General features: G+C 65.1%; 429 protein-coding genes and 1 tRNA gene (2 of these 430 running past the window's edge). 163 read left to right on the plus strand and 267 right to left on the minus strand.

Annotated elements, in window-relative coordinates; translation table 11 throughout:
* Together JF515_RS09650 and JF515_RS09655 are read left to right on the plus strand one after the other, a co-directional pair.
* A protein-coding gene (locus JF515_RS09650; protein WP_203103618.1) for an alanine racemase crosses the window boundary here: on the plus strand, window positions 1-648 show its 3' portion. It extends 633 nt beyond the left edge of the window; the window shows 648 of its 1281 coding nt (coding positions 634-1281); the start codon falls outside the window, past its left edge; it ends in the stop codon at window positions 646-648.
* Between the two features lie 208 nt (window positions 649-856).
* Complete coding sequence (locus JF515_RS09655; protein ID WP_203103620.1) at window positions 857-1210, plus strand: NirD/YgiW/YdeI family stress tolerance protein; 354 nt, start codon at window positions 857-859, stop codon at window positions 1208-1210.
* A gap of 48 nt (window positions 1211-1258) precedes the next feature.
* On the opposite strand, the gene creD is transcribed toward JF515_RS09655, so the two are convergent.
* From creD to creB, 3 genes are all read right to left on the minus strand, one after another.
* A complete protein-coding gene (creD, locus tag JF515_RS09660; RefSeq protein ID WP_203103622.1) occupies window positions 1259-2587 on the minus strand; it encodes a cell envelope integrity protein CreD in 1329 nt (442 codons plus the stop codon).
* Window positions 2588-2662: 75 nt separating this feature from the next.
* Window positions 2663-4078, minus strand: coding sequence for a two-component system sensor histidine kinase CreC (gene creC / locus JF515_RS09665; RefSeq protein WP_203103624.1), 1416 nt, complete (start codon window positions 4076-4078; stop codon window positions 2663-2665).
* Window positions 4075-4755 carry a two-component system response regulator CreB gene (gene creB / locus JF515_RS09670; RefSeq protein ID WP_338015195.1) on the minus strand — a complete coding sequence of 227 codons (681 nt, stop codon included), beginning with the start codon at window positions 4753-4755 and terminating at the stop codon, window positions 4075-4077. Before creB ends, creC begins: the two co-directional genes overlap by 4 nt.
* A gap of 146 nt (window positions 4756-4901) precedes the next feature.
* On the opposite strand from creB, the gene glcD reads away from it, so the two are divergent.
* The 3 genes from glcD to glcF are packed head-to-tail and all read left to right on the plus strand — an operon-like array spanning window position 4902 to window position 8702.
* Window positions 4902-6395: a glycolate oxidase subunit GlcD gene (glcD, locus tag JF515_RS09675; protein ID WP_203103626.1), complete on the plus strand. Its 1494-nt coding sequence runs from the start codon at window positions 4902-4904 to the stop codon at window positions 6393-6395.
* The gene (glcE, locus tag JF515_RS09680; RefSeq protein ID WP_203103628.1) at window positions 6395-7450 is read left to right on the plus strand and encodes a glycolate oxidase subunit GlcE; all 1056 of its coding nucleotides are present in this window, start codon (window positions 6395-6397) and stop codon (window positions 7448-7450) included. Before glcD ends, glcE begins: the two co-directional genes overlap by 1 nt.
* Window positions 7451-7463: 13 nt before the next feature.
* Window positions 7464-8702, plus strand: a complete 1239-nt coding sequence (glcF, locus tag JF515_RS09685; RefSeq protein WP_203103630.1) for a glycolate oxidase subunit GlcF — start codon at window positions 7464-7466, stop codon at window positions 8700-8702.
* 100 nt (window positions 8703-8802) lie between these two features.
* On the opposite strand, the gene JF515_RS09690 is transcribed toward glcF, so the two are convergent.
* The 6 genes from JF515_RS09690 to JF515_RS09715 all read right to left on the minus strand — a co-directional run bounded on the left by JF515_RS09690 (window position 8803) and on the right by JF515_RS09715 (window position 15996).
* Complete coding sequence (locus JF515_RS09690) at window positions 8803-9684, minus strand: TauD/TfdA dioxygenase family protein (protein WP_203103632.1); 882 nt, start codon at window positions 9682-9684, stop codon at window positions 8803-8805.
* A gap of 24 nt (window positions 9685-9708) precedes the next feature.
* On the minus strand, window positions 9709-11280 hold the full coding sequence (locus tag JF515_RS19680) for a rhodanese-like domain-containing protein (RefSeq protein ID WP_203103634.1): 1572 nt from the start codon (window positions 11278-11280) through the stop codon (window positions 9709-9711).
* Window positions 11277-12299: a tripartite tricarboxylate transporter substrate binding protein gene (locus JF515_RS09700; RefSeq protein ID WP_203103636.1), complete on the minus strand. Its 1023-nt coding sequence runs from the start codon at window positions 12297-12299 to the stop codon at window positions 11277-11279. The genes JF515_RS19680 and JF515_RS09700 overlap by 4 nt, the downstream gene beginning before the upstream one ends.
* A 27-nt stretch (window positions 12300-12326) precedes the next feature.
* Entirely contained in the window at window positions 12327-12779 is a 453-nt protein-coding gene (locus tag JF515_RS09705) for a tripartite tricarboxylate transporter TctB family protein (protein WP_203103638.1), read from the minus strand.
* The gene (locus JF515_RS09710) at window positions 12776-14290 is read right to left on the minus strand and encodes a tripartite tricarboxylate transporter permease (RefSeq protein WP_203103640.1); all 1515 of its coding nucleotides are present in this window, start codon (window positions 14288-14290) and stop codon (window positions 12776-12778) included. The genes JF515_RS09705 and JF515_RS09710 overlap by 4 nt, the downstream gene beginning before the upstream one ends.
* 221 nt (window positions 14291-14511) lie before the next feature.
* Window positions 14512-15996 carry an amidase gene (locus JF515_RS09715; protein WP_203103642.1) on the minus strand — a complete coding sequence of 495 codons (1485 nt, stop codon included), beginning with the start codon at window positions 15994-15996 and terminating at the stop codon, window positions 14512-14514.
* 80 nt (window positions 15997-16076) lie between these two features.
* On the opposite strand from JF515_RS09715, the gene JF515_RS09720 reads away from it, so the two are divergent.
* Window positions 16077-17087 carry a zinc-binding alcohol dehydrogenase family protein gene (locus tag JF515_RS09720; protein WP_203103644.1) on the plus strand — a complete coding sequence of 337 codons (1011 nt, stop codon included), beginning with the start codon at window positions 16077-16079 and terminating at the stop codon, window positions 17085-17087.
* Between the two features lie 3 nt (window positions 17088-17090).
* Here JF515_RS09720 and JF515_RS09725 read toward each other — a convergent pair whose 3' ends face one another.
* Complete coding sequence (locus JF515_RS09725) at window positions 17091-18122, minus strand: metal-dependent hydrolase (RefSeq protein ID WP_203103646.1); 1032 nt, start codon at window positions 18120-18122, stop codon at window positions 17091-17093.
* Window positions 18123-18382: 260 nt separating this feature from the next.
* Between JF515_RS09725 and cfa the strand changes: the two genes are divergently transcribed.
* From cfa to JF515_RS09745, 4 genes are all read left to right on the plus strand, one after another.
* Window positions 18383-19543 carry a cyclopropane fatty acyl phospholipid synthase gene (cfa, locus tag JF515_RS09730; RefSeq protein ID WP_203103648.1) on the plus strand — a complete coding sequence of 387 codons (1161 nt, stop codon included), beginning with the start codon at window positions 18383-18385 and terminating at the stop codon, window positions 19541-19543.
* Window positions 19544-19648: 105 nt separating this feature from the next.
* Window positions 19649-20803: a sigma-70 family RNA polymerase sigma factor gene (locus JF515_RS09735; RefSeq protein ID WP_203103650.1), complete on the plus strand. Its 1155-nt coding sequence runs from the start codon at window positions 19649-19651 to the stop codon at window positions 20801-20803.
* A 112-nt stretch (window positions 20804-20915) separates the two neighbouring features.
* Window positions 20916-23222: a TonB-dependent siderophore receptor gene (locus JF515_RS09740; RefSeq protein WP_203103651.1), complete on the plus strand. Its 2307-nt coding sequence runs from the start codon at window positions 20916-20918 to the stop codon at window positions 23220-23222.
* 340 nt (window positions 23223-23562) lie between these two features.
* Window positions 23563-24747, plus strand: coding sequence for a lipid A deacylase LpxR family protein (locus tag JF515_RS09745; RefSeq protein WP_238400952.1), 1185 nt, complete (start codon window positions 23563-23565; stop codon window positions 24745-24747).
* A 17-nt stretch (window positions 24748-24764) separates the two neighbouring features.
* Here JF515_RS09745 and JF515_RS09750 read toward each other — a convergent pair whose 3' ends face one another.
* From JF515_RS09750 to JF515_RS09790, 9 genes are all read right to left on the minus strand, one after another.
* A complete protein-coding gene (locus JF515_RS09750; RefSeq protein ID WP_203103653.1) occupies window positions 24765-25133 on the minus strand; it encodes a CbiX/SirB N-terminal domain-containing protein in 369 nt (122 codons plus the stop codon).
* Between the two features lie 2 nt (window positions 25134-25135).
* Window positions 25136-26041 carry a histone deacetylase family protein gene (locus tag JF515_RS09755; protein ID WP_203103655.1) on the minus strand — a complete coding sequence of 302 codons (906 nt, stop codon included), beginning with the start codon at window positions 26039-26041 and terminating at the stop codon, window positions 25136-25138.
* A 7-nt stretch (window positions 26042-26048) separates the two neighbouring features.
* Entirely contained in the window at window positions 26049-27452 is a 1404-nt protein-coding gene (locus JF515_RS09760; RefSeq protein ID WP_203103657.1) for an efflux transporter outer membrane subunit, read from the minus strand.
* A 7-nt stretch (window positions 27453-27459) separates the two neighbouring features.
* The gene (locus JF515_RS09765) at window positions 27460-29403 is read right to left on the minus strand and encodes a MacB family efflux pump subunit (protein WP_203103659.1); all 1944 of its coding nucleotides are present in this window, start codon (window positions 29401-29403) and stop codon (window positions 27460-27462) included.
* Window positions 29403-30539: an efflux RND transporter periplasmic adaptor subunit gene (locus JF515_RS09770; protein ID WP_203103661.1), complete on the minus strand. Its 1137-nt coding sequence runs from the start codon at window positions 30537-30539 to the stop codon at window positions 29403-29405. The genes JF515_RS09765 and JF515_RS09770 overlap by 1 nt, the downstream gene beginning before the upstream one ends.
* An 87-nt stretch (window positions 30540-30626) precedes the next feature.
* Complete coding sequence (locus JF515_RS09775; protein ID WP_203103663.1) at window positions 30627-30854, minus strand: DUF3820 family protein; 228 nt, start codon at window positions 30852-30854, stop codon at window positions 30627-30629.
* A gap of 84 nt (window positions 30855-30938) precedes the next feature.
* Window positions 30939-31871 (minus strand): cation diffusion facilitator family transporter, encoded by a 933-nt coding sequence (locus JF515_RS09780; protein WP_203103665.1) that lies wholly within the window; start codon window positions 31869-31871, stop codon window positions 30939-30941.
* A gap of 57 nt (window positions 31872-31928) precedes the next feature.
* On the minus strand, window positions 31929-32336 hold the full coding sequence (locus JF515_RS09785) for a PIN domain-containing protein (protein WP_203103667.1): 408 nt from the start codon (window positions 32334-32336) through the stop codon (window positions 31929-31931).
* Window positions 32333-32530 (minus strand): type II toxin-antitoxin system VapB family antitoxin, encoded by a 198-nt coding sequence (locus JF515_RS09790; RefSeq protein ID WP_203103669.1) that lies wholly within the window; start codon window positions 32528-32530, stop codon window positions 32333-32335. Before JF515_RS09790 ends, JF515_RS09785 begins: the two co-directional genes overlap by 4 nt.
* A 183-nt stretch (window positions 32531-32713) precedes the next feature.
* Here JF515_RS09790 and JF515_RS09795 point away from each other — a divergent pair, with 183 nt between their 5' ends.
* Window positions 32714-33130 carry a MerR family transcriptional regulator gene (locus JF515_RS09795; protein ID WP_203103671.1) on the plus strand — a complete coding sequence of 139 codons (417 nt, stop codon included), beginning with the start codon at window positions 32714-32716 and terminating at the stop codon, window positions 33128-33130.
* A 95-nt stretch (window positions 33131-33225) separates the two neighbouring features.
* Window positions 33226-34467 (plus strand): sodium:proton antiporter NhaD, encoded by a 1242-nt coding sequence (gene nhaD, locus JF515_RS09800; protein WP_203103680.1) that lies wholly within the window; start codon window positions 33226-33228, stop codon window positions 34465-34467.
* Between the two features lie 27 nt (window positions 34468-34494).
* Here nhaD and JF515_RS09805 read toward each other — a convergent pair whose 3' ends face one another.
* The 11 genes from JF515_RS09805 to JF515_RS09855 form a co-directional block, all read right to left on the minus strand.
* Window positions 34495-35289 (minus strand): DODA-type extradiol aromatic ring-opening family dioxygenase, encoded by a 795-nt coding sequence (locus JF515_RS09805; RefSeq protein ID WP_203103682.1) that lies wholly within the window; start codon window positions 35287-35289, stop codon window positions 34495-34497.
* Window positions 35290-35385: 96 nt separating this feature from the next.
* Window positions 35386-36849: an ArnT family glycosyltransferase gene (locus tag JF515_RS09810; protein ID WP_203103684.1), complete on the minus strand. Its 1464-nt coding sequence runs from the start codon at window positions 36847-36849 to the stop codon at window positions 35386-35388.
* A complete protein-coding gene (locus JF515_RS09815; RefSeq protein WP_238400953.1) occupies window positions 36833-37864 on the minus strand; it encodes a glycosyltransferase family 2 protein in 1032 nt (343 codons plus the stop codon). Before JF515_RS09815 ends, JF515_RS09810 begins: the two co-directional genes overlap by 17 nt.
* Window positions 37839-38234, minus strand: a complete 396-nt coding sequence (locus JF515_RS09820; RefSeq protein ID WP_274380675.1) for a GtrA family protein — start codon at window positions 38232-38234, stop codon at window positions 37839-37841. The genes JF515_RS09815 and JF515_RS09820 overlap by 26 nt, the downstream gene beginning before the upstream one ends.
* Window positions 38234-38881: a class I SAM-dependent methyltransferase gene (locus JF515_RS09825; protein ID WP_203103688.1), complete on the minus strand. Its 648-nt coding sequence runs from the start codon at window positions 38879-38881 to the stop codon at window positions 38234-38236. The genes JF515_RS09820 and JF515_RS09825 overlap by 1 nt, the downstream gene beginning before the upstream one ends.
* On the minus strand, window positions 38874-39599 hold the full coding sequence (locus tag JF515_RS09830; RefSeq protein WP_203103690.1) for a lipopolysaccharide kinase InaA family protein: 726 nt from the start codon (window positions 39597-39599) through the stop codon (window positions 38874-38876). The genes JF515_RS09825 and JF515_RS09830 overlap by 8 nt, the downstream gene beginning before the upstream one ends.
* A gap of 76 nt (window positions 39600-39675) precedes the next feature.
* Window positions 39676-39891, minus strand: a complete 216-nt coding sequence (locus JF515_RS09835; RefSeq protein ID WP_203103691.1) for a hypothetical protein — start codon at window positions 39889-39891, stop codon at window positions 39676-39678.
* 77 nt (window positions 39892-39968) lie between these two features.
* Window positions 39969-43142 carry an efflux RND transporter permease subunit gene (locus tag JF515_RS09840; RefSeq protein WP_203103693.1) on the minus strand — a complete coding sequence of 1058 codons (3174 nt, stop codon included), beginning with the start codon at window positions 43140-43142 and terminating at the stop codon, window positions 39969-39971.
* A 9-nt stretch (window positions 43143-43151) separates the two neighbouring features.
* On the minus strand, window positions 43152-44294 hold the full coding sequence (locus JF515_RS09845) for an efflux RND transporter periplasmic adaptor subunit (protein WP_203103695.1): 1143 nt from the start codon (window positions 44292-44294) through the stop codon (window positions 43152-43154).
* Window positions 44291-45592 (minus strand): TolC family protein, encoded by a 1302-nt coding sequence (locus JF515_RS09850; RefSeq protein ID WP_203103697.1) that lies wholly within the window; start codon window positions 45590-45592, stop codon window positions 44291-44293. Before JF515_RS09850 ends, JF515_RS09845 begins: the two co-directional genes overlap by 4 nt.
* Window positions 45593-45667: 75 nt before the next feature.
* Window positions 45668-45979, minus strand: a complete 312-nt coding sequence (locus JF515_RS09855; RefSeq protein WP_203103699.1) for a hypothetical protein — start codon at window positions 45977-45979, stop codon at window positions 45668-45670.
* A 263-nt stretch (window positions 45980-46242) separates the two neighbouring features.
* Here JF515_RS09855 and JF515_RS09860 point away from each other — a divergent pair, with 263 nt between their 5' ends.
* Genes JF515_RS09860 through JF515_RS09875 form a run of 4 tightly spaced genes read left to right on the plus strand, consistent with a single transcriptional unit; the run spans window position 46243 to window position 49686 of the window.
* The gene (locus JF515_RS09860; protein WP_203103701.1) at window positions 46243-46692 is read left to right on the plus strand and encodes a response regulator; all 450 of its coding nucleotides are present in this window, start codon (window positions 46243-46245) and stop codon (window positions 46690-46692) included.
* Between the two features lie 29 nt (window positions 46693-46721).
* Window positions 46722-48182, plus strand: coding sequence for an ATP-binding protein (locus tag JF515_RS09865; RefSeq protein ID WP_203103703.1), 1461 nt, complete (start codon window positions 46722-46724; stop codon window positions 48180-48182).
* Window positions 48172-48882 (plus strand): DUF6901 family protein, encoded by a 711-nt coding sequence (locus JF515_RS09870; protein WP_203103706.1) that lies wholly within the window; start codon window positions 48172-48174, stop codon window positions 48880-48882. The genes JF515_RS09865 and JF515_RS09870 overlap by 11 nt, the downstream gene beginning before the upstream one ends.
* A gap of 39 nt (window positions 48883-48921) precedes the next feature.
* Entirely contained in the window at window positions 48922-49686 is a 765-nt protein-coding gene (locus tag JF515_RS09875) for an SDR family NAD(P)-dependent oxidoreductase (protein ID WP_203103708.1), read from the plus strand.
* Between the two features lie 15 nt (window positions 49687-49701).
* On the opposite strand, the gene JF515_RS09880 is transcribed toward JF515_RS09875, so the two are convergent.
* The 6 genes from JF515_RS09880 to JF515_RS09905 form a co-directional block, all read right to left on the minus strand.
* Window positions 49702-50022: a DUF3325 family protein gene (locus JF515_RS09880; protein ID WP_203103710.1), complete on the minus strand. Its 321-nt coding sequence runs from the start codon at window positions 50020-50022 to the stop codon at window positions 49702-49704.
* Window positions 50015-51679: a PepSY-associated TM helix domain-containing protein gene (locus tag JF515_RS09885; RefSeq protein WP_203103712.1), complete on the minus strand. Its 1665-nt coding sequence runs from the start codon at window positions 51677-51679 to the stop codon at window positions 50015-50017. Before JF515_RS09885 ends, JF515_RS09880 begins: the two co-directional genes overlap by 8 nt.
* 13 nt (window positions 51680-51692) lie before the next feature.
* Complete coding sequence (locus tag JF515_RS09890; RefSeq protein WP_203103714.1) at window positions 51693-51989, minus strand: iron uptake protein; 297 nt, start codon at window positions 51987-51989, stop codon at window positions 51693-51695.
* Window positions 51990-52071: 82 nt separating this feature from the next.
* Window positions 52072-54471, minus strand: coding sequence for a TonB-dependent siderophore receptor (locus tag JF515_RS09895; protein ID WP_203103716.1), 2400 nt, complete (start codon window positions 54469-54471; stop codon window positions 52072-52074).
* A 78-nt stretch (window positions 54472-54549) separates the two neighbouring features.
* Window positions 54550-55554, minus strand: coding sequence for a FecR domain-containing protein (locus JF515_RS09900; protein WP_203103718.1), 1005 nt, complete (start codon window positions 55552-55554; stop codon window positions 54550-54552).
* Between the two features lie 3 nt (window positions 55555-55557).
* Window positions 55558-56067, minus strand: coding sequence for a sigma-70 family RNA polymerase sigma factor (locus JF515_RS09905; RefSeq protein WP_338015196.1), 510 nt, complete (start codon window positions 56065-56067; stop codon window positions 55558-55560).
* A gap of 286 nt (window positions 56068-56353) precedes the next feature.
* On the opposite strand from JF515_RS09905, the gene JF515_RS09910 reads away from it, so the two are divergent.
* The 4 genes from JF515_RS09910 to JF515_RS09925 are packed head-to-tail and all read left to right on the plus strand — an operon-like array spanning window position 56354 to window position 60048.
* Entirely contained in the window at window positions 56354-56971 is a 618-nt protein-coding gene (locus JF515_RS09910; RefSeq protein WP_203103722.1) for an RBBP9/YdeN family alpha/beta hydrolase, read from the plus strand.
* Window positions 56972-57005: 34 nt separating this feature from the next.
* Window positions 57006-57371: a hypothetical protein gene (locus JF515_RS09915; RefSeq protein ID WP_203103724.1), complete on the plus strand. Its 366-nt coding sequence runs from the start codon at window positions 57006-57008 to the stop codon at window positions 57369-57371.
* Between the two features lie 59 nt (window positions 57372-57430).
* Complete coding sequence (locus JF515_RS09920; protein ID WP_203103726.1) at window positions 57431-59326, plus strand: copper resistance system multicopper oxidase; 1896 nt, start codon at window positions 57431-57433, stop codon at window positions 59324-59326.
* A complete protein-coding gene (locus JF515_RS09925; protein ID WP_203103728.1) occupies window positions 59326-60048 on the plus strand; it encodes a copper resistance protein B in 723 nt (240 codons plus the stop codon). Before JF515_RS09920 ends, JF515_RS09925 begins: the two co-directional genes overlap by 1 nt.
* Window positions 60049-60056: 8 nt before the next feature.
* On the opposite strand, the gene JF515_RS09930 is transcribed toward JF515_RS09925, so the two are convergent.
* From JF515_RS09930 to JF515_RS09955, 6 genes are all read right to left on the minus strand, one after another.
* The gene (locus JF515_RS09930; protein WP_203103730.1) at window positions 60057-61106 is read right to left on the minus strand and encodes a sulfate/molybdate ABC transporter ATP-binding protein; all 1050 of its coding nucleotides are present in this window, start codon (window positions 61104-61106) and stop codon (window positions 60057-60059) included.
* Entirely contained in the window at window positions 61103-61996 is an 894-nt protein-coding gene (gene cysW, locus JF515_RS09935; protein ID WP_203103732.1) for a sulfate ABC transporter permease subunit CysW, read from the minus strand. Before cysW ends, JF515_RS09930 begins: the two co-directional genes overlap by 4 nt.
* 1 nt (window position 61997) lies before the next feature.
* The gene (cysT, locus tag JF515_RS09940; RefSeq protein WP_203103734.1) at window positions 61998-62816 is read right to left on the minus strand and encodes a sulfate ABC transporter permease subunit CysT; all 819 of its coding nucleotides are present in this window, start codon (window positions 62814-62816) and stop codon (window positions 61998-62000) included.
* A gap of 9 nt (window positions 62817-62825) precedes the next feature.
* The gene (locus tag JF515_RS09945; protein ID WP_203103736.1) at window positions 62826-63824 is read right to left on the minus strand and encodes a sulfate ABC transporter substrate-binding protein; all 999 of its coding nucleotides are present in this window, start codon (window positions 63822-63824) and stop codon (window positions 62826-62828) included.
* Window positions 63825-63900: 76 nt separating this feature from the next.
* Window positions 63901-64071, minus strand: a complete 171-nt coding sequence (locus JF515_RS09950; RefSeq protein WP_203103738.1) for a YezD family protein — start codon at window positions 64069-64071, stop codon at window positions 63901-63903.
* 33 nt (window positions 64072-64104) lie between these two features.
* Window positions 64105-65115, minus strand: a complete 1011-nt coding sequence (locus JF515_RS09955) for a porin (RefSeq protein ID WP_203103740.1) — start codon at window positions 65113-65115, stop codon at window positions 64105-64107.
* Between the two features lie 211 nt (window positions 65116-65326).
* Here JF515_RS09955 and JF515_RS09960 point away from each other — a divergent pair, with 211 nt between their 5' ends.
* Window positions 65327-66136 carry an EAL domain-containing protein gene (locus JF515_RS09960; RefSeq protein WP_203103742.1) on the plus strand — a complete coding sequence of 270 codons (810 nt, stop codon included), beginning with the start codon at window positions 65327-65329 and terminating at the stop codon, window positions 66134-66136.
* Between the two features lie 13 nt (window positions 66137-66149).
* Here JF515_RS09960 and can read toward each other — a convergent pair whose 3' ends face one another.
* Together can and moaA are read right to left on the minus strand one after the other, a co-directional pair.
* Entirely contained in the window at window positions 66150-66788 is a 639-nt protein-coding gene (gene can, locus JF515_RS09965; RefSeq protein WP_203103744.1) for a carbonate dehydratase, read from the minus strand.
* Between the two features lie 105 nt (window positions 66789-66893).
* Window positions 66894-67889 carry a GTP 3',8-cyclase MoaA gene (moaA, locus tag JF515_RS09970; protein WP_203103746.1) on the minus strand — a complete coding sequence of 332 codons (996 nt, stop codon included), beginning with the start codon at window positions 67887-67889 and terminating at the stop codon, window positions 66894-66896.
* A gap of 162 nt (window positions 67890-68051) precedes the next feature.
* Between moaA and JF515_RS09975 the strand changes: the two genes are divergently transcribed.
* A complete protein-coding gene (locus JF515_RS09975) occupies window positions 68052-68540 on the plus strand; it encodes an FKBP-type peptidyl-prolyl cis-trans isomerase (protein WP_203103748.1) in 489 nt (162 codons plus the stop codon).
* Between the two features lie 96 nt (window positions 68541-68636).
* Here the strand turns inward: JF515_RS09975 and JF515_RS09980 are convergent, their stop codons facing one another.
* Genes JF515_RS09980 through JF515_RS10000 form a run of 5 tightly spaced genes read right to left on the minus strand, consistent with a single transcriptional unit; the run spans window position 68637 to window position 73472 of the window.
* Complete coding sequence (locus tag JF515_RS09980) at window positions 68637-70049, minus strand: FAD-dependent oxidoreductase (RefSeq protein ID WP_338015197.1); 1413 nt, start codon at window positions 70047-70049, stop codon at window positions 68637-68639.
* Between the two features lie 3 nt (window positions 70050-70052).
* Window positions 70053-70982: a polysaccharide deacetylase family protein gene (locus tag JF515_RS09985; RefSeq protein WP_203103749.1), complete on the minus strand. Its 930-nt coding sequence runs from the start codon at window positions 70980-70982 to the stop codon at window positions 70053-70055.
* The gene (locus JF515_RS09990) at window positions 70979-71923 is read right to left on the minus strand and encodes a polysaccharide deacetylase family protein (RefSeq protein WP_203103751.1); all 945 of its coding nucleotides are present in this window, start codon (window positions 71921-71923) and stop codon (window positions 70979-70981) included. Before JF515_RS09990 ends, JF515_RS09985 begins: the two co-directional genes overlap by 4 nt.
* Window positions 71920-72588 carry an isochorismatase family protein gene (locus JF515_RS09995; RefSeq protein ID WP_203103753.1) on the minus strand — a complete coding sequence of 223 codons (669 nt, stop codon included), beginning with the start codon at window positions 72586-72588 and terminating at the stop codon, window positions 71920-71922. Before JF515_RS09995 ends, JF515_RS09990 begins: the two co-directional genes overlap by 4 nt.
* Before the next feature lie 11 nt (window positions 72589-72599).
* On the minus strand, window positions 72600-73472 hold the full coding sequence (locus tag JF515_RS10000) for an isocitrate lyase/PEP mutase family protein (RefSeq protein ID WP_203103755.1): 873 nt from the start codon (window positions 73470-73472) through the stop codon (window positions 72600-72602).
* Window positions 73473-73670: 198 nt separating this feature from the next.
* Between JF515_RS10000 and JF515_RS10005 the strand changes: the two genes are divergently transcribed.
* The 7 genes from JF515_RS10005 to JF515_RS10035 all read left to right on the plus strand — a co-directional run bounded on the left by JF515_RS10005 (window position 73671) and on the right by JF515_RS10035 (window position 80983).
* Entirely contained in the window at window positions 73671-74477 is an 807-nt protein-coding gene (locus tag JF515_RS10005; protein ID WP_203103757.1) for a GntR family transcriptional regulator, read from the plus strand.
* A 143-nt stretch (window positions 74478-74620) separates the two neighbouring features.
* Complete coding sequence (gene leuC / locus JF515_RS10010) at window positions 74621-76024, plus strand: 3-isopropylmalate dehydratase large subunit (RefSeq protein WP_203103759.1); 1404 nt, start codon at window positions 74621-74623, stop codon at window positions 76022-76024.
* A 4-nt stretch (window positions 76025-76028) separates the two neighbouring features.
* Complete coding sequence (leuD, locus tag JF515_RS10015) at window positions 76029-76634, plus strand: 3-isopropylmalate dehydratase small subunit (RefSeq protein WP_203103761.1); 606 nt, start codon at window positions 76029-76031, stop codon at window positions 76632-76634.
* A 26-nt stretch (window positions 76635-76660) separates the two neighbouring features.
* Window positions 76661-77686 carry a TRAP transporter substrate-binding protein DctP gene (gene dctP / locus JF515_RS10020; RefSeq protein WP_203103763.1) on the plus strand — a complete coding sequence of 342 codons (1026 nt, stop codon included), beginning with the start codon at window positions 76661-76663 and terminating at the stop codon, window positions 77684-77686.
* Window positions 77687-77716: 30 nt separating this feature from the next.
* The gene (locus tag JF515_RS10025) at window positions 77717-78220 is read left to right on the plus strand and encodes a TRAP transporter small permease (RefSeq protein ID WP_203103765.1); all 504 of its coding nucleotides are present in this window, start codon (window positions 77717-77719) and stop codon (window positions 78218-78220) included.
* Between the two features lies 1 nt (window position 78221).
* Window positions 78222-79535 (plus strand): TRAP transporter large permease, encoded by a 1314-nt coding sequence (locus JF515_RS10030; protein WP_203103767.1) that lies wholly within the window; start codon window positions 78222-78224, stop codon window positions 79533-79535.
* 272 nt (window positions 79536-79807) lie between these two features.
* On the plus strand, window positions 79808-80983 hold the full coding sequence (locus JF515_RS10035; protein WP_203103769.1) for a DcaP family trimeric outer membrane transporter: 1176 nt from the start codon (window positions 79808-79810) through the stop codon (window positions 80981-80983).
* A 7-nt stretch (window positions 80984-80990) separates the two neighbouring features.
* Here the strand turns inward: JF515_RS10035 and JF515_RS10040 are convergent, their stop codons facing one another.
* Window positions 80991-81884 carry a LysR substrate-binding domain-containing protein gene (locus JF515_RS10040; RefSeq protein ID WP_203103771.1) on the minus strand — a complete coding sequence of 298 codons (894 nt, stop codon included), beginning with the start codon at window positions 81882-81884 and terminating at the stop codon, window positions 80991-80993.
* Window positions 81885-81995: 111 nt separating this feature from the next.
* Here JF515_RS10040 and JF515_RS10045 point away from each other — a divergent pair, with 111 nt between their 5' ends.
* Window positions 81996-83159: a YbfB/YjiJ family MFS transporter gene (locus tag JF515_RS10045; protein ID WP_203103773.1), complete on the plus strand. Its 1164-nt coding sequence runs from the start codon at window positions 81996-81998 to the stop codon at window positions 83157-83159.
* A gap of 79 nt (window positions 83160-83238) precedes the next feature.
* On the plus strand, window positions 83239-84858 hold the full coding sequence (locus JF515_RS10050; RefSeq protein WP_203103775.1) for a glucan biosynthesis protein: 1620 nt from the start codon (window positions 83239-83241) through the stop codon (window positions 84856-84858).
* A gap of 179 nt (window positions 84859-85037) precedes the next feature.
* Here JF515_RS10050 and JF515_RS10055 read toward each other — a convergent pair whose 3' ends face one another.
* The 5 genes from JF515_RS10055 to moaB form a co-directional block, all read right to left on the minus strand.
* Window positions 85038-86006, minus strand: a complete 969-nt coding sequence (locus JF515_RS10055; RefSeq protein ID WP_203103777.1) for an NAD(P)H-dependent flavin oxidoreductase — start codon at window positions 86004-86006, stop codon at window positions 85038-85040.
* Between the two features lie 109 nt (window positions 86007-86115).
* Window positions 86116-86769, minus strand: a complete 654-nt coding sequence (locus JF515_RS10060; protein ID WP_203103779.1) for a TetR/AcrR family transcriptional regulator — start codon at window positions 86767-86769, stop codon at window positions 86116-86118.
* A gap of 19 nt (window positions 86770-86788) precedes the next feature.
* Complete coding sequence (locus JF515_RS10065) at window positions 86789-87559, minus strand: SDR family oxidoreductase (protein WP_203103781.1); 771 nt, start codon at window positions 87557-87559, stop codon at window positions 86789-86791.
* Between the two features lie 24 nt (window positions 87560-87583).
* On the minus strand, window positions 87584-88801 hold the full coding sequence (gene glp, locus JF515_RS10070) for a gephyrin-like molybdotransferase Glp (protein ID WP_203103783.1): 1218 nt from the start codon (window positions 88799-88801) through the stop codon (window positions 87584-87586).
* A gap of 2 nt (window positions 88802-88803) precedes the next feature.
* On the minus strand, window positions 88804-89322 hold the full coding sequence (moaB, locus tag JF515_RS10075) for a molybdenum cofactor biosynthesis protein B (RefSeq protein WP_203103785.1): 519 nt from the start codon (window positions 89320-89322) through the stop codon (window positions 88804-88806).
* 174 nt (window positions 89323-89496) lie between these two features.
* Between moaB and JF515_RS10080 the strand changes: the two genes are divergently transcribed.
* From JF515_RS10080 to JF515_RS10100, 5 genes are all read left to right on the plus strand, one after another.
* Window positions 89497-90873, plus strand: coding sequence for a cytochrome P450 (locus JF515_RS10080; protein ID WP_203103787.1), 1377 nt, complete (start codon window positions 89497-89499; stop codon window positions 90871-90873).
* A 347-nt stretch (window positions 90874-91220) separates the two neighbouring features.
* Window positions 91221-91574, plus strand: coding sequence for a DMT family protein (locus JF515_RS10085; protein WP_203103789.1), 354 nt, complete (start codon window positions 91221-91223; stop codon window positions 91572-91574).
* 45 nt (window positions 91575-91619) lie between these two features.
* Window positions 91620-91898, plus strand: a complete 279-nt coding sequence (locus tag JF515_RS10090) for a BPTI/Kunitz domain-containing protein (protein ID WP_202552878.1) — start codon at window positions 91620-91622, stop codon at window positions 91896-91898.
* Window positions 91895-92230, plus strand: a complete 336-nt coding sequence (locus JF515_RS10095; RefSeq protein ID WP_203103791.1) for a hypothetical protein — start codon at window positions 91895-91897, stop codon at window positions 92228-92230. Before JF515_RS10090 ends, JF515_RS10095 begins: the two co-directional genes overlap by 4 nt.
* A gap of 81 nt (window positions 92231-92311) precedes the next feature.
* Window positions 92312-93067: a DUF2057 domain-containing protein gene (locus JF515_RS10100; protein ID WP_203103793.1), complete on the plus strand. Its 756-nt coding sequence runs from the start codon at window positions 92312-92314 to the stop codon at window positions 93065-93067.
* Window positions 93068-93160: 93 nt separating this feature from the next.
* Here the strand turns inward: JF515_RS10100 and JF515_RS10105 are convergent, their stop codons facing one another.
* Complete coding sequence (locus JF515_RS10105; protein WP_203103795.1) at window positions 93161-93583, minus strand: secondary thiamine-phosphate synthase enzyme YjbQ; 423 nt, start codon at window positions 93581-93583, stop codon at window positions 93161-93163.
* A 17-nt stretch (window positions 93584-93600) separates the two neighbouring features.
* Window positions 93601-94560, minus strand: a complete 960-nt coding sequence (locus JF515_RS10110; RefSeq protein ID WP_203103797.1) for a D-2-hydroxyacid dehydrogenase — start codon at window positions 94558-94560, stop codon at window positions 93601-93603.
* Window positions 94561-94599: 39 nt separating this feature from the next.
* Between JF515_RS10110 and JF515_RS10115 the strand changes: the two genes are divergently transcribed.
* Entirely contained in the window at window positions 94600-95262 is a 663-nt protein-coding gene (locus tag JF515_RS10115; RefSeq protein WP_203103799.1) for a DUF523 domain-containing protein, read from the plus strand.
* Between the two features lie 7 nt (window positions 95263-95269).
* On the opposite strand, the gene JF515_RS10120 is transcribed toward JF515_RS10115, so the two are convergent.
* Together JF515_RS10120 and speA are read right to left on the minus strand one after the other, a co-directional pair.
* On the minus strand, window positions 95270-95722 hold the full coding sequence (locus tag JF515_RS10120) for a DUF4112 domain-containing protein (protein ID WP_203103801.1): 453 nt from the start codon (window positions 95720-95722) through the stop codon (window positions 95270-95272).
* 19 nt (window positions 95723-95741) lie between these two features.
* Window positions 95742-97619: a biosynthetic arginine decarboxylase gene (gene speA, locus JF515_RS10125; RefSeq protein ID WP_203103803.1), complete on the minus strand. Its 1878-nt coding sequence runs from the start codon at window positions 97617-97619 to the stop codon at window positions 95742-95744.
* Between the two features lie 133 nt (window positions 97620-97752).
* Here speA and speE point away from each other — a divergent pair, with 133 nt between their 5' ends.
* Window positions 97753-98619, plus strand: coding sequence for a polyamine aminopropyltransferase (gene speE, locus JF515_RS10130; RefSeq protein WP_203103805.1), 867 nt, complete (start codon window positions 97753-97755; stop codon window positions 98617-98619).
* 78 nt (window positions 98620-98697) lie between these two features.
* Here speE and JF515_RS10135 read toward each other — a convergent pair whose 3' ends face one another.
* On the minus strand, window positions 98698-99294 hold the full coding sequence (locus tag JF515_RS10135) for a 2-hydroxychromene-2-carboxylate isomerase (protein ID WP_203103807.1): 597 nt from the start codon (window positions 99292-99294) through the stop codon (window positions 98698-98700).
* 23 nt (window positions 99295-99317) lie between these two features.
* A complete protein-coding gene (locus JF515_RS10140) occupies window positions 99318-100043 on the minus strand; it encodes an SDR family oxidoreductase (RefSeq protein ID WP_203103809.1) in 726 nt (241 codons plus the stop codon).
* A gap of 100 nt (window positions 100044-100143) precedes the next feature.
* Here JF515_RS10140 and JF515_RS10145 point away from each other — a divergent pair, with 100 nt between their 5' ends.
* Complete coding sequence (locus tag JF515_RS10145; protein WP_203103811.1) at window positions 100144-100686, plus strand: winged helix-turn-helix transcriptional regulator; 543 nt, start codon at window positions 100144-100146, stop codon at window positions 100684-100686.
* A gap of 207 nt (window positions 100687-100893) precedes the next feature.
* On the opposite strand, the gene JF515_RS10150 is transcribed toward JF515_RS10145, so the two are convergent.
* Complete coding sequence (locus tag JF515_RS10150) at window positions 100894-101808, minus strand: LysR family transcriptional regulator (RefSeq protein WP_203103813.1); 915 nt, start codon at window positions 101806-101808, stop codon at window positions 100894-100896.
* An 88-nt stretch (window positions 101809-101896) separates the two neighbouring features.
* Here JF515_RS10150 and JF515_RS10155 point away from each other — a divergent pair, with 88 nt between their 5' ends.
* Both JF515_RS10155 and JF515_RS10160 read left to right on the plus strand, forming a co-directional pair.
* Window positions 101897-102574, plus strand: a complete 678-nt coding sequence (locus JF515_RS10155) for a histidine phosphatase family protein (RefSeq protein ID WP_203103815.1) — start codon at window positions 101897-101899, stop codon at window positions 102572-102574.
* Between the two features lie 22 nt (window positions 102575-102596).
* The gene (locus tag JF515_RS10160) at window positions 102597-103349 is read left to right on the plus strand and encodes an SDR family oxidoreductase (RefSeq protein ID WP_203103817.1); all 753 of its coding nucleotides are present in this window, start codon (window positions 102597-102599) and stop codon (window positions 103347-103349) included.
* A 4-nt stretch (window positions 103350-103353) separates the two neighbouring features.
* Here the strand turns inward: JF515_RS10160 and JF515_RS10165 are convergent, their stop codons facing one another.
* The 5 genes from JF515_RS10165 to glnK form a co-directional block, all read right to left on the minus strand.
* A complete protein-coding gene (locus tag JF515_RS10165) occupies window positions 103354-104196 on the minus strand; it encodes an intermembrane transport protein PqiB (protein ID WP_203103819.1) in 843 nt (280 codons plus the stop codon).
* Window positions 104174-104680 (minus strand): paraquat-inducible protein A, encoded by a 507-nt coding sequence (locus JF515_RS10170; RefSeq protein WP_203103821.1) that lies wholly within the window; start codon window positions 104678-104680, stop codon window positions 104174-104176. The genes JF515_RS10165 and JF515_RS10170 overlap by 23 nt, the downstream gene beginning before the upstream one ends.
* Window positions 104664-105305, minus strand: coding sequence for a paraquat-inducible protein A (locus JF515_RS10175; RefSeq protein WP_203103823.1), 642 nt, complete (start codon window positions 105303-105305; stop codon window positions 104664-104666). The genes JF515_RS10170 and JF515_RS10175 overlap by 17 nt, the downstream gene beginning before the upstream one ends.
* 280 nt (window positions 105306-105585) lie before the next feature.
* Window positions 105586-106845 carry an ammonium transporter gene (locus JF515_RS10180; RefSeq protein ID WP_203103825.1) on the minus strand — a complete coding sequence of 420 codons (1260 nt, stop codon included), beginning with the start codon at window positions 106843-106845 and terminating at the stop codon, window positions 105586-105588.
* Window positions 106846-106918: 73 nt separating this feature from the next.
* Window positions 106919-107257, minus strand: a complete 339-nt coding sequence (gene glnK / locus JF515_RS10185) for a P-II family nitrogen regulator (RefSeq protein ID WP_067612559.1) — start codon at window positions 107255-107257, stop codon at window positions 106919-106921.
* A 322-nt stretch (window positions 107258-107579) separates the two neighbouring features.
* Here glnK and JF515_RS10190 point away from each other — a divergent pair, with 322 nt between their 5' ends.
* Window positions 107580-107831 carry an accessory factor UbiK family protein gene (locus JF515_RS10190; RefSeq protein WP_203103827.1) on the plus strand — a complete coding sequence of 84 codons (252 nt, stop codon included), beginning with the start codon at window positions 107580-107582 and terminating at the stop codon, window positions 107829-107831.
* Between the two features lie 24 nt (window positions 107832-107855).
* Here JF515_RS10190 and JF515_RS10195 read toward each other — a convergent pair whose 3' ends face one another.
* Together JF515_RS10195 and JF515_RS10200 are read right to left on the minus strand one after the other, a co-directional pair.
* Window positions 107856-110825, minus strand: a complete 2970-nt coding sequence (locus tag JF515_RS10195) for an autotransporter outer membrane beta-barrel domain-containing protein (protein WP_203103829.1) — start codon at window positions 110823-110825, stop codon at window positions 107856-107858.
* 108 nt (window positions 110826-110933) lie between these two features.
* A complete protein-coding gene (locus tag JF515_RS10200) occupies window positions 110934-111833 on the minus strand; it encodes an alkyl sulfatase dimerization domain-containing protein (RefSeq protein ID WP_338015198.1) in 900 nt (299 codons plus the stop codon).
* A 188-nt stretch (window positions 111834-112021) separates the two neighbouring features.
* Between JF515_RS10200 and JF515_RS10205 the strand changes: the two genes are divergently transcribed.
* A complete protein-coding gene (locus tag JF515_RS10205; RefSeq protein ID WP_203103833.1) occupies window positions 112022-113509 on the plus strand; it encodes a YifB family Mg chelatase-like AAA ATPase in 1488 nt (495 codons plus the stop codon).
* Here the strand turns inward: JF515_RS10205 and JF515_RS10210 are convergent.
* The 3 genes from JF515_RS10210 to JF515_RS10220 form a co-directional block, all read right to left on the minus strand.
* Window positions 113481-114368, minus strand: coding sequence for a DMT family transporter (locus JF515_RS10210; protein ID WP_203103835.1), 888 nt, complete (start codon window positions 114366-114368; stop codon window positions 113481-113483). The two genes, JF515_RS10205 and JF515_RS10210, sit on opposite strands and share 29 nt — an antisense overlap.
* A 53-nt stretch (window positions 114369-114421) precedes the next feature.
* On the minus strand, window positions 114422-115180 hold the full coding sequence (locus JF515_RS10215; protein ID WP_203103837.1) for an SDR family NAD(P)-dependent oxidoreductase: 759 nt from the start codon (window positions 115178-115180) through the stop codon (window positions 114422-114424).
* A 100-nt stretch (window positions 115181-115280) separates the two neighbouring features.
* Window positions 115281-116309, minus strand: coding sequence for an AraC family transcriptional regulator (locus JF515_RS10220; RefSeq protein WP_203103839.1), 1029 nt, complete (start codon window positions 116307-116309; stop codon window positions 115281-115283).
* 129 nt (window positions 116310-116438) lie between these two features.
* Here JF515_RS10220 and JF515_RS10225 point away from each other — a divergent pair, with 129 nt between their 5' ends.
* The 3 genes from JF515_RS10225 to JF515_RS10235 are packed head-to-tail and all read left to right on the plus strand — an operon-like array spanning window position 116439 to window position 118550.
* Window positions 116439-117500, plus strand: a complete 1062-nt coding sequence (locus tag JF515_RS10225; protein WP_203103841.1) for a fatty acid desaturase family protein — start codon at window positions 116439-116441, stop codon at window positions 117498-117500.
* 43 nt (window positions 117501-117543) lie between these two features.
* Entirely contained in the window at window positions 117544-118023 is a 480-nt protein-coding gene (locus tag JF515_RS10230) for an MOSC domain-containing protein (protein WP_203103843.1), read from the plus strand.
* A 5-nt stretch (window positions 118024-118028) separates the two neighbouring features.
* A complete protein-coding gene (locus JF515_RS10235; protein ID WP_338015209.1) occupies window positions 118029-118550 on the plus strand; it encodes a DUF1415 domain-containing protein in 522 nt (173 codons plus the stop codon).
* A 9-nt stretch (window positions 118551-118559) separates the two neighbouring features.
* Here the strand turns inward: JF515_RS10235 and JF515_RS10240 are convergent, their stop codons facing one another.
* On the minus strand, window positions 118560-119252 hold the full coding sequence (locus tag JF515_RS10240; protein ID WP_203103847.1) for a pseudouridine synthase: 693 nt from the start codon (window positions 119250-119252) through the stop codon (window positions 118560-118562).
* An 85-nt stretch (window positions 119253-119337) separates the two neighbouring features.
* On the opposite strand from JF515_RS10240, the gene rep reads away from it, so the two are divergent.
* Complete coding sequence (gene rep / locus JF515_RS10245) at window positions 119338-121359, plus strand: DNA helicase Rep (protein ID WP_203103849.1); 2022 nt, start codon at window positions 119338-119340, stop codon at window positions 121357-121359.
* Window positions 121360-121396: 37 nt separating this feature from the next.
* Here the strand turns inward: rep and JF515_RS10250 are convergent, their stop codons facing one another.
* The 4 genes from JF515_RS10250 to JF515_RS19685 all read right to left on the minus strand — a co-directional run bounded on the left by JF515_RS10250 (window position 121397) and on the right by JF515_RS19685 (window position 125780).
* Entirely contained in the window at window positions 121397-121747 is a 351-nt protein-coding gene (locus JF515_RS10250) for a c-type cytochrome (protein WP_203103851.1), read from the minus strand.
* A gap of 2 nt (window positions 121748-121749) precedes the next feature.
* Window positions 121750-122145, minus strand: a complete 396-nt coding sequence (locus JF515_RS10255) for a c-type cytochrome (RefSeq protein ID WP_338015199.1) — start codon at window positions 122143-122145, stop codon at window positions 121750-121752.
* A gap of 134 nt (window positions 122146-122279) precedes the next feature.
* Window positions 122280-124877 (minus strand): CHASE2 domain-containing protein, encoded by a 2598-nt coding sequence (locus JF515_RS10260; protein WP_203103856.1) that lies wholly within the window; start codon window positions 124875-124877, stop codon window positions 122280-122282.
* A 213-nt stretch (window positions 124878-125090) separates the two neighbouring features.
* On the minus strand, window positions 125091-125780 hold the full coding sequence (locus tag JF515_RS19685) for a response regulator (protein WP_203103858.1): 690 nt from the start codon (window positions 125778-125780) through the stop codon (window positions 125091-125093).
* A 235-nt stretch (window positions 125781-126015) separates the two neighbouring features.
* On the opposite strand from JF515_RS19685, the gene JF515_RS10270 reads away from it, so the two are divergent.
* From JF515_RS10270 to JF515_RS10285, 4 genes are all read left to right on the plus strand, one after another.
* Window positions 126016-126092 (plus strand) — tRNA-Arg (locus JF515_RS10270).
* A 103-nt stretch (window positions 126093-126195) separates the two neighbouring features.
* On the plus strand, window positions 126196-127638 hold the full coding sequence (gene pyk / locus JF515_RS10275; RefSeq protein ID WP_203103860.1) for a pyruvate kinase: 1443 nt from the start codon (window positions 126196-126198) through the stop codon (window positions 127636-127638).
* Window positions 127639-128243: 605 nt separating this feature from the next.
* Complete coding sequence (locus JF515_RS10280; RefSeq protein ID WP_203103862.1) at window positions 128244-129611, plus strand: hypothetical protein; 1368 nt, start codon at window positions 128244-128246, stop codon at window positions 129609-129611.
* Window positions 129612-129780: 169 nt separating this feature from the next.
* On the plus strand, window positions 129781-130647 hold the full coding sequence (locus tag JF515_RS10285) for a hypothetical protein (protein WP_203103864.1): 867 nt from the start codon (window positions 129781-129783) through the stop codon (window positions 130645-130647).
* 19 nt (window positions 130648-130666) lie between these two features.
* Here JF515_RS10285 and nfi read toward each other — a convergent pair whose 3' ends face one another.
* The 9 genes from nfi to JF515_RS10330 form a co-directional block, all read right to left on the minus strand.
* Window positions 130667-131380: a deoxyribonuclease V gene (nfi, locus tag JF515_RS10290; RefSeq protein ID WP_203103866.1), complete on the minus strand. Its 714-nt coding sequence runs from the start codon at window positions 131378-131380 to the stop codon at window positions 130667-130669.
* Window positions 131380-132954, minus strand: coding sequence for a PepSY-associated TM helix domain-containing protein (locus tag JF515_RS10295; protein WP_203103868.1), 1575 nt, complete (start codon window positions 132952-132954; stop codon window positions 131380-131382). The genes nfi and JF515_RS10295 overlap by 1 nt, the downstream gene beginning before the upstream one ends.
* A complete protein-coding gene (locus JF515_RS10300; protein WP_203103870.1) occupies window positions 132954-133208 on the minus strand; it encodes a hypothetical protein in 255 nt (84 codons plus the stop codon). The genes JF515_RS10295 and JF515_RS10300 overlap by 1 nt, the downstream gene beginning before the upstream one ends.
* On the minus strand, window positions 133205-133495 hold the full coding sequence (locus JF515_RS10305) for a hypothetical protein (protein WP_203103872.1): 291 nt from the start codon (window positions 133493-133495) through the stop codon (window positions 133205-133207). The genes JF515_RS10300 and JF515_RS10305 overlap by 4 nt, the downstream gene beginning before the upstream one ends.
* 74 nt (window positions 133496-133569) lie before the next feature.
* Window positions 133570-134133, minus strand: coding sequence for a hypothetical protein (locus JF515_RS10310; protein ID WP_203103874.1), 564 nt, complete (start codon window positions 134131-134133; stop codon window positions 133570-133572).
* Window positions 134130-134729 carry a hypothetical protein gene (locus tag JF515_RS10315; RefSeq protein ID WP_203103876.1) on the minus strand — a complete coding sequence of 200 codons (600 nt, stop codon included), beginning with the start codon at window positions 134727-134729 and terminating at the stop codon, window positions 134130-134132. Before JF515_RS10315 ends, JF515_RS10310 begins: the two co-directional genes overlap by 4 nt.
* Window positions 134730-135000: 271 nt before the next feature.
* Window positions 135001-135237 carry a hypothetical protein gene (locus tag JF515_RS10320; protein WP_203103877.1) on the minus strand — a complete coding sequence of 79 codons (237 nt, stop codon included), beginning with the start codon at window positions 135235-135237 and terminating at the stop codon, window positions 135001-135003.
* 92 nt (window positions 135238-135329) lie between these two features.
* Window positions 135330-136352 carry a DUF2955 domain-containing protein gene (locus tag JF515_RS10325; RefSeq protein WP_203103879.1) on the minus strand — a complete coding sequence of 341 codons (1023 nt, stop codon included), beginning with the start codon at window positions 136350-136352 and terminating at the stop codon, window positions 135330-135332.
* Window positions 136353-136355: 3 nt separating this feature from the next.
* Window positions 136356-137432, minus strand: a complete 1077-nt coding sequence (locus JF515_RS10330) for an HlyD family secretion protein (RefSeq protein WP_203103881.1) — start codon at window positions 137430-137432, stop codon at window positions 136356-136358.
* A gap of 131 nt (window positions 137433-137563) precedes the next feature.
* Here JF515_RS10330 and JF515_RS10335 point away from each other — a divergent pair, with 131 nt between their 5' ends.
* Both JF515_RS10335 and JF515_RS10340 read left to right on the plus strand, forming a co-directional pair.
* Window positions 137564-138661: an alpha/beta fold hydrolase gene (locus JF515_RS10335; protein WP_203103883.1), complete on the plus strand. Its 1098-nt coding sequence runs from the start codon at window positions 137564-137566 to the stop codon at window positions 138659-138661.
* Window positions 138658-139302 (plus strand): class I SAM-dependent methyltransferase, encoded by a 645-nt coding sequence (locus JF515_RS10340; protein ID WP_238400954.1) that lies wholly within the window; start codon window positions 138658-138660, stop codon window positions 139300-139302. The genes JF515_RS10335 and JF515_RS10340 overlap by 4 nt, the downstream gene beginning before the upstream one ends.
* A gap of 212 nt (window positions 139303-139514) precedes the next feature.
* Here the strand turns inward: JF515_RS10340 and JF515_RS10345 are convergent, their stop codons facing one another.
* From JF515_RS10345 to JF515_RS10370, 6 genes are all read right to left on the minus strand, one after another.
* Window positions 139515-140117, minus strand: a complete 603-nt coding sequence (locus tag JF515_RS10345; protein ID WP_203103885.1) for a GNAT family N-acetyltransferase — start codon at window positions 140115-140117, stop codon at window positions 139515-139517.
* A gap of 56 nt (window positions 140118-140173) precedes the next feature.
* Window positions 140174-140914: a sulfite exporter TauE/SafE family protein gene (locus JF515_RS10350; RefSeq protein ID WP_203103887.1), complete on the minus strand. Its 741-nt coding sequence runs from the start codon at window positions 140912-140914 to the stop codon at window positions 140174-140176.
* Window positions 140915-141694 (minus strand): SDR family NAD(P)-dependent oxidoreductase, encoded by a 780-nt coding sequence (locus JF515_RS10355; RefSeq protein WP_238401021.1) that lies wholly within the window; start codon window positions 141692-141694, stop codon window positions 140915-140917.
* Between the two features lie 5 nt (window positions 141695-141699).
* Window positions 141700-142635 carry an SDR family oxidoreductase gene (locus JF515_RS10360; RefSeq protein WP_203103891.1) on the minus strand — a complete coding sequence of 312 codons (936 nt, stop codon included), beginning with the start codon at window positions 142633-142635 and terminating at the stop codon, window positions 141700-141702.
* Window positions 142632-143477, minus strand: coding sequence for a bile acid:sodium symporter family protein (locus tag JF515_RS10365; protein ID WP_203104545.1), 846 nt, complete (start codon window positions 143475-143477; stop codon window positions 142632-142634). The genes JF515_RS10360 and JF515_RS10365 overlap by 4 nt, the downstream gene beginning before the upstream one ends.
* Before the next feature lie 102 nt (window positions 143478-143579).
* On the minus strand, window positions 143580-144869 hold the full coding sequence (locus JF515_RS10370) for a flavin-containing monooxygenase (RefSeq protein ID WP_203103893.1): 1290 nt from the start codon (window positions 144867-144869) through the stop codon (window positions 143580-143582).
* Between the two features lie 153 nt (window positions 144870-145022).
* On the opposite strand from JF515_RS10370, the gene JF515_RS10375 reads away from it, so the two are divergent.
* Window positions 145023-145982, plus strand: coding sequence for an AraC family transcriptional regulator (locus JF515_RS10375; RefSeq protein WP_203103895.1), 960 nt, complete (start codon window positions 145023-145025; stop codon window positions 145980-145982).
* Window positions 145983-146000: 18 nt separating this feature from the next.
* Here JF515_RS10375 and JF515_RS10380 read toward each other — a convergent pair whose 3' ends face one another.
* The 4 genes from JF515_RS10380 to JF515_RS10395 all read right to left on the minus strand — a co-directional run bounded on the left by JF515_RS10380 (window position 146001) and on the right by JF515_RS10395 (window position 149156).
* Entirely contained in the window at window positions 146001-147272 is a 1272-nt protein-coding gene (locus JF515_RS10380; protein WP_203103897.1) for an O-acetylhomoserine aminocarboxypropyltransferase/cysteine synthase family protein, read from the minus strand.
* 155 nt (window positions 147273-147427) lie between these two features.
* A complete protein-coding gene (locus JF515_RS10385; RefSeq protein WP_203103899.1) occupies window positions 147428-148123 on the minus strand; it encodes a helix-turn-helix domain-containing protein in 696 nt (231 codons plus the stop codon).
* Window positions 148124-148174: 51 nt separating this feature from the next.
* Window positions 148175-148675 carry a DUF962 domain-containing protein gene (locus tag JF515_RS10390; RefSeq protein WP_203103901.1) on the minus strand — a complete coding sequence of 167 codons (501 nt, stop codon included), beginning with the start codon at window positions 148673-148675 and terminating at the stop codon, window positions 148175-148177.
* A gap of 79 nt (window positions 148676-148754) precedes the next feature.
* A complete protein-coding gene (locus JF515_RS10395) occupies window positions 148755-149156 on the minus strand; it encodes a CBS domain-containing protein (RefSeq protein ID WP_203103903.1) in 402 nt (133 codons plus the stop codon).
* A 102-nt stretch (window positions 149157-149258) separates the two neighbouring features.
* Between JF515_RS10395 and JF515_RS10400 the strand changes: the two genes are divergently transcribed.
* Entirely contained in the window at window positions 149259-151244 is a 1986-nt protein-coding gene (locus tag JF515_RS10400) for an AAA family ATPase (protein WP_203103905.1), read from the plus strand.
* On the plus strand, window positions 151237-152070 hold the full coding sequence (locus tag JF515_RS10405; RefSeq protein WP_203103907.1) for a mechanosensitive ion channel family protein: 834 nt from the start codon (window positions 151237-151239) through the stop codon (window positions 152068-152070). Before JF515_RS10400 ends, JF515_RS10405 begins: the two co-directional genes overlap by 8 nt.
* On the opposite strand, the gene JF515_RS10410 is transcribed toward JF515_RS10405, so the two are convergent.
* The gene (locus tag JF515_RS10410) at window positions 152067-152933 is read right to left on the minus strand and encodes a metal-dependent hydrolase (RefSeq protein WP_203103909.1); all 867 of its coding nucleotides are present in this window, start codon (window positions 152931-152933) and stop codon (window positions 152067-152069) included. The two genes, JF515_RS10405 and JF515_RS10410, sit on opposite strands and share 4 nt — an antisense overlap.
* Before the next feature lie 233 nt (window positions 152934-153166).
* The gene (locus JF515_RS10415) at window positions 153167-153616 is read right to left on the minus strand and encodes a Dps family protein (protein ID WP_203103911.1); all 450 of its coding nucleotides are present in this window, start codon (window positions 153614-153616) and stop codon (window positions 153167-153169) included.
* A 262-nt stretch (window positions 153617-153878) separates the two neighbouring features.
* Here JF515_RS10415 and trhA point away from each other — a divergent pair, with 262 nt between their 5' ends.
* From trhA to JF515_RS10435, 4 genes are all read left to right on the plus strand, one after another.
* On the plus strand, window positions 153879-154538 hold the full coding sequence (trhA, locus tag JF515_RS10420) for a PAQR family membrane homeostasis protein TrhA (RefSeq protein ID WP_203103913.1): 660 nt from the start codon (window positions 153879-153881) through the stop codon (window positions 154536-154538).
* 132 nt (window positions 154539-154670) lie between these two features.
* Window positions 154671-155006, plus strand: coding sequence for an ArsR/SmtB family transcription factor (locus JF515_RS10425; protein ID WP_203103915.1), 336 nt, complete (start codon window positions 154671-154673; stop codon window positions 155004-155006).
* The gene (locus JF515_RS10430; protein ID WP_203103917.1) at window positions 155006-155446 is read left to right on the plus strand and encodes a YeeE/YedE family protein; all 441 of its coding nucleotides are present in this window, start codon (window positions 155006-155008) and stop codon (window positions 155444-155446) included. The genes JF515_RS10425 and JF515_RS10430 overlap by 1 nt, the downstream gene beginning before the upstream one ends.
* Entirely contained in the window at window positions 155443-155850 is a 408-nt protein-coding gene (locus JF515_RS10435) for a DUF6691 family protein (RefSeq protein WP_203103919.1), read from the plus strand. The genes JF515_RS10430 and JF515_RS10435 overlap by 4 nt, the downstream gene beginning before the upstream one ends.
* A gap of 12 nt (window positions 155851-155862) precedes the next feature.
* On the opposite strand, the gene JF515_RS10440 is transcribed toward JF515_RS10435, so the two are convergent.
* From JF515_RS10440 to JF515_RS10525, 18 genes are all read right to left on the minus strand, one after another.
* The gene (locus JF515_RS10440; protein ID WP_203103920.1) at window positions 155863-156339 is read right to left on the minus strand and encodes a glutathione peroxidase; all 477 of its coding nucleotides are present in this window, start codon (window positions 156337-156339) and stop codon (window positions 155863-155865) included.
* A 41-nt stretch (window positions 156340-156380) separates the two neighbouring features.
* The gene (locus JF515_RS10445; RefSeq protein WP_203103921.1) at window positions 156381-157565 is read right to left on the minus strand and encodes a hypothetical protein; all 1185 of its coding nucleotides are present in this window, start codon (window positions 157563-157565) and stop codon (window positions 156381-156383) included.
* A gap of 4 nt (window positions 157566-157569) precedes the next feature.
* Window positions 157570-158559 carry a hypothetical protein gene (locus tag JF515_RS10450; protein WP_203103922.1) on the minus strand — a complete coding sequence of 330 codons (990 nt, stop codon included), beginning with the start codon at window positions 158557-158559 and terminating at the stop codon, window positions 157570-157572.
* Between the two features lie 3 nt (window positions 158560-158562).
* Window positions 158563-159360, minus strand: coding sequence for a TadE/TadG family type IV pilus assembly protein (locus JF515_RS10455; protein WP_203103923.1), 798 nt, complete (start codon window positions 159358-159360; stop codon window positions 158563-158565).
* Window positions 159357-159812 (minus strand): tetratricopeptide repeat protein, encoded by a 456-nt coding sequence (locus JF515_RS10460; protein ID WP_203103924.1) that lies wholly within the window; start codon window positions 159810-159812, stop codon window positions 159357-159359. Before JF515_RS10460 ends, JF515_RS10455 begins: the two co-directional genes overlap by 4 nt.
* Window positions 159769-160128: a DUF192 domain-containing protein gene (locus JF515_RS10465; protein WP_203103925.1), complete on the minus strand. Its 360-nt coding sequence runs from the start codon at window positions 160126-160128 to the stop codon at window positions 159769-159771. The genes JF515_RS10460 and JF515_RS10465 overlap by 44 nt, the downstream gene beginning before the upstream one ends.
* Entirely contained in the window at window positions 160125-161012 is an 888-nt protein-coding gene (locus tag JF515_RS10470) for a type II secretion system F family protein (RefSeq protein ID WP_238400955.1), read from the minus strand. Before JF515_RS10470 ends, JF515_RS10465 begins: the two co-directional genes overlap by 4 nt.
* Complete coding sequence (locus JF515_RS10475; RefSeq protein ID WP_203103927.1) at window positions 161005-161859, minus strand: type II secretion system F family protein; 855 nt, start codon at window positions 161857-161859, stop codon at window positions 161005-161007. The genes JF515_RS10470 and JF515_RS10475 overlap by 8 nt, the downstream gene beginning before the upstream one ends.
* Window positions 161849-163540, minus strand: coding sequence for an ATPase, T2SS/T4P/T4SS family (locus JF515_RS10480; protein WP_203103929.1), 1692 nt, complete (start codon window positions 163538-163540; stop codon window positions 161849-161851). Before JF515_RS10480 ends, JF515_RS10475 begins: the two co-directional genes overlap by 11 nt.
* Before the next feature lie 6 nt (window positions 163541-163546).
* The gene (locus tag JF515_RS10485; protein ID WP_203103931.1) at window positions 163547-164857 is read right to left on the minus strand and encodes a type II and III secretion system protein family protein; all 1311 of its coding nucleotides are present in this window, start codon (window positions 164855-164857) and stop codon (window positions 163547-163549) included.
* The gene (cpaB, locus tag JF515_RS10490; RefSeq protein ID WP_203103933.1) at window positions 164847-165740 is read right to left on the minus strand and encodes a Flp pilus assembly protein CpaB; all 894 of its coding nucleotides are present in this window, start codon (window positions 165738-165740) and stop codon (window positions 164847-164849) included. The genes JF515_RS10485 and cpaB overlap by 11 nt, the downstream gene beginning before the upstream one ends.
* Window positions 165741-165756: 16 nt before the next feature.
* Complete coding sequence (locus JF515_RS10495; protein WP_203103935.1) at window positions 165757-165930, minus strand: hypothetical protein; 174 nt, start codon at window positions 165928-165930, stop codon at window positions 165757-165759.
* Complete coding sequence (locus JF515_RS10500; protein ID WP_203103937.1) at window positions 165927-166592, minus strand: hypothetical protein; 666 nt, start codon at window positions 166590-166592, stop codon at window positions 165927-165929. Before JF515_RS10500 ends, JF515_RS10495 begins: the two co-directional genes overlap by 4 nt.
* 2 nt (window positions 166593-166594) lie before the next feature.
* The gene (locus JF515_RS10505; protein WP_203103939.1) at window positions 166595-167398 is read right to left on the minus strand and encodes a hypothetical protein; all 804 of its coding nucleotides are present in this window, start codon (window positions 167396-167398) and stop codon (window positions 166595-166597) included.
* Window positions 167395-168789 (minus strand): pilus assembly protein TadG-related protein, encoded by a 1395-nt coding sequence (locus JF515_RS10510; RefSeq protein ID WP_203103941.1) that lies wholly within the window; start codon window positions 168787-168789, stop codon window positions 167395-167397. The genes JF515_RS10505 and JF515_RS10510 overlap by 4 nt, the downstream gene beginning before the upstream one ends.
* 59 nt (window positions 168790-168848) lie before the next feature.
* On the minus strand, window positions 168849-169076 hold the full coding sequence (locus JF515_RS10515) for a Flp family type IVb pilin (RefSeq protein WP_238400956.1): 228 nt from the start codon (window positions 169074-169076) through the stop codon (window positions 168849-168851).
* A gap of 110 nt (window positions 169077-169186) precedes the next feature.
* Window positions 169187-170128 carry a hypothetical protein gene (locus JF515_RS10520; RefSeq protein ID WP_203103945.1) on the minus strand — a complete coding sequence of 314 codons (942 nt, stop codon included), beginning with the start codon at window positions 170126-170128 and terminating at the stop codon, window positions 169187-169189.
* Window positions 170129-170378: 250 nt separating this feature from the next.
* The gene (locus JF515_RS10525; protein ID WP_203103947.1) at window positions 170379-170717 is read right to left on the minus strand and encodes a hypothetical protein; all 339 of its coding nucleotides are present in this window, start codon (window positions 170715-170717) and stop codon (window positions 170379-170381) included.
* A 200-nt stretch (window positions 170718-170917) separates the two neighbouring features.
* Between JF515_RS10525 and JF515_RS10530 the strand changes: the two genes are divergently transcribed.
* Window positions 170918-171343 (plus strand): DUF3617 domain-containing protein, encoded by a 426-nt coding sequence (locus tag JF515_RS10530; RefSeq protein ID WP_203103949.1) that lies wholly within the window; start codon window positions 170918-170920, stop codon window positions 171341-171343.
* A 9-nt stretch (window positions 171344-171352) separates the two neighbouring features.
* On the opposite strand, the gene JF515_RS10535 is transcribed toward JF515_RS10530, so the two are convergent.
* Window positions 171353-172027: a type 1 glutamine amidotransferase domain-containing protein gene (locus JF515_RS10535; RefSeq protein ID WP_203103950.1), complete on the minus strand. Its 675-nt coding sequence runs from the start codon at window positions 172025-172027 to the stop codon at window positions 171353-171355.
* 139 nt (window positions 172028-172166) lie between these two features.
* Between JF515_RS10535 and JF515_RS10540 the strand changes: the two genes are divergently transcribed.
* The gene (locus tag JF515_RS10540) at window positions 172167-173519 is read left to right on the plus strand and encodes a deoxyguanosinetriphosphate triphosphohydrolase (protein ID WP_203103952.1); all 1353 of its coding nucleotides are present in this window, start codon (window positions 172167-172169) and stop codon (window positions 173517-173519) included.
* Here JF515_RS10540 and JF515_RS10545 read toward each other — a convergent pair.
* On the minus strand, window positions 173513-174283 hold the full coding sequence (locus tag JF515_RS10545) for an alpha/beta fold hydrolase (protein ID WP_238400957.1): 771 nt from the start codon (window positions 174281-174283) through the stop codon (window positions 173513-173515). The two genes, JF515_RS10540 and JF515_RS10545, sit on opposite strands and share 7 nt — an antisense overlap.
* A 192-nt stretch (window positions 174284-174475) precedes the next feature.
* Here JF515_RS10545 and JF515_RS10550 point away from each other — a divergent pair, with 192 nt between their 5' ends.
* Window positions 174476-175651: a helix-turn-helix transcriptional regulator gene (locus JF515_RS10550; RefSeq protein ID WP_203103954.1), complete on the plus strand. Its 1176-nt coding sequence runs from the start codon at window positions 174476-174478 to the stop codon at window positions 175649-175651.
* Window positions 175652-175656: 5 nt separating this feature from the next.
* On the opposite strand, the gene JF515_RS10555 is transcribed toward JF515_RS10550, so the two are convergent.
* The 5 genes from JF515_RS10555 to JF515_RS10575 all read right to left on the minus strand — a co-directional run bounded on the left by JF515_RS10555 (window position 175657) and on the right by JF515_RS10575 (window position 180048).
* A complete protein-coding gene (locus JF515_RS10555; RefSeq protein ID WP_238400958.1) occupies window positions 175657-177219 on the minus strand; it encodes a purple acid phosphatase family protein in 1563 nt (520 codons plus the stop codon).
* 117 nt (window positions 177220-177336) lie between these two features.
* Window positions 177337-178236, minus strand: a complete 900-nt coding sequence (locus JF515_RS10560) for an endonuclease/exonuclease/phosphatase family protein (RefSeq protein WP_203103956.1) — start codon at window positions 178234-178236, stop codon at window positions 177337-177339.
* Between the two features lie 17 nt (window positions 178237-178253).
* Window positions 178254-178898 carry a thiol:disulfide interchange protein DsbA/DsbL gene (locus JF515_RS10565; protein WP_203103958.1) on the minus strand — a complete coding sequence of 215 codons (645 nt, stop codon included), beginning with the start codon at window positions 178896-178898 and terminating at the stop codon, window positions 178254-178256.
* Between the two features lie 172 nt (window positions 178899-179070).
* A complete protein-coding gene (locus tag JF515_RS10570; RefSeq protein WP_203103960.1) occupies window positions 179071-179727 on the minus strand; it encodes a c-type cytochrome in 657 nt (218 codons plus the stop codon).
* Between the two features lie 24 nt (window positions 179728-179751).
* Window positions 179752-180048, minus strand: a complete 297-nt coding sequence (locus JF515_RS10575; RefSeq protein WP_203103962.1) for a c-type cytochrome — start codon at window positions 180046-180048, stop codon at window positions 179752-179754.
* 205 nt (window positions 180049-180253) lie between these two features.
* On the opposite strand from JF515_RS10575, the gene yihA reads away from it, so the two are divergent.
* Window positions 180254-180886 (plus strand): ribosome biogenesis GTP-binding protein YihA/YsxC, encoded by a 633-nt coding sequence (gene yihA / locus JF515_RS10580; RefSeq protein WP_203103964.1) that lies wholly within the window; start codon window positions 180254-180256, stop codon window positions 180884-180886.
* 460 nt (window positions 180887-181346) lie between these two features.
* Here yihA and JF515_RS10585 read toward each other — a convergent pair whose 3' ends face one another.
* From JF515_RS10585 to JF515_RS10615, 7 genes are all read right to left on the minus strand, one after another.
* Window positions 181347-181679, minus strand: coding sequence for a Na+/H+ antiporter subunit G (locus JF515_RS10585; protein WP_203103966.1), 333 nt, complete (start codon window positions 181677-181679; stop codon window positions 181347-181349).
* An 18-nt stretch (window positions 181680-181697) separates the two neighbouring features.
* Complete coding sequence (locus tag JF515_RS10590; RefSeq protein WP_203103968.1) at window positions 181698-181967, minus strand: K+/H+ antiporter subunit F; 270 nt, start codon at window positions 181965-181967, stop codon at window positions 181698-181700.
* A complete protein-coding gene (locus JF515_RS10595) occupies window positions 181961-182446 on the minus strand; it encodes a Na+/H+ antiporter subunit E (protein WP_203103970.1) in 486 nt (161 codons plus the stop codon). Before JF515_RS10595 ends, JF515_RS10590 begins: the two co-directional genes overlap by 7 nt.
* The gene (locus tag JF515_RS10600; protein WP_203103972.1) at window positions 182446-183927 is read right to left on the minus strand and encodes a monovalent cation/H+ antiporter subunit D; all 1482 of its coding nucleotides are present in this window, start codon (window positions 183925-183927) and stop codon (window positions 182446-182448) included. Before JF515_RS10600 ends, JF515_RS10595 begins: the two co-directional genes overlap by 1 nt.
* Window positions 183927-184262: a Na+/H+ antiporter subunit C gene (locus tag JF515_RS10605; protein ID WP_203103974.1), complete on the minus strand. Its 336-nt coding sequence runs from the start codon at window positions 184260-184262 to the stop codon at window positions 183927-183929. Before JF515_RS10605 ends, JF515_RS10600 begins: the two co-directional genes overlap by 1 nt.
* Window positions 184262-187057 (minus strand): monovalent cation/H+ antiporter subunit A, encoded by a 2796-nt coding sequence (locus JF515_RS10610; RefSeq protein WP_203103976.1) that lies wholly within the window; start codon window positions 187055-187057, stop codon window positions 184262-184264. Before JF515_RS10610 ends, JF515_RS10605 begins: the two co-directional genes overlap by 1 nt.
* 209 nt (window positions 187058-187266) lie before the next feature.
* Window positions 187267-188031 carry an ATP-binding protein gene (locus JF515_RS10615; RefSeq protein ID WP_203103978.1) on the minus strand — a complete coding sequence of 255 codons (765 nt, stop codon included), beginning with the start codon at window positions 188029-188031 and terminating at the stop codon, window positions 187267-187269.
* 161 nt (window positions 188032-188192) lie between these two features.
* On the opposite strand from JF515_RS10615, the gene JF515_RS10620 reads away from it, so the two are divergent.
* From JF515_RS10620 to JF515_RS10630, 3 genes are read left to right on the plus strand one after another with little or no spacing between them, the layout of a single operon-like run.
* On the plus strand, window positions 188193-188444 hold the full coding sequence (locus tag JF515_RS10620) for a hypothetical protein (RefSeq protein ID WP_203103980.1): 252 nt from the start codon (window positions 188193-188195) through the stop codon (window positions 188442-188444).
* Window positions 188445-189770, plus strand: coding sequence for a DUF2868 domain-containing protein (locus JF515_RS10625; RefSeq protein ID WP_203103982.1), 1326 nt, complete (start codon window positions 188445-188447; stop codon window positions 189768-189770).
* Window positions 189767-191194, plus strand: coding sequence for a GTPase/DUF3482 domain-containing protein (locus JF515_RS10630; protein WP_203103984.1), 1428 nt, complete (start codon window positions 189767-189769; stop codon window positions 191192-191194). The genes JF515_RS10625 and JF515_RS10630 overlap by 4 nt, the downstream gene beginning before the upstream one ends.
* Here the strand turns inward: JF515_RS10630 and JF515_RS10635 are convergent.
* The 5 genes from JF515_RS10635 to JF515_RS10655 all read right to left on the minus strand — a co-directional run bounded on the left by JF515_RS10635 (window position 191191) and on the right by JF515_RS10655 (window position 199134).
* Window positions 191191-191379, minus strand: a complete 189-nt coding sequence (locus JF515_RS10635) for a hypothetical protein (protein WP_203103986.1) — start codon at window positions 191377-191379, stop codon at window positions 191191-191193. The genes JF515_RS10630 and JF515_RS10635 overlap by 4 nt on opposite strands.
* Window positions 191380-191399: 20 nt before the next feature.
* A complete protein-coding gene (locus JF515_RS10640) occupies window positions 191400-192533 on the minus strand; it encodes a cytochrome c peroxidase (protein WP_203103988.1) in 1134 nt (377 codons plus the stop codon).
* A complete protein-coding gene (locus JF515_RS10645) occupies window positions 192530-195004 on the minus strand; it encodes a TonB-dependent receptor plug domain-containing protein (protein ID WP_203103990.1) in 2475 nt (824 codons plus the stop codon). The genes JF515_RS10640 and JF515_RS10645 overlap by 4 nt, the downstream gene beginning before the upstream one ends.
* A 2-nt stretch (window positions 195005-195006) precedes the next feature.
* On the minus strand, window positions 195007-198171 hold the full coding sequence (locus JF515_RS10650) for a hypothetical protein (protein ID WP_203103992.1): 3165 nt from the start codon (window positions 198169-198171) through the stop codon (window positions 195007-195009).
* Window positions 198172-198243: 72 nt separating this feature from the next.
* On the minus strand, window positions 198244-199134 hold the full coding sequence (locus JF515_RS10655) for an AraC family transcriptional regulator (protein WP_338015200.1): 891 nt from the start codon (window positions 199132-199134) through the stop codon (window positions 198244-198246).
* Between the two features lie 161 nt (window positions 199135-199295).
* Between JF515_RS10655 and JF515_RS10660 the strand changes: the two genes are divergently transcribed.
* The 4 genes from JF515_RS10660 (at window position 199296) to mmsB (ending at window position 204294) form a co-directional block, all read left to right on the plus strand.
* Window positions 199296-200606 carry a GntP family permease gene (locus JF515_RS10660; RefSeq protein WP_203103996.1) on the plus strand — a complete coding sequence of 437 codons (1311 nt, stop codon included), beginning with the start codon at window positions 199296-199298 and terminating at the stop codon, window positions 200604-200606.
* Between the two features lie 43 nt (window positions 200607-200649).
* Window positions 200650-202155, plus strand: coding sequence for a CoA-acylating methylmalonate-semialdehyde dehydrogenase (locus tag JF515_RS10665; protein ID WP_203103998.1), 1506 nt, complete (start codon window positions 200650-200652; stop codon window positions 202153-202155).
* Window positions 202156-202235: 80 nt separating this feature from the next.
* Window positions 202236-203387, plus strand: coding sequence for an acyl-CoA dehydrogenase family protein (locus JF515_RS10670; protein ID WP_203104000.1), 1152 nt, complete (start codon window positions 202236-202238; stop codon window positions 203385-203387).
* A 10-nt stretch (window positions 203388-203397) separates the two neighbouring features.
* Window positions 203398-204294 carry a 3-hydroxyisobutyrate dehydrogenase gene (mmsB, locus tag JF515_RS10675; RefSeq protein ID WP_203104002.1) on the plus strand — a complete coding sequence of 299 codons (897 nt, stop codon included), beginning with the start codon at window positions 203398-203400 and terminating at the stop codon, window positions 204292-204294.
* Here mmsB and thpD read toward each other — a convergent pair.
* The 6 genes from thpD to JF515_RS10705 form a co-directional block, all read right to left on the minus strand.
* Window positions 204275-205210, minus strand: a complete 936-nt coding sequence (gene thpD / locus JF515_RS10680; protein ID WP_203104004.1) for an ectoine hydroxylase — start codon at window positions 205208-205210, stop codon at window positions 204275-204277. The genes mmsB and thpD overlap by 20 nt on opposite strands.
* A gap of 120 nt (window positions 205211-205330) precedes the next feature.
* Entirely contained in the window at window positions 205331-206761 is a 1431-nt protein-coding gene (locus JF515_RS10685; RefSeq protein WP_238400961.1) for an amidase, read from the minus strand.
* Between the two features lie 84 nt (window positions 206762-206845).
* Window positions 206846-207676, minus strand: coding sequence for an HAD family hydrolase (locus tag JF515_RS10690; protein ID WP_203104006.1), 831 nt, complete (start codon window positions 207674-207676; stop codon window positions 206846-206848).
* Window positions 207677-207772: 96 nt separating this feature from the next.
* Window positions 207773-209608, minus strand: coding sequence for a glycosyltransferase (locus JF515_RS10695; protein WP_203104008.1), 1836 nt, complete (start codon window positions 209606-209608; stop codon window positions 207773-207775).
* Window positions 209602-211215, minus strand: a complete 1614-nt coding sequence (locus tag JF515_RS10700) for a hypothetical protein (RefSeq protein ID WP_203104010.1) — start codon at window positions 211213-211215, stop codon at window positions 209602-209604. Before JF515_RS10700 ends, JF515_RS10695 begins: the two co-directional genes overlap by 7 nt.
* Before the next feature lie 8 nt (window positions 211216-211223).
* Window positions 211224-212408 carry an NAD-dependent epimerase/dehydratase family protein gene (locus JF515_RS10705; protein WP_238401024.1) on the minus strand — a complete coding sequence of 395 codons (1185 nt, stop codon included), beginning with the start codon at window positions 212406-212408 and terminating at the stop codon, window positions 211224-211226.
* 200 nt (window positions 212409-212608) lie between these two features.
* Here JF515_RS10705 and JF515_RS10710 point away from each other — a divergent pair, with 200 nt between their 5' ends.
* Window positions 212609-213538: a hypothetical protein gene (locus tag JF515_RS10710; protein ID WP_203104014.1), complete on the plus strand. Its 930-nt coding sequence runs from the start codon at window positions 212609-212611 to the stop codon at window positions 213536-213538.
* 5 nt (window positions 213539-213543) lie between these two features.
* On the opposite strand, the gene soxR is transcribed toward JF515_RS10710, so the two are convergent.
* Window positions 213544-214029, minus strand: coding sequence for a redox-sensitive transcriptional activator SoxR (soxR, locus tag JF515_RS10715; RefSeq protein ID WP_203104016.1), 486 nt, complete (start codon window positions 214027-214029; stop codon window positions 213544-213546).
* Between the two features lie 116 nt (window positions 214030-214145).
* Between soxR and JF515_RS10720 the strand changes: the two genes are divergently transcribed.
* Together JF515_RS10720 and JF515_RS10725 are read left to right on the plus strand one after the other, a co-directional pair.
* On the plus strand, window positions 214146-215081 hold the full coding sequence (locus JF515_RS10720; protein WP_338015201.1) for an ABC transporter ATP-binding protein: 936 nt from the start codon (window positions 214146-214148) through the stop codon (window positions 215079-215081).
* Window position 215082: 1 nt separating this feature from the next.
* On the plus strand, window positions 215083-215844 hold the full coding sequence (locus tag JF515_RS10725; protein ID WP_203104019.1) for an ABC transporter permease: 762 nt from the start codon (window positions 215083-215085) through the stop codon (window positions 215842-215844).
* A gap of 84 nt (window positions 215845-215928) precedes the next feature.
* Here the strand turns inward: JF515_RS10725 and JF515_RS10730 are convergent, their stop codons facing one another.
* Entirely contained in the window at window positions 215929-217389 is a 1461-nt protein-coding gene (locus JF515_RS10730; RefSeq protein WP_203104021.1) for a catalase, read from the minus strand.
* Window positions 217390-217587: 198 nt separating this feature from the next.
* On the opposite strand from JF515_RS10730, the gene JF515_RS10735 reads away from it, so the two are divergent.
* The gene (locus JF515_RS10735) at window positions 217588-217929 is read left to right on the plus strand and encodes a DUF3301 domain-containing protein (protein WP_203104023.1); all 342 of its coding nucleotides are present in this window, start codon (window positions 217588-217590) and stop codon (window positions 217927-217929) included.
* Between the two features lie 28 nt (window positions 217930-217957).
* Here JF515_RS10735 and JF515_RS10740 read toward each other — a convergent pair whose 3' ends face one another.
* From JF515_RS10740 to JF515_RS10755, 4 genes are all read right to left on the minus strand, one after another.
* Window positions 217958-218785 (minus strand): mechanosensitive ion channel family protein, encoded by an 828-nt coding sequence (locus JF515_RS10740; protein ID WP_203104024.1) that lies wholly within the window; start codon window positions 218783-218785, stop codon window positions 217958-217960.
* 185 nt (window positions 218786-218970) lie between these two features.
* Window positions 218971-220971, minus strand: a complete 2001-nt coding sequence (locus tag JF515_RS10745) for a hypothetical protein (RefSeq protein ID WP_203104026.1) — start codon at window positions 220969-220971, stop codon at window positions 218971-218973.
* A gap of 358 nt (window positions 220972-221329) precedes the next feature.
* Window positions 221330-221803 carry a peroxiredoxin gene (locus tag JF515_RS10750; RefSeq protein WP_203104029.1) on the minus strand — a complete coding sequence of 158 codons (474 nt, stop codon included), beginning with the start codon at window positions 221801-221803 and terminating at the stop codon, window positions 221330-221332.
* Window positions 221804-222127: 324 nt separating this feature from the next.
* The gene (locus JF515_RS10755; protein ID WP_203104031.1) at window positions 222128-224215 is read right to left on the minus strand and encodes a VIT and vWA domain-containing protein; all 2088 of its coding nucleotides are present in this window, start codon (window positions 224213-224215) and stop codon (window positions 222128-222130) included.
* 173 nt (window positions 224216-224388) lie between these two features.
* Between JF515_RS10755 and JF515_RS10760 the strand changes: the two genes are divergently transcribed.
* Window positions 224389-226740, plus strand: coding sequence for a helicase-related protein (locus tag JF515_RS10760; RefSeq protein ID WP_203104033.1), 2352 nt, complete (start codon window positions 224389-224391; stop codon window positions 226738-226740).
* Between the two features lie 44 nt (window positions 226741-226784).
* Here JF515_RS10760 and tmpT read toward each other — a convergent pair whose 3' ends face one another.
* The 4 genes from tmpT to JF515_RS10780 form a co-directional block, all read right to left on the minus strand.
* On the minus strand, window positions 226785-227447 hold the full coding sequence (gene tmpT, locus JF515_RS10765; protein WP_203104035.1) for a thiopurine S-methyltransferase: 663 nt from the start codon (window positions 227445-227447) through the stop codon (window positions 226785-226787).
* 16 nt (window positions 227448-227463) lie between these two features.
* Complete coding sequence (locus JF515_RS10770) at window positions 227464-227967, minus strand: hypothetical protein (protein WP_238400962.1); 504 nt, start codon at window positions 227965-227967, stop codon at window positions 227464-227466.
* A gap of 2 nt (window positions 227968-227969) precedes the next feature.
* The gene (gene polA, locus JF515_RS10775; RefSeq protein ID WP_203104037.1) at window positions 227970-230735 is read right to left on the minus strand and encodes a DNA polymerase I; all 2766 of its coding nucleotides are present in this window, start codon (window positions 230733-230735) and stop codon (window positions 227970-227972) included.
* 103 nt (window positions 230736-230838) lie between these two features.
* Window positions 230839-231885, minus strand: a complete 1047-nt coding sequence (locus JF515_RS10780) for an alpha/beta hydrolase (protein WP_203104039.1) — start codon at window positions 231883-231885, stop codon at window positions 230839-230841.
* Between the two features lie 107 nt (window positions 231886-231992).
* On the opposite strand from JF515_RS10780, the gene JF515_RS10785 reads away from it, so the two are divergent.
* Window positions 231993-232916: a homoserine kinase gene (locus JF515_RS10785; protein ID WP_203104041.1), complete on the plus strand. Its 924-nt coding sequence runs from the start codon at window positions 231993-231995 to the stop codon at window positions 232914-232916.
* A gap of 10 nt (window positions 232917-232926) precedes the next feature.
* Here JF515_RS10785 and JF515_RS10790 read toward each other — a convergent pair whose 3' ends face one another.
* On the minus strand, window positions 232927-234060 hold the full coding sequence (locus JF515_RS10790; protein ID WP_203104043.1) for a cellulase-like family protein: 1134 nt from the start codon (window positions 234058-234060) through the stop codon (window positions 232927-232929).
* Between the two features lie 91 nt (window positions 234061-234151).
* Entirely contained in the window at window positions 234152-235021 is an 870-nt protein-coding gene (locus JF515_RS10795) for a metal ABC transporter substrate-binding protein (RefSeq protein WP_203104045.1), read from the minus strand.
* 93 nt (window positions 235022-235114) lie between these two features.
* On the opposite strand from JF515_RS10795, the gene znuC reads away from it, so the two are divergent.
* The 9 genes from znuC to JF515_RS10840 all read left to right on the plus strand — a co-directional run bounded on the left by znuC (window position 235115) and on the right by JF515_RS10840 (window position 243787).
* Window positions 235115-235915 carry a zinc ABC transporter ATP-binding protein ZnuC gene (gene znuC / locus JF515_RS10800; protein WP_203104047.1) on the plus strand — a complete coding sequence of 267 codons (801 nt, stop codon included), beginning with the start codon at window positions 235115-235117 and terminating at the stop codon, window positions 235913-235915.
* On the plus strand, window positions 235908-236693 hold the full coding sequence (gene znuB / locus JF515_RS10805) for a zinc ABC transporter permease subunit ZnuB (protein WP_203104049.1): 786 nt from the start codon (window positions 235908-235910) through the stop codon (window positions 236691-236693). The genes znuC and znuB overlap by 8 nt, the downstream gene beginning before the upstream one ends.
* A 184-nt stretch (window positions 236694-236877) precedes the next feature.
* Complete coding sequence (locus tag JF515_RS10810; protein WP_338015202.1) at window positions 236878-237591, plus strand: fumarylacetoacetate hydrolase family protein; 714 nt, start codon at window positions 236878-236880, stop codon at window positions 237589-237591.
* A 1-nt stretch (window position 237592) separates the two neighbouring features.
* A complete protein-coding gene (locus JF515_RS10815; protein WP_203104051.1) occupies window positions 237593-238459 on the plus strand; it encodes a polysaccharide deacetylase family protein in 867 nt (288 codons plus the stop codon).
* A 270-nt stretch (window positions 238460-238729) separates the two neighbouring features.
* Window positions 238730-239752, plus strand: coding sequence for a DctP family TRAP transporter solute-binding subunit (locus JF515_RS10820; protein ID WP_203104053.1), 1023 nt, complete (start codon window positions 238730-238732; stop codon window positions 239750-239752).
* Between the two features lie 9 nt (window positions 239753-239761).
* The gene (locus JF515_RS10825) at window positions 239762-240328 is read left to right on the plus strand and encodes a TRAP transporter small permease (RefSeq protein ID WP_203104055.1); all 567 of its coding nucleotides are present in this window, start codon (window positions 239762-239764) and stop codon (window positions 240326-240328) included.
* A complete protein-coding gene (locus JF515_RS10830; RefSeq protein ID WP_203104057.1) occupies window positions 240328-241599 on the plus strand; it encodes a TRAP transporter large permease in 1272 nt (423 codons plus the stop codon). The genes JF515_RS10825 and JF515_RS10830 overlap by 1 nt, the downstream gene beginning before the upstream one ends.
* Before the next feature lie 117 nt (window positions 241600-241716).
* Entirely contained in the window at window positions 241717-242466 is a 750-nt protein-coding gene (locus tag JF515_RS10835) for a GntR family transcriptional regulator (RefSeq protein WP_203104060.1), read from the plus strand.
* Window positions 242467-242479: 13 nt separating this feature from the next.
* Window positions 242480-243787 carry an MATE family efflux transporter gene (locus tag JF515_RS10840; RefSeq protein ID WP_203104062.1) on the plus strand — a complete coding sequence of 436 codons (1308 nt, stop codon included), beginning with the start codon at window positions 242480-242482 and terminating at the stop codon, window positions 243785-243787.
* 87 nt (window positions 243788-243874) lie between these two features.
* On the opposite strand, the gene JF515_RS10845 is transcribed toward JF515_RS10840, so the two are convergent.
* From JF515_RS10845 to rd, 4 genes are all read right to left on the minus strand, one after another.
* Window positions 243875-244477: a hypothetical protein gene (locus tag JF515_RS10845; RefSeq protein WP_203104064.1), complete on the minus strand. Its 603-nt coding sequence runs from the start codon at window positions 244475-244477 to the stop codon at window positions 243875-243877.
* Between the two features lie 80 nt (window positions 244478-244557).
* Window positions 244558-244929: a hypothetical protein gene (locus JF515_RS10850; protein WP_203104066.1), complete on the minus strand. Its 372-nt coding sequence runs from the start codon at window positions 244927-244929 to the stop codon at window positions 244558-244560.
* Window positions 244930-244951: 22 nt separating this feature from the next.
* Entirely contained in the window at window positions 244952-246103 is a 1152-nt protein-coding gene (locus JF515_RS10855) for an NAD(P)/FAD-dependent oxidoreductase (protein WP_203104068.1), read from the minus strand.
* A 48-nt stretch (window positions 246104-246151) separates the two neighbouring features.
* On the minus strand, window positions 246152-246316 hold the full coding sequence (rd, locus tag JF515_RS10860) for a rubredoxin (RefSeq protein WP_138773523.1): 165 nt from the start codon (window positions 246314-246316) through the stop codon (window positions 246152-246154).
* Between the two features lie 228 nt (window positions 246317-246544).
* Between rd and JF515_RS10865 the strand changes: the two genes are divergently transcribed.
* From JF515_RS10865 to phoR, 4 genes are all read left to right on the plus strand, one after another.
* Window positions 246545-247072, plus strand: a complete 528-nt coding sequence (locus tag JF515_RS10865; RefSeq protein ID WP_203104070.1) for a chorismate--pyruvate lyase family protein — start codon at window positions 246545-246547, stop codon at window positions 247070-247072.
* A 3-nt stretch (window positions 247073-247075) separates the two neighbouring features.
* Complete coding sequence (gene ubiA, locus JF515_RS10870; RefSeq protein ID WP_203104072.1) at window positions 247076-247963, plus strand: 4-hydroxybenzoate octaprenyltransferase; 888 nt, start codon at window positions 247076-247078, stop codon at window positions 247961-247963.
* Between the two features lie 89 nt (window positions 247964-248052).
* The gene (phoB, locus tag JF515_RS10875) at window positions 248053-248757 is read left to right on the plus strand and encodes a phosphate regulon transcriptional regulator PhoB (RefSeq protein ID WP_203104074.1); all 705 of its coding nucleotides are present in this window, start codon (window positions 248053-248055) and stop codon (window positions 248755-248757) included.
* Window positions 248758-248793: 36 nt separating this feature from the next.
* The gene (gene phoR / locus JF515_RS10880) at window positions 248794-250110 is read left to right on the plus strand and encodes a phosphate regulon sensor histidine kinase PhoR (RefSeq protein WP_203104076.1); all 1317 of its coding nucleotides are present in this window, start codon (window positions 248794-248796) and stop codon (window positions 250108-250110) included.
* Between the two features lie 35 nt (window positions 250111-250145).
* Here the strand turns inward: phoR and JF515_RS10885 are convergent, their stop codons facing one another.
* Both JF515_RS10885 and JF515_RS10890 read right to left on the minus strand, forming a co-directional pair.
* Window positions 250146-250352, minus strand: a complete 207-nt coding sequence (locus tag JF515_RS10885) for a SlyX family protein (RefSeq protein ID WP_203104077.1) — start codon at window positions 250350-250352, stop codon at window positions 250146-250148.
* Between the two features lie 21 nt (window positions 250353-250373).
* Complete coding sequence (locus tag JF515_RS10890) at window positions 250374-250970, minus strand: TetR/AcrR family transcriptional regulator (protein WP_338015203.1); 597 nt, start codon at window positions 250968-250970, stop codon at window positions 250374-250376.
* 311 nt (window positions 250971-251281) lie between these two features.
* On the opposite strand from JF515_RS10890, the gene JF515_RS10895 reads away from it, so the two are divergent.
* Both JF515_RS10895 and JF515_RS10900 read left to right on the plus strand, forming a co-directional pair.
* Window positions 251282-251830 carry a TMEM165/GDT1 family protein gene (locus JF515_RS10895; RefSeq protein ID WP_203104079.1) on the plus strand — a complete coding sequence of 183 codons (549 nt, stop codon included), beginning with the start codon at window positions 251282-251284 and terminating at the stop codon, window positions 251828-251830.
* A 19-nt stretch (window positions 251831-251849) separates the two neighbouring features.
* On the plus strand, window positions 251850-252404 hold the full coding sequence (locus tag JF515_RS10900) for a YaeQ family protein (RefSeq protein WP_203104081.1): 555 nt from the start codon (window positions 251850-251852) through the stop codon (window positions 252402-252404).
* A 14-nt stretch (window positions 252405-252418) separates the two neighbouring features.
* Here JF515_RS10900 and arsB read toward each other — a convergent pair whose 3' ends face one another.
* The 8 genes from arsB to JF515_RS10940 form a co-directional block, all read right to left on the minus strand.
* Complete coding sequence (arsB, locus tag JF515_RS10905) at window positions 252419-253438, minus strand: ACR3 family arsenite efflux transporter (protein WP_203104083.1); 1020 nt, start codon at window positions 253436-253438, stop codon at window positions 252419-252421.
* The gene (locus tag JF515_RS10910) at window positions 253438-253932 is read right to left on the minus strand and encodes an arsenate reductase ArsC (RefSeq protein WP_203104085.1); all 495 of its coding nucleotides are present in this window, start codon (window positions 253930-253932) and stop codon (window positions 253438-253440) included. The genes arsB and JF515_RS10910 overlap by 1 nt, the downstream gene beginning before the upstream one ends.
* A gap of 29 nt (window positions 253933-253961) precedes the next feature.
* Entirely contained in the window at window positions 253962-254303 is a 342-nt protein-coding gene (locus JF515_RS10915; protein ID WP_203104087.1) for an ArsR/SmtB family transcription factor, read from the minus strand.
* Between the two features lie 118 nt (window positions 254304-254421).
* Window positions 254422-255138: a phosphate signaling complex protein PhoU gene (gene phoU, locus JF515_RS10920; RefSeq protein ID WP_203104089.1), complete on the minus strand. Its 717-nt coding sequence runs from the start codon at window positions 255136-255138 to the stop codon at window positions 254422-254424.
* Window positions 255139-255163: 25 nt separating this feature from the next.
* Window positions 255164-255967 (minus strand): phosphate ABC transporter ATP-binding protein PstB, encoded by an 804-nt coding sequence (pstB, locus tag JF515_RS10925; RefSeq protein WP_238401030.1) that lies wholly within the window; start codon window positions 255965-255967, stop codon window positions 255164-255166.
* Between the two features lie 26 nt (window positions 255968-255993).
* Entirely contained in the window at window positions 255994-257355 is a 1362-nt protein-coding gene (gene pstA / locus JF515_RS10930; protein WP_238400964.1) for a phosphate ABC transporter permease PstA, read from the minus strand.
* Window positions 257355-258731, minus strand: a complete 1377-nt coding sequence (pstC, locus tag JF515_RS10935; protein WP_203104091.1) for a phosphate ABC transporter permease subunit PstC — start codon at window positions 258729-258731, stop codon at window positions 257355-257357. The genes pstA and pstC overlap by 1 nt, the downstream gene beginning before the upstream one ends.
* 102 nt (window positions 258732-258833) lie before the next feature.
* Window positions 258834-259832 carry a substrate-binding domain-containing protein gene (locus JF515_RS10940; RefSeq protein ID WP_203104092.1) on the minus strand — a complete coding sequence of 333 codons (999 nt, stop codon included), beginning with the start codon at window positions 259830-259832 and terminating at the stop codon, window positions 258834-258836.
* Window positions 259833-260194: 362 nt separating this feature from the next.
* Between JF515_RS10940 and JF515_RS10945 the strand changes: the two genes are divergently transcribed.
* From JF515_RS10945 to JF515_RS10955, 3 genes are all read left to right on the plus strand, one after another.
* The gene (locus JF515_RS10945; RefSeq protein WP_238400965.1) at window positions 260195-260758 is read left to right on the plus strand and encodes a TRAP transporter small permease subunit; all 564 of its coding nucleotides are present in this window, start codon (window positions 260195-260197) and stop codon (window positions 260756-260758) included.
* The gene (locus tag JF515_RS10950; protein WP_203104094.1) at window positions 260749-262128 is read left to right on the plus strand and encodes a TRAP transporter large permease; all 1380 of its coding nucleotides are present in this window, start codon (window positions 260749-260751) and stop codon (window positions 262126-262128) included. Before JF515_RS10945 ends, JF515_RS10950 begins: the two co-directional genes overlap by 10 nt.
* A gap of 62 nt (window positions 262129-262190) precedes the next feature.
* Window positions 262191-262580 (plus strand): acyl-CoA thioesterase, encoded by a 390-nt coding sequence (locus tag JF515_RS10955; RefSeq protein WP_203104096.1) that lies wholly within the window; start codon window positions 262191-262193, stop codon window positions 262578-262580.
* Between the two features lie 30 nt (window positions 262581-262610).
* On the opposite strand, the gene JF515_RS10960 is transcribed toward JF515_RS10955, so the two are convergent.
* Together JF515_RS10960 and uvrD are read right to left on the minus strand one after the other, a co-directional pair.
* Complete coding sequence (locus JF515_RS10960) at window positions 262611-263768, minus strand: TRAP transporter substrate-binding protein (RefSeq protein WP_203104098.1); 1158 nt, start codon at window positions 263766-263768, stop codon at window positions 262611-262613.
* A 63-nt stretch (window positions 263769-263831) separates the two neighbouring features.
* Window positions 263832-265991, minus strand: coding sequence for a DNA helicase II (gene uvrD / locus JF515_RS10965; RefSeq protein WP_203104567.1), 2160 nt, complete (start codon window positions 265989-265991; stop codon window positions 263832-263834).
* A gap of 156 nt (window positions 265992-266147) precedes the next feature.
* On the opposite strand from uvrD, the gene JF515_RS10970 reads away from it, so the two are divergent.
* The gene (locus JF515_RS10970) at window positions 266148-269015 is read left to right on the plus strand and encodes an EAL domain-containing protein (protein WP_338015204.1); all 2868 of its coding nucleotides are present in this window, start codon (window positions 266148-266150) and stop codon (window positions 269013-269015) included.
* Between the two features lie 15 nt (window positions 269016-269030).
* Here the strand turns inward: JF515_RS10970 and JF515_RS10975 are convergent, their stop codons facing one another.
* Entirely contained in the window at window positions 269031-270017 is a 987-nt protein-coding gene (locus tag JF515_RS10975) for a hypothetical protein (protein ID WP_203104100.1), read from the minus strand.
* 88 nt (window positions 270018-270105) lie between these two features.
* Between JF515_RS10975 and JF515_RS10980 the strand changes: the two genes are divergently transcribed.
* Window positions 270106-270948 (plus strand): metal-dependent hydrolase, encoded by an 843-nt coding sequence (locus JF515_RS10980; RefSeq protein WP_203104102.1) that lies wholly within the window; start codon window positions 270106-270108, stop codon window positions 270946-270948.
* Between the two features lie 141 nt (window positions 270949-271089).
* On the opposite strand, the gene JF515_RS10985 is transcribed toward JF515_RS10980, so the two are convergent.
* Window positions 271090-273381, minus strand: coding sequence for a mechanosensitive ion channel domain-containing protein (locus tag JF515_RS10985; protein ID WP_338015205.1), 2292 nt, complete (start codon window positions 273379-273381; stop codon window positions 271090-271092).
* A gap of 302 nt (window positions 273382-273683) precedes the next feature.
* Here JF515_RS10985 and JF515_RS10990 point away from each other — a divergent pair, with 302 nt between their 5' ends.
* The 4 genes from JF515_RS10990 (at window position 273684) to JF515_RS11005 (ending at window position 280863) form a co-directional block, all read left to right on the plus strand.
* Window positions 273684-275417 carry an SDR family oxidoreductase gene (locus JF515_RS10990; protein ID WP_238400966.1) on the plus strand — a complete coding sequence of 578 codons (1734 nt, stop codon included), beginning with the start codon at window positions 273684-273686 and terminating at the stop codon, window positions 275415-275417.
* A 70-nt stretch (window positions 275418-275487) separates the two neighbouring features.
* Window positions 275488-276333, plus strand: a complete 846-nt coding sequence (locus tag JF515_RS10995; RefSeq protein ID WP_203104107.1) for a MerR family transcriptional regulator — start codon at window positions 275488-275490, stop codon at window positions 276331-276333.
* A gap of 233 nt (window positions 276334-276566) precedes the next feature.
* Window positions 276567-279692 (plus strand): penicillin acylase family protein, encoded by a 3126-nt coding sequence (locus tag JF515_RS11000; protein WP_203104109.1) that lies wholly within the window; start codon window positions 276567-276569, stop codon window positions 279690-279692.
* A gap of 193 nt (window positions 279693-279885) precedes the next feature.
* Entirely contained in the window at window positions 279886-280863 is a 978-nt protein-coding gene (locus JF515_RS11005; RefSeq protein WP_203104111.1) for an NADPH:quinone oxidoreductase family protein, read from the plus strand.
* Between the two features lie 24 nt (window positions 280864-280887).
* On the opposite strand, the gene JF515_RS11010 is transcribed toward JF515_RS11005, so the two are convergent.
* Window positions 280888-282222, minus strand: a complete 1335-nt coding sequence (locus tag JF515_RS11010; RefSeq protein ID WP_203104113.1) for an ATP-binding protein — start codon at window positions 282220-282222, stop codon at window positions 280888-280890.
* Window positions 282222-282920: a response regulator gene (locus JF515_RS11015; RefSeq protein WP_238400967.1), complete on the minus strand. Its 699-nt coding sequence runs from the start codon at window positions 282918-282920 to the stop codon at window positions 282222-282224. The genes JF515_RS11010 and JF515_RS11015 overlap by 1 nt, the downstream gene beginning before the upstream one ends.
* Window positions 282921-283099: 179 nt before the next feature.
* Between JF515_RS11015 and JF515_RS11020 the strand changes: the two genes are divergently transcribed.
* Window positions 283100-283924 carry an MlaA family lipoprotein gene (locus tag JF515_RS11020; RefSeq protein ID WP_203104115.1) on the plus strand — a complete coding sequence of 275 codons (825 nt, stop codon included), beginning with the start codon at window positions 283100-283102 and terminating at the stop codon, window positions 283922-283924.
* On the plus strand, window positions 283921-284175 hold the full coding sequence (locus JF515_RS11025; protein WP_203104117.1) for a hypothetical protein: 255 nt from the start codon (window positions 283921-283923) through the stop codon (window positions 284173-284175). The genes JF515_RS11020 and JF515_RS11025 overlap by 4 nt, the downstream gene beginning before the upstream one ends.
* Window positions 284176-284219: 44 nt before the next feature.
* On the opposite strand, the gene JF515_RS11030 is transcribed toward JF515_RS11025, so the two are convergent.
* Entirely contained in the window at window positions 284220-284660 is a 441-nt protein-coding gene (locus JF515_RS11030; RefSeq protein ID WP_203104119.1) for an acyl-CoA thioesterase, read from the minus strand.
* A gap of 8 nt (window positions 284661-284668) precedes the next feature.
* Window positions 284669-285958, minus strand: coding sequence for an ABC transporter substrate-binding protein (locus JF515_RS11035; protein ID WP_203104121.1), 1290 nt, complete (start codon window positions 285956-285958; stop codon window positions 284669-284671).
* A 222-nt stretch (window positions 285959-286180) separates the two neighbouring features.
* Here JF515_RS11035 and JF515_RS11040 point away from each other — a divergent pair, with 222 nt between their 5' ends.
* Window positions 286181-287791, plus strand: a complete 1611-nt coding sequence (locus JF515_RS11040; RefSeq protein WP_203104123.1) for a class I adenylate-forming enzyme family protein — start codon at window positions 286181-286183, stop codon at window positions 287789-287791.
* A gap of 15 nt (window positions 287792-287806) precedes the next feature.
* Here the strand turns inward: JF515_RS11040 and JF515_RS11045 are convergent, their stop codons facing one another.
* From JF515_RS11045 to mnmG, 17 genes are all read right to left on the minus strand, one after another.
* On the minus strand, window positions 287807-289228 hold the full coding sequence (locus JF515_RS11045) for a phospholipase D family protein (protein WP_203104125.1): 1422 nt from the start codon (window positions 289226-289228) through the stop codon (window positions 287807-287809).
* Window positions 289225-289389 (minus strand): hypothetical protein, encoded by a 165-nt coding sequence (locus JF515_RS11050; RefSeq protein ID WP_203104127.1) that lies wholly within the window; start codon window positions 289387-289389, stop codon window positions 289225-289227. Before JF515_RS11050 ends, JF515_RS11045 begins: the two co-directional genes overlap by 4 nt.
* Window positions 289390-289487: 98 nt before the next feature.
* Window positions 289488-291320, minus strand: a complete 1833-nt coding sequence (gene glmS, locus JF515_RS11055) for a glutamine--fructose-6-phosphate transaminase (isomerizing) (protein WP_203104129.1) — start codon at window positions 291318-291320, stop codon at window positions 289488-289490.
* 28 nt (window positions 291321-291348) lie between these two features.
* Complete coding sequence (glmU, locus tag JF515_RS11060; RefSeq protein ID WP_203104131.1) at window positions 291349-292707, minus strand: bifunctional UDP-N-acetylglucosamine diphosphorylase/glucosamine-1-phosphate N-acetyltransferase GlmU; 1359 nt, start codon at window positions 292705-292707, stop codon at window positions 291349-291351.
* A 96-nt stretch (window positions 292708-292803) separates the two neighbouring features.
* A complete protein-coding gene (locus tag JF515_RS11065) occupies window positions 292804-293229 on the minus strand; it encodes a F0F1 ATP synthase subunit epsilon (RefSeq protein ID WP_203104133.1) in 426 nt (141 codons plus the stop codon).
* Window positions 293230-293250: 21 nt separating this feature from the next.
* Entirely contained in the window at window positions 293251-294636 is a 1386-nt protein-coding gene (gene atpD, locus JF515_RS11070; protein WP_203104135.1) for a F0F1 ATP synthase subunit beta, read from the minus strand.
* A gap of 49 nt (window positions 294637-294685) precedes the next feature.
* On the minus strand, window positions 294686-295546 hold the full coding sequence (gene atpG / locus JF515_RS11075) for a F0F1 ATP synthase subunit gamma (RefSeq protein WP_203104137.1): 861 nt from the start codon (window positions 295544-295546) through the stop codon (window positions 294686-294688).
* A 23-nt stretch (window positions 295547-295569) separates the two neighbouring features.
* Window positions 295570-297114: a F0F1 ATP synthase subunit alpha gene (atpA, locus tag JF515_RS11080; protein WP_203104139.1), complete on the minus strand. Its 1545-nt coding sequence runs from the start codon at window positions 297112-297114 to the stop codon at window positions 295570-295572.
* 16 nt (window positions 297115-297130) lie between these two features.
* Complete coding sequence (locus JF515_RS11085) at window positions 297131-297667, minus strand: F0F1 ATP synthase subunit delta (RefSeq protein WP_203104142.1); 537 nt, start codon at window positions 297665-297667, stop codon at window positions 297131-297133.
* 19 nt (window positions 297668-297686) lie between these two features.
* Window positions 297687-298157 carry a F0F1 ATP synthase subunit B gene (locus tag JF515_RS11090; protein WP_203104144.1) on the minus strand — a complete coding sequence of 157 codons (471 nt, stop codon included), beginning with the start codon at window positions 298155-298157 and terminating at the stop codon, window positions 297687-297689.
* Window positions 298158-298214: 57 nt separating this feature from the next.
* The gene (atpE, locus tag JF515_RS11095) at window positions 298215-298436 is read right to left on the minus strand and encodes a F0F1 ATP synthase subunit C (RefSeq protein WP_138773561.1); all 222 of its coding nucleotides are present in this window, start codon (window positions 298434-298436) and stop codon (window positions 298215-298217) included.
* A gap of 45 nt (window positions 298437-298481) precedes the next feature.
* Window positions 298482-299390, minus strand: a complete 909-nt coding sequence (gene atpB, locus JF515_RS11100; RefSeq protein ID WP_203104146.1) for a F0F1 ATP synthase subunit A — start codon at window positions 299388-299390, stop codon at window positions 298482-298484.
* 24 nt (window positions 299391-299414) lie between these two features.
* The gene (locus JF515_RS11105; RefSeq protein WP_338015206.1) at window positions 299415-299843 is read right to left on the minus strand and encodes a hypothetical protein; all 429 of its coding nucleotides are present in this window, start codon (window positions 299841-299843) and stop codon (window positions 299415-299417) included.
* 298 nt (window positions 299844-300141) lie between these two features.
* A complete protein-coding gene (locus JF515_RS11110) occupies window positions 300142-301065 on the minus strand; it encodes a ParB/RepB/Spo0J family partition protein (protein WP_203104148.1) in 924 nt (307 codons plus the stop codon).
* Between the two features lie 29 nt (window positions 301066-301094).
* Window positions 301095-301886, minus strand: coding sequence for an AAA family ATPase (locus JF515_RS11115; RefSeq protein ID WP_203104150.1), 792 nt, complete (start codon window positions 301884-301886; stop codon window positions 301095-301097).
* On the minus strand, window positions 301883-302500 hold the full coding sequence (rsmG, locus tag JF515_RS11120; RefSeq protein ID WP_203104151.1) for a 16S rRNA (guanine(527)-N(7))-methyltransferase RsmG: 618 nt from the start codon (window positions 302498-302500) through the stop codon (window positions 301883-301885). The genes JF515_RS11115 and rsmG overlap by 4 nt, the downstream gene beginning before the upstream one ends.
* Window positions 302497-304383, minus strand: a complete 1887-nt coding sequence (gene mnmG, locus JF515_RS11125; RefSeq protein ID WP_203104153.1) for a tRNA uridine-5-carboxymethylaminomethyl(34) synthesis enzyme MnmG — start codon at window positions 304381-304383, stop codon at window positions 302497-302499. Before mnmG ends, rsmG begins: the two co-directional genes overlap by 4 nt.
* 275 nt (window positions 304384-304658) lie before the next feature.
* Between mnmG and JF515_RS11130 the strand changes: the two genes are divergently transcribed.
* From JF515_RS11130 to JF515_RS11140, 3 genes are all read left to right on the plus strand, one after another.
* Window positions 304659-306365, plus strand: coding sequence for a potassium/proton antiporter (locus tag JF515_RS11130; protein ID WP_338015207.1), 1707 nt, complete (start codon window positions 304659-304661; stop codon window positions 306363-306365).
* 79 nt (window positions 306366-306444) lie between these two features.
* The gene (locus JF515_RS11135) at window positions 306445-307257 is read left to right on the plus strand and encodes an SDR family NAD(P)-dependent oxidoreductase (RefSeq protein ID WP_203104157.1); all 813 of its coding nucleotides are present in this window, start codon (window positions 306445-306447) and stop codon (window positions 307255-307257) included.
* A gap of 172 nt (window positions 307258-307429) precedes the next feature.
* Window positions 307430-309244, plus strand: a complete 1815-nt coding sequence (locus JF515_RS11140) for an acyl-CoA dehydrogenase C-terminal domain-containing protein (protein ID WP_203104159.1) — start codon at window positions 307430-307432, stop codon at window positions 309242-309244.
* A 10-nt stretch (window positions 309245-309254) separates the two neighbouring features.
* On the opposite strand, the gene JF515_RS11145 is transcribed toward JF515_RS11140, so the two are convergent.
* Complete coding sequence (locus tag JF515_RS11145; protein WP_238400968.1) at window positions 309255-309857, minus strand: HAD family hydrolase; 603 nt, start codon at window positions 309855-309857, stop codon at window positions 309255-309257.
* A gap of 36 nt (window positions 309858-309893) precedes the next feature.
* Window positions 309894-312302, minus strand: a complete 2409-nt coding sequence (locus JF515_RS11150) for an ExeM/NucH family extracellular endonuclease (RefSeq protein WP_203104161.1) — start codon at window positions 312300-312302, stop codon at window positions 309894-309896.
* Window positions 312303-312552: 250 nt separating this feature from the next.
* On the opposite strand from JF515_RS11150, the gene JF515_RS11155 reads away from it, so the two are divergent.
* Window positions 312553-313923, plus strand: coding sequence for a WS/DGAT/MGAT family O-acyltransferase (locus JF515_RS11155; RefSeq protein ID WP_203104164.1), 1371 nt, complete (start codon window positions 312553-312555; stop codon window positions 313921-313923).
* 204 nt (window positions 313924-314127) lie between these two features.
* Entirely contained in the window at window positions 314128-314331 is a 204-nt protein-coding gene (gene cspE / locus JF515_RS11160) for a transcription antiterminator/RNA stability regulator CspE (RefSeq protein WP_161382743.1), read from the plus strand.
* Between the two features lie 81 nt (window positions 314332-314412).
* On the opposite strand, the gene JF515_RS11165 is transcribed toward cspE, so the two are convergent.
* From JF515_RS11165 to JF515_RS11250, 18 genes are all read right to left on the minus strand, one after another.
* Window positions 314413-315060 carry a M48 family metallopeptidase gene (locus JF515_RS11165; RefSeq protein ID WP_203104166.1) on the minus strand — a complete coding sequence of 216 codons (648 nt, stop codon included), beginning with the start codon at window positions 315058-315060 and terminating at the stop codon, window positions 314413-314415.
* Window positions 315050-318154 (minus strand): efflux RND transporter permease subunit, encoded by a 3105-nt coding sequence (locus JF515_RS11170; RefSeq protein ID WP_203104168.1) that lies wholly within the window; start codon window positions 318152-318154, stop codon window positions 315050-315052. The genes JF515_RS11165 and JF515_RS11170 overlap by 11 nt, the downstream gene beginning before the upstream one ends.
* A complete protein-coding gene (locus tag JF515_RS11175; protein ID WP_203104170.1) occupies window positions 318154-319242 on the minus strand; it encodes an efflux RND transporter periplasmic adaptor subunit in 1089 nt (362 codons plus the stop codon). Before JF515_RS11175 ends, JF515_RS11170 begins: the two co-directional genes overlap by 1 nt.
* Window positions 319243-319444: 202 nt before the next feature.
* The gene (locus tag JF515_RS11180; RefSeq protein WP_203104172.1) at window positions 319445-321079 is read right to left on the minus strand and encodes a fatty acid--CoA ligase; all 1635 of its coding nucleotides are present in this window, start codon (window positions 321077-321079) and stop codon (window positions 319445-319447) included.
* 128 nt (window positions 321080-321207) lie between these two features.
* The gene (locus JF515_RS11185; protein ID WP_203104174.1) at window positions 321208-322584 is read right to left on the minus strand and encodes a class II fumarate hydratase; all 1377 of its coding nucleotides are present in this window, start codon (window positions 322582-322584) and stop codon (window positions 321208-321210) included.
* Window positions 322585-322647: 63 nt separating this feature from the next.
* A complete protein-coding gene (locus tag JF515_RS11190; RefSeq protein WP_203104176.1) occupies window positions 322648-323679 on the minus strand; it encodes a GGDEF domain-containing protein in 1032 nt (343 codons plus the stop codon).
* A 133-nt stretch (window positions 323680-323812) separates the two neighbouring features.
* Window positions 323813-324967 (minus strand): CDP-glycerol glycerophosphotransferase family protein, encoded by a 1155-nt coding sequence (locus JF515_RS11195; RefSeq protein WP_203104178.1) that lies wholly within the window; start codon window positions 324965-324967, stop codon window positions 323813-323815.
* A gap of 23 nt (window positions 324968-324990) precedes the next feature.
* Window positions 324991-325398: a glycerol-3-phosphate cytidylyltransferase gene (gene tagD / locus JF515_RS11200; protein ID WP_203104180.1), complete on the minus strand. Its 408-nt coding sequence runs from the start codon at window positions 325396-325398 to the stop codon at window positions 324991-324993.
* Window positions 325395-326819, minus strand: a complete 1425-nt coding sequence (locus tag JF515_RS11205; RefSeq protein ID WP_203104182.1) for a sugar phosphate nucleotidyltransferase — start codon at window positions 326817-326819, stop codon at window positions 325395-325397. Before JF515_RS11205 ends, tagD begins: the two co-directional genes overlap by 4 nt.
* Before the next feature lie 12 nt (window positions 326820-326831).
* A complete protein-coding gene (locus JF515_RS11210) occupies window positions 326832-328706 on the minus strand; it encodes a WecB/TagA/CpsF family glycosyltransferase (RefSeq protein ID WP_203104185.1) in 1875 nt (624 codons plus the stop codon).
* A gap of 285 nt (window positions 328707-328991) precedes the next feature.
* Complete coding sequence (locus JF515_RS11215; RefSeq protein ID WP_203104187.1) at window positions 328992-330038, minus strand: glycosyltransferase; 1047 nt, start codon at window positions 330036-330038, stop codon at window positions 328992-328994.
* Window positions 330035-331327: an oligosaccharide flippase family protein gene (locus JF515_RS11220; RefSeq protein WP_203104190.1), complete on the minus strand. Its 1293-nt coding sequence runs from the start codon at window positions 331325-331327 to the stop codon at window positions 330035-330037. The genes JF515_RS11215 and JF515_RS11220 overlap by 4 nt, the downstream gene beginning before the upstream one ends.
* A gap of 91 nt (window positions 331328-331418) precedes the next feature.
* Window positions 331419-332711, minus strand: coding sequence for an O-antigen ligase domain-containing protein (locus tag JF515_RS11225; RefSeq protein ID WP_203104192.1), 1293 nt, complete (start codon window positions 332709-332711; stop codon window positions 331419-331421).
* Entirely contained in the window at window positions 332666-334081 is a 1416-nt protein-coding gene (locus tag JF515_RS11230) for a hypothetical protein (protein WP_203104195.1), read from the minus strand. The genes JF515_RS11225 and JF515_RS11230 overlap by 46 nt, the downstream gene beginning before the upstream one ends.
* 11 nt (window positions 334082-334092) lie before the next feature.
* Window positions 334093-335289, minus strand: a complete 1197-nt coding sequence (locus JF515_RS11235; RefSeq protein WP_203104198.1) for a polysaccharide biosynthesis/export family protein — start codon at window positions 335287-335289, stop codon at window positions 334093-334095.
* 26 nt (window positions 335290-335315) lie between these two features.
* Window positions 335316-335657, minus strand: a complete 342-nt coding sequence (locus JF515_RS11240; RefSeq protein WP_203104201.1) for an STAS domain-containing protein — start codon at window positions 335655-335657, stop codon at window positions 335316-335318.
* 185 nt (window positions 335658-335842) lie between these two features.
* Entirely contained in the window at window positions 335843-336184 is a 342-nt protein-coding gene (locus JF515_RS11245; protein ID WP_203104203.1) for an ATP-binding protein, read from the minus strand.
* A gap of 66 nt (window positions 336185-336250) precedes the next feature.
* Window positions 336251-337456, minus strand: coding sequence for a SpoIIE family protein phosphatase (locus JF515_RS11250; RefSeq protein ID WP_203104205.1), 1206 nt, complete (start codon window positions 337454-337456; stop codon window positions 336251-336253).
* A 192-nt stretch (window positions 337457-337648) separates the two neighbouring features.
* Between JF515_RS11250 and JF515_RS11255 the strand changes: the two genes are divergently transcribed.
* The 3 genes from JF515_RS11255 to JF515_RS11265 are packed head-to-tail and all read left to right on the plus strand — an operon-like array spanning window position 337649 to window position 343290.
* Entirely contained in the window at window positions 337649-338482 is an 834-nt protein-coding gene (locus JF515_RS11255; RefSeq protein ID WP_203104207.1) for a phosphate/phosphite/phosphonate ABC transporter substrate-binding protein, read from the plus strand.
* Between the two features lie 12 nt (window positions 338483-338494).
* Window positions 338495-341860 (plus strand): PAS domain S-box protein, encoded by a 3366-nt coding sequence (locus JF515_RS11260; RefSeq protein WP_203104209.1) that lies wholly within the window; start codon window positions 338495-338497, stop codon window positions 341858-341860.
* A gap of 14 nt (window positions 341861-341874) precedes the next feature.
* The gene (locus JF515_RS11265; protein ID WP_203104211.1) at window positions 341875-343290 is read left to right on the plus strand and encodes a sigma-54-dependent transcriptional regulator; all 1416 of its coding nucleotides are present in this window, start codon (window positions 341875-341877) and stop codon (window positions 343288-343290) included.
* A gap of 7 nt (window positions 343291-343297) precedes the next feature.
* Here JF515_RS11265 and JF515_RS11270 read toward each other — a convergent pair whose 3' ends face one another.
* The 8 genes from JF515_RS11270 to JF515_RS11305 form a co-directional block, all read right to left on the minus strand.
* The gene (locus JF515_RS11270; protein ID WP_203104213.1) at window positions 343298-344179 is read right to left on the minus strand and encodes a fumarylacetoacetate hydrolase family protein; all 882 of its coding nucleotides are present in this window, start codon (window positions 344177-344179) and stop codon (window positions 343298-343300) included.
* Window positions 344180-344201: 22 nt separating this feature from the next.
* Entirely contained in the window at window positions 344202-344618 is a 417-nt protein-coding gene (locus JF515_RS11275) for a RidA family protein (protein WP_203104215.1), read from the minus strand.
* Window positions 344619-344664: 46 nt separating this feature from the next.
* Window positions 344665-345822 carry an FAD-dependent oxidoreductase gene (locus tag JF515_RS11280; protein ID WP_203104217.1) on the minus strand — a complete coding sequence of 386 codons (1158 nt, stop codon included), beginning with the start codon at window positions 345820-345822 and terminating at the stop codon, window positions 344665-344667.
* Between the two features lie 9 nt (window positions 345823-345831).
* Window positions 345832-346818, minus strand: coding sequence for an ABC transporter permease (locus JF515_RS11285; protein WP_203104219.1), 987 nt, complete (start codon window positions 346816-346818; stop codon window positions 345832-345834).
* Window positions 346815-348419 carry a sugar ABC transporter ATP-binding protein gene (locus JF515_RS11290; RefSeq protein ID WP_203104222.1) on the minus strand — a complete coding sequence of 535 codons (1605 nt, stop codon included), beginning with the start codon at window positions 348417-348419 and terminating at the stop codon, window positions 346815-346817. Before JF515_RS11290 ends, JF515_RS11285 begins: the two co-directional genes overlap by 4 nt.
* A gap of 14 nt (window positions 348420-348433) precedes the next feature.
* Window positions 348434-349492: a substrate-binding domain-containing protein gene (locus JF515_RS11295; protein WP_203104224.1), complete on the minus strand. Its 1059-nt coding sequence runs from the start codon at window positions 349490-349492 to the stop codon at window positions 348434-348436.
* 65 nt (window positions 349493-349557) lie between these two features.
* On the minus strand, window positions 349558-350916 hold the full coding sequence (locus tag JF515_RS11300) for a metal-dependent hydrolase family protein (protein WP_203104227.1): 1359 nt from the start codon (window positions 350914-350916) through the stop codon (window positions 349558-349560).
* A gap of 30 nt (window positions 350917-350946) precedes the next feature.
* Window positions 350947-351768, minus strand: a complete 822-nt coding sequence (locus tag JF515_RS11305) for an alpha/beta fold hydrolase (RefSeq protein WP_203104229.1) — start codon at window positions 351766-351768, stop codon at window positions 350947-350949.
* Between the two features lie 166 nt (window positions 351769-351934).
* Here JF515_RS11305 and JF515_RS11310 point away from each other — a divergent pair, with 166 nt between their 5' ends.
* On the plus strand, window positions 351935-352672 hold the full coding sequence (locus JF515_RS11310) for a GntR family transcriptional regulator (protein ID WP_203104232.1): 738 nt from the start codon (window positions 351935-351937) through the stop codon (window positions 352670-352672).
* An 8-nt stretch (window positions 352673-352680) separates the two neighbouring features.
* Here the strand turns inward: JF515_RS11310 and mnmE are convergent, their stop codons facing one another.
* Genes mnmE through rpmH form a run of 4 tightly spaced genes read right to left on the minus strand, consistent with a single transcriptional unit; the run spans window position 352681 to window position 356461 of the window.
* Complete coding sequence (gene mnmE, locus JF515_RS11315) at window positions 352681-354057, minus strand: tRNA uridine-5-carboxymethylaminomethyl(34) synthesis GTPase MnmE (RefSeq protein ID WP_203104234.1); 1377 nt, start codon at window positions 354055-354057, stop codon at window positions 352681-352683.
* Between the two features lie 58 nt (window positions 354058-354115).
* On the minus strand, window positions 354116-355855 hold the full coding sequence (gene yidC, locus JF515_RS11320) for a membrane protein insertase YidC (RefSeq protein ID WP_203104236.1): 1740 nt from the start codon (window positions 355853-355855) through the stop codon (window positions 354116-354118).
* Window positions 355856-355897: 42 nt separating this feature from the next.
* Window positions 355898-356284: a ribonuclease P protein component gene (gene rnpA / locus JF515_RS11325; protein ID WP_203104238.1), complete on the minus strand. Its 387-nt coding sequence runs from the start codon at window positions 356282-356284 to the stop codon at window positions 355898-355900.
* Between the two features lie 42 nt (window positions 356285-356326).
* A complete protein-coding gene (rpmH, locus tag JF515_RS11330; protein ID WP_161382733.1) occupies window positions 356327-356461 on the minus strand; it encodes a 50S ribosomal protein L34 in 135 nt (44 codons plus the stop codon).
* 458 nt (window positions 356462-356919) lie between these two features.
* On the opposite strand from rpmH, the gene dnaA reads away from it, so the two are divergent.
* From dnaA to gyrB, 4 genes are read left to right on the plus strand one after another with little or no spacing between them, the layout of a single operon-like run.
* A complete protein-coding gene (dnaA, locus tag JF515_RS11335) occupies window positions 356920-358308 on the plus strand; it encodes a chromosomal replication initiator protein DnaA (RefSeq protein WP_203104241.1) in 1389 nt (462 codons plus the stop codon).
* 29 nt (window positions 358309-358337) lie between these two features.
* Window positions 358338-359438, plus strand: a complete 1101-nt coding sequence (dnaN, locus tag JF515_RS11340; protein ID WP_203104243.1) for a DNA polymerase III subunit beta — start codon at window positions 358338-358340, stop codon at window positions 359436-359438.
* A gap of 57 nt (window positions 359439-359495) precedes the next feature.
* The gene (gene recF / locus JF515_RS11345) at window positions 359496-360596 is read left to right on the plus strand and encodes a DNA replication/repair protein RecF (protein ID WP_203104245.1); all 1101 of its coding nucleotides are present in this window, start codon (window positions 359496-359498) and stop codon (window positions 360594-360596) included.
* 9 nt (window positions 360597-360605) lie between these two features.
* Window positions 360606-363020, plus strand: a complete 2415-nt coding sequence (gene gyrB, locus JF515_RS11350; RefSeq protein WP_203104247.1) for a DNA topoisomerase (ATP-hydrolyzing) subunit B — start codon at window positions 360606-360608, stop codon at window positions 363018-363020.
* Window positions 363021-363085: 65 nt separating this feature from the next.
* Here the strand turns inward: gyrB and JF515_RS11355 are convergent, their stop codons facing one another.
* The 7 genes from JF515_RS11355 to JF515_RS11385 all read right to left on the minus strand — a co-directional run bounded on the left by JF515_RS11355 (window position 363086) and on the right by JF515_RS11385 (window position 367795).
* Window positions 363086-363448, minus strand: coding sequence for an H-NS family nucleoid-associated regulatory protein (locus JF515_RS11355; RefSeq protein ID WP_203104249.1), 363 nt, complete (start codon window positions 363446-363448; stop codon window positions 363086-363088).
* Window positions 363449-363521: 73 nt separating this feature from the next.
* The gene (locus JF515_RS11360; RefSeq protein WP_203104251.1) at window positions 363522-364283 is read right to left on the minus strand and encodes a lysophospholipid acyltransferase family protein; all 762 of its coding nucleotides are present in this window, start codon (window positions 364281-364283) and stop codon (window positions 363522-363524) included.
* Complete coding sequence (gene gmhB, locus JF515_RS11365; protein ID WP_203104253.1) at window positions 364280-364834, minus strand: D-glycero-beta-D-manno-heptose 1,7-bisphosphate 7-phosphatase; 555 nt, start codon at window positions 364832-364834, stop codon at window positions 364280-364282. Before gmhB ends, JF515_RS11360 begins: the two co-directional genes overlap by 4 nt.
* Before the next feature lie 13 nt (window positions 364835-364847).
* A complete protein-coding gene (locus JF515_RS11370; RefSeq protein ID WP_203104255.1) occupies window positions 364848-365642 on the minus strand; it encodes an SDR family NAD(P)-dependent oxidoreductase in 795 nt (264 codons plus the stop codon).
* A 61-nt stretch (window positions 365643-365703) separates the two neighbouring features.
* On the minus strand, window positions 365704-366474 hold the full coding sequence (locus tag JF515_RS11375; RefSeq protein WP_203104257.1) for a GntR family transcriptional regulator: 771 nt from the start codon (window positions 366472-366474) through the stop codon (window positions 365704-365706).
* A complete protein-coding gene (locus JF515_RS11380) occupies window positions 366471-367364 on the minus strand; it encodes a polysaccharide deacetylase family protein (protein WP_203104260.1) in 894 nt (297 codons plus the stop codon). Before JF515_RS11380 ends, JF515_RS11375 begins: the two co-directional genes overlap by 4 nt.
* The gene (locus JF515_RS11385) at window positions 367361-367795 is read right to left on the minus strand and encodes a nuclear transport factor 2 family protein (protein ID WP_203104263.1); all 435 of its coding nucleotides are present in this window, start codon (window positions 367793-367795) and stop codon (window positions 367361-367363) included. The genes JF515_RS11380 and JF515_RS11385 overlap by 4 nt, the downstream gene beginning before the upstream one ends.
* Window positions 367796-368057: 262 nt before the next feature.
* On the opposite strand from JF515_RS11385, the gene JF515_RS11390 reads away from it, so the two are divergent.
* The 3 genes from JF515_RS11390 to JF515_RS11400 are packed head-to-tail and all read left to right on the plus strand — an operon-like array spanning window position 368058 to window position 372622.
* Window positions 368058-369257, plus strand: coding sequence for an ABC transporter substrate-binding protein (locus JF515_RS11390; protein WP_238400970.1), 1200 nt, complete (start codon window positions 368058-368060; stop codon window positions 369255-369257).
* Between the two features lie 15 nt (window positions 369258-369272).
* Window positions 369273-370157 (plus strand): branched-chain amino acid ABC transporter permease, encoded by an 885-nt coding sequence (locus JF515_RS11395; protein ID WP_203104268.1) that lies wholly within the window; start codon window positions 369273-369275, stop codon window positions 370155-370157.
* The gene (locus tag JF515_RS11400; protein ID WP_203104271.1) at window positions 370154-372622 is read left to right on the plus strand and encodes a branched-chain amino acid ABC transporter ATP-binding protein/permease; all 2469 of its coding nucleotides are present in this window, start codon (window positions 370154-370156) and stop codon (window positions 372620-372622) included. Before JF515_RS11395 ends, JF515_RS11400 begins: the two co-directional genes overlap by 4 nt.
* A gap of 142 nt (window positions 372623-372764) precedes the next feature.
* Here JF515_RS11400 and glyS read toward each other — a convergent pair whose 3' ends face one another.
* A complete protein-coding gene (glyS, locus tag JF515_RS11405; RefSeq protein ID WP_203104274.1) occupies window positions 372765-374843 on the minus strand; it encodes a glycine--tRNA ligase subunit beta in 2079 nt (692 codons plus the stop codon).
* A complete protein-coding gene (gene glyQ / locus JF515_RS11410) occupies window positions 374840-375823 on the minus strand; it encodes a glycine--tRNA ligase subunit alpha (RefSeq protein ID WP_203104277.1) in 984 nt (327 codons plus the stop codon). Before glyQ ends, glyS begins: the two co-directional genes overlap by 4 nt.
* A 93-nt stretch (window positions 375824-375916) precedes the next feature.
* Here glyQ and JF515_RS11415 point away from each other — a divergent pair, with 93 nt between their 5' ends.
* The 6 genes from JF515_RS11415 (at window position 375917) to JF515_RS11440 (ending at window position 381214) form a co-directional block, all read left to right on the plus strand.
* Complete coding sequence (locus JF515_RS11415; protein ID WP_203104577.1) at window positions 375917-376477, plus strand: DNA-3-methyladenine glycosylase I; 561 nt, start codon at window positions 375917-375919, stop codon at window positions 376475-376477.
* 83 nt (window positions 376478-376560) lie between these two features.
* Window positions 376561-377283, plus strand: a complete 723-nt coding sequence (locus JF515_RS11420; protein WP_203104279.1) for a glutamine amidotransferase — start codon at window positions 376561-376563, stop codon at window positions 377281-377283.
* A gap of 115 nt (window positions 377284-377398) precedes the next feature.
* On the plus strand, window positions 377399-378016 hold the full coding sequence (locus JF515_RS11425) for an acyltransferase (protein WP_203104283.1): 618 nt from the start codon (window positions 377399-377401) through the stop codon (window positions 378014-378016).
* 85 nt (window positions 378017-378101) lie between these two features.
* Entirely contained in the window at window positions 378102-378746 is a 645-nt protein-coding gene (locus JF515_RS11430) for a TetR/AcrR family transcriptional regulator (protein ID WP_203104286.1), read from the plus strand.
* On the plus strand, window positions 378743-380614 hold the full coding sequence (locus JF515_RS11435; RefSeq protein WP_203104288.1) for an MFS transporter: 1872 nt from the start codon (window positions 378743-378745) through the stop codon (window positions 380612-380614). Before JF515_RS11430 ends, JF515_RS11435 begins: the two co-directional genes overlap by 4 nt.
* Window positions 380615-380659: 45 nt before the next feature.
* Window positions 380660-381214, plus strand: coding sequence for an ATP-dependent zinc protease family protein (locus tag JF515_RS11440; protein WP_203104291.1), 555 nt, complete (start codon window positions 380660-380662; stop codon window positions 381212-381214).
* A gap of 8 nt (window positions 381215-381222) precedes the next feature.
* Here the strand turns inward: JF515_RS11440 and JF515_RS11445 are convergent, their stop codons facing one another.
* On the minus strand, window positions 381223-381903 hold the full coding sequence (locus tag JF515_RS11445; protein ID WP_203104294.1) for a fumarylacetoacetate hydrolase family protein: 681 nt from the start codon (window positions 381901-381903) through the stop codon (window positions 381223-381225).
* On the minus strand, window positions 381896-383290 hold the full coding sequence (locus JF515_RS11450) for an FAD-binding oxidoreductase (RefSeq protein ID WP_203104297.1): 1395 nt from the start codon (window positions 383288-383290) through the stop codon (window positions 381896-381898). The genes JF515_RS11445 and JF515_RS11450 overlap by 8 nt, the downstream gene beginning before the upstream one ends.
* A 115-nt stretch (window positions 383291-383405) precedes the next feature.
* On the opposite strand from JF515_RS11450, the gene serA reads away from it, so the two are divergent.
* The 6 genes from serA (at window position 383406) to JF515_RS11480 (ending at window position 390231) form a co-directional block, all read left to right on the plus strand.
* Window positions 383406-384635, plus strand: a complete 1230-nt coding sequence (gene serA / locus JF515_RS11455) for a phosphoglycerate dehydrogenase (RefSeq protein ID WP_203104300.1) — start codon at window positions 383406-383408, stop codon at window positions 384633-384635.
* A 106-nt stretch (window positions 384636-384741) separates the two neighbouring features.
* Window positions 384742-386106, plus strand: a complete 1365-nt coding sequence (locus JF515_RS11460) for a COG3014 family protein (RefSeq protein ID WP_238400971.1) — start codon at window positions 384742-384744, stop codon at window positions 386104-386106.
* A complete protein-coding gene (locus JF515_RS11465; RefSeq protein WP_203104302.1) occupies window positions 386103-386492 on the plus strand; it encodes a YcfL family protein in 390 nt (129 codons plus the stop codon). Before JF515_RS11460 ends, JF515_RS11465 begins: the two co-directional genes overlap by 4 nt.
* 32 nt (window positions 386493-386524) lie before the next feature.
* Window positions 386525-387118, plus strand: a complete 594-nt coding sequence (lpoB, locus tag JF515_RS11470) for a penicillin-binding protein activator LpoB (protein WP_203104306.1) — start codon at window positions 386525-386527, stop codon at window positions 387116-387118.
* A gap of 30 nt (window positions 387119-387148) precedes the next feature.
* Complete coding sequence (locus JF515_RS11475; RefSeq protein ID WP_203104309.1) at window positions 387149-388441, plus strand: CsgG/HfaB family protein; 1293 nt, start codon at window positions 387149-387151, stop codon at window positions 388439-388441.
* The gene (locus JF515_RS11480) at window positions 388441-390231 is read left to right on the plus strand and encodes a monovalent cation:proton antiporter-2 (CPA2) family protein (RefSeq protein WP_203104311.1); all 1791 of its coding nucleotides are present in this window, start codon (window positions 388441-388443) and stop codon (window positions 390229-390231) included. The genes JF515_RS11475 and JF515_RS11480 overlap by 1 nt, the downstream gene beginning before the upstream one ends.
* On the opposite strand, the gene JF515_RS11485 is transcribed toward JF515_RS11480, so the two are convergent.
* The 6 genes from JF515_RS11485 to JF515_RS11510 all read right to left on the minus strand — a co-directional run bounded on the left by JF515_RS11485 (window position 390228) and on the right by JF515_RS11510 (window position 396808).
* Entirely contained in the window at window positions 390228-390653 is a 426-nt protein-coding gene (locus JF515_RS11485) for an SRPBCC family protein (protein WP_238400972.1), read from the minus strand. The two genes, JF515_RS11480 and JF515_RS11485, sit on opposite strands and share 4 nt — an antisense overlap.
* Before the next feature lie 91 nt (window positions 390654-390744).
* Window positions 390745-392427, minus strand: a complete 1683-nt coding sequence (ggt, locus tag JF515_RS11490) for a gamma-glutamyltransferase (protein WP_203104314.1) — start codon at window positions 392425-392427, stop codon at window positions 390745-390747.
* A 39-nt stretch (window positions 392428-392466) separates the two neighbouring features.
* Complete coding sequence (coaD, locus tag JF515_RS11495; protein ID WP_203104317.1) at window positions 392467-392958, minus strand: pantetheine-phosphate adenylyltransferase; 492 nt, start codon at window positions 392956-392958, stop codon at window positions 392467-392469.
* Window positions 392959-393105: 147 nt separating this feature from the next.
* Window positions 393106-394713: a GMC family oxidoreductase gene (locus tag JF515_RS11500; RefSeq protein ID WP_203104320.1), complete on the minus strand. Its 1608-nt coding sequence runs from the start codon at window positions 394711-394713 to the stop codon at window positions 393106-393108.
* Window positions 394714-394784: 71 nt separating this feature from the next.
* The gene (locus JF515_RS11505; RefSeq protein ID WP_203104323.1) at window positions 394785-395354 is read right to left on the minus strand and encodes a Tat pathway signal protein; all 570 of its coding nucleotides are present in this window, start codon (window positions 395352-395354) and stop codon (window positions 394785-394787) included.
* An 11-nt stretch (window positions 395355-395365) separates the two neighbouring features.
* A complete protein-coding gene (locus tag JF515_RS11510) occupies window positions 395366-396808 on the minus strand; it encodes a coniferyl aldehyde dehydrogenase (RefSeq protein WP_203104326.1) in 1443 nt (480 codons plus the stop codon).
* Window positions 396809-396928: 120 nt separating this feature from the next.
* On the opposite strand from JF515_RS11510, the gene JF515_RS11515 reads away from it, so the two are divergent.
* Window positions 396929-397621, plus strand: coding sequence for a TetR/AcrR family transcriptional regulator (locus JF515_RS11515; protein ID WP_203104328.1), 693 nt, complete (start codon window positions 396929-396931; stop codon window positions 397619-397621).
* Window positions 397618-398946: a hypothetical protein gene (locus JF515_RS11520; RefSeq protein ID WP_203104331.1), complete on the plus strand. Its 1329-nt coding sequence runs from the start codon at window positions 397618-397620 to the stop codon at window positions 398944-398946. Before JF515_RS11515 ends, JF515_RS11520 begins: the two co-directional genes overlap by 4 nt.
* Here the strand turns inward: JF515_RS11520 and JF515_RS11525 are convergent.
* Entirely contained in the window at window positions 398927-399940 is a 1014-nt protein-coding gene (locus JF515_RS11525; RefSeq protein WP_203104334.1) for a YheT family hydrolase, read from the minus strand. The two genes, JF515_RS11520 and JF515_RS11525, sit on opposite strands and share 20 nt — an antisense overlap.
* Before the next feature lie 87 nt (window positions 399941-400027).
* Between JF515_RS11525 and JF515_RS11530 the strand changes: the two genes are divergently transcribed.
* Both JF515_RS11530 and JF515_RS11535 read left to right on the plus strand, forming a co-directional pair.
* The gene (locus JF515_RS11530) at window positions 400028-400750 is read left to right on the plus strand and encodes a 16S rRNA (uracil(1498)-N(3))-methyltransferase (protein ID WP_203104337.1); all 723 of its coding nucleotides are present in this window, start codon (window positions 400028-400030) and stop codon (window positions 400748-400750) included.
* Between the two features lie 189 nt (window positions 400751-400939).
* Window positions 400940-402655: an amidase gene (locus JF515_RS11535; protein WP_203104340.1), complete on the plus strand. Its 1716-nt coding sequence runs from the start codon at window positions 400940-400942 to the stop codon at window positions 402653-402655.
* Window positions 402656-402691: 36 nt separating this feature from the next.
* Here the strand turns inward: JF515_RS11535 and gloA are convergent, their stop codons facing one another.
* The 4 genes from gloA to JF515_RS11555 form a co-directional block, all read right to left on the minus strand.
* The gene (gene gloA / locus JF515_RS11540; protein ID WP_203104343.1) at window positions 402692-403240 is read right to left on the minus strand and encodes a lactoylglutathione lyase; all 549 of its coding nucleotides are present in this window, start codon (window positions 403238-403240) and stop codon (window positions 402692-402694) included.
* Window positions 403241-403379: 139 nt separating this feature from the next.
* Window positions 403380-404339 carry an SPFH domain-containing protein gene (locus tag JF515_RS11545; RefSeq protein WP_203104346.1) on the minus strand — a complete coding sequence of 320 codons (960 nt, stop codon included), beginning with the start codon at window positions 404337-404339 and terminating at the stop codon, window positions 403380-403382.
* Between the two features lie 20 nt (window positions 404340-404359).
* A complete protein-coding gene (locus JF515_RS11550; protein WP_203104350.1) occupies window positions 404360-404806 on the minus strand; it encodes an NfeD family protein in 447 nt (148 codons plus the stop codon).
* 77 nt (window positions 404807-404883) lie between these two features.
* A complete protein-coding gene (locus JF515_RS11555) occupies window positions 404884-405369 on the minus strand; it encodes an FKBP-type peptidyl-prolyl cis-trans isomerase (protein ID WP_203104353.1) in 486 nt (161 codons plus the stop codon).
* Between the two features lie 108 nt (window positions 405370-405477).
* Here JF515_RS11555 and JF515_RS11560 point away from each other — a divergent pair, with 108 nt between their 5' ends.
* Complete coding sequence (locus JF515_RS11560; protein WP_203104356.1) at window positions 405478-406383, plus strand: cation diffusion facilitator family transporter; 906 nt, start codon at window positions 405478-405480, stop codon at window positions 406381-406383.
* Window positions 406384-406392: 9 nt separating this feature from the next.
* Here JF515_RS11560 and JF515_RS11565 read toward each other — a convergent pair whose 3' ends face one another.
* The 11 genes from JF515_RS11565 to pilG form a co-directional block, all read right to left on the minus strand.
* The gene (locus JF515_RS11565) at window positions 406393-406938 is read right to left on the minus strand and encodes a cytochrome b (protein ID WP_203104359.1); all 546 of its coding nucleotides are present in this window, start codon (window positions 406936-406938) and stop codon (window positions 406393-406395) included.
* 68 nt (window positions 406939-407006) lie between these two features.
* Entirely contained in the window at window positions 407007-407996 is a 990-nt protein-coding gene (locus tag JF515_RS11570) for a lysophospholipid acyltransferase family protein (RefSeq protein WP_203104362.1), read from the minus strand.
* Window positions 407993-409006, minus strand: a complete 1014-nt coding sequence (locus tag JF515_RS11575; RefSeq protein ID WP_203104365.1) for an MBL fold metallo-hydrolase — start codon at window positions 409004-409006, stop codon at window positions 407993-407995. Before JF515_RS11575 ends, JF515_RS11570 begins: the two co-directional genes overlap by 4 nt.
* On the minus strand, window positions 409003-409458 hold the full coding sequence (locus tag JF515_RS11580; RefSeq protein WP_203104368.1) for a chemotaxis protein CheW: 456 nt from the start codon (window positions 409456-409458) through the stop codon (window positions 409003-409005). Before JF515_RS11580 ends, JF515_RS11575 begins: the two co-directional genes overlap by 4 nt.
* Window positions 409459-409491: 33 nt before the next feature.
* A complete protein-coding gene (locus JF515_RS11585; RefSeq protein WP_203104371.1) occupies window positions 409492-410517 on the minus strand; it encodes a chemotaxis protein CheB in 1026 nt (341 codons plus the stop codon).
* Window positions 410517-417005 carry an Hpt domain-containing protein gene (locus JF515_RS11590; protein ID WP_203104375.1) on the minus strand — a complete coding sequence of 2163 codons (6489 nt, stop codon included), beginning with the start codon at window positions 417003-417005 and terminating at the stop codon, window positions 410517-410519. The genes JF515_RS11585 and JF515_RS11590 overlap by 1 nt, the downstream gene beginning before the upstream one ends.
* Before the next feature lie 16 nt (window positions 417006-417021).
* Window positions 417022-417897 carry a CheR family methyltransferase gene (locus JF515_RS11595; protein WP_203104380.1) on the minus strand — a complete coding sequence of 292 codons (876 nt, stop codon included), beginning with the start codon at window positions 417895-417897 and terminating at the stop codon, window positions 417022-417024.
* A gap of 31 nt (window positions 417898-417928) precedes the next feature.
* Window positions 417929-419953 (minus strand): methyl-accepting chemotaxis protein, encoded by a 2025-nt coding sequence (locus JF515_RS11600; protein WP_203104383.1) that lies wholly within the window; start codon window positions 419951-419953, stop codon window positions 417929-417931.
* A 50-nt stretch (window positions 419954-420003) separates the two neighbouring features.
* On the minus strand, window positions 420004-420552 hold the full coding sequence (locus JF515_RS11605) for a chemotaxis protein CheW (RefSeq protein ID WP_203104385.1): 549 nt from the start codon (window positions 420550-420552) through the stop codon (window positions 420004-420006).
* Window positions 420553-420565: 13 nt separating this feature from the next.
* Window positions 420566-420934 carry a twitching motility response regulator PilH gene (gene pilH / locus JF515_RS11610; protein ID WP_161382681.1) on the minus strand — a complete coding sequence of 123 codons (369 nt, stop codon included), beginning with the start codon at window positions 420932-420934 and terminating at the stop codon, window positions 420566-420568.
* Window positions 420935-420968: 34 nt separating this feature from the next.
* Window positions 420969-421346: a twitching motility response regulator PilG gene (pilG, locus tag JF515_RS11615; protein ID WP_161382680.1), complete on the minus strand. Its 378-nt coding sequence runs from the start codon at window positions 421344-421346 to the stop codon at window positions 420969-420971.
* A gap of 283 nt (window positions 421347-421629) precedes the next feature.
* Between pilG and gshB the strand changes: the two genes are divergently transcribed.
* From gshB to JF515_RS11640, 5 genes are all read left to right on the plus strand, one after another.
* Complete coding sequence (gene gshB / locus JF515_RS11620) at window positions 421630-422580, plus strand: glutathione synthase (RefSeq protein WP_203104387.1); 951 nt, start codon at window positions 421630-421632, stop codon at window positions 422578-422580.
* Window positions 422581-422660: 80 nt separating this feature from the next.
* Window positions 422661-423530: an energy transducer TonB gene (locus tag JF515_RS11625; RefSeq protein ID WP_203104389.1), complete on the plus strand. Its 870-nt coding sequence runs from the start codon at window positions 422661-422663 to the stop codon at window positions 423528-423530.
* A 59-nt stretch (window positions 423531-423589) separates the two neighbouring features.
* Complete coding sequence (locus tag JF515_RS11630; RefSeq protein WP_203104391.1) at window positions 423590-424153, plus strand: YqgE/AlgH family protein; 564 nt, start codon at window positions 423590-423592, stop codon at window positions 424151-424153.
* Entirely contained in the window at window positions 424153-424557 is a 405-nt protein-coding gene (gene ruvX / locus JF515_RS11635) for a Holliday junction resolvase RuvX (protein ID WP_203104583.1), read from the plus strand. Before JF515_RS11630 ends, ruvX begins: the two co-directional genes overlap by 1 nt.
* Window positions 424558-424706: 149 nt before the next feature.
* On the plus strand, window positions 424707-425999 hold the full coding sequence (locus JF515_RS11640) for a Fic family protein (RefSeq protein ID WP_203104393.1): 1293 nt from the start codon (window positions 424707-424709) through the stop codon (window positions 425997-425999).
* A gap of 20 nt (window positions 426000-426019) precedes the next feature.
* On the opposite strand, the gene JF515_RS11645 is transcribed toward JF515_RS11640, so the two are convergent.
* Window positions 426020-426595, minus strand: a complete 576-nt coding sequence (locus JF515_RS11645; protein WP_203104395.1) for a DUF2780 domain-containing protein — start codon at window positions 426593-426595, stop codon at window positions 426020-426022.
* A 195-nt stretch (window positions 426596-426790) separates the two neighbouring features.
* Here JF515_RS11645 and pyrR point away from each other — a divergent pair, with 195 nt between their 5' ends.
* From pyrR to JF515_RS11660, 3 genes are read left to right on the plus strand one after another with little or no spacing between them, the layout of a single operon-like run.
* Window positions 426791-427306, plus strand: coding sequence for a bifunctional pyr operon transcriptional regulator/uracil phosphoribosyltransferase PyrR (gene pyrR / locus JF515_RS11650; protein ID WP_274380678.1), 516 nt, complete (start codon window positions 426791-426793; stop codon window positions 427304-427306).
* Window positions 427303-428316 (plus strand): aspartate carbamoyltransferase catalytic subunit, encoded by a 1014-nt coding sequence (locus JF515_RS11655; RefSeq protein ID WP_203104402.1) that lies wholly within the window; start codon window positions 427303-427305, stop codon window positions 428314-428316. The genes pyrR and JF515_RS11655 overlap by 4 nt, the downstream gene beginning before the upstream one ends.
* Window positions 428306-429586 carry a dihydroorotase gene (locus JF515_RS11660; protein ID WP_203104405.1) on the plus strand — a complete coding sequence of 427 codons (1281 nt, stop codon included), beginning with the start codon at window positions 428306-428308 and terminating at the stop codon, window positions 429584-429586. The genes JF515_RS11655 and JF515_RS11660 overlap by 11 nt, the downstream gene beginning before the upstream one ends.
* A gap of 271 nt (window positions 429587-429857) precedes the next feature.
* Here JF515_RS11660 and dsbG read toward each other — a convergent pair whose 3' ends face one another.
* Entirely contained in the window at window positions 429858-430427 is a 570-nt protein-coding gene (gene dsbG, locus JF515_RS11665; RefSeq protein ID WP_203104408.1) for a thiol:disulfide interchange protein DsbG, read from the minus strand.
* Window positions 430428-430430: 3 nt separating this feature from the next.
* The gene (locus JF515_RS11670) at window positions 430431-431258 is read right to left on the minus strand and encodes a TlpA family protein disulfide reductase (RefSeq protein WP_203104411.1); all 828 of its coding nucleotides are present in this window, start codon (window positions 431256-431258) and stop codon (window positions 430431-430433) included.
* Window positions 431259-431371: 113 nt separating this feature from the next.
* On the opposite strand from JF515_RS11670, the gene JF515_RS11675 reads away from it, so the two are divergent.
* Both JF515_RS11675 and JF515_RS11680 read left to right on the plus strand, forming a co-directional pair.
* Window positions 431372-432034 carry a response regulator gene (locus JF515_RS11675; protein WP_203104414.1) on the plus strand — a complete coding sequence of 221 codons (663 nt, stop codon included), beginning with the start codon at window positions 431372-431374 and terminating at the stop codon, window positions 432032-432034.
* On the plus strand, window positions 432031-433338 hold the full coding sequence (locus tag JF515_RS11680; protein ID WP_203104417.1) for a sensor histidine kinase: 1308 nt from the start codon (window positions 432031-432033) through the stop codon (window positions 433336-433338). The genes JF515_RS11675 and JF515_RS11680 overlap by 4 nt, the downstream gene beginning before the upstream one ends.
* Here JF515_RS11680 and JF515_RS11685 read toward each other — a convergent pair.
* Both JF515_RS11685 and JF515_RS11690 read right to left on the minus strand, forming a co-directional pair.
* Window positions 433310-433834, minus strand: a complete 525-nt coding sequence (locus JF515_RS11685; RefSeq protein WP_203104420.1) for a DUF4136 domain-containing protein — start codon at window positions 433832-433834, stop codon at window positions 433310-433312. The two genes, JF515_RS11680 and JF515_RS11685, sit on opposite strands and share 29 nt — an antisense overlap.
* A 72-nt stretch (window positions 433835-433906) precedes the next feature.
* Window positions 433907-434806: a LysR family transcriptional regulator gene (locus tag JF515_RS11690; protein WP_203104422.1), complete on the minus strand. Its 900-nt coding sequence runs from the start codon at window positions 434804-434806 to the stop codon at window positions 433907-433909.
* A 99-nt stretch (window positions 434807-434905) separates the two neighbouring features.
* Here JF515_RS11690 and JF515_RS11695 point away from each other — a divergent pair, with 99 nt between their 5' ends.
* The 5 genes from JF515_RS11695 (at window position 434906) to JF515_RS11715 (ending at window position 438898) form a co-directional block, all read left to right on the plus strand.
* A complete protein-coding gene (locus JF515_RS11695) occupies window positions 434906-435529 on the plus strand; it encodes an FMN-dependent NADH-azoreductase (protein ID WP_203104425.1) in 624 nt (207 codons plus the stop codon).
* 42 nt (window positions 435530-435571) lie between these two features.
* Complete coding sequence (locus tag JF515_RS11700) at window positions 435572-436576, plus strand: glutathione S-transferase family protein (protein ID WP_203104428.1); 1005 nt, start codon at window positions 435572-435574, stop codon at window positions 436574-436576.
* 44 nt (window positions 436577-436620) lie between these two features.
* Window positions 436621-437478 (plus strand): pirin family protein, encoded by an 858-nt coding sequence (locus JF515_RS11705; protein WP_203104432.1) that lies wholly within the window; start codon window positions 436621-436623, stop codon window positions 437476-437478.
* Between the two features lie 96 nt (window positions 437479-437574).
* A complete protein-coding gene (locus tag JF515_RS11710; protein WP_203104436.1) occupies window positions 437575-438018 on the plus strand; it encodes an Rrf2 family transcriptional regulator in 444 nt (147 codons plus the stop codon).
* Window positions 438008-438898: an NAD(P)/FAD-dependent oxidoreductase gene (locus JF515_RS11715; protein ID WP_203104439.1), complete on the plus strand. Its 891-nt coding sequence runs from the start codon at window positions 438008-438010 to the stop codon at window positions 438896-438898. The genes JF515_RS11710 and JF515_RS11715 overlap by 11 nt, the downstream gene beginning before the upstream one ends.
* Before the next feature lie 164 nt (window positions 438899-439062).
* Here the strand turns inward: JF515_RS11715 and JF515_RS11720 are convergent, their stop codons facing one another.
* Window positions 439063-440184 (minus strand): PilT/PilU family type 4a pilus ATPase, encoded by a 1122-nt coding sequence (locus JF515_RS11720; RefSeq protein WP_203104441.1) that lies wholly within the window; start codon window positions 440182-440184, stop codon window positions 439063-439065.
* A 38-nt stretch (window positions 440185-440222) separates the two neighbouring features.
* Window positions 440223-441257 carry a type IV pilus twitching motility protein PilT gene (locus JF515_RS11725; protein WP_203104443.1) on the minus strand — a complete coding sequence of 345 codons (1035 nt, stop codon included), beginning with the start codon at window positions 441255-441257 and terminating at the stop codon, window positions 440223-440225.
* 71 nt (window positions 441258-441328) lie between these two features.
* On the opposite strand from JF515_RS11725, the gene JF515_RS11730 reads away from it, so the two are divergent.
* From JF515_RS11730 to JF515_RS11760, 7 genes are all read left to right on the plus strand, one after another.
* Window positions 441329-442024, plus strand: coding sequence for a YggS family pyridoxal phosphate-dependent enzyme (locus JF515_RS11730; RefSeq protein WP_203104445.1), 696 nt, complete (start codon window positions 441329-441331; stop codon window positions 442022-442024).
* An 18-nt stretch (window positions 442025-442042) separates the two neighbouring features.
* On the plus strand, window positions 442043-442852 hold the full coding sequence (proC, locus tag JF515_RS11735; RefSeq protein ID WP_203104447.1) for a pyrroline-5-carboxylate reductase: 810 nt from the start codon (window positions 442043-442045) through the stop codon (window positions 442850-442852).
* A 329-nt stretch (window positions 442853-443181) separates the two neighbouring features.
* Entirely contained in the window at window positions 443182-444675 is a 1494-nt protein-coding gene (locus JF515_RS11740) for a purine-cytosine permease family protein (RefSeq protein ID WP_203104449.1), read from the plus strand.
* A gap of 13 nt (window positions 444676-444688) precedes the next feature.
* Entirely contained in the window at window positions 444689-446398 is a 1710-nt protein-coding gene (locus JF515_RS11745; RefSeq protein WP_203104450.1) for a nitrilase-related carbon-nitrogen hydrolase, read from the plus strand.
* Between the two features lie 78 nt (window positions 446399-446476).
* On the plus strand, window positions 446477-447640 hold the full coding sequence (locus JF515_RS11750) for a transporter substrate-binding domain-containing protein (protein WP_203104452.1): 1164 nt from the start codon (window positions 446477-446479) through the stop codon (window positions 447638-447640).
* 2 nt (window positions 447641-447642) lie between these two features.
* On the plus strand, window positions 447643-448248 hold the full coding sequence (locus JF515_RS11755) for an ANTAR domain-containing response regulator (protein WP_203104454.1): 606 nt from the start codon (window positions 447643-447645) through the stop codon (window positions 448246-448248).
* Window positions 448249-448321: 73 nt separating this feature from the next.
* On the plus strand, window positions 448322-449080 hold the full coding sequence (locus JF515_RS11760) for an IclR family transcriptional regulator (protein WP_203104456.1): 759 nt from the start codon (window positions 448322-448324) through the stop codon (window positions 449078-449080).
* Window positions 449081-449253: 173 nt separating this feature from the next.
* Here the strand turns inward: JF515_RS11760 and JF515_RS11765 are convergent, their stop codons facing one another.
* Complete coding sequence (locus JF515_RS11765; RefSeq protein ID WP_203104458.1) at window positions 449254-450750, minus strand: CoA-acylating methylmalonate-semialdehyde dehydrogenase; 1497 nt, start codon at window positions 450748-450750, stop codon at window positions 449254-449256.
* Between the two features lie 74 nt (window positions 450751-450824).
* Window positions 450825-451982, minus strand: coding sequence for an iron-containing alcohol dehydrogenase (locus JF515_RS11770; RefSeq protein WP_203104460.1), 1158 nt, complete (start codon window positions 451980-451982; stop codon window positions 450825-450827).
* 281 nt (window positions 451983-452263) lie between these two features.
* On the opposite strand from JF515_RS11770, the gene JF515_RS11775 reads away from it, so the two are divergent.
* Entirely contained in the window at window positions 452264-452812 is a 549-nt protein-coding gene (locus tag JF515_RS11775) for a YggT family protein (protein ID WP_203104462.1), read from the plus strand.
* A 90-nt stretch (window positions 452813-452902) separates the two neighbouring features.
* On the opposite strand, the gene JF515_RS11780 is transcribed toward JF515_RS11775, so the two are convergent.
* Entirely contained in the window at window positions 452903-453781 is an 879-nt protein-coding gene (locus JF515_RS11780; RefSeq protein ID WP_203104464.1) for a crotonase/enoyl-CoA hydratase family protein, read from the minus strand.
* Between the two features lie 167 nt (window positions 453782-453948).
* Here JF515_RS11780 and JF515_RS11785 point away from each other — a divergent pair, with 167 nt between their 5' ends.
* The 3 genes from JF515_RS11785 to JF515_RS11795 all read left to right on the plus strand — a co-directional run.
* Window positions 453949-454818 carry a hypothetical protein gene (locus JF515_RS11785; protein WP_203104465.1) on the plus strand — a complete coding sequence of 290 codons (870 nt, stop codon included), beginning with the start codon at window positions 453949-453951 and terminating at the stop codon, window positions 454816-454818.
* Window positions 454819-454899: 81 nt separating this feature from the next.
* Entirely contained in the window at window positions 454900-456039 is a 1140-nt protein-coding gene (locus JF515_RS11790; RefSeq protein WP_203104467.1) for a hypothetical protein, read from the plus strand.
* Window positions 456040-456092: 53 nt separating this feature from the next.
* Window positions 456093-456715: the beginning of a hypothetical protein gene (locus JF515_RS11795; protein WP_203104469.1), read on the plus strand. The gene runs 1864 nt beyond the window's last position; only the first 623 of its 2487 coding nucleotides appear in the window; its start codon is at window positions 456093-456095; its stop codon lies off the right edge, out of view.

Here is a 456715-nt window from a genome sequence, read left to right on the forward strand (position 1 = left end):
GGTTTCATGGGCTACGACGCCCATGTCGGCAAGGTACCGGCGATTCTGGAAAGCCGCGAGGACTCCCTGCGCAAAAGCCAGGCGGTGTACCAGGGCTTCATCGACCGGCTGTACCACACCCATCCGCGCTACCGGGACCAGCCGCTCACCTTCAACGGCGCCGGCAGCCCCACTTTCGCCCTGCACGGCGACGAAACACCACTCAACGAACTGGCCGCCGGCTCCGCCCTGGTCAAACCCAGCGACTTCGACCTGGACACCCTGGCCGCCTTCGAGCCGGCGGCGTTCATCGCCACCCCGGTGCTCAAGGCCCGGAACGGCCTCGACCTGCCCGGCCCGGTGCCCCTCGGCGACGCCTGGACCCTGTGGGACCCGAACCGACGGCGCACCTACTTCATTTATGGCGGCTACTGGAAAGCGCAACCGGTGTCGCCGCCGGGCATCGAGAGCAATAGTCTGTATGGCGTGAGCACCAACCAGATGATGTACAACGGCTCCCCGGCCACCGACCTGGAGGTGGGCGACCTGATCTTCTTCCGGCCCACCCAGAGCGAATTCGTGCTACTGCAGTTCGGTGATCTGGCGGCAATAGAGGACGGCGCCATTCAGGGGTGGTGGCCGCCGTTGCCGCAGGGCGAGGGGCCTTAGCGGTAATCGGGGGCCGAACCCTCCAGCTGAGACCGCGTCTCGGTGTAGGCCCGTGCCATCTTCATCGCGACTGAAGTCGCTCCTACAGTCCCCCACCCTATGGAGCCGCACCCCGGCTTTTAATGCTCCTTTACAACCAGGCGGCAACAAAGGGCCCTTTCGGCTGCCATACTCCTTACTCGTATCCGAGCGAACAAGGAGGATTGCCATGAAAAAGCTGATCATCGCCGCCGCCCTGGCGGGTACCTTCTCCGTGGCCCACGCCGGCGACGCCATCCAGGCGGACAGCGCCGCCATCAAGCAGGGCATTGAGGAAGGCAAGATGGTGCACCTCAGCGGTGAAGTGGTGCAGGTCATGGAAGATGAACATTACCTGCTGCGCGACACCGCCGGCACCATCGAGATCGAACTGGACACCGGCCTCACCGGCGACCGCCAGCTGCAGACCGGCACGCGCCTGGACCTGGTCGGCGAAGTGGACCACGACGACGGTCGTACCCTGGTGGACGTGGAAGAAGTGAACGCCATGCAGGGTTCCGACGCCGCCACCATCGACGGCTGATCACACCGCCACGGCCGGGGCATTCATTGCCCCGGCCCGTTCTTTCCTTCACGAAGTACCTTGCTGACCACGAGCGTGGGCGCCCCAATCCACATGACGGGTCAGTAACATCACCGCCGCCAGCGTGGCGAACAGCAACAGCGATCCCATCAGCAGGGCGTAGTCCTCGGCATTGAGGATGGCGTAGATCAACGCCAGCACCAGCCCCTGGGCGCCGGCGAACCCCCACCCCGCTTTCCGGGAACGCAACACGGCGCTGAGATACACGCCGATCAGGCCGACACAGGCCAGCCCGCCGATGCCATAGGCCCAGGCGAAATCCAGATGTTCGCCCAACGCCACCAGCAGCAGATAGAACATGGCCAGCGCCAGCCCCACCAGCAGATACTGCATGGGATGCACGGACACGCGCCGCATCACCTCGAACAGGAAGAAAGCGGCGAAGGTCAGGCCGACGATCAGGTAGCTGTATTTGAGTGCCCGCTCGCTGGAAAGCAGGCCGGTGACCGGCTGCACCAGCTCCACCCGCAACGCCTTGTCGCGCTCCTGGCACCGCGCCGTGTCCCTGGCACAGGCGAGGGTGCTCGCCGCCGCCAGACTGTTGGTGTACCAGCGCCCCATGAACCCCTGGTCGGAGATCTCCCGGTCCGCCGGCAGCAACAGGCCGGTGAACCCGGGGTGCGGCCAGTCGCCGCGCAGGGTCATGCGCGTTTCCTTGGCCAGGGGCAGGGCCGCCAGCGACCGGCTGCCATTGAGGTTGAGGTCCACGGAAACGGTGAAGGGCCCCTCCAGTTCCCGGGGCAGCGGCGCCACCAGCACATTGCCGCCCAGGGCTTCCGGTATCTCGCCGGGCTCCAGCAGCGGCAGGGTTCGTTCACCGATACGCAGCCGGGGCCGTTCCGCCAAACCACGCAAATCGCCGACCCGCAATACCAACAGCGCCGGGCCGCGATCGCGCACAGCGCGGTCGGACACCTGCTGCCAGTTTTCCGGAAAACGCGCTTCCAGGTTCAGGCCACTCTGGTAGACCGGTGTCCCGTAGATGCCCCGGTACAGGGTGCGGGTCTTGAGCTGCCCTTCGATGGTCAGGGTGTCCGGCACCTGGCTGGCCAGCTCGTGCCGGAACTCGGCGCGGGTACGGCGTTCGCCGCTTTCCTGGTCCTGGTAGGCAACCTCGTGGCGGCGCACCTGGGGCACCATGATGACCGGGCCGGACACGGTCTGCTCGCCGGCGTATTGGCGGCTTACCTCCTGGCTTACCATCGCCGCGCGCTGCTGGCGTTCGTTGATCTTCGCCTGGATCATCAGCAGCGGCGCCACCAACACCATCATCAGGCCGATGATGATCAGGATTTTTTTCAATGGGCTCTGGGCCATGGTCGTCTCCCTTGGTTCGGAGCGGCCAGCTTGCCCGGCGGGTGTGGGGGGAATGTGGGCGTTTCGTGTGCGCTCTCAGCCCAGGCAAAGCGTGACGCGCACGCCGTGGTCGAGGTTTTCGACACGCAGCCAGCCGCCGTGCAGTTCAGCCACTTCGCGGACCATGGCCAGGCCCAGGCCGGAGCTTTTCTCCTCGCCCGGCGCCGGTAGGGAATAGAAGCGTTCGCTGACGCGCTCCAGGGCGTAGTCCGGAATGCGCGGGCCGTGGTTGGTGACCGTGACGCCTCCGCTGTCCCCGTCGCGCCAGCCAGCCACCACCAGGGTGGAGCCGGCGTCGGCGAAGCGCAGCCCATTGTCGAGCAGGTTGAACAGCGCCAGCCGGGCGGTGTCCGGGTCTAGGCGCAGCACCGCTTCGCCCTCCAGTGCCACAACAAGCTGCTTGCCATCAAGCAGCACCTGGCGGCTGCGGCGCCACTCTTCCAGCAACGGTGCCAGAGCTTGATCGCGTCGGGGCGGCAGGCTTTCCAGTTTTTCCAGACGGGCCAGCGCCAGCATGCGATCCAGCAGGTCACTGAGCCGCTGGCTCTCGTGCACCACATTGTCGGTGAGCCGGTGCAGGGCCGGGTCGCTGACTTCCTCGGCGAGAATTTCCCCGGCACCACGAATCGCCGCCAGCGGGCTTTTCATTTCATGGGTGAGCATGGCGGTGTGATTTTCCAGACGGGAGCGCTCTTCCAGGCGCCGGCGCATGGCGGTAACCGCCCGCGCCAGATCGTGAATTTCGTCGCGTACCCGGAAGCGCGGCGGCGCCGGCCGCCCGCCTTCCGCCACCGCCAGCGCATAGGCGCGCAACCTCCCCACCCGGCGGCTGATCCACCAGGCCAGGCCAACCCCCATCAGCAGGCACACGGTCAGCGCCATCCAGCCGTAGCGGATCAGCCGCCTCTCCGCCTGCGCCACGAACGGCTGGATCGAGGCGCCGGGCTTGCCCAGGGTGACCACGCCGATCAGGGTGCCGTCGTGACGTATCGGCGCCGCCACGTACAGCACCGAGGAAGTGGGATCATCCGGGTCGGAGCGGGTGGTACGGGCGCCGTACTTGCCCTGCAGGGTCAGCAACACATCGTTCCATTGCGAGAAATCCTCGCCTTCGTTCATACCCTGGGAATCGAACCGCACCACGCCCCGGGCATCGGTGACATAGATATGGGTGTCGGTGCGGTTCTTGTTCAGGCCCCAGATGGAGGCGGCGGGGGAACGGTCCGCGTAACGCTGCAGAGCGGCCCGCAAATCCGGGGTAATCGTCAGCCGCTGTTCGCCCGCGTCCGAGGCGATGATTTCCGCCAGCAGGTTGGCGGCGTCCACCAGGGTCTCCTCCGCCGACTGGCGTACCAGCGGCTTGGCCTCGCCGAGCACCAGGTCCATGGTGAACCAGCTCACCAGCCCCATCACCAGGAAGAAAATCAGCAGCAGTTGGCGGCTCAGCTTCATGGCCGTTCCAGCACATAGCCCAGGCCACGGCGGGTCACGATCCAGGCATCGCCGCCCAGGGGCCGGAGCTTGGCGCGCAGGGTCTTGATATGGGTGTCCACGGCGCGCTCGAAGCTGTCTTCCTCGCTGCCGCAAATGTCCAGCAGCCGGGCGCGGCTGAACACCTGGCCCGGGTGCCGCACCAGGGCTTCCAGAATCCGGTATTCCGAAAGAGTCAGGGTGAGGGGCCGGTCGCGGAACCAGGCCCGGGCGGCGTGCTCGTCCACGCGCCAGTCCGGCACCGGCGTGGCCGCCGGCGCGGCGCCCTGGCGCTTGAGGATGGCGCGCACCCGGGCCACCACCTCGCGGGGACTGAACGGCTTGGTGACATAGTCGTCGCCGCCCAGCTCCAGGCCCAGGATGCGGTCCAGTTCGTCCTCGCGGGCGGTCAGAAACAGCACCGGCACCTCGCTGTCCCGACGCACCCGCTTGAGCACGTCGAAGCCGTTGATGTCCGGCAGGCCCACGTCCAGCACCACCAGCGCCGGCGGGTCCTTATCCAGCACCGCCAGCGCCTGCTCGCCCCGCTCCACGTGGGTGACCCGGAAATGCTCCCGCTTGAGGGCGAAGCTCAGCGGCTCCGCCACCCTCGGCTCGTCGTCAACGATCAGAATGTGTGCCGTCACGTTTGCCGTCACGATAGTGCCCCTGTTCAAACCGCGCTCATCATAGCATCGGCGACACCGCTTTCGACCAACGTCGAGCCTCCCTTGCCGCCACCCTGGCCCCGTTGCACACTGACGACCGGCCTCCGAGATTCCAATAACATCAGTCCGGCGGAACCATGCATTACGATGAACGGCTCGACGGCCCCCTGCCCGAAGTGGACAAGGCGGCCCTGCTCAACCGCCTGCGGCGAGACCTGCCCGACCTGCATGTACTGCATCGTCGCGAGGATCTGACGCCCTACGAATGCGACGGCCTGTCCGCCTACCGCACCGTGCCCATGCTGGTGGCGCTGCCGGACACCCTGGCGCAGGTCCAGGCGCTGATGGCCATCGCCAGCGAGGAAGGGGTGCCGGTGGTGGCCCGGGGCGCCGGCACCGGCCTGTCCGGCGGCGCCCTGCCGCTGGAAAAGGGCATCCTGCTGGTGATGGCGCGCTTCAACCGCATTCTCGAAATCGACACCGAGGCCGGCACCGCCCGGGTGCAGCCCGGCGTGCGCAACCTGGCCATTTCCCAGGCCGCCGCGCCCTATGGTCTGTACTACGCGCCGGACCCGTCGTCACAGATCGCCTGTTCCATCGGCGGCAACGTGGCGGAGAACGCCGGCGGCGTGCACTGCCTGAAATACGGCCTCACCGTGCACAACCTGCTGAAGCTGGAAATCGTCACCGTGGACGGCGAGTGCCTGACGCTCGGCAGCGACGCGCTGGATACCCCCGGCTTCGACCTGATGGCCCTGTTCACCGGCTCCGAGGGCATGCTCGGCATCGTCACCGAGATCACCGTGAAGCTGCTGCCGACGCCGCCCCGCGCCAAGGTGCTGCTGGCCAGCTTCGACAGCGTGGAGAACGCCGGCCAGGCGGTGGCCGACATCATCGCCGCCGGCGTCATTCCCGGCGGTCTGGAGATGATGGACAACCTGGCGCTGTGCGCCGCCGAGGATTTCGCCCACGCCGGCTACCCCCGCGACGCCGCCGCCATTCTGCTGTGCGAGCTGGACGGCGTGGAAAGCGACGTGGACGAGGACTGCCAGCGGGTGCGCGCGGTGATGGAAAACGCCGGCGCCACCGACATCCGCCAGGCCCGCGACGACGCCGAACGCCAGCGCTTCTGGGCCGGCCGCAAGGCGGCCTTCCCGGCGGTGGGCCGTATCTCGCCGGACTACTACTGCATGGACGGCACCATCCCCAAACGGGAGCTGCCCAAGGTGCTGGCCGGCATCGAGGCGTTGTCCCGGGAATATGACCTGCGCGTGGCCAACGTCTTCCATGCCGGCGACGGCAACATGCACCCGCTGATTCTGTTCGACGCCAACGACAGCGACCAACTGCACCGGGCCGAGGCCCTGGGCGGGCGCATCCTGGAGCTGTGCGTGGCAGTCGGCGGCAGCATCACCGGCGAGCACGGCGTGGGCCGCGAGAAGATCAATCAGATGTGCAGCCAGTTCGACGCCGACGAGATCACCTGCTTCCACGCGGTGAAAGCCGCCTTCGATCCGCAGCGGCTGCTCAACCCGGGCAAGAACATCCCCACCCTGAACCGTTGCGCGGAGTTCGGCGCCATGCACATTCACCGTGGCGAACTGCCGTTCCCCGAACTGGAGCGGTTCTGATGGGCGACCAGGCCGAAGCCCTGCTGGAGCGGGTACGCGCCGCCCGCGCCGAGCGCCGCCCGCTGTGCCCGCGCGGTACCGGCGGCAAATCCCACCTGGGCCGGCCGGTGGACGGCGAGGTGCTGGATACGCTGGGCCACAGCGGCGTGGTCCATTACGACCCCAGCGAGCTGGTGGTCACCGCCCGCGCCGGCACCCGGGTCAGCGAACTGATCGCCACCCTGGCGGAGCAGGGCCAGATGCTGCCGTTCGAGCCGCCCCTGTTTGGCGGCGACGCCAGCGTCGGCGGCATGGTGGCCAGCGGCCTGGCCGGTCCGCGCCGGCCCTGGGCCGGTTCGGTGCGGGACTTCGTGCTCGGCACCCGGGTGATCACCGGCGAGGGCCGGCACCTGCGTTTCGGTGGCGAAGTGATGAAGAACGTGGCCGGCTACGACCTGTCCCGGCTGATGGCCGGCAGCTTCGGCTGCCTGGGGCTGATCACGGAAGTGTCGTTCAAGGTGCTGCCGCGCCCACGCGCCAGCCGCTCTCTGCAACTGCGCCTCACCGGCGAACAGGCCCGGGAACGGATACTGAACTGGCGCCGACGCGGCCTGCCCGTGTCCGCCGCCTGCCACGGCGGCGGCCTGCTGCGGTTGCGCCTGGAAGGCAACCAGGGCTCGGTGGACGCGGCGGTGGCGGAGATCGGCGGCGAGCCGCTGGAGGACGCGCACTACTGGCAGAAACTGCGCGACCAAAGACTGCCGTTCTTCGACGGCGCCAAACCGCTGTGGCGCCTGTCCCTGCCGCCGGCGACCCCGGAGCTGGACCTGCCCGGCACCCGGCTCAGCGATTGGGGCGGCGCCCAGCGCTGGCTGAAAAGCGACGCGGACGCCGACACCCTGCGGCAACTGGCGGCCAGCGCCGGCGGCTCCGCCACCCGTTTCAGCGGCGAGGAACCGGAGGACACGCCCTTCCACCCGCTGCCGGCGCCCCTGCTGCGCTACCACCAGACGCTGAAAGCCCGCCTGGACCCAAACCGGATTTTCAACCCGGGCCGGCTCTACGCGGACCTGTAACCGGAGGCCGGCCATGCAAACCCGACTCAGCGACACCGCCCGCCAGCTGCCCCGTGCCGAGGAGGCGGAATCGATTCTGCGCAGCTGCGTGCACTGCGGCTTCTGCAACGCCACCTGCCCCACCTATCAGCTCACCGGCGACGAGCTGGACGGTCCGCGCGGACGCATCTATCTGATCAAGGAAATGCTGGAAGGCAACGAACCCGGCGAAGGCACCCAGCAACATCTGGACGCCTGCCTGAGCTGCCGCGCCTGCGAAACCACCTGCCCCTCCGGGGTGGATTACCACTCCCTGCTGGACATCGCCCGGCCGGAGCTGGAACGCCGGGTGCCCCGCTCCCCTCGGGAACGCCTGCTGCGCCGGGGCCTGCGCGCCCTGATGCCGCGCCCCCGGCTGTTCGCCACGCTGATGGGGCTGGGCCGTCTGGCCCGACCGCTGGCCCCGGCGGCGCTGAAGGAAAAAATCCCCGCCCGGATACCGTCGGCGGGCACCTGGCCCGGCGGCGGCCATCCGCGCCGGGTGGCGCTGCTGGCCGGCTGCGTGCAACCGGCCCTGTCGCCCAACACCAACGCCGCCACCGCCCGGGTGCTGGACCGCCTGGGCATCGGCGCGGAAGTCTGGTCCGGGGCCGGCTGCTGCGGTGCGGTGGACTATCACCTGGGCGGGCACCTGGACGGCCAGGCCACCGGCCTGGCCCGGGCCAAACGCAATATCGACACCTGGATCGCCGCCCTGGACGACGGCGTGGAAGCCATCATCCCCACCGCCAGCGGCTGCGGCGCCTTTATCAAGGAATACGGCAAGGTGCTGCGCGACGACCCGGCCTACGCCGACAAGGCCCGCCGCGTCAGCGAGCACACCCGTGACCCGGCGGAATTTCTCGCTGGAGAAGCTTTGGAAGCGCTGACGGTGCACGCCGAAGGCCGGCTGGCCTTCCAATGCCCCTGCACCCTGCAGCACGGCCAGCGCCTGGCCGGCGTCACCGAAAGCGTGCTCACCCGGCTGGGCTTCGACCTCACCCCGGTGCCGGACGCCCACCTGTGCTGCGGCTCCGCCGGCACCTATTCGATCACTCAACCGGCCATGGCCCGGCAACTGCGCGACCAAAAACTCGACGCCCTGGAAAGCGGCCAGCCCGATGCCATCGCCACCGCCAACATCGGCTGCCAGATGCACCTCACCGCCGCCGGCCGCACCCCGGTGCGGCACTGGATCGAGATCCTCGACGACACGTTGTCCCCGGACACCTGATCGCGACTGAAGTCGCTCCTACGACATGATAACGGCGCTGTAGGAGCGACTTTAGTCGCGATCGACGACCTCTCGGGCCGCACCTACGCAAGATTCGCGGTCAGGCGGACGCCGCCAGCGGCCGCTCACCGTACACCTGGGTGCGCAACATCAGCCGCCGCTCACCACTGTCGAATGGATTGCGGTGGTGCATGGTCCAGCGGTTGTCCCACAGCAGCACGTCACCCACTTGCCATTGCTGCGTCCAGATATGCTCCGGTCTGGTCACGTAGGACCAAAGCTCGTCGAGCAGGGCTTCGCTGTCCTTCTCGGAAAGACCCACCAGATAGGCGTTGCGGCGCCGGCCGAGATACAGGGCACGGCGACCGTTGACCGGATGTACCCGAACCAGCGGATGGATGGCGCCCGGCGCCTCACGGGCCGAGGTCACCGCGTCCGCGCCTTTGCGCAGATCACCGGCACTGGTGTAGGAGGAGTCATGCTTGCATCGCAACGTGGCCACGCGGCGTTTCAACGCTTCAGGCAACGCCTCGTAGGCCAGGAACATGTTGCACAAAGACGTTTCACCGCCACTGCGCGTGACCTCCTTGGCGTACAGAATCGTCGGCCCCGGCGGTACGTCCACATAGGACATGTCCGTGTGCCATTCGGCTTCGGCGTTGCCCAGGGTGCCGATCACGCGACCGTTTTCGCGAATATTGGACACCACGAAGATCTCCGGATACCGCTCGATGGCGCCGGCGCTGTAATACTCCGAGGCCGGCGCCGGCTGCAGTTCTCCAAAGTGGCGGCTGAACGCGATCAGCGACGCCTCGTCCAGTTTCTGCCCGCGCAAACGCACCACCAGGTGCTTATCGAGCGCCGCCTTGGTCTGGGCCACGTCCCGCCGGATATCGTCACCGCTCAGATCGGCACCCACCACCTCGGCGCCCAGGGGCGCGTCAAAGGCATCAATACGTGGCAACTGTTCGGATAAACTCATTGCTGTTTCCTCACCTTGCACTACTTAAATCAAGAAGCCGGCAACGCCGTCGCGCCGCAGTTGTCCGACCAGTTCCAGTTCCCAGTCGATGTAGCCCTGCATGGCTTCGCGACCATGGGCGGTCCCTTCGTAGGGCCGCCGGTAACAATCGTCAGGAACATCAAAAAAATCCCCTTCACCGCTGACCAGCGGCAGTCCTGCCCGAGCCCAAGCCCGGTTTCCGCCGGCCAGCACCGGCACGGCGATGCCGTGCGCCTTCAGATCGGCGGCCGCGAAGTTCGCCAGCGCGCCGTCCTGACTGGTCACGACCAACCGTTGGCCGGGCACTTTCAGCACGTCGATGGCGTCGGCCAGCCGGTTACGGTTTACCTGCAGCGCGCCCTCCACATGCGCTGCCCGGTATTCGTCGCTGCGACTCACGTCCAGGACGACGGCCCCCTCCCGGCGCCACCTGTCCACCTGTTCCGGAGTCACGCCATGGACGTCCGGAGGGGGCGGCGGAGCCGTTCTCGGCGGCGCCGCTTCGGCGCGAACCATCGGTACGCTCACCACCATGACGTCACGCCATCCCATCCGGCGCAGCCAGGACGCCGTCATTGGCGCACGCACCCCGTCGTCATCGGCAAGCACGATGCGCGCATGCCGCACCGCCAGATAATCGTCGGTGGCCTGCACCAACTGCCCGCCCGGTGCGTGACGGAAGCCCGCCAGCGGCCCGGCCTCCACTTCCTCGCTTTCGCGAACGTCAAAGAAATAGGTGGTTCGGTGATGCACCTCGGCCAACCAGGCGCGATATTCATCGCCGTCGGCGTAACGCACGCCGGTGTCGAGTGCGTGGCGCCGCACCCGCTCTCGAATCACAGGCAGAGAAGCCGGGTCGGGATCGGAGGCTCGACGCCGCGCGCCGTATTCAAGCTCCAGGCCCGCCAGCAACCAGCCGATGGTGCCATTGCGCAGCGCGTAGACCGGGTTGGGCAAGCCGCTGTCGATCAGCGATTGGGCACCGATCAGGCTGCGGGTGCGCCCGGCGCAATTGACCACCACCGGCGTCTCCGGGTCCGTCAACAAGGTCGGCACCCGCGCGGCAAGATTGGCGCCCGGGCAGCTCACGCTGCCGGGGATGGTCATGGTCTGGTATTCATGGAAGGGGCGAGCATCGACCAGCAGGAAAGCCTCGCCCGCCCGCCTCCGTTGTTCGAACTCCGACGCCGCCAGGCCGGGCACTTGATAACGCGCCTCAACCCATTCCCCGAACGCCTTGCTGGCGGAGTTCACATCCCGATAGAGCTCCCCCCGTGCGCTCCAGGCGGGCAGGCCGCCATCCAGCACACTCAGGTTCGTGTACCCCAGGGCCTCCAACCGGGACAGCGCCGGTCCGGCCAGACCTTCGCCGTCGTCGTACACCACCAGCGGCACGTTCGAACGCGGCACCCGCTGGCGGATCGTCAACTCCAACCGCGACAGAGGCACGGAGGCGGCGAACAGGGGATGGGCTCGGGAGAACGGCCCTTCTTCGCGCACGTCGAGCACGGCCACTTCGCGCCCCTGTACCCAACGCTCCCGTACCTGGTCGGCGGTGGATAACGTCCACGTCACGGGGCATCGTCCTGGGCGAGCAGCGCCTTGATGGCCCGGGTTTTACGCTCGAACAGCTCACGGGTTTCCCGCAGACCCAGGACCAGCGACCCGGAGCCGGTATTCTTAAGCTTGGTCTGCACCTGTTCCAGGCGGAACACTTCCGGCAGTTTCTCCGCCAGACGTTCGACGTGCGGTTCCGGCACGCCCTTGACCACGGCCACCCCGCGCAGGTTGGTGCTCAGATCGTCCACCTCCACGCCGGCCTCCTGAAAGGTGGGCACGTCCGGCAGAAACTCGCTGCGCTCGGTGTCGGCCACCGCCAGGATTTTCAGCGAGTCCCGGTTACGCCAAGAGTCCGACAAATTGTTGAAACCGGCCTGAACCTGACCGCCAATCACGAACTGCAGCGCCTGCACACCGCCCTGTTCCGCGGGAAGAAAGTTGATGTCCACGTCCGCGGCGCGCTGGAACTGCAAGGCCGCCACATGATGGCCGGTGTACAACCCGGCGCCGGACACCGACAGCTCACCGGGATGAGCGCGCGCGTAATCGACCACGTCCGCCACGGTTTGGAAGGGACTGTCCTTGCCCACCACCAGTACCGCCGGATCCGCGCCCCAATTGGCCACCGGCACCACATTGTCGGCGTTGTAGCTGAGTGACGGCTCGTGGGTCCATTGGGCGATCATGTGCGGCAGGTTATAGGCGATCAGCTCATAGCCATCGCGCCCGCCGCTGTCCACCGCCCAGTTCCAGCCGACCCGGCCACCGGCACCGGGGCGGTTCACCACCTTGATCGGCTGGCCGAGCACCTCGGCGGCCGGCTCGACGGCAATGCGCGCCTGCAGGTCCGTGGCGCCGCCGGGCCCGTAGGCCACGGTCAGGGACAAGGGCTTGTCCGGATAATCGTCCCCCTCGCCGACCAGGGCGCCGTCGCTGCCCGTTTGCCGCAGCCCCCAGGCGGCAACCACGATCAGCACGACCAGAGCGGCGAGGCCGGCCAGTTTCCCCGTCTTGGCTTTTGAATGATTCGCCATTATCAGTCTCCAATAGTATTTGTACGATTAAAAAAGCCATCCGCCGGGCACCTGAACACCCAGCAAAACCCCGAAGATCAGATACAGAATCAGCGTAAAGACGAGCGACACCGCGCCATGCAACAAGGGCCGGGCAGCGACGCCGAGGGAGTCGTAAAACATCGACACCAGAGCGAAAGCCAACAACGCGCTGGCATAAAAGCCGAGCACCGGAAACAGCATGAAGTACCCAAAGCCAATCACCAGCAGCGGGGCGAGCTGCGTCAAGGAATCAGTCACCGCGGCGGCATCCCGGGCACCGACGCCGCGTACCGCGCGGCGGGCCAGGGCCTGGACCAGCAAGCCCAGCGACAGCGACAACAACGCCCAGGCCCAGAAATTCGGAAAGGCGAACACCTTGGGTTTGTCCGGCACCAGACCGGCCCACAGCAATCCCACCGAAATCGTCAGCGCCACCAGGGCAATCGCGATGTCCTTCACAGGCCGGCGCCCACCGAGGTGGCCGGCCGACGTCGAGCGCGCCAGATCGGCGCGAGCATGCCGTAGGCCAGGGAGATGACCGCCAACGCCATCAGCACCTGCACGATGTCGCCGGAAGTGAAATAGTCCAGCACGCTGCCCGACGGGCCGGCGAGCGTGCGTCCCATCTGAAAGTTCTCTTCCGCGATCGGACCGAGAATCACGCCCAACACCACCGGAGCCGGTTGGAAGCCGCCCTTGATACCGAGGTACATCAGCACACCCAGGCCCGCCATGACGTAGACGTCTCCCAGGTTGTTCTGAATGCTGTAGGTACCGATCACCGAAAGAACCAGAATGCCGGCGGCCAGATGAGCCGGCGAAACCCGGGTGACCAGATGCCCCAACCGGGACAGCTGCAGCCCCACGAAGAAAATCAGAACCTGCGCCAGAAGCAGGGCTCCCAGGAACGGCCAGATCACGCCGCCACTGGTCTCGAACAGTTTGGGACCGGGAAAGATGCCGTGAATCAGCAGGCCGCCCAGCAGCACCGCGCAGGTCGGGCTGCCGGGCACGCCAAGCCCGAGCAGGGGAATCAGGGACGGCCCCACCATGGCACTGTTGGCGCTTTCCGAGGCCACCACGCCACGGGGGTCACCGTGCCCGAAGGTGGCGTTGTCACGACTGAGCTTGCGCACCTGGTCGTAGCCGATAATGCTCGCCACCTGACCACCCGCGCCGGGAATAATGCCGACGATGGCGCCCACCAGCGTGCCCAGGCCCATCGCCAGGCGATGGCCCAGGGCGTTCCGCACGACCGTGGTCAGCCGGCTCGCCTGACTGACCACCGCCTGGCTGGCCACGGTGGCCCTGGACTCCAACAACCGGAATACCTGCGGGATGGCGAAAAACGCGATCAGCGCCACCACGATGTGGATGCCGCCGTCCAGATAGTGAGTAAAAACAAACCGGGATTGCCCGGTGGCCGGGCTGATACCGATGGTGGAAATCCAGATACCCAGGGCACCGCCGAACAACCCCTTGAGCAGCGAGCCGGTGCCCAGGGAAGCCATGATCGTGATGCCGACGATCGCCACCCAGAACATCTCGGCCGGACCGAAGCGCAGAACGTAATCCACGAACAGCGGCGCCAGGAAAATCAGGATCAGCATGCCCGCCACGCCACCGACCAGGGTGCTGGTAAACGCATACTGCATGGCTTCACTGGCACGCCCCTGGCGCGCCATTTCGTGACCGTCGAAGGTGGTGGCGATGTTCGCCGGCGCCCCCGGCACATTAATCAGAATGGCGCTGACCGCGCCGCCGGCAATGCTGCTGGCGTAGACCGCGCCGATCAGAATCAGGCCGGTGGTGGGCGCCATATGAAAGGTGAACGGCACCAGCAGGGCCACCGACAGGGTGGGGCTGACACCGGGAATCGCGCCCAGCACCAGACCGCCGGTGACGCCCAGTAAAAGAATGAGCAGATTCAGGGGTTCAAACACCACCGCCAAATGGGCAAACCACTCCATCAACGGGCCTCCCGGGAAGGGAAGCCCGGCCATGGAGACGGGGTATCAGCGACAACGGCGACGGCAGGAATCATGGCGCAGCGGCTCATCAAACAAACGGAATATTGAGCGCCGCCGCGGGTACGGTAGGGGCAAAGGAACCGCCACTATAGAGAGCGGCTCCTCGCTTTTAAAATTATAAATTCATATCTTTTAATTCAAAAAAAGAATAAGTCGCCAGCCTAAACAGCCGGCCAGCGATCAAACCACGGTTTCGCTTTTTCCAGTTGCCCGGCCAGAGCCAGCAGCCGGCCTTCGTCGCCATGGGTGCCGACGAACTGCACGCCCATGGGCAGGCCGCTTTCGCACCAGTGCAGGGGCACCGACATGGCCGGCACGCCGGTGAAGTTGGCGAGCTGGGTGAAGGGCACGTACTTCATGTTTTCCCGGGCCATCTGTTCCACCAGCCCGGATTTCATCACCAGCTTGCTGGCGCGCAGCTTGAGGATCACCTTGAGGGCGTTTTGTTGCCAGGCCGGCGTGGCGGAGGCACCGATGGCCGCCGGCTGCATGGCCAGGGTGGGAGTGAGCCAGAAATCATAGCGGTCATGGAAGTCCGCCAGTTGCTGGGAGTAGAGCTGGCCGCGCTGGTAGAAGCCCAGGTAGTCGTCGGCACTGGTGGCGTGGCCGAAGGCGGCCATGGCCAGCGTATCCAGCTCGAAGCCCTCGTCACCACAGCCGGTGAGCTGCTTGACCCGGGCCACCTCGGAGGCGCACTTGGTGAACCAGATGCCCAGCCAGTCCATGCTCATGGCCATCATGTCGAGGGATGGCGCCGCCTCCTCCACGTGGTGGCCCAGGCTTTCCAGCAGACGGGCGGTGTCCTCCACCGCCTTGACCGCCTCCGGGTCCACCGGGGTGCCGATGGGCGAGGTCAGGGAGAAACCGATTTTCAGCGGCGCCGGGTCGCGCTCCAGTTCGCTGAGATAGGACCGTTGCGGCGGCGCGATGTGGAACAGACTGCCGTGCTCATCGCCGTGGGTGGCGTCCAGCAGAGCGGCGGAATCACGCACCGAGCGGCTCACCACATGGTTCACGGAAATGCCGTGCAGGGCTTCCACGAATTCCGGGCCCCAGGGGGTGCGCCCACGGCCGGGCTTGAGCCCGAACAGGCCGCAGCAGGCGGCGGGAATGCGGATGCTGCCGCCGCCATCGTTGGCCCCGGCGAAGGGCACCACGCCGGCGGCGGTGAGCGCCGCCGAGCCGCCGGAGGAACCACCCGGCGTATGGTCCGTGTTCCAGGGGTTGCGGCTGGCGCCGAAGGACTCCGGCTCGGTGACGCCCTTGGAGCCGAACTCCGGGGTATTGGTGCGCCCGAACGGTACCGCCCCGGCGGCCTTCCAGCGGCGCACCAGTTCCGAATCCCGGGGGGCGCGGAAATCCTGCTCCTTGAGCGCCTTGTTGCCGCTGTAAGCCGGCGCGCCGCCGATCTCCTGGAACAGATCCTTGACCAGCATGGGCACGCCGGCGAAGGAGCCTTCCAGGGGCTCGCCGGCACGCCGCCGGGCCTCTTCGTAAAGCGGGATGATCAGTCCGTTGAGCTTGGGATTCACCGCTTCCGCGCGCTGGATCGCCACCTCCAGCACTTCCTCGGCGGTGACCTCCCCCTTGGCCACCAACTCCGCCAACCCCAGACCGTCGTGGCGCCGGTATTCTTCAAAATTCATGATGGTATCCTTGTTGTTTGTAGGAGCGCGCTCCTACGGTGCCACAATCTCCCCACGAAGCACATTAGCCCGGAGGCCCCATGAAAGCAGTCGGCTTCAACCAACCCCGCGCCATCGAGGACGTGCACGCCCTGGAAGACATCGAGCTGGACCAGCCGCGACCCGGCCCCCGGGACCTGCTGGTGGCGGTGGAGGCGGTGTCGGTGAACCCGGTGGACACCAAGGTACGCCAACGCCCCCTGGCGGAAAAAGACTACAAGGTGCTGGGCTACGACGCCGCCGGGCGCGTCGAGGCGGTGGGCTCGGAAGTACGCGGCTTTCTGCCCGGCGACCGGGTCTGGTACGCCGGCGCCATGCAACGCCAGGGCTCCAACGCCCAGTACCAGTGCGTGGACGAGCGCATCGTCGCCAAGGCGCCGGAAGGCATCGGCCTGCAGGAGGCCGCCGCTCTGCCGCTGACCACCCTGACCGCCTGGGAAGCCCTGGAAGACCAGCTCGGCCTCACCCCGCAAAACGCCAAGGGCAAAACCCTGCTGATCGTTGGCGGCGCCGGCGGTGTCGGTTCCATCGCCACGCAACTGGCGGCGCGCCATTTCGGCATGACGGTGATCGCCACCGCCGGCCGCGAACGCTCCGCCGAATGGTGTCGGGCCATGGGCGCCCACCACACCATCGACTACCGCCAGGGCCTGGTGGCGCCACTCAAGGAACTGGGCATCGAGCAGGTGGACGCCATTCTGCTGGCCCAGGAACCGGACGGTTACTGGAACGACGTCTGTCAGCTGGTGGCGCCGCTGGGCGGCATCGTTTCCATCGTCGACGCCCGAGGGCCGCTGGACACCAACCCGCTGAAGCCCAAGAGCGCCCGCTTCGCCTGGGAGTTCATGTTCACCCGCGCCCTGTTCGGCGTGGACATGGAGCGCCAGGGCCGCATCCTCGCCGAGGCCGCCCGGCTGATGGAAACAGGCGTGCTGGAAACCACCCTTTCCGAAAGCCTGGGCACCATCAACGCGGACAACCTCAAGGAAGCCCACCGCCGCCTGGAAGGCGGCGCCACCATCGGCAAGCTGGTGCTGGCCGGCTGGAGCTGACCGCTAGCGGCAGGCGGCGACGCTGTCGCCAGCGGTCTGCGAGCGCAGGCACAGCACCGGCGCCAGAGCGAAGGTGCGCCGCCATAGCGCCGGCCAGGCCTCCTCGTTGACCATCGGCCGGGGCAACCGGCTGCTGGTGAGGGGTTGCCAACCGTCCAGCCCCTGGTCCGCGATCACGAACTGAAACGGATGGGCGCCCGGCACGCCCAGGCGCACGTCGGTGACCACCAGGCGGTCGCCATCGCGACGGTAATCCAGAAACCCACCGGTGAACCAGGCCAGGCGACGCCCGTCCGTCAATTGCTCGGCCTGGGCCTGCAAACCCGGATCGCGGGGAAAGACCTCCACATAAAGAGGCTGGTCGCCGTCGAACACCCCGGTGACCATTTCCAGGCGACGATCCGGTGCGACAGCGGTGGCACGCCACAGCAGGGTGGAAAACGGCATCGGCTGCACCATCAGCGGGGCGCCCTCAAGCCCCCGCTCCGCCAGGACGTTTTCCACCCGCCCGGTCATCCACTGCTGGGCCACCAGACTCCAGGCCAGATAGGCGCTGGACAACCCCAGCCCCACGGACAGCGCGGTGAGCGCCGGCGGCTTGATCAGCGCGATCAGCACCGCGATCAGTAACGGCAGGGTGTACAGCGGATCGATGATGAACACGCTGTTGAGCGCCACCGGCGCCCCCAGCGGCCACCAGAGCTGGGTGCCATAGGTGGTGAAGGCATCCAGCAACGGGTGGGTCAGCAGCACCAGGGTAGTAAACGCCCACCAACGGCCTAAACCAGGCGCCGGTTTCCAGCGGCTCAGCGCCCACGCCAGCAGCGTGGCCAGGGGCGCCAGCACCAGCAGTGAATGGCTGAAGCCACGGTGCTCGGAGAAGTTGGCCACCGCGTCGCCGTAATCGATCAGCACATCCAGGTCCGGCAGGGTGGCCAGCAGCGCGCCGCCGACAATGGCGCCACGGCCAAGCCGGCTGCCCAGCACCGCGCCACCCAGGGCGCCGCCGAGCGCCGCCTGCGTCAAAGAATCCATGTACTGCTCCAGAAAAAGCGCGAGAAAGAAGAATAGCGGACCCAAATCACACCCATAGAAGGTGTTCATACCATGGGAGCCGGCGCGCCAACTGTTTGAATATTATTGTAAAAACAAAGTTCCGCGGGGAACTTCGGCGATTTTTCATGATGCCGGGCGCTTGCTTCCGTGAAACGAGCGTCAAAGAATGGTCCCAGGGCAGCCATGCTGACGCCCGTGACACCCATGCAGTCTTCAATCAACCCTGAAGGAGATGCTGTATGCTCGGTTCACGCAGCCGCGACGACGCCCCCCGCACCGGGTCGCGCGCCATCGACGACTTGATCGCCTCCGTTCTCGCCAACGCCGACATTCAAATCAATGGCCGGCGCCCCTGGGACATGCAGATTCACCACCCGGATACCCTGTCACGCATCGCCGCCCGGCGCTCGCTGGGACTGGGCGAATCCTACATGGACGGGTGGTGGGACTGCGATGCCCTGGACGAGTTCATCCACCGCATCCTGCGCGCCGGCGCCGAGGACCTGGGCAAGAACAAATGGACCCTCGCCCTGCAGTTGCTCGGCCACAACCTGCGCAACCGCCAGAGCCTGCGACGTTCACGCCAGGTGGCGGAACAGCATTACGATCTGGGTAACGATCTGTTCGAGAAAATGCTCGACCCGACCATGGCCTACAGCTGCGGCTACTGGAAGGATGCCACCACCCTGCACGAAGCCCAGGAAGCCAAACTGGATCTGATCTGCCGCAAGCTGGAGCTGGAACCGGGCATGACCCTGCTCGACATCGGCTGTGGCTGGGGCAGCCTGCTCGACCACGCCGCCCGCCACTATGGGGTGCGTGCCCTCGGCGTCACCGTCTCCACCGAGCAGGCGGAACTGGCCCGGCGGCGCTGCGCGGACCTGCCGGTGGAGGTGCTGCTCAAGGACTACCGCACGATCAGCGGCCAATACGACCGGGTGGTGTCGGTGGGTATGTTCGAGCATGTCGGCCGCCGCAACTACCGGACCTTCATGGAAACCACCCGGCATCTGCTCAAGGACCGGGGCCTGATGCTGCTGCACACCATCGGCAACAACGAAAGCACCAACAGCCACGACGCCTGGATCGACAAATACATCTTCCCAAACGGCGAGCTGCCCTCCATCAAACAGATCGCCCGCCACGCGGAATACCGTTACGTGGTGGAGGACGTGCACAGTTTCGGCCCGGACTACGCGCGTACCCTGAAAGCCTGGGACGCCAACTTCCTGGCCCATTGGCCGGAGCTCAAGGGCCGCTATGACGAACGTTTCCAACGCATGTGGCACTACTATCTGAACCTGTGCGCCGGCGCCTTCCGGGCCCGTACCATCCAGCTCTGGCAATGGGTGTTCTCCAAGCCCGGGCACCGTGTCCATGCTTACCGGTCACCGCGTTGATCCAGGCCCCTGGCGCGGGGCCGCGCGGCGGTGGCATAATGCCGCAAACGGATCACGAATCATTCTCAATCACGATGGCCGGCCCCTTGGGGCGGGCGCCACCCCATGCAGGCCGACGACCTCTTTCAACAGCACGCCCGGGAACTCAATGGCTACCTGTGCCGACGCCTGGAATCGCCGGAACAGGCCGCCGATCTGTGCCATGAGGTGTATTTGCGTCTGCGCCGGCTGGAGGGCCAGCAGGAGACGCCACGCAATCCCCGTGCCTTCGTGTTCCGCATCGCCCGCAACCTGCTGATCGACCATCTCCGCCAGCAACGCCGCCGCCCCACCACCGTGGCCCTCACCGACCCTGGTCTGAGCCTGGAAAGCGACACCCCGACACCGGAATCCGCCGCCCGCAGCGCCCAGGCGGTGGACGGCCTCAACAACGCCCTGGCGGATCTTCCCGAGCACCAGCGCCAGGCACTGCTATGGAACCGGCTGGATGGCGTCAGCCAGCGCGAAATCGGCCAGCGACTGGGGGTATCCGAACGCATGGCGGGCAAGTACATCGCCCGCGCCCTGGCCCATTGCCGCGCCCTGCTGGCGGCGGTGGCGGTGCTGCTCGTGGTGGCCGCCGGCCTGCCCTGGTCGGTGTGGAACGCGGACGCGCGCACCGGCGCCGGCGAGCAGCGCACCCTGACCCTGGCGGATGGCAGCCGGGTGACCCTGAACGGTCGCAGCGCCATCAACATCGACGTCACCGGCGACCATCGCCGGGTGGAAGTGGTGCGTGGCGAAGCCCTGTTCCAGGTGGCCAGGGACAAGGCCCACCCGTTCCTGGTGCGCGCCGGCGACGCCCGGGTACGGGTCACCGGCACCCGCTTCGAGGTGCGCCACCGGGATGGCGCGGTGCGCCTTACCGTGGCCGAGGGCAGCGTGGTGGCCGGCGATGGGCGCCGCCAGCGGCATCTCACCGCCGACCAGCAAGTACACTGGCGCGACGGCCACATCGGCCAGGTGACGGCGGTGGACGCCGACGCCGTGCTGGCCTGGGCGCGGGGGCGACTGGTGTTCCGCGACCGCCCCCTGGGCGAGTTGCTCGGCGATCTACGGCCCTACCATCCGGACCGGCTGGTCCTGCTCAACGAAGATCTCTCCGGACGGCGGGTAAGCGGTACCTTCTCCACCGACCAGCCCGAGGCGGTGCTGAGCGCCCTCACCCAGACCCTGCCGGTACGGGCGCTGAAGCTGCCCGGCGTGGTGGTGCTGTATTAAACGAAAAAAAATTCTTCTTGGGGTTCAGAAATGGAAGCCGCCATCGTCTTCCTGGGTGCCTTTGTCGCGAATGGTTTCTATTTGCATCGTTTTGAAAAAGGGTACCGACTCCATGAAATCAATGAATTACCCCCGCCTGGCGCTGCTCGCCGCCGGGTTGATGCTGCTCGGCCCCGTCCGGGCGGCGCAGCTCGACATCCAGGCCCAGCCCCTGGATGCCGCCCTGGCGGAACTGGCCGAAGCCACCGGCGTGCAGCTGCTCTACAAAGCCGACATCACCCGGGACAAGCGGAGCCCGGCGCTGCGCGGTGACTACAGCGCGCCCCAGGCCCTGAGTCATCTACTGGCCGGTAGCGGCCTGCGCTACCAGGTCAACGACGACGGCAGCATCACCCTGGAACCGGCGCCGGTAACCGAAAGCACCCTGGCCCCGGTGGCGGTGAACGCCCAGGTAGCCACCAAGGTGGACACGCCCACCCTGGAAACACCGCAATCGATCTCCGTGGTACGTCGCGGGCAGATCGAGGAACAGGGTTCGGACACCGTTCAGCAGGCCCTGCGCTATACCCCGGGCGTGTTCACCGACCAGATCGGCGCGTCCAAGCGCTATGACTATGTGTCGCTGCGTGGTTTCTCCGACGACAGCATCGACAACATCTATCTGGATGGCCTCAAGACCATGGGCGATGGGGGCACCTTCAGCTCCATGCAGATCGACCCCTATTTCCTGGAACGGGTGGAAATCGTCAAGGGCCCGACCTCGGTGCTGTACGGTCGCGCCTCCCCCGGCGGCCTGGTCAACCTGACCAGCAAGAAACCGCTGTTCGAAACCCGCCAGGAACTGCGCTTCGGCGTCGGCACCAACAACTATCGGGGCGCGGGCTTCGATTTCTCCGGCCCGGTCAATGACCGGGTCGCCTATCGGCTGGTGGGCCTGACCGACAAGGGCGACACCCAGTTCGATCATCTGGAACAGGAACGCCGGGCGATCATGCCCAGCCTGACCCTGGAACTGGGCGACAACACCCTGCTCGACCTGATGGCCTACTACCAGGACGATCCGCAAGGCGGCAGCCACAGCGGCGTGCCCGCCGAGGGCAGCCTGTACCGCCGCAACGGCCGCTATATCGACAACACCTTCTTCGAAGGCGAGCCGGACTACGAGCAGTTCGAGCGCACTCAGAAAATGCTCGGCTACCAGCTCCAGCACTTCATCGACGACACCTGGAGCCTGCGGCAGAATTTCCGCTACATCACCAGCGACGTGAAGCTGCAGCAGGTGTATTCCTACCAGTGGGTGGGCAACAGTGATCAGCTCAGCCGTTACTATTCCGGCGCCGATGAACAGCTCGATGCCTACACCGTGGACAACCAGGCCCGCGCCGACTTCGCCACCGGCGATCTTCAACACACCCTGCTGATTGGCGCCGACTACCAGCACCGCGATGTGGACGCGGCCTGGAGCAGCGGAGCCTTCCCCGCCATCGACGCCTTCGATCCAGTGTACGGCGCGGCCCCCACCGCCATTGGCGACCCGGTGCCCCATGAGCGCAAACTGATCCAGACCGGCGTCTATCTTAGTGACCAGATCGCGCTGGACCGCTGGCGTTTCTCCCTGGGGGGCCGCTACGACTGGGTGCGTACCGCCAACGTCAATCAGGACACCGGTGCCCGCTCCAGCCAGGACGAGGAGCAGTTCAGCGGCCGGGCCGGCGTGCTCTACCGCCTGGACAACGGTCTCGCGCCCTATTTGAGCTACTCGGAGTCGTTCAACCCAAGCGTCTACACCGACCAGAACGGCGACCCGCTGAAGCCTACCGAAGGCACCCAGTACGAAACCGGCGTCAAGTATCAGCCCCGCGACGGCCGTGGCCTTTACACCCTGTCGCTGTTCCACATCGACCAGGAGAACCTGGCGATCCGTGAACCGCAGAACCCGTTCTATGTGCCGGTCGGTGAAATCCGCTCCCGGGGTGTGGAACTGGAAGCACAGACCCTGCTCACCGACCGCTTCCGGGTACAGGGCAGCTACACCTACACCGACATCGAATACAGCAAGGCGGAGCCCGGGATCGAAGGCAACCGGGTCAACCAGGCTCCCCGCAACCAGGCCACCGCCTGGGGCCATTACCGCTTCGACCAGGGCCCCATGGCGGGCTTCGACCTGGGCGCCGGGGTACGCTACACCGAGGGCATTCAGGCGGACCGGGAGAATACTCGGGAAGTGCCGTCCTACACCCTGGTGGACGCGGCACTCGGTTATGACTTCAGCCATCTCGGTATCGACGGTCTGAGCGCCCGGGTCAACGCCAACAACCTGCTCGACAAGGAATACGTGGCGTCCTGCTATTCACTCAACTACTGCTACTTCGGCGCCGAGCGCAGTGTCATGGCCACCGTGACCTACCAGCTTCGCTGAACCGTCGAACCCGTCGACAACCGGGTGTGGACGTGATCACGTCCACACCCGGCTTGCACAAGCTTTTACATCCCCCCTCTCGCGCATCGTTCCGCGATCACCAATGCTATCGATCGACGGCGGCGCCCGCGGGCACCGTCATGGGAAGGATCCCGGCCACGGCCAGGACGGCTACTAACAACATCGCCACGCAGACCCTACCGCGACGCAGAAACAGGCAAGAAAAGCCCAGCTTTGACCTACCGCCTCCGGCGGCGCGCCTTGCAGGATAGCGCTCCCGGATACCGGCACTCTCCTGGCGGCGGGATCCGACAAACCTATTTCCGTGGAACGGAGAACGATGGACGATGCATTCGAACACGCCTCCCGAACGCGAGGCGTTCACCTTAAAAGCGGCCTGCTGGGCGCCGCGTTTCTGATCGGTGTTATCACCGCGCCCGCGTCCCTGGCGCAATCGGCGCCGGCCACCACAGCGGCCTTCATTGACCGCGACAACCCGCGGCTGGCCATGCTCGACGGCGAGGAGCGAACGCCCCGCCGGCCACGGTCGGACCCGACCCGGGAACCGGAGCGGGAAAGCTGGTCGTTCGCGTTCGACAACGACGCCCTGGTGCCCACCGGTCGCGACCAGGATTACACCTACGGCCTGAGTTTTTCCCACACTGGCCGGAGCGCCCGCGACGTCTGGTATTCCCTGAACCCGGTGCTGACCGGCCTGGACCGGTTGTTCGCCGTGGGCGACCACGCCCGCGAACGCATCGACGGTCATAGCGTTGAGTTCGGCCTGTTCGGCTTCACCCCGGAAGACAAGGAAGCCTCGGCGCCGTTGTACGACGACCGACCCTACGCCAGCCTGCTCTACATGTCGCAGTCCCGGGTACGGATCGACCGGGACGAGAACGTGGCCTGGCACAGCAGCCTGACCCTTGGCGCTCTGGGCCTGGCGATCGTCGGCAACGGCCAGAACGCGGTGCACAAGGTGATCGGCAGCGAACACGCGGAAGGCTGGGAGCATCAGATCAGCGAAGGCGGCGAACCCACCGCCCGCTACACCCTGGCAAGGCAGAAATATCTGAATCCGTCGTCGGATAACCTGGAAGTGAAAAGCACCCTGCAGGCTTCCGCCGGCTACCTCACCGAGGCGCGCTGGAGCCTGAGTTTCCGGGGCGGACGCATCGCCGACCGGTGGTGGAAATTCAACCCGGAGCTGGCCAGCTACGCGGACGGTTCCTCCCGGGGCGTGGGCAGCCCGGCACCCACCGAGAGCTACGTGTGGGGCGGCGCCGCCGTGGTGGCGCGGGGCTACAACGCCTTTCTTCAGGGTCAGTTCCGCGACAGCGAGGTGACCTACGACAGCGACGAGTTGAACCACCTGATTCTGGAAGCCTGGCTGGGCTACACCCGCTCGTTCACCAACGGCTGGCGGCTCAGTTATGTACTGCGCGGCCACACCTCGGAAGTGCGCGAAGGCACCGCCGACCGCAATGTGCTGTGGGGCGGGTTGATCGTGGCAAAAACGTTCTAGGGCCTGTTCACACCAGGCTATTGCCCGGCGATGTGCTCGCGCACCAGTGACGCCAGCCCCGGAGCGGTGCCGAAGTACTCCAGCAATTCGATGGTCAGGTGCGGGTGGCGCTCGCGGGCCTCTTCCACCTGGGCGGGGATGTCGGTGGCCACGTGCTTGCCGTTGTTGAAGAACAGCGGATAAACATAGACGGTATCCACCGGCTGGTGCTCCAGTTGCTGCAAGGCTTCCTGCAGCGACGGCCGGGCCAGTTCCAGAAAGCACGGCAACACGGCGGCGTAATCTTCCCGGGTGGTCTCCGCCACCGCGTCCACCAACGCCTTGAACTCCTCGTTGGCGGCCTCCGCGCGGCTGCCGTGGGCCATGATCAACAGGGCTTTTCTCACCACTACCTCCACAATGAATGGGCCGCCTCGACCACCAGGGCATGGCGGCGGGCCAGGGCGGCGCGGTCATCGTCGTAGCCGCCACCGATCACCGTGGCCACCGGCACGTCATGATCGCGGCAAAGCGCCAGCACCCGACGTTCGCGCTCCGCCAGGCCGGCCAGGCTCAGGGACAGGCGCCCGAGCGGATCGCCTTGATAGACATCCACCCCGGCATCGTACAACACCAGATCCGGACGCAGCGCGCCCAACAGGCCATCCAGGGTGTCGGTGACAATGGTCAGGTAGTCGTCATCGCCCAGCCCCACCGGCAGGCCCACGTCCAGGTCACTGTGCATCTTGCGGGTGGGAAAGTTTTTTTCGCAATGCACCGAGCAGGTAAAGGCGCGGGGCTCGCTGGCGAGGATGGCGGCGGTACCGTCACCCTGGTGAACATCGCAATCGAAGATCAGCACCCGCCGCACCCGTTGCTCGGCCAGCAACGCCCGGGCGGTGATCGCCAGATCATTGAGAATGCAAAAGCCGGAGCCAAAGTCGTAATGCGCATGGTGAGTGCCGCCCGCCAGATGACAGGCAATGCCATGCTTGAGGGCGAGTTGGGCGGTAACCAGGGTACCCATGGGCGCGATGCAGGTACGCCGCGCCAGCTCCTCGCTCCAGGGCAGCCCCATGCGTTTGGCTTCCTTGTCGTCGAGGCGGTTGTTCAGGAAACGATCCAGATAGTCCGGGCAGTGGGCCAGCGACAGCAGGGGCGCGCGCGCCCGGCCCGGGCGGTGCAGGTTGCCCGCCCCGGCGATGCCGGCGTCGCGCAGCCGCTCATGGAGGAGCCGGAACTTCTCCATGGGAAAGCGGTGGCGTGCCGGGAACGGGAAGCTGTAGCTCGGGTGATAAACCAGGGGAATCGACATGCCGCGATTATAACGGGCTCGCCAGCCCCTGCCCCAGCACCCGGTACAGGGTGACGCGGGCCACCAGCTCGTTGTAGCGCAGTTCCAGCAGGTTCTGGCGCGCGCTGATCAGGCTGGTCTGGGCATCGAGCACCGAAGTCAGCTCGATTTCGCCCTCCCGGTAGCGCGCCTCGGCGATCTCGAAACCACGCCGGGCCTGGGCCAGGGCCTCGCGACGATGAGCACCCTGCTCGTCCAGGGCGTTGACCGCGCCCAGGCTCTGATCCACCTCGGACAGCGCGGAGAGCAGCACGCCCCGGTACGTGGCTACCTGCTCCAGCCAGGCGGCCCGGGCCACGGTGTTCTCGCCACGGGTCTGGCCGCCGTCGAAGATCAACTGGCTCAGGGAGGCGGCCAGGTTGTAGACCGCGTCGCCGTCGAACAGGTCACCCAGGGAGCTGCTGGCGTAACCGGCACTGCCGGTCAGGGTCAGCGACGGCCAGTAGGCGGTACGGGCCACGGCCACGCCGTAATCGGCGGCCATCAGGCCGGCCAGGGCGCTGCCCACGTCCGGCCGCTGGGCGAGCACGTCGGCGGGCAGCCCGGGTTGAATGTCCGGTACTTCCAGCGCCGCCAGGCCGCCTCCGCGAGGCACGAACCCCTGGGGCGTTTCGCCCACCAGCACCGCCAGCGCATAGCGGGTTTCCCGGGTTTGCTGGCGCAGGTCCGGCAGGGCGGCCCGCTGATTGGCCACCAGGGTGCGCTGCTGGGCCAGATCCTGGGGCGAGACAGCGCCGTAACGTACCTTGGCCTCGACCACCTCGAGCACGCGCTCGGCCAGGGCCAGGCTATCTTCCGCCAGGGTCAGGCGATCCTGGAGGTAGCGCCATTGCAGGTAGGTGCTGGCGACGCTGGAAAGCACCGTGAGCCGCACCGCGTCACGGTCGAAACGGCTGCCGTCCAGGTTGGCCTCGGCGATTGCCTTGTTGTTGCGCAACCGCCCCCACAGATCCAGCTCGTAGCTGGCATTGGCGTTGACCTGGAACTGGTCGCCGCCATCGCCGCCTCCGAAGGTGCCGGAGGTAGAGGCACCGCCTCCCAGTGACAAACTCGGAAACAGGGACGAGCCGGCCTGCTGCAAACGCCCTTCCGCCTGCAGCACCCGGGCGGCGGCGGCCTGCAGGTCGGTGTTGTCGGTCAGCGCGCGGGCCACCAGCTGGTTCAGTTCATCACTGCCGAAGCCCTGCCACCAGGCCGGGTTCGTTACCGCCGCGCGGCTGTCGGCGAGCTGGTTCTCCCACTGCGCTGGCGCTTCCGGCTCCGGCGTTTCCAGCCCGGAGCGCACCGCGCAGCCGGATACCACCAGGGACAGCGCCAGCATGGCCAGCACCCGCTTGTGGCGCGCGGCCTGTACTTTGAAACCTTTGTTCATTGGGCCTTTATTCATTGGATAGGGCCTCCACCGGATTCAGACGCGCCGCCTTGAGCGCCGGCGCGAACCCGAACACCAAGCCAATCACCGCCGCGCACAGGAAAGCGGCCACCGCCACCGGCGCGGAAAACAGGATTGGCAGGCCGAACAGCCGCAGCAGCAGCCCCACCGCCACGCCCAGCGCCACGCCGATCAAACCGCCCAGCGCCGACACCACCACCGCCTCGGTGAGAAACTGCTGCAGGATATTGCGCTGGCGAGCACCGGTGGCCATGCGGATACCGATCTCATGAATGCGCTCTGTGACGCTCACCAGCATGATGTTCATCACCCCGATGCCACCCACCAGCAGGGAAATGGCGGCGATGGAACCGAGCAGCATGGTCAGGGTGTTCTGGGTGTCGGAGACCATGTCCAGCAGCGAAGCCATGTTGAACACGCGCACGTCCTCGGTGCCGTGGCGCTGAGTGAGCAATTCCACCGCCGCCTGCTCGGTGACGTCAATCTGGTCCACGTCGTCCACCGCCAGGGTGATGGAACGCAGGTAGTTCTGGCCGAACAGACGCAGGGTGCCGGTGGACAGCGGCACGAACACCACATCGTCCTGGTCGTCGCCCCAATTGGTGGCGCCCTGCTCGCCCATCACGCCGATCACCTGGAAGGGGATGCTGTCGAGCAACACGAACTGGCCCAGAGGATCGGCGTCGCCGAACAGGTTCTCACGGACGGTCTGGCCGATCACCGCCACCGGCGCGTAACGATCCTGGTCCCGTTGCGAGAAAAAGATACCGTTCACCGGCTGCCAGTCGCGCAGGGAAGGATAGTCGCTGGAGACCGCCTTGACGCTGGTGGTGATGTCGCGGCCCTGGGCCCGGGCCGTGACGCTGCCGGAAATTTCCGGCACCGCCATGCGCACATTGGGCACCTCCCGCAGCGCTTCCGCGTCCGCCGGCACCAGGGTGGCGATAACGCCGTCGGAAACCCGCCGCTGGCCGCGGTCCGGGCGGATTACCAGCAGGTCGGTGCCCATGTCGCCGATGCGCGCCACCACGTCCTGCTTGGCGCCCTGGCCAATGGCCAGCATCACCACCACGGCGCCCACGCCGATCACGATCCCCAGCAGGGTAAGCAGGGTGCGCAGCCAGTTGGCGCGCAGTGAGCGCAACGCCATGATCACCGCCTCGGCCACCTCGCCGAACTCCGGCAACGCGGATTCACGGGGCGGGCTCAGGGTATCCGGCGCCGTTTCCGGCGCGGCCCGGGACGGCCGCCGGCGGGTATCGGACAGAATGTCGCCGTCGTGCAGCTCCACCACCCGGTCGGCGTGGGCGGCCACCTCCGGGTCATGGGTGATCACGATCACCGTGTGGCCCTGGTCCGCCAGGCTCTGCAGTTGCGCCATGACGGCGTCGCCGCTGGCGCTGTCCAGGGCACCGGTGGGCTCGTCGGCGAGGATCACCCGGCCACCGTTCATCAATGCCCGGGCGATGGAAACGCGCTGCTGCTGGCCGCCGGACAACTGATTGGGCCGGTGATCCAGGCGCTCGCCCAGGCCCAGCCCGGCGAGCAGATGACAGGCCCGCTCGCGGCGCTCGTCCCGGGACAGGCCGGCGTAGATGGCGGGCAGCGCCACGTTTTCCCAAGCGCTGGCGGTACCGATCAGATGGTAGCTCTGGAACACGAACCCGAACATCTCGCGGCGCAGCCAGGCCAGTTCCTGGTGATCCAGCTCGCTGACGTCACGGCCGGCGAACCGGTACTGCCCATCGCTGGGCCGGTCCAGGCAACCGAGGATGTGCATCAGGGTGGACTTGCCGGACCCGGAGCTGCCCATGATCGCCACGAACTCGCCCGCGTCGATGCGCAGATCAATGCCGTGCAGCACCTCCACGTCCTGTTCGCCGCCGGGATAACGCTTGCGAATCCCGGTCAGCTCGATCAGCGGGGTCATCAGAACAGACCCCGGCGCCGGGGTTCATCACTTTGCTTGGCCTGAACCTGCCCCACCACCACGGTTTGTCCTTCTTCCAATCCCTCGGTGATTTCCGTGCGCACCCGATCGGTGACCCCGGTTTTCACCGCCTGGCGGCGCGGCGCGCCCTTGGCCGACAGCACCCGCACATAGGTGCCTTCGGCGTCCCGTTTGACCGCGCCGGCGGGCACACTGAGGGCGTTGTCGGCGGCGTTGACCACGAAGAACACCTGGGCGGTCATGCCGGACATCAGGCGCCCCTCCGGGTTGTCGATATCGAACTCGGCGGTATAAAGCACCACGTTGTTCACTTCCTCCGGGGTCGGCAGCACCTGCCGCAGGGTGCTGTCGTAACGCGCCTCGCCATTGCCCAGGGTATTGAAATACACCGGCATGCCCGGCGAGAGCCGGTCCACGTCCGCCTCGGACACCTGGGTGGATACCGTCATGGTGGAAAGGTCGGCGATGCGCATCAGGGTGGGCGTGGTCTGATTGGCGTTCAGGGTCTGGCCCTGGCGCGCCTCCAGGGTCACCACGGTGCCGTCCCGGGGCGCGTAGATGGTGGCGTACCCCAGGGTCGCCTGATCGCCTTCCAGGGAAGACTGGGTTTGCTTGATTTGTGCCTGCAGCACCTTGATCTGGGCGCGGGTGGTGGCCAGGGTGGCGCGGGCGCTTTGCCAGGCATCATCGCTGGTGGCGTCCGCTTCGCGCAGCCGCTCCTGGCGTTCGAACTGCAGGCGCGCCAGTTCCAGCTCGGCGTGCTGCTGCTCCAGTTGCGCGCGCAGGGCGTCCAGTTCCGCCTTGCCCTCTTCCACCCGGGCCTGTTGCACGGAGGCATCGATCTCCGCCAGCAACTGGCCTTCCTTGACGGTGTCGCCCACGTCCACGTGGAGCTTCTCCAACTGCCCGGACACCTGGGCGCCCACGTCCACGTAATCCAGCGGCTCCAGGGTGCCCAGGGCGGTGACCAGATCCTCGATGTCGGTGCGCTCCACCTCGGCGGTGCGCCACTGGCCGGCGCCGCCGTCGCCGGCGGGCCACAACCAGGCGCCCAGCGCGACCACCAGAACCAGCAAGGAGAGAGACACCCAAGGATGACGCTTGATCCAACCCATCACGAAATCGCCTGCATTAAGAATAGGCCCACCCTAGCGCGAAAAGATGCAAACAATATGAGCACCACACGCAACCAGCGTGCACGCTCAGCCGTCACCACCTTCCCGAAACGGCGCCACCAGATGGGTAAGATTCTCCACGCTCAGAATCATCGCCAAGGCCATCAGACGGCCCAGCTCGCCACGCGGAAAACCACGATCGGCAAACCACAGGAGGTAAGCCTCGGGCAGGTCCACCAGCGGCCGCCCCTGGTACTTGCCGAAGGGCATGGTGCGCTGGCAGACGGCGATCAGATCTTCGTTCTTGAAACTCATGGCATGCCGGATTCGAGCGGAAAACGACGGCAGCCTAACGCGCCCGGCGGCGCCTGCCAACGCCGAGCGCCCCTGACGCGGGTTTCAGTGGCCGTGGCCGTGCAGCATGCAGACGTGTTCGTTGTCGCCGCGCTCCACCTGCAGGGTGCTGTGGTCGATGCTGAACCCGCTTCGCAAGTCCGCGGCGAGACGATCCAGCCAGGCGTCGCCGGGGTGGCCGTCGGGCATCACCAGGTGCACGGTGAGAGCGGTTTCCGTGGTGCTCATGCCCCAGATGTGCAGGTCGTGGATGTCGAGCACGCCCTCGCGATCACGCAGCCAGGCGTCCACCTCGGGCAGGTCGACGTTGTCGGGCACGCCGTTCAGGGCCAGCTTGAGGGAATCCCTCAGCAGGCCCCAGGTGCCGGCCACGATCACCACGGTGATCACCAGGCTGACCACCGGGTCCAGCCAGTTCCAGCCGGTGTAGAGGATCGCCAGGCCGGCCAGCACCACGCCCACCGACACCGCCGCGTCGGCGGCCAGGTGCAGGAAGGCGCCGCGAATGTTCAGGTCTTCCTTGCTTCCCTTCACGAACAGCCAGGCGGAAACCGTGTTGATCAGCACGCCGATGGCGGCCACCACCATCACCGTTACCGAGGCCACCTCCGGCGGGTCCATGAGGCGGCGGATGGCATCCCAACCAATGGCGCCGCAGGCGATCATCAGGAACATGCCGTTACCCAGGGCGGCGAGGATGGAGCTGCCGCGCAGGCCGTAGGTGAAGCGGTTGTCCGGCACGCGGCGGGCGAGCAATGCACCCACCCAGGCCAGCACCAGGCCGAGCACATCGGACAGGTTGTGGCCGGCATCGGCCATCAGCGCCGAGGAGTGCGCCAGGAAACCGTAGACGAATTCCACGACGGTGAAGCCCAGGTTCAGGGCGATGGCCAGCGCGAAGGCGCCGTTCAGATTCGGCGCCGCGCCATGGGCGTGGCCGTGAGGGTGGCCATGATGGCGGCCGTGGTCATGGGGCATGAAATAAGCCTCCTTGGGTGCGATGGCGCCAGTAAAACACCTGTAGTGGCTACAGGTTCAAGCCCGGTCGTGAATCATCGGCCCGGGCGTGCCATCCACGCCAAGCCGCCGGGCCGCCTCGGCCAGCCGACGGTCGCGGGTCCACAGGCTGGTGGCCTGACTCAGCCGCGTGGCGGCCAACAGATGGGCGTCGACGAACCCGATGCCCCGCCCCATCAAACCGTGCCGCTCGATCAGAAACAGCACCTCGTCCTGGTCCGCCACCGGCACGCCGGGCAGGCCGCGCAGCAGCTCCAGGACTTCATCACGGCGGGCCAGGTTGCCACAGGCCAGCTCCCCCACCACGAACGGATGCATGCGCACCCGATCCGCCTCGAGCAGGCGCACCAGACCCGCGTCGCCCGCGCGCAGATGGTCGACCCACACCGAGGTATCCACCAGCACCATGGAGGCGGCGGCACTCACCGGTAATCGGGGCGCCGACGGGCCGCCACCTCCAGGTCCGGCTCGGAGCCACCCAGCCGCGCCAGCCGGCGCGCGCTCTCGCGCTCGATCAGCGCCACCAGCGCCTGGCGGATAAGCTGGGTGCGCTCCTTGACGCCGGACAGCCGCTGGGCTTCGGCCAGCAGTTCATCGTCGATGTTGATGGTGGTACGCATGCTAACCTCCTGACCCCGGCGGTTCGGCACGGGAATGGAAAACGCCCGGGAAGCATCAAATATGTCACCGAATGATGACCATATCCAGCGCGCATTTACCAAACCACGTCCGCTTCACTGAACCCCCGGCGCGATACCTGTAATCATTACAGGTTCCAATGACGGACAACGAGAAGGAAAAACATGTACGCCATCGGTGCCCTGTCCCGCGCCACCGACTGCAAGGTGGAAACCATCCGCTACTACGAGAAGATCGGCCTGATGCCGGAACCGGCGCGCAGCGACGGCAACCAGCGCCGCTATGCCGACCGCCACCGGGAGCGGCTGCACTTCATCCGTCATGGCCGTGAACTGGGCTTCAGCATCAGCGCCATCCGCGAGCTGCTTGATCTGTGCGACCGGAAACATCGGGACTGTGCCGCCGTGGACGCCATGGCCCGGCGCCACCGGGACGCGGTGGCCGATCGTATCCGCGCGCTCACCGCCCTGCGCGACGAGCTGGACCGCATGATCCGGCGCTGCGCCGGCGGCGACGTGGCCCACTGCGGAGTCATCGAGGTGCTTGGAGACCACCGGCTGTGCCGCCACGACCATGGTTGAAGCCGATTCCTCCTTTCGGTTAGGTCGCTTTCTTGACCCTCCGGGGTTAGAATCGCCCCCGCCTCATTCCCGCAGTCCTGCCTGGAAGTACCCCAATGTCCGTTGTGCTGCTTGTTCTCGTGGCTCTCGGGTTCGTGTCCATCGTGGCGGAGGACCTGGTCCACATCGATAAAGCCAAGACCACCCTGTTCTTCGGGTCCCTGGTCTGGGTGCTGCATTTCATCTTTCCCCCGGCCGGCGAAACCCTTGAAGGGTTGATGGCGTCCCTGGATGACAACCTGCTCGACATCGCCTCCCTGTGGCTGTTCCTGATGGCCGCCATGACCCTGGTGGCGTATCTGTCGCACAAAGGGGTGATCGACGGCATCGTCAACGCCCTGCTGCCGGAGCGCATGAGCGAACGCAAGCTGATGCTGCTCACCGGCTTGTTCGCGTTCTGCTTCTCATCCATGGCCGACAACATCACCGCCACCCTGGTGTGCATCGCGGTGCTGATGAACCTGCGTCTGCCCCGGAAGAAAATGCTGCGTTACGTGGTGCTGGTGGTGTTCTCGGTGAACGCCGGCGGCACAGCGCTGATCACCGGCGATGTTACTACATTGATGATTTTCCTGGCCGACAAGGTGGAAATCCCGGATCTGATTCTGCTCAGCCTGCCGGCCTTCATGGCGGTGGCGGTGCTGTCGCTGTTGCTGTCCCGAGGCCTGACCGGGGAGTTGGTGATGGAGAAGCGCCACACCGAGGTCGCCAACGGCGACAAGGCGGTGGCGGTGCTGTTTTTCTGCACCATCCTGAGCACCATTTTCGGCAATGTGTTTTTCGGCATTCCGCCGGTGCTGACGTTCCTGTTCGGGCTGTCGCTGATGTTCATGGTGGTGCAGTTCCTGAACCGCGACGAGCCGACCCTGGATTACATCCGCAAGATCGAGTTCGACACCCTGCTGTTCTTCCTGGGCGTACTGCTGCTGGTGGGCATGCTCAAGGAACAGGGGGTGCTGGCCTACTTCCCGAAACTCTACGACTTCCTGCCACCGCTGGCCGCCAACTATGTGATGGGCCTGGTGTCGTCGCTGTTCGATAACGTGCCGCTGACCGCCGCCCTGCTCAACTCCGGCATCAGCATGACCCTGGATCAGTGGCTGACCCTGACCTACGCGGTGGGCGTGGGCGGCTCCCTGCTGGTGATCGGCTCCGCCGCCGGCGTGGTGGCGATGAGCAAGGTGGACGGTCTCACCTTCGGCAGCTACCTGAAGTACTCCGGCTACCTGCTGGTGGCCTACACGGTGGGTTTCCTCGGCGTGCTGGCCCTGGGCTCACTGCTCCAGGCCGCCGGCTAGCCCCCCACGCCGACGCCGGCTAGCGCCCTAAACCCACAGCACCGAGCTGACGTTCGCCGCGCCCATGCGGCCGGCGAACACCCGCCCGGGCCGGTCACCGGCGGCGCCGGCGCACACCAGCGCCGGCATCAGGTGTTCCTCGCGGGGATGGGCGAACGCGCCGCCCGGCGCGGCCCGCCATTGATCCAGCCGCCGCCCCCGTTCGAGCGTCGACAGCCCAGGCTCGGCCAGGGTGTCGCGCAGCCAGTCCTCGAACGCCCGGTTTGCTTCCAGGGCCGCCAGCGAACGGTCCCGGCCCATCAGCACCGCCATGTTGTGGAATGAGGAGCCGGAGCCGATCAGCGCCACGCCATCATTCAGCAACGGCGCCAGCGCCGCGCCCAGCCGCCGGTGCAGAGCCGGCTCCAGGGAGGAATGCACCGACATCTCCACCACCGGCACGTCCGCCGCCGGGTACATCAGCGACAGAGGCACGAACACGCCGTGGTCCAGACCGCGTTCCTGGTCCACCGATGCCGGCACCCCGGCGTCCTCCAACAGCGCCCGGGCCCTTTCCGCCAGCGCCGGCTGCCCCGGCACCGGATAGCGCAGCGAGTAGGCCGCTTCCGGGAAGCCGTAGTAGTCGTGGATCAACGACGGCGACGGATGGCCGGTCAGCGACACCGGCGACGCTTCCCAATGGGCGCTCACCAACAGGATCGCCTTCGGCGTCGGCGCGACCGCCGCCAACTCCCGCAGGGACGCCACCAGCTCCCGGTGGCCGGGGTCGTTCAGCAGCGGCAGCGGGCCACCACCGTGGGTGAGGTAAGCGATGTAGGACATGACGTTCTCCCGATATGGACCTTCAGGATACGCCGCCCGACACCGGCGATGGATTGAACCATTGACGCGGTGCCATCGATTTTTCCGGGCCAACGCTCAGCGGCACCCCTCCGCCCCCACCGGCACATTGGTAAGCAGAAGGTAGCGACGATCCTTCGCCAGCGCGAACAACGGCACCGACAGGCCGCGCTCAAAAGCGGCCCGCTCCCGGGGCCGCACCGCCAGATAAAGCGGTCGCCCGGGCGCCGACCGGAGCACCTGCCGGGCCTGCTCCGGTGTCCAGACGCGAGGCGCCTCGCGGCCGTAATAACGGGCCGAGAACGGCACTTCGTCCAGATACACCAGGGGCGCCCAAAGGGCGGCGGGCTGCCGTTGATAGCAGGCCAGCAACGCCTTTTCGGTACGCAGGGTGCCCGGGTTCGCGAGCACATAGGCGCCCGCCACCAGGGACAACACCGGCACCGTCAACGCCAGCCCCGGCACCCAGCGCGATGCCCGCCCGCGCCCGCCCAGGGCCCGGGTCAACAACAACGCCATGAACGGCAACCCGGGCAGCACATAGGTGGCCAGAATATTTCCGGAAAAGGTGAAAAACAGAGTAGGCACGAAGGCGGCCGGAATCAGCAACCGGTTGTCGTTATCGCGGAGCGCCGCGCGCAGCCGGGCGCGCCCCTCGGCATCACGGAGCCGGGCCGGCAGTAGCACCAGCGCCCACAGGGACCAGGGGAAGGCGGCGTACAGCGTCAGTAACCAGATGGTGCCCCGAGGCTGGTCGTGGGCGGTGCCATAACGGTCACCGGACCAGCCGGCGTCGAGGAAACGCTGAAAGTGCTCGCCAACGATGAAGTAATGCAGGAACCCCGGCGTCTTGTGTTCGGCGGCCAGGTACCAGGGCAACGTCAGCAGCAGCGTGACCAGCCCGCCGCGCCACCAGGGTAGCCGATGCCACAGTTGCCACCAGCCACCGCTCCATAGCGCCCACGCGAACAACGGCGTGCCCACCAACACCAGGGCCAGTGGCCCCTTGGCCAGCAACGCCACCACCAGACCGAGAAAGAACAACGCGCCCCAGGGCCGCCCCTCACCACGCAGTACCAGCCCGGCGGCAACCAGGGAGGTAGTGGTTCCCAGAGCCAGGAACGGATCGGTAAGCACCGCGCCGGCGCACACGAACAGCAAGCCGGATGACGCCGCGATCAGTGCCGCCACCGGGGCGCTATCGCGGCCGCTCAGGCTGCGCGCGTAACGGGCCACCAACGCCAGGATCAGCAGACAGGCCAGCCAGGACGGCAGGCGCAGCGCCAGCTCGTTGCCGCCCAGGGTCAGAAAAGACAGTGCCTGTACCCAGAACGCCAGCGGCGGCTTGCCCCAGAACGGTACGCCGGGGGCAAACCAGGGCGTGATCCAGTCGCCGGTCACCGCCATCAGCCGGGCAATGGCGCCGTAGCGCGCCTCGGTGGTATCGGTGAGAGGCAGCAGCGCCATGGTCGGCAACCGGCTTAACACGACCACCGCCAGCAACACCCACGGCGCGATCCGGCGGCTAGCCGGCATCCGCATGGGGCACTCCCAGGGAGCGGCGCCGGGGCGGCGCCGGCTCGCGGCGGAGGCTGGCGCGATCCACCACGTCACGCACCAGATAGATCGGCCTTTGCTTGGTTTCCAGATATACCTTGCCGACGTACTCGCCCACGATGCCGATGGTCAGCAACTGCAGCCCGCCAAGAAAAGTAATCAGCGCCGTCAGGGAGGGATAACCGCGCACCGCCACCCCGAACATCAGCGCCTTGGCGATGATCCACAATCCGTAGCCCCCTCCCAGCATGGCGGCCAGGGCACCAATCACCGCCGCCCAACGCAACGGCGCCACGGAAAACGAGGTAATGCCTTCCAGCGCCAGGCCCACCAGTCGCCAATACCCCCACTTGCTATCGCCGGCGACCCGCGCCTCACGGTCATAGCGCAATACCACGGTGGGCAGACCGACCCAGGCGAACAGCCCCTTCATATACCGGTTGCGCTCGTCCAGCCGTCTCATCGCCTCCACCGCGCGCCGGCTCATCAACCGGAAGTCCCCGGTATCGGCGGGAATGTCCGAGCGGCTCAAACCACGCAGCAAACGATAAAAGAGATGAGCGCTGATCCGTTTAAGGCGGGTTTCGCCGGGCCGCGAGCGGCGCTGCATGAGCACCACGTCGGCGCCGGCGCGCCAACGCTGGATCATCGCTGGTATGCGCTCGGGCGGGTCCTGAAGGTCCGCGTCCAGCACCACCACCGCCTCGCCGCGGGCATGATCCAGGCCGGCGGTAAGCGCCGCCTCCTTGCCGAAGTTCCGGGACAAACGCACCACGCGAATCCAGGGGCGCTCGGTGCATCGCGCCATCAGCCATTCAGCGCCGCCATCGGTACCGCCGTCGTCAACGAAAACCGCCTCGAACGGCAGACCGGTGCCCGCCATCACCCGCGCCAGTCTTGCCACGCATTCCGGCAACACTTCGCGCTCGTTGTAGAACGGCACCACCAGGCTGATCACCGGTTCCGCCATGGTTCTAACCCGTGGGATGAGAGCCGTCATGGAAGACCCACCTTTTGTAGAGCGTGTAGTTACTCAACGCCACCAGAGCGGTGGTCAATACCTGGGCCGGCGCCACCGCCAGAGCCAGCGTCTGGTGAAGGAATACAAAGAACACGCCGTTCAATACCCAGCCCAGTACACAGGTCACCGCGTAACCGGGGAGCGCGCCGGCGGGACGGCCGCCTGCGAAGGTCCACTTTTGCTGCAGGGGGTAATTAGTGGTCGCCCCGGCCAGGGCACCACCGGCGGTGGCGACCGCCGGCGCCAGACCCACCGCGATCAATCCGGCCATCGACAGCCAGTGGACCAGGGTCGCCATGCCTCCGGAGCATAAGAACCGTAGCGGTCGGGTGGCGCGGGCGAATTCCATTAGCGGCTCTTGCGCACGAAGCGGGCCAGGTGCAGCGAATGGAGAAAACGCCGCTGAGCCAGGTCGCGATCCAGTTGAAAACCTTCCGCCTTCAGGTCCGCCACCAGCTCGCTCAGGGACGTATGGTTCTGGCGGTGGCGGCGACCGCCCAGGGCGGCGCGCAGGCGCCGCTTGAGGCCGGTGAATGACCACGGCGACAAGTAAGACACCAGCAGGTAACCGTCACAGACCCGCGCCATCTCGCGCACCAGAGCAAGGCGCCGGGCGCGCTCCTGGAAGTGATGCAGCAGGCGGAAGCACACCACCGCCTGGAAGGCCCGGTCCTCCCAGGGCAGCGCGAACACATCGCCCTCGCGCACCTCGGCGTCCGCGCCATCGGTGGCCAGCAAAGTCCGGGTGTGAACTACCGCCGCGGAGCCAAGATCCAGGGCCGCCACGCGCAGGTCCCGTTCCGCCAGCCACAGGCTCAGGCGGCCGGCGCCGCATGGCGCGTCAAGCACCCGCGACCCGGGCGGCAAGGCCGGAAACGCCCGCGCCACCAGCGCCATTTCCGCGTGGTGCTTGGCGGGCTTACGCCGCGTGTAATGCTGTACCGCGCTCGGCTCCGCTTTTACGCGGCGCCGGTCCGGCAGGGTTTGTTCAGACATAATCAGGGATTCCATCGGGCGCGCGAGGCGCGGGCAGCTTCAAGCCGGGAGCGTAAAGGCAGGCGGTACGCAGCAGGCTGTCGCGACCGGCCTGGTCCAGAAAGGGCGCCCGGCGCAACAGTTGATCCAGATCGGAGCGGGCGGCGGCGGCCACGGTCAGCCGGCGACGCCAACGTTCCAGATCCAAAAGCCTTACCCGCAGAGTGATCGGGTCCACCAGAATATGGTCCGGGTAGCAGGCGCCATGCTGAAGACGGCGCCGGTGCAGCACCGCCAGGGCGGCGCCCACCGATACCAGCGCGCAGGCCAGATGCGCTCCGGGCATTCGCCCGGCCAGCACGGACAGCGGCACGAACCCCCGTGGCGCCCGGGTCACCAGGATCGCCTGGTCGCCTCGCTCCGCGTAGCAGACCCAGTCCACCACCGGCAGCGTCGGCGACCAGGACAGTGCCTGGAATTCGTGGAAATAGGTCGGCCGGAGACGGCCTCCGGTGGCCGGCGTGCGCCGGAACTGAGCCACCTGGCGCTTTACATAAAGGGTTTCCGCTTCACCGGTGGGCCCCGGCAGCGTCAAGCGGCTCACCGCGCTCCAGCCACCACGCCGGAAGTTGGGTGGTTCCACCCAATCAGCGGGCAGCCGCCACCAGTCATCGAACGTGAGCAAATCCCGGGCGCCAGGATCGGCGCACCAGCCCGGAGCGACATGCGTAATCGTCATGTCCCGGTCCTCTCTTCAGCCAAATCACCAAAGCAGGGTGGAACCGGGGACTTAAGCGAGACTTAACGAAAAACAATCAGTCCCGGTGACGCTCGAGACCTTCATTACGGCCGATGCGCAGCCCCGCCAGATGAGTGATACCGCGCAGACGCAACAGGGCCCAGACGCTGCCCGCCAGACCGATCACCGGTGCCAGATAGAGGGTATGGTCGGTGAGAAAATTAATCGCGAGGCTGCCAACCAGCATCAGAACGAACACCACCAGAAAGCCCCAGAACGGTCCCTTGCGCATATCCTCACCGACAATGACATTGGAATCGCCGGGCAGTGTAGCACCGGGAACCGCCCCGGGGCCCGGGGCGGCATGGGTCAGCGCTGCAGTTCGCGGATTTTATGTCGCGAGAACAGCGGGTAAAGGGCCGGCAGCACCAGCAGGGTGAGAGCGGTGGCGCTGAGCAGGCCGCCGACGATCACCGCCGCCAGCGGGCGCTGCACCTCGCTGCCGACGCCGGTGGCGAGCAGCATCGGGATCAACCCCAGCATGGAGGTAAGCGCGGTCATCAGCACGGGTCGTAGCCGCGAGACAGCGCCTTCGAACACCGCCTGCTCCACGCTTTCGCCGTCGCGCAGGCGGGCGTTGATGGCTTCCACCAGCACCACGCCGTTGAGCACGGCAACACCGAACAAGGTAATGAACCCCACCGAGCTGGGCACCGACAGGTACTGGCCGCTGAGCGCCAGGGACAGGATGCCGCCGATCAGCGCCAGGGGCACGTTGACCAGAATCAGCAGCGCCTGGGCCAGGGAACCGAACGCGAAGTACAGCAGCAGCGCGATCAACGCCACCGCCACCGGCACCACCAGCAGCAACCGTTGTTGGGCCCGTTGCTGGTTCTCGTACTGGCCGCCGATGTCGACGCTGTAGCCGGCGGGCAGCTCCACGTCCCGGTCGATGGCGGCGCGGATATCGCTCACCACCGAGCCCAGATCGCGGCCGCTGACGTTGGCCTGTACCACCACCCGGCGCTGCACGTCGTCGCGGCTGATCTGCGGCGGCCCGCTGATCTGCTCCACCCGGGCCACATCGGCCAGGCGCACCCAGGCACCGTCCGGGGTCTCCAGACGCAGCTCGCGGATACGCTCGGCGTTGGCGCGGGCGTCCTCCGCCAACCGCACCTGGATGTCATAGCGCTCATTGCCGTTGATCACCTGGCCGGCGCTGGCGCCACCCAGCCCCAGGCTGACCAGCTCCATGACCCGGTCCACGCTGAGGCCGTAACGGCTCAACGCGCGACGGTCCGGCTCCACTACCAGCTGCGCCTCGCCGGCGATCTGCTCGAGCTGCACGTCGGTGGCGCCGTCGACGCCGCCCACCACCCGGTTGATGGCCTCGCCTTTTTCCCGCAGCACCGCCAGGTCCGGGCCGAACAGCTTGATGGCAAGCTGCGCCTTGACCCCGGAAAGCAGCTCATCCACGCGCATGGCGATGGGCTGGGAAAAGTTGAACAGCAGCCCGGGGTGGCGGTTGAGCCGCGCCAGCATCTGGCGCTGCAAATCTTCACGGCTATTGGCGCTGGTCCACTGGTCCTGGGGCTTGAGGCCGATGTAGATTTCCACGTTGCTGACCGGCTCCGGGTCGCCGCCGATTTCCGCGCGGCCCACGCGGCTGAGCGCATAGGTCACCTCCGGAAAGGTCATCAATTCCCGTTCCAGTTTGCGGCCCACCTCCTGGGAGGTGGCCAGGCTGGACGACGGCGCCAGCGTGACCCGCAAGGCCAGGGTACCCTCTTGCAGGGTGGGCACGAATTCTGTGCCCACGAAGGGCAACGTGGCCAGAACCAGCGCCAGCAGCCCCAGGGCACCGCCGATCACGGCCTTGCGCGCGCCCCGAGCACGCGCCAGCAGCCGCCGGTAGCCACGTTCCAGGGCCGCCACCGGACGGTTTTCCCGTTCCCGGGGCGGGCGGCGGAACATCAATGACGCCAACGCCGGCACCACCACCAGGGCCACCACCACGGCGGCGGCCATGGCCAGCATGATGCTCACCGCCAGAGGCTCGAACATCTTCGCCTCCACGCCCTCGAAGGCGAACAGCGGCGCGAACACCACCAGAATGATGGTGGCGGCGAAAAATACCGGTCGCGCTACTTCCTGGGCGGCGTCCTTGATGCGCAGGGCTATGCCCTCCGGCGCGCTGGCGCCGGGCGGCGGCGCGCCCGTGCCAGGGTGGCGCGGGTCCGGTCGGTTCAGGTGCTTGAAGATGTTCTCCACCATCACCACGGAGCCGTCCACCAGCATGCCGATGGCCACCGCCAGCCCCCCCAGGGACATCAGGTTGGCGGACATGCCCAACGACGCCATCACCAGCAACGCCACGCCGATGGACAACGGGATCGACAGCAACACCAGCAGGGTGGCGCGCAGGTTCATCAAGAACAGCGCCAGCACCAGCACGATGAACAGAAACGCCAACAGCAGGGCGTTGACCACCGTGGATACCGCCTTCTCGACCAGACCGGCCTGATTATAGAAAGGCTCGAAACGCACGCCCTCGGGCAATGCCTGCTCGATGCGCGCCACCCGCGCCTCGATGCCATCGATGGTGGCCTTGGTATTGGCGCCCATGCGTTTGAGCACAATGCCCGCCACCACCTCACCCAGCGCCTCCGGGTCGCCGTCGGCGTCGCGCCGGGTCATGGTCAGGGCGCCCTGGCGAATTTCCGGGCCAAAGCCCACCTCCGCCAGGTCGCCAACGCGCACCAGGGTGCCGTTCACCTCCTTGACCGGCATGGCGGCGATGTCCTCCAGGCCCTGCCGGCCATGGCCCACCCAGCCCATGCCACGGATCACCATCTGCTCGGCGCCGCGATCCAGATACCAGCCACCGGCATTGCGGTTGTTGGCCCGGATGGTGTCCATGACGTCGCTGAGGGTCAGGTCATAGGCGAGCAGGCGGGTGGGATTCACGTTGACCTGGTACTGGCGCACCTCGCCCCCGTAACTGAGCACGTCGGTGACGCCGCCCACCGGCATGAGCAGCAGTTTCACCACCCAGTCGTTGAGGCTGCGGAGGGTCATGGCATCAATGCCGGAGCCCGGTTCAGCGGTGAGCAGGTACTGGTAAACCTGCCCCAGGCCGGAGGTATTGGGCCCCATCTCCGGGGTACCCACGCCGTCGGGGATATCCTCCCGCGCCGCCTGCAGCCGCTCGAACACCAGTTGCCGGGCGAAATAGATGTCGGTGCCTTCATCGAACACCACGGTGACGATGGACAGGCCGGTCTTGGAGATGGAACGCACCTCATCGACCTGGGGCAAGGCGTACATCACCGCCTCGATCGGGTAAGTAATCAACTGCTCCACTTCCTCGGCGGCCAGGCCTCGGGCCTCGGTGTTAACCTGCACCTGAACATTGGTCACATCCGGGAAAGCATCCAGCTTGAGGCTCGGCAACCGCCAGGCGGTAACGCCGACCAGCACCAGCAGGGCGAGCAGGACCAGAAGACGGTTGGCCACCGCCCAGTCCACGATTCGATTGAACATGGTCGCTCCTCAGTGCTGGTGAACCTGGAAACCGGATTTGGCCTGTTCGCCGGCCAGGAAGAAGGCGCCCCGGGTGACTACCCGGCTGCCCGGCTCAAGGCCGGTAATGCGCCGCCGGCCTTCGAGCTGATCGAGCACGGTGACTTCCATGGCCCGGTAACGGCCCGGCTCCTGCTCCACGAACACCTGCCAGTCACCGTCCGGACCACGGGTCAGGGCCTCCTCGGGCAAAGACAGGGTGTCGTCGGGCAACGGCAGTTGCAGGGCCACATCGGCGAACATGCCGGGATGCAGCAGATGATCCTGGTTGGGCACCGCCACGCGCACGCTCAGGGTACGCGTCACCGGGTCCAGCCGGTGGCCGGACTGAATCACCTCGCCGACCACCTCGGTGCCGTCCACGGACACCCGCGCCGGGGTGCCGGCCGGCACGCTCAGGCCCGGCCGGGGCGGCAGCGCCGCTTCCGCCCACAGAGTCGACTCGTCCACCAGGGTCACCAGGGGCCGGCCGGCGGTGAGCCACTCGCCCTGCTGAAAGGCATCGGTAAGCACCAGCCCGTCATCCGGGGCACGCAGGGTATAAACGCCCTCTTCCGCCTCGCCTTTTTCCAGGGCCTCCAGATCGGCCTCGCCAAGGCCGTAACCCAGAGCCCGGGCGCGCAGGGTCTGGTAACGACCACGGGCGTCCAGATAACGCTGATTGCCCACGGTACGCCGGCCAAGCTGGCCCACGCGGCGCCATTCATCGGCGGCGGTGGCCAGATCGCTTTGCAGCTCGGCCATCACCGGGCTGAACAGCGTGGCGATGGCGTCGCCTTTGTTCAGGTGGCGGCCCAAGGAAACGCGCCGCGCCAGCACCTGGGAGTCGATGCGCACCGGCACCACCCAGGTGCGGTACTGATTGCTGGTGATTTCCGCCGGCACGGTCAGCGCGCGTACCTGATCCGGACGCGCCCGCAGGGCTTCGACGCGCACATCGAGCATGGCGCGCTGGTTCTCGTCGAGGGTGATTTCCGCGGGATCGTGATCCTGTTCCCCGCCTGGCCCTGAGGCCGTGGCATGGTCGCGCTCATGGTCGTGGCCGTCGTCCTCGGCGGCGGCCAGGGGCGCCAGCCACAGGGCCAGCGCCAGAATAGCGATAAGGTGTTTCATGGCGTGGTTCCTTGTTTGGTGACGGAAGCTTCGGTGACGGAAGCTTCGGTGACGGCAGGTTCGCCGGCGGGAGCCGGGGCATCGGCGAGCCCCCGGAGCCAGCCGGAAAGGCCCGCGCTCTCATACAGCCAGTGCACCCAGGCCCGCTGCATGGCCTGGCGCAGCTCCACGCCGGCCTGACGTGTTTGCAGCCGTTCATCCAGGGCGCGCAGATAGTCCTGGGTAGTGAGCTCGCCCTGGCGCCAGACCCGTTCCAGCAGGTCGCCGCTGTCGGCCAGGGGCGCGTCGGCCAGATGCCGCCACTGCCGCCAGCGCTGGCGGCGTTGCCGGTAGTCGGTGAGCGCGCCTTCCAGACGCGCCAGCAGGTCGTTGCGGGTCTTCTCCAGTAGCGCCCGGCGGCGCTCGGTACCGGCCAGGGCGGCCTGGTATTCCGGCGCGCCGGTGTTGAACAGCGGCAACGGCAGGGAGAAATCCAGGCCCCACAGGCTCTCGCCGCCTTCGCGGCCGGCCCGCAGGCCCAGGGTGGGATCGGTGTTTTTCTCCTTGCGGGCCAGGTCCGAGGCCCGTTCGGCCAGGCTCAGTTGCCGCTCCGCAAGGCGCAGGTCATAGCTGTAGGGCAAGCGCGCGCCGGCGTCCGGCTCGCCGGCCAGGGGCCGCCAGCGCTCGGCGTCCGGCAGCGGCCGGCCCGGGGCGGTCACCGCCAGGCGTTCACGTAGCACCACGGTGGCGGCGGTGGCGGCGCTTTCCGCCTCCGCCAGGGCCCGCTGCACCCGAGCCAGCGACAGGTAAGCCAGGCTGGCGTCCACCCGGCCCAGGTCGCCACTGCGCTCGCGGCGGCGCACCAGTTCGGTGAGCCTCCGCAGGCGCTGCTCCTGCTCCCGCGCCGCCGCCAGGCGAGCGCGGGCGGCGTCGAAATCGATCAGCGCCCGCAGGGCGTCGGCGGTCAGCCCGGCGGCGGCTTTCTCGCCACGGACCCGCGCCAGGTCCGCGGCCACCTCACCGACCCGGCCACCGACCCGGCCCTTGCCGGACCAATCCAGGGTCTGGCTGAGCCCCACGGTTCTGGTGGTCTCGGCACTGTTCTCGTAACCAATGTTCAGTTCAGGGTTGTAGAGCGGCTCGGCCAGGGCCCGGCTGTCCGCCAGGTCCGCGTCGAGACGCGCTTGGATCGCGCCACTGGCCGGCAGCTCGGCGAGCCGCCCCTGCAACCAGCGCGCCCAGTCCTGCTCGTTGGCGCTCGCCAGGGGCGCGCACAGCAGCAGAACCAGCCCCAGGGTATACACCCGGAGTATGTTCATGGGATTGCCTCCTCGTTAACGGGATAACACGGGCGACGGGCCCGTGGTGAAACCGGGGAGCCGGAGCTCCGGAGGCTAGGCGATGGGAGGGCGGTAAGGCTGGAAGGTGGGCGCCGGGGGCAGGGCCGGCACGCCGCTGTTGCGCGGTGCGGGCGCCAGCGGCACCGGTGCCGGAGCGACCGCCAGCGGCGACACGAAACCGTGGCACTGGCAGCAATGCGGCGACAGCTCGGTGGCGCCGCCGGCGGCGTGGGTATGTTCGTTCTGGCTCAGCACCGGGTCGCCGTCGTGGCTGATCATGTGCTCATGGACACCCACGTCCGCCACCAGCACATGGATGCTGGTAAGCGAGAGCAGCAGATAGACGAGCACGCGAAAACGGGGCATCCGGATCCAGGGCCAAACCGATTGAGGACCGGAGCAGTATAGGCAACCCCCGCGCGGCGGGCAAAACCCGCCGCCGGGGGGTACGACCGGTAGCAGTGGGGCGATGATTTGCATTGGCAGGACGCCAGGGTAGTAGTAACTTCGTAGTAATCGGTGATCTATCAGTGAGAATACGGTGATTTTCTGAGTTGCAGCGCTCATAATGGCACCGCTCCGGTTACAAAACAGCCAACACCACCGGATAAGAAGAAGGGGAAACCGCCATGCACCGGATCATGGTCGTCGACGACGAAGACTACATTCTGAAGGCTCTGCGCCGGGTGCTCGCCGACCGCGAGGACTGGGAGGTGGAGACCTATACCGATCCGAACCAGGCCCTTCGCCGGGCCCGCACCACGGTATTCGACGCGGTGATCACCGACTACCGCATGCCGGATCTGGACGGCATCGAACTGCTCCAGGCCCTGCGCGAGATGCAGCCGGACACCATCCGTATCCTGCTCACCGGCGTCATCGACATCGACACCCTGATGTCGGCGATCAACCAGGCCAGCGCGTTTCGCTTTATTCCCAAACCCTGGGAGGACGAGCACCTGATTCAGTGCATCGAGGAGGGCCTGAAATTCCGCGATGTCCTGCTGGAAAACAAGATTCTCGCCCAGACCGTGCGCGACCAGCGCGAAGCCCTGAAGAGCATGGGCTACGACGGCTGATGACAACCACGCCGAGGGGGTAACGGCGCATGGATCTGCTACAGGGGCTCGACGGGCCGTTCGCCAACATGGGCAGCCAGGGATTGTTCCTGGTGTCGTCCACCCTGATCCTTCTGATCATCATCTTCTTTCTGTACAAAACCTACCGGGCATCCATGAACGTGGAGGCCAAGCTGGCGGAATTCTCCTCACTCAGCCAGAGCAGCTTCGGCCGTAAACTGCGGCTGATCGAGGTAAACGCCAACGAATACAAACTCAACAAGAAGGTACTCGGCCCGCTGGCGCGCATCATCGACGAATACTGCGTGCTCACCACCGATACCCGGGGCCAGGTGACCTTCGCCAATGACAGCTTCCTGACCCTGAGCGGCTTTCACTTCCGCGATCTGATCGGCCACCACGAAAGCATTCATCACCCGCTCGACCACCCGGAGCTGAAAAACCATTTCATGCGCTGCGAGCAGGCCCGGCGCGGGGTCTGGAACGGCGAGGTGTGCTGTCGCAAGAAGAACGGCGATCTGTACTGGGTGAATATGTTCCTGTTCCCGCTCTCCTACATCACCGACGAGGACGACGGTTACATCTACTTCGGCACCGACATCACCCAGATCAAGGCGCAGAACAGCGAGTTGATCCAGGCCGTGCGCGACAAGGATCAGAAGATCAACCAGGTCGAGTCCATGCTGCTGCACTCGGAGAAAATGGCCTCCCTGGGCACCATCTCCGCGGGCATCGCCCATGAAATCAACAGCCCGATCGCCTTCGTATCGGCGAACCTGCGCCGCTGCGAGGAATACCTGGCGGGGCTGGCATCGGTGATTCAGGGTCTGCGCCGGCGCATCGACCCGGAGCGCTTCGAGCAGTTCATGCAGGCGGAGAAGAGCCTGAAGCTGAATGTGCGCTCCCTGGAGGTGGTGCTGCGCGACCACCCCGCCCTGATGCGCGAGACCGCCGAGGGCATCGAGCGCATCAAGAAAATCATCAACGACCTCAAGCACTTCTCCTACAACAAACAGGAGGACTACGCACCGGTGGACGTGGCCGGCTGCGTGAACGTGGCGCTCAACCTGGCCGGCCATGAACTGCGGCACCGGGTGCGCGTGAAACAAGCCATCGACCCGGAGCTGCCACGGGTGGTGGGTTCCGAGAGCCAGCTCTCCCAGGTGTTCATGAACCTGCTGGTGAACGCCGCCCAGGCGATCCCGGAAGAAGGCGAGATCGCCATCGAGGCCCACGCCGACGCCCACTGGTACCACCTGACGGTAACCGACAACGGCGTCGGCATCGCCGAGGACCAACTGGCGCAGATCTTCGAGCCATTCTTCACCACCAAACCGATCGGCAAGGGCACCGGCCTGGGGCTGTCCATTTCCCAGGACATCATCCAACGCCATGGCGGCAACCTGAGCGCGCAAAGCACGCCCGGCGAGGGCACCCGCTTCCACATCCGCCTGCCACTGGCGGAACAGGGCAAGGCCCATGCCGCCTGAGATTCGCTATTTCCTGCACGACGGCGACACGGACGCCATCCAGGTACGCCTGACGCTGTCACCGGAGCACCACGGCCTGGTGGTACCCGACGACTATGAAGCACCTCCCTGGGCGCGCCTGGAACACTGCCAGTGCAGTCACTGCCCACTGGACCCGGCCCGCCACCGTGACTGCCCGATCGCCCGTAACCTGGCCTACACCCTGCCCCACCAGGACCTGGGGGAATCGTTCCGCGAGATCGACCTGCGGGTGGAGGATAGCCAACGCGAATATCGCACTCACACCACGGTGCAACGGGCCCTCAGTTCCCTGTTCGGGCTGGTGTGCGCGCTCAGCGACTGCCCGCATACCCGCTTCCTGCGTCCCATGGCCCTGTTTCACCTGCCGGTCAGCACGGAAACCGAAACCCTGGCGCGTACCGTGGGGTTCTATCTGCTGGGCCGCTATCTGGCCACCCGTTCCGGCGAGGAACGAACCCTTGATCTGGACGACCTGAACCGGGCCTACCGCGATCTCGGTGAACTGAATCGCTGCTTCGTGCAGCGTTTCCGCCAGGGCGGTTCCGACGGCCCGATCAACGCCATGATCCTGCTGCATGTTCTCTCCCAGGACGTGAACTGGGAACTCAAGGACCAGCTCGACGCCCTGGCCAACCTGTTCACCGCCGCCACCGGCGACAGCGGCGGGCGAATGCAGTAACGTCCCGAGTCATCGTTTGACTCATACGGGACCATAACAATGAAACTGAACAACGCCGTCGCCCTGATCACCGGCTCCTCTTCCGGCATCGGTGCCGCCACCGCGCGCCTGTTCGCGGAACAGGGCTGCCACGTGGTAATCAACTATAGCCGCAACGAGGACGGCGCCCGCGCCGTGGCCCGGGACTGCGAAGCTCAAGGCGTGCGCGCCCTGATCCACCAGGCCGACGTGGCCGACGATGCCCAGTGCCGTGCCCTGGTGGACGCCACCGTGGCCGAATTCGGCCGTCTCGACGTGCTGGTCAACAACGCCGGCACCACTAAATTCTGCCCGCATCACGACCTGGACGGCCTCGACAAGGACGACTTCCTGCGCCTCTATGAAGTAAACACGGTGGGCGCTTACCAGATGACCCGCGCCGCCACCCCGGCGCTGCGTGCCGCCGGCCTGGCCCACGTGGTCAACATGGCCTCCATCGCCGGGCTGGCCGGGGTCGGCAGTTCCATCGCCTATGCCGCGTCCAAGGGCGCCCTGCTGACCATGACCAAGTCGCTGGCGCGGGTGCTGGGTCCGGAGGTTCGGGTCAATGCCATCTGCCCGGGCTTCGTGCAGGGCGAATGGCTGGAGAAGGGGCTGGGCTCGGAGGCCTACGGCAAGATGCTGGCGAAGACCAAGGCCGGCGCCGCGCTGCACGACGCCGCCTCCCCGGAGACCGTGGCGCAAGCGGTGCTGGGCCTGGTGATCGGCGGCGACCTGAGCACCGGCGAGGCATTGCGCGTGGACGGCGGTGCCCATCTGAAATAGGCGCCGGCCCGGGCGTCAGCGGTGGGGCGCCCGGGCCAGCAGAACCGCCAGCCAGCGAGGACGCCAGGCCAGCATCAGGGCCACCGCCAGCGCGGCGGCGGCCAGCACCATCACCCACACCAGCGACGCCATGGTGGCGTGATCCACTTTCAGGCACAGCAGCAACGCGCTGAGAAGCGCCAGTGCCGCCATGGCGCGTAGCCGCCGGGCGGTGAAAACACCGCGCGACGCGGCCCCCCGTACCTGTTTCCAATGCACGTTCAGAGCCAGCGCCAGCCAGCCCATACCGATCAAACACAGCAACGCCGCCAGCGACAAAAGCAGGGCCTCAGGCATGGGCTGCCTCCTCGTCGGTCAGCGCCACCGGCAGCGGTCGCCGCCGAAGCCCCAGTCGTCGCGCCGCCAGCAACGCGATCACCGCGCCCGTCAGCATGAACAGATCCACACCCGCCACCGGCCAATAGCCGTCACGCAAGGTACGTAGCAAATGGTCGCCGGTGGTGACCCAGTTAAGCAGCACCGCCGTCACCGCCATCACCGCCACGGCCAGGCATTGTTCCCGCCAGGCCGGCGCCAGTCGCGCCCGCGCCACCGGCGCGGTGCGCAGAAAGGCATGCGCCATGGCCAGCAACCAGGCGCCCCAGAAACTGTATTGTTCCCAATCGCCCCGTCCCGGCAGATGGTCGGGCAGCAAACGGTTGGCGACCAACATGGCCAGCGTCGCCACCAGCATGCCGGTGACCGTGGTCACCGCCAGGGCATCCACCACACGGGCACCGGATTCACCGCGTTTGGCGTGTTGACGCTTGCGCTTTTCGACGAAGAACAGAAAACCGGTGGCCAGGCAGACGCACCCCATCAGGCCACCGAACACATACAACCAGCGCAGCATCCAATGGCGGAAATGCTGCAAATGCAGGCCGGTAAGAAATTCGTCCACCCGCTCCACCACCGAGGGTGGCGGGTCCTCGCGCAGCACCTCGCCGGTGGATGCCTTGAAGTGAATACCTTCACCGGTCAACGCAATACGGTCGGTGCCGGCGCGGTAGACGCTCACGTACCCATTGGCGTCATCGACGTATTGCACCGCCAGGAAACCCACCTCGCCGGCCATGTCACGCTCGGCCCAGCGCCGCTGCGCCTCACGCACCATGGCGTCCACGGAGGCCATGGCCGCCGGCTTGCCGGCGCGTTCGTGGGGCAGACCGGTTTCCTCGGCGTCGAGCACCTCGTGCAATTCGTGGAGCGGTTCCAGTTGGGTGTGCGTCACCGGGAAATAGATGCCGGCGAAGATCACCAGCCCGGTGAAGGCAAACATGAAATGAAACGGCAGCGCCACCACGCCGGTCAGGTTATGCAGGTCCAGCAGGCTGCGCTGTTTGCTCTTGCCGGGCCGGAAGGTAAACAGCTCACGAAACAGTTTTCGGTGCATGATCACGCCGGTGACCAGGGCCACCAGCATGACCAGCGCCGCCAGCCCCACGATCCAGTAGCCCAGGTCCATCCAGTGCAGGTTCAGGCTGTAGTGCAGTGGGTAGAAGAAACGGCTGCCGATTTTCAACCGGTCGTCGGGCAAGGCATCACCGCTGCGCGGATCGATGGTGCGGTTGCCCCAGACCAATTCGTCCGGGTTTTTGGCGTTGGGCACCTGATAGCCGGCGAACAGTCCCAGCACCGGGTCCCGGTGGGTGGTGTAGGCGCCCCAGCGAATCGGCGTGTCGAAATGGGCCGGCATCGGGCCGTCGACCCGGCCGCGCATGGCCGCCACGCTCTCCTCGGTGGGCTGCATGCTTTCGAACGCCGGCCTCAGGATTTCATCGAAGGACGGCATGGGCTGTGGCTCGAAACGGGTCTCGGGAATCGCCCAGCGATCAATCTCCCGGTCGAATACGGACAGCGAGCCAAAGAAGAACACCACGATCAACACGAAGCCCAGCAACAACCCGAACCAGGTGTGCACCCAGGCCATGGCGAGGCGGAAGTTCTGCATCATAATCGGACTCCGCTCAGATCAAGGCATGCTGGATCAGGGAAGCCAGCACGCTCATCAACGCCCCGCCGCCGGCCAGTATCAGCCACACCCGCCGCAAATCCGGCGCCGCGAAACTCCACAGAAACACCACCAGATACACCAGAAAAGCCAGCATGGCACACAGGTGCTCGGCATCATGAAACGACATGCCAAGGGCGAACAGACCGGCCACGCCCAATGCCATGGCGCCCCACACAAACAGGTAACCGCCCAACACGGCGGCGGCCACGCGTGAGACAAGATGAAACCGGGAAACGGTGAGACTGGCCATGAGCATCGGACTCGGATTGACAAGGATGTAAATAAAAGCGGCTCGCGAATGGTACCCGATCGCAACCGCGATCCAAAACCAATCAGAAACGCCAGGTAGCGCTCAGATTGACGCTGCGCGGCTCACCCCAGGTATAGGTGCTGTACCAGCTGAAGATGGTGTAGTACTCCTCATCCAGCAGGTTGTTCACATTCAGGGTGGCGGACAGCCTGTCGTTGAAGCGGTAGCGCGCCATGGCGTCCACCACCCAGTAATCGTCCACGGTGTGGCGGGTGGTGCCGGAGGGCGGATAGGTGACATCACCCCAGGTCTTGTCCAGCCAGCGCGCGCCGCCGCCCAGGGTGAGGCCAGCCAGCCGGCCGCTCAGATCATAGGTGGTGAACAGAGTGAACTGATTCTCCGGCGCCAGGGTATCGACTTTCTCGCCGTCGAGCCGCGCCACCTTGTGGGTATAGCCGGCGTGCAGTTCCCAACGATCCGTGAGGCGCCCGCTCAGCTCCAGCTCATAGCCCTTGGTCTCCACCCCGTCCAGCGCCCGGTAGGCGGTGTCGCCACCGGGTGTCAGGCCACCGGTGGCTTCCGCGTAATTATCCTGCTCCAGACGGAAATAGGCGGCGCTGGCGTTCAGCCGGTCGTCAAAGAGCCCCACTTTGACGCCGGCTTCGTAATTGATGCCCTCCACCGGGTCCAGGGTGGTACCACTTTCATCACGCTCGGACTGCGGCTTGAATATACCGGTATAACTGCCGTACACGGCGACCTGGTGGTTAAGGTCGTAGACCAGGCCCAGATAGGGCACCGGCACATCGGATTCTTCCACGTCCTCGCTTTGGTAATTGGCCAGCCGGCCGCCGGTGATCAACGTCAGGTCGTCACGCAGGCTGAAACGCGCCGTGGCGTAGACACCGTTTTCTTCGATGACCTCCCGGTCCTTGCCGTTCAGCTCCCAGTCCGGTTCGGGGATATCACCGCGCCACTCGTAGTAATCCGGCACGGAGCCGGTGTACCCGGCGGGCGCGCCATAGCCCTTGTTGGTCCAAATGCGTTTGCTGACGCTACCGCCGACCACCAGCTCGTGGCGCCGGCCGAACAAATCGAACGGGCCGCTGGCGTATAAATCCGCGGCGTTGCTGCGGGTTTTGCCCACGTACTGGCCAAGCCAGAGCCCCACACCGGAGCCATCGGCCGGGTCCGGGTTTCCGGACGCCGCCGCCCCCAGCGCCGCGTCGTAACCGTTGATCTGATGATTCAACTGCAGCTTGGTCACCCAGTTATTTTCAAAGTAGTGCTCCAGGGTGGCGAAGACCGTCCGGGTGTACTGGTCCCAGTGACTCCAGTCCGCGCCGTTATTGAACGAGCGCGACCGGTCATTAAAGTGCCCCTGGGTATCGTAGATGGGGATGCCGCCCCAGGTTGAGCCCTCCGGCTCGTTGTCCTGGTAGTCGGCGCCCAGGGTGAGCAGCGTATCGGGGAACAGGTCGATTTCCACGACGCCGTAGAACACCGAGGTCTGGCGCTGATAGCGGTCCAAATGGGAGTGACGGTCCTGGTACGCGGCCACGGCTCGGCCGCGCACGCTGCCGCTGTCATTGAGCGGGCCGGACACATCCAGCTCACCGCGATAATTGTCCCAGGAGCCGGCGCCACCGGTCAGGTGGCCCTGAAAATCATAGGTGGGTTTCTTGCGGATCAGATTGAGGGTGGCGCCCGGATCGCCGCTGCCGGTGAGCAGGCCGGTGGCCCCTTTGAGGACCTCCACCCGGTCATAGATGGCCATGTCGCTGAGCGTGTTACCCGCCGAATAGGCGGAATTGCGCGTCATCGGGATACCATCGTATTGGAAATTCTGGATCGCGAAGCCGCGCGCGTAGTACTCGGTCCGTTCGCTGTCGTAGGTCACGATGTTCACACCGGGCGTGTGCGCCATCACTTCGTCGATATTGGTGAGATTGAAATCGTTCATTTCCTGGCGTGTTACCACGCTGAACGATTGCGGGGTTTCCCGGGGAGTGAGCACAAGCCGGGTGGCGGTGGCCATGGCGCCGGTGGTGTAGGAATCGGTGCCCTCCGTGATCTGCCCGAGCTGGTTGGCGGTCACCGCCACCGGCGCCAGCGTGCGGGTCACCGAGTCGGCGTTGTCACGCAACACATAACCGCCATTTTCAAGCCGCTCCGCATAAAGGCCGGTGCCGACGAGCAAAGCATTCAATGCTTCCCGATCGGAAAAATCGCCGCTCAGTCCCGGCGTGGTTTTGCCCGTGGTCTGCTCGCTGCTGTAGGTGAGCAGAATGCCGGCCCGGCTAGCTAGCGCACGCAACGCCGGGGCCAATGGCCCGGCGGCGATTTCATAATGCTCGCGGGCCTCCCGGGCGCTACCCGGATCGGTCTGCGCGCCGACGACCGCCGGGCTCGCCGCGAACAGGGCGAGCAGAACCAGGGCCACGGCGACCCTGGTGCGATGCGGAGGTTGTGTCGTGATCATGCGGTTCCCTCGAATCAGGCAAAAAACAAAGGCTTCATCGAGTAGGTGCCGCGAGAACGAAAATCGGGCAGAAAAATTTCAGGGCGCGCGTGTCACCGTCACCCAGTAGCGGGTGCGCCAATTCACGCTCACGGGAATCACCCTCGGCAGCGTTTCCAGAATCCGGTCCGTGTCATCCAGCGGGAACACCCCGGAGACGCGCAGTCCGGCCAACGAGTCATCGTGGCGCAGCAGCCCTGGCCGGTATCGTTTCAGTTCATCAAGAAATTCATCCAGCGGCATATCGTCGGCCACGATCTGGCCACGCACCCAGCCGGGTTCCGCGGGGGCCACCGTCTCAAGGGTCTCAAGCCCCGCGTCGCTGAACACCGCCGTCTGCCCGGCGCGTACCACCCGGGGAGCCTCGGCTGGCGACCATGAGCGAGCCGCCACCGCGCTCTCGCTCACCACCAACCGGGTGCGACCCTGCTCCTGACGAACGCTGAAGCGGGTACCCAGGGAGCGGAACCGCCCTTGCACGGTATCCACCGTCAGCGGGCGCGGGTCCTCGCCACCCACGGCGTGCGTGGTTACCACCCACACCTCACCGGCCAATAGGCGCAAACGTCGTTGGCCAGCACTGAAATCCACATCCAGGGCGCTGCCGGTGTTGAGCGTTACCCGGGTCCCGTCGGCCAGCGTCCAGGCCTGGCGCTCTCCGATCCGGGTCGCGTAGGTGGCGCTCCATCGGCGCCAGCTTCCGGAATACGCCCCCAACGCTCCGCCGGCACCGACCATCAGCAATGCGCCGAGTACCTTGCGACGCCCCGGTGACGAGGGCCCTTTATCCTCGGACGACAGGGCACGGTACGCGGCGCCGGGAACCATCTCCTGGAACCGGCCGGTAACGGCCTCGATATGCCTCCAGGCCCGGTCGTGATCCGGATGGGCGCGGCGCCAGTGCCGCCAACGTCGCCGGTCCGCTTCATCCACCTGGTCGGACATCAGCAGGGTGAGCCATTCCGCCGCCTGGGATGCCACGGCCTCATCCAACGGTTGGCCCTCGGCCATGGGGCCGACGTGCACGGAATCGGAATCGCTCATGGCTCAGAACGCCAACGCGAACAGGCACTGCCGGTTAGCGCGAGTCAGGTATTGTTTGACCGAGCTGGCCGACACCCCCAACCGCTCGGCGATCTGCGCGTAGCGCAGTCCTTCCAGGTGCGCGAGCAGAAAGGCCTCCCGTACCCTGGCCGGCAGACCATCGAGGGCCTGGTCCACTTGCTGCAACGCCTGCAGTGCCTGCAGCCGCCGCTCCGGCGGCGGCGCCACCTCTTCCGGCAACGTGGCCAGATAATCCAGATAGCTGTTCTCCAGCAACTGGCGGCGGTGTCGGTGGGCGATCAAGCGACGGGCGATGGTGGCCAGAAAAGGACGGGGTTGGCGAATGTCCGACGCGTTGCCGGAATTCATCAGGCTGACAAAGGTGTCCTGAGCCAGATCATCGGCAACGCCGGCATCGCCGAGACGCCGCCGCAGCCAGTGCAGCAGCCAGCCATGGTGCTCGGTATACAGCACCGTGATGCCCTCGTGCCGGGCCAGTTCGGTGGTCGACACATGCCCTCCCAACCCCCCGGCGATAATCATCGACCCGGGGCCCTTACAATAATAAGAATCGTTCTCATTCTATGCACAAGAGCGATCCGGAGCAAGCACACGCCCGGCACGACAGCCGGGTTGTCACCGAATCGTCCAGCATCGGTAAAACAATCATAAACCTTCGCCCTTAGCCTTCCCGGGCGAGGGCGCGACCCCATGCTATGGCGCGTTCCTCACGCGCGCCCGCTTATGGTTCGCGCCGTTTCCGGCCCGCGCCGGTTCCTGAATCGCCAAGGAGAGCTTCATGTCAGCGGTAATCTCACCGTCCGTCGGCCCGGCCCGGCGCGCGCCGGTGTCCGCCCGGGTTCGCCCCGCCGAGAGCGACGGCCCCTTCCAGGGCATCCTGGTGCCGGGGCTGAACGGCAGCGACGAACACCATTGGCAGAGCCGCTGGCGCCAGCACATGCCCTGGCTCCGGCACATCGAACTGGAGGACTGGAGCCAACCGGATCTGGCCCTTTGGCAGGTAGCCCTGGAGCGGGCCCTGGCCCCCTTGTCGGAGCCCGCGGTGCTGATCGGCCACAGTTTCGGCAGCCTGGCCTGCGCCACCTACGCGATGGCGCGGCCGGAACGGGTGGCCGGCCTGCTGCTGGTGGCGCCGGCGTGCCCGGCGCCGCTGTGCATCGACGATCTGGCCGGCCCGCTGCCGGTGCCCGCACGGGTGATCGCCAGCACCACGGACCCCTGGATGGACCTGGAGGACAGCCGGCGGCTGGCCCGCCACTGGGGCGCCGCCTTCCGCAACGGCGGCGACCTGGGGCATATCAACGCCGCCTCCGGTGTCGGCGAATGGCGACAGGGGCTGCAGGATCTGCGCTGGCTACTGACCCAACGCGACGAGCCAAACCGACAGCACGCTTGACCCCCGGGCCACCCCGGGGTTTTATGCTCCCACTATGAATCGATTCGTGCTGCTGTGCCTGTTGGGATGGGTGGCCGGTCTTGGCCTGCTTGCCCAGACCGGCGCCGCCGCCGTGACTGGCACCCTCGCGCACCAGGCCCACCACGCCCCCGCCGCGACGGGCGCGATGATGGCGCCCCGTGCCGACACCCCCTCCCGGGCACCCTCCCACGCCTCGGGCTGCGAGCAACACACCGGTGCCTGCCCCTGCCCACCGGCCTGCCAGTCCGCCAGCCTGCCCTGGAGTGCCTCCCCGCATGGCACGGAGCGCACCGGCCCCGGCACCGCCAGCCCTCTGCCGGACAACCCGCTCGCCGGTTTTTCCTCGCCGCCCTGGCGACCACCGTCCCTGCCTTCCTGATCGCCCGTGATACCGGTCGCGCCATGCGCGGCCTTTAAAAACGCATCAGGAGTTTCGACATGACTTCGAACACCCCGTCCCTGGGGCGACGTCGCTTCGTGCAGGGCCTTGCCCTGGGCGGCGCCGTCCTCGGCCTGGGCTTTTCGCCCCGGCAATTGCTGGCCAGGCAGGGCCAGACCGGCGCCGCCGAACTGAGCGGCACGGATTTCCATCTCACCCTGGACACCGCCTCGGTGAACCTCACCGGCCGCCACCGCCCAGCCACCCTGGTCAACGGCAGCCTGCCGGCGCCCACCCTGCGCTGGCGCGAAGGCGACACCGTCACCCTGGCGGTGACCAACCGCCTGCCGGAGACCAGCTCGATCCACTGGCACGGTCTGTTGCTGCCATTCCAGATGGACGGCGTGCCGGGCCTGTCCTTCGACGGCATTCCCCCCGGCGAGACCTTCACCTACCGCTTCCCGGTGAAACAGAACGGCACCTACTGGTATCACAGCCATTCCGGCTTCCAGGAGCAGACCGGCCTGTACGGCGCCATCATCATTGATCCGGCGGAAACACAGCCGCACCCGGTGGACCGGGACTACGTGATGGTGCTCTCGGACTGGAGCGACGAATCCCCGGACCAGCTTTACGCCACCCTCAAAAAGCTCAGCCACTACTACAATTTCAACGAACGCACGGTATTCGACACATTGCGCGATTTCCGCGAAAAAGGCGTGGCCCGAACGCTCAAGGACCGGCACATGTGGAACACCATGCGCATGAGCCAGAGCGACCTGGCCGATGTCACCGGCTACACCTATACCTACCTGCTCAATGGCCATAGCCCCAACGGCAACTGGACCGGCCTGTTCAAACCTGGCGAGCGGGTTCGCCTGCGCTTTATCAACGCCAGCGCCATGACCTTCTTCGACATCCGTATCCCCGGCCTGGACATGACCGTGGTGGCCATGGACGGCCAGCCGGTGAAGCCGGTGCGCTTTCACGAGTGCCGGCTGGGCGTGGCGGAAACCCTGGACGTGATCGTCACCCCGGAGGAGAAGCAGGCGTTCACCGTATTCGCGCAGAGCATCGACCGCTCCGGCTTCGCCCGCGGCACCCTGACCCCGGACCCGGCCCTGCGCGCCGAGGTGCCGGCCATGGACCCGCCGCCGCTGCTCGGTCACACGGAGATGGGCATGGGCGCCATGGCGGGCATGGGCCACGGCGCCGCGAACCATGGTGGCATAGGCCACGCCGACATGGGGCATGGCGACATGAATGGCGGCGACATGAACGGCATGGCGCACGGGAGCACGGATCACGGCGCCGCGCCGGGCGGGCACGTGCCCCTGGCCAACGTACCCGGCAATCCGGATCTGGCGCCCCGCGCCAACGCCACCGAGCACCTGGACTCCGAGTACGGTCCCGGCGTGGACATGCGCGCCACGGCGCCGGCGGCGTTGCTGGACGATCCGGGCATCGGCCTGCGTGAAAGGCCCTGGAAGGTGCTCACCTACGCGGACCTGGAAACCGCCGGCGGCGCCCCGGACAGCTCCCACCCGGACCGCGAGATCGTGCTGCACCTGACCGGCAACATGGACCGCTACATGTGGAGCTTCAACGGCATCAAGTTCGCCGACGCCGTGCCCCTGGAACTGCGGCACGGCGAGCGCGCCCGCATCACCCTGGTCAACGACACCATGATGACCCATCCGATCCATCTGCATGGCCTGTGGAGCGACCTGGAACTGGGCGACGGACGCCTGCTGCGCAAGCACACCATCACCGTGAAGCCCGGCGAGAAACTCAGCTACCTGGTGCGCGCCGACACTCCCGGTCGCTGGGCCTACCACTGCCATCTGCTGTACCACATGCAGGCGGGCATGTTCCGGGAAGTGCGCGTGGTGGAAGCGGCCGCGCCCGACCACGGCGACCCGCACCACGGCCATCAACACGGGGGGCATCACTGATGAAGACAAAAGCACTGACCCCGGCCCTGGCCGTGGCGGGGCTCGCTCTGTGGAGCGGCGCCCATGGCATGGACATGCGTGAGCCGGCCTTCAGCCGCGTGATCATCGACGAGCTGGAGGCCCGCGACGTGGACGAAGGCACCCTGGCGGTGTGGGAGGCCTCGGCCTGGTACGGCGGCGACATCGACAAACTGTACCTGAGCACCGAAGGCGAGCGGCTCATGGACCAGGGCGGTGAAACCGAGTCGTTCGAAACCCGTTTGGCCTGGAGCCATGCCTTCGCGCCATTCTGGGACTGGCAACTGGGCGCGCGCCGGGACTGGCAGCCGGACGACCCCAACCGGGACTGGGCCAGCATCGGCGTGCAGGGCGTGGCGCCCTACCGGTTCGAAACCGACGTCAACCTGTTCATCGGCGAGGACGGCCTCACCCAGCTGCGCCTGGAGACCGAGTACGAGCTGCTGTTCACCCAGAAGCTGATCCTGGCGCCGGCCCTGGAAATGAACCTGGCCGGCAAGGCGGACGACGAGCTGAACACCGGCGACGGCCTGATGAACCTGGAGGCCGGCCTGCGGCTGCGCTACGAAATCCGCCGGGAGTTCGCGCCCTACATCGGCGTGAACTGGGAGCGGCAATTCGGTGACACCGCGTCGCGCACCCGCGTCGCCGGCGGCGAGGTGGAGGAGACCACCCTGGTGGCCGGCGTGCGACTCTGGTTCTGAGCGGCCATTCAGCCCGCGAACACACGCCCGGCCCGAGGCCGGGCGTGCACCGCCTGCCCCACCGCGAACGGCCAGTGGCCGCCATGGTGGGGCAATTCCACCTGCAGCGACGGCGCGCTTTCTCCCACGCGCACGCTGATGCGTAGCGCCGCGCCCACCTGCGCGACGCTTTCCACGCGACCCGCCACACCGGTCCCGCCCTCGCTTTTCAGCTCGATATCATGGGGACGTATGTAACCAGTCACCGGCCGGGGCTCGCTTTGCCCGAACTCCGGCGCCGCCACCCGCAGCCCATGAAAATCGGCCCAACCAGCGGCGGCCTGACCGCTCAACCGATTGGCGTCGCCAATAAAACCGTACACGAACGGCGTGGCGGGCGAGTTGTAAATCTCCTGGGGCGTGCCCACCTGCTCCACCCTGCCCTGGTTGATCACCACCACCCGGTCCGCTACTTCCAGCGCCTCCTCCTGATCGTGGGTGACGAACACCGAGGTCACGTGCAGTTCGTCATGCAGGCGCCGCAGCCAGGCGCGCAGGTCCTTGCGTACCCGGGCGTCGAGCGCGCCGAAGGGCTCGTCCAGCAGCAGCACCCGGGGCTCCACCGCCAGGGCCCGGGCCAGGGCGATGCGCTGGCGCTGGCCGCCGGAGAGCTGATCCGGGTAGCGGTCCGCCAGCCAGTCCAGTTGCACCAGTTCCAGCAGGCGATGAACGCGGCGGGCGATGTCCCCTTTATCCGGGCGCAGGCGGCGCGGCCGTACCGACAGGCCGAAGGCCACGTTGTCGAACACCGTCATGTGACGGAACAGGGCGTAATGCTGAAACACGAACCCCACGCCCCGCTCTCGCACATGGGTGGCGGTGGCATCCTCGCCGGCCAGCAATACGGCGCCGGTATCGGCGTATTCCAGGCCGGCGATGATGCGCAACAGGGTGGTCTTGCCGCAGCCGGAGGGCCCCAGCAAGGCCACCAGTTCGCCGCTGTTGAAGGTCAGGGATACATCGTCCAGCGCCTGGAAGGCGCCGAACCGTTTGCTCAGGTCGCGGACTTCAATGCTCATGGTTCCTCCTGGCGGGCGGCGGCGCGCAACGACCGCTCACGATCCCGCTGGTGCTTGTATTCCAGGGCCGATTTGGCGATTAGCGTGGCCACCGCGAGCAGCGCCAGCAGCGAGGCACAGGCGAAGGCGGCGGCGAACTCGTATTCGTTGTAGAGAATCTCCACATGCAGCGGCAGGGTGTTGGTCTTGCCGCGTATGTGGCCGGACACCACGCTCACGGCGCCGAATTCACCCATGGCACGGGCGTTGCACAGAATCACCCCGTACAGCAGCCCCCACTTCACCGACGGCAGGGTCACGCGCCAGAACGTCTGCCAGCCGCCGGCGCCCAGGGTCAGCGCCGCTTCCTCGTGGGTGACGCCCTGCTCCTGCATCACCGGGATCAGCTCCCGGGCCACGAACGGAAAGGTCACGAAAACGGTGGCCAGCACGATGCCGGGCACCGCGTAGATGATGTGCAGGCCGTTGTTCTCCAGCCACGGACCCAGCCAGCCCCGGCTGCCGAACAACAGCACATAGATCAGACCGGCGATCACCGGCGACACGGCGAACGGAAGGTCGATCAGGGTGATCATCACTTGCTTGCCACGGAAGCGGAATTTGCTGATCGCCCAGGCGGCGGCCAGACCGAAGATCACATTCAAGGGCACCGCCACGGCGGCCGCGGTGAGCGTGAGCTTGATGGCGTGTCGGGCATCCGGGTTGGACAGAGCCGCCAGATAAACCCGCGCACCCTGGGAGAACGCCTCCCGAAACACCAGGAACAGCGGTACCAGCAGGAACGCCAGCAGAAATACCAGGGCAATGCCGACCAGTAGCCGGCGCAGCCATGGCGCCTCGCTCACCGCGCGCTCGGTAACACGGGAAACATTGATCTCGAGGGTCGCCATATCAGCCTCCTGCCCGTTTCACGGTCCAGAACTGCAGACCGTTGATAAGCAGCAGCAGGACAAAGGAGAACAGCAGCATGACCATGCCCAGGGCGGAGGCGGCGGCGTAGTCGTACTGTTCCAGTTTGCTGTATATCAGCAGCGGCGTGATTTCGGTGCGGAACGGCATGTTGCCGCTGATGAACACCACCGAGCCGTACTCTCCCACCGCCCGGGCGAACGCCAGTGCGAAACCGGTAAGCGCCGCCGGCAGCAATGCCGGGAACAGCACCCGCCGGAAGGTTTGCCAACGGTCGGCGCCAAGGCTTGCCGCCGCCTCCTCCAGTTCACGATCCAGGCCGGCCAGTACCGGCTGCACCGTGCGCACCACGAACGGCAGGCCGATGAAAGTGAGCGCCACGGTGACGCCGATCGGCGTGTAGGCGACCTTCAGGCCCAGCTCCCCAAGTGGCGCGCCGAACCAGCCGTTGCGGCCATATAGCTCGGTGAGCGCGATACCGGCCACCGCCGTGGGCAGCGCGAACGGCAGGTCCACCAGGGCGTCGACGATACGTTTGCCGGGGAAGGCATAGCGCACCAGCACCCAGGCCACCAGCCCCCCGAACAACAGGTTGATCAGCGCTCCGGCGAGGGCGGCGCCGAAGCTGAGCTTGTAGCTGGCCAGCGCCTGTGGATCACTGACCACCCGCCACAGATCGGCGCCACCCAGGGACAGCCCCTTGGCGAACAACGCCGCCAGGGGGATGAACACGATCAGACTGGTGTAGAAGGTCGCGAAGCCCAGGGACAACCCGAAGCCGGGTATGACTCGTTTGGCCATGATTGCGCTTCACTCAGGCTTGTAAATCTGATCGAACACACCGCCATCATTGAAATGCGTGCGCTGCGCGTTTTGCCAGCCGCCAAAGGCTTCGTTGACGGTGACCAGATTCACTTCCGGGAAGGTACCGGCGTACTTACTGGCGTACTCCGGATCCACCGGACGGTAGTAGTTCTTGCCCGCCAGCTCCTGGCCCACCGGGCTGTACAGATAGTCCAGATAGGCCTTGGCGATGTCCGTGGTGCCGTGTTTCTCCGCGTTCTTGTCGAGCACCGTCACCGGCGGCTCGGCGAGAATGGAAATCGACGGCACCACGATCTCGAAATCACCGCGCCCCAGCTTGTTGATGGACAGCAACGCCTCGTTTTCCCAGGCCAGAAGCACATCACCGATGCCACGTTTCACGAAAGTGGTGGTGGCGCCCCGCGCCCCGGAGTCCAGCACTGGAACCTGCTTGTAAAGCTTGCCGACGAACTGCCGGGCTTTCTCCTCGGAACCGTACTTTTTCTCCGCGTAGGCCCAGGCCGCCAGATAGTTCCAGCGCGCGCCGCCGGAGGTCTTGGGGTTCGGCGTGATCACCTCGACGCCGGGCTTGAGCAGGTCGTCCCAGTCCTTCAGGTTCTTGGGATTGCCCTCGCGCACCAGGAATACGATGGTCGAGGTGTACGGCGCGCTGTTGTGTGGCAGGCGGGTCTGCCAGTCCCCGGGGATGATGCCGGTCTTCTCGGAGATGGCATCGATGTCGTAGGCCAGCGCCAGGGTGGCCACGTCGGCCTCCAGGCCGTCGATGATGGCCCGCGTTTGTTTGCCGGCACCACCGTGGGACTGGCGCACGGTGATGGTTTCACCGGTTTCCTGTTTCCAGTGTTCGGTGAACTTCTTGTTGAATGCCTCGTACAGCTCCCGGGTGGGATCGTAGGACACGTTCAGTATCTCGCGGTCCGCCAGGGCGGTTTGGCCCAGGGCCAGGCCCAGGGTGGCGGCGGCAAGCCAGGTTTTCCAATTCATGTTCAGCCTCCAAGGGTGCTTTCAATAACGGTATGGAGGCCTCCGGTGGTCCGGTCAGCCGATGTCGCGTCGAGCCTCAGCGTTTGTCGAAACGGTACTTTTCCTTGCGCTCGACCTGGACCACGCGCCCTTCGTGGACGGTGATCTCCACCGCGCCGAAGCGCAGATCCTTGATCAGTGAAGCGATCAGCGCCGCGAGATCACCGTCGTCCGGCGCCGGCGTGCGCTGTGCGTTCGGATCACTCATGTCGATCCCTCCTTATGGTTCAGACCCTGGGGTTCAGAATTTAAACGCCAGGCCGGTACCGGCGGCCCGGTCCTCAGTGCCGGCGTCGTCCCGCTCCAGTTGCGAGAAGTACACGTAAGCCAGGGTGCCGGCGCCGAGGCGGTAATCCGCGCCCAGCGCCCACAGCTTCAGTTGTTCCCCGGTTTCCTCGCCCTTGGTTTGCCCGCCCTGGGCTTTCAGGGTGAGACGCTCGAAATGCCAGGCGGCGCTGGCCAGCACGCTGCGATCCTCCAGGTCACCGCCGGGGCTGGCGTCCTCGGCGCGCTGTGCCAGGGCGCCCAGCTCCAGGGCGCCGAGCCGGTAGGACAGGCTGGCGCGCAGCAGGTCGGCGCGGTCGATGCCGTCCACCGAGCGCCGCGCCGCCTGGTCGGTCTCGTAGGCCAGCGCCGCGTAGAGACCATCGCGCTGCCATTCCAAAGAGGCGGAAACGGTATCGGCCAGGCCGTCCTCCTCGTCGCCATCACCGTCCACGTCGTCCTGCTCCGCCGGCGAGAAGGCCGCCTTCACGGTGAGCCCGTTCCACAGTACCGGCGTCTGATACTGAATGATGTTGTTGCTACGGTTCTGGCCACCGATGAAGGTGTCCAGGTCGCCGTAAAGGTCGTTGAACTGATCCACCGGCCCCTCGATACGCTTCAGCGGGGTATCGAATTTGCCGGCGATAACGGTGCCGTAGGCGCCTTGAAGGCCGGCGTAGACATTGCGCTGGCTGAAGGTCTCGCCACCGCTGTCGCCTTCGTCCACGTCGATGCCGAATTCGGCCAGGTAAACGGCTTTCAGATTGCCCACGTCCAGATCGAAATCGCCTTTGATCCCGATCCGCGAATTATTGGAATTCAGTTCCCATCCCTCGGCGACGCGCGGACCGGCCAGGCTGGCGCCCTCGAAATCGATGTTCTCCAGGGACAGGTTTACCTTGCCGTACAGGGTGGGGCCGGCGGCGCCGACGACGGCGGGCAGGCTCCCCAGCAGCGCGGCGGAGGCCAGCACGATCCCGTTCTTCATAGCGGTGTTCTCCAGACAGCGTGAAACTCAACAAGCGAATCGCGCCTCCCGCTGTCGGGTGGGCCGTGCCGAACCATTCGGCGATGAGAGCTATCCTAAGAGCCGGCCCAAAAGATCATAAAGTAATATATTTCTATTGAATTATTCTTTTTAAATATAAGCGGGTCGCCGTTACCCTGCCTGGAAATGTCACTGGCGGGCGGAGGTCCCCATGCCGATCAGCGAACTTCTGGATTACTTCAACCGCGAACAGGTGCGCCAGTATGGCGAGCGGCTGGCACTGCGCGACGCCCTGCGGATGCGCAACGGTCGGGTGGTGGCCGAGTACGCCGGCCTGCGTTTGGGCACCCTGTTCCAGCCCATGCTGCCGGTGGAGCCGGAGCAGCCTTGTGGCCACGAGGCACTGCTCAGCGTCACCGGTCGGGGCGGCCGGCTGACGCCCTCATCGCTGTTCATGCTGGCAAGCACCGCCGAGGAGATCGTCTATCTGGACCGCCTGTGCCGGACCCTGCACGCACTGAATTTTTTACTGCAACCGAGCGTGGGCGGGCTGTTGTCGCTGAACGTGCATCCTCGCCATCTGGCCGGCGTGCGCCGCGAGCACGGCCTGGCGTTCGAGCGGATTCTGCGTCAGTGCGGGCTGGAGCCGTCGCGGGTGATGCTGGAGATTCAGCCGGACCCGTACCGGGACAGTCGGGCCCTGGCCACGGCGGTGGACAGCTATCGGGATTACGGCTATCGCATCGCTCTGGACCGGATCACGACACCACCGGATGACAAGGTGTGGGCGGCACGCCCGCCGGACCTGATCAAACTGCATCCGGATCTGGCGGAACGAAGCGGCGCCAGGGAGGCGGTACTGGCGGCTCGCCCGCGCCTGGGAGGAGCGGCGGCACTACTGCTGGGCGCGGACGCCGCCATGGCGCGGCGCCACGGGCTCAGCCATGTGCAGAGCCGGGCCGTGGCGGCACCGGCGCAAGCACTGGTCGGGCCCACCTGGCGGCGGGCCCTGTTCCCGTAAAGCGAAGAGCGGGTCAGTCCTGATAGCTTTCCGCTTCCAGGTCGCGCAGTTCCTGATTGGTCTGCACGCCCAGGTCCAGGTCGCTGAGCTTGCCGTTGGCGATGGAGTAGATCCAGCCGTGAATGCTGAGCGGCTGTCCACGGCGCCAGGCTTCCTGGACCACGGTGGTGTTGGCCACGTTGATCACCTGGCGGGCCACGTTCAGCTCGCACAGGCGATCCAGGCGGGCGCTGTCGTTCGGCAGTTCCGCGAGAGCCCTGCGGTTACGCAGGTAGAGTTCACGGACCTGGCGCAGCCAGTTGTCGATCAGCCCGTGGGGCTGATCGTCCATGGCGGCATTCACGCCGCCGCAGCCGTAATGGCCGACGACCATGATGTGCTCCACCTTGAGCACGTCCACGGCGAACTGCAGCACGGACAGCAGATTGAGGTCGGTGTGGTTGACCAGGTTGGCCACGTTACGGTGCACGAACAGCTCGCCGGGCAGCAGCCCGACGATCTGGTTGGCGGGCACCCGGGAATCGGCGCAACCGATCCACAGGAAGCGCGGGCTCTGCTGGTTTTCCAGGGTTTTGAAGAAGCCGGGGTTATCCAGCTCGATGTCGCGGCGCCACTCTTCGTTCTTTTGAAACAGTTCAGGCAGGGTTTTCACGAATCAGCTCCCATTCGGAATCGACCCATGATGCCGAAATGGCAGCGGGCTGCAACGTGAAAAGTCTTTCAAAGTTTGGCGGCGGCGCCCCCGCCGGCCGGCGGTTCAGCCGCCGGTCATGTTCATGAAGCGCACCAGCTGCTCGCCCTCGGCCAGATTGAACTCGTGGCGCTCGGGCTTGATCTCCATGCCCCGGTGCAGGGCATCGATCAACGGCTGGTCGTCGTCCGGGTGGGCACGCAGGATGCCGCGCAGGTCCAGGCTGTGTTCATGGCCCAGGCACAACAGCAGGCGCCCCTCGGCGGTGACCCGCACCCGGTTGCAGGCGTGGCAGAAGTTATTGGAGTGCGGCGAGATGAAACCGACCCGGCTACCCGGGTGGCCCTCGGCGCGCCAATAGCGCGACGGACCGGCGGTACCGGCGGCCAGGGGCACCAGCGGGTAGCGCTCACCGATCAGTTCGCGCAGTTCCGCGGAGGACACGAAGGCTTCCTGGCGGCTGTGCTCGCCGATCTGGCCAAGCGGCATTTCCTCGATGAAGGCGATGTCCAGGCCCCGCTCCAGGGCGAAGCCCACCAGGTCGCTCACTTCATCCTCGTTGCGGCCCCGCATCACCACGCTGTTCAACCGGATGCGCTGGAAGCCCGCCTCGCGGGCCGCTTCGATGCCCTCCAGTACGTCTTCGAGGCGGCCGGTGCGGGTCAGCTCCCGGAAGCGGTCCGGGCGCAGGGAATCGAGGCTGATGTTGACCCGGGTGACGCCGGCGTCGCGCAGTTCTCCGGCATAGCGGCCCAGCCGCGCGCCGTTGGTGGTCAGGTTGAGCTCCTCCAGCCCGGGCAGGGCGCCCAGCTCCCGGGCCAGCCAGGTCAGGTTGCGGCGCACCAGAGGTTCGCCGCCGGTGAGACGGATGCGGCGCACGCCCTGGGCCACCAGCACGCGGCCCAGCCGCGCCATCTCCTCCAGGGTGAGCACCCGGGCACGGGGCACGAAGGTCATGTCCTCCGCCATGCAGTACACACAGCGGAAATCACAGCGGTCGGTCACCGACAGCCGTACGTAATCAATGATGCGTCCAAAACGGTCTTCGAGCATGGCTGCCATGATGCCAGAAAGCGCGGCGGAGCACGCCCCCCGAATGATGGTCATTTCGAGCCAGCCACCGGCGGCGGTTGGTCAGCCCCTTGGCGGGACTGTTACCATAGATGATCACGGCGTTTCGCGCCGGCATTCATCCGCCATACATTCAACCCCAAAGGGGCATCCATGCAAATCGCAGACAACAAGGTAGTGGCCTTCCACTACACTCTGACCAACGAAGCCGGCCAGACCATCGATTCCTCCCGTCAGCGGGAAGAACCGCTGAACTACCTGCACGGCCACGGCAACATCATTCCGGGCCTGGAGAAAGCGCTGGTGGGCAAGGAAGCCGGCGATAAGCTGGAAGTGAAGGTGGCCCCGGAAGAAGGCTATGGCGAGCGCCATGAAGGCCTGATCCAGCAGGTTCCCGCCTCCGCCTTCGAAGGCGCCGGCGGCGAGCTGCAGCCGGGCATGCAGTTCCAGGCCCAGACCGAGGCCGGCCCGCGTATCTTCACCATCACCGCCGTGGAGGGTGATGAAGTGACCGTGGACGGCAACCACCCGCTGGCCGGTGAGACCCTGAACTTCGACGTGGAAGTCACCGAGGTTCGCGAGGCCACCGACGAAGAGAAGGAACACGGTCACGTGCACGGCCCGGACGGCCACGAGCACTGATCGCCCGGCGCCACCGGGAACATCGCTGGCCCGCGCCGGCGTCGTTCCTGGCGAGCCGGAAACGAAAGAAGGCCCCAAACGGGGCCTTCTTTCGTTTCAGCCGTGGCTCGCGCCGGCCAGCTCAGCCGCCGTATCGCCGGCCAGGGCCCCCATCACCACGGCGCTGAGCAGGCCGTTGCCCGACATATAGCCGTCGTCGCCGGCACCGGATACGCCCCGCGCGGCGCCACCGGCGGCGAGCAGATTGGGAAACGGACGCCCGCCGGTATCCAGCACCCGCCCGCGGGTGTCGATCTCCAGCCCGCCCTGGGTGTGGAACAGCGCCCCGGTAACGCGGATCGCGTAATAAGGTGGCGTCAGCCGGTGCACCGGCTCGAAGCGCCGGCCGAAACGATCCGGCTCACCGTCCCCGGCGCGGGCGCTCATCTCCGCGAAGGTCCCGCGCAGCGCCGCCAGCGGCAGCCCCAGCCCTTCGGACAACGCCTCCAGGCTGTCGAAGGTGCGCACCGCGCCGGTGTCCCGGGCGTTGCGGTAGTCCTCGAAAGCCAATGCCTGCTCGTGAATACGGCCATCGTACAGGTTGAAAGCCACGCCTTCGGGCTGGGCGATCACGCGGGCGGCCTGCTCCGAGTAACCGCCGTGCTCGTTGGAGAACCGTTCACCGAGCCGGTTCACCTGCACGCCGCCCTGCATCATCAGCGCCCAGGAAATCAGCGTCTGATGGGGCCAGGCCAGGGAACCATGCCCTTGATAGGCGCCCATGTCCTTGAGGCTGGCGCCCAGGACCTCGCCCCAGCGCACCGCTTCGCCCTGGTTGCTCTCGTGGCCAAAATAGAGCGCGTCCTTCATGGAAGGGATATAGCGCTCGATCAGATCCGGGTTGCCGCCGAAACCATTGCAGGCCAGCACCAGGGTGTCGCATCCGAGACGCTCCTCGGCGCCGTCCGGACGGAGGTAGGTGAGGCCGCGCACGCGGTTACCGTCGTCCACGTGCAGGGTGGTGACGCGGGCCTGGGTGAGCACGTCCAGCTCCGCCGCCCGGGCCGCGTTGAGCAGGCAGGCCATCAGTTCTTCCCCGGTACGGCGCGGAGTGCAGTGCATGCGCAGGCGGCTGTGTCCCGGGTACAGAAAGCCCTGGACCAGCTCGAAGGGCACGCCGTGCTGGTCCGCCAGCCACTCGATCACGGCACCGGATCGCGATGCCAGGGTGGCGACGATGTCCGGGTCCGCCTGGCCGTGGTTCTTGCCCTGGATGTCGGCGGCCATGATGTCGGCGCTGTCCTCCACCCCGGCCTGGCGCTGAAAGCGGGTATCGGCGGCGGGCACGAAGCCGGAGGACATGAAGGTGCTGCCCCGGGGCTCCGCGTCCCGTTCCAACACCACCACGTCCAGGCCCCGGGCCTTGGCGGCAAGGCCCGCCACCAGGCCGCAGGCGCCGGCGCCGATCACCACCACCGGCAGGCTGAGATCAAAGCCGATGTGGCCGCCGTCCGTTTTCAGGGTAACCACGGCTCAGGCCTTCGATTGCGCATTGAAGACGTCCAGAATCTCGCCGGCGGTGGCCTGCCAGACCTCCGGGCGCCCCATCAGGTCCGCCAGTACCGCCTCCAGGCAGGCGATGCGGTGCGGCTGGCCGATCATCCAGGGGTGCAGACTCAGGCCCAGCATGCGCCCGCCCTGCTGGCGCGCTTCCTCGATCAGGAAATCCGCCGCGTCCTTGACCTGTTCCACCCAGGCATCCTCGGAGTGCAGGTTCTGGCCGATCACGAACTGGTCCTCGATTTCGGTGGACAGCGGCATCATGGTGAGCGGGCCATGCCCGGTCCTGAACCGGTACGGCATGTCGTCGTTGACCCAGTCGGCGCAGTAATCCACGCCGTGCTCGGCGAGCAGGTCCGGCGTGTGCCAGCTCTGGTTGCGCGCCGGGCTGAGCCAGCCGCGCACCGGGCGCCCGGCCAGTTGGTTGAGGGTGTCCAGGGAGCGCTTCACCAGCTCACGTTCTTGCTCCGGGTCCTGACCACCGTAATGGAGATGATCCATGTTCCAGCCGTGACACAGCAGCTCGGTGTCGCGTTCCACCAGGCGTTGAATCAGGTAGGGCGTATCCCGGGCCAACTGGCTGTTGATCGCCACCGTGGGGCGCACGTCATGGCGGTCGAAGGCTTTCAGGCAACGGTACACGCCCACCCGGTTGCCGTAGTCGCGCAGGGTGAAATGACGCAGATCCGGGTATGGCATCTTCATGCCGTTGGGGACCGGGAAGGGTTCGCCGCGCTGGTTGAGCGGGTAGAACTCCAGCGACAGGTTGACCCACACCGCCAGTCGTTTGCCTTCCGGCCAGTTGATCGCCGGGCGGTCGGCGAGCATGGACCAGTCATAGCGTTCGTGGTCGTAGCCATGGCGGCGCCATGGGTAGTCGAAATAGGCGTCGTCCAGGCTCATCGCGCGCCTCCTTTGCGTTTCTCGATGTCCGCCAGGGCGGTGTCGTAATGGTGGGCCAGGTAGTGCTCGGCGATCTCCCGGCCGGTGGTGACCCAGACGTCATCGTGACCGGTGATGTATTCCAGGGCTTCTTCCAGCGCCTTGATGCGGTGCGGACAGCTCACCTGGTAGTTGTGGGTGGGAATGCACATCACCGTGCCGGACTCGGCGCCTTCTTCGTAGAGCCGGTCGAAGTGACGCTTGAGCATGGTGGCGTAATGGCGCGGCTCCACCTTGTTGACGGCGTAGACGATGGTGTCGTTCATCTCCAGGGAGTACGGCACCGAAATAAAGCGCTTACCGTTGCGCACCGACACCGGCGTGGGCTGGTCGTCGTGGAACAGATCGCAGGTGTAGAAGCCGCCCTCGTCACCGAACAACTCGCTGCCCACCTCGGCGAACAGGTCCAGGGTGCGCTCGGAATGGGACAACGCCGGCGCCAGATAGCCGGCGCACTTCTGGCCGGTGTGGCGATGGATGGATTCCATGGCGTCACGGATCATGGCCCGTTCCTGGGCCTCGCTCATGCCATAGGTGTAGCGGGTGTTGTAGATGCCGTGGCTGAACAGCTCCCAATCCCGCTCCCGGCACATATCAATGATCTCCGGGTGATGCTCGCACAGCGCCACGGACAGGGACACCGAGCCGCGAATGCCGTACTTGTCGAGCAACGCCATCTGCCGGCGGTGGCCCACCCGGTTGCCGTAATCGCGGATGCTGTATCCGGGCACCGCCGGGCTCGGCTGCGGCCAGGCCTTGCGGTGCGGGTTGGCCGGCGGGTCCAGTTCGTAGAACTCAATATTGGGAGCCACCCAGAACGCCACCCGGGCGCCGTTGGGCCACTCCAGCCTGGGGCGGTCCTCGTAGGGCCAGTAATCGTAAACGCCGAGACTTTCCTTCATGCGATTTCACCGTCCAGCCAAGCCAGCACGTCGGCCACGTTCATCACGTCGGCGTACTTGAGATGCAGGTCGGTGAGGTTGGCGTAGTGGTAGCTCTCGTGCTTATCCGCCACGCACTCCTGGGGCACGATGGTGCGATAGCCCCGCGACAGGCTTTCCACCGCCGTGGCGCGGATGCAGCCGGAAGTGGAGCCGCCGGTGATGATCACGGTGTCCACCTGGTGCCATACCAGCAGCGACTGCAGCGGCGTCTCGAAAAACGCCGACGGCATGCGCTTGGTATAGATCACGTCGCGGTCATGATCGATGTGGACGCGCTCATCGAAGTCGGCGCGGTCGGAGCCGTACTTGATGTTCTGCAGCGAGTCCGGAGTGTCGGTGCGGGTGCCCCAGACGCCGGCGTCCTCGGCGGACTCCAGGAAGGCCACATGGGTCCAGACCACCGGCCAGCCCAGCGCGCGGAAGCGTTCGGCCAGCGCGTTGACGTACTCGAGCTGGCGCGGGTCGGTTTCGTAGGCCGTCTTGTAGAGGTCGGTGCGGGTGTACGCTTTTTGCGGGTCCACGTTCACCAGCACCGCCTTTTTGCCAAACCCGAAGGGTACCCGCTGCGGGTTGGCGATGACGTCCTGGAAAATCTGCTTGGCTGTTTTGTCGGTGGTGATCATGATCTCTCCGCCTAGTTTTCGTATTGCTTGCCCTGGGCCAGAAGCCGTTCCGTGCCGAGGAATTCGTTGAGTTGTTTGAAGTCGAGCATGTGGTCGCGGAAGTTGTCGGTGGTACCGTCATTCTTCAGCGTGCCGAAGAACCGATTGGCCATGAAGGTGAAGGCGCGTACCAGAGCGCCCGGGAAAATCACCATGGAAAAACCCAGGGCCTGCAGCGAGGCGGCATCCTGGATCGGCGTGTCGCCGCCTTCGACCATGTTCGCCATTACCGGCACCCGTCCCTTGAAACGGCCCAGGATGGCGTCGATGTCGTCGGCCCCGCGCAAGCCTTCCACGAACAGCAGGTCGATGCCCGCCTCCCGGTAGGCCTCGGCCCGTTCCAGGGCCGCCTCCAGGCCGTCCACGGCCAGCGCGTCGGTGCGGCCCACGATCAGGGTGCGCTCGTCGCGACGGACGTCCACCGCCGCCTTGATCTTGCCCACCATCTCGCCCTTGGGCACCAGGCTCTTGCCACGCAGGTGGCCGCAGCGCTTGGGATAGGTCTGGTCTTCAAGCTGAATCGCATTGGCGCCCGCCGCCTCCATCAGGCGCACGGTGCGGCCCACGTTCATGGCATTGCCGAAGCCGGTATCGGCGTCCACCACGATGGACACCTCGGAGCGCTCGCGAATGTGCGCCAGGGTGTCGACCACCTCGGTGAAGCTGGTCAGGCCGATATCCGGGCGGCCCAGCTTGGTATAGGCGATGCTGGCGCCGGACAGATACACGGTACCGAAGCCGGTCTGCTCGGCGATCGACGCGCTCAGCGCATCGTATACGCCAGGCGCCACCACGATATCATCCTGAAGAAGCTGCTCCTTGAAATTACTACCTGCTTGGCTCATCGGTCCTCTCATTACTGACATTACTGGTCCTCGGGGTGGTGCCAAAGCGGGCGACGGACTAAACAGCCATCCGTAACTGGCCTACAATGCGCGCAGCACCAAACATCAAAATGACTTATATATAATACATTTATATGTTTAAAGACGAACGGCGTCAAGCCATGGCCCGCCCCTACCCGACGCCCGTGGGAAGCTCACATGAATGACAACAACCCTCTCCACACCGCCGTCAGCGGCACCAAATCGCACAATCTGTTCCTGCTGTTGCGCGACGCCATTCTGAGCCGGCGGCTGAGCCCCGGTGACAAGCTGCCCGGCGAACTCAAGCTGGCCGAGCAGTACAAGGTGTCCCGGGTCACCGTGCGGCGCGCCATGGACGCGCTGCGCCAGGCCGGGCTGATCGCGCGGCGCCCCGGGGTCGGTACGGTGGTGCTGGAGCAGCCGCTGGAGGCCACGGTGATGACCGCCAGCGTGTCCAACCTGCTGCCCAACATGTTGAAGATGAGCCAGTCGTCCAAGGTGCGGCTGCTGGAGTTCAGCTATGTGACGCCGGAAGCGCCGATCCGCCAGCGCCTGAAGCTGGACGATGGCGAGAAAACCCAACGTTCGGTGCGGGTGCGGCAGGTGGAGGACCGGCCGTTTTCCTATCTGACCACCCATGTGCCGGCCAGCATCGCCCACCATTACAGCGAATCCGACCTGGCCCATACGCCGCTGTTCGTGCTGCTCGAACAAAGCGGCGTGACCATCGATCACGCCACCCAGACGATTTCCGCCACCCTGGCCACCCAGCCCGAAGCGGAGGCCCTGGAAGTGGCGGTGGGCTCGCCCCTGCTGGCCCTGACCCGGGTGGTCTACGACCAGAACGGCAAGGGCGTGGAGCATCTGGACGCTCTCTACCGGCCGGACCGCTACCGCTTCCAGATCGACCTGAACCGTACCGGCGACGAAGACTCCCGTTATTGGGAACCGTTGGCCGGCGGCAACCCGGAAGGGGGGCTGTGATTCCGGTTTGACATGCCCGTGGGGGGCGTCTATCTTTGCTTTATCTGTAGTACATTTAATACATATATCAGATACAGATAAATACATCCTCGGGGCGGGCCCGCGGTTCCGGCCCCCTAGGCGCATACCCCATAGGCACGGCCGTGACACAACTACCGAGAACCCTGTTCGATAAGATCTGGGACGCCCACGAAATCCTGCGTAACGAGAGCGGGCAGAGCCTGCTCTGGATCGACCGGCATTTCGTCCACGAGGGCTCCTTCCACGCCTTCAACAAGCTCAATGATCGCGGCCTCAAGGTCGCCCATCCGGAACGCACCACCGGCATCGCCGACCATTACGTACCTACCCGGGGCCGCTCCATCAAGGTGGTTACCGACAAGGTACGTTCGGTGATCGAGCAGCTTGAGCACAACACCCGCGCGCACGGCGTATCGCTGTTTGGCCTGGACGATCCGCGCCAGGGCATCGTCCATGTGGTGGGCCCGGAGCAGGGCATCACCCAACCCGGCCTGGTGATGGTCTGCGGCGACAGCCACACCTCCACTCACGGTGCCCTGGGCGCCCTGGCGTTCGGCATTGGCGCCTCGGAAGTGGCCCACGTGCTGGCTACCCAGACACTCTGGCAGACCAAACCCAAGCGCCTGCGCATCAAGGTGGAAGGCCGACTGCGGCCCGGTGTCGGCGCCAAGGACATCGCTCTGGCCTGGATTTCCCGGCTCGGCGCCGATGGCGCCCGGGGCTACGCCATCGAGTACGCTGGCGAGGTGATCCGCGACCTGAGCGTGGAAGCCCGCCTGACCCTGTGTAACCTTTCCATCGAAGGCGGCGGTCGCTGCGGCATGATCGCGCCGGACGAAAAAACCCTGGCCTACCTGAAGAGTCGCCCCCTGGCACCCGGCGGCAAGGACTGGGAGCGGGCGGTGGAATACTGGCGCACCCTCAACACCGACGAGGGCGCCCGTTTCGACCGGGAAATCACCCTGCGTGGCGAGGAGATCGCGCCACAGGTCACCTGGGGCGTATCGCCCGAGGAAGCCCTGCCCATCGACGCCCGTGTGCCGGACCCGGCCTTGGCGTCTTCCCAGGCGGAGGCGGCGCGCATCCGCGACAGCCTCGACTACATGGGCCTGATCCCCGGCCAGCCTCTCACCGAGGTGACCGTGGACTCGGTATTTATCGGTTCCTGCACCAACGCCCGTATCGAGGATCTGCGCGCCGCCGCCGAAGTACTCAAGGGCCGGCGCTGCAAGGTGCCAGGCATCGTTTCACCGGGCTCGACCCTGGTGAAACAGCAGGCGGAGGAAGAAGGCCTCGACCGGATTTTCACCGAAGCCGGCCTGGAATGGCGCGAATCCGGTTGTTCCATGTGCGTGGGCATGAACGGTGATCAGGTCGCCAGCGGCGAACGCTGCGCCTCCACCACCAACCGTAATTTCAAAGGCCGCCAGGGCCCCGGCGCGCGTACCCATCTGATGTCGCCGGCGATGGTGGCGGCGGCGGCGCTGACCGGCCATCTCACCGATCTCCGCGAGTTGACGAGGTAATCCCATGACGCCTTTCACCGAACTCTCCGCGCTCGCTTGCCCGCTGCCCCTGGAAAACGTGGACACCGACCGCCTGATCCCGGCGCGCTTCATGAAGGAATCCCGGGACAAGGGCTATGGCCGTTTCCTGTTGCACGACATGCGCTTCGACGAGGACGGCACGGCCACCGATTTCATTCTCAATCACCCCCGCGCCAAGGGCAGCGAGATCCTCGTTGCCCGCCGTAATTTCGGCGCTGGCTCGTCCCGGGAGGCGGCGGTCTACGCGCTGGTGGACTACGGTTTCCGTTGCGTGATCGCCCCCAGCTTCGGCGACATTTTTTCCTCCAATTCGGTGAACAACGGCCTGCTGCCGGCGGTGGTGTCCGAACAGGACGCGGAAAGACTGCTTGCCTTGCTCGATGAAGGGCCCGATGAAATCCACGTGGATCTGGAGCGACAACGTATTACCGCTTTCGGCGAGTCGTTTCCGTTCGAGATCGACGCCACCTGGAAGATCAAGCTGCTCAATGGCTGGGACGACATCGACCTGACCCGGGCCCGCCACGATGAAATCGAGGCGTTCCGGAACGCCTACACCGCCGCCCATCCCTGGACGCGGCCTGAATAGCAAGAACACCAAGAAACGAGGTTTCCATGAACAGATATTCGCGCATGGCCGTCGCCGGCCTTGCTCTGCTCTGGGCGTACGCCGCCCATGCCCAGGAGCAGGTGATCACAGCGCTGCACGCCTTTCCGCCATCGCTGATTTACACGCAGAGCTTCCTGGAGTTCGTCGACGACGTGAACCGGGAAGGGGAAGGGGTGATCCGCATCAACGTGCTCGGCGGCCCCGAGGTGATCGGCTTGTCCCAACAACCCTACGCGGTACGCAACGGCGTGGTGGACATGGCCTACACCGCCGCCAGTTTCTACGCCGGGACCCTCCCCGAGCGGGACGCCCTGATCTCCTCCAACAGCAACGCCATCCATGCCCGTCAAAGCGGCGGCATCGAGCTGCTCAATCGCATCCACCAGCGCAAGATGGGGGTCTACTACCTGGGCTGGTTCGACAGCGGCATCAAGTACAACCTCTACACCATCAATAAGCCGGCGGTGGACGACAACGGCGATCTGGCGCTACCCGGTCTGCGTCTGCGCAGCAATCCGGTGTACGACGCCTTCTTTACCGACTACCTCAAAGCCCAGCCGATCAGCCTGCCCACCACCGACGTTTACTCCGCCCTGGAACGCTCCGTGGTCAACGCCACCGGCTGGACCCAGATCGGCATGAGTGATCTGGGCTGGGACAAGTTCCTTCGTTACCGCATCGACCCGGCGTTCTACTCCACGGACATGGGCGTGATCGTCAACCTGGAAAGCTGGAACAAGCTCAGCACGGAAGCCCGGACCATCCTGCAGCGAGTGGCCATCGAGCATGAGCGCGACAGCGCCCTGCGGTTCGCCAAGGCGGCGCGCCAACAACAGAAGGAACTGGAACAGAACGGCATGACGCCGTTCGTGCTCCAGGGCGAAGCCGCCCGGAACTATCTGGACGCCGCCCGTGAAGCCTCCTGGCGGCGCATGAAGCGCTATATGAAGCATCAGCCCGGGGGGCTGAGCCATTACCAGGAGTTGATCGACAAGTTCAACGAGCCGTCCGTTGAACCATCCGACCAATAACCCGAACCAATAACCCGAATAAGTGCCGCTATGTCTTCCCTGACCCGTATCTATAACCGGCTGATCGACGCCATGGCGTTCATCGCCGCCACCCTGCTGGTGTGGCTGATGGCGGCCATCGTGCTGTCCGTGGTGATCCGCAACCTGGGCGTGCAATCACCGGCCTGGCTGTTTTCGTCCACCGAATATTCCATGTTCTACCTGACCCTGCTTGGCGCGCCCTGGCTGGTGCGTGAAAAAGGGCATGTCTACATCGAGATCGTCATCAATCAACTGCCGGAGACCGTCCAGCGACTGCTCAGCCGGCTGGTGATGGTGATCTGCGCGGTGATCTGCTTCGTGCTGGCGGTCAAGGGCACCGAGCTGGTGGCCACCAACATCGACCGCGTGGACTACGACGTGCGCACCTACTACTTCCCGATGTGGATGCTGACCATCACCTACCCGATCAGCTTCTCGCTGATGGGCCTGGAGTTCCTGCGCTTCGTGTTCTCACGCGATACCTATCACGGCAACCAGACGGAGGCGCTCTGACATGGACTGGCATCTCGCTCTGCTGTTTCTGCTTTCCTCCGTTCTGATTCTGATGTTCATCGGCGTGCCGGTGGCGATCGCCTTCATCGGCGCCAACCTGATCGGCGCCTGGGTATTCATGCGCGGCGATGCCGGCCTGATCCAGTTGCTGAACAACGGCTTCGGTGCCCTGTCCAGCTTCAGCCTGGTGCCGATTCCGCTGTTCCTGCTGATGGGGGAGCTGTTCTTCCGCACCGGGCTGGGCATGCGCATGTTCAACGCCATCGACCACCTGATGGGCCGGGTGCCCGGGCGCCTGTCCTACGTAACCGTGGTGGGCGGCACCGCCTTCTCCACCCTGAGCGGTTCCTCCATGGGGTCCACCGCCCTGCTCGGCTCCCTGCTGGTGCCGGAAATGGAGCGTCGTGGCTACAAGAAATACATGTCCATCGGGCCGATCCTCGGCACTGGCGGCCTGGCCATCATCATTCCGCCGTCGGCGATCGCGGTGCTGCTCGCCACCCTGGCCAAGATCGACATCGGCGACGTGCTGATCGGCGGCGTCCTGCCCGGCGTACTGCTGGCTTCGCTGTACATGGCGACCATCTGGCTGAAGACCCGCCTCAAGCCGGATTCGGCGCCGGCCTACGACGTGCCCGCCCTTCCTCTGGGAGAAAAACTGAAAACCCTGGGTCGGGACATCCTGCCCATGCTCAGCATCATCGTCATGATCATCGTGATGATGCTCACCGGCTTCGCCACGCCGTCGGAATCAGCCGCCTTCGGCGCCCTGGGCGTGATCGTGCTGGCACTGGTGTTCCGCAGCATGTCCTGGGAGGCGTTCAAACTGTCGGTGACCGGCGCCCTCAAGGTCACGCTGATGGCCTATCTGATCGTGTTCGGTTCGGCCACCTTCAGCCAGTTACTGGCGTTCTCAGGCGCTTCCCATGGCCTGATCCAGTGGGCCACCCACTTCGATTTGCACCCGTTGCTGATGCTCGGCGCCATGTTGCTGGTACTGCTGGTACTGGGCACCTTCATGGAGGCGATCTCAATCATGATGATCACGGTGCCGTTCTTCTTCCCCCTGGCGCAAACCCTGGGCTTCGACCCGGTATGGTTCTCCGTGGTCACCCTGATCGCCCTGGAAATCGGCTTCTCCACGCCCCCCCTGGGGCTGAACCTGTTCGTGATGAAGGGCGTGGCACCGGCCGGCACCAGCATGCGCGAAATCTATCTGTCGGCGATCCCCTACATTCTGTGCTCGCTGTTGCTGCTCGCCCTGCTGACCACCTTCCCCGCCATCGTCACCTGGCTCCCATCCCTGTCGGGCTAAACGCCCGACGCTGGTCAACGGCGGCCGCTCCCGCGGAGATCGTTCCCTTCAGGGAACTTCGTAGGGGCGGCTTCAGCCGCGATCATCCACGCCCGCTATCGCGGCTGAAGCCGCTCCTACGGAAGAACACCCCGGCCCCCGCGCAGGCGGTTTGCAATCTCCGCAAAGACCTGTTTAGAATACATTTAAATGTCTTATAAAGATTACATATAAACACCCATCCCTTCCAACAAACTGACAGCGGGTAGCCCGGCGTTACCCGAGGGGAACCCATGAAAATCATAACTTCGAAACAACTCTCGACTCTGTCACTGGGCGCCGTTTTCACCGCCCTCGCCGGCACCGCCCAGGCGGTGGAATTCAAAGCCGGCAACACCGATGTGGATCTGTATGGCTACGCCAAGCTGGATGTGATCTACGATCTCGACGCGGATCTCGGCAATGCGGTTCTGCGCAACCGCATTCCGCTCGACCATGAACCCGGTGCCGACGGGCACCTGACCATGCACGCCTTCGAAAGCCGGCTGGGGTTCACCACGTCCACCCTGATCGACGGCGATGTGCTGCGCACCGTGATCGAAACCGACTTCTACGGCGGCGGCGGCTTCGCCGACGGCGGTGGTGAATTGCGTTTGCGCCACGCCTACGGTGAATGGAAGGGTCTACTGGCCGGCCAGACCTGGACCAACTTCGGCAATGTGCTGAGCCTCTACGAGACCATCGACTTCAACCGCGACCTGGGCCAGGGCGGCGGTCGCCAGGCGCAGCTTCGCTACACCACCGGCCCGTTCTCGTTCTCCGTGGAAGACCCGAAAGGCACCGGCACCGGCCACGCCGGCGGCGAGGTGATCGCCGAGGACACCAACCAGTTCCGCTTCCCGGACCTGACCGCCCGTTACCAGAACACCGCCGGGCCGGTGCAATTCGCCACCGCGGCGCTGGTGCGCTTCCTGGAATATGACGCGGAAGGCGAGACCGTCAGCAACAGCGCCTGGAGCGACGACTCCGCCACGGGCTGGGGTGTGATGGCGGAAGCCCGCGCCCAGCTCACCGATACCCTCACCCTGCGTGGCTCGGTGACCCATGGTGACGGTATCGGCGGCTATCTGTATCTGAGCCCGGCGGCCCCGGGTTACGTCAGCAGCAGCGGCAAGCTGGAGACCATCGAGGGCACCGGCGGCGGCGTCAGCCTCAGCGCCAAGACCGGCCCGGGCCTGCTGACCCTGGCCTATGGCGTGGCCCAGGCCGACGTGGACGATGCCTACCGGGACGGCGCCATCGCCGGTACCGCCGACGAGCGCTACACCAGCGGCACCATCAACTATCTGTGGTCCACCAACCCCTACCTCACCTACGGCGTGGAAGCCGGCTACCACACGCGCGAGCAAGTGGATGGCCGGGAAGGCGACGCCGTGCGCCTGCAGGGCATGGTGCGTTTCAACTTCTGAGACGCCCTCAGCCCGCGTCCCGGATCGGCGTTTCGGCCCGATCCGGGGATGGCACCCCTTCCATGAATACCTCCAGGGCCCGGCTCCAGCTGGGCCGCTGCAGGGTGGCGATCACCGTGGTCACCTTGCCCCGGTCACCGGGCAACGCCAGAGTGTGCAGGTCGAAGCGGCGCCGATACTGACGCACCGTGGAAGCCGGCAGCAGCGCCAGCCCCATGCCCGCCCCCACGCAGCCGACGATGGCATCCAGGCTACCGAATTCATGAATGCGCGGCGCCGCCACCTTCATGTCCGCCAGCAGCACCTCGATGGTGGTGCGGTAGCCGCATCCTGGCCGGAACGCCAGAAACGGCGTACGCGCCAGCTCCGCCCGTCCGGGAAAGCTCTTCAGCGGGCGCCCGCTGACCAGCACCAGGCGCTCATGGAACACCGGGCGCAGGGCCAGATCGTCGCCGGCGTTCTCCGCCACCACGAAGGCGGCGTCCAGTTGCCCGGTCCGTACCTCCTCGATCAGTTCACCGGTGGTACCGGTGTGCAGGTGCACGCTGAGTTGCGGCCAGCGCTGGCTGAAGTCGGTGAGCAGGGGCGGCAAATGCACGGCGGCACTGGTTTCCATGCTGCCCAAACGCAACTCACCAAGGGGCTCGCCCCCGGGTTGGAAACGCGACAGGGCATCGTCGTGCAGTTCCACGATGCGCCGCGCATAGTGCAGTAACTGGCGCCCGGCCGGCGTGGCCACCACCGGATTGCGGCGTTCCAGCAGGCGTGCACCCAGCTCCGTCTCCAGTTTCTTGATGTGGGCGGTGACGTTGGACTGAACCGTGTGCAGACGATCAGCGGCGGCGCTGAAGCTGCCGGAGTCCACCACGGCGCGGAAGATTTCCAGGGAACGTATCAGCATCGCCGGCCTCGGCTTCATTGGAAGTGATGAGTCCAATCTTAAAAAATCATTTCTAGTGATACCAGTGCTCTGCTTTACTGTCGCTTTGCATCGTCCCGGCTGGAGCTGCGTATGACCCGCGACCCTTCGCTTCCCTCCCCGATTCGCCTGGTGGTGATGGCCGGTTCGGCCACGCTGGTGGGCATCGGCCTGGGCCGCTTCGCCTATGCCGCCTTGCTGCCCGGAGTCATCAAGGCCGGCTGGCTGAGCGAGGCGGACGCCGGCTATGTGGGCGCCGCCAACCTGCTCGGCTACCTGGTGGGCGCGGTGGTCGCCGGTCGCGCCGGTCAGTGGCTGGGCCCGGGCCGCGTGATCCGCCTATCCGCCCTGCTGGTGGCGGTGGGCTTCGCCGCCAGCGCCTGGCCGGCGCCGGTGTGGTGGTTCAGCCTGTGGCGTTTCGTGGCCGGGGTCACCGGCGCCTTCCTGATGGTGCTGGCGCCATCGCTGATCGCCCAGCAACTGCCACTGTCCATGCGCAAGCGCGGCAGTACCTGGATCTTCGCCGGTGTCGGCCTGGGCGTGCTGTTCTCCGCCACCCTGGTGCCGCTGCTCATCGACAGCGGCCTGGAACGGGCCTGGCTGGGCCTGGCGCTGGTGTGCCTGCCACCGCTGTGGCTTCTGTGGCGGCAGTGGCCGCCCATGCCCACCGGCGAGGGCGCCGAGGCCGGCCCCGGCCAGGGCGCCGGGCTGCTGCTGGTGGCGGTCTACCTGGCCTACCTGCTGGACGCCGTGGGCTTCGTACCGCACACCGTGTTCTGGGTGGATTATCTGGAACGGCAACGGGATTTCAGTACCTGGGCCAGCGCCCTGCAATGGGGCGTGTTCGCCGTGGGCGCGATCAGCGGGCCTTTCCTGGCCGGTGCCGCCGCCCGCCACCTGGGCTGGCACCGCACCCTGATCGGCGCGCTCACCGTCAAGGGCGGCGCCGTGTTGCTGCCGGTGACGGTGGGCGGGCTCGCCGCGGTGACCCTGTCGTCCTACCTGGTGGGGGCGATGATCCCGGCCATGGTGTCCTCGGTGATGGGCCGCACCGCGGAGCTGGTGCCGCCGCGCCTGGCCACCCAGACCTGGGGCCGCGCCACCGCCCTGTTCGCCGTGGGGCAGGCCGGCGCCGCCTACGCCATGGCGGCGGCGTACGCCCACCACCCCGGGCCGCTGATCTTCCGCATCGGTGGCGCCACCCTGCTGGCCGCCGCCCTGTTGTTGCTGATTTCCGGTCTCCTCGCCCGTCGCTAGCCGTGTACCATCAGGAACCGGGGCCGGCGTCACCGGCTCCAACCTGCATGGACATCATGGAACGACAGCGGAGAACGGCATGGATCGACGCGACGTCTTGAAAGCCCTGGGGCTGTTCGGCACCGCCCTGCTACCGGCGGCGCCGGCCCTGGCCCGGGCCCTGGAGGCCCCCGGCGTGGGCCGCGAAGGCCGGGGCGAACCGTTCAGTTACGCCGGCCTCAAGGGCATGGCCCGGCACTTCGCCGGGCGCCCCTGGCGGGACCCGGCGAAAACCCTGCCCAAGGCAATCCGCGACCTGACCTGGGACCAGTACCAGGCACTGCGCTACCGGCCCGACCACGCCCTCTGGGCGGACCGCCCGGACGCCGACTTCCGCTTTCAGTTCTTCCACCTGGGCCTGCATTTCAAGACGCCGGTGAAGATCCACGAGATCGTCGACGGCGAGGCCCGGTCGATCCCCTACCGCACCGATCTGTTCGACTTCAGCGACAGTGACGTGGACCCGGCGGACCTGCCCGAGGGGCTCGGTTTCGCCGGCTTCCGCCTGCTCCACCACAGTGACTGGGAACGTGACGTGGCGGCTTTCCTGGGCGCCAGCTACTTCCGCGCCACCAGCGCCTCGCGCCAGTTCGGCCTGTCCGCACGGGGCCTGGCGGTGAACACCGCCCTGCCGGAACCGGAGGAGTTTCCGGAATTCACCCATTTCTGGTTCGAGCATCTGCCCAACCCGGACCAGGTGCGGGTGTATGCCTTCCTGGATTCTCCCAGTGTCACCGGCGCCTACCGGTTCACCATCGCCCGGGAAAAAGGCGACCTGATCATGGACGTGGACGCGGCACTGTACCCGCGCCGGGCCATCGAACGCCTCGGCGTGGCACCGCTGACCAGCATGTACCAGGTGGGTGAGAACAGCCGCCGGGTAGCCTGGGATTGGCGCCCGGAGATCCACGATTCCGACGGCCTTGGCATGCACACCGGCGGCGGCGAATGGCTCTGGCGCCCCCTGGTGAACCCGCCCCAACTGCGTTTTAACAGTTACAGCGATGACAACCCGCGCGGCTTCGGCCTGCTGCAACGCGACCAGGACTTCGATCATTATCAGGACGACGGCGTGTTCTACGAACGGCGCCCGAGTCTGTGGGTGGAACCCCGGGGCGATTGGGGCAAGGGCGCGGTGCAGTTGGTGGAGATCCCCACCCTGGACGAGACCTTCGACAATATCGTGGCGTTCTGGCGCCCGGAAGAGCCGGTGCAAGCGGGACGGGAATATCTGTTCGGCTACCGGCTGTCCTGGACCGGCCGGCCACCCCGCCCGCCCCTGGCCCGCTGCGTGGCCACCCGCACCGGCCTGGGCGGCGTAGTGGGACAACCCCGGGAGCACTTCAGCTGGCGCTTCGTGGTGGACTTCCGCGGCGGGCCGATCTCCGCCGGCGAACTGCCCGGCATGGGCGAGGTGGAGCCGGTGATCGACAGTAGCGCGGGCCGGGTGGAAATCACCTCGGCGCGGCCGCTGCACGAGATCGACGGCTACCGGGCCATGTTCGACCTGGTGCCGCCGGACGACGATCTCACGCCGATCAACCTGCGCCTGTTTCTCAAGCGCAAGAGCGACGGCGCGCCGCTCACCGAGACCTGGATTTACCAGTGGTCACCGCCGCCCATGGAGGAGCGCGATTTGCGCAACCCGGGGCACCTGTAACCGAAACGAAAGTACGTCGCGCCCTGAGCCGCTTAGCAGTGATCCTCGACGCCACCGGCTCTACGAAGCCGCCCCTCAACCCACCCTGGTTCATCGTTGTTCGCACCCGGAACGGTTCCGCCACCTCGAAGCGGAGCTGTGTGGGTGCCTTCCGGGACCGATTTAAAGCGCGATGAACCTTACATCTTGGCGCGAAGGGCTTCCTTGGCCGCTTCGTATTCGCGGGTCAGGCGCGCCACGTGCTCGGCGGCGGGCAGGATGTCGTCGACCACGCCGATGCCCTGGCCGCAGCCCCAGATGTCCTTCCAGGCCTTGGTCTTGCTGCCGCCGCCGGAGCCGAAGTTCATCTTCGAAGGATCGCTCTCCGGCAGATTCGCCGGGTCCATGCCGGCGTTGACGATGGACGGCGCCAGGTAGTTGCCGTGCACCCCGGTGAACAGGTTGCTGTAAACAATATCCGAAGCGCTGCTGTCCACGATCATCCGCTTGTAACCCTCCACCGCGTTGGCTTCCTTGGAGGCGATGAACATGGAGCCGATGTAGGCCAGATCCGCGCCCATCGCCTGGGCAGCGAGAATGGAAGCGCCATTGGCGATGGAACCGGACAGAGCGATTGGCCCCTCGAACCACTGGCGCAGTTCCTGGATCAAGGCGAACGGCGACAGCTGGCCGGCGTGACCGCCCGCCCCGGCGGCCACGGCGATCAAGCCGTCGGCGCCCTTCTCGATGGCCTTGCGGCCAAAGCGGTCGTTGATCACATCGTGCATGACCATGCCACCCCAACCGTGCACCGCCTTGTTGAGGTCTTCCCGGGCGCCCAGGGAAGTGATCACCATGGGCACCTTGTACTTCTCGCACAGGGCCAGGTCTTCTTCCAGGCGGTCATTGGTCTTGTGCACGATCTGGTTGACGGCGAACGGCGCGGACGGGGTATCCGGGTTGTCCCGGTCCCAGGCGGCCAGTTCCTCGGTGATGCGGTGCAGCCATTCGTCCAGCTGCGACACCGGCCGCGCGTTCAGCGACGGGAAGGAACCGACGATGCCGGCCTTGCACTGGGCGATCACCAGGTCCGGATTGGAAATAATGAACAGTGGGGAGGCGATCACCGGCAAACGCAGCCGGTCCGCCAAATGCGCGGGTAAAGCCATGTCGGACTCTCTCCAAGGGCAAATGGGTCCAATAATTTACGGCGTATACTTTATGCCGGGATCGCCATTGCCGACAACCCCGAAAACGCCACGGCGGTGACCTTTGCGATCAACTGACTGGTGATTCTGGCCAGTCGCGATCACCATCATCCCAGTAGGGCGGCAACACCCCCATGCCGGCGAACAGGGTGCGCATGGTGGTCTGGCGCAAAAAATCCACATCCATGTCAGGCCCCAGGGCTCCGCTTTGCTCCAGCACCACGGTGCCATGCATGGTGGCCCAGAACATATAACCGATCAGCTTGGCGTCACCGCGCACCAGGCCGGCGTCGATCATCTCCTGCACGTAACCGGCCATGCCCTCATTGGCTCGGGCATGGGCCTTGACCAGCTCGGGATAACGGTCCTCGTCGTCCTGGGTGTGCTCGAACAGCAATTGGTAGGTGTCCGGGAAGCGGCGCGCGAAATCCAGGTAGGCGGCGCCCGCCGCCCGGGCCTTGGCGCGGGCATCGCCGGCGGCGCGCACCGCCTGTTCCAGGTTCTCGGCGAACTGATTGAAGGCGGCGGCGCGCACCAGCGCCAGGATTTCGTCCTTATCGCGAAAATAACGGTATGGGGTCATCGGGCTGACACCCATTTCCGCGGCGATCTGGCGCATCGTCACGTTATCCGGCCCGCGCTCCAGAAACAGCCGGGTGGCGGCGTCACGAACCCGCTCGCGAAAAGCCGCCACCTCCTGTTCCGATTTCGGCTTCTTGGCCAAGGCGTGCTCCGTGAAGGGGTCAGCCGCGCCCGATAAAGGGCATGCGGGTGGCCATGATCGTCATGAACTGCACATTGGCGTCCAACGGCAGGGCCGCCATATGCACCACCGCCTCGGCCACATGGCTCACGTCCATGCGGTCCTCGACCAGAATCTCGCCATTGGCCTGGGGAATACCGCGCTTCATGGGCTCGGTCATCTCGGTGGCGGCGTTGCCAATATCGATCTGCCCGCAGGCGATCCGGTAGCGGCGACCGTCCAGGGAAGTGGCTTTGGTGAGGCCGGTCATGGCGTGCTTGGTGGCGGTGTAGGGCGCCGAATTGGGACGCGGTGATTGCGCGGAGATCGAGCCATTGTTGATGATGCGCCCGCCCATGGGGTCCTGGGCCTTCATGATGCGGAAGGCCTCCTGGGTGCAGTAGAAAGCACCGGACAGGTTGGTGTTCACCACCCGCTGCCACTGCGCCGGGGTCAACTCTTCCAGGGGCACCGGCGGTGCGCCGGTGCCGGCATTATTAAACAGCAGATCGAGCCTGCCCCAGGCGTCGACGGTGCGCTGGAACAGTGCTTTCACCTGCTCAGGATCACCCACGTCGGTGGCCACCGCCAGGGCCTGGTCGGCGTCCAGCCCGGCGTCCGCCAGGGTGCGCGCCAGGCGCTCGGCGTCACGGCCAGCGAAGGCCACCCGATAGCCGGCCCCCACCAGTGCCAGAGCGCAGGCCTTGCCAATGCCGGTGCCGGCACCGGTGACGATGGCCACCTTGCGCGCGGCGGGGTTCGATTCACTCATGACGAAATCCTTGTTGTTGTCGCGTCAGGCCAGCAGGTCGGCGAAGCTGTAGTAGTCCAGCGGTTCACCGGCGGCCTGGCCGTGCCCCACCGGCGCCACCGCCAGACCGTCCGCCCATACCGCCGAGCTGAGCATGCCGGAGCTCTGGTTGGGATGCTTCTCCAGCACCGCGCCACCGTCGCGCGCCACGCGGCGCACGCGCAGGTATTCCTGGCGCGGGCCCGGTTTGACGGCGAAGTCCGCCGGCAGCCGGTAAGGTGCCGGCAGCACCGGCCCGGCGCCCAGACAGCGCCGCAGATAGGGCAACACCAGCATCAGGTAACAGACCAGCACCGCCGAGGGGTTACCCGGCAGGCCGAAGAAGGGCACGCCGGCGTCGCCCAGGCGACCGAAGGTAAACGGCTTGCCGGGCTTGATCGCGAGGCGCCAGAAATCCAGATCGCCACGTTCCTCGAGCACCGCCCGCAGGTGGTCCTCCTCGCCCACGGAAACGCCACCGCTGGCCATCACCAGATCCGGCGGATCGGCCAGCAACTGGTCCAGGGCCTCCCGGGTGCGCCCGCGATCATCCGGCAGCCACAGGGCGGTAACGTCCGGAAAGCCGCTGTCCGCCAGCAGGCTTTCCATCAGCGGGCCATTGCTGTTGTAGATCTTGCCCGGCGCCGGTGGCGCGCCGGCGGGCAGCAGCTCATCGCCGCTGCTCAGCACCACCACCCGGGGCCGGCGCACCGCCAGCTCCGACGCACCCACGGACGCGGCCAGGCCGATGACCCGGGCGGAAACCCGGGTGCCGGCGACCAGCACGGTGTCCCCTTCGCGGGCATCCTGGCCGGCGGGGCGGATGTTCTGGCCAGGTTGGGCCCGCGCCGCCGGTGGCGGCGTCACCGTGCCCTCGCCGAACTCGCAGTCTTCCTGCATCAGCACGGTATCGGCGCCGGCGGGTACCGGAGCGCCGGTGAAGATACGCGCCGCGCCGCCGGGGGCCAACTCACCGGGGGGATCACCGGCGGGCACCCGCAGGGTCACCGGCAGCGTCACCGAGCCATCTCCCAGGTCGGCGTGGCGCACGGCGATGCCATCCACCGCCGAATTGTCGTGGGGCGGCACCGTGACCCGGGCGGCCACCGGCTCCGCCAGCCAGCCGCCGCGAGCCTCGGCCAACGGCAGGCGTGCCACCCGACCCAGAGGACGGGCGCTGTCCAGCAGCCTGGCACGGGCTTCATCCACCGGCATCAAAGACATGATCAGACCTCGCGACGTACCAGGCCCGCGAAATTGCAGGGCCGGGTGCGACTGTCCAGTTGGTTGGCGATGATCTTGTCCCAACCGGTGGCGCAAGCGTTGTTGGAGCCGGGCAGGCAAAAGATCAGGGTGCGATTGGCAACCCCCGCCAGGCAGCGGGACTGGATGGTGGACGGGCCGATCTCGTCCAGGCTGACCTGGCGGAACAGTTCACCAAAGCCCAGCACTTCCTTGTCGAACAGCACGCCGAGCGCCTCCGGGGTGCTGTCCCGACCGGAAAACCCGGTGCCACCGGTGACCAGCACCACCTGCACCGCCGGGTCGGCGATCCAGGCGGAGACGACCCGGCGCAGTTGGTAAATATCGTCACGCACCAGGTCCCGGGCCACCACCTCGTGGCCGGCCTGACGGGCGCGGTCGGCGAGCAGATCGCCGGAGGTGTCGTTGTCCGGGGTGCGGGTGTCACTGACGGTGAGCACCGCCAGCGCCAGGGGCTGGAAGTCGGTGTCGTGATGAGCCATGGCGGTTTCCTCCTTTGCGGACCCGCGATGTTACCAGCGCCGTGGTCCGGCGGCATCCACGGCCCATCGTACCCGCCGGAACAGCACCGCTTGACCGCTGCCGACATCCCCTGGTCGAGGGGCACCGGCCCGATTACCTTGCCGGTATATACAGCCTGTTTATCGGAGTACGCCATGACATCCATGGAAGAAGCCCGGGCCCGCGCGGCCCTGCTGCCGCGCATGCCCCAGCGCGAACTGAGCCATATTCCCGGCGACTATGGCTGGCCGCTCCTGGGCCAGACCCTGGCCTTTCTGCGTGACTACCAGGGCCTGGTGCGCGAGCAGGCGGACCGTTACGGGCCGGTGCACAAGGGCAGCGTCATGTTCCAGCGTGGCGTCACCTTGCTGGGGCCCGAGGCCAACGAGTTCGTGCTGCGCGACAAGGAGCATGTGTTTTCCAGCCGCGCCGCCTGGAACCCGTTGCTGGAGCGGCTGTTCACCGACGGCCTGATGCTGCGCGATTTCGCTGACCACAAGTTCCACCGCCGCATCATGCAGCAGGCGTTCAAGAAGCCGGCCCTGGCCAGCTACCTGGAGCGCATGAATCCGCGCATCCGCGAGGGCGTGGCCGACTGGCCGGTGGGCGAGACCTTCACCTTCTTCGACCACATCAAGAGCCTGCTGCTGGACGTGGGCGCGCAAATCTTCCTGGGCCTGGACATGGGGCCCCGGGCGGAACGGGTGAACCAATCCTTCATCGACGCGGCGGACGCCTCCCTGGCGGTGCTGCGGGTGCCGATCCCGGGCACGCTGTGGTACCGGGGCCTGCGTGGCCGGCGTTTCCTGGAGGAGTTTATCGCCGGGTCGATCGCCGAGAAGCGCCGTTCTCGGTCCCCGGACTTCTTCAGCGAGCTGTGCAAGGCGGCGGAGGAGGAAGGCGGCCTCACCGATCAGGACGTGGCCAACCATATGATCTTTCTGTTGTTCGCCGCCCATGACACCACCACCAGCACGCTGTGTTCGCTGATCTATCTGCTCTGCCAGAACCCGGAATGGCAGCAGCGGCTGGCGGCGGAGATGGACCGGGTGGCGAAGGACATGGCCGGCGACCAGCCGGGCTACGAGGATCTGGAGAAGATGGTGGAGACCGGCTGGGTGTTCCGCGAGACCTTGCGGCTGCGACCGGCACTCACCACCTTCCCGCGCCGCACCGCCGAGGACGTGGAATTCCAGGGCTACCGGATTCCGCGTAATACGCTGGTGAACCTGTCGCCGCTGTTTACTCATTACATGCCCGAGTACTGGAGTGATCCGGAGCGCTTTGATCCGGAGCGCTTCAGCGACGCCCGGGCGGAGCACAAGCGCCACCATTTCCAGTGGATTCCGTTTGGCGGTGGCCACCATAAGTGCCTGGGGCTGAACTTCGCGGAGATCCAGACCAAGACCTTTCTGTTCCATTTCCTGCGCCGTTATCGGGTGGCGGTACGGGAGGGGTATGAGATGCCGGTGCAGTTGGTGCCGTTGGCGATGCCCAAGGATGGCTTGCCGGTGGAGATCGCCCGGCGTTGATTCTCCAGCGGGGGCGAGAAGGGCCGTGCCGGGGCCGGCCGGGACACGCGGCAAGTACATCCCTGTAGCTCGTTTCCGGCGTCCCTGCCTCCAACGGTCCCGGCCGGCCCCGGCACGGCCCTTCTCTCTCATGGAAAACATCACCGCCGAGTTGTTTGAGGTGGGGGGTGGCGGGGGTAGACTGTGGCCTTTTACGGTGACGGTATCGGGTTGGTTATGTCCGCCTTTTTCGTGAAGATTCTGCTGTCCCTGGCGGTGGTGCTGGGGGCGTTCGGGTTGTCGTCGTTGTTGCGCGGCGACGACTTGCCGTCGGACCGGAAACACTGCCGCTGACGCGGAGGCCCGCCATGAAGCCTGTTCTGACCACCCTGTGCCTGCTCACCCTGAGCAATGTGTTCATGACCTTCGCCTGGTACGGCCACCTGAAGAACATGGCCCACAAGCCCTGGATCGTGGCCGCGCTGGTGAGCTGGGGCATCGCCCTGTTCGAGTACCTGCTGCAGGTGCCCGCCAACCGTATCGGCCACCAGGTGCTCACGGTGGGTCAGCTCAAGATCACCCAGGAGGTGGTTACCCTGGCGGTGTTCGTGCCTTTTTCCCTGTTTTACCTGAAGGAGAAACTGAGCTGGGACTACCTGTGGGCGGGGCTCTGCCTGATGGGGGCGGTGTTCTTTCTGTTTCGCGGGCGCCTGATGGGTTAGGCCGGGCCTGCTATGATGGCCGGCGACATCCAAGGAGGAATGACCATGCGCATGTTGTTGATCGTGCTGGGCGGCGCTCTGGCGCTGGCCGGCTGCCAGAGTGGGCGCACCGCTCACCCGCTGCCGGAGGCCTGCTTCCAGGAACCGGACGCCGGCCAGTGCCGCGCGGCGGTGCCACGCTACTATTACAACGCGGAAACCGACCGCTGCGAGGAATTCACCTGGGGCGGCTGCGAGGGCAGCGTACCGTTCGAGACAATGGATAGCTGCATGGCAAGCTGTTACGCCCCGGCACCAAACCTGCAAGGGAAAGAAATGCCGTGAACGAGCAGAGCCGGCAATTGCTCAGGGTGGTCTATGCCCTGCTGCTGATCGGCTTGCTCACCGGTGGGGTAACCGCCCTGGTGGGGGCGGTGATCGCCCACCTGAACGCGCCGGAGGCGGGGGAGCCGGAACGCTCCCACTACCGCTTCCAGTACCGCACCTTCTGGATCGGCCTGCTTTATTACCTGATCGCCGGCATCACCACCCTGGCGCTGATCGGCTGGCTGCTGCTGGTGGTGATCGGCGTGTGGTGGCTGGTGCGCTGCATCCGCGGGCTACGCAGTCTGGGCCGGGGGCAGCCGCCGGCGAACCTGACCAGCTGGGGCTTCTGATCCGCCCCGTTATCGGATCAGTGTCATAAAATCGTTACCGGCCCCGCTCACACTGGCGGGTCCGCCAATCGGGAGACCAACATGGCTTTATTGCGTTCGTTCGTTTTGCTTCTGGGTTCGGCTCTGCTGCTGGCCGCCTGCGCCCGCAGTCCCGTGGTGCAGCTCTATGATGGCGCCCAGAAACCGGACGCCCAGGTTCTGACGGTGCGCGTGCCGTCCGACCTGGAGGTGTTCACCATCAATGGCCGTGAAATCGACGGCGTGAACACCTTCTTCAGCAGCGGCTACAAAGACCTCAAACTGACCCCCGGTCGCTACGAGATCGTTGCCTTCTACAAGCGCCTCTGGGATCTCGATCCGGACAATCACGAGGTGATGAAATCCGACCCCGCGAAGTTCGTGGTGGACGGTCAGGGCGGTGAGTTCTACCGGCTCGGCTTCAAGCGGCCGGAAGGCCCGGAGCAGGCCCGTGAGCTGGCCGACGACTTCTCCGGCTGGGTGGAGAACATGCAGACCGGCGAGAAGACTCCCTCCGAGGACAGTGGCCTGGTACTCAACCGTGGCCTGCTGGCGCCCATCACCGGCACCAATGTGGAAAGCGCCGCCTCCGCCAGCGTCGCGCCCCAGGGCGGTGGCGGCACCGATCAGCCGGTGCGCGCGCGGCCCCGCAAAGCCACCACCGTGGCACCGGAAAGCGAGCAGCCACAAGCCGCCGCCCCGGCTCCCGCCGCCGCGCAAGGCGCCCAGAGCGGCGGTTACCTGGACACCCTGAAAGCCCAGTGGAATCAGGCCACCCCGGAGGAACGCCGCCAGTTCCTGCAGTGGCTGTCCCGGTAAGAAGACGGCTGCAAGAACGGCTGCAGGAGCGACTTCAGTCGCGATCATCGACGCTTGGTATCGCGACTGAAGCGGAACGCCGCACAGTCGTTCCTACCGTTCTCCCTGCAGGGTGGCGACCACCCGCCGGCCACCGGCGTGGTCGCGGTGCTCGCACAGATAGATGCCCTGCCAGGTGCCCAACGCCGGGGCACCATCGCGAATCGGCACCGTCAGGCTCTCGCCGATCAGCACCGTCTTGATGTGCGCCGGCATGTCATCGGGCCCTTCCAGGGTGTGCTCATAATGGGGCGCGCGCTCCGGCACCATGACGTTGAAGTGCCGCTCCAGATCCCCGCGCACGTCCGGGTCCGCGTTCTCGTTGATGGCCAGGGACGCGGAGGTGTGCTGGATGAACAGATGCAGCAGGCCGACGCGCAGCTCGGCGATCTCCGGCATCTCCTCCAGCACCTCCCCGGTGACTAGATGGAAGCCCCGGGACCGGGGCGCCAGCCGTAGAATCCGTTGTTGCCACATACCTCGAACCTCCCCGCTCAGCCGTTCACCACGTTGATCGGCCGGCCCGCCTTCCAGGCGCGCAGGTTGGCGACCACGCCATCCAGCAACCGCTGGCGGGACTCGGTGCTGACCCAGGCACTGTGCGGCGTGATGATCAGGTTGGGCAGGTCATCGGCCAGCAGCGGGTGATCCGCCGGCGGCGGCTCCTGGCTGAGCACGTCCAGGGCGGCGCCGCCCAGGTGGCCGGAGCGCAACGCCTCGGCCAGGGCCGGCTCGTCCACCAGGCCGCCCCGGGCGGTGTTGATCAGCCCGGCACCCGCCTTCATGGCGGCCAGGAAATCCCGGTTCACCAGCTTGTCGGTGTGCTCGGTCAGCGGGCAATGCAGGCTGATCAGATCGGCTTCCGCCAGCAGTTGTTCCAGGGGCACCCGGGCCGGGTCCGGCACCGCGTCCGGGCGCATCGAACGGGCCACCAGCACGCGCATGCCAAACGCCTTGGCCAGTTCTTCCACGCGACCACCCAGGGCGCCATGGCCGATCAGCCCCAGGGTCTTGCCGCTGAGATCAAACACCGGGTAATCCATGCGGCAGAACATGGTGGAACGCGGCCACGCCTGGCGGGCGTCACGGTCGTACTGGTGCCAGCGGGTGGCCAGCCCCAGTGCCAGCGCCAGGGTGTGCTGGGCCACGGTTTCGGTGCCGTAACCGCTGACGTTGCAGACCACCACGCCGCGCCGGCGGGCGGCGTCCAGGTCCACGTTGTTGGTGCCGGTGGCGGAGATGCCAATCAGCTTGAGATCCGGCGCCGCCGCCAGGGCCTCCTCGTCGATCACCACCTTGTTGGTGATCGCCACGGTGGCGCCATGCAAACGGTTTTTTACATCGTCAGGGCCGGTTTGCTCGTAGTATGTCCAGTGCGGCAGCTCGTTCTCCAGGGCGGAGAAATCCAGCTCCGAGGGCTTGAGGGTCTGACTGTCGAGAATGACACCTTTCATGAAACACTATCGCCGTTGGTTGGGACCGGGAGGTCTTCCATGCTACCGGATTTGCTGCGGCAAATGGGCTTCGAAACGCCCCGCCGCGACATCGACAAACCCGTGATCGGCGTGAGCGCCTGCCTGATGGGCGAGCCGGTGCGCCATGATGGCGATCACCGCCGGCATGCGCTGGTCCATGACCAGCTGGCGGCGCTGGTGCGGGTAACGCCGGTATGTCCGGAAGTGAGCATTGGCCTGCCGGTGCCGCGACCACCGATCCAGGTGGTGGAGTTAAACAACCAACGCCGGGTGCGCGGCGTGGCCGACCCCGACCAGGATTTTACCGAGGCCCTGAGCGAGCAGGCCGGGCGGCTGCCCGGGCCGCTCAGCGGTTTCGTACTGAAAAGCCGCTCGCCGAGTTGCGGACTGGGGACCACGCCGGTGCACGATGCCCGGGGCTCCGCCCGGGGACTGGGTGATGGCGCCTTCGCCAACGCCCTGGCGGCCCGCCACCCGCGCCTGCCGATGGCCAACGACTGTGATCTCGATGATCCCCTGTTCGCCCGAGCCTTCGTGTTGCGGGTGTTCTGCCATCATCACTGGCGCGCTGGCGGTAACGCCGCCCTGAGGATGCTGCGCCACCGCAGTGCCACCCTGGGCGAGCCGCTGCTGTCCGGTACCCGTCGTTTTCTGGACCGGCTGGCCCGGGCCACGCCCTGAGTTCCGTTCAGAGCAGCGCCGCGACCACGGCGGTGATGGCGCCGAACAGAATCGACAGGCCCACCAGGGTGGCCCAGGGAAACGGCTTTTTCTCCTCGCGCCCCAGGTCACGCATCAGTTCCTTGCGCAGCAGCCGGGTATTACGGGTGTTGGCCTTGTAGATAGCGTCGAACGCATCGCCCACCACCGGCACCAGACCGCCCAGGAAATCGATCAGCATGTTGCCCACCATGCGCCTTTGAGTGGCGCCGCTGGCGCCGGCGCGCCGCGCTTCCACCAGCACGTACCCGGCCAGTACCAGCCCGGCAAGATCGCCGATGCCGGGAATCAGACCGATGATCGCTTCCGCGCCCAGCTCGAAGCGGGTGAATGGAATCCGGAGGCTGGAATCGGTGAAGCGGCTGAACCGGTCGAGCCGTTTCAGCACCGCTTCCTGGCGGGCTTTGCGTTGTTCATCCATGGTGTGATTCCCCGGTGGGTTATTCCAGATAGGTGTAGCCGGCCAGGCCGTCACGGATCTCGCCCAGGAATCGCTGGCGCTCGTCGTCGCGAAGCTGGGACTGATGGCAGCGCTCTTCCAGGGTGCCGAGCAACCGTTCCGGATCGAAGTTCACGTAACGCAGAACCGAACTGACGGTGTCGCCTTGAATGGCATGGGTCAGCTCGATGCCCCCCTGGTCGTTGAGGTTCACGTCCACGGAATCCGTGTCGCCGAACAGGTTATGCATGTCGCCGAGAATTTCCTGGTAGGCACCGACCATGAAGATCGCCAGGTGGCCGTTGAGGGTTTCCGGCAGCGGCAGGCTGGCCTCCACGCCCTCGCCGTCCACGTACTGATCAATACGGCCGTCGGAATCACAGGTGATGTCCTGCAGCACGCCGCGACGGCTGGCGGGCTGGTCCAGGCCGGACAGCGGCAGCACCGGGAACACCTGATCGATGCCCCACACATCCGGCACCGACTGGAACACGGAGAAATTGACGAACAGTTTGTCGGCGAGCAGCTCGTTGAGGCGATCGAGCAGTTCGCGCTGCTGACGGCGACGCGGATCGAGTCGCCCGCGCAGCGCCAGCAGGCCATTCATGTAAAGCTGCTCACCGACGGCGCGGCCACGGATATCCAGCTCGCCATTGAGATAGCGCCGGTGCAGGTCCTGCCAGGCGCCCAGCAGCTCCGGATGAATCTCCAGCAAATTGACGCCGCCGCCTTCCAGCAGACGGTTCAACCGCCACAGCTCGTGCAGCTCCACGCAATCGTCATCGCCGGGCGCCGCCACCGACACCGGCGCCTGGCGTTCCTCGTCGGTGATATTGAGCAGCAGCACCGCGTGGTGAGCGGTGAGCGCGCGCCCGGATTCGGAGATCAGATGCGGCTCGGGCAGACCGTGGCGCGCGCATTGTTCGGACAGCGTCTGAACGATGTGCCAGGCATAGTCCGCCAGGTTGTAGTTCATGGAGCAGTAGGAACGCGAGTGGGTACCTTCGTAATCCACCCCCAGACCGCCGCCCACGTCCACCGTGTCCAAAGCCGCGCCCAGGCCGCGCAGCTCGGTGTAATAGCGGGCAGCCTCACGCATGCCCGCCTTGATGTCCTGGATGTTGGCGATCTGCGAGCCGAGATGGAAGTGCAGCATGCGCAGGCAATCCAGCTTGCCGGCCCGGCGACAGTGCTCCACCGCCTCGATCAGTTGTGGCGCGCTCAGGCCAAACTTGGATTTCTCGCCGCCGGTGTTCTGCCAGTTGCCCTTGCCGATGCTCATCAGCCGCACGCGCAGGCCGATGCGCGGCGCCACTTCCAGGGCCGCCGCCTCGCTCAGCAGCATGGGCAGCTCGGACAGTTTCTCCACCACGATCTGCACCTGCAGCCCAAGCTTCTCGCCCATCAACGCCAGGCGCAGGTACTCGCGGTCCTTGTAACCATTGCAAACCACGGTGTCGCCCGGGTTGGACAGTGCCAGTACCGCCAGCAACTCGGGCTTGGAGCCGGCCTCCAGGCCAATGCGCTCACCTTCATCCCGGGCGCGCAGGATCTCGTGCACCACCCGGCGCTGCTGGTTTACCTTGATCGGGTAGACCGGGGTGTAATGCCCCCCGTAACCCTGGGCCTGGATGGCGTCGCGGAAGGCTCCGGAGAGGCGCCGTACCCGGTCGCGCAGAATGCCTGAGAAACGGGCCAGCACCGGAGTACGCAGGCCGGCGGCGCGGCACGCCGCCAGTACCGCTTCCAGGGTGGCCTCACCGCCGACCTCGCCTTTCGGCCGCACCCGCAGGTGGCCATCCGCGCCGATCCGGAAATAGCCATCGCCCCAGCGATCCACGTTATAGATGGCATCGAACGGGGTGGGCGTGTCGGTCATGGTCGCTTCCTTCAAGGGCGGCGGTGGTATTGGCGGTGTTGTTGCGGGCATTATGCCTGCACGCACGGTGGCAAATCATCCATGCCACCGTACAATGCCGACCCTGTTTCCCTTCACGCTGTGGATTCCCGTTATGGCTACCCAAGACGACAACTGGTTCATCGAGCATTTCGACTCCGCCGGCACCGCCTTCGGCCTGCGTCTCAAGCGCAAGCTCGAAGAGGCGAAGACGCCCTACCAGCACATCGAGATGTGGGACACCGAGACCTTCGGCTACCTGATGACCATCGACGGGGCCACCATGCTCACCACCCGGGACAACTTTCTCTACCACGAGATGATGGCTCACCCGGCCCTGTTCAGCCACGCCGGCGCCACCAGCGTGCTGATCATCGGTGGCGGTGATTGCGGCACCCTGCGCGAGGTATTGCGCCACGACGGCGTGGCCAAGGCGATCCAGATCGACATCGACGAACAGGTGACCCGCTTCTCCGAGAAATATTTCCCGGAGCTGTGCGAGTCCAATGACGACCCGCGCGCCGAGCTGCGCTTCGAGGACGGCGTCAAGTTCATGCAGGAGTGCGAGGAAGGCCGCTTCGACGTGATCATCGTCGATTCCACCGACCCGGTGGGCCCGGCGGAGGGGCTGTTCAAGGCGGAGTTCTTCCAGCACTGCCATCGTGCCCTGGCCGAGGGCGGCGTGCTGGTGCAGCAATCCGAATCACCGCTGCTGCACAGCGACACCATCATCCGCGACCTGCACGCCAACATGCGCGAGGCCGGCTTCAGCCACACCCGCACCCTGCCGTTCCCGCAACCGGTCTACCCCAGCGGCTGGTGGAGCTGCACCCTGGCGGGCAAGAACCATGACGTGGGCGGGTTCCGCCAGAGCGACGCCACCGGCAAGGGCTTCGCCACCAAGTATTACAGCGCCGACATCCACAAGGCGGCGCTGGTTCTACCACCGTTCATGCAGGATGCCCTGTCGGATCTCGACTGAGGTGGAAAGATATCGCGGCTGAAGCCGCTCCCGCCGCGTTCCGGTGGCGTTCGTGCCAAAACCCACGGTAGGAGCGGCTCACACCGGCTCGCCGTTCAGATGCGCTTCGACGAAATCCAGCCGGTCCTGGCCGAAATACATTTCCTCCTCCACGAAGAAGGTGGGCGCGCCGAACACGCCGCGCGTCACCGCCTCCTCGGTGGTGGCCTTAAGCGCCTCCTTCACCTCGACGTCCTGGGCCCGGGCCGCCCAGTACTCCGCGTCCAGGCCGGCCTCGGCCAGGGTCGCCGCCAGTGCCGCCGGGTCGGCCAGATCCCGCTCGCGGCGCCACATCCCCTCGAACAGGGCGCTCAGCATGCCGTCCCGGTGTTCCGTGTCGAGCGCCGCCGTGGCCAGCCGCATGCTCATCAGCGTATTGACCGGAAAGTGCGGATTCATGGTCAGGGTGACGCCGTAGCGGCGCGCGAAGCGCTGCATGTCATGGTGTGTATAACGGCCCTTGGCCGGTACCGCCGCCGGCGACGCGTTGCCCGTGGCCTTGAAAACACCGCCCAGCAGCATCGGCCGGTAGCGGATCACGGCGCCGGTGCGCTCGGCGAGCGCCGGCAGTTGCGTCCAGGCCAGGTAGGAGGCGGGGCTGCCCACGTCGAAGAAGAATTCCAGGGTCTCGGTCATGATCGGGCCTCGTATCGGCGGGGTCAGAAGGTTTCCATCCAGGGCCGCAGATCCAGCTCATGGGTCCAGGCGTCCCGGGGCTGGCAATGCAGCATCCAGTACTGGTCGGCGATGTGTTCCGGATCAAGGATGCCGTCGCGGTCCTTGAGGGCGTAGCGGTCGGGAAAGTTGTCGCGGATAAAAGCGGTGTCGATGGCGCCGTCGATCACCGGATGGGCCACATGAATGCCTTCCGGCCCCAGCTCCCGGGCCAGGCTCTGGGCCAGCGCCCGCAACGCGAACTTGGCGCCGGCGAAGGCGCTGAAACCGGCGCCGCCGCGCAGGGAAGCGGTGGCCCCGGTGAAAATCAGCGTTCCCTTTTGCCGGGGCACCATCACCCGGGCCGCCTCCCGACCGGCCAGAAAGCCGGCGAAGGCGGCCATCTCCCAAACCTTGCGGTAGACCCGGGCGGTGGTATCGCGGATGGGAAAATTCACGTTGGCGCCAATATTGAACACCACCGCCTCCAGGGGCCCCACCTCCTCTTCCACGGTATCGAACAGGGTTACCATCGCCTGCTCGTCCCGGGCATCGCACCCGAAGGCCCGGGCGCGCCCGCCGTCGCTCTCGATCCGCTCCACCAACGGCCTCAGCGCCGCCTCGCGGCGACGGGTGACACAGGCGGTGTAGCCCTCCCGGGCAAAGCGGCGGGCAATGGCGCCACCGGTGGCATCACCGGCACCGATCACCAGCATGGCGGCCTGGCTCATGGTGTTGTCCTCACGGTTGTTTTGGCACCGGATAGTGGGTTCTTTTTCAGAACCTGTCAATTCGCTAAACTGGGCACCCCTATTCGAGGCTGGAGGCCACGTGCGCTGGCAAGACCTGGACCAAGAACCCTGCTCCCTGGCCCGCGCCCTGGCCGTAATCGGCGACCGCTGGACACTGATGGTGCTACGCGATTGCTTTCTGGGGGTGCGCCGTTTCGACCATTTTCAGGAACGCCTGGGCGTGACCCGCCATGTGCTCAGCGATCGGCTGCGCAAGCTGGTCCACCAGGGCGTGCTGGAAAAGGCCGCCTATCAAGAGCGTCCCCGTCGCGAGGAATACCGGCTTACCGACATGGGGCGGGCGCTACACCCGGTCATCGTGCACCTGGTACAGTGGGGTGATCGCTATCTGGCGGACGAACGCGGCGCACCGCTGCTCCATGAGCACCGGACGTGCGGACACCGCCTGGAAGCCAGGCTGACCTGCGGCGCATGCGGCGAACCGGTCGCCCCCCGCGACGTTCGCGTGCGTCAGAACCCGGCGTTCACGGACACCCTATTGCCCGCGCCGGAAACCGGCGGAGGCGCTAACCGCCCACCATCACCGCCAGAGCGCAAGCCACCACGCCAAGAATCAGAATAAGCACGACGCGACGTCCCACCGTATTCCAATCCACCAACGCCAATTCCTTGAAAAGGCTCATTTTGGGTCCCCCCCGGGATCTCTTACTCATTTTTTGCACAACCAAAATGTGACACATATCACACTTTGATCCTGCGCCGGAGGGGCGGGCCACGCAATACGGCGAAGGCGTGACGGGGACGTGAAGAGCGGTACGTATATTTACGGTCAGGCTTGCAGCGCCTGCTGCTCGGCGAGCATCGCCATGACCCGCTGGCGCAACCAGGAATGCCCGGGATCGGCACTCTGGTCGCGGTGCCAGTACAAGTGCAATTCAAGGCCCGGAACGTCGGCGGGCAATGGCTCCAGGTGGCTGCCCGGCGGCGCCAGCAGCCGCGCCAGCAGGCCGGGAAGCGTCAGTAAAAGGTCTGACCCCATTACCGTGGCCAGCGCGGCCATGTGATGCTGGCAACGTAACCGTATGTTGCGGCGATAACCGAGCCGGGAAAGGCCGAAATCCTCCATCCCCGGACCTTCCCGCCGCGATGAAACCAGCACGTGCTGGGCGGCCAGATAAGCCGGCAAATCAAGTCGCCCGGCCAGCGGATGACCAGGGCGCATGAGTACCACCAGCGGGCCGCTGACCACCGGCCGATGCTCAACGGATTCCGGCAGCGGCAGCAGAACATCGGCGGCCAGGTCCAGACGACCACTGGCCAGTTCGGTGGCCAGTTGCCGGCGAGGCACCGTCATCGACTGCAGCTTGACCCCCGGAGCCTCATCCACCAGCCCGGCGATCAGCGGCGGCAACAGGCACCCCTCCAGACCGTCGCGCAACCCCAGCACGAAGGTGCGTTCCGCCTCCGCCACGTCGAAACCACCTTCGTCGCTGAGGCAGCGCTGCAGGCCGCCCAACGCGTGGCGCACCGGCGTGACCATGGCGCGGGCCCGGCTGGTGGGCACCATGCGCGCGCCCTGGCGCACGAAAAGCGGGTCCTGGAGCCGCTCTCGCAGCCGGCCAAGCGCATGGCTCACCGCCGGCTGGGTAAGGTTGAGCACCCGCGCCGCCCGGGTCAGGGAGCCTTCCGTATAGATGGCGTCGAAGACCACGAACAGGTTCAGGTCAAAGCGCGATACATGCATCCGATTTATCCGCGATTATTTTCAAGATTCATTCGATTTATTCAAAACCGCTCCCTAGCATGAGGTCAAGCAGTGTGCAGGAGCTCTCATGCCCGTCATTTACCTGATACGTCACGGCCAGGCCAGCTTCGGCGCCGCGAATTACGATGCCCTGTCCGACCATGGCTGGGAACAGAGCCGGGTGCTGGGCCGGCATCTGCGTGAACAGAACCTGGGCGCCCCCCGGGTGCTGTGCGGCGCCATGCAGCGCCACCGGGAAACCGCCGAGGCGGCCTTGCAGGCCCTTGGCCTGCCGACGGAATGGCACACCGACGCCGGCTTCAACGAGTATGATCACCAGAGCCTGATGCGGGTGCACTGGCCGGAATCCCAGGACCGCGCCCTCCTGGCCCGCTGGATGAGCGAACAGCCGCAACCCCGCCGCGCCTTCCAGGCCCGCTTCGAGGAAGCCCTGAGACGCTGGCAGCGCGGCGAGGACGACTACCCGGAAAGCTGGCCGGCGTTCCGCGAACGGGTGCTGGCCTCGCTATACAGCCTGGCCAACGGCCTGGAAAGTGGCGACAGCGCCCTGGTATTCACTTCCGGCGGCGCCATCAGCGTGGCCATCCAGCACCTGCTGGAACTGGACGAAGAGGCGTTGATCACCTTCAATCGGGGTTTGGTGAACACCAGTGTCACCCGGCTGCTGGTGAACACCGGGCGCCTGCGCCTGGCGACCCTCAATGAGCATTTACACCTGAGCGGAGATTTGCTCACCTATCGGTAATCGCCGCGCCAAGGAATCGCCCATGACCACCCGCAACAACATCCTGATTACCGGTGCCAGCTCCGGCCTGGGCGCCGGCATGGCCCGGCTGTTCGCCGCCCAGGGCCGTAACCTGGCGCTGTGCGCCCGGCGGCTGGACCGCCTGGAAGCCTTGAAAGCCGAATTGGAAAGCATCAATCCGTCGATCTCCGTGCGTATCAAGCCACTGGACGTGAACGACTACGACCAGGTATTCCAGGTGTTTCATGACTTCCAGGAAGAAATGGGTCAACTGGACCGCATCATCGTCAACGCGGGCCTGGGCAAGGGGCAGCCACTGGGCACCGGCGCCTTCCACGCCAACCGCCAGACCGCCGAGACCAATTTCGTGGCCGCCCTGGCGCAGTGCGAGGCGGCCATGGAGATTTTCCGCGCCCAGAACGCCGGCCATCTGGTGGTGATGTCCTCGATGAGCGCCATGCGCGGCATGCGCAAGAACATCAACACCTACGCGGCCACCAAGGCCGGGGTCGCCAGCCTGGCGGAAGGGTTGCGCATGGAGATGCTGGGCAAACCGATCAGAATCAGCACCATCTATCCCGGCTATATCCGCTCGGAGATCAACGAGAAAGTGGAGAAAGCGCCGTTCATGGTCGATACGGAAACCGGCTGCAAGGCCCTGGTGGCGGCCATCGACAGGGAGCCCGCCAAGGCCTGCGTGCCGTCCTGGCCCTGGGCGCCCCTGGGGTTGGCGATGCGCATTCTGCCTCTGTCCATGGTGCGCCGGCTGACCTGACCGGCTACTGCCAGCCCAGCACCGGCGCCCATTCCCGCCACTCGTCCTCGGCTTCCCTGTATAACTCGAAACGACGCCCGGCGCCGGCCAGGGGGCCGGCCTCGTCGGGGGTGGCGAAGCTGACACCGCCGCGCAGCAAATTCTCCAGCGAACTGGCGCGGATGTCGGCGCCACTGAACAAGCCGAAATCCACATCCAACCCGGAACTGTTCCAGAACCGGGAGTTGGTGCGCACCAGCTTGGCGTAACGCGGTTTGATCACCACTTCGATTTCCACGTGGCGGGCATCCCGGGCCAGCTTGCTTTCGCCGATGGTGCCCACCGGCAGATCCCGGTAGAACACCTTCCGGCCCTGCTTCAACGAGCCCAGGGTGTCCGCCACCAGGGTCAGCTTGAGGCCGGATTCCGGCTGCTGCTCCGGCGGCGCCGACAACCCCTTGAAGCGGGTGGCCGGCTCACCGTCGCCGGGTTTCACGGCGATGTACTTGCCTTCCACCAGGGTATCCAGGTTGCGCGCGCCGGCCACGCCGATTTCCGGCTCCACGATCCAGAAGCGGCTGTTCTCCCGGGCCAGTTCCCTGGCGTCCTGGTTGAGGCTGGCGTGCACCTCCACCTGCTTGAGATCGTCACTGAGGCGAATCTCGTCCACCTTACCCACCGGCACGCCCCGATACTTCACCGGCACCCCGGTTTTCAGGCCGCCACCGTTGGCGAAGGTGATCACCACCTGGCGATCGCTGCTGAGGAATTCCTGATACAGCAGCCAGCCGGCCAGCACGATACTGATCAAGGGCACCAGCCAGATTGGCGAGGGCCAGCGGCTGCTACGGGTTTGCACCGTTTCCATGGTCGGGGTCCCAGAGTTGCGAAGTGGAAAAAACATGCGCGGACAGCATGGTCAGCACCACCGCCAGCGCGAAGGCGGTAATACCCGGCTCCGCGCTGGCGGTGGCCAGCTTGCCGAAGCGCATCAACCCGGCGAGCAACGCCACCACGAACACGTCCAGCATCGACCAGCGGCCAATCCAGTAAACCAGACGATAAGCACGGATCGCCGCCCGTGGGGACGGGTGCGCCGGCGTGCGCCAGTACACCACCGCCAGCACCAGAATCTTGAGAATCGGGATCAGCAGGCTGGCGGTGAACACCACCAACGCCAGCACCGGCATGCCCGACTGCACCAGCCGCACCACGCCATCGGCGATGGTGCCGGACTGCTCGCGGCCAATGCTCTCGAAGGTCATGATCGGCAACAGATTGGCGGGCACCAGCCAAACCGCGGCGGCGCCAAGCAGGGCCCAGGCGGCCAGCCGTCTAGAGGCGGGCGGCATCACCGGCCTCCGCGTCCCGTTGTTCAAGAATACGATCCAGCACCGCCGGGTCCGCCAGCCCTTCCGCCACCCAGCGCGCCACCACCAGGCCCAGCAGGAAGAACAGGCCGGTACCGAGCCGCAGGCTGGTGTTTTCACCCAGTTCCGTGGTGGCGATCAACGCGCCAAGCAGGAAGATCTCCGGCATCGCCCACTCCCGCCCCTGGCGGTACCACCACAACCAGCGGCGCGGCCGGCCTCCGGCGTGAAGCCGGGCCATGGCCACCAGCAGCGCGGTCATCTGCGCCGCCGGCATCACCACCAGAGTGCCCAGTACCACCGCGGCCACCAGGCCGTACCGATCACCGAACAACGCCGCCGCGCTGGACAGCACGGTCACCGAGCCGGCGGCGCCAAACTGGTCCACGTAAACCAGCGGCAAGCTGATCGCCGGCAGCCACAGCACCAGGGCGGTGGCCGCCAACGCGATCACCGCCTGGGCTCGCAAGCGGTGCTGCGAGCCCAGGCGGGCGCCGCAGCGCGGGCAATACCAATGGCCCCGGTCGGCGCCGGGCCGCGCCAGGCGCAGGTGGCAATCATGGCATACCACCGCCGGGCCGGAGGGCCGGGAGAGTGAGTCGGACATGAACTCACTCTAGCAGCCCGCTCCGGCCACTCCAGGCACGGAACGTAACCAGGGGGTAAAAGAGCGCAAAAAGATCACCTGGGTGCGGCGCCGGATATTCGCGAAGAACGCGGAAGCGTGGTGCAGGAGCGACTTTAGTCGCGATCAGCGGCGGTGCCCTTTTCATCGAGCCTGAAGTCGCTCCTACGGCAATACCAGCGCAACCGCCCGTGGAGAATCCGCGATGAACAAAAAAGGGCGCCCGAAGGCGCCCAAGGTTGTTCCAAGGAAGGAAACAGAATCAGCTTTTCACGAATTCCGGGTAAGCCTCCATGCCGCAGTCCACCAGGTCCATGCCTTCGTACTCGTCCTCTTCGGAGACACGGATACCGACGACCGCCTTGAGGATGCCCCACACGATCAGGCTGGCCACGAACACCCAGACGAAGATGGTGATAGCGCCAACGATCTGGCCGGTGAAGGTGGAACCGTCGTTGGTGAGCGGCACCAGCAGCAGGCCCAGCAGACCCACGACACCGTGCACGGAAATGGCGCCCACCGGATCGTCGATCTTCATCTTGTCCAGGGCCACGATGCTGAACACCACCAGCACGCCGCCCAGGGCACCGAACAGAGTGGCGGTGAGCGCGGTCGGGGTGGAAGGCTCGGCGGTGATGGTCACCAGACCAGCCAGGGCACCGTTGAGCAGCATGGTCAGGTCGGCTTTGCCGAACAGGAAGCGGCCCACGATCAGGGCGGCCACGGCGCCACCGGCGGCGGCGGTGTTGGTGTTCAGGAACACCATGGCCACGGAGTGCGCGTTGGCGGCGTCGCCCAGCTTCAGAACGGAACCACCGTTGAAGCCGAACCAGCCCATCCACAGGATGAAGGTACCCAGGGTCGCCAGCGGCAGGTTGGCACCGGGGATCGCGTGGATCTCACCGTTGGGGCCGTATTTGCCTTTACGCGGACCGAGCAGCAGCACACCGGCCAGGGCGGCGGAGGCGCCGGCCATGTGCACGATGCCGGAACCGGCGAAGTCGGAGAAGCCCAGGTCACCCAGGTTGTACATGCCAAACACGTCGGCACCGTTCCAGGTCCAGGAACCTTCCATCGGATAGATGAAACCGGTCATGACCACGGCAAAGGCCAGGAACGCCCACAGCTTCATGCGTTCAGCCACGGCGCCGGAAACGATGGACATGGCGGTGGCCACGAACACCACCTGGAAGAAGAAGTCGGACGCGGCGGAATACACGGAATCGCCGTCGAAGCCGTTGGAGGCGGAATCCGCCAGCACGCCGGCCAGATCGAAGGACTCAATGCCATTCAGGAAGATGCCACCGTCGTACATGATGGCGTAGCCGCACACCAGGTACATGATGCAGGCGATGGCGAACAACGCCACGTTCTTGGCAAGAATCTCTGTGGTGTTCTTGGCGCGAACCAGACCCGCCTCGAGCATGGCGAAGCCGGCGGCCATCCACATTACCAGCGCGCCACACACCAGAAAATAAAAGGTGTCGATGGCGTACTGAAGTTCGAAAATTTGATTTTCCACGTTGCAACCCTCCGAGAATTTGGAAGCGTGTTCAGGACCTTGGCATGGGTCGTATTACACGTTGCTTTGAAACTTAGATCGCGTCCTCGCCGGTCTCGCCGGTGCGGATGCGAATGGCCTGTTCCAGGGTGGTGACGAAAATCTTGCCGTCGCCAATCTTCCCGGTATTGGCCGCCTTGGTGATCGCCTCGATCACCTGATCCAGGCTGGCTTCCGCGATCGCCACTTCGATTTTCACCTTGGGCAGGAAATCCACTACATATTCCGCGCCGCGGTACAGTTCGGTGTGGCCTTTTTGACGCCCGAAGCCCTTCACCTCGGTAACGGTGATGCCCTGGACGCCGATCTCGGACAGTGCTTCACGCACGTCGTCCAATTTGAACGGCTTAATGATGGCTGTAACCAGTTTCATTTCTATCTCCTTCAAACGCTTATGCTGCGTCCGTTGACGCGTCCGCCGGGTTTCAGGCCCCGCTTTGGTTCCCGATCCGTCCACATGATCGAACGCTCTAGCCCGTTTTCTGCACGACCCATGCCAGTTTTAAAAAGTCACGCATTTTCAGAGGGTTGGAACCTGGATCCTGGCATCCTGCCGGGTCGGTAGCGGCTTTATGGTGCACCGCTTTGGAGCACACCCCAAAACAGTGCACGCCGATGCGGTGCTCCGCATCCCGGCCGCCATGCTACCATCGGACTCCTTTTCGCCCGACCCGCAAATAGTGGAGCTTCCGGCCATGCAAAGCCAAGCCTTTATCGACCGCCTGATGGCCGACATCAGCCGCCATCTGCCCGCCGACCTGGGCCGTCTGCGCCAGGATGTGGAACACAGCGTGCGTGCCGTGCTGGGCGAGACCGTGACCCGCCTGGATCTGGTCAGCCGCGAGGAATTCGAGGTGCAGCGCCAAGTGCTGGAGCGCACCCGCGCCCGCCTGGAAGCGCTGGAGAAGCAGGTGGCGGCGCTGGAAAGCGCCGCCGATCAGCCCTGAGCCAGGAAGGCATCGGGTAAGCGATCAGAACGACCAGCCGAAGCGGGCCTGGCCGCCATGGTCGGCCCGGCCGTCGCCGGTCTCGCCCAGGTAGCCGAGAGTCAGGGTGGCACGCGGGGCCAGCAGCCAGCTGAAGCCGGCTTCCATCACCAGGGTATCGCGGGCCAGTGGCGCCCCTTCAACGGTAAAGGCTCCACCGCCGGCAAAACGCAGTGACGCCTCCGGCGTGGTGTCCCCCAACGCATGTTGCCAGCCCAGGCTGCCGTACAGGCGAGTGGTGGGCTCACCGGCCAGGGTGGTGGAGAGCCGCGCCCCCAGGGTGCTGAAGGTGGTGTCCAGGGTTTCCCGGGCGCCGTGCAGGGCAGCGTCGCCGCCGTGCTCGTCGCCACCGTGCAATACCGTGCGCACCTGCGCCAGCCGCACGAACGGTTCCACGCTGCGAGTGGTCCCGAAGCGGTGCGCCGCCTCCACGAACGCCTGCCAGGTATCCGCGTCCCGGTCGCTGGCCAGGGATTCATTGAGCCCGCCCATGACCGCCCGACGACGGGTGTCGATGCGGTGATGGCTGTAGAACAGGCCGCCACGCAGGGCACCCGGGCCGTGGCGGTACTCGCCGAACAGGCCGGCGTGGACGCTGTCGATGTCGGCGCTGCCGCGCTGGTCCGCCAGGTTCAGATCGGTACGGCCGGCGCCGAGCAGAACGCCGGCACGGCCGCCGCCAGTGAACACCCGATCCACGCCCAGCAGAGCACCCTGGGTGTCGCGGTCACGATCCGCGGTGCCGGGCTCGCCATCGGTCTGCCCCACGTTGCCGTAGGCTCGCAGCCAGGCAGTGACGCCCTGGCCCCGCGCCAAAGTGGTGCCGGCGGCCAGCCGGTCGTCGTCGCCGAAGCGCTCCAGGGCCGCGTCCCGCAGCAGCCGGCTGTCTTCCAGCAGCGCCCCGGCGGCACTGGCGTGCACCTCACCGCTGAGGCTGTCGTAGGCGGCGGCCAACGCCGCCGGCGAGCCGGTCTGCAGCGCCACCGTATCGTGCAGCACGTTGCCGGCGCCCAGGCTCTGCACCCCGGCGGCCACCGCCCGCTGGTTGTCGGTTTCGGCGACGGCGGCGAAGTTCAGGTCGTTACGGCGCAGTTCCAGGTCCACGTTATTGGCGTCATAGAGCAGCGCCGCGTCCAGGAACAGGAAGTCCGAGGCCACCTGGTCGAAGCCGTCCACCAGCCCACCGTCGGCGGTAAGAATGCGGTAGCGGCTGATCGGCCGATATTCACCGGCTTCGCCGATGTGCACTACGGAGCCGGCCAGGGTCGCCTGGCCGGTAACGTGCAGGTGATCGGCGGCGCTACCGGCCGGGTCCACCTCCACCTCGAAGGCGGCGCCGTCCGTCAGGGTCAGATCCCCGTCCACCGTCAGGGCGCCGATGGAATTGCCCGGTGCCAGGATACCGCCGGCGCGCACTTCGGTGCTGCCCACCTGGCCATTGCCCTGCAGGCGCCCACCGCTGAACACGGTCAATTCGCCACCGAGCGCGCCGTCCACCGCCAGCACGCCAGCGCGCACTTCATGCAGACCGGCGTAGGCGCTGGCATCGCCGAGCAGGGACAGGCGGCCGCCGCCCACTTTCTCCAGGGCACCGGCGCCGGCGCTGATATCGCCCGAGAAGACGGTATCACCGTCACCGTCCACGGTGAGCAGGTGGTCACCCAGGTCCAGGGCGCCGGTAAAGGTAGCGGTGCCCGCACCGGCCCACAGCGTGGTGTCGGCGAGTTGGCGCAGGGCATTGCCCAGGGTCACGGTGCCTCGGGTGGCGAGGGTGCCGCCGTCCAATTCCAGGGTGCCGCTGCCCAAGGCCTGGTCGGCGGCCAGCGTCAGGGTGCCGCCGGTGAGCCTGGCGGTGCCGCTGAAGCCGGTGGACTGGCCATTGAGGACGGTGTCGCCAGCCCGGTGTTCGATCAGGCCATTGCCGTTGAACACCGGGAGGAACTCATAGCCCTGGTCGGTGTGGTTGAACACCAGGGCGCCGTCACCGCCGGAGAAACGCACTTCCTGCACGTCCAGAAAGCCGGCGCCGGTGGCGGTGGTCTCGCCGCCCAGGTAGACACGCCCGCGGGCATCCTGATGGCCGCCGATAATCACCAGGGACGGTGTCTCCCCCGCCGGGGCAATACGCACGGTGGCGCCGTCGGCCACGGTGGCCAGACCCTCGCCCTGGTAGCCCACGAACAGATAGCCTTGGCCGGACCAGAGGGTGTCGGCGCCGGTCATGTGGAGCTCGCCACGAGCGGTGCTTTCCCAACCGAGCAGGCCCTGGGCGGTGTGCACGCGAGCACCGTTGCTCATGGTGACCACGCCCTCACCGGCCTGGCCCACGGCGGCATAGAAGGCATTGCTCAGTTGGCCGCCGTCCAGGTGCACCGTGCCTTTGCCGGTGGTGTAGCGGCCCAGCACCAGATAGCTGTCGGAGTGCACATCCGCATTCTGGATAGTCAGGTCAGCCTGGCCGCGCTGACCCACGGTCAGGGTCGCGGCCACGTTCCAATCGGTGTCCGCGCCTTCCACCCTCATCACCGCCTCGCCGCTCTCTTCCTGGGCCAGGGTGGAGCCGTTGGAGGAGATGGTGGCGCCGTTGGCGAACCGCACATCGGCGCTGCCGAGCGCGCCGAACACCATGCCGTTGGCGCTGTTGAACCGGGTTTGCGCGCCGATCACCGTAAGGGTGCCCGCCGAGTCATCAAGGTTGCCGAGAATGGTGAAGCCGGCGTTGACCTCGGCCCCATCGGCCACGGTCAGTTCGCCGGCGCCGTCGAAGCCAACGAACAAATGGCCTCCGGTATCCCAAGGATCGGGGCGGTCGCCGGGCAGTTCGACCACCTCGCCGTCGTCGATCAGATAGTCCACCGGCGCCGCCAGCGCCGGGCCGGCCGCGGCCAGCCCCCAACACAGAACAAGAGCGCCACCGGCTCCCGTTAGACGGTAGCAAGCCTGGAAAGATGTCATTGTTATCCCCTATAACCCACAACAAAAATGCGCCAACCGGCATATTGGTTTTGCAACCTGGCTCACACCATTTTTGTGCATTATTACCGGGGAGGCGTGTCGACGGTATCAGTCCATACTCGTAGCGGAAGGCGTGACGATGTCGAAACCCGGGGCGAATTCGTCGAGCAGGGCGAACAGGCGCCCCATGGCCACCCGGTCCAGGTCGGTTTTGTTCATGGTTGCCGACACCCGGGGGTGCGGGTGGTGGCGGCCGGCAAGATGGGTGAGCACGCCGTTGCGCAAGGTCAGGGCGAAGCGGTGCTGCTCCGGCGCGTCCAGGTCCGGGAAGGTCCAGTTCAGCACCAGTTCCTCGCCCGCCGCGCGCTCGCCATTCAGACGCACCGCCAGGAACGAGAAAAACAAATCCGGCGTCATCGAGCGCACCAGATCCGGGGCCTGGCCGCCGCCCACCCGGCGCACGCCCAGGCGCAGCTCCTGGGCGCCGGTCAGGTAGGCATTGCGCCAAGTGGTGTTTTCACACTGATAACCCAGCTGTTCCAGAGCGTCGGCCTGCAGTTCGCGGGCGTCCCGGTTGTCCGGTTCGGCGAACACCACCTTGTTGACCACCTCGGCCACCCAGCGGTACTCACCGCGCTCGAACTCCACCCGCGCTTTTTCCAGCACCGCGGCGGCGCCACCCATCCAGGCCACCGTGCGGCGGGCGCTGTCCACCGGCGGCAACGGGTTCAGGTGAGCCGGGTTGGCGTCGTAAAAGCCCATGAAGCGCTGGTAGACCGCGCGCACGTTGTGGCTCACCGAGCCGTAGTAATCGCGGGCGTACCAGCGGCTGGCCAGGGGCTCCGGCAGGCGTTTCAGACGATCGGCGATGTCCAGCGGCGTCAGCCCGTGGTTGAGCAGGCGCAGGGTTTCGTCGTTGAGGAAGGCGTACATATCGCGCTGGTCGGCGAGAAATTCGCGGATGTTGTCGCCGCCCCAGGTAGGCCAGTGGTGCTGGGCGAACAGCACATCGCTGCGGTCGCCGTATCCGCCAGCAGGACCTGGGCGAGGTGCGTTTCGGCGCCGGCGGCGGAGAAGGCGCTGGCCCTGATCGAACGCAGCGTGGGCCGCCTTTAACCGCCAACGGGCAAAACACCTACACCACGACGGGCGCATCTCGCACAGGCCACACCGGCCCGCCGCGTTAAGCTGGGCCCATGAACATCACCAGCCTCAACAGCCGCGCCGCCCGAGGCGTCGACGCCGTGCCGGTGCGCGTGGAAACCCATCTGGCCCCGGGCCTGCCCGGCTTCACCATCGTCGGCCTGCCGGACACGGCGGTGCGGGAGAGCCGCGACCGGGTGCGCTCGGCCCTGGTCAACGCCGGCTTTGATTTCCCCCAGCGGCGCATCACCGTGAACCTGGCCCCGGCGGATCTGCCCAAGGACGGCGGACGCTTCGACCTGCCCATCGCCCTCGGCATCCTGCTGGCCAGCGGCCAGCTGGGGCGGGTGGACACCGGCGGGCTGGAATTCGTCGGCGAGCTGGCCCTCAGCGGCCGGCTCAACCCGGTGCCGGCCCTGCTGCCGGCGGCCCTGGCCTGTGCCCGCGCCGGCCACACCCTGGTGGTGCCGCCGGACAACGCCGACGAAGCCGCCCTGGCCGGTGCCCACACCCTGGCGCCGGCCAGCCTGGCGGCGTTGTGCGCCCATCTGCGCGGCGCTGAACGCCTGGACCCGCACCCGGCACCGGCGGTGCCGGCCTCGCCACCAACCGCCCTGCCCTGCCTGAGTGATGTACGGGGTCAGCCCGCCGGCAAGCGGGTGCTGGAGATCGCCGCCGGCGGGGGCCACTCACTGTTGCTGTGCGGCCCGCCCGGGGCCGGCAAGAGCCTGCTGGCCGCACGCCTGCCGGGGCTGCTGCCGCCGCTGGCTCGGGAAGAGGCACTGGAAGTGGCGGCGGTGCATTCCCTGCGCACCGCGAGGCCGGCGTCGGCGTTCCTGACCCGGCCCTACCGCAGCCCGCACCACACCATCTCCGCCACCGCGCTGGTGGGCGGCGGCGGCCGGCCCCGGCCCGGGGAAATTTCCCTGGCCCACCACGGCGTACTGTTCCTGGATGAGCTGCCGGAGTTTGGCCGCCAGGTTCTGGAGGTACTGCGCGAGCCCCTGGAAACCGGCGAGGTGCACATCGCGCGCACCGCCGAGCAACTGCGCTTCCCGGCCCGCTTCCAACTGGTGGCGGCCATGAACCCGTGCCCCTGCGGCTATCTGGACGACCCGAACAAAGGTTGCGGCTACCGCTGCGACAAGGCGCGCCGTTATCGGCAGCGGCTGTCCGGCCCGCTGCTGGATCGCATCGACCTGCACCTGACGGTGCCGCCGGTGGACGCGGCCACCCTGCTCGCCGACGGTGACGGCGAACCCAGCGCCACGGTAAGAGCCAGGGTGACGATCGCCCGGGAGCGACAATGGAACCGCCAGGGTTGCCTTAACCGGGACCTGCCGTCGGACGCCCTGAACCAGGGGCTGCGCGCCCACCGCGCCTGGCTGCGCGGCGTCATGGAGCGCCTTGATCTCTCCGCGCGGGCCCTGCACCGAAGCCTGCGGGTGGCGCGCACCATCGCCGACCTGGCCGCCAGCGACGAGGTGGAGCGCGCCCACCTGCGCGAGGCACTCAGCTATCGGGAGAGCGAGCCGGACTGAAGCGCCGCCACAGTTCCGCCAGCATCACCCCGGCCAGGGTCAGCAGACCGCCGAACAGATGCGCCCAGGTAAGCTGCTCGCGCAGCACCACGGCGGCGATGGCGGCGGTGAATAACGGCACCAGATTGAAGAACAGGCTGACACGACTGGGATCGAGCCGGGTGATGCCATTCATCCACAACCAGGGCGCGGCGATGGAGGCGGCCACGCCAGCGTAGGCGATCAGCGGCAGCGCCTCGGTGCTCAGCCCCTGACGCGGCGACAGCAACATCAGTGGCAGCAGCACCACGATGCCCACCAGCACCTGTAGGTAAAGCAGGGTGAGCGCCGGCAGGTCCGGCCGCCAGCGCTTCAGCAACACGCCGTAGACCGCGTAGGACAGTGTCGCCAACAACATCAACAGATCGCCCATGTTGACGCCCTGGTGAATCAGGGCGGCCGGGTCGCCGGAGGACACCACCACGATCACCCCGGCCAGGGAGATCAGCGCCCCGGTGACCGCGCCCAGGGTGAGCGGCTGGCCGAGCAGTAGCGCTGACAACAGCAGCGCCAGCAGCGGCATCAACGAGAGAATGATGCCCATGTTCGTGGCACTGGTGGAAATGCCGGCGTAGTAGGCCAGGGTCTGGTAGGCGACCATGCCGAGAATACCAAGCACCACGTTGTGCCACAGCCACGGCCGGATGGCGTGGCGCTGGCGCCATAGCGGTCGCAGCATCACCGGGGTGAGCAGGGCGCCGGCCAGCAGCCAGCGATAGAAACCGATCTCCGCCGGGTACAGCACCCCGGCGACCAGCTTGTTGACCACGTTGTTGCCCGACCAAAGCATCACCGCGGCCAGCGGAAACAGGTAGGCCAAAACGAACTCCTCGAGACGGGCGCCAACCGGCCCCGCCAGTGATTACGGAACGCTCAGAGGCTGTTGCAGAGATGGGCGCCATCCACCGGGATGGCGGCGCCGCTCATGTAGGAGGAGGCGTCGGACGCCAGCAGCAACAGCGGCCCCATGAGTTCGTCGATGCGTCCCAGACGCCGGTAGGGAATGCGCTTGATCAGCTTCTCACCGTGGGGCCCTTGGAAAAAGTCCCGGTTGATGTCGGTTTCCACGTAGCCAGGGCAGATCGCGTTGCAACGGATATCGTGGCGCGCGTAGTCCAGCGCGATGGACTTGGTGAGCTGCACCACGGCGGCCTTGGAGGCGGTGTACGGCGACAGCAGGGCTCCCACCCGCAGGCCGAGAATGGAGGCAATATTGATGATATTGCCGGGACGGCCGTCGCGGCGCCATTGCTGGATGGCGAATTTGCTCACCGCCCAGACGCCGTTGAGGTTGGTGTCGATAACCGCGTTCCAGTCCTCTTCTTCCAGGGTATCCAGACCACCTTCACGGGTGATGCCGGCGTTGTTGATCACCACGTCCAGGGCCGGCATTTCCGTGAAGGCCTTCTCCACGCTGGCATGATCGGAAACATCCATGGGCACCACCACCGCGTCACGGCCCTGGGCGCGGACCGCCTCGGCGGTTTCCTGGAGCTTCTCCACGCGCCGGGCGGCGAGCACCAGATCGGCGCCGCGCTCCGCCAGTTCCCGGGCGAAATGGGCGCCAAAACCACTGGAGGCACCGGTGATCAGGATGCGCTTGCCGGAAATGTCGAAACAGCGGTCACTCATGATTCTCTCCTCAGCCGTCGCCGGAGCGGCGGCACAACGATTCGGTCAAAAGACTTTACTGTAACGGAAAACGACGGGGATCGCTGCGCCGGACGGCGGCTCAGTCGCGGTAGTAGCTGGGCGGGTGGCCGGTCCAGCGGCGGAAGGCGCGGGTGAAATTGCTGGGGTCGGCGTAGCCGAGCAGGTCGGCCACCTTCTGCACCGGCTGGTTGGCGCGCAGGTAACGCACTGCCCGGGCCATGCGTACCTCCTCGAGCAGGTTGCGGTAACTTACGCCCAGGGCGGCGAGGTGCCGGCGCAGGGTGCGCGAGGTGAGATGGAAGCTGGCGGCGAGCTGTTCCAGGCTGGGCAACATGCCCTCGGCCTGCATCAGCCGGGAGCGTACCCGCGAGGCCCAGTCCTGGTCCGCTTCCAGGCGCTGCAACTCCTCCTCGCATTTCTGCGCCGCCATGCGCCGGGAGGTGGGGTCGGCCAGGGTGAAGCGCTCGCTCATCAGGCGGGCCGGAAAACGCAGCGCCGCCACCGGCTTGCCGAAGGTCACGGGCATGCCGAGCACCTCGGTGTAGCGCTCCGCGTGGGGCGGCGCCGGATAGGGCAGCTCCAGGGTGGCGTCACGGAAGCGCTCACCAAGCAGGTAGCGCAGGCCGCCCACGAGAGCGGCGGTGACCACTTCCAGGTAGGGTTCGCGGATGTCTCCCAGGTCGTAGGGTTCCGCCAGGCAGAAACGCACCCAGCGCGGATGCGCCCGCAGGCGCGGTAAGCACAACCGGGTGCGGGTGCGGAAATAGCGCTCCAGCAATTCCAGGGCCTCGCCCAGATCGGCACTGCTGATCGCCGCGTAGCCGAGCAGGCCGTGGGCGGTGACGGTGAGTTGCTGGCCCAGGGCCAGACCGATGGCCGGATCGCCGCTGAGTGCCCGGGCGCCCTCCATGACGCGGCGGAACTGGTCGAAGCGCAGCGCCGGCTCGGCGCCGTAAACGGCGTCCTCGCTGAGCCCCACCTCGGCCAGCAGCCGTTCGGTGTCCAGCCCGAACTCCTGGATCAGCTCCAGCAGGTTGCGCACATAGTTGACCGGGATCGGCGTGCGATCACCGGCCAGGTCATTGAGGTCCGTGCCATCGGTATTCATGACGCCAAGAATACAACCGTTCTCGGCTTTGTCCGAAAATGACAGGACAGTGTCCGCCCCGGCTCTTCGTTCCGGCGCCGCCGGCCAACGAAAATGGCGGCGCCCTGTCATGATCACGGAGATCCCCCGATGACTTCTTCCTCCGGCTACCAGCGCCAGTTCGGCGCCGACGATGCCCGTGCCATCCGCGACGCGGTGAAGCGCGATCTGGGCCCGGAGGCGTTCCGTCCGCGCCCCCGGCGCGCGTTGTGGTTCCTGCCGATGAGCGCCCTGGTGGTGGTCGGTCTGGCCGCCATTCTGACCCTGGATCTGCCCTGGTGGGGCAACCTGCTGACCGCCTTGCTGGTGGGCCACACCCTGGGTTGCCAGGCGTTGCTCGCCCACGAGGTGCTGCACGGTGCCCTGGGACTGAGCCGGCGTACCCAGAACCTGCTCGGCTGGGTCGGTTTCGGCCCGCTGCTGGTACCACCGGAATTCTGGCGACGCTGGCACAACGTGGCCCACCATGCCCACACCAACCTGGGTGACCAGGACCCGGATTCGTTCGGCACCGAGCACCGCTACCGCAAGCACCCCAAGCTGGCCAACTTCACCCGTCTGGCGCCGGGCTCGGGCACCTGGTACAGCTACTTCTTCCTGTTCTATTCGTTCGTCTTCCACGCCCAGCTGGTGCTGTGGATGCAAACCCGGCGGCGCCAGGAGTTCCGGGGCTTCGATCGTGCCCGCGCGATCCGTCAATCGCTGGCCTGCGCGGCCGCCTGGTTGCTGCTGGCGGTGGTGTCCGGCCCGCTGGCGCCGTTCACCGTGCTGATTCCACTGATGGTGGCCAATGCCCTGGGACAGGGTTACATCCTCACCAACCACATGCTGCGCCCGCAGCTGGACAACAATCACCCGGTGGACAATTCCATGAGCGTGCGCCAGTGGCGCTGGCTGGACCCGCTGCACTTCCACTTCAGCCACCATGTGGAACACCACCTGTTCCCGAAACTGGGCTCCGACCAGGCCCCCCGGGTGCGTACCTGGCTGCAACGGGAAATGCCCGACCGTTACGTGTGCCCCAGCCACTGGCGGGCGCTGGTGATGCTCTACCGCACGCCCCGGGTGTACCGCGATGCCCACACCCTGATCGATCCGCTGCGGCGCGAACGCACCGTGGACGTGATGGCGCTGCAAAGCGAGCTGCGCTGACGTACCATTGGCCGTCTTCGTCGCACAGCCAGGGGAAGCCGGCATGGCCACCGTTCAAGCCCTCTACATCGCCGCCGAGAAGCGCGGCCCGGTCAGCCGTCAGCCGGCGGTGAAAGTGGACGCCGGCCGTGGCATCGTCGGCGACCGGCGCTACCGCCGCGACACCCCGCCGGCGGAACAGATCACCCTGATCGAAAGTGAACGGGTGACGGCATTCAACCAGGAGTACGGTCTGGAGGTGGAGCCGGGCAGCCTGCGCCGCAATCTGATCACCGAGGGCATTGATCTGAACGCCCTGGAAGGACGGGAATTCAGCGTCGGCGGCGTGCGCATGCGCGGCATCGAGCTGTGCGAGCCCTGCGCCGTGGTGGGCCGGCTGCTGGCCCGCCCGGGCCTGAGCCCCAGCGAGGTGATTCGCGCCCTGATGGGCCGGGGCGGCCTGCGCGCGGAAATCCTCGACTCCGGCGTGCTGCGCGAGGGCGACACCATCGAGGCCACCGTCACGCCGGAGCACAACGTTTGAACACCGTGGAACGGCGCACCCGCGCCTGGCTGGAAGGCGCGGTGCTGGGCCTGAAACTGTGCCCCTTCGCACGGCGCCCCTATGACCAGGGCCGGGTGCGGCTGGTGGTCAGCACGGCCCGGGATGGGGAAACGGTGCTCGCCGACCTGCACCGGGAACTTCTTCATCTCGACGACCATCCGGCGGTGGAAACCACGCTACTGGTGACGCCGCTGGCCCTGGCGGACTTCCTCGACTACAACGACCTGCTTGACCCGGTGGATGCACTGATGGCGGAGCATGGCGGCGGCGGGGTCTATCAGGTGGCCAGCTTTCACCCGCACTATCAGTTCGCCGGCACCGCCCCGGAAGACGCGGAGAATTTCAGCAACCGCGCGCCCTACCCGATTCTGCACCTGCTCCGCGAGGACAGCCTGGAACGGGCCCTGGCCGCCTACCCGGACGCCGACGCGATCCCCGAGCGCAACATCGATACCCTCAACCGGATCGGCGCCCGCCATCTGCGCGCCCTGTTCGCTCACTGGTAGGGCGCGCCGCTAGCCGGCGATCTCCGCTTCGGTCAACGGCCGGTAGTGTCCCGGCGCCAGGGCCGGGTCAAGCACGATGGCGCCGATACGTTCACGGTGCAGCGCCACCACCCGATTATCGAAATGCCCGAACAGCCGCTTGATGTGATGATAACGGCCTTCGCGCAGGGTCACCCGGGCCTCGCGCTCGCCAAGGATCTCCAGCCCGGCGGGCAGGGTGACGCGATTCTCGTAGCGAAAATACAGGCCGCGCCGGAACACCGCCGCGTAATCGGCGCCGATGGGGTCCTCGGTACGCACATGGTAGACCTTGTCATGACCCGCGCCGGGCTCGGTAAGGCGCCGTGACCAAAGGCCGTCATTGGTGAGCAGCAGCAACCCGGTGGAATTGAAATCCAGGCGCCCGGCGAGATGCAGCTCCGCCTTGTCGGCCTCCGGTTCGTCGATCAGATCCAGTACCGTGGGATGCACCGGGTCGCGGGTGGCGCTGACGCAGCCGGCGGGTTTGTGGAGCATCAGATAGCGCGGTCGACGCCGGCGCAGGCTGCCGCCGTCCAGCGCCACCGGGCTGAAATCGTCCACCGGGCAGTGACCGTCGGTGACGGTGCGCCCGTCCAGGGTCACCCGGCCCTGGGCCAGGGCATGGCGGGCGCCGCGCCGGCCCAGGTCGGTGTGCAGCGCCAGAAAGCGATCCAGCCGCATCGGCTCCTCGTCGAATGATCCCTGCTACGGGGTGGCTATTCGCTGGTATGATACGCGTTTTCCCGACCCTGATCGCCGGAGCTCTATGTCGACGCTGAACCCCCGTCAACAGGAAGCCGTGTTGTACACCGATGGCCCCCTGCTGGTGCTCGCCGGGGCGGGCTCGGGCAAGACCAGCGTGATCACCCGCAAGATCGCCTGGCTGATCCAGGAGAAGGGCGTGCCGGCGCGGCGCATCGCCGCCGTCACCTTCACCAACAAGGCGGCCCGGGAAATGAAGGAGCGGGTGCAGAGCCTGGTGGACCGGGGCCAGACCCGGGGCCTGATCGTCTCCACCTTTCACAACCTGGGGCTGCGTATCCTCAAGCAGGAACTGGCCGCCAGCGGCCTGCGCCGGGGCTTCTCGATCCTCGACCAGACCGACAGCAAGGAAATCCTCAAGGAGATCCTGCGCCAGGGCGAATCCGAGCAGGACCTGAACGCCGTGGACGCGGTGCAAAAGCGCATCTCCGACTGGAAGAACGAGCTGATCCTGCCCCAGGAAGCGATCAGCCGCGCCGAGGACGCCGCCGAGCTGCGCGCCGCCATGGCCTACGAGGGTTACAGCCGCATGCTGCGGGCCTGCAACGCGGTGGACTTCGACGACCTGATCCTGCTGCCGGCGCACCTGTTCCGGGAGCAGCCGCGCATCCTCGACAAATGGCGTCACCGTATCCAGTACCTGCTGGTGGACGAATACCAGGACACCAACGGCGCCCAGTACGAGTTGGTGCGCATGCTTACCCAGCCGGAGGGCCGCTTCACCGTGGTCGGTGACGACGACCAGTCGATCTATGCCTGGCGTGGCGCCCGCCCGGAAAACCTGGCCCGCCTGCAGGATGACTGGCCTGCGCTGCGGGTGGTCAAGCTGGAGCAGAACTACCGGTCCACCGGTCGCATTCTCAAAGCCGCCAACACGGTGATCGCCAACAACCCCCATGTGTTCGAGAAGAGCCTTTGGTCCGACCACGGCTACGGCGAGGCGATCCGCGTGGCGGCGCTGCGCGACGAGGACGCCGAGACCGACTGGATCGCCGGCGACATCTTCCACCGGCGCCTGCAGGGCAACCTGCGCTGGAAGGATTTCGCGGTGCTCTACCGGGGCAATTTCCAATCGCGAATTCTGGAGATGAAGCTGCAATCCCTGCAGATTCCCTACAAGGTGTCCGGCGGCACCAGCTTCTTCGCCCGGGGCGAGATCAAGGACCTGATGTGTTACTTGCGGCTGCTGGTCAACCCGGACGATGACAACGCCTTCCTGCGCGTGATCAACACCCCGCGCCGGGAGATCGGCCCCGCCACCCTGGAAAAGCTGGCCGGCTGGGCGGCGAAACGGGACCAGGGCCTGTACCACGTCTGCGATGACTTCGCCCTGGGCGAAGTGATGCCCGGCAAGGCGGCGGAGAAGCTGCGCGGCATCAAGCAGTGGCTGGATGAGAAGCGCCGCGCCTGTTTCGGCCACAACAGCCTGCAGGCAATCCACGAACTGATCACCGAGATGGACTACGAGGGCTGGGTGATGCAGAACGCCTCCAGCCCGCGCATCGGCGAGAAGCGCATGGAGAACGTCTGGCAACTGGTGCGCAATATCCAGCGCATGCTGGAAAAACAGGAAGAAGAGGACGACGGCGCCTCGGACCTGGAAGCGGTGATCGGCAAGCTGGTACTGATGGATATGCTTGAGCAGCAGGAAGAGGAAGACGACTCCGACCGGGTGCAGCTGATGACGCTGCACGCCTCCAAGGGGCTGGAGTTTCCCCATGTTTACATGATGGGCGTGGAGGAAGAACTGCTGCCGCACCGGGCCAGCATCGAGGACGACAATATCGTCGAGGAGCGCCGCCTGATGTACGTGGGCATCACCCGGGCCCGGGAAAGCCTGGCGCTGACCCAGGCGCTGACCCGCAAGCAGTACGGCGAGAAGGTGGACACCATCGCCAGCCGTTTTCTGGACGAACTGCCCCTGGACGACCTGATGCGTATCGGGGAAGGGGTGGAAAAGGACGAGGAAGTGGAGGACCGGGTGGCGGAAAACAGCATCGCCAACCTGAAGGCTCTGCTTGACTGAGCACCGCGCCGTATTGCCGTGGGAGCGGCTTTAGCCGCTACCGGGCGCCGCTCCTCTTGAGCATATGGATGACGGTGGCTTCCAGTTCCTGGTCGCTGCAATCGAAGCAGGTCCCCCTGGGCGGCATGCCCATCCGGCCCTCGATGGCCACCCGGAACAGATATTCCAGACCCTTTTGCTCGACTTTGTCCGACCAGAGCGGCCGGAACGCCGGCCCCACCCGGGGCGCTCCGGCCACGCCGCGGCCATGACAATTAACGCAGTAGCGGCCATAAATGGCTGAAGGTGGGCGGGGTTCGGCGGTCTTCGTGCCGACGTCACGCGCCGACTCCGGATCGCCGCAGCCGGCCAGCGCCAAGGCCAGCGCCAGGGCGCCGGCGGCGCGCATGGTTACTTGCTCTGACCGACGATGTATTCCACCGCCGCGTGAATCTCTTCCTCGGAGCAATCGGCGCACATGCCCTTGGCCGGCATGGCGTTGAAGCCTTCGTAGGCGTGCTTGACCAGGGTATCGATGCCCTTGTCGATACGCGGCGCCCAGGCGGCGCTGTCGCCCAGCTTGGGCGCGCCGGCGGCACCGCTGGCGTGGCAGGCGGCACAGCCGCTGTTATAGACCTGCTCACCGGAACGCGGCTCCCCGGAGCCAGCCTCGGCGGCGGCTACCTGGGCGCCACACTCCTCGCCTTCGACGCAGACGCTGCCCACCGGGGCCAGACGCTCGGCGGTGGCGCGGTCACTGAAAATCGAACGCTGACCCAGCGGGTAGGAGGAATTCTCGGCCGCCACGGCGGTTCCGGCAAAAAGGGTGGCCAGGAGAACCAGGCTGGCTGACAGCAGTTTTTTCACAATGACACCTCTGATAGCTGCGACTTGCCCCGGGGGCCGCCGGATTATACCCGTAGAAAACACGGGGAAAAAGGTTACAGATGATCCACCCTGATACGCGGCAGCGACAGGGTGAAACAGCTGCCTTCGCCGGGCTCGCTCTGTACCGTGATATCGCCGCCATGGCGCTCGGTGACCACCTTGACGAAGCGCAGGCCCAGGCCGGCGCCGCGGGTACGCGCGCCGCCACTGGTGCTGGCCCGGCTGAAGCGCTCGAACAGGCGCTCCTGGAACGCCTCCGGAATCCCCACGCCGTGGTCGCGGACCTGACACAGCACCCGGTCGTCACCAGCATACAGACGCACGTCCACCACGCCGCCTTCATGGCTGTACTTGACCGCGTTGGTGAGCAGGTTGACCACCAGCCGCTCAAGCAGCTCATTGTTGCCGCGCACCCAGACGTCCTCGTCCTCGTTGTAATCGAAGCGCAGGCGGATATCCCGGGCCTGGGCCTGAATCTGGACCTGGTCCACGGCGGATTCCACCACGTCGAGCATGTCCTGCTCGATCATTTCCACCGCTTCCTCGGACTCCACCCGGGCCAGCTGCAGGAACTGCTCGGCGATATTCAGGTTACGCTGGGCGTAATGCTCCACGTTGTCCAGGAAGTCACGCAGGCGCTCACCCTCCTCGCCATGGCGCATCTTGCCGATCAATGCCAGCACCGACACCATCGGCGAGCGCAGATCGTGGGACAGGAAGTCGAGCATCTCGGTACGGGTACGCATCGCCTGCTTGACGTCGGAGATGTCCTTGAGACTGATGATCAGCATGCGTCCGGGCTGATCCCCGGCGTGCACCAGAATCATGTCCAGATACAGGTCCATGCCGCGCCGGTTGCGGCACTCTTTCTGCACCCGACCATCGGCCAGCACCGTCTGCACCAGATCCACCCACTGGCGTTCGCCACTGAATTCAAGCTCGCGACCGATGTCCGCCAGCCCCAGGGTGTCCTGGCCGACGCCCTCCAGGCTGAGCAGGTAAGCGGCCTGGGGGTTAATGAACACCACCCCGCCACAGGCGTCGCAGATCAGCACGCCCTCGCTCATCTGCGCCAGCCCCACCTGGAAGAAGCGGGTCAGCGCCTGCTGACGCTGTTCCTCATTGCGCAGCTTTTCCACGTGCTTCTCGATCACCTCGTAACGCGGGCCGCCGCTGCGGCCACGCGCCTCGGTGCGCGCCAGCATGGCGCGAATCCAGTAATCGTAGGTGTCGGCATCCAGGCCCTGGCGCCAGGCCACCGACAGTTCGTAGCGCTTGCCCTCGTGGCGGAACGGATAGCGACGGGCCAGCGGGCCGCGCCAGTCCACCGGCGCCAGCTGTTCACCGCCGGACACCGGGGCGCCGCCCTGGGTCTGCATGCGCCAGGCCCGTACCGGCAACACCTGATCAAGCATCCTGAGCATACGCGACATGGGCGCCGGCTCGGTGAGGCGGCGGTTGAGATCACTGTATTCCGACAGACGCGCCAGGGCGTTGCGCATATAAGCCATGGAGTATTCGAGGCGGCGCCAGGTCCACAGTGGATAGGCCACGATCGCCGACAGCAACGCCGCCGCCGGGGAGAACCACAGGCCGAACAGCGCCAGCAGGCCATAGCACACCGCCAGGGTCAGCCCCAGGGACGCCAGCACCAGCGGAATGCTCCAGCGCGGCAACACCAGCGGCAACGCCAGCGGCGCCAGCAGTGCCAGGAACACCCCCAGCAACATGGTGGGTACCGGCGACAGGCCCTGAATCAGCTCGCCCCTGCGCAGGGCATCGAAAATATTGGCGTTGATTTCCACCCCGGCCATCAATTCACCCTGGCCGGCCAGCGGCGTGGGCAACACGTCGCCGAGGCCGGCGGCGGTGGCGCCGATCAGCACGAACTGGTCCTTGATCAACTGATCCGGCACCCGGCCTTCGAGCACGTCCACCGCGGATACCTGGGGATAGGTGCCGGCGGGGCCCACGAAGGGAATGTAACGCGGATATTTGCGCACGTTGGCGAGCCCGGAGAAGCCTTCGCCGTCCCCGGCCGGATAGATATCCGGGGACAGCAGCCCCTCGCCTTCCAACACCGCCTGGGTGATGTGCGGCCACCAGGGCTGGCCGATTCCCGAGCGCATGTACACCGACCGGGCCACGCCGTCGCCGTCCAGCTCCAGGTCCACATGGCCCAGCCCCTTGGCGGCCCGGGCGAAGGGGGCATGGGGCAGCACCTCGGTGAGCTGCCCACCGGAGCGCAACTGCTCCACGTGCACGGGCAGATAGACATTGCCGGCGTTGCCAATGGCGTCCACCAGGGCGCGGTCCGACTCCGGTCGGGCGCGGTCCGGCTCGGACAGGATCAGATCCATGAGAATGGCCCGCGCGCCCTGCTTGTGAAGCTGGTCCAGCAGTTGCGCATGCACCCGCCGGTCCCAGGGCCAGCGCCCGATCTCGCGCAGACTGTACTCGTCGATGCCGACGATCAGCACGTCGCCGGAGGGCTCCATGGGCAGCCATCCGATCATGCTGTCGTAGACATAACGGTTAAAAAAGGAAAGCGCGCCGCTGATCGACAGGAGCACGCACAGCCCCGCCACGACCAGCAGCACCGAGAGGTGCTCGATGAAATAGCGTTTTTGCTCGGAACCCGGGTTCGCCATGGTGCCCCTGAAAGTCGTTACTGCGCCGCCGCCAGCCCTATCGTTATGCGCCTCCGGCCCGCTCCGGGCCGTGCCACCCCGCACCCCCGGCGCAAGCCGGTGGCGGGACGACGGAGAGTCGATAATACGCTGACAGCCCGGCCGGGGCAGCGTTTCGGAACGATCGGCGGGACACCGTAGCGTGGCGCCCGGGCCAAAAAGGAGCCGGGACGATTACTCGTCGACCGGCTCCAGGCGGTAACCGTGCTGGTATACCGTCTTGATCCGATAGCCACGCTCGGGCCGGATTTGCAGACTACGACGAATGCGGCTGATATGCACGTCCACGGTGCGGGATTCGATCGGGGTCATAATGCCCCAGACCTTCTCCAGCAGGTGCGCCCGCGACATCAGCTTGCCCACGTTCTGGAACAGATAGCAGGCCAGCTCGTAATCCTTGTCGGTGAGCTTGATGGGTTCCTCGTCGAGAAAAATCTGGCGCCGACCACGGTCGATCGTCCAGGGTCCCACGGTCATCATTCCTTGATCATCCATGTCGGCCACGCCCGCCCTCCGCCCCAATGCGGTGAGGCGGGCAAGCAGTTCCGCTTGTTTCACAGGCTTAACCATATAGTCGTCGGCCCCCTGGCTGAGCGCCCCAACGATGGAGGACTCGTCGTCACGCTGGGTGGCGAACAGCACCGGCGTCTTGTTGCCGCTGGCGCGCACCTCCTCCAGGACGGCGTAGCCACTCATATCGGGGACTTCCCAATCGAGCACCAGCAAATCGAATGTATCCCTGCGCAGCAGGCTCATGAATTCCCGCCCACTGGAGAGATGCGTGCACGTGTGCCCGGATTCCCTGAGCCAGTGCGTGACCAGCTCGGCCTGGGCGTGATCGTCTTCTAGGTAAGCAATACGCACCGTTTTTTACTCCATCCCAATGCTGCAAGAGGGTAACCAAACGGACTCCGGTTGGCGGGAAAAGATTGTAAAATGCCGCCGCGCCGAGCGCACCACCGTTCGGCGGGCGCCATCATACCGGCCCGGGACGCCGGCCCCAAACCCCGCTCTTCCCATGGACTCCCCCGCCGCAACCCGCTATCATGCGCGCCACTTATCGGCAGCCCGCCGGCCCAGGCCCGTGGCACGCCGATATCCGCCCGTAGCTCAGCTGGATAGAGCGTCGCCCTCCGGAGGCGAAGGTCTCAGGTTCGAATCCTGACGGGCGGGCCATTTTCCTTTCCCTCTCCCCCTATCGCTGTCCGTCGCCCCCAAACCGTCACCCTTTTTTGCCACAATAGCGTCATCACTCTCCATCGTTCCGGGAAAGCTCGCGATGTTCCGACGCACCAAGATCGTTGCCACCCTTGGCCCCGCCTCCTCCGGCAGCGACACCCTCGCCGCCCTGATCGACGCCGGCGTCAATGTGTTCCGCCTCAACTTCTCCCACGGCAGCGCCGACGACCACCGAAGCGTGGCGGCTCGGGTACGCGAACAGGCGGAACGCCTGGGCCGCACCGTCGCCCTGCTTGGCGATCTGCAGGGCCCCAAGATCCGCGTGGCCCGATTCCGTGACGGCCCGGTGATGCTGCGCGCCGGCGCCCCCTTCACCATCGATACCGCCCTGGACAAGGACGCCGGCGACGGCGACGCGGTGGGCACCGATTACGCCGGCCTGGCCGAGGACTGCCGGCCCGGCGACGTGTTGCTGCTCAACGATGGCCTGATTCAGCTTGAAGTGGACGCCGTGGAGGGCTCCCGCGTGCGCTGCCACGTCACCGTGGGCGGCGAGCTGTCCGACAATAAAGGCATCAACCGCCTGGGGGGTGGCCTCAATGCCGACACTCTCACCGACAAGGACCGTCGTGACCTGCTGTTGGCGGCGGAGCTGGACCTGGATTTCCTGGCGTTGTCCTTCCCGCGCCACGCCGACGACATTCACCAGGCCCGTGGGCTGTACCGGGACGCCGGCGGCCACGGCGACATGGTGGCCAAGATCGAGCGCGCCGAGGCGGTGGCCGACCCGGACACCCTGGACGCCCTGATCAAGGCGTCCGACGGCGTCATGGTGGCGCGCGGCGATCTGGCGGTGGAAATCGGCGACGCCGAGCTGGTGGGCGTGCAAAAGCACATCATCCGCCGGGCCCGGGACCTGGATCGCTTCGTGATCACCGCCACGCAGATGATGGAATCCATGATCCACAGCCCCCAGCCCACCCGCGCCGAGGTCTCGGACGTGGCCAACGCGGTGCTGGACGGCACCGACGCGGTGATGCTGTCGGCGGAAACCGCGGTGGGCGATTATCCGGTGGCCACGGTACAAGCCATGGACCGCATCATTCTCGGCGCCGAGCGCACCTACCAGAACCGGCCACCCAACCACCGCCCGGAACTGGCCATGCAGCGCACCGACGAGGCCATTGCCCGCGCCGCCATGCATGTGGCCAACCATCTGGACGGCGTCAAGGCGATCATCGCCATGACCGAAACCGGCACCACCGCGCGACTTATGTCCCGGGTGCGCTCCGGCATGCCGATCTTCGCCTTCACGCCGGACCCGCGCACCCAGCGCCGGGTGGCCCTCTATCGGGGCGTGGAGCCACGCCGCTTCGATCTCGGCTCGCACCCCGAAAACCGGGCCAACGAAGAAGCGGTCCGCCAATTACTCAAGGCCGGCCAGGTGGCCGACGGAGACCGGGTCATTCTCACCCGGGGAGACGCCGTGCGCGTGGGTGGCGGCACCAACACACTGAAAATCGTCACCGTGGGCGAACCCTGAGCACCCGCGCGGACACATCTCGCAACATTTTCAGGGTATTTCTCGGCCGGCCCCGGACCCGGTTCCCCACCAACCTGAACGAGTGAACAACTGTTTCCATTTCGAAAAATGGAACACCCGGAGGCAGGACGTTTCATTTTTCAGGATCGGTGGCGGCGTCACTATAGTGGATTCCAGAGAGGCGGCGGGGCCCCGCCCCCGTCAGCCGATTCCCGGTGACCTTTAAAACCCGCCGGCCACTCACCAAAAATCAACCAGTGTTCACTTTCTCACCCGGTGGGCGTGACGGATTCCACTCGGCGCCAACATACCAACCGGTATTTTGCCGCTTTACAGTATTGCTTCGGCGACAAAAGGGGCTCTAAGATAGCCCGTGACGGTGGGGTGAAACCGTGTAATCACGGCGCTTCGCCAAAAGTCTAGTGGACTTGTTCACCACGAACGTGTCCGCTCGGGAGACGATGCCCTGGGAAGGGCATACGAGAGGGTTTCATCGTTCATCGCCTGAAACGGGTTTGTCACCCCGGGGGTGGTGGCCGGTGATGGATGACCGGAGTACGACCCTCTGACATACCAATAAACTTCGAAGAAACAGGACAAAAACAATGGCACTTAAGTGGACCAAAGACGCTCAGGGAGCGCTGAACAGTCATTCTGACCAGCCCCGCCTTTCCAAACTGACCAAAGCCATCGGCATGGCGGCCGTGTTCGGCGCCACCGCCGCGCTGTCCCCGATGGCCCAGGCCATCAAAACCGATTTCGGCCTGGAGTACCGTGCCACCGCATTCGCCAACCAGCTCGATGAAGATGGCCTGCCCGCCGGTGCCAGCAAGGATAGCGACAATGGTTTCGGCCACCTGATCCGCGTGAAGAGCAACTTCCTCGACGAGGATACCGGCATCTCCGTGTACACCAGCGTGGAAGTGGCCGGCGACCGCTGGGGCGGCGACGATCATGGAACCAGCTACGGCCCCTCCTACAACAGCACCAGCCGCGGTGACTCCGTTCGCCTGGACCTGGGTTATGTACAGATTCCGGTGGGCCACACCGTATTCCGGGTCGGCCGCCAGGCAACCAGCTACAACAACTGCTTCCTGGTGTGCGACGACCGTCGTGACCGGATTCTGGTGGTTCAGCCGTTCAGCAAGACCACCAGCGTGGTGGCCGGCTATGACCGCCGCCGCGACAGCAACAGCTATTCCGACGTGGACAACGGCGACATGTCCCTTCTCGGCCTGACCACCAAGGTCAGCGACTGGGACGCCAGCGTGCTGTGGGTACAGTGGTACAACAACTCCGAGGGCCCGCTCACCACGACCCCGACCGCTTACCCGCTGTCCAACACCACCCTGTTCTCCGGTTACCTGGACGGCTCCATCGGCGAGGCCCTGGATCTGGCCGTGGGCTTCAACCTGTTCACCAACGGCAACGTTGAAACCGGCGTGCCCGGCGACGACCGCTTCTTCCAGGAAGACGCACCGTCCGCCTACCTGCGTCTGGGCACCAACGTGGGCATCGTCGACCTGGGTGTTCAGTACGCCGCCACCCGTGACGGTGGTCTGATCTCCCCCGGCTTCGACACCTGGTCCAGCCTGATCAACTCCAACCCGGAAGCCACCCAGAGCGCCAGCAGCCTGTACCGCATGGGCGGCACCCTGGGCATGAAGGACTTCGATGAGGACCTGCTGATCGCGCGCGCCAAGTTCAACCTGACGCCGAAATTCTCCATCACCGGCGCCGTGGGCCAGCTTTCCGTGGACAACGGCACCGCCGACGACGACAGCATGGTCTACGACCTGCAGTTCGCCTACCAGGCCAACAAGAGCCTGCGTACCTGGCTGTCCGTGGGCATGATCGAGGAGAACGACGTGGCCACCCTGAGCGGCAACGACCTGATCGGCAGCACCTCCGGCGCCACCTTCGCCGAGGACGATGTGAAAGCCGCCAGCCTGAACATGAGCGTGAGCTTCTAAACGCCCACGGGCTGCATTGTCAGGCACGAAATCGGGGCGACCTTGGTCGCCCCGATTTCATTTGCGGGACGCACGCCCCGCTCCTCCACTCCACCACTGGACAAAGTCTTTGCCGGTTGCCCAAACTCCGTGGTCCCCGCTCCCGCTTTTCTGATACGGAACTACTTTCATGATCAAGCTCACTACCAGAACCCTGCTGTTCTCCAGCGCTCTCGCCGCCTTCAGCCTGAGTGGCTGCGCCCTCACCGACGCCGAAGCGGAGCAAGCCCTGGAGATCGCCGACGGCCCTTCCAACCTGAATACGCCCCAACCGGACTGGGACACGCCTTTCTGGGAACGGTGGAGCCAGGCTCAACCCGCCGATAATAACGGCGGCGAGCCCCGTGCCGTCAGCTTCAACCGGCGCGATCAACCTCTCGCCAACGTGGCATTGGTGATGGAAGGGCCGGTGGAAGCCGCTCTGCCTGAAACACTGACCGCCGAGGCGGCGGACCGTGGCCTGCTGATCCTGCCCAAGGGTCTGGTCCAGGACGCCATCGCCCACACCGCCGAATGCAACGATCTCGCCAGCCAGGCCTGCCGCTCGGCACTGGCGCTCTACCCCGGCGCCCGCCTGCTGGTCCAGGCCCGCGCCGAGGACGGCGGCCGGGTCGCCGTCCGGGTATGGGACACGGCGCTGGACAAGGAACTCACCGAGCGCGTCGCCAACAACGATCAGGGCGCCGCCCGCCTGCTCGATAGCCTGGCCAGCCAGGCCGCCACGGCGGATTGGTCAGCGCGCCCGTTCCAGGGCGAAGGCAATGCCCTGTACATCGCCGCCGGCCGCGTCAACGGCCTGGCGGAAGGCACCGTACTGGAGGTACGCGAACCGGGCCGGCCGGTGCGCACCCCCACCGGTCAGGTGGTGGCGTGGCGCGCCGGCGAGGTGGTGGGCAAGGCGAAGGTGGCCGAGTGGGTCGGCGCCACGCTGTCCAGAATCGAACCGGTCAGCGGCGCCGCGCCCGGGCCGGATCACCGCCTCTCCCTGGCGCCCTGATCCTGATCCGCCCGCGACGTCAGCGCAGTTGATCAAGCCGGGCCAGCCAGCGCTGGCCCCGGTTGGACGCCAGGCCGTCCGCCCAGCGGGTGGTCTCCGGAAGCCGGTAGCGGGTGGTGCAGTGCATCACCAGTTCCAGAGCGGCGGGCAAATCCAGCCGGTGGCCCGGTGAGATGAACAACGGCTTGACCCCGGGCCGGGTGCGCAGCACCGCGCCCAGGGTCTCGTCGCCGTCCTTCAGCGGAGTCCATTCACCCCGCCCTTCGGGCACCGCGCCATGGCGCCCGCACAGCCTCTTCTTGGCGACCCCCACGGTGGGCAGGCCGGTGAGCACACCCAGGTGGGCGGCGATGCCCAGGCGGCGAGGGTGCGCCACCCCGTGGCCGTCGCACAGCAGCAGGTCCGGCGCCACGCGCAGTTGCTCCAGGGCACACAGAATCACCGGGCATTCACGAAACGACAGCAGGCCGGGCACGTAGGGGAAAGTCACCGGCAGCCGGGCCAGCGCGTAGTCCACCGGCTCCAGGTCCGCGTAACGCAGCACCACCACCGCGGCCCGGGCGGTGTCGCCGTTTTCGAAGCCCACGTCCACGCCGGCCACGGTGTCCGGCGGCAACGCCACTTCCGTTCGCAACCGGACCCGGGCGGCGCTTTCGCGTTGCAGGGCGCGGGCACGGGCCGGCGTCATGTCCGCCCAGTCCCTTTGCAGCTGGTGCGCGTCAATGGTGGCCATCAGGCCGGATCCGGGTCCACCGGATTGGCCGCCGTCACCGGATGGGCGGCGCCCACCCAGAGCGGGTGCGGCGCGGCCCGGCGCATACGGCGCCGGCGCAGGCGATCCACCAGGATCAGGCTGGCGGCCACCGCCAGCAGAGCGCCGTTAACCAGCAGGAAGTCCGGCTCCAGCCAGGTGTGGAAGCCTTCGATGCCCCCCTGAACCAGCGGCGCCAGGATATAGAGACCGGCGCACAGCTTCGGCCACAGCCCGGCGGTGGTCAGCGGCGCGGCCCGGAAGGCGGCGACCAGGGCGACCAGTAGCGTGGCCAGAAAGGCAATTTTTTCCGCCGGGGCGGTCCACGCCTGCCAGGGTGAATACAGCATCGGTTTGCTGACGATGAACGCCATGGCCAGACCAGCCATGACGCCAAAGGTAACGCCCAGGGTCAGCCTGAGCATGAAGGCCGCGGAGCGGCTCGGACCCTGACGATCGGTGCGCCGCTCGCACCACATGATATTGCCAGAGAAAAACAGCAGGCAGCCCAACAGGGCGAGAGCGAAATACATCAGCCGCACGAACAGGCCGCCATAGTCACCGAAGTGCAGGGAATACACCGGTGCCATCAGGAAATGGTTGAAGGAGCGCTGGCCGGGGCCGCTGACGGTGAGCAGCTCGGCGTTGTCGCCGCGCATCACCACATGGGAATAGTGCGCCACCTTGCCGTGCACCGAACCGCCCACGTCCACCACCGCGTTCTCATCGCCGTACTGCTGCAGCTCGATCCAGCCCACATCCAGTTCCGGCATCGCTTCCCGGGCGCCGGCCAGGTAGTCGTCGATGCTGGCCATGGCGACGCGGGTGCCACTGGCTTCAGGGGTGGGCCAGGCTTCCGTGGCCTCGGTGAAGACGGACTGGAACCGGGGGCCGAATACCAGGGCCCCCATCACCAGGGTGACGATGGCCAGGCAGCCCATGGCGGCGCCGGTCCAGGCGAAAATCACATGGAAGGGATAGCTGATCACGCCCACCAGGTTGTGCAGGTTCTTCCAGTAGCGGCGCAGGTTGCCCTGGTGCTTGAGGGCGAAGAATTCCTTTTTGAGCCGCGACCAGTGGATCACCAGCCCACCGATCAGGGCGGCGCCATAGAGCACCGAAACAATGCCCATGACGTAGAGGCCAAACTTCGGAATAGCCAGTTCGTAATGCAGCTCGTTGACGAAATCGGACAGCCCGGAGCCGCCGGGGGGCGCCACCTTTTCGCCGGCATCGTTGAAGTCCGAGGCGTGCTCGGTACGCCAGACACCTTCGCCGTCCACGGTGTCCCGCCAGATGGCGGAGGGGTCGTCGCCGGGCACCAGGAACATCCATTGACCGGCGTCCGGATTGTTGGCCACCACGGTGTCCAGCAACGCCTGCATGTTGGCGTCCGGGGCGGCGGCTTCCCGCGCCGCCGGCTCCTGCCAGTGATGCAGCTCGTGATGGAACATGTTCAGGGCACCGGCGAAGAAGGCCACGAACAGCGCCAACCCGGTGAGAATGCCCGCCCAGGCATGCAGATCAATATGGCGTTTCAGGGTCTCCGCGCGCATCAGGCTCCCCCGTACAGGCTGGTGGTTTGCAGTAACAGCCAGGCCAGGCCGTTGGCCGCCAGCAGGCCAATGCCGGCGCGCCAGGGCGTGCGCGCCATGCCGGAGAGCACGATCAAAAGCGCCCAGACCAGCAGCGACAGCAGCATCATCAGCACCAGCCAGTCGCGCCAGTCAATCGGCAATATGGCGGCCAGCAGACCGCACAGCATCATCGCCAGGGGCAAGCCCAGCACGGAGCCCAGCAAGCCCCTCATACCCGCCCCCTGGAGGTCTTGCGGCGACCGGCCCGGTAACTGTCCACCCAATGGCCGACCAGCATTGGCAGCCCCATCGCCCCCAGGGCGAATACCCACAGCGCGGTGAACAGCCCCACGCCGGGCCCCAGGTGCCAACCCCAACCGGCGAAAGCGCCGGCCACCATCACCAGCCCGGCGAGCCGGGCAGCCGGTGGTAACGGGCGGTCCAGCGCCCGTTGCTGGCGATCGGAGAGATATAGCAGGAAGGTGCCGGCGAGCAGCACGGCGGAGAGAAGAAGCAGCATAAGGCGCGCACGGGGATCTTGATAACGATTCGCATTTATACGCGCCCGGGCCTGCCCGGTCAATGGAAGGCCGGTTACAGCGACGCCAGTGCTTGTTCCGCGGCGGCCACCCGCGCCGCGTCCAGCCCGGCGCCGTCCAACTGGTCCCGGTCAGGCACCCAGACATCGGCGAAGCGGGCGGCATCCGCCACCGCCATCTCAGCGGTCAGCAACGGCAATTCATGGAGCTGGCCTTGCAGGCCATCGGCGCGGGACACCGCCTGCAACCAACCGGCGGGGCGCTGATGCAGGCGCACGCCGGGAAGCATCAGTTGTTCCACCGATTCACTCACCGCGCAATGCAACAGGGCATCGCGCTGCCGGCTGGCGCCTTGTCGCCACAGCGCCGAGCCGCCCACCACCACCACGGACGGAAAGGTGCGGGCCAAGGCCAGGCAGAGATGGGGCTCCTCCGGTACTTCAGCGCCGTTGAGGCGGATGAATACCGGTCGCGGCGGCGCCACCTGACGCACCTGGCCGCTTTCCAACCAGCGACGCGCCAATTCCATGGCGGCGTTCTCGTCACCATCGAGTTGCTGTTTCAGATCCGCCAGGGTGAACACCATGGGCAGGCGGCCACCCTCCAGCAGGCCGCTCATGGATCCATCGCCCGGCTGGCGCTGTTATTGAGACCAAGCCAGCCGCGTACCCTCAACAACCGACCCAGCAGCCAGCACACCACCGCGATGCGACCGGCCTCGGCGGTCAACCGGTCCCGCTCGTCGCTGAGATGCCGTACATTCTCTTCGAGAACCCGGCTGCAACGCCGCAGTTCCTCGCTGAGCGGCGGATGGCTGAGCCCCAGGGTCAACAAACGCCCCTGGAAATCCTCGATCTGCGCCACATAGGCGCGGTCGACCACGCTGAACGCGCTGAGACGCTGAATGCCCGCGCGGCGCTGATGGCGGCGCCCGGGCCGTTCCTTGCGCCCCGCGCCAAACCAGCCGCCCAGCATGTGCAGGAACCGCCACCACAGCGGGCGCCGCTCGCCGGCGCGCAGATACCAACCCCAGGCTTGCAGGCGGGCGATGTCGTAACGTAATTCACGCAGCCGCTGCTGGCGGCCACGACGCGGGCCCACGCCCGCCCGGTACACCACCAGATACTCACGCAACGCCAGGGCCCGGTTCTCCACCGCGTCCACGGCCAGCCGGGGCGACGACTCCGGCCCTGCCCACTTCACCTGGGTTCCCATCGGGCAACTCCCTTTATTGATAAGGTCGACGCGGAAGCGAAAATCACCGCCGCCCGAGCAACCTGAATACTCTATCCAGTGGACGCGGGGGCACCAAAGACACAAACGGTCAGGATTGCGTGAAGGGATGTAGTGGAATGTATCCCAACGCAAAAAATTGCCGCCAAATTATTCGCACCCCGGTCGCCCGGCCCGGACCAAACGGACAAAAAAAACCGCCGGGGGACAGCATCCCCCAGCGGCTCTTTTTTTCATGGCGAAAAAGCGACGGTTACTTACCGTCCCCATCCATGGCTTCGCCCATTTCCTCGCCTGCTTCCTTGGTTTCATCCCAGGCATCACCCATCTCTTCACCGGCCTCCTCCATGGGGCCTTGTTCGGTGACTTCATCGACGGCATTGTCGGCTTTCTCGCCGGCTTTCTCCATCGGGCCTTGCTGGTCGCAACCGGCCAGGCCGAGCATGGCGCCAAACATGATGGCTACAAGTCCTTTGCTGAACGTACGCATGGTCACTCCTCGACGTGTCGTGAACGTTGATGAGCAATCTAGCGTCACGATCGACGCCTGAACAGAGAGAGCCCCCCGGATTTTCCTGTATTTTACGAATCCTCCGCGACGCCGACCCGGTAGCGAGTCAATGGCGAAAGGTTAAGAACCTTGTGCACCAGGTAGATCACGGTGAGCGCCACCAGCACCGCCACGGCAATGGAACTGAACCGGTACAGAGTGGCGTAGATGGCGTCGCCCGACGGCGTCAGATACTGCCCGAAAATCACCGCGATAGTGGTACAAGCGGCGAAGCCGGCACCGGAGCGCCCCTCCAGCAAATGCTGCCGGGCGCACACCATCATCGCCACCCAGTACAGCGGCGCCGAGAGCATCCAGTAACCGTACCAGTTGTACAGCACAAGCTGGATCACCAGCGCCAGGTTACAGCCGATCAGCACCCCCACCGCCCGCCGGCCACCGTATTCGGCGGCGCCGGCGAAGCTCATCGGGAACAGCATCAGCAAGGTGGTGACCTGGGCCGAGAGAGAATCGCTCAGCGAGAAGGTCTGGAATACCACGAAACTGACCGTGGCCACGGTGGCGCCCAGCAACACCTGATGACGCCGTTGAGCATCGCTTTTGGCTTCCTCCGGTGGTGGCGGCGTCGCCTGGCGCGGCGGCAACAACGTGCCCAGCAGCCAGGCCAACGCCACGGTGAACAGGGCCGCCGCCAGGTTGGCCTTGGCCATCCCGGTGACATCCAGGTCCGGGTAACTGGCGAAGTGGAACAGCACGCTGGCGGCCACCAGCCCCTGGGCACCAAACAGGAAGTACGGGCCGCTGGCCATGCACCGGAAGCGAATCGCGAACAGCATCCATACCAGCGGCGTGATCAACAGCGGGCGGTCACCGAACAGTCCGCTGATCAGATAGACCTCCACGATGTTGATCACCGCCGCCGCGATGAACTGGAAGCTGGCGTGCAGGTTGATGCGCGGCACCATGGCCAGCAGCAGCACCGGATACACGCAAAAGAACAGCCCGGTGGTCCAGGTGGTCAGATGCATGAACACATAACCCGCCAGCGAACCCAGACTGATGCGCAGGCAATGGCGCAGTTGATCGTCGTTCATGGTTCAGTACAGGTAATGCAACAGGGCCAGGGCACGGATCTGCACCCAGCCGCAGGCACGAGCCACGGCGGCGGCCACGCCGCCGTCGGGATAGAGCTGCACGGTGGCCCGCGCGCCCACCATCAGCGCCCGCTGCGAGGGCGGATCGATCAGCACCAGCCGTACCCGGGCGCGCTGGGCGTCGCGCACCCAGCGATCGCTGTCCTCAACCAGGGCCAGAGTACCGTCCGGCGTACCCTGGCCCTGACGAACGCCCCAGCCCCGGGTGCCCACCCGGGCCTGAAACACTCGCCCCGGGAGCGCGTCGAACACCACCTCGGCCCGGTCACCTTCACGGGTATGGCGCAGACTCTTTTCGCGGAAATCCGCCGCCACCCAGGCGGGCTCGTCGGACACCAGGCTGAGCACCGGCTCCCGCGCCCGGGCGTAATGGCCCACCTGCAGTTGCCGATCGGTGACCACGCCGGCGAGCGGCGCTTTCACCTCGGTACGCCCCAGTTGCAGCTTGGCGGTTTCCAACTGGTTCATGGCCCGCGCCAGAGTCAGATTGTCCCGGTCACCATCACCGAGCCGGGTGCTCAGCCTGGTGGCTTCCGCCCGTGCCGCTTCCAGCTCCGCCCGCGCCTGCTCCACGGCCACGCGCACTTCCTCCCATTGCTGCCGGGATACCGCGCCGCTGCGATGCAGATTGTCCAGGCGCCGCTGTTTACGCCGCGCTTCTTCCAGGGTGGCGCGGGCACCGGCCACCCCGGCCCGGGCGCCGGCCAACTCCGCCAGCATCACCGTGTTGTCCTGAGCGGCACTGGCCACCGCCAGCTCAGCGGCATCCCGGGCCAGCCGGTAGTCCCGTTCATCGACCCGGAACAGCACCTCGCCCCGCCGTACCCGGTCGCCGTCGGCCACCGGCACGTCCATCACCTGGCCGTCCACCTGGGCCGCCACCTGAACCACATAACGCTGCGCCCGCGCCAGAGTGGTCATGGGCGCGTGGAGGTCCATCCAGACCACATAGATAAAAATCAAGAAAAACGCCGCCAGGGCCAGGCGCACCCAGCGGCCGAAACGCTGTTCAGGGGTCATTCCACTCTCCAAGGCTGGAATGAATATTGTATCAAATGAAACCAATTTGCTGTGACCAATTGGTCAGCGCCCCGGGGCATCGCATTTACGCCGGGCAGGCCCTAACATCGGAGCGCGAAAAAGGAGTGTCCATGAAAGGTTTTGGCGAGCAGGTGGGCGGCCTGGCCCAGTTGGCCACCGCCCTGGGCGGCGAGGTAACCCGGGTGGTGCAGGACATGCACGGTGCCATTGCCCGTCCGTTCATGCCCGTCCGGCGCGACCGCCCCGCCGCGCCTCTGGTGTACGGCTCGATCCGCTACGGCCTGCACCAAGCGGGCCGGCTGGCCACCCTGGCCCGCGTGGCCGCCGATCCACGGCACGAGGCGGACGGCAGCCTGGATCTGCGCAGCGCGGTCAACGGCGTGTTCGGCCAGGTACTGGACCTCCAGGGCAGCGATTATGCGCTGCCCTTGGCTCTGCTACCGGCGCCACCGTCCCTGGAGCGCCGTACTCTGGTGCTGTTCGTGCACGGCCTGTGTCTCAACGAGCGTTGCTGGGACAATCCCGCCGCGACCGATTTCCAGCGCTGGGCGGGGCCGGCTCTGGACGCCCACACCCGTTTTCTGCGCTACAACACCGGCCTGCACATTTCCGAGAACGGCCTGGCCCTGGCCGACCTGCTGCGTGGTACCGCCCTGCCCGAGCGGCTGATTCTGGTAGGTCATAGCATGGGCGGCCTGGTTTCCCGTAGCGCCCTGCATCAGGGGCGCGCCCGCGGCGATACCTGGGTGAACAAGGTCAGCCATCTGGCCTGCCTGGGCTCGCCCCACCAGGGCGCGGTGCTGGAACGGCTGGGCAACCAGGCCAACCGCCTGCTGGGACTGACGCCCTACTCCCGCCCGCTAATGCGGCTCGGCAATCTGCGTTCCGACGGTATCCGTGACCTGCGCTTTGGCTATGTGCTGGAGGAGCAATGGCGCGATCGCCCCCTGGACGAGCCCCGCCCCAGCCTCAAGGTGCCTCTGGACCCCGATGTGGAACAGCTGTTTCTGGCCGGCAGCCTCAGCGACGAAAGCAGCGCCGCGCCGCTGGGCGACTGGCTGGTGCGGGTGGACAGCGCCCTGGCCGAACGCCTCTACCCGGGCGCCACCAATCTGACCCGCCGGCTGCTCCACCGCATGGGCCACATGGCCATGCTCGAAGACCCGCGCACCTACGACTGCCTGAAGGAGTGGCTACCGCGCCCATGACCGCTTGCTGCCTGTGCGGGCACCCTCACACCACCTTGTTCGCCACCGTGGAAGGCCGGCGTTACCTGCGCTGCGGTGCCTGCCGGCTGACCTTCCTGAGCCGTGCCCAGTTGCCCGACCGGGCCGAGGAAAAACGGCAATACGATCTGCACCGCAACGATCCGGATGATGCCGGGTACCGACGCTTTCTTGGTCAATTGGCGGAGCCACTGATGGAACGCCTGCCGGCGCGGGCGCGGGGGCTGGATTTCGGCTGCGGGCCAGGGCCGGCCCTGGCCAGGATGCTGGAGGAGGCGGGCTTCGCGATGCGGGTCTGGGACCCGATTTACGCGGACCAGCCGGATGCCCTGGCCGGCCCCTATGATTTCGTCACCTGCACGGAGGTGCTGGAACACCTGCATCAGCCGGCCGGCGAGTGGGCCCGGTTCCAGACGCTGGTGGCGCCCGGCGGCTGGCTGGGCGTCATGACCCGGTTTCTCACCGATGACGGCCATTTCCCGCGCTGGCACTATCGGCGCGACCCCACCCATGTGTGTTTCTGGCAGCCACACACCTTCCGCTGGCTGGCGAACCGGGACGGCTGGGACGTGGTGCACCTGGCCAATCCGGTGGTGTTGCTGCGGCGCCGGGAAGGCGCCTGAAGGCGACGGCCTTCAGCCAGCGACCAGCAGTGCCGCCAGCACGGCGATCAACGCCAGCGGGATGATGATGATGAGACCGCGGGTGACGCGGCCAAGCCAATAGGACCAGTGCATAATCGAGCCTCCGAAGGACTCGACTGTAGACCGGTCTTCACGTCCTCTTCATGGCCCAAAGGTATGAGAGCTACGATTTTTTACAAAGACGGTGCCGGCTATTCGCCGTCCGCCGCCTCGCGCAGCCAGAATTGCAGGGTCTTCTCGGTGTCTTCGTCCTCGCCCAGATCCCGCCACGGGAAGCGGGCGATCAAGGCCGGCGCCGGTCGATAGCCCCGTTTTTCCCAGAATGGCTCCAGGGAACGGTAGTCGCCCGGTCGCGCCGGGTGTTCCGGATCACGGATCACCGCGCAGAAGGCGGTCAGCTCGAAACCAAAGTCCCGGGCGTAGAGTTCCCGTAAATCGAAGAAGCGGTGACCAATGCCCTCGCCACGATAATCCGGCAGCAGCACCGACTCGCCGAAATAGAACACCCGCTCCGGGGCCGGACCGTGCCGCTCGAAGGGGGCCTGGAACTCCGGATCGGCGTCCGTCAGTGGCAACGCGGTGGCGGCGCCGATCAGCCGGTTGTATTCCAGCGCCAGCACGAAAAGGCTCTGTTCGGAACGCGCGTAACGGTCCAGATAATCGCGCTCATAGGCCGGAGAGCCATCGTACAGATAGGGGTAATCCCGAAACACGCGGATGCGCAGATCCGCCAGTTCATCCAGCCAGGGTTCCACCGCGATACCGCTGACCGGTCGAATTTCCACCGCCGACATAATGCTCTCCCTTTGTCCTGTCCCAAATGCTAGGGGCTGCGCCGGGGAAAGACCAGCTAACGAACCAGCAGGGCGACACCGGCGAGCAGCAGAACGCTGAACAACACCTGCCGGAAGCGCCGCTCGTCGACCCGGTGATGCAACGCCTCGCCGAGCACGATACCCACCAGCACCACGGGCACCAGCGCCAGCAGGTGACCGCCCTGGGCACCCAGTTCTCCGCTGACCAGAAACCCCAGGGTGAGCAGGCTGTTGAGGCTGAACCAGACCAGCACCAATGTGGCCCGGAAGCGACCCTTGTCCAGTTGGATACCGCTGAGCGCGTAGACCAGGAGCGGGCCACCGGAGGCGAACAGGCCGTGGGTGAGGCCGGCCATCAGCATCCAGAAACGGCTTTGCAACCGGCCATGGGCGGCCACCGTCACCGCGTGGCGCAAGCGCCACAGTTCGCGCACGCTGAACGCCACCACCAGGGCACCGAACAGCGGCCGCGCGATACCCTGGTCCAACCAGGGACGGGCCAGAAAACCGACCAGGGTACCCGCCGCCATCATCGGCAGAATGCCGGTGAGCAACAGCCGCCAGTCCACCAGCCGGTGATAGCGCAGGGTCAGGTAACCACTGAGTACCAGGTTGAGTGGCACCAGCACCGGCATCAGCACGTCCAACGGCAGCACCAGGGCGCTCAACGACAGGGCGATGACGATGGAGCCGAAACCGGTCATCGCCTCGGTGGTGTAGGCGAACAGCACGAACAGGGCCACCAGGGCCCAGGGCGAGGCAAGCAGCTCAAGCATTCAGGATTCCAGTTCGACGGCGAAACGGCGACGCATCAAACGATGGTACAGGTCCGGAGCGATTCGCCACAGCAGGCTGGCGAACAGGGTGAAGCGATCCGGAAACAGGCGCCGCCGGCCGGCGTCCAGGGCATCCAGGGTACGTGCCGCCATCCAGTCGGCGTCGCGCACCCGGCCCACCGAGGAACGGGCGTGGGCGGCGGGCCGGCCATCGAAGCCCAGGGCGTTACGCTCGATGGGCGTGGCCAGAAAGCTGGGATAGACCATCAACACGCCGATCCCGTCATCGGCCACCTCGGCGCGCAGCACCTCGAAGAACTGCGCCAGGGCGGCCTTGGCGCTGCAATAACCGGCGCGGCCCAGCACCGGCATCCAACCAGCCATGGAGCCAATGTTGATCACCGTGCCACCGGCCTTCCGTAACGCCGGCAACAGGCCCAGCGTGAGCGCCACCGGCGCCTCCCAGTCCACCGCCATGACCCGCTGGAAAACCGTCAGATCGGTGGCCGCCGCCGGCGACCGGTGGGTGATACCGGCATTGTTGACCAGGGCATGGAGGGGCTCATCGCGCAGTTCCGCGATCAGCGCCGCGCGCGCCTCGGCGTCGGTGAGGTCCAGGGCGCGCTGGCGCACGATGTCGGTATCGGTGCCCGCCAGCCGGGCGCTTTTGTCCGCCAAGGCATGGGCGTCCCGGTCCACCAGAATCAGCCGCCAGCCCCGTTCCCGGGCGGCGAGCGCCAGGGCCCAGCCCAGCCCGGAGGCGGCGCCGGTGATCAGCATGGTTTTCACAATTGCCCCCTTTGTCGGGCGTGATCGATGAACAAGCGGAAGGTTTCCTCGGAGGTCTTCGCCGGTCGGTAACCGAACACCTCCTTGAGGCGGCGGTTGTCGAGCACCGGGCGATAACGCAGGAACTTCAACTTGTCCGGGGTGTGCGGCGTGAGCCCCAGCCGGTGCCCCACCGCCAGGCCCGCGGCCAGCAGCCAGGCGGGCACCACCAGGCGCGGCTTGCCAAGCAGCATGGCCACCCGCTGGATCGGCAAGGCTCCATCACCGGCCAGGTTGTAGACGCCGGTAGCACCGGTCTGCACGCCGTGGACAATGGCCCCCACCACATCCTGGTCCCAGATGAACACGAACGGCGAAGCCGAGCCGGCGATGCTCAGAATACGGCGCCGCTCGAACAAGGCGGTGATCTGGTTGCGGGTGTCGGCACCGAGCACCGTACCGGGGCGCAGAATCAATTGTCCCAGTTCCGGATGAAGGCGCCGGTAGTCGGCGAGAAGTTCCTCCACCAGGCGCTTGTGGTCCGAGTAGGCGAATTCCGGATTGCCGCGCAGCGGCTGGTCCTCGTCGATCCAGTCCGGGTTGTCCGCATGGTAGCCATAGGCGGCGCCGGAACTGGTCACGATCAGTTGCCGCACGCCGGCGGCCAGGCAGGCCTCCAGTACATTGCGGGTGCCGTTTACGTCGATGTCATGGTCCCGGACCCGGTCGCCGGAATCCTCCAGCACCGCCGCCAGATGAATCACCACCTGGGCGCGATGCGCGCGCAGCAGTTCCGCCAGCGCCGGGTCACGGATATCGCCGCGCCGGCATTCAAACGCCAGCCCCTCCGGCACGCGCACGTCCAGGCCCAGCACCGCGTGGTCGGCGGCCAGCCGCTCGCCGAGCTGGCGACCGATGTAACCGCCGGCGCCGGTGATCAGGATACGGCTCATGGCGCCCCCTCCCGTCGGGGACGGTTGGCGCCACGCCCCCACCAAAGCGACAGGGCAAGCCCGCTGACCAGGTGCCAGACGCCCCAGAAGCCGGCGATCAGAATCATGCCCGACGCCTGGGGGAAGAAGGTGAACAGGATCGACAGCCCCAGGCCGGAGTTCTGGATGCCCACCTCCAGGGTCACCGCCCGACGGTCCGCCCGACTAAGGCCCACCAGTAACCCGGCCACGGCGCCCAACCCCAGGGCCAGAGCGTTCTGGCCGACCACCAGGCCAACGATGCGATCCGCGTTGGCCAGAAAGACGTCCATGTTGTTGCCGAACGCCAGGCCCACGAAGGTGAACAGCACCAGCAGGGTGAACACCCGCATGGGCTTCTGCGCGGCCCGGGCGAAACCGGGAAAGTAATGCCCGCAGATCATGCCCAGCAGCAGCGGCGCCGCCAGCACCGCCACCACCAGCAGCAGAATGTTGCCGGCATCCAGATCGATGTCGGTGACCAGGCTCCGGGTATGCGGGTTGAGCCAGCCGTAGAGCGCGAAGTTGAGTGGCGTGAGCACGGTGGCGGCCAGGCTGGACACCGCGGTCATGCTCACCGACACCGCCACGTTGGCGCGCGCCAGCCAGGTCATGATGTTGGAAAAGGTACCGCCCGGACAGGACGCCACCAGGATCATGCCCAGGGCCAGTTGCGGGTCCACCTCCAGCCACCAGGTGGTGGCGCAGGTGAGCGCCGGCAACAGCAGGAACTGCGCCAGCAAACCGGCCACCGGCGCGGCCGGCCTGGCAAGCACGCGCTTGAAGTCATCGGCGCGCAACGTCAACGACACCCCGAACATCATGCACGCCAGGATGGCGTTCAGCACGATCAGGCTGCCGGTGTTGAATTCGATGGTGGTCTGCACCCGTCCTCCTCGCCGGCGTATCGCCGGACGGTATTGTTATTATTCCGCGCGGAGCGCGCGCACGTGCCGGGCCACCTCGGCCCGGTAACTGTCCTTGTGGACGTAGTAGGCCATGCGCGCCAGTTTCAGGTAGTGATAGCCGCCGTCCAGGTTGTGGCCGGCGCGTTCCCGTTTAAGTCGGCGCAGATTCCGCGCCGCCGGATGCCCCTCGGCGAGCCGGCGCAGATACAGCGCCGCCAGCTCGGCCTGTTCGTTGCGCCCTTCCCAACCCAGGCCGGTGGCCTCGATCATGCCCATCATGAACAGGTCGTCGCGCTCCGGATGGAACAGGTTCAGGTACAGCCGGGGCGCGTCGCCGTGCCAGTTCAGGTGGGCGGCGTCGATGTAGGGATAATCCAGCTTGTAGCCGGTGGCCATGAGAATCAGGTCGTAGTCGGCGCGCTCCCCATCACTGAAAGTGACAGTGTGGCCGTCCACCGCGCGAATATCCCGGCGCGGGGTGATGTCGCCGTGGCCCAGGTGGTGCAGCACCAGGGAATTGACCACCGGATGGGACTCGTACATGCGATAGTCCGGGTCCGGCAGGCCATAATCGCTGGGCCGCCCCACGATCAGACGAATCAGGCGTGCGTCCAGCCACTGCTTGAGCCGGCGCGGCAACTTGAGCTTGCCGCCAATGGCGTCGGCGGGCCGGCCGCCGATGAACTTGGGCAGGAAGTAATAGCCCCGCCGCACCGACAAATCCACGCGGGCGGCACGGTGCACCGCGTCCACCGCCATGTCGCAGGCGGAGTTGCCACAACCGACGATCAGCACCCGTTTGTCGCGGAAACAATCCGCGTGGCGGTAGTCGCTGGCGTGCATCAACTCACCGGCGAAGTCACCGGGCAGCGTCGGCCGGTTTGGCGTGTGCAGGGTACCGCTGGCGATCAGCACGGCGTCGAAATGCCGGGTATCGCTGACGCCATTCTGCTCGGCGGTAAGTTCCCAGCCACCGTCCGGCGCCGGCGTCAGTGCCGTTACCCGGGCGCCGAAACGATAGTGACGGCGCAGGTCGAAGTGGTCCGCGTAATCATGGAAATAACGCTTCATCTCCCGATGATGGGGGTAGGTGGCCACCCGGTCGTCCATCGGGAATTCCCGGAATTCGGTCATCCGCTTGGAGGAAATCAGATGAGCGCTTTCGTACATGGTGCTGTGGGGGTTGTCGATGTCCCACAGACCACCCACGTCATCGTGCAGCTCATAGCCGACGAAGGGCAGATTCTGTTTTTGCAAATTACGGGCGGTGGCCAGACCCATGGGCCCGGCGCCGATCACTGCGTACATGGTTGCTCCGGTTTATTGTTATGCTTGCAAGACTAGCCCTGGCCCGAAGCCGGGGCACGGCGGATTCGCGACCCGCGACCGGTTAATTCAGGACATGCCCGCCGGTCGCGGCCAACCACAAAGCCCGTAGGAGCGGCTTCAGCCGCGATGCCCATGTCCCATACCCCCACGGTTACCGTCCATTTTTCCCAGGCCATCGTGCAGGCGGCCCGGCGGCTGGACCTGCCGTTGCCGGCGGCGCTGGCGGCGGAATTGTCGGATCGGGAACGGGTGGACCTGGATCGCCAGGACCGCCTCTGGGATCACTTCTGCCAGGCCGCCGGCGACCCCCTGGTGGGCCTGGAACTGGGCCTGGCCCTGCAGGTGGGGCATCTCGATACCGCCGGCATGATCCTGATGAGCTGCGAAACCGTGGACGAAGCCCTGGACTCCCTGCTCGACTATCACCCCATCGTCGGCGAGGGCGGCGATTTTCAGGTGGCCCGCCATGGCGATGACGTGGCGGTGTGCTACCGGCCACGTTACGCCACCCGACGGCCGGCGCGGGTGGAGGCGGTGCTGGCCAGCCTCCTCAATCTGACCCGCTGGAGCACCGGCGAGGCGTTCCAGGCCCGGGCCCTTACCCTGAGTCACGCGGCCCAGGCGGCGCCGGGGCGCTACCAGGAGAAGCTGGGCGTACCGGTCACCTTCGAGGCGGATCACAATGCCCTGGTGTTCGGCGCCGACCAGTTGACGCTGCCCCTGGTGCACGCCAATCCGGCCCTGTGCCGGCACCTGCGCGGGCTGGCCGACGAACTGCTGGCACGGCTGGACGACCGTTCCCTGGGGGCGCGGGTGAGCGAGCTGATCCGTGACAATCCGGGCTGGGGGAAGGAGCGGATCGCCGACCGGCTCGGCATGAGCGGTCGGCATCTGATCCGCAAGCTGGCCGATGAGGGCACCAGCTTCAAGTTATTGCGCGACACCCTGCTGCGCGAACAAGCCGAGCGGGGCCTGCGCGAAGGGCGCCGCGGCGCCGAACTGGCCGAGGCGCTGGGCTTCTCCGATGAGAGCGCCTTCGCCAAGGCGTTCAAGCGCTGGACCGGCGAAACGCCGGCCCGGTTTCGTCGTTAGGGAACCTTTTGTCCCCTTTTAAACCGCCGCCAGGGCCTGATCGATATCCGCCAGGATGTCGTCGATATGCTCGATACCGATGGACAGCCGCACCAGATCGGCGCTGACGCCGGCGGTGCGCAGTTCCTCATCATTGAGCTGGCGGTGGGTGGTGGTGGCCGGGTGGCAGGCCAGCGACTTGGCGTCGCCGATGTTCACCAGGCGCTTGATCATGCCGAGCGCATCGATGAAACGGGCGCCGGCGTCACGGCCGCCCTGGATGCCGAAGCTGAGGATCGAGGCCGGCACGCCGCCGTCCATGTAGCGCTGGGCCAGAGCGTGGTCGCGGTCGCTGTCCAGGCCGGCGAAGTTCACCCACTCCACCTTATCGTGGTCGCGCAGGTAGCGGGCCACTTTCATGGCGTTCTCGCAGTGGCGCTCCATACGCAGGCTCAGGGTCTCGATGCCCTGCAGCAGCAGGAAGGCGTTCATCGGCGACAGGGCGCCGCCGGTGTTGCGCAGCGGCACCACCCGGGCCCGGCCGATAAAGGCCGCCTCGCCCATGGCCTCGGTGTAGACCACGCCATGGTAGCTGGGGTCGGGCTCGTTGAAGGCCTTGAAGCGCGGGTTGTCCTTCCACGGGAAGCGGCCGGAGTCAACGATGGCGCCGCCCACCGTGGTGCCGTGGCCGCCCATGTATTTGGTCAGCGAATGCACCACGATGTCGGCGCCGTGCTCGAACGGCCGGCACAGGGCCGGGGTGGCCACGGTGTTGTCGACGATCAGCGGCACGCCGGCGTCGTGGGCCACCTTGGCCAGGCCGGCCAGATCCACGATGTTGCCCGCCGGGTTGCCCACGGACTCGCAGAACACCGCCTTGGTGTCGTCGTCGATGGCGGCGGCGATGGCGTCCAGATCACGGCCGTCGGCCATGTGTACGGTGATGCCCATGTTGGGCAGAGTGTGGGCGAACAGATTGTAGGTGCCGCCGTACAGCTGGCTCACCGAGACGATGTTATCGCCGGCCCGGGCCAGGGTTTGAATGGCGGCGGTGATGGCGGCCATGCCCGAGGCCATGGCCAGGGCGCCGATGCCGCCTTCCAGTTGCGCCACCCGCTCCTCCAGCACCGCGTTGGTGGGGTTCATGATGCGGGTGTAGATATTGCCCGGCACCTTCAGATCGAACAGATCGGCGCCGTGCTGGGTGTCGTCGAAGTAATAACTGGTGGTCTGATAGACCGGCACCGCCACGGAATGGGTTTCCGGGTCACCGGCGAAGCCACCATGGATGGCGATCGTTTCTCGTTTCATCGGGGTCCTCACTGCTTTTCTGTTATTTGAGCGGCTCTGTTATTTAAGCGCGGCCCCGGCCAGAAACCGAAGTCGCGGGGAACGTCATTCAGGTCCGTATCGAACACCGGGTTGCGGGCCGCGTCCAGCACCGTGCATGCACAAGGTGAAGGTGTTTATGCCGGGTCCAGATGCTCGACCCGAACGGGAAAGGCCCTAGCATAGCGGGAAGGGAGGGTGTCGAACATGGCACGCAGGGTGCGGTTGAGATGGGGCTGATCATAGAAGCCGGCGGCCAGGGCCAGATCGGTGAGGCTCATGCCGTCACGCCACAGGGTCAGCGCCCGCTGACATTTGAGGTGAAGCTGAAAGCGCTTCAGGTTGACCCCCAGCTCCTCGCGGAACAGGTGCCGGAAGCGGGATTCGGAAAGGCCCACGGACGCCGCCAGGGCGGCGCCACCCACCTCGCCGTCGCCCTGGCGCAGGGTATCGCAGGCGGCACGGACGCGCGCATCCAGCGGGCGGGGCTCACCGGCTTCCAGAGCGGCACGCAATGCCAGCGCCCCCGGCACCGAGGGGGACGCCGCCAGAGCGGTCAGGGCGGTCGCGAAACGCGGATGGCGGGCCAGGTCGAATTCACCACCGGGGCCCTGCAAGCATAAGGCCCGCCAGGCGCGGTGATCCGGATCCAGGTGCAGCACCGCCACCGGCCCGTCGCTGTCCAGCGCCTGCTCCAGATCCGGCGCCGCCCACACCGCCTTGGCGGTGACCCGGTGACCGGCCAGGTGCACGCGGATTGGCGCCGCCAGCCCCACCAGCAGGGACGCGGCCACATGCCGGTGGGGCCGGTTATGCAGGTGCGGCGCCAGCATGCACCAGCCGCCCTCCCACAAATACAGGGGCGATCGCGGCGGGGTCACGTGTCAGGAAGGCTTGCCGTGGCCGGGGGTGCGGGTCAGGCCCAGCTTGTAGGGCAGCTCCAGGCTGACGAACACCGGTCCCACCAGCAGGAACACCAGATCATCCACGAACGAGGGCTTCTTGCCTTCCACCTTGTGGCCCCAGACCTGCACCGCCCAGGCACCCAGCCATAGCGCAAGAGCACTCCACCCCAGCGACAAGGGGCTGCGATCCACGGTGGTGATCAGCCACAGCGAGGCCAGCAGCCAGCCCAGCATCAACAGGGAGATGCCCATGGACAGCCGCAGGTAGAACGGCATGCAGACCAGGGCCAGCAGGGTGCCGCCGTTGATCCAGTAGGCGGCGGCGCCTTCCAGGCCCAGCCATTGCCCCACCGGAATCAGCCAGAACAGGCCCAGGGTGGCGACGAAGATGATCGGTACGCAGACGATGTGCACCCACTGATTCACGGGGTGGCGGTGACTTTCACCGTAATCGGCGAGAAAAGTAGCGAGATCGCGCATGGCACGCACTCCTTTTTGTTATTGGGTCATTGCGCCTTAACACTAACGTACCAACACCGCGCAAACTTGTACGAAGCGGTCAGGCCCGGCGGCTGTCGTTGAGCGCGCGCAGCACGATGCGCCGGGTAAGCAGGCCGGTGAGCCGGCCACCCTCGTCGAGCACCGGATAGATCTTGGGTTTCTGCTTGATCATCATCTCGGCGATATCCACCACGGACTGGTTTTCGAGCACGGTGAGAGGGTCGTCGTGCATCAGTTCCTCCACCCGCACGCTGCCTTCCTGGTGATAGCTGGTGACCAGCAGGCGACGCAGGCAGTCCTGCTCGGACACGAACCCGATGACATGGCGTTCCCGATCCACCACCGGCAGACCGCTGTAGCGGCTCTGCAACAGGGTCGCCACCACGGAGGTGAGTTCGGTGCCCTGCTGAATCGCCAGCGGGTGGCGCACCATCAAATCCTTAACCAGCAATGAAGCCATGCCCTCTCTCCTTCGCCTTTCATGCCGCTGTTACCATGACTATAGCACCCTCGCCGAACGGCTGGCGCCCCTCGGATGACGCCCGCGACGCAGCCCCATACAATGGCCAAAACCAGAGGCAAGGGACGCACCATGGGGTTCTCCTGGACGCGGGCGCCGCGGGAAGTGATCGAGGCGCTGCGGTCGTTCTACGGCATCACCGACACCACCACGCTCAACCTGGCCGGTAACGCCCTGGCGCTGCTGATCGGCGTGGCGTTGTTCGTGCTGCTGGCAAAAGGCAGCCAGCGGGCGCGGGGCGCCTTGCTGGCACTGCACGGACGGATACTCCAGTTGGGCAGCGAGCGCCGCTGGCTGTGGAATCTGAGCCGGCTGGTGGCCGGGCTGGCGCCGCTGCTGCCCTGGTTGATCCTGGCACTGGCGTTGACGCTGGCGGCGCCGTTACTGGAGCGGTCGCCGTCGACCCGGTGGTTGCACTGGGCCCTGCCCCTGGCCTGGTTGTACGCGTTGTATGGCGTCCAGCGACTGATCGGCGAATGGCTGATCCTGCGCGTGGCCCAGGGGGCCGGCCACTATATGCAAGGCGACCAGGCCGACCAGGCCGGGCTGCGCGCCCGCCGCCTTTCACTGGCGCTGTTGCTGCCCTGGGGCCTGTTCCTGGTGGTTTCCCAGGTGCGCCCGGAGGGCGCGGTGCACGCCGCCCTGGCGGCGCTGGTGGCGCTATCGCTGTACGCCGCGCTGGGCAGGTTGCTGGCGCCCCGGGCGGAGGAATACGTGCTGTGCCTGCAGAGCATCCTGCCCTCGCGGCTGGACCCGCTCGCCGGGATCCTGCTGCGCCGGGGCCTGTTCCACTGGACCGCACCGCTGCTGCTGCCGGTGGCGCTGGTCTATTTCACCACCCGTTATCTGGACCGGCTGTTCGCCGGCTTCGACGCCTATCTGCGCCTCAAGGCGCGCTGGTTCCGGCTGCGCAACCGGAGCGAGGAGGACGAGGATGCCGAGGTGGACGAGAGCCAGGCGGCCCAGGACTACCAGCGCTGGTTCGCCGCCGAACTGCCCGATGATGAACCGGCGCCCTTCATCGATACCGGCCTGCTCGATGCCATGGGCAAGTCGATCCGCCGCTGGCGGGAGGACCGCACCGACGAGAACACCCTGCTGGTGGCCGGCGAAAAAGGCAGCGGCAAAAGTCTGGCCGCCGGCCGCCTGGTGGCCAACCTGGCCAAGGACGACCCGGACCTGCGCGTGGTCTCGCTGCAAGTCCCGCCCAAGACCCTGTCGCCGGAGGCACTCACCGACCTGATCGCCGAGGCCCTGAACGAAGACCTTGCTGAAGGACCCGCCAGCCTGGTCAAGAACGACGCCGACCGCACGCCCACCCTGCTGGTACTGGACGAGTGCCAGAACGTGTTTCTCTCCCGAATTGGTGGCCTGGACGGCTGGCGCACCCTGCTGCGGCTCACCAACGCGCGCCTGGACAACCTGTTCTGGCTGATTCTGCTCAACAACCAGAGCTGGGCCTACCTGTGCAATGTATTCGGCCGCGAATACCAGTTCCGCAACGCCCTGAAAGTGAAGCGCTGGAGCCCGGCGGAGATCCGTTCGCTGATCCTCTCGCGCCACCACCGTACCGAGCTTCGGCTGCGCTACGATGAGGTCTTGCTGTCTTCCCGGGGCCCGGACGCCGGCAACGTGCGCAACGCCGAGCAACGTTATTTCAGCCTGTTGTGGGACGCCTGTCGGGGCAACCCGATGACCGCCCTGCGGCTATGGCAGACCTCGGTGAAGGTGGGCCGGCGCGAGGTGGTGGTGGGGCTACCGTCACTGCCGCCCAGCTCCGCCATGGACAAGGCCGGCGAAAACCTGCTGTTCGTGTACGCCGCCATCGCCACCCACGAGAACCTGTCCGGCGACGAAATCGTGGCGGTCACCCACCTGTCGGAAAACGTGGTGCGCTACGCGCTCAAGGCCGGCTTCGACGCCGGCTTCATCCGTTCCAGCGAGGACGACGGACGCTACCGCCTGGTGCCGCTGTGGTACCACGCCATGATCACTCACCTGAACAGGAAGAACCTGCTCCATGAATGAAAGCGGCGATCTGGTCGGCGATCTGGCCATGGTACTGGACCTGTTCGACCTTTCCGTACTCGCCCTGCTGGCGCTGGGGGGCCTGTGCCTGTGGGCGCTGAACTGGGGCATCCAGCACCTGGGCCATTCGCTGATGGAGAGGGTGCCGGCGCGCCGCTTTCTGATCCTGCAGTTGACCACCCTGATCGGCTTCGCCATCTATACCCTGGGCACCGGCGCCTTGATCCTGGGGGTGCTCAATCCGCCTCGGGAGTTCATCCTCGCCGCCGCCGGCTCCGTCGCCGTGGCCCTGGGCTTCGCCCTCAAGGACGTGGCCGCCTCCCTGGTGGCCGGCCTGTTGCTGCTGTTCGACCGCCCGTTCCAGGTCGGCGACCGCATCACTTTCGACGATACCTACGGCGAAATCGTCTCCATGGGGCTGCGGGCGGTGCGCGTGCAGACCCTGGACGACAACCTGGTGACCATCCCCAACGCCCTCTTCATCACCGACGTGGTGGCATCCGGTAACGCCGGCGAGCTGGACATGATGGTGGTCACCGATTTCCACGTCGGCCTGGACGCGGATCTGGAGGCGGCACGGGATATCATCGAGGAAGTCATCGTCACCAGCCGCTACGCCTTTCTGAAGAAGCCGGTGACGTTCGCCATCGAGGAAGTGGCGGTGGCCGAGTATCTGGCGATTCGTCTACGCGCCAAGGCCTACGTGCTCGACGTGCACTATGAGAAAGCGTTCCAGAGCGACCTGGTGCTGAGGGTGACCGCGCTGTTCCGGGAACGGGGCATCGCCCGCCCCCGGGAACTGCGCGGGGAAGTCGTCCCGGACTAGGCGGCGTCCGCCGCCAGCTCCGGCCGGTCGAGCATCTCGGCGAGTTTCTTCAGGGCACGCTCGCGCGCCGCGCGGCTGTCCTTTTTCTCGGGGTGGAAGCCGGGCTTGTAGTAGGCCAGGTAAGAGCGGCCCAGACGACGCAACCAACCGGGCTTGCCGAGCAACCAGTTGACGCCGTTGAGCACCGAGCGCAGATCGCGCTTGTCGTCCATGTCCTCACGCAGCTGGATGTAGTGGAAGATGGTGAAGCCAATGAATTCCACCGTGGTCAGCGCCATTTCCGAAGTACGGACCCAGTAGTTGTCCACCTGATCACGGTAAACATCGAACGCCACCGCCTTGTGTTCGCTTTCCTCCACCGCATGCCACAACCACAGCGGCAGCATGCGTTCGTCCATGCCTTCCAGGAATTCCGGTTCCTCGAGCATCAGCTCGGCGAGCATGGCGGTGAAATGTTCCAGGGCACAGGTCTTGGCCAACTGCCGCTCCGGGGAAAATTTCTTGGCGATCCACTTCATGCCCTCGTGCACGTAATCATGCACTTTCCGGGTCGGCACGCCTTTGCTTTCCATGAAGGCGTTGAAGTGCTCATGCTCGTTGCCATGATGCGCTTCCTGGCCGATGAAGCCCTTCACCCGTTCGCGCAGATCCGGATCGGTGATGTTCTTCTGGTAATAGCGCACGGAACGCACGAAGAAACGCTCACCCTCCGGGAAGGTGCATGACAGGGCGGTCAGCAGCAATGTCTTGAACTGGTCGTTACCGAACCAGTAGCGCGGCAGGTCCGGATCGAAGGTGAAATCCATCCGCCGTGGTTGTATGTCACTGCGGTTGGTACGGCGCAGTGTGGCCTTGGCATTCATAGCAAGCACTCCCCTTGCCTGGAGTCGCTGGAGACAGCCGTCAATATGGGCCACCGGCGAGTCGGTACGCTAGTGCAGGCCGTGCCATTTTCAGACCTTCGCCTGGCCCCAACGGGCCGGCGCGCAAAAAAATGCCGGCGGGGTGCCGGCTTAGGGGGGGAATCAGGAATGCGGGGACCGGGAGCGCGTCCTTGCGCGCGGTCCGGGTGAGCGCTTGGGGGATCGGGCCAGGTTCAGTCGCCCAGGTGGGCGGACAGCATCCAGGCCGCTTTCTCATGAATCTCGATGCGGTCGCTGGCGATCGCCGCGCTGCCCTCATCCTCGTGTTCGCCGGCCAGCTTGAGCACCTTGTTGGCGCGTTCCGCCACGGTGCGGTGGTCGGCGGTCAGGGTACGTATCATCTCGGCGGCGTCCGGATCGCCTTCAGCGTCTTTCACGGACGACAGTTTGGCGAACGCGGCATAGCTGCCCGGCGCTTTCTCGCCCAGGGCACGAATGCGCTCGGCGATGGTGTCCACGGCGGTGGCCAGCTCCGTGTACTGCTCCTCGAACAACAGGTGCAGGCTGTGGAACATGGGGCCGGTGACGTTCCAGTGGTAATTATGGGTTTTCAGATAAAGGGTGTAGGTCTCGGCGAGCAGTTTGCTCAGTTCCTGAGCGACCTCTTTGCTGTGTTCAATCATCGATTTACCTCCTTGAGGGCCCTGAAGGCCGTGAAACGGACCTTCATAGAATGCGCCCTTTTTCCGTTTTCACAAGCTGAGCGACATCAACCTTCCGTTCAGTACGCCGCTTGTGCCGGCTCTTGTTTACCTTGATGATGCTTGTTTGCTTTGTTAGTAAAAGCATAAGCACGCTGACCGGTGACGGCGAACAGATTCCACGAATCATGGTCATAGGCCCGGGCAATCCGTTCCCCCACTGGCAATCATCCGAGGAGACACCATGGCCTCACGGCATGACGCCGCGACGGCGGACTATTCCCTGCTGGAAGAACTGCTCAACAGTCTGACCCATGGCCTGGGCCTGGTGCTCAGCCTGATCGGCACGGCGGTGCTGGTGGTGGCGGCGAGCCTGCTCGGCGACCCGTGGAAGATCGTCGGCTTCAGTGTCTTCGGCGCCACCCTGGCGCTGCTCTATGCCGCCAGCATGCTTTACCACGGCAGCCGGAGGCCGCGCCTTCGGGCCGCCTACAAAATGCTGGATCACTGCGCCATTTTCGCGCTGATCGCCGGCACCTATACCCCCTTCCTGCTGGTCAACATGCGCGGCCCGGTGGGTTGGACCCTGTTTGGCGTGATCTGGGGGCTGGCGGCCATCGGCATCGTTCTGAAACTGGTGTTCGGCAATCGCTACAAGCTGGCCCGGGTGGCCATCTATCTGGCCATGGGCTGGCTGGTGCTGTTCGCCTCCGGAGAACTGGTGGACAGCATCGACGCCCTGGGTTTCTGGCTGATCGTCGCTGGCGGCGTCACCTATACCGCCGGCGTGGTGTTTTATCTGGCCGACCGGCTGCCCTACAACCACGCCATCTGGCACCTGTTCGTGGTGGGCGGCAGCGCCTGCCATTTCGCCGCCGTCTACTACGGCGTCCTGCCCGCCTGAATCGACCCGATTTATCCCCCGGCGGGCAGCGCCAGCCTCGGGGCTTGCGCATTTATTATATAAATAAATATAATATTTTTACTTTAATCATTAGCCCTGACGGCCCGCGCCAACCATGACCGACTCCCAACCATGACCGACTCCCCCGCTCTTACCGACGCCGCCCTCGCCGCCCTGCGCGAGGGCGCCGGTGACGCCTGCGGCTTTCTCCGCGCCCTTGCCCACGAGGACCGCCTGCTGCTGCTGTGTCAGCTCAGCCAGGGCGAGTGCTCGGTGCGGGAGCTGGAAGCACGGGTAGGCCTGGGCCAGCCCAGTCTGTCCCAGCAGCTGGGCCTGCTGCGCCGCCAGGGCCTGGTGGTGAGCCGTGCCGATGGACGCCGCCGCCTGTACCGGGTGGCCGACCCGCGTGTACTGACCCTGCTGCAAACCCTGCACAGTCTGTTTTGCCCTGATCAGGAGACCCCGTGATGACCGTGGACTGGACCGCTTTCACCCCTTGGACCGCTCTGGCGGGCGGGCTGATGATCGGCGTTGCCGCCTCCGCCCTGTGGTTGCTGGTGGGCCGTATCGCCGGCATCAGCGGCATTCTCGGCGGGGTGCTGAAGCCGGAGTCCGGAGATCTCGACTGGCGTCTGGCGTTTCTCGCCGGCCTGCTGGTCTCGCCCTGGCTGTACACCCTGGTGGCCGGGCCGGCGCCGCTAACGGTGACCGCTTCCACGCCGGTGTTGATCATCGCCGGCCTGCTGGTCGGCTATGGCACCCGCCTGGGGTCGGGTTGCACCAGCGGCCACGGCGTGTGCGGCCTGTCGCGGCTGTCACCGCGTTCGCTGGTGGCGACCCTGCTGTTCATGGGTGCCGGGTTCGCCACCGTCTATGTGACACGGCATTTGCTGGGAGGATGGTCATGAACCGGTTGGTGGCGTTTCTGGTCGGCCTGGTATTCGGCCTTGGCTTATTGGTGTCGCAACTGGCCAACCCCGCCAAGGTGCTGGCGTTTCTGGATCTGGCCGGCGCCTGGGACCCGTCCCTGGCCTTGGTGATGGGCGGCGCCGTGGCGGTGGGCCTGGTGGCTTTCAGCCTGTCACGGAGGTGGCGGCGGTCGCTGCTGGGCGAGCCCATGCGGCGCCCGGCGGCCAACCGCGCCGACCGGCCGCTGGTAATCGGGGCGCTGCTGTTCGGCGCCGGCTGGGGGCTGGCCGGCTTCTGTCCGGGCCCGGCGCTGGTGGCGGCCGGCGCCGGCCAGGGCCAGGCATTGCTGTTCGTGGCCGCCATGCTGGCGGGGATGGGGCTGTTCCGCCTGACCCGGGGCTGACGCCCCGGGTTGCTACAGCAGCGCCTCGATGTCGTCGGCGATCTTTTCCGGTTTGTCCTTGGGCGCGTAACGCCGCACCACGCGACCGTCCCGGTCCACCAGGAATTTGGTGAAGTTCCATTTGATGGCCTCGGTGCCCAGCACGCCGGGGGCCTCGGCCTTGAGGAAGCGGAACAGGGGGTGGGCGTCGTCGCCGTTGACGTCGATCTTGTCGAACATGGGGAAGCCGACGCCGTAGTTCTTTTCACAGAAGGCGCCGATTTCGCCGGCGTCGCCGGGTTCCTGATGGCCGAACTGATTGCAGGGGAAGCCCAGAATTTCCAAGCCACGATCGGCGAAGTTGTCATAGAGCTTCTGCAGGCCCTGGTACTGGGGCGTGAAGCCGCATTTGCTGGCGGTGTTGACGATCAACATCACCTTGCCCCGGAAATCGGCGAGGTGTTTCTCCTCGCCGTCCAGGGTACGTGCCTGATAGTCGTAGATGCTCATGGGCGCCTCCCTCCTGGGTGAAGGTCGAACGGCGCCCCGGATCAGCGGCGCGCCGAAAAGCAGCGCGCCAGCAGGGCGTCGTTCAATTCCTGGTAAGTGAATGACTCGGCCGTCTCGTTGTTCAGCGTCACCGTCACGATACCGGCATTCCCATCATATTCCACCTGGGCGGTATTGCCCGCCTGGTCTTCCATGGTCAGGCCGCCGGAAACGATGGACTGGGTGTCACCGGGCACGAACAGAGCCTCGTCCTTGTCGCGCTCCTGGTCCACGGTCAGGCCATCGGTGCTGACCTGATAGCGACCGACCGGACACTCACCCCCGATGGGCTGGCCGTCACTGTCCAGGAAACGGCGGCCGAACACACCACTGTAACGCTCTTCCCGGTACTCGGAGGCGGAACGGTCATTCTTCGCATCATAGCTCATCACGAAGCGGTCGTTGGCGCCGGTGCCAGTCTGCAGATCGTAGCCGATACCGTCACTGCCGCCGCTGCGGATGCGGCTCACCTGGTACAGCTCGGTGGCGCCACCGCCATCACCCAGTTGGCTGTCCTGGGCGGTGCCCCGCCGTATCTCCACATGGCCGTCCCAGTACCGGGACCAGTCCAGGACGGGTCCGTCTTCGGTGTTCAGAACCGCGGTATAGGGATCGTCCAGGCTGACGCCAGAGAGTTCATAGGCCACGAACACATCGGCATTGGCGGGATCGGCGTTCACCGGGTAGCCGATGCGTCGCTCGCCCTCGGTGTGTGTCTCCAGGAACTCGGACGGATCGGACAAGTCGCCTTCCTGGCAGCCCTGTTCATCGGTGGTGACCACATCGAAAAGACTGCCGGTATAAGGTGACCCCAGGTCCTCATCGGCACGGCCGAGAAAAACCACCTGGCCACCGTCGGAGCAGTCCTGGGTCCGCACTACCCGGCTCTCCTCAACATCACCGCCCAGCATGCCGAACAGGGAGAGCCCGGCGGCGGTCATGCCCACGGTGCTGCCGTAGACGGAACCCGGCGCCAACAGGGCCACGGTTTCCGCGCTATCGAAGGTGGCGGCGGGCACTTCGGAGAGCGAGCGCGGCAGGGTGTCGCCGCCGTCTCCGCCGCCGCCGGGGGTGGAACCGCCACCGCCGCCGCCACCGCCGCTGCCGCCACAGGCGGCGAGCACGCCGGCCAGGGCCAGGGTGAGACCGGCCCGGGCCGGTGCGCGGTCAAACCGAATCCGTTTCATCGTCTTAATCTCCTTGGGGCTGGGTTGCGCCGTCGCCGGTGGGGGCCGGATCCGACGGAGGCGGCGCCGTTTCGGCGTCCGCCTGGGGGGTGGGGGCCGGCTCGGGCCGTTGTTCCAGGATCAGATCCACCCGGCGCCAGTGGTGGCCGTCCTCGCCCGGCGGCGGCACCTGGACCTGGCCGCCGTGGTTGGCGACCCGGTCGCCGGCGTCGGCGTGGTCGGCGAGCCATGTAGCGACCCGGTCGGCGCGCTCCCGGGCCAGCCGGCGATTGCTGTCACGGCCGTTTTCAGTGGCGCCGTCACCGGCGCCATCGGCGTAGCCGGTGACGGCGGCCTGGAGGTCGTCCTGTTCGCGCAGGGCGGTGGCCACGCGGTCCACACGCAGCAGATCGGCCAGGCTCAGGCGGCTGTCGTTGAGCGCGAAGAACAATTGCTGTTTACCGGGTTCCGCGGCCAGGGTTCGGACCCGGGTGAGCCGGGCGTTTTCCATGCTCACCACCACACTGCGCGGCAGGTCGTCCACTTCATTGACGTACACCGCCACATAGTCGCCGCGCTCGGCCTGGGCGCCCTTGTGGGCCAGCAGGTAATGCTGGCTGGTGCTGTCGCCGATCACGCCCTTGCCCAGCATCAGCCGCCAACCGGCGGCGTCACCGCAATCGTCCTGGTGGCACTCGAACGCGACCCGGTAACCGGCGCCCATGAGCCGGCCGCGGTAATGGTCGATGATGCTCAGATCACTGTCGGCGGGGGGATGATCGAGCACCAGGCGGCGCATCCGCCCGACCACATGAATCTCGCCGCCGGAGGCGTACCCCTGACGATTCTCATTGTCCAGGTAGCGTATCGGTGAGCTGGGCAGCACCAGGTTGGCGCGCGACTGGTAGGTGCGCGCCATTACCGTTTCATGCTCGAACAGCGCCTGCGGCTGCAAGGCCTCCACGGAGCCGGCCAGGGCCATCAACGCCATCGCCGGCAGCATTCGCTTGATCATTCTTTACCTCAGATTCTTGCAGTTGGTGTTGCCCCGCGGATTGCCTTCGCAACGCACCGGCGTTTGCATGCGCACCACGGCATGGCTGGACAATGGAAAGTAGTAGCCGCCCTGAGCGGCACGCAGCAGGCTGCAACGGCGCCAGTCCGCGGAGTTGAACAGGCCGCTCAGATTGACCGCCTCCCAGACCAGACGGTTGATGCCCGGCACCTTCATCTCCTGGCACCAGAGGGTTCGAATCTTGAGCAGATTGGCGTCCTGAACATTGATCTTGCGGCCGTCCACATCCACCAGGGTGGTGGGGCGCTGCTCCAGATTGTCATTGGGTATTTCATAAAGTCGCTGGTCGGCATCCACCTCGCGATAGTCGCCACCGTTGGGGCAGCCACCACGCCCACAATCGCTGGTCAGCCCCCAGGCGGGCTTCGAGAACTCGCGGAACCCCTTGGCGGTGGGCGAGACCACGTCCACCTTGGCGATCGGGTGCGCCTCGATGCCATAAAGCGCATCCAGGGCTTCGCGCCGCACGGTATAGGTGGCCAGACTCGGCGTCTCGCCGGGGGGCACCGCGTACAAGGTCGGCACCATGCTGCGCACCAACTCGTGCTTCATGTCGCTGGTGTAGGCGTGATGCAGGCTACCGGCGCGGGCGGCACGGAAGGTGGCGTCGTTAAGCGTTGCCTTGGCGCGGTACATCAGCCCGAGCTGAATGATGGCGAGCAGCAGCGGCACCCCCCAGGCGAAGGTGATCAGCATCTCCGCCAGAGCCTGCCCGCCTTGCGCGCGCCGACGGGCCCTCACTGCGCTTCTCCATCCTTGCTGGTCAGCGCTTCCACAAGCCGCTGGCGCAGCGCGCCGAGACGGCGTTGATCCGCCGGCCGGTCGGCGAACCGCTGCTCCGCGTCCGCCAGGGTTCGCAAGGACTGACGGGTGCGCACGAGGGCCAGGTTATACCAGGCCCGCGCCTGATCCGGGTCCAGATCCAGGCAACGCTCATACATGGTGATGGCGGCATCGAGCTGGCCGGTACGGGCATAGATATTGCCGAGCCGGAACCAGCCTTCATACAGCTCCGGGTTATCGGAAACCAGCTCCCGATAGTAGGATTCCGCTTCCACGAACAAGCCTTGTTGATAGGCTTTCTCGGCGAGCCTGAGTTTATCCGCGCTGGCCTCGCCATCGCGGGACGGAGCCGTGGCGGCGCAGGCGCTAAGCGCCGCCGCCAACAGCAGCGTCAGCAACAATCTGTACATGGCTGTTCTCCTTGATTCCGAGAGTGGCGGCGGCGCCGGCGGCCAGTTCCAGCACCGACCGGGCGCGCCATACGGTAGCGGTACGCCAGGGCCGGATGCCGGCTCGCACGCTCAGCACCCGGCCCTCGCCATCGAGAAAGACCGCGTCGATGGCGAAACGCATGAAAAACATATGGATCGAGCGGCAAGCCGGTATCCAAAGCGCCTGGTCCGTGGCCAGATGGCGCCGACCGATCAGCCCCACCAGCCGCTGCCGGTAGCGGCGTGCCGCCTGCACCCGCACCGGCGCCTCGCGCCCGTCGATCCGGAGCTTCACCGGAACACCTCCCACAACTTCATGGCGATCGGGAAACCGATGATCAAAAAGGTGGTCGGGAAGATGAACGCCACCAGCGGCAGGATCAGCTTCACCGGCGCCTGCATGGCCAGCTTCTCGGCCAGTTGGAAGCGCTCGGTACGGCGCTGGTCCGCCTGCCCCTTGAGTACGTCGCCAACGCTGGCGCCGGTACGCTCCGCCTGCACCACGGCGTTGACGAAGGTTTGCACGGCGTCCACGTCGACCCGATCGGCCATCAGACGCAGCGCGTCGAAGCGCCCCATGCCGGCACGGATGTCGCGCATCACCTTGTTCAGCTCCACCTTCATGGGGCCTTCCGGCCCCTTCTCCACGGAATGACGGATGGCACCGGTGAAGTTGGCCCCGGCCTGGATGCTCATGGCCAGATAATCGAGAAAAACCGGCAGTTGACGAAGAATCTCCACGCGCCGTTTCTTGCGTTTTTCCCGGGCATTGAGATAGGGCAACGCGAAACCGATCAGGCCGGCGATCAGGACCCACAGGCCGTCGCTGTAATCGAGCATCAGCAGGCACAGCCAGGTGCCCAGCATGAACAACAGTGAAGACACCACCTGCAGCCCGAAGAACTGCTGGGCGTTCATCATGAAACCCTGCCCGGATTGCGCCAGCAGGCGGTTGCCGCGAGCGATCTGCTCCACCCGCATAAGGCTGCCAAGGTAGTGGGCGAAGAATTCCACCAGTGGCCAAATCAGGCGCAGCATGAACGGCAGCGGGTCCATGAATTCCCGCTCGTCACGCTCCACTTCCTTGCGCGCCCGACTGATCGCCAGAAACATCAGGATGAAGGCCACCGGCAGCAGCCCCACGGCGACGATGGCGTAAAACGCTCCGGAATCAAACATCGATGGACACTATCTTCTTGATGAACCAGAACCCGAGCAGCTCGAGCACCACGACCACGGCACACACCGCCCAACCCGCCATGGTGGTGAACAGCTTGCCCATGGCCTCCGGTTCGATCTGGGCGATGGCGAAACCCACCGCCAGGGGCAGCAGCGCCATCACATAGCCCTGGGCCTTGCCCATGGCGGTAAGCGCCTTGATCTTGCCTTCGATCTCCAGCTTGCGGCGCAGCGTCTCGGCCAGCCGCGCCAACACGTCCGCGAGGCTGCCGCCCACTTCACGGGCGATCTTCATGCCGGCGGTGAGCATGCGCAGGTCCTCGCCGGGCATGCGCTCCTGCATGTTGTCGAGCGCCTCATTGAAATCCACGCCCATCTTCAGCTCTCGCAGCAGCAGCCCGAACTCCTGGCGGATCGGCCCGGAGGATTCCTTGACCATCAGCTCCAGCGCCGACTGCAGGTTGGAACCGGCACGCAGCATTGAAGCCACCGACGCCATGCTGTCCGGCAGCGCGTAGCTAAAACTGCGCTCGCGGCGGGCACGCAGCACCGAATACACCATGCGCGGACAGGCGGCCAGTAGCGCCGCCGACAGCAGGCTGACCAGCAGATTGCCGGACATCGCCCATATCAGGAACGCCGACACCACCAGAATTCCCAGGTTGAATAAAAACAGCTTCTGGGGATCGATAAAGATGAACAGATCCTTAAGGTTCGCCTCCGCGCTCTCACGAAAGCGCTCCTCGTACCGCACCGCCGCCTGGGTAAACAGGCGGTAGCCCATCAGCGCGAACAGGAATACGCTGACGGCCAGCAGCAACGCGAACAGCAGGATGCTAAAAGTCATGCGCCTCTTCCCGGTTACGGAACAGGTTCATGTCCACCTCGATGTGCCGCTCGCGCATCTCCTCGACGAAATCCGGGATCGCGCCGGTGGCGACGAAATCACCGCGCACCCGGCCTTCCTGGTCATAGCCTTTCTGCTGGAAGCGGTAAATCTCGGACAACTGGATCACCCCGCCTTCCAGGCCGGTGACCTCGGCGATGCTGGTCACCTTGCGGCTGCCGCAGGCAAAGCGGGTCTGCTGAACGATGATGTCCACCGCCGAGGCGATCTGTTCGCGGATCGCGTGCACCGGAAGATCCATGCCGGACATCAGCACCAGCACCTCAAGACGCGAGATGCAATCCCGCGGCGAGTTGGAGTGGATGGTGGTCAGCGAGCCATCGTGGCCGGTGTTCATCGCTTGCAGCATGTCCAGCGCTTCACCGCCACGGCATTCGCCCACCACGATACGGTCCGGACGCATACGCAGACAGTTCTTCACCAGATCGCGGATAGTGATCGCGCCACGGCCTTCCTGGTTGGCGGGTCGCGCTTCCAGGGACACGAGATTAGGTTGGTAGAGCTTCAGCTCGGCGGCATCCTCCACGGTGATGATCCGCTCGCTATCGGGGATGAAATTGGACAGCACGTTGAGCAGAGTGGTCTTGCCCGAGCCGGTACCACCGGAAATCACCACGTTCTTGCGGTTGCGCACCGCCAATTCCAGGAACGCCACCATCTCGTCGCTGAGCGAACCGAACCGGCGCATGTGCTGCGCGGTAAGGCGCTCCTTCATGAACTTACGGATGGTGAGGTTGGGCCCCTTGAGAGCCAGCGGCGGGATCACCGCGTTGACCCGCGAGCCATCCTTGAGCCGGGCATCCACCATCGGTGAGCTTTCGTCGATACGCCGGCCCAGCGGCGAGACAATGCGCTCGATGGCGGAGATCACCGAGGTATCATCGGTGAAAGTCACCCGGGACTGATTGAGACGGCCATTGCGCTCGTAATAGATTTCATCGCGGGCATTGACCATGATCTCGGAAATGCTGTCATCGGCCAGCAATGGCTCCAGCGGGCCCAGACCCACCGCCTCGGCGAGCACCTGGCGCGCCAGTTCGTCCTTGTCTATATCGGCGTCGATACCGTCCTGATCACGGATGATCTTGTCGATGGCCCCGGCGGTGAATTGCCGCAGCTCCTGATCGCTCATGTCCGCCACGTTGACCCGGCGCAGGTCCATGTAGTCCACCAGGGAGCGACGGATACGTTCGCGCCAATGGGTAACACGGGCCTCATGCTCATGGGACCGGGGCGTTTCATCCGGCTCGTAGCGGTTCGTGGTCTGTTCGGGTTCCGCCGCCCCCGGCGCCGCCTCGGAGGCGGGCCGGCGCAGCTCGGACGGCGTGTTGAGCAGACGGCAACTGAGCCGGTAATCACTGATCTCGACCACGTCCTCTTCGTCCAGCGGCCCGTACTCCTCCACCTTGCGGCCGTTAACGCTGGTGCCGGTACGATGGCCCTGATCGATCACGTAAAGGCCGTCCTCGCGGCATTGCAGGCGCGCGTGCAGCCCCGCCACCTTCCAGCCGGCCATGGGCACCAGGCTTTCCTTTTCCTTGCCGAGCACGCATTCAATCCGCTCGCAGGTGTAGCTGCCCACCAGGGTGCCTTTTTTGGTTTTGACCAGAACGCTGAACATTTTCCGTTACTCCATCAACAAAGCGTCGATTTCCATATCCTTGCGGATCGACTCCACTTCCCCTCGCACCCGCTCAACCAGTTGCCGGTTGGTTTCCTCGTTGGCGTCGACGATGCGCGGAGTAACCATGATCAGCACTTCGCTTTCGTCGATGCGGTCCTCGGTGGTGCTGAACAGCTTGCCAAGAATCGGTATGTCGCCGAGGAAGGGCACTTTCTGGGTTTGCTTGGAGAGGTTGCCGGCCACCAGACCGGAGATAACGATGGTGTCCTGATCCTTGACGTTGATGGTGGTCAGCGCGCGCCGAACCAATACCCCGGGCACGCCGTTCACCTGGGTGGAAAGGTCGATGTTGCTGACCTCCGCTTCCACGGTGGCCTTGATGTCATCACCGGACACCACCGGCAGGATATTGAGGATGATCCCGTATTCACGGAAGTTAACGTCAATGAAGCCGTCCTGGTTGATCACCGGGATCGGGTAGTCGCCGCCGGAACGGAACTCCGCTTCGTCGCCGCTGCGCGCCACCAGGCGCGGCGCCGACAGGATGCGCGCGTCGCCGACCTCGGCAAGGGCATCAATGGTGGAGCTGATCCCCGAGGTGATACCGAAATACTGGAAGGTATCGTAGCTGTCGAAATTGAAGTTGGCGTTTTCCAGAGCCTCGGCGATCTCCCCCGGCAGGCCATTCTCGGCGGCACTGTAGACACCAAAAATAGGGTTGGTGGTCGCCGCGGAATGGATGCCGTAAGCGGGGCCGCCAATCTGATCGTCCCAACGAATACCAAGACGCTGCAGATCCTGACGCCCGATCTCGACGATCTTCACATCCATGCGAACCATCTCGGAGACCTCGAAACCATCGCCACGCACCATATTGATGGCGTTGGGCATCTGCTCACTGAGATCCTTGATGATCTCCAGGAAACGCTCCTCGACGCGGCCCTTGAACACCACGTACTTGCCGACCTGTTCAACCTGGAGGCCGTTGAACAGCCCCGCCAGTTTCTTGGAAACACTGAGCTGACGATCCACCGGCAATTGAGAGACGGTTACTTCAAGGGTCTCCTTGCGACCACCGCGCTTCCAAACGGACACGTTGGATACCCCTTCGTCGACGCCAATCAACAACAGGGAGCCGTCGTCGAGCACTTTATAATTGAGCACACTGGGGCTGCCCACCGCGACCCGGGTAATGGTGCCCAGAGCGAACGAGCGCGCCTCGCCGGCGTACAGATCCAGATAGCGGGTGCCGGCGGACGCCAGCGACGACCACAGACTGGCGGCCAGCAGCGCCACGACAATGCTACTTCTCATTACTTTCACTCACTGCCTCCGTATCCCATGCGTCGGCCGCCATTTGATAAACGCGGCCGTCCCCGGCGGTTTGCCTGCTCCAATAGTTACGTTCACTGTCGCCCGCGCGATAGACGCCCGAATTGAGCTGCCCCTGATCGGCTTCCCCACCGGCCAGCACCTCGATGCCATTGCGGCTTTGCGCCTGCCCGTAGTTGGCGGCTCGTTCATCGTCCGGATGGCGCAACAGGAAGCCCAGTTCCCCAGCGGCACGCGCACGCAGCATTTTGGCCACGTCCTGAACCGGCACGCCCACCGTGATCGAGGAGTACGCCTGACCGTCGGCACCGAACCCCATGTCGGCCATGGTGCGTGGCCCGGTGGCCAGTACCGTCACGTTGTCGAGCAGCTTTTCCATGTAGAAGGAATCGTTTTGATCGCTGACGCTGATCAAATCGATGTGATCGCCGGCCTGCAGCAGACCTTCCGCGGAATCGAGCGGGCTGGCATCGACGGTGATGGCCCGCTCGCCGGGGCGCAGCAATTCGGAGAACGAACCGACGCCCTGCATGCCAGCGATGAATGCCGAGATCAGCGCGGTTCCTTCCTTCATGGGCATTTTCAGGCGCAGCCCGGACACGCCGTCATACTGGCCAACATTAATGGCACCGGAGGGCACGAATTCCCTGGGGATTTCACGGATCGCCATGGTGCTGCCATCGATCGGATCACCGGGATAGAGGTCGCGGGCGGCGACCACCACCTGAACCGGCTCTTTCTGTCGCGCCAGTTCGCTGCGAATCGAGGCTTCGCGGTTCTCCAGATAGGTCAGACCGAGCCAGCCGGCGAGAACGGCCAGACCGACGGCGATCACCAGCATGATGATTGCGGTGTATTTCTTCATTGCTTTATGAAACCCGTTAGCCAGGGACCGACATGGCCCAGATGTACGATTCTTGATTGGCCTGGAACGCCTTCATCAACAGACCGATGGCGCTATCACCGCCGAACACCGGCGCGAACAGGGCCCCGATGACCAGGACCGCGCCCACCAGGTATTCCACATAGGCCTGGCCTCGCTGCTGTTTCTTCATGGGCGAACCTCCACCGACAGGATGTTGACGCTGCCTTCTTCCCTCTTTATGACAATGCTCATTTCACGGTCATCCTTGGCCAGATGGATACTGGCGCCACGGCGCGCCTGATCCAGGTTCTTGCGCACCACGGTCCAGTTCTTGCTGCGATAACGGTTCAGGTAGTAGTTGTAATTACTGCCCACCGAGTGCTGATTGCTGACAATCACGGTGCGCGACGGCCGGCCGGCGTCCTCCGCGGTGATGTCGCTGATGATCTGGCTGCGCGGCAGCACCGGGAAACCTTCGCCCGGGGGCGCCGAGGTTTGCAGGTCGCTGATGCGGCTTACTCCCACCTGGGCGTAGGCGTGCCCGCCCAGGTCGGTGATCTGTACCGTGGTGTAGTAGTCGCCCCGCAGGCTGCTGAGCACCCACCACTTGCCCTGACGACTCTGTTTGTGGTCCTGGCCGTCACGGTCCCAGGCGTTGATGTAGAAATCGCGCAGCGCGTCCACGCCGGCGTCGTAGTTGTAGGTGAAGATACGCATCGCGACGCCGTTGAAGACCATGCGGTCGGCGACCCATTCCTTTTTCACACCGCCGGGAACCGGCACATCCGGCCAGTCATCGGCGGCGCACACGCCGCTCAGTAACAGAGCGAGGGCGATCAGAATCCGTTTCATGGTTACTCCAGACAGGCTTTCGGCGCGTCGGTCTTGCCTTTCTCGTAGCGCGCCAGACGCTGACAGGGCGCCACTTCCACATCCACCTTGCCGAGCTGGAAGTTTTCCGGGCTCAGATCATCGAACACGAACCCGACAATGCTCTGGATGGTTCGAATCACATCACTGTCGAGCAGCGTGGTCGGCACCAGGCGGCGTATCGACTCCCGCGCGCGCTGCGGCGAACCGGCGTTCCAGGCGTCATCAAGCAGCACATAACGGGTATCCATGGTGAGTGGCTCGATGGGCAGGTAATCCTGATTGGGCCGTATCAGGGATATCTGCACCGATGCCTGGCGATAACCCTTGCTTTCCAGCTTGAGAATGTCGGCGGCTTTTTCGTTGAGTGTCGCCAGGGTGCCACCCGGCGCCAGCGCCGTGGTATTGACCTGCACGCCGGAGTTGCCGTCGGAGAGATTGGCGAGCATCGGTCGACGGCCGCGCTCATCGCCATAGGTCGTATACGCCATGGTGTCCAGGCTCTGGTTGTCCTCGCTGAGCTTGTCCTTTTCCGAATCGAGGGCCGCTTCGGCCCGGGCAAACACGCGGTTGCGCACTTCCCAGCCGATCTCGGTATCGCCCTTGGCGTGCCCCTCGGACTTCCAGACCGTTTTTTCCCAGGCCGCGTAGCGCGACGCCTCCTGGGCCCGGAATTTCATATCACCGGTCTTGGCGAGCAGGGTCAGGGCGATAAAGGCCGGCAGCAGAATGAAGGTCGCGGCGACCAGAAAACCGGCCACGGACTGCCCTCGCTGTGCGTGTCTCACAGGCCCAGCTCTCCCATTGCCACCAGTTTTTCGGCGCGGGTCAGCGCCGCCAGGGAGGGCTGCCAGAACGGGTTATAAAGGCTGCCGTATTCACGCCGGCCATCCAGCCGGGGGAACAGATCGTTGGGGTAATGGAACTCAACCCGAGCCTTGGAAATCGACGCCATCCGACCATTGAGAAAATGCTCCTGACCGCCGAACTTCATTCGCTCCTCGGAACCGGTGATGTCCGAGGCGGTTTCCACGCCCTTGGAACCGGAGGGTTTGGTCAGGGTGATGATGATGCCCGGGCCTTCATTGAGCAGGCCGTCCTTCTTGAGCGCGCTGAAGCGGCGCATGCCCCGGTAGTTGTACTGTACGTTGGAGCGCCGGTATTCCCAATTTGCCAGACGCGAGGCGCGGCTGTTGTCGCGCCAGTATCCCTGTCCGCCGTGAATACCACTGAGATTGTACTGGCGCCCGGTATTGCTCTGCGCGCTTTGTGACGAAGCCCAGCCCACCGGAATTTCCTCGTGTTCCTTGCCCCAGGGGGTCAGCGCCCAGGTGTGGATGGACAAGGTGTCCACCGCCGACCAGGTGTAGTAGTCACCCTTGCGGTCGCTGGTTCGCGCCAGCTCGGTGCCGCCACGTTTGCGAATCTCGACACCGAACAGGCCGAAGAAGTTGACCACATCCAGGTCCTGGTTGCGCTCGGTGGTGAAGTTGTCACGGCTCTTCAAAAGCACGTTGCGGAATTCGTCGCTGCGCGCGCGGTCATCTTCATTGCCGCGCCGCCCGCGATAGTCGTGGGCGCGATCCGGGTTAAAACGGCCCACCATGGCGTTGTGCGCGTTCGCGAAGGACGCCAGCGAAGTCAGTGTGTAGGCGGTATCGACCTGAGGATCATTCTCCTCGACCACCTCTTCGAACACCTGCTGTGCCAACGCCAGCGTCTGAATGTGGGAGAAATCCTGAATGCCTGATATCAGACCGATTACTTTATCCAGACCGTTCACCGCCACGCGCATGATCCGTTCGATCACCTCGGCGCTGCGGTCCAGAATTTTTTCCAGGGCGGCCATCGCCTGCCCCAGGTAGGGAATCCATTTGGTGACCAGGGAAATGTTGCGTGTGGTGTTGTGCAACCAGCGCGTCCAGCTCACCAGCGTCACCGCCTGAGCCACCGCCACATGGTTGGCGATCATGGCGCGGTTGGCGTAAGCCTGGACATTGAGATTGCGCGCTTCCACCGCCGCCACGCTGTAGGCCGCGGCGTCCGCCGTGGATTGCAGACGGGTCTTTTCATTGCTGATGTTGTAGGCGTCATAGACGAAGTAGACCGCGGCGGCCACGGCAAACAACATCACCAGGACATAGACGGTCATCTGCCCGGTCTGATAGCGGCGCTTCATGATTTCCCCCGGAGAAAAGAAACGGTGTGCCCGCTAGCGCGGGCACACCCGTTGTTCTCTTACTTCTGGTTCCCTTCGCCGTAGTTGCTCAGATCCTTGGCGGAAGCAGCCTGCGTGGAGGCATCGTTCGCCGAAGTCTGGGCTTTGCTGATTTCCTGATCGCTTTCCTGACCGGACATTTCCTTGGCGAGGCCGGCGGTCTGGTTCCGCAGGGTGTCACCAAAGAGGCGGTACACGCCGATTGCCGCGACGGCGATCAGTGCCACGATGATGATGTACTCGGTCATGCCTTGTCCTAGCTGACGATTGCGAAGTTTCATACTCCCCTCTCTTGATTGGGTCATTTAAAAGTCACCGGCAAGCGGCGGTGAATACAGTGATCAAAGCGCGCCCGCGCCTACTGCTCTGCCAATTGAAGGTAGGCGTTTTCCAATTCCGCCATCCCTTCCTTGATCGCGGCTTCGCCGTCCGGATAGGTTCCATGGAACCAGTCCAGGCGAATCTCCGCCGCGTCGATGTACCAGCGTGCGTGGGCTCGGGCCGCGGCACGCAGATACGCCGGCAGTTCTTCGTGGTAGCGTCGCGCCGCCGCGGCATCCGCCGGCTGATGCTCCGCCACCAGCCGGGCAAGCCCCGGCACTTCTTGTTCCGCGTCCGCCTTCATCAAAGCGGCCACGTTGAGCAGATGCTGATTGCGATCCTCATGCCCGGTGGTCACGCCCCCGGCACCGGAGCCACCCTGGTAATCACGGCGTTTTTCGATATAGCGCTGGCCCGCGTCGCGATACATCCGGTCACGCTCGCCGGCCAGAGCCACGTTCAGCTCATGCAGAACCAGCCGCTGGTCCTGGTGCTGGAAAATATGGTCGGCGGAATCGGCGCCTCCCTCGCAGGTCGGCGGCACGAAGAAAAACCGGTCGTTATCCGCGTCATAGGCAAGGCGCGCGTCGTCGGGCAGCTGGGCACGCCCCTCGCCGTCCTTCAGCCATCCCGCTTCCTTGGTGAGGCGGGCGTGCCATTCGTGCAGCGGCAGACCCTCGGCGCTGGTTTCAACGTCGCTTTGATCACTGTTCCAGGAAGGCGGTACCTCAAGACGATCCACGGCGGCATAAACGGGCTGTTCCCCTTCACCGCGAACCAGCAGGTAATAATTGCTGCCCTGCGCGCGGGCGGTGAAATCCACCCCGGCGGGGCCCAGGCCAGTGCAACGCTGCGCCGCGCGATAGGTACCGGACAGGCGATCGCTCCGCTCGCCACCGTCATCGGACGGCGAGGTGTTGCCGCCGTCGCAGGCGGACACCGCCAAGGTGGTTAGAAACAGAACCAGTACCCGATTCATCGCAAGCCCCTCGTCATGAGCCCGCGAACATAGAGAACCGGCGTCGCGGTTTCCATTAACCGAAGATGACCGTCCCTTTTTTTATTAACCAGGTCACAGAGGTTGGCCCCAAAACCGGAACCAGTTGGCGTTGACGGTGAGGAATTGAACGAACGGAAAAGATGGTAAACAGCTTGTTTTTATAGGGTTTTTTGAAGTGTCGAACACCAGGGAACGCAGCGCTCGATGCCGCGCCCCTGGCAATTAATACTTAAAGTTCGCCGCACTCTTCTCGGTATTTTTTCTGGTATTCGGCGTCGGCCTTATCGTATTCACCGGTGTTGATCGGATGGGACGGTTCGCTGGGCTTGCTGTTCTCCGCCTTCTCCGCCACCCGCACCATGGCGTCCAGCTCATCACGCATGGACGGTGTCGCATCGCGCAGCGAGACCAGCTCCTGGCGCGCGCTACCCAGCTCGCCCATGCCGACCATGGCCAGCTCCACATCGGACACCGCCTTGGCGATACGAACACAGGTATCGTCATCCACGGCGGCCACCGGGCCGGCCAGGGTGAGCAGGGCGGCGGCCACAACGGCTTTTCTTCTCACGGGTTTCTCCTTGACGTCGGTAACGGGAAGAAGGCGCAAACCTTACCACCGTGTTTCGGAGACGTCCGGCCTGCTCGCTCCTACCGGCGGGAAACGTGACCGGTTGCGCACAACGCCGCTTTGTAAAGGAGATGGCATGGTTCCACCGAGCACCGCCCGGTTACACTGGGCGCCGTTTTTTCATTGATTAAGGATGGACCATGAAAAAAACCAGCATCACCCTCGCCTTCGCCCTGGCCGTGCTGAGCGGGCCGGCCCTGGCCGCCGATCTCAAGCCGGGCAAGTGGGAAGTCAAGCAACGGGCGGTCGGCGACCAGGTCCCCCCGGGCATGGACCAGGAAAAGACGCGCACACGCTGCGTTACCGCCAAGGAAGCGGAGGACATCGAGAAGACCCTGCGCCAGAACTGGTTGCGTAACGGCTGCAAAAGCCCGGAGACCGAGTGGGACGGCGATACCCTGGAATGGAGCACCCAGTGCCAGGCCGGGGAACGCACGCTGGATTCCAGCGGCACCATGACCGTGAAGGATGACGAGCATTACACCACGGAAATCACCACCGGCACGCCGCAGGGCGGGATGACGATAAAGGCAGAGGCCCGCTGGACCGGCCCCTGCGATTCCTGAGCATCGCGCTCATTCGGAGTACAGCACCTCGACCACCGCCTCGGCGGTGACCTGACTGGAAGGCGGGTTCTGGCCGGTGACCAGGCGACCATCGGTAACCGCCTGGGGCTCGAACTTGCCCTTGTTGCGCAACTCCGCGCCCAACTCGGCCAGCCGCGTCTCCAGCAGGAAGGGCATCACTTCGTCGAGCCCCACCTCACGTTCTTCCTCGTTGGTGAAGCAGGCCACCTCGCGGCCCTTCACCAGCGGCACGCCGTTTTCGTCCCGGGCACCCACCAGCGCCGCGGGGCCGTGGCAGACGGCACTGACCACGCCACCCTGGGCCCAGGTGCGCTCCAACACGCCGGCCACCAACGGGTTGTCGGGCATGTCGAACATCGCGCCATGGCCACCGGGCACGAACACGGCCACGAAGCCGTCTTCCCAGATCTCCTCCAGGGGGCGGGTGTTTTCCAGCTCGGCGATGGCTTCCCGCCACGCTTCCTTCTGGTCGTCGTCGGGCACCGAACGCGGGTCGATGGGCACCTTGCCGCCGGACGGGCTCGCCACCCGCACCGGAATGTTGTTGTCCTTGAATACCTTGTAGGGCACCGCGAACTCTTCCAGCCACAGGCCGGTTTGCTGGCCCTGGCCCATCTGGGACGCACTGGTCACCAGCATCAAAAGAGGTTTGTCCAAGTTCATAGTGACTCCTTCACTCTCCCGGGTTGGATTCCCCCTTGGGGGTTTGAGATTTCGCTTGACGCCGACGGGTTCGGCATCAAGATGGGATCAATACACGCAGCCCTGGGGGCTTAAGCCCTCTTTTCAACACACGGTGACCATGAACTGGGAACAACTGCTGAACAAGGCGCGGCTGGGCCAGCGCGATGCCAAGGACGAGACCGGTCGCACCGCCTTTCTGCGCGACCATGACAAGATCATCTTCTCCGGCGCGTTCCGGCGCCTGGCGCGCAAAACCCAGGTCCATCCCCTGGCCACCAACGACCATGTCCACAATCGGCTGACCCATTCCCTGGAGGTTTCGTGCGTGGGCCGCACCCTGGGTATTCGCGTGGGCGAGCGGCTGGCGCGCCTGGGCCACCTGCCGGAGAGTGTCAACGCCACCGACCTGGGCGACATCGTGCAGTCCGCCTGCCTGGCCCATGACATCGGTAACCCGCCGTTCGGTCACACCGGAGAGCGCGCCATCCGCGCCTGGTTCCAGGAACGCGGCCAGCGCTATCTGGAGTTGCTGACGCCGGCCCAGCAGTGCGATCTGATCTATTTCGAGGGCAATGCCCAGGGCTTTCGCATCCTCACCAAAAGTGAGTACCACCAGTACGACGACGGCATGCGGCTCACCTACGCCACCCTGGCCACCTTCCTGAAATACCCCTGGCTGTCATCCCGGGCCGGCGAGGACGGTGCCAAGCCCGGCAAATACAGCGCTTTCCTGGCGGAAGCGGCGCCCTTCGCGGAAGTATGCCAGGCCACCGGGCTACGCGAGCTGGCGCCGGGCCGCCACTGCCGGCACCCGCTGGCCTACCTGATGGAAGCGGCGGATGACTTCTGCTACGCCATCATCGATCTGGAAGACGGTCTGGAGATGGACCTGCTGCACTGGGACGAAGTGTACGCCCTGCTCTCGCCGGCATTGCCGGACAACGCCGAGGTACGCCATCTGGTGCGCTCGGAAATGCGCGACGGCCGCAAGGCGGCGCTGCTGCGCGGCAAGATCATCGAGCGGTTCATCGAGGCTGGCGTGGAAGCCTTCGTCGCCAACCACCAGGCGCTTCTGGACGGCACCATGGACGGGGACCTGCTGCATCATTGCGAACCGGCGGTCCACGACGTGGTGGAAAACGCCAAGCAACTGGCCCGCGGCAAGGTGTTCGAACACCCACGCAAAATCGAACTGGAGATCGGCGCCTTCGAGGTGATGGGCGCGCTGCTCGACGGCCTGATCGAGGCGGCCCTGTCCCATGCCCGGGGCACCGCCCGCAATTACCGACACGAGCGCATCATCGACCTGATCGGTCGTCACAGCTTCCCCGACGGCCTGACGGCGCTGGGCGAGCAGGAACGAATCTACCAGTGCATCATGCGGGCGCTGGATTTCCTGTCCGGCATGACCGACAACTATGCCACCTATCTCGCCAAGCAATTCTCGGGCATGGCCGAGACGCGTTACTGAACCCGCCGCAGAATATCCTCCAGGGCCCGGTTGAAGACCTCCGGCATTTCCAGTTGCGGAAAGTGACCGGCGCCGGGCAGCCGCTGCTCATCCACGCGCCCGGCGCAACGCCGCCGGGAGGCGTCCGGGATCAGGTCGCCGTTGATCGCCAGCAGCGGCGCCCGTAGCGCCTGGAAGGCGGGCTCCGGGTCCCAGCGCAGCAAGTCCGACCACAACGGCAACATGCGGGCCGGGTTCGTTTCCTTCATACCGTTGGCGAGCTCGTCCTTGGCGCCCCGACGCATACCGCTGGCGGCATTGGTGTCGACCAACCGATCCAGCGCCGATTCGAAATCCTCCCGAAAGCCCCGTTCGATGGCGGAAGCATCCGCTTCGGCCAGGTCGCCGTAGGGAATGACGAAGGTATCCACCAACACCACGGCGGCCACATCGGGCAGGCGGGCGGCCGCCTCCATGGCCACCGCGCCGCCCATGGAATGCCCCACCAGCACCACCCGCGCCGGTCGCCTGGAGGCCACCAGATCGGCCACGTCGGCGGCCAGCCCGGCAACGCTGAACACGCCGTCCGTGGTCGCCGAATCACCATGGCCGGGCAGATCCGGCGCCAGGCAGTGGTAATCACGCCCCGGCCCCTCCAGGAAGGCGTCCCAATGGCCCCGCCGGCAGGTCCAGCCGTGTAGCAGCACCACCAGGTCGGCGCCGGCGCCGGTTTCCGACGCACGAAGCGCCCGGCCATCGGAAAGGGTGACAGTGGTTTCAATCATTCGGTGTTCCCCAAAACGGTTCAGGCAAAGGCCTGGCAAGCCATGGTTGAGCTCCCCGTTCAACATGGTGCCGCGCACGGCTGCCCTGATGAACGCCCCCGGGAGCGTAGCGTTTTGTTACCTGGTTCTCGTGGCAACGATTAATTTGTGACATAGTCGACATCGGGGAACAAGGATACATCGGGGATTTACATGGAAGCGTCAAGACTCCTTCCATATCGCGGAGCGGCCTACGAACAGCTTCTGGACACGCTCTACGCCACGCCGGTGGACCAGCAATGCTGGCCCGCCTTCCTGGAGCAACTGGTGCGGGTCAGCCGCTCCCGCTCAGCGCGCATGCTGGTGCTTGATCGGGCCGCCGAGCAGGTCACCTCCAGCGCCAAGGTGAACATCGACGACGGTGCCCACCGCGACTACGTGGACTATTTCGTCAATGCCTGCCCCTGGCGGCCGGAACTCCGCGACAAACCCGCCGGACGTTTGTACTCCACCTACCTGGATTTCTCCTGCCGCCAGAAACGCTTCTACCATACCGAGTTCTACAACGACTGGGCCCGGCAACTGGACATCCATCACGGCGTCTGCGGCACCGTCCACCAGGCCGGGGAGCACACCATCCAACTCCTGGTCCAGCGCACCGGCGGCCAGGGCCCCTATGATCAGTCCGACACGGACTGGTTCAACCACCTGGTACCCCATGTTCGCCGCGCCATCGAGCTGACCCGCCATGGCGAACGTCTGCGCTGGCGTGGCGAGGCGGGCTCGTTGGCCGGCCACCGACCCTACGCCATCGTGGGCGCCGCCGGACGGGTGGAGTATCTGTGTGAGCGGGCGGAGGCGCTGATCGCCAACGAACCGGAGCTGGTGCATCACCATGGCCGCCTGACTCCGCGCCAGCCGGCCCTGCGAGGCCGCTTTCAGCAGCTCCTCGACGGCGTGCTGGCCGGTGCCGGCCGTGGCTGGAACCACGCCGGCGGCGCGCTGGCCGTGCCCCGCCCCGGTCAGCGGCCGCTGGTGTGCGTGGTCAGCCCGCTGGCTCCGGAAGTGAGCCGCGCCCTGCTGCCCGGCAGCGGGCGGGCGCTGGTCTATTTCCATCTTCCGGAGCAGGAAGCGCGGGTGGATGAACAGCAGGTCGCCATTCTGTTCGACCTCACCCCGGCGGAAGCCCGGGTCGCCCGGGGCGTGGCGGAGGGCCGCGACCTCGCCTCCCTGGCCGGCGACCAGGGCGTCGCCATCGAGACGGTGCGCGGCCAGCTCAAGTCGGTGTTCCGTAAAACCGGCACCTCGCGCCAGAATGAACTGGCCGCCCGCATCCTGAAATCTCCCGCCCTGAGACCGGCGGAGCCCCCACCGATCAGCCTGGCCTGACTCCGTCAGCCGCCGTGCTCCTCCATCAGATGGCGGCGGTTACGCTCCCGGGTGTGCGCCACGACTTTGGGATAGTCACGCAACAGCCATGACGCCGGGCGCGCCGGCTGCACGCATTCCAGGCAGGCCAGATGGTCCCGTTTCTCGACCACGAACCGGTCCTCCAACCGGAAGGGCGCGGTGACGATCTGGCGCTTGTCGTCCTCCAGCCCTTCCGGCGCCGCGCCCCAGAACTCCCCGGTGATACGGCCCGGCTCCACCTGGTAACGCACCAGGCCGATGCCCACGAACTGTTTCGCCGACCATCCCTGGGGAGCCTCGTCGAACAAACGCACCGAGGCACCGCCGGTACCGCACAGCACCTGCACATATCCCAGCGACGACTCGACGCCGTAGGCCATGCGCCTGGAACGCTGATAGACGTGGTCGTGGCCGACCAGCAGCAGGTCCACGCCATAACGCAGCAGGATATTCTCCTGCAGGGTGACCAGGGCGAAGTTGGCCGGGCTGCGGCCATCCTGATCGGTCCAGATCGGATAATGCTGAACCAGCACGATAAAATCGATTTCGCCCCGGGCGCGGCGCGCGGCGGCCTTGGCCAGATCGATTTCCAGATTGACCAGTTCCTCGGCCAGGGAAAAATCCTCGATCAGCGCGCCGGCGCTGCTGACGAAGAAATGGACGCGATTAATGTCGAAGGCGTAGTAGGTGCTTCCTGGATTGGGGTTGAGATTGTCCAGCAGCGGGTCCGGATGGGTGAGCCGGCTCTTGAACGCCTTGCCGGCGGTCAGCCCTTGGCCGTCCTTGCCCTCGTGGTTGCCCGCCGCCGCCATGGTCAGGGTGCTGGCGAGCAAGGGTTCCGCCATGTCGAACCACTGGTCCCACACCGGCTGATCGCCATTGGCGTAGGACAGGTCACCGGCCAGCACCAGCAGATCCCGTTGATGGCGCTGGCTCTCGTCGATCACGCGGCGGGCCCGCTCGTTGACCCCCACATCGCCATAGTGGATGAAGGCCCAGTTGTCCCTGGGAATGGCATCGAGCCAGTAAACCCGGGACCAGCCGCCCTCCGGCGAGCCGACCCGATAGCGGAACGGTTTGTCCGGGTCCAGGGCCGGCGCCATGGCCCGATGGGTACGAGCGTCCACGCCGAAGGTCTGCTCGGAAAAAGCGTATACCCACTTCAGCAACGATCGGCTCTGAATACGCGCCTCATCCCAGGACCCATCGGGCTGATCGTATTCGAGCCGCTGGCGGGGCGCCTCGGCGCCATCGGTGAACCAGGTCAGGGTGCGGGTGCGGTTGCTGTTGTCCTGCACACTGACATGCAGCCCCCGGGGCGGATGGGTGGCCGGTTCCGGCGTCGGGCCCGGCGTGCCCGGGGTGGTCGGGTCCGGCGCATCCGGCTGGTTCGGCGCGGGCGCCCCGGGAGACGACGCGCTTTGGTCGCCATCGCCACCACCGCCGCCGCAACCCGCCAACACCACCGCGGAACCGGCCATGCCCTTCAGCAACCACCGGCGCCGGTGGTCGAGACCGGTCGGGAAACGTTCGTCATCACGCTGCATCGTTGTGCTCCTTGGCGAAATGCCGGGAGCATGGCCGCTGCATATGTCGGTTGGCTGACAATACCCCGCCGCGACGGTGGGCTTTTGGTAGCGTTCAGTGAGGCCTTGTAAACGGGCTCAGTCGATCAGGGGCAGGCGGTGTTCCAGGGTGGCCGCGCGCACCGCGTCGGGGATGCGGATTTCCGTGGCCAGGGGCAGATGATCGGAGAGCCGGCAGTCGGTGAGCACGCGGGTGTGGCGCACCTCCAGCTCCGGCGAACGCAGGATATGGTCGATGTGCCGGTCCGGCGCCCAGCTCGGGAAGGTGAACAGTTCGCCTTCAACCGGCACCAGGTCCAGTTCCGCCAGGGGCGAATGGGCGAGGTGCTCAAGCCGGCAATTGAAATCCCCCATCACCACCGTGTAGCGGTAGGGGCGCAGCAACCGGCCCACATAACCAAGCTGGGTGTTGCGCATCTTCTCGCCCAGGGCCAGATGTACCACCGCCACCACCAGTGGCTGTATCGGATGGCCGAACTTGATCAGGATGGCGCCGCGACCGGGCAGGCCGGGCAAGGTGTGGTCCTCCACCGCGAACGGCGTGAGGCGGCTCAGGAAACCATTGCTGAATTGCCCGAGCCGGCCCAGGTTACGGTTAAGCTGCTGGTGCCAGAACGGAAAGTCCGCCATTGAGGCCAGGTGCACCAGCTGGTTGACGTTGCGCGAGCGCAGGCTGCCGCCATCCACCTCCTGCAGGCCCACCACGTCGAAGTGGCGCACCACCTCGGCGATCTGCTCGATGGTCTCGACGCTGCGCGGGTGCGCCACCAGATGCTTCCAGCTACCGGTGAGGTACTCCCGGAAGCGGCTCGTGCCGATGCCCGCCTGGATGTTGAAACTAAGCAGCTTGAGGCTGTCCTCGGGCAGGGTCACCTCGCGCACCCGCCGGGTGCGCCGGTGCCCTTCCCGGGCCAGGGAGAAGCCCGCCGGGCGGGCTTTCCAGGATTGATAGGCGATACGGGCGCGGTCCAGCAGCATGGACGCTCGGACTCCGGTTACTTGCTCTCTTGCTCGACCAGGTAGTCGATCACGTCGAACATTTCCGCGTTGCTCTTGAGCCCGTCGCGCAGGATCAGGTACTTGCCGTTGACCACGAAGGAGGGCACGCCACGAATCTGATAGTCCCGGGCCAGGGCATCCGCCTGACGCAATTTGGTGGACACCCCGAAGGAGCCGTAAAGCTGGTTGAACTCATCCTTGTCGACCCCGTACTTGGCGAAGAAATCAGCCAGCGCGGTGGGCGTGAACAACGGTTCCCGGTGCTTGTGGATAGCGTCGAAAACGGGCTGATGCACCTTGTCGACGATATCCAGGATATCGGCCACGTAGTAGGCCCGCGCCAACGGCTCGGCATTGCGCAGGAAGGTCACCGGGGTGCGCACATAGTCCACGTTATCCGGCTTGTTTTCGAGCCACTCGTGAACCAGCGGTTCCAGGCTGTAGCAATGCGGGCAGATGTAGGAGAAGAACTCGCGCACTTCCACCTTGTCCGGGTTTTCCACGCTACCCGGCGCTTCGAGCACCTTGTAATGCGTCCCTTCCGCATAGCGGGCATGGCCGCCGGATTCCGCCGCCCCGACCCCGCCGGCCAGGCCCAGACCCACCAGCAAAGCCGCTGCCGTCATGAGCTTACGCAACATGAAATTCTCCTTGTTGTAGGCTAGTCCACTCTGTGACCGTCCCGGGGCGAAAATGCTCCCGACGATCGGAAAGATCTTCATTATGACCACAACTTCGCCCTCTTGCATAAAGACAGGCAACAAAAAAGGCAGCCCCTGGCTGCCTTTTTTGTTGTTGCCGGCGGGTCGGGGCTTATTCCCCGGCGCCACCTTCGTCCGCGGAGAGCCCGGAAACGAAGCTCGCCACCGCCTTGATCTGAGCATCGCTCATCTTGGCGGCGACGGTGCGCATCATCGCCTGCGGATCGTTGGCGCGCTTGGCCATGTCACCGATGGCCTCGCTGCCGGCGGCGCGGAACGCCTTGAGCTGCGATTCCACGTAGTCGGCGTGCTGGCCCGCCAACGCCGGGAAACCGGCGGCGTCGATGCCCTGACCCGCCGGGCCGTGGCAACCGGAGCAGGCGGGAATACCGGCCTGCACGTCACCGCCACGATAGAGCCGCTCGCCCTGCTCGACCCAGTCCGGGCTGGCCTGACCGGTGGTGATCGCCTGCTCGGCGAAGTACGCCGCCAGATCCTGCATGTCCTGCTCGCTCAGGTTGGCCACCTGGCCCGCCATGATGGCGTTTTCCCGGGCGCCGGATTTGAACGCCTTGAGCTGTTCCAGCAGGTACTTCTGCCCCTGGCCCGCCAGGCTCGGGTACATGCCGGACGGTGAATTGCCGTCCGGGCCGTGGCAGGCGGCGCACGGCTGGGATTTTTCCTTGCCGGCTTCCGGGTTCCCCTCAGCCAGTGCGAAAGGGGCGGCAACCACGGCCGCCAGCAGCACGATCAGCTTGATACACTTCATGGCCTTTCCTTCAAAAACAGCGACTTACTTCGACATGTGTTCGATCAGGGCGCGGTATTCCTCGTCGGAGCAGTCTCCGCACATGCCCCCCGGCGGCATCGCGTTGTAACCCTCTTTGACGTGCTTGAGCAGCGTGTCCATGCCTTTCTCGAGGCGCGGTTTCCAGGCGGCCTGGTCACCGGTCTTGGGTGCGCCCGCGGCGCCGCTGGAATGGCAGTAGGTGCAACTTTGATCGTAGCGTTCCTTAACGGCATCGGCCTGGGCACCGGTGGTCAGGCCCAAGGCCAGAGTCAGGGCGAGCCCTGCGATCAAACCTTTCATGCGGTATCTCCCCGTGGAGCTGGCGACATGCTGCTGGCTTTATTGTGGTCTTTATCCGGTATTTGCCTTTAAAGACAAAGACCTGTAGAACGTCGGCCACGCGGCGAACGCGCGACGGCGCGCATTATATACCAGAGGTCCGCTCCCGTCATATGCCTTATTAACGGTGCGGTTTTTCCAATCCGCCCAGTGTGAGACCCGGCCCATGCCCCAACACCCGACCCAGCGCCTGCTGCACCAGGCCCGTTTCCTCAAGAGCGCCCAGACCGTGGAGCAATGCCCACCGGACGAGGGCTACGAGGTGGCGTTCGCGGGCCGCTCCAACGCCGGCAAATCCAGCGCCATCAACCGTCTCACCGGTCAACGCAGCCTGGCGCGCACCTCCAAGACACCCGGTCGCACCCAGCTTCTGAACTTCTTCGAGCTGGATGAAGAGCGCCGGCTGGTGGATCTGCCCGGCTACGGCTATGCCAAGGTGGACAAACAGACCCGCCAGCAATGGCAGCATCACCTGGATGACTATCTGGCCCGTCGGGCCTGCCTGGCGGGCCTGGTGCTGCTGATGGACATCCGCCACCCGCTCAAGGACTTCGACCGGCTCATTCTGGACTGGTCCGCCAAGGCCGGCATGCCGCTGCACCTTCTCATCACCAAGGCCGACAAGCTCAAATTCGGCGCCGCCAAATCCACCCTCCTGCAGGTGCGCAAGACCCTCAAGGACCACCCGGCGCCGCTCAGCGCCCAGTTGTTCTCCGCCACCGCGGGCACCGGTTGCGACGAAGCCTGGGACCGTCTCGGCGACTGGCTGCGGGTGCCGCCACCGGCCGAGGGCAACTGACCCTCTCTGTCACACTTTCGACGCTTTTCGGCACTATATTGATTCCCGTCAACACGGGTCCATTCCGGTTCCGATATCGTAACCTCATGATTTGTATCCGGTTTTTCTGTATCGGCCGGTACGGCACGGGGTTTGCTATAGATAGGATGGATAGGGGAAAAGTCCGGCCCGGAGCCGGCACCTGCTTTTCAGCAGGCAAAAAAAATCCCTGGCAGCAAGTGGGGGGAAGGGAACGACTGCGCTGCCAGGGAGGCTTGCCGCCCCGGCCTCCTGGGGGAGAGACCGGGGTGTCCAGAAGCTACGAACCGGCGAGGGTACTGGGGGATCGGGGGTACCGGTCCGTAGCCATTAGTTAGGACCGGCCGCCTTTCGAAAAAGTTTCCCGGTGCTTTCACCTTTTACAAATTTCACTTTTCGTCTCCGAAACCTTCTCTGTTCAGGCGCCCTGGCCACCCCGGGGTTACTGTTTCCAGGGGCGCCCGCGGGTGTCCTCGCGGCGTTTCAGCTCGCGGTGCATGGCGGCCTTGGCCAGCATGTGCGCCGACACCGGAGCGGTGATGAACAGGAACAGGGCAATCAACACTTCCTGCAACTGCAACGCCTGCTCCCGCCAGGAGAAAAACAACAGCGAGGCCAGAATGGTCCCGCCCACGCCCAGGGTGGTGGCCTTGGTCGGCCCATGCAGCCGCAAATAGAAGTCCGGCAGGCGAGCCAGGCCGATCGACCCCACCAGGGCGAATACGCCTCCCACGAGGATGGCGGCACTGACCAGAAACTCAACCACTTGGTTCATGATTTTTCCTCCCGACCGCTATTCGATGATATCGCCGCGGGTCATGTATTTGGCCACCGCCACGGTGGACACGAAGCCGATCAGGGCGATCAGCATGCCCGCCTCGAAGTACAGCTTGCCGTCGGTGGCGATGCCGTACAGCACGATCAACGCGATGGCGTTGATGTACATGGTGTCCAGGGCCAGGGCCCGGTCCGGCAGGGTGGGGCCGCGCAAAAGCCGGTAAAGGTTGAGCAGCAGGGCCAGTACGATCAGGCCGAACCCCACCGGTAACGCGATGGCTAGCATTCGAAGATCTCCTTCAGGGGCCGCTCGTAGCGCTGCTTGATCTGCGCCACCAATGCCGCCTCGTCGTCCATATCCAGGGCATGGATAAGCAGGGTGCGGCGGTCCTCGCTGACATCCGCGCTGACGGTGCCGGGGGTCAGGGAAATGGTGCTGGTGAGCAGGGTGATGGCGAAGTCATCGGTTAGCTCCAGCGGCATCTCCACGAACGCGGGTCGCAGCTTGCGCGGCGACCCCAGAATCAGGCGCGCCACCACCAGATTGGCGGTGATGATGTCCCAGTGCACCACCAGCACGAAGCGCACCAGCTTGAGGAAATCCCGCAGCCGCGGCACGTTGGGCCAGAAGGGCCGGGTGCCCAGGGGCAGCACCACCGCCAGCACCAGCCCCAGCAGGCCATGCCCCCAGGAAAAACCATTGAGCAGCAGCCAGGATAACCACAGCAGCAGGCTCAGCATTGGAAACGGCAGTAAACGACTCATCACGCGCCTCCTCCCAGCACCGCCTCGATATACAGTTCCGGCCGGGCCCACTGGGCGGCCGCCGCCACCGTGGCCTCCAGCACCGGCTCACCCCAGATCGCCAGCACCGGCGCGGCGCCCAGCAGCAACACGGTGGCCACCAGGCGCGGCCGGTCCAGGCGCCGCGCCCGACCATCGCCGGTGGCGCGCCAGAACAGGGTGGAACCGGCGCGGCTCATGCCCACCACGCCAAGCAGGCCGCCGCCCAGCAAAAACAGCCAGTACAACGGCGACGGCACGGTCTGCAGCAACGCCACCTTGCCCATGAACCCGGACAACGGCGGCAACCCGATCACCGCTATAGCGCCCAGGAAGAACAGCGCCGCCAGCCCGGCCCGGCCCGCCGGCGCCGGCCCGGCCACCAACTGATCGCCCAGCTTGCCGCGCCCCCGCGCCACCAGATCGGCGAGCAGAAACAAACCGCCGCACACCAGGGTAGAATGGATCAGGTAATACAGCAGGGCCCCCATGGCCTCTGGCGAGCCCCAACTGAGACCGGCCATCAACGTGCCCACGGACATCACCACCAGGTACGCCACCATCTCCCCCAGGCGGCGGGCGCCGAGCACGCCAATGGCCGCCAGCAGCAGGGTCAGCAACGCCAACACCCAGAGCGCATCGCGGCCCAGACCGGCCAGGGGCCCGTCCATGAACGCCAGTCCCTGGACCCGGGCGATCGCATAAACCCCCACCTTGGTCATGATCGCGAACAGGGCCGCCACCCCGGCGGTGGCATTGGCGTAGGCGGCCGGCAACCAGAAATAGAGCGGGAACAGCGCCGCCTTGAGTCCGAACACCACCCACATAAGCAGGCCCGCGATGCGCGCCAGCTCCAGGGCGCCACCGTCGAGCTGGCCCAGCTTGACGGCGAAATCCGCCATGTTGAGCGTGCCGGTGGTGCCATACACCAGCCCAAGCGCCACCAGAAACAACGCCGAACCGATCAGGTTAAGCACCACGTAATGGATGCCCGCCTTGACCCGGGCCGGGCCGCGCCCGTGCAGAGCCAGCCCGTAGGAGGCAATCAACAACACCTCGAAGAACACGAACAGATTGAACAGGTCGCCGGTCAGGAAAGCACCGTTAATGCCCATCAGCTGGAGCTGGAACAGGGCATGGAAGTTAGCGCCACGCTTATCGTCCGCTCGGCTCGCGTACAGCAGCGCCGGCAACGCCAGCAACGAAGTAAGCAGCACCATCAGGGCGCTGAGCCGGTCGAGCACCAGTACGATGCCGAACGGCGCCGCCCAGTCACCCAGCTGATAGACCTGGATATCGCCGCCGGCGGCCCGCAAGTACAGCGACACCGCCACCGGGATCAGTGCCAGGGCGGAGACCAGTCCGGTGAGACGGCGCAGCGGCTGGCGCTCACGCACCTCCAGCAGCAGCAACATGCCGGCGAAGGCGGGAATCAGGATCGGCGCGATGATCAAGTGTTCCATCAGCGCTCCCCTCCCTCATCGGCGTCGCCATCCACATGGTCGGTGCCGGTCTCCCCCTGGCCACGCAGGGCCAGCACCACCAGAAAGGCGGTCATGGCGAAACCGATGACGATGGCGGTGAGTACCAGCGCCTGGGGCAGCGGGTCGGTGGAGGGCCCACCGCCGACGATGGGCGCCTGATCCAGCGCCAGCCGACCGGAAGCGAACACGAACAGATTGACCCCGTAGCTGAGCAGGGTAATACCCAGAATCACCGGGAAGGTGCGCGCGCGCAGCACCAGATAGACTCCGGTGCCCACCAGCACCGCGATCATGATGGCGACCATGGCTTCCATCACGCCCCTCCCTTCTTATCGTCCAGCAAGGACAACTTGCCCAGGTTGGCCAGCATCAACAGTGTCGCCCCCACCACGGTGAGGAACACCCCGGTATCGAACAACATGGCGCTGGCCAGCTCGAATTCACCGACCAGGGGCCAGTGCACATGGTCGAAGGTGCTGGTCAGGAACGGATGGCCGAAGAACCAGGAGCCCAGCCCGGTGATGCCGGCCAGCAGCAGCCCCACCGCCACCACCGGGTGATAATCGCCAGGCATGCGCCGGTGCACCCATTCCACCCCGGAAGCCACGTACTGCAACAGCAGCGCCACCGAAGTGATCAGGCCGGCGATAAAACCACCGCCGGGCAGGTTGTGTCCGCGCAGGAAGATGTACACCGAGATCAGCAGCGCCAGCGGCAACAGCGGCCGGGAGATGGTCACCAGTACCAGGGGATGGGCATCCCGGGCCCAGGGGCGGCCCATCGAATCGCTGGGCGCGGACAGCAGGTCCAGGTCGCGCAGCAGGGCGTAGATGCCCATGGCGGCGATGCCCAGCACGGTGATCTCGCCAAAGGTATCGAAACCACGGAAATCCACCAGAATCACATTGACCACGTTGGTACCACCGCCACCAGGCTTGGCGTTATCCAGGAAATAGCCACTGATGCTCTGCAGATCACTGGTCATCATGGCGAATGCCATCAGGCCCACGCCGCCACCGATCACCACCGCCAGCACCAGGTCCCGGGTTACCCGCAAGGCGCCGGACTCCATATGCGTGCGCACCGGCAGGAAGTACATGGCCAGCATCAACAGCAACACCGTGACCACTTCCACGGACAGCTGCGTCAACGCCAGATCCGGCGCAGACAGACGCACGAAGGTGAGCGACACCACCAGGCCCACCACGCTCACCGACATGATCGCGGTCATGCGGTGACGGTGCAGCACCGCCGTGATCACGGCCGCCACCACCAGCATGGTCCCGGCTAGCAGCGCCACGCCGTCCAGTGGCAGCATTGACCGCGTGCCATCGATGACCGCCGGCGACAGATGCACCAACAACACCAGGGCCACCAGCGCCAGCAGCCAGGCGGCGTAGCTTTGCAGCGAGCCGTTGCGCAGGGCGCCACCAAGCGCGGTCGCGGCCCGGACCAGGGCCTGCACCCGCCCCTCGAAGATCAGATTGGCGTTGATCGCCGGCAATCGGTCGTACTGGGCGAACAGCCAGCGGCGCAGGCTGTACACGGCGACACCACCCACCAGCGCCACCACGCTCATCAGCAGCGGGATATTGAAGCCATGCCAGATCGATAGATGATAGTCCGGCAGCTCGCCACCGAGGGTGGCGCGGCCGGCCACCGCCAGCAGCCCGGCCACGGTGATCGAGGGCAACACGCCCACCGCCACGCACAACGCCACCAGGATCTCCACCGGCACCTTCATGTAGCGCGGCGGCTCGTGGGGCGGAAACCTGGGCAGATTGACCGGCTCGCCATTGAAGAAAACGTCGTGGATAAAGCGCGCCGAATAAGCCACCGAGAACACCCCGCCCAGGGTGGCGCCCAAGGGCAGCACCCAGCTCATGGCGCCCAGCCGGCCGGACTGCAGGGTCTCGGCGAAGAACATCTCCTTGGACAGGAAGCCGTTCAGCAAGGGCACCCCGGCCATGGCCGCCGAGGCCACCATGGCCAGCACCGCGGTGTAGGGCATGTACTTCCACAGGCCGTTGATACGCCGCATGTCCCGGGTGCCGGTCTCGTGATCGATGATGCCGGCGGCCATGAACAGGGATGCCTTGAAGGTGGCGTGGTTGATGATGTGAAACACCGCCGCCACCGCCGCCAGCTCGGTGTTGAGGCCGAACAGCAGGGTGATCAGCCCCAGATGACTGATGGTGGAGTACGCCAGCAGCCCCTTCAGATCGTGCTGGAACAGCGCCGCCGCCGCCCCCCACAGCAAGGTGGCCATGCCCGCCAGCGTGACCAGATCGAACCAAAGATCCGTGCCCGCCAGCATCGGGTAGAAGCGGGCCAGCAGGAAGACCCCGGCTTTGACCATGGTGGCGGAATGTAAGTAAGCACTCACAGGCGTTGGTGCCGCCATGGCGTGGGGCAGCCAGAAATGAAATGGGAACTGAGCGCTCTTGGTGAAGATGCCCAGCAACACCAGCACCAGAATCAATGGATAGAGCCCGCTGGCGCGAATCAGATCGCCGCTGGCCAGGGCCTGATCCAGGGAATAGCTGCCCACCACCTGGCCGATCAGCAACACCCCGGCAAGCAACGCCAGGCCGCCCATGCCGGTAACGGTGAGCGCCATGCGCGCGCCCTTGCGGGCGGCGCTCTGGTGCGACCAGAAGCCGATCAGCAGGAAGGAACTGAGGCTGGTCAACTCCCAGAACAACACCAGCAGCAGCAGGTTGTCGCTGGTCACCACGCCCAGCATGGCGCCCATGAACAACAGCAGGAAGGCGTAAAAGCGACCCGCCTTTTCCTTGGCGGAAAGGTAATAGCGGGCGTAGAGGATCACCAGCAGGCCGATGCCCAGCACCAGCAACGCGAACAGCAGCGCCAAACCGTCCAGGCGAAACGCCAGCGCCAGCCCCAGGCTGGGCATCCAGCTCAGGCTGTTGCGCACGGTCTGGCCATCGAACACCTGGCCGGCGGGCGTGATCAGCAGCACCAGGGCCAGCGCCGGCATCAGGGCCGCGCTCAGAGCCAGCAGGGTACGCGGCGCCCTCAGCCGCTCGGCCAGAGGCGGCAACACCGCGCCCAGGAAGGGCAACAGCACCAGAATGGCAAGATTCATAGAGTATCCGTTATCCGTCGCGGCAAAGCCGCTTTGAGCTTAACAGGTCAAGACTCGGCAACAACGGGCGGATCGGGAAAATAGGGGCGACGCCCGCGGCGAGGACAATGCGCGGGCGCGATCATCATTCTGTTGTACAGCGAATGACGCGCCATGGACGGGACTCTTCGAATGTGGATCGACAGTATGCCACGAGCCCCGGGGGTCTGTCAGAACTCGCCGACGAACTGATTGTAGAACTGGCGCGCGGTGCGCCCGGAACGCACCCCTCTCTCCATGGAGAAGCGGCGCGCGCGAATGTGCAGTTGCTCCGGATCGGCCACCGGACCGAACAGGTGGTCGACCATCTCGAAATAACGCTCCTCGTTGATCGGGTAGAAGCTCAGCGACAGGCCGAAACGGTCCGCCAGGGAGATCTTCTCTTCCACCACGTCGCCGTGGTGAATTTCACGACCCACCACCCGGCTCTGCTCATTGTCGCTCAGATACTCACTGACCAGATGGCGCCGATTGCTGGTGGCGTAGAGCTTCACGTTCGAGGGCGGCAGCTCCAGGGAGCCTTCCAGCACGCTCTTGAGGTGCTTGTAATGGCTGTCGCCGTCCTCGAACGCCATGTCATCACAGTAGATCACGAAACGCTGGGAGCGTTCCCGAATGTCGTCGACGATCTCCGGCAGATCCACCAGGTCGTGCTTTTCCACCTCGATGACGCGCAGCCCCTTGGGTGCGTAGGCATTGAGCAAGGCTTTCACCAGCGAAGACTTGCCGGTGCCGCGACTGCCCCACAGCAGCGCATGATTGGCGGGCTTGCCGGCCAGGAAACGTTCGGTGTTCTGGATCAGCTTGGCCTTCTGCGTCTCGATGCCAAGCAGGTCATCCAGGGATACCGGGTCCAGATGCCGCACCGGACGCAGCCGTTGTTGTCGGGGCCGCCAGATCGCCGCCACCTCGTCGCGCCAGTCCACCTCGTTCATGATGCCTGTTTCCTTTTCACCGTTTACACAGACGGACAATGATAGGGTCAATAGGCTTGTCATGGCACCCATCTTGATCCGTTCTCCGCAATGACCGCGCCACGACGCCGGTTCACGCGGTACCATGGCGGCCAGATTTCATTGTCCAAGGGAGTATTCCGATGCTGCGTTCCATTGCCCTGCTCGGCGGCCTGGCCGCCCTCGCCACCGGCTGCGCCCAACAAGCCGTGGCGCCGCCGGCCGACGCCAACCTCTGTCCGGAGCCCCGCCCCCAGGCCTGTACCATGGAGTACCGCCCGGCCATCGGCTACGACAAAACCGGCAAGCAGGTCGGCAAGTTCGGCAACGCCTGCCACGCCTGCGGCCAGGACGGCGTCTACTACACCCTGCCCGAGGACGGGGAGACACGTTAATTGTCCCGCTCGCCCCTGTCGCTTCTGCTGGATTTCGACGCCCAGTACCAACGAGACCGGAACCAGACGCCGGCGTTCCTGCATCGCCGTGACCGGCGCCTGGCCCTGGCCCGGCAGGAACGCGGCGCCGGGGCACTGTCGGTGACGGACTGGCTGCATGCGGTGGACGCCGGCGACCGCCACGACCAGCGGCCACTGCGCCGCTGGCGCCGGGCCACCCTGGCATTCACCGCCGCCGGCGCGGTGCTCGGCGTGCTGACCATGCTCGGCCTGCTCTATGTCACCGGCCCGGCGCGCATCAACGTGACCCTGTTCGTGGCCCTGGCCCTGCTGCAACTGATGCTGGCCCTGGCCACCGCCGGCCAGGCCCTGGCTGGCTGGCGCCCCTGGGGCGCCCTGTTCGACCGAGGCGAAGACGGCGAAGCACCCGTACTGCGGCAACTGCAACCGCAACTGGCGGCCCGGGCGGCCCAGGCCGGCGGCCTGGCGTTCGCGCTCACCGCCCTGGCCACCCTGCTGATCCAGGTGCTGATACGCGACCTGGCCTTCGGCTGGAGCACCACCCTGCAAACCTCGGCACCGGCCTACCAGCAATTGATGGAAACCCTGGCCTGGCCTTGGCGGGCCTGGTTGCCCGCCGCCGTGCCCGGCCCCGAGCTGGTGGCCCAGTCCCGCTATTTCCGCCTGGAGGGCGGGGCGACGACGGACCCGGCGCTGCTGGGTGGCTGGTGGCCGTTCCTGACCATGCTGTGGCTGTGCTATGTGGTACTGCCACGGCTGGCGCTGCTGGTGCTCAGCCGCTGGCACCTGAACCGGCGGGCCCGCCGCCTGCTGCGCGACCACCCCGGCCATGCCGCCCTGCGCGAGCGACTCACCACTCCCTGGGTGGACAGCGGCGACGATGGGCCGGCGAGCGCGCCACCACCACGGCTCGGCGACAACCCGGCACCGGCACCGCCGGACGACGCCGGCACCCTGATCCGCTGGGCCGGCGCCGACCATCCCCTGCCCGGGCGCCCGCCCCGAGTCCTGGACGCCGGCGGCAGCGCCAGCCTGGAGCAGGACCGGGACACCCTCAACCAGGCCGACCCGACGCGACCGGTGTGGTTGCTGGTGCGCGCCTGGGAACCGCCCACCGGCGATCTGGCGGATTTTCTTGATGACGCCCGCGCCCACTGGGGGCCGGACACCCCCATCGCGGTGCTGCCCCTGGCGGACAACGACACCGCCCTGGCCCCCTGGCGCCGCTTTATCGCCCGCCGGGGCGATGCGGCCCTGCTGCTGTGCCCGCCGCCGGCACCGGTCAGCGAGGAGGCGCGCCCATGACCACCCTGCCCCGCTTCGCCGTGGTCGGCCATCCCAACAAGGGCAAATCGAGCATCGTCGCCACCCTGGCCCAGAACGACGGCATCGCCATCGCCCTGGAACCGGGCACCACCCGCAACAGCCAACGCTACCCGCTGAGCGTGGACGATCGCCCGCTCTACGAGCTGATCGACACCCCCGGTTTCCAGCGCCCGCGCAGGGTGCTGGCCTGGCTGCAGGCCCACAGCGCCAGCGCCTCGGACCGGGCGGACACGGTGCGCGCCTTCATCACCCAGCACCGCGACGACCCGCGTTTCCATGACGAATGCGAACTGCTGACACCGATTCTGGAAGGCGCCGGCATTCTCTACGTGGTGGACGGCGCCGTGCCCTATAGCCCGGAACAGGAAGCGGAGATGGAGATCCTGCGCTGGACCGGCCGGCCCAGCCTGGCGCTGATCAACCGCATCGGCGAAGGCGACCACCTGGACGACTGGCGCGCCGCTCTCGGTCAGTACTTCCAGATCGTGCGCGACTTCGACGCCGTGCACGCCCCCTTCGAAACCCACCTGAGCCTGCTGCGTGGTTTCGGCCAGCTCGCTCCGGAATGGGAGGCGCCCCTGGAGGAGGCGGTGGGCCACCTGCGCGCCCAGCGCGCTCACCGCCAACACCAGGCCATGGCCCTGATCAGCGAGGCCCTGGCGGACATGCTGACCCACGCGGAAAGTGCCCGCTTCAACGAACACGACAATCGCGACGCCCTGGAGCACGACCTGGCTCGGCGCTGGCGCGACCGCCAGCGCCACCGGGAACAAACCCTGCGCCGGGACGTGGAAACGCTCTACCGCCACCGGAACCTGCACCGGCGGGAACAAAGCCTCGACTGGGAAACCGGCCACGACCTGTTCAGCGAACAAACACGCCGCGCCTGGGGCGTAAGCCGCACCTACCTGGCCACCGCCGGGTTCGGCGCCGGGGCGATCGGCGGGGCCGGTATCGACGCCCTGGCCGCCGGCCACTCCCTGGGCACCGGCGCTCTGATCGGCGGCGTGCTGGGCGCCGCCGGCAGCCTCTACTACGGCGGCAAATACGCCGACAAATTGGGCGCGCTCAAGCTGCTGGCGCCGTTGGCTGGCGGCGGTCGCCGCGCCGAATTCGGCCCGGTGCGCGACCCGCAGTTCGGTTACGTGGTGCTGGGCCGCGCCCTGGAGCACTGGTTCCAAGTCAGCCACCGCAATCACGCCGGCCGCGACCCTCTCACCCTGAACCACGGCGACCGCCACTGGCTCGAACAACTGCCCCGCGGCGACCGCCAGCGCCTGCAAAAAGCGCTGCAAAATCCGCCCCGCCACGCCGGTGACGGCAAACGCCGCCAGGCCCTGGAGCAGGCCGTGGAGAACGCCGGCGCCGCCTTTCTGGAATGGCGGGAAGGTGCGCCGACTTAACGCCCTTGTTTTCTAAAGGTAGTCGCGAAGAAGCCGGTACAGCTCCGGGTGTTTTTCACTGAACCCGGCCCATCAGCGCGCCGCAATACATCCACGATCACCGACTCCTGCAATGTAAAACGGCCGGATTCAATCAACCGTTTCAGTCCCTCGGGGGAAGACACCTTCACCAGAAACCGTGTCATCCTTGTTTTCCTCGCCGCTTCTAGCGCGGTAAATCCGGAATCTTGAAGTACGGTGTTTTTTTATTGTCCAGGCTATGGAGGAACGCTTCCAGGTCGGCCAGCTCCTCCTGACTAAGGTCCAGCGGCTTGAGCAACGGACTGGTCACGGGGAACAAGGGGTCGCCTTGCTGATCATCCTTGGGGCGTGGATGCGCACCGCCGGCGTTATAAATGGAGAGGATGCCGTGCATCTTCCTGAACTTGCCGTTGTGCATCCACGGGCCCGTTTCCATCACATTGCGCAGGCCCGGTGTTTTGAAGGCACCCACGTCTTCTGGCCGGCCGGTCACGGCATAACGGCCCAGGTCCTCGTTCTTGCTACCGTAGAAATGCAGCCCCAGATTGTGGAATCCGCCGTCGGTGAACAACGGGCCGTGGTGGCAGTTCATGCACCCCGCCCGGCTGCGAAACAGATCCAGGCCACGGATCTCCGCCTCGCTCAAGGCGTCGGCATCACCGCCGTAAAACAGATCGAAACGGGTAGAGCCGGTGGTGATCGTGGCCAGATAGGCGCCCAGGGCATCGGCCAGCCGGCGCGGGTCAAGAGTGGCATCGCCGAAGGCATCGTGAATCAGGCCGGCGTAGCCCGGCACCGCATTGATCGATGCCACCGCCGCGTCGAGCGTGCCGTGCATTTCCTGCGGATTGGTGATCGGTATCAGCACCTGATCACGCAGGGTGGCGGCGCGGCCGTCCCAGAACTGGGCCTGTTGAAACGCCGCGTTGGCGACGCTGGGCGTGTTACGGTGGCCTCGCTGGCGATCGTGCCCGTAAGGCACTTCACGACCGTCGGCCCAGCCCCATTCCGGATCGTGGCACGAAGCGCAGGCAATCTGGCCGGAACCGGACAAGCGCGGGTCGAAGAACAGGGTTTCACCCAAATCGCGCAGGGCGCGATCCACCGTCGGCGCGGACGGCAGCGGCCCCAGCGGGCGCGCGTCCACGCCGTCGTCCACCTGCAACGGCGGCCAGCAGTCCGGCCCGGCCCGGTACCGCTCGATGCGGTCCGCCTCGGCACCGGGGCACGCCTCGGCGCTCCCTTCCGCCAGCACCGTGCCACTCAGGGCCAGGGCGAGCAGGAGCAGCACCGGCCTTGTTGAGCGCCGGTGTTTCACAAACGCACCTTCATACCGAGCCAGTAATTGCGGCCGATTTCGATGCCCGAGTCATAGGTATTGGGGTTGCCATCGTCGGCGGTGTAGGTGCGAGCGTTGAAGACGTTATTGATCTGCGCGTCCAAGACCAGACCCGGCTTGCGGGTCACCTGCCAGGTCAGTTTCAGATTACTGATCCAGGTGGCGGGCCGGTCCCGATCCTCATACACGGCCAGGGACTCCGTAACGGTCTGACCGCTGGGAAGCGTGATGGTGTCGCCCTCCTCCACACGACCGGAATCCGCGATGTAGCGTTGCTCGTCACGCCAGGTGGTCACCAGGCTGGCGCGCAGGTCGCGGTGCAGGTCCGCCGCCATGCTGATGGTCGCCACCAGGGGCCGGTTGTAGTCATAGCGAATCCGTTCCAGGTCACCCTGGCGCATGCGCTTGCCCTGGTAATAGATGTATTCGTCGGCGAGCGGGTTATCGGCGCTCACGTCATAATCGGAATTCGATGTCTCCGCCTCCGACCAGGTGGTGCTCAGGCCCAGGTGATAGCGACCGAAGGTGCGATACCAGGCCAGTGAAAGCCCCTGATAACGGCTGCTGCCGTCGTTGGTCAGCCGGTACAGCTCGAAACCGTCCTGCTGGATCTCGGTGCGCTCCTGGGAGAGTTCATCGTGCCCTTCCCGGTGCACATAGCGGAGATCGAGAATGCCGCCCAGGAAGGCCTGCTTCACGCCCAGGGTGAGTTCGTCGCTGTAGGGCGTGTTCAGGTTCGAGAACACGTAACGCGTGCTCGCACCGCCGGAATCGCTCTCCCAGTCGCCCACCACGTTGGCCACCGAGCCCCGGTACTCGGTGTAGTGCGGCTTGCGCGCCTCGCGCAGTTTGTAGGACAGCAAGGGCGCGCTGTGATAGCGATTGGCACCGAAGGTAAGGTGCGTGCGACCGTCACCGAACACATCAAAGGCACCACGGAAACGCGGCGACAGGTTCAGATTGCCCAGGAAGTCATCGTAATCGTAACGGGCGCCGAGCACGGTCTTGACACGCCCCCAATAGGTGGATGCTTCCGTGTAAGCGGCGGCCTGAGCCAGTCCCACATCGAGGTCATGGGCTTCATACACATTGCGAGTGGAAAAGAACTGCTCGCCTTCCACGCAGTCCAGGCTGATGCCGCGGCATTCGATATCGGTGTTCACGATGCCGTTCTGATAAATGTAGGAAGTGGAAGGCCGGTCCTCGAGCACGCGCATGTAACTCAAGTCCAGACCATACTCCACCTTCCAGGTGCGCCCCAGCCACTTAAAGGGCTGGCGCTGGGCATCCAGGCCGAAGGTATAGCGCCGCTGCTGGCGATCCAGGTCGCCAAAACCGCCCTGGCGGCTGAAACCCAGGTCGTTATCGATGCCCCACGACCGGCTCGGGCTGTTCTGCCAGTTGAAAAAATGCTGCGGGGAGCGGCGGCTGTTTTCACTCAGCGACACCGCCAGGCGGGCGGTAATATCATGCCGATCGGTGAGCCAGGACAACTTGCCGTTGCCGGTCAGGCCACCGCCACGAACACTGAAGTCACTGTCTTTCGCGTCCTTGATAAAGTACTCGCCCTCATAGGGCGCCACCGCCAGCCCCAGGTCGAGCCAGCCTTCATCCCACACCGGCGTATAGAAACGACCATTGAGACCCAGATTCTCCTGCTCCTGGTTCTTGATCTCGCCCAGTGACACATCCGGGTTGCGCGAGTAGGAACGGGTGGCGCCCAGATAAACGCCCCGGCCGCCGGCCAGCGGCTGGTCCACGCTGATACCCATCCGCTCACGCTTGAACGAGTCCGGCTCCGGGGGCTCCGACGGGTTTTCGGCGTCGTCCGGCACATGGTGGAAAACCCGGTAGTGCACCCAGTCGGACCGCGTGGTGCTATAGGACAGATTGATCCGGCGCGGTCCCTGACCGGCACGGCGGGTTTTCATGTCCACCACGCCACCGGTGAAGTTGCCGAAGCGGGCCGGCACATTGCTGTCGTACACCGTCACCGATTCGATCATGTCCTCATCGATGAACAGCGACTGTTCATGCCCGGGGACATCGGTGATCGAATTCGGTTTGTCCGCCAGCGGATCAAGGCGGCTGTTGATGTCCACACCGTCAAGCTGGAAGTTGTTTTCGTAAGCGCGTCCACCGGATATGGAAATAGACGCCGGTTTCAGATCATGGAGGCTTTCCGGTTCATAGCGGTCCTCGCTGAACTGGATGTTGGGCAGCACCTCCAGAGCTTCGGTGACGCTGCCATTGGCGCTGCCGTAGTCGTCCAGCATGTGCCGGTCGAGACGATAGCTGCCCTCCGGCTCGGTGGTCACCGGCTGGGCGGCGCCATCGCCATGTACATAAACCGGCTTGAGGGTTTCCGGCTCATCGTCGGCGCGCGCGGACAGAACGATAAAAAAGAGGCCGGCGACCACGGTCGCCAGCCTGAACAGGTAGTCAGTCATGATCAGCCATCACAGGACGCGCAGAAGGGCGTGGAATCCTCATCGTCCGTGATGCCGTCACCGTCCAGATCGTCATCCAGCACCAGCACGCTGGCCGCGATCTCCTCCGCGCCGACCCCGAGATTGAAGAAGTCCGGGCGGCCATCGCCGTCCGTATCGCGCACCGCGATGGCGCCCTTGGCGAAATCGTTTTCGCCGGTCATTACCGTGGCGATGCTCTGCAGCATCAGATTGTGATCGTTGTTGGAAAGCCCGTCCTTCTCGCTGAGTGCCACCGCCTCATCGTAATAGCGAGCCTCCGCCAGCACCGCCACGGCCTGATTCAAATAAGTCAGACGCGAGCTATCGGACAGTTGCGCGTCGGCCAGGTTGGCCACGCCCAGCTGGTTACCGTTACCGAGGATCAGATCCCTCGCCAAGGCGCGGGCCTCCGCTACGTTTTGCTGGTCGGTAACGTTCAATGCGCCGGTTCGCAAAGCAATGTCGCCCGCTTGCCCGGCCATATCGACCAGGCGCGAGGCCAACGAGAGCCCCCCCGCCATGGCCGAGCTGCGTGCGCTGTCGCTGGATGCGCCCGCCGCTTCCTGGAAATAGCGGGTTCGCGCCTCACGACCGTAGTCCAGTGCCAGGCTCAGGTTATCGTTGCCGAGGGCGAGCGTGATCAGATCGATAAGCGCGCCATCGTACTGCTCATCCAGCATGCCGGCGGCTTCGCTTTCGGCCCGGGCGATGGTGTTGGCGGCGGCGTTCTTCAGGTCCAGTGCATTCTGATAGCTTGCAATTTCCTGAAGGATATCGAAACGATCACTGGGATCAGTTTCGCTTTGCACCAGCCTGTCGGCGATTTGTGCGCAGGTCGACATCCAGTCCGTTGCCCTATCCCGTGCACCTCTTGCACCGGTGAAGTCCACCAAAAGCAAGCAACCATCGGCAAGCAAGGCACCGCTTTCACCCTCATGAAATTGCTGATACTCGTCGGAGAGATAATAGTTCCATGCGGCATCACGAACCTGATCGCCATACTGCGCATAGCCATTGTCGTATAGCGCCTCCGCGAGCCGGCCGGACGCCCCGGCCCGGCTGAGCAGATTGGCAAGGTACTCTTGGGGCTCGTCGTATTCAGCACGAAGGTCATCCAGCGCGCCTTGCAGATCGCCATCCAGCACTTTCTGGTAGGCGATCCCGACGGCGATGTAGTCCATTGCTTTGGCTTTGATGTCGGCTTTGACGATCGCTTCGGCCTGAATCATATAGTCATCAGTACGGCCGGTGGTAATGTAATAAGGCGCCATGTAGCGCAGATAAGCATCCGTGCGCTCCATGTTACAGGGGCTCAGCGAGCGCGTAGCTTCAAAGGCATCGATCATGTCCTCGACCCGGCTTGTCTGACCAAGCCGATAATAGAAGTCAGCCGAATAGGAGTAATAGAGCGCGCGCAACCGATAATGTTGACAGCCGCTAGAGGTCTGGTAACCGAGCCCGTCATTGAAGCGCGTGAAGAGATCCGCGCTGGCAAGGGCACTTTCCAATTCCTGTTCGGCAAGCCCGGCTTGTTCCGCCTCATCCACCGCAGCCTCTGCGCCGTTTCGTAATGTGGTCATTACACGGCCATACACCGTACTGTAAGGCTGGCCTTCATACAGTTCGACGTAAGCAATCACCCTTTGTTGGGCGTCTTGCACTCCTTGCTGGTCGCCAATCTCCTCATAATCCATAACAAACTTGTTATACAACTCAGCATCGGAAGCCGAGAGATTCTCAATGCCTTTCGCATCAACGGACTCATCCAGCAACTGCAATGCCTGATCAACCAGCTTTTTTGCATCACTAATGATGCTCTGGTCGAGCAGTTCTTCCGCGATTACATGCGCGGCTTTCGCACGCTCGAAGGGTTGGAAAATCCTTGTACGCAGAATCAGCTGCGATTCATCCACAAGACCGGCGAAAGCCAATCCTCTGGCAACTTCCTGATAAACCGGATCCAGAATCAGATCGTCGAGCACATCGTCGAACAGCCGTTCGGCGCGGTAGAACGGCGACAGGTCGGAGGCGTAGAAGTATTCACGGCGGGCGTCGTTGTCCATGCCGAGTTTTTCCGCGTCGGTGAGCGGAATGCGGTGGTCCAGCGCGCGCAGGCCGGTGATGCGGACGATGTCGCTATCGGCGGCGAGGCCGGCGGGCACGGTGAAACCACTTTGCGCCAGGGCGGCCGGATCGAGATCGTAGCTTTGCAGTACGTAGCGCATCAGGTTGCGAATCTGCGGGCTGCCGGCGGGAACGCCGGCATCGCCGTTGGCGCTGATCAGCGCATCGGCCAGGGTGGCGATGTTGGCCTGACTGATGTCATCGTCGCTGTTCTGGGCGAACACCTCACTCAGGTAGAGCGCGATGCCCTGGCGCACGGCGAAGCGTTTGGCGGCGGCCACCACCGCGTCGGCATCCTGCCCGGGGGCGGCCTCGGCCACCGCCTGGAGTTCCTGTGCCAGCTCGTTGACGCGCCGGCGGCTGGCGTCGGTGAGAGCCGGGTCGGTGGCCAGCCATTCACGAGCAGCGTCCAGGTCACCGGTGTCGCGCAGCGCGTTGACCAGCAAGGTCATCGGCACGCTTTCCCGATTCAGCGCCACGCCCAGCAAAGTGAGGCGCAGGGACTGCCGCTGCAGATCACCGTCCGTGGCCGGATCATCCAGCACCCGAGCGGCGTCCAGGCCGAGCCAGCCAGCCACGGTTTGCCGGGCGTCTTCCAGCTCAGAGCCGTCATCCACCAGGGCCATTACCAGGGTGCTTACCGGGGTGGCCAGCCCGCTGCCACCGGATACCGGCCCGACCAGAGTCAGCCCGGCGAAATCCTGCCCGGTTTGCGAATCCACCCCGCCCTGGGCCACCACCCTGGCGCCGGACAGATCGGCCCCGGACGACACCGTGAAACGAAAGCCGCCATCGGCGTCGCTGCGCACCGGCACCGCCAGGGCGTTACCGTTGGCGTTTTGCAGCTTGACCAGCGCGCCGGCGATGCCCGGATCGGTAACGCGACCGGACACACTGCTTCCGCCGCTATCGCCCCCGTCACCCCCACCGCCGCCACCCCCACCGCCGCCGCAGGCGGCCAGCAGGCCCAGAACAAAAGCCACGGCCACAGGCCGTGCCCAGCGCGTGCATCGCTGATACATGACGGGTTCCCCCAGGTTCGATTCGGTGTAAGGACCGGGGGAAGATAATCTAAATGATAATGATTCGCAATGTTAATTGGGATGTTTAACGGCCAAATGCTCGCGCCGGTAGTCCCGGGGCGCCATGCCCATCACTTTCTTGAACATCCTTGAAAAATAGTACGGATCGTCGAAACCCAGTTGCTGAGCGATGTCGGCCACGCTCAGATCGGTGATGTCGAGCAGATAGCAGGCACGGCTGACCTTCAGGTGTTGGAACGCCTGCATGGGCGTCTGGCCGGTCTGGCGTTTGTAGGCGCGAATGAAGTGGTAACGGGACAGCTCGCTGGTGGCCGCCACCAGGGTATCAAGGTCCACGCGCCGGTGCAGACGGGCACGCAGCCACGCCTGCACCCGGGATACGTCCAGGGCGTCATTGCGATCCTCGCGCTGGCGGCGCATCAGCGCCATGTAGCTGAGCAGGCTTTTCAGCAGGTTGGCGGCGAAGATCAGGTGATGGCCGCGAAAGCGGGTCACCGTGGCGAGCAGGGCGTCCAGGTCCTCGGTGAGGCGAGGGTGCAGGCCCACCGGGGCGACGAAGGCATCCGGGCCCTCCAGCACCGCGTCGAAGTAATCATCCACCCGGTCGCCGCCCAGGTGCGCCCAGTAGATGGTCCAGGGATCGTCCGGGTTGGCCCGGTAGCGGTGTGCCCGGCCTTCCCGGAACAGCAGCACGTCACCGGCCTCCACCGGTTGACGGCGGCCTTCCAGCTCCGCTTCGCCGGAGCCCGCCAGGCAATAGATCAGCAAGTGGTCCCGGGGCGCGTCACGGTCCATGTGATGACCGGCGGCACTGGGATAAAACCCGGCGCCGTGGGGCAGGCAATCACGGCACAAGGGGTGCTCCGCCAGCTCCGCCACCAGATTCTGCGGGATCACCACGCGCCGGCCGCTTTCCGGTAATGGCCAACGGGACGTTTCCACCTGTGGACTGGTTCCGCGCATCGCAATTTTGTCCATTATCTATCAATTAAAGCCATCTTATCCCGCATTACGCTGTGGTACACCATGGCAATAATTGAAAAACGAGGCATCGCCGGCTCCGGCATGCCGCCAGAACAACAACACGATAGCAGGGAGAGCTCATGCTTGTAGCCAGCTTCCTCGGGCTGTTCGCCGGCCTGGCCTTACTGGTGGTGCTGACCATGCGCGGCGTCAACATCATCATCTCCGCGGTACTGTGCGCCATGCTGGTGGCGGTGTGCAGCGGCCTGCCCCTCAACGACGCCATGCTGGACAGTTACATGGCCGGCTTCACCGGCTTCTTCACCACCTGGTTCCCGGCGATTCTGCTGGGCGCCATCTTCGGTCAGTTGATGGATGACAGTGGCGCCGCCAAGGCCATCGCCCGCCAGTCCAGCCACTGGTTCGGCGAGAAAAGGGCCATCATGGCGGTGGTGGGCGCCTCGGCGATCCTCACCTACGGTGGGGTGAGCGTGTTCGTGGTCGGTTTCAGCGTCTACCCGATCGCCTTCGAACTGTTCAAGAACGCCAACCTGCCGCACCGCTTTATTCCCGGCGCCATGGTGTTCGGGTCGATCTCGTTCACCATGACCTCGCCCGGATCGCCGGAGGTGCAGAATCTGATCCCCACCGAGCATTTCGGCACCACCGCGGTGGCCGGCGGCGTGATCGGGGTGATCTGCGCGCTCACCATTCTGGTGCTGGGCGCCTGGGCGATCCGTCGCTGCGTGCGGCGGGCTGTGCACGCTGGAGAGACCTTCGATCCGCCGGCGGCGGCGCGCCAGTTGCACGAGCAGAGCGACGGCGCGCCGGTGCCCACCTGGGCGGCGTTATTGCCGCTGCTGGTGCTGGTGGGCGGCTTTAATCTGCTGTCGCTGGCGCTGGGCATGCGCCCGGTGGAAGCGTTGCTGGTGGCCATGGGCGCCAGCCTGCTGCTCGGCTTCGGGCTGTTTCATCGCCATTTGCATGAGCGTGCCCGCACCCTGGGCACCGGCGCCGACAACGCGCTGGTGGCCACCGCCAATACCTGCGCGGTGGTCGGGTTTGGCGCGGTGGCGGCGCTGACGCCGGCGTTCAAGGAAATCGTGGCGGTGCTCACCCACCTGCCCGGCCTGGAGTACGCCGGCCTGGCCATGGCGGTAACGGTAATCGCCGGCATTACCGGGTCCGCTTCCGGCGGCCTGGGTATCGCGCTACCGATCCTGGCACCGATCTACCAGGGCATGGGGCTGGACAACGGTGCCATGCACCGTATTTCAGCGCTGGCCTCCGGCGGGCTGGATTCCCTGCCGCACAACGGCTACGTGGTGACCACCATTCGCGCGATCTGCAAGGAAACCCACCAGCGGGCCTACCCGACGGTGTTCATCGCCAGTGTGCTGGTGCCCTCGGTGGTACTGGTAATGGCGGTGGTTCTATATACGCTGGTGTAGAGACACCGGCTTCCCTATACGGCCAATAATGATGGAGAGCCCCATGACCACCCGACTGCCCCAATTGATCGACGGTGAATTCCGCCCCAGTGACACCGACACCTGGATCCCGGTGACCAACCCGGCTACCCAGGAAGTATTGTGCGAAGCGCCGGCGGCCACCGCCGCCGAAATGGAACGCGCCATCGCCGCCGCCAAGGCGGCCTTTCTGGAGTGGCGCGAGGTGCCAGTGTCCGAGCGGGCACGGCTGATGCTGCGTTACCAGCACTTGCTCAAGGAGCGCCACGACGAGATCGCCGAGGTGCTGGCGAAAGAAACCGGCAAGGTGTTCGCCGATGCCAAGGGCGACGTGTGGCGCGGCATCGAAGTAGTGGAGCACGCCGCCAACATCGCCTCGCTGATGATGGGCGAGACCGTGGAGAACGTGGCGCGGGGCATCGACAGCCATTCCTGGACCCAGCCGCTGGGGGTGTGCGCCGGCATCACCCCGTTCAACTTCCCGGCGATGATTCCACTGTGGATGTTCCCCATGGCGATCGCCTGCGGCAACAGCTTCGTGCTCAAGCCCTCCGAGCAGGACCCGATGACACCCAACATTCTCGCCGAGCTGTTCCTGGATGCCGGCGCCCCCAAAAACCTGTTACAGGTGATCCACGGCGGCAAGCAGCAGGTGGATACCCTGCTCACTCATCCGGACATCAAGGCAGTGTCCTTCGTCGGCTCGGTGCCGGTGGGCCAGCACGTTTATCGCACCGCCACCGATCACCTCAAGCGCGCCCAGTGCTTCGCCGGCGCGAAGAACCACATGGTGGTGATGCCCGATGCCCGCAAGGACCAGGTGATCAGCAACCTGGTGGGTTCCGCCTGCGGCGCCGCCGGGCAGCGCTGCATGGCCATCAGCGTGGCGGTGTTCGTGGGCGATTCCCAACAGTGGATCGAGGAACTGAAAGACGAGTTCGCCGCCATCCGGCCCGGCGCCTGGGACGATGACAAGGCCGCCTATGGCCCGCAGATCAGCGCCAAGGCCCGGGACCGGGTGCTGGACCTGATCAAGCAGGGCAAGGAGGAAGGCGCCACCTGTCTGCTGGACGGCTCCGACTGCAGCGTGGACGGCCTGCCGGATGGCAACTGGGTGGGCCCCACCCTGTTCACCGACGTGAAGCCGGAGATGGCCCTCTACCGGGAGGAGATCTTCGGCCCGGTGTTGTGCTGCGTGTGCGTGGACACCCTGGAGGAGGCCATCGAGCTGGTGAACAACAGCCCCTATGGCAACGGCACCTCCATCTTCACCGCCAGCGGCGCCGCCGCGCGCCGCTACCAGCACGGCATCGAGGTGGGCCAGGTGGGCATCAACGTGCCGATTCCGGTGCCGCTGCCGTTCTTCAGCTTCACCGGCTGGAAGGGGTCCTTCTACGGCGACCAGCACGCCTACGGCAAACAGGCGGTGCGCTTCTATACCGAAACCAAGACCGTCACCAGCCGCTGGTTCGATGACGACATTCCGGACGCCGCCCACGGCGGACCGAACATGACCATTAACCTGAAATAAGAATCGCGGCGCAAGCCGCTCCTACGGGGGCTCCCCCATTGCAGGAGCGGCTTCAGCCGCGAATCCCGAGGATCAATAACGTGGATTTCGCCTTCACCGAAGAGCAACTGGCGTTCCGGGACACCGCGCGCCAGTTCGCCGATAAGGAACTGGCGCCATTCGCCGCCGATTGGGACGCCGGCAGTGTGTTTCCCAAGGACACCATCCGCCGCGCCGGCGAGCTGGGCTTCTGCGCCCTGTACTGCGACGAGGAACATGGCGGTCTGGGACTGAGCCGGCTGGACGCGGCGCTGGTGTTCGAGCAACTGGCCGCCGGCTGCACCTCCACCACCGCCTTTATCACCATCCATAACATGGCCACCTGGATGCTGACCCGCTTCGGCGGCGACGCGGTGCGGGCACGCTGGGCGGCGCCACTGATCAGCGGCGAGGCGCTGGCCTCCTACTGCCTCACCGAACCCAACGCCGGCTCCGACGCCGCCTCCCTGGCCACCACGGCGAAGCGCGACGGTGATGACTATGTCATCAACGGTGCCAAGGTGTTCATCTCCGGCGCCGGCGACACCGATGTGCTGGTGCTGATGGCGCGCACCGGCGGCGCCGGCGCCGGCGGCATTTCCTGCTTCGCGATCCCGGCGGACGCGCCCGGCGTCAGCTATGGCCGCAACGAGGAAAAAATGGGCTGGAAGAGCCAGCCCACCCGGGCCATTACTCTGGAGAACGTGCGGGTGCCGACGGACCAGCGCATCGGCGACGAGGGCCAGGGCTTCCGCATCGCCATGGCCGGCCTGGACGGCGGCCGCATCAACATCGCCAGCTGCTCCCTGGGCGCCGCCACCGCCGCGCTCACCCAGGCCCAGGGCTACGTAGGCGAGCGCAAGCAGTTTGGCCAGCCCATCGCCGAGTTCCAGAACACCCAGTTCGCCCTGGCGGATATGGCCACCCATCTGGTGGCGGCGCAACAGATGGTGCGCCTGGCGGCCTGGAAGCTTGATCAGGGCGACGCGGACAAAAGCACCTACTGCGCCATGGCCAAGCGGCTCGCCACCGATCTGTGTTTCGACGTCTGCAATCAGGCGCTGCAGCTGCACGGTGGCTACGGCTACATCAAGGAGTACCCGCTGGAACGTTATGTGCGTGACAGCCGGGTGCATCAGATTCTGGAGGGCACCAACGAAATCATGCGGGTGATCATCGCCCGCCGGGTGCTCAAGGACTTGTCATTTTTATAAGGAGAAAAACATGAAGATCGGATTTTTCGGTGTCGGCAACATGGGCGGCCCGATGGCCGCCAATCTGGCCGCCGCCGGCCACGACGTCACCGCCTTCGATCTGGTACCGGCCCTGCTGGTGGCCGCCGAGGAAGGCGGCGTGCACACCACCGATTCACCGGCGCGGGCGGTGGAAGGCGCCGAGGTGGTGATCAGCATGCTGCCCTCGGCGGCGGCGGTCACCGGCCTCTATCTGGGCGGCGACGAGCCCGGGCTACTGGAACGCATCGCCGCGGATACCCTGATCATCGACTGCTCCACCATCGACGCGGACACCAGCCGCCGGGTGGCGGACGCGGCGGCCCAACGGAGTCTCGCCATGATCGACGCGCCGGTGTCCGGCGGCGTGGGCGGCGCCAGGGCCGGGACCCTGACCTTTATCTGCGGCGGTCCGGAGGCGGCGGTGGAACAGGCCCGCCCGATACTCGAATGCATGGGCAAGAATGTGTTCCGCGCCGGCGACAGCGGCGCCGGCCAGGTGGCGAAAATCTGCAACAACATGCTGCTGGCGGTACACATGATCGGCACCGCCGAGGCGCTGCAACTGGGCGCCGACCATGGTCTTGATCCGGCGGTGCTGTCGGAGATCATGAAGGCCAGTTCCGGCAACAACTGGTCACTGCAGGTGTACAACCCCTGGCCCGGGGTGATGCCCAATGTGCCCTCGTCCAATAACTACGAGGGCGGCTTCGGCGTCAATCTGATGAACAAGGATCTGGGCCTGGCCCTCACCGCCGCCCTGGCCAGCCGCTCGGCCACGCCCATGGGCGCCCTGGCGCGCAGCCTGTACGCCGGCCACGCCAACCAGGGCCATGGCGACAAGGACTTCTCCAGCATCCTGGCCCAGTTCAAGCGCAAGGACGACTAGCGCCGGGCTCGTGGGCCAGGAACCAGGGCCGCCGACGACGGGCCCCGTAGGGCGTCACGCAGACATTGTCACGGCGGTTGTAGACGAAAAACACATTACTGCGTGGATCCGGCGACATATTGGCGTTGGACCCGTGCAGGGTGTTGCAATCGAACAGGAGCAAACCGCCGGCTTTGCCGGTAGGCGCCTCGATGCCGCCCCGGTCGATCAGCTCGCGGAGCACCTGGTTATCGGGCACGCCGAACTCCTGGGTTTTCAAGGACTGCTTGTGATGGTCGTCCGGGGTTTCTCCCAGGCAAGGTACGAACACCTTATGTGAGCCGGGGATCAGCATCAGCGGCCCATTGAAGGCGTGATTGTCGGTGAGCACGATGGAGGCACTCACCGCGTGCATGGCGGGCATCCCGTCCTCGGCATGCCAGGTCTCGAAATCCGAATGCCAGTTGAAGCCCTTGCCATGGAAACCGGGCTTGTAATTGATGCGGGACTGGTGCACGTAAACGTCGCCGCCAAGAATCTGGCGTACCCGACCGAGCAGGCGCGGATCCTCGGCGAGTTCGCGAAATCGTTCAGACAAGACATGCACGGCGAACAGGGAGCGAATTTCCTTACTGCCCGGTTCCGTAACACTGAAATCGCGGCCTCGGAAGTCATCACGACCAAGCAGCTCATGCAGGGCACCGGTAAGGTCCGCGACTTCCCGTTCGTCCAGGAAACCGGGCTCGAACAGAAAGCCCCGACGTTCAAACTCATCCAGTTGCGACCGGCTCAGTGGTCCGTCCTCGGGCCGGCCCTTGACCACCGGCTCGCGACGGCTCAGCCAAGGCAGGTCCGGGCGACGAGACAGGCGAGTGGGGTATGGATCATCCCGCCGAGCGTCGACCTGGGCGGGGCGGGCTTGCGTCTGCGCTGACATCAAATCACCTCCTGAGATTTGGAATCAGATTGGCAACGATGTTAAAGCCGGCTCAGGGATCCCGGAACCGACCTCGCGGAGTGAATATAAAGACGCTGAAAGCGGTTTCAAGGGGCGCGATCAGGCGTCCTGAATGCGTCGCCAGGGGCGGGCCGCCTCCACCTCGTAGGCCAGCTCCAGCAGGGTACGCTCGCCGCCCTGCACCGCCGCCAGTTGCACGCCGATGGGCAGCCCTTGCGCCGTGGCCCCCAGGGGCAGGGAGATCGCCGGGCTGCCGGAGGCGTTGTTGGCCGGGGTAAAGCTGGCGTAGTGGATCAGCCGTTCGATCAGGGTTTCGAACGGCTGGGTGGGGCTCAGGTAGCCGAGTTCGGGCGTGGTGTGGGCCAGTACCGGCGTGAGCACCACATCGTAATCGTCAAAGGCGCGGGCGTACTCCCGCCAGCTGCGCCGCAGCCGGTAAAGCACCGCCGGTGTTTTGAGCATGCGCTTGCGGTAATGGGCGGCCAGCCCCAGGGTCAGATCGTCCAGCCGGGCACGGTCGAAGCCGGGCCCGAACAGCCGCTTGCCGAAGGTGCGCACCATGAACGCCATCATGCCGTAGTAGGTGACGAAGTCGTCGATGAACGACGGCTTCAGGGGAATCGGCGCCTCCTCCACATGATGCCCCAGATCCGCCAGCAGGCGGGCGGCGTCTTCCACCGCCGCCCGGGTCTCGGCATCGGTGGCGCGACCGGTGATGGAATCCACCACCAGCCCGACCTTGAGACGCCGTTTGCCCGGGACGGTGACGTCGCCGATGGCCGGCAACGCGGGGTTGCGGTAGTAGCGCTCGGCGGCGGCGAAGAAACGGGCCGTGTCCCGCACGCTGCGGGTCAACACGCCCTCGCCGATCAGATCCACCGGCAGGGCCTGGGAGGCTTCCGATTTCACCAGCCGGCCACGGGTGGGTTTAAGGCCCACCAGGCCACAGCAGGCGGCGGGAATACGGATCGAGCCGCCGCCGTCGTTGCCATGAGCGATGGGCAAGGCCCCGGCGGCCACCAGAGCGGCGGCGCCACCGGAAGAAGCGCCGGAGGAATAGTCGGTGTGCCAGGGGTTGCGGGTCGGGGGCTGATCCATGAACTCGGTGCTGGCGCTGAAACCGAAGTCCGGCAGCCGGCTTTTGCCCAACAGGGTAAAGCCCTGGTCGAGAAACTGGCGGGCGAAGTCACTGTCCTTTTCCATCACCCGCGGCCGCACGGCTCGCGACCCATGGCCGCTGGGCATGCCCGCCACATCGATGTTGTCCTTGATCAGGGTGGGCACGCCGGCGAACGCGCCCCGACCGGGCCGGGCGGCTTCGCCAACGGCCCGGTCCCAGGCCTGGCAGGCCACCGCCTGAAGCACCGGGTTCACCCGACCGATGCGTTCCAGGGCCGCTTCCGCCACTTCCTTTGCACTCCGCTCACCACGGCGGATTCGCTCCGCCAGCGCGGTGGCGTCGTCCTCGCCCAGAGCGTCGTCGGTGAAGGCGTGCAGGCGCCAGCTCGGGTCATTCATTGGGGTTCCCATGGTCGAGGCTCCTTAGTGTTATTCGATGTCGCCAGGAGCCGGGACTGTACCATGGTGCCAAATTCAGAACGGGCCAATTCGCGGTCAGGCCCGCGCCCTCTCCACCCGCTTGCCGTTGGCCAGCATCCGGCGCGCCAACTGGGTGAGCTCGCCGATGCTGTCAACCACCGCGTCCGGACGGTGCGGATGGCTCACCGTGCCGGGAAAGATCTTGTCCAGCCAGCTCTGGGACCAGTGCGCGCCGTTGTAAAAGATCGCCGTGACACCGGCGTCCTTGGCGGCGATCACATCGGTGGTGCTGTCGCCGGCGTACCAGCAACGCTCGGAAGGTTCCAGGCCGAGTTCCGTCAGCGCCTTGAAGAGCATGTCCGGGGCCGGTTTGCGGTGCGCCACGTCATCGCCACACACGGTGACGTCAAACAGATCCCGCCAGCCGGTGCCGTCGACAATGGCCAGTTCGTGTTCAAAAAAGTCCCGCTTGCGATTGGAGATCACGCCCACCGGCACGCCGGCGGCGCGCAATCGCTCCAGGTGCACGCGAATGTCCGGCTCCAGGGGATGCACTTCATCCACGTAGTTCTTGTAGCACTCGTCGAAAGCCCGGTGAATGCGGCGTTTGGCGTCGCCGTCGGCGCCGAACAGCACCTCGAAGATATCGGTGCGGGAAATCTTGCGCTGGGCGGTGATCTTGGGGTGCAGGCGATGATGCTCACGCACGTACTTGACCAGCTTGGCGTCCTCGATGGTCTTGGACTGCTCCGGCGTCAGCAGCCGCTCCCACAGGCCCAGCTCCTCCAGGCGCGGCAGAACATCGTCCACCGCGTGGTACATGGCGTCGTGGGTATCCACCAGGGTGGCGTGCCAGTCGATCAGAACGGCCGCCGGCGGCGCGTGTGGCAATTGCAGGATACTCATGGTCGCGGGTCTCCTTGTGCCCACCGGCACGGGTGCCATGCCGGAGACCTAACGGTAGCACACTTGATGCGCCGCGCCGGCGGTCGCCGGGCCGGTTCAGCGCCGACGCCGGGCACGCCGGGACTGGCATCGCTCGCTGAAACCGTTGAAGGTGATCGAGAGCATCGATTCCAGGGTCAGGTAGGAGCGGTACATCCGGAACAGCAGATACTGCGGCAGGCTCAGCAGCGCCCGGAATCGCAGCATCACCAGCGCGGAGAAAATGACCATGACCATCGGCGCGCCCATCAAAAACGCGAGGATGGCCTGGGTGCTGATGGTGCTACGCGGGTCCGGCGACATCAGCAGGAACAGCAGCGCGAACAACAAAAACGGCAGGGCGATGGCCCGCCGCGCGGTGTTGATCAGCATGTAGGGCATGAGCAGCTTGCTGCGAATGGAAAAATTACGCATCTGGAAATGCTGACGGTTGCGGGCCATGACATGAAACAACGAGCGGAACCAGCGGTGGCGCTGCTCGCGCATGTGCTCGAAGGTGCGCGGCACCTCCGACACGAAGGTAGCGGTGGGATCGACCACCAACCGGCAGCCGGATTCGCCGATTCGCGTCGCCGCGTCGGTGTCCTCGCCGTTCATGTTGCTGGCGAACCCGCCCACCGCGCGCAGTGCTTTTATGCGGTAGGCCACGAACATTCCGGGGATGCCGATGATGGCATCCGCCGCGCCGTAGGCAACCTGGTCCAGGCCCACCTTGAGAATCACCTCAAGCATGCGCACGCCGTCGAAGAGACCGCCGCCGGGAGACAGTGCCAGCCCACCGACCACCGCCACCAAAGGATTGGAGAAGTGCCGCATGACCCGGGCCAGCGCCTCCGGCGACACCTGGGAATCGGCATCGATGCGCACCACGAACTCGGTGTCCGTTTCCGCCACGCCCCGGTTCAGGGCATGGGCCTTACCCGGCTCCCGCTCGATCACCACGCGCCCCTGGATCTTGCGCGCGCTGGCCAGCGCGGCGCGCGCCACCTCTCCGGTGCCATCGTGGGAGTTATTGTCCACCACCAGCAACAGCACGCTGTTGTCATACCGGAGGGCGGCGGCATCCAGGCAGGCGATGGTCTCGGCAATGATGTGCGCTTCGTTATGGGCCGGCACGATCACCGTCAACGGCGGCGCGAACCGGCCCGGCGGGAACAGCAGCGCATGAAACGCCGCCACCCAGTTCAGCAACACAAACAGCAACGGCAGGAACAGGAACACACCGGTACCGATGCCGCCCAGCAATGCCAGATGACGCAATTGCTCCACGCCGCTCAGCTCCTGCCGCGCCACCGCCATGGACCAACCCGCCGCCAGCGACACGGTGGCCGACGCCACCAGGAACTGGGTGGGATGAATCCGCTTGCGCAACGGACTGTCATCGCGGCGGGGCATGTCACCGTGACGAAGAATACGCGCGGAAAAAATCAACAGCCCGGCCAGCCCCGAAATCGGCAGAGCCATGTAGAGATGCATCGGAACACCCAGGTGCAGCCGCGCCAGCAACGCCAGGCAGTCAAAAATCACGCACACCAGGGCGAAGGTCAGACACAGGTCCACGGCATACAGCACGCGCCCCTTTATCGAGGCCGCCATGGCACTGGCGTAGGCGATGTAAAAGCTGAACAGGAACAGCCGTATCGGGATGGTGTACGCACCCTCATAGCGGGACAGATACAGGTCGCCTTCCGGAAAGAGGCGGATCAGAGCAGGCACCTGGTGCAGCAGACAGGTGCCGATCATCGCCAGGATCAGGGTAACGCTCAGTACCTGGACGCCGGCATGCACGGGCACGCGCCGGGTTAACCGGCGCGGCGCGCTGTCCACCGAGGCAAACTGCTCCCGCGACAGCGCCTTGTGATGACTCGATGGTGGCGCGCCGCGATTCACCATTCGATCAACAGCGCGGCTTCACCCGGAGCGGGGGCGGGCAACGACTGCCCCGATTCAAGCCGCTCCACCCTGGCCCCGGGCTGGCCGGCCAGGCCACCGCGGACCAGGAAACGGGTGACGAGGTCCCGTTCCGGGTGCTGATCAAGGGTCTCGGCGTCCAGCACCGTGATGCGCGGGCCGGCGCCACCGCTTTCCGGTCGCGTGTGCAATGGCAGGATCTGGCCGAGCAGCGCCGACGCGGACCGGGAGATGGCCGGCTTCAGCGTGGAGGGAACCACCAGGCTGACGGTATCGGCGGTTGCCAGCGAGCGCACCAACGCCTCGCGGGGATTGACCGGATCGGCGCCCACCCAGTGCATTTCACTGGCGGCCAGAAGCTGGGCCGCGGCATCCGCGCCGGCGCGGCAAATACCCTGATTCGGCGTCGGGTCCACCAGGGTGATTTCGATGGTGTTGGTCAGCGCCTGGCGCCAGGCCGGCAGCGGCACGGCGCGCTCGATACGATCCCCGCGCCCATCGGCGCTGGAGGAGTGCACCAGCGCCCCGTTCAGGGTGACACGCAAATTCCAGTCGTTGGGCTCCGGAAGGCGGCTCACCGCCAACGCCAGATCGAGCCGATCCGGCGCGATGCCCCCCGGCAGATCGGCGAGGCGATAGTTCAGTGTCCAGCGGCGGCTGCCACGAAAGCTGAGGGTATCCGTGTCCGCCCCCAGCACGGTGGCGGAGACCGGCCACCGCGCCTGGTACAGCGGCGGGAGGGCGCCACCGCGCAATCGGGCCACCCGGTCAATGCCGTCCGGCGACGCCTGGACGCGCACTCCGCCGTCCCGGTCCAGAGTAAGCAGAGAGGTCGCCCCCGCCTCCAGCCGCACCGACCCGGGCCGGTCATCGAGCCCCGCCGGCACGCCCAGGCGGGGCAGGTATTGCGCCGCCCAGAGCGCCATGGCGCCGGCCTCGTCATCCCCGGCGCCCGCCAGCCACAGGGGCGCCACCCGGGTGGCCAGCACGCCATCGGCCCCCAGCCGGCGCTCGCCGAGATCGAGCATCAAAGCGCTGGCCGGATCAATCTCCACCGCCACGCCCAGGTCGGTAGTGTGCGCGGGACAGATTCGTCCCCGGTTGGTACTGCCGGCGCCGCTAAGCCGTACCCTTACCGCGGCGCCGCTCAGGTCCAGGTCGGAGAGCCGGTACACCAGGGTGCGCCGTTCCTCGCCAGGCCGGATCACCACCACGTCCCGTTCCACGCCGTTGATCCAGACGGAAAGCTGCCCGTCCCCGCCCTCCACCATCTGGCTATTGAGCACCAGTTGCAGCTGCCCCTCCACCACGCCGGTATCCGGCGGCAGCGGGAAACGCACTTCCGCGCTGTCGGGAAAACCGGCCACGCCCACCCAATGATCCGGGCGCGGACGGCGCACCGGCAGCACCTGCTCGCCAGCGATCAAAGGTACGGGCATGCGCGCGCCGAATTCATCGTCAACGCCATACTCGAACCCGACCCGGGCCGCCACCGCGCGGGCCAGATCCGGGTTGGAAATGATGGTTACCACCATGGCGACCAGAAAGGTGACAATGGCCAGCGCGATCAGCCGCACGAACTCATTCATGATTCCGGTTACTCCCCTTCGAGAACACCGGATTGGTTGTCCGGGGTCCACAGCGAGCGGGCCGGGATCGCTTCTTCCACGCAACGTGCCTGGTAATGCCGGGCGATCTCGACGGTTTCCTCCAACAACTGCTCACGCAACAGGATCGGCTCAAAGCCGAGACTGCGAAAACCAGCGTTGGAAACACAAAGATGATTCTTCGCGGCTTCCTTGCGCGGGTTGGGGACGTGAGCGATGTCGGCGCCGGTCAGTTCGGCCACCAGCTCGGCGAGGCCCTGCACCTGCAGGGTCTCCGCCACCTGATTGAAAATCTGCACGCGCTCGCCCCGGCAAGGCGGATTGTCCAGAGCGATGCCGATGCAGCGAGTAGTGTCCTGAATATTGATGAAAGCGCGGGTCTGCCCGCCACAACCGTGCACGGTCAGCGGGTGGCCGATCGCCGCCTGCATCAAAAAGCGGTTAAGCACGGTTCCGTAATCGCCGTCGTAGTCAAAGCGATTAACCAATCGCGGGTCCTTCCGGGTCTCTTCGGTCTGAGTGCCCCAGACAATGCCCTGATGCAGGTCGGTGATGCGCAGCCCATCGTTGCGAGCGTAGAACTGCAGCATCAGGTGATCCATGGATTTGGTCAGGTGATAGACGCTGCCCGGAGTGGTGGGGAACAGGATCTGGCGATCCTGCCATTCGCCCCCGGGGCCAGGCATCTTGACGTCCAGATAACCGTCCGGAATTTCCGTGTCCGCCTGGTCGTAACCGTAAACGCCCATGGTGCCGAGGTGCACCAGGTGACTGTCGAGTTGCAGATCGACCAGCGCCACCAGCAGGTTGTGCGTCGCGCTGATGTTGTTATCCATGGTGTAGCGTTTGGTTCGCGGCGACTTCATGGAATAGGGCGCGGCGCGCTGCTCGGCAAAGTGGACGATGGCCTCCGGCCGGCGGCGGTCAAGAACCTCCCGCAGCCCCTCGTAGTCCCGAGCGATATCCAGATTGTGGAACGCTATGCGTTTACCCGACACCTCTTCCCAGGCGATCAGACGTTCTTCCATCGAAGTGATCGGTGTCAGGCTCGACACCTGCAATTCAGCATCGATCCCCCGACGGGAAAGATTATCAATGATGGTTACATCGCACCCCCGGCTGGACAGCGACAACGCGGTGGGCCAACCACAAAAACCATCGCCACCCAACACCATTACGGAACGCGACACATCAACCTCTTAATAACAATTTATTTTCATAAAACAAAAAAACAGCGAGCTTTCAGCGGACGGGGATCATATATATATTGCCTTCGCGTGCGAAGAGCAGCCGCTTTACCGATATTGGTCCAGCCGCTTGCCGTAAAACCCCGGCGAAATAATTTGCGACTTTTTTCATGGAGGTTTTATAAGGAATGAAGGGAGGGAAACGTGAAGGCGTTACCAACAGACCCGCTTTCCGGCGAACCTGGTTCGCGACTCTGCTGCTGGTTGCCCTTGGTCCGTCCTCCGTGGCAAGGGCCGACCAGGACTGGCACCTCGACGCGCTGCTGCAGGCCGGCCGCGCCCCGCTTTACGACCTGGGCCCGGAAGACCTGCGTATCGAGACACGTTTCGGTTACGGCCTGAACGCATGGCGGCGTTTCGACGGCCAGGCCGGACGCTGGACCCGGGTCGATCTTGGTGTCATGCGCGAACGATTTCCGGATGCCGACAACAATGATCGTCTGTTCTACGATGCCGCTCTGTTGCATGCCGCGCCATGGCGACACGGACCCTGGGATCAGTTCCGTTTCGCCGCCGAGGCGCGCCACGCCCGCGACCCCGCCCGGGAAGTCTATTCACGGATACGGCTGGCCCCAGCGCTCAGACTGACCCCGGCGCCTCGCCAGATCCTGCAATTTCGCACCCGCTTCGGCTACCGCGAACAAAATGATGCGAACACTTTTCCCGGCTACGACCAGAGCGAATACCTGCTGGACATGATGCACCTGTGGCGCGGCGCGGCGCGGGTCTGGCGCAGCGCCGCCTTCCTGTACGTGGAGCGGCGCTCCGCGGACGCGGACCGCTTCAGCTACGATGAGGCGGGCACGCGGCTGGCACTACGGCGCCGCCTCGACGAGCGGACCGAGCTGGTGCCCCGCGTTGGCCTGTTCAGCCGCCATTATGATGACGGCGAGCGGCGCGACCGCCGCCTGCGGCTGACACTGGGCCTGGAAAGAACCTGGAGTGAACGCCTCTTCCTGAACGCCTATCTCGGCTATCAAACCAACCTGTCCACGGTGTCGATCAAGGATTACCGTGGCACCCTGGCCGGTCTTGAACTGCGTATCGGGCTGCTTTGATACCGCTAGCCGGCATCACCGGGTTGCTCTCGCGGCCCCTCCCAACGGCGCGCGCCCGGCCCCTGCTCGGACAACTCATCACCCGGGTTGCGTAACCGGCAGGCGGTCATCGACAGGCAACCACAACCAATGCAATCGCTAAGCTGATCACGCAGCTGGGTCAGGCGCTGGATGCGTTCGTCCAGTTCCTGGCGCCAGCGTTCCGACAGCCGTGACCAGTCCCGGGCATTGGGGCTGCGTGCTTCCGGCAAACCGGCCAGCGCCCGCGCCACCTCCGCCAGCGGAATGCCGATGCGCTGCGCCACCTTGATCACCGCCACCCGACGCAACACGTCACGATGGTAGCGGCGTTGATTGCCGGCGCTGCGCTGGCTGTGAATCAGCCCTTTGCGCTCATAGAAATGCAGCGCCGAGACGGCCACGCCGCTGCGTTCCGCCACTTCACCCACGGTGAGGGCCTTGTCGATGTTGGCGGCGGTGACTCTGCTCATGGAAAGGCTCCGAAGATTGACCTGAACAATGGTTTAGGTTGCATGCTGCACACTCCTCGCCCGATTCACAAGACCTCTCTAGAATGTCGGGTCCAGCCCATTGGCAAGGAGCTTTCGTGTCCAACGTCATCGAGATCGAGCGGCTCAACAAAACCTATGACTCCGGTTTTACCGCGCTGCGTGACATCAACCTGAGTATTCGCAAAGGAGAGATCTTCGCCTTGCTGGGCCCCAACGGCGCCGGCAAGACCACGCTGATCAGCATTATCTGCGGGATCGTCAACGCCAGCTCGGGCACCGTGCTCGCCGACGGCCATGACATCCGCCGCGACTACCGGGCGGCCCGGGCGCGCATCGGCCTGGTGCCCCAGGAGTTGTCCACCGATGCGTTCGAAACCGTGCGCGACACGGTGACGTTCAGCCGCGGGCTGTTCGGCAAACCCGCCAATCCGGCCTATGTGGAGCAGGTTCTGCGCGATCTGTCCCTGTGGGACAAGCGCAAGGACAAGATCATGGCGCTGTCCGGCGGCATGAAGCGGCGCGTTATGATCGCCAAGGCCCTGGCCCACGAACCGGACATCCTGTTCCTTGATGAACCCACCGCCGGCGTCGACGTGGAGCTGCGCCGGGATATGTGGAACCTGGTACGCGGCCTGCGCGAGCGGGGCGTGACCATCATCCTCACCACCCACTATATCGAGGAGGCGGAGGAAATGGCGGACCGGGTGGGAGTGATCAACCACGGCCGGATTATACTGGTGGAACGGACCCGGGATCTTATGGAAAAGCTGGGCCGCAAGGAGCTGCGCCTGCAGCTTACCTCTCCCCTGGAGACACTGCCCGAAGCCCTGGACGGGCTGTCGCTGAGCCTGGAGGAGGATGGCCACGAACTGGTTTACCGTTTCGACGCACGGCGCGATCAGGGCGATGTGGCCGGCCTGCTTCGCCGGCTTGCTGACCTTGGCATCGAGTTCCGCGACCTGCGCACCCGCGAGAGTTCGCTGGAGGAAATTTTCGTGGACCTGGTCCACAACGGCGGCAAGGGAGACTGACATGAATCTGCACGGCGTAAAGGCCATCTACCGGTTCGAGATGGCGCGCACCTGGCGCACCCTGCTGCAAAGTATCGCTTCGCCGGTGATTTCCACCTCCCTGTATTTCGTGGTGTTCGGTTCCGCCATTGGCTCGCGCATGGTGGAAATCGACGGCATCAGTTACGGCGCCTTCATCATCCCGGGCCTGGTGATGCTGATGCTGCTCAACGAGAGCATTTCCAATGCCTCGTTCGGCATCTACATGCCCAAGTTCACCGGCACCATCTACGAAGTACTGTCGGCGCCGATCTCACCGCTGGAAATCGTGCTCGGTTACGTGGGTGCCGCCGCCAGCAAGTCGATCATTCTGGGCCTGCTGATTCTCGCCACGTCGCGGCTGTTCGTGGATTATCAGATTGCCCACCCGTTCGCCATGGTCGGTTTCCTGGCGCTCACCGCGGTGACCTTCAGCCTGTTCGGTTTCATCATCGGGGTGTGGGCGGACGGCTTCGAGAAGCTGCAGATCATTCCCATGATGATCGTCACGCCGCTGACCTTCCTGGGCGGGACCTTCTATTCGGTGACCATGCTGCCACCATTCTGGCAGACGGTGACGTTGTTCAATCCGGTGGTGTATCTGGTAAGTGGCTTTCGCTGGAGTTTCTATGGTGTGGCGGACGTACACCTTGGCGTCAGCCTGGCCATGACGCTGGTGTTCATGCTGGTGTGCGCCGGGTTGATCACCTGGATTTTCAAAACCGGTTACCGGCTACGCGATTGATCGCCTGATATTTGTAGGAGCGGCTTCAGCCGCGATTGCCGGATCGCGGGATCGCGGCTGAAGCCACTCCTACGGATTGGGCCTTTATTGCTTTTTGGCGCGCACCGCCTTTTCGATGCGCTCGCCGATGTCCTGGTCGATGTTGCGCCAGTACTCAAACACCCGCGACAGCACCGGCTCTTCCACGCCGTCAAGCACATGGCCGGTGACGTTGTTCACCAGCCGCTCCCGGGCGGCGTCATCCATGACCTTGGTGACCAGGTCGTGGGCCTGGTTGAAGTCGCCATCGTCCGGGCGAAGGGTGTAAGCCGCGCGCACCAGCTCGCCGTCCGCGGACCACACCGCCTGCTCCGGATAACGATGCGGGTCCGCCGCCGGGCCACCCTTGGTGTTGGGCGCGTACACCGGATCGGCGACCTTGCGGATGCGCATGGCACCGCCCTTGCTGTAGCTGTGCACCGGGCACCTGGGTTCGTTCACCGGAATCTGTTTGTAATTGACGCCCAGTCTTGCCCGGTGGGCATCGGCGTAGGACACCGAACGGGCCAGCAACATCTTGTCCGGTGACAGACCGGTGCCGGGCACCATGTTGTTGGGCTCGAACGCGGCCTGTTCGATCTCGCTGTGGAAGTCCGCGGGGTTGCGGTCCAGGGTCAACTTGCCCACTTCGTGCAGCGGATAGTCCTCGTGGGGCCACACCTTGGTGAGGTCGAAGGGGTTGATGCGATAGGTCTTGGCGTCCTCGAAGGGCATGATCTGAACGTGCAGGGTCCAGCTCGGGTGATCGCCACGCTCGATGGCCTTGAACAGATCCCGCCGGTGGTAATCGGCGTCGGCGCCGGCCATCTGATCGGCTTGCTCCTGGGTCATGCACTTGATGCCCTGGTCGGTCTTGAAGTGGTACTTCACCCAGAACCGCTCACCGGCCTCGTTGACCCACATGTAGGTGTGGCTGGAATAGCCGTTCATATGCCGCCAGGTGGCGGGCACGCCCCGATCACCCATCAGCCAGGCCACCTGGTGGGCGGACTCCGGCGACTGGGTCCAGAAATCCCACTGCATGTCGTTGTCGCGCAGACCGTTGTCGGCGCGACGCTTCTGCGAGTGAATGAAGTGCTGAAACTTCATCGGGTCGCGCACGAAGAACACCGGGGTGTTGTTGCCGACCATGTCGAAGTTGCCGTCCTCGGTGTAGAACTTCACCGCGAACCCGCGCGGGTCGCGCCAGGTGTCCGGGCTGCCCGCCTCGCCGGCCACGGTGGAGAAACGGATCACCACGTCGGTCCTGGTGCCCTTTTGCAGAAATTTCGCCTTGGTATAACGGCTCACGTCCTGGGTGACCTGAAAATACCCGAAGGCGCCGCCGCCCTTGGCATGGGGCTGACGGTCGGGAATCATTTCCCGGTTGAAGGCGGCCATCTGCTCCATGAGGTAGTGGTCATGGAGGACAATGGGACCGTCGGCGCCCACGGAGAGGGCGTGTTCGTCGCTGGCCACCGGGTTGCCGGCGTCGTTGGTGGTCGGATTACGATGCTGATCGCTCATGGTGCTGTCACCTTCCTTGAAGTCCGCATGATCTGTCGGGGAATTCCCCTAACGTCTCAAGGTGGCGCGGGACCGGGAAGGGGCCCATGGCGAGCTTTACAAATTTTGATCTTCAGCACCGGGGGCTGGTGCAGGTTTCCTTCCCCGCGGGCGGCGCTTACCATGAACCGATAACGACGACCGCGGATTGAAACCGACGTGAACCTGGCTCTCACCAACCTTCTGCTGCTGGCTGCCCTGATGATCGGAGCGGCCCTGTTCTGGCGGGCGCAGCGCATCCGTGAGACGGCGCTGCGCGTCACTCGCCGGCATTGCGAGCGGGAGGAGGTGCTTCTGCTGGATCAGACCGTGGGGCTCAAGCGCCTGCGCCTGCGCCGTGATGGCGAAGGCCGGCTGCGCCTGTGGCGGTTCTACGAGTTCGAATTCACGGTCACCGGTGGCGAGCGCTACCGGGGCGAGACGCTGGTGGCCGGCGACCGGGTCGTTCGCGTCACCCTGCCGCCCCACCGTTTCAGCCACGAGCCGGATCAGCTTCACTGACCGGCCCGGGCGGCACGGTGGTTGGTGGTTACTGTTCGGCGTCCAGCTTGTTGAGGTGCACATCCATCTGCGGGTAAGGAATGCCGATGCCGGCGGCGTCGAAACGGCGCTTCACTTCCTCGGTCATGCCCCACTTCACCGCCCAGTAGTCGGCGCTGTTCACCCAGGGCCGGCACAGGAAATTCACCGAGCTGTCCGCCAGCTCGCCGACCACGATGGTAGGCGCCGGGTCCTTCAGGCAGCGTTCGTCCTCGGCCACCACTTCCTCGAGGATTTTTTTCACCTGACTCATATCGGCGTCGTAGGAGACGCCGAACACCATGTCCACGCGGCGGGTGGGCTTCTCCGAATAGTTGACGATGTTGTTGGACAGGATCTCGGCGTTGGGCACCGTGATGACCTTGTTGTCCGGCGAGGTGAGGACCGTGGCGAAAATGCGGATTTCCTTCACCGTGCCGCTGGTGCCGGCCACTTCCACGTAATGGCCCTCCCGGAACAGACGGAACAGGATCAACATGACGCCGGCGGCGAAGTTGCTCAGCGAGTCCTTCAGTGCCAGGCCCACCGCCAGGCCGGCGGCGCCGAGAATGGCCACCAGGGAGGTGGTCTTCACGCCCAGACGATCCAGGGCGGCGATTACCACGAACAGGAACAGCGTGACGTGGATAATGCGCCCCAGGAACTTGGCGATGGTGCCATCCAGCCGCTTGCCCATCAGGTTTTGCAGCCATTTGCTCAGCCTGGCCACCACCCACAGGCCGATCACGAAGATCAGCAGGGCGGCGATGATGTTCCAGGCGTAGGGCACCAGGTTCTCATTAAAGAAGGTTTGCAACTGCCCCATGTAGTCGTCCATCAGATGCGTGCTCCGTTCAAGCCGTGAAGAAAACGTTAAGCCTTACGGAGCCCGGCGCCGCTGTCCAGATACCGCGCCGCATTTTACAAATGACGCCCCCCGGTCGCTCCTACCGCGTTACCGCTACACAAAAAAAAGCCCCGGCGGAGCCGGGGCATAACAGCACTTCAGTGAGGCAAAGAGGATCAGGTCCAGCCGAACAGGCCATCCAGCAGGCCGCCGAGCAGGTCACCCAGGCCCGGAATGCCTTCCAACACGTCGGCAATCGGGTTGAGCAGCTGTTCCAGCAGGCCGTCATCGCCGGCCACCGCATCCAGCACGGTCACCAGGGGCTCGCCGAGGGCGGGAATCTGCGCCAGCAGATCACCCAGGGCCGGAATCAGGGCGCCATTGTCGCCAATCAGACCGCCGAGCAGGTTTTCCAGGCCGGCTTCGCCTTCCAGGGCGCCGCCGTCCATCAACCCGCCGAGCAGGTTGGTGGTCAGCTCGCCGAGTACCGGTACCTGGCCGAGCAAATCGGTGGCCGGGCTGAGCAGATCACCGGGGTTGGACGGGTCCACGCCACCTTCACCGCCCAACAGGGTGCCGAGCACCTGGTTAAGCAGATCGCCGGCCACCGGCAGCTGCTCCAGGGCGTCGGTGAGCGCGGCCAGGGGGTCGCCGCCTTCACCGCCGCCGGTGGCGTCCAGGAGGGTCGCGATCAGGGGGTTGAGCAGGTCGCCCAGCACCGGCACCTGGCCGACCAGGTCACCGATTTGCCCGAGCTGGTCGCTGGCCGAGGTCAGGCAGGTAAGCGGGTCGCCGGACTCGCAGTTCACCGCGCCCAGCAATTGGCCGACCAGCGGGCCGAGTACCGGCACCTGATCAAGCAGTTCCTGCACCGGGGCGCTGAGCTGGCTCAAGTCGCCGCTAGTCAGGGCCGCGGCCAGCGCTTCCAGGTCGAGCTGATCCAGGGGCAGGCCGCCGCTGTCGCCACCGGCCAGACCATTGAGCAGATCGCCCAGCACCGGTACCTCGGCCACCAGTTCCGGCAGGCCTTGAAGCTGTTCGAGCAGGGCGAACAAGGGGTTGGCGTCTCCGCCACCACCGCCGGCCAGGGCATCGCCGATCAGATCACCAAGCACCGGAATATTGGCCAGTAGCCCGGGCAGGGTTTCCAGCAGGTCCAGGTTGCCCGGGTCGGTTTCGATGGCGCCCATCAGGCTGTTGACCAGTTCGCCCACCACCGGCACGCCACCCAGGGCATCGGTGACCGGCGCCAGCAATTCACCGGACGCCAGCAGACAGGTCAGCGGGTCGGCGGTATCACCGCAGATTTCGTCCACGCCGGGCAGGCCACTGAGGTTGAGCACCGAACCCACGCCCTGCAGCACTTCGGTGACACAGGCCTGAGGATCGAACTCGCCTTCGTTGCTGGCCACCGGGCAGACCGCGGTGGACAAGGTGTTGGCGGTGGTGATCAGCAGTTCGCCGCTGGCCAGGTTGTTGGCCACGCCGGTCAGGCAGGTCTGCGGATTCAGAGCATCCTCGCAACCGAGCACGGTAAACACGCTCTGCAGGGTTTCCGGCGTGGTTTCCAGCACGTCCACCACGCAGGTCACCGGGTTGTCCGCGTCCGGGCACAGCTCCTGGGTCACCGGGCTGGTGCCATCAAGCAGGCCGGTGATGGTGTCCTTCAGGTAAACGGTGCTTTCCATCACACAGTTGGGCAGGAACTCCACGTCCGCCAGGCTCTCCACCAAGGCGGTGTCGGTGCCGGCGACGGTATCCGCGCACACCAGGCCGAGCAGGTTGTCGTTGCCCAGGGAAATGTTCTCCAGCGCTTCGTTCTCGCAGGTCACGGTGTCGATGGCGTTGCCCAGGGGCACGTCCAGCACGGTGCCCGGGCAAACCGAGGCGGTGAAATGGTTGCTGGTGTCGATCAGGGACAGCGCTTCGGCCTGTTCCTCGTCGTCCAGACCGTCGTCGGGGTCGCCAGGCTCATCCGGATTGTCCGGGTCGTCGGGGTTATCCGGATTGTCGGGGTTATCCGGATTATCGGGATTGTCCGGGGTGTTCGGCGTTTCCGAGCTTCCGCCGCCGCCGTTGTCGCTGGGGCCGCCACTGCTGCCGCCACCGCCACCACAGGCGGCCAACGCCGCCACCATGAGAATCAGTAATAGTTGTTTAGCCAGTGAGCTGACCATGTTTCCACCCTCCATGAAAGGAATCCATCGCCTGACGCCCCACGCGCCGGTAATGCATGAATGGAATGTACAAAGGGTGGCTATGAAACTATGTAGACCGTGCTTTAAGAGCTGTTACGGGGGCACTCAACCGCAACATAAGGAAACCGGACGGTGTGCGGCGTGTAACAATTTTGTCGTCTTTTACGATCCGATCGGGCCAAAATATTATGACGTGCTGAAGAATCCCTTCTTTATAACCATTTTCGTGTTAAGGCATCACCCATTCTGGCACTGTCGTGCAACCACAATCGCCGCGTCATGAAAAACGGCGCCCGGGAAGCCCCGGGCGCCGTTTTTCATGACGCGGCCGTGGCGCTCAGAGCTGCTTGAGCACGGTCTCGGCGCTGCTCTCTTCCACGCCCTTGGCGTCCACGCCCAGGTATTCCACCACGCCATCGTTGGCGATCAGCGCGAAACGCTTACAGCGCAGGCCCAGGCCCGCGCCGGAGGCGTCCAGCTCCAGGCCCAGGGCCTTCGTCAGCTCGGCGTTGCCGTCCGCCAGCATGGTGATTTTCTCGGCGTTCTGGTTGTCCTGCCAGGCGCCCATCACGAAGGCATCGTTCACCGCCATGCAGGCGATGGCATCGGCCTTCTGCAGAATTTCGTCGGCGTGCACCACGAAGCCGGGCATATGGGTGTTGGAACAGCCCGGGGTGAACGCGCCGGGCACCGCGAACAGCACCACCCTGCGGCCTTTGAAGAACTCACCGGTGGACAGATCCTCCGGGCCCTGGGCGCCGTTGGTCTTGATGGTCACGTCGGGGAGTTTGTCGCCTACGGCAATGGTCATGGTCGTGTCCTGTGGTTTGCGGAAAAGGACCTCGAATGTACCAGACCCGGGCCCGCCGCGCCGAGCCCGGCCAGCCGTCCAGGCGGAGCCCGCAACGTAAAAGAGTGTTGCCGTTGGCGCCACCGGCCATATCACCCCGGAGCAGGCCGCCCATCGCCTGGTGCAGCGCATGGACGAGCTGAACCTGGACAACACCGGCACCTTCTTGCACTCCGACGGCTCGGTGCTGCCCTGGTGAAAATCATACCGACCGGGAATATTTCGCTGATTGCATGTCCCGTAGGCGAACATTTTCCCGATCGGTAATTTTCCGGACTGGCTGGGCTAGCGCCGGCGGCGCAGCAGGCCGGCCACGGCCATGACCAGGAACGGCAGCCAGGACCAGGGGCCGGCGGCGCCGCCGCTGCCGCCACCGCCGCCCATGGAAGCGCGCGGTTGCTGGAACATGGGCTGGCTCTGGTCGGCCCGGTTGGAGGCCGGCGCGCTGGCTTCGCGGCGGGCCTTGGCGAGCCGCTCGAGATCGCGGCGGTCGGCGTTGCGGCGCTCGATGCCGTATGTCTCGAACACCTCATCGCGCAGCACCACCATGGAGGTGTAATCGGTGACCAGGCCGTACTCCAGAGCCAGGTCGGTGATGGCGTCCTCCAGGTCGGCGTCGGCGCCGAAGTTATCCCGTTCCCGGGCCAGATCCTGGATGGTGGCGTAGGCCCACAGCCGTTCCAGTTCCGGGTTGTCGCCGCCCTCTTTCGGGAAGGTGAAGCGGCTTCGGTATTGCCGTTCCTGGCCGCCCACCCGGGTGTTCAGGGTCACATCCGCCGGGCCGTCGCCCCAGTAATGCCCCATCACCACGATGCGCTCGCCCCGGTAAACGGAGCCGATGCGCGCCGGTGTACGGTCGGCGGTTTTCACGCCGTCGATGTCCAGGCGCACGTCGTTCATGGCCTGGTGGGTGAGCTTGCCGGTGGCCTGCATCAGCCGGCCAACAATGTCATCGCTGTTGGAGACGCTCAGGGCAAAGCCGTTGCTGGCATCGGTGAGCGCGGTGAGCAGGGGACGGTTGGCGCTGTTGCCCATGATGAAGGTAAACAGGCGAACATCCCGCTTATCGAGCAGTTCCAGGAAGCGCTTTTGCGCGGTGACGCCCACATTGGCGACGCCATCGGTGACCAGCACGATGCCGGTGGGGCGGTCCGCGTCCAGGGACTTAAGGCCGCTTTTCAGGCCGTCGTACAGGTTGGTGCCGCCGGAAGACTGCAGGCCGGCCACCCGCTTCACGTAGTCGTTCACCGCCTCCGGCGTCACCGCCACAAAGCCGTTGGTGAGCTCCCGGGTACCATCGTTGAACAGCACGATGCGGAAGCGGTCCTCCGGGCGAAGGCGGCCCAGGGCCTTGCCGACGCCGTCCGCCAGGGTGGCCAGCTTGCCGGCCATGGAACCGGACACGTCGAGCACGAACACCCAGTCGCGGCCACCGCTGACCGGCGGCAGATCATCACCGGGGGTCAGGCTCATCATGAAGGTACCCCGGTCCGAGCCCGGCGCCTTGTAGGCCACCAGATCCACGGTGCCTGGCAGGTCCTTCGGGTGGCGCCAGTAGACCACGACGTCCCGATCCAGCTGGAACGCCGGCTTGCCGTCGCCGGCGGCGGTTTCCCGCTCGGCGCCTTGCTCCATGCCCTGCTCTCTGGCCGCCCCCCCGGCTTGCGACGCAGCGGCCCGGTTGTCCAGGGTTACCCGCCATTGGCGCGGGCCCTGCTGGGTGATGGCGGCACCGGGCTGGTCCGGCACCCGCACCGCCGCCACCGGATAGCCGGCGCGCAGGTTGAGAGTAAAGGTGAAGTGCTCCTCGACCCGTTCGTTGGCGGTCCAGAAGTCCAGTTGCCGCTGGTCCACCCCGCCCTCTTCCAGGGGATAAACGTAGCGGCCCACGCCGGTGTCCACCCCGGCGGGCTGCATGTAGACCAGCCGCACCCGGGTGTCGCCGCCGGCGCGCACCGGGTTCACCAGCACATCGAACGCCTTGTACTCGTCCTTCTCGGTGAGTCCCGCTTCACGGCCGGCGGCTTTTTCCTGTTCATACACCTGGCGGGCCTTGTCCCGAGGCAGGACCTCACCGACCACCGGCTTGCCATCAATCCACACGGTGAACTCCGCCACCGTGCCCTTGGCCGGCACCGGGAAACGATAGTGGGCTTCCAGGTCCCGATCATTGGGGTTGTGGAACACCTGCTCCACTTCGGTAATGGCGTAGCCGTCTTCCACATCCACGGTGACATGCTGCTCACGCAGCTTCAGTGGCGGCACGCCGCCGTCCGTGGGGGTCATCAGGCCCGCCGCCTGGGCGGTGGCGGCGGCCAGCAGCAACACCAGTCCACCGGCCAGGCGCCGCGCCCAAGAGGTAAAGGAAACCATGCCGTTCTCCTGTAGTTATTAAACGCCGTTCAATTGATACAGGAGAAGTCACCTTTTACTAAACACTGTTCATTAACAGGATGTGTCACCGGGTGTTCAACAGCCGGCCCGTTGGCCGGCGCCGGCGGCGCCCGTTACCATTGCCGCCCACGACGGACCGCCCCCTGGAGCCCATGAGCCACGCCGACACCCTGCCCATCGACCCGCTCAAGGAGCGCTTCCTGGACGCCCTGGACCAGGGCCCGGTGGTGGTATCCGCCGCCACCGGCTCCGGCAAGTCCACCCGGCTGCCGGTGTGGGCGATGGCGCGCGGCCCGGTGCTGGTGGTGGAACCCCGGCGAGTGGCCTGCACCGCCCTGGCGGGCTTCCTGGCCGGCCAGCGCGGCCAGGCCCCGGGCGACGAAGTGGGCTATGCGGTGCGCTTCGACCAGGCCTGCACGGACCGGACCCGGCTGGTATTCGTGACCCCGGGTATCGCGCTGCGCTGGCTGCAGGAGGGGCGGCTGGCCCGGTTCACCACCATCATGCTGGATGAATTCCACGAACGGCGCTGGGACACGGACCTGCTGCTCGCCCTGCTCAAACAGCACGGCGGCCACCGCCTGGTGGTCACCTCCGCCACCCTGGACGGCCCCGCCCTGGCCCGTTACCTGGCCGCCCCGGCGCTGCATTCCGAGGGCCGGGGTTACCCGGTGAGCGTCCACCACCACGCCGACAACGACCGCCGCATGCCCGATGCCCGCGACCTGCCCGCCCGGGTACGCGTGGCGGTACGCGACGGCCTGGTGGCGCGGGACGACGGCGACGTGCTGGTGTTCCTGCCCGGCCGTGGTGAAATCCAACGCACCGCCGCCGCCCTCGGCGACCTGAACGCGGACATTCTACCGCTGCATGCCGGCATCACCGGCGAGGCGCAGCGGCACGCCCTGACCCCGGGCCCCCGGCGCCGGGTGATCCTGGCCACCAACGTGGCGGAGACCTCGCTCACCATCCCTGGCGTCACCCTGGTGGTGGATGCCGGCCTGGAGCGCCGCACCCACCAGCGCAACGGCCGCACCGTGCTGTCGTTGACGCCGATTTCCCAGGCCAGCGCCGACCAGCGCCGGGGGCGGGCGGGCCGCACCGCGCCGGGCCGGGTGATCCGGCTGTGGGGCGAGAACGCGCCCCTGGAGGCGCGCACGCCGCCGGAGATTCAGCGCGAGGAACTCGGCGAGCTGGTGCTGGCGGCGGCCTGCGCCGGTAGCCCGACGACGGCGCTGGATTTCCCCGACCCGCTACCGGCGCACACCCTGGAACGAGCCCGCCAGCAACTGCACCGGCTCGGTGCTCTGGACGACCACGACCTGGCCACGGAGCGCGGTCGGGCCCTGTTCGCCCTGCCGGTGGACACCTTCTTCGCGCACCTGATCGTGGCCATGCCGGACGCCACCGCCCGGGGTTTCATGGTGGACCTGGCCGCCGCCCTGAGCGCCCGCCAGCGGCCGCTCACCCTGCCCCGGGACGAGGACGGCCGCCGCGCCCTGGCGGACTGGGAGCCGCGCCCCTGCGACGCCACCACCCTGGTGCGGGCGGTGCGCCAGGCGCCGCCGGAGAGCCTCAAACCGAACCGGGCGGCCCGGGACGAAGCGCGCCAGCTCGCCACCCGGATGCGCGCCCTGCTCGATCTGCCCGCCCTGCCCGCCTCCCTGGACGAGGACGTGCCGGCGATCCTCGCCGCCGCCATCGCCGCCAATCCCCGGGCGGTGTTTCTACGCCGGGAAAAAGAACGCCGCCGGGACGCCATGGGCAACGGCGGCGAGGAAGTCCGCGTCGGTGAGGATTCCCGCTTCCCCGAGGACGCCGAGGCGGCCCTGGTGCTGGACAGCCACAGCCTGCCCGGCAAGGGCACCCGCCAAACCCTGACCCTGGCCACCTGCCTGGCGCCGGTGCCCGTGCTCGAGCTGGTAACCCAGGGCCTGGCGCAGCCGGAAACCGGCGACGTGGAATGGCACGGCGGCGAGCCGGTGGTGACCCGTCACTGGTGCTACGCCGGTCGGCGCATCCACACCGACACCACCCGCCCGGAGGGCGCCGCCGCCCGCCAGGTGCTCGCCCGCCTGATCCTGGACGGCGAATGCCTGGCCCCGGCCGGCGAACGGCTGATGGACGACCTGGACGCCTGGCGCCTGTACCTGGCCCTGGGCCACGATCAGGGAGAAGCCCCGGAACCAGCACCCTGGCTGGAACAACGCCTGGCGGAAATGGGAGTGGAAAGCCTGGATGACCGTGCCCTCCTGGAACCGGAGGACCTGTGCTTCCCCGGCATCCCGGACTGGGAACGGGAGCGCTTCGACGAGAAGTACCCGCGCTTCGTGACGCTCAGCGATCTGAACATGCGGGTGCACTACCAAATTGCCCAACGGCGGGTGGAGTTGGAACACCAGAGCGGCAACCGCAAGGCCGCCCCACGCCGCTGGGAGCTGCCCGCCTGGTCCGGCTGGCGGGTGCGCTACCGCAAGGCCAGCCGGGTGGTGGACGTGGTGTGAGATGGTTTAATGATGGGGAACCGCGCCAAGCCCTCTGGATTTCTTCAAACAGCCGCTAGCGGATTCAGCTTCCAGGCCACCTGTACGAAAGAGGTGACGCCGGCTTCCTTGAAGCGGTCCTGGTTCTCGATGACGTCCTGGCGGGACAGCTCCCGCAAGGTGTAGTGGTCCTGGTAGAGGCGGCGCACTTCCTCGGCGAACACCGGGAACGGCGGGCCGTCCATTTCCGCCGGGTCGTATTCGAAGGCGATCAGCAGTTGCGGCGCCGCGCCGGTGAGGGCGCGCAGGTGCGGCGCGTAGCGGGCACGCATGGCCTCGGGCAGGGCCACCAGGGCGGCACGGTCGTAAACCAGATCCACCGGGCCCAGTTGCTCGGCGGTGAGCTGGAACAGGTCGCCCTGGAACACGGTGAGTTCGCCGTGGCGCCAGCGCTGGCCGCCGGCCCAGTCGTCCACCTCCGGCGCCACGCCCAGCTCCTCGAACAACTGGCGCACCGCCAGCTCGCTGAGCTCGGCGCCCACCACCCGGTGGCCCTGGGCCAGCAGCCAGCCCATGTCCAGTGTCTTGCCGCACAGCGGCACGAACACCCGGGCCCCTTCCGCCAGGTCAAAGGCCGGCAGGTTGCGCTTGAGCACCGGGTTCACGAACGGCAGGTGAAAACCCAACTCCTGCTTTTGCCATTTGTCTTTCCAGAACGCTGATTCCATGGGGTCTCCAGGTGAGTCAGAGGGTCCCTTGCCGCAGGGCCCGTTCGGTGTCGCGGGTCAGGGTGACGAAATCCGGTTTGGCGATCACCGCCAGCACCAGGGCATAGACGCCGTTGAGCAGGGCCAGGGCGGCGTCGGAGTGGAGAAAACTGAACGCCACGATGATGAACGCCACCGCGTCCAGCATGCCCAGCAGCACGAACATGCTGGTGTGCACCTTGGCGGCGGCCAGGGCCGAGGGATCGGTGTCCGCCTTGCGGCCGGTGAGCGGTCGGCGGGCCACCGCCTCCGGGCTCATGATGAAATTGCGCAGCGGCCGGGCCACCAGCAGGCTCAGCGCCATGGCGCCCAGGGCCAGTTGCCAGAGCATCTCCTGGGGCAGCAGCTCGCCGGCGGACTGATAGTCCGCGAACCGGATCAGCCCCCACAACGCCACGCCGATCACCAGGGGCGCGGACAGGGTCACGAACCAGAGCAGGTTCAGGGTGCGCGCGGAGGGCAGGCGGGATTTCAATGTCATGGTCAGTGTGCCTCTTCCCAGTTATCGCCGGTGCCGGCGTCGACGGTCAGCGGCACCTTGAGGTCGGCGGCGGCTTCCATGCGTTGCTTCACTTCCTTGACCAGGGCGTCCACCTGGCTTTCCGCCACCTCGAACACCAGCTCATCGTGCACCTGCATGATCATCAGGGCGTCGAAGTCGCTGTCGGTGAGCCAGCTGTCCACCTGGACCATGGCGCGTTTGATGATGTCGGCGGCGGAGCCCTGCATGGGCGCGTTGATGGCGGTGCGCTCGGCGGCCTGGCGGCGCTGGCCGTTGCGGCTGTTGATTTCCGGCAGGTAGAGGCGGCGGCCGAACAGGGTTTCCACGTAGCCGTTCTCAGCGGCGTCGGCGCGGGTGTTTTCCATGTAACGTTTTACGCCGGGGTATTTTTCGAAGTAGCGGTCGATGTATTCCTGGGCTTCGCCGCGCGGGATGCCGAGCTGGCGGGCCAGGCCGAAGGCACTCATGCCGTAGATCAGGCCGAAGTTGATGGCCTTGGCGTTGCGCCGTTCGTTGTCGCTGACGTCATCGAGATTCTTGCCCCAGACCTCGGCGGCGGTGGCGCGGTGAATGTCCAGGTTGTGTTCGAAGGCATCGAGCAGGCCCTTGTCGCCGGACAGGTGGGCCATGATGCGCAGTTCGATCTGTGAGTAGTCGCAGGCAACGATCTTGCGGCGCCCTGTTTTATCGGAAGGGGGCGCGGAAAAGGCGAGCCGGATCTTGCGGCCTTCCTCGCTGCGCACCGGAATGTTCTGCAGGTTGGGGTCGCTGGAGGAGAGCCGGCCGGTGGCCGCCACCGCCTGATGGTAGGAGGTGTGCACGCGGCCGGTGCGGCGGTTGATCAGCTCCGGCAGCTTGTCGGTGTAGGTGTTCTTGAGCTTGGAAACACCCCGGTATTGCATGATCACTTCCGGCAGGGCGTGGCCGTCCAGGGCCAGTTCCTGAAGCACCGCCTCGGCGGTGGACGGCGCCCCCTTGGGCGTCTTCTTGATCACCGGGATTTCCAGTTTCTGGTAGAGGATCTCGCCAAGTTGCTTGGGCGAACCCAGGTTGAATTCCTGGCCGGCGACTTCGTAGGCCTGTTCCTGCAGGTCCATCATGCGTTTGGCCAGGGACTGGCTTTGCTTGCGCAGCATGTCGGCATCCACGTAGGTACCGTTGCGTTCAATGCGGCTGAGCACCGGCAGCAGCGGCATCTCGATGTTCTCGAACACGCTTTTCAGGCCGTCGATCTCTTCCAGGCGCGGCCACAGGGTCTGGTGCAGACGCAGGGTGACGTCGGCGTCCTCGGCGGCATACTCGCCGGCTTCCTCCAGGCCCACCTGGTTGAAGGTGAGCTGCTTGGCGCCCTTGCCGGCGATCTCCTCGAAACTCACCGTCTTGTGGCCCAGGTATTTAAGCGCCAGGGAATCCATGTCATGGCGGGTGGCCACGGAATCCAGCACGTAGGATTCCAGCATGGTGTCGAATTGCACGCCGCGCAGGGTAATGCCGGCGTTGGCCAGCACGCTCATGTCGTACTTGAGGTTCTGGCCGACTTTCTTGAGGCCATCGTCTTCCAGCAGCGGCTTGAGCTTTTCGAGCACGGTTTTTTCGTCGAGCTGTTCGGGCGCGCCGGCGTAGTCATGGCCGAACGGAATATAGGCGGCCTCGCCGGGGGCGGTGGCCACGCTGACGCCCACCAAGGCGGCGTCCATGTAGTTCAGGCTGGTGGTTTCGGTATCGAAGGCGAACAGCTCCGCCTGCTTGAGCTTGTCCAGCCAGGCGTCCAGGGCATCCTCGGTGAGCACCGTCTCATAGCCGCTTCGATCGATGCCGGCCTCGTCGTCCAGGGCCGCGTCGCCGGCGAGCCCTTCGGCGGTCGGGTCCTGCCCTTCCAGCAGCTCGGTCAACCAGCCCTTGAACTCCAGGTCGCGGTAATAACGGGCCAGTTGCCCGGTGTCCGGCTGCCGCAGCTTGAGCTCGTCCAGCCCTTCATGAAGTTCGCAATCCACCTTGATGGTGGCCAGTTCATAGGAGAGGAACGCCTGCTCGCGGTGTTCCTCGAGCTTCTTGCCCATGCTCTTGGCGCCACGGAATTCCAGCTCCGCCACCTTGTCCAGGTTGTCGTAGATGTTTTGCAGCGAGCCCAGGCCCTTGAGCAAGGCCAGGGCGGTTTTCTCGCCGACGCCGGGCACGCCGGGGATGTTGTCCACCTTGTCGCCCATCAGCGCCAGGAAATCGATGATCAGCTCCGGGCCGATGCCGAACTTCTTCTTCACGCCCTCGACGTCGTAGAGGGCGTCGTTCATGGTGTTGATCAGGGTGACGTGGTCGTTCACCAGCTGCGCCATGTCCTTGTCGCCGGTGGAAATCAGCACCGCTTTTTGCTCGGCGCCGAACTGGCGGGCGAAGGTGCCGATCACGTCGTCCGCTTCCACCCCTTCCTCGATGATCAACGGCAGCCCCATGGCGCGAATCAGGTCATGCAGCGGCTGCACCTGCTCACGCAGTTCATCGGGCATCGGCGGCCGGTTGGCCTTGTACTGCTCGAACAGCTCGTCGCGGAAGGTCTTGCCCTTGGCGTCGAACACCACCGCCATGTAGTCGGGCTCATAGTCCTTGATCATCTTGCGCAGCATGGCGGCCACGCCGCGCACCGCGCCGGTGGGCCGGCCGCCGGAAGTGGTCAGCGGCGGCAGGGCGTGAAAGGCACGGTACAGGTAAGAAGAACCATCGACGAGAATGATCGGTTTGGGGTCGGCCATGGGGGTCCTTGGTCGGGCAAATTCGGAAAGCCACAGTGTAGCGCCACCAAGGTCCCGGGTCAGGGTCGGGGTGCGGATATCGTAGGAGCGGCTGAAGCCGCTCCTACAGCCGTTCGCGGGCGTGGGCGAGGATCTCGTCCACCGCCCGGCGAGCCGCGGGCAGCGCGCCGCCCATGGTGATGAAACCGTGCACCAGTTTCGGGTAGTCCAGGTTGACCACCGGCACACCCGCTTCGCGCAGCCGTTCGCCGTAGGCCAGGCCCTCGTCGCGCAGGGGATCGGTGGCGGTGATCAGGAGGGTGTCCGGGTGGCCGGCCAGGTCCGGGTTACGCAGGGGCGAGACGCGGAAGTCCTCCACCAGGCTTTCGTCCTGGACGTAGTGATTGTGGAACCAGTCGATCATGTCCCGGTCGAGACCGCCCTGGCCGCCGCCGAGCACGGTGGCGGAGGGCATCCGGTTCTCGCCGTCGGTTTTCGGATACACCGCCACCACCAGCTTCGGTGCCGGCAGGCCTTGCAGCGGCGCCTGCTGGGCGACCACCACGCTCAGGTTGCCACCGGCGCTGTCGCCCATCACCGCCATGCGGTCCGGGTCGATGCCCAGGTCGCGGGCCTGCCCGGTGAGCCAGCGCCAGGCGGCGACGGCGTCATCGGCGGCGGTGGGCGCCGGATGTTCCGGGGCCAGCCGGTAATCCACGTTGAGCACCACCGCGCCGGTAGCGTTGGCGATATGACGGCACAACCGGTCGTATTCCCGGGCGCTGCCGATGGTGAAGCCGCCACCGTGGCAGAACAGGATCGCCGGAGCGCCGTTCGCCGGGGCCGGCCCGCCCCGTTCCTTGGGCCGGTACAGGCGCACCAGGATGGTGCCGCCCGCCACCGGCACCTGGATGTCACGCGCCTCGGCCACCGCTTCCTCGGGTACGTCGAGCATGCCGATCATCTGCCCGTACAGGGCGCGCCCCTTGGGCAGAGGCAGTTCATGGAAGCCCTTGCGGCCATCGGCGAGGGCCAGCAGCAGGCGCAGACGCGGGTCCAGGGTGGAGCGATCGACTTTCTCCACCAGGCCGGCCAGGCGACCCGCGACGGGGGCGGGCAGGGCCATCATTGCGCGCACCGAGGTACGTTCTATCTTCTCTTGCAGGGACATGGTGCTCCTCGAAAAACGGGCCTGTTCACGGAATGTCCGGGGTTATACCATCGCCGGAGGTACTGGGCCCGGTCATCCCCGGCCTTTTTTCTCTCCAGGATCAATTGATGTCCGTTTACACCCGTCTCGACGACGATGCGCTGGCTTCGCTGCTGGCCGCCTATGACCTGCGCCTGGAGGCCGCCGAGGCGGCCCGCCACGGCATCGAGAACAGCACCTGGCTGATCGATGCCCGGGACGGCCTCGATCGCGACCGGCCGGTGGTGCTCACCGTGTTCGAGCGCTTCGACGCCGACACCCTGCGCCCTTATCTGGATCTGCTCACCGCCCTGGCGGAAGCCCGGCTGCCGGTGCCGGCACCGTTGGCGGACCGGGCCGGCAAGGTGCTGCGCCGGGTGGCGGACAAACCCGCCGTGCTGGTGCCGCGCCTGCCCGGCGCCCATTGTTTCCAGCCGGAAGCGGAGCATTGCCGCCAGCTGGGCGCCCTGCTGGCCGACCTGCACCGCCAACCCGCCGAGCCCGCCCGGGCGCTGCCCGACGAGCGCGAGCGGCTGGCGGAGTTCGCCCGCCATCTGTGCCGCCTGAACGACGGCGACCAGCGCCACGCGGAGCAAGTACTGGCACGCTGGCGGGACATCAAGCCCGGCGACACCCTGGTGCACGCCGACCTGTTCCGCGACAACGCCCTGTTCGACCGCCAGGGCCGGCTTACCGGTGTGCTGGATTTCTACAACGCCTGCCTGGAACGGCCGGAGTACGATCTGGCGGTGGCGCTCAACGACTGGGCGGTGGCCGCCGAAGGCCGCCCGGTACCGCGCCGCGAAGCGGCGTTGCTGGCAGGCTACCGGGATGCCGGCGGCGACTGGGACGCCGAGGTGCTGAACCTGGCCATGGCGGTGGCGGCGCTGCGCTTCTGGTTGTCACGGCTGGTCGGCCCGGTGTCCGACGAGGCCCAGGGCCAGGGCAGCAAGGACCCGGCGGAGTTCGCGCGCATTTTCGGCTACCGGTTCGACGCGCTGGGCGAGCTGTAAAGCAACGCGGTTAACGGCCCGGGCCGGTCAGAATCAGATGGTTGAGATGGGCGAGCCAGTCCGCCTCCCGCCATAACCAATCGTTGTGCGGCGCCGCCAGGCTGGTGGGGGTGAGCGCGCCGACGCCGCCGGCCACCGCCTGGGCCACCACGGTTTCGGTGAAGCCCGCCCAGCGCCGGGGCAGACGGCCCGGGTCGCCCGGAGAAGTCAGCCAGCCCTCGCCGAGCACCGGCTGCAGCCGCCGCACCCGGGCGAACGCCAGCCTGCGGTTAAGTTGCTCCTGAAGGCGACCGCGCCAGTGATCACCGCTGACATCCAACAGCGCGCCACGCAGCGGACCGGCCAGGCGCCGGCTAAGGACGCCGGGCACGGGCAGATCGGCGCCGGTGGCCAGACGGAAGCGCGGATCGTCGTCCAGCCACAATCCCAGATCGAGGAAATCCAGTTCACTGGTGTCCAACTGCCGCAGGTGCTCGCTGTCGGCGGCGGCGGCACTGAGCCCGAAACGAATCTCCGGGAAGTGGGCGCGCAGAGCCCGCGGCACCTCCAGCAGGTATCGCTCCACCCCGGCCTCCTGATCGCGGCTCCAGCGTTCCGGCAACGATCGTTGGCCGGACTGGCCAAACAGGCGACGAACCGGACCGTGACTCCAGGGAGGAAAGGGAAAATGGTGGCAGAAATCCACCGCCACCACGGTATCCAGGTGCCCCCATTGGCGAATCAGATCCAGGGTTTCCACCCAGACGTCGACGAAATCACCGGGCCGCCTCACGAAGGAGCGCCGGGCGCGGCTGTCGGGCAGGAAAAAGCCGCTCAACCAGAGTTTCAGATCGCGCTCGGCGGCGGCATCGAGCAGGCGCCGGAACGCCTTGCGGATGGGCACGGTGACGGCGCCACCGGGCAAACCGCGCCGCCGGTCCGGCTCGGCCAGAATCTCGCAGTGGTCCAGATGAACGCTATTGGCCGGCGTGGCCAGCAGATGGGGGTAGGGGTCCAGCCGCACGGCGTTGAAGCCGCGCGCCACCACGTCATCCAGGCGTGCCTCAACGGCGCCCGGCACCGCACCGTAGGCGGGACCCAGCGGCCAGGCGTAATCCCAGCATGTGATGGCGAGACGCCCGGTCTCTCCCTGCCGCTGCCCCATGTAGTCACCTCAACCCAAGAAACGGTTCAGGATAACGGTTTCGGGCGCCGGCTCAATGGGCGCCGTTGGCCGAAGGGCGGCGGAACCCGGTTCAGGGTGCCAGACAGCGCTGGAAGCCGGCGGCCACCACGCCATCCAGCCAGGCACCATACCCGGAGCCGGGGTGGTCGCGACCCAGCGGGTCCAGGTCCACGCGCCGGCAGTCCGGACACAGCCGGGCCAGCATCTCGCGCTGGGCCTCGGGCTCAGCGATGGCGCAACGCACCTGCTGCGTCTTGACCTGATCCGCCAGGGCCACGAAGCGGCGGCTGCCGGGGCCGGCGCCGAGCTGTTCGCTGACGGTGACCGGCTCACGCAGGCCCAGGCGATGCTGAAAATAGCCCCAGGGATTGTGGAAACTGAGCCAGGCGCGCCCGGCCTGCGGCGCCAGCCGGGCTCGGGCCACCTCGGTGGCGCGCTCCAGGCCGGCCAGGAACGCCGCCGGTTGCCCTTCCGGCAGGCCGTCGGGGTCCCGTTCCGCCAGCCCCCGGGCCAGCGCCGCCATGTTGGCCGGGTCCAGCCACAGGTGCGGGTCCAGACGTGCCATGTGGTCGTGGCCGTGATCATCAGCGCCATGATCCTCGTCACCGTGGTCGTGGCCGCCCTGGCGTCGGGTCACGCCGGCCAGCGACAGCAGCGCCACCGAGGGCCCCTCGCGGCGCGCCATCAGATCCGCTACCGCCGGCTCCGCCTCGGCGCCCAACCAGACCACCAGGTCGGCCCGGCGCAACGTCAGCATCTGACGCGGCGAAAGCATCGGGTTATGCGGGCTCTGGTTGGGGGCGAGCAGGGTTTCCACCTGGGCGCTGTCGCCGTACAGATCCCGCAGCACCATGGCCACGGGTTCGACACTGGCCACCAGGGTGCGGGCGGAAAGGGGCGCGCTGAGAATCAGCAGCAGGGCAATGATGGAATAACGCATGAACACTTCCTGCAAGCCGCGTGGAGACGGCGGGCGTTTGACGAATGAAATAGTATATCATTACCTCTTTGGCCTGGCCGGAACTTCGTTGTTATGACCCAAGCACTGGTCACCGTGGAAGACGCCGCCCTTACCCTGGGCGGCCAGGCGGTGCTGGAAAACGTCTCCCTGACCCTGGAACCGGGGCGCATCACCACTCTGATCGGCCCCAACGGCGCCGGCAAAAGCACCCTTGCGCGGCTGGTGCTGGGCCTGGCGAGCCCCGACCGGGGCCGGGTAATACGCCGCCCGGGGCTGACCCTGGGCTATATGCCCCAGCATCTGCGCGTGGACGAAAGCCTGCCGCTCACCGTGGACCGCTTCCTGTGGCTGGCGGCGCCGGGCCATACCCGGGCCCGCCGCGATGCCTTGCAGCGTACCGGCGTGGCCCACCTGCGCCGGCGCGCGGTGCGCCAGCTCTCCGGCGGCGAGATGCAACGGGTGCTGCTGGCCCGGGCATTGCTGCGCAAACCGGACCTGCTGGTGCTGGACGAGCCCGCCCAGGGCGTGGACGTGGCTGGCCAGGATGCCCTCTACGGCCTGCTCGGCCAGGTCCGCGACGAAACCGGCTGCGGTATCCTGCTGATTTCCCATGACCTGCATCTGGTAATGGCGCGTACCGACGAAGTGGTGTGTCTGCACCACCATGTGTGCTGCTCGGGCACGCCGGAGGCGGTAAGCCGGGACCCGGCCTATCAGCGCCTTTTCGGCACCCATGGCATGGCCAACCTGGCCCTTTACACCCACCACCATGATCACGACCACGATCTCAGTGGCGACGTGCACGGCGGCGAGCATCATCACGGCGCCCATGACCATGGCGCGAGCCATGATGGGGGGCACCACCATGATTGAGCTTCTCGCCCCGGCCCTGCTGGCCGGGCTGGCGGTGGCCCTGGTGGCCGGTCCCATGGGCGCCTTCGTAGTGTGGCGGCGGATGGCGTTCTTCGGCGACACCATGGCCAACAGCGCCCTGCTCGGCGCCGCCCTGGCCCTGGCCTTGCAGGTCAATCTTTACCTGGCGGTGATCGCCACCTGCCTGGTGGTGGCGGTGGCCCTGGTGGGCCTGCAGCGCCAGCGGCAGATCGCCGACGATACCCTGCTGGGCATCGTTGCCCACATCACCCTGGCCCTGGGCATCATCGCCCTGAGCCTGCAGGACAGCGTGCAGGTGGACCTGTTCGCCTACCTGTTCGGCGACCTGCTGGCGGTGGACTGGCGCGACGTGGTGGTGTTGTGGGCCGGCGCCGCGGTGATCCTCGCGCTGCTGGCGTGGCGCTGGCGGGCATTGCTGAGCATCACCGTCAACGAGGATCTGGCCCGGGTGGAAGGCGTGGCCGTGCCGGCCACCCGCCTGCTGTTGATGCTGCTGCTGGCGCTGCTGATCACCGGCGCCATCCGCACCGTGGGCGTGCTGCTGATCACCTCCCTGCTGGTGATGCCCGCCGCCGGCGCCCGCCGGCTGGCGCGTACCCCGGAGCAGATGGCCGGCTTCGCCAGCCTGATCGGCCTGGTGTCGGTGATGCTGGGGCTGACCCTGAGCTGGCACGCGGACACGCCGGTGGGCCCCTCCATCGTGGTGGCCGCGGCGGTGCTGTTCGGCCTGACCCTGCTGCGCCGCCCCACCTCCTAGCGCTTTTCAACCCGCTTTCCCTCCCGGACCCATGGCGGCTCCGCCGCCACAGGGGGTCGATCCACGTCCTTTCGCCCAAAATCGTATACGATTAATCGTTTGACAAATATTATCGTATTTTAATAGCCTGCTTTTGACGTGGATTTTGTGCTGATTCACCCCCAGGCCAGACAATGGAGCCAATGTGACCCAATCCGAAGGCAGTTTCTTTGCCCTGCCCCAACCCTCCCTGCCCGTATCCGGCGACCGGCGCCGCTTCCCGGTGCGCCGCATTTACTGCGTCGGCCGCAATTACGTGGCCCACATTCGAGAGATGGAAGAAGGCGACGAACGCGATCCGCCGTTCTTTTTCCAGAAGCCCACCGACGCCATCGTCACCGACGGCGCCGCCATTCCCTACCCCCAGGACACCCAGGACTTTCAGCATGAGGTGGAGCTGGTGGTGGCGATTGGCGGCGGCGGCCGGGATCTGAGCCGGGAGCAGGCTCTCGACCAGGTGTTCGGCTATGCCGTCGGCCTGGACATGACCCGGCGGGATCGTCAGTTCGAGGCACGGGATATGCGGCGCCCCTGGGAAATGGGCAAATCATTCGATCACTCGGCCCCCTGCGGCACCTTGCGCCCCGCCGCCGAGGGGCATGTGCTTTCCGGTGCCATCTCCGTCGAGGTGAACGGCGAGCCGCGCCAAGCCGGTGAGCTGGAGCTGATGATCTGGAACGTGGACGAAATCATCGCCAATTTGTCCACCCAGTATGAACTCAAGCCTGGTGATCTGATCTTCACCGGCACGCCGGCCGGCGTCGCCGCGGTGTCCCCCGGCGACCAGCTGGTGGCCCGCATCGATGGCCTCGAAGACCTGCACGTACGCATCGACCCGCCTCTCAGCCAAGGAGCCTGACATGGAGCCGAAACAACGCATTGATTATTCCGCGATCACCGACCGCCCCCGCCTGTCGTTGCCCGACGGCAAGCGAATGGCGGTGTGGGTGATCGTCAATATTGAAGAGTGGGACATCAATTCGCCGATGCCGCGTACCGTCCTGACGCCTCCCGCCGGTGGCGCGCCCTCGCCGGACATTCCCAACTGGGCCTGGCATGAATACGGCAACCGGGTAGGGTTCTGGCGTTTGCTGAAAACACTGGACCGGCTGTCGATCCGTGCCGTGCTGGCCATCAATGGCACCGCGGTGAACAGCTACGCGCCGATCAGCCAGGCGGCCCTGGATCGCGACTGGGAATTCATGGGCCACGGCTACACCCAGCGCAATATGCAGAAGGTCGAGAACGAACACGACGACATCCGCAAGACCACCCGGGCCATCGAGGAATTCACTGGCAAACGGCCACGTGGCTGGCTCGGACCGGGCCTCACCGAAACCTGGGAAACCCCGGACCTGTTGGTGGAAGAAGGGTACGACTATGTGTGCGACTGGGTGCTCGACGATCAACCGGTGGTCCTGAAGACCCGCACCGACCCCATCGTCAATGTGCCCTACACCCAGGAATGCAATGACGTGGCGATGATGCTGATCCAGCATCACCCGGCTTCGGAGTACGCCCAGCGGGCCATTGATCAGTTCGAACAGATCCACGAGGACGCCGAGGACGGCGCCCGTGTCATGGCGCTGGTGGTGCACCCTTACATCATGGGCGCGCCCCATCGGGCCCCCTACTTCCGCAAGGCGCTGGAACACATCGCCGCCCGGGAGGATGTGTGCTTCATGACCGGCGAGGAAATTTTCGACTGGTACCAACAGCAGCGCTGATGGCGTTCACCCGCGCTCACGCCTCACCGAAAGCCCTTCCCCTGGAAGGGCTTTTTTTGTTCATCGCGCCCCCGAAAGGGGCAAACAGAGCAAATGGGATGCAATCCGGCACCAGAATAAAGCAACACAATACGAGCTTCTGTTTATAAGCACAGATTGAATCCAATAAAGCTTTACAGGCACTTTTCCTACTGCTATTACTTGATCCACAGGAAAAACGTATACAATTTACGTTTTTTGGGAATGCATGTGATACAAGGGGAACAGCCCGTGAAGCACGATTATTTGTTTCGCACCGCCAGAATTCTGCTCGCCACCCTGCCCGTCTGGGCCTGTCTGGCCGGCACCGTACAGGCCGCCACGCCGATGAAGATCGCCCACCTGGTACCCGGCGAGGCGCCGCGCGGCCAGGGCGCGGAATTGATGGCCAAGGAAGTCAGCAACGATGAACGCTGCAATATCGATGCCCGGGTGTTCCCGAACTCCCAATTGGGCGGCACCACGGACCTGATCGAGAACCTGCAGACCGGCGCCCTGGAAGTGGCGATTCTGCCCGGCTCGTTTCTGGTCGGCTTTCAGCCGTTGATCGGCATCATGGATTTCCCGTACTTCTGGCCCACCGACTACGACAAGCTGAAAACCGTCATCGAAAGCGACGCCATGCGCAAGCTGCTCGACACCACCGAGGAGAAGGGCGTGGTGTCGTTGTCGGTATGGCACACCGGCTACAAATCCTGGACCGCCAACAGGCCTCTGGACACCGTGGCGGCGTACAAGGGCCTGAAGGCACGGGTAATGCCCTCCGCCATCATCCGTGAACAGGACAAGCTGCTGGGCATGCAACCGGTGGCCATGCCGTTCTCCGAGACCTATGTGGCTTTGCAGAACGGCGCCATCGATACCCAGGAAAATCCGGTGGTCACCAACTACCTGATGCGGTTTCACGAGGTCCAGGATTACCTGACCCTGAGCAACCACGGCACGCTGGATCAGGTGATCATGGTTTCCAAGCTCTGGTGGGACAAGCTCGACGGCGGCTGCCAGACCGCGGTGCGCGAAGCGGTGGCCGATGGCGGCGCGCTGACCGCCAAGCTGGTCTACAAGATGATCGACGAGAAGGCGCTGCCGGCGATCCGTGAATCCGGCACCCGGGTGGTGGAGGTGAGCGATGAGAATTTCGCCGCCATGCGCGATCAGGTGTTGCCGGGCGTCAAGCGCTTCTACATCGAGCAAAACGGCGACCGGGGCAAGGCCATCGTCGACGCCTTCGAAGACGAATTCTCCAACCTTTAAAGGCGCGCCATGAGTGCTCTGGTCCGATCCCGCCGCGTTTTCGCCACCGCCGCCCGAGCCCTCGACGCGCCGCTGAGGGTGCTCGACCGGGTACTCGGCGTGGCGATGGCGCTGGCTCTGCTGCTGGTGGCGGCGATTCTGTTCTTCAACGCCCTGGGTCGAACCCTGGGCGTTTCCTACGAAGGCGGTTCTTCCCTGGCCCGTCTTCTGGTGATCTGGCTGACGTTCGTGGGCGGTTACCTGACCGCGCGTTCGGGCAGCCACATCGTGGTCGACATGGTGCCCCGGCTGGTACCGGCCCGCTGGTACGGCGGGCTGATGGCGTTATCCGGCACGCTGTCGATGATCACCACGGGCTATCTTGCCTGGCTGGGCTACACCTACACGGTGCAGCGCTTTCAATCCGGACAGATGGACCAGCTGCTGCCGATAAAAACCGCGCACTTCTATCTGCCGGTACCGGTGGGGTGTGGCTTGATCACTCTGGCGTTCGCCTGCGCCACGCTGCGAGCTCTGGCCGGTGAGGCCCGGCCCGATGACCCGCAAGCCGAAGACTTTAACGAAGGAGCGCTCTGATGCCGTTCGTTCTTTTGATCGGCGCCGCCATTCTGCTGGCCGTGGGCGTGCCGGTGTTCGTGGCGATTCTGGCGCCCACCCTGCTGACCTTCGACCTGTTCGGCCCGGGGCTGCCCGCCTTCACCCTGGTTCAGAAGATGGTTCAGGGCATCAACAAGTTCAGCCTTTTGGCGGTGCCGCTGTTCATCTACGCGGCGGCGATCATCTCCAATGGGCAGATCGGCAAACGGCTGGTGGCGCTGGTGGAAAGCTGTCTCGGCCATCTCACCGGTGGCGTGGCCATCGCCACCATCGTCAGCTGCGGTCTGTTCGGCGCGCTTTCCGGCATCGGCCAGGCCGCTATCGTCAGCATCGGCCCGATCGTCTATCCGCTACTGATCCGCCAGGGTTACAGTCCCGGCTTCTCCGTGGGGCTTTTGCTGTGTGCCTCGACGTTGTCCATGTTGATCCCGCCGGGCATCGCCATGATTCTCTATTCTCTGCAGTCGATGAGTTCAGTGGGCGATGTGTTCCTGGCCGGGCTGGCCGCCGGTTTGCTGTTTATTCTGGTGATGTCGCTGTACGCCTACGTCTATGCGCGTCTCAAGGGGCTGCGCGGCGCCGAGCGGCAAAGCTGGCATCAGCGCCTGGAGGCATTACGCCGCGCCGGCTGGGCACTGGGGTTACCGTTGATCATTTTCGGCGGCATCTATTCCGGCGTGTTCACGCCCACCGAGGCCGCCGCCTGCGCCTGCGTGTACGCGATCTTCGTGGAGTGCGTGGTATACCGGAATCTGGATCTGAAAAGCCTTTTGAAGGTTTCCACCGGGTCCGCCAGCATCATCGCCGGTATCATGATCCTGCTGACCGCCGGCGCGGCGCTCAGCTACTACCTGACCCTCGAGAATATCCCGGGCCTGGTGGCGGAGCTGCTGGCCGGGCGCTCACCGTTCGAGGTGATGCTTTACCTGAACCTGGTATTCCTGGTCACTGGCATGTTCATCGACCCCAATTCCACCGTGATCGTGCTCACCCCGATCGTCTACCCGGCGGCCATGCAACTGGGCATGGACCCGGTGCATCTGGGCGCGGTGGTCACCATGACCATCGCCATCGGCATGATCACGCCGCCCTTCGGCATCAATATTTTCGTGGGCATGGTGACCTTCAATGTGAGTTATATCCAGTTGGTGAAGAGCACGCTGCCATTCATCCTGCTGGCGCTGATCACGCTGTTGATCATCAATCTCAGCCCGGAGCTGATCCTGTGGCTACCGGCCCATCTGGGCTGATTGAGGGCGGCGGCGTGGTGATCGAATCCTGGCTGTGCTTCCATTATCATGCCTGCCGCGAAAGGGACGATCGCCACCCGACCGGCGCGTCGTCCAGACCACCATGGAGAACAACGCATGACCAAGGAGCCGAATCACTCCTCCGCGACACCGACAAGGCGCGATCGACGGTCCGGCGCCGGTGAGCTCCCCAACGATCATGTGATTGAGACCATCCGCAATGCCATTCTGGACGGTGATCTCGCCGCTGGCTCGCGCATCAACGAGGGCCAGTTGGCACAGCGGCTGGAGGTGTCACGAACGCCCATCCGGGCGGCGTTGCACGTGCTGGCCGGCGAAGGCCTGATCACCTATATCCGCAACCGTGGCTATTTCGTTCGCGAATTCAATCTCTCGGAGGTGCTGGACGCCTTCGAGATGCGCGCGCTGGCGGAAGCCTTCTCCGCGCGCCTGGCCGCCGAGCGCGGCCTGTCCGCCCACGAGGAGCTGGAACTGGATGAATCGCTCCGCCTGACCGACGAAGCCCTGCGAAGCACCGACATCGAGCAGGCCCGTCACCTCTACAGTCGCTCCAACGAGCTGTTCCACAGCGTGATCCAGTCCGCCGCCGGTTCCCGGCTGGTGTCCGACGTGATCGCCCTGTGCCACCGCATTCCGCAAACGCTCACCCGCAATGTGATGGCCTTCACCCTGGAGGACGTGCAAAAGCGCGGTCAGGAACATCGCCTGATCTACGAAGCGATTCTCGCCCGCCGCCCCAAGGAGGCGGAGGAACGCATGTTCAACCACGTGATCGGCGTGCGCAAAGGGATCGTCCGGGCACTGGCCGCCAAGGATCAGCCGGCGCGCGACGACCACCCGCTCTGATCGGGCGTCGCCCTTGCGTACCGGCGCCGACACCCACCTGAACCGTCGCATCTGGGCGCTGGCCTGGCCGTTGTTGCTGTCCAACATCACCGCCCCGTTGCTGGGGCTGGTGGACACCGCCGTGGTCGGGCATCTGGATTCACCGGTGTATCTGGCGGCGGTGGCGCTGGGCGCCAACTTCTTCATGTTCCTGTATTTCTCGTTCAATTTCCTGCGCATGGGCACCACCGGCTTCACTTCCCAGGCACGCGGCGCCGGCAAGGCGACCCTGGTGGTGCTGGCGCGGGCGCTGCTGTTGTCCACGGTGCTGGGCGGGCTGCTGATCGTGCTGCAGCCGGAGCTGCGGGAGCTGGGGTTGTGGCTGCTGGGCGGCAGCGGGGAGGTCCAGGATCTGGCCCGGGATTACATCGGCATCCGCATCCTGGGGGCGCCGGCGGCGCTGGGCAACTTCGCGTTGATCGGCTTCGCCATCGGCCTGCACCGCACCAGCGTGCCGCTGAAGATGACGGTGCTGATGCATTCCAGCAACGCCCTGCTGGATTTTCTGCTGGTGCAGGTGTGGCATTTCGACGTGCGCGGCGTGGCCACCGCCAGTGCGCTGTCCGAATACCTGGGCCTGGCCGGTGGGCTGTTCTGGCTGCGCCGGGAAATCTTCGGCGACGCCTGGCGTGCCCTGCCCGCCGGGGCATTGCGGCGGTTGGCACCGATGCTGAGCCTGCTGGCGGTGAACCGGGATATCTTCCTGCGCAGCCTCGCCCTGCTCACCGTGTTTTTCTTTTTCACCGCCCAGGGGGCGCGGCTGGGGGACACCATCCTGGCCGCCAACGCGGTGCTGATCACCTTCCTGCTGCTGCTCAGCAACACCCTGGACGGCTTCGCCAACGCCGCCGAGGCGCTGGTGGGCGACGCCACCGGTCGCGACGACCGGCGCGCCCTGGACGCGGCGGTGAAGGCCACCGGACGCTGGACGGTTCTGGTCGCCGCCCTGGCCCTGGCGGTGTTCGCCCTGGGCGGCGCGCCACTGATCCGCCTGCTCACCGACCTGCCGGCGGTGCGTGACACCGCCACCACCTATCTGCCGTGGATGCTGCTGCTGCCACTCACCGCCAGCGCCGGTTTCTGGCTGGACGGGGTGTTCGTGGGCGCCACCCGGGCCCGGGCCATGCGCAATACCATGGTGGTGGCCACCGCCCTGTTCTTCCCGGTGTGGTGGCTTACCACCGGCTGGGGGAATCACGGACTGTGGCTGGCCATGAACGTCTGGATGGCGAGCCGGGGGCTGCTGATGGCGCTGGTCTGGCGGCGGCGTGATCGCGGCTGAAGCGGAAATCCGCACGGCGCGATCGCGGCTAAAGCCGCTCCTACAAGGTGCGCGGTAGGAGCGGCTTCAGCCGCGATGGGTCAGGGATCAGCGGGCCAGCGCGCCGTCCTCGTGCAGCCGTTTGGCCAGGTCGCCGGCGTAGCCGCGCACGGCGTTATGCAGGCTGGTGGGATTGATCACCCGGGACTGGGCCTGCCACACCGGGCTGTCGAGGCCCACCTGGTAGAGCGTGCTTTGCAGGTAGTAGTCCCGGCTTTCGGTGTAATAGCCCGGCGCGTAGACGGTGTCGTAACCGGCGCCCAGTGACGGGCCGAAGCCCTGCAGGCGGGGCGGCACATAGTCGGCGCGCACTTCGGCCTTGAGGAAGGAAACCACCAGCACGCCGTCGGCGCCGGTGCGGGCCACCGCTTTTTCCACCCGTTGGCGCAGCTCGTCGCCATCGTTGGCGGCGTCCAGTTGCCGGTGGGCCAGATAAACGTGGCGGATGCGGTCGCGCAGGGCGTCGCCCAGGGCGTCCTCCACGGCGACGCGGCCCTGGTTGTCGTTGACCAGCGCGATCACGAACAGGTTTTCGAAACGCGGGCGCTCGCCGGCGGGCGGGTTCCAGCCGGATCTCACCTCGGTGGGAGTGGCGCAGGCGGCCAGGGCCAGGGTCAGCAGGACCAGAACGGTACGTCGCAGAGCAATCATGGGGCTTCCTTTGGGTTGAATGCCCCCATCCTAATCGTCCCGCCGGGGGACGCAACCGACCTGTATCAAGCGCCCGCGATTCAGGCCTTGCCGATGATGAATTTCATCAGGGTCATGAACCACATCAAGTGGCCGGGGTCGCCTTCCACCTTGATGTCACCGGCCTGCATCCCCTCCATGAAGGCCATCTGGTTCTTGCCGGAGGCCTTGAGGGTATGGAAGGCGTACTTCGCGTCCTTGAAGTTGAGGGTCACCGACGGAGTCGGATGCAGGCCGCCGCCACGGCGCACCCGGCCTGGCTGGAAGTGATACCAGCGCGCGGCCCGGCCGTCGAAGGTGCGCCATTGCATGACCACGTCACGGTGTTCGAGCTGCTGGCGGAATCCCGGATGGCGGCGGGCCAGCCAGGCCAGACGCCAGCCCAGCAACAGCAGGATCAGACGGAATTTCATCGGCTCTCCAGGTGACCGCGGTTCACGGCATCAGCGCCGGCAGTTCCTTGTTGAGTTTGAGCTTCTCCTTGACCGCTTCGCCGGTGAGGGCATAGCCGCGCAGGGCGCCGTCACGGTCGCGGAACAGGGCGCGCACGGTGTCGCCGTCTTCCTCCACCTCCCAGTCGCCGTCCAGCTCTTCCGGCGGCGGGCACACCACCACCGGACAGGCCGGCGTCTTGATGGTCACCGGCATGACGCCGTAGCTCACCGGGGTGGGCTCGCCGGCCAGGGTCTTGGCCAGGGCCCGGGCGCCGGCCATCAGCGGCAGCACATAGGGCAGCACATGGCCTTCCACCTCGGCGCAGTCGCCCAGGGCATAGACGTTATCGGCGCTGGTGCGCAGTTGCTGGTCGGTGAGGATGCCCCGGTTGGTACGCAGGCCGGCATCCTTGGCGATGTCGATACGCGGGCGCAGGCCGATGGCGGAGAGCACCACGTCGGACTCCAGGTGGGTGCCGTCGGAGAGCTCGGTGACCAGGCCCTCGCCGTCCCGGTTGCGATGCACCGCCTTGGCCAGGGGGCCGAAGTGAAAGTTCACGCCCAAACTTTCCAGGCCACGCCCCACGGCGGCGGAGGCGGCTTCCGGCAGCAGCATGGGCAGGCAGCGGCCAAGCGGCTCCACCAGATTCACCTGGAAACCGCCGTTGCACAGGTCGTTAGCGAACTCGCAACCGATCAGGCCGCCGCCCAGAATGGTGACGCTCTTCTTGCCGTCCAGGGCCTGGCGAAAGCGACCGTAGTCCATCAAATCGTTGACCGAGAACACCTCGCCCACGGCGTCACCTTCCAGGGGGGGCGTCCAGGTATCGGCGCCCAGGGCCAGCACCAGAGCGCTGTAGTCCAGGTGGTCATCGGGCAGCAGCACGCGCTGCTTGCCGGTGTCGATGCCGGCCACGTGCACGCCGGTGCGCACCGTGACATTGAACTGTTCGGCCACCTGCTCCGGGGTGGCCATGGCCAGCTCGTCGGCGCTCTTTTCCTTGGTGAAACCGGTGGACAACATGGGCTTGGAGTAATTACGCCCGTCGTCGGCGGTGAGCACCACCACCGGGGTCTCCTTGTCCAGCTTGCGGAATTCCTTGACCGTGTTGAAACCGGCCAGGCCGGATCCGATGACGACGATGGGGTTCATGGCGGGTCCTTAGATCGGGGAAAGGGAGGGACGGGCTGGGAGCGCGGCTCAGATCTCGATCATCTCGAAATCTTCCTTGCCCACGCCACAGTCGGGGCACACCCAGTCCTCGGGGACGTCTTCCCACTTGGTACCGGGTTCGATGCCTTCCTCGGGCAGGCCTTCCTCTTCATCGTAGATGAAGCCACACACCACGCATTCCCATTTCTTCATGCTAAAACCTCGTTTCGTCGGAATCCGGGCCCGGGTAAACGGGCCGTTCCAGGGGCCCGCTAACGTAGCCACGGGCGTTACAAAAATCAATGACAGTCAGTAATGGCAACTTTGCCCTCGGGTCACGATGAGCCGCCGCCGTAGCGATAAGCAGGGTTCGTGCCGATGCTTGATTGAACGGTCATCCTGGGCCATAGTCCCCGCGCCCGTCGCGACCGAGCCCGAATCATGCCCGATACCGCCTTGCACGCCGATGCCCGCTGGCGCGCCCAGGAACGCCTTGTGCTGCCCCCGCTGATCCGCGACTGGCTGGCCGACCCCGGCTCTCTGACCCGACGGCTGCGAGGCTTGGGCCCGTTCCGGGTGGCGCCGTCGCGGCGCCTGATCGGCGCGCCGGACCTCGAGGAGCAGCGCCAGCTCGGCCAGGTGGGCCGGCGCCATGCCCTGATCCGCGAGGTCACCTTATTGGTGCACGAGCGCCCCGTGGTGGAGGCCCGCAGCGTGCTGCCGCTGACCACCCTGGCCGGCGCCAACCGCAGCCTGGCGCACATGGGCAGCCGCTCCCTGGGCAGCGAGCTGTACCGGCGACCGGCGGCCCACCGCGACCAGGTATGGGTACGCTTCGGTGACAGCCCCTCTGGCCAGGGGCCGTGCTGGGGGCGACAATCCCGGTTCGTGAAGCGCGGTCGGCCGCTGCTGGTGGCCGAGCATTTCCTGCCCGCGCTCTGGGATTTGCTGCTCGAACCGGACCGCTGACCTATGCTCGCTTTCGTGGAACACCGCTACCCGGCCCTGTGGCCCTGGATCCAGCTGATGCGCCTGGAGAAACCCATCGGCAGCATGCTGCTGATGTGGCCTACTCTGTGGGCGCTGTGGATCGCCGGCGACGGCACCCCCAGCCTCAAGCACATCATCATCTTCGTGCTCGGTGTGTACGTGATGCGCGCCGCCGGCTGCGTGATCAACGACTACGCGGACCGGGACTTCGACGGCCACGTGGAGCGCACCGAGGGGCGCCCCCTGGCCACCGGCGCGCTGTCCTCGAAGCAGGCTCTGGCGCTGTTCGCCGGGCTCGGGTTACTGGCCTTCGTGCTGGTGCTGTTCCTCAACCGCTTCACCATTCTGCTGTCCTTCGGCGGCCTGGGGCTGGCTCTGCTCTACCCGTTCACCAAACGCTTCACCTACCTGCCCCAGCTGTTTCTGGGCGCCGCCTTCAGTTGGGCGGTGCCGATGGCGTTCGCCGCGGAAACCGGCGCCGTGCCGGAGATCGCCTGGCTGCTGTTCACCACCAACCTGCTGTGGACCGTGGCCTATGACACCGAGTACGCCATGTGCGACCGGGAGGACGACCTGAAGATCGGCATCAAGAGCACCGCGATTCTGTTCGGCGACCTGGACAAGCTGATCATCGGCGTGCTGCAGGGGCTCACCCTGGTGGCGCTTTGGCTGGTGGGCCAGCGGCTCGGTTTCGCCTGGCCCTGGTATCTGGGACTGGCGGCCATGGCGGCCAGTTTCGTGCATCAACAATGGCGTATTCGTTACCGCGAGCGCTGGCCCTGCTTCCACGCCTTTTTGAGCAACCACTGGGCCGGAGGCTGCGTGTTCATTGGGCTGTACCTGCAATACCTGGTTGCCGGTGGAAGCTGAAAAGGGTGCAAATTTGTCATCGGGATGTCATAAAAAGGCAATGTAATAGGGGACAATTCAAAAACGGCGAAAAATTAGAGATTGCAGCCATGTCCCGAAACCGCATTCTGATCGTTGACGATGAACCGGCCATCCGCGAAATGGTGGCCGTGGCCCTGGAACTGGCCGACTTCGATGTACTGGAGGCGGAGAACGCCCAAGTCGCTCATGAGCGCATCGTCGACGAGCGCCCGGATCTGGTGCTGCTGGACTGGATGTTGCCGTCGGTAAGCGGCATCGAGCTGGCACGCCGCCTCAAGCGCGAGGACGCCACCACCGAGGTGCCGATCATCATGCTCACGGCCAAGAGCGAGGAAGACAACAAGATCCAGGGCCTGGATGTGGGCGCCGACGATTACATCACCAAGCCGTTCTCCACCCGCGAGTTAATCGCCCGCATCAAGGCGGTGCTGCGGCGCTCCTCGGTGGCCGCCGCGGAAAAGGCCATCGACGTGGAGGGCCTGTGCCTGGACCCGGTCAGTCACCGCATCAGCGCCCACGGCAATCCGGTGGACATGGGCCCCACCGAATACCGGCTGCTGGAGTTCTTCATGAGCCACCAGGAGCGCGCCTACTCACGCACCCAGTTGCTGGATCAGGTGTGGGGCGCCAACGTGTATGTGGAGGACCGCACCATCGACGTGCACATCCGCCGCCTGCGCAAGGCCCTGGCACCGCACGGCTTCGACGGTTTCATTCAAACGGTGCGCGGCACGGGGTACCGGTTCTCGGTGAAGACCAGCCAGGCCTCCTGATGGTTTAGGGTTCATTGCATGAAGCATCCCTCGGGAATGAGGGCCAGTCTGGCCAAGGAAGTCAACCGCATCCTGATCCTGGTGGCGGCCTCCCTGCTGCTGTGTCTGCTGTGGCGAACCATCTGGCCGTTGATCGCCGGGCTGGGGCTCTACATCATCTGGAGCACCCGCCAGCTGTTCGCCCTGTACACCTGGCTGGTGCGCGAGGAACACACCGATCCGCCGGACGCCGGCGGCCTGTGGGGCGAGTTCTACACCCGCCTGGAGCACCTGTTCCGCCAGGAGCGGCGCGCCCAGGACAACCTGCAGGGCATCATCCAGCGCGCCCAGGAATCGGTGAACGCCCTGGAGGACGTGGTGGTGATGATCGACCAGCACGGCCATCTGGAATACTGGAACCACGCCGCCCAGAAGCACCTGGGCCTGCGGCCGGACAAGGACCTGGGCCAACCGCTCACCAACCTGATCCGCCATCCGCGCTTTACCCATTACCTGGCCAAGGGGCGTTTCAACGAGCCGCTGGAGATTCCGGCGCCGGTGGACGACAACCGCATCCTGCAGTTCCGCATCACCGAGTTCGGCGAGGGCGACCAATTGATCCTGGCCCGGGACATGACCCGGCTCCACCACCTGGAAGAGATGCGCAAGGACTTCGTGGCCAATGTCAGCCACGAGCTGAAAACGCCGCTCACCGTGCTCAAGGGTTACCTGGAGACCCTGCTCGACACCGTGCCCGAGGAGCAGACCCGCCTGCGCCGGGCGCTGTATCACATGGATACCCAGAGCCATCGCATGGAGGCGCTGGTCAACGACCTGCTGCTGTTGTCACGGCTGGAAAACACCAAGGCGGACAACACCGGCCAGACCGTGGCGGTGCACGGCATGCTGCACCGCATGCGCGAAAACGCCCTGGCCCTGGCCCGGGAGAAGGATCACGAGATTACCCTGACGGTGCCCGAGGACGCGCGCCTGGTGGCCAATCCGGCGGAGCTGGAAAGCGCCTTCGGCAACCTGATCACCAACGCGGTCAAATACACGCCGGCCCAGGGGCACATTCACATCGAATGGCGCCAGGACAACCAGGGCGGCCATCTCTCGGTCAGCGACGACGGCCCCGGCATTGATCCGCAGCACATTCCCCGGCTCACCGAACGCTTCTACCGGCCGGACAACAGCCGCGTGACCCAGACCGGAGGCACCGGCCTGGGCCTGGCCATCGTCAAGCACGTGATGCTGCGTCACGACGGCAAACTGGAAATCCAGAGCACCCTGGGCAAGGGCAGCACCTTCACCTGTCACTTCCCGCCGGCCCGGGTGGCGGGGCCGCCCGCTGACACGCCGATTCGCGGCTGAAGCCGCTCCTACAGCCATCCTGGCGGGACGGGGCATCAGTAATGCGGCGGCGGCGCGTCCTGGATACGCAGCGCCGCCAGCTCCTCGCCCTGCTCCACCACCCGGTCGACCAATTTCCGGTAAGCGGCTTCCATCTCGTCCAGCTTGCGCTGCTGGTCACTGACGATGCGATTGAGGCTGGCCACCAGATCCTCCTGGTAGGCCAGCTTGGTTTCGATATCAAGAAAACGGTTTTCGCTCATGGGGTTCCTCCGGGAGCGGGATTATACCGGGCCGGCGGCGCGAATGGCGTCGGTGAGCGCGGCTTCCGCCTCGGCCAGGGGATCGTCGCCAAGATGATCGAGCTGTCCATCCAGCAGCAACTGGCTGAAACCATGCACCATGGCCCAGGCACGCAGGGCGGTCCGTCGTACCGTGGCTTCGTCGGCGTCGCCGGCGCGGGCCACCGCCCGCCGCAGGGTCTCGAAGGCGGCGTTGGAGGTATCGGTCAGCTCGGGATCATCATCGTCACCGCCACGCCGGGCGGCGGCGGCGGCACCGAACATCAGGCGGAACAGGGCCGGGTTGGCATGGGCGAAACGCAGATAACTGAGACCACCAGCCAGCAATTGCCGACCGGGGCTGTCGGCCGCCGCCTCGGCGGCCTCCTGGGCGGCGCGCAGGCGCCGGAATCCCTCCGCGGCGAGGGCCAGCATCAAGGCCTCCTTGTTGGCGAAATGCCGATAGCTGGCGTTGGCGGTGACACCCACCCGGCGCGCCAGCTCGCGCAGGCTGAAGCCGTCGCCGCCCTTTTCCGCCAGCAACGCCAGCCCCTCTTCCACCAGCGCCGGGCGCAGGTTGCCATGGTGGTATGTGGACACGCTTTCGGCTCCTCCATCTCGAGATGTTCACAGCCTACACATGAAGCCGCGCCGGCGCAGCCGGACTTGCCATGCCCGGCGCACCCGGCTATGGTTGGCGCCGTCTTGGGGGAGTAGTCGCCGAGCCACCCCGCTCTGGACGGTCGTCAACATATTTGCGCCTCAATGCGCATGGCGATCGTGTCCCGCCGCACGCATCACCGTGCAGGCGGTATCGACGAGACCTGAGGCATTGTCCGTATTCCGCGGGGGCGGGATCGACGGGCGATGTCTCCGGTTATTGGTCGATCCCGCCCCCCTAAGGAACTCCATTGGACGCCTTTTTTACCTCTACCCTGCTGGTCGCCCTGGGCGAAATCGGTGACAAGACCCAATTGTTGTCGCTGGCCCTGGTGGTGCGCTACCGCAAACCCTGGCCGATTCTCGCCGGCGTGATCGTCGCTACCCTGATCAACCACGGCATCAGCGTCTGGTTCGGTGACTGGCTGGCAGGCGCCATCCCGGAAAACTGGCTGCAGTGGATTCTCGGTTTGAGCTTCATCGCCCTGGGTCTGTGGATGCTGATTCCGGACAAGGACGAAGAGGTCGGCGACAAATACCGCTTCGGCCCCTTCCTGACCAGCCTGGTACTGTTCTTCATCGCCGAAATCGGCGACAAGACCCAGGTGGCCACGGTGGCCCTGGCGGTGCGCTTCCAGGAATTCTGGCCGGTGCTTCTGGGCACCACCACGGGTATGATCGCCGCCAACCTGCCGGTGATCTGGGTGGCGCACCGCTTCGCCAGCGAGCGTTTCGAAACCTGGGCGCACCGAATCAGCGCCGCCCTGTTCATCGTATTCGGTGTCTGGGCGCTGCTTTGAACCAAGAGGGGAGCCATCGATGGCGTTGACCGCCACCATTCACAAAGCCGAGCTGACCGTCTCGGACCTGGATCGCGACTACTACGCCACCCACAATCTGACCGTGGCGCTGCATCCGTCCGAGACCGAGTCGCGCATGATGCTGAGGCTGATGGCCTTCGCCCTCAATGCCCACGAGGACCTGTCGTTTACCCGGGGCCTTTCCAGCACCGAGGAACCGGACCTGTGGCAACACGATCCGGATCAGACCCTGGCACACTGGATTGAGCTGGGGATGCCCGACGAAAAGCGGCTGCGCAAGGCCTGCGGCCTGGCGCGCCGGGTCACCGTTTACGTCTACGGACAACGGAGCCCCCAGGTATGGTGGGAAGGCATGCGCGACAAGGTCCGGCGTTTCGGCAACCTGCGCATCGTCCACGTGGACCCCGCCAGTGAAGCGGCGCTGGCCGGCTACTGCCAGCGCGCCATGCAACTGCAGGCGATGATCCAGGACGGCCAGCTCTGGTTCGGCGACACCGCCGGCTCCACCGAAGTGGGCCTCGCCACCTGGTACGCCGGCGCTGCCTGGTTATAAGTTGAACGTTACAACTACGCCTCGAACCAGTGTCGGGTGCGATTGACGATGGCCACCAGCGACAGCATCACCGGCACCTCCACCAGCACGCCCACCACCGTGGCCAGGGCGGCGCCGGAGGACAGGCCGAACAGGCTGATGGCCACCGCCACCGCCAGCTCAAAGAAGTTGGAGGTGCCGATCAGGCAGGCCGGGCCGGCGATACGGTGGGGCAGGCGCAGCCAGCGGGCGGCGACGAAGGCGATCAGGAAGATGCCATAGGTCTGGATCAGCAGCGGCACGGCGATCAGCACGATGGCCTGGGGCTTGGCGAGAATGGTTTCCGCCTGGAAGCCGAACAGCAGCACCACGGTGGCCAGCAGGCCGAGCACGCTGACCGGCTTGAGCCGGTGCACGAAGGCGTCCACGGCGGCATCGCCACCGCGCCCGCTCAGGGCGCGCCGGGTGATCACGCCGGCCGCCAGCGGCAGCAGCACGTACAGCACGGTGGACAACACCAGGGTATCCCAGGGCACGGTAATGTCGCTGACCCCCAGCAACAGGGCGGCGATGGGGGCGAAGGCGAACACCATGATGATGTCGTTCACCGACACCTGCACCAGGGTGTAGTTGGCGTCGCCCCGGGTCAGTTGGCTCCACACGAACACCATGGCGGTGCAGGGCGCCACGCCCAGCAGGATCATGCCGGCGATGTATTCGCTGGCGGTGGCCGGGTCCACCAGGTCGGCGAACAGCACCTTGAAGAACAGCCAGCCCAGGGCGGCCATGGTGAACGGCTTGATCAGCCAGTTCACCACCAGGGTCAGCAGCAGCCCCTTGGGTTTGTCGCCCACCTGCTTCATGGCGGCGAAGTCGATCTGGATCATCATCGGGTAGATCATCACCCAGATGAACACCGCCACGGCCAGATTCACATGGGCCACCTCGAAGGCCGCCACCGCCTGGAACAGGCCCGGCGTGGCCAGTCCCAGGGCGACACCGACGGCGATCGCCAGGGCCACCCAGACACTCAGAAAACGCTCGAAGAACGGCATCAGTGCTCGCCCGCTTCCCGGTGGATTTTTTGCAGGGAGGCGGTGAGCCCCGGCGGCGTCATGGATTCCAGCTCCAGCGCCACCAGCTTCTCCAACCGGTCGCGCAGCCGCTGGTAGGTGGTTTCGAACGCCCCTTCGATATCGGCCTCGTCACCCTCGGCGGCGGCCGGATCGGGGATGCCCCAGTGCACCTTGGCGGATTCGGCCAGCCACACCGGGCAGGCTTCCCCGGCGGCGGCGTCGCACACCGTGATGACCACGTCGAACCACTCGTCTTCCAGGTCATCCATGGACTTGGAAACCGGTCGGCCCACCGGCACCCCGTGGCGCTCCAGCACCGCCAGGGCCCGGGGATGAACCCGGCCGGAGGGGTAGCTGCCGGCACTGCGCGCGATCAAGCGCCCCTCGCCCAGATGGTTGGCCAGGGCCTCGCCGAGGATCGAGCGGCAGGAGTTGGCGGTGCACAGGAACAGTATTTTCAGCGGCGTTTTCATGTCGGTCTTCCTGTTAGGGCCTGTTAACACTACTTGCATCGCACTTGTTGCGGTTGCAGGCCAAGCTGGTCCCGCGCTTCATTCACAAGGGTTTCGATGGTAGTAAGCGCCCACTCAGGAAGTCCGTCGTTGACCCGGTAATGCATCCAGGTGCCCTGCCGTCGCGCCACCACCAGGCCACACTGGCGCAACTGCGCCAGGTGCCGGGAGATGGTCGATTGCGGCGCATCCAGGGCAGCCACCAGGTCGCACACGCACACCTCCCGGTCCACGCGCATCAGGCAAAGCAGGCTCAGGCGCGACTCGTCGCCGAGGCATTTGCAGAGGCCGGCGACGGAGAGCGGGACGGGGGCAGCTTGAACGGCGTGCATTCTGTTTCCTCATATCTTTATATTCGGATATACGAATATACTAGACGAAAAAAGACCCGGCGCAAGGCCGGGTCCATGAAGTTTTTATGGCAGAAAACAGCGCCATGCTACGGGTCAATCAGGTCTTTTTCACCTCTTTCTCCATCTCATCGACGGAGATATGGCGCACGTCGGTGCCCTTCACCAGGAAGATCACCTGCTCGCCGATATTGCGGGCGTGGTCGCCGATGCGCTCCAGGGCGCGCAGCGACCAGATGATGTTGAGCACCCGGGAAATGGCGCGCGGGTCTTCCATCATGAAGGTGACCAGGGCGCGCATGGCGGAGCGGTATTCCAGATCCACCTCGGAGTCCTCGGCGGCCACTTCCACCGCCTTGTCGGCATCGAAGCGGGCGAAGGCATCCAGGGTGTCGCGCAGCATGTTGCGCACATGGTTGCCGATGTGGCGCACTTCCACGTAGCCTCGCGGGGACTCGCCTTCCTCGGCCAGCTGCAACGCCATGGCGGCGATCTTGGCGGACTCGTCGCCGATACGCTCCAGGTCGGACACCGCCTTGGAGACGGCGATGATCAGGCGCAGATCCGAGGCCGCCGGATGGCGCAGGGCCAGCACCCGGGCGCATTCCTCGTCGATGAGGATTTCCTGCTGGTCGACCCGGTCCTCGGTCTGCAGCACCTTTTCGGCCAGGCCGGAGTCCGCGCGCAGCAACGCTTCCAGAGCGTCCACCACCTGCTTTTCCACCAGGCCGCCCATTTCCATGAGGCGGTTACGAATCGACTCCAGCGCTTCATTGAACTGCGAGGAGCTGTGCTGACCAAAATGCATGCGATCCATGTTTGTTCTCCTGGGAACCGCGGTATTAGCCGAAGCGGCCGGTGATGTAAGCCTCGGTGAGCTCGTGTTCCGGATTCGTGAAGACCGTCTCCGTGTCGTTCACTTCCACCAGCTCACCCAGGTGAAAATAAGCAGTGCGATGGGAAACCCGCGCCGCCTGCTGCATGGAATGGGTGACGATGGCGATGGTGTAGGACTCGGTAAGCTCGTCGATCAGTTCCTCGATCTTGGCGGTGGCGATCGGGTCCAGTGCCGAACAGGGTTCATCCATGAGAATCACCTCCGGACTCACGGCGATGGCGCGGGCGATGCACAGACGTTGCTGCTGGCCGCCGGACAGGCCGGTGCCGGGACGATCGAGACGGTCCTTGACCTCTTCCCACAGCCCGGCCTTGCGCAGGCTGCTCTCGACGATTTCATCGAGATCGTACTTACGCTTGGCAAGACCATGCAGACGCGGGCCGTAGGCAATGTTGTCGTAGATCGACTTGGGGAACGGGTTCGGTTTCTGGAACACCATGCCCACCTTGGCGCGCAGCAACACCACGTCCAGGGACGGATCATAGATATCCTCGCCGTCCAGCGTCACCTTGCCTTCGATGCGGCAATTCTCGATGGTGTCGTTCATGCGGTTGAGGGTGCGCAGGAAGGTGGACTTACCGCAGCCGGAAGGGCCGATAAAAGCGATCACCTCATTTTCCATGATGTCCAGATCGATGCCCTTGATGGCTTCGTTGTCACCATAGAACACCTTCACATCGCGGGCGCTCATCTTGACGCCCTGGGACGCCGCGCGCTGCGATTGCCGGTCGTCATCGCGGCGCACCATTACATCCGGATCAACCATCTTCATTGTCACCACCTTGTCTCGAATTTCTTGCGCAGCCAGATGGCGAGCGCGTTGAGGGTGATCATCAGGAGCACCAGCACGATGATCGCCGCCGAGGTGCGCGCCTCGAAGAAATTGCGCATTTCATTACCCTGCCAGAGATAAATCTGGACCGGCAGGGCCGTGGATTGTTCAAACGGGGTGGCCGGGATATTGGCCACGAAGGCGTTCATGCCGATCAGCAGCAGCGGCGCCGTTTCGCCCAGCGCCTGGGCGATGCCGATGATGGAGCCGGTGAGAATGCCGGGAACCGCCAGCGGCAGCACCTGCTGGAACACCGTTTGCACCCGCGAGGCGCCCAGCGCCAGCGCCGCCTGGCGGATCGAAGGGGGCACCGCCTTGAGCGCCGAGCGGGTGGTGATAATCACCGTGGGCAGGGTCATCAGGCTCAGCACCAGCCCCCCCACCAGCGGCGCCGACAACGGCAGCCTCAGGTAGTTGATGAAGATCGAGGCACCCAGAAGACCGAACACGATGGAAGGCACCGCCGCCAGGTTGTTGATGTTCACCTCGATCAGGTCCACGAACTTGTTCTGAGGCGCGAACTCCTCCAGGTAGATGGCGCTGGCCACGCCCACCGGCACCGCCAGACAGATCACCACCATCATCATGAACAGCGAGCCCATGAAAGCGCCGGCCAGACCGGCGGAGGCCGGTGAGCTGCGCGAATCCGGGTTGGTGAACAGCACGGTGCTGAACGCCACCTTGAGGATGCCCTCATCATGCAGCTGATCGGCGATGCGACGCACTTCCGGGCTCAGTTGCAGGCGCGAGTCCGGCAGGCTGCGGTCGATGTTGCCGCGTACCCAGACATCCACCTCGGCGTCGGCGAGCAGCTTGACGGAATGGGTCTGGCCAATCAGCGACGGGTCTTCCGCGACCATGTCGCGCAGCCGGTATTTCTCGCCGTTGGTGAACAACTTGCGCAGCGAGCGCCGATGTTCTTCCAGCTCCGGCTTGGCGGCGATCAGCGCGTCCTGCATCACCTTGTTCCAGTTGGCCATGGTGAGCCGGGTGCGCCATGACTGCTGACGTTGCTCGAAGTCCCGGGGCGATTCATCCTGCTGCCGCACCGGCGCCGGACCGACATCGAGGATCTCCGGATTGAAGTAGACGTCCAGGGTCATGCTGGACTGCCAGAACGCCGGCAGCCCCCGCGAGAAGATGCTGACGAACAGTACCGCCACGAACGCCAGGCCGATCATCACCGCCGCCAGGCCGAACATCCTGAAGCGTCTTTCCTTGGCGTGACGGCGCCGCAGACTGCTGGCCACCCGGCTCTGTATCTGATCGCGCTTGTCCGCCGCCGAATCCATCGTGCTGCTCATCAGTCGTATTGCTCCCGGTATTTACGGACGATGTACAGGGCCACCACGTTCAGGCCCAGCGTGATCACGAACAGGGTCAGGCCGAGCGCGAACGCCACCAGGGACTGCGGGCTGGCGAAGTCGGTGTCGCCGGTGAGCTGGTTGACGATGGTCACCGTCACCGTGGAGACCGCCTCGAACGGGTTGGCATGCAGAATCGGACTGTTGCCGGCGGCCAGCACCACGATCATGGTTTCACCGATGGCGCGGCTGGCGGCCAACAGGAAGGCGCCGACGATGCCGGGCAAGGCCGCCGGCAGCACCACCTGGCGGATCGTTTCCGACTTGGTGGCGCCCAGGCCCAGGGACCCGTCGCGCAGCGACTGCGGCACCTGGGTAATGATGTCGTCGGACAGCGACGACACGAACGGGATGATCATCACGCCCATCACGAAGCCGGCGGTGAGAGCGCTGGTGGAACGGACCTGGATACCCACCAGGGCACCCAGATCGGAAAAGAACGGGCCCACCACCATCAGCGCGAACACACCGTAGACGATGGTGGGGATGCCGGCCAGCACCTCGATCACCGGTTTGGCGAACGAGCGCAACCAGCCAGGCGCGTATTCAGCCATGAAAATGGCGGTCATCAGGCCCAGCGGCACCGCCACCAGCAGGGCGATGATGCTGACCATCAAGGTACCCCAGAGCAGCGGCAGCAGGCCGAAGTCACCGTAGGCGTTGCCACCGGTGCTGCTGAAGCGGGGGTTCCAGTTGGTTCCGAAGAAAAAGTCCGTGGGCGGCACGAACGAAAAGAAGCGCATCGCCTCGCCGAACATGGAGAAGACGATGCCCACCGTGGTCAGGATCGCCACGCCGGAGCATAGCAGCAGGCCGACGTTGATCACCTTTTCCACATGATTGCGGGCGCGCATGTCGGCATGAATACGACCCCGGGCCAGGAACAGCCCGGCCAGCGCCAGGGACGCCATCACCGCGATCTTGGCCAACTCACCAATGGAGCGCAGCCGCGACAGGGTTTCCGCCGCCGCCACTTCGTAGGCGGCCGGATCACCGGCGACGCCGTAACCACTGGCGATGTCATTGAGCCGCCGCATCAGGCTATCCGCTTGTTGCGCGGTCAGGTCCGCCATCTCCGGCGGCAATTGATTGAGCACCACGGAACGGATTACCGAGGGCTCGAGCAGGGTCCAGAGGATGAATACCAACAGCGCCGGCAGGCCGCACCAAAGCGCCACCAGCCATCCGTAGTAGCCGGGGCGGGAGTTCATGCGCCCGGTGGTGTTGCGAGCGATCGCGCGGCTCCGCGTCAGACCCAGTTGATAGGCCACGCCCATCAGGATCAGGAGCAGAACGATCAGCGTCATGTTATCCATCGTGACTCCAGTAACCCGTGTTCCGATGCTTCAAGCCAGGTAAACAACGGCCCCCGTAAGCGTTTTGCCGACGGGGGCCGAGGATCGGCATGGGCGCCTATGTTACTTGCTTACGACCTTACGGTCTTCGAAGTTGGCGACCGCCTGCTCGCGCTCTTCGTCGTTGAGCGGGATCAGACCGGCTTCCTCGAGCTGGCTACCGAAACCGGATACGTCTTCGCTCAGGAAGAACTGCACGTATTCCTCGATACCCGGAATGCTGCCGATGTGCTCGCCCTTCACGTAGAAGAACAGCGGGCGGGATACCGGGTACTCGCCGGAACCGATGGTTTCCAGGCTCGGGGTCACGCCGTCGATGGTGGCCACTTTCAGGCGGTCACGGTTCTGCTCGTAGAAGCCCAGACCGAATACACCCACCGCGTCGGCCTGTGCTTGCAGACGGGCCAGGGTTTCGGTGTAGTCACCGGAGATCTCGATCACACGACCGTCCTGACGGAACTGCAGGCAGGCGTCCTCATCCTTCGCGGTGCAGCCTTCTTCCACCACTTTCTCCTCGAACACTTCACGGGTGCCGTGGTTGGAAGCCGGGATCACCAGTACGATTTCCTGATCGGGCAGGGATTTATCGATCTGCGACCAGTTGGTGTACGGGTTGGAGACCATCTTGCCGTCCTTCGGCACTTCGGCGGCGATCGCCTTGTACACGTATTCAGGCTTGAGTTTGAAGGTGCCCTTGCTCGCGTTGGAGGCGAACACGATGCCGTCGTAGCCGAAACGAACTTCCAGGATCTGTTTCACGCCGGCCTTGCCACAGCTCTCGATCTCGCTGGATTTGATCGGGCGGGACGCATTGGCGATGTCGATGGTGTTTTCACCGACGCCCTGGCAGAACTGACGCAGGCCACCGCTGGAACCGCCGGAGCCGACCACCGGGGTCTTGAACTGGAAGGCGTTGCCGAACTGCTCGGCCACGATGCTGGCGTAGGGCAGCACGGTGGAAGAACCGGCGATCTGGATGGTGTCACGGGCCATGGCCGGCGCCGCGGCGGCGGTCATGGAAGCGGCGGCGAAGGCCAAACCAAGAGCTTTCTTGAAACGCATTGTTGAATCCTCGTCTGCATCTGCGAATGGAGCGACATCGCCCTCGATGCCGCCCTTGCCCGGGCTCGCTGATCCGGATCCCCCGACGGTGCCCGGGCCAGGGGAGGTCGATTGTGGGCAAGGACCATTGCAACAATGTGACACGGTGGAACTGTGACACGGTTCGCGACGGTCGCCACCCGGTTTTCCAGTCGCGGGGCAGTATGCAACCGGCAAATGACACTAAGATGACAAATCACCCCCCGGAACCGCCGCCGACCGGCCAAAGTGATACGAAAATGACGCGCAGGCCGCGTGTTTGCTGACCTGAAGGCCCATCATCCGTATAATTCGCGCCGGACCCGGGACCCGGCGAGGCAATTTTGACTTCACGACAACAACGCATTCTGATGCGCTGGCAGCAGCGGCTGACCGCCTTTACCTGCGGGGTGGGCCATTTCTGCGCCTGGTTCGCCATGGCCATGGTGTTGCTGATGGTGCTGGTGGTGGTGCTCCGCTACGGCTTTGGCATCGGCAATATCGCCCTCCAGGAGAGCATCACCTACCTGCATGGCGCCCTGTTCATGCTCGGCGCGGCCTATACCCTGGCCCTGGACGAGCATGTGCGGGTGGACGTCTTCTACCAGCACTTCAGCCCCCGCCGCAAAGCCCTGGTCAACCTGTTGGGCACCCTGTTGTTGCTGCTGCCGCTGTGCATCGCCATCTTCGCCCTGAGCTTCCAGTACGTGCTGCGCAGCTGGGCCGGGCTGGAGCGCTCCGACAACGGCGGCCTGCCGCTGGTGTTCGTGCTCAAGAGCCTGTTGCTGGCCCTGCCCGCCCTGCTCACCGTGCAAGCCGTGGCGGAGTTGATTCACAACGGCCTGACCCTGGCCGGCACCCGTGCGCCGGAGCCGGAACTGGAGGATGAGGGGGACGCATGGAGTTGATCCCCCTGCTGATGTTCCTGGCGGTGGGCGTGGTGTTGCTCAGCGGTTACCCGGTGGCGTTCTGCCTGGGTGGCGTGGCGCTGATGTTCGGCATCGGCGGGTTGCTTACCGGCCAGTTCGGTGTCTCCGAGCTGACCTTCCTGCCCGGTCGCCTGTTCGGCATCATCGAAAACACCAGCCTGATGGCGGTGCCCCTGTTCGTGTTCATGGGCGTGATGCTGGAGAAATCCAGGGTCGCGGAGCGCCTGCTGGCCAGCATGGGCCGCCTGCTGGCGGTATTCCCGGGCGGCCTGGGTCTGGCCATCGTGCTGGTGGGCACGCTGCTGGCCGCCAGCACCGGTATCGTCGGCGCCACCGTGGTCACCATGGGGCTGCTGTCGCTGCCCACCATGCTGCGCCATGGCTACAGCCCACGGCTGGCCACCGGCCTGATCTGCGCCACCGGCACCCTGGGCCAGATCATCCCACCGTCCATCGCCCTGGTGCTGCTCGGCGATGTGCTGTCCACCGCCTACCAGGAGGCCCAGCTACGCCAGGGCAACTGGTCCCTGGACACGGTGTCCGTGGGCGACCTGTTCGTGGGCGCGCTGATTCCCGGCCTGATCCTGGTGGGTCTGTACCTGCTTTATGTGCTGGCGATCAGCACCCTGCGCCCGGAAATGGCCCCCGCCATGAAACGCGAGGATGCCCGCGTCGACGGCGTGCCCGAGAGCGCCTCCCTGCTCAGCGGCCTGGTCGCGCCGCTACTGCTGATCGTGGCGGTGCTGGGCTCGATCCTCGCGGGCTACGCCACGCCCACCGAGGCCGCCGGCGTGGGCGCTTTCGGCTCGCTGCTGCTGGCCGCCCTCAACCGCCAGCTGGACAGGCATATCCTGCGCGAGACGGTGCGCGGCACCACCCGCGTCACCGCCATGGTGTTCATGATCCTGATCGGCGCCAGCCTGTTTTCCCTGGTGTTCCGCGCCTTTGGCGGCGACGAAACCGTGGCTCACCTGTTCGACGCCCTGCCCGGCGGCACCGTGGGCGCCATCCTGGTGGTGATGCTGATCGTGTTCCTGCTCGGCTTCATCCTCGATTTCATGGAGATCACCTTCGTGGTGGTGCCCATCGTCGGCCCGGTGCTGCTGGCCATGGGCGTGGACCCGGTGTGGCTGGGGGTGATGATCGCCCTGAACCTGCAGACCTCGTTCCTGACTCCGCCGTTCGGCTTCGCGCTGTTCTACCTGCGCGGGGTGACACCGCCGGAAGTGCCGACCGCGCACATCTATAAAGGCGTGATACCCTTTATCCTTATCCAACTGCTCATGCTCGGCATCCTGGCCCTTTTCCCTCAACTGGCCACCTGGCTGCCGGGCGTGCTGTATGGTTAGGACAATTATGATTCAGACAATCCCGACATCAACGCATACGACACGCATCGGATTCCAATAACATGACCAACGACGACACTCCTCGGCCGCAGGGCACCCTGGCCCTGCAAACCATCGCCATGCCGGAGAACGCCAACTGGAACGGCGACATCTTCGGCGGCTGGCTGGTTTCGCAGATGGACCTGGCCGGCGCGGTGACCGCCCGCGCCCGCGCCAAAGGCCGGGTGGCCACCGTGGCCATCGATTCCATGGCGTTCCTGCGCCCGGTGCCCGTGGGCGCCGTGGTGAGCTGCTACACGCGCATGCAGGACATCGGCCGCAGCTCCATGCAGATTCTGGTGGAGGTGTGGATCGTGGAGGACAGCGGTGAGCTGGCCAAGGTCACCGAGGGGCATTTCACCTTCGTGGCCATCGACCAGAACGGCCGCACCCGCTCGGTGCCCAGGGACTGAAAAATCGGCGCCCGAAGGGCGCCTGTCGGCTCAGGGCGTTTTCTGGCCCAGCACCATGGAACGGACGTTGAGCGCCGACTGCTCGGCCACCGCCACATAGGGCACCACCGACTCCCGGAAGCTCTTGTAGGATTCGTAGATGCGGCGCGCCTGATCGTTGCCGGCCACCAGATCCTGGATCACCTGTTCGCTGGTTTCATGCAGCTTCATCAGCACCTCGTCCGGGAAACGGCGCAGCTGGGTGCCATGCTCGTCCACCAACTGCCGCAACGCCTCCGCGTTGTGGGCGGTGAACTCGTCATAGATGTGCTGGTTTTCCGCCTCGGCGGCGCTCTTCACGATCGCCTTGAGGTCATCCGGCAGGGCCTCCCACTTGTCCTTGTTGATCATCATTTCCAGCATGGCGCCCGGCTCGGCCCAGCCCGGGTAGTAATAGTAATCGGCCACCTTGTGCAGGCCGAACGCCAGGTCGTTGTAGGGGCCGACCCAGTCGGCGGCGTCCAGGGCACCGGTCTGCATGGAGGTGAACACCTCGCCGCCGGGCATCTGAACCGGAGTGGCGCCGATGCGCTGCATGATCTCGCCGGCCAGCCCGGGGGCCCGGATCTTCAGACCCTTGATGTCCTCCAGGCTGTTTACTTCCTTGCGGAACCAGCCGCCCATCTGGGTACCGCTGTTGCCGCAGGGCAGCGGCTTGATGCCGAACTCGCCGTACAGCTCGTCCCACAGTTCCTGGCCACCGCCGAAGTTCATCCAGCTGTTGATTTCCTGGGCGGTGAGGCCAAACGGAACGGCGGTGAAGAACGGCGTGGCCGGGTGCTTGCCCTTCCAGTAATAGGAAGCGGAATGGCCCATTTCGGCGCTGCCGTCACGAACCGCGTCGAACACGCCCATGGCCGGTACCAGCTCGCCGGCACCATAGACCTTTACCTTCAGGCGGCCGCCGGACATGGCGGTGACCCGCTCGGCGAAGCGGTTGGCGCCGGTGCCCAGGCCCGGGTAGTTCTTCGGCCAGGCGGTGACCAGCTTCCACTCCATGGTCTTGGCGGCGCCGCTCCCGGCGCCGTCGGTGGCGGCACCGGCCTGGGCGGCGTCCTTGGTGGTGTTGTTGTCATCCTGGCCACAGCCGGCCAGCGCGGCGGCGCCAAGCCCCAGACCCAGGGCGGAAACGAATTTACGACGATCCATTGGTATCTCCCGATCGTATTGTTGTTGTGCGACTGGTTGTTATGCCACTGATCGCGGGTGGTGTCAGATCACTTCCAGGCGCGCGTACTGGCTGACCAGCCACTTGGTGCCGGCGCCATCGAAGTTGATTTGCAGGCGGGCGTTGGGGCCCTGGCCCTCGAAATGCAGTACCGTGCCCTCGCCGAATTTCGGATGCAGCACCCGCGCCCCCAGCACAATACCATTGGCGTCCTCCTGGCGCAGCGTCCCACCGCCACCACCCATGGGCCGGCTGACGCCAGCACGGGCACGCACTTCCTCCACCAGTTCGCCGGGGATCTCGCGCAGGAAGCGACTCGGCGGGTTGAAGGTCTCATTGCCGTAAAGCCGGCGGCTCTCGGCATGGGTGAGATAAAGCTCGCGCATGGCGCGGGTCAGGCCCACGTAGCACAGCCGCCGCTCCTCGGCGAGCCGGGCCGGGTCCTCGGCGGACATCTGGTGCGGGAACAGCCCCTCCTCCACGCCGGAGATGAACACCACCGGAAATTCCAGACCCTTGGCGGAATGCAGGGTCATCATCTGCACCGCGTCCTCGTGGGCATCGGCCTGGCCTTCGCCGGACTCCAGGGCGGCGTGGTCCAGGAAGGCGGCCAGGGGATCGTCGTCGCCTTCCTCATCGCCGAACTGGCGGGTGGCGGAGACCAGTTCGCGCAGGTTCTCCTGGCGCTGCTGGCCCTTTTCGCCTTTCTCCTGGCCGTGGAATTCGAGCAAGCCGCTGGCGGCGATCACGTGTTCGGCGGTTTCCGCCAGATCCAGCCCGGCGGTCTCCTCGGCGAGACGGTCAACCAGTTGCAGGAACGCCAGCAGGGCGTTGCCGGCGCGGGCGCTGAGCAGGCGCTCGTTGATCATCGCCGCCGCCGCGTCCCACAGTGGCAGCGAGCGCTCCCGGGCAATCTGACGCAACGCCTCCAGGGTCTTGGCGCCAATGCCCCGGGTGGGCGTGTTGACCACCCGCTCGAAGGCGGAATCGGCGCGCCGGTTGCTCAGCAGCCGCAGGTACGACAGGGCGTTCTTGATCTCGGCGCGCTCGAAGAAACGCTGGCCACCGTAGATGCGATAGGGAATGCCGGCCTGCAGGAAGGCCTCCTCCAGCACCCGGGACTGGGCGTTGGAGCGGTACAGTACCGCCATTTCCCGGCGAGCCATGCCCTCCTGGGCCAGGCTTTCCACCTTGGCGGCGATAAAGCGGGCCTCGTCCACCTCGTTGAAACCGGCGTATACGCGGATCGGTTCACCGTGCCCGCCGTCGGTCCAGAGCTCCTTGCCGAGGCGGTCGCTGTTATGGCTGATCACCGCGTTGGCGGCCTGCAGGATGGTGCCCGTGGAGCGGTAGTTCTGCTCCAGACGAATGGTGCGGGTGTCCGGGAAGTCGCGGCTGAATTTGTGAATGTTCTCGATCTTGGCGCCGCGCCAGCCGTAGATCGACTGATCGTCGTCGCCAACGATGGTGACCGAGTTGCCGGCACCGGCCAGCAGCCGCAGCCAGGCATACTGGATAGCATTGGTGTCCTGGAATTCGTCCACCAGAAGGTGGCGGAAGCGGCGCTGGTAATGGCCTCGCAGGTCATCGTTGTCGCGGAACAGCTCCAGCACCCGCAGCAGCATCTCGTTGAAATCCACCAACCCGCCCCGGGCACAGGCATCCTCATAGGCCTGGTAGATGCTCTGCATGGTCTTAAGAAAAAGGTCGCCCTCGCCGATATCCATATGAGCGGCGCGCAAACCCTCGTCTTTCTGGCCGTTGATGAACCAGGTGGCCTGACGATGGGGCCAGCGCTGCTCGTCGAGGCCCAGCTCGCGAATCACCCGGCGGACCAGGCGCTGCTGGTCCTCGGCATCGAGGATCTCGAAGTTCTGGGGCAGCCCGGCTTCCTGCCAGTGCGCCCGCAACAGGCGATGGGCAATGCCGTGGAAGGTGCCCACCCACATGCCGCCGGCGGGCATGTCCAGAAGCTGTTCGATACGGCCACGCATTTCAGCGGCGGCCTTGTTGGTGAAAGTCACCGCCAGCACGCCGAACGGCGACGCCTGGCCAGTGGCGATTTGCCAGGCAATGCGGTGCACAAGGACCCGCGTTTTGCCTGAGCCGGCGCCGGCCAGCACCAGCAGGTGCGGGTCCTCGGCGGTCACGGCGTCACGCTGGGCGGGGTTGAGGCCTTCGATCAGGGGGGTCACGTCATCCATGGCGCCGAAGTTTATCAGAACCGCCGCCCGGACGCGGCAGATGTGAACGGTAACTCGCAATCCGGTTTCCCTCAGCGATGGGGCTGGGTAAACTGCCAAACAAAAAGCCGGCGCGCCCCGCGAGCGGCGCCCGAGGCCACGAGCCTGGAAGAATCTGTGTCGACGTCATCCGAGCCACATACCAGCAAGCAGCAGAAGGCGGTGATCCGCGCCCAGTGCCAGCACCTGACCACCGGTGTGAAGAGCATGAACGTGCTGGAATCCCTCGCCGTCGTGGCCGTGCTATGGGCGTACTGGAGTACCCCGGTGCCGCGCTTCTCGCTGGTGGCCTGGACGGTGGCGGTGCTGAGCCTGGTGGCGGTACGGCTGGGCTGGTTGCTGGTCTCCCGGGCCGGCTACGGTAATGGTCCCGGGGATCTGTGGCGGGTGTCGCTGTCGATTCTGACCAGCGCGGTGTGCATGGGCGCCGCCGGATTCCTGTTCAACCCCACCGACACCATTCTGTCGGAATCCATGCTCTACGCGCAGTTGACCATGAGCAGCCTGGGCACCGGCCTGAGCATCCTGGCGCTGGCCGCCTATAGCAGCCACCTGCCCACCGTGCTGCTCTATCAGACCTGCTTGCTGGGGCCGGCCTGCGTGCAACTGGTGCTCACCCACGATAATGAGCCGGCCCTGGCCGCCATGTTGCTGGCGACCCTGGGGTTTCTGTTCATCACCGCGCGCCGTATCAACCAGACCACCCACCAGGCCCTGGATCTGCAGACCAGCAATACCGCCCTGATCGACTACCTGGATCGCGCCCGGGCCAACGCCGAGGCCCTCAACGAGAAGCTCGCCGAGGAGATCATGGAGCGCAAGGAGGCGCGCCGCCGCCTGCAGGAGGCCAACGACCGCCTGGAATCCATGGTCAGCGACCGTACCCACGCCCTGGAGCAGGCCAACAAGGAACTCAGCGCCACCGGCGAGCGCCTGCAGCTGGCCCTGGACGCCAGCAATATCGGCCTGTGGGACTGGGATCTGCAGACCGGCACCAACTATCACACCAATTTCGACCGCATTCTTGGCTACGAGAGCGAATACTTCCGCAACTTCTTCGGCGATCTCCAGCAGTTGGTGCACCCGGACGATTTCCCCAATATCCGCCGCGCCATGGTGGCCCACTTCAAGGGCGAGACCGACCGCTACCACGCCCTCTACCGGCTGCGCCACGCCAAGGGCCCCTGGTGCTGGATCGAGGACGAAGGCCGGGTGGTGGAGTGGAGCGACAACGGCCGCGCATTACGCATGATCGGCACCCGCCGGGACATCACCGCCACCCGCGAGGCCCAGGAACAACAGCGGCTCGCGGCCACCGTGTTCGAGAACGCCCCGGAGGGCATTTTCATTCTCGATCGCCATTTCCGTTTCCTGGCCGTGAATGCCCGCTTCGAGCAAATCACCGGCTTCCGCGAGTCGGAGGTACTGGGCCTGACCATGACCGACAACCCGCACATGGAACGCAACCGGGATGTCTACCGCAGCATCACGCTGGCCCTGCGCCGCACCGGTTTCTGGGAAGGCGAGATCAGCGAGCGGCGCCGCAATGGCGAGCCGTTCCCGGAGTGGCTGCAGATCAGCAGCGTGCTGGATGAGAAGCAGCGGGTGATTCGCTACGTGGGCATGCTTTCGGATCTGACCTCGCGTAAGGAAACCGAGGAGCGGGTGCAGTTCCTCTCCAATTACGACCGTCTTACCGGCCTGCCCAACCGCACCCTGTTCCGCGAACGCCTGCAGCGCGCCCTGACCCTGGCGCGGCTCAACCGCGAAAAAGCCGCCCTGCTGATGATCGACCTGGACCGCTTCAAACCGATCAACGAAAGCCTGGGCCATGAAATCGGCGACCGGTTGCTCAAGCAAGCCGCCGAGCGCATCTGCTCCTGCGGCGTCAACGATGAAAACCTGGCCCGGGTGGGCGGCGACGAATTCACCCTGGTGCTGGAGGACTGCGGCGGCGAGTCCCAGATTGGCGTGCTCTGCCAGAAGTTGATCAACATGATGAAGAAGCCGTTCCTGATCGACGGCCACGAGCTGCTACTGGGCGCCAGCATCGGCATCAGCGTGTTCCCGAGCACCGCCCAGGAAGCCCAGGCGATGATCAACCAGGCGGAAATGGCGGTGCACCAGGCCAAGCGCGGCGGCGGCAATAACTTCCAGTTCTACCGCATGGGCATGCAGATGGCCTCGGTGGAACAGCTGGCCCTGGAAACCAGCCTGCGCAAGGCGATCTTCAAGAACGAATTCGTGGTGCATTACCAGCCGAAAATGGACCTGGCCAGCGACACCATTTCCTCGGTGGAGGCCCTGGTGCGTTGGCAGCACCCGACCATGGGCCTGCTGCCGCCCTCGGAATTCATCCCCCTGGCGGAGGAATCCGGGTTGATTTCCGCCATCGGCGAGCTGGTGCTGGAACGCTCCTGCCGCCAGGCAAGACAGTGGCACCGGCGTGGCCTGGGCGATATCCGCGTGTCGGTGAACCTGTCCGCTCACCAGTTCCGCAAGGGCAACCTGGCGGACGTGGTGGACCGCATTCTGCACCTCACCGAGCTGCCCGCCCACCTGCTGGAGCTGGAACTCACCGAAAGCCTGATCATGGAAGACATGGAGCAGAACATCGCGCTGCTGGAGCGATTACGCGAACGGGGCGTGGGGCTGTCCCTGGATGATTTCGGCACCGGCTATTCGTCGCTGAACTACCTGAAACGCTTCCCCGTGGACACCCTCAAGATCGACCGCACCTTCATCACCGACCTGGACCACAGCTCCGAGGACGCGGCCATCACCCGGGCCATCATCGACATGGCGCACAGCCTCAGCATGAGCGTGGTGGCGGAGGGGGTGGAAACCGAACAGCACCTGAACATCCTGCGCGACATGGGCTGCGACAGCATCCAGGGTTACCTGATCAGCCGCCCGGTGGCGGAGGATCAGCTACTCACCCTGCTCAAGCACCAGCATCACCAGGCCAGTGACGGGCCGGCCTGAGGCGGCCGAAGGCCGCTAGGCGCCCAGGATCGCCAGAGTCTCCGGCTTGGCGAAGAACGGCGCCAGATGCCGGCGCAGCCAGTTCTCCAGCATGCCCCGCTCGCGCAGTACCCGCACCGCCGGCGGCCCGAAACGCAGCGCGTCATCGAGCAGTTGCTCCCGGGTCAGGCCCACCTCGTCAATCAGCTCGCGCAAGGTGTGCTCGCCGTACTTGTCGAAGAACGCGGTGACGCCGGTGTCCAGCAGGGTGGCGAAATAATCGCTGTGGCGGAAATCCCGCCAGAAGTCGTAACCGATCACGAACAATTCCTGGATGTCCTCGCTGTCGAGCAGGTCACGCAGGTCGCGCAGCGGTCGTTCGGCGAAGTCCTGCCAGGCCACCAGCACCAGATCGCGCAACCCGTCCAGGTTGTCGTCGCTGTACAGCCACGGGTCCGCCAGCAGCGCCGCCATCCGCTCCTGCAGCCAATCCTGCAGCCGCAACTCCAGGCTCGCCCGCCAACGCTCCGGCACGCGCCGACCGAGTAGCCCCCGCACCGACTCCGGCACACCCTGGTGGAACCAGGTTTTCAGGCCCAGCTGGGTGCCACCGGCCAGCACCGCCAGCAACACCGGGTTGCTGCTCAGCCAGCCGATGCCGCGCCGGGACAGGGGAATTTCCAGGGCCTTGTCCACCAGTGCCGTCACCGTGGCCTCATCCACCACCTCGCCGATGCGGCGCTCGCCCTGAATACCCTGATCGTAGAATCGCTCCACCATCTCCCCCACCAGCTCCGGGATACCACCGCCCAACTCGGTGCCAACCGCGTACTTGCGGGCGGTATCCAGAATCTGGTCGGCGCTCACCACCTCGTTGAGGGTCAGAGCCCCGGCCTGCTCAAGCAGAAAATCCAGTTCCGCCTCCAGCCAGCCATCGAGCCGGTCCGGGTCCAGGGTCTCCTGGAAATGGGCCACCATGGCATCAAGTAAACGATCCGCCTTACTTTGTTTATTCGCCGTCACGACATTCCTTCCTTTACGTAAAGCCAAGCGTCTATCGCGGCCAGAATGTATCATTGATCAATGTAACAATAACGAGAGGTACGGAACCATGGCGATCAACATTCTCCCCACGCGCCGCAACCTGCGCTTCAAGTTGGACGCCAGCAAGGCACTGTCCTGGCATCGGGACGGGCGCAACGTGAGTCAGTTCCTGAACACCCTGAGCCTGTTCTTCCCGGTGGGCGAACGCTTTTTCATCGACAGCGTGCGCCACTATCGTAACCTCGTCCAGGACCCGGACCTGAAAGCGGCGGTGACCGCGTTCATCGGTCAGGAGGCCATGCACGGCCGCGAGCACGAGGAATACAACCAATACGTCAACGATGCCGGCGTGCCGGTCGCCGCCCAGGAAAAACTGGTGGCCGCCCTGCTGGCGAGCATCCAGAAATCCACGCCCAAGGCGTTCCAGCTTTCCGGTACCGTGGCCCTGGAGCACCTCACCGCCATTCTCGCCGATGGCCTGCTGAGTCTGCCGGACATTCTCGAGGGCGCCGACGAGGGCTACAAGGCCCTGTGGAACTGGCACGCTCTGGAGGAAACCGAACACAAGGCGGTGGCATTCGATGTTTACCAGCTCGCGGTGGGCACCGATGACCAGGCTTCCGCCTATGCACTGCGCTGCTTCGCCCTGGTGCTTTCCACCAGCGTGTTCTTCGCCCTGTTCCTGCCGTTCTACCTGCACAACGTACGGGTCAGTGGCGGCCTGTTCGACCGCCAGGGCTGGCGCGCGGTCTGGCGCCACAGCCTGGGCCGTCGGGGCATCTTCCGCTACACCGCCAAGGCCTGGCTGGACTGGTTCAAACCGGGATTCCACCCCTGGGACCACGACAACCGCCAGTTCCTGGAGCAGTTCGACGAACTGGTGGCCCACGCCTTGAAGGACGCGGCCTGACCGCGACGGTTCACTTTCCCCCGGTGATCGTCCCCCCCGGCGATCCCGTTTTCCAAGCCGGCTCACGCCGGCTTTTTTTGTTCATCGCGCACGACGCTACCTCCATAGCGTAACGGCCCGGATGGAGAGGGCAAACTCGGATCAGCGACCACCGTCCTGGGTATCCACCACCCTGCCGTCGCCGAGCAGGCGCACATTGGCGGCCGGCGCGGAGCCGTCCTTGTCCTCGCCGAAGTACAGCGTGGTGTGCGGGAACGGGATCTCGATGCCGGCCTCGTCGAAGTACTTCTTGACCAGCCGGTTATAGGCACGGCCCACCGCCCACTGCATGCCCGGGGACGCCTTGATCACCACGCGGATGTTCACCGAGCTGTCGGCCAGGGCGGTGACGCCGGCCACCGTCAGCGGCGCCAGGATGTGCTCCTTCATGGGCCCTTCCTTGAGCTCCTCGAAGGCCGCCTCCAACTGCACGATGGCGTCATCGATGCTCTCGCGATAGGCGATGCCGTACTCACCCACATGGTTGCCGAATTCGCGGGTGTAATTGGACACCGCGCCCACCGCCGAGAACGGCACGATGTGATAGGTGCCGGCCAGATCGCGCATGGCCACCGAGCGGATGCCGACCCGCTCGACGGTGCCGGAATTGCCGCCGGCGCTGACGAAATCGCCGGTATTCATGGCGTTCTCGAGCTGAATGAAGACACCGGTGATCACATCCTGAACCAGCTTCTGGGCGCCGAAACCCACCGCCAGGCCAAGCACGCCGGCGCCGGCGATCAGCGGCGCGATATCGATGCCGATCTCGGAGAGCACAATCATCGAGGTCATGATGATGATGGCGATGGCAAGGGTGGTATGAAACAGGCCCATCAGAGTTTCGGCACGGGCCGCCGCGGCCGGGTCGGCGCCCTCCTTGGGGCTGAGCTTGTGCTCAAGCAGGCTGGCCAACCCGATCCAGACCAGGGCCGCCACCGCCAGGATCACCAGCACGTCGATCACCGCGCTTACGGTGCGACCGCCGGCCTCGGAGGCATACCAGGCGGCCAGGTCATAGACCCGCCAGGCGTCCAGCACCAGCACCGCCACCAGCACCAGCAGCAGGGCGCGGATGATCTTCAGCCCGGTGGGCACATAGGTATTCACCCGGGCCTGCAGACGCGGCATGGCCGTGTTAAGGCGCTCCGAAAGATGGATCTGCTTGCCGATCAACTGACTGAGCACCACGGAAATCAACAGACCCAGACCGGCGTAGACCACCGTCAGCAGGGTCGCCATGGCCACGAAGGGCAACGCCGACTCCGGGTCCACCACCGTCACCGCGAACACCAGCACCGCATAGGCCAGGGCCAGTACGTGCCAGAGGCGGCCCAGCAGCCTCAACAGCAAGGCGCCGGGACCGGAACCTTGCTCGGCACGGGCGAACAGGCGGTCACGCAGGACGGTGCGTTTGCGGAGGATCACCGCCACCGCGTAAATCAGCGCCAGCAGCATGATCAGGGTACCCACGCCGGAACCCAGCGTCGGCGACAGGTTGAAATTCAATACCGGCACCAGTACCAGCATGCCGTAACCGATGAAACCCGCCAGGCTGGCCAGGAAGCGGTTGCAATAGCGCGCCTGATCGGCGGCCACCGGCACCAGGCGCAGCCCTTCATAGCCGGAGGAAAACAGCATGCGCAGGCCGGCCTTGAACAACTCCACCACCAGGAAGGCATTGAGGAACAGGGCCAGACGGGTGGCGTCGGCGTTCACCTCGTTGACCAGCAACGACGACACGAAGCCACCGGCCAGATAGGCCAGCGCCACCACCACCACATCGACGAGGGCGGCCACCGCCACGGCCATGATGGTGCGCAACATGGCGAACTTTTCCGAGCCACGCAGAGCCCAGCCACTCAGAGCCCGGAATGAGGGGCGCGCCACCGCGCGCAACACCAGGAACACCAGGAAGGTGGTGATCACCAGAATCGCCAGGTTGACCGCGGCGGCGCCGGCTTCCTGCATGTCCACCGGCGCCAGGCCGGCGCGTTCGTCGACCGCCTCGCCGGCGCCGAACAGCCCGCCCAGAGCGGCCCCCAGCGCGGCGAACTGGTCGCCCATGTTGGCGGCCAGATGGCCGGTGGTGGCGGCCATGCGGCGGGCGAAGGAAACCTGTTCAGGGCGCTGGTTACTGGGCGCTTCGGCGGCGATGTCCGCCGGCGGCGGCGTGCCTTCCGGCGCCGGAGACGGTTCCGTGCGGGCCGCCTCCAGGTGGCGCAATTCCTCGATCAGGGCGGTGCGCGATGCCTCGTCCTCAAGCAGGTTCGCCAGGGTACCGTAGGCCGGCCCGGCGTCGGTCGCCGGTTCCGCCAGCGCCGGCGGCGCGAACGTCAGGATCAGCAGGGACAGCAGGCCGGCGAGGCCCGCGGACAGTAGACGGTGTGTAGGCACGCTTACCCTCCTCATTTTTCAACGGTACGCCTTGCGGAGCGTGATTCCGGGGGGACCCTAAGCAGGCCGGCGGCATCATCGGGTGAAGGCCACGGCAAGGAGCGGTCGCGAACGATGCCCCGATACAGGGCACAACGAGAACACAACCGCCCCTCACGGGGCTCCCACCAGAAGGTAAAAGAGCGCAAAATTGACATCGGCCAATGGCTCATTCACGGTCGCACCCCGGCGCACCGGCGAATGGTCGCCCGGCGCCCAGGCCGCAGAATGGGCCCTCACGCCGGTAACGCGAAAGAGGATCAATGATGGATCAGTGGCAACACCGCACGGTGATTCGCGACGGGATCAATCTGGCCGTGCGGGGTCGTGGCGACCCCGCCGCGCCCACGGTGCTGTGCGTGCATGGTTACCCGGACACCGGCGAGGTGTGGGACGCCCTGGCCGATGCCCTCGGCGATGGCTACCGCGTGGTCACCTATGATGTGCGCGGCGCCGGTGCCTCCTCCGCCCCCCGCCCCCTGGCCGCCTACCGCCTGGCCGAACTGCGCGACGATCTGTTCGCGGTAATCGACGCCCTGAGTCCGGAGCGCCCGGTGCACCTGGTCGCCCATGACTGGGGCTCGATCCAGAGCTGGGAGGCGGTCACCGAGCCCGGCGCGGAGCGCCGTATCGCCTCCTATACCACGCTGTCCGGCCCCTGCCTGGACCATGTCGGGCAAAGTCTGCGCGCCGCCGGCGACCCGCTGGCCAGCCTGCGACAACTGACCAAAAGCTGGTACATCGGCGCCTTTCATCTGCCAGGACTGGCGCCGCTGGCCTGGAAGCTGGGCCTGGGCGACGCCTGGCCCGGCCTGCTGCGCCGCACCGAGGGCGTGAAGGCCAGCCCCAGCGCCACCCAGAGCCGCGACGGCGCCCAGGGCGTGGCACTGTACCGCGCCAACATGCTGCCGCGTCTGCTGCGCCCCCGGGAACGCCGCACCAATATCCCGGTGCAACTGATGGTGGCGCGCCGCGACCGGTATGTGGGGCCGGGTTTGCTCGAGAACCTGCCGGAGTGGACCAGCCGGCTGTGGCGCCGGGAGCTGAACACCGGTCACTGGGGCCCGCTGCTGACCCACGCCCCGGTGACCGCCGACTATCTCAAGGAATTCATCGCCCACGTGGAAGGCGCTCCGGAGAGCGCCCGTCTGGCCCGGGCCCGGGTACGCGCCGATGCCGGCCCGGACGCCGGCAAACTGGTGGTGATCACCGGCGCCGGCTCCGGCATCGGCCGGGAAACCGCCCTGGCGTTCGGCGAGCGCGGCGCCACCGTGCTGTGCACCGACATTGATCCGGATTCGGCGGCGGCCACCGCCGAGGCGGTACGGCAGGCCGGCGGCACCGCGCTGAGCCGCAAGACCGACGTGGCCAACGCCCGCTCCATGGAAGCGCTGGCCCGCTACGTGGAGCGCGAACTGGGCGCGCCGGACGTGGTGGTCAACAACGCCGGCATTGGCCTGGCCGGGCCGCTGCTGGACACCAGCGTGCAGGACTGGAAGCAGGTGCTGGACGTGAATCTGTGGGGCGTGATCCACGGCTGCCGGCTGTTCGCCCGGCAGATGATCGATCAGGTCAAGGCCGGGCATATCGTCAATGTGTCATCGGCCTCCGCCTATCTGCCGTCCCGGGCATTGCCCGCCTACGCCACCAGCAAGTCGGCGGTGCTGATGCTCACCGAGTGCCTGCGCGCGGAACTGGCGGAACAGGGCATCGGCGTTTCCGCGATCTGCCCGGGCCTGATCGACACCCCGATCACCGGTCGCGCCCGCTTCGTCGGCGTCGACGAAGAGGAGCAAAGCCGCCGCCGCGAAGCGGCGCAGCGCCTTTACCGGCGCCGGGGGTTCACCCCGGACCGGGTGGCCCGGGCAATCGTTGGCGCGGTGCGGGACAACCTGGCCGAGGTGCCGGTAAGCGTGGAGGCCAGCGGCATGCGCTGGCTGGGCCGGCTGGCGCCACCGCTGGCCCGGCGCCTGGCGCGGCTGGACGTGGCGCCGTGAACCGGCATCCCGCCCAAGGGTCGCCACGCCGTTCGTGGCGCGTGAAGACGAACCGGTCTATGATTTCGGCATGACTGCTTCCCGCAAATCCCCGGCGGCCATCCTGCGCCGCCTGACCCAGAATGCTCCGGATACCCCGGAGGTGGATCAGGCGCTCCGGGAGCGCCAGGAATTCACCATCGACAAGCTGGCCCGCGAGGCCGGCTCGACGGTGCGCAACGTGCGCGCCTACCAGGACCGGGGCCTGCTGCCGCCGCCGGAGAAGCGCGGCCGCACCGGCATTTACACCGACGTGCATCTGGCGCGGCTGAAAATCATCGGCGCCCTGCTGGAGCGCGGCTACACGCTCAACAATATCCGCGACCTGCTCAGCGCCTGGGAAGAAGGCCGCGACCTCAATGATATTCTCGGCCTGGAGGTGGCGGTGACCTCCTGGCAAAACCCCAGTGTGCCCTCCTACCTGGACTACCAGGATCTGATCGACGATTTCGGCGAGGACATCACCCCCGAGGTGATGACCAAGGCGGTGACGCTGGGCTACATCATCCCCGAGGGCACGCGCCTGCGGGTGCCCTACCCGCGCATCTACAACGCCGGCAAGGAGCTGGTGGAAAACGGCGTGCCCCTGGACGCCGTACTCACCCATGTACGCCTGGTGCGCGGTGAAGTGGACAAGCTCGCCGAGCGCTTCATCGACATGATCGTCGAGCATCTGGTGGACGAAAAATACGGCCCCAACAGCCTGCCGGAAGGCGACGACGTGGCCCGGCTGGCGGAGTTCATCACCCGTATCCGCCCGCTTGCCGAAGCGGTGGTCAACGACGAGCTGGGCCGGGTGCTGGAAAAGAGCATCAACAAGGTGCTGGTGGACCGGCTCGAGAACGTGCTCGACCATCTGGAACGCAAGCAACCCTGATCAACGCCGATCACGGCTGAAGCCGCTCCTGCGAATCGGAGCATTCCTTGTAGCGGCGCCTTCAGCCGCGATGCCTCGCCGACAATCCCTTCTTGATTCCTGCCCCGGGTATTACAACCGGTAGCGTTTCGCTGCACTTTTGTTGCACTGCCTCCCCTTCCTCGCACGTTCGTGCAAATCTGATCAGTCCATAACCAACTCCCTCCCTGAAAAACAAGAAATCCGGAGGCACTATGAAAATATCCACATTATTGTTCGGGCTGATCCTGGTGGGCCTGCTGACCGCCTGTGGCGGAGGCGGTGGAGGTGGCGGGGGCGCCGACCCCCAGCCCAACGAACCCGATCCCCAGGAGCCCGAACAGCCCCAGGAACCGGAGGAGCCGGCCCTGCCCGAGGACCGCCCGGCAACGGTAAGCGCCCCCTACGCGGATTATGGCCGGGTGCTCAACATCCTCCCCCCGGGTCAGGACGACAACGGTGGCCTGAGCAACCTGACCGCCGACATTCCCGGGCTGTCGGACCTGATCAGCGGTCTGCTCGACGACCTGGTGGCGGAGACCGGCCTGGTACCGGCGCTCACCAAGGAACCTCACTTCGACGACCAATTGGGCCTGTACGACGCCCTGGTGCGCAGCCCGGAGGGGCTCACCGACAACGATCTGACCGGCTACTTCAAGCCGGCGCCATTGAGCGCCCCGGACGGCGGCGCCTGGGAAAGCGAGATCACGGTCAGCGGCGAGGGCCGCACCGTGACCATCAAGCGCGACGACTACGGCGTGCCGCACATTTTCGGTGACAGCCGCGCCAACGCTCTGTTCGGCGTTGGCTACGTGACCGCCGCGGACCGCCTGTTCCTGCTCGACGTGTTGCGCCGCGCCGGGCGCGGTGAACTGTCCCGCTTCCTGGGCCCGGCGGATTTCTCCTTCGACCGCGATATTGCCGTCGACGCGCCTTACCGGGAAGAAGACCGCACCGCCCAGATCGCCAACACCGTGGCCCGCTTCGGCGACGACGGGGCCCAGGTCTACCAGGACGCGGTTCACTACGTGGAAGGGCTTAACAACTACGTGGCCAAGGTACAGAGCGGCCTGCTGGAAGCGCCCATCGAATATCTGGGCCTGGGCGTGCAACTGGAGCCGTTCGTCATCGAGGACGTGGTGGCCATCGCCACCCTGATCCAGGGCATCTTCGCCGGCGGTGGCGGCAACGAGCAGGCCAATGTGCTGCTGCTCCAGGCGTTGCGCCAGGAAACCGGCTCCGACCAGGCCGCTTGTGATCTGTGGCGGGATTTGCGCCATGCCACCGATGCGGATTCAACAGTCACCACCGACCGCTCTTTCGCTACCCAGTCACCACCGGCCATTGATCAGGATCTGTGCCCGCTGTCCGGCGAGCTGGCGGGACGCTTCCCCGGCGCGGTGATGTTCGACGCCGGCACCTGGCAGCCCTACGAACCCCTGACCACCGCCCCCTGTGGCCGGCCCGGCCAGGACACCTGCCCCACGGCGGCGGGCAACCTGCCGGCGCTGCCCGGCACCGGCGTGGTGGGCGGCCTGCTGGAGGCGGTGGGAGATCTGCTCGGCGGCCTGTTGTCGCTGTCGTCCCTGGACGACGGCGAGCTGGCGGCACGCTGGGCGCGCGTGCGCATCGAGGTGGACCGGCTGGGCCACGACCAGCCGGCGGCGAGCCCGGCACCGGGGGCGCTCAGCGACGAACAACGCCTGGCCGTGCGCGAACGCGTGCAACGGCTGGCCACCGGCGTGGCCGGTCTGCGCGAGGGCTTCCCCAACGCCATTTCCAACGCCCTGCTGCTGACCGCCGAACACAGTGCCAGCGGTCGGCCACTGGCGGTATTCGGCCCACAAACCAGCTATTTCGTGCCGCAACTGCTGCTGGAAATGTCGGTGCATGGCGGCGACATCAATACCCGGGGCATGACCTTCACCGGCCTGCCCTATGTGGTGATCGGCCGTGGCCCGGATTTCGCCTGGAGCGCCACGTCGGGCAGCTCCGACCTCACCGACGTGCGCGCGGTATCGCTGTGCCAGCCCGCCGAACCGCCGGCCCACGGCGAAGGCGGCTACCGGGTGAACGGACAATGCCAGCCCTTCGACGTGATCGAGGACAGCTGGCCGGCGCGCTGGAACCTGGCGGTGCCCACCGACGACCCGGCCAGCATCGGGCAGAACTTCGCCGTGCACCGGCGCGTGATCCGCACCGCCGAATACGGCCCGGTGATCGGCTTCGCCGCCGTCGGCGGCCAGCCGGTGGCCCTGACCCGGCAGCGCAGCACCTATTTCGCCGAGCTGGATACCGCCCTGCCGTTCATGCAGGCCACCCGCAACGACGTCCACGACGTGCGCAGCTTCCAGGAGGTCTTCAACAACACCACCGGCAGTTTCAACTGGTTCTACATCGACGACCGCGACATTGCCTTTTTCCATTCCGGCCTCTATCCGCAACGGGCACCGGGCGTGCATCCGGAACTGCCCAGTTGGGGCAACGGGCAATTCGACTGGCGTGGTTTCCTGCCCCTGGAGGCGCACCCCAACGACGCCAATCCGGCACGCGGCTACCTGGCGAGCTGGAACAATCGCCCGGCCCGGGACTGGTGGGCCGCCGACGCCAACGCCAGCTACGGCCCCACCCATCGCAACGACATGCTGGAAGTCCGCCTGCGCGACCTGGTGGATCAAGGCGGCGTGACCCTGGCCAACCTGGTGGAGGCCATGGGCGACGCGGCGGTGGTGGACCTGCGTGGCCAGGAGGTGCTGCCGCGCGCGCTTGATCTGCTGGAAACCACGCCGCTTACCGGCGACGAAGCCTCGGTGCTGGAGCTGATGCGTGACTGGGTCGCCGGCGGCGCCTTCCGGCGCGACCGGGACGGCGACGGCGACTACGACGCGGAAGCGGCGGTGGCGCTAATGGACGCCTGGTATCCGCGCATGATCGACGCCCTGCTGCCCCAGCTCACCGCCGTGGAGGACGTGGGCGGCCACAACCGCTCACTGATGGGCCGCGACAACAAGCCCGGGAACATGGGCTCGGCATACCAAAGCGGCTACTACGGCTACCTGGAGCGGGTGCTGGAGCAAGCGCTGGGTACCAGCGAAACGCCCTACCGGGCCTTGCGTTGCGCCGACAGCGAGCAGGTGGAAAACTGCCGCCAGGCCCTCGCCCGGAGCCTGAGCCAGGCCCTGGATGACCTGGGCGGGCTGGCCAACCTGGACAACTGGGACGTGGACGAAAGCGCCGACAACATCCAGCACCGGGCCATCGGCCTGTCGTCGGTGCCGGGTATTCACTGGCAGAACCGGCCCACCTTCCAGCAGGTGGTGGAGTTCACCAACCATCGATAGATAGCGGCCTGGCGGCCGGGATACAGGATGAAGTGATGGCGTAGAGCCGTTCCTGCATCCTGTATCCTGCCCGCCTGTATCGCTTTTCTTTATTCATTCCATTCATGCCCCCTGATGAGCCTTATGCATTTGTTTAATCCGGGGCCCGGGTTTAGCGTGTCCGTTTCACTGTATTAAAGTTCGGGAGAGACGCATGCGCGCCATTCTGTGCAAGGAACTGGGACCGGCGGACAAGCTGGTCATCGAGGACGTGCCCTCGCCGGAGGTGAGCGGTGACGGGGTGAAGGTAAAGGTGAAGGCCGCCGGCCTGAACTTTCCGGACACTCTGATCATCGAGGGCAAGTACCAGATCAAACCGGAGCTGCCGTTCTCCCCCGGGGGTGAAATGGCCGGCGAGATCGTCGAAGTGGGCCCGGATGTGAAACATCTGAAGCCCGGCATGCGGGTCATGGGCCTGACCGGCTACGGCGCCTTCGCCGAGGAAATGGTGGTGGCCGAGAACCGGGTGATTCCGGTGCCCGACAGCATGAGCGATGAAACCGCCGCCGCCTTCAGCATGGTGTACGGCACCAGCTACCACGCGCTCAAGCAGCGCGCCAACATCCAGCCCGGGGAAACCCTGCTGGTGCTCGGCGCCAGCGGCGGCGTGGGCCTGGCCGCGGTGGAGCTGGGCAAGGCCATGGGCGCCACCGTGATCGCCGCCGCCAGCACCGACGACAAGCTGCAGGTGGCCAAGGAAGCCGGCGCCGATGAGCTGATCAACTACAGCGAAGAAGACCTCAAGCAGGCGCTCAAGAGCCGCTACCCGAAAGGCATCGACGTGATCTACGACCCGGTGGGCGACCGCTTCACCGAGCCGGCATTGCGCAACATGGCCTGGAATGGCCGCTTCCTGATCGTCGGCTTCGCCGCCGGTGAAATTCCCAGGATTCCCGCCAACCTGGCTCTGCTCAAGGGTTGCAGCATCGTCGGCGTGTTCTGGGGTGCCTTCACCCAGCACGAGCCGAAGGAGCACATCCAGAACGTGAAGGAGCTGATGCAGCTGTTCGCCGAGGGCAAGATCGATCCCCGCGTCAGCGAGGTGTTCCCGTTCGAACAGTACGAGGACGCCCTGGCGGCGCTCACCTCGCGCCGCGCCAAGGGCAAGGTGGTGCTCAAGGTCAGCGACTGATCCGGCCAGCGGAGCCCGGCGGCCTTAATCGCCGCCGGGCAGCCGGATGGTGGCGCACAGGCCACCGCCGGCCCGGTTACCGAGCGTCAGGGTACCGCCTTCCTCGACGATCAACGCCCGCGCGGTGGCCAGGCCGAGGCCGACGCCGCCGGTGGCACGGTTACGGGAAGGCTCAAGCCGGTAGAACGGCTCCATCACCTTCTCCAACTGGGTCTCCGGCAAACCCGGGCCGCGATCGCACACCCGCAGAATCACCTGCCCGCCCTCATGGCGCTGCTCCAGGGTCGCCGCGCCGGCGTACTTGAGCGCGTTGTCGATAAGATTGGTGAGCGCCCGTTTCAGGCCCCCCGGCCGGCCGAAATGCACCCGCCTGCCGCCTCCCTCGCAACTCACCGGTAACCCCTGGTCGGCATAGTCCTCCACCAGCGTCAGCAGCAACTCGCCGAGATCGAAGCAGGTCGGTGATTCCTTCAGCGTATCGTCGCGGAAGAACACCAGGGCGGCGTTGATCATTGCCTGCATTTCATCGATATCCCGAAACAGCCGGCTCTGCTGCTTGCGGTCACCGACGAACTCTCCGCGCAGGCGCATGCGCGTGAGCGGCGCGCGCAGGTCGTGGGAAATAGCCGCCAGCATCTGCGTGCGATCCGCGACCAGCCGCTGAATCCGTGCCTGCATGGCGTTGAACGCCAGGGTCGCTTCACGCAGTTCATAAGGCCCCTGCGCAGGTATCGGCGGCGCCTGAATATCGGCGCCGAACCGGCGCGCCGCGCGGGTGAACGCCTGCAAGGGCCGGGCCAGGCGGCGGGTCGCCACCCAGGCCACCAACAGGGTGGAAATCAGCACCAGCACCAGCGTCACCAGAGCCCGGGGTACCGGCTCCAGCCCCCAGCTGCGCGGCGCGATGAACGCCACCCAACTGCCGTCACGCAGCTCCAGGGCCAGCAGATAGCCCTTGTCGGCGTCGTCATCGCTACGATCTTCCGGTTGCACCACCCAGACCCCCGCGTTCTCCCGGCCCAGGTGCTCGCGCAGCGTATCGGTTCCATCATGGAAACGAAGGTCCGGGCCCTGGGGCAGGTCCAGGGTCGCCAGATCCGGGCTCCAGCGCACCCGGTAATCCGGGTCATGGCTGGTGGCCGCCTCCGCCAGCGCCGGTCGCAACGACGACGGCGCCGCTTCCAGCACCCGCGCCAGCGACGCCACCTCCCTGAGCAGATTGGTGCGATCCAGGGCCGGGCGCGCCCACACCCCGGCCAGTTCGATGAACAGCATGTTCAACATCAGCGACACCGCCATGGCGAGCACGATGGTCAACGCGATCCAGCCCACCACCGTATCCCGCCGCCGGGGTCGCATCAGCCCCGTTCCACGGCACAATCGAACAGATAGCCGCCGTTGCGCACGGTACGAATGATGGTGGGGTTACGGCTGTCCTGCTCCACCTTGCGGCGCAGCCGGCTGACCTGAACATCGATGCTTCGATCGAAGGCTTCGTGGCCCTGGCCACGCGCCAGGGTGAGCAGTTGTTCCCGGGTGAGCACCCGCTGGGGGTTGTCGAGAAACACCATCAGCAAATCGAATTCACCATTGGACAACGGCACCATGACACCGTCCGGTGTGCGCAGCTCGCGGCGGGTTTGATCCACCCGCCAGCCACGGAATGAAACCCGTGGCCCATGATCCCGCGCGCTGACCGCACTGCGGCGCAGCACCGCCCGTACCCGCGCCAGCAGTTCCCGGGCATCGAAGGGTTTGGCCACGTAATCGTCAGCGCCCAGCTCCAACCCGACAATACGGTCGCTGAGTTGATCCATGGCCGTGACCATGATGGTCGGCGTGGGGCAGGTATTGCGCATCCGCCGGCACAGATCCAGGCCGCCCTCGCCGGGCAGCATCAGGTCGAGAATCACCAGATCCGGCCGGTGACGACGCAATGCGGCCCACATGGCCTCGCCGTCGGAGGCCAGCGCCACCCGATAACCGTGCTGCATGAAAAAGCGCTTCAGCAGCGAACGTATCTCGGCGTCGTCATCGACGATCAGAAGCGTGCTCAAGGGCGGTGTCCGTTGGAAACATTCAATCCGCTAGAAAAGTACGATCAAACCCCGGGTGAACACAAATATTTCAATCCGGCAATAAAGTGTCGCCGTGGCAATCAACCGGACATACCCGGGCAAGACGCGGGCTCTAGTGTTCAATGCTCTCCCAAAGCCGGTGATGGAGTTGAGCCACCGTGATTGAACGACGCCCGCCTGCCCGGACGCGCCCGCTGATCGTGGGCCTTTTGCTGATTTTTCTGGGCGCCTGCGCCCACACGCCCGATAACAATCCCGCCGCGCCCCCCGGTGAGGTAGCGGTGCACGACCCCGCCGAGCCGGTGAACCGGGTGTTGTTCGGTTTCAACCGGGTGGTCGACAACTGGCTGCTGAAGCCATTGGCCACCGCCTATGGCTGGTTACCCGAGCCGGTCAACGACGGCGTGCACAACGTGGTGACCAACCTGAGTGAACCCGGGGTATTCATCAACGACCTGCTGCAAGGCAACGGCCGCCGTTCGGCGAACACCCTGGGCCGATTCCTGACCAACAGCACCGTGGGCGTACTCGGCATTTTCGACGTGGCCTCCCACTGGCGCATGCCCTACCACGATGCGGACATGGGCCAGACCCTGGGCGTATGGGGCATTGGTGACGGCCCCATCATCGAGCTGCCGTTGCTCGGTTCCAGCAACAGCCGGGACGCCACGGGCCGGGTGATCGGGCTGTTCCTGGACCCGTTCGGCCAGACCGACAGCGAAACCGTGGACACCATCAAGACCGGCAAGCGGGTGGCCGGAACCCTGGACAATCGCTATCAGGCCCTGCCGCTGACCGACCGCCTGGAGCAAAGCCCGGATTATTACCAGGCGATGCGCGACTACATCGCCCGTCGGCGCGCGGAGCTGGTGTTCGAGGGCCGGGTCGGCGCGGTAGCCCCGGAAGCCGCCAACGACGACGCCCCGGCGCCCACGGCGTCACCGGAACAGCGGCCCACGCCGGCCGGGGCCGAAGCGCCATGATCGGCGAACAGGAAGTGGAAACCCTGGTTCTGTCGCGCCATCAGGAGCGCGGCAGCGACCGACTGATTTACCGCGAGCGGCGGCTCAGCCTCACCGGTGATGGCCGGCTACGGCTGAACCACTACGAGGAACACTACCGCCCTTCCCGGTCACGGCGACGGGAACACAGCGTCACGGTGTCCCTGGAAGAGTTCGAACGGTGGCTGGTGAACACCGGCCACCATGAGCGGGGCTCCGGAGATCGCGACTGAAGTCGCTCCTACGACCGCTACCGTAGGAGCGGCTTCCGTCGCGATCAGCTACCGCTCTGATCGACCAGCACCTCCGGCGCCCCCTCCTCGAGAGCGGCGCGGACATCGTCCGGCACCGGGGTTTTCTCGAACGGTTCGGTGCGCATCATCACGTACACCACTTCCGCGCGGCACAATGGCGTGCCATCCGCGACCCGCGCCAGATCCATCTCCAGCACGAAAGAGGTATTGCCCACCTTGAGCGCGCGCACACGGGCATCGAGGACATCATCGAACACCGCGCTGGCGCGCCATTCCAGGGTCAGCTTGACCACCTGATTGTCCAGGCCGCGCGCCAGCAGCGCGTTGTAATCGCGGCCCAGGGCGCGCATGAATTCAGTCGTGGCCAGGTCAACGTAGTCCGCGTAACGGGCATTGAACACCACCTTCTGGGTGTCGCATTCGTTGTAGCGGACCCGGAAACGGAACCGGAAGGGTTCGCTCATGGGGTCTCCTATTCCAATTGTTCGGGGCGGTTGTGACGGCGCCGTTCCGCCAGCCATTGCTGATGTGCCGGTGCCGCGTCGTCGCCGGACATGCTATTGATGATTTCGAAGAAATTCTGCCGGTATTCGTCCTGCATCACCTGATCGCGGGGTTTGATGCGTACCGCGTAAACCGACTGCACATTCTGGTGATCGAAGGCGCGCCAGTATTGTTCGTCCTTGAGCAGACTGTAGTGGTGACCCTCCAGGGCCCGGCGCACGGAGGCGGTATTGAAGCTGTTGGCGCGCTCCACCGCATCCTTCCATTGATAGACAATACTGTAGGCGGAAGCCGCCGAGGTGGAAGGCCGGGTGCGGTAGCGCTTCGAGAAACGCTCGACGAACTGGCGACCGCGCGGGTAATCGAATTCGTAGGGCACGTTCCAGGTCCAGGGCGCGGCGCCGATCACGCCGGCCATGATGAAGGGACCGGTCTGTTCCACCATGCTCAGGGTGAGATTGGGCACCACGATCTGCATGCGCTTGGGCAGATCCATCTGCTGGGCGATGGTCATGCCATGCACCATCTGCTCGCCGAACAGCACCATCACCAACACCTCGGCGTCGCTCTCGGCGGCGGCTTTCACCGCTTCCTGGATTTCGTGATAGCGCCCCCCCGGAAAGGGCACCAGCACCGAACCATGGCGGCGTTCATCGGTGGTGCCGGTAAGCTCGCGCATGGAGGCCTCGGTGGTGTGCCCCCAGGTGTAGTCGGCGGTGACGTAGTAGTAGGTCTTGTCGCCGTATTCCCGCTTAAGGTAATCGCCCAACACGCGGGCCGCCATCCAGGCGCTGTAGCATTCCCGGAACATGCCCAGGTGGCCGTCCTTGCCGGTGGTGTCGTTGGAGTAGGTGAGCGTGCCGAAGTAGAGCAGATTGTGGCGCCGGGCCTGCTCGCTGGCGGCGATGGCCACGCTGCTGGAAGAGCCGCCGAACAGCATCGCCACCCCCTCCGCGGCCAGCTCGTCCACGTTGGCGCGGGCCCGATCCGCCTGGGAGGCGGAATCCCGGTCGAGCAGTTCCAGGGGCCGGCCAAATACGCCTCCGGCGGCGTTGATCTCTTCCACCGCCATCAGGGCGCCACGCTTCTGCATCAGCCCTTCTTCCCGGTATTCACCGGTGTGCGGGTAATTCAGCCCCAGTTTCACCGGCGCCGCCGCGCCGGCCACGCCAGCCCAGAAGGCGGCGCTCAGTACCAGCACGGCGGCGGCCAGCCGCGACACGCGGGTCCGGACCCGCTCCCCATGTTTGCATTCCATGACCATCCCCTCTTTTTATTATCGTCATTGATCCGCTATTCCGAGCATTAGCACAGGCTCTAGGTAGAGGTTATTAGCCATTGGTCGATCCGGCTAACGGTTTTGTCACCTGGCGGTATTGAGCGAGGACATACCCAATAGTATGCTCGACGGCCTAATTTAAAACAAAATTCCACAATTGACGGCCAGAGGCCCCGCGCCACCGGCCTTCGGGAGAGTTCGATGACCTCTATCAGTGATGCCATGCCGGTATACGCCCCCTCCCTGCCGGAAGATGATTTCGTCTCCATCCCTCAACGGTTGCAGGAACTGGCGGACCGGCAGCCGGACCATCCGGCGGTCCACGACGAGACCGGCACGCTGACCTGGCGGGAGTTCGTCGACGGCGTCAACCGGGTCGCCAACCGGCTGCGCGCGGCGGGCCTGAGCAGGGGCGACACCGTGGCCGGCCTGTCCGAGAACAACGCCCGTTACCTGACGCTGTTCATGGGCACCCTCACCGCTGGCGGCTGCATGGTGCCGCTGTCCGGCATGGCCGCCGGCGAAACCCTGGCGCTGATGATCAACGACTGCGACGCCCGTTTCCTGTTCGTTTCCGACAAGCACCGGACCTTGATCGAACCGCTGTTGGACAGCCTGCACAACGTGGACCCGGCCCAGCGCGTGGCGCTGGATTTCCAGGGGCGGGGCTGGCTGGGCTTCGAGGAGTGGCTGGGCGACGCCGGCGCCGGGGCCCCGGACCATACGCCGTCCCTGAACGATCCGTTCAACATCATCTACAGCTCCGGCACCACCGGCGTGCCCAAGGGTATTCTCCATGATCACCGACTGCGTGCCCGTCACGTGGAACGCGGCCATGCTCTGGGCTATGACCAGAGCGCGGTGACCCTGGTGTCGACGCCACTGTACTCCAACACCACCCTGGTGGCGGTGCTGCCCACCCTGTTCGGCGGCGGCACCATCGTCAGCATGGCAAAGTTCAATGCCCATCGTTTCCTGGAGCTGGCCGAGGAATATCGCGCCACCCACGCCATGCTGGTTCCGGTGCAGTACCAGCGCATCCTGGCTGAGCCGGACTTCGACCGCTTCGACCTGAGCAGCTTCAAGATGAAGTTCTCCACCAGCGCGCCGCTGCGTGGCCATGTGATCGCCGACGCCATGAAGCGTTGGCCGGGCAACATCATCGAGTTTTACGGCCTCACCGAGGGCGGTGTCACCACCACCCTGAACTGCGCCGAGAACCCCACCAAATGGGATACCGTGGGCAAGGCCAGCCCGGGCTGCGAGCTGCGCATCATCGACGAGGACCTCAAGGAAGTGCCGGCCGGTGAAATTGGCGAGATCGTCGGCCGCAGCGGTGCCATGATGCGCGGTTACTACAAACGCGAAGGCAAGACCAATGAGCTGCTGTGGACCAGCCCGGACGGCGAGGTGTTCTACCGCACCGGTGACATGGGGCGCCTGGACGAGGACGGCTTCCTGTCGGTGCTGGACCGCCGCAAGGACATGATCATCTCCGGGGGCTTCAATATTTACGCGGAGGATCTGGAGCGGGTGCTGCTCAAGCACGAGGCGGTGGCCGACGCGGCGGTGATCGCCATTCCCAGCGAGCAGTGGGGAGAAACACCACTGGGGCTGGTGGTACTGGCCGAAGAGGCCGATACCGACCTGGAGACAATCCTCGAGTGGGCCAACGAACGCCTCGGCAAGGGCCAGCGCCTGTCCGGGCTGGAGCGCCGCGATGAGCTGCCGCGCAGTACCATCGGCAAAATCCTCAAGCGCGAACTGCGCGACCCCTACTGGAAGGATCGCGAACAGGCCACCCGGGACTAGCAGGGCCCGTTCACACTACAGCAGCCTTTCGATCGGCAGCAGGCCGAAGAAACGCGACGCCAGCCAGCGTGCCTTGGTGACCTGGGGTTCCCGGTGTGATTGCACCGGCCCCCGGGCATCACCGGCGCCCCACACCAGACGCCGGCGCTCGTCCAGGCTCACCCGATAGCTGTTCTGCGGCGCCATGCCTTCCTCCACGAACGCCGCCACCCGGGCCGCCAGCGCCTCGGAATTCACGTAGTAGCCCATCTCCGTGTTCAGGTTGGCCGAGCGCGGGTCCAGATTGAATGAACCCACGAACAGCTCGCGGCGGTCCAGCACCATGGCCTTGGTGTGCAGCGCCGACTTTGAGTGCCCCGGCTTCAGGCGTGCAAGATGGCGGCCGGTACGCGCATTGGGCTGCAGCTCATGGACTTCGACACCGGCCTCCACCAGGGCGCGCCGATAATGCGCGTAGGCGGCGTGGGCGGCAATCACATCGTTGGTGGCCAGGCTGTTGGTGAGCAGCCCGATGCGGGCGCCGCGACGGTGCAGGTCGGCCAGGGTGGCGACGAAGTCCTCGCCGGGGATGAAATAGCCCGCTTCGATCAGGATTTCGCGCAGTGAGCGCCGGCTGAGCAACCTTGCCAGTTGATCGCCCATCAAACGCTGGGTGGCGCCTTTGGCCTTGTCCGGCGGGTCGAACAATAGTGCCGCCGGGGCCTGGATCTGGCGCTCGTCGGCGGCCGCCACCACCGCCTGGGAACGCTCAAGATCCTGTTCGTAATGATATGGAAACCCGTCCAGGTCACGGCGCCACGCCTGCAGCTCGTCCCAGAGCCGGTCAGCGTCCGCCTCCGAGCGATGCTTGAGCTGTCGCAGGTGCACGGTGACGTCGCTGTTCCAGTAGCTATCGAAGGCGGCTCGGGTTTCCTCGACGATCGGGCCCCGGGCATACATATCCAGATCGCGAAAGTTGGCGTCCGGGTGCACCCCGAAATAATGCTCGGAGATGTTGCGGCCACCGACGATGGCGTGTTCACCATCGGCGATCCAGGCCTTGTTGTGCATGCGGTGGTTGAGGCGCGGGGCGTGATAGAGCCACTGAATAATGTGCTTGTAGCGGCCCCGGAACGGATTGAACAGGCGGATCTCCACCTTGGGGTGGGCGTTGAGGGCCGCCCATTTGACGTCGCGCCCGAGCTGGTTGGCGTGGTCCAGCAGCAAGCGCACGCGCACGCCGCGTCTTGCCGCCTCAAGGGCACGGTGCACCAGCAGCTTGCCGATGGTGTCGTCGTCCCAGATATAGTATTGAAGGTCCAGGGTCTTTTCCGCCAGCCGCGCGGTGGCGGCCCGCAGGGCGAAGGCTTCCTCGCTGTCGGGCAACAGGCAGAACCGGGATTGGCGAACCCGCGACGTGGGCGCGTCGGCGCCTTCCCGGTCGGCGCGGTCACTCATGCTTTGGGCTTCAGGCTGTCGCGAATTTCTCGAAGCAGGATGATGGCTTCCGGGATCTCCGGGGTGGGCGGCGTGGCCACCGGCGCCGCTTCCTCTTCCCGGCGCTTCATGCGGTTGAGGCCGCGCACCGCGAATTCGCGGAATTCCTTCATGATCGCCATATCGTTCCCTTCCTGTTCAGGGTCCGGGCCGGGTCAGAAATCATCTTAGCCCGGATGGCGCCGCCGGCAAATCACGGCCACGAAAACAACGAAAACGATTACTCCACGGTCACCGATTTGGCCAGGTTACGGGGCTGGTCCACGTCGGTGCCGCGCAGCACCGCCACGTGGTAGCTGAGCAACTGCAGGGGCACGGTGTAGACGATCGGCGCGATGCTTTCCGGCACCGCCGGCAGGTGAAGCACGTGAATGCCCTCGCCGTCGGACACCCGGGCGTGCTTGTCGGCGAACAGATAGAGCTCGCCGCCACGGGCGCGTACTTCCTGGAGGTTGGACTTGAGCTTTTCCAGAAGCTCATCGTTGGGTGCCACCGCCACCACCGGCATTTCCTTGTCCACCAGAGCCAGGGGGCCGTGTTTCAGTTCACCGGCCGGGTAGGCTTCGGCATGGATGTAGGAGATCTCCTTGAGCTTGAGCGCCCCCTCCATGGCCACCGGGAACTGCACGCCACGGCCCAGGAACAGGGTGTGATGCTTCTCCACGAAAGCCCGGGACAGCGCCTCGATGGGCTTGTCCAGGGCGGCGGCCTGTTCGATCAGATTGGGCAGCTGGCGCAGCTCGTCCAGAATCTCGCCGATGCGTTCATCGCTCAAACCATGGCGGCGGCCGAGCGCCAGTACCAGCATCATCAAACCGGCCAGCTGGGTGGTGAACGCCTTGGTGGAAGCGACACCGATTTCCGGGCCGGCCTTGGTCAGGAAGGTGAGCTCGGACTCGCGCACCAGGGAAGAGCCGTCCACATTGCAGATCGCCAGCCGGCCCACGTAGTTGTCCGAGTTGGTGTCGCGCAGGGCGGCCAGGGTGTCGGCGGTTTCGCCGCTCTGGGAAATGGTCACGAACAGGGTACCTTCCGGTACCACATGCTGGCGGTAGCGGAACTCGCTGGCCACCTCCACCTGGCAGGGCAGGCCGGCCATGGCTTCCAGCCAGTACCGCGCCACCATGCCGGCGTGGTAGCTGGTGCCGCAGGCAACGATCTGCACCGTCTTGACCCGGTCGAAAATAGCTTCCGCCCGTTCGCCAAAAGCGGCGCTGACCGCGTCCGGTGATTCGATGCGATCCTGCAGAGTGCGTTGAATGGCCGCCGGCTGCTCGAAGATCTCCTTCTGCATGAAGTGCCGGTATTCGCCTTTCTCCACGTCCTCGTGGGCGCCGTCGAATTCGTGCACCTCCCGTTCCACCGGGGTGCCGTCCACATCGACGATGGCGACCCGGTCGACGGTCAACTCCACCAGATCCCCTTCTTCCAGGAAGATGAAGCGGTTGGTCACCGGCAGCAGGGCCAGTTGATCGGAAGCCACGTAGTTCTCGTCGATGCCCAGGCCCACCACCAGTGGCGAACCGGAACGCACCGCCACCAGGCGGTCCGGCTCGCGTTGGTCAATCACGCCCAGCGCATAGGCACCCTGCAATTGTTTCACCGCCTTCTGCACCGCCCGCAGGAGGTCGCCGCCGGTTTCTTCCAGAGTACGGTGCACCAGGTGGGCGATCACCTCGGTGTCGGTTTGTGACTGGAACCGGTAGCCCTCGGCTTCCAGCTCGTCCTTGAGTTCCTGGAAATTCTCGATGATGCCGTTGTGCACCACCGCCAGACCATCACCGGACAGATGCGGATGGGCGTTCGCCTCCGAGGGGCGGCCATGAGTGGCCCAGCGGGTATGGGCGATCCCCAGAAAGCCGGCGCTGTTTTGCGCGTGTACCGCCTCCTCGAGGGCGGCCACCTTGCCCTGGCGGCGCACCCGTTGCAGGCCGTTGGCATTGACCAACGCCACGCCGGCACTGTCGTAGCCACGGTATTCCAGCCGTTTGAGACCGGTAATCAGAATATTGGTGACATTACGCTGGGCAATGGCGCCGACGATTCCACACATGAACCTTTCCTTTCGTTCCGCCGAAACCCTATTTCTTGGTGGGGCGCGGCCAGTTTTCAATGTTGCGCTGCTGGCCCCGCGCCACCGCCAGCCCGTTGTCGGGCACGTCCTTGGTGATCACGCTGCCGGCACCCACGGTGGCATTTTCGCCCACCGTCACCGGCGCCACCAGGGAACTGTTGGAACCGACGAAGACACCGTCCTTGAGCACGGTCTGGAACTTGTTGACGCCGTCGTAGTTGCAAGTGATGGTGCCGGCGCCCACATTGACGCCTTTGCCGATGCGGCTGTCGCCGATGTAGGTCAGATGGTTGACCTTGGAACCTTCCCCGATGACGGCTTTCTTGGTTTCCACGAAGTTGCCAATCTTGGCGCCACCGGCCAGCTCGGTGCCCGGGCGCAAGCGGGCAAACGGGCCCACCTGGCAGTGATCGCCCACAGTGGCGCCGTCAATCACGGAATGGGGTTCCACCACCACGCCGGCGCCAAGCACCGCGTCGCGGATCACGCAGTGCGCGCCCACGCGCGTACCCGGTCCGATGGACACCCGCCCTTCCAGAATCACGTTCACATCCAGCGTCACGTCGCTGGAGACCTCCGCCTCGCCACGAATATCAAGGCGGGCCGGGTCGAGCACGGTGACGCCGGCGCGCATCAGCGCCTCGGCACGCACACCCTGGTAGACCCGTTCCAGGCGCGCCAGTTGCACCCGATCGTTGACGCCGTCCACTTCCCAGGCGTGGTCCGGCTGGTCCACCACGATCTCCATGCCGGAATCCACCGCCATGGCGATCAGGTCGGTGAGATAGTACTCACCCTGGGCGTTGCTGTTGGAAAGCCGGGGCAGGCTGTCGTTGAGGAAGCGGCGGGTGCAGGCGAGGATGCCGGTGTTGATTTCGCGGATGCGCTTTTCATCGTCGCTGGCATCCTTTTGCTCGACGATGCGGGTCACCCGGTCGTCGCCGTCACGCACCACCCGGCCGTAGCCGGACGGATCGTCCAGTTCCAGGGTCATCAGCGCCAGGCTGTGGTCGTTGACGCGATCCACGAAGCGACGCAGGGTCTCCGGCTGAATCAGCGGCACGTCACCATAAAGCACCAGCACCACATCCTCATTGAGGTGGGGCAGCGCCTGGGCCACGGCATGGCCGGTGCCGAGCTGCTCGGCCTGCTCCGCCCATTGCAGACGCTCGCCGGAAACCGCCTCGCGAACCCGGTCTCCACCGTGGCCATGGACAATCACCGTGTTGGCCGGCGATAGCGCGCCGGCGGCGTCGACCACATGCTGCACCATGGGCCGCCCGGCGATCGGATGCAGCACCTTGGGAAGCTCGGATTTCATGCGGGTTCCCTTGCCCGCGGCGAGAATCACAACCGCTAAACTCATACTCCGTTCCTTTGAGTTCCGTTGTCCGCTGTGGCGGCTACAAAAAAGGGCGGCCCGTAGCCACCCTTCTTCGTAACCTTGCCGGCCGCTCGCGTATTACCGCTTGGCCATTTTCTTGATCTGCTCGATGGTGCGCAACCGGGCGGTCGCCTCGGCCAGCGCGGCGGCGGCGCGGGTGTAGTCCATTTCCGCGTTCTTGCCTTCCAGGGCATCCTTGGCGTGCTGCTTGGCGCGCTCGGCGTCCGCTTCGTCCATGTCCTGGGCGCGCTCGGCGGTGTCCGCCAGCACGGTGACCAGTTTCGGCTGCACTTCCAGGAAGCCGCCGGAGACGTAGAACACCTGCTCTTCGCCGTTCTGCGTTTTCACACGCACCGGGCCGGGCTTGAGGCGGGTCAGCAGCGGAGCGTGACCGGGCATCACGCCCAGGTCACCTTCCACGCCGGCGGCCACTACCATTTCCACCAGGCCTGAGAACAACTGTCTTTCGGCACTAACAATGTCGCAATGCACGGTCATCGCCATTTGGGTTCCTCCCCGTGCAGGTTACTTGTCACCGCGTTGGTTGTAAGCCTCTACAACTTCGTCGATGGAGCCCTTCATGTAGAAGTCCTGCTCGGGGATGTGGTCGTAGTCACCGTTCAGGATACCCTGGAAGGAACGGATCGTCTCCTTCAGCGATACATATTTGCCCGGTGAGCCGGTGAACACTTCCGCCACGAAGAACGGCTGGGACAGGAAACGCTCGATTTTCCGAGCCCGGGAGACGGTGGTCTTGTCGTCCTCGGAGAGTTCGTCCATGCCCAGGATCGCGATGATGTCCTTGAGCTCCTTGTAGCGCTGCAGCACGGTTTGCACGCCGCGAGCCGCTTCATAGTGCTCCTGGCCAATCACCAGCGGATCGAGCTGGCGGGAGGTGGAATCCAGCGGGTCGATCGCCGGGTAGATACCCTTGGAGGCGATGTCCCGGCTCAGTACCACGGTGGCGTCCAGGTGGGCGAAGGTGGTCGCCGGGGACGGGTCGGTCAAGTCATCCGCGGGTACGTATACCGCCTGTACGGAGGTAATGGAGCCGGTCTTGGTGGAGGTGATCCGCTCCTGCAGGACGCCCATCTCTTCCGCCAGGGTCGGCTGGTAACCCACCGCGGACGGCATCCGGCCGAGCAGCGCGGATACTTCGGTACCGGCCAGGGTGTAACGGTAGATGTTGTCCACGAAGAACAGCACGTCGCGGCCTTCGTCCCGGAACTTCTCGGCCATGGTCAGACCGGTCAGCGCCACGCGCAGACGGTTACCCGGCGGCTCGTTCATCTGACCGTAAACCAGGGACACCTTATCCAGTACGTTGGAGTCCTTCATCTCGTGGTAGAAGTCGTTACCCTCACGGGTACGCTCACCCACGCCGGCGAACACGGAGAAGCCGGAGTGCTCGATGGCGATGTTCCGGATCAGCTCCATCATGTTCACGGTCTTGCCCACGCCGGCGCCGCCGAACAGGCCGACCTTACCGCCTTTGGCGAAAGGACACACCAGGTCGATCACCTTGATGCCGGTTTCAAGCAGTTCGTTGGTGGCTGCCTGATCCGCGTAAGAGGGCGCTTCACGGTGGATGGCCATGCGCTCGTCTTCACCGATGGGGCCGGCTTCGTCGATCGGGCGACCCAGCACGTCCATGATCCGGCCCAGGGTCTTGGTGCCCACCGGCACCTGAATCGGCTCGCCGGTGTCGGTCACGTCCAGGCCCCGCTTCAGGCCTTCGGTGGAGCCCATGGCGATGGTGCGCACCACGCCGTCACCCAGCTGCTGCTGAACTTCCAGGGTGGTTTCGGTACCGTCCACGGTGAGTGCGTCATACACCTTGGGCACGGACTCGCGCGGGAATTCGACGTCGATCACAGCACCGATGATCTGAACAATACGACCGCTACTCATGCTTGCATCCTCTTAACTTGCGTTTCTCGCCGCTTGTTTTCGCACACCCTTATACAGCGGCGGCACCACCAACGATTTCGGAAATTTCCTGCGTAATGGCAGCCTGGCGCGCCTTGTTGTACACCAGTTGGAGATCGTTGATGATCTCGCCGGCGTTGTCGCTGGCGGCCTTCATCGCCACCATCCGCGCGGCCTGTTCGCAGGCATTGTTCTCAACCACGCCCTGATAGACCTGGGATTCGATGAAGCGCACCAGCAACTCGTCGAGCAGCTCCTTGGGCGCCGGTTCGTAGATGTAATCCCAGTGACGCTTGAGCTCCTCGTCCGCGCCTGGCTCCAACGGCAGCAGGCGGATGGTTTTGGGCTTCTGCGTCATGGTGTTCACGAACTCGTTGTACACGATGTACAGCCGGTCGATCTCACCGTTCTCGTAGGCGTCCAGCATCACCTTGATGGACCCGATCAGGTCGCTCAGGTAAGGCGCGTCGCCGAGGCCGCTGACCGAGGCCTCGACCTTGCCGCCGACACTTCTGAAAAAGGCCAGCCCCTTGGAGCCCACCACGCAGTGCTGGACCTTGGCGCCCTTTTCTTCCCACTCACGGGCATCCTTCACCACGCTTTTCAGCAGGTTCACGTTCAGGCCGCCGGCCAGCCCCCGGTCGGAGGTGACGACGATGTAGCCGACGTTCTTGACGTCCCGTTCCTGCAGGTAGATGTGCCGGTATTCCAGATCAGCGTTGGCAAGATGGGCCACCACCTGGCGCATGCGGGTCGCGTAAGGCTTGCTGGCCTCCATGCGCTCCTGCGCCTTGCGCATCTTGCTGGCCGCCACCATTTCCATCGCACGGGTGATCTTCTTCGTGCTCTGGACGCTGGCGATCTTGCCCTTGATCTCTTTACCGCTAGCCATAGGACTGATCCTTTCTCAGCGAATTACCAGGTTTGGGTGGCCTTAAACTGCTCGATGGCCTCCTTGATGCCGGCCTCGATCTCGTCGTTGTAGTCACCCTTTTCGTTGATTTTTTCCATCAACGCTTTCTGTTCGCTGTTCATGTAATCCAGCAGTGACGCCTCGAAGGAACCGATCTTCTCGATCTCGATGCCTTTCAGGTAGCCGTTGTTGGCGGCGTAGAGCACCACGCCCATTTCCGCCACGGACATCGGGCTGTACTGCTTTTGCTTCATCAGTTCGGTGACGGCCTGGCCGTGCTCGAGCTGTTCGCGGGTGGCTTCGTCCAGGTCGGAAGCGAACTGGGCGAACGCCGCCAGCTCCCGGTACTGGGCCAGTGCCAGACGAATACCGCCACCAAGCTTCTTGATGATCTTGGTCTGGGCCGCGCCACCTACCCGGGATACCGAGACACCGGCGTTCATCGCCGGGCGGATGCCGGAGTTGAACAGGCTGGTTTCCAGGAAGATCTGACCGTCGGTAATGGAGATCACGTTGGTCGGTACGAAGGCGGAAACGTCACCGGCCTGGGTCTCGATGATCGGCAGTGCGGTCAGGGAACCGGTTTTGCCTTTCACTTCGCCATTGGTGAAGTTCTCGACGAATTCCTCGTTTACCTTGGCGGCGCGCTCCAGCAGACGGGAGTGCAGGTAGAACACGTCACCGGGGTAAGCTTCGCGGCCCGGCGGGCGGCGCAGCAGCAGGGAGATCTGGCGGTAGGCCCAGGCCTGCTTGGTGAGGTCATCGTAAACGATCAGCGCGTCTTCACCGCGATCGCGGAAGTATTCGCCCATGGCGCAACCGGCGAACGGAGCCAGGAACTGCATGGAAGCGGGATCGGAGGCGGAAGCGGCGACGATGATGGTGTTGTCCATGGCGCCGTGCTCTTCGAGCTTGCGTACCACGCCGGCGATGGTGGACTGTTTCTGACCAATGGCCACGTAGATACACTTAATACCAGAGTCTTTCTGGTTAATGATGGTATCCACGGCGACGGCGGTCTTACCGATCTGACGGTCACCAATGATCAGCTCACGCTGGCCGCGGCCGATCGGGGTCATGGCGTCGATGGACTTGAGACCGGTTTGTACCGGCTCGTTCACCTCACGGCGCCAGATCACGCCCGGGGCCACTTTTTCCACCGCGTCGGTGACGGCGGCGTTGACCGGGCCCTTGCCATCCACCGGGTTGCCCAGGGCGTCGACCACGCGACCGAGCAGCTCGGGGCCAACCGGCACTTCCAGAATGCGGCCGGTGCACTTCACCTTCTGGCCTTCGGCCAGGCCCAGGTAATCACCCAGTACCACGGCGCCGACGGAGTCCTGCTCCAGGTTGAGGGCCATGCCGTAGATGCCGCCCTCAAACTCGATCATCTCGCCGAACATCACGTCGGCCAGACCATGAATGCGCACGATACCATCGGATACGGATACCACCGTACCTTCGTTCCGTGCCTCGGTGGAGGTATCAAGTTTCGCGATGCGCGACTTGATAATCTCGCTGATTTCGGACGGGTTGAGTTGCTGCATCTCTAATCCCTCAAACTCAAGAGTTCAGTTGCTCTGCCAGACGATCGAGTCGGCCTCGCACACTGCCATCAATTACGGTGTCGCCGGCTCGCACAAGCACGCCACCAATGAGTGACTCATCCACGCCGGTGGACACCTGCACCTCCTGGCCCAGGCGCTGCTTGAGCGCCGCCACCAGCTTCTCGGTTTCGGCGTCATCCAGCTCGAACGCGGCGATCAGTTCCACATCGGTGATGCGCTGATCCGCGGCCAGCAGCTCGTGAAACAACACCCGGACGGTGGGCAACAGCGCCAGACGCTTGTTGGCCGCCAACTGAGTGATGAAGTTACGGGCGCCTTCGTTGAGCTCGTCGCCGCAGACCTCGATGAACGCCTCGGCCTGCTGGGCACGGTCCAGCTCGGGCTGGTCCAGATAGGCGCGCATGTCGGCGTCCCGCGCCACTGCCGCCGCCAGGCCCAGCATCTGTTCCCACTCCGCCAGACCGTTCTGTTCCTTGGCGAACAGAAACGCGGCCTTGGCGTAGGGGCGTGCGATGGTGGTCAATTCAGCCATGGGGTGCCATCCCTATCACTCAGAGTTGAGCCGCCAGGTCGTCGAGCAGCTGCTTGTGACTGTCGCGATTTACTTCGCGGGCCAGCACTTGTTCGGCGCCACTCAAAGCCAGAGCGGACACCTCTTTACGCAGCTCCTCACGGGCGCGGTTGATTTCCTGATCGATCTCGGACTGGGCCTTGGCGATCAGACGCTCGCCCTCGACGCGGGCCTGATCCTTGGCTTCCTCGACGATCTGGTTGGCGCGCTTGTTGGCCTGCTCGATGATCTCGGCGGCCTTGTCCTTCGCGTCCTTGAGATTGGCTGACGCCTTTTCCTGTGCCAGCTCCAGATCGCGCTCCGCGCGATCAGCGGCGCTCAAACCTTCGGCGATCTTCTGCTTGCGCTCATCCAGGGCCCGGGAAATGGGCGGCCAGACGAACTTCATGCAGAAGGCGACAAACAGAGCGAACCAGATGGCCTGGCCAATTAGTGTCGCATTAATGTTCATGCCAACACCTCAGCATTACGTAGATTTCCCTGAACCGGGGCTCGGTTGAATCGCGTCTTACAGGAAAATCAGCAGGAAGGCGATGGCGATACCGATAATCGGCACGGCGTCCAGCAGGCCCGCGATGATGAACATGCGGGTTTGCAGCATCGGACCCAGTTCCGGCTGGCGAGCCACGGATTCCAGGAACCGACCGCCCATCAGACCGAAGCCGATACCGGCGCCGATGCCCGCCATGCCAGCAACCAGTGCAGCCGCGAGAAGGTTTACATCTTCCATCTTTACACTCCCGTTAAGTGCTTCAGTTGAGTTAGGAAACGTTGCTTAGTGCTCTTCCACCGCCATGCTCAGGTAGACGATGGTCAGCACCATGAAAATGAAGGCCTGCAGGGTGATCACCAGAATATGGAACACCGCCCAGGGCCAGGCCGCGATGGCCTGCCAGGTGCCCATCATGCCGGCCACCAGGATGAATACGAATTCGCCGGCATACATGTTGCCGAACAGCCGCAAGCCCAGGGATACCGGCTTGGCGAGCAGGGAAATGGTTTCCAGCACCAGGTTGATCGGCAGCAAAGCGATCTTGCCCACGGTGCTACCGGCCTCGAACGGCTTGAAGCTCAGCTCACCCAGGAAGCCGCCCACGCCCTTGACCTTGATGGTGTAGAAGATCACCAGGAAGAACACACAGATCGACATCGACAGGGTGATGTTCGGGTCGGTGGTCGGCACGATGCGGAAATAGGCTTCGTGGGCACTCCAGCCGAAGAAGGTGGTCATGATCCACTGGAACGTCATGGGAACCACATCCACCGGAATAAGGTCCATGAGGTTCATGACGAACACCCAACAGAAGATCACCAGGGAAAGCGGGGCGATCAGCTTGCTCTTGCCATGGAAGGAGTCGCGAACCTGGCCGTCGACGAATTCGATGATCAGTTCGACGAAGTTCATCATGCCGGAAGGGGTGTTGGGGCTGGCCTTGCGGGCCATTAGCCAGAACAGCAGGCACATCAGGATGCCGAGACCGCCGGACCAGGCCATGGAATCCACGTGGATGGCGGCGAAGCCCATGTCGCTGGCTTCCTGGGCGTTGCAGGCGAAGGTCCAGGTGGCGTCGCTCAGCGTTTCCTCGTGACCGTGACAGCTTCGCTCATAACCGGCGGGCAATTGGCCATAGGTGAGGTTTCCCAAATGGTGCTTGATGTACTCGCTGGCGGAGCTCGCTGCCATATCGATACCTACAGTCTGTCCAGTCTAGTCGTCTTGACCATCCGGCCCCGTTCCCAGGCGCCGGTCCAGGCGCGCGACCTGGACCCAACCGGCGATCTGCGCCAGCAGAAAGCCAAGAAACAGAACCACTACATGTGTCAGTTCGCGCGCCTCCGGCACCTTGGCGAAGGTGAGGCCGAACAGCGCCAGCATGATCACCACCTTGCCGGCCTCGGCCCGCAGGGCGGCGCCCGCCATCCGCTCAGGCGCGCGATTACCCGGGTGCAGCCACACTTGGAAGCCACCCCAGGCGTATGCGATCAGGCTGATAATGCCGCCCCAGACGGCCGCGAGGCCCGGACTGAAGCCGGCAAAGACGGTAACCAGACCGGCGAACAAAATCGCGCTGCTGATTTGGGCGCGCATCAACCCCCAGAACAAGGTTCTGCGGGCTCGCTCATCAAAATTGGCCACCGTGCTCCCGTGTTTCGCTGCTGACATCACCGGGGTGTGTCAGGAGAAGGTCGCGGGTACCCCCTGATCTTTGGCGCGGGAAGTATATGGGGAAGGTATACCGGTATCAACCGGCGCAGGCCGATTGTTTGACCCGAATGGACCGGAATCAGCGCAAAATTTGAACAGACGCTCTTTTCTATACAAAAGAACGTTTTTTGTGGTCGGAACGATGGCGTATTGATACGCCTCCCCGGCCACTGCGTCAAGCGGGTTGATTAATGCACGGGGAAAAAGGTCCATCCCGTGGGCCGGGACGCTATTTGATATGGGCGAGGATGCCGTCCAGCTCATCCAGGTTGTTGTAGCTGATCACCAGCTTACCCTTGCCGCCATTACCCTGCTGGATCTGCACCGGAGCACCGAGGCGGTCGGACAGATCGTTGATCAGGTGGCGCACATTGGGGTCTTCCCGGGAGGGCGCCGGCCGGGCCGGCTTCTCCTTCTCGAGCTCGCGCACCAGGGCCTCGGTCTGGCGCACCGACAACCCCTTGGCGACCACCGTGCGAGCCGCCTCCACCTGCTTGGCGCCGGACAGCGCCAGCAGCGCCCGGGCGTGGCCCATTTCCAGATCGCCGTGTTCGAGCAGCTTCTTGGTGTCCGCCTCAAGGCTCATCAGGCGCAACAGATTGGTGACCATGGCCCGGGACTTGCCCACCGCGTCGGCCACCTGCTGGTGAGTGAGACCAAACTCCTCCTTCAGACGCGACAGCGCCAGGGCCTCCTCCATGGGATTGAGGTTCTCGCGCTGGATGTTCTCGATCAGCGCCATGGCGATGGCGGCCTCGTCCGGCACCTCGCGGATGACGGCGGGAATCACGTCCAGTTCCGCCATCTGGGCGGCGCGCCAGCGCCGCTCCCCGGCAATGATCTCGTAGCGGTCCTCACCCATCGGGCGCACCACGATGGGCTGCATCACGCCCTGGGCACGGATCGACTCCGCCAGCTCTTCCAAGGCGTCGGCGGACATGTCCTTGCGCGGCTGGTAACGGCCACGCTGCATGAACTCCACCGGCAGGTGGCGCAGCTCGCCGTCGCGCGGCGGTCGCCGGCCGGCCTGGGCGGCGGACGGCTGGTCGCCGTCTTCCAGGGTCACTTCGTCGGGGTGCTCCTGGTAGGCCGCGTTGCTGCTCAACAGGGCATCGAGCCCCTTGCTCAGGCCGCGTTTACGCTTTGCCGCCATAGTCGGATCTCACTCAAGTCGGTTCTTGCTTATGCCTGCTGGGGTTTCCGCATCGCCTGTTCACGACGCAGAATCTCGCCGGCCAGCGCCAGATAGCTGACCGCGCCGCGGGATTTGGGATCATAAGTGATCACCGGCGCGCCATGGCTGGGCGCCTCCGCCAGCCGCACGTTGCGCGGGATGATGGTGCGGTAGACCTTGTCGCCGAAATGGCTGATCAACTGATTGGAAACGTCATTGGACAGGCTGTTGCGCGGGTCGTACATGGTGCGCAGCAGGCCGCCGATGTGCAGCTTCGGGTTCAGCACCGAACGGATTTTCTCGATGGTGTTCATCAGCGAGGTGAGCCCCTCCAGCGCGTAGTACTCGCACTGGATCGGCACGATCACCGAGTCCGCGGCGGTGAGCGCGTTGACGGTGAGCATGTTCAGCGAAGGCGGGCAGTCGATGATGATGTAATCGTAATCGTCGCGGATTCTGGCCAGGGCGTTGCGCAGGCGGAACTCGCGCATTTTCATGTCCAATAGCTGGACTTCGGCGGCGGTCAGATCGCCGTTGGCGGCGATCAGGTCGAAACCGGAGTCCTCCGGCGTGCCCACCAGCGCCTGCTCCACGTCCACGTCGCCCATCAGCACCTCATGGACGGTGTATTCCGGCTCGTACTTGTCCACGCCGGCGCCACTGGTGGCGTTGCCCTGGGGGTCGATGTCCACCAGCAGCACCTTTTTGCGCGTGGCCGCCAGGGAGGCGGCCAGGTTGACGCTGCTGGTGGTCTTGCCCACTCCGCCTTTCTGGTTGGCAATGGCAAAAACGGTGGTCACTGCGGTCTCCTTATGATCACCAGCACGCGGGTTTCCGCCAGCCCCGGCACGGCCAGGGGTTCCACGCGCGCGGTCCAGCCGACCGGCAGCTCGGCCAGTTCGCGCTCCACGGCGGTCGCCTTCATGGCCAGAACGCGGGTTTCCGGCGCGATCAGGGGCCCCGTGACCGCCAGCATATCGGACAGGGCGGCGAAGGCGCGGCTGATAATCTGTGATGGAGCCTTACGGTACTGTTCCACGCGGGCGTGCACAACCTCCACGTTGTCCAGGCCCAGCTCACGCCGGGCCTGGCGCACGAAACGCGCCTTCTTGCCATTGCCGTCGAGCAGCGTGAAGGCCTGCTCCGGGCGGGCGATGGCCAGGGGGATGCCGGGCAGGCCGGCGCCGGTGCCCACATCCAGAGTGTCACCGTCGCCCAGGTGAGGCAGCACCGCCAGGGAATCGAGCAGATGCCGGGCGATCATCTCGCCCGGGTCACGCACCGCGGTGAGATTGAAGGCACGGTTCCATTTCACCAGCAGGTCCCGGTAGGCAAGCAGCGCCGTCACCTGGTCCTCGTTCAGCGCCAGTTCCAGTTCACTCAGGCCGCCGGCCAGGCGGTCCCGGTCACTCATGCCTGGCGGGCCGTCTGGTGCTGGTGCTTCTTGAGGAAGATCAGCAACAGGGAAATCGCCGCCGGGGTAACGCCGGGAATCCTGCCCGCCTGGCCGATGGTGGCCGGGCGCACCTCGGTGAGCTTCTGCTTGACCTCATTGGACAGGCCCTTGACCGACGCGTAGTCGAAACCCTCCGGCAGCGGCTGATCCTCGGCGGCGCGCAACCTGGCGATCTCCGCTTCCTGGCGGTCGATATAGCCGGCGTATTTGGCGACGATCTCCACCTGTTCGATCACCGCGTCGGCGGCCGGCACCAGACCGGCGGCCTCGGCCAACGGTCGATAGGTCAGTTCCGGGCGCTTGAGCAGCTCCATGAGGTTGTATTCATGGGGCAACGGCTTGTCGAGCAGGATGTTGACGCGCTCCGCCTCCGGAGTGCCGGGACGCACCCAGGTCGCCTTGAGACGCGCCTGCTCCTGTTCCATGCCCTCACGCTTGGCGCAATAGGCGGCCCAGCGCTCATCGTCCACCAGACCCAGCTCACGGCCCCGTTCGGTGAGGCGCAGATCGGCGTTGTCCTCGCGTAGCAGCAGGCGGTATTCCGCCCGGCTGGTGAACATCCGGTAGGGTTCGCGGGTGCCCATGGTGATCAGATCATCCACCAGCACGCCGATGTAGGCCTCGTCCCGGCGCGGCGTCCAGGCGTCCTGTTCCTGGCTCAGGCGCGCCGCGTTCAGGCCCGCCAGCAACCCCTGGGCGCCGGCTTCCTCGTAGCCGGTGGTGCCGTTGATCTGGCCGGCGAAGAACAGCCCGGGCATGTGCTTGGTCTCCAGGCTGTGCTTGAGGTCCTGGGGGTTGAAGTAGTCGTACTCGATGGCGTAGCCGGGCCGGGTGATGTGGGCGTTCTCGAAGCCACGGATGGAGCGCACCGCCTCCATCTGCACATCGAACGGCAAACTGGTGGAAATACCGTTGGGGTACAGTTCGTGGGTATCGAGCCCTTCCGGCTCGACGAAGATCTGGTGGCTGGTCTTTTCCGGGTAGCGGTTGACCTTATCCTCGATGGACGGGCAATAACGGGGCCCCGTGCCTTCGATAACGCCGGTGAACATGGGGCTGCGGTCAAAGCCGGCGCGGATGATGTCGTGGGTACGCTCATTGGTGTGGGTAATAAAGCAGCAGGTCTGGCGGGGGTGCTCCTCCACCCGACCCAGGTAGCTCATTACCGGCAGCGGGTCATCGCCCCACTGCTGTTCCATTACCGAGAAATCCACGGTCTTGCCGTCGATGCGCGGCGGCGTGCCGGTCTTCAGGCGGTCAACCCGGAACGGCAGCTCGCGCAGGCGCCGGGCCAGGGCGTTGGAGGGCTGATCCCCGGCGCGGCCGCCCTGGTGGTTGTCCAGCCCCACGTGGATGACGCCGCCCAGGAAGGTGCCGGCGGTGAGCACCACGGCGTCGGCGCGGAAACGCAGCCCCATATTGGTGACCGCGCCCACGCAGCGACCGTTTTCCACGATCAGATCATCCACCGCCTGCTGGAACAGGGTCAGGTGGGGCTGGTTTTCCAGGATGCCCCGGATCGCCGCCTTGTAGCGCACCCGGTCGGCCTGGGCGCGGGTGGCGCGCACCGCCGGCCCCTTGCGGGCGTTGAGCACCCGGAACTGGATGCCGCCCCGGTCGGTGGCGCGGGCCATGGCGCCGCCCAGGGCGTCGATCTCGCGCACCAGGTGGCTCTTGCCGATGCCACCGATGGCCGGGTTGCAGCTCATCTGCCCGAGCGTCTCGATGTTGTGGGTGAGCAGCACCGTGTCCACGCCCATGCGGGCCGCCGCCAGGGCCGCCTCGGTGCCGGCATGGCCGCCGCCAATCACGATGACGCCGAATCGATGGGGGTATTCCATGGGGATGCTCTCTCCGCACGCCGGGCGCGCGTTTAAAATATGATCAGATCGGGCGCGCTAGTATAATCCGAACACGCCTAATTTAAAGGCTCATCGCGGCAGGAGCGGCTTCAGCCGCGATAACCGGCGGCGATGATCGCGGCTGAGGCCGCTCCTGACGCCCTTTGCCGCGCCTTCAGGAACCGTGTCGCCACGAACCGGTAGCGTGTCACTGAGAGCCGGGCCGTCTTCCTATATAATAGAAAGCGGTCTTTTCTCTGCCTGATATTCCGGGAGTGCATTTGGAATCACTGAACGTCTTTCTCCTCGTCGGCACCGGTCTGATGTTCATCGGCCTGTTGCTGGGCACGCTGAGCGCCCGTTTCGGCGTACCCTCGCTGCTGGTGTTCCTGGTGGTGGGCATGGTCGCCGGCGAGGATGGACTGGGTGGTATTCAGTTCGATGATTTTTCCCTGGCCTATGTGGTCAGCAACATCGCGTTGGCGGTGATCCTGCTGGACGGCGGCCTGCGTACCCGCTTGAGCACCTTCCGTCTGGGCCTGAAGCCGGCGTTGAGCCTGGCCACCCTGGGGGTGGCCCTGTCCGCCGGTCTGGTGGGCGCCTTCGCCACCTGGCTGATCGGCGTGGACTGGCGCCTGGGCCTGCTGCTCGGCGGCATCATCGGCTCCACCGACGCGGCGGCGGTGTTCAATGTGGTCAAGGGCGCCGGCGTCACGCTCAATGAGCGGGTCGCCAGCACCCTGGAGATCGAGTCCGGCCTCAACGACCCGATGGCGATCTTCATCACCCTGATGCTGGTGGGTGTGCTGGTGAACCCGGAGGTCGGCTTCGGCTGGCAGATGCTGATCACCCTGGTGCAGCAGTTCGGCTTGGGCGTGCTCATGGGCCTGACCCTGGGCGCCCTGCTCAGCGAGATTCTGCTGCGGGTGCGCAGTAACGAAGGGCTCCATGCCCTGCTGCTGTGCAGTGGCGGCGCCATGGTGTTCGCCACCACCAACCTGGCCGGCGGCAGCGGCTTCCTGGCCATTTACCTGGCCGGCCTGGTGGCCGGCAACCGGCGCGGCGGCACCGGCGACAACGTGCTGCGCTCCATGGATTCCATGGCCTGGCTGGCGCAGTCCGGCATGTTCCTGATGCTGGGGCTGCTGGTCACCCCGTCGGAGCTGGGCAAAAGCCTGGTGGATGCCCTGCTGGTGGCGGTGTTCCTGATGCTGGTGGCGCGTCCCATCGCGGTCTGGGCCAGCCTGCTGCCGTTCCGTTTCACCTGGCGCGAGGAGCTGTTCATCGCCTGGACCGGGCTGCGTGGCGCGGTGCCCATCGTGCTCGCGGTGTTCCCGTTGCTGGCCGGAGTCAGCCAGACCCGATTGCTGTTCGACATCACCCTGGTGGTGGTACTGATTTCCCTGCTCACCCAGGGTGGCAGCCTGCGCTGGATGGCGCGCCGCCTGAAGGTGTCGGTGCCGACCACCACCCCGCCGAAACAGATGGTGCCCCTGGCGGCCTCCGGCGATCGCTACGTCATGCAGTTCGAGGTGGATGCCGGCGCCAAGGCGGAGGGCCAGCGCCTGGGCGCGATCACCACGCCGCGTATCACGCCGCTACTGATCATCCGCAACCAGGAATTCCGCAACCTGGCCGAGGACCCGGTGATCCAGGCCGGCGACCTGGTCACCTGGCTGGCGCCCCTGGCGGAGAAGGATTACCTCTCGGACATGTGTCACCGCCTGTCCAAGGACGAAAAACGCTACTACGGCGAGTTCTTCCTGCGCGGTAGCGTCCCCGTGGACCAGTTGGTGGCGGTGTACGGCATGGAAGAGGCGGACCCGGCCCTGGAAGGGCTGACCGTGGAAGCCCTGTTCGAGCGTCACTTCGGCCAGCAGGTGGTGGTGGGCGACACCATCCGGCTGAGCGGGCTGAAATTGCGCGCGCGCACGGTGGAAAAGGGCCGCGCGATTCTGGTCGGGATCAAGCTGCCGAAATAGGGAGCCTCTCGCGCCAATTCGGTCCGCCCCTCCGGGCCTGTATGCTAGGGGCTCATTTGCAACCGCAGGAAGCGAGCCCATGCCCCGTTTCGACAACCACCGTGTTCTGATCACCGGCGCCGGCGCGGGCATCGGTCGGATGATGGCCGAGAAATTCGCCGCCCGGGGCGCCGAGGTGATCGTCACCGCGCGGCGCATCGCCGCCGCCCGGGAGGTGGTGGACCACATCACCAACGCCGGCGGCAACGCCCATGCCTATACCCTGGATGTGAGCAAGATCGCCTCGATCGCCAAATTCCGCGACCAGCTCCACGAAGAGCGCGGGCCGGTGAGTATTCTGGTGAACAACGCCGGGGTGGTGCACGGCGGCGAATTCGAGCAGGTGCCGCTGCAAAAGCACCTGGACACCTTCAAGGTCAACGCCGAGGGGCTGATGGCCTGCACCCACGCCTTCATGGAAGACCTGCTGGCCGCCGACCGCGCCCACCTGGTGAACATCGCCAGCGCCTCGGCGTTCATCGGCCTGCCCTATGGCAGCACCTACGCGGCCAGCAAGTGGGCCGTGGTGGGCTTTTCCGAATCCTTGCGTCTGGAACTGGCGGAACGGGATCAGCACCGGCTCAAGGTGACCACGGTGTGCCCCAGCTACATTTCCACCGGCATGTTCAAGGGCGTCAAGACGCCGCTGTTCTCGCCCATGCTTACCCCCAGCGGGGTGGCGGACAGCATCCTGCGCGGCGTCGCCAAGGGCGAGCCATTCGTGATCGAGCCGCCCATGGCGCGCTCCGTGGAGCTGCTCAAGGGCATTCTGCCCCGGCGGGTCTGGGACCAGGTGGCGAAACGGACCGGGGTGTCCACGTCTATGTACGGCTGGAAGGGCAAGGGTGATTGACCGCCCCTTAATGTGTACATGTGTTCTCGGGTATTCACGAAACGCTGATTCACCGTAAAGCCGGCGGCCTCCGCTTGACCGTCAATGTCAGTCAACGCTCGTTCGCTAATATGCTCGGCAATGTCAAGCGGGCCGGTCGCCCGCGTCCGGAATCGCAGAACGAGAGTGTGTTATGCCGACCTATAAGGCCCCCCTGCGCGATATGCGCTTCCTGATCAACGAAGTGTTCGACTTCGAGAGTCACTACAAGACCCTGCCCAACGGCGAGGACGCCACCCCGGACATGGTGGAGGCGATCCTTGGTGAACTGGCGCGGCTGTGCGAGAACACCATCGCGCCGCTCTACCAGAGCGGCGACGAGGAAGGCTGTAAGCTGGAAGACGGCGTGGTGACCACGCCCAAGGGCTACAAGGAAGCCTATCAGGAGTACGTGGCCGGGGGCTGGCAGGGCCTGTCCCATCCCGCCGAGTTCGGCGGCCAGGGGCTGCCCATGTCGCTGAACCTGTTCAAGCAGGAGATGCTTGGCACCGCCAACTGGTCGTTCGCCATGTACCCGGGCCTGTCCCTGGGCGCCATGAACACCATCCAGCTGCACGGCGACGAAGAGCAGAAACAGACTTATCTGACCCGGCTCACCGAGGGCACCTGGGCGGGCACCATGTGCCTCACCGAGCCCCAGTGCGGCACCGACCTGGGCCAGGTGAAGACCAAGGCCGAGCCCCAGGACGACGGCTCCTACAAAATCACCGGCACCAAGATCTTCATCTCTTCCGGCGACCACGATCTCACCGAGAACATCGTGCACATCGTGCTGGCCCGCCTGCCGGACGCGCCCAAGGGCACCAAGGGCATTTCCCTGTTCATCGTGCCCAAGTACCTGCCCGGCAAGATCGGCGAGGACAACGGCGTGGCGTGCGGCTCCCTGGAAAAGAAAATGGGCATCAAGGCATCCGCCACCTGCGTGATGAACTTCGACCAGGCCACCGGTTTCCTGATCGGCCCGGCCAACCAGGGCCTGGAATGCATGTTCACCTTCATGAACTCGGCGCGCATCGGCACCGCCTGCCAGGGCATCGCCCACGCCGAACTGGCCTACCAGGGCTCCCTGCCCTATGCCAAGGAGCGCCGTTCCATGCGCGCCCTGTCCGGCAAGAAGGACCCGGACGCGGTGGCCGACGCCCTGATTCACCATGGCGACGTGCGCCGCATGCTGCTCAAGCAGAAGGCCATCGCCGAAGGTGGCCGGGCGATGATCTATTTCGCCGCCCAGTACGCCGACAACATGATTTCCGGCATCCTCGAGGACGACAAGGACAAGTACGACCGCTGGGACAGCGAGTTGGGCTTCCTGACACCGATCCTCAAGGGCTTCCTCACCGAGAAAGGGCTGGAAGCGGCCAACGACGCCATGCAGGTATTCGGCGGCCACGGCTACATCAAGGAACACGGCATGGAGCAGATCGTGCGCGACGCACGCATCGCCACGCTCTATGAAGGCACCACCGGCATCCAGGCCCTGGATCTGCTGGGCCGCAAGGTACTGCTGTCCAGCCGTGGCAAATGCGTGCGCGATTTCTCCAAGAAGCTGCTCGATTTCGGTCGCAAGCACCTCACCGACGGCGAGCTGCGCCCCTACGCCTGGAAGCTGCTCAAAATCGCCGCCGAGTGGAACTACCTGACCACCCGCATCATGCTGGTCGCCGCCAAGGACCGTGAGATGGTGGGCACCGCCAGCCACGATTTCCTGATGTATTCCGGCTACGCCATGATGGCCTACTTCTGGGCGCTGCAGGCCAAGGTCGCCCGCGACAAACTGGCCCATGGCGGCAACGAGCCCAAGGAGTTCTACCAGGCCAAGCTGGCCACCGCGGAATTCTTCTTCGAGCGCATGCTGCCGGCCGCCAAGGGCCACGCCGACGGCGCCCTCAAACCCACCAAGAGCACCATGCAACTGGCGCCGGAGCATTTCTCGTTCGACTACGAGTAACCGTGCCCGGCTATTCCAGCCAGTCCAGCAGTTCACCGAGATGGCCGACCACCAGGTCGGCCTGATCGGCGAAATGCCCATTACCATCGTTGAGCAGCAAACCGGCCGCCATGCCGGCGTTTCGCGCCGCCTGCAGATCGTAGACGAAATCCCCCACGTACAGCGTGCGTGCCGGCGCCAGCCCGAGGCGTCTGGCGATGCGCAGCAGTCCGCCCGGGTCCGGCTTGGGCGGGCAGTCCTCCCGGGTCAGGATCAGATCCACCGGCAGCCCCAACATCTGATCGGTACGGGCCACGGCGGCGCGGCTGTTGCGGGTAAGGATGGCGGTCGGCACGCCACGCCGGCGCAGCGCGGCCAGCAGCGCCTCGGCGCCGTCGATCCAGGTAGCCGCCGAGGCCCCGGCCATTTCGTGACGGTCGATCACCGCCCGGGCCCGTGCGGCTTCCACCTCCGGCAGGGTCTCCAGATGTTCAAGCAGGCCGATGCCATCGGGGAAACCCAGCTCCCGGCGCAGGCCGGCGAAATCCAGGCGGGTATCCACCAGGGTGCCGTCGAGGTCGAACAACAGAGCCTGAAAGCGGCGCGGCGGCATGGGCGTCTCCTTGGTATTCATGACAGCGCCCAAGGGTACCCCGCCGCCGCGCAATGGTCAGTGATGGCGGCGCGCCAGGCCCGCCAGCATCAGCAACACGCCATAGCCGAGGCCTCCGCCGTCACTGTCGCCACCGTCACCGGCGTCATCCTCCGGGTCCGGTTCGCCGCCGGCGGCGCCGGACAGGGCCAGATCGACGATCACCGGATCGTGATCGGAGGCACGCCAGGCATTCGCGGCGTAATAGAGCCGGTGCTGGTCGTCGCTCTGGTACTCCGGCAGGCGGTAGGAAAACGCCACCGGCTCGTCGGCGTTGGCGTGCCACTCGTGGGCGGCCAGCACCTTCTCGTTGAGCGCTTCGGAGGCCAGCGCGTGGTCCAGATAGCCGGCCTCTCCCATGTAGGTGTAGCTGTAGGCATTGTCGCCCTGGAAGCGCTGGATAAGATCCACCAGACCGGCGTCGCGCAAGGCGGCGATCGGGTCTTCCATGGCGTAGCTGTTCAGGTCCCCGATGATCAGCCAGTTGCCTTCGTCGGCACCGGTGGGATCGCTCTCCAGCCAGCCCGGCAATTGCTCGGCGGCGGCCACCCGCTCCGCGTTCCAGCAGCCTTGCAGATCGCCCTGCTCCGCGTTCTCGCCATCGTCCGGGCAGCTGCCCTTGGACTTGAAGTGATTGACCACCACGGTGACCGCCTCGCCGCCGTTGAGCGGGCGGAAAGTCTGCGCCAGGGGCTGGCGATTGGTGTCGTTGCCGAAGGCACCGACGGCGGTGGTGGCGGCGGTGCCGGCCTCGGCCACGACGTCACCGCGGTAGATCAGCGCCACGGCGATGGCGTCGCCGCCAAGGCGCTCGAGGCCCGGGTCCACGTAGCGCCAGGACGGGCCCAGGGCGGCGGTGAGCCGCGCCAGAGCGGAATCCGGGCCATAGCCGTCGTTCTCCACCTCCATGAGCCCCACCACGTCGGCGTCGATGTCCTTAAGCGCGGCCACCAGCTTGGCCTGCTGCCGGACCAGTTCCTCTGCGTCGCGGGCACCGCGCTCGGTGGGAAACCCGCCACCCTGGCCGTCGCCATTGAAGTAGTTGAGCACGTTGAAGGCGGCCACCCGCAGGTCGCTGCCGGCGGCCCGGTCCGGGGCCGGGGCGCGGGGGTTGGCGGCGGTGTCGAACGCCACTTCACCCACCGGCTGCAGACGCCACTCGTCGAAGCCGTAGGTGAACACCGCCTGGAACGGCCGGGTGCGGTAGCCGGCGCGCACCGTGTTGTCCGCCGCCAGACCGCCGGCCGGGTAGATCACGGTGACCGGGTTCTGCTCGTTGGAGGCATCGTCCAGTAGCACCTGGTTGCGTTCGTTGGCGTCCTTCACCGCCCGGGCCGCCGCGCCGGGTTCGGCCACGTTGGTGGGATTGAACAGGCGCCCGTTGCTCAGGGTCATGCTGCCGTAGCGGGCCAACTGGTAATTGTCGCTCACGGTGAGCGGCTGCTCCACGGTCACCAGCATGCCTTCCAGGGCCTCCCGGTCGGCCGGGTCGTCGAACGGCAGGGTCAGCGCCACCGGCGACACGGCCAGGCCCTGCTCGCAGACGGCCCGGTGGTCGGCGCTGATCTGGGTAAGGCCGTAGTACTCGTCGACGGTCCCGCTCACCCGCACCCGGTCGCCGGCGACCACGTCCGCCTCCGGCTGATAGACGAACAACCCTTCGGAGGTGGCGGGGTCGTCATCCCGGTGGGCCTCGGTTTCCATCACATAGAAGCCGTCGAAGGCCGGGTACACGGCGGTGACCACCGCCTCGATCACGTGTCCCTCGCCGGCCAGCGGCGAGGCGTCGCCCTTGCCCTGAATGGCGGCGACGCGGGTCACCGGCTCGCCGCAGGCGCCCAGGGGAACCGGCTCGCCATCGCCCTCCACGCTGCCGGCGCCAGGGGCGCCGAGGCCGCCCAGGGTGTCCACCGGATAGCCCTGCCACTGCGCCGACGGATCAAAGGCGTCGTCGATCACGGTATCGCCGGTGGTGATGTTGTCCTTGCGACGCAGGGTCCGGTCCCGGGTGCTCAGCCCGCCGCCGGTCCAGGCGTCGCCCGGGTCCTCTCCGACCCGGCCGAAGCTGTCCACCACGCCGCCGGTGTCGCGCAGGACGTAGGCGTCGTCGCCGTTGTGATTGATCGCGGCGCTGCTCAAATCCGCCAGCCCGGCGAGCTCACCCCCGGCCTGGTTGGAGACGATCACCAGAACCTCGTCGGCGGCCAGTTCCCGGCCGTCCAGGGCCAGAGTGGCACCCGGCTCGGTGCCGCCGTTGCTGTAAAGCTCCAGGGTGTAGCCGTCGAGGCTTTCACTGACCTCACCGGCGTTGTGCAGCTCGATGGCCTTGTTGTAGCCGCCGCCTTCCACGTACTCGCTGATCAGAATATTGGCCTGAGCGGCGCTGGCCAGCCCCAGCCCCGCCAGCGCCATGATGGTGATTCGCATGACCCTCTCCGCAAACGGTGATCGAAGCACCGTGGCAAGTCCCCGTGACCGAACCGTTGCATCGGAATGGCAGCCTTTTTGCAAGTGTCCATTACGCGAACCGGAGCACATCCCGGTCGGCTCCAGGGCCGCGCCGCGATTACCGGAAAGCACATTCAGGACCGTGGCCGCTCTGCTAAGATGGCCCGGAACGCCAAGGAGATAGCGCGTCCTGTTCCCGAGCGGGACGGCAATAACAAACGAGGATGGCATGAAGACTCTGAGTCCGGTGGATCAGCTGTTTCTGTATCTGGAAAAACGACAGCAACCCATGCACGTGGCCGGCCTGCAACTTTTTTCCTTTCCCGAGGGCGCCGGCCCCAAGTACGTCAGCGAGCTGGCGCAGTCGATTCGCGACTACTGCCACCCGGAACCTCCGTTCAACCAGCGCCTGCGCCGCCGAATGGGCCAGTGGCACTGGGACGAGGACCAGCAGTTCGATATCGACCACCATTTCCGTCACGAGGCGCTGCCCAAGCCCGGTCGCATCCGGGAACTGCTGTCGCTGGTGTCGGCGGAGCATTCCAATCTGCTGGACCGGGAGCGCCCCCTTTGGGAGGCGCACCTGATCGAGGGCATCCGTGGCCGTCAGTTCGCACTCTACACCAAGGTGCATCATTCCATGGTGGACGGCATCTCGGCCATGCGCATGGGCATGCGTGCCCTGTCGCCGGACCCGGAGGAGCGGGATCTGCCTCCGGTGTGGGCCTACAAACCCAAGAAGCGGGCGCGCGGGCTGGGCAGCCCGGTGGACGCGGTCAGCAGCCTGGCCCGGCTCACCGCCGGCGCCAGCCGTCAGATCGCCACCGTGCCGGCGCTGGCGCGGGAAATCTACCGGGTCACCCAGAAAGCCAAGGACGACCCCAACTTCGTTTCCATCTTCCAGGCCCCGGACACCATCCTCAACCAGTGCATTACCGGTTCCCGGCGGTTCGCCGCGCAGAGCTATTCCCTGCCGCGCCTGAAGAAACTGGCCGGCGCCTTCAATTGCACGCTCAACGACGTGGTGTTGAGCATGTGCGGCCATGCCCTGCGCGAATATCTGATCAGCCAGAATGCTCTGCCGAACGCGCCGCTGATCGCCATGGTGCCGATGTCCCTGCGCAAGGACGACAGCGCCGGCGGCAACCAGATCGCCATGATCCTGGCGAACCTGGGCACGCATATTTGCGACCCGGCCAACCGGCTGCGGGTGGTGCAAGCCTCGGTGAAGGAGGCCAAGCAGCGTTTCGCGCAGATGAGCCCCGAGGAGATCCTCAACTTCACCGCCCTGAGCATGGCGCCCACCGGGCTCAACCTGCTCACCGGCCTGGCGCCCAAATGGCGTGCCTTCAACGTGATCATCTCCAACGTGCCCGGCCCACGGGAGCCGCTGTACTGGAACGGTGCTCAGCTTCAGGGGCAGTACCCGGTGTCGGTGGTGCTGGACCGCATCGCTCTCAACATGACCCTGACCAGTTACCGCGACCAGATCGAGTTCGGTCTGATCGCCTGCCGCCGTACCCTGCCCTCGATGCAGCGCCTGCTGGACTATCTTGAGCAGTCCATCCACGAGCTGGAGATCGCCGCCGGCCTGCGCTAGCCGGCGGTTTCAGCGGTCACCAGCGGGTTACAAAAAAATAGTTGGTGCGGTGTGAAAAAGGGTAGTAAAGTCAAAATGCTGCAGATTGTGGCAGTGGCTGGTTTTGGTAGTGGCCTTCCCCGCGTGAAGCACTAGAAGTCTCCGAACACCCCCTTCCTGGTTTGCAAGCATCACCCTATGAAAAGTTTTGAGGTATAGATTCAAATGGCTACTGGTACCGTTAAATGGTTCAACGAGTCCAAGGGTTTTGGTTTCATCTCCCAGGATGACGGTGGCGCGGACGTTTTCGTTCACTTCAGTGCGATCAGCGGCTCCGGCTTCCGGACCCTGGCTGAAGGCCAGAAAGTAAGCTTCGACATCCAGCAAGGTCCGAAAGGTCCGCAGGCTGCGAACGTCGTCGCAGAGTAAGGGCCCGCCCTTGCTACAAAAAACCCCGCCTGGCGCGGGGTTTTTTGTGTCCGGCTTCCAGGCCGGCACCGGATGGCTTCCTCAGCCTTCCAGCAGCATCTTGCGGCGACGCCAATCGGGCATGCGCCGGTCCATCAGGGCGTGAAAGTCGGGCCCGTGATTCATGTGCTCCAGGTGGCAAAGCTCGTGCATCACCACGTAGTCGATCACCGCCAGGGGGTACTGCATCAGCAGCAGGCTGAGATTGATGTAGCCACGCTGGGATAAAGACCCCCAACGGGTGCGCATCTTCTTCACCCTCAGCACCGGGAAGTCGTGCCCGCGAGCGGCGAACCAGGGGAACAGGGCCTCGATGCGCGCCTGGAACAAGGGGCGCGCCTGGGCGCGCCACCACTCGTGAACGGCATCACTGACCTGCCGTTCATCGTCGGGGTCCGGCACCGTGACCCGCAGGTGGTTGTGATGGCGCGCTACTCGCCGACGGCCCGCCGCCAGTTCCAGGCTCAGGGTATCGCCCAGATGGGCACAGTGATCCCCATGGCGCCAGCGCTGGCGGGGCCGCTCGGCCATGTGCCGTTGCTGTTTCTCGATCCAGCCGCGACGCTCATCGACGAAGGCCCGCACATGGCGCAAAGCCAGCCGTTGCGGGGCACGCACCTGAACATGACCGTCGGGAAACACCCGGACCTCCAGGCTACGCCGGCGGGAGCGGACCAGCTCATACTCCATGGGACGCCCCGTCGCCGTTCATTTCCTTCTCGAGTTGCTGCTTCACGGCATCGGCGGCCCCGGTGTAACCGGCCAGCCACACATACAACACCGGAATGATGAACAGGGTGAGCACGGTGGCGAACAGCAGACCGCCGAGAATCACCACGCCGATGGTAAACCGGCTCTCAGCGCCGGCGCCGCTGGCGAACACCAGTGGGATGGCGCCGAAGATGGTGGATACCCCGGTCATCAACACCGGGCGGAAGCGGATGATCGCCCCTTGATAGACGGCATCACGCACCGAATAGCCCTGATCACGAAGCTGGTTGGCGAATTCCACGATCAGGATGCCATTCTTGGCCATCAGCCCGAGCAGCATGATCATGCCGATCTGACTGTAAATATTGAGGCTGTTGCCGGAGGCCCACAACGCCAGCAGGGCGCCGGCGATGGCCAACGGCACGGTGAGCAGAATGATCAGAGGATGGATCCAGCTTTCGAACTGGGCCGCCAGCACCAGGAAAACGATCACCAGAGCGAGGGCGAAGGTGACCAGGATCGCCGAGGACGCCTCGGTGAATTCCTCCGCCGTGCCCTTGTAACCGAGGCGCGCTTCCAGGGGCAGAATATCGTCCACCGTGGTCTCGATGAAATCGATGGCGCGGCCCATATCGTAGCCGGGGCCCAGATTGGCGGACAGGGTAATGGCCGGCAGCCGATCGACCCGGCGCAGTTCCGGAGCGGCACCCAGGGTGTTGAGTTCCACCACGCTGGACAGGGGCACCAGGGCGCCCGCCTCGGTGCGAATGTAGATCGGATTGATGTCTTCCGGCTCCCGGGCATCGGCATCCCCGGCCTCCAGCAATACGTCGTATTCGCGACCCCGGTCCACATAGGTGGATACCTGCAGGGTCGCGAACATGGCCTGCAGGGTCTGGCCCACGTCGGTGGCGGAAAGCCCGAAGTCCGCCGCCCTGGCCCGGTCGAGCACCACGTCCAGTTGCGGCTGGGTTTCCTCGTAGTCAGTGTCGATGCTGAGCAGATTCGGGTTCGCCGCCATGGCGTCCATCATGGCGTTGCTCCAGCGTTTCACCGAGTCATAGTCGGGGCCCGCGATCACCACTTCCAGATCCTGATTGAAACCGCTTTGTCCCAGGCCGGGCGGGTTGATGGCGAAGGCCCGCAGGCCGGCCACCTCGCTCAACGGGCCGCGCAGAGCATTAACGATTTCCTGTTGGCTGCGCTCACGCTGCTCCCAGGGTTTCAGACGGGCGATCATGAAGGCGCGCTCTGGCTGGCCACGGAAACCGACGATGGAGAGCGTGCGCTGCCCCTCGCCACCCTCCTCCAAAAGCGGCGCCAGCAGGCCCTCCACCCGTTGCAGATGCCAGGCGGTGTATTCCGCCGTGGCGCCTTGGGGCGCGGTGGCCGGTACGATGAACACGCCCCGATCCTCGGTGGGCGATAGCTCTCGGGGAATACCGTTGTAGACCAGACCGGCCAGCACGCAGATCAACACCGACAACCCCACCACCGGCCAGGGACGACCGAGAGCGCCGGCCAGAGCCCGCGCGTAGACTTGATTGAGGCCGCCCAAGGCGCGCTCGAGCCGGTGTTTGCGGGCTTCCTCCTTGGGGTGGGGATGGAGCCAGCGGGAACACAGCATGGGCGCCAGACTCAACGCCACCACGCTGGAGATGATCACCGCCGCCGCCAGGGTGAAACCGAACTCGCCGAACAGCCGGCCCACGTCGCCCCCCATGAAGGAGATCGGCACGAACACCGCCACCAGCGTCAGGGTGGTGGCGACCACCGCGAACGCTACCTGACGGGCGCCCAGAAAGGCCGCCACCAGCCGCGATTCGCCTTCGTCGATGCGACGCTGGATGTTCTCCAGCATGACGATGGCGTCGTCCACCACCAGGCCGATGGCCAGAATCAGCGCCAGCAGCGTGAGCACGTTGATGGAAAAACCCAGAGCACCAAGGCCCATGAAAGCCCCGATCACCGACACGGGAATCGTCACCGCCGGGATCAGGGTGGCGCGCAGACTGCCCAGGAACACGAAGATCACCGCCACCACCAGAGCCATGGACAGGGCCAGGGTGATCAGCACCTCGCGGATCGAAGCACGAATGAACAGGGATTCGTCGTGATTGATGTCCAGGCTGATGTCCGCCGGCAGGTTGTCACTCAGACGGCGGATTTCCGCGCGCACCTGATCGGACACCGCCACGGTGTTGGCCTTGGACTGGCGGATGACGCCCAGGCCGATGGCCTGCTTGCCATTGGCGCGCAACATGGTGTCGTCGTTTTCCACGCCCAGGGTGACCCGTGCCACGTCCCCCAGGCGCAGCAGGTAATCGCCCTGCCGACGCAGCACCAGATCGCGGAACGCCTCCACCGTGGCCAGCCGGTTATCGGCGCGCACCGTGAAGCTGCGGCTGTCGGATTCCAGCCGTCCGGCGGGCAGTTCCACGTTGTTGGCGCGCAGGGCACCGGCGATGTCGTTGACGGCGATGTTATTGGCGGCCATGCGCTGGCGATCCAGCCAGACGCGCATGGCGTAGCGGCGTTCACCACCGATCATGACCTCGGACACGCCATCAAGCACCGCGAAGCGGTCCACCAGATTGCGCTCGGCGAAATCGGTGAGCTCCTGGGGAGCCAGGGTGTCACTGCTCAAGGTCACCCAGATGATCGGCCGGGCGTCGGAATCGGCCTTGGCGATCACCGGCGCGTCGGCGTCCTCGGGCAATTGATTGAGCACCCGGGATACCGCGTCGCGTACGTCATTGGCGGCGATGTCGAGATCGCGGTCGAGATTGAATTCCACCGAGGTACGCGCCGAACCCAGCCGCGACCGCGACTCGATGCGGTGCACCCCTTCCACGCCAGCGATGGCGCCTTCCACCACCTGAATGATCTGGGTGTCGATCACTTCCGGAGCAGCGCCGTCGTAGCTGACCTCCACGGTGACCTGGGGCGGGTCGATATCCGGGTACTCACGCACCGGCAGTTTCAACAGGGCGCTGACGCCGAACACCACGATCAGCAGGCTGATCACGGTCGCGAAGACCGGCCGTTTGACCGAGACGTCGCTCAGAACCATCAGGCCGCTTCCTCCAGCAAGGCGCGCTGCGCGGGCAACAAGGCGCCCTGGTCCTCCACCACCTTCACCGGCGCTCCACCGCCCAAGCGGCTGTGGCCGTTGACGATCACCGGCTCGTGATCACGCAGGCCGGCGGTGATTTCCACCCAGCCATCACGGCGCCCGCCCAGGCTCACCGCCCGGCGCTCGGCGCGCTGGGTGTCACTGACGGTGAACACATAGCTTTGCGCGCCCTGGGTGATCACCGCCTGTTCCGGCACCAGCACCGCGGCATGCTCCTCCAGCAACACCGACACCTGCAGGAACTGGCCGGGCCGCAGCAAGGTCTCGCTATTGTCGAGCACCGCCTTCACCGGCAGGCCGCGGCTGGCGGTATCCACCCGGGTATCGAGCAGCGCCACCTTGCCGTGGAAGGTCTTGCCCGGATAGGCGTCGCTGGTGATGTCCACGGGCAGGCCCGCGTGCAGGTGGGCCAGGTAACGCTCCGGGACCTGGAAATGCACGTCCAGGGTCAGGATGCTGTCCAGATTGGCGATCGGATCGCCCACCTGAAGGTAGGCGCCGGGGTCCACCTGGCGCAGGCCCACCACGCCATCGAACGGCGCGCGGATACGATGATCGTCCAGGGCCGCCATGCTGGCGGCCTGATCCGCCTTGGCCGCTTCCAGGGTGGTTTTCAAGGTATCCACCTCCGCTTCGGAGATGGAGCGGCTGCCGGCCAGCCGCGCCGCCCGTTGATAGTCGGACAGGGCGCGCTGATACTCCGCCCGTGCCCGGCCCAGATCGGCTCGCGCCTGACGGTCATCCAGGGAAACCAGCAAATCACCGGCGGCGACACTCTGCCCTTCCTGGAAATGCAGGTCCTTGACGCGGCCATCCACCTCGGTAAGCAGGGTGACGGCGCGGCTGGCCCGGGCGTTGCCCACCACGTCCAGCCGGTTGGCCAGTGGCCGGGTGATGGCCGGCGCCACGTTGACCACGGTGGGCGGCCGCTGCGCCGCCGCCGGCTCCAGCCCCTCCTGCCGCCACCACCAGGCGCCCAGGACCAGAGCCGCCACCAGGGCCAGGCTCGCGATGACTCGCAACATCGTGTTCTCCACATTACAGGCACACCCGTCCCCGAAAGGCGGCCATGCCTGGGCGAAGGGAACACGGAGTGTGAGAATTACAGTAAGCTAACCGACCGATGACCGACCGGTTCCCGAAGGGTACACCGTTTGGCGTCGGGAGGATCGGAATTTCTGAGTGGGAAGGCGGGACGGGGCCGGTGAACACCGGCCCCGGGGACGATCACACCAGTTCGGCGCGCATTTTCTTCTTGTCGAGTTTGCCCACGGAGGTACGCGGCAGTTCGTCCACGAACACCACCCGATCGGGGATGCCATAGCGGCTGATCACGCCCTTGTCGGCGTAGCCCGCCACCAGGTCCTTGATCGCCTGTTCGTCCACTTCGCCGCCCTTGACCACCAGGGCCACCGGGCGCTCGCCCCACTTGGGATCCTCGACACCCACCACCGCGCACTCGGCCACGCCGTCGTGCTGCAGGATCAGGCCTTCCAGATCCAGGGAGGAGACCCACTCGCCGCCGGTCTTGATCACATCCTTGATGCGGTCGGTGATGCGCAGCCAGCCGTCGCCATCGATCACGCCGATGTCACCGGTGTGCATCCAGCCGCCGTGCCAGAGGGTTTTCGAGTTTTCCTCGTCCTTCAGGTAACCCTGGGTCAGCCAGGGGGCGCGCAGCACCAGCTCACCCTGGCTCCTGCCGTCGTGGGGCACGTCATTCATGTCGGTATCGACGATGCGCCACTGCACCATGGGCACCGGCCGGCCGGTGCGGCTGCGGTAATCGGCCTGGGTTTCCGGGTCGGCTTTTTCCAGTTCCGGGGTCAGCAGCGCCACGGAAATCAGCGGGCAGGTCTCGCTCATGCCGTAGCCGGAGTAGATATCGATGCCTCGGGCCAGGGCGGCCTTGGCCAGCGGTCGCGCCAGAGCGGAACCGCCGATGATCACCTTCCAGCCGCTCAGGTCGATACTCTTGGCCGCTTCCGACTGCAGCAGCATCTGGATGATGGTGGGCACGCAGTGGGAAAAGGTGACTTTCTCGGTGAGCAGCAGCTTGAGCAGGCTTTCCGGCACATAGCGGCCCGGGTACACCTGCTTCACGCCCAGCAGGGTGGCCACGTAGGGCACGCCCCAGGCGTGCACGTGGAACATGGGCGTGATCGGCATGTAAACGTCGTCCTGATTGAGCCGGCCATGGCCGGAACCGGACAGCGCCGCGCGACCGGCGAAGGTATGCAGCACCAATTGCCGGTGGGAGAAATACACGCCCTTGGGCAGGCCCGTGGTGCCGGTGGTATAGAAGGTGGTGGCGCGGGTGTTTTCGTCCAGCAGGGGAAAGTCGTAATGGTCCGGTGCCTGCTGAAGCAGGGCCTCGTATTCACCGGCAAGCTCCAGCTGGCTGTCCAGGTTACCGCCCTCGTCATCCAGCAGGATAAAGGTCTTGGCGGTCTCGATGCGGTCCTTGAGCTCTTCCAGCACCGGCAGGAATTCCCGGTTCACCAGAATCACGTCGTCCTCGGCGTGGTTGAGGGTATAGAGAATCTGTTCCGGGCTGAGCCGTACGTTCACGGTGTGCAGCACGGCCCCCATCATTGGAATGGCGAAGAAGGCTTCCAGGTAGCGGTTGGTGTCCCAATCCATGACCGCCACGGTGTCGCCCGGCTTGACGCCCTGGGCGGCCAGGGCACCGGCCAGCCGGTGCACGCGCTGTCCCAGTTCACGATAGGTCAGCCGGCGTTGGTCGGCATAGACGATTTCCTGATCCGGGGCGGACCGCACGCCGGATTCCAGGATGCTATGGATCAGCAACGGCGACTCCACCGCCTCGGGGGTGCGATCAATGGTCAGGTCTTTGCTCATGCTTGCTCTCCATCACCAAAAGGTTCCGGTCCGAAAAAGTGGCCGGAAATTGCTATTTATTAGGGGGCGAAAGATTGGCACAGGCCGCCGCCGCCGTCACCCCGGCGGCGTGACCGGTGCGTCGCGGCTTATTCCGGGTCGGGGCCGGTGAGCTTGAGCGGGTCGAGAAGCCGTTTCAGCTCATCATGGCCGAGATCGGTGTGCTCGGCGGCCACGTCGATCACGGCACGACCGGTTGCGAACGCCTCCTTGGCGATGGTGGCCGCTTTTTCGTAGCCAATCACCGGGTTCAGGGCGGTGACCAGAATCGGGTTTCGGCCCACCCCCTCGGCCAGGCGCTCCCGGTTCCAGGTCATGCCCTCGATGGCCTGGTCGGCCAGGTTGCGGCAGCTATTGGCCAGCCATTCGGTCATGTCCAGCAGGTTGGTGGCCACCAGGGGCAGCATCACGTTGAGCTGAAAGTTGCCGCTTTGCGCCGCCACCGTGTTGGCCTGATCCAGACCGATCACCTGGGCCGCCACCATGGTGGCGGATTCGCAGATCACCGGATTGACCTTGCCGGGCATGATTGAGGAACCCGGCTGGGTGGCGGGCAGTTGCAGTTCCCCCAGGCCGTGGATGGGCCCGGAATTCATCCAGCGCAGATCGTTGCCGATCTTCATCAGCACCACCGCCAGGCCGCGTAGGGCGGCGGACAGATTCAGCGGCGCGTCCAGTGCGCTTTGCGCCAGGGCCGGATGGGGCAAGGCGGTGAAGGGCCGGCCGGTGTCATCCGCCAGGGTGGCGGCGAAGCACTCGCCAAAGCGCGGGTGGGCATTGATGCCGGTGCCCACCGCGGTGCCGCCCTGGGGCAGCCCCTGCAGCTCGTCCCGGGCCCGGGCCAGCCGCTCGCTGGCACCCTGCAACTGCAGCACCCAGGTGCGCAGCTCCTGCTCCACCGTCACCGGCATGGCGTCCATCAGGTGGGTGCGGCCGGTCTTCACCAGCGTCTTGCCCTCGCTGGCGCGCAGGCCCAGGGTGGCGATCAGATGCTCCAGCCCGGGCAGCAGCTGCTCGGTGACCGCCAGCACCGAGGACAGGTGCAGGGCGGTGGGAATGGTGTCGTTGCTGCTCTGGCCCAGGTTGACGTCGTCGTTGGGGTGCACCTCGGCGCCGGCGTCCCGGCACAGGTGGGCGATCACCTCGTTGACGTTCATGTTGGTGCTGGTGCCGGAGCCGGTCTGGAATACGTCCACCGGGAACTGATCCAGATGATGGCCCTCCAGCAGCTCGTTGCAGGCGCCGACAATGGCGGCGCGTTTGTGCTCGTCAAGCTGGTCCAGATCGGCGTTGGTCTGGGCGGCGCAGCGCTTCACGCGCACCACCGCCTGAATGAAGCGGGCCGGCAGACGCCGACCGCTGATTGGAAAGTTATTCACCGCCCGCTGTGTCTGCGCGCCCCAGCGCGCCTCCACCGGTACTTCGATCTCGCCCAGGGAATCCTTCTCTACCCGTGTTTCGCTCATCACCGTCTCCTTGCGGGAAAGTGTCGCCTCAGTATCGGTAAGGCCCCGCCGGACGTCCAGAGTTCAACCGCTCGCCACCACCTGGTTACGACCCTGCTGTTTGGCGATATAGAGGCGCTGGTCGGCGGCTTCCACCAGCTCGTCGATGGTGTCGCCGTCGGTGCCCCATTCCGCCACGCCGATGCTGCACGACAGCGGGATCACCAGCCGGCCACCCCGGTAAGGCTGGCACTCGATAAGCTCACGCAGGGTTTCCGCCACCACCACCGCCTCCTTGCGATCCGTGTCGGGCAGCAGCACCGTGAATTCCTCGCCGCCCACCCGGCACGGTAAATCGGTGGCGCGCAAGCGCTCGCGCAGCCGCTGGGCAACGTGAATCAGCACCAGGTCGCCGACCTTGTGGCCGTGGGTATCGTTGACCGCCTTGAAATGGTCAAGATCAAGCACCAACACGCTCAGTGGCGAGTCCAGCCGCAGCGCCCGGCGTTTCTCATGCTCGAAGGCCTCCCGGAAGCGGTACAGATTGGCCAGCCGGGTGAGCGGGTCGGTGGACGCCATCACCATCAGGTCGGACCGGGAACGATGGCTGCTGAGTTCGTAGATGTAGGCGAACGCCAGGGTCACCGCCAGGGACAAGGTGATGTTGGCGATCTCCGCGAACTGGCCACGGTACAGATAGTCCGGGTTTTTGTGCAGAAACAGGAACAGCGCCACCAGGATATAAAACACCGACACCGCCAGCCCCAGCCGCTGGCCCAGCAACAGATGGCAAAGCACCGGCACGATGTACACCCACAAAAACACCGTGGGAGAGGAACCCGGTATGTAGAGAGCGACCATCATGATGGTCAGGAAGGGGATCAGATAAAGCAGGGTCCAGAGCAACAGGCGCCGGGTGCGCCGCGCCACCACGTACAGTGCCAGGGAAGCCACCGCCGCCCCCAGCTCCATATAGGCAAGCACCATCACGCCCCGGCGGCTGTTGATCACGAAGAACAACACACCGCACAGCGCGGTAATGATCAATAGCGCCTTGAGCAATGCCCGACGCTGCGACTCACCATTGTGGTCGCCGCCCCAACGTGTCGCAGCCATGGTATACACCGATTTATTCTGTATTTCCCCTTGGGAACGGAGGGCAGAGCAGCCCGCCGGCGCCCCCCAAGTGGCGCCCCGTAGTAATAGCAGATTGATTGCACCGCGACCACCACCGCGCCCAAACCGCGCACTACCATCCCAACTGGCGGTCAATCACTTCGAACGCCCGGGGCAACCCGGGTTGCCAGAACTGATTGCGCTGGGCGGCCCGCCCGGTGCGGTTCTGATTGCGATCAAAGCAATAGCCGCGTTGCAGCTCCGCCAACAGCGTCTCGAAGTCGCCCACCACCCGCCCGGCGGCCGGCAGATCCCGGCTGTAGGCATACGCTTTCCGGCAGTCGCTGGCGTACCAGGCATGATCGAATCGGTAGAACAGCACCGGCACGTCGAACAGCAAACCATCGATGTACAACGATGAATAATCGGTGATTACCAGGGCCAGGTCCGGCAGCAGGTCATAGATGTCTTCCCGGTGACTGATATCGACAATGAACGGATATTTCGCCAGATCCCTCGCCATTTCCCGTTCATTGGGGTGCAGCCTTAGCAGCAGCACGCTGTCATTCTCGACCAGCCAATCGGACAACCGTGGCCAATCCAGAGCCTCCAGGTAGGGGTTGCCATTGGCGCCGTCCCGCCAGGACGGCGCATAGAGAATCCGGCGGCGTCCATTGCAGAAAGCCGGCAGCGGCGGGTTGGCGGCCATCTCCGGGCTGTCGGCGAAGTCGGTGCGCGGGTAGCCGCCAATCCGTACCCGATGCTCCGGTAGACGGAACGCGGAGCGGAAACAATCCGCCACCCGGAAGCTGGGAGCCAGCATCAGGTCCGGTTTCAGATAGAGCTGGTGATAGCGCCAGGCGCGCATCCCCGGATGGGTTCGGCGATAACGATCCGCCAGGGGACCATTTGAGATGTCGAATTCGATCTCCTTGAGCGGCGAACCATGCCAGAGGTTGACCAGAAAAGCCCCTCGGCACAGCCACTGGTTAATGTCGCCCACGTAACTGCTGTAGCAGTAAACACCGGCGGTAAGCGCGTGCCAGCGGCCGCGCCAGGAACCGCGATGGTAGGCTTCATGGCCTTCCTGATTGAGCCGCTCCACCAGATACTCATCGCCGCTGATCCAGATCGCTCGCACCCGGGGAGCACCGCTGTAATGCAGGAACAGGTACTTGCTGTTGTCAGTGAACAGATCGCGATAGCAGCCGAACACCGCTTTGTGGGATTGCCGGGGCACCCACCCGCTGATGAAGTAGATCAGTTTGCCAAGTATGTTCCGCCACATAGTCGGTTCCTCTTGAACAGGGTTCAGCCATGCTCCACGGGCAGTGCGCCCGCGAGACTGGATTTGATGCTGGTGGTGGAAACGGTCTCCGTGCGCGGCAAATAAAGCACCCGGCAATGGACGCCAAGGTGATCGAAATGCCCGCGCCAGTCGTCGCCCATGGCGAAGATATCCACGCCGTACTTGAGAATGTCGTCCGCCTTTTGATCCCAGTGCCGTTCCGGAATCACCTGATCCACATATCGACAGGCGCGCACCATCTCCACCCGTTGCTGATAGCTGAAGAACGCCGCCTTGCCCTTGCGCGCGTTGAAGGCGTCGGTGGATACGCCGACGATCAGCCGGTCGCCCTTCCCCGCCAGCCGGGCAAACAGCCGCACATGGCCAAAGTGGAACAGGTCAAAGGTGCCGTAGGTAAGAATCGTGGTCATGAGGGTTCTCCCGGAATCGCGCTGCTGGCGGTCAAGGTCGTATCGTCGGCTTGGGGACGGCGGCGCGCCTGTCGACGCCAGCGCCACAGCATGGCCAGTTGGCGCAGCGGGCTCAGAGTGCGGAAGTGGCGCTGGACGATGTCCACCTCCTCGTCCGACGCGCCGCTGTGCAGCCACAGTTGCACCGGACCCCAGACCCCCAGGGAACCGGCCTCCTCGATGCCTCGGGACGGATCCGCGCCGAACAGGCGCAGGTCGCCACGCACCACCAGAACCAGCAGCGGCAGCAACGCCAGGCCACGGTTCCCGCCGCCCAGCACCCAGCCCATCCGGTGCTGGCCGCCATTGCTGAACAGGCGCCGCTTTTCCGGGCGCCACGCGCCACCGGTCACCAGCAACAGCGGTGAAAGCAGCAGCGTCAGGGTCAGACCGATCAGGGCCACCGTTCTTTCCAGGGGCGGTGTTTTCTCCGCCGGCCGGGTCGTGGCGACGCGGCTGTCACCCAGCAGATCCCGGTCGGACACCTGAATCCAGCCACCGGTGGCCGGGTCCAGCAGCAGATCGCCGCAAACGATCTTGCCTTCCAGGGCCAGGCCTGGCCCCAGGTAGGTGTGCGGCATCACCAGGGCATCCTGGATACGGCAGGCGCGGTCGACCACCGCTCCGGTGCCGATCACCACCACCCCCTGAAGCAGGCAGCTTTTGTCCAGAGTGCAATGCTCACCGATCACGCCGCCGCCGGCTTGCGGCGCCAGAGCCGGCAACCGGCAGTGGCTGCCGGTGAAGAACACCGCCTCGGCGCTGGGGCGCGCCGCCCCCCGCGGGGAAAGCCCCGGCACCGCATGGCTGGCCACCAGCAGATTGGCATCGAGCAGGTCGCGCCAGGTTTCCAGGGTATTGCAATCGCCCGGCAGCAACTCGATCACCCTGCCCCGGGTATCCGCCGGCGTTATCAGCGGCCATTCCAGCTCCCCCAGCCGCTCACTGGTGGGTCTCAGAATGGCGATGCCGGCGTTGCGACGGCCCAGCAAGGGCTGCAGCACCTCGCCGTCCAGAGACGTGGCCATCACCATCAGGTTCTTCAGGTTCGGGCTGCGCAGCACGTCGCCGCGCACGAACAGGCACGGCGTGCTCGGGTCCAGGCCCAGGCGGGGCACCACGGCGGTGACGCTCTCCTCCACCTTGCTCAGGTGATACTCCACGCGCAGGCCCCATTTCTCCCCGGCGCCCACCAGCGCCTCGATCTCGCGGGCCTGGTTGGACACCACCAGCCTCACTCGGGACACCCCGGCTTGCGCCAGATCGTCCAGGGTGTATTCGATCACCGCGCGGTTGGCGATGGGCAGCAGGGCCGGGCAGTAGCGCCGGTCCAGGGGGCTCAGCTCCCAGCCGCTGCGATTGGCGAAGACAATGGCTTCCATGATGTCGATTCCTCAGTAGGCGCCGCGGGCGAGAAGCACCGCCGGCACGGTTTTCACCAGCAGCATCACATCGGTCCAGAACCCCTGGTCATGGATGTATTCCATGTCCAGATGAACCTGTTGCTGAAAGGGAATGTCGGAGCGTCCGGAGACCTGCCAGATGCAGGTGATACCGGGCCGGGCGGCCAGGCGCTGACGGTGATCCAGGGAGTACTGATCCACCTCCTGGGGCAAAGCGGGCCGCGGGCCCACCAGGGCCATGTCGCCTTTCAGCACATTCCACAACTGCGGCAACTCATCGATGGAGGCCTTGCGGATCAATCGCCCCACCCGGGTGATGCGCGGGTCACGCTTCATCTTGAACAGCACGCCGCCCTGCATTTCGTTGACGGCGCGCAGCTCCGCCAGGCGCTGCTCCGCATCGGTGTACATGGAACGCAGCTTCCACATGTTGAACGGACGACCGTCCTTGCCCACCCGACATTGTTTGAAGAACACCGGGCCCGGCGATTCCAGACGGATCGCGGTCACCACCATCAACAACAGCGGTGACAGCATCAGGATCGCCAACGCGCTGACCAGAATATCCAGGGAACGTTTGGCGGCACGCACCAGGCGCAAACGGCGGCGGTGGCGGGAACAACCACGACGACCGGCACGCACCGGCGGGTGCCACGGCGCCGCGTCACCGCCCGGGCGCCGGCCACCGGCACGACCAGCGGCACGACGTTCCCGCCAGGCGCGCCACAAAAACAGGGGGTTGCCAATCAGATAGCGCCGCCACAGACGCGCCGGCTCCTGGCTCAGACGCCATACCCACTCCATGCCGATCTGACGAACCCACAGCGGCGCGCGGCTGACCCGGCCGGAATAGAAATCCATCAGGCCACCGACGCCCATGCAGACACGCGGCCTGAGGTGGTCCTGGTATTTTTCGATCCAGGCTTCCTGGACTGGCGCGCCCATGGACACCAGCAACACGGCGGCGCCGCTGTGGTTGATGTCATCAATCACCTCCATGGCGTCGATGGCATCGAAATAGCCGTGATGAAAACCACTGATAATCAGGTTCGGAAAGCGCTCCCGCATCCGGCGAGCCGCTTCCTCGGCGACACCGTCACGGCCGCCCAGCAGATAGACGCCCAGCCCCTTCTCCGCCAGCCGCTCGCACAAGCGGGGAAACATGTCGGTGCCATTGAGGTTGTCGCGCACCCCCTGCCCGGTCATGGCGGCCCCCAGGCGCACGCCAATACCATCGGCGAACACCGCCTCGCAGCCGGCCAGGGTGTCCCGGTAGGAACGGTTGCGATAGGCGATATTGAGGCAATCCGCGTTCACGAACGCATAGCGGCGGGTCTCGCCACCCCACTGCGCCTGGCTGCACAGCGCCTCCAGCATGGTCTTCATGGTCATGTTGCGGATACGCACGCCAAACAGCCGGATTTCATCGCCGCGAACGGCAGGCTGGCGCGGCACCAGCAACAGGCACAACAGGGCCCGGGCCAACGCCGGCAGATAGAGGCGCACACTGCCCTGGCAGGCCAACGCCACCGCTTGCGAATCCTCGAAACCCAGACCCATGCGTTGCTGCAACCGGGACACCGACAGCAGACCCGGCATCGCCGGGTAGACCACCGGCACGCCCAGGGCGAACTGGATATCGATCCCCAGCAGGCACACTTGCCCGCGCAGCACGTTCAGCAGAAACGGATAGCTCCGCCAGGGCCCGGCCCCGGCAAGCTGGCGCTGGGTAACGACGGCACCGGTGCCGGCGACGATGTGAACCGCCTCGAACACCGCCAGGCCCCGTGACCGGCGCCAGACCACGGCGACCAGCAGCAACGGCAAGCCGGCCATCAACAAGATCGCCGAGGCGATCAGGTCCACGGCCCGTACGCCTGCGGCGATTTGGGGGCGGCTATGGAGTGAGTGTGTAAAAGCCATGGAACCTCTCCTGAATTGTTCTTTTCACAGCTCTTACTGCATACCTCGGGCCAACTTTTAACTTGTTGATTTAATTGGTTTTTATTATTAAATCCGGCCACCGTGTGCAAATTGCTTCGCGCTCTGCGGCGCGCTCATCCAAAATCTCCATCGGCTTGTCTTTTCTCGATAAAAAAAGGGCCTCGCAAGGAGGCCCAAAGAGAGACTGCCATCAACAGTCCAGCGCGTTTACAGTAAGGAAGAATGCACCCCCTCGCGGCTAATCCGGCGGCGCTGCAGCCAGCCGATAACGGCCTGCCCTACCCGCTCGCAATAGCCATAGAGTGACGCCGGCAAACAGCGCTGCAGGAAAGCGGCCACGGCGGTGGCCGAAGTGCGCGCGGTTTCTTCCTTCAGAATGGAGGGATCGGCGGCCACGGCGCGTTTTAGAAAACGCGCGGCGGCAACGCCATCGTTCAAACGGATGGCCTGGCGGGCCAGGTAACGCAATTGATAAGCCCGGGCACGGCGACCGTGTTCAGCGACCAGATCCGGCGCGTACCGCTCCGCCTTCTCGATCATTTTTTCCCAGCTGGCGAGCTGCTGATCCAGCTTGGCGGACAACCCCCCCTCATTGAGCCGGTAGAAGGTCAACGGTTCCGGAATGCCCTCGATCTGCCAAAAGGTGGTGGCGGCGATCCGCAGCCAGCATTCGATATCCTCGGACTGCCGGAATGCCTCGTCGAAATAGCAGGACACCGGCTCACCGCAACGCTCACCCACGAAACGGATCGCCTCCAGGGTCTCCCGGCGCAGCACCGGCGCCGAGCCGTTGCCAATCGGATTGCGGCACAACAGATGGGCGGCGTCGATGTCGGACAGCTTCGGCATCTGATAGCAGCGGATCGGCGCTCCTTTGGAATCCATGAAACTGGAGCGCGAGAAGCTCAGACCGATTTCCGGGTCCACCGCGAAATGCTGAACATGTCGCATCAGTTTATCGCCATGCCAGATGTCGTCGGAATCCAGGAACGCCAGAAAATCCCCGCGCGCATGGTTGATACCGGTATTACGAGCGGCCGCCAGCCCCCGGTTAACATCGTGGTTGACGATACGAATGCGCCAATCATGGAAGCCCTGGCAAATCGCCAGGCTGCCATCGGTGGCGCAATCGTTGACGATGATCAACTCAAAATCCGGAAACGATTGACGCAATACGGATTGAATCGCCTCGGCCACGAACGCTTCCACGTTATAGACCGGCATAATGACGGAAACGGTGGGAATGGGAATCATGATGCATCTCCAGGGGGTAAGGCATTACCCTTCATGATCGCGGCCGGGAGGCCGCACCTTGACCAGGCGTAGAACGCCATCACCGGCATGCCCACCAGATGACACGCCAGTACGGCGGCGGCCACCTCGACAAGCCCCCAGCGACCGGCCATGGCGATGGCCGCGGTCAAAAACAGGGTAAAGACAAGATTCATAATCAGATTGGCGGTGCTCAAACCGTTGGCCAGCAGCAACTGACCAGCGGCCTCACCCATCGGGCGCACCAGGGCGGACAGGCACAGGCAGAGGAAAATCGGCAGCGCTCCGGCATCGATCCATTGCTGGCCGTAGACCAGCGGCAGATACCACGGCGCCAGCGCGCACTGCAGCAAAATCAGCGGCCAGGTCACCAGGGCCATGGTGGACAGCCCGCCCAGAAACTGAGCCCGCCCGGATGCCCGGCCACGGGCGGTGCCACTGAGCCGGGCATAGAAGGCGATGCCAAAACTCTGGATCAAGCCCAGGCTGATACCGAGGGCGGTGTTATAGGCGAAGAAGTAAATGCCCACTGCCTGGATGCCAAGGAAGTAGCCGATCAACAAGGTATCGATGCTGAAGCGCAGGGCCACCGCGGAATCGGCCAGACCGGTTTCGATGCCGCGACGCGCCAGGGGCTGCGTACCGACGCGGGCGGATGGCCGCGGCGGGCGCACGGCGGCACGGTGCACCGCCGCCCATACCAGGGTGGAGGCCAGTTTCGGCACGATAATGGCCCAGATGCCCAGGCCCAGCAGTGCCAGCACGGTGGTCAGGATACCGTCGGCGATGGTCTGCCAGAGCACCGCCCGTCCCAGCACCCGCATGTCGTTGCGCCGCTGGTTCAGGGCGGCGTGCAACATACCCAGGGGTTGCAGCAGGTAAGCGCTGGCCATCAGCACCATGGGCCCGATCAGGGCGTTGTCCTGGTAATAGAACGCAAGTGGCAAACTGGCCAGGCTCATCAAAAGGAAAGCCGCCTGGCAGGCACGCGCGTTGATCCCGCGCGCGCGGTTCATATGAGCACCCAGTTCCTCATCGTCCATGGGAATCAGGGTGACGCTGGTAATACGGCGGATCAGGGTGGCGAGCAGTTCAAACGTGGTAAGGATAAGAGCGGCCTGACCGAACACCTCCGGGGTAAGCAGGCGCGCAAGCGCCACGCTGGCCCCCAGACGTACGCAACGTCCCAGAATTTGCGCGCTGCCCAACCACATCATGCCGCGCAGCAGCGCGGTGGATTCAAATTGTCGGGCCAGGGTGATCGGTTTCATGGTGCTCTTCGTCCGAGTGGATAACGAGCCTCTTTATCCATTTTCCATGCCAGTTTTTTTATCTCTTAACCCTTTGTTTTTATTGATAAAATTATATGGCCTGCGGTTGTCTCCCATTTTGCATCGCAAAAGCCCCGGCGCGACTTTCAATATGAGCGCGGCCGAGCAGAATCAGGCCCGGCCAGAACAGGTAGGCGAGAATCTCCAGGTTTTCTCCCAGGGTGTAGAACAGCAGCAGACAGAGAATGGACACCCCAAGACGGGCGGAGGGAAGCCGGGCCACCCACGGCAACAGCGCGCCCAGGCTGACCAGGAACGCGGCCATCAACGCCAGCGCCCCCACCAGGCCTTTCACGAACAGCAGCCCATACCAGGTGTGATGGGAACCAATCGGCATGTACTCCACCATGTGCGGGCCCCGTTCCACGATGCCATGGCCCCACCAGATCGCTTCGTTCCACCAGCGCTCGATGGCGATGTCCGCCAACGCTTCACGGACGCGGGTGGAATCGGCCCGCGCCGACTTGATGGCCTCCACGCCACCCAGCACTTTTTCCACGATGCTGCCGCCCAGGAAGCCGGCCAGCAGCAACACCGGCGTGGCCAGAAAGTAAGTGCCCGGGTGGCGGTAATAACGGAATACCCAGCGCAGGCCATACAGGCCGATGCAGCACAGCATCGCCAGCCGGGACTTGGAGATCACGATCATCAACAGGCTGCCGGCGATGCCCCAGCGTCGCCAACGGGTGTCCTGTTCCTCCAGCGCGCACAGGAAATAGAGATTGCCGAGCATGCCCAGGGCCGGCGCCCAGGGGGTGAACAGACGCCAGCGCGGCGCGCCGCTGCCTGGATCGAGTTCGTACAGGCTGACACTGAAGAACTCCGGGCCAGGCCCGCCCACCAGCTTCAGCGGCGACACATAAAGCGTGGTCGGCAACGACAACACCCAGGCGGCCACGAACAGCGGAAAGAACAACACCGTGTAACGGCACACCACGCAGGCGGCGCGGTAAATCACCGCCGGTCGTATTTCCAACCGCGCCACCAGCGGAAACAGCGCCAGCAGCGCCCAGCCCTTGGCCCAGCCGATGGAAGACTTGATCAACTTGCCCAGGCCCAGGCCCATGTCCAGGTGACCGATCACCAGGCTAAGCAGCATCACGCCCATGGCGGCGGCCCAGGCCAGCAGGGGCAGCGGCAGTTGTTCCGCCGGCCCCCGGGCCTCGCCGAGCTGCCGGGAGAGCAGGCGCACAAACAACACCCAGCCAATCACCGGCGCCACCAGGTAAACCGCGCCCAGTACCCAGAACCCATAGGTGCCGACGATGGCGAACCAGACTATTTTCTCGTCAGCAGTTTGCTCAAAATCGGTTTTCTTACCCATAACAGGCCCAGCCCGATCAGTACGCTCAGCGACGCCGCGGCGCCGCCCACCAGAATCAACAGGGAACCGACGCGGTCCGGCGACGACGGCAACGACGGCTTGGCAAGAATCTGCAGCAGCGGATAGGCGGAATAAATGTCCGCCTTGCCCACGTCCATGCGTGCCACCGCCGAGGTAAAAACGGCGCTGGCCAGCTGGTGTTCACGGTTCAGTTCCGCCAGCTTGGCCGCATCCTGTTTGCTTTCTTCCAGGCGCTTTTCCCAGATTCGGAGTTCTTCGTCCAAGGAGCGCAGTTCCTCGCGCAGGCCTTCCGCGTCGCTGGCCAGGCTGATCAGCTGCTGCATCAGTTGCGCGCGGCCATCCACATCGTCCGCGGACAACATTCTCATCAGCCGCGTGCCGCAGTTATCGATCAGCACCAGGCAGCGTTCGGTCATCGCCCCGCGCACCTGCTCCTGCTCCTGACGCAGGGCGATCAGGCGCGGGTGACGGTCGCCGAGCATGCCGCCCAGCCGGATCGCTTCCGCGTGCAGAGTGGTATCGTTGACCAGCAACTCCTGATACAGCTGATCGTTCTTCAACTTCAGCACATCGCCGGCCTGGGAAGCGGTCAGACCCAGGTATTCAATCAGCTTGCGCTCGCGGGCCTCGATGCCCTGTAACTGGCTGACGCTGCCAATCCGCTTCTGACGCAGCCGTTCGCTGCTGATCGCCAGCTCCTTGAACTGGTCGAGAGACACCAGGCCGCGCTCGGATTGATAAGCGACGATATTGCGCTGGCTCTGCCCGACCTTGGTGGCGAAGCCGTCCAGTCCTTTCCGCACGCCTTCTTCGCGCATACGGATTTCATCCTCGCGAAGTTCGTCGAGGGTGGACTGAAGGCTGTGATAAAGCGCCCAGGCCTTGGCCCGGGCGTCCTCCGCGGTGAGCGCCTGGGAGGAAAACACCATCAGGCCGGTTTGCGTCGGCAACTTCAGTTTGGGTTGCCCGAACGCCGCGCTGGTTTGCTCCAGCGACGCGGCCGCCGCCGCGATCACCACATCACTCATGACGATCGCTTTGTAATTTTCCCGGGGATCAATCGCCGAGCTGGCGTACGGCGAATTGGTGGAAGCACTGGCCTGCCCCAGGCTGTCCAGACTGACCTGGGCGCCGGAGCCGGCGCCGGGCAGGATCAGCGTCCAGTGGCTGATGTACTTGTCCGGCTTCACGGTGAGCAGCACGCCCGCCACGGTCCAGATCAGCGCCAGCATCAGCAGCGCGATGCGCAGGTAGAGCTTGAAACGGTCGCGCAGGCTCAGGTCGCTACCTTCCACCACCAGCTCGCGTACCCATCCGAATTTGCCGATTTGATCCATCCACTGGTTCATGGCCCGATCCTCTACAACAAGCCGAGCAGGTGCACCGGCAGCACCATGTCGGTCAGGGTGCGAGCCAGCTCGCGCAGATTGGTGACACCGGAGTCATAGCAGGTGAGGCTGTCACCGGGCAGGATCACCGGATTGACCTCCGGCTTGCGGGCCCGGGCCAACAGGGTATCCACCGACCGTTCGACGATATCCACCTGGCCATTGAGCGGGTTCTCGGTGACCAGCATCACACGCCGGCTGGCATTGGAAACCTGGGCACCGCCCACGCAGTTGGCCGCCATGGCCGCGGCCAGCAACCGGGTACCGTAGGGCAACCGGGTGCTTTCCGAATTCACCGAGGACTCGCTGTTGCTGTCCGCCGGTTGCGTCAGGTTGGAAATAAAGACCCGCACCCCGGGCGTGGTGAGCTGAGAGGGCCGTGCCAGATCCTCATCGAAGATGCGGCGGCTGGGCACGTGGATGCGGTCGCCGTCCTGCAAGAGCAACCGGGGCACCACGCCGCCGTCCATCACCGCACTCAGATCCAGGGCGGTCTGGTGCTCGCCGCGACGTACCATGATGCGGGTCAGATCGGCGTCCGGCCTGACCCCGCCGCTGGAGCGCATCGCCGCCGCCAGGGTACGCTGGCCGCCGCGATCGCCGCTTTCCAGGTTGCCCAGGTCATCGGGAAGGCGTTCACCATGGTTGATAGTGTGCTGGCCGGGCTCGAACACCGCCCCGGAAACGGTGATGTCGATGGGCGCCCAGCTCAACGGCGTGACGCTGATGAAGATCGCCCCTTCGAGCATCAACTGTTGTTCCACCAGGGCATCGGCGATGCGCTGTTTAACGGCGCCGAGCCGCTGCCCCGCCGCCGCGATCGGCGGCAGATAGTCGAGATAAAGATGGCCGCTGGCATCGATTTCCACCTCGCCACTGAATTCCTCGCCATTGAGTACCTTCACGGCCAGCCGGTCGCCGTTGGACAGCACCGGATCACCCACGCCGCCCATCTCCCAGGCCGGCGTGGCCGGTCCGACCGGGACGGCTTGCACCGGTTCCGGGGCCGATACCAGACCCCGGTCGCGGGCGTAGGCGTCATCATCGGCGAAGTAGTGGCAGCGCTTGCCGTCGGGTAGCACGTCACAGGTGGACGAGGGCCGCATCGCCGGCGTGGTGCAGGCCGAAAGACACAGCGTGGAAACGATCAGAAAGCCAAAGGTCTTCATGGTTTTCCCCGGCATGGGCGGCCTGGTCAGGACATCACGCACTGTTCAATGGCGGACTTTTCATCGGCGTAGATATCGAAAAGCTGGTTAAGACTGGTCAGCTCGATCAGCGCCCGTACACCGTCGTTCGGTGACACCAGCACCACCCGCCCACCCTGCTCGCGGGCTTTCTTGTGCAGGCTGACCAGAATGGAAAGCCCGCTGGAATCCATGTAACGCACACCGGAAAGATCGACGATGATGTTCTCCACGCCGTCATCCATGTGCCGCAACAGTGCTGCCCGGTAGGTGGGGGTCTGTGACATCAGAACTTCGCTGGGAAGGCGGACGACCAGGGCGTTGGATTCGACGATATGTTGTTGTTTCATGACGTGCTCCTCGTTTTAGTTGTGACGTTTGTCACACTTGGTTTCCTAAAGCACGAAGTGGGCCAACTTTTTTTACGTTAAGAAACAGTGAGTTACACGAAAATCGAAGGAATGGGCAAACCGCCACGCGGGTTTTGCGTAGCGAATTGCAAAGCGGGAGGAATATTAGGAGGGAGGAGAGACGGTCAGGCGAAAATCAGTTCCATGCGCAGGCGGCTGCCTTGCTCGCACACCACATGGCTCACCGCGTTCATCCAGTTATGGATGATCCACAAACCACGACCACGCTGGTCCAGGGCACCCGGCTGCTGAATCGGCCAGGTGAAGTCCGACACATGGGAAGGGTCGGTCAGCTCCAGGCTCACCTTACCCGCCTCACAGCACACGGTGAGGGTTATGTCCCTGAGCCCCACCTCCGTGTGGCAGACCACGTTGGCCACCGCCTCCACCATGCAGGTAACCACCTTGAAGCGAGCCAGTTCCGGCACGCCGTTGGCTTCCAGATACCGTTCCAGGGCTCTGACCACGCCGTGATTCCTCCACAGCATTTCCGACAATCGCAAATGAAAGGGCTGCATGGCTCATTTACTCCGCTAGAACGCCTCGGGGGCGCATAACATAAGAAGGGAAACGTCATCCTGGAGGCTGTAGTCCTGCCAGGTAAGGATGCTTTCAAAAAGCTGCTCCAACGCCATCTCCGGTGCCGACCACCCGGTTTGCATCAAGGTCCCGGTAATATTGGTCACGCCAAACCGGCCCCGGGTGGCGTGATTGCCTTCATAGGTTCCGTCGGTGACCAACAGCAGGCGGTCGCCCGGCTCCAGACGAAGGTGGTGGTCCTGATAGGTGAACTCCGGCTCGATCCCCAAGGGCAGGCCACCCTCCAGATCAAGCTGCTTACAGCCGTCGGAACGCCACAGCAACGGGCGGGGATGAGCGGCGTTGGCGATTACCAGATCGCCGCTTCGACAATCGATCCGCCCCACCTGCACGGTGGCGAACTGCCCGCCCTGGCCTGGATCGGTGAACTGACGATTGACCACGGAAAGAATTTCAGAGGGCGCTTGTTTGCGCCAATCCACATGGGCCGGTCCCAGGCGCAGCCCCAACGCAAAAGCCTGCAAGGCGGCGGCGGTGCCGTGCCCGGAAATATCGGCGATGAAGAACCCCAGATGGTTCTCATCCACCGGAAACACGTTGAACAGATCGCCGGCCAGATGACTGGCGCTGGCGAAGTGGTGAAGGCCGGACCAGCCCTGGTGACGGAATCCCTTGGCGGGCAGCAGCGCCCGTTGCAGGCTGGCGGCGTTCTGCAGATCCTCAAGTAATTGATTGCGCAGGTTGTATTCACTACGCAGGCTTTCGCGCAAGGCATCGTACTGGGTGCGCAGTCGCCGGTTCAGGCAGACCTGACGCCGGGCGGCCAGCAGGCGCACCTTGAGCACCGCCGGCAAGAACGGCTTGCCCAGGTAGTCGTCGGCCCCGGATTCAATGCCTTGGATCAGATTCGCCGTATCACTGTTGGCGGTCAGCATCAGCACATAGGGCGGCCTCTCCTTTTGCTTGAGCAGGCGGCAGAGATCAAGGCCGGACATGCCCGGCATGCGCCAATCACTGACCACGATGTCAGGCTGGCAGTCGTCGAACCAGGCCAGGGCCTGTTCGCCGTCACGGCACTCGGTGACCTGAAAACCCTGCTGATTAAGCAGTTCGGACAGATAGAAACGCTCGCTGTCGGTATCTTCAACCAACAGCAATTTAAGCGGTTCACTGGCGCAGGCGGAATCGTCGATCAACATCGAAGCAGCTCTATTCCCGTTGATGTTGCCGGTCGATAAGCGATTAGTGTGCCAAAACTGTTTTTCTTTTAAATACAATAAGTTATGAATATAAAAGACGGGGACAACGAATTTTACGCGGCGACTTTTGCAAATTGCGAAGCTTTCTACCATATTGCCTGAAAGGAACCGATCCGCGCGGAATAGAACAATATGAACCACCGTCCCTTGATGCTGCTTCTGCTCGTCATTCTGGCCGGTTCCGCCGAGGCGGAATCCGACCGGCCGATTCTGATCTTCGGCATCGTGCCCCAGCAAACCCCCAGCGTACTGGCCCGCAGCTGGTACCCTCTGTTGACCTATCTTTCCGAGCGGCTGCCTTTCGACCTGCGCTTCGCCACCGCCCCGAGCATCCCGGAATTCGAGCGGCGCCTGTCCCAGGGGCGTTACGACGTGGCCTATATGAACCCCTATCACTACGTGCACTTCCATGAAAAACCCGGCTACCAGGCGCTGGCCCGGGAACGGGATAAAAGACTTTCCGGGATCATCGTGGTGCGTCATGACTCGCCCATTCAGCGTCTCCAGCAGCTGGACGACGCCTCCCTGGCATTGCCCGCTCCCGCCGCCTTCGCCGCCAGCCTGCTGCCCCGCGCCCTGCTACCCCAGCAGGGCATCCATCCGAGGGTGGATTACGTAAATTCCCATGATTCCGTGTATCTGGCGGTAAGCCGTGGTCTGTTCGATGCCGGAGGCGGCGTCAAGCGGACCTTGAACAACCAACCCGCGGCAATCCGCGAACAGTTGCGAATACTCTGGCAGACACCGGGATTCACCCCCCACGCCTTCGCCTACCACCCCCGTGTGCCGGAAGCGTCCCGCCAGGCCCTGCTGAAAGCCCTGGTGGACCTGCACGACCAGAAGGAAGGCCACGACCTGCTCGACACCCTGGGCTTTCACGCGCTGATCGCGGCGAATGATTCGGACTGGGACGATGTCCGCGCTCTGAAACTGGAAACGCTCTCGGAGATACACACCGGGCTCTAACGGGGGAAAGGGATGTCGTTTCGCCTGAAGACCATTCTGGGTATCGCCCTGATTGAAGGGCTGTTGCTGATGATACTTCTGTACACCAGCATCAATTATCTTCGCGCCTCCAACGAAGAACAGATCATCAACCGCGCCACCACCACCGCCGAACTGCTGGCGGCCACCGCCCAGGACGCGGTACTCAGCACCGATATCTCGGCGCTGGAAGAAATCACCGAGCACGTCATGGAACAACCGGGCGTGGTGTTCGTGGAAATCTACGGCAACGACACCGTTCTGGTGGGCCGTGGCGACCTCGACACTCACGACGACCCGGATTCAATGGCACGGAAACAATGGGTTTCCGTGGAAACACCGATCGAACAGAACGGCTACCGGTTCGGCAAGGTGGAACTGGGCATAGACACCCGCTCACTGACCGCCTTCGTGCGTGAAGCCTTCACTAATATCCTGCTGATCGCCGCCCTGGAAATTCTTCTGGTGGCGTTGTTTTCCTTTCTTCTCGGCCATTTTCTCAGCCGCAATCTTCTGCATCTTCGCGACGCCAGCGCGCGTATGCTGGCCGGCGATCTTGATGTGGAAATCCCGGTTCGCGGCAGCGACGAAATCGCGCAAACCGCCAAGGCCTTTAACGCCATGGCGTCGCGAATCGCGATTCGGAACCGGCTGATGGAGAAAGCCAACCAGCGTCTTAAAGCGATTCTGGAAACCGCCACCGACGGCTATTTGCTGGTGGATGAACAAGGTGTGGTACGCGACGTGAACGCGGCGCTTTGCCAACTGCATGGTTACGCCCGGGAGAACCTGATCGGTTACCCACTGTCGCGGCTGATCGATTTGCAGGCCGATCAGGGCGAAGCACTGATGGCGGTGTTCGATCCGGACAGCCCCCGACCCTCCCGGCGCCGCTATTTCGACCTGTCGGCGCGCCGGGCCAATGGCGAGAATTTCTCCGTACGATTGCATCTCCAACCCATGCAGGGCGAAGACAAGGGGCTGTTCCTCGGCCTGGTGGAAGACCTTACCGAAGCGCGCAAGAAGGAACTGGAACGCCGCCGGTCCGAGCTGCTACTGGTTTCCACCTTGAACGCCAGCCCCGATGGTTTCGTGGCCATCGGCCCGGACAGCCGCATTCAGGAGTTCAATCACTCCGCTACCCGAATGTTCGGGTTCTCCCGCGAGCAGGCCATCGGCGCCCGGCTGGAGGATTTGATTATCCCAGAGCGATTTCGCAAGGCGCACCGGGAAGGCCTGGCCCGCTATCTCGAAACCGGTGAAGGCCCGGTACTCAATCGGCAAGTGGAGTTGAACGCGACCCGGGTGGACGGCTCCGAGATGCCCGTGGAGCTGACGGTGATCCCGATCAAGCTCGAAAACGAGATTCTGTTCGCCGCCTTCCTGCGTGACATCACCGAACGGCGCCAACGGGAAAGTGAGCTTCATCAGGCCAAGGAACAGGCGGAGGAAGGCAGCAAGGCAAAATCCCGCTTCCTGGCCACCATGAGCCACGAGATCCGCTCGCCCCTGAACGCGGTGCTGGGCAGCGTGACACTGCTGCAATCCTCGGAACTGGCACCAGAGCAGCAACTTTACGCCGCCACCGCTCAGGAGGCCGGGTCCGCCCTGCTCTCGACCATCAACGATATTCTCGATTTCTCCAAGATCGAAGCCGGGCAGATGGTTCTTGAAGCACGCAGCTTCGAGCCGGATAAACTGGTGGCCCAGGTGCTGCAGACCCTGGCCCCACGAGCCCAGGAGCAGGGCCTGCATCTGGCCAGTTTCGTGGATCGTAACGTCCCTCAGTTTCTGGTCGGCGATGATCAGCGTCTGCGCCAGGTGATTCATAACCTGGTGGACAACGCCATCAAGTTTTCCCAACGAGGCTGCGTATCGGTTTCCCTGTGGGTCAAGCAGGACCAGAGCGAGCGCGTACGCCTTCATTGCCGTGTGGAGGATCAGGGCATTGGTATCGATTCCAAAGCGCAGGGCAGCCTGTTTCAGGAATTCAGTCAGGTACATGACAGCACCACGACACGATACAAAGGCACTGGCCTGGGGCTGGCGATTTGCTCCGAACTGGTGACCATGATGGACGGCGAGCTCAACGTGAGCAGCACCCCTGATGTCGGTACCGCCTTCACTTTCCACGTCGCTCTGCAAACCGCCGAGGAAGAAAACAACCATTTCTGGCATCTGCCCGACCATCCCAGGGTAATGCTGCTGCATCCGGACCCGGTGCTCACCGGATTGGTGGATAAGCAGTATCAACAGTACGGCATCGAATGCCTGACGCTGAATCGGAGCGACCAGTTGGACGCCGCCCTCGCGGGCTGCGAACCTTTCCTTGTGATGCTCATCGACGACTCCTTTCTGCGCGCCATCAGCGCCGAACGGATCGAGCACCTGAGACGGCAATATCTATTGCCCGGCGGACGTATCGTTGCCTTGATGGCCGGCATCCGCGGCGATATCTCGAGCCAGCTTGAAACCCTGGGGATCGGCCAGCTCGCCAATAAGCCGTTGAGCCGCGCCATGCTGCTCAACCTGGTGGCCAACCAGATGCAGAGCCGTGATCTGGAACCCTGGCAAGGAACCGGCCAGAACCGGCTGCGTGACAAACAGCTTCTTCTTGCCGAGGACAGCCCCGCCAACCAACTGGTGGCTCAAGCGCTCCTCGGCCGGGAAGGCGCCTTCATTGATGTGGCCAACAATGGCCAGGAGGCGCTGGAGATGGCGTGCGCCAAGGATTACGACCTGATTCTGATGGATATCCGCATGCCGATCATGGACGGTCTGCAGGCCACTCGCGCGATTCTGGAGCGCAAACCCGGAGCACGCATCCTCGCCATGACCGCCAATGTGTTCAAGGAAGAACGGCAAGCCTGCTACGACGCCGGCATGCTGGATGTGATCGCCAAGCCCATCAACCAGGAAGCTCTTTTCCAGACATTGATGCATTGGTTGCCCGGTGCCTCTCCGGTAACGCCGGCCGAGAACCCCGGCGAAGCCGTCAGCGCATCGTCGGACGAGCCGGTGGTGGACGATAAGGTGCTCGAGGAGCTGCTCGCCACCCTGGGAGAACAAAGCGTTCGTCGCATGATCGAGGTTTTCCTCAAGGAAACCGAAACGCGCCTGGCGACCATGCAACGGCAATTTCAGGAGACCGATTATGAGGGCCTTGCCGGAGAGGCCCATACGCTGAAGAGCAGTTCCGGTTCGTTCGCCGCTCGTCGCCTGTTTGCGTACGCCACGGAAATCGAGCAGCATGCAAAGGCCCGGGACGAAATGGTTTTGACCCGTTTGATGACGGAACTCACGCACTGCGGAACGGAAACCGATGCGGCCCTGGCGGCACGGTTCTCGATACCGAACTGAAAGGAGAGGGGACGATGCCATTCAGTGTATTGCTGGTCGAGGACAGCCCCTCCCTGAGCGCGCTTTACAGCGAATACCTGCGCGCCGAGGGGGGTGACGTCACACACGTTCAGGCTGGCAACGCCGCCCTCGAGGAGCTGCAAAATGCTTCCTTCGATCTTTTCATTCTGGATATTCAGCTGCCGGATGTATCCGGCCTGGAAGTACTGGCCAAAATTCAGGAACAGGACCCGGCCAGCGTGGTGATCATGATTACCGCCCACGGCTCCATCGACGTGGCGGTGGAGGCCATGCGCAACGGCGCCTTCGATTTTATCGTCAAACCCTTCGACGCCAAGCGTCTCGGCGTCACCGTTCGCAACGCCATCAAACAGCGACGCCTGCAGGCATTGGTGGACAATTACGAACGCAGTCTTCCCAAGCCCGATTTTCACGGTTTCATCGGCGATTCGCTGGCGATGCAGGCGGTCTACCGCACCATTGAAAGCGTGGCCAGCAGCAAGGCATCCATCTTTATCGTTGGTGAAAGCGGCACCGGCAAGGAAGTCTGCGCCGGCGCCATCCACCAGGCAGGCAAGCGCGCCGGTGGCCCGTTCGTGGCTCTGAATTGCGCGTCGATTCCCCGTGATCTGATGGAAAGCGAGATCTTCGGCCACGTCAAAGGCGCCTTCACCGGCGCCACCGCCAACCGCCAGGGTGCCGCCGCCCGGGCCGACGGTGGCACCCTGTTTCTCGATGAAATCTGTGAGATGGAGCTGGAGCTGCAAAGCAAGCTGCTGCGTTTCATTCAGACCGGCGTCTATACGCCGGTGGGCGGCAGCCGGGAGGAAAAAGCCGACATCCGTTTCATCAGTGCCACCAACCGTGACCCCTGGGCGGAAGTCCAGGCCGGCCGCTTCCGCGAGGATTTGTTCTACCGGTTGCACGTCATCCCGCTGGAACTGCCCCCCCTGCGACAGCGAGGTCGCGATGTGGTGCTGATCGCCCAGGCCCTGCTCAAGCAATACGCCGAGGAAGAAGAGAAAAACTTCCGCGGCCTGTCCGAGGACTGCGCCCAGGCCCTGCTGGCCTACCCCTGGCCGGGTAATGTCCGGCAGCTGCAGAATGTGGTGCGCCAGATCGTGGTACTCAACAATGGCGAAGTGCTCACCCGCGCCCAGCTACCGGAACTGATTACCCAGTCCGCCCGCGCCGATCGCACAGCCGCGCCTTCGCGCCCCACGGCACCGGTGACACCGGCGGACACGATGTCGCCGACCAGCGGAGAGGAGCCCGGCATTCGCCCGCTTTGGCAGGAAGAGAAGGACATCATCGAGAAGGCCGTGGTGGCCTGCGACGGCAATGTGCCCAAAGCCGCCGCCTTGCTGGGAATCAGCGCCTCCACCATTTACCGCAAGCGCCAGGCTTGGGAAGAGGGTGAGACCGGGTAGGACTTGTTCAAACTACGGGATTAACGAGATCCCCAATCCCCGGCATCGATACCCTGACTTCATCCCCCGGGCGCAAATAGCGCGGTGGCTTGAACCCGATACCAACGCCCACCGGCGTGCCAGTGGCGATAATGTCTCCCGCCATCAGCGATATCCCACGCCCAATCGTACGGATCAGCGTCGGAATATCAAAGATGAGATCGGAGACCGACGCGGATTGGCGAACCTCGCCATTGACCTCGCAGCTTATTCTCAGCCTGTCCAGAGCACCCAGCTCATCCGGTGTCACGAGCGCCGGTCCCATGGGGCAGTAACCATCAATTCCCTTGCCCAATAGCCACTGACTGTGCTTCTTCTGAAGTTCCCGGGCAGTCACGTCATTGATCAATGTATAACCAAAAACAAATGACCAAGGATCATCGCGCTCATCGACCCGTCCATTCTTGCCGATAACTACCGCCAGCTCGGCTTCGTAATCCACTGACCCGTATGGGTCCAATTTTGTATCTATGGCATCGCCAGGACCACTTACCGAGGTGTTTGGCTTAGAGAAGATGATCGGGGCCGTCGGCACTTTCCCGGACGCCGCGCTGCTATCATAACCACTGTTAGCGAACTCTCGCGCATGCTCGTAATAGTTTTTTCCAACACAAAACACATTACGGCGGATATCCGGTATCGGAGCAAGCAGCTTTACCGTTCTTGTATCGATCACATTATGGGAACTCCGTATCACCTCCTTGAGTACCTGTTCGTGGTTTCGGTATTCGTCAATAAGCCGGTTCATGTCGGCGGTCCCCACCAGATCAGTGATATCCACCAACCGATGGGCGTCGATCAAGGCACCAAGGCGGCACTCGCCGCTCTTTTCATAACTAACCAGTTTCATGGGCAAGACCTGTCGATGGTTCTTAGTCGCGCGAGCGTGCGACGGCTTCTACTTCCAAAAGGAATTCCTGTTTGACCAGACGTTGAACCATCAGAAGTGTGTTTGGCGCATACACTTCGGTGGCAAAGAATGAGGGGAAGGTTTCCTGACGAAGACGCATGAATTCCGGTATGTCCGCCGAATCCACCATATAGGTGTTGAACTTCACGATGTCATTGAAGTCCAGGCCCAATGTGGCAAGAACGCCTTTCAGATTGCCAAAGACCTGATGGAACTGCGCCTCGAAATCACCGATGCCCACCACGGAGCCATCCATACCGACGGAAAGCTGCCCGGCGATGTAGTAAAGATCGCCGGACTTTACTTTGGTGAGATGGGAGTAAAGACCCTGCGCGGGGCTCACGCCTTGTGGATTAATGTACTCAATATTTTCGCTCATGGAGGTTCCTTTTTTGATTGGGGATTGAATGACAAACCTTGCCAATTCAGCTATTTCGCGCGTCGGTCGCCACATAGCCGTCGGGTACGTAGCGCGCCCCTTTATTCAGGTTTCGGTCAAACCAGCCTGTTCGGGAGACTGCTCTGAGCACACCGGAACGCAGGCCTGTCAGCATCGGCGGGCAGCGCCCCAGGACATAGCCATAAAGATAGGACCACCACTGGACATGGTCGGTAATCGAACGTTGCTGTGATTCCCATTTGATAAGCGTGGCGGCCACGTCTTGCATCGCCTCCGGCTTGCTCATGATCTCGGCCAGTGCCATCACATTGATAAACGCGGTATTAGCGGCCTGGCCCAGATTCGGCGGCATGGCGTGGGCAGCATCGCCGACGATCGCCACTTTGCCTTCCGTCCACTTCCGGCATTTCACGTTCACTAGCCGATCCCACCGGCCATCCACTTGGAATCGGCTGATCAAATTCCTAACACCGGGAAATTTTTCCACCCACAAATCAGAATCGATTGGAATCCGGCGCGCCCTGGCATCGTTCACCGGTGCACTCAGGAAGATATAATTCCTCCCATCGGTGCAGGGGTTATAAAGTAGCCTCCAGTTTCCGTTCCAGTACTCAATCAAAGTGTCCTTGTTATCTTCCGGTCGTTCATCGATAAGCATTCGAATACCGATTTCGGAACCATAGTCGATCCATTTGGTACCGAGTATCTGCTCCCTGAGTCTTGAATGCGCTCCATTGGCGACGATCACCAGGTCGGCCTTTCGGGAGGAGCCATCGGCAAACACCGTGGTCCCATCACCGGAAACATCCACTGCCTCGGAAGAGGTAATGATTTCCACTTTACGGGCCATTGCCCGATCAATGAGTGCCTGGTATAGATCCGCCCTCGGCGGCAGCATAAGCCGGTCGTCCGGGGTGGCCCGTCTCGACATAAGCACGCGATCCTTGGGGTCCCGGATCTGCCATTCACGAATTACCCTGGCGTTAGCCACTGCCTGATCATAGGCACCGACGGTCTCCAGAGTCTTAAGGCCACTTTCCCAGATCCATATCCCAGCGCCAAACATTCGAAGATCCTTGTTACGCTCGTGGATACGAACCTTCCAGCCCAGCTGCGCAAAGCGATTAGCGGCCACCAGGCCGGACAATCCCGCACCGATGATCTCAACAGTTTTTTTCTGCATTCTTTGCTCCTAATGATGGTCGTCGGTGCGGCGAAAGCGATCCAGGATCACCGCAAGAATGATGACAACGCCAACCGCGAGCGTTTGGTAGTACGCTGAAACGCCGATCATGTTCATAACATTCGAAAGCAAGGTAAGTACCAGAACACCGATAAATACCTGACGGATTCCGCCGGCGCCTCCGGTAAGCGCCACGCCGCCCAGAACCACTGCGGCAAGGGATTGCAAGGTAAGATTGGGTGCGGCGACCGGCTGCGCGGAACTGGTCCATGCGGTCAATACCACCGCCCCTACACCGGCACAGAAGCCACTGACCATGTACACCAGGACGGTATAAAAACGTACGTTCACGCCGGATTTCGCGGCTGCGGAAGCATTCGATCCAATCGCATAGACATAACGGCCAAATAAAGTATGGCGCAACAGGACCGTTACCAACACGGTGAGCAGTAACGCTATCCAGACGGTATTGGGAACACCCAGCAATGACCCGAATCCGATCAGATCCACGAAGTCAGCCGGAACGTCATACAAAGGAACGCCGCCCGAAAGAATCAATGCCAGTGCTTTTGCGACCGATAACATGCCAAGCGTGATCACAAGAGGCGAGGTATTGAACCAAGCTATGATCAGTCCGGAAACCATGCCGAGTAAGACACTGGCGATAAGCATGGTCATGATCCCCATAACCATACCCTGATCAATCATAACCATGGTTCCCGCGACTCCGGCGAATGACATAACAGAAGCCAGTGAAAGGTCCAGACCACCACGAATGATCGCGACCGCTTGCCCCAGCGACAAGATCAGTAGCGGCACGGCCTGACGTGCCAGATTCAACATATTGTCGCCGGTGAAAAACTGGGGCTGAATTATTCCGGCAATCAATCCGGTAACAACAATGAATAAGGGCAGTATCCAATCCGACAGGGATAGCGAAGCCGACCTTCCCGCATACATTGATGCATCGGAAGAAGGGCGTGTCTCGGTGTTCATGAATGGTTCTCCCGAATAGCCTGGGTACTGGTATCCAGGCACTGACTTCCGACCACGTCCGCGACTATGGCCGCTTTATCTTCCTCCGTGGGGCTCCCGTAGATTCCCGCGACCTTGCCGTCGGAGAAGGTCCAAACCGTATCGCAGAGTTCAATAGTTTCTGGTAAATCACTCGACATGACGACCACCCCGATGCCCGTGGCGGCAATGGCGCGGATGCGCAGGTGGATATGTCGTTTTGCTTCCAGATCGACACCAGCGGTAGGTTCCTCAAGTACCAACACCCGCCGCGCCGCAGCCATTGCTCGAACCAGAAGAATCTTTTGCTGGTTTCCCCCGCTCAAGCTGGTAATAGGATCAGCACTATGGGAAAACTTAACTTGCGCTTCGCGGAGTAACTCGTCGGCACAGCGTGCCTCCTTACCGGAATTGATGAAGCCCAATCTGCTCACCGACCGCAGCTGGGTTAGCATCAGGTTTTCGCTGATTGAGCAACCGGGGAGTACACCGTTACTGGCGCGGCCGGCAGCCAGATACGACACACCCAGACGGTGTGCATGAGCCAGATCACGGGGTCGATAGCGCAGCCCGTCGAGCTGAAAGGTAACCGGTCTCATATCAGCGGTGGGAACCAGTCCAACCAACGCCTTTACCAGCGTTTCCGAGCCGCAACCGACCACCCCATATAGGCCCAGTACTTCACCACGCCCAACGGTAAGCATGCGCGGCCCATCAAAGGTAGGCATTCTTTCGATGTCGAGAAGGCGCGGGAACCCACGCTCCGATGCCTCTCGACGGCGACCGCTTTTCTGGGATTTTCCCGTGAGACGCTTCACGATATGATCCGCATCTATGTCGGAGGTGACCGGGAATGATTGTGCTACCCGGCCATCGCGCATCACCGTTACATGATCTCCCACCGTCAGCACGTCATCGATATGGTGCGTGACCAGCACTGTCGCGAGCCCGTTGTCGCGAAGCGTCCTCAATACAGCAAAGAAACGTTCCTTCTCGACCGCGCCCAGCATGGCGGTGGGCTCGTCAAAGATAATCAGCGATGGATCGGACATCAGCGACTTTCCGATTTCAACCAGCTGTTGCACCGCCACGGGAAAATGCCGCACTTCCTTTTCCATATCGATATGGGCGAGACCCAAACGCTCCAGAATCAGAGCGACCTTATCCCGTTCCTTGCGACGCGACACGAGGCAAAGCGGCGATCGGCCGGGCTCCGACCCGAGCCACAGATTAGCTCGTACCGAGAGGTGGGGAGCCAATGACAGTTCCTGGTAAACCATGACGATACCGGCAGCGCGGGCGGCACGAGGATTGTCGAATACAACCTGGCTTCCGTCATGGATGATCTCGCCCAGGTCAGCGCCATGCAGACCACAGATAATCTTTCCCACCGTGGATTTACCCGCTCCGTTTTCGCCTAAGACGCAATGGATCTTACCTTTCAGAAACACCATGGATACCTGGCTCAGAGCCTGAGTGGCACCAAACCGTTTACTGATGGAACGAACCTCAAGCAGGACCTGGCTACTCGTATCACCTGGACTAAACGAAGGTTCGGTCGCCTTTTGCATGGATACACTCATCAGCTGTACTCCGGCTATTGAAGTGCGGGTACTTTCCAGGACTTCGGAGGAATTTCATAAATCTGGAAAGGATGGGTATCAACATTCTTCGGCGTGATCAGCGTTGGGGGGACGTTGAAGTGGGGGTAGCCCAGGCCGTCTTCCGAAGCCGCTTCCAGGTTGGGTAGTGGCTTATTCTCCATTTCCCGGATAGCGTATTGAACAATCAGGCGTCCCATTATGATGCCCGGCTCGGACACCACTGCCAGCATGCGACCATCCTTGATCATGGGAACGGCCTGGCGAACCATGGAGCTGCTGACAACGCTCACCTTTCGGTTTTGTTGACGAACCGCCTGAGCCGCCCCCATGCCGAGGGAGATTTCCGGGGTGTAGATGAAGTTGATGTCACGGTTGCGCAATAGCAGATCTGAGGCCCGCGTCAGGCCAGCCTGCAGACCCAGCTCCCCTCCGAATGAACCGTCCAGCACTGTCATCGAATTACATTTAGAGGCTGCCTCGGTAAATCCCACATAGCGCAAACGAACCCATTCGGCTCCCGCCGGGCCAGGGATGGTGGCCACGGTCTTTTTGTCCGCTCCGCTATTGCACACTGCCTTCGCCAACGCGGAGCCAATTGACCGGTCGTCTTGAAGCACACCGAAGTCAACATTCGGGCTGTTTACCGGAATCCCCACCGAAGCGACCTTCATGCCGGCGCTTTTCAGTGATTTTATGATCGGGTCATAGCCGTCATAGGCCGCCGGCGCGAGTACCGCGATATCAGCTTTCAGGTTCTTAATCGATTCCAACTGCGCAAATTGCTCACGGACATTGCCATAGGCCCCCGCCACCGATACCTGTAAAACATTGACACCAGCCCGCTTTGCTTCGTCGGTAATGCCGTAAACGATTCCTTTATAGAAATCGTCATGTAGGTGAACGACCGTGACGCCGATAGTGAACGGCTTCTCCGCTTTAAGAGGCTCAATCAAACCAACCAGACGGTCTTCTTCTTGAGCTTGGGCGAGTCCACCGAACACGAGCCCCCCCAGACACAAAAAGCGCATCGCCGTGATTATGAAATTTTTCATTGTGTTTCTCCGCGATAATGGTAAGGCATTCATAAAAAATAAAAATTCCAGTTCTCAAGGCGCGTTTATCGGACGACGACCCCCAAGCCCTTTTCTTCATCGAACTCATAAAGGCCATCAAGAAATATCTTGGTCTTCTCGTACCATTTCCTTTGCCTTGGCTGATCCGGAGCTCTGTCAATCGGTCGTCCTCCCTTGAAGATAAAATCAAACGATCGGGGACGTTGCAGAATCCGGATGTCCTTGGTTGGATCTCCAGGCACCACCAGAACATCACCGAGGCGACCGGCTTCGAGTTTCCCGATTTCATGGCCATAGCGAGGGAAAAGGCGCGTAGCGGCGAGCGTATTGGCGTGGATTGCTTGCAAGGGCGTCAGGCCAAGATGCGTGGTGAAAATTTCCATTTCACGAGCGTGCCATTGGCCATAAGGAACCGGCGACCAACCGCTTTCACTACCGGCGATCATCGGTATGCCGGCATCATAAGCACGGCGTAGATTCTCAGAAGCCGCTTCCAACTCTGCCTGGAAAGCGCTGGCGCTGGACGCGCCCGCCAGGGATTGCTTTGCTTCCAGAATATTAACGAGAAGAGTCAGCGTTGGCGTGATAACACAGTTGTTCTTGATACATGCTTCAATACCCTCGTCATCAATAAACGAGGCATGAAAAATGTTGTCGAATCCGGCCCGCGCTGACAACAGCACGGAATCCCTCGAGCGTGCATGCACGCTGCAAATCCGGCCCAGGCGATGCGTTTCCTCGGCCATGATGCGGAATTCCTCGTATGTAAACGCGGAGGAACCTAAAGCATCCGGCGTGATCAGGTTGTCGTTCGAACCGGAGACCTTGATGGCATCCACTTCATCCTTGACCTGATAGCGAATCGCCTCAACCAGGTCATCACGGTTTTTCACCAGTACGGCGCTTTGCCCCGGTGGAAATTCCATACCGTTAGGAAACGAGTCCTCGAGGCCCTGATGATTGGTCAACTGCTTTCCGGAAACAGTGAAACGTGGCCCTTCGAACATGCCGGTATCTATGGCGTCACGCACCGCTTGAGCGATGTTGTAAGTGGTGGCGGCATCGAAAGCGCTGGTCACGCCGGCCTGCAATACCTTTTTGGCGTAATAGATAGCTTTCGCGGTTCGGAATTCGACCGGTGTGTAAAGCGCGTTTTCTTCCTCGGAACGGGATTCACCAAAGGAGATATGTGTATGGCCATCTACCAGGCCTGGCAAAATTGATCGATCTGGCAGATCAATAATTTCCAGTTGCGAATCAAGATATTTTTGCGGCAGGGCGCGGACTTCTCCAACCCAACCAATACGCTCCCCTTCCATTACCAGGGCACCTTGTTCAATCGGATCATCCAAGGTGCCGTCAATGATTCGTCCTTTCAGTATGTAACCACGCGGGTTCGTCATGGAGATTCTCCTGGGGAAACTGGGTCAATATCAGTGGGGCTGGAAGACGGCATCGAACAGATCAGTAGCCAGCGCCAAGAAGGTTTCACGTCGTTCGAAAGCCACGGAATGCGAGCACTGGCGAAGCAAGGTAAGATCTGCCCGAGGTAAACTTCCTGCGATATGAATCGAGCTGGAGGGAGGAAATGCGATGTCATCGCGACCGTGTAGCAAAGCCACCGGGCACTGCACCCTGGCCAGAAGGTCGTCGCCGAGAATCGCTGCCTCCACGTACCGGGCAGGGTCGCCTTCAAACATCCGATTGAAGTAATCGGCGTAGCCGGCTGCGAAAATCACCGGCTCCCGTGCCGACAAGTAGGCCTCATCGATAACCGAGTGATCATGAATCAGGCCCTTCAACGTGCTGACCAACTCTTCCCTATTAGTCGGACAACGCCAGGTTCGAGCCGTGGCCTGGTTCGGCTTGAAGGCTTTTCCCATGGTGCCCGTGGTCAGCACGGCGGCGATCCGCGGTTGGTCCACGGCGAGAGTCAGGGCCAGGGCACCAGACAGGGAATGGCCGATCACGCCTACCTTGTCTTGTTCAATGCGCGCCAGCATGGCCTCCGCCTGACGAACCCACATGGCAAAGTCAAAATACGGAGGCACGGCGCGGCGATCACTTTTCCCAAAGCCAAGCAAATCCATGGCGAACACCTGGTAGCGCTCACACAGGGCCGGGAGCACTGAGCGCCAATTGCCCATGGAAGAAGCCCCGGGGCCTGAACCGTGCAGCAATAGCAGGGGCTTGCCCTTCCCCCCGTGGTAGTAAGCTACTGAACGTCCCTCGAATTCGAAGTTCTCTTGTTGCACTCGCCGACTCCCCTACACAGTGATCAATACCCTTTGATAACTCATAAAATCCATTTTTTATGAGATCATAGGATGCTTCATGCGATAACTGTGCCAAAACCATATTTTATTCTTTTATGGATGAGATCTTCTTAAGTGGTAGAATGCGTCTAAAAGTAGTTACACCATGGAAAAAATCATGAAAAATCAACGGGAAACGAGAATGTTGAGCACTGCGGTGTTCGATGTGATTCGCGAGCGGATTCTCAATGGCGAGCTACTACCGGGGCAGAAGCTGAAGATCTCGCAACTTGCCGAAACCCACAAAGTGAGCCTCAACGTGGTGCGTGAAGCTCTGAATCGACTCACTGGAGAGCAATTGGTGGATCTTGCTCCCCAGCAAGGCTTCACCGTGCGGGCGCTTTCCGAGGATGATCTGATTGATCTGTTCGCGCAGCGCATCATCTTCGAAGGCATCGCCTTGCGGCAATCCATCATCAACGGTGACCTTGAATGGCAGTCAAGGGTCCTGGCGGCGCATCACCGGCTTAGCCGTACCCCTGCTGTTGACCCGGAGAATCCAGACCGTCTCAATCCGGAATGGCTGAGCCGGCATGAGGAATTCAATGTCGTGATGATGGCCTGCTGCGGCAGTCCCCGGTTGATACAAATGGTTCGGCAACTGGCCGAGGCGGCGGCGTTGTACCAACGTGCCCTGTTACCCACCAGCGCCGACCGGGCTGAACGAAATAGTGAACACGATGATCTGCTTGAGGCTATTCTGGAAGGTGAGGCGGACAAGGCCGTGGTGATTCTGACCAGGCATCTCGAACAAACCCGGGACGTGATGCTTCCGGTGTTACGACAAGGAGGCGGGGTGCCTCAGGCGAATAAAAGAGCCGCGGTGCAATTGGTTGGAAAATAGCCCCGGCTTTATTTACCGATACAGAAGGAAGAAAAAATCCGGCCGAGAAGATCATCGGCGGTAAAGGCGCCCGTGATTTCCTCCAGCGCGTGCTGGGCGGCACGGAGATCCTCGGCGAGCAACTCACCGGCGGCGTGGGCGTGCAACTGGTCACGGCCCTTCGCCAGGGCCGCCAGGGCCTGTTCCAGGGCGGTGATGTGGCGGCGCCGGGCGGAGAAACGGCTTTGCCCGGTACCCTGGTAACCGGCGGCGGTCTTGAGATGGTCTCGCAGTTCCAGCAGGCCCTGGCCGGTGGCGGCGGACAGCACGAAGGTATCCGGCAGGTTCGGGTGCGGACCCGGCGCCAGACCGCTCAGGTCGGCTTTGTTGAGCACCCGGGTCACCGGCAGGTCAAGGCCATCCAGCTCTTTCTGGCTGCTCGGTAGCAACCCGGCCAGGTCATCCAGATTCACCCCCGCCTCCTGGGAATCCACCACCACCAACAGGCGATCCGCTTTGCGGATTTCCGCGAAGGCGCGCCGGATACCTTCCTGTTCCACCCGGTCCGGACTCTCCCTCAGACCGGCGGTATCGATCAGGTTAAGGGGCAGCCCGTCCAGTTGGATCGCTTCACGCAGGACATCCCGGGTGGTGCCGGCCACCTCGGTGACGATAGCGGCCTCGTGGCCGGCCAGGGCGTTCATCAGGGAGGATTTGCCGGCATTGGGCTTGCCGGCGATTACCAGAGTCAGGCCTTCGCGTACCAGCCGGCCCTGGCGGGCACTGGCCAGCACCGCGCCGGCCTGGTCGATGACCCGGTCGAGATCGTCGGCGACACCGCCTTCGGAAAGAAAATCGATCTCTTCCTCCGGAAAATCGATGGCGGCCTCCACATAGATGCGCAACTGAATCAGTTGCTCGACCAGGGCGTTCACCTCACGGGAAAACGCCCCTTGCAAGGAATGCACCGCGGCGCGAGCGGATTCCCGGGTGCCGGCGTCGATCAGATCGGCGATGGCCTCCGCCTGAGTCAGGTCCATCTTGTCGTTGAGAAAGGCGCGCTGGGAGAACTCCCCGGCCCGGGCCGGCCGACCACCGTGGTGTACGCAGGCGGCCACCAGGGCGTCCAGGATCACCGGCCCACCGTGCCCCTGCAGCTCCACCACGTCTTCGCCGGTGAAGGAACCCGGCGCCGGAAACCATAGCACCAGGCCCTCATCGATGGTCTCGCCATCCGGATCACTGAAGCGAGCGAAATGGGCGGTGCGCGGCGTCAGTTCACGATCACCGATCAAAGCCCCGGCAATCCGCCTGGCGTCCGGTCCGGACAAACGCACCACGCCTACTCCACCCCGACCAGGAGCGGTGGCGACAGCGACGATGGTATCCGGAGCGGTAACAGACATGAGGGAATTATACGCTGTGGGAGCGGCTAAAGCCGCTCCCATGCGTGGCGCGGATCGGTCAGCTTCCGCTTTCGATCTTGCGGGTGATCACGTATTGCTGACCGATGGACAACAGGTTGTTGGTCAGCCAGTACAGCACCAGACCGGCCGGGAACCACAGCATGAACACCGAGAAGATCAGCGGCATCCACTTCATAACCTGGGCCTGGGTAGGGTCCGCGGGAGTCGGGTTCAGGCGGGTCTGCAGGAACATGGACGCGCCCATCAGGATCGGCAGCACGAAGTACGGGTCCATCACCGACAGGTCATTGATCCACAGGAAGAACGGGGCCTGGCGCAGCTCCACGGATTCCAGCAGCACATAGTACAGGGAGATGAACACCGGCATCTGCACCAGCATCGGCAGACAGCCGCCCAGCGGATTGATCTTTTCGCGCTGGAACAGCTTCATGGTTTCCTGCTGCTGCTTCTGACGGTCGCTCTTGTATTCTTCCTTGATGCGCTGCATTTCCGGAGCCACCTTGCGCATCTTCGCCATGGAGCGATAGCTGGTGGCACTGAGCTTGAAGAACAGCATCTTGATGATGAACGTCAGCAGGATGATGGCGACGCCCCAGTTGCCGACGCCAAACCCGAGATCCAGGTCCAGGCCAAACAGGTCCAGCTGGCCGCTTTGCAGGAACACCAGCACGTGGAAGATCGGCTGGGCGATGAACCACAGCCAGCCGTAGTCCACGGTCATGTTCAGGCCGGGGCTGATCGCCTGCAGATGGTCCTGAACCTTGGGGCCGGTGTAGAACTCGGCGTAGAACACCTTCTCCTCGCCCGGTGCCACTTCCTGGTTGCCGCCCACGAAGCGCAGCAGGTACTCGTCCCGGTTCTGGCGGTACACCGTGGAATAGGTGTAGCGGCCCTGCGCATCCGGCACCCAGGCGGACACGAAGTAGTGCTGGAGCATGGCGATCCAGCCGCCTTCCTGAGTCAGCTTGAGCGGGTCTTCCTGAATATCATCGAACGGCAGCTTGTTGTAGGGCTTTTCGGCGCTCCAGTAGGCGGCTCCCAGATAGGTCGGCATGGGGATGAAGCCCTGGGTGCTCTTGCCCGGGTCCTCGCTGCCGTCCCGCTTGATCTGGCCGTACAGGGCGCCCTGCCAGGGCTGATTGCCGTTATTGCGAACAATATGGCTGACCCGGACCAGGTAGCTGCCACGCTCGAAGGTATAGCGTTTGATGATCCGTACACCACCGCCCTGATCCAGGGTCAGGTCCACGTTCAGTTCCTTTTCACCGTCGCCCAGGCTGTAGCTGGTACGGGCGGTGGACCAGGTAGGGCGTCCCTCTCGGGTATCGGTGCCGTTGGGGCCAACCAGCCCGCTCTGCGCCACATAGGTCCGGGTGGCGTCATTTTCCAGCAGCACGAAGGGTTGATCCGGTGTGTTGGCGTGGCGGGGGTATTCCGGTAGCGCCACTCGCACCACGTCGCCACCCACTGGATTGATCTCCAGTGTCAGCACGTCGGTCTTGACCTGGATACGGTCGGTCCCCTGTTCATCGGACCCGGCGGCATTACCGTCGTCAGCGGCGACGACGTCGGGCACCGCGCCGGGTTCCGGAGCGCTGTCCGGCTCGGGGAGCAGATGCTCCTCGTCCTGATCCGCGGCGGCGCCGTTATCGGGGGCGGAGGTCCGCTCCTGCACCACGGGGGTGTCCGGAGCCATGTAGTCCTGTTGCCAGGCCTGGATCAGCAGGTAGGAAACAACGGCGATGCCGGTGATCACTAACGCTCGGGGGATATCCATAGTCAGATTTAATTCTGGCGAGAAAAAGCGGACGGCAGTTTCTCAGTCTTGCCCTCGCTTGGCAAGCAGCTTGTCCAGCAGCCCGGCCAAGAGCGGCGTGGCGCCACGGCCACCATCGGCGGGACAGGGAGCCCGTAGCAGCACGATCAGATCCAGGCCGGCCAGCTCATATTGGCGTAGCCGGAACTGCTCCCGAGCGCGGCGCTTGAGCGCGCCACGATCCACCGCGCGGCGGGCGCGGCGGCGACCGACGACCAACCCGAGGCGGGCATGGGGCAAACCATTGCGGCGAGCAAGAATCAGGAAATGGCGGTCGGAGACCCGGTAGTCCGGGGCATCGAACACGGCCCGGAACCGGACGCCGTCGACAAGGCGCTGTTCACGGGTGAAGAGAAGCGGGCGTGAATCGTCGGGCGCTGACCGGTGCACTATGGGAACAGTGACGGGAATCAGTCAGCGCCAGAGGCTGACTTATACCGTCAGCCGTTTACGGCCCTTGGCACGACGAGCGGCCAATACTTTACGGCCATTCTTGGTGGCCATACGGGCACGGAAACCGTGGTTGCGCTTACGCTTGATGTTGCTCGGCTGGAATGTCCGTTTCATGGCGTCATCCCCAAAAGTGGCTTGGTGGTCTAAGAGGGCGCGGATCATAGCCCTGGGGCGGGTTGCTGTCAATGCCCGTTTGAGGGGTGGGGGTCTGTTACCAATAGATTTATGAATTTAAATATTTTTTAGTAGCAGTGGTAATAGTAAGGGAAGGGCTTTTTTGTGGAAAAGTCTAAAAAAACATTGAAAATCAACATGTTGTCATGTTGGTAACTGACGTATAACTGTGTGTAACCCCTGGTGACGACAGGCGGATAGTCTGTCAAAAGTTGTGGAATGAATTTGTTCATGGGGTTGTCCCCAGGGTTATGAGCCCGGTGGCGCACAGGGTTGTGGCCGTAGTTATCCACAGAGCGTGGGGGCGGAAAAACAGAGCCCAAGCTGTGGATAATCGACCGGGCGGGGGTATAGAATGCAACGTCTTGTTTTTCATGCATTCAGGCAAAGGCGGGGACGTGTCCGAGGAGCTTTGGCATCGCTGTTTGACGCGGCTGGAGGATGAATTGCCCTCGCAGCAATTCAATATGTGGATCCGGCCGCTGCAGGTGACGGCGTCGGCGAATGGCGGAGAACTCACCCTTTTCGCGCCCAATCGCTTCGTGGTCGACTGGGTTCGCGACAAATATCTGGAGCGTATCGGTGAAGTGCTGGGCGAGCTGCAAAGCGGTCCCCTGCCCCAGTTGCGCCTTGAGGTGGGCAGCTCGCGAGCGCCGGCGGCCCCGATTCGTGCCCCGGCACCGGCGGAGCGTCGTGCTCCCCAAGCGGTCAGCGAGCCCCGTGCCAAGGCGGTGTCGCCGGAGCTGGGAGGCGCCGCGAAGCATCGTAGTAACCTCAATTCCAGCTTTACCTTCGTCACCTTCGTGGAAGGTAAGTCCAACCGCATGGCCTGCGCCGCCGCCCAACAGGTGGCGGAGAATCCGGCCAGCCATGGGTACAACCCGCTGTTGTTGTATGGTGGCGTGGGGTTGGGCAAGACCCACCTTATGCACGCGGTGGGCAATGAACTGCAGCGGCGCAATCCCAACGCCAAGGTGGTGTATCTGCACAGCGAGCGGTTCGTGGCGGACATGATCTCGGCGTTGCGCAACAAGACCATCAACGAGTTCAAACGCTTCTACCGGTCGGTGGACGCCTTGTTGATTGATGATATTCAATTTTTTGCAGGAAAGGAGCAGTCCCAGGAGGAGTTCTTCCATACCTTTAATGCTTTGCTGGAAAACGGCCAGCAGATCATCCTGACCTGCGACAAATTTCCCAAGGAAGTGGACGGTCTTGAGGAGCGCCTCAAGAGCCGGTTCGGCTGGGGGCTGTCCCAGCCGTTGGAACCGCCGGAGCTGGAAACCCGGGTGGCGATTCTCAAGAAGAAGGCGGAAGAGGCCCGGGTGGAACTGCCCGATGATGCCGCCTTCTTTATTGCGCAGCGTATCCGTTCCAACGTACGTGAACTGGAGGGGGCGCTACGCCGGGTGATTGCCCATGTGCGTTTCACCGGTGCCCAGATCGATATCGGCCTGATCAAGGAAGCGCTGAAGGACCTGATTGCCCTGCAGGCCCGGCAGATCAGTATCGACAATATTCAGCGCACCGTGGCGGAATACTACAAGATCAAGGTGCCGGATCTTCATTCACCGCGGCGCACCCGTTCCGTGGCCCGGCCCCGCCAGGTGGCGATGGCCCTGTCCAAGGAACTGACCAGCCACAGCCTGCCGGAGATTGGGGAGAGTTTCGGCGGCCGGGATCACACCACGGTCCTGCACGCCTGTCGCAAGGTGGCGGAATTGCGGGAATCGAACCCGGAAATAGAAGAAGATTACCAGAACCTCCTGCGGACGCTGACGTCCTGACGGATCAACTGATAACGGGAAAGCGAGTCATGAAATTCTCCATCAACCGTGAACAACTGCTCAAGCCGCTGCAGCAGGTCGCCGCGGTGGTCGAAAAACGCCAAACGCTACCGGTTCTGTCCAATGTGCTGATGGAAGTGGGCGACGGCCAGCTTTCCCTGACCGGCACCGACCTGGAGCTGGAGTTGGTGGCGCGGCTGCCGCTGGAGGGGGAACATCAGCCCGGGGAGACCACGGTGCCGGCGCGTAAGCTGGTGGATATCGCCAAGAGCCTGCCGGCGGAAGCGGACATCCGCTTCGAGCTCGACGGCGAGCGCATGCTGGTGCGCTCCGGTCGCAGCCGCTTCTCCCTGACCACCCTGCCGGCGTCCGAGTTTCCCAACCAGGAAGAGGACAGCAGTGGATCCGTGCTGGACATCGCGCCGTCCGCCCTGCGTGGCCTGATTGACCACACGGCGTTTTCCATGGCCCAGCAGGATGTGCGCTATTACCTCAATGGCATGCTGTTTGAGCTGCGCCCCGGCATGCTGAGGGCGGTCTCCACCGATGGTCATCGGCTGGCGCTTTGCGATGCCGCCATGGAGGGCCAGAGCGAGGAGGCCTCGGTGATCCTGCCGCGCAAGGGGGTGATGGAGCTGTCCCGGATTCTGGCCGATGCCGGTGAATCGGCGCGCCTCACCCTGGGCCGCAACCATGTGCGGATCATAGCGGGTTCGATCACCTTTACCTCCAAGCTGGTGGACGGCAAGTTCCCGGAATACGAGCGGGTGATTCCCAAGGACGGTTCCCGGATCGTACTGGCGGATCGGGAAACCCTGCGCCAGGCATTGGCCCGGGTGGCCATTCTTTCCAACGAGAAATACCGTGGGGTACGCGTTCAGCTGTCGGAAGGCAGCCTGCGCATCATTGCCAACAACCCGGAGCAGGAAGAGGCGGAGGAAGAAGTCTCCGTGGACTTCAACGGTGGCCCGCTGGAGATCGGCTTTAATGTGAGTTACCTGCTGGATGTGCTTAACACCATGGATGGCACCCAGGCGCGGTTGGAACTGGGGGACAGTAACAGCAGCGCGCTGATCACCGATCCGGAGCATGAGGCGGCCCTTTATGTGGTCATGCCGATGCGCCTTTGATCCTCATTCTTTCCGGCCCGGCGGTCTCGCCGGGCCCCTGCCCTTCCTGCCCTCCTCATGCTCGCCGATCTGAGACTCACGGATTTCCGCAACTATCGGGAAGCCGAAATCGCGCCTGCCCCCGGTCTGAATATCATTCTGGGGGATAACGGCAGCGGCAAGACCAGCTTGCTGGAGGCGATCTATTTTATCGGCAGTGGTGGTCGTTCCTTCCGTGGCGGACGCCTTTCCCGTCTGGTCCGGGATGGGGCGCCGGCCGCGACCTTGTTTGCTCGGGTAGAACAGGGGGAGCATCGGCACCGTCTGGGTATCCGGCGAGCCCCCGGAGGCATCGAGTCTCTGAAGCTTAATGGCGCTACGCCGGGTGCCCTCAGTGACGTGGCTGCCCTGCTCCCGGTTCTGGCATTGCATCCCCAGTCGGTGGACCTGGTATTCGGGCCTTCCGCTTTGCGCCGCCGTTTTCTGGACTGGGGAATGTTCCACGTGGAACATTCTTTCCTGCCTATCTGGAAGGAGGCCAACGCGGCCCTCAAGCAGCGTAATGCTCTGTTGAGGTCCGGGAGGGTGACGCCTCGGGAATTACGTTACTGGGACCAGAAATTAGCCGCCAGTTCTGGTAGTATCGAACAGTTGCGCAGCGGCTATTTGAAGCGTCTCAAAGCCCATTGGCGGACGGTTCTGGCCATGCTGGCGCCGGAGTTGAAAAGCGACCTTTTCCTGCAAACCGGCCTGCGGGACGGCGAGTCCTACCTGGACGCACTCGCCCGCACTCGCGATGAAGATCTGCGTCGGGGGTTCACTCATACCGGGTTTCACCGCTCGGAATTGAAGATAACCGTCGGCGGCACCCTGGCCCGGGATCGTGTATCCCGGGGCCAGGCCAAAATTCTGGCCTACGGCCTGGTGCTGGCTCAGCTTCCTCTGATTGAGGAGGCGGGGAAAGTCTGCACGTTACTGGTGGACGATCTGGGCTCCGAGTTGGATCAAGAGCACAGAACTACCCTGCTTCGGTTTTTGGCGGGGGGAACTCACCAGACATTGATTACCGCGGTGGACCGGGTTCAACTGGCCCCCGCCGTGGACGAAAAGACGGGCGCAGCGGCCCGAATGTTCCACGTGGAACATGGCCGTGTTCAGCGGATATCGGACGATCCATAGGATAAAGAGATGGCGGAGAAAGATTACGATTCATCCAGTATCAAGGTGCTTAAAGGCCTGGATGCCGTTCGTAAACGTCCTGGCATGTACATCGGGGACACCGACGATGGCACCGGCTTGCACCACATGGTGTTCGAGATCGTCGATAACTCCATCGATGAGGCGCTGGCGGGCCATTGCTCTGAAATCCGGGTAACCATCCATGCGGATGAATCCGTCTCGGTATCGGACAACGGTCGCGGTATTCCCGTGGATATGCATCCGGAAGAAGGGGTCAGCGCTGCTCAGGTGATCATGACCGTACTTCACGCCGGGGGTAAGTTCGACGATAACTCCTATAAAGTCTCCGGTGGCCTGCACGGGGTGGGGGTGTCCGTGGTCAATGCTCTGTCCGAGCAGTTGAAGCTGACCATCCGCCGCCATGGCAAGGTGTACGAGCAGAGCTACCGCCACGGTGTGCCGGAGAAGGAGCTGGAAGTTGTCGGTACCACGGACAGCACCGGGACGGCGATCCACTTCCGCCCGTCGCCCGAGACCTTCACTAACATCCTGTTTCACTACGACATTCTGGCCAAGCGGCTACGGGAACTGAGCTTCCTGAATTCCGGTGTGCGTATCCATCTCAGTGATGAGCGCAGCGGTGACGAGGATGTGTTTCAGTACGATGGCGGCCTGAGTGCCTTCGTGACCTACCTTAACCGCAGCAAGAGTGCCCTCAACGAGGTGTTCCATTTCCAGATTGATCGCGAAGACGGGATCGGCGTGGAAGTGGCCATGCAGTGGAATGATTCCTACCAGGAAAACATCTTCTGCTTTACCAACAATATTCCCCAGCGAGATGGGGGTACCCATCTGGCGGGCTTTCGGGCCGCCCTGACCCGCAGCCTGAACAACTACATGGATCGGGAAGGCTACCTGAAAAAGGAAAAGGCCAACCCCACCGGGGATGACGCCCGCGAAGGCCTGACGGCGGTGATTTCGGTGAAGGTACCGGACCCCAAATTCTCCAGTCAGACCAAGGATAAGCTGGTCTCCTCCGAAGTGAAGACCGCGGTGGAGCAGACCATGGCCGAGTTGTTCCAGGATTATCTCCTTGAGCATCCCACCGAGGCCAAGGTGATCGTGCAGAAGATCATCGACGCGGCCCGCGCGCGGGACGCCGCGCGCAAGGCCAGGGAAATGACCCGCCGCAAGGGGGCGCTGGACATCGCCGGCCTGCCCGGCAAGCTGGCGGACTGCCAGGAAAAGGACCCGGCGTTCTCGGAACTCTACATCGTGGAGGGTGATTCCGCGGGCGGTTCCGCCAAACAAGGCCGGGATCGCAAGTATCAGGCTATCCTGCCGCTCAAGGGTAAGATCCTGAACGTGGAGAAGGCGCGCTTTGATAAGATGCTCTCCTCCCAGGAAGTCGCCACCCTGATTACCGCTCTGGGTTGTGGCATCGGTCGGGATGAATATGACGCCGACAAACTGCGTTACCACCGAATCATCATCATGACCGACGCCGATGTGGATGGCTCCCATATTCGCACCCTCCTGCTCACCTTCTTCTTCCGGCAGATGCCGGAGATGATTGAGCGCGGCCATGTTTATATTGCCCAGCCGCCCCTCTACAAGGTGAAAAAGGGCAAGCAGGAAACCTATATCAAGGATGATCCGGCGCTGGAGGATTACCTTACTACCCTGGCCCTGGACAAGGCGGCCTTGTACCCCGGTAACGATGCGCCGCCGATCAGCGGCGAACCGTTGGCCAAGCTGATCGACGAATACCGTCAGGTGATGCGCATCGTCGACCGCCAGTCCCGCGTGTTCCCGGCGGTGGTGCTTGAACAGATGATCTATATGAGCTCCCTGGACGAGAAACGCCTGGCCGACCAGGCGGCCATGGACGATTGGTGTCAACGTTTGGGGGCCCGGGTGGATTCGCTCACCGATGGCACCCAGCACTTTACGGTTACCGCTGAAGCGGACCAGGAGCGCGGCCTGTATCTGCCACGTGTGCAAGTGCTCGCTCACGGTATACCCCGTGAATACCGGGTCACTCTGGAATTTCTCCAGTCACCGGATTACGGGCGCATCAAGGGTCTCGGCGAGAAGCTGGAGGGCCTGCTGGCCGATGACGCGGCGGTGGAGCGGGGCGAAAGCCGCCGTCCCATCCGTCACTTCGCGGAGGCGCTGTCCTGGTTGATGCAGCAGGCCCGTCGGGGCACCAGCGTGCAGCGCTACAAAGGGCTGGGGGAAATGAACGCGGAGCAGTTGTGGGAAACCACCATGGACCCGGAATCCCGGCGCATGCTGCAGGTGACGGTGGAGGATGCCATCGCGGCGGATCAGATCTTCACTACCCTGATGGGCGATGACGTGGACCCCCGGCGTCAGTTCATCGAATCCAACGCGCTTCAGGTGTCCAATCTGGATATTTAAGGCGGGGGAACGGCGGCGGCGCAACCGTAACCGGTTGCGACCGCCGGACGGGCCGTTTTTGTTGCTTATACTTCGAATTCTTCCAGCTTGGCACCACTTTCCAGGGCGTCGCGCAGCCATACCGGGCGCTTGCCACGGCCGGTCCAGGTTTGGGATGCATCCCGCGGATTGCGGTATTTGATCTTGGCCGGTTTGCGCACGGCGGCTTTTTTCTTGCGGGTTGCCTTGCGCGCGGTGGTCTTCTTGCGGCTTTTGCTTTTCTCTTCCAGCAGGTCATCGACGGATACGCCCAGGTCCTTGGCGATCTTGTTGATCTCCGCCTGCGCGCTCTTCACGGCTTCCATGCGTTTCTTCTCGAGCTTGCGCTCGGCCTGCTTGATCAGTTTTTCCAGTTCGGCGACGGAATAATCGTCCAGGTTAATAGTCATTTCACGTGTTCCTTAAGGGGTTATAACGGACCATAACGCCGCTGACTGTAATTTTTATCCGGGGAAAAGGCAATTAGGGCTTTGTATTTTTGTTTAAATGTCCCGGATAATGATAAGTAATCCATTCCTGGGTCAGCCGGGTTACCGTTTTGGCGTCTTTATCGGTGGTATTAATGGGCGGGCTGATGCGCAGCACGATTTCGCCGGGAAAGCGTAACCAGGAGCGGGCCGGCCAGCAATCACCGCTATTGTGAACCACCGCCACCACGGGAACCTGATTACGGCACGCCAGCAAGGCGCCGCCGTGATTAAAATGGCCGAGCGTGCCTGGCGATTGTCGGGACCCTTCCGGATAGATCACTACCGGAATGCCACGGCCAAGCCGATCGGCGCCCTGCTCCAGAACCGCGCGCAGCGCCGCCCTGCCCTTGGTACGGTCAATCCGGATTGGATTAAGCAGCGCCACCCCCCAACCGAAAAACGGCAGCCACAGCAGCTCTCGTTTCAACACCGTGGCCTGCGGCGAGATCAGGAGCTGCAGGAAGAAGGTTTCCCAGCTGCTTTGGTGATTCGCCAACACCACCGCCGCCCCCCGGGGCAGGTTTTCACGCCCTTCCACGCGAATAGTCACCCCGTTCAAACGCTTCAACAGCGCCATGGCGAAAACCGTCCACAGGTTCACGAAACGGTAACGTCGCTCGAACGGTAAAAAAGGACCGATGATCACGCAGAAAATACTGTGGATGATGCCGGCCAGATTATAGAGCACGAAAAAAAGAGCACTGCGAACGACAATACCGGGGGTTACCGGCTGGCGGTCGGCGGGAGGGTTCATGAATGGTCCTTGAGAAATACATCGACGAAATGGGCCAGCGAATCGTACACCGCCACTGGCCCGAGATCCTCGGGCAAGCCCTTTTCCAGGGTGCGGCGGCCCTTTCCGGTACGCACCAACACCGGCTCGCAACCGCGCGCTTGGCCAGCCTGCAGGTCCCTCAGACTATCACCAACCAGGGGCACACCGGTTACCTCGCCATAATCGGCAACAATTTGGTCCAGCAGGCCCGGCTTCGGTTTGCGGCAATCGCAGCCGTCGTCGGGCCCGTGCGGACATACATAGATGCCGTCCAGGTGGGCGCCGGCTTCCGCTAGATGATCGCCCATGCGTTGGTGGATGGCGGCCAGGGTGGTGGCGTCGAAGTAACCCCGCGCCAACCCGGATTGATTGGTGGCCACCACCACCCGGTAACCGGCTTGATTGAGGCGGGCAATGGCCTCGGCGCTGCCGGGCAGCGGCCGCCATTCCGCCGGGCTTTTGATATAGGCGTCGGAGTCTTCATTGATGACCCCGTCTCGGTCGAGAATGACCAGTCTGTTGATACTCATGGCGGCGAGTATATCAGGCCATGGTATCGACGATGCCTCCTTCCACGCGCAAAGCGGCGCCGGTGGTGGCAGAGGCCTGGGGTGACGCCAGGTAAACGGCCATATTGGCCACCTCTTCCACGTCGGCCACCCTCTGGATGATGGAGCTGGGCCGGTTCTCGCGCACGAAACGCTCCTCCACCTCCTGCTCGGACACACCCTGCTCCTCGGCCATCTGTTTGAGCATCTTGCCAACCCCCTCGGAACGCGTCGGCCCGGGCAGGATGGCGTTCACCGTAACCCGGGTGCCGGCGAGTACCTTGGCCAGGCCCCGGGAGATGGACTGCACCGCGCTTTTGGTCATGCCGTAGTGAACCATCTCGGTGGGGATATTCAGCGCCGATTCGCTGGACAGGAATAATATCCGCCCCCAGTTTCTCTCCTTCATGCCACGGGCGTAATGGCGGGACAGGCGCACGGCGCTCATTACATTCACTTGGAAAAAGGTCTCCCAGTCTTCATCGGGAATCTCGAAAAAAGGCTTGGGCTGAAAAATACCCACATTATTAACCAGGATATGCGCGTCCGGATGGGCATCGATCAATGTCTGGCAGCCCTCCGCGGTGCCCAGGTCGGCGGCCACGCCGGCCACGGACGCCTCGGGTACGGCCTGCCGCAGCCGGGCGATGGCGTCATTGACGCGCTGTTCGGTACGACCGGTGATCACCACATCGGCGCCGGCTTGCGCCAATCCCTGGGCGATGCCGAAGCCGATGCCGGCGGTGGAACCGGAAACCACCGCCTTTTTGCCGGATAGATCAATACGCATGATGCCACTCCAACGATAATGAAAGGGGATACCGGGGAGGTGGCGATGGGGTGCTTCGATCTCAAGGGCCGGCGGCCAGGCCCAGCATGTCGGCCAGGCTCAGGTTGGTGTCTTCCTCCACCAGTTGGATGTGCGCCTCCAGGTCACGCAGATGCCGGTCCATCTCCCGGCGGGCGCCGCGCACGTCCCCTTTCTCCAGGCAATCCACGACCCGCTCATGCTCGTCGTGCTCGCAGGTGGCGTTGCCCGGCGGTTGAAACAACGCCACCACCAGGGAACAACGGGAAATCAGTTCCGACAGATAGCGTTGCAACATCGGATTGCGGGACAGCTCGCCGAGCCGGAGATGGAAGGCACTGGCCAGCCCCGCCCATTCGGTCTGGGCGTAACGGTGCATGGCGGCGTGCTCCTTGCGCAGCTGGCGGCGCAGCGAGGCGTAATCCGCCCGCGTGGCGTGCTCCGCCACCAGTGGCAACACCGCCTCTTCCAGGGCGCGACGCGCCTCGAACAGCTTGCCCACTTCCTCCCGGCTGGGCATGGCGACAATGGCGCTACGGTTGGGTCTCAGTTCCACGATGTGATCGTGGGCGAGCCGTTGCAGTACCTTTTGCACCAGGGAGCGACCTACCCCGAACAGTTCGCACAGGGCCGCTTCGGGGAGTTTGGTGCCGGGCTTGAGCCGTTGCTCCATGACCCCGTCGACGATGGCGCCGTGGATGCGGTTTTCCTTCTCCGCCGGTGTTTCCCGGGCCGCCGGCGCCTGGCCGGCGAGCGCCTGGGGGCGCACCTTGGGTCGGCCCCGATTGCGGGTTCCGGGTCTGGTCTTGTTCATGAAAACAGACTGTCCATGTGGTCGCAGATCGCCCCCGGCGTGGTCAGCCAGAGCGCCTCGCGGTGGGCGATGATGTGTTTCAGGGCGCGACGCAGATGACGCAGCCGGTAGGGTTGACCCACCAGATACGGATGCAGGGCGATGCCCATCACCAGCGGTTGCCGCTCGGATTGTTCCAGCATTTCATCGAACTGATCCATGATCATATCGGCGAACGCCCGGGCGTCCAGCTTGCGGGCGATGATCATGGGGATGTCATTGATCTCCTGGGGATAGGGAATCGCCCACAGACCCCGACCGTCCCGGGTGGCCATGCGCACCGGCTGGTCATCGTGGCTCCAGTTCAGTGTATAGCGGTAGCCGGTCTCGGCGAGCAGGTCCGGCGTGATCCGCGATTCACCGATCCACGGCGATAGCCAGCCGGCCGGCGGCGAGCCGGCGTGATCCGCCAGGCGCTGGCGGCAGTAAACCAGCAGGGCCTGTTCGTCCGCTTCCTCCAGGGTGCCGGGGTAGTCGGCGTTGCTGTGACCGTGTCCAATCAGCTCATCACCCCGGGCCAGGCAGGCCTCCAGCAGTTCCGGGCAGTGATCGTAGAGGGCGGTGTTGGCGATGGTGCCGGTGGGCAGGCCCAGAGCATCGAACAGTTCCAGACAGCGCCAGGCTCCGACCCGGTTGCCGTATTCCCGCCAGGCGTAGTTGAGTACGTCGGGCTCCGCGAAGGCGGCGCCCAGCTTGGCGCCCATTCCCTCGCCGAACGCGAAATGCTCAAGGTTGAAGCCCAGGTACACGGCCAACCGCTTGCCACCGGGCCAGTGGTAGTCAGGCCGTTGGTGTATCGCTGAATAGTCGAAGCGGCCCGGGGCCGCCAGTGGCCCGAATCGGTCGCTCATTGCTTTGCCAGCCCGGCCCGGACCAGCAGCCATTCGGCGCTGTCGTTCCACACATCCATCTCCGTGATCAAACCGTCGCGGACCACGTATCGGTCCACGTAGCGGTTGCCTTCAAAAGGCGTGCCGTCCGGCCATTCGCCATACAGGGTGCCGATGTTGTAAACCACGGCACTTTCCAGGGTGCCGCCCTCCACCACCTCGGTGGCCTGGAAGCGTTTCTTGACCCAGGCGTAGCGCTGCTGGTTGAACGCCGTGCAGTCCGCCGGGTCGGCCATTTCGCGGTTACCGGTGAAGCGGATCTGGAGCGTGTCGGCCACGTACTGGCGGGCGGTTTCCGGGTCCGGCTTCATCAGAATAACCAGGTAGGTATTCACCAGCGTGGCCGGGTCGCGAATCGGCTGGTCGCTGTTCCAGTCTGGTGCGTTGGTCATGATCGGGTCTCCATTCTGCCCCTTGTTCGTGCGTTGCGACTCGCCCGGAATGTCGGGAAAAGCCGTGCCGCCCGTCGGCGAACCGGGCCTCCGAGTGCCCGCGAACTCCGTATTTTTTGTCGACAATTAATGGTTTATGTGACGTCAGAAATTAAAGCAATTTACGTGCCCGGCCCGTGATCGTCGCAAGATGGCACGCGCCTTGCGTTGTGGGAGACGGGGCGAACGCCCGATCCATCCCATATCCGAAAGGGGGAATCCCATGTTGTGTACCGACAAAGGGTCACGTCTTAACAAAGGTTTGTTGGCCGCCGTGTTTACCGTGCTGCTGGCCATGCTGCCGTGGCGCGCCATGGCGGCGGAGCCGATCAAGATCGGCCTGATCACCGCCTTGTCCGGGCAATCCGCCCTGGCCGGCGAAGCCATCACCCGCGGCCTGCAAACCGCCATTGACGAAATCAACGCCGACGGCGGCCTGCTCGACGGCCGGGAGCTGGTGCTGGTGCGCCGCGACGACGAGGCCAACCCGGCCAAGGGCGTGGTGGCGGCCCGGGAACTGATCCACAAGGAGAAGGTGGCGGTGCTGTTCGGTGGTCTGGACACACCGGTGTCCCTGGCCATCGTGCCGCTGGCCAACCAGGCCAGGGTGCCCTTCGTTGGGCCCTGGGCGGCGGGCACGCCGATCACCAAGAACGGCGCCGATCCCAACTTCGTGTTCCGTGTTTCCGCCATGGATGAGCTGGTGGACAAGGCCATGGTGGCCTACGCCCAGGAAAACTTCGGGTCCGAAAAATTCGGCCTGATGATGATCAACAACCCCTGGGGCGAATCCAACCAGAAAGGCCTGGTGGCGGCTCTGGACGAGCAAGGCATGGCGCCGGTGGCCAGTGAAAAGTTCGACGGTGACGCCATCGACGTGGTGCCGCAACTGACCCGGCTGCGTGACGCCGGCGCCGACACCATCGCCATGGTCGGCAACGTGGGCCCGTCCGCCCAGGTAGTTAAATCCCTGCGCCGCATGGGCTGGGACGTGCCCATTGTGTCCCACTGGGGCCCGGCTGGCGGCCGCTTTACCGAACTGGCCGGTCCGGGCGCCGAGAAGGTTCACTTCGTCCAGACTTACAGCTTCTTCGGTGAACAATCGCCGGTGGGGCAAAAGCTGATCGCCGCGCTCAAGGCCAAATACGACGATGTGGACGGCCCCGAGGACATTACCCCGGCGGTGGGCGTGGCCAACGCCTATGACGCCATGCACCTCACCGCTCTGGCGATCGAGAACGCCGGTTCCACCGAGGGTCCGGCGATCCGTGAAGGCTTCTTCGGCATCGACAGCTACCCCGGCCTGATCAAGACCTACCGGACGCCGTTCTCTCCGGAACAGCACGATGCCCTGGGGCCGGACGATTACGTGTGGGCGCAATTCATCGACAACCGAATCGTGCCGGTTGAACGGAACGACTGACGGAACGGGTTATCCATGGACACTCAGCTGATTTCGGCACTGATCAGTGGTCTCGGCATGGGCAGCATGTACGGCCTGATGGCGCTGGGCTTCTATATCACTTTCGCGGTGTCGGGCACGGTGAACTTCGCCCAGGGCAGCTCCATGATGCTGGGCGCGGTGCTTTGCTTCACCTTCGCCCAGACCCTGGGCTGGTCACTGTGGCTGGCGGTACCGGCGGCGCTGGCGCTGTGCGCGCTGTATGGCCTGCTGGTGGAACGGCTGGCGGTGCGGCCCTTCGTGCGCCGTGGCTCCGACGCCTGGCTGATGTCCACGGTGGCGCTGGGGATCGTCCTGGATAACCTGGTGATGCACACCTTCGGCAAGGAGCCACGCAGCCTGCCCTCTTCCCTGGCGGTGTCGCCGGTGGACGTGGGTGGCCAGGGCCTGGGCGTGTATCCCCTGCAATTGATCATTCCACTGGTGGGGCTGGCGCTGGCCGCCGCCCTGCATCTGGTGGCGCGGCGCACCCGTTGGGGCACGGCGCTGCTCGCCACCAGCCAGAACCGGGACGCGGCGCGTTTGATGGGCATTCCCATCGGCCGCGCGGTGGCCGGTGCTTTCGCCCTGTCCACGGTGCTGGCCGGCGTCGCCGGCATGCTGATCGCGCCGCTTGCCAACGTGAACGCGGATATGGGCACCCTGTTCGGTTTGAAAGCCTTCTCGGTGGCCATTCTGGGCGGCATCACCAGCGCCTGGGGCGTGATGATCGCCGGCCTGCTGTTCGGCCTGGCGGAGAGCGGCATCACCGTGGCGCTGGGTTCGGGCTACACCCACATCATTACCTTCGCCCTGGTCATCGTCGCCCTGGCGTTGCGGCCCAATGGCCTGTTCGGCCGCGCGGAGGTGAAGAAAGTATGAGGCGCCTGTGGATTCCGGCCGGCCTGGTGGTGTTGGTGGCCGCCCTGGTGATGGTCTTCTCTCTCAATAGTTATTACGTCTATGTGCTCGCCAACGTGGCACTGATCGCCATCGTCGGCGTGGGTCTGAACGTGCTCATCGGTCTTACCGGTCAGATCTCGTTCGGCCATGTGGGTTTCTATGCCATCGGCGCCTACACCGTGGCCATTCTTACCAGCCAGGCGGGCTGGTCGTTCTGGCCGGCGTGGCTGGCCGGCGCCCTGGTGTCCACTCTGGCGGGGCTGCTGTTGGCGTTGCCGGCCCTGCGGGTAAAGGGGCCCTATCTGGCGATGATCACCATCGCCTTCAGCTTTATTGTTCAGCACGCGGTAATCGAGATGGAAGCACTCACCGGCGGGCAGAACGGCATCATGGGCATTGCCGCGCCCGCGCTGGCGGCGGACTGGAGCATTGAGCAGACCGTGGCGGTGATCGCTCTGCTGACGCTGGCGACGACCCTGGCGGCCTACGCGCTGCTCGCCCGGGGAACCTGGGGCGCCGCCATGCGGGCGGTGAAGGACAGTGAAACCGCCGCCGAGTCCGTGGGGCTGGGGCCGCTGGTGATCAAGACCGTGGCCTTCATGGTGTCGGCCGGTCTGGCCGGTCTGGCCGGTGGCCTGTTCGCGCCCCTGTCCGGGTTCGTCACACCGGACACGTTCAGTTTCATGCAATCGATTCTGTTCGTGCTGGTGGTGGTCGTGGGCGGTGCCGGCTCGGTGATCGGGCCGGTGCTGGGCGCGGTGATCCTGGGCCTGCTGCCGGAGCTGCTGGCTACTCTGGAGGCCTACCGGTTGTTGTTCTTCGGCGGGTTGCTGCTGGTGGTGCTGCTGGTGGCCCCCAACGGCTTGATGGGGCTGGTGAGCGGTCTGCGCCGGCATCGACCAAGGGCCGGCGCGGTGCCCGCCGACGCCGCCACGGCGGTGGCGGTCCGGGCGCGCCATGGGCTTGCTCTGAAGGGGCTGACCATGCGTTTCGGCGGCGTGCGGGCGGTGGATGATCTGTCCATGACCGTGCCGCCGGGGGCGGTCACCAGCCTGATCGGCCCCAACGGTGCCGGCAAGACCACGGTGCTGAACATGGTGAGCGGTTTCTACCCGCCCACCGAGGGCCGCTTCGCCCTGGGGGAACAGCCCCTGGCGGCGGGTCGCGCTTTCCGTATCGCCCGTCACGGGGTGGCGCGCACCTACCAGACCTCGCAGCTGTTCGACACCCTGACCGTGGCGGACAACGTGGCCCTGGCCGCCTGCCGGGGCAAGCTCGGAGGGTTGCTTGGCGCGCGTCGTTTCCTTGCCCCGGAGGCACGGGACCGGGCGGCGTCGCTGTTGGCGTTCTGCGGCTACCGGGGAGCACTGGATATCCCCGCCAGCCAGCTGCCCCATGTGGACCGGCGGCTGGTGGAAATCGCCCGGGCTCTGGCCATGGACCCGGATGCCCTGCTGTTGGACGAGCCGGCGGCGGGTCTGTCCCGGGAAGACACCGACCGCCTTGCCGACCTGCTGCGTGCTATCGCCGACGCGGGCGTGGCGGTGATGGTGGTGGAGCACGACATGGAGCTGGTGATGAAGGTATCCGATCAGGTGGTGGTGCTGGACACCGGTCGGCTACTGGCCGCCGGTGAGTCGGAAACGGTGCGCGCCGACCCGGCGGTGCGCCGGGCCTATCTCGGCGAGGATCTGGATCAGGCCCGGCCGGTGGCGGATCGGCCGGCGCGTGGTGGGCCGGAATGGCTGGGCGTCAACCGGCTGGTGGCCGGGTACGGCGCCGAGCCCGTACTCCACGAGGTGAGCCTCAAGGTACGTGAAGGGGAAATGGTGGCCTTGCTGGGGGCCAATGGCGCGGGTAAGTCCACGTTGATGCGCGCGCTGGCCGGTCTTCATCCGGTGCAGGCCGGCGGTGTGCACCTGGATGGCCGTGCCCTGGAAAGAATGCCCGCCGAGGCCATCGTCAACCAGGGGTTGGTACTGGTGCCGGAGGGTCGTCAGGTGTTCCCTGAACTGTCGGTGCAGGACAACATCCGCTTGGGGGCGTTTCTGTGTCCCCAGGATCGGGAGGTGCGTCTGGAAGAAATGTTCGAGCGCTTCCCGCGTCTGCGCGAGCGGCGTCATCAACGTGCCGGTTTGCTGTCCGGTGGCGAGCAGCAGATGCTGGCGGTGGCTCGCGGTCTGATGAGCCGGCCCCGGGTGCTGCTGCTGGATGAGCCCTCCCTGGGCCTGGCGCCGAAGATCATCGATGAGTTGTTCACGGCGTTGGATCGGTTGCGCCGGGAGGACATGACCATCGTGCTGGTGGATCAGATGGCGGCCCTGGCGTTGTCCCTGGCGGATCGCGCCTATGTGATCGAAGGAGGCCGGGTAATGGCGGAGGGTACCGCCAAGGAAATTGCCGCCAGCCCGGAATTGGCGGACGCCTACTTGGGGGCGGGGTAACGCCAGACGCCGGACGCTAGACGCTAGACGCTAAACCCGAAACCGGACAGGTGCGGTGTGTTTCCTGCAAGCTCACAGGAAACACACCCGGGCTCTCAGACCCGGGTTAAAGCGTCTAGCGTCCGGCGTCCGGCGTCTGGCGTCACTCCTGCAAAAGGCTGATGTCCGCCACGTTCAGGAACAGATCGCGCAGGAAGCTGAGCAGAGCCAGCCGGTTACCGCGCACCGCCGGGTCCTCGGCCATCACCATGACGTCCTCGAAGAAGGCGTCCACCGGTTCGCGCAGCTCGGCCAGCAGGGCCAGCACCGCTTCGTAGTTGCCTTCTTCCAGCAGCGGCTCGCTGCGCTCGTAGGCGTTCACCACCAGGTCGGTGAGGGTCTGTTCCGCTTCATCCTCCAGCAGAGCGCCGTCGATTTCCTCCGGCGGTGCTTCCTCCAGCTTGGCGAGAATGTTGGAGACCCGCTTGTTGGCGGCGGCCAGGGCGGCGGCTTCCTCGCGCTGCTGGAAAGCGGCCACCGCTTTCACGCGGCGGTCGAAGTCAAGCGGCCTGCGGCAGGCGTCGTCGATGGCCAGCACCGACTGGATCACCGGGGTCGCGATGCCCTGCTCCTGGTACATGGCCCGGTAACGACCCTTGACGAAATCGAAGGCCTCGTCCACCCGGGCGGCGTCGATGCGCCCTTCCAACTGGCCGGCGGCCTGTTCCAGCAGCTCGCGCAGATCCAGGGCCAGCCCGTTCTCGATGATGATGCGCAAAATGCCCAGGGTGGCCCGGCGCAGCGCATAGGGGTCCTTGGTGCCGGTGGGGGTCTGGCCGATGCCGAAGATGCCCACCAGGGTGTCGATCTTGTCCGCCAGGGAGACCGCCTGGCCGGTTTTGGTTTCCGGCAGGGCGTCGCCGGCGAAGCGCGGCAGATACTGCTCGTGCAGGGCTTCCGCCAGTTCCTCCGGCAATCCTTCGTTGCGCGCCAGGTAATAGCCCATGATGCCCTGCATGGTGTCGAACTCGTAGACCATCTCGCTGTTGAGGTCGGCCTTGCTGAGGGCACCGGCGCGGCGCGCCAGTTGTCCGTCGCCGCCGATCCGGTTGGCGATCACGCCGGCCAGGGCAGCGATGCGTTCGCACTTGTCCGCCAGGGTGCCGAGCTGCTGCTGGAATACCACCTGGGCCAGGCCCTGGGCATGTTGCTCCAGCGGTTTCTTGCAGTCGTTGTCGTAGAAGAAGGCGGCGTCCGCCAGACGCGGGCGAATCACCTTCTCGTTACCGGCGGACACCTGGGCCGGGTCCCGGGACTCGATGTTGCTGATGGTAATGAAGTGGGGCATCAGCTTGCCGTCGGCGTCGAGCACGGAGAAGTATTTCTGGTGCTCCTCCATGGCACTGATCAGCGCTTCCTGGGGCACGCGCAGGAAATCGTCGTCGAAGCGCCCGGCCAGGGCCACCGGCCATTCCACCAGGGCGGTGACCTCGTCGAGCAGGTCGTCGTCGATGCGCGCCCGGCCGCCGGCATCGCGCCCGGCCTGTTCCGCCTGCTGGCGGATCATTTCCCGGCGGCGACCGAAATCGGCGATCACCTTGCCATCCTGCTCCAGGCGAGTGGCGTAGTCGCCGGCCTCGGCCAGCTCGATGGCCTGGGGGGCGTGGAAACGGTGGCCATGGGTGGCGCGACCGGACTGCTGGTCCAGCAGTTCGAAGTCGATGACTTCCTTGCCGAACAGCGCTACCAGCCAGTGCGCCGGGCGCACGAACTGCACCTTGCGACGCCCCCAGCGCATGCGCTTGGGAATCGGCAGCTTGCTCACCGCCTGGGCGACGAACTCCGGCACCAGTTCCGCGGTGGCGCGGCCGGTCTCTTCCAGGCGCGCGAACAGGCGCTCGCCCTTGTCGGTTTGCTGGCGGTCGAGCTGGTCCACGGTCAGGCCCACCGAGGCGGCGAAGCCCTGGGCGGCCTTGGTGGGATTGCCGTCGCCGTCGAAGGCGGCCTGCACCGCCGGGCCCAGGCGTTCCACCTGGCGGTCCGGCTGTTTGGCGTCCAGGTCGCGCACCAGTACCGCCAGGCGGCGCGGCGCGGCGAAGCTCTCCACGGCGCCGTGGCCGAGGCCGGCCTCGTCGAGCTGGCGCACCAGCTCCTCGGTGAGGGCGGCGCTCAGGGTGGGCAGTGCCTTGGGCGGCAGTTCCTCGGTGCCCAGTTCGATCAGCAGATCCCGTTGTTCGCTCATGCCTTGCTCCCCTTCTTCTTGGCCGCCTTCTGCTCTTGTTGCCGGAGCTGGGTTTCCACCTCCTCGCGGATGTCGTCGTCGGCCATCGGGAAGCCCAGTTTGCGGCGCGCGTCAAAATAGGCCTGGGCCACGGCCCGGGCCAGGGTGCGCACGCGCAGAATGAAACGCTGACGCTCGGTGACCGAAATCGCCTTGCGCGCGTCCAGCAGGTTGAAGGTGTGGGAGGCCTTGAGCACGTATTCGTAGGCTGGCAGGGGCAGCCCCGCCTCGATCAGCTTGGTGGATTCGCTTTCGAACAGATCGAACTGCTGGAACAGCGCTTCCACGTTGGCGTATTCGAAGTTGAAGGTGGACATTTCCACCTCGTTCTGCAGGAACACATCGCCGTAGGTCACGGTCCCCGAGGGTCCTTTGGACCACACCAGGTCGTACACCGAGTCGACGCCCTGAATGTACATGGCCAGCCGTTCCAGGCCGTAGGTGATTTCGCCGGTCACCGGGTAGCAGTCGATGCCGCCGACCTGCTGGAAGTAGGTGAACTGGGTCACTTCCATGCCGTTGAGCCAGACTTCCCAGCCCAGGCCCCAGGCGCCCAGGGTCGGTGATTCCCAGTTGTCCTCGACGAAACGGATGTCATGCACCAACGGATCGAAACCGAGCAGGCGTAGCGAACCCAGGTACAATTCCTGGATATTGTCCGGGGAAGGTTTGAGCACCACCTGGAACTGGTAATAATGCTGCAGCCGGTTGGGGTTCTCGCCGTAGCGGCCGTCGGTGGGCCGCCGGGAGGGCTGCACATAGGCGCTGTTCCAGTTCTCCGGGCCGATGGCGCGCAGGAAGGTGCTGGGGTGGAAGGTCCCCGCGCCCACTTCCATGTCCAGGGGCTGCACCACCACGCAGCCCTGCTCCGCCCAATATTGCTGCAGGGCCAGAATCAGGCCCTGGAAAGTGCTTACGTCCGCTTGCGGTTGGTCCGCCATGGTTGATCCCGTTGTTCGTTCCGATCGCCGAGTCGTTGAATTTGAGGGGGGCAAGTATAGCGTCCCCCAGGGGCCGGTGATACCGTGCTGCCCATGGAACGCTGCCCCTGGTGTGGCACCGACCCGCTCTACGTGGCCTACCACGACCAGGAGTGGGGTGTGCCCGAATACGATGAACGCCGCCTGTTCGAATTCCTGCTGCTGGAAGGCGCCCAGGCGGGCCTGAGCTGGATCACCGTCCTGCGCAAGCGTGAGAATTACCGCCGTGCCCTGGACGGTTTCGATCCGGAGCGCATCGCCCGCTATGACGATGCCCGCGTGGCCGCCTTGCTCCAGGACAGCGGCCTGATCCGCAACCGTCTGAAGATGCGTGCCGCGGTGGGTAATGCCCGCGCCTGGCTGGATTTGCGCGACGCCGGCATCGATCCGGTTGCCCTGATCTGGGGCTTCGTCGATGGCGAACCCCGGGTCAACCGCTTCCGGGCGCTCTCCGAGGTACCCGCCACTACCCCCGCCGCCGAGGCCATGAGCAAGGACTTGAAGAAACGGGGTTTCCGTTTCGTCGGTCCCACCATCATGTATGCCTTCATGCAGGCCGCCGGCCTGGTCAATGATCATTTGGTGAGCTGTCCGCGCCACCGGGATCTGGCCTGAGTCACATTGCGTGGCAGCTTTTACGTGCCTTTCACCGAAGCTGGTACGGCCCTTGCTGGGGACCCGGTTGAATGGAGGCACCCATGAAACCTGTATTGATTTTGAAAACCGGCTCCACCTATCCGATTCTGCGCCAGCATTACGGCGACTTCGAGGATTGGATCGGTCGCGGGCTGGGCGAGCGCACCCCGGTGCGCGTGGTGAATGCCCTGGACGGCGATACCCTGCCGCATCCCGCCGAGGCCGCCGGCGTGGTGATCAGCGGCTCCCATGCCATGGTGACCGACGAAGCACCCTGGATGCGGCGGTTGATGCGCTGGCTCGAGGACGCGCTGGGTCAGGCCGAGGCTCCGCCCATGCTCGGCATCTGCTTCGGCCACCAACTGCTGGCCCGTACCCTGGGCGGCGAGGTGGACGACCATCCCCTGGGCATGGAGGTGGGCACCGTGGCACTGCGGCTTTCAACGCGGGCGCGGGGCGATGCCTTGCTCGGTGGTCTGTGGGACCAGCCCTGGGCCCAGATGATGCACCGCCAGTCGGTGCTGGTGGCGCCGCCCGGCGTCGAGGTGCTGGCCAGCAACGGCCACGACAGCTGCCAGGCATTTCGCTACGGCAGCCGTGTCTGGGGTTGTCAGTTCCATCCGGAATTCAGCGCCGATGTCACCCGCGCCTACCTGCAGGCCCAGCGCGGTCGCGCGCTCAGCGACCAGCAGGTGGACGACGCCCTGCCCAAGGTGCGTGAGTGTCATCAGGCCTCATCGATTCTGATGCATTTCGCGGAACGGGCGGTGCCGGCGGCGGCCTGAGCCTGATCGCGACTGAAGTCGCTCCTGCGGAGAGACACAAGGAGCGACTTCAGTCGCGATCATCCAACGCCATTGATTGGTGTAGCATGCGGGGCAAAGACGACCCCGGATGCCCATGACCGACCCCTACCGCGAACAGCACAAGCAGCGCCTGGCTTATATGCCCTGGCTGTACCCGCGTCTCAAGCCCCGTCATCGGGCCTGGGCCGAACCGTGGCAGGTGGCGCTGCAGGCGGAGTGGTCCAGGTTGGAAACGGTGCACTTTGGGGTGCACTGTTTTGTCGCACCCCAGGCACGCCTGTTCGCCGAACCCGGGCGTGATATCCGTATCGGCGATCACACCCACCTGGCGGCGGACTGTGTTCTGCACGGGCCTCTGACTCTCGGCGAGCACGTCAGCATCAACCACCATGCCACCCTGGAAGGTGGCGCCGCCGGCATTGAGATCGGCGACCATACCCGCATCGCCGCCTACGCGACCCTGTATGCCTTCGATCACGGCCTTGATGCCGGTGCTCTGGTGCGCGAGCAACCGGTGCGCTCGCGGGGCATCCGCATTGGCCGCGATGTCTGGCTGGGGGCGCGGGCCGGCGTGGTCGACGGCGTCACCATCGGCGACCATGCGGTGGTCGGCATGGGCGCGGTGGTGACCCGGGACGTGCCGCCCTGGACCATCGTGGCCGGCAATCCGGCGCGTCCCATTGGCCGCCGGCCCGGCGCGCCACCGCCCTGACACATTCGGAAACAGCCCTTTTGAACACTGTTCAGAAGGCGTGGCTATAATGAGCGCGTTTTCCACCGCTGGACGAGGAGTATCGATGGCGCGCCGCAACGAACACAGCAAACCGGAACTTCGGGCTCTGGCCATCGGCACGGTTCGTACCCTGGTGGCCGAGCAGGGCCTGGAAAAACTGAGCGTGCGTGAGGTAGCGCGTCGTTTGGGCTACGCGCCGGCCATGCTCTACCACCTGTTCGATAACCTGGACGACCTGATTCTGCATGTGAACGCGGACACCCTGGATAGTCTGCTCGATCGCATGGATGCCGCCTCCGGAATGGAGAACCCGGAGGCGGCATTGACCGCCATGGCCCATTATTATCTCGATCTTTCCCGGGCCCAGACGCCACTGTGGCAGCTGGTGTTCGAGCATCGCATGGCCAATGGCGCCGAGGTGCCGGCCTGGTACGCACGCCGCACCCGGTCCCTGTTTCTGATCGTGGAACGCCAGCTCCAGCGGCTGGCGCCCTGGGCCACGGAAGAGGAGCGGAGACTGGGCGCGCGCACCCTGTGGGGAGGCCTGCACGGCATCTGTGTGCTGCAGGCCAATAACAAACTGGACGTGGCCGGCGACGCGGACCCGCGCGCCATGGTGGATTCCTTGCTGCGTCATTATCTGGCGGACTGGTCGGCGACCACCAACCGGTCCCCCGGCGACGCTTCACGGCATGGAGACGGGGCATGAAGGAAGGGGTTTTCTCGCTGCTTACCAAACGGCGTTTCGGGCCGTTTTTCTTTACCCAGTTCCTGGGCGCGTTCAATGACAATGTGTTCCGGCAGGCGCTGATTCTGCTGATCGCCACCGGGGTGGTGGCCGGGGCCGGGGTCAACACGCTCAACAACGTGGCCCTGGCCCTGTTCATCCTGCCCTTCTTTCTGTTTTCGGCACTGGCCGGCCAGGTGGCGGACAAATACGACCGGGCCATGCTGGTACGGCGGATCAAGCTCGCCGAGGTAATCATCATGGCCTGCGCCGCCGCCGGCTTTTTCTTCAGCAGCGTTTATTTCCTGCTGGCGGTGTTGTTTCTGATGGGGCTGCAGTCCACCTTCTTCGGGCCCATCAAATACTCCATCATTCCCCAGCACCTGGGCCCCCGGGAGCTGGTTTCCGGTAACGCCCTGGTGGAGATGGGCACCTTCCTGGCCATTCTGCTGGGCTCGATTTCCGGGGTGCTGCTGAAGATGGACGCCGCCGATCCGTTGATCGTGTCGGTGTCCGTGGTGGGCCTGGCGGCGCTGGGCTATCTGGCGTCCCGGGGTATTCCGGCGGCACCGGCGGCGGACCCGGGCACCCGCCTGGAATGGAATCTGTGGAAGGAAACCTGGCGCATCGTCGGCTATGCCCGGGAGGTGAAATCGGTGTGGATGAGCGTGCTGGGTATTTCCTGGTTCTGGTTCCTGGGCGCCGCTTACACCACCCAACTCAAGGTATACGTGGATGACTACCTGCTCGGTACCGACGGCCTCTATGCCCTGTTGCTGGGGACCTTCTCGGTGGGCATCGGCCTTGGCTCCTGGTTGTGCGAAAAGCTGTCCGGTCACCGCGTGGAGTTGGGGTTGGTACCGCTGGGCTCCATTGGTCTGAGCTTGTTCGGCATTGATCTGTTCTTCTCCTACGCGGGGCTGCCCAAGGGCGTGGAAATGAGCATCGGTGCCTTCCTCGCCGAACCATCCGGCTGGCGGGTGCTGACGGATCTGGCCGGCATCGGTGTGTTCGGTGGCTTCTACATCGTGCCGCTGTTCGCTTTCATCCAGCAGCGGTCGGACCCCCGCCACCTGGCGCGCATCATCGCCGCCAACAACATTCTCAATGCCCTGCTGATGGTCGCCTCCGCCGCCACCGGTATCGTGCTGGTGGGGATGTTGGAGCTTACCGTGCCGCAGTTCTTTCTGGTGCTGGCGCTGTTGAACGTTCTGGTGGCGGCCTACATTTACTCGGTGGTGCCGGAGTTCCTGATCCGACTGCTGGTGTGGATGCTTACCAACGTGCTTTATCGGATCAAGACCCGGGGGTTGGAGCACATACCGGACGAAGGGCCCTGCCTGCTGGTGTGCAACCACGTCAGTTACGTCGATGCCCTGTTGCTCGGCGGCGCGGTGCGGCGACCGGTGCGCTTCGTCATGTTCAAGCCGATCTACGACATGCCGTTGCTGAACTACATCTTCCGCACCGGCAAGACCATTCCCATCGATGGCAAGGAGCGTAATCCGGAGGTCTATGAGCGTGCTTTCCGCCGTATCCGCGAGGAACTGGAGGACGGTCAGGTGGTGTGCATCTTCCCGGAAGGCCGCCTGACGCCGGACGGTGAGTTGGGTGAATTCAAAAGCGGCGTGGAAAAAATTGTAAAGGAAACGCCGGTACCGGTAATTCCTATGGCACTTTCCGGTCTATGGGGTAGTTTCTTCAGCCATAAGGGCGGACCGGCCCTGACCCGTCTGCCGCGGCGTTTCTGGTCGCGGATCACCCTGAACGCCGGGGAGACGGTGGCGCCGCAAGCGGTGAATGCCGATGATTTGCGCCAACGGGTGCGGGCACTCCGGGAACGTCCCTGAGTCGTGCCGGTCCCTAGTTAACCACGGGAAACAAAAGAGGAAATCATGCGACGGATTCTGATTGTGATGGGCCTGCTGTTCAGTGTGACCGCCACCGCGGCCACCACCGAAATTCAGCACGTATTCGGCTGGGTCGAGAACGCCACCCTGGAGCCCATGGGCGCCCGGGTGAAAGCCAAGCTGGATACCGGCGCACTGACGTCGTCCTTGCATGCGGTGAACGTGGAACGTTTCGAGAAAGACGGCGAGGAATGGGTGCGCTTCAAGGTGAAGGTGGAAGACCAGAAGGACAAGGAAGTGGTCAGTGAGACCTTCGAGCGGCCGGTTTATCGCGACCTCACCGTGCGCGGCGCCGGTGGCCGCGACGACCGCCCCGTGGTGCTGATGAAAATCTGCTTCGGTGACACCGTTTACGAAGAGCAGTTCGGCCTGAACAACCGCAGTGACATGATCTATCCGGTGCTGATCGGTCGTCGCACCATTCAGCATCTGGGCGTGGTGGATGTGACCAGCACCTTCCTCCATGAGCCGGACTGCGACGAGAACAGCCCGGTGCGGAAATTCGACAAGGACAACACCGACGAGGACATCGGCGCCTGAAGCCGCTCCTACGGTGAGCTCTGGACGGCGCCGAACACCTGCAGGATATTGCCGAGCCGCGCGGTAAAAGTGTCGCCGCCTCTGAGCGGCCCCACCCCGGCCGGCGTGCCGGTGAACACCAGGTCGCCGGGCTCCAGGGTGAATACCCGGTTGATGTCGGCGAGCAGTTCAAAGGTGGGAAACAGCATCTGGCCGGTATGGCCGTGCTGGCGGAGTTCACCGTTGATTTCCAGTGATACCTCCAGGTTCTGACGTACGGAAACGCCGCGGGCATCCACGAAACCGGATACCGGCGCGGCGCCGTCGAACGCCTTGGCCCGTTCCCAGGGCTGGCCTTTTTCCTTGAGCCGTGACTGCACGTCGCGCAGGGTCAGGTCCAGGCCGATGCCATAGGCGGCGATGGAATAGCGGATCGTTTCCAGATCGGTTTCGCCGCGCAGGCGCTTGCCGATCATCACCACCATTTCCACTTCGTGGTGCACCTCGCCCTGCCCTTCGGGCAGCACCAGGGGCTCGTGCAGGCTGCACAGGGCGTTGGCGCCCTTCATGAACAGCAGCGGCTGGTCCGGGACCTCGTTGCCCAGTTCCCGGGCATGATCGGCGTAGTTGCGGCCCACGCACACGATCTTGCCCACCGGCCGGTCCATCGCCGAGCCGTCGATCCAGCGGTGAACGTATTCCTCAGACATCGAACAGCTTCCCGGGATTCATGATGTTGTTGGGGTCGAACACCGCCTTGATGGCCTTCATGCAGGCGATCTCCTCCTCGCTGCGGGAATAGCCCAGATAAGGCTTCTTGGTCATGCCCACGCCGTGCTCCGCGGAGATCGAACCATTGTACCTGGCGACGATATCGAACACCCAGCGGGACACTTCGCCGCAGCGCTGGAAGAATTCTTCCTTGGGCAGGTCGGCTGGTTTGAGAATGTTCAGGTGCATGTTGCCGTCGCCGATGTGGCCGAACCAGACGATCTCGAAATCCGGGTAGGCGTCCTGCACCACCTTGTCCACGGCCTCGACGAAATCCGGTACCTTGGAAATGGTCACCGAAATATCGTTCTTGTAGGGCGTGTGTGGCGCGATTGATTCGGAGATCCGCTCACGCAGTTGCCACAGTTGTTCCAATTGACCCAGGGACTGGCTCATCACGCCGTCCAGCACCCAGCCCTGCTCCACGCAGTGCTCGAAGATCTCCATGGCGCGCTCGCCCACCTGTTCGGAAAGCTGCTCGAATTCCAGCAGGCAGTAAAACGGGCAATCGGTGTCGAAGGGTCGCGCCACGCCGTGCTCGAGCACATGGGCCATGGCCTTGTCGGAAAAGAACTCGAAGGCGGTCAGGTCGATGTCCTTCTGGAAGGCGTGCAGCACCTTCATCACCTCGCGGAAGCCCGGCGCGCCCAGCACCAGGGCGGTCAGATCCCGGGGCTGGCGGGCCAGTTTCACGGTGGCTTCCACCACGAAGCCCAGGGTGCCCTCGGAGCCGATGAACAGATGCCTCAGGTCGTAGCCGGTGGCGTTCTTGATCAGCCCCTTGTTCAGGTCCAGCAGCTCGCCCCGGCCGGTGACCACCTTCAGGCCGGTGATCCAGTCGCGGGTCATGCCGTAGCGGATCACCTTGATACCGCCGGCGTTGGTGTTGATGTTGCCGCCGATCTGGCTGGAGCCGGCGGAGGCGAAGTCCACCGGGTAGAACAGACCCTGCTGCTCCGCGAATTCCTGGAGTTGCTGGGTGACAACGCCGGGTTGCACGGTGACGGCCCGGTCGTACTCGTTGAAGTCCAGTACCCGGTTCATGCGATCGAACGCCACCACCACCTCGCCGTTGGCCGCCACCGCCGCCGCCGACAGGCCGGTGCGACCGCCGGAGGGTACCAGATGGAGGCCGTGCTCGTTGGCGATCTCGACGATCTGCTGAACCTCCTCGGCGGTCTCCGGCAGCACCACGGCGCTGGGCGCCGGCGCCCAGACCTTGGTCCAGTCGACCCCGTAGCGCTCGGCGCTGTCGGCATCGGTAAGACAGCGGGCTCCGAGCAGCTCGCTCAATTGGTCCAGGGCGGCATGGGCCAGGGCGGTCATAGGCAACTCCAGGCTTGTTCAAGTTAACTTGAGCACAACGACGGTCGGGATGGGTCTCATCCGGGGCGCGCTATGGTACCATACGCGCCCCTTTTACCCGCTACCGAGAGCACCCATGGCCAATACTTCTCTTGAGAAGGACAAGATCCGCATCCTCCTGCTCGAGGGCATCCACCAGAACGCGGTGGATAATCTGCATGCGCACGGCTACGACAACGTGGAGTTGCTGCCGACCGCGCTGACCGGCGATGACCTCAAGAAAGCCGTGAAGGACGCCCACTTCATCGGCATTCGCTCGCGCACCCAGCTCACCGAGGAGGTGTTCGCCGCCGCCGAGAAGCTGATCGGCGTGGGGTGCTTCTGTATCGGGACCAACCAGGTGGACCTGAAGGCCGCCCTCAAGCGTGGCATACCGGTGTTCAACGCGCCCTACTCCAATACCCGCTCGGTGGCGGAGCTGGTGATCGCCCACACCGTGAACCTGATGCGCGGCATTCCCGAGAAGAACGCCGTGGCTCACCGGGGCGGCTGGCTCAAGTCCGCCAAGGACAGCTACGAGATCCGTGGCAAGAAGCTGGGCATCGTCGGCTACGGCAACATCGGTGCCCAGGTATCGGTGCTCGCCGAAGCGATGGGCATGAAGGTGTATTTCTACGATGTGGTGCCCAAGCTGCCGATGGGCAACGCCGAACAGGTGGGCAGCCTTAACGATTTGCTGGGCCTGGCCGACGTGGTCAGCCTGCACGTGCCGGACACCGCGGCCACCCGCTGGATGATCAAGGAAGAACAGATCCGGGCCATGAAGCCCAAGAGCTACCTGATCAACTATGCCCGTGGCAAGGTGGTGGACATCGATGCCCTGGCGGCGGCGATCGGCGATGGCCACCTGCTGGGCGCCGCCATCGACGTGTTCCCCGAGGAGCCCAAGGGCAACGACGACGAATTCGTCAGCCCGCTTCGCGAATTCGACAATGTGATTCTCACGCCGCACATTGGCGGCTCCACCCACGAGGCGCAGCAGAACATTGGCACCGAGGTGTCCGACAAGCTGGTCCGTTACTCCGACAACGGCGCCACCCTGGGCGCGGTGAATTTCCCGGAAGTGGCCCTGCCGGCCCACCCGGACATGCACCGCCTGCTGCATATCCACCGCAACATCCCGGGCATTCTCACCCAGATCAACAGTATCTTCTCCGAGAACGGCATCAACATCTGTGGCCAGTACCTGCAGACCAACGAGGACATTGGCTACGTGGTGATCGACGTCAACAAGGAATACAGCCAGCTCGCCCTGAACAAGCTGCGCACCATCGATGGCACCATCCGCACCCGGGTGCTGTTCTAACGGTGTGAGGCGCCTTTGCCTCGACAAGAAACCGGAGCCGGGCTAACTTGCCCACTCCGGTTTTTTTATGTCCGCATGTCGCCCGGGGGATAAGGATGTTTCGCCCTTGATCTGGTCGTTCGCCCGCAACACCTTGCTGTGCCTGCTCGGCGCGGCGCTGCTGTCCGGCTGCGCCACGCGCTCGCTGTTCCAGCCCTACCCGGATCAGGCCCGTGGCTGGAAGAGCGGACTGGGCGCCGGCGCCGCGCCGACGTCGTTGCTGGATAAGGGCGCCGACAGCGCCGACGGCGTGCTCTACCTCCAGGAACTGGGTCGGGTCACGCAACTGGACGGTGATATCGACGGCAGCCGGGCCGCCTTCGACCGGGTCTTCGAGCACTACCGGGAAACCGACGAAGCGGCGCGGCTGCGCGCCACCGGCCTGGTCACCGGCGCCGGCGCGCTGATGGTCAACGACAACGCCCTGCCCTACGTGGCGCCGGACTACGAACGGATCTACGCCCACGCCTACCAGGCCCTCAACTATTGGCAGGGTGATGATGTCACCGGCACCGCCGTGGAGCTGCGCGCCGCCGCCGAGGAGCAGAGGGTGGCGGCCGCCCGTCATGAGCGGGAAATCGCCAGGGCGGAACAGGAAGCCGACCGGCAGGGCATCGATCCGGACCGGCTGGACGGCTACTTCGCCGGGCTCGACGTTGCCGCCGGCACGGTCAAGGCCAGCTTCCAGAACGCCTGGACCTTCTATCTCTCCGCCCTGTTCTGGGAGGCCCATGGCGAATACAACGATGCCCTGGTGGATTACAAGAAGGCCTTGGAGATCCACCCCGGCGCGGACTGGATCAAGGAGGATGTGACGCGGGTTTCCCGGGCCCTGGATGGCCGTTATCCCCGTGGCCAGGGGATGGTGGCGGTGCTTTACGAGCAGGGTTATGTGCCGCCGCGCCGGGAAATCAGCCTGCCGATCCCCACGCCCCACGGTATCTTCGCGGTGGCCTTTCCCACCTATGACGTCGCCGACAAACCAGCACCCCGGTCGTTGACGGTACGCGCCGAAGGCGGCGAACAAGCCTCCACCGGGGTACTCACCGACGTCGGCGGGCTGGCCGCCCGGCACCTGCGCGAACAGGTACCCGCCATGCTGGTGCGCCAGGCGCTGCGCGCCACCGGCAAGTATAATCTGCAAAAGAAAGCCAACGATGACTTCGGTCCGGTGGGCGCCTTCCTGACCCAGTTGTTCAATCTGGTCAGTGAACGGGCCGATCTGCGCACCTGGCTGAGCCTGCCGGCCTATGGTCAGGCCGCTCGTCTGATGTTGCCGCCCGGTGAGCACCGCCTCCAGTTGAGCACGCCCGGGGGCGGTGCTAGTTTGACGGTGCCCGTGGTGGAACGCGGGCTCACCGTGATCCATGTGGTGGCGCTGCCCGATGGTCTTCTCACCCGTGTATTACCCGTTCAGGAGGGATCTCTATGAAAGTCATTCTTTACCCGCTGTGCGCCCTGTTGCTGGCGGTCTTCCTGAGCGGTTGCTCGGCATCCAACCAGGCCGGCCCCGGCGCGGACGGCGAGGTGGCGCTGCACTCCAACAATTCCCTGCTCGCCAACCGCCTGGCGGTGGAAGCCCTGCAGGAAAAAAAGGTGGGTGATCTGCTGTTCGTCCAGGCCACCCTGGAAAACGGCTGGAAGTTTGAACTGGACTTCCAGTACAAGATCAAATGGTTCGATAAGGACGGCTTCGAGGTGGCGCCGGAATCCCAGCCCTGGCGGCAACTGGTGATGGCCGGCCGCAGCCAGAGCAATGTTCAGGCGGTGGCCCCCAATCCCAGCGCCGTGCGCTACGAAATCTGGGTGCGTGAATAAGCGCCCCGGCCCCATTGAATAAGGAGAAGGTAATGGTTCGCGTACTGTCCCTGGCGGCGTTGGCGATGGCGCTGCTGCTCACCGGCTGCGCCTCCAAGGTGGATTACGGCGATGCCCAGGCGCGGGAAACCGTGACCACGGATTTCGGCTCCACCGACCTGCAGATGATCGCCGCCAAGATGGTGGACGACATGATGGTGTTCCCTCCGATCGTGGACATGACCCGGGACCGGCGCCCGGTGCTGTTCGTGGACCGGGTCAAGAACAAGACCAGCGAGCACATCGACACCGAATCGATCACCGACACCATCCAGACCAAGCTGATCAATTCCGGCAAGTTCCGGTTCGTGGACATGTCGGTGGTGAACCGGGTGCGCGAACAACTGGAATACCAGCAGGATTCCGGCATGGTCGACCAGGCCACCGCCGCCCAGATGGGCCGCCAGATCGGCGCCGAGTTCATGCTTTACGGCAATCTGTCGTCCATCGTGAAGCGCGACGACAGCACCAAGGACGTGTACTACAAGTTCACCTTGAAGCTGCTCAACATCCAGAGCGGCATCATCGAGTGGTCCGGCGAGAAGGAAATCCGCAAGACCCGCAAACGCAGTCTGTTCGGCCTGTAATCCAGGCCGGCCGGCGCCAGGGAGGTACTCATGTTGAAACGGCTTTCCACTCTGTTCGTGTTGCTGGCGCTGGTGGCCACCGGCCTGGTCCGGGCCGCGGACACCGAGACGGTGACCGCCCGGGGCTATGGCGAGGACCCGGAGCAGGCGGTCACCAACGCCCTGGTGGCGGCGGTGCGCCAGGCCGGCGGCGTGACCCTGGCGGTGGACCCGTCGTTCCGGCGTCAGGTGAGCCAGTGGGTGATCCAACGCCAGGGTGACGTGACCACCTGGACCGGTACCCGCACCTCGGTGGCGGAACCGCAACTGCCCACCCTGGGCAGCCTGGAAAGCTACCGGGTCACCGGCGTGGCCCAGGAGGACAACGCGTTGTGGCGGGCCGACGTGGAGGCGGTGATTCTGCGTCACCGCGCCCCGGGTCCCGACCGTTCCCATCTGCCGGCCATCGTGGTGGCGCCTTTCACCAGCGACGCCGACCGGTACACCCTGGGAGAGACCAGTCTGCCGGCGGCCGAAGTGGGCGCCCGGCTGCAGGCCAATCTGGTGGACGCCTTCACCCAGTCCGGCCGGTTCCGGGTCCTGGACCGCGCCCATCTGGCCGAGCGTGACGCGGAACGGGCGATCCTGCGCAACGGTAGCGCCGAGCCCGCCGAACTGCTGCGTTTGGGCAAGGCCAAGGGCGCCGATCTGCTGCTGGTGGGTCACATCGAGGCGTTCGACATCGGCGATCAGGCGCGTACCTTCTACGGCGCGAGTTTCCAGGGCTACGAGCCCTATGTGCGGGTCCGCTATCGGCTGATCGACGCCGCTGGCGGCGAGATCCTGGCCGCCGGCCTGTTCGACTGGCAACAGTCCGAGGGCAGCGTGCGGCAACTGGCGCGGCGGCAGAACCTGGATGACTGGCGCCATCCGGAACGGTTGGCGGACCTGGTCTACCCGCGCATCGCCCGCGATCTGGCCGGCGCCGCCACCGATACCCTCTACCCGGTGATCGTGCTCAAGGCGGACGGTGACCGGGTCTACCTGAGCCAGGGCCAGGGGCGTCTTGAGGCGGACACGGTGCTCAATGTCCACCGGCCGGTGGAAACCCTGAAGGACCCACAGACCGGCCTGCCGATCCGCATGGAAAGCGACGCTTTGGCGAGCCTGAGGGTTACCGAGGTGCGGCCGGATTACGCGGTTGCCCGGATCACCCAGCGCCGTGAGGCGCCGCAGCCCGGTGACCGGGTGCGTCCGCCGGCCCCCTCCGCCACGCCCGCCGAGGCGCCCGCCGGTCAACCGGACAGCCCCGGGTCTTCCGAGTTGCCCCTGAGCTGGGATTAGTGAGCGGTTACTTCAACCAGGCACTGGTATTGCTGGCGGCGGCGGTTCTGCTGTTGCCGCTGTTCCAGCGCCTGGGTCTGGGCAGCATCCTCGGCTATCTGGCGGCGGGCATCCTGATCGGGCCGCTGGGCTTTGCTCTGATTCCCGACGCGGAGGCGGTGCTGCACTTCGCCGAACTGGGCGTGGTGCTGATGCTGTTCCTGGTGGGCCTGGAGCTGGCGCCGGACCAGCTGTGGGCCCAGCGCAAGCGGCTGCTGGGCCTGGGTGTCAGCCAGATGCTGTTCAGCGGCGGCTTGCTGTGCGGTTTCTTCCTGGCCTGGGGCCAGAGCACCCCGGCGGCGGTGGCCATCGGCGCCACCCTGGCGTTGTCGTCCACCGCCTTCGCGGTGCAGATGCTGGTGGAAACCAACCAGCTGGGTACGCCCCAGGGCCGCAATGCCTTCTCCATTCTGCTGTTCCAGGATCTGGCGGTGATCCCGCTGCTGCTGTTGCTGCCGGTGCTGGCCGGCGGCGCGGGCGGCGGTGATGGAGAGCAACCGCAACTGCTGATCGGTCTGGGGGCGTTGATTCTGATGTGGCTGGCCGGCCGTTACGTGCTCAACCCCTGGCTGGCCTGGCTGGCGCGGCTTCATAACCGGGAACTGATGACCGCCACCGCCCTGCTGCTGGTGCTGGGCGCCGCCGAATTGATGGACACCCTGCACCTGTCCATGGGCCTGGGTGCTTTCGTTGCCGGCATGCTGCTGGCCAATTCGCCGTTCCGCGAGCAGCTGGACGCCGATATCCAGCCCTTCAAGGGCCTGTTGCTGGGCCTGTTCTTCATCGCCATTGGCATGACCATGGACCTGAAACTGCTGGTCAGCGCGCCGCTGCGCATCCTGGCCATGGGCGTGGCGTTGCTGATGATCAAGACCCTGGTGTTGGTGGTGATCGCGCGGGCCATGAAGGTGGCCTGGCGGGATGCTCTGCGGTTCGGGTTGCTGCTCAGCCAGGGCGGTGAGTTCGCCTTCGTGCTGTTCACCCAGGCCGGAGCCCTGAACCTGCTCACCATGGACATGATCGCCCGCCTCAACCTGGTGGTGGCGCTGTCCATGGCGGCCACCCCGCTGCTGTTGAAGCTGGTGGCGCGCTGGTGGCCGGCGCCGGGGCGTGCCTCGCGCAGTGTCGCGGATGAACCGGCGCCCAACGGCCAGCCGCCGGTGATCGTCGCCGGGTTTGGCCGTTTCGGGCAGATTATTGGCCGGATTCTGGTGAGCCGGCGGATTCCCTTTACCGCGCTGGATTCCAATCCGGAGCACATCGATACGGTGCGGCGCTTCGGCAATCAGGTCTACTTCGGCGATGTGACGCGGCTGGATCTGCTGCACTCCGCCGGCCTGGACCACGCCCGGGTGATGGTGCTCGCCATCGACGATGTGCAGGCCTCACTGCGGGCGGCGCGGCTGATCCGCGAACACTTCCCCGGCATCACCCTGATCGCCCGGGCCCGGGATCGCTACCACGCCTACTCGCTAATGGCGGAAGGGGTCGAGCACGTGATTCGCGAGACCCTGGATTCCAGCCTGCGCACCGCCCAGACCGCCCTGGTGCAGCTGGGCGTGCCGGAAAGTACCGCCATCGACGTGGTGCGCACCTTCCGGGACGTGGACGAGCGGCTGCTGCGCGAGCAGTTCCAGCACCGTGATCAGCTCGACAAGCTGATTGAGATTTCCGCCCGCGGGCGCGAGGAGCTGGAATCCCTGCTCGCCGCCAGCGCCGACGGTCAGGGCAAGGCCAAGGACGAGATTTAAAGCCGGAGATTGTTCAGACCCCGACGGATCGAATTCTCCAGGGCCGGCTTCACCAGTGCCCCGAGCAGCGGTACCTTGCCGCGAAAGACGATGGTGTATTGAAGCCGGGAGCCGCCGTCCCCGTGCTCGGAAAACACCATCTCCCCGAAATGATCACGTAGCGGGCTGCCCTTGGTGATGCGGTAGGCGATGCGCTGGCGCGGCTCGAATTCGGTGACGGTTTCCTCGAACGGCGGCGTCAGCGGCAGGGACAGCCGCCGTACCGAGCCGACGCCATTGGGCTCCCCTTCGCCGGCCTTGACCCGGCGCACCTTGGCGGGGGCGAACAGGGAGGACAGGTTTTCATGATCACTGAGATGGCGGAACAGAGCGTCCACCGGAAACGGAAAGGTCTTGTCGATCTCGATGCGTTGCAGGCCCATGGGCTCTCCCGCTGACAGGCGAAACCCGGAGTCTGACCGGCCGCCGGCGTCCTGCCCAGGTTCCAACGGGCCAGACGCCGGTGCCGGCCGGTCAATCGGCGGCGGCGGGGGCTGGCGCGCGCACCTCGGCGGCGCCGATGGCGCGCGGGTCGGAGGCGGCGCTGACCCGGCCCGCCTTCCGGTCCCAAAGAATCGCCTGCATGTTGCCGTAGGCGCGCTCCACGGACACCACGTCATGGCCGCGCAGGCGCAGGCTCTTGGCTTCCGGAGTGTCCAGGAAGGCAGGCTCCGCCTGCACCCGGTCGGGCAGGAACTGATGGTGGAAACGCTGGCGCGTGACCCAGTCCTCCACCGGCTTGCCGGCGGCGGCTTCCATCACGCCCAGCATCACCATGGTGATGATGCGGCTGCCCCCCGGTGTGCCGAGGATCGCCACCCGGTCGTCGAACTCCACGAAGGTGGGCGTCATGGACGACAAGGGTCGCTTGCCCGGGGCGATGGCGTTGGCCTTTGAACCGACCAGCCCGTAAGCGTTGGGGCTGCCCGGCTTGGAGGAAAAATCGTCCATCTCGTTATTGAGGATCACGCCGGTGTCCTTGGGCATGAAGCCGGAGCCGAACGGCAGGTTGATACTCAGGGTGGCGGCCACCCGGTTGCCGTCCGCGTCGAGCACCGACAGGTGGGTGGTATGGAAACCTTCCTCGGTGGCCACCGGTTCGCCCAGCTCACTGCTGGGGGTGGCGCGGTCCAGTTCGATGGAGGCCGCTCGCGCCTCGGCGTAGGAATTACTCAACAGGTTATCCACAGGTATCGAGACGAAGTCCGGATCGCCCAGATAACGACCACGGTCCTGGTAAGCGCGCCGCCAGGCCTCCACGGTGAGATGGGGAAGTAAGTCCTCACTAATCTCGCCACCATTGAATTGGCTGAGGATATTGAGCGCCTCCATCATGACGATGCCGCCGGCGGAGGGCGGCGGCGCGCTGATCACCCGGCCGCCCCGGAAGTGGCCGACGATGGGTTCGCGTTCCTTGACCCGATAGTTTTCCAGATCCTTTTTGGTCCATATGCCGCCGGCCTCGCGCACGCCTTTCACCAGCTTGTCCGCCACCGGGCCCCGGTAGAAACCGTCGCGGCCGTGCTCGGCGATGGCCTCCAACACCCGGGCCAGATCCGGTTGCCGGATCACGGTGCCCACCGCCGGCAGGCGACCGCCGTCCAGGAACACCGCGGCGGCGTGGGGATAGCGATTGAGTACCTCGCGACGATAGCCGGCCAGGGCCCGGTAATGCGCCTCCACCTCGAAGCCTTGCCGGGCCAGGCGGATTGCCGGCGCCAGGGTTTTCTTCAGCGGCAGCTTGCCGTAGCGCCCGGCCAGGTAGTCGAAGGCGGCGGCCTGGCCGGGAATACCGGCGGCCAGGGGGCCGTTGATGGCGCGGTCGCGCACCACCTTGCCGTTATCGTCCTGGTACATGTCCTCGGTGGCCGCCGCCGGGGCGGTTTCCCGGGCATCCACCATGGTCTGCAGGCCGTCGCGCTGGCGGTGCAGCAGCCAGAAGCCACCCCCGCCCATGCCCGCCGAATAGGGTTCCACCACCGCCAGGGCCGCGGCCACCGCCACCGCCGCGTCGAAGGCATTGCCACCCTGGTCGAGAATCTCGAAGCCGGCCTCGGTGGCCAGCGGGTGGGCGCTGGCGATGGCCGCCTTGCCCGGCGACGCGGCCTGGGCGGCCGTGCAGAACAACGTCAGGGCAAGAAGCAACCCGCGCATCATGGTCTTTCTCCGTGTCCGGCTGTTATCGGGCGGCGGGATTTAACCGCCCCGCTGCTGCTTTTTCAGCTCCAGGGCCTCCACCACATGGGGGGGCACGAAATTGCGCACGTCGCCGTTGAGCAGGGCGATCTCGCGTACCAGGGAGCTGGAGATGAAGGACAGATGCTCCGCTGGCGTCAGGAACACGGTTTCCAGCTCCGGGGCCAGTTGCCGGTTCATGTTGGCGAGCTGGAACTCGTACTCGAAGTCACTCACCGCGCGCAGACCGCGCAGCAGGATGTTGGCGTCCTGTTCGCGGCAGAAATGCGCCAGAAGCTGGGAGAAACCCACCACTTCCACATTGTCCAGATGGCTGATGCTGTCTTCCACCAGCTTGACCCGCTCGTTCAGTGAAAACAGGGGGCCCTTCTTCTCGCTGGCGGCGATCGCCACCACCACCTCGTCGAACATGGACGAGGCCCGTTCGATCAGGTCCTTGTGGCCATTGGTGATGGGATCGAAGGTGCCCGGGTAGATCACACGGTTGGTCATGCTCGGCTCGCTTTTTCGCTGCGGAAACGGTGTCCGGGCGGCGACGATCATGGTCGCGCCGCTCCCCCGGCACCCTCAATGCCCGCAAGCATACCCCAAGCCACTTCCGAGGTGCAGGGCCCCCCCGGACCTGTTCCGGGCGCCCGTCTAGGCGAGCCGGTCCGCCAGGGCGGTGGCGTTGCGGGCGCTGAGGCCATAGATGGTGAGCTGTGGATTGACCCCCAGGCTGGTGGGGAACACCGAGCCGTCGAACACATAGAGGTTGTCCAGGTGATGGTAGCGGCCCTGGTTGTTCACCAGCCCGCGCTTCTCGTCCCCCAGCGGGCAGCCGCCCATCACGTGGGCGCTGCCCAGGGCCACTTCCAGCGGCGCGAACGGCAGGGTTTTCATGCCTTCCCGGGCTTCCGCCCAGGACCGGTAGAACGGCGCGCGAATATGCCCTGGCCGCACCGCCCGGGCGCCGGCGGCGAACTGCATCTCCACCTGGGTGAGCAGGCTGCGGCGGGCGCCGTCCAGCAGGTAGTCGTTGAGCGGATAGTCCAGCTGGGGCTCGCCGTTGTCGCGCAGGCTCACGGTGCCGCCGGGGCTGTCTTCGTGGAAACCGTCGCGCAGCAGGGCGATGGAGGCGGCCAGGTTGGGCAACTCGGTGATGTGGCGGCGAGCCTCCTCGCCGAAGCCACCCATCAGGGCGCTGGCGAGGCCGGGGTGCAGGGGCATCATTTCCAGCTTGTAACCGATCGGGCCGTCCACGCCGCCGGCGAAGGTGAACTGATCGGAGTGCAGGGACTGGGGGGCGCCGTAGTAGGGCGCCACCTCCTCGTCATAGCGGCCGAAGGCGAAGCTGGTGACGTGCAGGAAGGTGCGCTTGCCCACTCTTTCGTCCGGGTCCGGCACCTCCGAGCGCTGCAGCAGGGCCGGCGTCTGGATGCCGCCGCCGGCGGCGATCACGGTGGGTGCCTTGACGGTGATCACGGCGCCGGTGGGGCGTTTGTCGTGGTCCAGCGGGCGTACTTCCACGGCGCTTACCCGGGTGCCGTCGTGGATCAGGCGTTGAGCGCGGGCGCCGTGGATCAGGGTGGCGCCGGCGTCCATGGCCGTCGGCAGGGTAGTGACGAGCATGGATTGCTTGGCGTTGGTGGGGCAGCCCATGCCGCAGTAACCGAGGTTCCAGCAGCCGCGCACGTTGCGTGGAATCACCGACCAGTCCCAGCCCAGTTTTTCGCAGCCGCGCTTGATCACATCGTTATTGGCGTTGGGCGGCATGGCCCAGGGCTCCACTCCCAGGCGCTGCTCCATGCGCTGGAAGAAGGGGTCCAGGTCGGCGCGTCCGGTGCCGGCCACGCCGAAGCGTCGCCGCCAGTGGTCCAGGGTTTCCTCCGGGGTGCGGAAACTGGAGGTCCAGTTGACCACGGTGGTACCGCCCACGGTGCGCCCTTGCAGGATGGTGATGGCGCCGTCCTTGGTGGCGCGCAGGGTGCCCTCCTGGTAGAGGTTCCGGTAGGCGTCGCCTTCGTTCAGGTTGAAGTCCCGGGAGCTGCGCAACCGGCCGGCCTCGATAAGGATCACCTTGAGGCCGCGCTGGCTGAGAATCTCGGCGCTGACCGCGCCGCCGGCGCCGGTGCCGATGATCGCCACGTCCGCTTCCAGGGTGAGATCGTCGGTTTGTTCGGCGCCGTCGATGAGGTGCCATTTGTCCCCGGCATCCGCCCAGGGATCGTTGATGTTCTGGATTTTGAGAGTGGAAAGGTCCTGCATGACCGGATTTCCTGTTGTTGTTATGGCAAGGCGTTATGGCAAGACCACCGGCGCCTTGGCGCCGGTGGCGATCATTCCGGGTGGGCGGCCAGATTCAGCGGCGGACCCGGGTAGCCGGTGCCGAGGGCCGCGTCCGGGGTCACATACCAGGCCATCATCAGTGGTTGGGTGAGGCCCTTGAAGGCGAGCTGGGCGAAGCCGTTGTCGCTGCCGGACCACTCCGCCAGAGTGCGCTGGAGTTGAGCCTCGTCCTGGTCGGCGAAGTGCGCCCAGGTGCCGGTGACCCACCAGCGGGCGGCCCCCAGTTGCAACAGGTCCAGGAGTTGGAACAACTGCCCGCGGGCGCCCTCGGAGCCGCCGGCCAGCAGCCGGTCGAAGGCCGCCAGGGCATCGTCCGGGCCGGCGCCGGCCACGGCGTCCAGGCCGCCGGCCAGCAGCGGCGCCATCAGCGGGCGCAGCAATTCCAGATCCCGTTGACGCAGATACCGGTAACCCGATGCCGGGCCCGGATCGCCGCTGCAGCCGGTGAGCAGGGTGGCGCCGCCGGCGCCCAGGGTCAGGGCGGTGGCGCCCCAGAACCCGAGCTTGAGGAAGCCGCGACGGCTGACGCCGCCGCGGGGGGAGGACGAATCCCGGTTCATGGCGCGCCCTCCTATTTGAGCATGAACTTGTAGATCAGCTTGTGCATGCCCCGGCCATAGGGCGGCAGGATGTGCTTGGTGGCGTTCATCTTGCCCTTTTTGTAGACGCCCTTGGCCTTGGAGAAGGTCAGGAAGCCTTCCGGGCCGTGGTAGTGACCCATGCCGGAGGGACCGACGCCGCCAAACGGCATGTCGTCCACGCCCACCTGGGTGATGGTGTCGTTCAGGCAGACGCCGCCGGAGTGGGTGTGGTGCAGCACGTGCTCGCCGTTTTCGCTGTTCCAGTCGAAGTAATACAGGGCCAGCGGGCGGGGCCGCTCGTTCACGTAATCGATGGCGTCATCCAGGGTCTGGTAGGGCACCACCAGCATTAGCGGGCCAAAGATCTCATCGTGGACGATCTTCATGTCGTCGTTGACGTCGAGCACCAGGGTGTGGGGAATCTTGCGGCTGCCGGCCAGGTCCTCGTTGTCCGGGTTGATCTCGATGACCCGGGCGCCCTTCTCCCGGGCGTCGTCCAGATAGCCGGTGAGCCGCTGGTACTGGCGCTCATTGATGATGCTGGTGAAGTCCGGGTTGTCGCGCAGGCTCGGGTAGAGCTGGGTGACCTGGGCCTTCCAGGCGTCCACGAACTCGTCCACCCGATTCTCCGGGCACAGGATATAGTCCGGCGCCACGCAGGTCTGGCCGCTGTTCAGGCACTTGCCGAAGGCGATGCGTTCCACCGCGTCCTTCATCGGGAAGTCCTGGCCGATGATGCACGGGCTCTTCCCGCCCAGCTCCAGGGTCACCGGGGTCAGGTTCTCGGCGGCGGCGCGCATGATGTGCTTGCCCACCGAGGTGGAGCCGGTGAACAGCAGGTGGTCGAACGGCAGCGCCGAGAAGGCGGCGCCCACCTCCACTTCGCCGTTGATCACCGCCACGTGCTCCTCGTCGAAGGTCTTGCCGATCAGTTCTTCCAGCAGCGCGCCGGTGCGCGGCGTCGACTCGCTCATCTTGATCATCACCCGGTTGCCGGCGGCGAGAGCCGCCAGCAGCGGGCCGATGGCCAGATACAGCGGGTAGTTCCAGGGCACGATGATGCCCACCACGCCGAGCGGCTGGTACTCCACCCACACCTTGCCGGGCCACTGGGCGGCGCCCACCTTGCGTTTGGAGGGTTTCATCCATTTGCGCAGGTGCTTGGCGTGGTACTTGATGCCCTCGACACTGGTGAGCAGTTCCGCCAGTTTGGTTTCATCGGCGGAACGGTTGCCGAAATCGGCGTTGAGCGCCTCGATCCAGGCGTCCATGTTGTCCAGCAACATGGGCTTGAGCCGTTGGATGTGCTCCACGCGCTGTTCGGCGCCGGGGTAGGGGTGATGGCGGAAAGCGGTTTTCTGTGCCTCGAAAATCCGCTTCATGCGGTCGATTTGTGCCTGGCCGGTTTGGAATTCTTTGATTTCGGCGACCATAATGCGTCTCCCTGGACGGTGATGGACCTGACCTGATTTTTAGAGTAATTACTCTAGAGGTCAACACGGTGTGTCCGAAATCCGGTTCGCCGCCCTGCTCCATGCCCTGATTGGCCCGTTATGACCGACACGAAAACCCGCATCCTGGATGCCGCCCTGGCCCTGTTCAACCGGTTCGGTGAGCGCAACGTCACCACCAACCACATCGCCGGCGAGCTGGGCATCAGCCCGGGCAATCTCTACTACCATTACCGCAACAAGGCGGCCATCGTCTCGGCCTTGTTCGACCGTTATCGGGAGCACCTGCTCACCCTGTTGACGGTGCCCGAGGGCCCGCTCACCTGGGAAGACAAGATGGGCTATTTCGAGGGCATCCTGGCGTCCATGTGGGAGGGTCGTTTCCTGCATCGGGACCTGGCGCATTTCCTTCATCAGGACCCGGTGCTGCGTGATCGCTACAAGGTGTTCGTGGAGGACAGCCTGGCGCGCGGGCTTGGCATCTATCAGCGGCTGCGCGACAGCGGCCTGATCGAGGCCAGCGACGAGGAATTGCGGGCGCTGCTGGTCAACACCTGGGTGCTGGCGGCCTCCTGGCCGGGTTTTACCCATGGCCTGAACCCGGAAATATCCGGCGACGAGACCCTGGACCGGGGCCTGTTGCGCCAGGGCATCTACCAGATTATTTGCCTGGAGGCGCCCTACCTGCGAGGGGAGGCTCTGGATCACCTGGACGCCATGAAGCGCGAGTACCGCCTGGATGAAACCGCCCTGGACCGGCTGTTTGGCGCCGTCGGCCAGGTGCGCTCGGAGTGAGCAGCGCGGACGATAGAAGCCTGATCTGGGTACTGCGTTCGCTGTTCGCCTGGCTGGCGCTGGTGGCCGGTGTGCTGCTGCCGCTGCCCGGCGCCGACGCGGTGGCGGCCTTGGCGGTCACCATCGCCATGCTGCTGGGCTGGCGGGACCTGCGCCCGGTGGCGCGCATGCTGCTGGTACTGATGATGCTGGCGGCGCTGGTCGCGGCGGTGCTGGAGCCCCAGGCCCTGGGCAAGGGCGTGCGCAACATGGCGATCCTGATCGGGCTGATTATTTCGGTGATTCTTTTGTCGGCGGTGTTGAGCCGCTCCCGGGATCTGGCGCGGTTGTCCTCCAGCCTGTTCGGTGGCCGCTCGCTGACCCGCTATTACAGCCTGACCTTTGGCACCGCCTTTCTGTCGATTCCGCTCAACTTCGGTGCCGTGGGCGTGGTCGCCGCCCTGGTCGCCGACCGTATCAACAGCCGAGGTCATTCGGCGCGCACCCGCAACGCCGCCCGTGCCACGCTGCGCGGCTTCGCCGCCGCCCCGCTGTGTTCGCCACTGTCGATCTCGGTGGCGGTGGTGCTGACTTTCCTGCCCGGCCTGAAGGGTTGGCAACTGATCGGCATGGGGCTGCCGGTGGCGGTGCTGTTCCTGCTCGCCGGGGCCTTGTTCCGGGAACCGGAAAGCGGTGAATTGGCGCCGGAGGAAGGTACCGCCGGGGCCGGGCCCTGGCTGCGCTTCACCGGGCTGATCGCGGTGATCTGCGCCGGCACACTGGCGCTCAGCGCCGGTGCCGGGTTGAGCTATCCGCGGGCGGTGACGCTGAGCTGTCTGTCGGTGGTGGTGCTGGGGCTGGCCTGGGGCGCCTGGCGCGGCGAACGGCCCGCCCCGCCGTCGCTGGCGCCGGCCTCCAACGAGCTGGTGATCGTCGGCGCTTCCGCCTTTCTTGGTGCCCTGGTCAGCGCCCTGGCGGAGCATCATCTCGGCAGCGGTCTGACATTGCCCGGTTGGGGCTACCCGCTGGCGGCGCTGCTGGTGCCCTGGGTGTTCTACGCCGTCGGCATGATGGGCTTCAATCCGATTCTTACCGGCACCCTGGTGGGCGCCCTGCTCGGCCCGATCTGGCCGCCCCAGGCGATCCAGGCGTTGGGGTTGTCCATGGTGTGCGGTTGGGCGATGACCGGGGTGAGCACGCCCTACGCCGCCAACGTGTTGCTGCTGGAGCGCTTCACCGGTTACCCGGCCTGGCGCACCGCGGTGATCTGGAACCGGGCCCTGGCGATCATGGTGATGCTGGCCGGAGGACTGCTGGCGGCGTTGCTTACCCTGTTGCTGATGTGAGCGGTGCGTCGGCGAAGCCGGCGGCGAACGCCACCAGCCGTTTCTCCAGCCAGTATTCAGGCGCCGTCGGCGTGCCCGCCACGAAGCCCACATGACCGCCCTGGCGGCTCAGCTCCAGGGTCACGCCGGGGCCCAGGTCGCCCTGGCCGGGCAATACCGCCCGGGTCATGAAGGGGTCGTCCTCGGCCTGGATCATCAGGGTGGGCGTGCGGATCGCCGGCAGGCGCGGGCCGGCGGAGCATTCCGCGTAATAGTGCGCGGCGTCGCGGAAGCCGTACAGCGGTGCGATCACCTGGCCGTCGAATTGCCAGAATGAGCGAATGCCATCGAGGTCCAGAGCCGCGAGCCGGCGTGCCTGGTCCGGCGCCACGGTCTCCAGGTGACGATGCTGGCGGCGCAGGGTGGTGAGCAGTTGGCTGATCAGGTGGCGCCGGTACATCCGCGACAGGCCCCGATCCATGCGGTCCGCGCAGGTGGCCAGGCCAAGCGGCGAGCACACCGCCACGGCGGCGCTGAGGGCGCCGTTGTCCGCCCGCGCCAGCCAGTTAAGCAGGCGACTGCCGCCCAGGGAGACGCCCACCGCCACCAGCGGGCCGCGATCGTCGGCGGCGCGCAGATGGCGAAACACCGCGTCCAGATCGTCGATTTCACCGGCATGGTAAGACAAGGCGGTGTCGTTGGGCGCGGCGGCGCCCCGGGAGTTGATCGCCACCGAGGCGATGCCCGCCGCCGCCAGCCGTGCCTGGGTGCCGCGCACATAGTGGGAATCGCTGTTGCCGGACAGCCCGTGCAGCAGCGCTACCCGCGGTGCCCCGGGGCGCGGATCGGGCCCGGCCCAGTCCAGCAACAGATGGTCGCCGTCGGCCAGGGGCAGCGTTTCGCGCCGTCGCTCCAGGCCATCGGCGCGCCGGCACAGCGGCCCCCAAAGCGTTTGCAGGTGTGGTGAACGCAACCACCACGGCGCGCGGAACGGCGCCTCCACGATTTCAGCCATCGACGGCTCTCCCCCGGAGCATGGAATCCAGGCCGGCTATGGTAGCCTTTAGCGCCGATATCGTCCGCTCCGTATCAGAGGAATTCCATGAGCCGCCGTTTCTTCGACGACCAGCCGTTCACCCAGGATCAGCCCGTGGCGCTGGGCGCCGGCCCCAGCCATCACATCGGCAAGGTGCTGCGTATGAATCCGGGTGATGAACTGACACTGTTCAACGGCGAGGGTGGCGAATGGTCGGCGGTGCTGGAAAGCGTTGGCAAGAAGAGCGTGATCGCAAGGCCGCTGGCATTCCATGAGCTGGACCGGAGTGCGCCGCTGCCGGTGACCCTGGGGCTGCCGCTGATCAAGGGCGACCGCATGGACTACGCCCTGCAGAAAGCCACCGAACTGGGGGTGGCGGCGATCCGGGTGCTGGATACCGAGCGCACCGAGGTGCGGCTCAAGGGGGAGCGCGCCGCGAAGAAGACGGACCACTGGCGACAGGTGGTGATCAGCGCCTGCGAACAATGCGGTCTCAACCGGCCGCCGCTGGTGGACGGCCCGTTGCCGTTCAAGGATTTTCTGGCCGGAGCCCGGGGGCTGGCGCTGATCGCGCATCCCGGGGAGGCGCCGCTGGCCGCGAGCGCGCTGCGCGAGGCCGAGGCGGTGACTCTGCTGACCGGTCCGGAAGGCGGCTTTTCCGATCCGGAACTGGAAGCCGCCCGGGCCGCCGGATTCCTGCCATTTGCACTGGGCGAGCGGGTACTACGGGCGGAAACCGCGCCGGTGGCTTTGTTGGCGTCTCTGTGGGCGGGACGATCCCTGATCTGAAATGCCTGCTGCTGGTGCGTGCCGCGCGCTATTTGGCGTCGTGCCCGGCTGTCTCGTGGTCAGTAAATAATCTTATCTTTTTTGTATAACTCCCTGCCCTGCCTGATTTTTTCTCCGGTGGCATGTTTCTTGATCCCTTTTTCCGGCGCGCGCATTTGGTCGCGTTTTCCTGATGCTGGAGAAATTCCAATGTTGAATGCGAAAGTTTGGCTTGCCCCGGCACTGCTGGGGGTGATGTTGGCGGGCTGTGGGGGCTCCGACAGTGACCATGACGATGACGATGCCGACCCGGTGGGCGAGGCCGAATCCTTTAACTATGTGGAAGGCACCATCGCCCAGGCCCGGGCGGCCCTGCAGGCTGGTGAACTGACCTGCGAGGAAATGGTTCAGGGCTATCTGGATCGGATCGAGGCCTATGATCGGCAGGGCCCGAGCCTGCAGAGTGTGATCGCGGTGAACCCGCACGCCCTGGATGATGCCCGGGACCTGGACAGCCGCTATGCGACGGACGGTTTCCAGGGGCCGCTGCACTGCGTCACGGTGTTGCTCAAGGACAACTTCGATACCTTTGATATGCCCACCACCGCCGGTGGTCTGGCGCTGGAAACCAGCCAGCCGCCGGATGATGCGTTCAGCGTCGCGCGGCTGCGGGATGCCGGAGCCATCATCATCGGCAAGGCCAACCTGGACGAATACGCCTTCGGGTTCCGGGGCAGCAGCTCCGTGGGCGGCCAGGTGCGCAACGCTTACGATCCCACCAAGGGGCCGGGTGGCTCTTCCTCCGGCACCGGTTCGTCCATCGCCGCCAGTTTCGCCATGGTCGGCACCGGTTCCGACACGGGTGGCTCGATCCGCGTGCCATCCAGCCTGCACGGCCTGGTGGGTATCCGCCCGAGCCTGCGGCTGGTCAGCCAGGACGGCATCGTGCCGCTGGCGCACTGGCAGGACACCGGCGGCCCGATGTGCCGTACCGTGGAGGACTGCGCCCTGACCCTGAGCGCCATGGTCGGCTACGACCCGGGGGCGTTTTCCGGCCAGCGTTTCCGTTTCGATCATGACGCGGACCTGATGACCAGCCCGTTCGAATACCAGCTCGCCACCCTGGCGCCGTCCAGCTACACCAAGTATCTGGACAGCGGTGCCCTGAAGGGCGCGCGCATTGGCGTGGTGCGGGATCTGTTCGGTGACGGTCAGGGCGAGAACGCCGAGGTGCAGCGAGTCATCGATGCGGCCCTGGAGCGCATGCGCGCCGCCGGCGCCACCGTGGAGGACGTGACCATCCCCGATCTGTCCACCATTCTCAGCGACTTCCGCAGCGTGTCCCGCTATGAATTCAAGACCAACCTGACCGAGTATCTGGCGTCCTGGCCGTCCACCACCGACGGTCACCCGCGCTCCTTCGACGAGGTCTATCAGAGCGGTGGCTACGAGGACCGCAACGCCGGCACCTTCGCGTTCTACGACAGCGCCGGCACGGACCTGGAAAACAATGCGGACTACCTGAAAAACATCAACGAACGCCCGGACTATGTGCGCCAGCGTTTCCTGGCCGCTCTGGAAAACATCGACGCCAGCGGCCGCCCGGGCGGTGAGCCCTATGATGTGCTGCTGTACCCGTCGGTGCAGAGTCTGGCCCCGGACGTGGGCGGTTCGCCGAGCGCCGGCAGCAATAACCGGCTGAGCCCGTTCTCCGGCTTCCCGGCGCTGACCATGCCGGCGGGCATGGCGGACACCGATCCGGCGCTGCCGGTGGGCATGGAAATGCTGGCCCGGGAGTTCGACGAGGGGACCCTGATCAAGCTGGCCTACGCCTATCAGGAGCTGGCGGAACCGCGCCAGGCGCCCACCTTCACGCCGGAACTGGAAGAGCAGCCGGAACCGGCGCCGGTGGCGCTGATCGACTGATTGCCGGCGGTTGATCGTTTCGGGCGGTGCCGGTGTTCAGCCGGCGCCGCCCTGTTTTTCCATCATGTCGGCCTGCAGGATCTCGATCCAGTAGCCGTCCGGGTCCTTGATGAACGCCAGGCCCTTCATGCGGCCGTCATCCGGCTTCTTCACGAATTCCACGCCCAGTTTCCCGAACCGTTCCGCGGCGGCGTACACGTCCGGCACCGTGATGCCGATGTGGCCCAAGCCCTGGGGTTCGTCATTGCCGTTGTGGTAGCGGAAATCCGCGTCGTTCTCGGTGCCCCAGTTGTGGGTCAGCTCCAGCATCGCTTCGCGGCTGAAAGTGTAGGTGAGACGCTTGGCGTCGTCGTCGGGCACCTCGGTGGCCTCGGTATCGTTGAGGTAGGTGAGAAAGTAGAGCGTGAATTCCGCTTCCGGAAAATCCAGCTTGCGGATCAGCCGCATGCCCAGCACCCGGGTATAGAAATCCAGGCTGGCCGCGGGGTCCTTGATGCGCAGCATGGTCTGGTTGAAGAGGTAGGACTGGGTCTCTCGGTCCGGCTTGTCGCACAGGCCGGGCGCGGTTTCGAAATGACGGGGCATGGTGGGGGTCCTGTCAGCGCTTGGGGAACCGAAAGAATGGCACCCCAGACGCTGATTTCAAGACCCCGGCTCAGGGCTTACTTCGAGACCAGCTCAGGGCTTATTTCGAGACCAGCTCAGGGCTGATCTCAAGACCGGCTCAGGGCTGAGCGGCGTCGATCTTCTTGAGCACCTTCTGCAGGCCGGCCACGGTGCCGCCCACGTCGCTGAGGTTGGACGGCAGCAGCAGGGTGGTGGATTCCTTGGCCAGCTTCTCGAAGGCGGCCACGTACTGCTCGGCAATGCGCAGGCTTACCGCTTCCTCGCCGCCGTCCGCCTTCACGGCGCCGGCCACGTGGCGCAGGCCCTCGGCGGTGGCGTTGGCGATCAACTGGATCTGCTCGGCGCGGCCCTGGGCCTCGTTGATCTGCTTGAGCTTCTCACCTTCGGAGATATTGATCATCTCCTGCTTCTCACCCTCGGAACGGTTGATCGCCGCCTGACGGTCACCCTCGGAGCGGTTGATGGCGGCCTGGCGGTCGCCCTCGGATTCCGCCACCACGGCGCGGCGTTCCCGTTCGGCGCGCACCTGCTTCTCCATGGCGTCCTTGATCGAGGCCGGCAGGTTGATGTCCGCCACCTCATAACGCAGCACCTTGACGCCCCAGGGCTGGGCCGCCTCGTCCACGGCGCGCACCACTTCCATATTGATCTCGGCGCGTTCCTCGAAGGTCTTGTCCAGATCGATCTTACCGATCACCGAGCGCAGGGTGGTCTGGGCCAGTTGCTGGGCGGCCAGCACATAGTCGTCCACGCCGTAGCTGGCGGCCTTGGCGTCGATCACCTGCAGGTACATCACGCCGTCGATGGACACCTCGATGTTGTCCTTGGTGATACAGCTCTGGCGCGGCACGTCACGGACGATTTCCTTGAGCGAGTGCCGGTAGGCGACCCGGTCGATGAACGGCATCAGCACGTGCATGCCGGCTTCCAGGGAAGTGCGGTACTTGCCCAGCCGCTCGACCACGAAGATCTGCCGCTGCGGCACGATGCGCACGGTCATGAACAGCAGAATGATCACGCCGAGGGCGAGCAAAGCGGGAATGATGAGTCCCATCATGATATCGGTTCCTTAGAAAGTCAGTCCTTGGAGGCCCAGGGGGCCACGGTCAGCCACAGGCCTTCATGGCGAAGAATGCGAACCATCTGGCCGTCGCTCAGGGGGTGGGTGGATTGTGCCTGCCACAGGGCGCCGCGATAGCGCACCGTGCCGATGCCATCCTCGAAGGCGCCCTCCACGGTGGCCCGGGCACCCACCAGCCCGGCACTGTCGTCGCTGCTGGCGCCGTGGGTCTCGCGGCCGAACAGCCGCTCGCGCAGGTAGCGGCGCGCCACCACCAGCAGCACCAGGCTGAACACCGCGAACAGGGTGATCTCCCAGACCAGGCTGTCGATCAAGCCCAGCCAGGCCAGCGCTCCCACCAGGAGCGCGGCCAGGCCGAGAAAGATGGTCACGAGGCCGGAGACGGCGAACTCCGCGATCACCAACACCAACCCCAGAATGATCCAATAACTGTATTCCGGCATGCGCCCCTCCCTCCTGGTGGCGATACGTTAGCACGGTGGCCGGCGCCGGTCCGTGCCACGGTTCATGATCGGTGGCTTCAGTGCTGGTGGCCACCGGGCCCGTGGGCATGGCCATGGGCTTTTTCCTCGTCGCTGGCGTCGCGCACATCGATGACGCGCATCTCGAAGCGCAGCGGCAGGCCGGCGAGCGGATGGTTGGCGTCCACATCCACGGTTTTGAGGCCCACCTTGATCACGGTGACCCGGCGCGGGCCCTGCTCGGTACGCACTTCCACTACCTTGCCGGGGCGCAGTTTGCCGGCGTGTTTGAGGTATTTGGCGGAGAGTCGCTGGCGCAGCGATTCATCGCGGCGCCCGTAGGCTTGCTCGGGCGTCAGCGTCACGCTTACCGCGTCGCCCTCGTCCTTGCCGGCCAGAGCTTCCTCCAGGCCGCGCAGGATGTTGCCGTGGCCGTGCAGGTAGGACAGCGGCTGATCCGCCGGGCTGTGTTCCAGTTCCAGGTCGTGGTCGGCGTCGAACAGGGTGTAGTGCAGGCTGACCACCTTGTCTTTCTCGATCGGCATATTCAGGTTCTCCAGACGAAGCGGTGATTCTGCGGCGCCCGGGCGGGGCTGGCAAGGTGGCGTCGGGGCGGGCATGCTGCGCCATGTCATGAATATCGGGAGGCGCCCATGTCCGGGTCCAGAAAGGTGGTGATCGCGGCGATGGCCGGCAACATGCTGATCGCCGTCACCAAGTTCGTCGCGGCGGTGATCACCGGCAGTTCCGCCATGCTCTCCGAGGGCATCCACTCGCTGGTGGACACTGGCAATGGTGTTTTGTTGTTGCATGGCATGAAGCGGGCGAAGACGCCGGCCAACGAGCGGTTCCCCTTCGGCCACGGCAAGGAGGTGTATTTCTGGGCGTTCGCGGTGGCGATCCTGATCTTCGCCCTGGGCGCCGGCATTTCCCTCTACGAAGGCGTGGTGCACCTGATGCACCCGGAGCCGATCAGCAATCCGATCATCAACTACGTGGTATTGGGGCTGGCCATGGTGTTCGAAGGGACCGCCTGGAGCATCGCCCTGAAGGAGTTTCGCCGCACCAAGGGCGACCGGGGCTACGTGGAGGCGATCAGCCATGGCAAGGACCCGACCACCTTCGTGGTGTTGTTCGAGGACTCCGCCGCCATGCTGGGTCTGGTGGTGGCGCTGTTGGGCGTGTTGCTCAGCCAGCTCACCGGCGCGTTCTGGTTCGACGGCCTGGCTTCCATCCTGATTGGCCTGATTCTCGCCGGCACCGCCTGCTGGCTGGCCTATGAAACCAAAGGCCTGCTGATCGGCGAGGCGGCCAACCCCCGGGTGGTGGCCGGCATCCGCCGGGCGGCGCTGTCCATGCCCAGCGTGGACGCGGTCAACGAAGTGCTGACCATGCACATGGGCCCGGATTTCATTCTGGTGAACATCAGCGTCACCTTCTCGCCGTCCCTGGGCACGCGCCGCCTGGAAACCGTCATCGCCGAACTGGACCGCACCCTGAAAGCCCAGGACCCGCGCATCAAGCGGGTGTTCGTGGAGGCGGAATCGCCGGCGTCCTGAGCCGCCGGGTCACCGTGAGCGACGGCCCGGCAGCATGCGCTTGAGGGTGGCGTCCCGGTCCACCCAGTGATGCCAGAGGGCGCCGGCCACGTGCAGTACGATCAGCGCCAGCAGGGCGTTCCAGAGCCATTCCTTGTGCAGGTCTTCCAGGCGCTCGGCCAGGGCCGTGTTGGCGGGCAGCCAGGCCGGGATCGCCAGGCCGGCGGGCAGCGGCGTGCTCTTGCCGTCCAGCTGGCGCATCAGCAGGCCGGTGACCGGCATCGCCAGCACCGCCAGATACAGCAGGCCGTGCACCGCCGTGGCCAGCCGTTGTTGCAGGCGGTCGCCCAGGGGCGCCGGCGGGCGGTGGCCGGCCCGCCACACGAGGCGGATGATCATCACCGCCAGGGCCGAGGCGCCCAGGGTGAAGTGGGCGATGATCCAGTAATCCCGCCAGGGGTTGCCCCGGGGCACCAGCTCGTGCAGCTCCACGCTGGCCCAGACCGCCAGCAATAGAAAGGCGATCAGCCAGTGCAGCGTCTTGGCCGTGTTGGTCCAGGTGTTGGTTGTGTCCATGGTTCCCCGATCCCGTTGTTGGTTCCCGGCCAGTATCGCCGGCCAGGCTTAACGGAAGCTGAGCGGGATCAGGGGCGCGGGGGATTTTTCGGCGCCAGGCCCAGGGCCTCGCGGCTTTCGCCGCGCGCCGCCCGGCGCAGCAGGGACAGGGAGTGGCGGTACCAGGTACGGCGGCCGCCGGGTTCCCATTTGAACCGTTTGTAGGTCCACTGGTACTGCGGCAGGTTGCGGCGGATGCAGGTTTCCAGGGAGCGGTTGAGGGTGGTGAGCACGCAGGTCTCGCCCTCGGCGTTCTCCAGTTCCGTGGCCGGTTCGAAGTGCACGCGCACGTCGCGCACGCCGCCTTCTCCCCGGTAGCAGGAGACGATGAAGATGCGCGGTCGGTAGCGGCGCACCAGTTTGTCCACCAGGGCCGGGGTGGGCACCGGGTGGCCGAAGAAGGGAATGAAGGGATTGCTGCGGTTGCCCGGGTTGTGGTCCGCCAGCAGCGCCAGGGTGCCGTTGCCGCGCAGGGTGGCCAGGCCTTCCTTGACGCCCTGGCTATTGGTGGGCACCAGCCGGCAGCCGGTGCGCTCGCGGGCTTTCTTGACCAGGGCGTCCACCAGGGTGGCCGGGTGCGGCTGGTACATCACCGTGGTGTTGCCCTGGCGGCCCAGATACAGGTTGATGGTTTCCCAGCTGCCCTGGTGCAGGGACAGCAGCAGCACCGGCCGTTCCTCGGCGCAGGCATCCAGATAGGCCCGTTCGCCATGAATTTCGGTGATCCGCGCCAGGGTCTGCTCCACCGGGCGTTGCCAGACATGGGCGAACTCGCAAAACGAGCGGCCCAGTTCCCGCAGGCTCTGGCGACCGATGCGGCGCGCCTCCGGCAGGCTCAGCGTCGGCTGGGTGGCGAGCAGATTGATCAGCACGGTGCGGTAGGCGCTGGCGTAGCGCAGCGGTATCCGCGTGATCAGATCGCCCAGCAGTGCGCCCAGCCCGGCCGCGATCGGCAGCGGCAGCCAGGCGACGAAGCGCATCAGCCAGCGAAGCCGTTGTCCGCGCGTATGGGCGCTCATTCGGTGGCATCCTCCAGTTCCCCGTTTCGGAGCGCCAGGGTATCGCCGTGGCCGGGTACGCGAAAAGCCTTGTCCGCCACGCCCTGGCGCCGCCGGGCCTCCGCCAGGGCCCGGGGTGGTTCGTCCAGCGGCTCGTCGGTGAGCACGAAGGTGCCCCAGTGCATGGCCAGGGAGCGGTGCGCCTGAAGGTCCCGGTGGATGCGCACCGCTTCGTCCGGGTTGATGTGCACCGGAGACATGAACCAGCGTGGCTGGTAGGCGCCGATCGGCAGCAGGGCCACGTCCACCGGGCCGAGCACCTGACGGATCTCCTCGAACACCGGTGCGTAACCGGTATCGCCGGCGAAGAACAGGCGGAACCCGGGCCAGTCCAGACGCCAGCCGCACCACAGGGTGCGGTTGCGGTCGCCGGCGGCGCGGCCGCTGAAATGCTGAGCGGGTACGCAGAACGCATCGAATTCCGGATCGCGGTGGTGCTGCCACCAGCCCAGTTCCACCACCTGGTGGATGCCACGCCGGCGTAGCCAGGCGCCCACGCCGCTGGGCGCGAACCAGCGCAGGCGATCGCCAAAACGCCGATTCAGGGCTCGTACCGATTCCCGATCCAGATGGTCGTAATGGTTGTGTGATACCAGCACGGCATGGATGTCGGGCAGTTCGTCGATGCCCAGGGCCGGTGGCACGGTGCGTTTCGGGCCGGCGAAGGACAATGGTGAGCAGCGTTCCGAGAACACCGGGTCGGTGAGCAGGTTCCAGCCCTGGTATTGCACCAGATAGGTGGCATGGCCGATCCAGGTGAAGCGGGGCTCCGCCGCCGGGCTGTTGAGCAGCACCGGGTCCGGGCGGCGCACGGGGAAGTCGAGCCGGGCCGGAAAGCGTCCCCGGGTTTCTCGCTGCCAGCGCAGGAATTCACGCAGGCTATGGTGCGGTGTGGGGTGGCGGTTGAGGTAACGGCGCCCGTCGTGAAGGCGCTGCGCCGCCAGGTGTTCCAGGCGAGCCCAGTCGATCATGAATGCAGGCCGGCCACCGCCCGTTCCACCGCGTCCAGGTCCGGAATCACCGCCAGATCGCCGCCGACCTGGACGTACATGGATTCCGCCGGGCCGGTGTCGCCGGGCTCTTCCACCGGGTCGCCCTTGTCCACCCGCAGCAGGCGGGGAATGCCCTGTACCACCACGGCGTAGAAACGCGCCTGGCCGGCCACCGTGTTGATCACCGCGATGCGTGCCTCGGTGCCGATGGTTACCTGGCCGGACTCGTTGAGCTTTTCGAAGGACACCAGCGGCACTTCCTGCTCGCGCCAGTTGAGCCAGCCGAGCAGCCATTCCGGGCCGTGGCCGGGCCGGTCGGGCTGGCGCAGGGGAATGACCTCCGCCACCACGATGTTGGGAATCAGCCAGGGGCGACCCTTCATGGGGATCAGCAAGCTCGGAATGTCGTCGGGAATCTGCGCGTCGGACATGGCGACTCTTATCCTCGGTTTTTGTCGGGCCGGTCAGGCGGCGGGGCCGGCCGCCACCTGCCGGCGCACCTGGTCCACCAGTTGCCGGGCCAGTTGCTCCGGCGTGCCGTTATAGGCGACGCAGCCGGTTTCACGCACCGCGTCCGGTTGGCTGCTCACCGCGCAGCTTTCCGCGGTTTGTGCCCACACCCGGGTGCCGCCGGCGGCCAGTCGGGGCGCGGCGATGGCGCCATCGTTGCCCATTCCGGAGAACAGGATGGCGCCGTCACAGTGGCCGAAGCCGTGGGCCACATTATGCAACACCTGGTCGATACAAGGGGCATAGGGGCCTTCCCAGCCCTGGCCGCTGCGGCGCACGGTGCCGTTGGCGTCGAATTCGATGCTCTGGTCCACCGGCGCCACCAGCAGGTGGCCATGGGCCAGCCGGCTGCCGTCGCCGGCCACCCGACAGCTCACCTGGCTGTCACGGCACAGCACCTGACAGAGTGTATCGAGAAAACCGCCATCGATATGTTGCGCGAGTATGAACGCCACCGGAAGGTGTGGCGGCAGGCAGTCGAGAAACTGCTTTACCGCCGCCGGGCCGCCCAGGCTGGCCCCCAATACCCAGACCCGCTCGGCGCCGTTGCGTTCCCCGTCGGGCAGCGCCTGGAATTCCCGGGGCTCCGGAATCGGCGTCGGGGACGGCATCCGTGGCAGGGTTTCCAGCCGTTCCTCCACGGCCGGGGCGCCGATGTAATCCACCAGCTTGGTGACCAGGCGCCGCTCCCAGCGCGGATAGTGCTCGGCGGTGCGCGCCGGCGCCTGGCCGTCACAGAACAGCAGAGGCGCGGCGGCCCGCTCCAGCAGATGATCCAGGAAGGGCTGCCAGCGATCCTCCCGGGACAGGTCCACCACCCAGAGGTCCAGGGCGTCTTCCATCAGCCAGCGGGCTTCCAGGTGCTCGGGGTCGGTGTTGACCACCACCCGGTAACCCTGGCCCTTGATGGCGCCGGCCAGCAGGTGACCCTGCAGGGTGTCGTCGGCGATCACGCCGACCCGGCCCGCCGCGGCGGCCATCAGGCGTCGATCTCCCCGGTTTCGCCGAGCAGTTCACGCAGGGTGGCGAGCAGTTCGTTTTCCTGGAACGGCTTGCCCATGTAGGCGTTCACGCCGATGTCGAAGGCTCGCTCACGGTGTTTGTCGCCGGTGCGCGAGGTGATCATGATGATCGGCACCGTCCTGAGGCGGTCGTCGTGGCGCATATGGGTCGCCACCTCGAAGCCGTCCATGCGCGGCATCTCGATATCCAGCAGCAGCGCGTCCGGGGTTTTCTCTTCCAGGGCGGCGATGGCGTCGATGCCGTCCTTCGCCGTCACCACCTCGAAACCACTGCGCTCCAGCAGGCGGCTGGTGACCTTGCGCACGGTCACCGAGTCGTCCACCACCATCACCAGTGGCGCGGCGCGGGTTTCGTCGCCGGCCTCCTCCGCGACCGGCTCGTGGTCCGCCGTCTCCGGAGCCCGTTCCGGCAGAGCTTTCTGTTGTGCCTGGGCGGCGCGGATCAGTGAGTGGATGTCGAGAATGATCACCACGGCCCCGTCGCCGAGAATGGTGGCGCCGCTGATGCCGGCCACGCTGGCCAGTTGCGGGCCCACCGATTTCACCACCACTTCCCGGGAGCCGATCAGGGTGTCCACCACCAGGGCGACGCTGTGATCGGCGCTGCGGATCAGCAGCACCGGCAGCGGCTGGGTCTGGTTTTCCAGGTTGGGGGCGCGGGTGTCGTGAACGAAACGACCCAGGTAATTCAGGTCGTAGGCCTGGCCGGCGTAGTGATAGGCCGGTGCCTCGCCGTCGCCGGAGTGTTCCAGGTAGTCGCTGAGTTCATAGGGGCTGACGCGCACGATGCCTTCGATCTGGCTGAGCGGGATGGCATAGGCGTCCTCGCCAACGCGCACCATCAGCGCCCGGTTCATGGCCAGGGTGAAAGGCAGTCGTACCAGGAAGCGGGTGCCCTTGCCGGGCCTGGAGTCGATCAGCACCGAGCCGCCCAGTTGTTTGATTTCGCTGGCCACCACGTCCATGCCCACGCCACGACCGGACACCTGGGTTACCTGGCTGGCGGTGGAAAAACCGGCGTGGAAGATGAACTGCTGGATCTCGTGGTCCGGGAGCTGGGCGTCCTCGTTCATCAGCCCCCGTTCGATGGCTTTGCGGCGCACCGCCTCGGTGTCGATGCCACGGCCGTCGTCGGCCAGGGTGAGTACCACCTCGCCGCCTTCCCGGGCCAGCTCCAGGCTGATGTGGCCGCCCTCTTCCTTGCCGGCTTCGCGGCGCCGCTCCGGCAGCTCGATGCCATGGTCCACGGCGTTGCGCAGCATGTGTTCGAGGGGCGCGACCACCCGTTCCATAAGGGTGCGGTCCAGCTCCCCTTCCGGGTTGAGCACATCGAAAGTGACCCGTTTGCCCAGCTCGCCGGAAATCTGCCGCACGATGCGTCGCAGGCGCGGCACCAGCCGGGAAAACGGCACCATGCGGGTGCGCATCAGTTTTTCCTGCAGGTCGGTGTTGACCCTTTGCTGCTGCAACAGCAGGGTTTCCGTGTCGCGGGTGCGGTCGAGCAGGGTGTTCTTCAAGTCCAGCAGGTCCGAGGCGGATTCAGACAGCTGCTTGGTGATCTGGTGCAGCTCGGAATACTGGTCCATTTCCAGGGGATCGAACTTGTCGTCGAATTCGCCCCGGTCCACGCCTTTTTGGTAGTTGGAGAGAATCTGCGCCTCGGTTTCCACGTCCAGACGGCGCAGCTGTTCGTAAAGCCGGGTCACGGTGGCGCTCATCTCCGCCACGTTGAAGCCGAATTCGCTGATGCTTTGTTCCACCCGGCTGCGGTTGATGGAGGTCTCCCCGGCCAGATTCACCAGCGCCTCGAGCACGTCGGCGCCCACCCGTACCATTTCCTGGGGTTGGGCCTGGGGCCGACGCTCTTCCCGGCGTGGCTGGGTGTCGGCCGGGTCTCCGCTTTCCACCGTGGCCGGCGGGCCGGCTGGCGCCGGGCGCCGGGCCAGCGCTTCGCGCAGGCCGGCGAGGCGCTGGGTGATGGCATCGAAGTGCGCCAGCATCGCCTCGAAATCATTTTCTTCCGGGTCGCGGCGCTGGCTTTCCAGGCGCGTGATCAGGCTTTCCAGGCGATGACTTTCCTCACCCAGGTCATTGAGGCCGGCCAGGCGTGCACCGCCCTTGAGGGTATGCAGGGCGCGCTTGAGATCATCGCTGAAATCGCGGCTCTCGGGGTGATCGCGCCAGGCGGTGAGGCAGCCGTCGATGATCTCCGCCAGTTCCTCGGATTCCTCCAGGAAGACATCCAGGATCTCGCCGTCCACTTCCTCCGGCAGCATGTCCGTGGGCGTGGGTGCCGGCTCGGCGGGGACGCTGGTATCGGCGGTTTCGGTGGTGGCCGCCGGCGCCGGAGGCAGCTCGAAGGTGTCCGGGTCGCGCAGATAGTCGTACAGCGCCTGAATCAGTGTTTCCGCCGGGCTCAGTGGTCGCCCGGCGGTCACCGCCTCCACCATTTCCGCCAACCGGTCATGGCAGCGGTGCAACAGATCGAACAGCGGCGCCCGCGCCGCCACTCGCTCCAGGCCCAGGGCCTCGTAGAGCGTTTCCAGTTCGTGGCCCAGGTCCCCGAGCTCGGGGATTTCCGCCATCCGCGCGCCACCCTTGAGAGTGTGCAGGTCGCGCTGCAGGGCTTGCAGCTCCAGGGCGTTGTCCGGCTCGGCGATCCAGGTGTCCAGGCTGTGGCCGGCGGATTCCAGGATGTCGTTGGCTTCTTCCAGGAAGATGGCCACCAGTTCCGGGTCTCGCTCCGTGACGGTGGACGCCGGCTCTTGCGGCGCCGGTGCTGGTTCCGGCGGAGTCGTCTCGACCGCCGGCGCGGTAGCGGCCCGGGCCAGAGCCGCCTCCACGTCGGGGGCGGGGGCCGGGGCGCGACCCTGACGCAGCGCCTCGATCATGTCGGCGAGCCGGTCATGGGCACGGTGCAGCACATCGAACAGGGAGGGGGGCGGCGTGCCCCGGTCCGGCGCGCCGGCGACTTCGTAGAGGTTTTCCAGCTCATGGGCCAGGTCGGCCACGGCGGTCACGGCGGCCATGCGGGCGCCACCCTTGAGGGTGTGCAGATCACGCTGCAGGGCCAGCCGGCTTTCCGCTTCACCTTGCTCCCAGGTGGCCAGGTGTTCGCTGGCGGACAGCAGCAGATCTTCCGCTTCTTCCAGAAACAGGGCGGTGAGTTCCGGGTCCAGGTCGGCGCGCGGGCCGTCGCCGGGGCCTCCTGGTCCAGGGGTTTCCGCCAGGTCACGGAGAGCGTCCACCAGGCCCAGCTCGGCGCGTACGGTCTGCCCGGCGGCCAGGCAGTCCATCATGTTCATCAGCGCTTCGTGGCCTTCCCGGGCCAGTTCCAGCAGCCGATCGCTGAAACCGAGGCGGCCCTGGTTGACCTCGGAGTAGACATTGGCCAGCGCCCGGGCCAGACCGTGGATTTCATCCAGGCCGGCGGTGTCGGCGCTGTTGGCGAGCAGCTCGAGTTCATCGCGCAGGCGGGCCAGCTCGTCGGTGTGGCCCGGGTCCAGTACCCATTGTTCGAGCAGCTTGTCGGTATCGATGATCAGGTCCATGCCTTCGGACAGGAACACGGACAGGATATGCGGATCGGTGCCTTCGCTGTCTTCGTTGAGCGCTTCGCGGGCGTTCACCAGCCGGGTAATGAGCGGCGCCGCTTCGGGCAGGGTCACCGGCCCCCCGCCCAGGTTGGCGAGGCCCCGCTGCAGCAGCTCGTGGGTCTCGCGGATCAGGGTGACCAGTTCATCGTCAGCGCGCCGGCCTCCATTGATCAGCTCCTTGACCAGTTTTTCCGCCGGTTCCGCCAGTTCCGCCACGGCGTTGATCTCGGCCATGCGGGCGCTGCCCTTCAGGGTGTGCAGGGCGCGATGCACCTGGTCGTCCACCGCGTGCTCGGACAAGTGCGGGTCCAGGGAATCCAGCCATTGGCGCACCAGCGCCAGGTTGCGTTCCGCCTCGCTGCGGAAAATATCCAGCAGCACCGGGTCGACGCTGTTGTCCGGCGCGCCGTCGTCGCTGGCCGGCGCCGGCGGCTCCGGCGGCAGTTCGAACTCCAGGCCGTCCAGATCGGAAAGCGGGTCGTGTTCCTTCGCCTCCGGGGTGGCCGGCTCGTAGGCGCTCAGGGTGATTTCCTCGGCGTCCTGGTCGCCGTCGTCATACGCGGGCGCGGCGTTCACCGCCGGTTCGACCGTTGGCGCGGCGGGGTCGGCGTCCACTTGGGGCACCGCGTCCAGCTTGCCGCCTTCGGCCAGGGTGAAGGCGGCTTTCTCCAGGGGGGCCACATCGAAGGGGGGCGGTTGGTGTTTCGCGAACGCCTCGACCAGGGCCGGGATCAGGCCGTGGACGGTGCGCACCAGTTCGATCAGAGTGGCATCCGGCTGGATGCTGCGGTCAATCACCCGGTTCATCATATTCTCGATGGACCAGGCCAGTTCTCCCACCGTGGTGGCGCCGACCATGCGACCGGAGCCCTTGAGGGTGTGGAAGGCGCGGCGGAACTCCACCAGCGCGGTTTCGTCGCCGGTGTTGGCGGCCCAGCGCGGGAAGTACTGGTCCAGATCCTCAAGCACCTCGCCGGCTTCCTCGACGAAGATTTCGATGATCTCATCGTCGATCAGATCGTCGTCGTCTTCCGGTTCCGGGGTGGGCTCGGCCAGGGCCGGGGTTTCGTTGTCCGGTTCCGGTTCCGGGACCGGCGCCCCGGCGGCTTCATCCGCGGCGTCGTCGAGGGTGTCCCCGGTGTCGTCGAGCGGCTCTCCGGTCCGCGCCGTTTCCGGCAACGGGTAGCCCAGATCGCCGACGCTGGCCCGGGCCAGATCGAGAATGTCGTCGCGGGTTTCCGGGTCGTCGCTGAGACGCTCCAGGTAGTACTCCACGGAGGTGATGGCGTCGGCCAGGGTATCCATGCTGCGCCAGTCCGGGGTTGCCTCGCCGGACATCAGGCGCTCCTCCACGAAGCGCACGCACTGGCGCAGGATGTCCGCCGGTCGGTTCAACTGCACCACTTCCAGCCCCCCGCGCACGGCGTTGAGCCGCTCCGGTACCGGCCGCAGGTGGGTCCGGTCCCATTGCGAGGCGATGAACTCGACGATGCCGTCCTTCGCCTCTTCCAGGCCGGCGCGGCATTCGCGCAGCACCGCGTCCATGGCCTGGCCCACATGGCTGGGCAGGGCATCGCCGCCGAGCGGCGCCGGGCGCCGGGAATCACCGCCGATGCCGGCCAGGGTCGCTTCCACGTAAAGCAGGGCTCCGGCCACGTCCATCAGGGTATCGCGCTCCGGGGGCCGGCGCCCGGTGACGATCTTCTCCATGACCTTGAGCTGCTCTTCCACCAGGGCGCGGGGCTGGCCCAGGCCGAGCATCGCCACGGTGTCGGAGACCTGCTTGAGGCGGATGGTTTGCGGCTCCAGGCTGGTGGGGTCGGAGTCACCTTCGTGGACGAAGCGCTCCAGGGCGTCCTTCACCTCGGTGATTTCCTCGGAGAGGGCGCTGACCACCGAGCTCATGGCCACCGCGTCCGGGCCGCTCATGCGTTCCCGTTCGGCGTTGACCAGATCGTCGGAGGGCAGTGCCTCGTCGAGGCGGAAGCCGGCGCGCACTTCGCGGATACGTGGGCTGTCGTGTTCCGCCTTGGCGATGTAGTAGAGCAGGTTCTTGAGCAGCTCCGGCGGCGCCGGCCGTTCCAGGCTGTCGGCACCGTCGGCGGCCAGTTCACGCAGGGTGCGGTCGACCTGGCCGAGAATCTGCTTCACCGAGGAGCCAAGGCTGATCACCTGTTCCTGCAGGCCCTCGGCGAGAGCGTCGGCGATGCGCCACAGCGGCGCCCGGGCGGCGTCGCCCGTGACCTGCTCGAGCTTGGCGAACACCTTGCGCATATAGCCCAGGTTGCGTGCGGTGTCGTCGTTGCGCATCAGGCCCACCAGGGAGAGCTGGAACATCTGGCGTATCTTGCGCGTCAGTTGCGCGAAGCGCGGATCGGCGCGCACCGCCTCAGGCACCCGGCCCTGGCTTTCGGCCTCGCGCATGTCCGGCTTGAACAGGGCGGTCTCGGACAGCAGTGCTTCGCCGCGGGCGGCGCGCAGATCATTGAGCAGCGGCAGCAGCACCACCGGCAGGTCGCGACGATTGCTGGCCACCCGGTCCAGGTAGGGTGGCAGCTGCAGGATGGCGCGCATCAGGGTTTCCTGACCGTCGCTCACATTGCCCACGCGACGGTCCACCAGGGCGCGGGCCAGTTTTTCCATTTCCTCGGCGAGCAGAGCGGCGCCATAAAATTCCACCATCTGCAGGGTGCCGTACACCTGGTGCAGATGGGTTTGGCAAAAGCGCATGCGCGTGGAGTCATTGGGATTCTCCACGAAGGCTTCCAGGGCCTGCTGGGCCTGGTTCAGGGTCTCCTGGATCTCCCCGCGAACCCAGTCCAGTGCCAGATAGTCGTGACGGTCGCTCATGACGTCTCCCGCGTTATTATTGCCGGCGCCGAAAGGCCAGGGTATCCGCGAACCGCACACGTTCCAGGCGCGGGTCCTGCCAATCGGTGATTTCGCCGGGTCCGAGCACCAGCAATCCCCCAGGTGCCAGCCGGCCGGCGAGCCGGGTCACGATCTGACGTTTCCGCCAGCGGCGAAAGTAGATCAGCATGTTCTGGCAAAAGATCAGGTCCATGTTGTCCATCGGAGCCTGATCCAGATTCAACACGTTCAGGTAGGCGAAGCAGACCCGCTCGCGCAAGGTGGTGCCGGCCTGCATGTTGTTCGCGTCCACCTCGGTGAAATAGGTCTCGCGCAGGCGCGGATCGATCTGTTCCACACGCCGCCGGCCGAACACGCCGCGCCGGGCCTTGGCCAGGGTGGGCAGGCTGATGTCGGTGCCGGTGATGCCGTAGAACAGTTCCTTATCGCTGTCGTTGAAGCGTTCCTGGATCAGCATCGCCAGGGAATAGGCCTCCTCGCCGGTGGAGCACCCCACGCTCCAGGCATTGAGGGTGGCGCCGGCTTGCCGCTCGTCGGCGAAGCGGTTGACGAAATCCTCCACCAGAGCGAAGGAGCCCGGATGGCGGAAAAAGCTGGTTTCCTGGACCGTGAGCCGGTCCACCAGCACCGACCATTCCATGGCCCGGGCCTCGGTGGCGCCGGTCACCAACTGCTCGTAATAGGTGTCGTAACCGTCGATGCCCAGCTCGCGCATGCGAATGTTGAGGCTGGTCTCCAGGAACGGCTTGCGCTCCGGCGCCAGGGTCATGCCGGTACGCTCCTCCAGTAACGCCTGCCACAGCTGGAACTGTTCGGCGTCCATGGCGGGGGCGTTCTTGATCGACCAGCGATCTGTCACTGCGTAACCCATGGTTCCGTCTCCGGAACCGGCTCAGGCCGGTTCAGGAATGTTCCGGCAGGCGGAAGCCGGCCACTGAATTGCGCATCTCCTGGGCCATTTCCGCCAGGTCGCCAATGGAGCGGGCGGTGGCGGTGGTACCGGCGGAAGTCTGCGAGGTAATTTCCTGGATCACGTTCATGGTGTTGGAGATGTGACCCGCGGAGGCGGCCTGCTGGCGCGCCGCGTTGGAAATGTTCTGGATCAGGTCAGCCAGGTTCTTGGATACGTTTTCAATTTCCTCCAGCGCCACACCGGCGTCCTGGGCCAGCCGGGCGCCTTTCACCACCTCGGCGGTGGTGGCTTCCATGGAGATAACCGCTTCGTTGGTGTCGGTCTGAATGGTTTTCACCAGGGTTTCAATCTGCTTGGTGGCGGCGGCGGAACGTTCCGCCAGGCGCTGCACCTCATCCGCCACCACCGCGAAGCCGCGACCCGCTTCACCGGCCATGGAGGCCTGAATCGCGGCGTTCAATGCCAGAATGTTGGTCTGGTCGGCGATGTCGTTGATCAGCGATACGATGTCACCGATCTCCTGGGAGGATTCACCCAGCCGCTTGATCCGTTTGGAGGTTTCCTGGATCTGCTCGCGGATGGTGTCCATGCCGTGGATGGTGGCCTGCACCACCTCCGCGCCCTTGTTGGCGATCGCCACCGCTTTTTCCGCCACCGCGGCGGACTCGGCGGCGTTGGCGGATACCTGGTCAATGGACACCGCCATTTCGTTCACCGCCGCCGAGGCGCCGGCGATTTCCTGGGCCTGGTGTTCGGAGGCTTCCGCCAGATGCATGGCGGTGGACTGGGTTTCCTGGGCGGCGGAGGCCACCTGCACGGCGGAGTTGTTGATCGTCTGCACCAGGCTGCGCAGCTGGTCGATGGAGTAGTTGATGGAGTCGGCGATGGCGCCGGTGAAGTCCTCGGTCACCGTCGCTTCCACGGTCAGGTCACCGTCCGCCAGGTCGCCCAGTTCGTCCAGCAGACGCAGAATCGCCGCCTGGTTACGTTGGTTCTCGCTCTCCAGTTCGTTACGGCGGCGGGCCGCCTCGCGGTTACGCTGCAGCATGATCAGGAAGAACATCAGCACCGCGATACCGGCGCACACCGCGCCCAGCCACAGTGACGGGAACAGGCCGGCGGTGCTGCGCTCGAACTGCTCGTTCAGGTTGGTGGATTCCTGCAGCAGATCCTGGGATGTGCGGAAGATGCTGTCCGCGGCGCTGGCCACCTGGAACAGCTCCGGCGCGGTGTAGAGGATGGCATCCACGGACTGGGTCACGAATTCGTCGAACAGCCGCGAGATGCGGCCCAGATAGTTGAGCGCCTCGGGGTTGGTGATGCGCTCGATGCCCATGGCCGGGTCGCCTTCCAGCATGCCGTTGAGCACGCGCCCGAACTCGGTGGCGTCGCGGCCGAAGTTGTCCGCCGCGATCACCGCGTTGTCGTCGCCTTCCAGCACCCGGGAGATGGAGCGCAGAATACGCTCGGTGAGCCAGATCTGGCGCTGGGCGAAGGCCACCTGGTCGGGGGCGGCGTTGTTTTCCACCAGGATGTCGACCACCGCCTCGTACTCGGACTGCAATTGCGGAATGGCCTGGGCCAGGGTGTCGGCCACTTCGTGCAGATCAAGGACCGCGTTGCGGCCGTTGATGATGGTGGCGGTGTTGTCGCTGGCCTGGTCCCACAGCGACTGCAGGCGCTGCTTGACCTGTTCGTCGGCCATGGGCTCCTGTTTCAGCTGGTTCCAGGCGGCCTGGAAATCACCCCGGGAATCCTGCAGCAGCGCGAAGGCGTCCGCGTTGCCCGAGGACGCCTCCAGGGCGTTCTTGGCGATCTGCTGGGACACCACGCGCAGCTCCGAGGCGGTGGAGATGTTCTCCTGTGCCTGGTTGGCCCGGGTGGCGGACAGCAGGAAGTTGGCCAGCGCGAGGGCGATGAAAATGGCAAGCCCGACATACAGGGCGATATTCAGCGGATTACCGCCCGCGCCCCCCCGCGCCTTGCTGAACAAGTTTCCCGGTTTGAACTTCATAACTGGCTCCTGGCCTGGCTCTGTTCTTATCTCCCCAGCGCTTCATGCCGTCAGCCCGTGCGGGCCGCCTGCATGAAGCGCGGATCCTGTGCCAGCCGCCTGAGGCTGAACACGGACCAGAGTTCCCCGTCCCTCTGATAGCCGCCGCGCAGGTAAGGCCCCACGTGCTCTTCCCGCTCCGGTGGCACCGGCCGGTACGCGTCGAGGGGGAAGTGCTGCATGCCAAGCACCTCATCCACGATCACGCCGGTATACAGATCATCCTGATCGAGCACCAACAGTCTGCGCCGTTTCTCCTGCAACTCCGAGGGCTGACCGAGAAAACGACTTAAATCCATGACCGTCATCAGGCGGCCACGGACATTGGCCACCCCTTTCATCCACTGCATCACCCCCGGCACCCGGGTGTAGGCGGGCACCGAGAGGATTTCCGACACCTCGTCCATGGGCGCCACGAACCGGCGCTGATCGAGGGTGAAGCCGACACCGCTCCAATAATCGACCGCGTCCTCCTGCATGGGGAGGTCGGCGGCCTGCTGGCGGCAACGGACAAAATAGTCCGCCAGCTTGATGAAGGCGGCGGAAGCGGCGGTGCTCATCGGGCCTCCGCCGTCATGCGCCGGCCAGTTGCCGATCCACGGTCTGCAACAGCACGTCCTCGTCCACCGGCTTGGTCAGGTAGTCCTTGGCGCCCTGGCGCTTGCCCCAGACGCGATCGGTTTCCTGGTCCTTGGTGGTAACGATGATGATCGGGATATGGGCGGTGTCGGCGCCCTTGGTGAGTTGGCGGGTGGCCTGGAAACCGTTCAGGCCGGGCATCACCACGTCCATCAGCACCAGGTCGGGCAGCTCCGAGCGGGCCAGAGCCACGCCGTCGGCGCCGTTGGCGGCTTCCAGCACGTGGTGGCCGTGTTTTTCCAGAATCTCCCGCAGTTTGTAGCACTCGGTGGGAGAGTCGTCGACGATAAGAATGCGTGCCATCTTTTCCTCTTCGGGTTGAGCACCGCGGCGGCGTTTAAATGTGCTGACGAATGGCCCCCAGTAGCTCGTCCTTGGAGAACGGCTTGGTCAGGTACTCATCGGAACCGACGATCCGCCCCTTGGCCTTGTCGAACAGGCCATCCTTGGAGGAGAGCATGATCACGGGGGTCGCCTTGAAGGCGCTGTTGTTCTTGATCAGCGCGCAGGTCTGATATCCATCCAGTCGCGGCATCATGATGTCCACGAAAATGATACTGGGTTTGCTGTCGGCGATCTTGGCCAGGGCATCGAAGCCGTCGGTGGCGGTGATCACCTCGCAACCCGCTTTCTTCAACAAGGTCTCGGCGGTACGACGGATGGTTTTGGAGTCGTCGATTACCATTACCTTGAGGTCTTGGAAATTGTCAGTCATGGAGAACTGCCTTTACCGTGAACCGTTACGGGCCGCAACGTCCTGTAATCGGAGGCCTTTTTTATATGCGTGTGCCAGGCAGCGCCCGGGAGCCCCCGCCGATCCCCTAGGGCGTTTTTCCGAGGCTCTACTGGGTGAAACAGCCCAAGCCGAGGTTTTAACACAGATTCTACATTCAATCTATAAGACCCTGTGAGACCTGAGAAAAGCGTCCCGTAGCGGCCCGGCCAAGGCGCTGATACCATTGCCCGGCACCCCTGTCGCGATCCGTTCTGGAGCCCCCATGAGCCTGAATATCGGCGTGGTGATGGACCCCATCGACCACATCAAACCCTGGAAAGACACCACCCTGGCCATGCTGCTGGAAGCCCAGCGCCGCGGCTGGACCCTCCATTACATGGAGCCGGCCGATCTGTACGTGCGTGACGGCGAGGTGCGGGCGCTGACCCGCGACCTGACCGTGCGCGACGATAATCAGGACTGGTTCACCCTGGGCGAGCCATCCGCCCGCGCCCTGGTGGGCATGGATATGATCCTGATGCGCCAGGACCCGCCCTTCAACGCCGCCTACCTGTACGCCACCTACATGCTAGAGAAAGTGGAGCGGCAGGGCGTGACGGTGGTCAACAGACCAGCCAGTGTCCGTGACAGCAATGAAAAACTGTTCGCCACCGATTTCCCGCAATGCTGCGTGCCCACCCTGGTGTCCGGCCGCGCCAACCTCCTGCGCGAGTTTGTAAAGGAGCAGGGTGACACCGTGATGAAGCCGCTGGATGCCATGGGCGGCACCAATGTGTTCCGCATCGAGCCGGGCAGCGCCAACCTGAGCGTGATCATCGATGTGCTCACCGAAAACGGCAAAACGCCGGTGATGGCTCAGCGTTTCATCCCCGAGATCACCGATGGCGACAAACGCATCCTGATGATCAACGGCGAGCCGGTGCCCTATGCCCTGGCGCGCATTCCCAAGGAAGGGGAGTTCCGGGGCAACCTGGCCGCCGGAGGAACCGGCCAGGGCCGCGAGCTCACCGACCGCGACCGCTGGATCTGCCAGCAGGTGGGGCCGGTGCTCAAGGAGAAGGGGCTCTATTTCGTGGGCCTGGACGTGATCGGCGATTACCTCACCGAAATCAACGTGACCAGCCCCACCTGCGTGCGTGAGCTGGACCAGATCTACGGCATCAATATCGCCGGCCAGTTGTTCGACGCCCTGCTCGAACTGCGCGGCCGATAGGACGAAATGCGCGCTACGTCCTGGGCGGCGTGGCGCTTTCGGGGGACAATCGGGCCAATAATAAAGACGCAAGATCCTTCATGGCTGCTCCTCAGGTTACCGCCGCCGACCGGCTCGGCTTCACATTGTTTCTGGCACTGGCCGTGCACGGCCTGGTGTTGTTCGGCGTGAGTTTCGCGCCGGAGCAACCCCGTGCCGCGCCCAACAGCCTGGAAGTGACGCTGGCCATGCATCGCGCCGACGACGCGCCGGAGGAGGCGGACTTCATCGCCCAGGCCAACCAGGCCGGCGCCGGCACCGAGCAGGACAAGCGCGAACTGACCACCACCGAGGCGGCGCCGTTCAGTGATCCGGACACCCGTGACGTCCAGTTGCAGCCGCCCACCGCCCGGCAGCCGCGCCCGGTGACCCGCCAGAAGATCATCGTTACCCGGGCCGCCAGCGAGCGCGATACCACCAGCGAACAGCGCGACCGCCAGGAAGAGCGCCCCGAGCCGGAGGCCGAGCGTGATCAGATGGATGAGCTGAGCCGCGAGATCGCCAGCCTGCAGGCGCGCCTGGACCAGCAGAAGCAGGCCTACGCCAAGCGCCCGCGCATTCGCCGGCTCACCTCGGTGTCCACCAAGGCGCACTATGAAGCCGCCTACATTGATGCCTTCCGGCGCAAGGTGGAGGTCACCGGTACCCGCCATTTCCCGCGCCAGGCTCTTGAGAACAACACCTTCGGCGGGGTCCGGCTGATGGTGGCGTTGCGCCGGGACGGCAGCATCGAGGAGCTCAAGGTGCTGGAATCCTCCGGCCACCGCTTCCTGGATCAGGCGGCGATACAGAGCGTGCGGCTGGCGGCGCCGTTCGACCCCTTCACCACGGAAATGCGCGAGCGCATGGACGTGCTGGAAATCATCCGGACCTGGCGTTTCGACGCCGGCCGCCGGGTGTCCTCCCAATAGAGCCGAAAACCCTGGCCCGTCGTCTTGCCCTGGCCGGATCGGCACCGGATACTGTGGCCATGGAGAGTGCGAGTCTGAAACACCAGCTTCTGATCGCCATGCCGCAGATGGACGATCCCAACTTCGAGCATGCCGTCACCTATGTGGTGGAACACGGCACGGAAGGCGCCATGGGGTTGACGCTGAACCGCCCGGTATCGCTGAGCCTCAACGATATCCTCGCGGACATGGACATCGAAGTGGAAGTGCCGCCCTCGGATCACCACCAGGTGGTGGCCGGCGGGCCGATCCAGCAGGATTCCGGTTTCGTGCTGCATCGCAGCACCGCCCGGCTCTGGGACTCCAGCATTCAACTGGCCGATGGCCTGTGCCTGACCACCTCCCGTGACATCATGGAAGCCATCGCCCTGGGCGAAGGCCCGGAAGCCACGCTGGTGTGCCTTGGCTATGCCGGTTGGGATCAGGGCCAGTTGGAACGGGAACTGGCGGACAACGTCTGGCTGAGCGTGGCCAGCACCCCCGAACTGGTGCTCGACATTCCCTTTGATCAACGCTGGCAGGCCGCCGCCGCTCACCTGGGCGTGGACATCAGCCTGATCGCCACGCAGGTGGGACACGGTTGATCCTGCTCGCCTTCGATCACGGTACCCGCAAGATCGGCGTCGCCAGCGGCAACGGCGTGATCGGCACCGCCTCGCCGCTGGCGCCGTTGCCCTGCCGGGACGGCCAGCCGGATTGGCAGCGGATCGCCGCCCTGCTCGACGAATGGCGACCGGATGCCCTGGTGGTGGGGTTGCCCCTCAACATGGACGGCAGTGAAAGCCCATCCAGTGCCCGCGCCCGCAAATTCGCCCGCCGCCTGCACGGCCGCTTCGGCCTGCCGGTGGCGATGGTCGATGAGCGGCTTTCCACCCGCGAGGCCCGCGAGCGCACCGGCCAGCGCGGCCCGGACCCGAAAGTGGATTCCATGGCCGCGGTGGTCATCGCCGAGGGCTACCTCAACGGCGCCGAGCCGATCGCCCCCTGAGCCGGCGCCTTCGCCGGCTTGACCGCCGGGGCCTGGCGAGCGATATTCAACTCAATTTTCAAATAATTGAGCTGAAAATGGCAAGAATAAGCCAACCTCCTGATATAGATGACGTTTTTTCTTCCAGGGCGAGCGCTGTTGTGGATGCCATGGCTCGATATGGCACCGTCGACGCAAAAGGTCGCTACCTGCATTGGCATGATCTGCGTCGCCGTTTGCCCGCCGGGGTCGACAAGGAGGCGGTCTGGGTGGCGGTCAAGCTGGCCCGGCAAAGCCTCCTTAAGCCCATCCCCTTGAACGCGGCGGGCGGTCGTCCCTTTCGTTTCTGCACACCGGATACCGTGGAAAGCACCCTCCACGCCATCGACCGGCTCTGCGCGCCGTCCCTGCGGGAGGGTGGTTTCGACCTGTCCAGTCACGGCCAGCGCGAACAATATCTGGTGGAAACCCTGATGATGGAGGAGGCGATCTCCAGCGCCCAACTGGAGGGCGCGGCCACCACCCGGGAGGTGGCCCGGGACATGCTGATCCGGGAGCGCCGACCGTGCACCGAGGATGAGCGCATGGTATTCAACAACTACCTGCTCATGAAGGAAGCCAAGCGGGCCCGGGAAGAACACCTGGATCCATCGTTGATCTTCCGCTTCCATGAGCTGGCCACCCATGACACCACCCAGCCCGGGGTGATGCCCGGTGAACCCCGGCAAGGCGATGACGTGGTGGTGGATCGGGATGGCGACGTGGCGCACCGTCCGCCGGCGGCGCGGCGACTGCCGGAGCGGCTTGAGGCACTGTGCCGCTTCGCCAACGAAAATCACGACGGTCGCGACGGGCGGATGTTTATCCATCCGGCGGTGAAGGCGATCATTCTGCACTTCATGATCGGTTACGAGCACCCGTTCGTGGACGGCAACGGCCGCACCGCCCGGGCGGTGTTCTACTGGTATATGTTGAAAGCGGGCTACTGGCCGTTCGAGTACATCTCCATCAGCGCGTTATTGAAAGACGCGCCCATCCAGTACGGCGAGGCCTATCTGTTCACCGAAAGCGACGACAATGACCTGACCTACTTCGTGGTCTATCAACTGCGTATCATTCAACGGGCCATCGATGCCTTCCTGGAATACGTGGCGGCCAAGCGGCGGGAATACCTGGAACTGATGGACTGGCTGGCGAACATGGGCATCGGTCGGCGCTTGAATCACCGGCAGGGCATGCTGTTGCGTCAGGCCTTGAAGAACCCGGGGGTGGGGTTTACCGCCAAGGAAGTGAAGAACCTGTTCGACGTGTCGGAGAATACCGCCCGCGCCGATTTGCGCACCCTTGAGGAGCTGGAGGTTCTGGTGCCTCTCAAAGCCGGGAAGACGGTGGAGTTCCTGGCCCGGGCGGACGCTTCGGAGCGCCTGAAACGGCGTCTGAAGACACGTCGCCGGGGCGGGTAGGCGCCCCGGCGACCGGCGCGTTACTGAGCCGGGGTCCAGAGGTTTTGCAGGGTGCCGATCACGGAGCCGGCGACGCCCTGATTGCCCAGGAACTGGGTGATGATCGGGGTGAACTGGCTGATCATTTCCGGGTTCAGGCCCAGGGCGCTGAAGGCGCTCTGTACGCCGGCCAGGGTGTTCACGTTGCCGAGGGCGGCTTTCATCAGGCCGCCTTTGTCGTCGCTGTCGCCGCCGCCGAGCAGGGCGCTCAGGCCGGACACCTGGCTGGTCACGCCGCTGAATTGTTCGCCGGAAAGCTGGGACTGGGCCATGGAAAACAGCGCCGCGCTGCCGCCAGCGGCCTGCTGCTTGGAAATGCCCAGCTCGCTGGACAGGTCGTTGACCAGCGTGGCGGTGTCACCGGCCACCTGCCAGTCGCCGGATGCCTTGTTCACCGCCGCCTGGGACTGGCTGGTGGCGTCATTGGCTTTCTGCTGGGCCTGGTCCACCGCCTTGTTGGCGGAGTCCATGGCGCCCTTGAGGTCGAAGGCCTGGGCGGGATGGGCGAACACGGCCAGCAGGGCGGCGGCGGAGAGGGTTTTTCCAAGGGTCTTCATTGATACGTCCTTAAAATACTGGGTCCATGAAAGAGGCGGCCCATGTGGGCGCGACGGTAACGCCCGGTGACCGGGCATGACAGCCGCGCGAGTGTAACCGCCCGCTGGCCCGATGGCACGGAAGCGGCTCGCAAAGCGGCGTCCATCTGCTAATCTACGCCGGTTCCCATGCCATCCATCATTCAGGAGACTTCCTTGCGCTGGAACGAAGCGGACATCGACGCACGGCTCGCCGCCATGGCGGAGCAGGTGGCGTCCGAATACGGTGACGGCGCGCCGGCGCTGGTGGGCATTCAGTCCGGCGGTGCCTGGGTGGCGCGGGCGCTCAATGACAGGCTGACCCGGCCGGCGCCACTGGGCTCGCTGAACGCCAGTTTCTACCGTGACGATTTCGACACCCGCGGCCTCAAGCGCGCGGTGCAGCCCTCGGACCTGCCGTTTGACGTGGATGGTGCCCACATCCTGCTGGTGGACGATGTGCTGATGACCGGGCGCACCATCCGCGCCGCCATGAACGAACTGTTCGACTATGGCCGGCCGGCGTCGATCCGGCTGGCGGTGCTGTTTGACATCGGCCACCGCCAATTGCCGATCCGTCCCGATATTTGTGGGGAAACTTTGGCATTGCCGCCCCATCAGCGGGTAGAATTACGCGGGCCCGCGCCTCTGGTCGCGGAGGTGATAGAGATCCCCGTAAAGGCTGACGAATGACGCTTGCGCCGCCGCCCTCCTCCCGCGTGCAGCTCACCGAAGACGGAAAGCTGCGCCACTTCCTTTCCGTTGAACACCTGTCCCGTTCCCTGCTGGAAGACATCCTGGACACCGCCGCCAGTTTCGTCGACGTGGGCGGGCGCGCCATCAAGAAGGTGCCCCTGCTGCGCGGCAAGACGGTGGTGAACCTGTTCTTCGAGTCCAGCACGCGCACGCGCAGCACCTTCGAGCTGGCCGCCAAGCGCCTCAGCGCCGACGTGCTCAACCTGGATATTTCCAAGTCCGCCACCAGCAAGGGCGAGACCCTGCTGGATACCCTGCGCAACCTGGAAGCCATGGCCGCCGACATGTTCGTGGTGCGTCACCAGGACTCCGGCGCGCCCTTCTTCATCGCCAACGAAGTGACGCCTCAGGTGTCGGTGATCAACGCCGGCGACGGTCGTCACGCCCACCCCACCCAGGCGATGCTGGATATGTACACCATTCGCCACTACAAAGGCGGTTTTGCCGGCCTGCGGGTGGCCATCGTCGGTGACGTTCTGCACTCCCGGGTGGCCCGCTCCCAGGCCCATGCCCTCAACACCCTGGGCGCCGAGGAAGTGCGGCTGATCGGCCCGCGCACCCTGCTGCCGGTGGACGCCGAGGGCCTTGGCGTCACCGTGTTCACGGACATGGCCCAGGGTCTCAAGGACGTGGATGTGGTGATCATGCTGCGCCTGCAGAAGGAGCGCATGGATTCCGCCCTGCTGCCCAGCGAGGGGGAATTCTTCCGCCTTTATGGCCTGACCAACGAGAAGCTGCGCCACGCCAAGCCGGACGCCATCGTCATGCATCCCGGCCCGATCAACCGGGGCGTGGAAATCGCCTCCGAGGTGGCCGACGGGCCGCGCTCGGTGATCCTCAACCAGGTGACCTTCGGCATCGCCGTGCGCATGGCGGTGATGTCCATGGCCATCAGCGGCCAGGAAAGCAGCCAGAATCCGGAGCAAGGGGGCGAGCATGGCCGTTAAGGCGCATCTGCTGATCCGCAAGGGCCGCGTGATCGATCCGGCTTCCGGCCGCGACGAGGTCGCCGACCTGCTGGTGGAAGACGGCCGCCTGGCGCGCATTGGCGCCAGCCTGGACGCCCCCGGCGCCGAGATCATCGAGGCCGAGGGCCTGTGGGTACTGCCGGGCCTGGTGGATAGCTGTGTGCACCTGTCCGTGCCGGGCAGCGGCCGGGCCGGCGACATCGCCTCGGAAACCCGCGCCGCCGCCGCCGGCGGCATCACCCACCTGGCCGCCCAGCCGGACTGCGGGCCGGTGGACTCCACCGCCATGGTACGGCTGATCCGGGAGCAGGCCGGCCAGGCCGGGTTTGCCCGGGTCCTGCCGGTGGCGGCGCTGACCCAGCGGCTGGAAGGCGTGCAGCTGGCGGAAATGGCCACCCTGGCCCGGGCCGGCTGCATCGCCGCCGGCCAGGCCGGCGCGCCGTTGGCCGATGCCCTGGTGCTCAAGCGGGGTCTGGAATACGCCGCCACCTTCGACCTGCCGGTAATGTTCCGGCCCCAGGAGGCGGCCCTGTCCGCCGGCGGTTGCGCCCACGACGGCCCGGTGGCCTCGCGGCTGGGTCTGCCGGGCATTCCGTCGGTGGCGGAGTCGGTGGAGCTGGCCCGGGACCTGCTGCTGGTGGAAGCCACCGGCGTGCGCGCCCATTTCCAGCAGATCTCCAGTCGTGACTCCCTACCCCTGCTGCGTGCCGCCAAAGCGCGGGGGCTGCCGGTTACCGCCGATGTGAGCGTTCACCATCTTTTGTTGGACGAATCCGCGGTGGAAGGCTTCAACAGCCAGTGCCATGTGATTCCGCCCCTGCGCGGCGCCGCCGACCGGCAAGCGCTGCTGGCGGCGGTGGCCGACGGCACCATCGACGCGGTCTGCTCGCAGCACCAGCCGGTGGGTTCCTCCAGCAAGGCGGCGCCCTTCCCTTCCACCAAGCCGGGGATTTCCGGGCTCGACACCCTGCTGCCGCTGATGCTTAAGCTGGTCGAGGATGGCGCCCTGCCCCTGGCCCGGGCCCTGGACGCGGTCACCGCCGCGCCGGCCCGTTGCCTGGGTATCCAGGCCGGGCATCTGGAGCCCGGCCGGCCAGCCAGCCTGTGCGTGCTGGCGGCGGAAGAGAGCCGTACCCCGGGCAGCCACTGGCTGTCGGCGGGGCGTAACTCGCCCTGGTTGCACAGCCGCCTGCCCGGCGTGGTGAGGCTCACCGTCTGTCAGGGCCGGGTCAGCTGGCTGAGCGACTGACATAGGGCCTGTTCACACTACTTGCATCGCGCCTGCCGGGTGTCATTTTGGACCTCCAGCCAGGCGGAGGGAGCGCCGTTTGGTCAGTCCAAATAAGCGACCGACAACGACGCTGGAGGTCCAAAAGGGCGCCAGCCCTTCGGGTTGCGGCTATAAATCCACCCCTCCGCGTTACTCGTCGTTCATTTGGAGCCACCAAACTTCTCTCCTCGTGCCTTGATGGGTGGATTTATAGCCGCAACAGGCGCGAGGCAAGTAGTGTGAACAGGCCCTAATCGATCTGGAACACCAGCTTGCGCAGGGTCTCCGGCTGCAATACGCCGGGGGCGAACTGCAGCTTGCCGTCGGGGTCCCGGAAGATGGTGGCCGGAGTGCCACGGATACCGAATTCCCGCATCAGGGCATTGTTTTCCCGCAACTGCCGGCCCGTCTCCTCGGGCACCGGGTCCAGCGGCGCCAGCTCACCCTCCTGACCCCGGGCCAGGGCCGTCGCCGGATCGTCCGCCGCCAGCACCGCCGCGCCCGTCGGGTAACTGCCCGGGCGCAACACGGCGACGATCACATGGCGCACCTGGGTGCGGTTATCCGGGTCATTCAGCAGCGGCTGCATCTCTCGCCACTGGCGGGTGCAGTAGGGGCACTTCATGTCGGTGAAGGTATAGACCACCCGGTCCGGGTCGGTGGCGCCCTCCGCCACCCAATGGCTGCGCGACAACACCTCGAAGATTTGTTTTTCCAGGGCGGCCCGGTCCTCGGTGGCGTCCTGGGCGCGGGCGGCGGTGCCGCCCAGCAGGGCGAGCACCAGCAAGGCCAGGGGATAGCAACGGCGGAATAACGGCACGGTTCACTCCTTCTCGGATGGCTCGGGTGGCAAATGGGGGCGCAGAAAATGCCGCAGGCTGGCCGCCGACAGCGGCCCCAGGTGGCTGTTCACCAGGCGCCCGTCGGCGTCCAGCAGCAAGGTGGTGGGCAGGCCGCCGCCCAGGGCGCGGCCCAGGTCCCGGTGAGGGTCCAGCAAAACCCGTTCCAGGCGCAGGCCCTCGGTGCTCAAGTAGCGACGCACGGTGTCCGCGCCCTCGCCCTGGTTGGCGTACAGGAAGCGCACCGCCGGATAGACCCTTTGAGCCTGCTCCAGCACGGGCATCTCCCGGCGGCAGGGTGGGCACCAGCTGGCCCATAGATTGATCAGCGTGACCCGTCCGGCGGCGGCCTGGCGTAGGGAGACCGGCTCACCGCTCAAAGCATGGAGGGTGACGTCCGGCACCGGCGTCGCGCCCGGTCGCAGGGGGGCCAGCACCAATGTGGTGAAAAACGCCGCCAGGGCTCCGGCCAGCAGCGCCCTTCCAGTCTCGGGAAACGCCTTGCCATGGCCGCGCCAGCGCGCCAGCGCCAGCCCCAGCAGGGCGCCGGCCAGGGCCCCGGGCCACCAGAAGCCGCCGTCGCGCGGGTCCAGCATGGCCACCGGGCCGGCGTACTGGTCGGCATAGCGGATCACGAACGCCAGCCGCGCGCCGAGCAGGGCGCTGAACAGCATCCAGCTCAGTACCGGTTCGGCGTCCGGCCGCTCCCGGCGGCGCCGCCAGGCGGCCAGGGCCCAGGCCACCAGCGCACCGGCCAGCCAGGGCAGCAGTGCCAGGGGCAGGGCCAGCGGTCCCAGGTTGAAGGCGGTCATGACGGTGGTTTCTCTCCGGGGCGGTTGTCGGGCAAAGGCTGGCCGCCGATGATTAACGCCGGGTTAATAACGGCGCCCCATGGTGGCCGGCACGGTGAACGGCGGGAGCAATCATGCACATTCTGCTGGTGGAAGACGATGCCCTGCTCGGCGATGGCGTGCAGGCTGGCCTGGAGGTGCACGGTTTCTCCGTGGCCTGGGTGCCCGACGGCGCCGCCGCCGAGGCGGCCCTGGCGGGCCCCGCCTTTGATCTGGTGATTCTGGATCTGGGACTGCCTGACCGGGACGGCCTGGGCTTGCTGCGCCACTGGCGCCGCCAGGGCCGGGATGAGCCGGTGCTGGTGCTCACCGCCCGGGATGGCGTCGCCCACCGGGTGGCCGGCCTCAACGCCGGTGCCGACGATTACCTGGAAAAGCCCTTCGACCTGGATGAGCTGGTGGCGCGGGCGCACGCCCTGTTGCGGCGCGCGGAGGGGCGCGCCGCGCCCCTGGTGGAATACGGTCGGTTGCGCTTCGACCCGGCCCGGCAGCGGGTCTGGCTGGCGGACCGGGAAATCGCGCTGCCGCGTCGCGAGCGGGCTTTGCTGCAGGCACTGCTCGGTGCCCGGGGCCGGGTGCTTACTGGTGATGAACTGGCCGACCGGGTCTACGGCTGGACCGAGAGCGTGGAGAGCAACGCCCTGGCGGTGCACATCCACAGCCTGCGCCGCAAGTTCGGTGAAGGGCTGATTGAAACCGTGCGCGGTGAGGGTTACCGCCTGGGGGCGCCGCCATGAGGCTGGCGCCTTCGAGCCTGCGTGGCCGCCTGCTGCTGGGGCTGGGTTTGGGCCTGTCGGTGCTGTGGATGGTGCTGGCGGTGTGGCTGCACCATGAGGTGCGCGACCGGGTAGCGGCGGTGCTGGACGAGCGCCTGGCCGCCTCGGCGCGGATGGTGGCGTCGCTGGTGGACGCCGGCGCGGCGGCGCCCGCGGCCCTGACGCAAGGCGGGAGGCTGCCGCTGCGCGGTATCGCCTGCGAGGTAAGTGGTTTGCGCGGCGAACTGCTGGCGCGCTCCGGCGGCGCGCCGGAAGGCGGCCTGGCACTGGCTCGGGACGGCTTTGGCCAGCGCCGCCTGGACGGAGAGGTATGGCGCGTTTACACCGTCACCCAGGGCGAGCTGCGGGTGGCGTCCGCGGAGCGCATGGCTGGCCGCACCGGTTTCATGCGGCAGGTGGCCCTGGTGTTGCTGGTGGCGCTGTGCCTGGGGCTGCTGGCCAGCCTGGCGCTGGTGTGGTGGGCGGTCGGCCGGGCGCTGGGGCCGCTGTCGTCGCTGCGCGATCAGCTTGCCGAACGGGGCGCCGGCGAGGGTCGCGCGGTGGCCACGCCACCCGGCGCGGTGGAGCTGGAACCCATGGTCGCCACGCTCAATCAGGTATTGGGTCGGGAGCGCGATGCCCTGGACCGGGAGCGGCGTCTTACCGACGATCTGGCCCACGAATTGCGCACCCCGCTGGCGGCGATTCGCACCCAGTTGCAGGTGGCCCAGCGCACCGGCGGCGCGCGCGCCGAACACGCCCGGGATGCCGCCCAGCAAGCGGCGGAGCGGCTCGGCCACAGTCTTGATCAGCTACTGGCCCTGGCCCGGGAACGCAGTGCGCCGGCGGATCGGGCGGCCCTGGGCACGGTGCTGGACGAGGTGCTGGAGGAACTGGCGGCGCCGATTCGCGAACAGGGCCTGAGCGTGCGGCGCGCGGTCAGCGTCGGTACCCCGGCGGCGCCCGCCGGGCTGGTGCGCATCGTGCTGCGCAATGTGCTGGAAAACGCCGTGCGGCACAGCCCGGAAGGCGGCGACATCGTGCTGACGGCGGTGGGCGAAGGCCGGGTTGGATTGTGCATCGATGATCAGGGGCCGGGTCTGGCCCCGGAACAGCGCCGCCGGGCCCTGGAGCGCGGTTGGCGGGGCCATGGCGGCGGTCGTGGGCTGGGGCTGGCCATCGTCACCACCATCATGCGGCGCACCGGGGGCCGGGTGGCCCTGGCCGCCGCGCCCGGCGGCGGCCTTCGGGTCAGGGTCAGCTGGCCGCCGGCGGATAGCGCTTGAGCATTTCCACCACCATGGCGTCGATGCGCTTGGCGCGGCGTTCGCTGCTCAGATTCTCGTACAGGGTGTCGCGGCTGGTGGCTTCCCACACTACTTTCTTGGTGGCGCGGTCCACGAACGCCACCTGCAGTTTGTATTCCTTGTAGGTTTCGCCTTCCACCGGGGTGCTGGTGGACAGGCCATAGCCGTTGCCGAACCAGCCGAAACCGAATTGCAGGGTACTGCCCTGGAATTTTTCCACCGGCACGAAGCGGTAGCGCACCAGCAGGTCGGCGCCGTCCTTGCCGGCGCTCTCCAGTGGCCGTGCCGCCAGTTCCCGGCGCAGGGCCTCCTGGGTCCGCTGGCCGTCCAGGCTCAAGGCGCCTTCATCCTGTTCCGGCGGATCGATGGCATAGGTGCGGTAAGCGCTGAAATCGGTGCCGGCGCGATGGTCCACCACCACCGGCGACACACAGCCGGCCAGCGTCAGAGCGAGGAAGAGGGCAAACCAGCGCATGGTGTTTCTCCTTGGATGAAACCGTGTTTGCTGAAACCTTAAGCAGTATAAAGCGGCACCGGCATGCCGGCGTCAAGACGGCGGGGGATGCCCGCCGGAGGCCAACCCGGCCTTGATGCCCTCGCCCAGGAAACGGGCCGCGCGGCCCGCGTACTGGCCGTCCGCATAGACCATATACAACTCCTGATAGCGGTGCACGCCCTCGCGCAGGGGCAGCGCCAGGAGGGAGCCGGCGGCCAGATCCGCCGCGATGTCGGTCTCCGGCACCCAGGCGAACCCGAGGCCCCGCAACAGCGCCTGGCGGCGGGTATGGCTGTGCGAGAAGGTCCAGCGCTTCTCCGCCCCCAGCCAGCCGGAATCCAGCCGCCGCCGGCCGGAGTCGCGCAGCACCAGCTGCCGGTGCGGCCGCAGATCGTCCAGCCCCAGGGAGCCCTGGTGATGCAGCGGATGGCCCGGCGCCGCCACCGCCACGAAGCGGATGCGGGTCAGGTGGTCGCCCATGAAGCCCGGCGGCACCCGGCCGGTGATCACCAGGTCCGCCTCGTGGCGCAGCAACGCCTCCTCGGCCCCGGAAAGGATGGTTTCCTGGAACTCCACCCGGGTCAGCGGGCTTTCCTCCGCCAGATTCACCAGGGCACACAGCACTCGCTCCTGGGGAAACAGGCCATCCGCCGCCACCCGCACCAGCGGCTCCCACCCGTGGCCGAACTGGATCGCGCTGCTCTCGATGCGACCGGCTTCCTCCAGCAGCACCTTGGCCTGCCGGTACAGCAGATTGCCGGTCTCGGTAAGCTTGGCGCGCCGCCCCTCCAGGGTGAACGCGCGCACGCCCAGCTCGGTCTCGATCTTCTGAATCGCGTAGCTGATCGCCGACTGGCTCTTGTTCAGCGCTTCCGCGGCGGCGGCATAACCGCCCTCGTCCACCACGGCGATCAGTGCCTGCCATTGGTCCAGGGTGATTTTGGTCGACATATCGAATGATTAGGCCATATTGAGCAGAATTGCCCTGTTTTATATCGGATCATCAGAAATCACAATGGTGTCATTCCGAAATTCGATGGAGACAGGGCCATGACCCGTATTCTGTATCTGCAAAACAGCCTGTTTGGTGACGAAGGCCAGTCCAGCCGGATGGCCCGGGTGTTTATCGACGGGTACCGCGAACGCCATCCGGATACCGACGTGGTGGTCCGGGATCTGGTCGCCGATGGCGTGCCGCACCTGGATCTGGAGCGGGCCGGTGCCCTGCGTGGCTTCAGCGAGAGTCTGAATGAGGACCAGAAGGCGGTCCTGGCGCTTTCCGACACCCTGGTCCAGGAGCTGCGCGACGCGGATCTGGTGGTCATCGGCATGCCCATGTACAACTTCGGCGCGCCCACTCAGTTCAAGGCCTGGATTGACCACATCGCCCGCGCCGGCGTGACCTTCAAGTACACCGAGACCGGCCCGGTGGGCCTCATCGATGATAAGCCGGTACGGGTGTTCGCCGCCCACGGCGGCTTTCACGTCGGCCAGCCCTACGAGACCACCACGGTGTTCGTGAAACAGATCTTCTCGTTCATGGGCATCCGGGACGTGCGCTTCGTTTACGCCGAGGGCCTCAACATCAGCGATGAGGTCAAGCAGCAGGCGCTGGCCCGGGCCGAGGCGGACATCGCCGCCGAGCTGGCGGCCCTGGACACGGCGGCCGCCTGAGGGCGACCGCGAATACGCGCAAGGAACAAAGCAGGAGGAACCATGGGATTGCTGGTCGATGGACAGTGGCAGGACAAGTGGTACGACACCAAGAGCACCGGCGGGCGTTTCCAGCGTTCGGAAAGCCAGTTCCGCGACTGGGTAACCGCCGATGGCGCCGCCGGCCCCTCCGGCGAGGGTGGCTTCAAGGCGGAGAAGGGTCGCTACCATCTGTACGTGTCCTACGCCTGCCCCTGGGCCCACCGGGCCCTGGTGATGCGCGCCTGGAAAGGGCTGGAGGCGCACATCGGCGTGTCCGTGGTGCATCCATTGATGTTGGAGAATGGCTGGGAGCTGCGCGATGACTTCAACGGCGCCACCGGCGATCCGCTGTATGGCCTGGACAAACTCTACCAGCTCTACCTGAAGGCGGACGCCCATTACACCGGCCGGGTGACGGTGCCGGTGCTGTGGGACAAGGAGCGCGAGACCATCGTCAGCAATGAGTCGGCGGAAATCATCCGCATGCTCAACGGTGCCTTCGATGATCTGGGCGCGCGGCCCGGGGACTACTATCCCGAGGACCTGCGCGAGGCCATCGAGACGATCAACGAGCCGATCTACCACCGGGTCAACAACGGTGTCTACAAGGCCGGCTTCGCCACCGGTCAGGACGCCTACGACGAGGCGGTGACCGCCCTGTTCGAGACCCTGGAGGACCTGGAGCGCCGGCTCGGCGAAAGCCGCTACCTGGTGGGCAACACGCTCACCGAGGCGGATCTGCGGCTGTGGACCACCCTGGTGCGCTTCGATGCCGTGTACGTCACGCACTTCAAGTGCGACCGCAAGCGCATCGTCGATTACCCGAATCTGAACGGCTTTTTGCACGAGCTGTATCAATTGCCCGGGGTGGCGGAGACCGTGTGGATGGATCACATCCGTCATCACTATTTCCGCAGCCATCCCACGGTGAACCCGCACGGGATCATCCCCATTGGCCCGGAACTGAATCTGTCCGCGCCCCATGACCGGGAACGTCTGGGCGAGCGGGAGATACGCGTCGCCTGACCGGGCGTCGCGGGACAGAAGCCCGACAGGGCGAGGAGGCAACCATGAAAGAACGTCGCGTACTGCATACCATCCGCGCGCTGGAAACGTCCGATGGCGCCGGTGTCCGTCTGAAGCGCGCTCTGGGCCACAACCCGGCGGTGCGGCTGGACCCGTTCCTGATGCTGGACGCCTTCTCCTCGGACAACCCGGACGACTACATCGCCGGTTTCCCGGCGCACCCGCACCGTGGCTTCGAAACCGTGACCTATCTGATCGAAGGGCACATGAAGCACCGTGATCACCTGGGTAACGAGGGCGACCTCAAGCAGGGCGGGGTGCAATGGATGACCGCCGGGCGCGGCATCATCCACGAGGAAATGCCCCAGCAGCAGGACGGCCTGCTGCGTGGTTTCCAGCTGTGGATCAACCTGCCCGCCGCCGAGAAGATGAAGCCCGCCGGCTACCGGGACGTGGCCGACACCGAGATGCCGCGCCTGGATCTGCCCGGCGGCGGCCAGGTGAAGGCGATCGCCGGTGAGGTGACGCTGGACGGCGAAACGCTCACCGCGCCGGTCAGTGGCGGCACCACCGATCCGCTCTACCTGGATGTGATCCTGCGGCCGGATGAGCGGCTCACGGTGCCCGTCAGCGCCGGTTACAACGCCTTTCTGTATCTGTTCGAGGGCGACGTGAGCGTGGCCGGTGAGGCGGTGCCGGCGGAACACACCGCGGTGCTTGATGACGGCGACCAGGTGACCCTGGAAGCCGGCGCCCGGGGCGCGCGGCTGCTGTTGCTGGCGGGCAAGCCCCTGGGTGAGCCCATCGCCCAGTACGGTCCCTTCGTGATGAACACCCAGGAAGAGATCGAGCAGGCCCTGCGCGACTACCGCGCCGGTACCCTCACCGAACCGGCGGCCTGAACGCGCCCTTTCGTTTCCGTCCCCAAAACAAACCCCCGGTTCGTTCCATGAACCGGGGGTTTGTTTTTATTTATTTCATGTAATAACATAAGTTACATGAAACGAAACAGTCGATTATCCGGCGTGCTCCACGTGCTGCTGCACATGGCCGAAGCCGACCGCCCCCTGACCTCCGAAGCGCTGGCTTCGATGATGAGCACTAATCCGGTGGTGATCCGTCGCGTCCTGGCGGGGTTGCGCCGTGATGGCATGGTGCACTCCGAAAAAGGCCACGGCGGCGGGTGGCGTCTGGCCCGGGACCTGAGTGATGTGACTTTGCGTGACATTTACGTGGCCCTGGGTGAACCCGGTTTGTTGGCCCTGGGGCACCGTACCGAGTCGCCGGATTGCCTGGTGGAACAAGCCGTCAATGCCGCCATGGAGCAGGCTTTCCAGGAGGCGGAGACCGTGCTGCTGGACCGTTTCGGTGAAATTACCCTGGCGGCGCTCAGCGCCGATTTCCATGAACGTTTACACAGGCGGAGCGACGATGCGGTTTGATGCGATCGTGGTAGGTGGCAGTTACGCGGGTATGGCCGCGGCGTTGCAATTGGTGCGTGCCCGGCGCCGGGTGCTGGTGTTGGATGGCGGGCAGCGTCGCAACCGTTTCGCGAGCCACTCTCAGGGTGTGCTGACCCAGGACGGACGCGACCCGGCGGCCATTGCCGCCGACGGTCGTGCCCAGTTGCTGGTTTACCCGGATGCGACCTGGCGCGATGATCGCGCCGCCCGGGTGGCGCGGACCGAGGAGTGCTTCGAGGTGATCACGGAGGGCGGCGACCGGTTTCAGGGTACGCGCCTGATTCTCGCTTACGGCGTGGTCGATCAACTGCCGCCGGTTTCCGGACTGTGGGAACGCTGGGGGCGCACCGTGCTGCACTGCCCTTATTGCCATGGCTACGAGTTGAACCGGGGCGAGCTGGGTGTGCTGGCCACTGGCCCCATGTCGATGCACCAGGCATTGCTGATCCCCGAATGGGGCCCGACCACCTTTTTCACCAATGGTGCATTGATGCCTGATGCGGACCAGCGCGCGCAACTGCGGGAGCGTGGTGTCCGGCTGGAAGAAGTGCCGGTGTCGGCGGTGAAGGGCGAAGCGGAAGTGTGCCTGGTTGACGGCCGGTCATTTTCGCTGGCCGGTCTGTTCGTCGCTTCCAGCATTCGGCCGGCCAGTGACCTGGCGGCACAATTGGGCTGCGAAACCAGTGATACACCAATGGGGGCCGTGGTCAAAACAGACGCTCGCCAGGCTACAACGGTGCCGGGCGTGTTCGCCTGCGGTGACCTGGCGCGGGGTGCCGGGAGTGTGTCGCTGGCAATCGGTGATGGTGCCATGGCGGGTACCGCCACGCACCAGTCACTGGCGCTGCCCACCCCGTGAGCCAGGTCGGAGCGACTGTCAAACCGCGGTTAGCGGTTTGATGCGCTCTAGCTGGTCGCGGATCGCCTGCTCGGCGTCCTAGAGGTCCACGGCCCGCTGGGCGTTGAGCCAGAAATCCGGCGTATTACCGAACAGCCGCGCCAGGCGCAGAGCCATTTCCGGGCTCAGTCCGGGTTCTCGATGGTCAGGCCACGGGTGGCGTGATCCAGGCTGGAGGCATCGGTTTCGTTGCCGAGTTTGATCATCAGGCGCAGGTCGTTGGGCGAGTCGGCGTGGGCGATGGCGTCCTCGTAGGTGATCTCGCCGGCGTCGTAGAGGTCGTAGAGCGCCTGGTCGAAGGTCTGCATGCCCTGCTCCCGGGATTTGCCCATCAACGCCTTGAGCAGGTGAATCTCGCCCTTGCGGATATGGTCGGACACCAGCGGCGTGTTGAGCAGCACCTCGATGGCGGCGCGTCGGCCCTTGCCGTCCGGGGTCGGGATCAACTGCTGGGCGACGATGCCGCGCAGGTTCAGCGACAGATCCATGTACAGCTGGCCGTGCCGGTCGGCGGGGAAGAAGTGGATGATGCGGTCCAGGGCCTGGTTGGCATTGTTGGCGTGCAGGGTGGCCAGGCACAGGTGGCCGGTTTCGGCGAAGGCGATGGCGTAATCCATGACCTCGCGGCTGCGCACCTCGCCGATCAGGATGACATCCGGGGCCTGGCGCAGGGTGTTCTTCAGGGCGATTTCGAAGGAGTCGGTATCGATGCCCACCTCGCGCTGCGTAACGATGCAGCCCTGGTGCTGATGGACGAATTCGATCGGGTCCTCGATGGAGATGATGTGCCCCTTCGAGTTCTTGTTGCGGTGGCCGATCATCGACGCCAGGGAGGTGGATTTACCGGTGCCGGTGGCGCCCACGAACAGCACCAGGCCCCGTTTGGTCATGGCCAGGTCCTTGATCACCGGCGGCAGGCGCAGGTCGTCCACGTTGGGGATCTTGGTCTCGATACGGCGCAGCACCATGCCCACCAGGTTGCGCTGATAGAAAGCGCTCACCCGGAAGCGACCGATGCCCCGGGCGGAGATCGCGAAGTTGCATTCGTGGTGCTCGGTGAACTCCTTGCGCTGCTTGTCGTTCATTACGTTGAGCACCAGGTCCCGGGTCATGTCCGGGGTCAGGGCGTTGCGGGTCACCGGCAATACCTTGCCGTTGACTTTCATGCTGGGCGGCACGCCGGCGGTGATGAACAGGTCCGAACCGCCTTTCTGCACCATCAGCTTGAGAAGATCCTCGAATTCCATGGGGGCTCCGTCTATGGCTCTATGGCAAGAAGGCCGTCTTAAAAGGCGTCCGGGGTCTTGGCTTTTTCCCGGGCCGCTTCGCGGGATACCAGGCCCTTCTGCACCAGCCCTTGCAGGCACTGATCCAGGGTCTGCATGCCCAGGGCGCCGCCGGTCTGGATCGCGGAATACATTTGCGCCACCTTGTCTTCGCGGATCAGGTTACGGATCGCGGCGGTGCCGATCATGATCTCGTGGGCCGCGATCCGGCCACCGCCGTTTTTCTTCATCAACGTCTGCGAGATTACCGCCTGCAGGGATTCGGAGAGCATCGAGCGCACCATGGACTTTTCCTCGGCGGGGAACACGTCCACCACCCGGTCGATGGTCTTGGCGGCGCTGGTGGTGTGCAGGGTGCCGAACACCAGGTGCCCGGTTTCGGCGGCGGTCAGCGCCAGACGGATGGTTTCCAGGTCCCGCAATTCGCCCACCAGAATGATGTCCGGGTCTTCCCGCAGGGCCGAGCGCAGCGCCTCGGCGAAGCCCAGGGTATCGCGGTGCACTTCCCGCTGGTTGACCAGGCACTTCTTGGATTCGTGCACGAATTCGATCGGGTCCTCGATGGTGAGGATGTGCTCGTAGCGGGTCTCGTTGATGTAGTTCATCATCGCCGCCAGCGTGGTGGACTTACCGGAGCCGGTGGGGCCGGTCACCAGCACGATGCCGCGCGGGAAGTCGGAGATGTTCTGGAACACCTTGCCCATGCCCAGATCCTCCATGGTCAGCACCTTGGAGGGAATGGTCCGGAACACGGCGCCGGCGCCGCGGTTCTGGTTGAAGGCGTTGACCCGGAAGCGGGCCACCCCGGGCACCTCGAAGGAGAAGTCGGTCTCCAGGAACTCCTCGTAGTCCTTGCGCTGCTTGTCGTTCATTATGTCGTAGACCAGCGCGTGGACTTCCTTGTGCTCCATGGGCGGCAGGTTGATCCGGCGCACGTCCCCGTCGACGCGGATCATCGGCGGCAGCCCGGCGGAAAGGTGTAAATCCGAGGCGCCGTTCTTGGCGCTGAAGGCAAGCAGTTCGGTGATGTCCATGGGTTTCGGTATTCTTCTCAGTAGAAATTCGCAGAGTCTTAAACTAACCGCTCCCCGGGAGCCATTCAATCATGCCCGACGCTGATACGCCGCTAACCTCGATTCGCGCACGGATTCACGCCGCCTGCACGGCCGCCGACCGGGACCCGGACACGGTCACCCTGGTGGCGGTGAGCAAGACCCGTGGCGCCGATGAAATCGCCGCCCTGGCGGACCAGGGCCAGCGCCATTTCGGCGAAAATTACCTGCAGGAGGCTCTGGACAAGATGCCGGCCCTGGCCGGTCGCGGCCTGATCTGGCATTTCATCGGTCCGCTGCAGTCCAACAAGACCCGGGAGGTGGCCGAGCACTTCCACTGGGTGCATTCGGTGGACCGCGCCAAGATCGCCCGTCGGCTGAATGACCAGCGCCCGGCGGATTTGCCGCCACTGGAGGTCTGTCTGCAGGTCAATCTGGACAACGAGGACAGCAAGAGCGGCCTGCCCCTGGCGGAGGTACCGGCGCTGGCGGCCCGGTTCGGGGAATGGCCCAGGCTGCGGCTGCGTGGCCTGATGGCGATTCCCCGTGCCGACGCCCAGGACCACAACCGGGCCGCGTTCCGCCAGCTCGCCATGACACTGTCACAATTGCGCAATACAATGCCGGCCCTCGACACCCTGTCCATGGGCATGAGCGCGGACTATCCGGTGGCCATCGAAGAAGGCGCCACCCTGATCCGGCTGGGCACCGCCCTGTTCGGCCCGCGTCCGCCCAAGCAGGACGGCTAATAAAGGAATGGCGCAGTTATGGCACAGCAACTGATTGGATTCATCGGGGCCGGCAACATGGCCAACAGCCTGGCCGGCGGCATGATCGCCAAGGGCATTCGTCCGGCGCGCATCTGGATGAGCGATCCGTCCAAGGACCGTCTGGATGAAGTGTCGCAACTGCACCGGGTGCACGTGACCCACGACAACCTGGACGTGGCGCGCCGCGTGGACGTGCTGGTGCTGGCGGTGAAGCCCCAGGTGATGGGCGATGCCTGCGCTGCCCTGCGCGAGATCATCGTCGAACGCCAGCCCATGGTGATCTCCATCGCTGCCGGCGTCACCGTGGCCAATCTGCGTGAATGGCTGGGCGACGCGCCCATCGTGCGTTGCATGCCCAACACCCCGGCCCTGGTGCAGGCCGGCGCCACCGGCCTGTTCGCCGCCGACGGTGTGAGCGAGGAGCAAAAGGCCATGGCCGGGCAGATTCTCGGTGCCGTCGGGTTGACCTTCTGGTTCGATCAGGAGAAGGAGCTGGACGCGGTGACCGCGGTGTCCGGTTCCGGTCCGGCCTACTTTTTCCTGCTCATGGAATCCCTGATCGACGCCGCCGTGGCCCAGGGGCTGGATGCCGCCACCGCCCGCCAGATGGTGCTGCAAACCGCCTGGGGCGCCGCTCAGCTGGCGATCACCAGTGAAGCGGGCCCGGAAATTCTGCGTCAGCGGGTGACCAGCCCCGGCGGCACCACCGCCGCCGCGCTGGGCGTGTTCGAGGAGGCCGGTTTCCGCGAGCAGGTACAGGCCGCCGTGGCCGCCGCCCGCGAGCGCTCCGAACAACTGGCGGAGTAGTCCCGGCCCGTGCCCGATTCGGGTGCGGGGTGATACAGGCTGGTGCGCCCACGCCGTCAGGGGGTGTACCTTTCCGATTTGGTGGTGCTAGTATCTTTCGCGGTGAACGCCGCGTTCCGCGCGGGCGCGTCACCGGCACCCGAGGTGGTGCGAAAATTGCTTGAGCCTGGTACCGCTTCGCTGGCCTCCGCGCCGGCACAGGCAACGAAGTCTGTCGCGGTACTCAACAGAAGGCGCTGATAACGGCGCCGTTGATAAAGACAATCGAAGGCGAAGAAGCCCCGTCGACTCTTGGAGTCGACGGGGCTTTTTTTTTTGGAGAAAAAAATATGGGAAAGCTGAAAGAGTGGTTTCAAGGTCCACAGGACATCACTGAAGCGGAAGCGGTGGAAGATTACGCCGTCGGCCGCGTTCCCCATCACTATCGCTGGCCGATTCCGGCCATCATTCTGGTGCTGCTCGGTAACTCCACCGCCATGTTCTGGTTCAGCCTGGGCGCCGACATGACCTATCAGGTGGGTTGGCCAAAGGTGTGGATACCGATCCTCTACATGGTGGTGCTCGCCACCCTGATCGGCGCCGTGATCATGAAACTGGCCAGCAAGGAAGGCCTGTCGCTGAACCTGATGACCCGGGGTCTGGGCTTCGGCTATATGGGCTCGGCGGTCACCTCGCTGATCTACGCGATCAACTTTATTTTCTATTTTCTGTTCGAAGGCACCATCGTTTCCCACGCCATCGCCAATCAACTGGGCATCGCCGTGGATTCGCCCATGGGCATCGCGATCTTCGCCACCATGGGCCTGGCCGCCATCTGGTTCGTCTGGAAGGGAATGTCCTCGATGCAGTTTCTGCAGACCTGGGGCGTGCCGATCTTCGTGGTGTTGTTCGCGTTCTGCATGTGGCAACTGGCCCATGACTACACGCCGGTGGGCTTCGCCGGTTGGCAACCCAAGGGTGACGCGGACAGCAACGCCATGTGGATGGTGTTGAACATGGCCAACGGCCAGATCGTGTTCCAGGGCCTGCTCGCCACCGATTACGGGCGCTTCGCCAAACCCGGCATCACTCACAAGGGCACCGCCACCATCATGCTCGGCATGCTGATCCCGATCGTCGCCGTGATGTTGTTCGGCGCCTACCTGGCCTACACCCTGATGCCGCACATCAAAAGCGGCGACGTCTGGAGCCATGCGCTTGATCCGGGTTTCGTATTCCCCATGGTGATCGGCGTGGTGGGTGTGATCTTCACCATCATCACGCAGATCCGCATCAACGTGATGAACCTGTATTCCGGCTCCATCGCGCTCTCCAACACCATGGACATGGCCTTTAACTACCGGCCCGGCCGGCAGTGGTGGATGGTGCTGGTATGGGCGTTCGGGGTGCTGTTCTATGTGTGCAACATCCTTCAGTACACCGGCACTTTCCTGGCCATCACCGGCATTCTCACCAACACCTGGGTGTTCATCATCCTCACCGATTACTTCGTGTGCCGGAAGCTGTTGGGCCTGGCGCCCACCGACTTCGTGGAATACCGCAAGGAGTACCTGCGCCGCTGGAACCCGTCCGGCTCGATCGCGTTGGCGGTGGCCGTGGCGATTGGCGCCGCCGGCATTCTCGGCGCCTATCCGATGGTGTTCGCTTCCTTCATCGCCATGCTGGTGGGTCCGGTGATCCATGTGATCATCAGCGTCGCCACCCGTGGTCGTTTTTACTTCAGCACTTTCCCCGAGGACATGCCGACCCGCTGGCGGCCTTCCCAGCGCTACCAGGGACCGCGCCCGGACGCCGCGGCCATGTCCTATTCATCCGCACAATAACAGGAGCGTTTCCATGACCGCGCAAAAACTGCCGGTGGCGGCGGTTCAGTTCGAACCGACGCTGGGCAAGAAAAGCGACAACATCGACCGTTTGCTGGCGTTGACCGAGGAGGCGGCCCGGGACGGCGCCCGCCTGATCGTGCTGCCAGAGATGGCCACCACCGGTTATTGCTGGTATCACCGCGAGGAAGTGGCCCCCCATGTGGAGCCGGTGCCCGGCCCCACCACGGAGGCGTTCACCGCGCTGGCCGCCCGTCATGATTGCTACATCGTGCTGGGAATGCCGGAGCGGGACCCGGCCACCGATCTTTACTACAACAGCGCCGTGCTGGTGGGGCCGGCGGGGGTGGTGGGCGTGCACCGCAAGACGCACCCCTACATCGCCGAGCCGAAATGGGCCGCCAATGGCGACCAGCACGCGGTGTTCGATACCCCCATTGGCCGCATCGGTCTGCTGGTCTGCATGGACATCCATTTCGTGGAAACCGCGCGGCTGATGGCGCTGAACGGTGCCCAGGTGATCTGCCATCTCAGCAACTGGCTGGATGAGCGCACGCCGGCGCCCTACTGGCTGACCCGGGCCTGGGAAAACGATTGCGCACTGATCGAAGGCAACCGCTGGGGATGGGAGCGGGGCGTGCAGTTCAGCGGCGGCAGTTGCGTGGTGGGCGCCGATGGCGCCCTGCTCGGCTACCGCGATAGCGGCGACGGCGTGGTGCGCGCCGACATTGAGCTGCCCGAACGCAACCGCAGCCTGGGTAAGCGGCGACCGGAGTTGTACCACCGGCTGCTGACCAACACCTTCAGTTGGAACCCGAAGGATTTCTTTGGCCTGTACGGTTTCCGGCCGCTGCCCCCGGGCAAGCGGTCGGTGGTGGCCGCCGCCCAGTTCGCGCCCGCCGAGCACGTTAACGGCAACCTGCGGACCCTGCGCGACCTGGCCCGCCAGGCCAGGGACGGCGGCGCCGAACTGCTGGTGTTCCCGGAGCGGGCCCTGACCGGCCCCGGTGGCGCGGACAGTGCCATCGAGGCCGGTGACCCGGCGTTGCAGGAAGTGCTCGACATCGCCTTGGAAACCAACCTCAATCTGGTGGTGGGCTGGCTGGAGCGGGACGGAGATCGCTATTACAACAGCGCCCGCCTGGTGGGCCCCGCCGGCGTACTGGCGGACTATCGGCAGATTCACGTGGCCGAGCGGGACCGTCACTGGCTCAGCGCCGGTGACCGCTGGGTGTTCCACGATCTGCCCTGTGGCCGAGTCGGCCTGCTGCTCGGTGAGGATCTGACCGTGCCCGAGGCCGGTCGCGTGTTGAGCCTGGAGGGCTGTGACATCATCGCCGCGCCGGCATCGTTGCACGGCCCGGTGCCGATGGCTCACGCTGGTTCGCGTATTGCCCAGAACTACCCGATTCCCACCGGCGAGGACCCGCACCATTGGCTGTTGCCGCGCGTGCGCGCCGGTGAGAACAACCTGTGGCTGGTGTTCGCCAACGACGCCGGCGGCGGCGCCTTCGGGCTCAGCGGGGTGTACGGGCCGGACACCTTCGCGTTCCCGCGCAGCGAGGTGAAACAGATTCGCCACGGTGGCGTGGTGATGATGACCATCGACACCGGCGACGATCAGGCCCCGTACCCCACCCATGTGGTGCGCCGCAAGGATCTGGTGCTGATGCGCCAGCCGCATCATTATCAACCCCTGGTGGAGCGCGAAACGACCGGTTGAAACCGTATCGGGGCGGCTCCGCCGCCCCCTTTTCAGGAGCAGCAATTTTCCAGGAGCAGCAACTTTTCAGGAGCAGCAATGGCTTCGCGACACGATACCGAGAGCGGCAAGCCAGTGATCCCGGTGGGCATTCTGTATTCCGTCTCCGGCGAGTATGGCGTGATCGGGCGGGAGATGCTCAACGGCATCATGATGTCCATCGAGCAGATCAACGCCAACAACGAATTCGATTTCACCCTGGCGCCGATCGTGCGTGACCCGGGCGGTGTATTGGATCATTACCATGAACACTGCCACGAGTTGTTGTACCGGCACGGCGTCAAGCACATCGTCGGCTGCTACACCTCGGCGTCACGCAAGGTGATTCTGCCGCTGATCGAAGGCGCCAACGCCCTGTTGTGGCATTCCGCCCGCTACGAAGGCTTCGAGAGCAGCAACAACGTCATCTACCTGGGCGCCGCGCCCAATCAGCATGTGTTGCCGATGCTGGCCTGGTTGCTGCGCGAGCATCCCGGCGATATTTATCACGTCGGGTCCAACTACGTCTGGTCCTGGGAGATCGACCGCATCACCGCGGAGGCGTTGGCCGCCACCGGCCACCGGCTCGAAGCCAGCCGGCTGGTGAACCTGGGTGACACCGATGTGGACGCGATCATCCAGGACATCGCCGAACGCCGGCCCAAGGTGGTGCTCGTGACCCTGGTTGGGCAATCCGCCTATCGCTTCTACCATGCCTGGCGAGAGGCCGCCGAGCGCGACCCCTATCTGGCGTCGGACACCGTTATCAAGCTCAGCCTGACGCTGTGCGAAGCGGAGGTGAGCCTGGTGGGCAAGGAAGCCCTGGAGGGTTACCTGGTGTCCTCCGCCTGGTTTCAGTCGGTGCGCAACGAAGCCAACACGCGCTTTCTGGATCAGTACCGCGCGCGCTTCGGCGATCACAGTTCACCGTCGGTGGATTCGGTGGCGGCCTGGACCGCCGGCCAGTTCCTGGCGCGCGCCATTCATCGGTGCGGCGGCCAGCAGGTGGAAGCGGTGCGCGCGGCCGCCTGGCGGGATGAACTGGAAAGCCCGGCGGGCCGGGTACGCATCGACCCGGACAACAACCATGCCTGGCTAACCCCGCGCCTGGCCCGCTGCCATGACGGTCGCCTGGAAGTGTTTTGGGAGGGCGATGAACCGATCAAGCCGGACCCCTGGCTGACATGGGTGGATCTGGACGCGCTCGGCCCGGGAGCCAGCTAGCCATGTCCCGGCCACGGATACGCGTAAGGGGGCTGCGGCTGCTGGTGATCGCCTGTGATGGCCGCGACGCCCGGCACCTGGAGCAACAGTTCCGCCGCCTTGGGGTGGAAGGCCGCTTTTACGATGACCTGCCTGACGAGCAGTCGTGCGAGGACGCCGACATGGTGCTGTTCGACGGTGACAGCCCGGTGCTCAGCCATCCGGATCGTGAGCTGACCTGGCCGGCGTTGCCGCTCATAGTGCTGACCGGCGTGGAAGCACCGTCGCGGTTGCAGTGGATCATCCGCCAGGCGCCCTCGGCCTACCTGCGCAAGCCGGTGCGCTTCGACGGGGTGATGACCGCTCTGACCCTGGCGCGGGCCGCCGCCGATCAGCGCCAAGGCCTGGAAGCACGCATCGAGCGTCTTGAGGAGCGGTTGCGGATACGCCGGTTTCTGTTCTCGGCGCAGTTGTTGCTGATGAAGACGTTCGATCTCGGCGAGGACGACGCCTATGCGTTGTTGCGGTCGCTGGCCATGAACCAGCAAAAGACCGTGGAACATTTCAGCCTCGATCTGCTGGCCCGCCCGGAAGGTTATCTGCGCCTCGCCAAGGATCTTATCGGCTAGCGCCTGGCGTGCCATCGGGCGACCGTTTCGGTATCCTTCGGCTTTGCTTTCCGGCGCGCGCAAGGAACAACCCATGGCGGTGAACAGACGAGAGAAAGGCTCCTCGATTACCCGGGTGCTGGGCCTGATCGAGCGGGTCTCCCGGGAGCAGCGCCCGATCTCGCCGGCGGATCTTTCCCACCTTCTGGATATCCCCAAACCCAGCGTGCACCGGTTGCTGCAGCAACTGGAAAAAGAAGATTTTCTGCGCATGGACAGCCGTGGGCTGTGGATTCCCGGCCCGCGTCTGTATCGGATTTCCCTGGACGTATTCCAAAGCGACAGCTATCGCCTGGAGCGCGAGGCGATTCTCAACACGCTGGCGGCGCGCATCGGCGAGACCTGCTCCATCGCCATCCCCATGCAGTTGGAAATGATGTATTCCGATCGCGCCCAGGCCAACTGGCCGCTGCACATTCATTTGCCGGTGGGCACGCGCACGCCGGTATGGTGCACCGCCAGCGGCAAGCTGTATCTGGCGTTGCTGCCCGAGGAGCGTCGCCGCGCGGTGGTCGCCAGCTTGCCGCTGACGCGCATGGCGCGGAACACCTTCACCGACGAGCGGCAATTTCTCGATGAACTGGCGGCCATCGCCGAGCGCGAGGAAAGTGAGGACAACGAGGAGTTCATTGACGGCATGGTGGCGGTGGCGGTGCCGATCCGCGATCCGGATGGTCAGCCGTTTGCCTTTCTCAATGTGCACGCGCCGGTAATCCGCACCGACCTCGCCACCCTGCGCGGCTTCCTGCCGATGATGCGCGAAGCCGCCGCCGCCCTCGGCGCCATCCAGTAACGTGTAGGACCGACTTGTAGGAGCGACTTCAGTCGCGATAGCACACACCGAGATCGTGGCTGCAGCACCGAGATCGCGGCTGAAGCCGCTCCTACGGGGGGGCTGTCCGGCGAAAAAAAGCGGCCGCGGTGTTCACCGGGGCCGCCAGAGGCAAGGCAGATTCAACGGGCGCTTTATTTCATGGTTGGCATGGAAAACTCGGCGTTCTCGCGCACCGCCGAGGAGGGCCAGCGCTGGGTGATGGTCTTGCGCTTGGTGTAGAAGCGCACGCCGTCCGGGCCGTAGGCATGCAGGTCGCCAAACAGGGAGCGTTTCCAGCCACCGAAGCTGTGGTAGGCCACCGGCACCGGCAGCGGGATGTTGATACCCACCATGCCCACCTGGATGTGGTCACTGAAATAGCGGGCCGCTTCACCGTCGCGAGTGTAGATACAGGTGCCGTTGCCGTACTCGTGGTCGTTGATCAGCGTCATCGCTTCTTCCATGGAACCGGCGCGCATCACCTGCAGAACCGGGCCGAAAATTTCCGCCTTGTAGCTGTCCATTTCGGCGGTAACGCCGTCGATCAGAGTGGCGCCCACGAAGAAGCCCTGCTCGTAGCCCGGCACGGTCAGGTGGCGGCCATCCACCACCACCCGGGCACCCTGGTCCTCGGCGCTGTCGATGTGGCCGATCACCCGGGCCTGGTGTTCCCGGGTGATGGTCGGCCCGAAGTCGTTGCTTTGCTCCTCGTAGACACCCACTTTCAGGCTGGCCATGGCGTCCTTGAGTTTGTCCACCAGGCGATCCGCGACCTCGTCGCCCACCGCCACCGCCACCGACAGCGCCATGCAGCGTTCGCCGCAGGAGCCGAAGGCGGCGCCCAGCAGGGAGTTGACCACGTTGTCCATGTCCGCGTCCGGCATCACGATGGCGTGGTTCTTGGCGCCGCCCAGGGCCTGGCAGCGTTTGCCGTTGGCGCTGGCGGTGGCATAGATGTACTCGGCGATGGGCGTGGAGCCGACGAAGCTCACCGCCATCACGCGGGGATCGGTGAGCAGGGTGTCCACGGCTTCCTTGTCGCCATTGACCACATTGAAAACGCCGTCCGGCAGGCCGGCTTCCTTGAGCAGGGCGGCCATCAGCATGGAGGCGCTGGGATCGCGCTCCGAGGGCTTGAGCACGAAGGTGTTGCCGCACACCAGCGCCATCGGGAACATCCACAGCGGCACCATGGCCGGGAAGTTGAACGGCGTGATGCCGGCCACCACGCCCAGGGGCTGGAATTCGCTCCAGGAATCGATGCCCGGGCCCACGTCCTTGGAGTATTCCCCTTTCAGCAGTTCCGGCGCGCCGCAGGCGTACTCAACGTTCTCGATGCCGCGCTGCAGTTCACCGGCGGCGTCGTGCAGGATCTTGCCGTGCTCGGCGCCGATGGCCCGACACACGGCGTCGGCGTTCTGCTCCAGCAGTTCCTTGAAGCGGAACATGATGCGCGCGCGCTTCATGGGCGGGGTGGCCCGCCAGGCGGGGAAAGCCTGCTCGGCGGCGGTGACCGCTTCTTCCACGGTGCCCTTGGAAGCCAGCGCCACCCGGCCGCTGGCCTCGCCGGTGGCCGGGTTGAAGACGTCCTGCGTGCGGGTGTTGTCCTCGCGCTCGGCGCCGTTGATGAAATGGCCTATCACGTTCATGGAGATACCTCGAATCGGGTGTATTGAATCAGCGTGTGTTGAATCACGGTGTGTTGAATTGGAGTGTCGCGGGCTCAGTCCCACAGGCTCTCGTAAAGGGTGACGATCTCAGCGGCGTCGGGAACGCGCGGGTTGTTGCCCGGTGACCCGGAAGCCAGGGCCTGCTCGGCCATGGTGTGGCGCACCTCGAAGAAGTGCTGGCGGTCGATGCCGAAATCCGCCGGCGTCGGCACCCGCAGTTCCTGGTTGATCGAAACCAGGGCGTCCAGCAGCTTGCGGTTGGCGTTACCGTCGTCGTCGCCGGCGCCGGCGAAGCCCAGCGCCCGGGCACAGTCCGCGTAGCGGGCGCCGGCGCTGGGGATCGAGTACTCGGTCACCGCCGGCAGCAGCATGGCGTTGGAGAGGCCGTGGGGCACGTGGAAGAAAGCACCGATGGGCCGGCTCATGCCGTGCACCAGGGCCACCGACGAATTGCAGAAGGCGACGCCGGCCAGGGTGGCGCCAAGCATCATGCCTTCGCGGGCCTCGCGGTCCTGGCCATCGTGGTAGGCGCGCCGCAGGTTGGGGCCGATCAGCCGCATGGCGGCCAGCGCTTGCTGGTCGCTGTAGGGGTTGGCCTTGCGGCTGACGTAGGCCTCCATGGCGTGGGTCATGGCGTCGATGCCGGTGTCGGCGGTGGTCCGCGCCGGCAGCGACAGGGTCAGCTCGAAGTCCACCAGGGCGGCCACCGGCATGAAGCTGGCGCCCACGCACAGCAGTTTTTCGTCGCTGTCGTCGTCGGCGATGATGGTGAAACGGGTGGCCTCGGAGCCGGTGCCGGCGGTGGTCGGTATCGCGATGATCGGCAGGGCCGGTTCGTTGACCTGCCGGGGGAAGGCGTAGTCGCGGATGTTACCGCCATGGCGGCCCATCACGGCGATGGCCTTGGCGCTGTCGATGGGGCTGCCGCCGCCCAGGGCGACGATGGCGTCGTAGTCGCCCTGACGCACCCGCTCCACGCCGGCGGTGATCGACGAGGCGGTGGGTTCGGGCACGGTGTCGGCGAATACCTCCACCGGGATGTTCAGGGGCGCGAGCACGTCACGCACACGATCCACGTAACCCAGTTCCACCATCATCCGGTCGGTGACGATCAGCGGGCGCCGGCTTTGCAGGGTGGTGAGCACATCGGGCAGCCGGCTCAGGGCGCCGGCGCCGATTTCCATGATCCGGGGAAGAAGGATTGAGGCCATGGCGAATTCTCCTTATATCGCCGCCGGACCCTGGGGAAAGAAGGTACCGAAGCGGCTATTGGGCCATCAGGTTTATTTTTTGATCATGTATAACGATACGATATGTATCATTATTTGTAAGAGAAGCGATGTCAACCGGCGTGATGGCGCACCGTGCGCTCCTGCTCACGGGATGGCGGGCCTGGTTGGCGGGAATGGTCGGGCGGGCGGCGGCGGGATCGTTTGAATTCGCCGCGTTTTACCCCAATACTCTGACGCCAAACGCATAGTCTGGAGTCACCATGAACCCTCAGGGTGCCGCGGTTTTCCTGATCGATTTCGCCTTCAGCGTCTATATTTTCATTGTCTTGACCCGCTTCGTGCTGCAGGTGGCGCGGGCGGATTTCTACAATCCGATATCCCAGTTCGTGCTGCGTGCCACCAACCCGTTGCTGGCACCGCTGCGGCGCGTCATTCCCGGCTATCGGGGCCTGGACATCGCGTCCCTGGTGCTGGTGGTGCTGCTGATCGTGGTCAAGGCGCTGATGTTGCTGTCGATCCAGACCGGCGGTTTGCCCGCCGGTATTGGTCCGCAGTTGCTGGTGTATACGTTGCGGGAGCTGGCCACCCTGCTGCTCAACTACATCTTCTGGGCGGTATTGATCCGGGTGATTCTGAGCTGGGTGGCGCCGGACCCTTCCAACCCGATCGTGAGGGTGGTGATTCAGATCACCGAGCCGATCATGGCGCCCTGCCGGCGGTTGCTGCCGGACATGGGCGGGCTCGATCTGAGCCCGCTGATCGTGCTGCTGGGCGTGCAGTTCGTGAAGATTCTGTTCCAGCTTCACTGATCGCTGCATCGCGGCTAAAGCCGCTCCTACAAAGAACGCACCGTAGGAGCGGCCGGGCGGCGTTCCGCTTTAGCCGCGATGCTCGCCGCCCTATTCGAACGGCGGTTCGCCCTGCCAGTCGAAGAAGTCCGGCAGGTCCCGGGACACCTTATCCGGGAACACCGCCGGGCGTTTCTCCAGGAACGACATCACCCCTTCCTTGACGTCCTCGGAGCCACCCCGGGATTTCATCGCCTTGCTGTCCAGCTTGTGTGCCTCCATGGGGTGGTCGGCGCCGGCCATGCGCCAGATCATCTGGCGAATCATCGCCACCGATACCGGCGCGCTCTGCTCCACCATCTCCTTGGCCAGGGCCACCGCCGCCGGGTACAGCTCGTCGGGTTTGTGCAGTGAGCGCACCAGCCCGCGTTCCTTGGCTTCCGCGGCGCTGAACACCCGGCCGGTGAAGCACCACTCCAGCGCCGAGGAAATACCCACCACGCGGCTCAGGAACCAGGACGAGGCCGCCTCGTTGACGATGCCCCGGCGCGAGAATACGAAACCGAACTTGGCGTCCTCGGAGGCCATGCGCACGTCCATCGGCAATTGCATGGTGATGCCCACGCCCACGGCGGCGCCGTTCACCGCGCCGATCACCGGCTTGAGGCTGCGGTAGATGCGCATTGCCACCTGGCCGCCACCGTCGCGGTGGGCGTCGTCCGGGTTGGCGCCTTCGCCGCCGCGCTTCTTGTAGTCGAAGGTGTCGCCGCCGGAGGACAGGTCAGCGCCGGCGCAGAAGGCGCGGCCCTTGCCGGTGACGATCACCGCGCGCACCTCGTCATGCCGGTCGGTGAAATCGAAGGCGGCCAGCAGCTCGTCCTTCATTTCCCGGTTGAAGGCGTTCATCTTCTCCGGGCGGCTCAGAAAGAGGGTGGCGATGCCGTCGTCGTCGACGGTCAGTTCCAGGGTATTGAAAACGGGCAGTTGCATGGCGGTTCCTCGAAGCAAGCTTGATCCACCATCATTGGCCAGGCCCCGGACCCCCGCAACCGCCAGTTACGACACCGGTCCGGCGGTTTTGGTCATCGCCGGCTCTGGGCGCCGGGCGCCCGCGACGGTAGGCTTGCGGGCTTGAAATCGTTTTGGGAGAGCGCGCTTTGAACCCTGGCAGCAAACCGGACGGCATCTGGCGGTCACCGGACACCTATCCTTTCCACCTGTCCCTGATGCCCCACTACAGCCACCTGGACACCGAGCGTCACGTCAACAACGTGGCGGTGCAGAGCTTTCACCTGGAGGCACGCACCCGCCTGCTCATGGATACCCTGACGCGACCGGTGTGGTACGCCGATGATGTTCTGCTGCGACCGCGCCGTACCCTTACCCAGTTTCTGGGAGAAACCCATTACCCGCACCCGCTCACCGCCACCGCCACGGTGCTGGGGGCGGACGCCGGGCAGGCGCACCTGCGCACCGCCCTGTTTCAGAACGACGAATGCGTGGGCGTGCAGGACTGTCTGCTGGGCGCCTGGCAAGGGGACCGCTGGGTGCCGCTGCCGGACGATGTGGCCCGGGCTCTCGGCGAGCGGCCCATGGAGGCGGTCTGGCCGGCGGCGCGGCCCCTGGACGCGAACGCCTTCGCCGGCTATCCGCTGCGGGTGCCGCTGACCGCCCGCTACGCGGACCTGGACCCGGACCGGCGCCTGTCGGAACTGGCGCTGGCGCGTTACACCGAGCAGGCCCGCGCCGGCTCACTCAGTGAACTGCGTCAGCCGGAACTGGGCCTGCTGGTGGCACGCATCGACCTGAACTTCGGTCGCTGGGATCGAGGCATGGGCGAGGTACGCCTGGCCTCCGGCCTGGGGCGGGTGGGTAATACCTCCTTCGTGCTCAGCGGCGGTATCACCGTGGACGGTGAGGCCGTGGCGGCGGCGGAGAGCGTCATGGTGTTACTGGACCGGCACACCCACCGGCCCACGCCGGTGGCCCCCTACGCGGATGCCATGGCCGCATTGAGTATCGACTGACCCCCCTATTCGCGGGGGATTCCGCGCGCCGGCGCTGCCCTAGGATGTGACGAAACAGAATCCAGTGCATGGAGAATCGTCATGTCCGTTCCTTCCTACCTTCGGCCCGCGCCCCTGGCCGTCGTGCTGCTGTCACTGGCGGGCTGCGTCAGCACCGGCGCGCCGGCGCCGGACTATAACGCGGAAGGCGCCGCCGCCGATCAGGCGGGGCGCTTTATCGACGCCAACAACGAAAAATACATGAAGGGCGTGAGCAAGGTGGGCGTGCTGTCGTGCAATGTGATGTTCGGCATGACCACGGCGGCCTCGGCGTCCACCAGCGGTGGTTTCCGGGCCGGGGCCACCCGCGCCACCGGCACCATCAGCCGCTCGGATGTAAAGGTCACCGTGACCTATACCGCCAACGGTCTGGACCAGGGCGAGCTGCGGCGCATCGCCGACCAGGCCTGCGCCGATGCCGAAGCACGGTTGGCCGACGCCGGTTTCCAACTGGTGCCCCACGCCACCATCACGGCCAGCCCGCACTATCAGGCGATTCAGGCCGGCGGCCGTCCCAGCCCGTTCGAGCACAAGGAAAAAAGAAGCGGCACCCGCTACCTGGTGCTGGCCCGTAGCGGCGAAAGCGTCACCGATTCGCGCTATATCGGTGCCGCCGGTGGCCTGGCGCAATCCTTCAAGGCGGTGTCCGGTGACGCCGCCGAGCAACGGGCGGGCCTGCTCATGAAGGACCTGGGCATGACCGGGGTGAACATCAATCTGCTGGTGGATTTCGCGTCCCTGGAATCCGATGGGCACAAGACCTTCGCCGGCCTGGCCAACAAGAACTCGGCCAAGGTAAAAGCAGACATCCAACTGGCCGTCAGCGGCGATCTGCGCTTCCAGCCCCTTGGCGAACAGAAGTGCTGGCGGGAATACGGAAAGGAAAAGTGCATGACCCGCCTGAATCACCAGCCGGTGTTCGCCACCCGGCAGGCCGTGGCCAGCCCGAAACGCTTTTACAGCAGCATCGACAACGTCACCACCAGCGGCGACAAACTGACGTCCGGCGTGACCAAGGCCATCGGCATGCTCAGCGCCTTGAGCGGCACGTCGAGCAAGGTGGCCCGCGATATCACCCGCTACCAGGTCAACGTGATGCCCGAGGTCTATGCCACCGAGGCAGTGACGCTCTCGGACGGCCTGGCCGGCATGGCGGCCACCCGGGCCGCCGCTTCCCGATGAGTCCGAACGAACGAAAGAAGGGGTTGGGTATGCGTTCAACGAAATGGATCTTGATGATCAGGTTGGGTCTGCTGGGGGCCGTGCTGACGGTGGCGGGCTGCGGTGGCGATGGAGGTCATCACGGTGGCGCCGCCGGTGGGGAGGTGCCTTCCGGTCCCTCCGCCTCGAGCCTGGCCGGTACCGCCGCCGTCGGCGCGGCGATTCAGGCTGGCACCGTCACCGCCGAGTGCTCGGACGGCAGCGGCTTCACCAGCCCGGTGACCACCCAGGCCGATGGCTCCTGGAGCGGTGAAGTTGACGGCTCCGCCTTGCCCTGCGCGCTGACGGTAACCGGCGGCACCCCGGCGGTCACTCTGCGCGGCTACGCGGGCCAGGCCGGCACCGTCAATATCACGCCGCTGACCGACATGGTGCTGGCCCTCGCCACCGGGGCGGCGGACGGTGCCTGGATTGCCACGCCGGCCAACTGGCCGGATGCGAGTACCCTCTCGGCGAGAAAGGCCGAGCTGCTGGCGGCGATGACCGATGCCGGCTTCAGCCTGCCGCCGGGGGACCCTTTCACCCTCGCTCTTACGATCGGCGATGCCTGGGATCAGGTGCTGGACGACATTCAGGCCGCCATCGACGACGATCCGGCCATCGCCGATTACGACGCCCTGCTGGCGTTGGTGAAGGA

The organism is Alloalcanivorax marinus (genome assembly GCF_016785095.1).
In the GTDB taxonomy this organism is placed as follows: Bacteria; Pseudomonadota; Gammaproteobacteria; order Pseudomonadales; family Alcanivoracaceae; genus Alloalcanivorax; species Alloalcanivorax marinus_A.

Excerpts from the sequence above, each read along its gene's own strand:
- JF515_RS11595 (WP_203104380.1), bottom strand. The coding sequence starts at position 417,897 with ATGGGTTACGCAGTGACAGATCGCTGGTCGATCAAGAACGCCCCCGCC.
- JF515_RS09780 (WP_203103665.1), bottom strand. The coding sequence starts at position 31,871 with ATGCCCCATGACCACGGCCGCCATCATGGCCACCCTCACGGCCACGCC.
- JF515_RS10850 (WP_203104066.1), bottom strand. The coding sequence starts at position 244,929 with ATGAAATTCCGTCTGATCCTGCTGTTGCTGGGCTGGCGTCTGGCCTGG.
- JF515_RS10520 (WP_203103945.1), bottom strand. The coding sequence starts at position 170,128 with ATGAATCGGGTACTGGTTCTGTTTCTAACCACCTTGGCGGTGTCCGCC.
- JF515_RS11765 (WP_203104458.1), bottom strand. The coding sequence starts at position 450,750 with ATGAACGTGATAGGCCATTTCATCAACGGCGCCGAGCGCGAGGACAAC.
- JF515_RS10215 (WP_203103837.1), bottom strand. The coding sequence starts at position 115,180 with ATGAGTGACCGCTGTTTCGACATTTCCGGCAAGCGCATCCTGATCACC.
- JF515_RS10550 (WP_203103954.1), top strand. The coding sequence starts at position 174,476 with ATGGAAGCGTCAAGACTCCTTCCATATCGCGGAGCGGCCTACGAACAG.
- JF515_RS10425 (WP_203103915.1), top strand. The coding sequence starts at position 154,671 with ATGACCGACTCCCCCGCTCTTACCGACGCCGCCCTCGCCGCCCTGCGC.
- JF515_RS11715 (WP_203104439.1), top strand. The coding sequence starts at position 438,008 with ATGCGGTTTGATGCGATCGTGGTAGGTGGCAGTTACGCGGGTATGGCC.
- JF515_RS11680 (WP_203104417.1), top strand. The coding sequence starts at position 432,031 with ATGAGGCTGGCGCCTTCGAGCCTGCGTGGCCGCCTGCTGCTGGGGCTG.
- JF515_RS10535 (WP_203103950.1), bottom strand. The coding sequence starts at position 172,027 with ATGAACTTGGACAAACCTCTTTTGATGCTGGTGACCAGTGCGTCCCAG.
- JF515_RS11720 (WP_203104441.1), bottom strand. The coding sequence starts at position 440,184 with ATGGAATTCGAGGATCTTCTCAAGCTGATGGTGCAGAAAGGCGGTTCG.
- JF515_RS10565 (WP_203103958.1), bottom strand. The coding sequence starts at position 178,898 with ATGTTGCGTAAGCTCATGACGGCAGCGGCTTTGCTGGTGGGTCTGGGC.
- JF515_RS11585 (WP_203104371.1), bottom strand. The coding sequence starts at position 410,517 with ATGGCCGCCGCGGCGGGCCGGGTCGGCGTGATCGCCGACGACACCCTG.
- glyQ (WP_203104277.1), bottom strand. The coding sequence starts at position 375,823 with ATGGCGGACCAACCGCAAGCGGACGTAAGCACTTTCCAGGGCCTGATT.
- JF515_RS10190 (WP_203103827.1), top strand. The coding sequence starts at position 107,580 with ATGCAAAGCCAAGCCTTTATCGACCGCCTGATGGCCGACATCAGCCGC.
- JF515_RS10285 (WP_203103864.1), top strand. The coding sequence starts at position 129,781 with ATGATCAAGCTCACTACCAGAACCCTGCTGTTCTCCAGCGCTCTCGCC.
- JF515_RS09960 (WP_203103742.1), top strand. The coding sequence starts at position 65,327 with ATGCCGATCAGCGAACTTCTGGATTACTTCAACCGCGAACAGGTGCGC.
- JF515_RS11265 (WP_203104211.1), top strand. The coding sequence starts at position 341,875 with ATGCCATTCAGTGTATTGCTGGTCGAGGACAGCCCCTCCCTGAGCGCG.
- JF515_RS09865 (WP_203103703.1), top strand. The coding sequence starts at position 46,722 with ATGGATCTGCTACAGGGGCTCGACGGGCCGTTCGCCAACATGGGCAGC.
- JF515_RS10300 (WP_203103870.1), bottom strand. The coding sequence starts at position 133,208 with ATGAGGGGCTTGCTGGGCTCCGTGCTGGGCTTGCCCCTGGCGATGATG.
- JF515_RS10000 (WP_203103755.1), bottom strand. The coding sequence starts at position 73,472 with ATGAGCCAAGCAGGTAGTAATTTCAAGGAGCAGCTTCTTCAGGATGAT.
- JF515_RS11625 (WP_203104389.1), top strand. The coding sequence starts at position 422,661 with ATGGCTGCTCCTCAGGTTACCGCCGCCGACCGGCTCGGCTTCACATTG.
- JF515_RS09745 (WP_238400952.1), top strand. The coding sequence starts at position 23,563 with ATGGACGATGCATTCGAACACGCCTCCCGAACGCGAGGCGTTCACCTT.
- JF515_RS11280 (WP_203104217.1), bottom strand. The coding sequence starts at position 345,822 with ATGCAGAAAAAAACTGTTGAGATCATCGGTGCGGGATTGTCCGGCCTG.
- cspE (WP_161382743.1), top strand. The coding sequence starts at position 314,128 with ATGGCTACTGGTACCGTTAAATGGTTCAACGAGTCCAAGGGTTTTGGT.
- JF515_RS10230 (WP_203103843.1), top strand. The coding sequence starts at position 117,544 with ATGGCCACCGTTCAAGCCCTCTACATCGCCGCCGAGAAGCGCGGCCCG.
- glp (WP_203103783.1), bottom strand. The coding sequence starts at position 88,801 with ATGTCTTTGATGCCGGTGGATGAAGCCCGTGCCAGGCTGCTGGACAGC.
- JF515_RS10570 (WP_203103960.1), bottom strand. The coding sequence starts at position 179,727 with ATGAAGTGTATCAAGCTGATCGTGCTGCTGGCGGCCGTGGTTGCCGCC.
- JF515_RS11690 (WP_203104422.1), bottom strand. The coding sequence starts at position 434,806 with ATGTCGACCAAAATCACCCTGGACCAATGGCAGGCACTGATCGCCGTG.
- trhA (WP_203103913.1), top strand. The coding sequence starts at position 153,879 with ATGGCCTCACGGCATGACGCCGCGACGGCGGACTATTCCCTGCTGGAA.
- JF515_RS09930 (WP_203103730.1), bottom strand. The coding sequence starts at position 61,106 with ATGAGCATTGAAGTCCGCGACCTGAGCAAACGGTTCGGCGCCTTCCAG.
- JF515_RS11310 (WP_203104232.1), top strand. The coding sequence starts at position 351,935 with ATGGAAAAAATCATGAAAAATCAACGGGAAACGAGAATGTTGAGCACT.
- JF515_RS09860 (WP_203103701.1), top strand. The coding sequence starts at position 46,243 with ATGCACCGGATCATGGTCGTCGACGACGAAGACTACATTCTGAAGGCT.
- JF515_RS09925 (WP_203103728.1), top strand. The coding sequence starts at position 59,326 with ATGAAGACAAAAGCACTGACCCCGGCCCTGGCCGTGGCGGGGCTCGCT.
- atpA (WP_203104139.1), bottom strand. The coding sequence starts at position 297,114 with ATGCAGCAACTCAACCCGTCCGAAATCAGCGAGATTATCAAGTCGCGC.
- JF515_RS11510 (WP_203104326.1), bottom strand. The coding sequence starts at position 396,808 with ATGGTCGCCGAAATCAAAGAATTCCAAACCGGCCAGGCACAAATCGAC.
- JF515_RS11700 (WP_203104428.1), top strand. The coding sequence starts at position 435,572 with ATGGGATTGCTGGTCGATGGACAGTGGCAGGACAAGTGGTACGACACC.
- JF515_RS09815 (WP_238400953.1), bottom strand. The coding sequence starts at position 37,864 with ATGACGGCTCTCATCCCACGGGTTAGAACCATGGCGGAACCGGTGATC.
- JF515_RS10250 (WP_203103851.1), bottom strand. The coding sequence starts at position 121,747 with ATGCGCGCCGCCGGCGCCCTGGCGCTGGCCTTGGCGCTGGCCGGCTGC.
- JF515_RS11670 (WP_203104411.1), bottom strand. The coding sequence starts at position 431,258 with ATGACCGCCTTCAACCTGGGACCGCTGGCCCTGCCCCTGGCACTGCTG.
- JF515_RS11255 (WP_203104207.1), top strand. The coding sequence starts at position 337,649 with ATGAACCACCGTCCCTTGATGCTGCTTCTGCTCGTCATTCTGGCCGGT.
- JF515_RS10340 (WP_238400954.1), top strand. The coding sequence starts at position 138,658 with ATGACCGCTTGCTGCCTGTGCGGGCACCCTCACACCACCTTGTTCGCC.
- JF515_RS10585 (WP_203103966.1), bottom strand. The coding sequence starts at position 181,679 with ATGAACCAAGTGGTTGAGTTTCTGGTCAGTGCCGCCATCCTCGTGGGA.
- proC (WP_203104447.1), top strand. The coding sequence starts at position 442,043 with ATGGCACAGCAACTGATTGGATTCATCGGGGCCGGCAACATGGCCAAC.
- glcE (WP_203103628.1), top strand. The coding sequence starts at position 6,395 with ATGGGCGACCAGGCCGAAGCCCTGCTGGAGCGGGTACGCGCCGCCCGC.
- JF515_RS09760 (WP_203103657.1), bottom strand. The coding sequence starts at position 27,452 with ATGAACAAAGGTTTCAAAGTACAGGCCGCGCGCCACAAGCGGGTGCTG.
- JF515_RS10055 (WP_203103777.1), bottom strand. The coding sequence starts at position 86,006 with ATGGCTTTACCCGCGCATTTGGCGGACCGGCTGCGTTTGCCGGTGATC.
- yidC (WP_203104236.1), bottom strand. The coding sequence starts at position 355,855 with ATGGATATCCCCCGAGCGTTAGTGATCACCGGCATCGCCGTTGTTTCC.
- JF515_RS09920 (WP_203103726.1), top strand. The coding sequence starts at position 57,431 with ATGACTTCGAACACCCCGTCCCTGGGGCGACGTCGCTTCGTGCAGGGC.
- cysW (WP_203103732.1), bottom strand. The coding sequence starts at position 61,996 with ATGGCGACCCTCGAGATCAATGTTTCCCGTGTTACCGAGCGCGCGGTG.
- JF515_RS09720 (WP_203103644.1), top strand. The coding sequence starts at position 16,077 with ATGAAAGCAGTCGGCTTCAACCAACCCCGCGCCATCGAGGACGTGCAC.
- lpoB (WP_203104306.1), top strand. The coding sequence starts at position 386,525 with ATGGTTCGCGTACTGTCCCTGGCGGCGTTGGCGATGGCGCTGCTGCTC.
- phoU (WP_203104089.1), bottom strand. The coding sequence starts at position 255,138 with ATGGATCGCATGCATTTTGGTCAGCACAGCTCCTCGCAGTTCAATGAA.
- JF515_RS10050 (WP_203103775.1), top strand. The coding sequence starts at position 83,239 with ATGGATCGACGCGACGTCTTGAAAGCCCTGGGGCTGTTCGGCACCGCC.
- atpG (WP_203104137.1), bottom strand. The coding sequence starts at position 295,546 with ATGGCTAGCGGTAAAGAGATCAAGGGCAAGATCGCCAGCGTCCAGAGC.
- mnmE (WP_203104234.1), bottom strand. The coding sequence starts at position 354,057 with ATGTCTGTTACCGCTCCGGATACCATCGTCGCTGTCGCCACCGCTCCT.
- JF515_RS11240 (WP_203104201.1), bottom strand. The coding sequence starts at position 335,657 with ATGAAACAACAACATATCGTCGAATCCAACGCCCTGGTCGTCCGCCTT.
- JF515_RS09790 (WP_203103669.1), bottom strand. The coding sequence starts at position 32,530 with ATGCGTACCACCATCAACATCGACGATGAACTGCTGGCCGAAGCCCAG.
- atpD (WP_203104135.1), bottom strand. The coding sequence starts at position 294,636 with ATGAGTAGCGGTCGTATTGTTCAGATCATCGGTGCTGTGATCGACGTC.
- JF515_RS10690 (WP_203104006.1), bottom strand. The coding sequence starts at position 207,676 with ATGAGTATCCTGCAATTGCCACACGCGCCGCCGGCGGCCGTTCTGATC.
- gmhB (WP_203104253.1), bottom strand. The coding sequence starts at position 364,834 with ATGAGTATCAACAGACTGGTCATTCTCGACCGAGACGGGGTCATCAAT.
- JF515_RS11740 (WP_203104449.1), top strand. The coding sequence starts at position 443,182 with ATGGGAAAGCTGAAAGAGTGGTTTCAAGGTCCACAGGACATCACTGAA.
- JF515_RS09995 (WP_203103753.1), bottom strand. The coding sequence starts at position 72,588 with ATGATCACCACCGACAAAACAGCCAAGCAGATTTTCCAGGACGTCATC.
- JF515_RS10045 (WP_203103773.1), top strand. The coding sequence starts at position 81,996 with ATGACCCGCGACCCTTCGCTTCCCTCCCCGATTCGCCTGGTGGTGATG.
- JF515_RS11440 (WP_203104291.1), top strand. The coding sequence starts at position 380,660 with ATGCGACGGATTCTGATTGTGATGGGCCTGCTGTTCAGTGTGACCGCC.
- JF515_RS11435 (WP_203104288.1), top strand. The coding sequence starts at position 378,743 with ATGAAGGAAGGGGTTTTCTCGCTGCTTACCAAACGGCGTTTCGGGCCG.
- JF515_RS09765 (WP_203103659.1), bottom strand. The coding sequence starts at position 29,403 with ATGACCCCGCTGATCGAGCTGACCGGGATTCGCAAGCGTTATCCCGGC.
- JF515_RS10120 (WP_203103801.1), bottom strand. The coding sequence starts at position 95,722 with ATGGATGAACAACGCAAAGCCCGCCAGGAAGCGGTGCTGAAACGGCTC.
- JF515_RS11445 (WP_203104294.1), bottom strand. The coding sequence starts at position 381,903 with ATGTCTGAGGAATACGTTCACCGCTGGATCGACGGCTCGGCGATGGAC.
- JF515_RS09955 (WP_203103740.1), bottom strand. The coding sequence starts at position 65,115 with ATGAAGAACGGGATCGTGCTGGCCTCCGCCGCGCTGCTGGGGAGCCTG.
- JF515_RS09845 (WP_203103695.1), bottom strand. The coding sequence starts at position 44,294 with ATGAAACACCTTATCGCTATTCTGGCGCTGGCCCTGTGGCTGGCGCCC.
- creD (WP_203103622.1), bottom strand. The coding sequence starts at position 2,587 with ATGGCCCAGAGCCCATTGAAAAAAATCCTGATCATCATCGGCCTGATG.
- gshB (WP_203104387.1), top strand. The coding sequence starts at position 421,630 with ATGAGCCTGAATATCGGCGTGGTGATGGACCCCATCGACCACATCAAA.
- JF515_RS11235 (WP_203104198.1), bottom strand. The coding sequence starts at position 335,289 with ATGAAGACCTTTGGCTTTCTGATCGTTTCCACGCTGTGTCTTTCGGCC.
- JF515_RS09915 (WP_203103724.1), top strand. The coding sequence starts at position 57,006 with ATGAATCGATTCGTGCTGCTGTGCCTGTTGGGATGGGTGGCCGGTCTT.
- tmpT (WP_203104035.1), bottom strand. The coding sequence starts at position 227,447 with ATGGAATCAGCGTTCTGGAAAGACAAATGGCAAAAGCAGGAGTTGGGT.
- JF515_RS09820 (WP_274380675.1), bottom strand. The coding sequence starts at position 38,234 with ATGGAATTCGCCCGCGCCACCCGACCGCTACGGTTCTTATGCTCCGGA.
- JF515_RS09755 (WP_203103655.1), bottom strand. The coding sequence starts at position 26,041 with ATGTCGATTCCCCTGGTTTATCACCCGAGCTACAGCTTCCCGTTCCCG.
- JF515_RS11505 (WP_203104323.1), bottom strand. The coding sequence starts at position 395,354 with ATGAACCGGGATTCGTCCTCCCCCCGCGGCGGCGTCAGCCGTCGCGGC.
- JF515_RS10560 (WP_203103956.1), bottom strand. The coding sequence starts at position 178,236 with ATGCTGCTGGACCGCGCCCGTATCGCCTATCAATCCTGGAAAGCCCGC.
- JF515_RS10605 (WP_203103974.1), bottom strand. The coding sequence starts at position 184,262 with ATGGAAGCCATGGTCGCCATCATGATCGCGGTGCTGGTGGGCACCGGA.
- JF515_RS10395 (WP_203103903.1), bottom strand. The coding sequence starts at position 149,156 with ATGGCTTCATTGCTGGTTAAGGATTTGATGGTGCGCCACCCGCTGGCG.
- JF515_RS09975 (WP_203103748.1), top strand. The coding sequence starts at position 68,052 with ATGCAAATCGCAGACAACAAGGTAGTGGCCTTCCACTACACTCTGACC.
- JF515_RS10470 (WP_238400955.1), bottom strand. The coding sequence starts at position 161,012 with ATGTTTGATTCCGGAGCGTTTTACGCCATCGTCGCCGTGGGGCTGCTG.
- JF515_RS11725 (WP_203104443.1), bottom strand. The coding sequence starts at position 441,257 with ATGGACATCACCGAACTGCTTGCCTTCAGCGCCAAGAACGGCGCCTCG.
- znuB (WP_203104049.1), top strand. The coding sequence starts at position 235,908 with ATGATTGAGCTTCTCGCCCCGGCCCTGCTGGCCGGGCTGGCGGTGGCC.
- JF515_RS10940 (WP_203104092.1), bottom strand. The coding sequence starts at position 259,832 with ATGCGTTTCAAGAAAGCTCTTGGTTTGGCCTTCGCCGCCGCTTCCATG.
- JF515_RS11790 (WP_203104467.1), top strand. The coding sequence starts at position 454,900 with ATGTCCGTTCCTTCCTACCTTCGGCCCGCGCCCCTGGCCGTCGTGCTG.
- JF515_RS10410 (WP_203103909.1), bottom strand. The coding sequence starts at position 152,933 with ATGAATGCCAAGGCCACACTGCGCCGTACCAACCGCAGTGACATACAA.
- JF515_RS11005 (WP_203104111.1), top strand. The coding sequence starts at position 279,886 with ATGCGCGCCATTCTGTGCAAGGAACTGGGACCGGCGGACAAGCTGGTC.
- JF515_RS10135 (WP_203103807.1), bottom strand. The coding sequence starts at position 99,294 with ATGACCGAGACCCTGGAATTCTTCTTCGACGTGGGCAGCCCCGCCTCC.
- coaD (WP_203104317.1), bottom strand. The coding sequence starts at position 392,958 with ATGACCAACCGTGTGATCTACCCGGGCACCTTCGATCCCATCACCAAT.
- JF515_RS11150 (WP_203104161.1), bottom strand. The coding sequence starts at position 312,302 with ATGCGAATCACCATCATGGCGCTGGCGGGGCTGGGGCTGGCCAGCGCC.
- cpaB (WP_203103933.1), bottom strand. The coding sequence starts at position 165,740 with ATGAAGAAATACACCGCAATCATCATGCTGGTGATCGCCGTCGGTCTG.
- JF515_RS11465 (WP_203104302.1), top strand. The coding sequence starts at position 386,103 with ATGAAAGTCATTCTTTACCCGCTGTGCGCCCTGTTGCTGGCGGTCTTC.
- glnK (WP_067612559.1), bottom strand. The coding sequence starts at position 107,257 with ATGAAACTGGTTACAGCCATCATTAAGCCGTTCAAATTGGACGACGTG.
- JF515_RS10770 (WP_238400962.1), bottom strand. The coding sequence starts at position 227,967 with ATGACATTGAAATCCCGCCTGCCCTCCGCGCGCACCCTGAACCTGCTC.
- JF515_RS10910 (WP_203104085.1), bottom strand. The coding sequence starts at position 253,932 with ATGAAAACGCCGCTGAAAATACTGTTCCTGTGCACCGCCAACTCCTGC.
- JF515_RS10855 (WP_203104068.1), bottom strand. The coding sequence starts at position 246,103 with ATGAACCCCATCGTCGTCATCGGATCCGGCCTGGCCGGTTTCAACACG.
- JF515_RS10595 (WP_203103970.1), bottom strand. The coding sequence starts at position 182,446 with ATGAGTCGTTTACTGCCGTTTCCAATGCTGAGCCTGCTGCTGTGGTTA.
- JF515_RS10450 (WP_203103922.1), bottom strand. The coding sequence starts at position 158,559 with ATGATCAAGCGAATGCTGCCGGCGATGGCGTTGATGGCCCTGGCCGGC.
- JF515_RS11580 (WP_203104368.1), bottom strand. The coding sequence starts at position 409,458 with ATGTCCGACGCGCAGATTCCCGACGACATTCCGAGCTTGCTGATCCCC.
- JF515_RS10400 (WP_203103905.1), top strand. The coding sequence starts at position 149,259 with ATGGCCAAAACCAGAGGCAAGGGACGCACCATGGGGTTCTCCTGGACG.
- JF515_RS10815 (WP_203104051.1), top strand. The coding sequence starts at position 237,593 with ATGGAGCCGAAACAACGCATTGATTATTCCGCGATCACCGACCGCCCC.
- JF515_RS11270 (WP_203104213.1), bottom strand. The coding sequence starts at position 344,179 with ATGAAACTGGTTAGTTATGAAAAGAGCGGCGAGTGCCGCCTTGGTGCC.
- phoB (WP_203104074.1), top strand. The coding sequence starts at position 248,053 with ATGTCCCGAAACCGCATTCTGATCGTTGACGATGAACCGGCCATCCGC.
- JF515_RS10365 (WP_203104545.1), bottom strand. The coding sequence starts at position 143,477 with ATGATGTTCGGGGTGTCGTTGACGTTGCGCGCCGATGACTTCAAGCGC.
- JF515_RS10360 (WP_203103891.1), bottom strand. The coding sequence starts at position 142,635 with ATGAGCCGTATCCTGATCACCGGCGCCGGCGGTTACATCGGTCGCCAG.
- JF515_RS11475 (WP_203104309.1), top strand. The coding sequence starts at position 387,149 with ATGTTGAAACGGCTTTCCACTCTGTTCGTGTTGCTGGCGCTGGTGGCC.
- JF515_RS09855 (WP_203103699.1), bottom strand. The coding sequence starts at position 45,979 with ATGCCCCGTTTTCGCGTGCTCGTCTATCTGCTGCTCTCGCTTACCAGC.
- JF515_RS11230 (WP_203104195.1), bottom strand. The coding sequence starts at position 334,081 with ATGAACCAGTGGATGGATCAAATCGGCAAATTCGGATGGGTACGCGAG.
- JF515_RS10845 (WP_203104064.1), bottom strand. The coding sequence starts at position 244,477 with ATGATTGCTCTGCGACGTACCGTTCTGGTCCTGCTGACCCTGGCCCTG.
- JF515_RS09795 (WP_203103671.1), top strand. The coding sequence starts at position 32,714 with ATGTACGCCATCGGTGCCCTGTCCCGCGCCACCGACTGCAAGGTGGAA.
- JF515_RS10825 (WP_203104055.1), top strand. The coding sequence starts at position 239,762 with ATGAGTGCTCTGGTCCGATCCCGCCGCGTTTTCGCCACCGCCGCCCGA.
- dnaN (WP_203104243.1), top strand. The coding sequence starts at position 358,338 with ATGAAATTCTCCATCAACCGTGAACAACTGCTCAAGCCGCTGCAGCAG.
- JF515_RS10590 (WP_203103968.1), bottom strand. The coding sequence starts at position 181,967 with ATGCTAGCCATCGCGTTACCGGTGGGGTTCGGCCTGATCGTACTGGCC.
- JF515_RS10835 (WP_203104060.1), top strand. The coding sequence starts at position 241,717 with ATGACCAAGGAGCCGAATCACTCCTCCGCGACACCGACAAGGCGCGAT.
- JF515_RS11655 (WP_203104402.1), top strand. The coding sequence starts at position 427,303 with ATGACGCTTGCGCCGCCGCCCTCCTCCCGCGTGCAGCTCACCGAAGAC.
- JF515_RS11030 (WP_203104119.1), bottom strand. The coding sequence starts at position 284,660 with ATGAGCGAACCCTTCCGGTTCCGTTTCCGGGTCCGCTACAACGAATGC.
- JF515_RS10415 (WP_203103911.1), bottom strand. The coding sequence starts at position 153,616 with ATGATTGAACACAGCAAAGAGGTCGCTCAGGAACTGAGCAAACTGCTC.
- mmsB (WP_203104002.1), top strand. The coding sequence starts at position 203,398 with ATGAAGATCGGATTTTTCGGTGTCGGCAACATGGGCGGCCCGATGGCC.
- JF515_RS10485 (WP_203103931.1), bottom strand. The coding sequence starts at position 164,857 with ATGAGAAGTAGCATTGTCGTGGCGCTGCTGGCCGCCAGTCTGTGGTCG.
- leuD (WP_203103761.1), top strand. The coding sequence starts at position 76,029 with ATGACGCCTTTCACCGAACTCTCCGCGCTCGCTTGCCCGCTGCCCCTG.
- JF515_RS10915 (WP_203104087.1), bottom strand. The coding sequence starts at position 254,303 with ATGCACGCCGTTCAAGCTGCCCCCGTCCCGCTCTCCGTCGCCGGCCTC.
- JF515_RS09910 (WP_203103722.1), top strand. The coding sequence starts at position 56,354 with ATGTCAGCGGTAATCTCACCGTCCGTCGGCCCGGCCCGGCGCGCGCCG.
- JF515_RS11035 (WP_203104121.1), bottom strand. The coding sequence starts at position 285,958 with ATGGAATGCAAACATGGGGAGCGGGTCCGGACCCGCGTGTCGCGGCTG.
- JF515_RS10955 (WP_203104096.1), top strand. The coding sequence starts at position 262,191 with ATGACCAACGACGACACTCCTCGGCCGCAGGGCACCCTGGCCCTGCAA.
- JF515_RS11260 (WP_203104209.1), top strand. The coding sequence starts at position 338,495 with ATGTCGTTTCGCCTGAAGACCATTCTGGGTATCGCCCTGATTGAAGGG.
- JF515_RS11570 (WP_203104362.1), bottom strand. The coding sequence starts at position 407,996 with ATGAGCGCCCATACGCGCGGACAACGGCTTCGCTGGCTGATGCGCTTC.
- JF515_RS11040 (WP_203104123.1), top strand. The coding sequence starts at position 286,181 with ATGACCTCTATCAGTGATGCCATGCCGGTATACGCCCCCTCCCTGCCG.
- JF515_RS09805 (WP_203103682.1), bottom strand. The coding sequence starts at position 35,289 with ATGTCCTACATCGCTTACCTCACCCACGGTGGTGGCCCGCTGCCGCTG.
- JF515_RS11575 (WP_203104365.1), bottom strand. The coding sequence starts at position 409,006 with ATGATCGACTGGGCTCGCCTGGAACACCTGGCGGCGCAGCGCCTTCAC.
- JF515_RS11530 (WP_203104337.1), top strand. The coding sequence starts at position 400,028 with ATGAGCCGCCGTTTCTTCGACGACCAGCCGTTCACCCAGGATCAGCCC.
- JF515_RS11165 (WP_203104166.1), bottom strand. The coding sequence starts at position 315,060 with ATGGAGTATGAGCTGGTCCGCTCCCGCCGGCGTAGCCTGGAGGTCCGG.
- JF515_RS11140 (WP_203104159.1), top strand. The coding sequence starts at position 307,430 with ATGCCGACCTATAAGGCCCCCCTGCGCGATATGCGCTTCCTGATCAAC.
- JF515_RS10225 (WP_203103841.1), top strand. The coding sequence starts at position 116,439 with ATGACTTCTTCCTCCGGCTACCAGCGCCAGTTCGGCGCCGACGATGCC.
- JF515_RS10175 (WP_203103823.1), bottom strand. The coding sequence starts at position 105,305 with ATGTCCGACTCACTCTCCCGGCCCTCCGGCCCGGCGGTGGTATGCCAT.
- JF515_RS10310 (WP_203103874.1), bottom strand. The coding sequence starts at position 134,133 with ATGAGCGGCCTGCTGGAGGGTGGCCGCCTGCCCATGGTGTTCACCCTG.
- JF515_RS11300 (WP_203104227.1), bottom strand. The coding sequence starts at position 350,916 with ATGACGAACCCGCGTGGTTACATACTGAAAGGACGAATCATTGACGGC.
- JF515_RS09840 (WP_203103693.1), bottom strand. The coding sequence starts at position 43,142 with ATGTTCAATCGAATCGTGGACTGGGCGGTGGCCAACCGTCTTCTGGTC.
- glyS (WP_203104274.1), bottom strand. The coding sequence starts at position 374,843 with ATGAGCGAACAACGGGATCTGCTGATCGAACTGGGCACCGAGGAACTG.
- JF515_RS11415 (WP_203104577.1), top strand. The coding sequence starts at position 375,917 with ATGGAACGCTGCCCCTGGTGTGGCACCGACCCGCTCTACGTGGCCTAC.
- JF515_RS11380 (WP_203104260.1), bottom strand. The coding sequence starts at position 367,364 with ATGAGCGACCGATTCGGGCCACTGGCGGCCCCGGGCCGCTTCGACTAT.
- JF515_RS11770 (WP_203104460.1), bottom strand. The coding sequence starts at position 451,982 with ATGGCCTCAATCCTTCTTCCCCGGATCATGGAAATCGGCGCCGGCGCC.
- JF515_RS11000 (WP_203104109.1), top strand. The coding sequence starts at position 276,567 with ATGAAAATATCCACATTATTGTTCGGGCTGATCCTGGTGGGCCTGCTG.
- JF515_RS11175 (WP_203104170.1), bottom strand. The coding sequence starts at position 319,242 with ATGTTGCGAGTCATCGCGAGCCTGGCCCTGGTGGCGGCTCTGGTCCTG.
- JF515_RS10090 (WP_202552878.1), top strand. The coding sequence starts at position 91,620 with ATGCGCATGTTGTTGATCGTGCTGGGCGGCGCTCTGGCGCTGGCCGGC.
- serA (WP_203104300.1), top strand. The coding sequence starts at position 383,406 with ATGGCCAATACTTCTCTTGAGAAGGACAAGATCCGCATCCTCCTGCTC.
- JF515_RS11010 (WP_203104113.1), bottom strand. The coding sequence starts at position 282,222 with ATGCGACCCCGGCGGCGGGATACGGTGGTGGGCTGGATCGCGTTGACC.
- pstC (WP_203104091.1), bottom strand. The coding sequence starts at position 258,731 with ATGGATAACATGACGCTGATCGTTCTGCTCCTGATCCTGATGGGCGTG.
- JF515_RS10725 (WP_203104019.1), top strand. The coding sequence starts at position 215,083 with ATGAATCTGCACGGCGTAAAGGCCATCTACCGGTTCGAGATGGCGCGC.
- JF515_RS11760 (WP_203104456.1), top strand. The coding sequence starts at position 448,322 with ATGGCGGTGAACAGACGAGAGAAAGGCTCCTCGATTACCCGGGTGCTG.
- pilG (WP_161382680.1), bottom strand. The coding sequence starts at position 421,346 with ATGACTGACAATTTCCAAGACCTCAAGGTAATGGTAATCGACGACTCC.
- JF515_RS11155 (WP_203104164.1), top strand. The coding sequence starts at position 312,553 with ATGAAGACTCTGAGTCCGGTGGATCAGCTGTTTCTGTATCTGGAAAAA.
- JF515_RS11090 (WP_203104144.1), bottom strand. The coding sequence starts at position 298,157 with ATGAACATTAATGCGACACTAATTGGCCAGGCCATCTGGTTCGCTCTG.
- JF515_RS10430 (WP_203103917.1), top strand. The coding sequence starts at position 155,006 with ATGACCGTGGACTGGACCGCTTTCACCCCTTGGACCGCTCTGGCGGGC.
- JF515_RS10005 (WP_203103757.1), top strand. The coding sequence starts at position 73,671 with ATGAATGACAACAACCCTCTCCACACCGCCGTCAGCGGCACCAAATCG.
- JF515_RS09895 (WP_203103716.1), bottom strand. The coding sequence starts at position 54,471 with ATGATCACGACACAACCTCCGCATCGCACCAGGGTCGCCGTGGCCCTG.
- JF515_RS10325 (WP_203103879.1), bottom strand. The coding sequence starts at position 136,352 with ATGAACGACGATCAACTGCGCCATTGCCTGCGCATCAGTCTGGGTTCG.
- JF515_RS11170 (WP_203104168.1), bottom strand. The coding sequence starts at position 318,154 with ATGGTTCTGAGCGACGTCTCGGTCAAACGGCCGGTCTTCGCGACCGTG.
- JF515_RS09770 (WP_203103661.1), bottom strand. The coding sequence starts at position 30,539 with ATGGGTTGGATCAAGCGTCATCCTTGGGTGTCTCTCTCCTTGCTGGTT.
- JF515_RS09990 (WP_203103751.1), bottom strand. The coding sequence starts at position 71,923 with ATGAAGGAAAGTCTCGGCGTTTACGATTACTGGCCCTACGAGGACCGC.
- cfa (WP_203103648.1), top strand. The coding sequence starts at position 18,383 with ATGCTCGGTTCACGCAGCCGCGACGACGCCCCCCGCACCGGGTCGCGC.
- JF515_RS10160 (WP_203103817.1), top strand. The coding sequence starts at position 102,597 with ATGACCACCCGCAACAACATCCTGATTACCGGTGCCAGCTCCGGCCTG.
- JF515_RS11420 (WP_203104279.1), top strand. The coding sequence starts at position 376,561 with ATGAAACCTGTATTGATTTTGAAAACCGGCTCCACCTATCCGATTCTG.
- JF515_RS10165 (WP_203103819.1), bottom strand. The coding sequence starts at position 104,196 with ATGGAAACGGTGCAAACCCGTAGCAGCCGCTGGCCCTCGCCAATCTGG.
- JF515_RS10155 (WP_203103815.1), top strand. The coding sequence starts at position 101,897 with ATGCCCGTCATTTACCTGATACGTCACGGCCAGGCCAGCTTCGGCGCC.
- dctP (WP_203103763.1), top strand. The coding sequence starts at position 76,661 with ATGAACAGATATTCGCGCATGGCCGTCGCCGGCCTTGCTCTGCTCTGG.
- znuC (WP_203104047.1), top strand. The coding sequence starts at position 235,115 with ATGACCCAAGCACTGGTCACCGTGGAAGACGCCGCCCTTACCCTGGGC.
- JF515_RS11545 (WP_203104346.1), bottom strand. The coding sequence starts at position 404,339 with ATGATGGGACTCATCATTCCCGCTTTGCTCGCCCTCGGCGTGATCATT.
- JF515_RS10385 (WP_203103899.1), bottom strand. The coding sequence starts at position 148,123 with ATGCTGGCGCCGCACCTGCATAACCGGCCCCACCGGCATGTGGCCGCG.
- JF515_RS11560 (WP_203104356.1), top strand. The coding sequence starts at position 405,478 with ATGTCCGGGTCCAGAAAGGTGGTGATCGCGGCGATGGCCGGCAACATG.
- JF515_RS10900 (WP_203104081.1), top strand. The coding sequence starts at position 251,850 with ATGGCGTTGACCGCCACCATTCACAAAGCCGAGCTGACCGTCTCGGAC.
- JF515_RS09775 (WP_203103663.1), bottom strand. The coding sequence starts at position 30,854 with ATGAGTTTCAAGAACGAAGATCTGATCGCCGTCTGCCAGCGCACCATG.
- JF515_RS11375 (WP_203104257.1), bottom strand. The coding sequence starts at position 366,474 with ATGAACAAGACCAGACCCGGAACCCGCAATCGGGGCCGACCCAAGGTG.
- JF515_RS10260 (WP_203103856.1), bottom strand. The coding sequence starts at position 124,877 with ATGGCGAACCCGGGTTCCGAGCAAAAACGCTATTTCATCGAGCACCTC.
- JF515_RS10195 (WP_203103829.1), bottom strand. The coding sequence starts at position 110,825 with ATGACATCTTTCCAGGCTTGCTACCGTCTAACGGGAGCCGGTGGCGCT.
- JF515_RS11450 (WP_203104297.1), bottom strand. The coding sequence starts at position 383,290 with ATGACCGCCCTGGCCCATGCCGCCCTGGACCAATTGAGCGAGCTGCTC.
- JF515_RS11400 (WP_203104271.1), top strand. The coding sequence starts at position 370,154 with ATGAGGCGCCTGTGGATTCCGGCCGGCCTGGTGGTGTTGGTGGCCGCC.
- JF515_RS11565 (WP_203104359.1), bottom strand. The coding sequence starts at position 406,938 with ATGGACACAACCAACACCTGGACCAACACGGCCAAGACGCTGCACTGG.
- JF515_RS10760 (WP_203104033.1), top strand. The coding sequence starts at position 224,389 with ATGAGCCACGCCGACACCCTGCCCATCGACCCGCTCAAGGAGCGCTTC.
- ggt (WP_203104314.1), bottom strand. The coding sequence starts at position 392,427 with ATGATGCGCGGGTTGCTTCTTGCCCTGACGTTGTTCTGCACGGCCGCC.
- JF515_RS11685 (WP_203104420.1), bottom strand. The coding sequence starts at position 433,834 with ATGCGCTGGTTTGCCCTCTTCCTCGCTCTGACGCTGGCCGGCTGTGTG.
- JF515_RS10350 (WP_203103887.1), bottom strand. The coding sequence starts at position 140,914 with ATGCTTGAGCTGCTTGCCTCGCCCTGGGCCCTGGTGGCCCTGTTCGTG.
- JF515_RS10405 (WP_203103907.1), top strand. The coding sequence starts at position 151,237 with ATGAATGAAAGCGGCGATCTGGTCGGCGATCTGGCCATGGTACTGGAC.
- JF515_RS10785 (WP_203104041.1), top strand. The coding sequence starts at position 231,993 with ATGTCCGTTTACACCCGTCTCGACGACGATGCGCTGGCTTCGCTGCTG.
- JF515_RS10885 (WP_203104077.1), bottom strand. The coding sequence starts at position 250,352 with ATGAGCGAAAACCGTTTTCTTGATATCGAAACCAAGCTGGCCTACCAG.
- JF515_RS11645 (WP_203104395.1), bottom strand. The coding sequence starts at position 426,595 with ATGAAGACCCTTGGAAAAACCCTCTCCGCCGCCGCCCTGCTGGCCGTG.
- JF515_RS11590 (WP_203104375.1), bottom strand. The coding sequence starts at position 417,005 with ATGAGCGACCGTCACGACTATCTGGCACTGGACTGGGTTCGCGGGGAG.
- pyk (WP_203103860.1), top strand. The coding sequence starts at position 126,196 with ATGTTCCGACGCACCAAGATCGTTGCCACCCTTGGCCCCGCCTCCTCC.
- JF515_RS11775 (WP_203104462.1), top strand. The coding sequence starts at position 452,264 with ATGAACCCTCAGGGTGCCGCGGTTTTCCTGATCGATTTCGCCTTCAGC.
- JF515_RS10795 (WP_203104045.1), bottom strand. The coding sequence starts at position 235,021 with ATGCGTTATTCCATCATTGCCCTGCTGCTGATTCTCAGCGCGCCCCTT.
- JF515_RS10335 (WP_203103883.1), top strand. The coding sequence starts at position 137,564 with ATGAAAGGTTTTGGCGAGCAGGTGGGCGGCCTGGCCCAGTTGGCCACC.
- JF515_RS10240 (WP_203103847.1), bottom strand. The coding sequence starts at position 119,252 with ATGCGGCTGGATCGCTTTCTGGCGCTGCACACCGACCTGGGCCGGCGC.
- JF515_RS10730 (WP_203104021.1), bottom strand. The coding sequence starts at position 217,389 with ATGAGCGATCAGCATCGTAATCCGACCACCAACGACGCCGGCAACCCG.
- JF515_RS11045 (WP_203104125.1), bottom strand. The coding sequence starts at position 289,228 with ATGAGTGACCGCGCCGACCGGGAAGGCGCCGACGCGCCCACGTCGCGG.
- JF515_RS10980 (WP_203104102.1), top strand. The coding sequence starts at position 270,106 with ATGGCGATCAACATTCTCCCCACGCGCCGCAACCTGCGCTTCAAGTTG.
- JF515_RS10220 (WP_203103839.1), bottom strand. The coding sequence starts at position 116,309 with ATGAATACCGATGGCACGGACCTCAATGACCTGGCCGGTGATCGCACG.
- JF515_RS11110 (WP_203104148.1), bottom strand. The coding sequence starts at position 301,065 with ATGGCGGCAAAGCGTAAACGCGGCCTGAGCAAGGGGCTCGATGCCCTG.
- JF515_RS10100 (WP_203103793.1), top strand. The coding sequence starts at position 92,312 with ATGGCTTTATTGCGTTCGTTCGTTTTGCTTCTGGGTTCGGCTCTGCTG.
- JF515_RS11390 (WP_238400970.1), top strand. The coding sequence starts at position 368,058 with ATGTTGTGTACCGACAAAGGGTCACGTCTTAACAAAGGTTTGTTGGCC.
- JF515_RS10380 (WP_203103897.1), bottom strand. The coding sequence starts at position 147,272 with ATGAAACGAGAAACGATCGCCATCCATGGTGGCTTCGCCGGTGACCCG.
- JF515_RS11695 (WP_203104425.1), top strand. The coding sequence starts at position 434,906 with ATGACCCGTATTCTGTATCTGCAAAACAGCCTGTTTGGTGACGAAGGC.
- JF515_RS11290 (WP_203104222.1), bottom strand. The coding sequence starts at position 348,419 with ATGAGTGTATCCATGCAAAAGGCGACCGAACCTTCGTTTAGTCCAGGT.
- tagD (WP_203104180.1), bottom strand. The coding sequence starts at position 325,398 with ATGACCACGATTCTTACCTACGGCACCTTTGACCTGTTCCACTTTGGC.
- JF515_RS11195 (WP_203104178.1), bottom strand. The coding sequence starts at position 324,967 with ATGTGGCGGAACATACTTGGCAAACTGATCTACTTCATCAGCGGGTGG.
- JF515_RS10510 (WP_203103941.1), bottom strand. The coding sequence starts at position 168,789 with ATGAAGCGCCGCTATCAGACCGGGCAGATGACCGTCTATGTCCTGGTG.
- JF515_RS10355 (WP_238401021.1), bottom strand. The coding sequence starts at position 141,694 with ATGCTGATCACCGGCGCCGCCTCCGGGCTGGGCTGGGCCCTGGCGCTC.
- JF515_RS10495 (WP_203103935.1), bottom strand. The coding sequence starts at position 165,930 with ATGAAGAAACAGCAGCGAGGCCAGGCCTATGTGGAATACCTGGTGGGC.
- JF515_RS09715 (WP_203103642.1), bottom strand. The coding sequence starts at position 15,996 with ATGAATTTTGAAGAATACCGGCGCCACGACGGTCTGGGGTTGGCGGAG.
- speE (WP_203103805.1), top strand. The coding sequence starts at position 97,753 with ATGGCTACCCAAGACGACAACTGGTTCATCGAGCATTTCGACTCCGCC.
- JF515_RS11660 (WP_203104405.1), top strand. The coding sequence starts at position 428,306 with ATGGCCGTTAAGGCGCATCTGCTGATCCGCAAGGGCCGCGTGATCGAT.
- JF515_RS10695 (WP_203104008.1), bottom strand. The coding sequence starts at position 209,608 with ATGGTGAATCGCGGCGCGCCACCATCGAGTCATCACAAGGCGCTGTCG.
- JF515_RS10475 (WP_203103927.1), bottom strand. The coding sequence starts at position 161,859 with ATGACTTTTAGCATCCTGCTGTTCGCGTTGCTGCTGGCCGTCAGCGTA.
- JF515_RS10435 (WP_203103919.1), top strand. The coding sequence starts at position 155,443 with ATGAACCGGTTGGTGGCGTTTCTGGTCGGCCTGGTATTCGGCCTTGGC.
- rpmH (WP_161382733.1), bottom strand. The coding sequence starts at position 356,461 with ATGAAACGGACATTCCAGCCGAGCAACATCAAGCGTAAGCGCAACCAC.
- JF515_RS10330 (WP_203103881.1), bottom strand. The coding sequence starts at position 137,432 with ATGACCCCTGAACAGCGTTTCGGCCGCTGGGTGCGCCTGGCCCTGGCG.
- JF515_RS09885 (WP_203103712.1), bottom strand. The coding sequence starts at position 51,679 with ATGATGCAGAACTTCCGCCTCGCCATGGCCTGGGTGCACACCTGGTTC.
- JF515_RS10545 (WP_238400957.1), bottom strand. The coding sequence starts at position 174,283 with ATGATTGAAACCACTGTCACCCTTTCCGATGGCCGGGCGCTTCGTGCG.
- JF515_RS10705 (WP_238401024.1), bottom strand. The coding sequence starts at position 212,408 with ATGGTGTTGGGTGGCGATGGTTTTTGTGGTTGGCCCACCGCGTTGTCG.
- JF515_RS10615 (WP_203103978.1), bottom strand. The coding sequence starts at position 188,031 with ATGAACGAGGTGGACTGGCGCGACGAGGTGGCGGCGATCTGGCGGCCC.
- atpB (WP_203104146.1), bottom strand. The coding sequence starts at position 299,390 with ATGGCAGCGAGCTCCGCCAGCGAGTACATCAAGCACCATTTGGGAAAC.
- JF515_RS11370 (WP_203104255.1), bottom strand. The coding sequence starts at position 365,642 with ATGCGTATTGATCTATCCGGCAAAAAGGCGGTGGTTTCCGGTTCCACC.
- polA (WP_203104037.1), bottom strand. The coding sequence starts at position 230,735 with ATGGCCGACCCCAAACCGATCATTCTCGTCGATGGTTCTTCTTACCTG.
- JF515_RS10665 (WP_203103998.1), top strand. The coding sequence starts at position 200,650 with ATGACCACCCGACTGCCCCAATTGATCGACGGTGAATTCCGCCCCAGT.
- JF515_RS10170 (WP_203103821.1), bottom strand. The coding sequence starts at position 104,680 with ATGCCGCCCGCCTCTAGACGGCTGGCCGCCTGGGCCCTGCTTGGCGCC.
- JF515_RS10080 (WP_203103787.1), top strand. The coding sequence starts at position 89,497 with ATGACATCCATGGAAGAAGCCCGGGCCCGCGCGGCCCTGCTGCCGCGC.
- JF515_RS11065 (WP_203104133.1), bottom strand. The coding sequence starts at position 293,229 with ATGGCGATGACCGTGCATTGCGACATTGTTAGTGCCGAAAGACAGTTG.
- JF515_RS11185 (WP_203104174.1), bottom strand. The coding sequence starts at position 322,584 with ATGAGCGAAACACGGGTAGAGAAGGATTCCCTGGGCGAGATCGAAGTA.
- JF515_RS11425 (WP_203104283.1), top strand. The coding sequence starts at position 377,399 with ATGACCGACCCCTACCGCGAACAGCACAAGCAGCGCCTGGCTTATATG.
- JF515_RS10600 (WP_203103972.1), bottom strand. The coding sequence starts at position 183,927 with ATGGAACACTTGATCATCGCGCCGATCCTGATTCCCGCCTTCGCCGGC.
- JF515_RS10990 (WP_238400966.1), top strand. The coding sequence starts at position 273,684 with ATGATGGATCAGTGGCAACACCGCACGGTGATTCGCGACGGGATCAAT.
- ubiA (WP_203104072.1), top strand. The coding sequence starts at position 247,076 with ATGCTCGCTTTCGTGGAACACCGCTACCCGGCCCTGTGGCCCTGGATC.
- JF515_RS11180 (WP_203104172.1), bottom strand. The coding sequence starts at position 321,079 with ATGAGCAAAGACCTGACCATTGATCGCACCCCCGAGGCGGTGGAGTCG.
- JF515_RS10305 (WP_203103872.1), bottom strand. The coding sequence starts at position 133,495 with ATGCTGCTTCTTCTCTCCGCCGTGCTGCTCGCCGGCACCTTCCTGCTA.
- nfi (WP_203103866.1), bottom strand. The coding sequence starts at position 131,380 with ATGGCCACCATTGACGCGCACCAGCTGCAAAGGGACTGGGCGGACATG.
- JF515_RS10700 (WP_203104010.1), bottom strand. The coding sequence starts at position 211,215 with ATGAATGAGTTCGTGCGGCTGATCGCGCTGGCCATTGTCACCTTTCTG.
- JF515_RS11430 (WP_203104286.1), top strand. The coding sequence starts at position 378,102 with ATGGCGCGCCGCAACGAACACAGCAAACCGGAACTTCGGGCTCTGGCC.
- JF515_RS11295 (WP_203104224.1), bottom strand. The coding sequence starts at position 349,492 with ATGAAAAATTTCATAATCACGGCGATGCGCTTTTTGTGTCTGGGGGGG.
- gloA (WP_203104343.1), bottom strand. The coding sequence starts at position 403,240 with ATGCCCCGTCATTTCGAAACCGCGCCCGGCCTGTGCGACAAGCCGGAC.
- JF515_RS10115 (WP_203103799.1), top strand. The coding sequence starts at position 94,600 with ATGCTACCGGATTTGCTGCGGCAAATGGGCTTCGAAACGCCCCGCCGC.
- JF515_RS11500 (WP_203104320.1), bottom strand. The coding sequence starts at position 394,713 with ATGCAGGACCTTTCCACTCTCAAAATCCAGAACATCAACGATCCCTGG.
- JF515_RS10110 (WP_203103797.1), bottom strand. The coding sequence starts at position 94,560 with ATGAAAGGTGTCATTCTCGACAGTCAGACCCTCAAGCCCTCGGAGCTG.
- JF515_RS09900 (WP_203103718.1), bottom strand. The coding sequence starts at position 55,554 with ATGAGCGATTCCGATTCCGTGCACGTCGGCCCCATGGCCGAGGGCCAA.
- JF515_RS11355 (WP_203104249.1), bottom strand. The coding sequence starts at position 363,448 with ATGACTATTAACCTGGACGATTATTCCGTCGCCGAACTGGAAAAACTG.
- JF515_RS11025 (WP_203104117.1), top strand. The coding sequence starts at position 283,921 with ATGATCGGCGAACAGGAAGTGGAAACCCTGGTTCTGTCGCGCCATCAG.
- JF515_RS10645 (WP_203103990.1), bottom strand. The coding sequence starts at position 195,004 with ATGACTGACTACCTGTTCAGGCTGGCGACCGTGGTCGCCGGCCTCTTT.
- uvrD (WP_203104567.1), bottom strand. The coding sequence starts at position 265,991 with ATGGATGACGTGACCCCCCTGATCGAAGGCCTCAACCCCGCCCAGCGT.
- JF515_RS11730 (WP_203104445.1), top strand. The coding sequence starts at position 441,329 with ATGCCCGACGCTGATACGCCGCTAACCTCGATTCGCGCACGGATTCAC.
- JF515_RS11550 (WP_203104350.1), bottom strand. The coding sequence starts at position 404,806 with ATGCCGGAATACAGTTATTGGATCATTCTGGGGTTGGTGTTGGTGATC.
- JF515_RS10960 (WP_203104098.1), bottom strand. The coding sequence starts at position 263,768 with ATGGATCGTCGTAAATTCGTTTCCGCCCTGGGTCTGGGGCTTGGCGCC.
- rd (WP_138773523.1), bottom strand. The coding sequence starts at position 246,316 with ATGAAGAAATGGGAATGCGTGGTGTGTGGCTTCATCTACGATGAAGAG.
- JF515_RS09880 (WP_203103710.1), bottom strand. The coding sequence starts at position 50,022 with ATGCCTGAGGCCCTGCTTTTGTCGCTGGCGGCGTTGCTGTGTTTGATC.
- JF515_RS11535 (WP_203104340.1), top strand. The coding sequence starts at position 400,940 with ATGTTGAATGCGAAAGTTTGGCTTGCCCCGGCACTGCTGGGGGTGATG.
- glcD (WP_203103626.1), top strand. The coding sequence starts at position 4,902 with ATGCATTACGATGAACGGCTCGACGGCCCCCTGCCCGAAGTGGACAAG.
- JF515_RS09945 (WP_203103736.1), bottom strand. The coding sequence starts at position 63,824 with ATGAATTGGAAAACCTGGCTTGCCGCCGCCACCCTGGGCCTGGCCCTG.
- JF515_RS10515 (WP_238400956.1), bottom strand. The coding sequence starts at position 169,076 with ATGACCGAGTACATCATCATCGTGGCACTGATCGCCGTCGCGGCAATC.
- JF515_RS10375 (WP_203103895.1), top strand. The coding sequence starts at position 145,023 with ATGTCCCATACCCCCACGGTTACCGTCCATTTTTCCCAGGCCATCGTG.
- JF515_RS09875 (WP_203103708.1), top strand. The coding sequence starts at position 48,922 with ATGAAACTGAACAACGCCGTCGCCCTGATCACCGGCTCCTCTTCCGGC.
- JF515_RS11750 (WP_203104452.1), top strand. The coding sequence starts at position 446,477 with ATGGCTTCGCGACACGATACCGAGAGCGGCAAGCCAGTGATCCCGGTG.
- JF515_RS10440 (WP_203103920.1), bottom strand. The coding sequence starts at position 156,339 with ATGAGCATCTACGACTATCAGGCACGTACCCTGGACGGCGAGGAGAAA.
- yihA (WP_203103964.1), top strand. The coding sequence starts at position 180,254 with ATGCCCCAACACCCGACCCAGCGCCTGCTGCACCAGGCCCGTTTCCTC.
- JF515_RS10280 (WP_203103862.1), top strand. The coding sequence starts at position 128,244 with ATGGCACTTAAGTGGACCAAAGACGCTCAGGGAGCGCTGAACAGTCAT.
- JF515_RS11485 (WP_238400972.1), bottom strand. The coding sequence starts at position 390,653 with ATGGGCCTGCAACGCATCGAGATCGACAAGACCTTTCCGTTTCCGGTG.
- JF515_RS10540 (WP_203103952.1), top strand. The coding sequence starts at position 172,167 with ATGAACTGGGAACAACTGCTGAACAAGGCGCGGCTGGGCCAGCGCGAT.
- JF515_RS11215 (WP_203104187.1), bottom strand. The coding sequence starts at position 330,038 with ATGATTCCCATTCCCACCGTTTCCGTCATTATGCCGGTCTATAACGTG.
- JF515_RS10745 (WP_203104026.1), bottom strand. The coding sequence starts at position 220,971 with ATGGTCAGCTCACTGGCTAAACAACTATTACTGATTCTCATGGTGGCG.
- JF515_RS11285 (WP_203104219.1), bottom strand. The coding sequence starts at position 346,818 with ATGAACACCGAGACACGCCCTTCTTCCGATGCATCAATGTATGCGGGA.
- nhaD (WP_203103680.1), top strand. The coding sequence starts at position 33,226 with ATGTCCGTTGTGCTGCTTGTTCTCGTGGCTCTCGGGTTCGTGTCCATC.
- JF515_RS10460 (WP_203103924.1), bottom strand. The coding sequence starts at position 159,812 with ATGTACAGATTGTTGCTGACGCTGCTGTTGGCGGCGGCGCTTAGCGCC.
- JF515_RS10710 (WP_203104014.1), top strand. The coding sequence starts at position 212,609 with ATGAAGGGAGGGAAACGTGAAGGCGTTACCAACAGACCCGCTTTCCGG.
- JF515_RS10480 (WP_203103929.1), bottom strand. The coding sequence starts at position 163,540 with ATGTTCAGCGTTCTGGTCAAAACCAAAAAAGGCACCCTGGTGGGCAGC.
- JF515_RS09985 (WP_203103749.1), bottom strand. The coding sequence starts at position 70,982 with ATGAGCCTGGACGACGCCTATTTCGACTACCCATGGCGCCGCCATGGC.
- JF515_RS11755 (WP_203104454.1), top strand. The coding sequence starts at position 447,643 with ATGTCCCGGCCACGGATACGCGTAAGGGGGCTGCGGCTGCTGGTGATC.
- JF515_RS10025 (WP_203103765.1), top strand. The coding sequence starts at position 77,717 with ATGTCTTCCCTGACCCGTATCTATAACCGGCTGATCGACGCCATGGCG.
- JF515_RS10555 (WP_238400958.1), bottom strand. The coding sequence starts at position 177,219 with ATGCAGCGTGATGACGAACGTTTCCCGACCGGTCTCGACCACCGGCGC.
- rsmG (WP_203104151.1), bottom strand. The coding sequence starts at position 302,500 with ATGAGTGACCGGGACCGCCTGGCCGGCGGCCTGAGTGAACTGGAACTG.
- JF515_RS10500 (WP_203103937.1), bottom strand. The coding sequence starts at position 166,592 with ATGAAACGGATTCTGATCGCCCTCGCTCTGTTACTGAGCGGCGTGTGC.
- JF515_RS09655 (WP_203103620.1), top strand. The coding sequence starts at position 857 with ATGAAAAAGCTGATCATCGCCGCCGCCCTGGCGGGTACCTTCTCCGTG.
- JF515_RS10635 (WP_203103986.1), bottom strand. The coding sequence starts at position 191,379 with ATGACACGGTTTCTGGTGAAGGTGTCTTCCCCCGAGGGACTGAAACGG.
- JF515_RS10750 (WP_203104029.1), bottom strand. The coding sequence starts at position 221,803 with ATGACCATTGCCGTAGGCGACAAACTCCCCGACGTGACCATCAAGACC.
- JF515_RS11395 (WP_203104268.1), top strand. The coding sequence starts at position 369,273 with ATGGACACTCAGCTGATTTCGGCACTGATCAGTGGTCTCGGCATGGGC.
- JF515_RS10315 (WP_203103876.1), bottom strand. The coding sequence starts at position 134,729 with ATGGGAACCCAGGTGAAGTGGGCAGGGCCGGAGTCGTCGCCCCGGCTG.
- JF515_RS10085 (WP_203103789.1), top strand. The coding sequence starts at position 91,221 with ATGAAGCCTGTTCTGACCACCCTGTGCCTGCTCACCCTGAGCAATGTG.
- pstB (WP_238401030.1), bottom strand. The coding sequence starts at position 255,967 with ATGGTGCGCCGCGATGACGACCGGCAATCGCAGCGCGCGGCGTCCCAG.
- JF515_RS10370 (WP_203103893.1), bottom strand. The coding sequence starts at position 144,869 with ATGTACGCAGTGATCGGCGCCGGGCCCATGGGTCTGGCCACCGCCCGT.
- rep (WP_203103849.1), top strand. The coding sequence starts at position 119,338 with ATGTCGACGCTGAACCCCCGTCAACAGGAAGCCGTGTTGTACACCGAT.
- JF515_RS10040 (WP_203103771.1), bottom strand. The coding sequence starts at position 81,884 with ATGCTGATACGTTCCCTGGAAATCTTCCGCGCCGTGGTGGACTCCGGC.
- JF515_RS10575 (WP_203103962.1), bottom strand. The coding sequence starts at position 180,048 with ATGAAAGGTTTGATCGCAGGGCTCGCCCTGACTCTGGCCTTGGGCCTG.
- moaA (WP_203103746.1), bottom strand. The coding sequence starts at position 67,889 with ATGGCAGCCATGCTCGAAGACCGTTTTGGACGCATCATTGATTACGTA.
- JF515_RS10620 (WP_203103980.1), top strand. The coding sequence starts at position 188,193 with ATGCTGCGTTCCATTGCCCTGCTCGGCGGCCTGGCCGCCCTCGCCACC.
- creC (WP_203103624.1), bottom strand. The coding sequence starts at position 4,078 with ATGAAGCTGAGCCGCCAACTGCTGCTGATTTTCTTCCTGGTGATGGGG.
- JF515_RS09850 (WP_203103697.1), bottom strand. The coding sequence starts at position 45,592 with ATGAACATACTCCGGGTGTATACCCTGGGGCTGGTTCTGCTGCTGTGC.
- JF515_RS11225 (WP_203104192.1), bottom strand. The coding sequence starts at position 332,711 with ATGGGTAAGAAAACCGATTTTGAGCAAACTGCTGACGAGAAAATAGTC.
- moaB (WP_203103785.1), bottom strand. The coding sequence starts at position 89,322 with ATGGCTCATCACGACACCGACTTCCAGCCCCTGGCGCTGGCGGTGCTC.
- JF515_RS10685 (WP_238400961.1), bottom strand. The coding sequence starts at position 206,761 with ATGGGAACCCCAATGAATGACCCGAGCTGGCGCCTGCACGCCTTCACC.
- JF515_RS09835 (WP_203103691.1), bottom strand. The coding sequence starts at position 39,891 with ATGCGCAAGGGACCGTTCTGGGGCTTTCTGGTGGTGTTCGTTCTGATG.
- JF515_RS11745 (WP_203104450.1), top strand. The coding sequence starts at position 444,689 with ATGACCGCGCAAAAACTGCCGGTGGCGGCGGTTCAGTTCGAACCGACG.
- gyrB (WP_203104247.1), top strand. The coding sequence starts at position 360,606 with ATGGCGGAGAAAGATTACGATTCATCCAGTATCAAGGTGCTTAAAGGC.
- phoR (WP_203104076.1), top strand. The coding sequence starts at position 248,794 with ATGAGGGCCAGTCTGGCCAAGGAAGTCAACCGCATCCTGATCCTGGTG.
- JF515_RS10150 (WP_203103813.1), bottom strand. The coding sequence starts at position 101,808 with ATGCATGTATCGCGCTTTGACCTGAACCTGTTCGTGGTCTTCGACGCC.
- JF515_RS11205 (WP_203104182.1), bottom strand. The coding sequence starts at position 326,819 with ATGGAAGCCATTGTCTTCGCCAATCGCAGCGGCTGGGAGCTGAGCCCC.
- JF515_RS11050 (WP_203104127.1), bottom strand. The coding sequence starts at position 289,389 with ATGGCGATCATGAAGGAATTCCGCGAATTCGCGGTGCGCGGCCTCAAC.
- glmU (WP_203104131.1), bottom strand. The coding sequence starts at position 292,707 with ATGAGTTTAGCGGTTGTGATTCTCGCCGCGGGCAAGGGAACCCGCATG.
- JF515_RS11085 (WP_203104142.1), bottom strand. The coding sequence starts at position 297,667 with ATGGCTGAATTGACCACCATCGCACGCCCCTACGCCAAGGCCGCGTTT.
- JF515_RS10995 (WP_203104107.1), top strand. The coding sequence starts at position 275,488 with ATGACTGCTTCCCGCAAATCCCCGGCGGCCATCCTGCGCCGCCTGACC.
- JF515_RS10035 (WP_203103769.1), top strand. The coding sequence starts at position 79,808 with ATGAAAATCATAACTTCGAAACAACTCTCGACTCTGTCACTGGGCGCC.
- JF515_RS09690 (WP_203103632.1), bottom strand. The coding sequence starts at position 9,684 with ATGAGTTTATCCGAACAGTTGCCACGTATTGATGCCTTTGACGCGCCC.
- JF515_RS10205 (WP_203103833.1), top strand. The coding sequence starts at position 112,022 with ATGAACATCACCAGCCTCAACAGCCGCGCCGCCCGAGGCGTCGACGCC.
- JF515_RS11525 (WP_203104334.1), bottom strand. The coding sequence starts at position 399,940 with ATGGCTGAAATCGTGGAGGCGCCGTTCCGCGCGCCGTGGTGGTTGCGT.
- JF515_RS09810 (WP_203103684.1), bottom strand. The coding sequence starts at position 36,849 with ATGCGGATGCCGGCTAGCCGCCGGATCGCGCCGTGGGTGTTGCTGGCG.
- JF515_RS10105 (WP_203103795.1), bottom strand. The coding sequence starts at position 93,583 with ATGTGGCAACAACGGATTCTACGGCTGGCGCCCCGGTCCCGGGGCTTC.
- JF515_RS10660 (WP_203103996.1), top strand. The coding sequence starts at position 199,296 with ATGCTTGTAGCCAGCTTCCTCGGGCTGTTCGCCGGCCTGGCCTTACTG.
- JF515_RS11145 (WP_238400968.1), bottom strand. The coding sequence starts at position 309,857 with ATGAATACCAAGGAGACGCCCATGCCGCCGCGCCGCTTTCAGGCTCTG.
- JF515_RS11555 (WP_203104353.1), bottom strand. The coding sequence starts at position 405,369 with ATGCCGATCGAGAAAGACAAGGTGGTCAGCCTGCACTACACCCTGTTC.
- JF515_RS10740 (WP_203104024.1), bottom strand. The coding sequence starts at position 218,785 with ATGGACGACTACATGGGGCAGTTGCAAACCTTCTTTAATGAGAACCTG.
- JF515_RS09830 (WP_203103690.1), bottom strand. The coding sequence starts at position 39,599 with ATGACGATTACGCATGTCGCTCCGGGCTGGTGCGCCGATCCTGGCGCC.
- arsB (WP_203104083.1), bottom strand. The coding sequence starts at position 253,438 with ATGCCGTTCTTCGAGCGTTTTCTGAGTGTCTGGGTGGCCCTGGCGATC.
- JF515_RS11360 (WP_203104251.1), bottom strand. The coding sequence starts at position 364,283 with ATGAACCCTCCCGCCGACCGCCAGCCGGTAACCCCCGGTATTGTCGTT.
- speA (WP_203103803.1), bottom strand. The coding sequence starts at position 97,619 with ATGACCGACACGCCCACCCCGTTCGATGCCATCTATAACGTGGATCGC.
- JF515_RS11705 (WP_203104432.1), top strand. The coding sequence starts at position 436,621 with ATGAAAGAACGTCGCGTACTGCATACCATCCGCGCGCTGGAAACGTCC.
- JF515_RS09725 (WP_203103646.1), bottom strand. The coding sequence starts at position 18,122 with ATGGATTCTTTGACGCAGGCGGCGCTCGGCGGCGCCCTGGGTGGCGCG.
- JF515_RS10865 (WP_203104070.1), top strand. The coding sequence starts at position 246,545 with ATGCCCGATACCGCCTTGCACGCCGATGCCCGCTGGCGCGCCCAGGAA.
- JF515_RS10030 (WP_203103767.1), top strand. The coding sequence starts at position 78,222 with ATGGACTGGCATCTCGCTCTGCTGTTTCTGCTTTCCTCCGTTCTGATT.
- JF515_RS09825 (WP_203103688.1), bottom strand. The coding sequence starts at position 38,881 with ATGTCTGAACAAACCCTGCCGGACCGGCGCCGCGTAAAAGCGGAGCCG.
- JF515_RS09740 (WP_203103651.1), top strand. The coding sequence starts at position 20,916 with ATGAAATCAATGAATTACCCCCGCCTGGCGCTGCTCGCCGCCGGGTTG.
- JF515_RS09870 (WP_203103706.1), top strand. The coding sequence starts at position 48,172 with ATGCCGCCTGAGATTCGCTATTTCCTGCACGACGGCGACACGGACGCC.
- JF515_RS11250 (WP_203104205.1), bottom strand. The coding sequence starts at position 337,456 with ATGTTGATCGACGATTCCGCCTGCGCCAGTGAACCGCTTAAATTGCTG.
- JF515_RS09890 (WP_203103714.1), bottom strand. The coding sequence starts at position 51,989 with ATGGCCAGTCTCACCGTTTCCCGGTTTCATCTTGTCTCACGCGTGGCC.
- JF515_RS10140 (WP_203103809.1), bottom strand. The coding sequence starts at position 100,043 with ATGAGCCAGGCCGCCATGCTGGTGATCGGTGCCGGTGATGCCACCGGT.
- JF515_RS10320 (WP_203103877.1), bottom strand. The coding sequence starts at position 135,237 with ATGCGTACGTTCAGCAAAGGACTTGTAGCCATCATGTTTGGCGCCATG.
- JF515_RS11135 (WP_203104157.1), top strand. The coding sequence starts at position 306,445 with ATGCCCCGTTTCGACAACCACCGTGTTCTGATCACCGGCGCCGGCGCG.
- JF515_RS10650 (WP_203103992.1), bottom strand. The coding sequence starts at position 198,171 with ATGTATCAGCGATGCACGCGCTGGGCACGGCCTGTGGCCGTGGCTTTT.
- soxR (WP_203104016.1), bottom strand. The coding sequence starts at position 214,029 with ATGAGCAGAGTCACCGCCGCCAACATCGACAAGGCCCTCACCGTGGGT.
- JF515_RS11640 (WP_203104393.1), top strand. The coding sequence starts at position 424,707 with ATGGCTCGATATGGCACCGTCGACGCAAAAGGTCGCTACCTGCATTGG.
- JF515_RS11605 (WP_203104385.1), bottom strand. The coding sequence starts at position 420,552 with ATGAGCACCGCCGCTTCCGCCGCCTTCATCAAGCTGGCGGACTATTTT.
- JF515_RS10790 (WP_203104043.1), bottom strand. The coding sequence starts at position 234,060 with ATGGGGCAGCGGCAGGGAGAGACCGGGCGTCTCGCCATCACATGCTGG.
- JF515_RS10345 (WP_203103885.1), bottom strand. The coding sequence starts at position 140,117 with ATGTCGGCGGTGGAAATTCGACCGGTCAGCGGTATCGCGGTGGAACCC.
- JF515_RS10780 (WP_203104039.1), bottom strand. The coding sequence starts at position 231,885 with ATGTCCCTGCAAGAGAAGATAGAACGTACCTCGGTGCGCGCAATGATG.
- cysT (WP_203103734.1), bottom strand. The coding sequence starts at position 62,816 with ATGGCCAAACGAGTCATACCCGGCTTCGGGTTGTCCCTGGGCTTCGCG.
- JF515_RS11675 (WP_203104414.1), top strand. The coding sequence starts at position 431,372 with ATGCACATTCTGCTGGTGGAAGACGATGCCCTGCTCGGCGATGGCGTG.
- thpD (WP_203104004.1), bottom strand. The coding sequence starts at position 205,210 with ATGTCAGCGCAGACGCAAGCCCGCCCCGCCCAGGTCGACGCTCGGCGG.
- JF515_RS09950 (WP_203103738.1), bottom strand. The coding sequence starts at position 64,071 with ATGAGTGATCCGAACGCACAGCGCACGCCGGCGCCGGACGACGGTGAT.
- pilH (WP_161382681.1), bottom strand. The coding sequence starts at position 420,934 with ATGGCACGCATTCTTATCGTCGACGACTCTCCCACCGAGTGCTACAAA.
- JF515_RS11275 (WP_203104215.1), bottom strand. The coding sequence starts at position 344,618 with ATGAGCGAAAATATTGAGTACATTAATCCACAAGGCGTGAGCCCCGCG.
- atpE (WP_138773561.1), bottom strand. The coding sequence starts at position 298,436 with ATGGAAGATGTAAACCTTCTCGCGGCTGCACTGGTTGCTGGCATGGCG.
- JF515_RS10295 (WP_203103868.1), bottom strand. The coding sequence starts at position 132,954 with ATGCGCGCGGAGACCCTGAAACGCCATATTGATCTGCATGCCTGGGCG.
- JF515_RS10530 (WP_203103949.1), top strand. The coding sequence starts at position 170,918 with ATGAAAAAAACCAGCATCACCCTCGCCTTCGCCCTGGCCGTGCTGAGC.
- JF515_RS11600 (WP_203104383.1), bottom strand. The coding sequence starts at position 419,953 with ATGAAGTTCAAACCGGGAAACTTGTTCAGCAAGGCGCGGGGGGGCGCG.
- JF515_RS09735 (WP_203103650.1), top strand. The coding sequence starts at position 19,649 with ATGCAGGCCGACGACCTCTTTCAACAGCACGCCCGGGAACTCAATGGC.
- pstA (WP_238400964.1), bottom strand. The coding sequence starts at position 257,355 with ATGAGCAGCACGATGGATTCGGCGGCGGACAAGCGCGATCAGATACAG.
- JF515_RS11710 (WP_203104436.1), top strand. The coding sequence starts at position 437,575 with ATGAAACGAAACAGTCGATTATCCGGCGTGCTCCACGTGCTGCTGCAC.
- glmS (WP_203104129.1), bottom strand. The coding sequence starts at position 291,320 with ATGTGTGGAATCGTCGGCGCCATTGCCCAGCGTAATGTCACCAATATT.
- mnmG (WP_203104153.1), bottom strand. The coding sequence starts at position 304,383 with ATGGAATACCCCCATCGATTCGGCGTCATCGTGATTGGCGGCGGCCAT.
- JF515_RS11385 (WP_203104263.1), bottom strand. The coding sequence starts at position 367,795 with ATGACCAACGCACCAGACTGGAACAGCGACCAGCCGATTCGCGACCCG.
- recF (WP_203104245.1), top strand. The coding sequence starts at position 359,496 with ATGCTCGCCGATCTGAGACTCACGGATTTCCGCAACTATCGGGAAGCC.
- JF515_RS10610 (WP_203103976.1), bottom strand. The coding sequence starts at position 187,057 with ATGAATCTTGCCATTCTGGTGCTGTTGCCCTTCCTGGGCGCGGTGTTG.
- JF515_RS10630 (WP_203103984.1), top strand. The coding sequence starts at position 189,767 with ATGACCACCCTGCCCCGCTTCGCCGTGGTCGGCCATCCCAACAAGGGC.
- JF515_RS10950 (WP_203104094.1), top strand. The coding sequence starts at position 260,749 with ATGGAGTTGATCCCCCTGCTGATGTTCCTGGCGGTGGGCGTGGTGTTG.
- JF515_RS11190 (WP_203104176.1), bottom strand. The coding sequence starts at position 323,679 with ATGGCTGCGACACGTTGGGGCGGCGACCACAATGGTGAGTCGCAGCGT.
- JF515_RS11515 (WP_203104328.1), top strand. The coding sequence starts at position 396,929 with ATGACCGACACGAAAACCCGCATCCTGGATGCCGCCCTGGCCCTGTTC.
- JF515_RS11220 (WP_203104190.1), bottom strand. The coding sequence starts at position 331,327 with ATGAAACCGATCACCCTGGCCCGACAATTTGAATCCACCGCGCTGCTG.
- JF515_RS10830 (WP_203104057.1), top strand. The coding sequence starts at position 240,328 with ATGCCGTTCGTTCTTTTGATCGGCGCCGCCATTCTGCTGGCCGTGGGC.
- JF515_RS10755 (WP_203104031.1), bottom strand. The coding sequence starts at position 224,215 with ATGGTTTCCTTTACCTCTTGGGCGCGGCGCCTGGCCGGTGGACTGGTG.
- JF515_RS11780 (WP_203104464.1), bottom strand. The coding sequence starts at position 453,781 with ATGCAACTGCCCGTTTTCAATACCCTGGAACTGACCGTCGACGACGAC.
- JF515_RS09700 (WP_203103636.1), bottom strand. The coding sequence starts at position 12,299 with ATGGCGAATCATTCAAAAGCCAAGACGGGGAAACTGGCCGGCCTCGCC.
- glcF (WP_203103630.1), top strand. The coding sequence starts at position 7,464 with ATGCAAACCCGACTCAGCGACACCGCCCGCCAGCTGCCCCGTGCCGAG.
- JF515_RS11630 (WP_203104391.1), top strand. The coding sequence starts at position 423,590 with ATGGAGAGTGCGAGTCTGAAACACCAGCTTCTGATCGCCATGCCGCAG.
- JF515_RS10065 (WP_203103781.1), bottom strand. The coding sequence starts at position 87,559 with ATGAGTGAATCGAACCCCGCCGCGCGCAAGGTGGCCATCGTCACCGGT.
- JF515_RS09710 (WP_203103640.1), bottom strand. The coding sequence starts at position 14,290 with ATGGAGTGGTTTGCCCATTTGGCGGTGGTGTTTGAACCCCTGAATCTG.
- JF515_RS10390 (WP_203103901.1), bottom strand. The coding sequence starts at position 148,675 with ATGCGCGATCTCGCTACTTTTCTCGCCGATTACGGTGAAAGTCACCGC.
- JF515_RS10445 (WP_203103921.1), bottom strand. The coding sequence starts at position 157,565 with ATGAAACGGATTCGGTTTGACCGCGCACCGGCCCGGGCCGGTCTCACC.